334 protein-coding genes, 8 tRNA genes and 1 pseudogene are annotated in these 343372 nt (G+C 42.5%); 191 read left to right on the plus strand and 152 right to left on the minus strand.

Annotated features, from left to right (window positions below; translation table 11 throughout):
* From ACQP6D_RS00005 to ACQP6D_RS00020, 4 genes are all read left to right on the plus strand, one after another.
* Nucleotides 1-387 (plus strand): hypothetical protein (locus tag ACQP6D_RS00005; RefSeq protein WP_427857125.1); only part of this gene is annotated, 387 nt, incomplete at its 5' end.
* A 20-nt stretch (nucleotides 388-407) separates the two neighbouring features.
* The gene (locus ACQP6D_RS00010) at nucleotides 408-680 is read left to right on the plus strand and encodes a hypothetical protein (protein ID WP_427857126.1); all 273 of its coding nucleotides are present in this window, start codon (nucleotides 408-410) and stop codon (nucleotides 678-680) included.
* A 286-nt stretch (nucleotides 681-966) separates the two neighbouring features.
* A complete protein-coding gene (locus tag ACQP6D_RS00015) occupies nucleotides 967-1959 on the plus strand; it encodes a hemagglutinin repeat-containing protein (protein WP_427857455.1) in 993 nt (330 codons plus the stop codon).
* A 188-nt stretch (nucleotides 1960-2147) separates the two neighbouring features.
* Nucleotides 2148-2618: a hypothetical protein gene (locus ACQP6D_RS00020; protein WP_267403405.1), complete on the plus strand. Its 471-nt coding sequence runs from the start codon at nucleotides 2148-2150 to the stop codon at nucleotides 2616-2618.
* 400 nt (nucleotides 2619-3018) lie between these two features.
* On the opposite strand, the gene ACQP6D_RS00025 is transcribed toward ACQP6D_RS00020, so the two are convergent.
* From ACQP6D_RS00025 to yaaA, 3 genes are all read right to left on the minus strand, one after another.
* A complete protein-coding gene (locus ACQP6D_RS00025) occupies nucleotides 3019-3174 on the minus strand; it encodes a DUF2321 domain-containing protein (protein ID WP_427857127.1) in 156 nt (51 codons plus the stop codon).
* A 130-nt stretch (nucleotides 3175-3304) separates the two neighbouring features.
* Nucleotides 3305-3395, minus strand: a tRNA-Ser gene (locus ACQP6D_RS00030).
* 107 nt (nucleotides 3396-3502) lie between these two features.
* Nucleotides 3503-4285, minus strand: a complete 783-nt coding sequence (gene yaaA / locus ACQP6D_RS00035) for a peroxide stress protein YaaA (RefSeq protein ID WP_427857128.1) — start codon at nucleotides 4283-4285, stop codon at nucleotides 3503-3505.
* A 199-nt stretch (nucleotides 4286-4484) separates the two neighbouring features.
* On the opposite strand from yaaA, the gene ACQP6D_RS00040 reads away from it, so the two are divergent.
* The 3 genes from ACQP6D_RS00040 to ACQP6D_RS00050 all read left to right on the plus strand — a co-directional run bounded on the left by ACQP6D_RS00040 (nucleotide 4485) and on the right by ACQP6D_RS00050 (nucleotide 8078).
* The gene (locus ACQP6D_RS00040; protein WP_370387321.1) at nucleotides 4485-5669 is read left to right on the plus strand and encodes an O-succinylhomoserine sulfhydrylase; all 1185 of its coding nucleotides are present in this window, start codon (nucleotides 4485-4487) and stop codon (nucleotides 5667-5669) included.
* A 146-nt stretch (nucleotides 5670-5815) separates the two neighbouring features.
* A complete protein-coding gene (trxA, locus tag ACQP6D_RS00045) occupies nucleotides 5816-6145 on the plus strand; it encodes a thioredoxin TrxA (protein ID WP_100140927.1) in 330 nt (109 codons plus the stop codon).
* Between the two features lie 694 nt (nucleotides 6146-6839).
* The gene (locus tag ACQP6D_RS00050) at nucleotides 6840-8078 is read left to right on the plus strand and encodes an MFS transporter (protein WP_267390458.1); all 1239 of its coding nucleotides are present in this window, start codon (nucleotides 6840-6842) and stop codon (nucleotides 8076-8078) included.
* A 112-nt stretch (nucleotides 8079-8190) separates the two neighbouring features.
* Here the strand turns inward: ACQP6D_RS00050 and ACQP6D_RS00055 are convergent, their stop codons facing one another.
* From ACQP6D_RS00055 to aroA, 3 genes are all read right to left on the minus strand, one after another.
* Nucleotides 8191-9579, minus strand: coding sequence for a phosphomannomutase/phosphoglucomutase (locus tag ACQP6D_RS00055; protein ID WP_427857129.1), 1389 nt, complete (start codon nucleotides 9577-9579; stop codon nucleotides 8191-8193).
* Between the two features lie 85 nt (nucleotides 9580-9664).
* A complete protein-coding gene (gene ruvB / locus ACQP6D_RS00060) occupies nucleotides 9665-10705 on the minus strand; it encodes a Holliday junction branch migration DNA helicase RuvB (protein ID WP_427857130.1) in 1041 nt (346 codons plus the stop codon).
* 79 nt (nucleotides 10706-10784) lie between these two features.
* Nucleotides 10785-12098: a 3-phosphoshikimate 1-carboxyvinyltransferase gene (gene aroA / locus ACQP6D_RS00065; protein ID WP_427857131.1), complete on the minus strand. Its 1314-nt coding sequence runs from the start codon at nucleotides 12096-12098 to the stop codon at nucleotides 10785-10787.
* Between the two features lie 199 nt (nucleotides 12099-12297).
* Between aroA and ACQP6D_RS00070 the strand changes: the two genes are divergently transcribed.
* The 15 genes from ACQP6D_RS00070 (at nucleotide 12298) to hfq (ending at nucleotide 26719) form a co-directional block, all read left to right on the plus strand.
* Nucleotides 12298-12924 carry a hypothetical protein gene (locus ACQP6D_RS00070; protein ID WP_427857132.1) on the plus strand — a complete coding sequence of 209 codons (627 nt, stop codon included), beginning with the start codon at nucleotides 12298-12300 and terminating at the stop codon, nucleotides 12922-12924.
* A 203-nt stretch (nucleotides 12925-13127) separates the two neighbouring features.
* Nucleotides 13128-13802: a (d)CMP kinase gene (cmk, locus tag ACQP6D_RS00075; protein ID WP_267403417.1), complete on the plus strand. Its 675-nt coding sequence runs from the start codon at nucleotides 13128-13130 to the stop codon at nucleotides 13800-13802.
* A gap of 235 nt (nucleotides 13803-14037) precedes the next feature.
* Entirely contained in the window at nucleotides 14038-15720 is a 1683-nt protein-coding gene (gene rpsA / locus ACQP6D_RS00080; RefSeq protein ID WP_267390452.1) for a 30S ribosomal protein S1, read from the plus strand.
* A gap of 6 nt (nucleotides 15721-15726) precedes the next feature.
* Nucleotides 15727-16044, plus strand: a complete 318-nt coding sequence (locus ACQP6D_RS00085; protein WP_100140935.1) for an integration host factor subunit beta — start codon at nucleotides 15727-15729, stop codon at nucleotides 16042-16044.
* Nucleotides 16045-16190: 146 nt separating this feature from the next.
* Nucleotides 16191-17351, plus strand: a complete 1161-nt coding sequence (gene zapE, locus ACQP6D_RS00090; RefSeq protein WP_267390451.1) for a cell division protein ZapE — start codon at nucleotides 16191-16193, stop codon at nucleotides 17349-17351.
* 94 nt (nucleotides 17352-17445) lie between these two features.
* Nucleotides 17446-17871: a nucleoside-diphosphate kinase gene (gene ndk, locus ACQP6D_RS00095; protein ID WP_100152677.1), complete on the plus strand. Its 426-nt coding sequence runs from the start codon at nucleotides 17446-17448 to the stop codon at nucleotides 17869-17871.
* 81 nt (nucleotides 17872-17952) lie between these two features.
* Nucleotides 17953-18714 carry a hypothetical protein gene (locus tag ACQP6D_RS00100; RefSeq protein ID WP_100152676.1) on the plus strand — a complete coding sequence of 254 codons (762 nt, stop codon included), beginning with the start codon at nucleotides 17953-17955 and terminating at the stop codon, nucleotides 18712-18714.
* 100 nt (nucleotides 18715-18814) lie between these two features.
* Nucleotides 18815-19897, plus strand: coding sequence for a 23S rRNA (adenine(2503)-C(2))-methyltransferase RlmN (gene rlmN, locus ACQP6D_RS00105; protein WP_427857133.1), 1083 nt, complete (start codon nucleotides 18815-18817; stop codon nucleotides 19895-19897).
* Between the two features lie 4 nt (nucleotides 19898-19901).
* Nucleotides 19902-20669, plus strand: a complete 768-nt coding sequence (pilW, locus tag ACQP6D_RS00110; protein WP_267390447.1) for a type IV pilus biogenesis/stability protein PilW — start codon at nucleotides 19902-19904, stop codon at nucleotides 20667-20669.
* Complete coding sequence (locus ACQP6D_RS00115; protein WP_267390446.1) at nucleotides 20669-21553, plus strand: RodZ domain-containing protein; 885 nt, start codon at nucleotides 20669-20671, stop codon at nucleotides 21551-21553. The genes pilW and ACQP6D_RS00115 overlap by 1 nt, the downstream gene beginning before the upstream one ends.
* Before the next feature lies 1 nt (nucleotide 21554).
* The gene (gene ispG, locus ACQP6D_RS00120) at nucleotides 21555-22826 is read left to right on the plus strand and encodes a flavodoxin-dependent (E)-4-hydroxy-3-methylbut-2-enyl-diphosphate synthase (protein ID WP_427857134.1); all 1272 of its coding nucleotides are present in this window, start codon (nucleotides 21555-21557) and stop codon (nucleotides 22824-22826) included.
* Nucleotides 22827-22883: 57 nt separating this feature from the next.
* Nucleotides 22884-24176, plus strand: a complete 1293-nt coding sequence (gene hisS / locus ACQP6D_RS00125) for a histidine--tRNA ligase (protein ID WP_427857135.1) — start codon at nucleotides 22884-22886, stop codon at nucleotides 24174-24176.
* Nucleotides 24176-24802 (plus strand): YfgM family protein, encoded by a 627-nt coding sequence (locus ACQP6D_RS00130; protein ID WP_427857136.1) that lies wholly within the window; start codon nucleotides 24176-24178, stop codon nucleotides 24800-24802. The genes hisS and ACQP6D_RS00130 overlap by 1 nt, the downstream gene beginning before the upstream one ends.
* Before the next feature lie 132 nt (nucleotides 24803-24934).
* Complete coding sequence (gene der / locus ACQP6D_RS00135) at nucleotides 24935-26386, plus strand: ribosome biogenesis GTPase Der (RefSeq protein WP_100157098.1); 1452 nt, start codon at nucleotides 24935-24937, stop codon at nucleotides 26384-26386.
* A gap of 84 nt (nucleotides 26387-26470) precedes the next feature.
* Nucleotides 26471-26719 carry an RNA chaperone Hfq gene (gene hfq / locus ACQP6D_RS00140; RefSeq protein ID WP_100140945.1) on the plus strand — a complete coding sequence of 83 codons (249 nt, stop codon included), beginning with the start codon at nucleotides 26471-26473 and terminating at the stop codon, nucleotides 26717-26719.
* 48 nt (nucleotides 26720-26767) lie between these two features.
* Here hfq and ACQP6D_RS00145 read toward each other — a convergent pair whose 3' ends face one another.
* The 7 genes from ACQP6D_RS00145 to ACQP6D_RS00175 form a co-directional block, all read right to left on the minus strand.
* Nucleotides 26768-27100, minus strand: coding sequence for an SMR family transporter (locus tag ACQP6D_RS00145; RefSeq protein WP_267390441.1), 333 nt, complete (start codon nucleotides 27098-27100; stop codon nucleotides 26768-26770).
* A 301-nt stretch (nucleotides 27101-27401) separates the two neighbouring features.
* Nucleotides 27402-28079 carry an epoxyqueuosine reductase QueH gene (locus ACQP6D_RS00150; RefSeq protein ID WP_100140947.1) on the minus strand — a complete coding sequence of 226 codons (678 nt, stop codon included), beginning with the start codon at nucleotides 28077-28079 and terminating at the stop codon, nucleotides 27402-27404.
* Nucleotides 28080-28203: 124 nt separating this feature from the next.
* Nucleotides 28204-28701 (minus strand): thiol peroxidase, encoded by a 498-nt coding sequence (gene tpx / locus ACQP6D_RS00155; protein WP_427857137.1) that lies wholly within the window; start codon nucleotides 28699-28701, stop codon nucleotides 28204-28206.
* 335 nt (nucleotides 28702-29036) lie between these two features.
* Entirely contained in the window at nucleotides 29037-29546 is a 510-nt protein-coding gene (locus ACQP6D_RS00160) for a dihydrofolate reductase (RefSeq protein ID WP_427857138.1), read from the minus strand.
* The gene (locus tag ACQP6D_RS00165; RefSeq protein WP_267390437.1) at nucleotides 29543-30337 is read right to left on the minus strand and encodes a thymidylate synthase; all 795 of its coding nucleotides are present in this window, start codon (nucleotides 30335-30337) and stop codon (nucleotides 29543-29545) included. Before ACQP6D_RS00165 ends, ACQP6D_RS00160 begins: the two co-directional genes overlap by 4 nt.
* A 35-nt stretch (nucleotides 30338-30372) precedes the next feature.
* Complete coding sequence (gene dusA, locus ACQP6D_RS00170) at nucleotides 30373-31476, minus strand: tRNA dihydrouridine(20/20a) synthase DusA (RefSeq protein ID WP_267390436.1); 1104 nt, start codon at nucleotides 31474-31476, stop codon at nucleotides 30373-30375.
* Nucleotides 31477-31611: 135 nt separating this feature from the next.
* A complete protein-coding gene (locus ACQP6D_RS00175; RefSeq protein WP_267390435.1) occupies nucleotides 31612-33978 on the minus strand; it encodes an SEL1-like repeat protein in 2367 nt (788 codons plus the stop codon).
* 413 nt (nucleotides 33979-34391) lie between these two features.
* On the opposite strand from ACQP6D_RS00175, the gene ACQP6D_RS00180 reads away from it, so the two are divergent.
* Together ACQP6D_RS00180 and ACQP6D_RS00185 are read left to right on the plus strand one after the other, a co-directional pair.
* Complete coding sequence (locus ACQP6D_RS00180) at nucleotides 34392-34592, plus strand: CsbD family protein (protein ID WP_218965425.1); 201 nt, start codon at nucleotides 34392-34394, stop codon at nucleotides 34590-34592.
* Nucleotides 34593-34815: 223 nt separating this feature from the next.
* Nucleotides 34816-35697: a LysR family transcriptional regulator gene (locus ACQP6D_RS00185; RefSeq protein WP_267390491.1), complete on the plus strand. Its 882-nt coding sequence runs from the start codon at nucleotides 34816-34818 to the stop codon at nucleotides 35695-35697.
* A gap of 117 nt (nucleotides 35698-35814) precedes the next feature.
* On the opposite strand, the gene ACQP6D_RS00190 is transcribed toward ACQP6D_RS00185, so the two are convergent.
* The 10 genes from ACQP6D_RS00190 to ACQP6D_RS00235 all read right to left on the minus strand — a co-directional run bounded on the left by ACQP6D_RS00190 (nucleotide 35815) and on the right by ACQP6D_RS00235 (nucleotide 48108).
* Complete coding sequence (locus ACQP6D_RS00190) at nucleotides 35815-36783, minus strand: alpha/beta hydrolase (protein WP_267390434.1); 969 nt, start codon at nucleotides 36781-36783, stop codon at nucleotides 35815-35817.
* 124 nt (nucleotides 36784-36907) lie between these two features.
* Nucleotides 36908-38104 (minus strand): MFS transporter, encoded by a 1197-nt coding sequence (locus tag ACQP6D_RS00195; RefSeq protein WP_427857139.1) that lies wholly within the window; start codon nucleotides 38102-38104, stop codon nucleotides 36908-36910.
* Between the two features lie 444 nt (nucleotides 38105-38548).
* On the minus strand, nucleotides 38549-40114 hold the full coding sequence (gene guaA / locus ACQP6D_RS00200) for a glutamine-hydrolyzing GMP synthase (protein ID WP_267390432.1): 1566 nt from the start codon (nucleotides 40112-40114) through the stop codon (nucleotides 38549-38551).
* Between the two features lie 188 nt (nucleotides 40115-40302).
* Nucleotides 40303-40836 carry a hypothetical protein gene (locus ACQP6D_RS00205; RefSeq protein ID WP_427857140.1) on the minus strand — a complete coding sequence of 178 codons (534 nt, stop codon included), beginning with the start codon at nucleotides 40834-40836 and terminating at the stop codon, nucleotides 40303-40305.
* Between the two features lie 651 nt (nucleotides 40837-41487).
* Complete coding sequence (gene smpB, locus ACQP6D_RS00210; protein WP_037405662.1) at nucleotides 41488-41934, minus strand: SsrA-binding protein SmpB; 447 nt, start codon at nucleotides 41932-41934, stop codon at nucleotides 41488-41490.
* A 131-nt stretch (nucleotides 41935-42065) separates the two neighbouring features.
* Complete coding sequence (locus tag ACQP6D_RS00215) at nucleotides 42066-43406, minus strand: MFS transporter (RefSeq protein ID WP_427857141.1); 1341 nt, start codon at nucleotides 43404-43406, stop codon at nucleotides 42066-42068.
* A gap of 93 nt (nucleotides 43407-43499) precedes the next feature.
* On the minus strand, nucleotides 43500-44516 hold the full coding sequence (gene ilvC / locus ACQP6D_RS00220) for a ketol-acid reductoisomerase (protein WP_367488007.1): 1017 nt from the start codon (nucleotides 44514-44516) through the stop codon (nucleotides 43500-43502).
* An 82-nt stretch (nucleotides 44517-44598) separates the two neighbouring features.
* Entirely contained in the window at nucleotides 44599-45090 is a 492-nt protein-coding gene (gene ilvN, locus ACQP6D_RS00225) for an acetolactate synthase small subunit (RefSeq protein WP_100140561.1), read from the minus strand.
* A complete protein-coding gene (gene ilvB, locus ACQP6D_RS00230; RefSeq protein ID WP_267390426.1) occupies nucleotides 45087-46859 on the minus strand; it encodes a biosynthetic-type acetolactate synthase large subunit in 1773 nt (590 codons plus the stop codon). Before ilvB ends, ilvN begins: the two co-directional genes overlap by 4 nt.
* A 391-nt stretch (nucleotides 46860-47250) precedes the next feature.
* Nucleotides 47251-48108: a chorismate mutase gene (locus tag ACQP6D_RS00235; protein ID WP_100152659.1), complete on the minus strand. Its 858-nt coding sequence runs from the start codon at nucleotides 48106-48108 to the stop codon at nucleotides 47251-47253.
* 254 nt (nucleotides 48109-48362) lie between these two features.
* Here ACQP6D_RS00235 and ACQP6D_RS00240 point away from each other — a divergent pair, with 254 nt between their 5' ends.
* The 8 genes from ACQP6D_RS00240 (at nucleotide 48363) to ACQP6D_RS00275 (ending at nucleotide 61626) form a co-directional block, all read left to right on the plus strand.
* Nucleotides 48363-49361, plus strand: coding sequence for an HlyD family secretion protein (locus ACQP6D_RS00240; RefSeq protein WP_427857142.1), 999 nt, complete (start codon nucleotides 48363-48365; stop codon nucleotides 49359-49361).
* Nucleotide 49362: 1 nt separating this feature from the next.
* Complete coding sequence (gene rbbA / locus ACQP6D_RS00245; RefSeq protein WP_427857143.1) at nucleotides 49363-52158, plus strand: ribosome-associated ATPase/putative transporter RbbA; 2796 nt, start codon at nucleotides 49363-49365, stop codon at nucleotides 52156-52158.
* Nucleotides 52159-53286 (plus strand): ABC transporter permease, encoded by a 1128-nt coding sequence (locus ACQP6D_RS00250; protein ID WP_427857144.1) that lies wholly within the window; start codon nucleotides 52159-52161, stop codon nucleotides 53284-53286.
* A 31-nt stretch (nucleotides 53287-53317) separates the two neighbouring features.
* Complete coding sequence (locus ACQP6D_RS00255) at nucleotides 53318-54796, plus strand: TolC family protein (protein WP_427857145.1); 1479 nt, start codon at nucleotides 53318-53320, stop codon at nucleotides 54794-54796.
* A gap of 140 nt (nucleotides 54797-54936) precedes the next feature.
* Nucleotides 54937-56511 carry a patatin-like phospholipase family protein gene (locus tag ACQP6D_RS00260; protein WP_427857146.1) on the plus strand — a complete coding sequence of 525 codons (1575 nt, stop codon included), beginning with the start codon at nucleotides 54937-54939 and terminating at the stop codon, nucleotides 56509-56511.
* 915 nt (nucleotides 56512-57426) lie between these two features.
* Complete coding sequence (gene aspT, locus ACQP6D_RS00265) at nucleotides 57427-59127, plus strand: aspartate-alanine antiporter (RefSeq protein WP_267390417.1); 1701 nt, start codon at nucleotides 57427-57429, stop codon at nucleotides 59125-59127.
* A 31-nt stretch (nucleotides 59128-59158) separates the two neighbouring features.
* A complete protein-coding gene (locus ACQP6D_RS00270; RefSeq protein WP_100140570.1) occupies nucleotides 59159-60751 on the plus strand; it encodes a bifunctional aspartate transaminase/aspartate 4-decarboxylase in 1593 nt (530 codons plus the stop codon).
* 149 nt (nucleotides 60752-60900) lie between these two features.
* On the plus strand, nucleotides 60901-61626 hold the full coding sequence (locus ACQP6D_RS00275; protein WP_267403467.1) for a glutamine amidotransferase-related protein: 726 nt from the start codon (nucleotides 60901-60903) through the stop codon (nucleotides 61624-61626).
* A 26-nt stretch (nucleotides 61627-61652) separates the two neighbouring features.
* On the opposite strand, the gene ACQP6D_RS00280 is transcribed toward ACQP6D_RS00275, so the two are convergent.
* Nucleotides 61653-62015 (minus strand): YkvA family protein, encoded by a 363-nt coding sequence (locus ACQP6D_RS00280; RefSeq protein WP_267403469.1) that lies wholly within the window; start codon nucleotides 62013-62015, stop codon nucleotides 61653-61655.
* A 26-nt stretch (nucleotides 62016-62041) separates the two neighbouring features.
* Nucleotides 62042-62506 carry a SixA phosphatase family protein gene (locus tag ACQP6D_RS00285; protein ID WP_267403471.1) on the minus strand — a complete coding sequence of 155 codons (465 nt, stop codon included), beginning with the start codon at nucleotides 62504-62506 and terminating at the stop codon, nucleotides 62042-62044.
* Nucleotides 62507-62755: 249 nt separating this feature from the next.
* On the opposite strand from ACQP6D_RS00285, the gene ubiA reads away from it, so the two are divergent.
* The 12 genes from ubiA (at nucleotide 62756) to ACQP6D_RS00345 (ending at nucleotide 73815) form a co-directional block, all read left to right on the plus strand.
* On the plus strand, nucleotides 62756-63595 hold the full coding sequence (ubiA, locus tag ACQP6D_RS00290) for a 4-hydroxybenzoate octaprenyltransferase (RefSeq protein ID WP_267403783.1): 840 nt from the start codon (nucleotides 62756-62758) through the stop codon (nucleotides 63593-63595).
* A gap of 136 nt (nucleotides 63596-63731) precedes the next feature.
* Entirely contained in the window at nucleotides 63732-64187 is a 456-nt protein-coding gene (gene ptsN, locus ACQP6D_RS00295; RefSeq protein ID WP_267390489.1) for a PTS IIA-like nitrogen regulatory protein PtsN, read from the plus strand.
* Between the two features lie 12 nt (nucleotides 64188-64199).
* The gene (hprK, locus tag ACQP6D_RS00300; protein WP_267390412.1) at nucleotides 64200-65162 is read left to right on the plus strand and encodes an HPr(Ser) kinase/phosphatase; all 963 of its coding nucleotides are present in this window, start codon (nucleotides 64200-64202) and stop codon (nucleotides 65160-65162) included.
* Nucleotides 65143-66003, plus strand: coding sequence for an RNase adapter RapZ (rapZ, locus tag ACQP6D_RS00305; protein ID WP_267403473.1), 861 nt, complete (start codon nucleotides 65143-65145; stop codon nucleotides 66001-66003). The genes hprK and rapZ overlap by 20 nt, the downstream gene beginning before the upstream one ends.
* 85 nt (nucleotides 66004-66088) lie before the next feature.
* Nucleotides 66089-67012, plus strand: coding sequence for a ribosome biogenesis GTPase YlqF (ylqF, locus tag ACQP6D_RS00310; RefSeq protein ID WP_267407918.1), 924 nt, complete (start codon nucleotides 66089-66091; stop codon nucleotides 67010-67012).
* Between the two features lie 53 nt (nucleotides 67013-67065).
* The gene (gene scpB / locus ACQP6D_RS00315) at nucleotides 67066-67665 is read left to right on the plus strand and encodes an SMC-Scp complex subunit ScpB (protein WP_370388044.1); all 600 of its coding nucleotides are present in this window, start codon (nucleotides 67066-67068) and stop codon (nucleotides 67663-67665) included.
* Nucleotides 67666-67667: 2 nt separating this feature from the next.
* Nucleotides 67668-68708, plus strand: coding sequence for a pseudouridine synthase (locus ACQP6D_RS00320; RefSeq protein WP_427857147.1), 1041 nt, complete (start codon nucleotides 67668-67670; stop codon nucleotides 68706-68708).
* Between the two features lie 239 nt (nucleotides 68709-68947).
* On the plus strand, nucleotides 68948-69439 hold the full coding sequence (locus ACQP6D_RS00325; RefSeq protein ID WP_257378004.1) for a PAS domain-containing protein: 492 nt from the start codon (nucleotides 68948-68950) through the stop codon (nucleotides 69437-69439).
* Nucleotides 69436-70185 (plus strand): PhnD/SsuA/transferrin family substrate-binding protein, encoded by a 750-nt coding sequence (locus ACQP6D_RS00330; RefSeq protein ID WP_267407921.1) that lies wholly within the window; start codon nucleotides 69436-69438, stop codon nucleotides 70183-70185. The genes ACQP6D_RS00325 and ACQP6D_RS00330 overlap by 4 nt, the downstream gene beginning before the upstream one ends.
* Before the next feature lie 79 nt (nucleotides 70186-70264).
* Entirely contained in the window at nucleotides 70265-71287 is a 1023-nt protein-coding gene (locus ACQP6D_RS00335) for a tRNA dihydrouridine synthase (RefSeq protein ID WP_367440923.1), read from the plus strand.
* Nucleotides 71284-72087: a TrmH family RNA methyltransferase gene (locus tag ACQP6D_RS00340; protein ID WP_367422343.1), complete on the plus strand. Its 804-nt coding sequence runs from the start codon at nucleotides 71284-71286 to the stop codon at nucleotides 72085-72087. The genes ACQP6D_RS00335 and ACQP6D_RS00340 overlap by 4 nt, the downstream gene beginning before the upstream one ends.
* A gap of 144 nt (nucleotides 72088-72231) precedes the next feature.
* Nucleotides 72232-73815 (plus strand): YdgA family protein, encoded by a 1584-nt coding sequence (locus ACQP6D_RS00345; protein ID WP_427857148.1) that lies wholly within the window; start codon nucleotides 72232-72234, stop codon nucleotides 73813-73815.
* 117 nt (nucleotides 73816-73932) lie between these two features.
* Here the strand turns inward: ACQP6D_RS00345 and mutL are convergent, their stop codons facing one another.
* Nucleotides 73933-75864, minus strand: coding sequence for a DNA mismatch repair endonuclease MutL (gene mutL / locus ACQP6D_RS00350; protein WP_427857149.1), 1932 nt, complete (start codon nucleotides 75862-75864; stop codon nucleotides 73933-73935).
* 39 nt (nucleotides 75865-75903) lie between these two features.
* Nucleotides 75904-76548, minus strand: coding sequence for a DedA family protein (locus ACQP6D_RS00355; RefSeq protein ID WP_427857456.1), 645 nt, complete (start codon nucleotides 76546-76548; stop codon nucleotides 75904-75906).
* 148 nt (nucleotides 76549-76696) lie between these two features.
* On the opposite strand from ACQP6D_RS00355, the gene ettA reads away from it, so the two are divergent.
* The 6 genes from ettA to ACQP6D_RS00385 all read left to right on the plus strand — a co-directional run bounded on the left by ettA (nucleotide 76697) and on the right by ACQP6D_RS00385 (nucleotide 85494).
* Complete coding sequence (gene ettA, locus ACQP6D_RS00360) at nucleotides 76697-78364, plus strand: energy-dependent translational throttle protein EttA (protein WP_427857150.1); 1668 nt, start codon at nucleotides 76697-76699, stop codon at nucleotides 78362-78364.
* Nucleotides 78365-78562: 198 nt separating this feature from the next.
* Nucleotides 78563-81010: an endopeptidase La gene (gene lon / locus ACQP6D_RS00365; protein ID WP_370388040.1), complete on the plus strand. Its 2448-nt coding sequence runs from the start codon at nucleotides 78563-78565 to the stop codon at nucleotides 81008-81010.
* Between the two features lie 193 nt (nucleotides 81011-81203).
* On the plus strand, nucleotides 81204-81473 hold the full coding sequence (locus ACQP6D_RS00370; RefSeq protein WP_100140679.1) for an HU family DNA-binding protein: 270 nt from the start codon (nucleotides 81204-81206) through the stop codon (nucleotides 81471-81473).
* 153 nt (nucleotides 81474-81626) lie between these two features.
* Complete coding sequence (locus ACQP6D_RS00375; RefSeq protein ID WP_369608280.1) at nucleotides 81627-83162, plus strand: peptidylprolyl isomerase; 1536 nt, start codon at nucleotides 81627-81629, stop codon at nucleotides 83160-83162.
* 110 nt (nucleotides 83163-83272) lie between these two features.
* Complete coding sequence (locus tag ACQP6D_RS00380; RefSeq protein WP_427857457.1) at nucleotides 83273-84619, plus strand: aldehyde dehydrogenase family protein; 1347 nt, start codon at nucleotides 83273-83275, stop codon at nucleotides 84617-84619.
* A 110-nt stretch (nucleotides 84620-84729) separates the two neighbouring features.
* The gene (locus tag ACQP6D_RS00385; protein ID WP_427857151.1) at nucleotides 84730-85494 is read left to right on the plus strand and encodes a toxin-antitoxin system YwqK family antitoxin; all 765 of its coding nucleotides are present in this window, start codon (nucleotides 84730-84732) and stop codon (nucleotides 85492-85494) included.
* A 16-nt stretch (nucleotides 85495-85510) separates the two neighbouring features.
* Here ACQP6D_RS00385 and ACQP6D_RS00390 read toward each other — a convergent pair whose 3' ends face one another.
* From ACQP6D_RS00390 to ACQP6D_RS00410, 5 genes are all read right to left on the minus strand, one after another.
* Nucleotides 85511-85807, minus strand: a complete 297-nt coding sequence (locus ACQP6D_RS00390; RefSeq protein ID WP_367423161.1) for a CHY zinc finger protein — start codon at nucleotides 85805-85807, stop codon at nucleotides 85511-85513.
* Between the two features lie 180 nt (nucleotides 85808-85987).
* The gene (icd, locus tag ACQP6D_RS00395; RefSeq protein WP_100140587.1) at nucleotides 85988-87226 is read right to left on the minus strand and encodes an NADP-dependent isocitrate dehydrogenase; all 1239 of its coding nucleotides are present in this window, start codon (nucleotides 87224-87226) and stop codon (nucleotides 85988-85990) included.
* Between the two features lie 177 nt (nucleotides 87227-87403).
* Nucleotides 87404-88474 carry a DNA polymerase IV gene (dinB, locus tag ACQP6D_RS00400; RefSeq protein ID WP_427857152.1) on the minus strand — a complete coding sequence of 357 codons (1071 nt, stop codon included), beginning with the start codon at nucleotides 88472-88474 and terminating at the stop codon, nucleotides 87404-87406.
* 438 nt (nucleotides 88475-88912) lie between these two features.
* Complete coding sequence (locus tag ACQP6D_RS00405; protein WP_427857153.1) at nucleotides 88913-89980, minus strand: lysozyme inhibitor LprI family protein; 1068 nt, start codon at nucleotides 89978-89980, stop codon at nucleotides 88913-88915.
* Nucleotides 89981-90137: 157 nt separating this feature from the next.
* Nucleotides 90138-91268: a M14 family metallopeptidase gene (locus ACQP6D_RS00410; RefSeq protein WP_427857154.1), complete on the minus strand. Its 1131-nt coding sequence runs from the start codon at nucleotides 91266-91268 to the stop codon at nucleotides 90138-90140.
* Between the two features lie 398 nt (nucleotides 91269-91666).
* Here ACQP6D_RS00410 and lepA point away from each other — a divergent pair, with 398 nt between their 5' ends.
* The 6 genes from lepA (at nucleotide 91667) to ACQP6D_RS00440 (ending at nucleotide 98401) form a co-directional block, all read left to right on the plus strand.
* Nucleotides 91667-93457 carry a translation elongation factor 4 gene (gene lepA, locus ACQP6D_RS00415; RefSeq protein WP_427857155.1) on the plus strand — a complete coding sequence of 597 codons (1791 nt, stop codon included), beginning with the start codon at nucleotides 91667-91669 and terminating at the stop codon, nucleotides 93455-93457.
* Between the two features lie 3 nt (nucleotides 93458-93460).
* On the plus strand, nucleotides 93461-94447 hold the full coding sequence (gene lepB, locus ACQP6D_RS00420; RefSeq protein ID WP_427857156.1) for a signal peptidase I: 987 nt from the start codon (nucleotides 93461-93463) through the stop codon (nucleotides 94445-94447).
* Between the two features lie 124 nt (nucleotides 94448-94571).
* Nucleotides 94572-95297, plus strand: coding sequence for a ribonuclease III (rnc, locus tag ACQP6D_RS00425; protein WP_427857157.1), 726 nt, complete (start codon nucleotides 94572-94574; stop codon nucleotides 95295-95297).
* Nucleotides 95298-95865: 568 nt separating this feature from the next.
* Nucleotides 95866-96789 carry a GTPase Era gene (gene era / locus ACQP6D_RS00430; protein ID WP_427857158.1) on the plus strand — a complete coding sequence of 308 codons (924 nt, stop codon included), beginning with the start codon at nucleotides 95866-95868 and terminating at the stop codon, nucleotides 96787-96789.
* A 156-nt stretch (nucleotides 96790-96945) separates the two neighbouring features.
* A complete protein-coding gene (locus ACQP6D_RS00435) occupies nucleotides 96946-97506 on the plus strand; it encodes a class I SAM-dependent methyltransferase (protein WP_427857159.1) in 561 nt (186 codons plus the stop codon).
* Nucleotides 97507-97537: 31 nt separating this feature from the next.
* Nucleotides 97538-98401 carry an ATP-binding protein gene (locus ACQP6D_RS00440; RefSeq protein ID WP_427857160.1) on the plus strand — a complete coding sequence of 288 codons (864 nt, stop codon included), beginning with the start codon at nucleotides 97538-97540 and terminating at the stop codon, nucleotides 98399-98401.
* Nucleotides 98402-98637: 236 nt separating this feature from the next.
* Here the strand turns inward: ACQP6D_RS00440 and xseA are convergent, their stop codons facing one another.
* The gene (xseA, locus tag ACQP6D_RS00445) at nucleotides 98638-99990 is read right to left on the minus strand and encodes an exodeoxyribonuclease VII large subunit (RefSeq protein WP_427857161.1); all 1353 of its coding nucleotides are present in this window, start codon (nucleotides 99988-99990) and stop codon (nucleotides 98638-98640) included.
* 119 nt (nucleotides 99991-100109) lie between these two features.
* Here xseA and lpxK point away from each other — a divergent pair, with 119 nt between their 5' ends.
* The 6 genes from lpxK to ACQP6D_RS00475 all read left to right on the plus strand — a co-directional run bounded on the left by lpxK (nucleotide 100110) and on the right by ACQP6D_RS00475 (nucleotide 104535).
* A complete protein-coding gene (gene lpxK, locus ACQP6D_RS00450) occupies nucleotides 100110-101150 on the plus strand; it encodes a tetraacyldisaccharide 4'-kinase (protein WP_427857162.1) in 1041 nt (346 codons plus the stop codon).
* Between the two features lie 295 nt (nucleotides 101151-101445).
* The gene (locus tag ACQP6D_RS00455; RefSeq protein ID WP_267390383.1) at nucleotides 101446-101634 is read left to right on the plus strand and encodes a Trm112 family protein; all 189 of its coding nucleotides are present in this window, start codon (nucleotides 101446-101448) and stop codon (nucleotides 101632-101634) included.
* On the plus strand, nucleotides 101631-102389 hold the full coding sequence (gene kdsB, locus ACQP6D_RS00460; RefSeq protein ID WP_267390382.1) for a 3-deoxy-manno-octulosonate cytidylyltransferase: 759 nt from the start codon (nucleotides 101631-101633) through the stop codon (nucleotides 102387-102389). The genes ACQP6D_RS00455 and kdsB overlap by 4 nt, the downstream gene beginning before the upstream one ends.
* 59 nt (nucleotides 102390-102448) lie before the next feature.
* Entirely contained in the window at nucleotides 102449-103096 is a 648-nt protein-coding gene (gene adk / locus ACQP6D_RS00465; protein ID WP_100140600.1) for an adenylate kinase, read from the plus strand.
* Between the two features lie 122 nt (nucleotides 103097-103218).
* A complete protein-coding gene (locus ACQP6D_RS00470; RefSeq protein ID WP_367578130.1) occupies nucleotides 103219-103749 on the plus strand; it encodes a CNP1-like family protein in 531 nt (176 codons plus the stop codon).
* Between the two features lie 12 nt (nucleotides 103750-103761).
* Nucleotides 103762-104535: a sulfite exporter TauE/SafE family protein gene (locus tag ACQP6D_RS00475; protein WP_427857163.1), complete on the plus strand. Its 774-nt coding sequence runs from the start codon at nucleotides 103762-103764 to the stop codon at nucleotides 104533-104535.
* A gap of 68 nt (nucleotides 104536-104603) precedes the next feature.
* Here the strand turns inward: ACQP6D_RS00475 and tadA are convergent, their stop codons facing one another.
* Complete coding sequence (gene tadA / locus ACQP6D_RS00480) at nucleotides 104604-105359, minus strand: tRNA adenosine(34) deaminase TadA (RefSeq protein WP_427857164.1); 756 nt, start codon at nucleotides 105357-105359, stop codon at nucleotides 104604-104606.
* Nucleotides 105360-105567: 208 nt separating this feature from the next.
* Nucleotides 105568-106617 carry a biotin synthase BioB gene (gene bioB, locus ACQP6D_RS00485; protein ID WP_427857165.1) on the minus strand — a complete coding sequence of 350 codons (1050 nt, stop codon included), beginning with the start codon at nucleotides 106615-106617 and terminating at the stop codon, nucleotides 105568-105570.
* A 470-nt stretch (nucleotides 106618-107087) separates the two neighbouring features.
* On the opposite strand from bioB, the gene ACQP6D_RS00490 reads away from it, so the two are divergent.
* Nucleotides 107088-107804 (plus strand): SDR family NAD(P)-dependent oxidoreductase, encoded by a 717-nt coding sequence (locus tag ACQP6D_RS00490; protein ID WP_427857166.1) that lies wholly within the window; start codon nucleotides 107088-107090, stop codon nucleotides 107802-107804.
* 50 nt (nucleotides 107805-107854) lie between these two features.
* Complete coding sequence (gene trmA, locus ACQP6D_RS00495) at nucleotides 107855-108946, plus strand: tRNA (uridine(54)-C5)-methyltransferase TrmA (protein ID WP_427857167.1); 1092 nt, start codon at nucleotides 107855-107857, stop codon at nucleotides 108944-108946.
* A 93-nt stretch (nucleotides 108947-109039) separates the two neighbouring features.
* On the opposite strand, the gene aspS is transcribed toward trmA, so the two are convergent.
* Together aspS and ACQP6D_RS00505 are read right to left on the minus strand one after the other, a co-directional pair.
* On the minus strand, nucleotides 109040-110848 hold the full coding sequence (gene aspS, locus ACQP6D_RS00500) for an aspartate--tRNA ligase (protein WP_427857458.1): 1809 nt from the start codon (nucleotides 110846-110848) through the stop codon (nucleotides 109040-109042).
* A 70-nt stretch (nucleotides 110849-110918) separates the two neighbouring features.
* Nucleotides 110919-111635 carry a DUF502 domain-containing protein gene (locus tag ACQP6D_RS00505; RefSeq protein WP_267390374.1) on the minus strand — a complete coding sequence of 239 codons (717 nt, stop codon included), beginning with the start codon at nucleotides 111633-111635 and terminating at the stop codon, nucleotides 110919-110921.
* A 511-nt stretch (nucleotides 111636-112146) separates the two neighbouring features.
* Here ACQP6D_RS00505 and ACQP6D_RS00510 point away from each other — a divergent pair.
* The gene (locus tag ACQP6D_RS00510) at nucleotides 112147-114408 is read left to right on the plus strand and encodes a DNA internalization-related competence protein ComEC/Rec2 (protein ID WP_427857168.1); all 2262 of its coding nucleotides are present in this window, start codon (nucleotides 112147-112149) and stop codon (nucleotides 114406-114408) included.
* Between the two features lie 78 nt (nucleotides 114409-114486).
* Nucleotides 114487-114915, plus strand: coding sequence for a hypothetical protein (locus ACQP6D_RS00515; protein WP_267390372.1), 429 nt, complete (start codon nucleotides 114487-114489; stop codon nucleotides 114913-114915).
* Nucleotides 114916-114967: 52 nt separating this feature from the next.
* On the opposite strand, the gene lolA is transcribed toward ACQP6D_RS00515, so the two are convergent.
* Both lolA and ACQP6D_RS00525 read right to left on the minus strand, forming a co-directional pair.
* Entirely contained in the window at nucleotides 114968-115582 is a 615-nt protein-coding gene (gene lolA, locus ACQP6D_RS00520) for an outer membrane lipoprotein chaperone LolA (protein WP_427857169.1), read from the minus strand.
* A gap of 188 nt (nucleotides 115583-115770) precedes the next feature.
* On the minus strand, nucleotides 115771-116184 hold the full coding sequence (locus ACQP6D_RS00525) for a DUF1090 domain-containing protein (RefSeq protein WP_427857170.1): 414 nt from the start codon (nucleotides 116182-116184) through the stop codon (nucleotides 115771-115773).
* 124 nt (nucleotides 116185-116308) lie between these two features.
* On the opposite strand from ACQP6D_RS00525, the gene ACQP6D_RS00530 reads away from it, so the two are divergent.
* A complete protein-coding gene (locus tag ACQP6D_RS00530) occupies nucleotides 116309-117190 on the plus strand; it encodes a ferritin-like domain-containing protein (RefSeq protein ID WP_427857171.1) in 882 nt (293 codons plus the stop codon).
* 55 nt (nucleotides 117191-117245) lie between these two features.
* Here the strand turns inward: ACQP6D_RS00530 and ACQP6D_RS00535 are convergent, their stop codons facing one another.
* From ACQP6D_RS00535 to ACQP6D_RS00565, 7 genes are all read right to left on the minus strand, one after another.
* A complete protein-coding gene (locus tag ACQP6D_RS00535; RefSeq protein ID WP_427857172.1) occupies nucleotides 117246-118133 on the minus strand; it encodes a metal ABC transporter substrate-binding protein in 888 nt (295 codons plus the stop codon).
* A 42-nt stretch (nucleotides 118134-118175) separates the two neighbouring features.
* Nucleotides 118176-119051 (minus strand): metal ABC transporter permease, encoded by an 876-nt coding sequence (locus ACQP6D_RS00540; protein WP_370389081.1) that lies wholly within the window; start codon nucleotides 119049-119051, stop codon nucleotides 118176-118178.
* 4 nt (nucleotides 119052-119055) lie between these two features.
* Nucleotides 119056-119784 carry a metal ABC transporter ATP-binding protein gene (locus ACQP6D_RS00545; RefSeq protein WP_100140614.1) on the minus strand — a complete coding sequence of 243 codons (729 nt, stop codon included), beginning with the start codon at nucleotides 119782-119784 and terminating at the stop codon, nucleotides 119056-119058.
* Between the two features lie 202 nt (nucleotides 119785-119986).
* Nucleotides 119987-121552 (minus strand): FAD-dependent 5-carboxymethylaminomethyl-2-thiouridine(34) oxidoreductase MnmC, encoded by a 1566-nt coding sequence (gene mnmC / locus ACQP6D_RS00550; RefSeq protein WP_427857173.1) that lies wholly within the window; start codon nucleotides 121550-121552, stop codon nucleotides 119987-119989.
* Nucleotides 121549-123678: an AsmA family protein gene (locus ACQP6D_RS00555; RefSeq protein ID WP_427857174.1), complete on the minus strand. Its 2130-nt coding sequence runs from the start codon at nucleotides 123676-123678 to the stop codon at nucleotides 121549-121551. Before ACQP6D_RS00555 ends, mnmC begins: the two co-directional genes overlap by 4 nt.
* 254 nt (nucleotides 123679-123932) lie before the next feature.
* Nucleotides 123933-124406 (minus strand): copper chaperone PCu(A)C, encoded by a 474-nt coding sequence (locus tag ACQP6D_RS00560; protein ID WP_371688225.1) that lies wholly within the window; start codon nucleotides 124404-124406, stop codon nucleotides 123933-123935.
* 84 nt (nucleotides 124407-124490) lie between these two features.
* Nucleotides 124491-125282: an inositol monophosphatase family protein gene (locus tag ACQP6D_RS00565; RefSeq protein ID WP_267390364.1), complete on the minus strand. Its 792-nt coding sequence runs from the start codon at nucleotides 125280-125282 to the stop codon at nucleotides 124491-124493.
* 244 nt (nucleotides 125283-125526) lie between these two features.
* Here ACQP6D_RS00565 and ACQP6D_RS00570 point away from each other — a divergent pair, with 244 nt between their 5' ends.
* The 4 genes from ACQP6D_RS00570 (at nucleotide 125527) to clpP (ending at nucleotide 129432) form a co-directional block, all read left to right on the plus strand.
* The gene (locus tag ACQP6D_RS00570) at nucleotides 125527-126339 is read left to right on the plus strand and encodes an RNA methyltransferase (RefSeq protein ID WP_427857175.1); all 813 of its coding nucleotides are present in this window, start codon (nucleotides 125527-125529) and stop codon (nucleotides 126337-126339) included.
* Nucleotides 126340-126379: 40 nt separating this feature from the next.
* A complete protein-coding gene (locus tag ACQP6D_RS00575) occupies nucleotides 126380-127252 on the plus strand; it encodes a DUF1853 family protein (protein ID WP_427857176.1) in 873 nt (290 codons plus the stop codon).
* Nucleotides 127253-127414: 162 nt separating this feature from the next.
* Nucleotides 127415-128734, plus strand: a complete 1320-nt coding sequence (gene tig / locus ACQP6D_RS00580; protein ID WP_427857177.1) for a trigger factor — start codon at nucleotides 127415-127417, stop codon at nucleotides 128732-128734.
* A gap of 86 nt (nucleotides 128735-128820) precedes the next feature.
* Nucleotides 128821-129432 (plus strand): ATP-dependent Clp endopeptidase proteolytic subunit ClpP, encoded by a 612-nt coding sequence (clpP, locus tag ACQP6D_RS00585; RefSeq protein WP_427857178.1) that lies wholly within the window; start codon nucleotides 128821-128823, stop codon nucleotides 129430-129432.
* Nucleotides 129433-129552: 120 nt separating this feature from the next.
* On the opposite strand, the gene rodA is transcribed toward clpP, so the two are convergent.
* From rodA to ACQP6D_RS00610, 5 genes are read right to left on the minus strand one after another with little or no spacing between them, the layout of a single operon-like run.
* The gene (gene rodA / locus ACQP6D_RS00590) at nucleotides 129553-130659 is read right to left on the minus strand and encodes a rod shape-determining protein RodA (RefSeq protein WP_427857179.1); all 1107 of its coding nucleotides are present in this window, start codon (nucleotides 130657-130659) and stop codon (nucleotides 129553-129555) included.
* A gap of 11 nt (nucleotides 130660-130670) precedes the next feature.
* Complete coding sequence (mrdA, locus tag ACQP6D_RS00595) at nucleotides 130671-132710, minus strand: penicillin-binding protein 2 (RefSeq protein ID WP_427857180.1); 2040 nt, start codon at nucleotides 132708-132710, stop codon at nucleotides 130671-130673.
* Nucleotides 132707-133204: a rod shape-determining protein MreD gene (mreD, locus tag ACQP6D_RS00600; protein ID WP_427857181.1), complete on the minus strand. Its 498-nt coding sequence runs from the start codon at nucleotides 133202-133204 to the stop codon at nucleotides 132707-132709. The genes mrdA and mreD overlap by 4 nt, the downstream gene beginning before the upstream one ends.
* Entirely contained in the window at nucleotides 133197-134087 is an 891-nt protein-coding gene (gene mreC, locus ACQP6D_RS00605) for a rod shape-determining protein MreC (RefSeq protein WP_100152611.1), read from the minus strand. Before mreC ends, mreD begins: the two co-directional genes overlap by 8 nt.
* A 31-nt stretch (nucleotides 134088-134118) precedes the next feature.
* Nucleotides 134119-135156 carry a rod shape-determining protein gene (locus ACQP6D_RS00610; RefSeq protein ID WP_037405504.1) on the minus strand — a complete coding sequence of 346 codons (1038 nt, stop codon included), beginning with the start codon at nucleotides 135154-135156 and terminating at the stop codon, nucleotides 134119-134121.
* Between the two features lie 190 nt (nucleotides 135157-135346).
* On the opposite strand from ACQP6D_RS00610, the gene gatC reads away from it, so the two are divergent.
* The 14 genes from gatC to ACQP6D_RS00680 all read left to right on the plus strand — a co-directional run bounded on the left by gatC (nucleotide 135347) and on the right by ACQP6D_RS00680 (nucleotide 148008).
* Nucleotides 135347-135634: an Asp-tRNA(Asn)/Glu-tRNA(Gln) amidotransferase subunit GatC gene (gene gatC, locus ACQP6D_RS00615; protein ID WP_267390358.1), complete on the plus strand. Its 288-nt coding sequence runs from the start codon at nucleotides 135347-135349 to the stop codon at nucleotides 135632-135634.
* 90 nt (nucleotides 135635-135724) lie between these two features.
* Nucleotides 135725-137182 (plus strand): Asp-tRNA(Asn)/Glu-tRNA(Gln) amidotransferase subunit GatA, encoded by a 1458-nt coding sequence (gatA, locus tag ACQP6D_RS00620; protein WP_367440980.1) that lies wholly within the window; start codon nucleotides 135725-135727, stop codon nucleotides 137180-137182.
* A gap of 15 nt (nucleotides 137183-137197) precedes the next feature.
* Nucleotides 137198-138640: an Asp-tRNA(Asn)/Glu-tRNA(Gln) amidotransferase subunit GatB gene (gatB, locus tag ACQP6D_RS00625; protein ID WP_427857182.1), complete on the plus strand. Its 1443-nt coding sequence runs from the start codon at nucleotides 137198-137200 to the stop codon at nucleotides 138638-138640.
* Nucleotides 138641-138656: 16 nt separating this feature from the next.
* Nucleotides 138657-139142: an LPS assembly lipoprotein LptE gene (lptE, locus tag ACQP6D_RS00630; protein WP_100157000.1), complete on the plus strand. Its 486-nt coding sequence runs from the start codon at nucleotides 138657-138659 to the stop codon at nucleotides 139140-139142.
* Nucleotides 139139-140122: a DNA polymerase III subunit delta gene (gene holA, locus ACQP6D_RS00635; protein ID WP_427857183.1), complete on the plus strand. Its 984-nt coding sequence runs from the start codon at nucleotides 139139-139141 to the stop codon at nucleotides 140120-140122. Before lptE ends, holA begins: the two co-directional genes overlap by 4 nt.
* 49 nt (nucleotides 140123-140171) lie before the next feature.
* Nucleotides 140172-140606, plus strand: a complete 435-nt coding sequence (locus tag ACQP6D_RS00640; RefSeq protein ID WP_367413377.1) for a type II toxin-antitoxin system RatA family toxin — start codon at nucleotides 140172-140174, stop codon at nucleotides 140604-140606.
* On the plus strand, nucleotides 140596-140880 hold the full coding sequence (locus tag ACQP6D_RS00645) for an RnfH family protein (RefSeq protein WP_427857184.1): 285 nt from the start codon (nucleotides 140596-140598) through the stop codon (nucleotides 140878-140880). The genes ACQP6D_RS00640 and ACQP6D_RS00645 overlap by 11 nt, the downstream gene beginning before the upstream one ends.
* 55 nt (nucleotides 140881-140935) lie before the next feature.
* Entirely contained in the window at nucleotides 140936-141511 is a 576-nt protein-coding gene (gene pth / locus ACQP6D_RS00650) for an aminoacyl-tRNA hydrolase (protein WP_427857185.1), read from the plus strand.
* 18 nt (nucleotides 141512-141529) lie between these two features.
* The gene (gene ubiD, locus ACQP6D_RS00655) at nucleotides 141530-143008 is read left to right on the plus strand and encodes a 4-hydroxy-3-polyprenylbenzoate decarboxylase (protein WP_370388018.1); all 1479 of its coding nucleotides are present in this window, start codon (nucleotides 141530-141532) and stop codon (nucleotides 143006-143008) included.
* Between the two features lie 60 nt (nucleotides 143009-143068).
* Entirely contained in the window at nucleotides 143069-144712 is a 1644-nt protein-coding gene (locus ACQP6D_RS00660; RefSeq protein ID WP_427857186.1) for a phospholipase D family protein, read from the plus strand.
* Nucleotides 144713-144769: 57 nt separating this feature from the next.
* Entirely contained in the window at nucleotides 144770-145339 is a 570-nt protein-coding gene (locus ACQP6D_RS00665) for an aminodeoxychorismate/anthranilate synthase component II (protein WP_427857187.1), read from the plus strand.
* Nucleotides 145340-145385: 46 nt separating this feature from the next.
* Nucleotides 145386-146429 (plus strand): anthranilate phosphoribosyltransferase, encoded by a 1044-nt coding sequence (trpD, locus tag ACQP6D_RS00670; RefSeq protein WP_100152601.1) that lies wholly within the window; start codon nucleotides 145386-145388, stop codon nucleotides 146427-146429.
* A gap of 91 nt (nucleotides 146430-146520) precedes the next feature.
* The gene (serS, locus tag ACQP6D_RS00675) at nucleotides 146521-147828 is read left to right on the plus strand and encodes a serine--tRNA ligase (RefSeq protein ID WP_427857188.1); all 1308 of its coding nucleotides are present in this window, start codon (nucleotides 146521-146523) and stop codon (nucleotides 147826-147828) included.
* 104 nt (nucleotides 147829-147932) lie between these two features.
* A tRNA-Lys gene (locus tag ACQP6D_RS00680) sits at nucleotides 147933-148008 on the plus strand.
* 7 nt (nucleotides 148009-148015) lie between these two features.
* On the opposite strand, the gene ACQP6D_RS00685 is transcribed toward ACQP6D_RS00680, so the two are convergent.
* The 19 genes from ACQP6D_RS00685 to ACQP6D_RS00775 all read right to left on the minus strand — a co-directional run bounded on the left by ACQP6D_RS00685 (nucleotide 148016) and on the right by ACQP6D_RS00775 (nucleotide 161177).
* Complete coding sequence (locus tag ACQP6D_RS00685; RefSeq protein WP_427857459.1) at nucleotides 148016-149056, minus strand: tyrosine-type recombinase/integrase; 1041 nt, start codon at nucleotides 149054-149056, stop codon at nucleotides 148016-148018.
* Nucleotides 148966-149292, minus strand: coding sequence for a helix-turn-helix domain-containing protein (locus tag ACQP6D_RS00690; RefSeq protein ID WP_427857189.1), 327 nt, complete (start codon nucleotides 149290-149292; stop codon nucleotides 148966-148968). Before ACQP6D_RS00690 ends, ACQP6D_RS00685 begins: the two co-directional genes overlap by 91 nt.
* Before the next feature lie 51 nt (nucleotides 149293-149343).
* Nucleotides 149344-150099: a hypothetical protein gene (locus ACQP6D_RS00695; protein ID WP_267390343.1), complete on the minus strand. Its 756-nt coding sequence runs from the start codon at nucleotides 150097-150099 to the stop codon at nucleotides 149344-149346.
* 94 nt (nucleotides 150100-150193) lie between these two features.
* Nucleotides 150194-150565 (minus strand): hypothetical protein, encoded by a 372-nt coding sequence (locus ACQP6D_RS00700; protein WP_427857190.1) that lies wholly within the window; start codon nucleotides 150563-150565, stop codon nucleotides 150194-150196.
* A 34-nt stretch (nucleotides 150566-150599) separates the two neighbouring features.
* Nucleotides 150600-151415 carry a hypothetical protein gene (locus tag ACQP6D_RS00705; RefSeq protein ID WP_427857191.1) on the minus strand — a complete coding sequence of 272 codons (816 nt, stop codon included), beginning with the start codon at nucleotides 151413-151415 and terminating at the stop codon, nucleotides 150600-150602.
* A gap of 77 nt (nucleotides 151416-151492) precedes the next feature.
* On the minus strand, nucleotides 151493-151765 hold the full coding sequence (locus tag ACQP6D_RS00710; protein ID WP_427857192.1) for a hypothetical protein: 273 nt from the start codon (nucleotides 151763-151765) through the stop codon (nucleotides 151493-151495).
* 204 nt (nucleotides 151766-151969) lie between these two features.
* Nucleotides 151970-152323 (minus strand): hypothetical protein, encoded by a 354-nt coding sequence (locus ACQP6D_RS00715; RefSeq protein ID WP_427857193.1) that lies wholly within the window; start codon nucleotides 152321-152323, stop codon nucleotides 151970-151972.
* 78 nt (nucleotides 152324-152401) lie between these two features.
* Nucleotides 152402-152815 carry a hypothetical protein gene (locus ACQP6D_RS00720; RefSeq protein WP_427857194.1) on the minus strand — a complete coding sequence of 138 codons (414 nt, stop codon included), beginning with the start codon at nucleotides 152813-152815 and terminating at the stop codon, nucleotides 152402-152404.
* Between the two features lie 109 nt (nucleotides 152816-152924).
* Complete coding sequence (locus tag ACQP6D_RS00725) at nucleotides 152925-153125, minus strand: hypothetical protein (protein ID WP_427857195.1); 201 nt, start codon at nucleotides 153123-153125, stop codon at nucleotides 152925-152927.
* Between the two features lie 291 nt (nucleotides 153126-153416).
* Nucleotides 153417-154787: an SNF2-related protein gene (locus tag ACQP6D_RS00730; protein WP_427857196.1), complete on the minus strand. Its 1371-nt coding sequence runs from the start codon at nucleotides 154785-154787 to the stop codon at nucleotides 153417-153419.
* On the minus strand, nucleotides 154784-155047 hold the full coding sequence (locus tag ACQP6D_RS00735) for a VRR-NUC domain-containing protein (RefSeq protein ID WP_267390340.1): 264 nt from the start codon (nucleotides 155045-155047) through the stop codon (nucleotides 154784-154786). The genes ACQP6D_RS00730 and ACQP6D_RS00735 overlap by 4 nt, the downstream gene beginning before the upstream one ends.
* 6 nt (nucleotides 155048-155053) lie before the next feature.
* Nucleotides 155054-157099 carry a DNA polymerase gene (locus ACQP6D_RS00740; protein ID WP_427857197.1) on the minus strand — a complete coding sequence of 682 codons (2046 nt, stop codon included), beginning with the start codon at nucleotides 157097-157099 and terminating at the stop codon, nucleotides 155054-155056.
* Between the two features lie 445 nt (nucleotides 157100-157544).
* Nucleotides 157545-158105, minus strand: a complete 561-nt coding sequence (locus ACQP6D_RS00745; protein WP_100140650.1) for a DUF2815 family protein — start codon at nucleotides 158103-158105, stop codon at nucleotides 157545-157547.
* 21 nt (nucleotides 158106-158126) lie between these two features.
* Nucleotides 158127-159335 (minus strand): DUF2800 domain-containing protein, encoded by a 1209-nt coding sequence (locus ACQP6D_RS00750; protein WP_427857198.1) that lies wholly within the window; start codon nucleotides 159333-159335, stop codon nucleotides 158127-158129.
* Between the two features lie 5 nt (nucleotides 159336-159340).
* A complete protein-coding gene (locus tag ACQP6D_RS00755) occupies nucleotides 159341-159718 on the minus strand; it encodes a hypothetical protein (RefSeq protein WP_427857199.1) in 378 nt (125 codons plus the stop codon).
* Nucleotides 159719-159739: 21 nt separating this feature from the next.
* On the minus strand, nucleotides 159740-160090 hold the full coding sequence (locus ACQP6D_RS00760) for a hypothetical protein (RefSeq protein ID WP_427857200.1): 351 nt from the start codon (nucleotides 160088-160090) through the stop codon (nucleotides 159740-159742).
* A complete protein-coding gene (locus tag ACQP6D_RS00765; RefSeq protein ID WP_427857201.1) occupies nucleotides 160087-160302 on the minus strand; it encodes a hypothetical protein in 216 nt (71 codons plus the stop codon). The genes ACQP6D_RS00760 and ACQP6D_RS00765 overlap by 4 nt, the downstream gene beginning before the upstream one ends.
* A gap of 115 nt (nucleotides 160303-160417) precedes the next feature.
* Nucleotides 160418-160891, minus strand: a complete 474-nt coding sequence (locus tag ACQP6D_RS00770; RefSeq protein WP_427857202.1) for a single-stranded DNA-binding protein — start codon at nucleotides 160889-160891, stop codon at nucleotides 160418-160420.
* 133 nt (nucleotides 160892-161024) lie between these two features.
* Nucleotides 161025-161177 (minus strand): hypothetical protein, encoded by a 153-nt coding sequence (locus ACQP6D_RS00775; RefSeq protein WP_427857203.1) that lies wholly within the window; start codon nucleotides 161175-161177, stop codon nucleotides 161025-161027.
* A 170-nt stretch (nucleotides 161178-161347) separates the two neighbouring features.
* Between ACQP6D_RS00775 and ACQP6D_RS00780 the strand changes: the two genes are divergently transcribed.
* Complete coding sequence (locus ACQP6D_RS00780; RefSeq protein ID WP_367422512.1) at nucleotides 161348-161488, plus strand: hypothetical protein; 141 nt, start codon at nucleotides 161348-161350, stop codon at nucleotides 161486-161488.
* Nucleotides 161489-161498: 10 nt separating this feature from the next.
* The gene (locus tag ACQP6D_RS00785; protein WP_427857204.1) at nucleotides 161499-162011 is read left to right on the plus strand and encodes a hypothetical protein; all 513 of its coding nucleotides are present in this window, start codon (nucleotides 161499-161501) and stop codon (nucleotides 162009-162011) included.
* A 120-nt stretch (nucleotides 162012-162131) separates the two neighbouring features.
* Here ACQP6D_RS00785 and ACQP6D_RS00790 read toward each other — a convergent pair whose 3' ends face one another.
* Nucleotides 162132-162881, minus strand: a complete 750-nt coding sequence (locus ACQP6D_RS00790) for a S24 family peptidase (protein WP_427857205.1) — start codon at nucleotides 162879-162881, stop codon at nucleotides 162132-162134.
* Between the two features lie 851 nt (nucleotides 162882-163732).
* Nucleotides 163733-164452, minus strand: coding sequence for a S24 family peptidase (locus tag ACQP6D_RS00795; RefSeq protein ID WP_370470130.1), 720 nt, complete (start codon nucleotides 164450-164452; stop codon nucleotides 163733-163735).
* Between the two features lie 129 nt (nucleotides 164453-164581).
* Between ACQP6D_RS00795 and ACQP6D_RS00800 the strand changes: the two genes are divergently transcribed.
* Complete coding sequence (locus ACQP6D_RS00800; protein ID WP_427857206.1) at nucleotides 164582-164809, plus strand: transcriptional regulator; 228 nt, start codon at nucleotides 164582-164584, stop codon at nucleotides 164807-164809.
* Nucleotides 164810-165284: 475 nt separating this feature from the next.
* On the opposite strand, the gene ACQP6D_RS00805 is transcribed toward ACQP6D_RS00800, so the two are convergent.
* Nucleotides 165285-165458, minus strand: coding sequence for a hypothetical protein (locus ACQP6D_RS00805; RefSeq protein ID WP_427857476.1), 174 nt, complete (start codon nucleotides 165456-165458; stop codon nucleotides 165285-165287).
* 381 nt (nucleotides 165459-165839) lie between these two features.
* On the opposite strand from ACQP6D_RS00805, the gene ACQP6D_RS00810 reads away from it, so the two are divergent.
* Complete coding sequence (locus tag ACQP6D_RS00810) at nucleotides 165840-167210, plus strand: AAA family ATPase (protein WP_427857460.1); 1371 nt, start codon at nucleotides 165840-165842, stop codon at nucleotides 167208-167210.
* Between the two features lie 304 nt (nucleotides 167211-167514).
* On the opposite strand, the gene ACQP6D_RS00815 is transcribed toward ACQP6D_RS00810, so the two are convergent.
* Nucleotides 167515-167658 (minus strand): hypothetical protein, encoded by a 144-nt coding sequence (locus ACQP6D_RS00815; protein WP_427857207.1) that lies wholly within the window; start codon nucleotides 167656-167658, stop codon nucleotides 167515-167517.
* A gap of 184 nt (nucleotides 167659-167842) precedes the next feature.
* Between ACQP6D_RS00815 and ACQP6D_RS00820 the strand changes: the two genes are divergently transcribed.
* The 41 genes from ACQP6D_RS00820 (at nucleotide 167843) to polA (ending at nucleotide 199677) form a co-directional block, all read left to right on the plus strand.
* The gene (locus tag ACQP6D_RS00820; RefSeq protein WP_427857208.1) at nucleotides 167843-168199 is read left to right on the plus strand and encodes a hypothetical protein; all 357 of its coding nucleotides are present in this window, start codon (nucleotides 167843-167845) and stop codon (nucleotides 168197-168199) included.
* 327 nt (nucleotides 168200-168526) lie between these two features.
* Nucleotides 168527-169048, plus strand: a complete 522-nt coding sequence (locus ACQP6D_RS00825; protein ID WP_427857209.1) for a terminase small subunit — start codon at nucleotides 168527-168529, stop codon at nucleotides 169046-169048.
* The gene (locus ACQP6D_RS00830; RefSeq protein ID WP_100152581.1) at nucleotides 169041-170384 is read left to right on the plus strand and encodes a PBSX family phage terminase large subunit; all 1344 of its coding nucleotides are present in this window, start codon (nucleotides 169041-169043) and stop codon (nucleotides 170382-170384) included. Before ACQP6D_RS00825 ends, ACQP6D_RS00830 begins: the two co-directional genes overlap by 8 nt.
* Nucleotides 170381-171937: a DUF1073 domain-containing protein gene (locus ACQP6D_RS00835; RefSeq protein WP_427857210.1), complete on the plus strand. Its 1557-nt coding sequence runs from the start codon at nucleotides 170381-170383 to the stop codon at nucleotides 171935-171937. Before ACQP6D_RS00830 ends, ACQP6D_RS00835 begins: the two co-directional genes overlap by 4 nt.
* A complete protein-coding gene (locus tag ACQP6D_RS00840) occupies nucleotides 171888-172697 on the plus strand; it encodes a phage minor head protein (RefSeq protein WP_427857211.1) in 810 nt (269 codons plus the stop codon). The genes ACQP6D_RS00835 and ACQP6D_RS00840 overlap by 50 nt, the downstream gene beginning before the upstream one ends.
* Nucleotides 172687-173826: a DUF2213 domain-containing protein gene (locus ACQP6D_RS00845; protein ID WP_427857212.1), complete on the plus strand. Its 1140-nt coding sequence runs from the start codon at nucleotides 172687-172689 to the stop codon at nucleotides 173824-173826. The genes ACQP6D_RS00840 and ACQP6D_RS00845 overlap by 11 nt, the downstream gene beginning before the upstream one ends.
* Before the next feature lie 12 nt (nucleotides 173827-173838).
* The gene (locus ACQP6D_RS00850) at nucleotides 173839-174333 is read left to right on the plus strand and encodes a structural cement protein Gp24 (protein ID WP_427857213.1); all 495 of its coding nucleotides are present in this window, start codon (nucleotides 173839-173841) and stop codon (nucleotides 174331-174333) included.
* 10 nt (nucleotides 174334-174343) lie between these two features.
* Nucleotides 174344-175351 (plus strand): DUF2184 domain-containing protein, encoded by a 1008-nt coding sequence (locus ACQP6D_RS00855; RefSeq protein ID WP_427857214.1) that lies wholly within the window; start codon nucleotides 174344-174346, stop codon nucleotides 175349-175351.
* Between the two features lie 57 nt (nucleotides 175352-175408).
* Nucleotides 175409-175729, plus strand: coding sequence for a hypothetical protein (locus ACQP6D_RS00860; RefSeq protein WP_100140667.1), 321 nt, complete (start codon nucleotides 175409-175411; stop codon nucleotides 175727-175729).
* A gap of 12 nt (nucleotides 175730-175741) precedes the next feature.
* The gene (locus tag ACQP6D_RS00865) at nucleotides 175742-176149 is read left to right on the plus strand and encodes a DUF4054 domain-containing protein (RefSeq protein ID WP_100140668.1); all 408 of its coding nucleotides are present in this window, start codon (nucleotides 175742-175744) and stop codon (nucleotides 176147-176149) included.
* Between the two features lies 1 nt (nucleotide 176150).
* Nucleotides 176151-176729, plus strand: a complete 579-nt coding sequence (locus ACQP6D_RS00870; RefSeq protein WP_427857215.1) for a hypothetical protein — start codon at nucleotides 176151-176153, stop codon at nucleotides 176727-176729.
* Entirely contained in the window at nucleotides 176716-177096 is a 381-nt protein-coding gene (locus tag ACQP6D_RS00875; protein ID WP_427857216.1) for a hypothetical protein, read from the plus strand. Before ACQP6D_RS00870 ends, ACQP6D_RS00875 begins: the two co-directional genes overlap by 14 nt.
* Entirely contained in the window at nucleotides 177084-177578 is a 495-nt protein-coding gene (locus ACQP6D_RS00880) for a phage neck terminator protein (RefSeq protein WP_367422454.1), read from the plus strand. The genes ACQP6D_RS00875 and ACQP6D_RS00880 overlap by 13 nt, the downstream gene beginning before the upstream one ends.
* A 2-nt stretch (nucleotides 177579-177580) precedes the next feature.
* On the plus strand, nucleotides 177581-179047 hold the full coding sequence (locus tag ACQP6D_RS00885; RefSeq protein ID WP_427857217.1) for a DUF3383 domain-containing protein: 1467 nt from the start codon (nucleotides 177581-177583) through the stop codon (nucleotides 179045-179047).
* Between the two features lie 82 nt (nucleotides 179048-179129).
* Nucleotides 179130-179645 carry a phage antirepressor N-terminal domain-containing protein gene (locus tag ACQP6D_RS00890; protein WP_427857218.1) on the plus strand — a complete coding sequence of 172 codons (516 nt, stop codon included), beginning with the start codon at nucleotides 179130-179132 and terminating at the stop codon, nucleotides 179643-179645.
* Between the two features lie 17 nt (nucleotides 179646-179662).
* Nucleotides 179663-180112: a phage tail fiber protein gene (locus ACQP6D_RS00895; protein WP_100152574.1), complete on the plus strand. Its 450-nt coding sequence runs from the start codon at nucleotides 179663-179665 to the stop codon at nucleotides 180110-180112.
* Entirely contained in the window at nucleotides 180112-180519 is a 408-nt protein-coding gene (locus tag ACQP6D_RS00900) for a hypothetical protein (protein WP_427857219.1), read from the plus strand. Before ACQP6D_RS00895 ends, ACQP6D_RS00900 begins: the two co-directional genes overlap by 1 nt.
* Nucleotides 180519-180728, plus strand: a complete 210-nt coding sequence (locus tag ACQP6D_RS00905) for a hypothetical protein (RefSeq protein ID WP_267390308.1) — start codon at nucleotides 180519-180521, stop codon at nucleotides 180726-180728. Before ACQP6D_RS00900 ends, ACQP6D_RS00905 begins: the two co-directional genes overlap by 1 nt.
* Nucleotides 180709-182910 (plus strand): hypothetical protein, encoded by a 2202-nt coding sequence (locus tag ACQP6D_RS00910; protein ID WP_427857220.1) that lies wholly within the window; start codon nucleotides 180709-180711, stop codon nucleotides 182908-182910. Before ACQP6D_RS00905 ends, ACQP6D_RS00910 begins: the two co-directional genes overlap by 20 nt.
* On the plus strand, nucleotides 182907-183290 hold the full coding sequence (locus tag ACQP6D_RS00915) for a hypothetical protein (protein ID WP_100140970.1): 384 nt from the start codon (nucleotides 182907-182909) through the stop codon (nucleotides 183288-183290). The genes ACQP6D_RS00910 and ACQP6D_RS00915 overlap by 4 nt, the downstream gene beginning before the upstream one ends.
* 82 nt (nucleotides 183291-183372) lie before the next feature.
* Nucleotides 183373-183963, plus strand: a complete 591-nt coding sequence (locus ACQP6D_RS00920) for a DUF4236 domain-containing protein (RefSeq protein ID WP_370470117.1) — start codon at nucleotides 183373-183375, stop codon at nucleotides 183961-183963.
* 113 nt (nucleotides 183964-184076) lie between these two features.
* Nucleotides 184077-184358 carry a BrnT family toxin gene (locus tag ACQP6D_RS00925; RefSeq protein WP_427857221.1) on the plus strand — a complete coding sequence of 94 codons (282 nt, stop codon included), beginning with the start codon at nucleotides 184077-184079 and terminating at the stop codon, nucleotides 184356-184358.
* Nucleotides 184355-184567, plus strand: a complete 213-nt coding sequence (locus ACQP6D_RS00930) for a CopG family antitoxin (RefSeq protein ID WP_100137642.1) — start codon at nucleotides 184355-184357, stop codon at nucleotides 184565-184567. The genes ACQP6D_RS00925 and ACQP6D_RS00930 overlap by 4 nt, the downstream gene beginning before the upstream one ends.
* Nucleotides 184568-184620: 53 nt before the next feature.
* Complete coding sequence (locus ACQP6D_RS00935; RefSeq protein ID WP_427857222.1) at nucleotides 184621-185244, plus strand: phage baseplate protein; 624 nt, start codon at nucleotides 184621-184623, stop codon at nucleotides 185242-185244.
* Nucleotides 185244-185522, plus strand: coding sequence for a hypothetical protein (locus ACQP6D_RS00940; protein ID WP_370470114.1), 279 nt, complete (start codon nucleotides 185244-185246; stop codon nucleotides 185520-185522). The genes ACQP6D_RS00935 and ACQP6D_RS00940 overlap by 1 nt, the downstream gene beginning before the upstream one ends.
* Nucleotides 185512-186405: a baseplate hub protein gene (locus ACQP6D_RS00945; RefSeq protein ID WP_427857223.1), complete on the plus strand. Its 894-nt coding sequence runs from the start codon at nucleotides 185512-185514 to the stop codon at nucleotides 186403-186405. Before ACQP6D_RS00940 ends, ACQP6D_RS00945 begins: the two co-directional genes overlap by 11 nt.
* Nucleotides 186386-187099 (plus strand): phage baseplate protein, encoded by a 714-nt coding sequence (locus ACQP6D_RS00950; protein ID WP_427857224.1) that lies wholly within the window; start codon nucleotides 186386-186388, stop codon nucleotides 187097-187099. The genes ACQP6D_RS00945 and ACQP6D_RS00950 overlap by 20 nt, the downstream gene beginning before the upstream one ends.
* Nucleotides 187096-187449 (plus strand): hypothetical protein, encoded by a 354-nt coding sequence (locus ACQP6D_RS00955; protein ID WP_427857225.1) that lies wholly within the window; start codon nucleotides 187096-187098, stop codon nucleotides 187447-187449. The genes ACQP6D_RS00950 and ACQP6D_RS00955 overlap by 4 nt, the downstream gene beginning before the upstream one ends.
* The gene (locus ACQP6D_RS00960; RefSeq protein WP_427857226.1) at nucleotides 187446-188642 is read left to right on the plus strand and encodes a baseplate J/gp47 family protein; all 1197 of its coding nucleotides are present in this window, start codon (nucleotides 187446-187448) and stop codon (nucleotides 188640-188642) included. Before ACQP6D_RS00955 ends, ACQP6D_RS00960 begins: the two co-directional genes overlap by 4 nt.
* Nucleotides 188639-189274: a DUF2612 domain-containing protein gene (locus ACQP6D_RS00965; RefSeq protein WP_427857227.1), complete on the plus strand. Its 636-nt coding sequence runs from the start codon at nucleotides 188639-188641 to the stop codon at nucleotides 189272-189274. Before ACQP6D_RS00960 ends, ACQP6D_RS00965 begins: the two co-directional genes overlap by 4 nt.
* Nucleotides 189271-190548, plus strand: coding sequence for a phage tail protein (locus ACQP6D_RS00970; RefSeq protein WP_427857228.1), 1278 nt, complete (start codon nucleotides 189271-189273; stop codon nucleotides 190546-190548). Before ACQP6D_RS00965 ends, ACQP6D_RS00970 begins: the two co-directional genes overlap by 4 nt.
* Before the next feature lie 11 nt (nucleotides 190549-190559).
* Entirely contained in the window at nucleotides 190560-191201 is a 642-nt protein-coding gene (locus ACQP6D_RS00975; RefSeq protein ID WP_427857229.1) for a hypothetical protein, read from the plus strand.
* Between the two features lie 67 nt (nucleotides 191202-191268).
* Nucleotides 191269-191757 (plus strand): hypothetical protein, encoded by a 489-nt coding sequence (locus tag ACQP6D_RS00980; RefSeq protein WP_427857230.1) that lies wholly within the window; start codon nucleotides 191269-191271, stop codon nucleotides 191755-191757.
* Entirely contained in the window at nucleotides 191757-192083 is a 327-nt protein-coding gene (locus ACQP6D_RS00985; protein WP_367418616.1) for a hypothetical protein, read from the plus strand. The genes ACQP6D_RS00980 and ACQP6D_RS00985 overlap by 1 nt, the downstream gene beginning before the upstream one ends.
* A gap of 80 nt (nucleotides 192084-192163) precedes the next feature.
* Nucleotides 192164-192595 (plus strand): M15 family metallopeptidase, encoded by a 432-nt coding sequence (locus ACQP6D_RS00990; protein WP_427857231.1) that lies wholly within the window; start codon nucleotides 192164-192166, stop codon nucleotides 192593-192595.
* Between the two features lie 2 nt (nucleotides 192596-192597).
* Entirely contained in the window at nucleotides 192598-192933 is a 336-nt protein-coding gene (locus ACQP6D_RS00995; protein WP_427857232.1) for a hypothetical protein, read from the plus strand.
* Nucleotides 192934-193856: 923 nt separating this feature from the next.
* Complete coding sequence (locus ACQP6D_RS01000; protein WP_427857233.1) at nucleotides 193857-194843, plus strand: SHOCT domain-containing protein; 987 nt, start codon at nucleotides 193857-193859, stop codon at nucleotides 194841-194843.
* Nucleotides 194844-195008: 165 nt separating this feature from the next.
* Nucleotides 195009-195539, plus strand: a complete 531-nt coding sequence (locus ACQP6D_RS01005) for an inorganic diphosphatase (RefSeq protein ID WP_100156981.1) — start codon at nucleotides 195009-195011, stop codon at nucleotides 195537-195539.
* Between the two features lie 104 nt (nucleotides 195540-195643).
* A complete protein-coding gene (locus tag ACQP6D_RS01010) occupies nucleotides 195644-196162 on the plus strand; it encodes a type VI secretion system amidase effector protein Tae4 (RefSeq protein ID WP_427857234.1) in 519 nt (172 codons plus the stop codon).
* Nucleotides 196159-196578 carry a type VI secretion system amidase immunity protein Tai4 gene (locus ACQP6D_RS01015; RefSeq protein WP_267407976.1) on the plus strand — a complete coding sequence of 140 codons (420 nt, stop codon included), beginning with the start codon at nucleotides 196159-196161 and terminating at the stop codon, nucleotides 196576-196578. Before ACQP6D_RS01010 ends, ACQP6D_RS01015 begins: the two co-directional genes overlap by 4 nt.
* Before the next feature lie 297 nt (nucleotides 196579-196875).
* Nucleotides 196876-199677 carry a DNA polymerase I gene (gene polA, locus ACQP6D_RS01020; RefSeq protein ID WP_427857461.1) on the plus strand — a complete coding sequence of 934 codons (2802 nt, stop codon included), beginning with the start codon at nucleotides 196876-196878 and terminating at the stop codon, nucleotides 199675-199677.
* A gap of 175 nt (nucleotides 199678-199852) precedes the next feature.
* On the opposite strand, the gene rpe is transcribed toward polA, so the two are convergent.
* Nucleotides 199853-200554: a ribulose-phosphate 3-epimerase gene (gene rpe / locus ACQP6D_RS01025; RefSeq protein WP_427857236.1), complete on the minus strand. Its 702-nt coding sequence runs from the start codon at nucleotides 200552-200554 to the stop codon at nucleotides 199853-199855.
* 115 nt (nucleotides 200555-200669) lie between these two features.
* Between rpe and ACQP6D_RS01030 the strand changes: the two genes are divergently transcribed.
* Nucleotides 200670-201071, plus strand: coding sequence for a Spy/CpxP family protein refolding chaperone (locus tag ACQP6D_RS01030; protein ID WP_100140178.1), 402 nt, complete (start codon nucleotides 200670-200672; stop codon nucleotides 201069-201071).
* Between the two features lie 108 nt (nucleotides 201072-201179).
* Here ACQP6D_RS01030 and ACQP6D_RS01035 read toward each other — a convergent pair whose 3' ends face one another.
* The 6 genes from ACQP6D_RS01035 to dnaB form a co-directional block, all read right to left on the minus strand.
* A complete protein-coding gene (locus ACQP6D_RS01035; RefSeq protein ID WP_100156977.1) occupies nucleotides 201180-201635 on the minus strand; it encodes a type IV pilin protein in 456 nt (151 codons plus the stop codon).
* Between the two features lie 32 nt (nucleotides 201636-201667).
* The gene (locus ACQP6D_RS01040) at nucleotides 201668-202279 is read right to left on the minus strand and encodes a pilus assembly PilX family protein (RefSeq protein WP_427857237.1); all 612 of its coding nucleotides are present in this window, start codon (nucleotides 202277-202279) and stop codon (nucleotides 201668-201670) included.
* 36 nt (nucleotides 202280-202315) lie between these two features.
* Entirely contained in the window at nucleotides 202316-203248 is a 933-nt protein-coding gene (locus ACQP6D_RS01045) for a PilW family protein (RefSeq protein ID WP_427857238.1), read from the minus strand.
* Nucleotides 203248-203724: a type IV pilus modification PilV family protein gene (locus ACQP6D_RS01050; protein WP_267390285.1), complete on the minus strand. Its 477-nt coding sequence runs from the start codon at nucleotides 203722-203724 to the stop codon at nucleotides 203248-203250. The genes ACQP6D_RS01045 and ACQP6D_RS01050 overlap by 1 nt, the downstream gene beginning before the upstream one ends.
* A 32-nt stretch (nucleotides 203725-203756) precedes the next feature.
* Complete coding sequence (locus ACQP6D_RS01055) at nucleotides 203757-204467, minus strand: GspH/FimT family pseudopilin (RefSeq protein ID WP_267390284.1); 711 nt, start codon at nucleotides 204465-204467, stop codon at nucleotides 203757-203759.
* Between the two features lie 105 nt (nucleotides 204468-204572).
* Complete coding sequence (gene dnaB / locus ACQP6D_RS01060) at nucleotides 204573-205964, minus strand: replicative DNA helicase (protein ID WP_100140173.1); 1392 nt, start codon at nucleotides 205962-205964, stop codon at nucleotides 204573-204575.
* 213 nt (nucleotides 205965-206177) lie between these two features.
* Between dnaB and ACQP6D_RS01065 the strand changes: the two genes are divergently transcribed.
* The gene (locus ACQP6D_RS01065; RefSeq protein WP_100140172.1) at nucleotides 206178-206762 is read left to right on the plus strand and encodes a superoxide dismutase; all 585 of its coding nucleotides are present in this window, start codon (nucleotides 206178-206180) and stop codon (nucleotides 206760-206762) included.
* Nucleotides 206763-206816: 54 nt separating this feature from the next.
* Here the strand turns inward: ACQP6D_RS01065 and ACQP6D_RS01070 are convergent, their stop codons facing one another.
* The 10 genes from ACQP6D_RS01070 to radA form a co-directional block, all read right to left on the minus strand.
* Nucleotides 206817-207629, minus strand: coding sequence for a MetQ/NlpA family ABC transporter substrate-binding protein (locus tag ACQP6D_RS01070; protein ID WP_100156973.1), 813 nt, complete (start codon nucleotides 207627-207629; stop codon nucleotides 206817-206819).
* A 294-nt stretch (nucleotides 207630-207923) separates the two neighbouring features.
* A complete protein-coding gene (locus ACQP6D_RS01075; RefSeq protein WP_100152537.1) occupies nucleotides 207924-208592 on the minus strand; it encodes a methionine ABC transporter permease in 669 nt (222 codons plus the stop codon).
* Entirely contained in the window at nucleotides 208589-209602 is a 1014-nt protein-coding gene (locus tag ACQP6D_RS01080; protein ID WP_427857239.1) for a methionine ABC transporter ATP-binding protein, read from the minus strand. The genes ACQP6D_RS01075 and ACQP6D_RS01080 overlap by 4 nt, the downstream gene beginning before the upstream one ends.
* A gap of 179 nt (nucleotides 209603-209781) precedes the next feature.
* On the minus strand, nucleotides 209782-210564 hold the full coding sequence (locus ACQP6D_RS01085; RefSeq protein ID WP_427857240.1) for a ChbG/HpnK family deacetylase: 783 nt from the start codon (nucleotides 210562-210564) through the stop codon (nucleotides 209782-209784).
* Entirely contained in the window at nucleotides 210557-210970 is a 414-nt protein-coding gene (locus tag ACQP6D_RS01090; protein ID WP_100140167.1) for a GtrA family protein, read from the minus strand. Before ACQP6D_RS01090 ends, ACQP6D_RS01085 begins: the two co-directional genes overlap by 8 nt.
* Nucleotides 210967-211929, minus strand: coding sequence for a glycosyltransferase family 2 protein (locus ACQP6D_RS01095; protein ID WP_267390279.1), 963 nt, complete (start codon nucleotides 211927-211929; stop codon nucleotides 210967-210969). Before ACQP6D_RS01095 ends, ACQP6D_RS01090 begins: the two co-directional genes overlap by 4 nt.
* 92 nt (nucleotides 211930-212021) lie before the next feature.
* On the minus strand, nucleotides 212022-213497 hold the full coding sequence (locus tag ACQP6D_RS01100) for a glycosyltransferase family 39 protein (protein ID WP_427857241.1): 1476 nt from the start codon (nucleotides 213495-213497) through the stop codon (nucleotides 212022-212024).
* Between the two features lie 176 nt (nucleotides 213498-213673).
* A complete protein-coding gene (locus ACQP6D_RS01105) occupies nucleotides 213674-214324 on the minus strand; it encodes a fumarylacetoacetate hydrolase family protein (protein WP_370470075.1) in 651 nt (216 codons plus the stop codon).
* Between the two features lie 146 nt (nucleotides 214325-214470).
* The gene (locus tag ACQP6D_RS01110; protein WP_267390276.1) at nucleotides 214471-214788 is read right to left on the minus strand and encodes a putative quinol monooxygenase; all 318 of its coding nucleotides are present in this window, start codon (nucleotides 214786-214788) and stop codon (nucleotides 214471-214473) included.
* A gap of 82 nt (nucleotides 214789-214870) precedes the next feature.
* The gene (radA, locus tag ACQP6D_RS01115) at nucleotides 214871-216244 is read right to left on the minus strand and encodes a DNA repair protein RadA (protein WP_427857242.1); all 1374 of its coding nucleotides are present in this window, start codon (nucleotides 216242-216244) and stop codon (nucleotides 214871-214873) included.
* Between the two features lie 561 nt (nucleotides 216245-216805).
* On the opposite strand from radA, the gene putP reads away from it, so the two are divergent.
* From putP to secF, 5 genes are all read left to right on the plus strand, one after another.
* Complete coding sequence (gene putP / locus ACQP6D_RS01120) at nucleotides 216806-218293, plus strand: sodium/proline symporter PutP (protein WP_427857243.1); 1488 nt, start codon at nucleotides 216806-216808, stop codon at nucleotides 218291-218293.
* Nucleotides 218294-218413: 120 nt separating this feature from the next.
* The gene (gene radC, locus ACQP6D_RS01125) at nucleotides 218414-219088 is read left to right on the plus strand and encodes a RadC family protein (RefSeq protein ID WP_427857462.1); all 675 of its coding nucleotides are present in this window, start codon (nucleotides 218414-218416) and stop codon (nucleotides 219086-219088) included.
* A 125-nt stretch (nucleotides 219089-219213) separates the two neighbouring features.
* Nucleotides 219214-219513 (plus strand): preprotein translocase subunit YajC, encoded by a 300-nt coding sequence (gene yajC, locus ACQP6D_RS01130; RefSeq protein ID WP_100140160.1) that lies wholly within the window; start codon nucleotides 219214-219216, stop codon nucleotides 219511-219513.
* Between the two features lie 89 nt (nucleotides 219514-219602).
* A complete protein-coding gene (gene secD / locus ACQP6D_RS01135) occupies nucleotides 219603-221456 on the plus strand; it encodes a protein translocase subunit SecD (protein ID WP_100140159.1) in 1854 nt (617 codons plus the stop codon).
* 6 nt (nucleotides 221457-221462) lie between these two features.
* Entirely contained in the window at nucleotides 221463-222398 is a 936-nt protein-coding gene (secF, locus tag ACQP6D_RS01140; protein ID WP_100152528.1) for a protein translocase subunit SecF, read from the plus strand.
* Between the two features lie 190 nt (nucleotides 222399-222588).
* Here the strand turns inward: secF and ACQP6D_RS01145 are convergent, their stop codons facing one another.
* Entirely contained in the window at nucleotides 222589-223233 is a 645-nt protein-coding gene (locus ACQP6D_RS01145; RefSeq protein ID WP_427857244.1) for a hypothetical protein, read from the minus strand.
* Between the two features lie 181 nt (nucleotides 223234-223414).
* Here ACQP6D_RS01145 and ACQP6D_RS01150 point away from each other — a divergent pair, with 181 nt between their 5' ends.
* Together ACQP6D_RS01150 and ACQP6D_RS01155 are read left to right on the plus strand one after the other, a co-directional pair.
* Nucleotides 223415-223771 (plus strand): Spx/MgsR family RNA polymerase-binding regulatory protein, encoded by a 357-nt coding sequence (locus ACQP6D_RS01150; protein ID WP_267390271.1) that lies wholly within the window; start codon nucleotides 223415-223417, stop codon nucleotides 223769-223771.
* 20 nt (nucleotides 223772-223791) lie between these two features.
* Nucleotides 223792-224529: a UDP-2,3-diacylglucosamine diphosphatase gene (locus ACQP6D_RS01155; RefSeq protein ID WP_267390270.1), complete on the plus strand. Its 738-nt coding sequence runs from the start codon at nucleotides 223792-223794 to the stop codon at nucleotides 224527-224529.
* Between the two features lie 184 nt (nucleotides 224530-224713).
* Here ACQP6D_RS01155 and rho read toward each other — a convergent pair whose 3' ends face one another.
* Nucleotides 224714-225976, minus strand: a complete 1263-nt coding sequence (gene rho, locus ACQP6D_RS01160) for a transcription termination factor Rho (protein ID WP_100140154.1) — start codon at nucleotides 225974-225976, stop codon at nucleotides 224714-224716.
* Between the two features lie 869 nt (nucleotides 225977-226845).
* On the opposite strand from rho, the gene ACQP6D_RS01165 reads away from it, so the two are divergent.
* A complete protein-coding gene (locus ACQP6D_RS01165; protein WP_427857463.1) occupies nucleotides 226846-227349 on the plus strand; it encodes an FKBP-type peptidyl-prolyl cis-trans isomerase in 504 nt (167 codons plus the stop codon).
* Nucleotides 227350-227404: 55 nt separating this feature from the next.
* Here the strand turns inward: ACQP6D_RS01165 and ACQP6D_RS01170 are convergent.
* From ACQP6D_RS01170 to ACQP6D_RS01185, 4 genes are all read right to left on the minus strand, one after another.
* A tRNA-Asn gene (locus ACQP6D_RS01170) sits at nucleotides 227405-227480 on the minus strand.
* A 123-nt stretch (nucleotides 227481-227603) separates the two neighbouring features.
* Complete coding sequence (gene argB / locus ACQP6D_RS01175) at nucleotides 227604-228515, minus strand: acetylglutamate kinase (protein ID WP_100152523.1); 912 nt, start codon at nucleotides 228513-228515, stop codon at nucleotides 227604-227606.
* 248 nt (nucleotides 228516-228763) lie between these two features.
* Complete coding sequence (gene ruvX, locus ACQP6D_RS01180) at nucleotides 228764-229228, minus strand: Holliday junction resolvase RuvX (protein ID WP_267407993.1); 465 nt, start codon at nucleotides 229226-229228, stop codon at nucleotides 228764-228766.
* Nucleotides 229221-229799, minus strand: coding sequence for a YqgE/AlgH family protein (locus ACQP6D_RS01185; RefSeq protein ID WP_100140246.1), 579 nt, complete (start codon nucleotides 229797-229799; stop codon nucleotides 229221-229223). Before ACQP6D_RS01185 ends, ruvX begins: the two co-directional genes overlap by 8 nt.
* Nucleotides 229800-230013: 214 nt before the next feature.
* On the opposite strand from ACQP6D_RS01185, the gene gpmI reads away from it, so the two are divergent.
* From gpmI to ACQP6D_RS01200, 3 genes are all read left to right on the plus strand, one after another.
* Nucleotides 230014-231537, plus strand: a complete 1524-nt coding sequence (gene gpmI, locus ACQP6D_RS01190) for a 2,3-bisphosphoglycerate-independent phosphoglycerate mutase (protein ID WP_427857245.1) — start codon at nucleotides 230014-230016, stop codon at nucleotides 231535-231537.
* Between the two features lie 38 nt (nucleotides 231538-231575).
* A complete protein-coding gene (locus ACQP6D_RS01195; protein ID WP_267407995.1) occupies nucleotides 231576-232835 on the plus strand; it encodes a murein hydrolase activator EnvC family protein in 1260 nt (419 codons plus the stop codon).
* Between the two features lie 136 nt (nucleotides 232836-232971).
* A complete protein-coding gene (locus ACQP6D_RS01200; RefSeq protein ID WP_427857246.1) occupies nucleotides 232972-234555 on the plus strand; it encodes a S41 family peptidase in 1584 nt (527 codons plus the stop codon).
* Between the two features lie 843 nt (nucleotides 234556-235398).
* Here the strand turns inward: ACQP6D_RS01200 and ppsA are convergent.
* Nucleotides 235399-237786: a phosphoenolpyruvate synthase gene (ppsA, locus tag ACQP6D_RS01205; protein ID WP_100156956.1), complete on the minus strand. Its 2388-nt coding sequence runs from the start codon at nucleotides 237784-237786 to the stop codon at nucleotides 235399-235401.
* Between the two features lie 423 nt (nucleotides 237787-238209).
* Here ppsA and ppsR point away from each other — a divergent pair, with 423 nt between their 5' ends.
* The 4 genes from ppsR (at nucleotide 238210) to ACQP6D_RS01225 (ending at nucleotide 242884) form a co-directional block, all read left to right on the plus strand.
* On the plus strand, nucleotides 238210-239031 hold the full coding sequence (gene ppsR / locus ACQP6D_RS01210; RefSeq protein ID WP_100140146.1) for a posphoenolpyruvate synthetase regulatory kinase/phosphorylase PpsR: 822 nt from the start codon (nucleotides 238210-238212) through the stop codon (nucleotides 239029-239031).
* Nucleotides 239032-239295: 264 nt separating this feature from the next.
* Nucleotides 239296-240066, plus strand: a complete 771-nt coding sequence (locus ACQP6D_RS01215; RefSeq protein ID WP_370470069.1) for a gamma-glutamyl-gamma-aminobutyrate hydrolase family protein — start codon at nucleotides 239296-239298, stop codon at nucleotides 240064-240066.
* Nucleotides 240067-240074: 8 nt separating this feature from the next.
* Nucleotides 240075-241409: a glutamine synthetase family protein gene (locus ACQP6D_RS01220; protein WP_100140144.1), complete on the plus strand. Its 1335-nt coding sequence runs from the start codon at nucleotides 240075-240077 to the stop codon at nucleotides 241407-241409.
* Nucleotides 241410-241495: 86 nt separating this feature from the next.
* The gene (locus ACQP6D_RS01225; RefSeq protein ID WP_427857247.1) at nucleotides 241496-242884 is read left to right on the plus strand and encodes an aspartate aminotransferase family protein; all 1389 of its coding nucleotides are present in this window, start codon (nucleotides 241496-241498) and stop codon (nucleotides 242882-242884) included.
* A gap of 49 nt (nucleotides 242885-242933) precedes the next feature.
* Here the strand turns inward: ACQP6D_RS01225 and ACQP6D_RS01230 are convergent, their stop codons facing one another.
* The gene (locus ACQP6D_RS01230; RefSeq protein WP_267390257.1) at nucleotides 242934-243632 is read right to left on the minus strand and encodes a class I SAM-dependent methyltransferase; all 699 of its coding nucleotides are present in this window, start codon (nucleotides 243630-243632) and stop codon (nucleotides 242934-242936) included.
* Between the two features lie 159 nt (nucleotides 243633-243791).
* Between ACQP6D_RS01230 and ACQP6D_RS01235 the strand changes: the two genes are divergently transcribed.
* From ACQP6D_RS01235 to ACQP6D_RS01255, 5 genes are all read left to right on the plus strand, one after another.
* On the plus strand, nucleotides 243792-245732 hold the full coding sequence (locus ACQP6D_RS01235) for a LysM peptidoglycan-binding domain-containing protein (RefSeq protein WP_427857248.1): 1941 nt from the start codon (nucleotides 243792-243794) through the stop codon (nucleotides 245730-245732).
* Nucleotides 245733-246306: 574 nt separating this feature from the next.
* A complete protein-coding gene (locus ACQP6D_RS01240; RefSeq protein ID WP_267408000.1) occupies nucleotides 246307-246633 on the plus strand; it encodes an HLGFF motif protein in 327 nt (108 codons plus the stop codon).
* A 31-nt stretch (nucleotides 246634-246664) separates the two neighbouring features.
* Nucleotides 246665-247990, plus strand: a complete 1326-nt coding sequence (locus ACQP6D_RS01245) for an MFS transporter (protein WP_427857249.1) — start codon at nucleotides 246665-246667, stop codon at nucleotides 247988-247990.
* A gap of 118 nt (nucleotides 247991-248108) precedes the next feature.
* Complete coding sequence (uvrA, locus tag ACQP6D_RS01250; RefSeq protein ID WP_370389014.1) at nucleotides 248109-250937, plus strand: excinuclease ABC subunit UvrA; 2829 nt, start codon at nucleotides 248109-248111, stop codon at nucleotides 250935-250937.
* A 144-nt stretch (nucleotides 250938-251081) separates the two neighbouring features.
* On the plus strand, nucleotides 251082-251924 hold the full coding sequence (locus tag ACQP6D_RS01255; RefSeq protein ID WP_427857250.1) for a MetQ/NlpA family ABC transporter substrate-binding protein: 843 nt from the start codon (nucleotides 251082-251084) through the stop codon (nucleotides 251922-251924).
* Between the two features lie 80 nt (nucleotides 251925-252004).
* Here ACQP6D_RS01255 and ACQP6D_RS01260 read toward each other — a convergent pair whose 3' ends face one another.
* The 6 genes from ACQP6D_RS01260 to ACQP6D_RS01285 form a co-directional block, all read right to left on the minus strand.
* Complete coding sequence (locus ACQP6D_RS01260; protein ID WP_427857251.1) at nucleotides 252005-252574, minus strand: pseudouridine synthase; 570 nt, start codon at nucleotides 252572-252574, stop codon at nucleotides 252005-252007.
* A gap of 71 nt (nucleotides 252575-252645) precedes the next feature.
* Nucleotides 252646-253440 (minus strand): ABC transporter ATP-binding protein, encoded by a 795-nt coding sequence (locus tag ACQP6D_RS01265; protein WP_100140138.1) that lies wholly within the window; start codon nucleotides 253438-253440, stop codon nucleotides 252646-252648.
* Entirely contained in the window at nucleotides 253437-254339 is a 903-nt protein-coding gene (locus tag ACQP6D_RS01270) for an ABC transporter permease (RefSeq protein ID WP_427857252.1), read from the minus strand. The genes ACQP6D_RS01265 and ACQP6D_RS01270 overlap by 4 nt, the downstream gene beginning before the upstream one ends.
* A 99-nt stretch (nucleotides 254340-254438) precedes the next feature.
* Nucleotides 254439-255443 carry an ABC transporter substrate-binding protein gene (locus ACQP6D_RS01275; RefSeq protein ID WP_370389012.1) on the minus strand — a complete coding sequence of 335 codons (1005 nt, stop codon included), beginning with the start codon at nucleotides 255441-255443 and terminating at the stop codon, nucleotides 254439-254441.
* A 287-nt stretch (nucleotides 255444-255730) separates the two neighbouring features.
* Nucleotides 255731-256537, minus strand: coding sequence for a squalene/phytoene synthase family protein (locus ACQP6D_RS01280; RefSeq protein ID WP_427857253.1), 807 nt, complete (start codon nucleotides 256535-256537; stop codon nucleotides 255731-255733).
* Nucleotides 256538-256663: 126 nt separating this feature from the next.
* On the minus strand, nucleotides 256664-257329 hold the full coding sequence (locus ACQP6D_RS01285) for a DUF421 domain-containing protein (protein WP_267408005.1): 666 nt from the start codon (nucleotides 257327-257329) through the stop codon (nucleotides 256664-256666).
* Nucleotides 257330-257697: 368 nt separating this feature from the next.
* On the opposite strand from ACQP6D_RS01285, the gene rlmB reads away from it, so the two are divergent.
* Genes rlmB through ACQP6D_RS01300 form a run of 3 tightly spaced genes read left to right on the plus strand, consistent with a single transcriptional unit; the run spans nucleotide 257698 to nucleotide 259880 of the window.
* Nucleotides 257698-258447 (plus strand): 23S rRNA (guanosine(2251)-2'-O)-methyltransferase RlmB, encoded by a 750-nt coding sequence (rlmB, locus tag ACQP6D_RS01290; RefSeq protein ID WP_100152508.1) that lies wholly within the window; start codon nucleotides 257698-257700, stop codon nucleotides 258445-258447.
* Nucleotides 258448-258489: 42 nt separating this feature from the next.
* Nucleotides 258490-258924, plus strand: a complete 435-nt coding sequence (locus ACQP6D_RS01295) for an NfeD family protein (protein ID WP_427857254.1) — start codon at nucleotides 258490-258492, stop codon at nucleotides 258922-258924.
* Nucleotides 258925-258926: 2 nt separating this feature from the next.
* Complete coding sequence (locus ACQP6D_RS01300; protein ID WP_371688281.1) at nucleotides 258927-259880, plus strand: SPFH domain-containing protein; 954 nt, start codon at nucleotides 258927-258929, stop codon at nucleotides 259878-259880.
* A gap of 178 nt (nucleotides 259881-260058) precedes the next feature.
* On the opposite strand, the gene ACQP6D_RS01305 is transcribed toward ACQP6D_RS01300, so the two are convergent.
* A complete protein-coding gene (locus ACQP6D_RS01305; protein ID WP_427857255.1) occupies nucleotides 260059-260436 on the minus strand; it encodes an Mth938-like domain-containing protein in 378 nt (125 codons plus the stop codon).
* A gap of 152 nt (nucleotides 260437-260588) precedes the next feature.
* Between ACQP6D_RS01305 and ACQP6D_RS01310 the strand changes: the two genes are divergently transcribed.
* The 3 genes from ACQP6D_RS01310 (at nucleotide 260589) to ACQP6D_RS01320 (ending at nucleotide 264731) form a co-directional block, all read left to right on the plus strand.
* Nucleotides 260589-261902 (plus strand): homoserine dehydrogenase, encoded by a 1314-nt coding sequence (locus ACQP6D_RS01310; protein WP_267390248.1) that lies wholly within the window; start codon nucleotides 260589-260591, stop codon nucleotides 261900-261902.
* Nucleotides 261903-262297: 395 nt separating this feature from the next.
* Nucleotides 262298-262732, plus strand: a complete 435-nt coding sequence (locus ACQP6D_RS01315) for a type IV pilin protein (RefSeq protein ID WP_267390247.1) — start codon at nucleotides 262298-262300, stop codon at nucleotides 262730-262732.
* A 91-nt stretch (nucleotides 262733-262823) separates the two neighbouring features.
* Complete coding sequence (locus ACQP6D_RS01320) at nucleotides 262824-264731, plus strand: ATP-binding cassette domain-containing protein (protein ID WP_427857256.1); 1908 nt, start codon at nucleotides 262824-262826, stop codon at nucleotides 264729-264731.
* A gap of 55 nt (nucleotides 264732-264786) precedes the next feature.
* Here the strand turns inward: ACQP6D_RS01320 and ACQP6D_RS01325 are convergent, their stop codons facing one another.
* The 3 genes from ACQP6D_RS01325 to pmbA form a co-directional block, all read right to left on the minus strand.
* Complete coding sequence (locus ACQP6D_RS01325; RefSeq protein WP_427857257.1) at nucleotides 264787-266028, minus strand: DUF1615 domain-containing protein; 1242 nt, start codon at nucleotides 266026-266028, stop codon at nucleotides 264787-264789.
* 50 nt (nucleotides 266029-266078) lie between these two features.
* Nucleotides 266079-266576, minus strand: coding sequence for a disulfide bond formation protein B (locus ACQP6D_RS01330; protein WP_267408009.1), 498 nt, complete (start codon nucleotides 266574-266576; stop codon nucleotides 266079-266081).
* Nucleotides 266577-266638: 62 nt separating this feature from the next.
* Complete coding sequence (pmbA, locus tag ACQP6D_RS01335) at nucleotides 266639-267970, minus strand: metalloprotease PmbA (protein ID WP_267408362.1); 1332 nt, start codon at nucleotides 267968-267970, stop codon at nucleotides 266639-266641.
* Nucleotides 267971-268133: 163 nt separating this feature from the next.
* Between pmbA and yjgA the strand changes: the two genes are divergently transcribed.
* The 8 genes from yjgA (at nucleotide 268134) to ACQP6D_RS01375 (ending at nucleotide 275761) form a co-directional block, all read left to right on the plus strand.
* Nucleotides 268134-268637 carry a ribosome biogenesis factor YjgA gene (gene yjgA / locus ACQP6D_RS01340; RefSeq protein WP_100152732.1) on the plus strand — a complete coding sequence of 168 codons (504 nt, stop codon included), beginning with the start codon at nucleotides 268134-268136 and terminating at the stop codon, nucleotides 268635-268637.
* Between the two features lie 85 nt (nucleotides 268638-268722).
* Nucleotides 268723-269511 carry an indole-3-glycerol phosphate synthase TrpC gene (gene trpC, locus ACQP6D_RS01345; RefSeq protein ID WP_267408010.1) on the plus strand — a complete coding sequence of 263 codons (789 nt, stop codon included), beginning with the start codon at nucleotides 268723-268725 and terminating at the stop codon, nucleotides 269509-269511.
* Between the two features lie 45 nt (nucleotides 269512-269556).
* Nucleotides 269557-270336, plus strand: coding sequence for a type I methionyl aminopeptidase (gene map, locus ACQP6D_RS01350; protein ID WP_100140122.1), 780 nt, complete (start codon nucleotides 269557-269559; stop codon nucleotides 270334-270336).
* A 314-nt stretch (nucleotides 270337-270650) separates the two neighbouring features.
* On the plus strand, nucleotides 270651-270935 hold the full coding sequence (locus ACQP6D_RS01355) for a helix-turn-helix domain-containing protein (RefSeq protein WP_100140121.1): 285 nt from the start codon (nucleotides 270651-270653) through the stop codon (nucleotides 270933-270935).
* 117 nt (nucleotides 270936-271052) lie between these two features.
* A complete protein-coding gene (locus ACQP6D_RS01360; RefSeq protein WP_427857258.1) occupies nucleotides 271053-271925 on the plus strand; it encodes a YgfZ/GcvT domain-containing protein in 873 nt (290 codons plus the stop codon).
* 213 nt (nucleotides 271926-272138) lie between these two features.
* Complete coding sequence (locus ACQP6D_RS01365) at nucleotides 272139-273737, plus strand: peptide chain release factor 3 (protein WP_100140119.1); 1599 nt, start codon at nucleotides 272139-272141, stop codon at nucleotides 273735-273737.
* Nucleotides 273738-273943: 206 nt separating this feature from the next.
* The gene (locus tag ACQP6D_RS01370; RefSeq protein WP_267390238.1) at nucleotides 273944-274162 is read left to right on the plus strand and encodes a hypothetical protein; all 219 of its coding nucleotides are present in this window, start codon (nucleotides 273944-273946) and stop codon (nucleotides 274160-274162) included.
* A gap of 297 nt (nucleotides 274163-274459) precedes the next feature.
* Entirely contained in the window at nucleotides 274460-275761 is a 1302-nt protein-coding gene (locus tag ACQP6D_RS01375; RefSeq protein ID WP_267390237.1) for a threonine/serine ThrE exporter family protein, read from the plus strand.
* Nucleotides 275762-276033: 272 nt separating this feature from the next.
* Here the strand turns inward: ACQP6D_RS01375 and ACQP6D_RS01380 are convergent.
* Nucleotides 276034-276120: transfer RNA gene (locus ACQP6D_RS01380), tRNA-Leu, on the minus strand.
* A 608-nt stretch (nucleotides 276121-276728) separates the two neighbouring features.
* Nucleotides 276729-276815, minus strand: a tRNA-Leu gene (locus ACQP6D_RS01385).
* An 87-nt stretch (nucleotides 276816-276902) separates the two neighbouring features.
* On the opposite strand from ACQP6D_RS01385, the gene rnr reads away from it, so the two are divergent.
* Complete coding sequence (gene rnr, locus ACQP6D_RS01390) at nucleotides 276903-279242, plus strand: ribonuclease R (protein WP_427857259.1); 2340 nt, start codon at nucleotides 276903-276905, stop codon at nucleotides 279240-279242.
* A gap of 437 nt (nucleotides 279243-279679) precedes the next feature.
* Here rnr and ACQP6D_RS01395 read toward each other — a convergent pair whose 3' ends face one another.
* The 8 genes from ACQP6D_RS01395 to ACQP6D_RS01430 all read right to left on the minus strand — a co-directional run bounded on the left by ACQP6D_RS01395 (nucleotide 279680) and on the right by ACQP6D_RS01430 (nucleotide 286679).
* On the minus strand, nucleotides 279680-280252 hold the full coding sequence (locus ACQP6D_RS01395; RefSeq protein WP_100140116.1) for a 50S ribosomal protein L25/general stress protein Ctc: 573 nt from the start codon (nucleotides 280250-280252) through the stop codon (nucleotides 279680-279682).
* A gap of 63 nt (nucleotides 280253-280315) precedes the next feature.
* A complete protein-coding gene (locus ACQP6D_RS01400) occupies nucleotides 280316-281302 on the minus strand; it encodes a ribose-phosphate pyrophosphokinase (protein ID WP_100140241.1) in 987 nt (328 codons plus the stop codon).
* Nucleotides 281303-281864: 562 nt separating this feature from the next.
* A tRNA-Gln gene (locus tag ACQP6D_RS01405) sits at nucleotides 281865-281940 on the minus strand.
* Nucleotides 281941-281970: 30 nt separating this feature from the next.
* A tRNA-Gln gene (locus ACQP6D_RS01410) sits at nucleotides 281971-282046 on the minus strand.
* Between the two features lie 17 nt (nucleotides 282047-282063).
* Nucleotides 282064-282139 (minus strand) — tRNA-Gln (locus ACQP6D_RS01415).
* 10 nt (nucleotides 282140-282149) lie between these two features.
* A complete protein-coding gene (ispE, locus tag ACQP6D_RS01420) occupies nucleotides 282150-283001 on the minus strand; it encodes a 4-(cytidine 5'-diphospho)-2-C-methyl-D-erythritol kinase (protein ID WP_427857260.1) in 852 nt (283 codons plus the stop codon).
* Between the two features lie 19 nt (nucleotides 283002-283020).
* Nucleotides 283021-283647: a lipoprotein insertase outer membrane protein LolB gene (gene lolB, locus ACQP6D_RS01425; RefSeq protein WP_100152492.1), complete on the minus strand. Its 627-nt coding sequence runs from the start codon at nucleotides 283645-283647 to the stop codon at nucleotides 283021-283023.
* A gap of 185 nt (nucleotides 283648-283832) precedes the next feature.
* Entirely contained in the window at nucleotides 283833-286679 is a 2847-nt protein-coding gene (locus ACQP6D_RS01430; RefSeq protein ID WP_427857261.1) for a hypothetical protein, read from the minus strand.
* 328 nt (nucleotides 286680-287007) lie between these two features.
* Here ACQP6D_RS01430 and mutM point away from each other — a divergent pair, with 328 nt between their 5' ends.
* Nucleotides 287008-287829, plus strand: a complete 822-nt coding sequence (gene mutM, locus ACQP6D_RS01435) for a bifunctional DNA-formamidopyrimidine glycosylase/DNA-(apurinic or apyrimidinic site) lyase (protein ID WP_367418312.1) — start codon at nucleotides 287008-287010, stop codon at nucleotides 287827-287829.
* Nucleotides 287830-287841: 12 nt separating this feature from the next.
* Nucleotides 287842-288654, plus strand: a complete 813-nt coding sequence (locus ACQP6D_RS01440) for a lysophospholipid acyltransferase family protein (protein ID WP_370387270.1) — start codon at nucleotides 287842-287844, stop codon at nucleotides 288652-288654.
* A gap of 27 nt (nucleotides 288655-288681) precedes the next feature.
* Here ACQP6D_RS01440 and pdxH read toward each other — a convergent pair whose 3' ends face one another.
* Entirely contained in the window at nucleotides 288682-289314 is a 633-nt protein-coding gene (pdxH, locus tag ACQP6D_RS01445) for a pyridoxamine 5'-phosphate oxidase (RefSeq protein WP_267390478.1), read from the minus strand.
* A 187-nt stretch (nucleotides 289315-289501) separates the two neighbouring features.
* On the opposite strand from pdxH, the gene hemA reads away from it, so the two are divergent.
* Entirely contained in the window at nucleotides 289502-290764 is a 1263-nt protein-coding gene (gene hemA, locus ACQP6D_RS01450) for a glutamyl-tRNA reductase (protein WP_370387269.1), read from the plus strand.
* An 81-nt stretch (nucleotides 290765-290845) separates the two neighbouring features.
* Nucleotides 290846-291928, plus strand: coding sequence for a peptide chain release factor 1 (gene prfA / locus ACQP6D_RS01455; RefSeq protein WP_267390228.1), 1083 nt, complete (start codon nucleotides 290846-290848; stop codon nucleotides 291926-291928).
* A 42-nt stretch (nucleotides 291929-291970) separates the two neighbouring features.
* Here prfA and ACQP6D_RS01460 read toward each other — a convergent pair whose 3' ends face one another.
* Together ACQP6D_RS01460 and ACQP6D_RS01465 are read right to left on the minus strand one after the other, a co-directional pair.
* Nucleotides 291971-292855, minus strand: coding sequence for a DMT family transporter (locus ACQP6D_RS01460; RefSeq protein ID WP_367428618.1), 885 nt, complete (start codon nucleotides 292853-292855; stop codon nucleotides 291971-291973).
* 50 nt (nucleotides 292856-292905) lie between these two features.
* Nucleotides 292906-293175 carry a DUF1289 domain-containing protein gene (locus ACQP6D_RS01465; RefSeq protein ID WP_267408021.1) on the minus strand — a complete coding sequence of 90 codons (270 nt, stop codon included), beginning with the start codon at nucleotides 293173-293175 and terminating at the stop codon, nucleotides 292906-292908.
* Nucleotides 293176-293407: 232 nt separating this feature from the next.
* Here ACQP6D_RS01465 and typA point away from each other — a divergent pair, with 232 nt between their 5' ends.
* The 3 genes from typA to mfd all read left to right on the plus strand — a co-directional run bounded on the left by typA (nucleotide 293408) and on the right by mfd (nucleotide 299678).
* A complete protein-coding gene (gene typA, locus ACQP6D_RS01470) occupies nucleotides 293408-295222 on the plus strand; it encodes a translational GTPase TypA (RefSeq protein WP_100152485.1) in 1815 nt (604 codons plus the stop codon).
* 366 nt (nucleotides 295223-295588) lie between these two features.
* On the plus strand, nucleotides 295589-296077 hold the full coding sequence (locus ACQP6D_RS01475) for a DUF456 domain-containing protein (RefSeq protein WP_367488561.1): 489 nt from the start codon (nucleotides 295589-295591) through the stop codon (nucleotides 296075-296077).
* A gap of 190 nt (nucleotides 296078-296267) precedes the next feature.
* Nucleotides 296268-299678 (plus strand): transcription-repair coupling factor, encoded by a 3411-nt coding sequence (gene mfd / locus ACQP6D_RS01480; RefSeq protein WP_427857262.1) that lies wholly within the window; start codon nucleotides 296268-296270, stop codon nucleotides 299676-299678.
* 110 nt (nucleotides 299679-299788) lie between these two features.
* Here mfd and ACQP6D_RS01485 read toward each other — a convergent pair whose 3' ends face one another.
* The 6 genes from ACQP6D_RS01485 to glyQ form a co-directional block, all read right to left on the minus strand.
* Nucleotides 299789-300487, minus strand: coding sequence for a M48 family metallopeptidase (locus ACQP6D_RS01485; RefSeq protein ID WP_370386350.1), 699 nt, complete (start codon nucleotides 300485-300487; stop codon nucleotides 299789-299791).
* 249 nt (nucleotides 300488-300736) lie between these two features.
* A complete protein-coding gene (locus ACQP6D_RS01490; protein ID WP_267390222.1) occupies nucleotides 300737-301498 on the minus strand; it encodes a lysophospholipid acyltransferase family protein in 762 nt (253 codons plus the stop codon).
* A gap of 6 nt (nucleotides 301499-301504) precedes the next feature.
* Nucleotides 301505-302080: a D-glycero-beta-D-manno-heptose 1,7-bisphosphate 7-phosphatase gene (gene gmhB, locus ACQP6D_RS01495; RefSeq protein ID WP_100140101.1), complete on the minus strand. Its 576-nt coding sequence runs from the start codon at nucleotides 302078-302080 to the stop codon at nucleotides 301505-301507.
* A gap of 8 nt (nucleotides 302081-302088) precedes the next feature.
* Nucleotides 302089-302538 carry a cell surface protein gene (locus ACQP6D_RS01500; protein ID WP_257377999.1) on the minus strand — a complete coding sequence of 150 codons (450 nt, stop codon included), beginning with the start codon at nucleotides 302536-302538 and terminating at the stop codon, nucleotides 302089-302091.
* Between the two features lie 41 nt (nucleotides 302539-302579).
* Nucleotides 302580-304643, minus strand: coding sequence for a glycine--tRNA ligase subunit beta (gene glyS, locus ACQP6D_RS01505; RefSeq protein WP_427857263.1), 2064 nt, complete (start codon nucleotides 304641-304643; stop codon nucleotides 302580-302582).
* A 22-nt stretch (nucleotides 304644-304665) separates the two neighbouring features.
* Nucleotides 304666-305583, minus strand: a complete 918-nt coding sequence (glyQ, locus tag ACQP6D_RS01510; protein WP_427857264.1) for a glycine--tRNA ligase subunit alpha — start codon at nucleotides 305581-305583, stop codon at nucleotides 304666-304668.
* Between the two features lie 179 nt (nucleotides 305584-305762).
* Here glyQ and trhA point away from each other — a divergent pair, with 179 nt between their 5' ends.
* The 5 genes from trhA (at nucleotide 305763) to ACQP6D_RS01535 (ending at nucleotide 308722) form a co-directional block, all read left to right on the plus strand.
* Nucleotides 305763-306386, plus strand: a complete 624-nt coding sequence (gene trhA / locus ACQP6D_RS01515) for a PAQR family membrane homeostasis protein TrhA (protein WP_100140098.1) — start codon at nucleotides 305763-305765, stop codon at nucleotides 306384-306386.
* Nucleotides 306387-306463: 77 nt separating this feature from the next.
* On the plus strand, nucleotides 306464-307330 hold the full coding sequence (locus ACQP6D_RS01520) for a MetQ/NlpA family ABC transporter substrate-binding protein (protein WP_370387977.1): 867 nt from the start codon (nucleotides 306464-306466) through the stop codon (nucleotides 307328-307330).
* 78 nt (nucleotides 307331-307408) lie between these two features.
* On the plus strand, nucleotides 307409-307723 hold the full coding sequence (locus ACQP6D_RS01525) for a DUF2288 domain-containing protein (RefSeq protein WP_370387262.1): 315 nt from the start codon (nucleotides 307409-307411) through the stop codon (nucleotides 307721-307723).
* Between the two features lie 65 nt (nucleotides 307724-307788).
* Nucleotides 307789-308193: a type IV pilin protein gene (locus ACQP6D_RS01530; protein WP_100140096.1), complete on the plus strand. Its 405-nt coding sequence runs from the start codon at nucleotides 307789-307791 to the stop codon at nucleotides 308191-308193.
* A gap of 100 nt (nucleotides 308194-308293) precedes the next feature.
* Nucleotides 308294-308722 (plus strand): hypothetical protein, encoded by a 429-nt coding sequence (locus ACQP6D_RS01535; protein WP_367578061.1) that lies wholly within the window; start codon nucleotides 308294-308296, stop codon nucleotides 308720-308722.
* A gap of 91 nt (nucleotides 308723-308813) precedes the next feature.
* Here the strand turns inward: ACQP6D_RS01535 and ACQP6D_RS01540 are convergent, their stop codons facing one another.
* The gene (locus tag ACQP6D_RS01540) at nucleotides 308814-309629 is read right to left on the minus strand and encodes an META domain-containing protein (RefSeq protein ID WP_367488588.1); all 816 of its coding nucleotides are present in this window, start codon (nucleotides 309627-309629) and stop codon (nucleotides 308814-308816) included.
* A gap of 132 nt (nucleotides 309630-309761) precedes the next feature.
* Between ACQP6D_RS01540 and ACQP6D_RS01545 the strand changes: the two genes are divergently transcribed.
* Both ACQP6D_RS01545 and serC read left to right on the plus strand, forming a co-directional pair.
* A complete protein-coding gene (locus tag ACQP6D_RS01545) occupies nucleotides 309762-310577 on the plus strand; it encodes a competence/damage-inducible protein A (protein ID WP_370389000.1) in 816 nt (271 codons plus the stop codon).
* A 314-nt stretch (nucleotides 310578-310891) separates the two neighbouring features.
* Nucleotides 310892-311995 carry a 3-phosphoserine/phosphohydroxythreonine transaminase gene (gene serC / locus ACQP6D_RS01550; RefSeq protein WP_100140091.1) on the plus strand — a complete coding sequence of 368 codons (1104 nt, stop codon included), beginning with the start codon at nucleotides 310892-310894 and terminating at the stop codon, nucleotides 311993-311995.
* 456 nt (nucleotides 311996-312451) lie between these two features.
* On the opposite strand, the gene nadC is transcribed toward serC, so the two are convergent.
* Complete coding sequence (nadC, locus tag ACQP6D_RS01555) at nucleotides 312452-313300, minus strand: carboxylating nicotinate-nucleotide diphosphorylase (protein WP_370388999.1); 849 nt, start codon at nucleotides 313298-313300, stop codon at nucleotides 312452-312454.
* A gap of 280 nt (nucleotides 313301-313580) precedes the next feature.
* Complete coding sequence (locus tag ACQP6D_RS01560; RefSeq protein ID WP_427857265.1) at nucleotides 313581-314537, minus strand: NUDIX hydrolase; 957 nt, start codon at nucleotides 314535-314537, stop codon at nucleotides 313581-313583.
* 220 nt (nucleotides 314538-314757) lie between these two features.
* Between ACQP6D_RS01560 and nadA the strand changes: the two genes are divergently transcribed.
* Nucleotides 314758-315990, plus strand: a complete 1233-nt coding sequence (gene nadA / locus ACQP6D_RS01565) for a quinolinate synthase NadA (RefSeq protein ID WP_427857266.1) — start codon at nucleotides 314758-314760, stop codon at nucleotides 315988-315990.
* Nucleotides 315959-317482: an L-aspartate oxidase gene (gene nadB, locus ACQP6D_RS01570; RefSeq protein WP_427857267.1), complete on the plus strand. Its 1524-nt coding sequence runs from the start codon at nucleotides 315959-315961 to the stop codon at nucleotides 317480-317482. The genes nadA and nadB overlap by 32 nt, the downstream gene beginning before the upstream one ends.
* Nucleotides 317483-317485: 3 nt before the next feature.
* Here nadB and ACQP6D_RS01575 read toward each other — a convergent pair whose 3' ends face one another.
* Complete coding sequence (locus ACQP6D_RS01575) at nucleotides 317486-318004, minus strand: TlpA disulfide reductase family protein (protein WP_427857268.1); 519 nt, start codon at nucleotides 318002-318004, stop codon at nucleotides 317486-317488.
* A 270-nt stretch (nucleotides 318005-318274) separates the two neighbouring features.
* Between ACQP6D_RS01575 and arsC the strand changes: the two genes are divergently transcribed.
* The 6 genes from arsC to ACQP6D_RS01605 all read left to right on the plus strand — a co-directional run bounded on the left by arsC (nucleotide 318275) and on the right by ACQP6D_RS01605 (nucleotide 323925).
* On the plus strand, nucleotides 318275-318631 hold the full coding sequence (arsC, locus tag ACQP6D_RS01580; RefSeq protein ID WP_100140085.1) for an arsenate reductase (glutaredoxin): 357 nt from the start codon (nucleotides 318275-318277) through the stop codon (nucleotides 318629-318631).
* Complete coding sequence (locus ACQP6D_RS01585) at nucleotides 318632-319300, plus strand: YdcF family protein (protein ID WP_367422083.1); 669 nt, start codon at nucleotides 318632-318634, stop codon at nucleotides 319298-319300. It abuts the gene before it with no gap.
* 279 nt (nucleotides 319301-319579) lie between these two features.
* Nucleotides 319580-320869, plus strand: a complete 1290-nt coding sequence (gene hemL / locus ACQP6D_RS01590) for a glutamate-1-semialdehyde 2,1-aminomutase (protein ID WP_267390204.1) — start codon at nucleotides 319580-319582, stop codon at nucleotides 320867-320869.
* A gap of 618 nt (nucleotides 320870-321487) precedes the next feature.
* Nucleotides 321488-321754: a hypothetical protein gene (locus tag ACQP6D_RS01595; RefSeq protein ID WP_100140082.1), complete on the plus strand. Its 267-nt coding sequence runs from the start codon at nucleotides 321488-321490 to the stop codon at nucleotides 321752-321754.
* A 126-nt stretch (nucleotides 321755-321880) separates the two neighbouring features.
* Nucleotides 321881-322543 (plus strand): response regulator, encoded by a 663-nt coding sequence (locus ACQP6D_RS01600; RefSeq protein WP_100140081.1) that lies wholly within the window; start codon nucleotides 321881-321883, stop codon nucleotides 322541-322543.
* Nucleotides 322519-323925 (plus strand): ATP-binding protein, encoded by a 1407-nt coding sequence (locus ACQP6D_RS01605; RefSeq protein WP_370388996.1) that lies wholly within the window; start codon nucleotides 322519-322521, stop codon nucleotides 323923-323925. The genes ACQP6D_RS01600 and ACQP6D_RS01605 overlap by 25 nt, the downstream gene beginning before the upstream one ends.
* A 193-nt stretch (nucleotides 323926-324118) precedes the next feature.
* Here the strand turns inward: ACQP6D_RS01605 and upp are convergent, their stop codons facing one another.
* The 6 genes from upp to murI form a co-directional block, all read right to left on the minus strand.
* Nucleotides 324119-324751 (minus strand): uracil phosphoribosyltransferase, encoded by a 633-nt coding sequence (gene upp / locus ACQP6D_RS01610; RefSeq protein ID WP_100140079.1) that lies wholly within the window; start codon nucleotides 324749-324751, stop codon nucleotides 324119-324121.
* 74 nt (nucleotides 324752-324825) lie between these two features.
* Nucleotides 324826-325137, minus strand: coding sequence for a Grx4 family monothiol glutaredoxin (gene grxD / locus ACQP6D_RS01615; RefSeq protein WP_100140078.1), 312 nt, complete (start codon nucleotides 325135-325137; stop codon nucleotides 324826-324828).
* An 18-nt stretch (nucleotides 325138-325155) separates the two neighbouring features.
* Complete coding sequence (locus ACQP6D_RS01620; protein ID WP_427857464.1) at nucleotides 325156-326418, minus strand: RsmB/NOP family class I SAM-dependent RNA methyltransferase; 1263 nt, start codon at nucleotides 326416-326418, stop codon at nucleotides 325156-325158.
* A 9-nt stretch (nucleotides 326419-326427) separates the two neighbouring features.
* Nucleotides 326428-327102 (minus strand): DUF3108 domain-containing protein, encoded by a 675-nt coding sequence (locus ACQP6D_RS01625; RefSeq protein WP_367413290.1) that lies wholly within the window; start codon nucleotides 327100-327102, stop codon nucleotides 326428-326430.
* A 16-nt stretch (nucleotides 327103-327118) separates the two neighbouring features.
* Nucleotides 327119-327751: a phosphoribosylglycinamide formyltransferase gene (gene purN, locus ACQP6D_RS01630; protein ID WP_427857465.1), complete on the minus strand. Its 633-nt coding sequence runs from the start codon at nucleotides 327749-327751 to the stop codon at nucleotides 327119-327121.
* Nucleotides 327752-327780: 29 nt separating this feature from the next.
* Nucleotides 327781-328590 carry a glutamate racemase gene (murI, locus tag ACQP6D_RS01635; protein ID WP_100152467.1) on the minus strand — a complete coding sequence of 270 codons (810 nt, stop codon included), beginning with the start codon at nucleotides 328588-328590 and terminating at the stop codon, nucleotides 327781-327783.
* A gap of 235 nt (nucleotides 328591-328825) precedes the next feature.
* Between murI and tsaE the strand changes: the two genes are divergently transcribed.
* Entirely contained in the window at nucleotides 328826-329296 is a 471-nt protein-coding gene (tsaE, locus tag ACQP6D_RS01640) for a tRNA (adenosine(37)-N6)-threonylcarbamoyltransferase complex ATPase subunit type 1 TsaE (RefSeq protein WP_267390199.1), read from the plus strand.
* 2 nt (nucleotides 329297-329298) lie between these two features.
* Nucleotides 329299-330618 carry an N-acetylmuramoyl-L-alanine amidase gene (locus tag ACQP6D_RS01645; protein ID WP_267390198.1) on the plus strand — a complete coding sequence of 440 codons (1320 nt, stop codon included), beginning with the start codon at nucleotides 329299-329301 and terminating at the stop codon, nucleotides 330616-330618.
* Nucleotides 330619-330707: 89 nt separating this feature from the next.
* On the opposite strand, the gene ACQP6D_RS01650 is transcribed toward ACQP6D_RS01645, so the two are convergent.
* The 14 genes and pseudogenes from ACQP6D_RS01650 to ACQP6D_RS01715 all read right to left on the minus strand — a co-directional run.
* On the minus strand, nucleotides 330708-332096 hold the full coding sequence (locus ACQP6D_RS01650; protein ID WP_427857269.1) for an efflux transporter outer membrane subunit: 1389 nt from the start codon (nucleotides 332094-332096) through the stop codon (nucleotides 330708-330710).
* Nucleotides 332093-333187: an ABC transporter permease gene (locus tag ACQP6D_RS01655; RefSeq protein ID WP_370387253.1), complete on the minus strand. Its 1095-nt coding sequence runs from the start codon at nucleotides 333185-333187 to the stop codon at nucleotides 332093-332095. The genes ACQP6D_RS01650 and ACQP6D_RS01655 overlap by 4 nt, the downstream gene beginning before the upstream one ends.
* A 2-nt stretch (nucleotides 333188-333189) precedes the next feature.
* A complete protein-coding gene (locus ACQP6D_RS01660; protein WP_427857270.1) occupies nucleotides 333190-334317 on the minus strand; it encodes an ABC transporter permease in 1128 nt (375 codons plus the stop codon).
* Complete coding sequence (locus tag ACQP6D_RS01665) at nucleotides 334314-336068, minus strand: ATP-binding cassette domain-containing protein (RefSeq protein WP_427857271.1); 1755 nt, start codon at nucleotides 336066-336068, stop codon at nucleotides 334314-334316. Before ACQP6D_RS01665 ends, ACQP6D_RS01660 begins: the two co-directional genes overlap by 4 nt.
* 1 nt (nucleotide 336069) lies before the next feature.
* Nucleotides 336070-337059, minus strand: coding sequence for a secretion protein HlyD (gene hlyD / locus ACQP6D_RS01670; RefSeq protein WP_427857272.1), 990 nt, complete (start codon nucleotides 337057-337059; stop codon nucleotides 336070-336072).
* Between the two features lie 12 nt (nucleotides 337060-337071).
* Nucleotides 337072-337743: a CerR family C-terminal domain-containing protein gene (locus ACQP6D_RS01675; RefSeq protein WP_369608141.1), complete on the minus strand. Its 672-nt coding sequence runs from the start codon at nucleotides 337741-337743 to the stop codon at nucleotides 337072-337074.
* 204 nt (nucleotides 337744-337947) lie between these two features.
* Nucleotides 337948-338589 carry a hypothetical protein gene (locus tag ACQP6D_RS01680; protein ID WP_427857273.1) on the minus strand — a complete coding sequence of 214 codons (642 nt, stop codon included), beginning with the start codon at nucleotides 338587-338589 and terminating at the stop codon, nucleotides 337948-337950.
* 11 nt (nucleotides 338590-338600) lie between these two features.
* Nucleotides 338601-339512, minus strand: a complete 912-nt coding sequence (locus ACQP6D_RS01685; RefSeq protein ID WP_427857466.1) for a phage tail protein — start codon at nucleotides 339510-339512, stop codon at nucleotides 338601-338603.
* Nucleotides 339510-339695: pseudogene (locus ACQP6D_RS01690) on the minus strand (phage tail protein); the annotation flags it as partial. The gene ACQP6D_RS01685 and the pseudogene ACQP6D_RS01690, both read right to left, overlap by 3 nt.
* Before the next feature lie 2 nt (nucleotides 339696-339697).
* Nucleotides 339698-340264 carry a YmfQ family protein gene (locus ACQP6D_RS01695; protein WP_427857274.1) on the minus strand — a complete coding sequence of 189 codons (567 nt, stop codon included), beginning with the start codon at nucleotides 340262-340264 and terminating at the stop codon, nucleotides 339698-339700.
* Entirely contained in the window at nucleotides 340261-341313 is a 1053-nt protein-coding gene (locus ACQP6D_RS01700) for a baseplate J/gp47 family protein (RefSeq protein ID WP_427857275.1), read from the minus strand. Before ACQP6D_RS01700 ends, ACQP6D_RS01695 begins: the two co-directional genes overlap by 4 nt.
* Before the next feature lie 25 nt (nucleotides 341314-341338).
* On the minus strand, nucleotides 341339-341689 hold the full coding sequence (locus tag ACQP6D_RS01705) for a phage GP46 family protein (protein ID WP_427857276.1): 351 nt from the start codon (nucleotides 341687-341689) through the stop codon (nucleotides 341339-341341).
* Between the two features lie 77 nt (nucleotides 341690-341766).
* A complete protein-coding gene (locus ACQP6D_RS01710) occupies nucleotides 341767-342447 on the minus strand; it encodes a phage baseplate assembly protein V (protein ID WP_427857277.1) in 681 nt (226 codons plus the stop codon).
* A 42-nt stretch (nucleotides 342448-342489) separates the two neighbouring features.
* Nucleotides 342490-343372: phage baseplate assembly protein (locus ACQP6D_RS01715; protein WP_427857278.1), on the minus strand; the 883-nt coding region annotated here is incomplete at its 5' end.

Below are 343372 nucleotides of genomic sequence, written 5' to 3' on the forward strand. Positions count from 1 at the left end.
TTAAGTAAAACAAGGTTAGTGATTCTGACAGTCGTTAGTCTGTTATTAGAAGGGTGTAGTATATCGGACTGGTATAACGGTTATTATGCTGAAGGGGCTGCGATTATCAAAGGCCAAAAAGATAGGAATGCTTTTTATGATGCTGAGTCTCCGCAAATGAAAGAGCTGAGAAGAAAAAATCGAGATTATTGTCGAGAGCAAACATCGAAGCCGGAAAATCGGGTTGCAAGAACTGGATTTCCAAATGGAATTTTTAATTCAGGTATGTTCGAACTTTGTATGATAAATCGTGGAACTCCGACATATGAAGCTTATGGTTCAATGCTAGAAAAAAAACGTCGTGCTGAGCGCAGGGCGCGAGGTGAAATAGTTCCTGAACACCAATAAGAATGGAGGTAAAAAACGTCATGCAGTACCGCCTATGTAAAAAACGCTTATTAATTGTGACAGGAATCAGTCTGCTATTAGGTGGATGTAGTATATCGGATTGGTATAACGGTTATTATGCTGAAGGAGCTGCGATTATCAAAGGCCAAAAAGATAGGAATGCTTTTTATGATGCTGAGTCTCCGCAAATAAAAGATCTGAGAAAAAAAAATCAAGACTATTGCCTAGAGCTGGCAAATAAGCCGGAAAATCGGCTTCAAGAAAAAGGTTATCCAAATGGTGTATTTAATTAACCTTTGTTCCAAAGGTGTATGGAAAATCGCGGAACACCCACGTTTGAAACCTATCAATCGAATCGTGCGAAACAACGTGATGCTGAGCGTAGAGCACGAGGTGAAATAGTTCCATATTAAAACAATAGGAACTATACAGGGTACCGTTATCGACAAGTAAGGGCTAGATGGTAAAACGTCGCCAGATTAAACTGCCGATGAAAAGGAACATGGCCATTTATCCGCACCAACCCACCTTAATATAGGTGGGTTTTTTATGTGAAAAAGATATTATGGTTAATGCGAGATCACCGCAGGTGCCAACCGTGGCAAAGGACATGGCAACGGCGACGAAACCAGCTACCGCAACAGCCATATTGGAAGCAGCAGCGGCAACACCAGCCTCACCAGCGGCGGAGCCACCAACATCAAAGGCGCACAGGTAGCAGGTAAAGGCGTACAGATTGATGCAGCCGAACTAAATATCGAAAGCTTGCAGGACACCGCCAAATACAACAGCAAACAGCAGAATATCAGCGGGCAGGTCACCGTAGGCTATGGCGCCTCTGCCTCTGCCAGCTTCAGTAAAAGCAAAATCAAAGCCGATTATGCTGCTGTAACAGAACAAAGCGGCATCATTGCCGGTGACAATGGCTACCAGCTCAACATCAAAGGTAATACCGACCTCAAAGGTGCCATCATCACCTCTACCGCAGCAGCCGAAGCGGCAGGCAAAAACCAAGTAATTACCGGCAGCCTGACGAGCAGCGATATTCATAATCATAGTGATTACAGTGGTAGTAGTATTGGTATCGGTGCCAGTGGCAGCATTAGTGGATCAACACTGGGACAAAAACAGCCTACAGGTAACGACAAGATTAATCTGGCTAATCAAGGTGAAACGGGTGCCAGCAAGTCCCTTGGCTTCGGACACGATAGTGGCCATAGCAGCAGTACCACCCACAGCGGCATCAATACGAGCAATATCATCATCACGGATGCTGCTGCCCAGCAGCAGAAAACCGGCAAAAGCGTAGCCGAAACCATAGCTGGAATTCATACCGATACCAGCAGCGACAACTATGCGGATAAAGCCGGCTATCTAAGCAACAACTTTGACAAAGACAAAGTTCAGAAAGAGCTGGATACACAGCGTGAAGTAACACAGGAATTCCGCGCCAATATACAGGCTACCTCAGCAATGATAAACAGCAAAAAGGATAGCCTGAAAGAAAAACTGAAAGACGAAAACCTGACCTTATCAGAGCGGGAACAATACGAAAAAGAACTGTCGCAATGAAACACAGGCGGCTTACTGCTGAACGCCACCGGAGCAGGATTGGCCGCACCAACCAATAGCGTAGGGGGCATATTGGCAGCCACAGCCAGTTCTGTGGTTTTGTATCAAAGGGTCCAGGTAAAGGTATAAGTTATTAAATTTATATTAAAAACAGGAAAAATGTAATTTATAGTAAATTAGGAAATAAAATGAATTGGTTTTGGAAACATAAAATATTTAGCATATTTATGCTATTATTATTTTTAATAATTGGCTATATCATTTGGTTTGCATTTTTATTTACTGGAATAACTGATGATAAATATGGCAAATATATATTTAGGTACGATTATTATGGAGATTCTGTTTTCGAGTATGAACTTTTGGATGATAGTGATATCCATAATTATGTATATGTTCATGCACTTGTTCATGACTATGTAAAAGAAGGGGAAGATATATTCTTTACCTATGTAAATGGTACTTTTGATGATGGATTTTGTTATTACGATAAAAATTTATATTTGGGTAAAATAAATCTAAAAAAAAATAAATTAGAAAATAATATAAATATTCATCTGTATCCTAATACATATAAATTGTTATCTGATTTAAGTTCGACAGAGAAAAAATGGTTAAATACTTATTCTCATAAATGTCCAGAAAGAAAAAATAGGTAGCAAAGATAGAATGAAGGGCAAAGATGTCGGAATAGTAATTTGATGGGTCTGTAGGGTAATATAACAATTAAAGGCCATAAAACTATGACCCATAAAACTATATTCCCAAATAGTGTATGGAATCAAACCATGTACGAGCAATATATGGAAAAAAGAGGAACTCCAACGTATGGAGCTTACTTATCAGCAGAGCAAGTGAAGAAAAGAGATGCTGAGGGCAGGTGAGAGGTGAAATAGTCTTGTACAAGACTTGAAGAATAGTCCCATTAAACAAAGTTTACGAAGTAACAGCTTGATGTGCTGTGAATACCTAGCTAGAGCTGTTCAAACCCAAATCGTCTTCTTGGCAGATGCGCTCAAAACTATCAATAGCAACAATAACACTGGTGGCTTGTATTGGCTACCTAAGTAAGAATAATACGCCTTCAATTTGGTAGTCACACAGTATCGATGAACTGCAATTCGGGCATTGTGTAATGGTTGCATCGCCATATTGCGCACCGAATGCTTCTCTACATTCGGGATAAACGTCTGCTGCGGTTGTTGCAAATGTCAATTCGGGCAGGCCTGTATAAATCGAACTGTTGCCATAATTTCTTGTAACGACAACGCTCGTTTAGTTTTGGCTTTACAGTAGTTAAATAGGCTAAAAGATTCTTAGTAACGAGTTTATTATATTTATTATTTGGCGGAAGCGGTGAGATTCGAACTCACGGAGGGCTATCAACCCTCGACGGTTTTCAAGACCGTTGCATTAAACCGCTCTGCCACGCTTCCGTCTTTGAAGATGCGCATATTAGACGATAAATGCGCATTTGCCAAGTTTTTTATCTTAATAATTTACTGTTATCTGCTAAATCATTATTTTTATTTTTAATTAAATTTTATGAGTGATGTATTTCATCCCTTAAGAATACCCATTCTTTATCTGTAGATGATGCTTTGTCGAAATAGTAGCCTTCACAATCAAAATTTTTAAGTTGCTCTGGTTCACTTATCTTGTTTTGGGCAGCATAGCGCACAAATAAACCACGTGCACGCTTGGCATAAAAGCTGATTATTTTATAAGTACCGTTTTTCTGGTCTTTGAAAACGGGTGTAATTACTGGTGCAGATAATTCTGGTGGCTGAATGGCTTTGAAATACTCCTGTGACGCCAGATTAATTAATACTTTGTCGTGAGCAGCCTGCATATTTTTTTCTAATGTATAGGTAATAGTGTTTCCCCAGAATGCATATAAATCCTTACCGTGTTCATTTGCCAGTTTGGTGCCCATTTCCAGCCGATAAGGCTGAATTAGATCCAGAGGCTTTAATAAACCATACAGACCGGAAAGTATACCTAGATGCAGTTGTATATAATTTAAAGCCTCAGGGGATAATGTAGTGGCATCAAGGCCTTCATAAACATCACCATTAAACAAATAGACTGCTTGTTTTGCATTTTCTAGAGTAAAAGGAGGCTGCCAGTCATTAAAACGCCAGGCATTCTGCACTGCAAGTTTGTCCGAAATACCCATTAATTCGGCGATATCATGCGGAGCCAGCTGTTTTAATACTGGTATTAATTGTCTGGCCTGTGTCAGTAGCTCAGGTTGGGTATGTTTGCGGGTTAAATTTACTTTTTTTTCATTCAGTTTTTTTGCAGGTGAAATCACAAAGTACATATTTTTTCCTTTTGCCTAGATATAACTGTGAATATGAGAATTCTGTATTCCAAAGTTTAGAAATTTAGCTGTATATACTGGTGTGGGAAGTCTGGTACAAAGAATACTACATTCCTGAATCTGATTAGCTGGTTATTTGCATAATCCTAAAAAAAACGGCACAATTCTTTACTCATATTTATAGATTAACTTAATTATTATGTCTACATTGCATTTGCACCCAGAAACTATTGCGATCAGGGGTGCTAAGGAACAAACCACATATAATGAGCATAATTCTGCTTTGTTTTTAACCAGTAGTTTTATGTTTGATAGTGCTGAGGCCGGTGCGGCTCTATTTGCTGGTTCAGTACCGGGTTATACCTATACTCGTACCAATAACCCAAATGTTGCCGCTTTTCAGGCACGAGTAGCTCAGCTGGAGCAGGCTGAAGCGGGTTTGGCAGCTTCTACAGGAATGGCTGCTATTAACGCAGTTTTTTTGGCTTTGCTGAAAGCCGGTGATCATCTGGTTGCTAGTAAAAGTTTGTTTGGTACCACAATAGGTTTACTGAATAATATTCTGCCTCGTTTTGGCATTGAAGTAACATTGGTTAGCCAAACTGATACTGATGAATGGCAGGCAGCTATGCGTCCTAATACGCGTATGCTGTTTGTGGAAACACCATCTAATCCGCTAAATGAATTGGCTGATATTGGAAAACTAGCAGAAATTGCGCACACTAATCAGGCTTTGCTGGTGGTGGATAACAGTTTTCTTTCTCCCGCATTACAGCAACCTTTGGCTCTGGGCGCTGATATTTCCGTACAATCTGCTACTAAGGCAATTGATGGCCACGGGCGAGTGATGGGTGGCGTAATTTGTGGCAGTGAAGCCTTGATTAATGAAATTTTTCAGCACGTACGTACTACTGGGGAGGTGTTGTCACCTTTTAATGCGTGGGTGTTGCTAAGTGGATTGGAAACATTATATGTCCGCATGGAAAAACAATGTGCTAATGCATTAGAAGTGGCTCAGTTCCTGTCTACGCAACCACAAGTAGTGGCTGTTCATTACACTGGGCTGGCAAATCATCCTCAAAAAGCTTTGGTGCGCAAGCAGCAGCAGGGTGGCGGTATAGTGGTAGCTTTTGAAGTAAAAGGTGGAGAGCAGGCAGCATGGCAGGTGATTGATGCTTTAACGTTGTTTAGTAAAACGGGTAATCTCGGAGATGTAAAATCTACTGTGACGCATCCATGGACGACTACGCATGGTCGCATGACTCCTGAAGCTAAACTAGATGCAGCTATTCAGCCTGGATTGATTCGTTTATCGATTGGACTGGAACATGCGGTGGATTTAAAGGCTGATCTAGCCAATGCTCTGAAAATGATTACTATGTAATACAATAATAGTATAATTTTCAGAAGTATATTTGAGAACTAATGCGTGTGTAGAGTTGTATTCATCCTTGGGTATAATTCATCTATTGCAATGATAGACGATTGGCTATATGGTATATAGACAATGTGATAATAAAGGAAACCATAATGAGTAGTGATTTAATTGTTCATATAGGCGATGGAAATTTTGCAAATGAAGTTTTACAGTCAGATGTCCCAGTATTGTTGGATTTTTGGGCACCATGGTGCGGTCCATGTAAAATGATTGCCCCGATATTGGACGATTTGGCTGCCGAATATCAGGGGAAGTTGAAAATTGTAAAGCTAAATGTAGATGAAAATCAGGAAACGCCTGCAAAATTTGGAGTTCGTGGTATTCCTACCCTTATGATTTTTAAAAATGGTTCCAGTGTCGCAACTAAAGTTGGTGCCTTGAATAAAGGGCAATTAGAAGCTTTTATTAATGCTTCTCTGTAGTTGTTAATTTCTGCTGTTTATTTATGTCCTTGAATAATAATAATGGTTTAAGTTTGTTTATTTGACTTATAAGAACTGCATTATTCAAGGACATAAATTTCTTCGACTTTGATTAGCCGGTGATATTTATTGATATATCTCAAACTAAAAATTGATTAGCCTTAATAGAACCAAGAATAGATTGAAATCAATTTTTAAATTTTTGTCATTTATTTATACTGTAGATAATAAATAATTTGATATTCGCTTTAATCAAATAGTTTTTTTTGTATAATTTGACTTGATAGCAATTAAATTTAAGAAATTTATAAAACTTTAATTATTTATTTTTAATATCCTTAAAATAACGAAAATTATAATAAAAATTATACTATCTTAGTTGTCTATTAAGTGTAAAAACATTGTAAACATATTAATGCATTTTAGTTAAATATGATTATATATGTTAAATATATTCGAATATATTTTTGGAATATCATTTTATTGGCATTTTATTTTACTGATAATGTTTAATTTGAATTAATATTCAATTTTATTGTTTAAATAAATGTAATTTTAGCGTTTTATTTCTTTTTTGGCGCATGAGTTAACTTTATTGTTCAAGCATGCTGGCTTTTGTTAGAATGATTTTGTGATATTTCATTCGTAATTAAACGAAAGCGAGAGCGCTATGAATCAAGAATCAAGAGCCTCAGTGTCTCCTCCCAGTGGTAAAGAATCCAATCTATTAAATAAAACATTTGTGATAGCTTGGTTAATCTGTGCCATTTTCTATTTTGTCCAATATGCATTGCGTTCTGCACCCAGTATTATGCAGACAGAAATAATTGCCACTTTGGAAATAAGTAAAGTTGAAATGGCCGGTATTATTGGCCTGTATTTCTATTCTTATGCTTTTTTTGCGCTGGTATCCGGTGTATTGTTGGATCGAATTGGGCCACGTTTTACAGCTTCATTGGGTATTATTTTAGTTGCTATTGGATGTGTGCTGTTTTGCTCGGGTACAGTAATTACTGCTCAGAGTGGACGTTTCCTTCAAGGTGCGGGTTCTGGGCTAGCTTTTACCAGTGCAGTATTTTTAGCTACACGCGGTTTTCCCAAAAAATGGCTGGCTACTGCCGTTGGTATGACACAATGCTTTGGTATGCTGGGCGGTTTTATGGGGCAGGCTGTAGTCTCTCCAATTATAAAAAATCAGATTTTGACCTGGCAGATGTTCTGGATGGTGGCCGCTGGTGTGCTGGCAGTAATATTCTTTGCTTCAGTGTTCATTACTCCACGTACACGGGAAGGAAAAATTGACTGGACTGGGCTCAGCCATCCTTATTTGGTAGTGCTGAAAAATCCTCAATCGTATATCTGTGCCTTTATTGGGGCTATGATGTTCTTGCCTACTAATGTGGGAAATATTGCCTGGGGTAATCAGTTTTTACAAGAGGGTCTGAGCGCCAGTAGTGATGTGGCGTTGCGTTTGGCTATGGTACCTTTAGGCTGGGTGGTTGGTTGTCCAGTTCTGGGCTATTTATCAGATGTAATCGGACGCCGTAAACCTGTTGTAATGGGTAGTATAATTGCTATGGGCATTACCGGTGGTCTGATTGTGTATTTGCCTAATGCGATGCCCCCTTATATTATGGGTTTTCTATTTGGGGTTGCTTCAGGCGCTGCTATGATCCCTTATACTATGATTAAAGAAGTTAATCCAGATGAAGTGAAGGGTACGGCTACAGGCGTGATTAACTTTTTCGTGTTTGTTATTAGTGCGATTATGACGAATCTTTTCAGTATATTGATTGATCATTTGGCTGGGGCTGAAGGTCAGTTGAATCTGAAAGTTTTCCAGAATGCTGATATCGTGTTTGTAGTCGGATTAATTCTAGCTTTTATTATGACGATATTCGTTCGTGAAACCGGCAGTAAGGCAAAAGGTTAATTGATTCTGCTGTGTTGTAGATATTTTATCTATTCCCAAAACGGCTACCAAAATGGTAGCCGTCTGTATTTTTAAAATCGGGCAATCTATATATATAGGAATTTAAACTTGTTTATGCCCATTCTAAATCAGGATTTTGCGCTATTACAGCTTTGAATTGAGTAATAATGCTGTCCAGAGCTTGCTGATCATCAGCCTCAAAACGCAGGACTAAGACAGATGTGGTATTAGATGCGCGCATTAGTCCGAAGCCGTTTTCAAACTCTATTCTTAATCCATCAATGGTAATGCGTTTTACTTCTCCGCTGAACTCAGCTGTTTTAGCCAGATTGGATATGATTTCGTGTCCTGATTGACCGGCAGGTACGGCAATGTTAATTTCAGGCGTAGATATACCTTCAGGTAAGGCATTTAAAACCGCGGATGGATCTTCTGTAGCGGATAATATTTCCAGTAATCGTGCACCGGCGTATAAGCCATCATCAAATCCTAACCAGCGTTCTTTAAAAAATACATGGCCACTCATTTCACCAGCAAGCAATGCACCGTGTTCTTTGATAGCGGCTTTAATAAAGCTATGTCCGGTTTTACTCATGATGGCTTCACCACCATGTTGTTCAATCCACGGTTTTAATAATCGGGTTGATTTTACATCATAGATAATTTTCGCTTTAGGGTTTCGAGTTAGTACATCAGCAGCAAACAACATTAGCTGCCGGTCTGGATAGATGATTTGGCCATCTTTGGTGACTACACCTAAACGATCACCATCACCGTCAAAAGCCAGTCCTATTTCAGCGTCGCTGCTGTGTAATGCTTGAATTAAATCCTGCAGGTTAGCTGGCTTGGCAGGATCAGGATGATGATTAGGAAAATGGCCATCTACTTCGCAGAATAATTCTTTCACCTCACAACCAAGCGCACGATACAAGTCACCTGCAAAGGCTCCGGCTACGCCGTTTCCCGCATCAATTACGATTTTCATTGGGCGCTTAAGCTGTACCTGATTGCTTATGTAAGTAATGTATTCTCTTGCTATAGGCAAAGGAACCACATTGCCACTATGTTCTGCATTGGCAGCAAGTTGTTCGGACTCAATTATTGTGCGTAATGTTTGTATATCGTCGCCGGCAAGCGTGGTGCCACCTAGCATCATTTTAAAACCATTATAATCTGGTGGATTATGACTTCCGGTGATCATGATGCCGCTGCCCTGACAATGCTCTACTGCGGCAAAATACAGCATGGGTGTAGCTACCATTCCTACATCAATTACGTTGATACCACAGGCAGTGATGCCTTGAATTAAGCTAGCTGCCAGTATTGGACCTGAAAGCCGGCCGTCACGGCCAAGAGCAATCTGGCTGATGCCTTTGCTTAGTGCTACTGTGGCTATGGCGCGGCCAATCAGTTCAGCTGTATCTTTGTTTAAAGACACATCAACTACACCGCGGATATCATAGGCTTTGAATATGCTGGCATCTATCTGATTTGAAGTCATGTGTATTTTCCTGAATAATTGTGCTCAGTTAATCTGAGTTAGGTCTGATGCTGGTATGGCTGATTCGTGCAATGTATTTTGGGAATCAGGTTTTATTGGTTGGAGCTGGTAAGCCAAAATGGCTGTAGCTAAGTTCTGTTGCCATGCGTCCGCGAGGTGTACGTTGTAAAAAACCCTGCTGAATTAAATAGGGCTCTATTACATCTTCTATGGTATCGGTTGATTCACCGATTGCTGCTGCAATATTGTCAAGACCTACTGGTCCACCAGAAAATTTATAGAGAATCGCTTCAAGATATTTGCAATCCATTACATCAAGTCCAGATTGATCGATATCCAGCATTTTTAACGCGGCATCTGCAATTTCTGCATTGATTTTTCCTTCATGTTTCACTTCGGCATAATCGCGTACGCGGCGCAACAGGCGATTAGCAATGCGAGGTGTGCCACGGCTGCGTCTGGCAATTTCAGCTGCACCTGTATTGTCGATATGAAGTTGTAATAGCTGTGCAGAACGGGTCACAATTGTTGTTAAGTCATTATTATTATAAAACTCTAGACGAGAAACGATACCGAAACGATCGCGCAATGGATTTGTAAGCATCCCTGCGCGCGTGGTGGCACCTACCAGAGTGAAAGGAGGCAAGTCTATTTTCACCGAACGTGCTGCCGGCCCTTCACCAATCATGATGTCCAATTGGTAGTCTTCCAGTGCGGGATACAGTATTTCTTCTACTACAGGGTTTAAGCGATGGATTTCATCTATAAAAAGGACATCGTGTGGCTCGAGATTAGTCAGAATGGCAGCGAGATCGCCTGCGCGTTCCAGCACAGGGCCTGATGTCTGGCGCAAACTTACGCTAAGCTCATGGGCAATGATATGAGCAAGAGTAGTCTTGCCCAAACCGGGTGGGCCAAATAAAAGGGTGTGATCCAGTGCCTCTTTTCGTATTTTGGCCGCCTGTATAAAGATAGAAAGCTGTTCTTTAGCTTTGTGCTGGCCGATATAGTCTGTTAATGCGCGCGGCCGTAATGCACGCTCCAGCTGCTCTTCCTGAGCGGAGACATTTTGTGGGCTGATAACCCGCTGTGGTTTTGCACCGGAAAGTTGGTCTGTTTGTAGCATGGCTGAATAAAAAATTAAATTATAGCAATATTGGCTTAATGCCAAAGTTAATCGAAACAGACAAGATAAAATTTAGATTTTAAACAGGTGTGCACATGCTGGCAAAAATTTTGAAATAATTGGGAAAGGTTTTATTAACGCACTGAGGATCATCGATATAGACCGACGTTCCCAAAAGACTAACTAATGAAAAGCACATTGCCATGCGATGATCATCATAGGTACTGATATGTATATCGGATTGTAATGTAGTTGGTGGTGTAATGCTGATACTGTCTTCAGTTTCAATTATTTTAGCACCAAGTTTGCGCAATTCTGTTGCCATGGCTGAAATGCGATCAGTTTCTTTAACACGCCAACTGGCAATATTTCGAATGCGACAGGTATTTTTACAGGCCAGTGCAATGATGGCTAAAGTCATGGCTGCATCTGGAATATTGTTGGCATCAATGTCAAATGGTAAGATTTCTTGCTCAGGTGAACGGGATATTTCTATAAATTGGTTTCCCCGGCTAACACGTGCTCCGATTTTTTCAAGTTCATGTACAAAAGCTATATCTCCTTGAATACTATTGGCATCTATGCCATTTACGCGTATGGGTTGGCCAGATAAAAGTCCGGCTGCGAGGAAATAGGAAGCACTTGATGCATCACCTTCAACAAATAATTTTTCTTGAGCATGGTAATGTTGACCTGCCGGTAGCTGAAATATCTGAAAATTTTTATGGGTTATTTGTACTCCGAATTGTTGCAACAATTTAAGAGTGATAGCGATATAGGGTTTTGAAATTAATTCACCTACTACTTTGATGGTATAAGCTTGTCCGGTTAAGGGTAAAGCCATCAGTAATGCTGTCAAAAATTGACTGGAGACATTACCTTTAATACTGAGGAGATGATTGGTCGGAGTTTGGGCTGGATATATTTGTAACGGTGGATAACCTGTTTTTCCTTTATATTCAATAATTGAGCCGGCTGTTTTTAACGCATCGACCAAGTCACCGATCGGGCGTTCATGCATACGTGCTACACCGTGTAAATAGTACTCCCCACCCATAATTGCTAGTACAGCAGTTAAGGGTCTAAAAGCAGTGCCTGCATTCCCCAGAAATAATTCTGCTTGCTGTTGTGAAAACTTACCATTACATCCGTATATTCGCAGATTCAACCCTGATTCTTTTTCTGCAGTGGGTAGCTGCTCAATTTTAACACCCAATATTTTCAATGCATTCAGCATATGTAGAGTATCGTCAGAATCCAGCACATCGTATATTTCGCTTGTATTGTCCGCTAGAGCCGCCAGAAGCAAAGTTCGGTTGCTGATGCTTTTCGAACCGGGTAAGTTAATGGTAGAGGCATGACAAGTGCTGGATGTTAAATGCAGTGTATTCATTCAGGTATTAATAAATTTTCAGGATTAGCTTGCAAGTTTATCAGTTAATTGTGCGGGCGGATATGCTAAAAAAGAATGGATTTAGGCAAAGTTAAACATGAAAATGCATAATAAGTGGTTAAATATAAAACCAGTAAGTATTAGTTAGATTAGGTATAATATTAGACTTGTTAGTATCTTAAAATAAAAGTCAGTTAGTATGAAATTTAAATTTGATTGGCACTGGTCCAAACTCAGTACACTTTGGTTAATCATGATATTGAGTGTGCCTTTCGCGCAGCAATTGCACATTCCTCCTGATTTTGTTTCCAAAGTTGAAGAAGGGCAGACGCTGTTTCTGCTTTTTTGTTTCTTATTTACTTTTTTTTCAACTATTTGCAGTGGGTTGTCCGGTAAGAAAAAAGCGTTTTGGTTATGGGCATCATTATGGTGGCTTTTGTTGCTTGGACGTGACCAGAATTGGGGCAGGCAGACATTTCCCGGGTATGAACACGCGGTATATCACACAATAGCAGCAATATTGATTCTCGGGTTAATCTTGATGCTGGTTTGGCCTCGTTTACGTGAAGGAATTGTTTATTATTACCAGCAACCTTTTCCTGTTTGGAATTTTTTGCTGGCTGCGGCGGGTTTTCTACTTGCTGATGCCATTGAACGTGGTCGTTGGATTTCACAGTTTATTCTTTTCAATTCTGCTTATGATGACTTGTTGGAAGAATTGTATGAATGCCCTTTTATGCTTGCTTTATTCACTGTATCTGCTGTAATGCAGTGGCGTACCATTTTACAGATGAAGAAATCCTTAAAACAAGTTGAAGCACATTGATAAATCTAAAATTAGAATATATAGATGCCAATAACTGCTTTCAAACATTATGCTAAAGGTTTGAACCAGACTGGAAATCTTTAACAGCGGTTAAAGTACATTGGGTGTGATTGGGCATTTTTGATTATCAGTTATCTCGAAGATACTGGTCATTGAAAAAATTTTGTACAATATATAAAAGATGTACTTAATAAAGGAAGAATATGGTGGCGAAACAACTTGAGCCACGTTTGAAAGTAATTGCAATTGATGGTCCAAGTGCATCTGGAAAAGGGACTGTGGCAGCAAGAGTAGCAAATGTTCTCAATAGAGATTATTTGGATTCTGGAGCTTTGTACCGGTTGACTGCACTCTATGCTCGGCAACAGCATATTAATTGGCAGGATGAATCAGGTGTTGCAGTGTTGGCAAAGAATCTACCTGTAATTTTCCACAATAAATGTATTTTGCTTGATAGTAAGGATGTAACAGCAGAGATTCGTGCCGAGGATATTGGTATGGGAGCCTCCGCAGTTGCTGCTTTACCGGCAGTGCGAGACGCATTATTGCAACGTCAGCGCAGTTTTCTGACTTCCAAAGGATTGGTGGCAGATGGCAGAGATATGGCTACAGTCGTATTTCCTCAGGCTGAACTGAAAATATTTCTTACAGCCAGTGCTACGGTACGAGCACAACGGCGTGCCTTGCAGTTTGGAATTGCCAATAATGGTATCGAATATCAGCAGATACTGGCTGATATCGAAAAACGTGATCAGACAGACCGCACCCGATTAGTGGCTCCGCTTAAACCTGCTTGTGATGCCAAAATTCTTGATACATCTCTACTTACTATTGAAGAAAGTGTAGAAAAAGTACTTGATTGGTATCGAAAAATCTAAAAATAAGGTATAATTCTCGGATTTTGTACACAGTGCTAAGTGTGTTCGCCAATACAAGAGCATTTTAGTACTGTATCAAATAATTGTTTTACATATTTATATTTTGCACTGGTGTATGTATTTATTATATTGGTCGCAATTAAATTAATAGTATTGCTGGCACAGTCAGGGTGTGCCGGTTTTGATTAACTAACTTTCGTATCCCCTGGCGATACTTGTTTGAGAACATATATATATGACTATGGAAAATTTTGCCCAGTTGCTGGAAGAAAGTTTCACCTTGCAAGAGATGAATCCCGGCGAAGTCATCACCGCAGAAGTTGTTGCCATAGACAATAATTTCGTCACTGTGAATGCCGGTCTGAAATCAGAATCTCTGATTGATGTGAGCGAATTCAAGAATGCAGCGGGCGAGATTGAGGTTAAAGTTGGCGATTTTGTCACTGTAACCATTGAATCTGTGGAAAATGGTTTTGGTGAAACCAAACTTTCACGTGAAAAAGCTAAGCGTGCGGCAGACTGGATTAAGCTGGAAGAAGCCATGGAAAATGGTGAAATTCTGTCTGGCGTAATTAACGGTAAAGTCAAAGGCGGCCTGACTGTAATGATCAACAGCATCCGTGCTTTCCTGCCTGGTTCGCTGGTAGATGTTCGTCCGGTTAAAGATACTTCTCACTTTGAAGGTAAAGAAATTGAATTCAAAGTAATTAAGCTGGATAAACGTCGCAACAACGTTGTTGTTTCACGCCGTGCTGTATTGGAAGAAACACTTGGTGAAGAACGTAAAGCACTGCTGGAAAATCTGAAAGAAGGTTCTGTAGTAAAAGGTATTGTGAAAAATATCACTGACTACGGTGCATTCGTTGACTTGGGCGGTATTGATGGTCTGTTGCACATCACTGATTTGGCTTGGCGCCGAGTTAAGCACCCAAGTGAAGTGCTGGAAGTTGGTCAGGAAGTTGAAGCCAAAGTACTTAAATTCGATCAGGAACGCAGCCGTGTATCTCTGGGTCTGAAACAGCTGGGTGAAGATCCGTGGAATGGTCTGGCTCGTCGCTATCCGCAAGGTACTCGCCTATTTGGTAAGGTAACTAACCTTACTGACTACGGTGCATTTGTGGAAATCGAGCAGGGTATTGAAGGTCTGGTACACGTTTCTGAAATGGACTGGACGAATAAGAATGTTCATCCAAGTAAAGTCGTTCAGATGGGTGATGAAGTCGAAGTGATGATTCTTGAAATTGATGAAGATCGTCGTCGCATTTCCCTAGGTATGAAGCAGTGTCAGGCTAATCCATGGCAGGAATTCGAATCCAATCATGAAAAAGGCGATAAAATCAAAGGGGTAGTAAAATCTATTACTGACTTCGGTGTATTTGTCGGCTTGCCTGGTGGTATCGATGGTCTAGTGCACCTGTCTGATCTTTCATGGACTGATGGCGGTGAAGAAGCCGTACGCCAGTTCAAGAAAGGTGAAGAAGTTGAAGCCGTGGTTCTGGCTATCGATGTAGACAAAGAACGTATTTCTCTGGGTGTGAAACAACTGGCAGGTGATCCGTTCAGCAACTATGTTAGCGTAAATGACAAAGGCAGTATTGTAACCGGTAAAGTAAAATCACTGGATGCTAAAGGCGCTGTCATTGCATTGGCAGATGATGTTGAAGGCTATCTACGTGCATCAGAAGTTTCTAATGATCGCGTTGAAGACATTCGCAATGTTTTGAAAGAAGGCGATGATGTTGAAGCTGTGATTACTACAGTAGATCGTAAAAACCGCAACATCAATTTGTCTATCAAAGCGAAAGATGCACAGGAAAATACTGCTGCTCTGCGTTCATTATCAGCTAACAATGCCTCAGCTGGTACCACCAGTCTGGGTGATTTGTTAAAAGCTAAATTATCTGGTGAAAGCGAATAAGCGGTTATGACGAAGTCGGAGTTAATGATTCGCTTGGCGGAGTTATATACTGTTAATAATGATAGTACCATTTTAAATGCTAAGGATGTCGAACAAAGTATCAAGATTCTCGTTGATACAATGACTCGTGCTTTGGCAAAAGGCCAGCGAATCGAAATTCGCGGATTTGGTAGCTTTGATCTGAACCATCGTCCAGCTCGCATTGGTCGTAATCCTAAAACGGGTGAAAAAGTTTCGGTACCTGAAAAATATGTACCTCACTTCAAACCTGGCAAGGAATTACGTGAACGCGTAGACAAAGCGCTACTGTCTGCGGACAAGTAATACTTTTTTATTTGAGATAGACGTTAACGCCGCAGTTTCTGCGGCGTATTTTTATTTTTGGGTGGTCGAAGCTTTAATGAGTGTGCTATGGTTACGTCTTTTAACTTTTGCCTTATACGCTCTTACCTCAGAAGAAAACAAACAATATGACCACATCCGTCTTTGTTGCTCCCGAATTTAATAATCAAAGTCCTCTGTCTTGGTATCAGGCTGCAGAGCAGAAACCTGGATTTATACATGATGCCGCTCAGTTGCGGGCTATTAAACAACTTGACAGGCTCTGGACAGAGTTAATGATGTTTAAACGCAAGCGTAATCGATTTTTAGGACGCAGCTTACGTTCACCTCGGGCACCCAAAGGATTATATATGTATGGAGGTGTTGGACGTGGTAAAAGCTTTTTAATGGATGTGTTTTTTGGTTGCTTACCTTATCGGCGTAAACGCCGAGTCCATTTTCACGCGTTTATGGCAGAAGTGCAGCAACGTCTGAAAGAGCATCATAGTCAGGCCAATCCATTACATGCGGTGGCAGAGGATATTGCTCGTGAGGTTAGGGTATTATGCTTTGATGAATTTCATGTCAGTGATATCGCTGATGCAATGATTCTCGGACGCTTGCTGGAAGGCCTGTTTGAGCAAGGCGTGGTTATGGTGGCTACATCTAATTATGCTCCAGCAGATCTTTATTATCAGGGTCAAAACCGTTCCAGTTTTTTACCAACTATTGCATTGATTGAAAAAGAACTGACAATTCTAAATGTTGATGGTGGTGAAGATTATCGCATGCGATCGCTCAAGCCTGCTGATATATTTTACATACCGGCAGATACAGCTAGCGAGAAAAAACTAGGGGATATTTTTCATAAAATAAATGGTCAGCAGCCAATCACTGGCGGAGATATTGAAATATTGGGCCGGAAACTGTCCTATAAAGCAATATCTGATTCAACGATTTGGTTTGATTTTGAAACTTTATGCTGTGGACCGCGTTCACAGAATGATTATCTGGAGCTGGCGCAAAAATTTCGCGTACTGATTTTATCTGCTATACCGAAGATGGGTCCTGCTCAGATGGCAGAAGCCCGTCGTCTCACTTGGCTTATTGATGTATTGTATGATTATCGAATCAAACTCTGTGCCAGTTGTGATGTGCCAATAGATAATATATATACGGAAGGTGACTTTGCTAATGAATTTACCCGAACGGCCAGCCGTCTGACAGAAATGCAGTCTGAAGAATATTTAAACTTGCCTCATCTTACTTTAGATAAAGAAACTGTACATTTAGGAAAAGATATTAAATAAAGCGGAAATTTGTTAAAATGACAAAAACAGTCTTACGCATTATTTGCGCCTAAAAATATGTATTTTTATTAATTTGAATATAATGGAAACAAACATGGCTATCGAACGTACTTTATCTATTGTTAAACCTGATGCAGTTGCAAAAAACGTTATTGGACAGATTTACAGCCGATTCGAAAATAATGGTTTGAAAATTATCGCTGCAAAAATGAAACATTTGTCTAAAGCTGAGGCAGAAGGTTTTTATGCTGTACACAAAGAACGTCCTTTTTTTGGTGAACTGGTGAATTTTATGATTAGTGGTCCGGTGATGATCCAGGTACTGGAAGGAGAAGGTGCGGTCGCTAAAAATCGTGAGCTCATGGGTGCAACTAATCCGAAAGAAGCAGCAGCCGGAACTATTCGAGCTGATTTTGCTGATTCAATCGATGCTAATGCTGTGCATGGCTCTGATAGCCTTGAAAATGCAGCCACAGAAATTGCTTATTTTTTTGCTGCCGATGAATTGTGCACGCGCTAAAATAGTTTGTATATGAATTGAATTAGTCCACCTATAGAGGTGGACTAATTTGTAACTATATATGTTAACTGGAGAAATGAGATGTCTGATTTTTTTAATTTACCAGCTTTAAAATCACTTTCTGTACAAACATTTAACGAAACAAAACCATTTCCGAACCATCTATTTAAGGAAATTTTGTTACCAGAAGCATTTAATAATTTATATAATAATTTTCCAAGTCTTGAATTGTTTGAAAAACATGTTAATAGACCACGTGGAAAAAGTGGTCAGCGACCTCACAACCGTTATTATCTGGCTTTTGAGAAATCTATATATCATAAAAATGACCAGTCTGGACCAGGCGTTACCAAAATAGAACAATTACCTGAAGTTTGGCAAGAGTTTGTTCGGGAGGTACAAACTTTTGAGCCATATCAGGAGTTTTTAAGACGGTATTTAAATCTTGATGAATATGAGATTCGGTATGCATGGCATGTTGGTGAAACAGGTTCTGAAGTTTCACCACATTGTGATAGTTTTGACAAAATCGGAACACATATTTTTTATTTTAATACTTCAGCAGACTGGGAAATAGAATGGGGTGGTTCAATATTGGCTCTCAGTGGAAAAAAAACAGCCAAAACTAACCCAGATATTAGTGATTTTGAAAGTGTGGAAGGCTTTGATATACGTGATAACAGCAGTTTCCTTTTCAAAAATACTGCTGATGGTTGGCATGCTACTGAAGTCTTAACTTGTCCGCCTAATCATTATCGTCGTTTGTTTAATGTGATAGTTCAAAAGAAAAAAACTGAGAAAACACTAAAAAAAGTATGGCATTTTTTGTCTGGTAAAAATTAAAGAATTGTATAAATTGTTGAATAAATTTGTATTATCAGCATAATGTTTTAGATTAGTTTGTTTTGTAGCATTTGTTACGTAATTTATTTGTATTTTCCAGATGAAAACCAATTTGCTAAATTTTGACTTACCCGGCTTAACCGCCCACTTTGCTCAGATGGGGGAGAAGCCATTTCGTGCCAAGCAGGTTATGCGCTGGATGCACCCAGGGGGTGTGGCTGATTTTACAGATATGACTGATCTGGCCAAATCATTACGCCATAAATTATTGGATAAGGCAGAAATTAAAGTGCCTGATCTTTTGGTAGAGCAAAAATCTGCAGATGGTACCTGTAAATGGTTGTTAGACGTAGGTACAGGCAATGGTGTGGAAACAGTTTTTATTCCTGAAGATAGTAGGGGAACTTTATGTATTTCTTCACAGGTTGGTTGTGCTTTAGAATGCTTATTTTGCTCAACAGGCCGACAGGGTTTTAATCGTAACCTCACTACTGCAGAAATTATCGGTCAGCTTTGGTGGGCAAATAAAGCGCTTGGTGTGACACCTAAGGATGAAAGAGTGATTTCCAATGTGGTAATGATGGGGATGGGCGAACCTTTAGCAAACTTTGAAAATGTAGTTACAGCGTTGAGTATAATGCTTGATGACCATGGGTATGGCTTGTCCCGTCGCCGTGTGACAGTGTCTACTTCGGGCATGGTGCCACAAATGGATCGATTGAAGGATGTGATGCCTGTAGCTCTTGCTATTTCATTGCATGCTTCAAATGATGAGGTTCGAGATCATTTGATACCATTGAATAAAAAATATCCGCTTAGCCAATTAATGGCAGCATGTCAGCGGTATTTGGCTAAAGCTCCACGTGATTTTATTACTTTTGAATATATCATGTTAAAGGGTGTCAATGATGAACCTCAACACGCACGCGAATTGATTGAGCTGGTTAAAGATGTGCCTTGTAAATTCAATCTGATTCCGTTTAATCCATTCATTAATTCTGGTTTTGAACGATCGACTAACGAGCGCATCCGTGTTTTTAGAGAAATATTACTGGAAGCAGGTTTTGTTGTTACAGTCAGAAAAACTCGTGGTGATGATATTGATGCAGCATGTGGTCAGCTTGCTGGCAAAGTAAAAGATAAAACTCGGCGTCAACAAAAATGGCAGCTTGTACAGGGGTAATTTGATGAAAAAAAAACTTGGATCAATTTTACTGATGACTGTAATTTTATCAGCTTGTGCTACTCAAACTCTGGATAAAAAGCCAACTGCTGCTCAGCGAGCACGCGAGGTAGCTCAAATTAAAACCCAGCTGGCAGTAGAATATCTAAGAAATAAAAATTATAGACAGGCTGTAGAATCCATTGATGAAGCTATAAAAAATAATAGTAGCTCCCTTGATGCTTGGTTAATTCGTGCGCAAATCTGGCAGTATTTGAAAGAGCCGGCTAAGGCAGAAGAAAGTTTTCAGCGAGCGCTTTCTTTGGCTCCAGACAGTGCTGAAGTTAATAATAATTTCGGCTGGTTTGTTTGTGATGTTCTTAAGAAGCCAAATGCATCCATTTCATATTTTGATAAGGCTTTATCAGATCCGACTTATCCTACACCGGAAGTTGCTCAGTTTAATAAAGGAATCTGTAGTAGTCGGATGGGACAGTATCAGCTGGCAAACAGTTATTTTGAGCGAGCTTTGGCAGCTAATCCTAATTTTATTGCTGCTAAGAAAGAAATGGCTCGTAATGATTTGCAATCAGGTAGTGTTTCAGAAGCCAATTATCTGTTTAAACAATATCAAAGTCAGGTAAATAGTTTATCTGCTGATGATTTGTTACTTGGATGGAGAATTGAAAAATCTCTTGGTAATATGCAAGCGGCTTATGAATATGAAGCACAATTGCGTAATAATTTCCCTTATTCTGCTGAATTAGAGCAGGTTTCTACAGGAAAATTCTAATGAATGAGCAAACCAAAAATCTCGATTCCAGCCCGAATGCCGCTGTCACTTTGGGAGCATTATTATCTCAGGCAAGAAAGCAAAAAGGCTTATCTGTTGGTGAGGTTGCAGAGCGTTTAAAATTACCAGCCAGACAGATTGAGGCAATGGAAAGTGGCAGTTATAAAGGTTTGCCGGAAGCGGTATTCATTAAAGGTTTTTTGAGTTCCTATGCACGCTTGCTGGAGCTGGATGAGTCAGAATTTAAGCAATATCTGCAGCAGATTTTTCCATCCGGACAACGCTATTCCACATCAGACAGTAGCAAAGTGTTATCTTCAGAATTAGATTTTCAGGATAAACCACAACGTCGCCATTTTCCACGTTGGCTTATTGCATTGCTGGTGCTGATTATCATTGGTGCAGTGGTATATGCTTGGCAAAGTAAATCAACATCTGAAAATGCCAAACAGGCTGCTACAGCCAGTCAGGAAGTCTCTGCGCAAACTGCGTCCATTAGTGATATTGCAGCTAGTAATATTCGTGTGGTACCGATGCCTGCTAGTGAACAAGTCAGCAGTACTGCATCGACTACAGTGATCAGCGCCAGTCAGCCCCAGGAAGCTAATACCAATACTAATGCATCACAGCCTGTTGCTGCTGATTCAGAGGCGTTGCTTATCAAGCTTGAAAATAAATCTTGGTTACAAGTGAGTGACAAAAATGGCAAAGTATTAATCAGCCAGGTTGTCGATGCAGGAAGCACTCAACAATTTAGCGGCAGTGCTCCTTATAAAGTTATTATTGGTTATACACCCGGGGCCAGCATCAAGTTTGCTGGCAAAGATGTTATTATTCCTCAAAATAAAAAAAGAACTGCTGTAGTTATGGTAGGTGGTAATTGAAATGACGTTGTCCGGAGTACGCAGGAAAACTTATCAGGTAAAAATTGAACAAGTTGTAATTGGTTCTGACGCACCGGTGAGAGTGCAGTCTATGACCAATACTGATACGGCTGATGCTGAACTGACGGCTAATCAGGTGAAAGCGCTGGCTGATGCTGGTTCTGAGCTGGTTAGAATTACGGTAAATACCCCCCAAGCTGCTGCTAAAGTGGCTGAAATTCGTCAGCGACTGAATGATATGGGCTGTAATGTACCGTTAGTAGGGGATTTTCATTTTAATGGTGATCGCTTACTCAAAGATTATCCAGATTGTGCTCGGGCACTAGCAAAATACCGCATTAACCCGGGAAATGTAGGCAAAGGGGTTAAAGGCGATGAAAAATTTGCCTTTATGATTCACACTGCAGCTGAAAATGATAAGGCGGTTCGTATCGGAGTGAACTGGGGGTCGTTAGATCAGGCTTTGGCCAAACGAATGATGGATGCCAATTTGGCTTTACCTGCTCCTCAGCCTGCTGAAGCTGTAATGAAAGAAGCTTTAATTGTTTCAGCTCTTGATTCAGCACAAAAGGCTGAAAGTCTGGGATTGCCTTCAGACCGAATTATTTTATCTTGTAAAGTATCAAATGTGCAGGATTTGATTGAGGTTTATCATAATCTAGCTGCCCGCTGTCTATATCCATTACATTTGGGTCTTACTGAAGCGGGAATGGGCAGTAAAGGTATCGTTGCTTCCACTGCTGCATTATCCATTCTTTTGCAACAGGGCATTGGTGATACGATTCGAGTTTCATTAACGCCCGAACCTGGAAGTGCTAGGACGCAGGAAGTCGTTGTAGCTCAGGAAATTTTGCAGACTATGGGTATCCGTTCGTTTACACCATTGGTAACAGCTTGCCCAGGTTGTGGAAGAACCACTAGTACTGTTTTTCAGGAGCTGGCACGTGATATTCAGCAATATTTGCGTGAAAAAATGCCGGTGTGGCGTTTGCAATATCCTGGTGTAGAAAACTTAAATGTAGCAGTAATGGGATGTGTTGTGAATGGACCAGGTGAAAGTAAGCTGGCTGATATTGGTATTTCGTTACCCGGTACTGGTGAAACGCCTGTGGCTCCTGTATACATAGACGGTGAACGGAAAACCTCTCTAAAAGGTGAGCATATGGCTGAAGAGTTTCTGGCATTAGTTGAAGAATATATCCATACTAATTATGGCAGTCAGGGTAAAAAAAGGGAGCCAGCTAAAGTTATTCCGATTGCCGCTTTACAATGAACAGACCTTCAAGCTGTGACAGGCTGTATTGTTTCATAGGGATAAAAATAAAATATTATGGGTAAGAAAATCCAGGCCGTTAAAGGCATGAATGATTTGTTACCAGTGGTGCAGAAAGATTTCAAGCTAACAGCAGCACTCTGGCAGGCATTTGAAGATGTAGTGGCATTATGGACACGCAGTTTTGGCTATAGCCAGATTCGGACGCCGATGGTGGAACAAACCGGTTTATTTGTGCGTTCTATCGGTGAAGAGACTGATGTAGTTGGCAAGGAAATGTACACTTTTGCCGATTCAAACGATAAATTAAGTTTGAGCCTGAGGCCTGAAGGTACAGCCTCCTGTTTACGCGCCGTAGTAGAGCACAATTTACTTTATAATAACCCGCAAAAGTTATGGTATATGGGGCCGATGTTTAGACGTGAACGGCCGCAGAAAGGGCGTTATCGTCAGTTTCATCAGGTTGGAGTTGAGGCACTTGGATTTGACGGACCTGATGTGGATGCTGAGCTAATCGCTATGAGTGCCAATTTGTGGGAACGTCTGGGCATTCGAGAACATCTGACTTTAGAACTCAATACTTTGGGTAATCAGCAGGAGCGGGCGGCGCATCGCACTGCTTTAATTGCATATCTGCAACAGCATGAAGCTATTCTAGATGAAGATAGCCGGCGGCGAATGCATACTAATCCCCTACGGGTACTGGATACTAAAAATCCTGACTTACAGGCAATGGCCAATGCCGCCCCACGCTTGACTGATTACTTGGGCGATGAGTCATTGGCACATTATAATACTCTGAAAAGTATGTTAGATGGTCTGGGTATCCATTATGTTGAAAACCCACGTCTGGTGAGGGGGTTGGATTACTATAATCTGACAGTGTTTGAATGGACAACGGATAAGCTCGGATCACAGGCTACGGTGTGTGGTGGTGGCCGATATAATGGCCTTATTGAAGAGCTAGGAGGTAAACCGGCACCGGCAATTGGTTTTGCACTGGGAATTGAGCGTTTATTATTACTTGTGCAGGAATTCGGAAAATTGAAGGTTAATGCTGCTCCTGATATATATGTTATGCATCAGGGTGAAGGTAGTAGTTTGACAGCAATGCAGAAAGCAACAATATTACGCGCGGCTGGATTGAGTGTTTACCTGCATTGTGGTGATCAAAGTTTAAAAGCGCAGCTGAAAAAAGCCGATGCCAGTGGTGCAGCTTTTGCTGTAATTGTGGCGCAGGAAGAAATGTTAAACAATACGCTGACAGTTAAAAATCTGCGTACTCATGAACAACAGACTGTTGCTGCAAATGCAGTTTTACAGTTAATCCAACAATGGAAGAATGCATAATGGTTGTACATATTCAGGATGAACAGGAAGTTGCGAATTTTAAGTACTTTTGGCAGCGTTGGGGACGATGGATTTTTGCAGTTTTGCTTTTGCTTGCACTGGTCTATCTGGGGTATGTGCTTTATCAGGGGCATATTCGCAATAATAATGAAAAAGCAGCTGCTGTATTTGAAACTTTTGTGACTCAGGCCAATGCAAATAATATGGCTGAAAGTAAAAAAGCTCTGATGCAGCTACAGGAAAAATATCCAGATACCATGAATGCAACTCAGGCCACACTGATGATGGCCGGATCTGCTTTTGATGAACATAAATATGATGAAGCAATCCGTCATTTGCAATGGGTGAAGGACAGACAGAAAGATGACTTATTGCAGACAATCGTAGCTCAGAGGCTGGCTACCGTTTATTTGCAGCAGGGTAAATATAACGAAGCATTACAGGCTCTGGATGTAAAAGTAGTGGCTCAGTTTAAGCCTATTCTTTTGGAAACTAAGGGCGATGTGCTGCAGGCACAAAAGAAAAATACCGAAGCTATGGCAGCTTATCAGCAGGCATTGAATCTTCTGGACAAGGATTCAGTACAGCGTGACGTGCTTCAAATGAAAATCAGCAGTCTGAGCTAATTGATATATTTCAACCTGAGATTACGAGCAAGTAATCATGCCTTAATCTCAGGATTGTAGTTTTTTAAAAAGCTTGCCTATGGCAGGCTGTTGCTGTTTTACAGCGAAGTAAAATTATTAGAAAGAATTTATATGAAACCAACAATCGTTTTGGTTGGTCGACCGAATGTAGGCAAATCAACTCTGTTTAATCGCCTGACCCGAACCAAAGATGCGCTGGTTGCTGATTTACCGGGTCTGACTCGAGATCGTCACTATGGCCATGGACGGGTGGGGAGCAAACCTTATCTGGTGGTAGATACTGGCGGTTTTGAACCAGTTGTAGATAGTGGCATTCTCTATGAAATGGCACGGCATACTTTACAGGCTATTGATGAAGCAGATGCAGTTATTTTTTTGGTGGACGGGCGGACGGGTTTAACGCCGCAAGATCAAATTATCGCCAATCGCCTACGTCAAAGTACCCGTCCGGTGTATCTGGCAGTGAATAAAGGTGAGGGTGGTAATCGGCCGGTTTTAGCGGCTGAATTTTATGAGCTCAGTCTTGGTGAACCTGTAGTCATTTCTGGTGCACATGGTGATGGTGTTTATGAGTTGATTGAAACTGTGCTGGAATCGTTTCCTGAAGAGCAAGAAGAAACTGAAAGCAAGCATCCGGTTTTTGCAGTCATCGGTCGTCCTAATGTAGGCAAATCAACGCTAGTAAATGCCATTCTCGGCGAAGAACGAGTCATTGCTTTTGATATGGCCGGAACAACGCGTGATTCGATACATATTGATTTTGAACGGGGTGATAAGCCGTTTACGATTATTGATACAGCAGGGGTGCGCCGGCGTGGAAAAGTAGATGATGCAATTGAAAAATTTTCTGTAATCAAGGCGATGCAAGCTATTGATGAAGCAAATGTAGCTGTGTTGGTATTGGATGCACAGCAGGATATAGCTGATCAGGATGCTACTATTGCAGGTTTTGCTCTTGAAGCCGGACGCGCTCTGGTGGTGGCTGTCAATAAATGGGACGGACTGAGCGAAGAACGCAAACAGCAAGTAAAACGTGATATTGCCCGTAAACTATATTTTCTGGATTTTGCAAAATTTCATTTTATTTCTGCATTAAAAGAGAAGGGCATAGACGGGCTGTTTAGCTCAATTCAAGAAGCATATGATGCAGCAATGATTAAGTTGCCCACACCAAAAATTACTCGTGTATTACAAAGTGCGCTTGAGCGGCAGCAGCCACCACGTGCCGGACTAATTCGTCCTAAATTGCGCTATGCCCATCAGGGGGGCATGAATCCGCCAGTCATAGTGATTCATGGGAATGCTTTGCAACATATTAGTGATGCTTATACCAGATATCTGACACAAACGTTTCGCAAAGCCTTTCATTTACAGGGTACACCTTTACGTATTCAATATAATGTTAACCACAATCCATATGAAGAAAAAGACAGCAAGCCTGCACAGCCATTGCGTCGAGTTAAAATGAGTAACCGGATTGCCAAACGTGAGCAGATTAAACAATCGAAAAAGCAGGTAAAACGTAAAAATAAAGTCAGTACAAAGAAAACAAATGCCCATTAATGTGGTAGCATTGACTACGCTTTTCTAATCGCTGTACGCGGGTGCAGCTTAGCGACAACATAATCAAAAAAACGGAGTATCCAAATGAGCGCCAAAGGACAAATGTTACAAGATCCTTTCTTGAATGCACTGCGAAAAGAGTATGTACCGGTTTCCATTTATTTGGTCAACGGTATTAAACTGCAAGGTCAGGTAGAGTCATTTGACCAGTATGTTGTGTTATTGCGTAATACCTCTGTAACACAAATGGTATATAAGCATGCGATTTCTACCATTGTTCCTGCACGGGCTGTAAGCCTGCAGCATGAACCAAAATCATCATCTCCAGAATAATCATTTATTCTGTTTGATAAAAACCGTGGGTTAGCCACGGTTTTTTTGTTAGTGAGTCATTGACTTGGAAAAAAGATTAATGACTACAACTCCTACCAGTATCAGACCTATACCGATAATTGCCGGCATATCCAGCTTCTGACCAAATTTTATCCATGCAATTAGTGATACGCAAACAATGCCAACTCCAGACCACACAGCATAAGCGATACCTACCGGCATGGTTTTCAGTGTCTGCGCCAGACAATAAAAGGAAATGATATAGCCTATAATGGAGCAGAAACTTGGTATGAGTCTGGTAAATCCATTACTTACTTTGAGCATACTGGTTGCAAAAATTTCTGCTAGTATGGCGATGGATAGGAAAATCCATTGATTCATGTTTATCCTTTAATAAGCTTTGTTTCTGTTTGCAAGGATGGCAGAAAATGGCCAGAAAAGCTACATATGAGTCATTTGAAAGAAGTGTAAATTGCATCTTTTATCGTTATTTTTAGATGCCAGACATTTATAAATGGTATTTGAGATAAATAAAAAAGTAAGTCTACTAGCCTGCTGGTTCAAACCCTAGCGAAATATTAATGAAACAGCGGATTTACTTGATGAATCCGCTGTTTCATTACTTTAAGCTAATTTAGATTGGTTGCTATGATTGATTTCTTACCGCACTGAATCTTGTGATTTAAGCTTTTTCTTCAGTGCCATAGTATTTAGTGCCGATTTTAATGCTTTCTCGGCCATGTTCGCGACGCCATGCATTGCTGTCACGCAAAGAATAAGCGCAGCCGCAATATTCCTGCTGATAAAACTGCTCACGTTTGCTGATTTCTATCATACGCTGACTGCCACCGCCTTTGCGCCAGTTGTAATCCCAATATGTGAGACCAGGATATTTTTCTGCCGCACGTTTGCCGCAATCATTGATCTGCTGCATATTTTTCCAGCGAGAAATGCCTAGAGAGCTGGTGATGACCGGAAAACCGTTTTCATGAGCATATAAAGCTGTACGTTCGAAACGCATATCAAAACACATGGTACACCGAATACCACGCTCTGGTTCAAACTCCATACCTTTGGCGCGGGCAAACCAGTTGTCCATATCATAATCGGCGTCGATAAACGGAATATTGAATTTTTCTGCAAAGGCTTTGTTTTCATCTTTGCGAATTTCATATTCTTTTTTCGGATGAATATTCGGATTATAAAAATAGATGGTGTAATCAATGCCTGCGGCCAGCATGGCTTCCATTACTTCACCGGAGCAAGGTGCGCAGCATGAATGCAACAATACTTTGCTGGCACCCTTGGGCGGAATTAGTTTAGGGCGTTGTACATCTGTAACGATTACTTGTGGGTTCATTGATATGGTTTCCTGCTATTTTAATTTTCTTCTGATGAGATTTTAACAAAGCTGCCTTTGCAACGACATAGTGCAAAAGCAAAAAAGCGTTCAGATTTCTGAACGCTTATCTGGATATTATATTTTACAATACTGCTAATGCTTCTTCATAGTTTGGTTCGGTAGTGATTTCAGCTACCAGTTGGCTGTGTAAAACCTGATTGTTTTCATTTAAAACAATTACAGCACGGGCACACAGCCCAGCTAAAGGGCCTGTGCTCAGTTTTACACCATATTCTTCTCGAAACTCGGGATGGCGGAATGTAGATAAGGTAATTACCTGATCTAGTCCTTCAGCACCACAGAAGCGAGCTTGTGCAAAAGGTAAATCGGCTGAAATACATAAAACAACTGTATTGCTCAATTTAGCCGCATCAGCATTGAAATGGCGTACTGAAGCCGCACAAACGCCAGTATCTACACTTGGAAATATATTTAGTACTTTGCGTTTGCCGGCAAAGCTAGCCAATGAAACTTCATTTAAATTCGCATCGGTAAGGGTGAATTCAGGGGCTGGAGCGCCTTTTTGGGGGAAAAGGCCATTTACTTCAACAGGTGAACCTTTTAGGGTAACAGTACTCATAACTATATCCTTTGATGTTTAATCTCGTTAATGACGTGTAGGCTTATTGTGGGCGAAGGATGGATAACTGTCAAAGTATATCTATGCTGATTACACTAAAGTTAATTTTACGCATAAATAGAGAAAATTCATTTCTAAATGAATCTATTTTTATTAGGTCTGAAAATAGCAGAGGATAGAAGATTGGCTACGACATTAAATATCAGACATCATAGTTATCATACAGGCAAAGCAACAATTAAATTTAATATTTCAAAAAAGCCTGCTCGTTTAACCTTATCCTCTATTGCTAAATTCAGTTTGAATGCAAATTAACTACTTGATGATTATTGGAATTAATCGTCAGTGGGCAAGCGCACAAAATGCTGTAAGTCATAAACAATATTATCTTGTTTACTCGTATGATTACTGCTTTCTGCTAATTGCCATTCACGGGGGCTAATTTCTGGAAAAAATGTATCTCCGGCAACATCTAAATGAATTCTGGTGATGCGTAGATCAGTGGCTAAGGGCATCGCTTGAGCATAGATTTGTGCGCCGCCCATAATAATGACTTCATCAGTGTCTGCTAATTGGAAAAGAGCCTCTTCGATATTCCGGCAGGATGTAGCACCGCAAAATTCTTGCTCCGGATTTCGACTGATTACGTAATTTGGCCGTCCCGGTAAGGGTTTTTTGGGCAGCGAATCCCATGTTTTGCGCCCCATTATCACTGGTTTGCCCATGGTGTAATGTTTAAAAAATTGAAAATCTTCGGGTACATACCATGGAATCTGATTTTTTTTGCCAATACAATTATTATCAGAAAGCGCTGCAATTAAGGTGATTTTACGGAATTTGTTCATACGGCTACTGGGGCTTTGATATGAGCATCCGGATGATAATCCGTTAGAGTGAAATCTTCAAACTGAAATGCAAATAGGTCTTTTACATCTGGGTTTAAATGCATTTGGGGCAGCTTTTTCGGTGTACGGGATAATTGCAATTTTGCCTGCTCGAAGTGATTGCTGTATAAATGAGCATCACCTAAGGTATGAACAAATTCACCTAATTGTAAATCACACACTTGGGCAATCATCATGGTCAACAGGGCATAGCTTGCTATATTAAACGGTACACCAAGAAATATATCGGCACTGCGCTGATAAAGCTGGCAGGACAGTTTGCCGTTTGCCACATAAAACTGAAACAAAGCATGGCAAGGAGGTAAGGCCATTTCATCTACCAATGCCGGATTCCATGCAGAAACAATCAGGCGCCGACTGTCTGGATTGTTTTTAATCTGCTGCAGCAAATTGCTGATTTGGTCGATATGGCGGCCATCCGGTGCTGGCCAGCTGCGCCATTGGTAGCCGTAAACCGGTCCTAGATTGCCATCGGCATCCGCCCATTCATCCCAAATGGTAACATTGTGCTCATGCAGATAGTGGATATTGGTATCGCCGCGTAAAAACCACAGCAATTCATAAATAATGGAACGCAAATGCAGTTTTTTAGTGGTGAGCACAGGAAAGCCATCGGCGAGATTAAAGCGCATTTGATAACCGAAAACAGAACGAGTACCGGTACCGGTACGGTCTGATTTGTCCACGCCATGATCAAGTACGTGTTGCATTAAGTCTAGATACTGTTGCATACAGATTATCCAATACAAAATAGGGTAATTGTAGCTTAAATTGATGCAGGCTGGCTGACGCTGCTATTTTTCACTGCCTGCCATGCAGCAGCAATTAAACTGGCATTGTTATTTTTTAACAAAGAAGCATCGGATAGCATACGCCGCCACTGGCGTGCTCCTTGCAGACCATGCATCAGCCCTAGGTAGTGACGTGCCATATGGCGCAAAGAATTATCGGGTTTTGCCAACTGCTGCTGTGTATATTCAATCAATTGCTCGACTAAGGCTTCATATTCCACTGCAGGAAGTGTACTGCCATAAAATTCAGCATCCCAACTACGCATCAGCATCGGATTATGATAAGCCTCACGCCCGACCATCACGCCATCGACATATTGTAGATGCTGGCTAATTTGCTCATTGCTGGTCACGCCACCGTTGAGAATGATTTGTAAATCAGGGAATTCCTGTTTAAGGCGATAAACATAGTCATAGCGTAGTGGTGGAATATCACGGTTATCTTTTGGTGATAGACCCTCGAGCCATGCATTACGCGCATGTACAATAAAAATGCGGCAGGCGGTACGTTCACGCAATGTGCCAACAAAATCAGCTAATGGCTCATAAGCAGTTTCTTTGTCCAAACCGATGCGATGCTTAATGGTAACCGGAATATCTACGGCTTCCTGTATAGCATTCAGACAGTGGGCTACCAGCGCAACCTCACGCATTAAGCAAGCACCAAAAGCACCATGCTGTACGCGCGGGCTAGGACAACCACAGTTTAAGTTGATTTCGTTGTAACCATAGCTGGCAGCAATTTTTGCTGCCTGCGCCAATACATCGGGTTCGCTGCCCCCAAGCTGCAAAGCAACGGGCTGCTCTTGCGGATGATATGCCAGTAATTTATCTCGATTGCCATGAATAATGGCATTAGCGTTAATCATTTCCGTATACAGCCATGTATTTTGGCTAATTAGTCTGGCCATATAGCGGTAGTGCCGGTCTGTCCAGTCTAACATTGGCGCCACAGACAAGGTTCTTGGCGGCAGAGGTTGATTAACCTGCTGATTTGTATTGGCCGTTGCAGTACCATTGATAGCGCTTAAACGTTTGTATTCCTGCATTGTTTGCACTTCTAAAAACCGTTGATTCAAGGCCGTACCACTGTGTGAGTACAGTGAAGCACCTAGTTAAATTCTACATAAATGCAGATTATACATGGGTTAAATATATTGCATGGTAGGCTAAATGCAAAAATACACTTTTGCTATCATTATTCAGTATAAAAATTAACGCAAAGGCATTTCGGATTTAATCAATCTGATTTCTTTTCCATTGTGTTTTTTCTTGAAATGATTATCTAGCCATAATTTATGCTGCATTTTACATTGCGGACCCAGATAAATTTTGTCTATATAATCTTCAACTTCTTTATATTCAATGTACAAATTATTAGCGGCTTGATAATCTGTTGGTTCAACAATATTTTTATCTGCGATGTGAGTAATATAAATCATGCGGCATTCGTCCTCATCTTCGAAAGCAGCGTGTTTTATCAGGCAGGATATAGGTAAGACAGCTAAGCTAAGTAATTGTTGCAAATTGGGTATTTTTTGTAACTCACGGTTTTTTAAAAGTTTACTCATTAGAACATTTATTTTTTTTAAATGTATGCGAATATCTTGTATTTTTTTCTGTTCGTTTAATGTATCTATATAATTTTTCCACTCGCTTTCAATATTCTGAGTTTCTTTTTCGTTACTCATTTCCAGATAGAAAGATTGTTTGTTACGCTTAGCCAAAGAAACATATTCAGTTTTAGGGTCAAAGTACAGGCAACGATATATAGGTAAAGGATAAAGATTTGTATTTGGTTTATCTTCGGTTTTATTAAGACTTAAAATTTGGTTTTCATTTTCAGAAGTTGAAGTAGAAAATTGTTTTGTTATATTAAAATTTTCCATATTTATACTTCGTTCAGCATTCTGGCCGAAAAAATTGTGATTAAAAGCTATGCTAACACCTGAACCAAATATATTGTCCTCATTTCCATATAATCGAAATTGATTTAAAGAGTTATGATTAAAGGAAAAGCTAGCTAAGAATGTTTTAATTTCATTATCTGGATTAGTTGTAATATTCAGCCATTGTGTTAATACCTGATTCTCACTGGGATCATTCATGAAATCGACGATATTCAATCTGAATTTACTTGGATTTTTGCCTTTAAGTAAATTGAATAAAACACCCGGTCTAGTGTAATGCGCTACACGCCGTTCAGGATTTTTGGTTACTATTTCTTCGTTAGATGATAAATTTTTTTCGAATGAAACCATTAATAAATCTTTTATTTCTTTAACTAATTGACAAATTTTCTCAATACTATTAATTATTATTTTTTTCCATTTAATATTACCAATATTATTCGATTTTAAATCAATTAATCCTAATATTAATTGAGCAGATATAAAATTACACGCTGATAAATTGCGATATTTGATTTGCTTATAAAACTTAAGGGATTCTTCGGGTAGTTGTTTTTTAAACAAGTAAATATTACCTAACTCAAACTGTGCAAGATAATAATATTCTGAGTCATGCTCATGACTGATATTTGAAAAAAATTTTATAGCCTCATTGTCATCATTTTTTTTCTTTTTATAGATAAGAGCTAAATTATATTGAGCAACCGCATAAAATTTAGGGTCATCCTCTCTGGTTATATTAGAGTAAAAAAGTTCAACCTTATCATAATCCTGTTTTATCTTTTCATAGATAAGAGCTAATTTGTATTGAGCAACCGCATAAGTTTTAGGGTCATCCTCTCTGGTTATATTAGAGTAAAAGAGTTCAGCCTTATTATAATCCTGTTTTTTTTCTTGATAAATAATAGCTAAATTAAATTGAGCTTTAGCATAAATATAAGGGTCATCCTCTCTGGTTATACTAGAGAAAAAAAGTTCAGCCTTATCATAATCCTGTTTTTTCTTTTTATAGATAATAGCTAAATTAAATTGAGCTTTAGCATAAATATAAGGGTCATCCTCTCTGGTTATACTAGAGAAAAAGAGTTCAGCCTTATCATAATCCTGTTTTTTCTCTTGATAAATAATAGCTGAATTAAATTGAGCAATCGCATAAATTTTAGGTTCATCCTCTTTGGTTATATTAGAGAAAAAGAGTTCAGCCTTATCATAATCCTGTTTTTTCTCTTGATAAATAATAGCTAAATTAAATTGAGCAATCGCATAAATTTTAGGTTCATCCTCTTTGGTTATATTAGAGTAAAATCGAATGGCTTGTTCATAATCATGTTTTATCTCATCATAAATACAACCTAAATAAAATTGAGCAATAGCATAGACTTCAGGCGGATCTTCTTCGGCGACATTAGAGTAAAATCGAATAGATCTTTCATAATCCTGTTTTATTTCATAATAAATACAACCTAAATTCAATTGAGCTCTAGCATAAAATTTAGTTGCGTCTTCTCTGAAAATATTTAAGTAATGCTCTTCAGCCTTATCATAATCATGTTTTTTATCTTGATAAATAAGACCTAATTCAAACTGAGCTTTTGCATATTCTTCTTTTCCATCATCACGGCTTATTTTGCTTAATTCTTCAATTTGTTTGTTAACTTTGTCATCTGCCATTTTGATCTCTACTTTCTAAATTTTTTAAAACATTCAGAATAGCTTTTAGCTGACTTTGCTATGTAATTTGTATTGTTAGATAACCAATTTAAGTCATTGTGTTTATAATAATTTTAACAAAATACAATAAAAAAAAACAAAGTTAAAATTTGCATGGCAATTCTTGAATTGGATTAATTATTTTAATGAGTTTCTGAAACGGATTTTTAAATTCGGCTGTTACTGTATTTATTGTTTGTATTTAAGTTAACTATTTCTAGGTTTTACTAGTTTTTTTGTGATGTTTGTAATTAGCTGCAAATTCTGACTATAGCTATTGCGGGCTTTTGGTTGTCTCTCTAAGATAAATTACTGAAGGATAATTGTTTTATATAAAAAATTTTAAGCAATGATTAAACAGAACGGAGATGGTTATGAATATGAACGATAATGGATTTGTAGATAAAGCCAAAGGTGAAGTAAAAGAAAATGTGGGTAAGGTAGTTGGAGATACTAAGACTCAGTCTGAAGGTATTGTTGATAAAGCCGTTGGCAGTGTAAAAGATGCTGTGCATGATGCAGCTAATGCTATCGATAATGCTGTGGATTCTATTAAGAAAAAATTTCAGGATTAATTCTGAATCATGTTTTTCAGGCCGCTTTTTAGCGGCCTTTTGTTTTTCACTTAAATATATATTAATTTGATTTATATATTGAATAAGATTTAATTCAATGGCTATGATATTTAATTGTTTTCTTGTAAATAAAATAGTAATCTGGTTTTAGGATGATAATAAAATTTTTGCTTAGTTAGAAGATGCTAGTCTGTGCACTGGAAGGATAAAGGAGAGTTGCTTGGTGGATCTTAAAGTATTGCGTTATTTTCTGGCATTGACTAGAGAAGAAAGTATAACAGCCGCAGCTGATTACCTGCATCTTACTCAGCCTACGCTGTCGCGCCAGCTTATTGAGCTGGAAGAAGAATTAGGATGTACTTTGTTTATACGTGGCCGCCGACGAATTACGCTGACGGAAGAAGGCATACACTTGCGTCAACGTGCTGAGCAGATACTGGAGCTGGTACACAAAACGGAGTCTGAGTTTCATCATTTAGATAAAAGTCTGCACGGAGATATTTATATTGGCTGTGGTGAAACGGATGCGTTAAGACCGGTTGTAGGGGTAATCAAGATGATGCAGAAAGATTATCCTCGTATTCGCTTTCATATTTTCAGTGGTAATGCCAATGATGTAACTGAGCGGTTAGATAAAGGGTTACTTGATTTTGGTGTATTAATTGATCCAGCGCGTGTGGATAAATATGATTCGATCTGTTTGCCGCAGAAAGACAGATGGGGTGTGCTGATGCGTAAAAATAATGCATTAGCTGAACGCGATTTTATTCAACCGCAAGATTTATGGGGACTGCCTCTAATTATGTCGCGCCAAAAGTATATGAGTAACAGTATAGCTAGTTGGATAAAAAAAGATTATGACCAGCTTAATGTGGTTGCAACTTATAACTTGATTTTTAATGCGGCGCTGTTGGTTGAGCAGAATGTGGGCTATGCTTTGTGTTTGGATAAATTGATTAATACTAGTGGAGACAGTGTTTTCTGTTTTCGGCCGCTGCATCCGCTATTGGAAGTGGATGTCAACATAGTTTGGAAAAGATTTCAATTGTTTTCAAAAGTTTCTATGCTGTTTTTACAGCGTTTGAAGGAAGTTTTTTCTATTTAAGCTCTGTTATATGGCTTTTATTGTCAGTCTTTGCCTACATCTGTAGTTTAAATAAAAGATGCAGGCAAAATAAATATATTCAAACTATTTTGTATTAGCTGTTTTTACTTTGCCTGATTAAAGGTTGGTTTTGAAAAATGAGGTTAGTTTGGCGAAGGGGATAAGGTTAACACGGTCGTATAAATCTACATGGCCGGCATTTTTTACGTAATACAGCTCTTTGGGTTCGGCTGCGCGGCGGTATGCATCTTCGCTGAATTCTTTAGAATGGGCTTTATCTCCTGTAATGAACAATAATGGACGTGGTGAGATGGTTTCTATGTCATTAAAGGGGTAAAAATTCATGAATTTGGGGTTGCTGCTTAGGGTGGGGTGGGTAGTTAAATCTGGTTGTGAACCGGATGGTGTAAACTCACCACGAGCAGTACGGTAAAAATCATAAAATTCATGAGCTATTGGGCTGTCAGAAGCAGTGATTTTTCCTTTATTAATGGTGCCTCCGGTATACTCGATTTTTCCGCCAGTAAATTCAATGTAGCGTTGTTCTGCAGCTTGCTGGATGATTTGTTTTCGTTTTTGCAGGGTAAGTGTATGGTGCAAACCGTTGCGGGTTGCTGCACCCATGTCGTACATGCTGACAGTGGCAATGGCTTTGAGGCGAGGATCAATTTTAGCGGCGCTGATGGCAAAGCTACCGCTGCCACATATGCCGATGACGCCTATTTTATTGCGATCTACAAATGGCTGAGTGCCTAAGAAATCTACTGCGGCACTGAAATCTTCGCTGTACATATCAGGTAATACGGCATTGCGAGGATGTCCATCACTTTCACCCCAGAATGATAAATCGATAGAAAGCGTAATAAAGCCTTGTTCGGCCATTTTAGTGGCATATAAATTAGCACTTTGTTCTTTGACTGCACCCATTGGGTGACCGACAATTATTGCGGGGTATTTTTGATTGGTAATAATACTTTTGGGAATAAACAGATTTCCGGCAACTTTCATTTGGTACTGATTAAGAAAATTTACTGGTTGCCTTGTTACAAGATTACTTTGATAGAAATTATCTGTCTGATTGTACATATCAGCTCCATTAGATAGTGAAGATAATATTGAGAAAAATATTAGATTCAGTAAAGGTAGAAAATTTTTTCTAAAATATAAATAAACGTTTCTCATGAGTGTATATCTTTGCAGGTGAATAGAATTAGGGTAGTTGTTTTGTGGTGGTATGCGTTAATAATGTCAAACTGGTCTGAATAAGAAACAATGCCACGATGAATATCGATGCCGATATCAAAAATATGCCATTGATACCATGATGGTCATAAATACTTCCACCGATTGCGGCGGCTAAACCGATGGCAAACTGAATAGCTGCAACTGAGAGGCCGCCCATCATTTCGGATTTATTGGCCAGTGTGATGGCTATCCAGGTGGACCAGCCAACAGGTAGAAAACCAAACATAAATCCCCAAGCAACGACTAATGCTGAATCGGTTGCCGGATTATTGCTGCTGGTAAATAAACTGATGGCCAGGATAAAAAATATTATGTGGCTGATTATCATGGCCGATTTAAAATAGTTATGCATTATCCAGCCTGCAATCATTGTCCCAATAAAGTTTCCTATAGCAAATAGTAGTAATAACATTGATAAGGTATTGGCAGGCAGAGAAAGAGTATGCTGTAGAAAAGGTCTTAGATATGTAAAGAAAATGTGATATCCACCATAACTAAATATGGTGGCTAGCATGCCGGTGGTTACCCATGGCTGTTTCAGCAGCAATATCATATTTTTAAAGTTGCTATCAGTTTGGGGAGCTAACTGTGGCAATGAGAAGAACTGCCAAATAAATGCAATCGCAGCTAAAAGTGCTGAATACAGAAAAATACTTCTCCAACCGATTAGATTGCCCAGATAACTGGCCAATGGCAGGGAAATGATGGTTGCTACAGATACACCGGCATAAACGACGCTAAGAGCACGTGAAACATTCTGTTTAGGAACCAGCTGCATGGTTACAGCGGAAGATAGAGACCAGAAACTGCCAACACATAGTCCTAGTATGCTACGTCCAATTAATAATAGGATGTAGTTTGGTGCAAAGGCAATCAATATATTGGCTATGATTAGCATTAGAGAAAGCATTAGTAATACTTTGCGTCTATTTATATTTCCGGTAATGCTAGATAGAAACAAACTGGACAATACGGCAAAAATACCTGCTGCGGTGACGGTTTGTCCGGCCATGCCTTCAGTAATATGTAGGGATTTTGCTATAGGGGTGAGTAGGCTTATGGGAATGAATTCTGCACTTATAAGACTGGTGACGCCTAGAAATAGAGAAAATACGGCAGACCATTGGGCTTTTAATGGTGATAAATTGATTGGTGACTGCATTATTTTAATTCTCCTTTTCGTTGCTAATTGTTGTAGATAGGTATGTATTTCATTTGCATAATTAATATCTATAGCAGTTTTAAACTTATTGGTATAACTTTGTTTTAAAAATTTTTTTTATCAATCATTGGTTTTTTATGATTTGAGAAAGTATAGGTATCTTAAATTTATATGTAAAATACTTATACTTTATGGTGATTCATGCTTTTTAGGCATAGATAATGGTATTTTTGAATGGAGTGAGCTTAACTGTGTTTGGTAAGTGATTTATATAGAAAAGCTAGCTACAGTAGTGAAATCTATAAAATAATATTTTATTCTGTAGTTTGTGTATGTAGATTAGTTTTTTATTATAGGTTTTGTTTTATTCCAGTTTACTATTTTAATTAAAAATAAAAGCCTTGTAGAACAAGGCTTTTGAGTTAAATTAATTGTAATTTGTGATTATTCCCATTCGATAGTAGCAGGTGGTTTACCGCTCACATCATAAACTACGCGGTTGATGCCGCGCACTTCGTTGATGATGCGATTGGATACGCGACCCAGTAAATCGTAGGGCAAATGTGCCCAGTGGGCGGTCATAAAATCGCTGGTAATCACAGCTCGTAGTGCAACTACGTATTCATAGGTGCGGCCATCGCCCATGACGCCTACGGATTTTACTGGCAGGAATACGGCAAAGGCTTGGCTGGTTTTGTCGTACCATGATACGCCGTCTTCATCACAGGTGTTGCGTAATTCTTCGATGAAGATATGGTCGGCACGGCGCAGTAAATCGGCATATTCACGTTTTACTTCTCCCAATATTCGCACGCCTAAGCCAGGACCAGGGAAGGGATGACGGTATACCATGTCGCGTGGTAAACCTAAAGCTACGCCCAATTCACGTACTTCGTCTTTGAAAAGGTCTCGCAGTGGCTCGAGTAGTTGCAGGTTGAGGGTTTCAGGTAGTCCACCCACGTTGTGATGGCTTTTAATGGCATGTGCTTTTTTTGTTTTGGCTCCGGCACTTTCAATTACATCTGGATAAATCGTGCCTTGAGCCAGCCATTTGGCATTCTGACGTTTGCCGGCTTCGCGCTGGAAGACTTCGACAAATTCGGCACCGATGATTTTACGTTTGCGTTCTGGGTCGGTTTCACCTGATAATTTGGATAGAAAATCGGCAGAAGCGTCTACGTGAATAACGTTTACGCCAAGATTTTTTCCAAACATATCCATGACCATCTGAGCTTCTTTATAGCGCAGTAAGCCATGATCTACAAATACGCAGGTTAGCTGGTCTCCGATGGCGCGGTGAATCAGTGCTGCGGCTACAGATGAATCAACCCCACCAGAAAGCCCCAGAATGACTTCATCGGTACTTACTTGTTCACGAATCTTGCTGACTGCTTCTTCAATGTAGTTTGGCATTGTCCAGCTTGGTTTGGCCTGACAAATATCCAGTACAAAGCGATTGATTAATTCACGCCCTTGTTTGGTGTGGGTTACTTCTGGGTGAAACTGTACGCCGTAAAAGTGTTTTTGCGGGTTTTCAATAATGGCATAGGGGCAGCTCGGGGTGTGGCCAATGCTTTTAAAGCCTACCGGCAGTTTGCTGACTTTGTCACCATGGCTCATCCACACATCCAGTGTGTTGGGCTGGTTGTCAAAAATGCCATTGGTGAATTGGCTGTCTTCTGTGTGCACCTGAGCATAGCCGAATTCGCGCTGGTCGCCACCGCTCACTTCTCCGCCCATGGTATGCGCCAGCCATTGCATGCCGTAGCAAATGCCGAGAATGGGAATGCCGAGATTCAGAATTTCCGGATTGGCCTGATAGTCTGATTCGTAGACTGAATTGGGGCCACCGGACAGGATAATGCCTTTAGGGGCAAATGCCTTGATATCGGCAATGGGCATATCAAATGAATGTAATTCACAATAAACATGAGCTTCACGTACGCGCCGGGCGATGAGCTGGGTTACTTGTGAACCAAAATCGAGAATTAAGATTTTATCCTGATTCATGCTAGGCTCTTGACGGGTGTTTGGGTATAAAGCGCGTTATTTTAACACTTTTCGGTTTTTATTTCTGCTTCTGCCTGACATGGGGAGGAGGCATGTTTTGAAAATATGCAATATTTCCTGATAAGATTGATTAATATGTTTATTTTAATGCTGATGCGTTTCAGGTAAGGATGTTTTGCTGTTTGAATCTAATTTTGCTGTTTTTTCAATTGTTCTCGTCTGTCTTTTGCAAGTACCTTCAGTACATTGATGAATCGTCTCTGGTAGTCGTATTTCTCGCTGGTACCTAATAATATTTTTCCGAATTCCATATAAAAATGTACGTTATCTTTAACTAGCGTATTAGGAAAAAATGTCATGCAGAATTCGATAGAGATGATTGAGTTATCGCTGTTTTTAAGTGTTCTGATGTATTCAACTGATTTAAGGTAGCTGATATCTAATTTTAGTTTTTCTATGTAAACTGCCTTAGTGGTGAAGCGAACTTGTTTAATGTTGTGCCGTTTGTTTTTATATCGTCTGAAGAGAAAAAAGGTACATATGAGTGCTGATGTAAAAAACAATAAACTGCCCGTTTCATTGTGTCTGGTTAATACATCCAGCCCGCACACCAGTGATATAAATGCACATACGGAGCAGGCAAACAGATAAATTCTGGCATAAGCTTTGGAATTGCAGCGCCATTCCTTCATTACTTTTAAAATTGCTTGCTGATCATTCATGCTTGTACCTGAAGTTGTTTATGCGGTGAAAGGTATTGTTAATCGATAAAAAAAATCCAGAATTTTTTTCCAATGATGTTTATTATATCAGTGACACGTGCACGTTTTTTAGTTTTAAGCTGGTTATGAAAAGAGCGTTGCCAATATGTACTGCTGTTTCAAGAGAAGAGGTATGTGAAGCTTTCAACGTTATTTTAACTCGTGAGATTATTCAGAAGTGCTCAGCGTTGGTGGTTGCCTACGTTGTTTTATTTGATTTCCTGAGGACTGCTTTTTATTACCTGAAAAAAGCTGATAGATGGCCACAGTTGATATTCTGATAAAGGAAATTATTTATGTGTGGATTGATGTATTAGCTTTATTTTACCAATAACATTTTCATAATTTCTCGCTTCATCGCTTAAAATATATATTAAATAGATTGGATTGAGGTATTTTGATTTTCCAATATATTTTTTATTTTAACATGGGTTAACAGTATCTTATGAGAAAGATATTTTATAAATTAGGTTATGTTAGACCGCTGGGAATTATTACGAAATTCAAATCAATTAAAAGAAATTTATTTTGGCTTTTTTATGCGGAAATTTATGAAAAAGGGAAATTGTGTTGATTCAATTTCCCTTGTAAAGATTTTATTTTATACATAAATCAGCGAGCCTGTTTCATGAGCCGCTGTTTTTCGCGGTTCCAGTCTTTTTCTTTGCTACTCTGGCGTTTGTCGTGCTGTTTTTTACCTTTGGCTAAACCCATATCGATTTTGACATAGCCATGGCTGTAATGCATGTTTACGGGAACAAGGGTATAGCCGCTGCGTTCTACTTTACCAATCAATTTGTTGATTTCTGATTGTTTAAGCAGTAGTTTACGCTGCCGTACTGGATCAGGTTTAACGTGATTGGACGCTGTGGGTAATGCGGTGATGTGGCTGCCGACCAGATAGAATGCACCTTTTTTCCATTGAATATAGCTTTCTTTGATTTGCACGCGGCCGGCACGGATGGCTTTGACTTCCCAGCCTTCGAGGACGATACCGGCTTCAATTTGCTCTTCGATAAAGTAATCGTGAAAGGCTTTTTTGTTATTGATTATGCTCATGATGATTTCTGCTATGCTGTGTTTTCGTGGGTATTTTAGCAGAAAGTGATGCTTTTGAAGACTGACTGACGCTGGGGCAGTGTGAATGTGGCATTAAAAAACCGATTGAATCAATCGGTTTTTTATTTGTATCAGTTTTCTATTTCTTGCCTATGGGTTTCAGGCAGTAATAGTACGGCAATGATGCTGAGTAGGCAGGCGGCTATGAGAAACCAGCCAATGTAGACGCTACCTTGTAAACCGTATTCTTTGACAAGTGATGCGGCGAGAAAAGGAGTGAGTGACCCACCCAGTATGCCGCCGAAACTAAAGGAGATGGCCGCTCCGGTATAACGTACGTTGGTTGGAAAAATTTCTGGCAGAAACGCGGCCAGAGGTGTCCATAATATTCCCATGATAAAGAGGGAAAAAGACAAGAATACAGCTGCTACTATGGTGCTGTTGTTGTTGATTAAATCGCCATAGAAGAGGCCGATTATGATGGTGATGATGCCTCCTATCAAAAATACAGGACGACGGCCGATTCTGTCTGACAGCCATGCAGAGATGGGTGACCCTATGGCCATGAATACGATTGCTCCCATGAGGATGGATAGGTATTCGATTTTGTTAAATAAAGACGTACTTTGCCATGGGTGTGTGGTGGTGGCGTATTGTAGTGAAAATACGGTGGTCAGGAAGAATAGGGTGAAGCACGACATGGCAGCCAGAGAACCAAGAATGAGCTGTTTGTAATGTTTGCGAACGGTATCATTCAGCGGCACTTTGACGTGATTTTGTTTGGCAACCATGTTGCGGAATGCTTGGCTTTCAATAATAGACATGCGGACATACATGCCGAGACCAACCAATACGATGCTTAGTAGAAATGGAATGCGCCAGCCCCATGCCATCATTTGATCGTTGGTTAGATGCTTGGACAGTAGTATGAATATCAGGCTGGCTGTAATAAAGCCGATAGGAGGCCCTATTTGCGGGAACATGGCAAATAAGGCGCGTTTGCCTTTAGGTGCATTTTCTGTAGCCAATAAGGCGGCACCGCCCCATTCACCGCCAAGTCCGATGCCCTGACAGAAGCGCAGGACGCATAAGCATAATGGGGCGATAAAGCCAGCTTGCTGGTATGTGGGGAGAATACCAATTAGGGTGGTACTGATACCCATGATAAGTAGGGATGCGATAAGGGTGGTTTTACGTCCGACTTTGTCGCCAAAATGGCCAAATAATGCGGCACCAATCGGGCGGGCAATAAAGGCGATGCCGAAAGTCAGAAAGGACGCCATAGTTGTGAGGGCTTTGTCTTGAATTGGAAAAAACAGGTCACCCAGTACCAAGGCGGCGGCCAGACCGTAGATATAGAAGTCGTAAAACTCAACGGCGGTGCCTACAAGGCTGGCGATAGCGACTTTGGTAGGCGAGTTTTGTGTTTTTGCGGTTGCAGTAGCTGACTGCGATGCGGGGGTATTGGTCATATTTATTTTTGGTTGAAAGGGTTAAAAAAAGCTTGTATATGGAAAATGCATACACAAGCTTTTGCTTTAAATCAAGCAGACTGCTGCGGCTGATTAGTTTTTGTCCTGATCAACCAGTTTGTTTTTGGCAATCCATGGCATCATGCTGCGTAATTGGGTACCAATAATTTCAATCGGGTGCTCGGCATTTTGGCGGCGGCGGGCTGTCATGGAAGGATAGTTGGTAGCACCTTCGACGATGAATGATTTAGCATAGTCGCCATTCTGAATGCGTTTTAATGCTTCACGCATGGCTTGGCGGGAGTGCTGATTAACTACTTGTGGGCCGGTAAAGTATTCGCCGTATTCTGCGTTGTTGGAAATGGAATAATTCATATTGGCAATTCCGCCTTCGTAGATAAGGTCTACAATCAGTTTCATTTCATGCAGACATTCGAAGTAGGCCATTTCTGGAGCGTAGCCGGCTTCTACCAGCGTTTCAAAACCGGTTTTGATTAATTCAACCAAACCGCCGCACAATACGGCTTGTTCGCCAAAGAGGTCGGTTTCGGTTTCTTCTTTGAATGTGGTTTGAATTACGCCGCCTTTGGTGCCGCCGTTGGCAGCAGCATAAGACAATGCAATGTCACGGGCACGGCCAGTGGCATCCTGATGTACGGCAATCAAGCTAGGTACGCCGCCGCCTTTGAGGAATTCGCTGCGTACGGTATGGCCTGGGCCTTTAGGAGCAATCATCACCACATCCAAATTTTTAGCTGGAATGATTTGGTTGTAATGAATGTTGAAACCGTGGGCAAAGGCTACGGTAGCGTTGTCTTTGAGGTTGGGGGCAATTTCGTTGATGTATACGGCAGGCTGAAATTCATCAGGGGTAAGTATCATGACTACATCAGCGGCTTTAGTAGCTTCGGCTACTTCGCGTACATCATGGCCGGCATTAACTGCTTTGTGCCAAGAGTTGCCGTTTTTGCGTAAGCCGACGATTACATTAACGCCTGAATCTTTTAGGTTGGCTGCGTGTGCATGTCCTTGTGAGCCATAGCCGATAATGGCTACGCTTTTGCCTTTGATTAATGAAAGATCGGCGTCTTTATCGTAATAAACTTGCATTGTTATTCCTTTTGTTAAAACTTTGTGTCTTGGTTATGTTCATGTTTCGGCCTGATGCGGCCGAAGGTGTTTGGGTTTGTGCTTAAATGCGTAGCATGCGTTCACCGCGGCCAATGCCGGCAGCTCCGGTACGGACGGTTTCTAGAATCAGTGTTTTGCCTACAGTGTCTAGAAAGGCATCGAGCTTGTTGCTGGTACCGGTGATTTCTACAGTATAGGTTTTGTCGGTCACGTCGATGATGTGGCCGCGGAAAATATCAGCTAGGCGCAGGATTTCATCGCGGTCTTTGCCGGTGGCACGTAGTTTGACCAGCATGAGTTCACGTTCGACATACTGGCTGTCGTTTAAATCGATTACTTTGATAACCTCAATCAGTTTGTTGAGCTGTTTGGTTATTTGCTCCATGACATTGTCGCTGCCACTGGTAACGATGGTCATGCGTGATAAGGTTCTATCTTCTGTGGGGGAAACAGATAAGGAATCGATGTTGTAGGCACGGGCTGAAAATAGGCCGACTATACGGCTCATCGCACCAGATTGATTTTCCATCAGAATAGATAAGATGTGTCTCATGATGCGCTCCGGCTATTCTGCTCGCGCTCGTTGGCAGCTGTAGCTTTGATTTTATCCATATGTGGTGGCAGCACCATCTCATCCAGACCTTTGCCGTTACCCACCATTGGGTAGACATTTTGGGTGCGGTCGGTAATGAAGTCCATAAATACTAGACGGTCTTTCAGAGCAATAGCTTCTTTCAGTGCACCTTCTATATCCGCAGGTTTTTCAACCCGAATTCCGACGTGTCCGTACGCTTCCGCCAGTTTGACAAAATCTGGCAGTGAATCCATGTAGGTTTCGGAGTAACGGTTTTCGTAGTAGAGCTCCTGCCACTGGCGCACCATGCCGAGAAAGCCATTGTTGAGGTTGATGACCTTAATGGGCAGACGGTATTGGTAGCAGGTGGAAAGTTCTTGAATATTCATTTGTATGGAACCTTCACCAGTAATGCAGAATACATCTTCTTCCGGCCGCGCCAGTTTGGCACCCATGGCATAAGGCAGTCCTACACCCATGGTACCTAGTCCGCCTGAATTGAGCCATTGACGGGGACGTTGAAACGGATAGTACTGTGCAGTAAACATCTGATGCTGGCCAACGTCGGAGGTGATGAGGGCGTTGTTACCTGTGATTTTGGCTAGTGTCTGGATGACTTGTTGTGGTTTGATGTATTCATCTGCGTTTTCAAACCACAGGCTGTTGTGACTGCGCCAGTTTTCAATGGATTTCCACCATTTTTCCAGAGCGTTATTGCTGAATGCCAGATTTTGTTTTTGCCACAGGGCAAGCAAATCTGCTAATACGTTTTTAACATCGCCAACAATCGGTACATCTACTTTTACGCGTTTGGCGATACTGGAGGGGTCGATATCGATGTGGATAATTTTTTTGCCATCATCGGTGAATTTGTCCGGTACGGAGATAACGCGGTCGTCAAAGCGTGCCCCAACGGCTAGTACAACATCGGCGTTTTGTAATGCTAAATTGCCTTCATAGCTGCCATGCATACCTACCATACCGAGAAACTGGCGGTTGGTACTGGGAAATGCACCCAGCCCCATCAAGGTGGCAACACAGGGGGTACCGGTAGACTGAATGAAATCAGTGAGTACGTTGCTGGCATTGCCTAAAACCACGCCGCCGCCGAACAGTACTATTGGGCGTTTGGCTGCGGCCAGTACTTGTGCAGCTTTTTTAATCTGGCCGGTGTGCCCATGGGTTACAGGCTGATAGGAGCGGATGTTGATGTCTTCTTGTGGATAGCTGAATTTGGCCATTGCCTGTGTTACATCTTTGGGGACATCAATCACGACTACGCCTGGGCGGCCTGTGCGGGCAATCTGAAAGGCTTTTTTAATGGTTTCAGCTAATTCGCCAATATGGGTAACTAAAAAGTTATGTTTGACACAGGGGCGGGAGATGCCGATGGTGTCTACTTCCTGAAAAGCATCGGAACCAATGGCAGGTGTGCCTACCTGACCGGAAATGACCACGAGTGGAACAGAGTCGGAATTGGCGGTGGCGATACCGGTGATGGCATTGGTGGCTCCTGGGCCGGAAGTAACCAGTGCGACGCCTATTTTTTCACCGTTGCTGGCACGTGAGTAGGCATCAGCTGCATGTACGGCAGCCTGTTCGTGTCTGACAAGGATATGGCGAAATTTTTTTAATTGAAAGATGGCGTCGTATATTTCGAGAACTGCTCCGCCGGGATATCCGAAAACATATTCTACATTCTCGGCTTTGAGACTCTGCACGAGTATTTGTGCACCTGAAAGTTGCATATCAACCTCTTATGTTCTGGCTGTCCGACTGACACGTAACCAATGCATCTGCAATCCGGTAAGATTTAATAAATGCGAACAGCGATTTGGGGTACGCGAACGCACTTATTGTGATGAACTGTTGGTTCTGCGTCCGGTAGTCGGATGAGCAGGTTTGGGTTAGCTAAATGAGTGTTTACGATAAAGCAGGTGTTGATGTTAAGCAAGTGCTATTTTTGTGAAGTTTACTCCTATTTTTAGGTTAAAATTTTATTTTATGCTTCAATTTTTTAGTTTTGTGCATTTTTATGCTTTATTTGGACAAATTTTATGCATTTTATGAATTAATTTGTCCAAATTTAAATAAATTATTTGTTTTTGTAAAATTTTTAATTTTAGACTTATTGTCCAGTTAATAAATGATAATGTGGGCTCCTGCCGCCTGTGCTATCTGCATGAGTGTGGTGGAGTCCATGTAGGCATGGGCAAGATGTGAAATGTTGGCAACGATGGGTAGATGGGTAATTTTTCTGGCTTTAACAATGGCTTCTACGTCAAGGCGGTAAGGGGCATTGCGCTCAAGGCTGAGGGTGCCTGCTTCTCCAAGCATAAGGTGGTGGTTACCTTTTAAAGCGATGTGTTCAGCAGCTATAAGCCAGTCATCGACTTGATGATGTTTGTCTTTACACAATACGACAGGGATATTTAGGCAGCCTACTTCGTTGAGTAGGGTACGGTTAGACATAAGTTCGCCGCCAAGGTAAATGATGTCGGCCTCTGCTTGTAAGGCTGGTTCGAGCTGGCGCACGTCTCTGATGCGTAGCCATACTGATTTACCCGCTTGATGGGCACTGGCTATCTGTTGCTGCATATTGGTTCGCGGTTGCGATGGTGGGGTGTAGGGTGAGGCCGCTTGAAAAAAGGGATCGATGAATATGTTGATGTTTTCTGGCAATTGTGAGTTGGTTACGCTGGCTACCAATTGATGATGGTTGCCGCCAAGCTGCTGTCCGCGTACGGTAATGACGGTGTCTTCGGCTTTGGTCTCGCGGCTGATGATGCGCCAATCCTGAAGTACGCGCATGGCTTTTTCTACTCCGGCTAGTGCTTCCAGTTCGCGTGGTTCAAACACTCTTTCGTCGCCAACTGCGCCAATAATAGTGCGCTCTTCTCCGCGCGAAATATGCTCGTGCAATCCGCGCTCACGGATGTAGCTGATGACGCTGTTAATCTGTGTTTCGGTAGCCTGACGCTGCATTACTATAATCATGTTGGTTGTCCTTATGAAGGGTGCTTTGATTGTCAGTAAAAAAAAGCAGGCTGGCAAGTAGCTGGCTGGTGCGAACACTGTCTATGTGGACGATTCTGTGCCAGAAACATGTTATGGTAACACTACAACAGTGATAGTAAACTATTGTTATTAATGAAAAGTGTGTATATTTTATATGTTAACTTGCGTGATGAAATTCTGGTGGGTTTCATGATGTGAGGCCAATAAAAAACAGTTCATTCAGGGACAGATAAATGAAAACAAGAAGGCTGTTGTTTGTGTTGGTGGTATTGGTTCTGGTGGGTGTGGCGGTTTGGATAAATATACGCAGTCATGTGTCTTTACCGGATGGTTTTGCAGGCGGAAACGGACGCATGGAGCTAAAACGGCTGGATGTTGCGACACTTTATTCTGGAAGAGTAATTGAAATGAAGGTGGATGAGGGGGATGTGGTAGTCAAAAATCAGGTTTTGGCTGAACTGTCTTCTGATCAGACCAGTAGTAAGCTGGCGGCCGCGCGCGCAGATAAGCAACGTGCGCTGGAAAATGTATCTAAGGCTGATGCGGAAATTGCTGCCCAGCAACAAGCTCATAAAGTAGCGCAGATGGATCTGGACAATGCGCGCCAGCTTAAATCGGATGAATTGGTGTCTGCTCCTGAATTACGCCGACGTCTGGCGGAACGAGATGCGGCAATTGCCAAGGTAAAATCGGCGCAGGCAGCACGTGCTGAGGCGCTTGCGGCAGTGAATCAGGCACAGGCACAGATTGATGCGACATTTTCTGCTAATAACGATATGTTGATTCGGGCACCCAAAGCAGGACGAGTGGAGTACCGGATTGCTGAAGCGGGCAATGTGCTGGGTGAGGGGAATAAGGTTGTTTCTTTGCTTGACCCGACTGATGTAACTTTGTCGGTATATTTGCCTACGGATACGATTGGCAAGCTCAAGCTCGGTGATGAGGCAAGGATTGTGCTGGATGGAATGGATGCAGTATGGCCAGCTAAAGTGGATTTTATTGATTCTAATGCGCAGTTTACGCCGAAATTTGTGGAAACGCTGAATGAGCGGCAGAAGCTGATGTATAAGGTAAAACTGAAAATTCCGGCACAGGTGGCGTTGCGGTACCGCGGTTTGCTCAAGGGCGGATTAACGGGTAATGGCTATATCCGTTTTGATAACAATAAAGTTTGGCCGCAGCAGTGGCAGGTTAAATTACCTAATTTAAAACCAGCAGCCAAGGGTGCCTGAAATGGATAAAACTGCCAGAGAGCAGGCTGGTACAGAGGAAGATTGGGCAGTTGATTTACGCCATGTGTCACATCAGTATCGGCAGACGGTGGCATTGCGCGATGTATCTTTGCAAATCCGCCGCTGCGCAACGGTGGGACTGATTGGACCAGACGGGGTAGGTAAATCTACTTTGCTGTCTTTGATAGCTGGTGTAAAGATTATCCAGCAAGGTGATGTGCTGGTTTTTGGTGAAAGTATGGCGTTGAAACACAGCCGCCAATTGCTAAGTCACCGGATTGCCTTTATGCCACAGGGGCTGGGACAAAATCTGTATCCAACTTTATCAGTGAATGAAAATGTGGATTTTCATGCGCGGCTATTTGGTTTGCGTGGTGAGGAGCGTAAGCAGCGGATTGCTCGTTTGTTGCAGGCAACCAGATTGGCTCCGTTTGCCGAACGACCAGCTGGTAAGCTTTCCGGCGGGATGAAGCAAAAGCTGAGTCTGTGTTGTGCGTTGGTACATAATCCGGAACTGCTGATTCTGGATGAGCCGACTACTGGTGTGGACCCGTTGTCGCGGCGGCAGTTTTGGCAACTAATTGATGAATTACGGGTGGAAAACCCGGATATGACTGTAATTGTCGCTACCGCCTATTTTGACGAGGCCAAACGCTTTGAATATCTGCTGGCTATGGACGATGGTCGTCTGATTGTTAATGCTCCTACGCAGCAGGTGCTGGAGGATACGCATACGGATACGCTGGAACAGGCGTATGTGAAAATGTTGCCTGAGGCAAAGCAAAATAAAGGTGGCAGTTTAGAGCTGACGCCGTTTGTACCAGACAAAAATTCACCTCCGGCAATTGAGGCTAAGGAATTAACTAAGCGATTTGGCGATTTTGTAGCAGTTAATAATGTAAGTTTTACTATTGAACGGGGCGAAATTTTCGGTTTTTTGGGCTCTAATGGCTGCGGCAAATCAACTACGATGAAAATGCTTACCGGCTTGCTGGATGCCAGTTCTGGTAGTGCTAAGCTGCTGGGTAAAACTGTTGATGCTAATGATATGACGACGCGCATGAAGATTGGTTATATGTCGCAGTCGTTTTCTTTGTATGAAGAATTGACGGTGCGGCAAAATCTGGTGCTCTCTGCCAAGCTGTATGAAATGGATACAAATCAAATTGAATCGGCAATACAGGAATCGTTGCAGCAATTTGATTTACAGGAATTTGCTGATACGCAACCGAGTGAATTGCCTTTAGGCATTCGTCAACGTTTGCAACTGGCTGCTGCCTGTTTGCATCATCCACAAGTTCTGATACTGGATGAGCCTACCTCTGGTGTGGATCCTGTGGCCAGAGATATGTTCTGGCATCATCTGCTGGATTTATCACGCCAGAATCGTACCACAATTTTTGTATCTACCCACTTTATGAATGAAGCGCAACGCTGTGACCGCATATCGTTTATGCATCAGGGGCGGGTGCTGGCAATTGGTACACCACAGGAGTTGTGCGCCAATAAACAAACAGATGATCTGGAAACTGCTTTTATTGATTATTTACAGGAAGCGGTAGACAAAACAGACAATAGCGTGCCACAGGTAGATTCAGAACAGAAGAAACAGCAGCAAACTGCAATGGCGCCAGCTGTGGCAGGGAAGGCTATGAATGCGGACAGTGTTTCTTACTGGTTTCGGACGGTATGGACGTTTGCAGTACGTGAAGGCAAAGAGCTGATGCGAGACAAAATTCGTCTATTTTTTGCCTTGTTTGGACCGGTGGTGCTGATGATGATGGCGGCGTGGTCTGTATCCTTTGATGTGGAACATGTGAAATTTGCGGTAATGGACCGTGACCAGACGGTGGAAAGCCGTGCTTTAGTCGAATATTTCCGGGGTTCGCGTTATTTTACTTTTACCGGCACGCTGCACAGTGCAAATGAAATTGATGAAACGTTGAAGGTATCTAAGGCGCGTCTGGTTATTGATATACCGCCACATTTTGGCCGTGACTTACTGCGCGGAGATAAGCCGGAAGTTGGTTTTTATGTTGATGGCACGATGCCCTTTATGGCAGAAAACATTAAAAGCTTTATTCTCATGATCCTGGAACGCTATGCAGCGGCGGAATGGGCACAGACGGGATTACCTATTTCGCTTAAACCGGCAGCACAGATTGCGCCTCGTTATGTCTATAATCAGGATTTTAAAAGCATTTTTGCAATTACACCCGGTATGATTATGATGGCGATGATGCTAATACCAGTGATGATGACGGCGCTGGGTGTAGTGCGGGAGCGAGAAATTGGTTCGATTACCAATTTATACACTTCGCCGGCTTCGGTAAGGCAGTTTCTGATTGGCAAGCAGATTCCCTATGTTGTGGTTTCTTTTATTAGCTATTTGATTCTAGTGTGGCTGGCAGTAGTGGTGCTTAGTGTACCAGTACGTGGCAGTTTTCTAGCCATGAGTGTTGGAGCGCTGGCACTGATTTGTGCAGCCACAGCTTTTGGTTTGCTTATTTCTAGCTTTGTGAAGTCTCAGGTGGCGGCAATTTTTGGTTCGGCCATTCTGTCGCTGATTCCGGCGCTGAATTTCTCTGGCTTGCTCTATCCGTTGTCTACGCTCACCGGTATTAATTACTGGCTGGGCTGGAGTTTCCCCACGGCTTGGTATCAGCTAATTAGTCTTGGTGGTTTTACTAAAGGATTGGGTTTTCTGGATTTTATTAACTACTATCTTGTTTTGCTGGCATTTTGTCTGGCGTATGTGTTTTTAGCCGGCTGCTTGTTGAAAAAGCAGGAGGTGTAGATGCTGCAATGGTTTAAAAATGTCTGGGTACTGAGTGTTAAGGAGCTGAAAAGTCTGCTAAGCGATGTGGTGCTGATTGCGCTGATGGTGGTGGTGCTGTCCGTGGCTATTTATACAGTTGCTACCAGTATTTCTACTGAGGTGCGCCATGCTTCTGTAGCGGTGATGGATGTAGATCACAGTGTGTTATCGTACCGGATTAGGGATGCGCTGCTGGAACCTTATTTTAAGCCTCCGGTAGAAGTAAGACGCGAAGATATTGATGCGGCAATGGATAAAGGCGACTATGTTTTTGTTCTCGATATTCCGGCTAATTTTGAGCGTGATGTGGTGGCTGGCAGATCGCCTAGTATTCAGGTTCTGGCTGATGCAACGTCGGTAACTCAGGCTGGTATTGGCTTTAATTATTTGAGTCAGATTATTGATGCGCAAACGCGTTCTTTTTTACGGCAACAGTCGGCCGCTACTTTTTCACCGGTCACGCCAGTGATGAATGTCCAATTTAATCCCAATGGCGAATCGGCGTGGTTTATTGCAACAATGAATGTGGTATCGAACTTAACTTTGTTGGCAATTATTCTGGTAGGGGCAGCGGTTATTCGTGAGCGCGAACACGGCACGATTGAGCAGTTATTGGTGATGCCGGTACGTCCCAGTGAAATTGTGATGGCGAAGATTTTTGCTAATGGTGCTGTGATTTCGGTGGCTTCACTGTTGTCGCTGTGGCTGGTGATTGAGGGGTGGCTGCATATTCCGATTAACGGCTCGGTGTCGTTGTTTAGTCTGGGTATGTTTATTTATCTATTTTCGGTGGCTTCGCTGGGTATTTGGTTTGCCACGCTGGCGCCGACAATGCCGCAATTTGGCTTGCTGTGTTTACCGATATATGTGGTGATGCGGTTGCTTTCTGGTTCGGAATCGCCTTTGGAAAGTATGCCGGCTTTTTTTCAGTATATAACGTGGTTGTCGCCTGAAACACAATTTACCCAGTTTAGTCAGGATGTGTTGTTTCGCAATGCTGGGCTGATGACCGTATGGCCGAAAATTATGATGATGTCCATTATGGGCGTGCTGTTTCTGGCTTTGGCACTGTCACGTTTTCGCGGCATGCTGGCGCAGCATTCTTAATGCAGATGTCGTACATTCAGGACAAATGGAAATGAATAAAACGTGGTTTGCGGTAGTACTCGCTTTGGGTTTGCTGGCAGGCTGTAGCCGTACCGATATAAAGGTGAGGTCTACAGTGAGTATTCCTCAACAGTTTGAGCAGAATGCTGCAGCACGGGGAACAGCAGATATCAGCTGCTGGTGGCAGAGCTGGCCTGATCCGGTATTAAACGACCTGATTGAAATCGGTTGGAAAAACAATCGTAATCTGGCTAGCATGAAAGACAATATGCTTGCGGCGCGAGCCACTGCAGCCATGGCTGAAGCGAATTTGCGCCCACAAGCTGGAGTAGAAAGTAGTGGCGGCCTGCATCGATATAATGGTGACAATACTCTGAAAGATCTGAATTTGCCTTTGATTGGCAATACTCGTGATTATTTGCAGGCAGCAGGCTCTCCTCTGGGTGCCAATCGCACTCGTTTGCATGGCAATACTGTGCAGGCAGGTTTTACCGCCAGTTGGGAACCTGATGTGTTTGGACAGAAACGCAGTGACGCTGATGAAATGCGATATCTAAGCCTAAGTGCGACTGAGCGTTGGCATGGTGCGCAAATGATGCTTAGCAGTGAGATTGCAGAGAATTATCTGAAAATGCGAGCCATGCAGCAGCGGGCAAAAATAGGCGAACATAGTGTGGCGACGCTGAAACAGTTGCAGCGCTATACACAAGGTCGTTTCCGTGCTGGGCAGGCGACGGCTTATGATGTGAGAGAAGTGGCCGCCAAGCTGTCTTCGATGCAGGCGCAGATTGCTACTTATCAGGCTCAGGCTGAAGTGTATCAGCGCAATATAGCGGTTTTAACTGGTCAGGAACCGCAAGGTTTTGTCATTGCAGATGCACCAGTGGATATTTTGCAGCAACTTCCCGCTGCACCGGCCGGACAACTGCCTCTAGACGTGATTACGCGTCGACCAGATATTCGCACTCAGGAAAATATGGTGAAAGCAATGAGTGCTGGTCTAGCCAGTGCTAAAGCTGATAGGTTGCCACGCTTCAGCCTGAATTTTTTATGGCAGACAGGACAAATACATTTAAATAGTAATACTTCATATTTAAAGAATACAGGCGGGTTACTAGACGCCAGTATGACGATTCCGGTATTTACTGCCGGACGGATTAAACACAATATCGAAAGAGCAGACGCTCAGCTACAGGCTGCAATTGCTGAATATGATCATCTAATTCTTCAAGCTTTAGCTGAAGTGGATAATGCCTATCAGATGCAGTTTAGTCTGTATCAGCAGACGAAGCTGATACATCAGGCACAAACTCAGGCAACCAGTCAGGCTGATGCTGCTGAAAAGTTGTTTCGCTTTGGCGATATGACGCTTGATCGCAGTTTGCGTGCACGACTGAATGCCGAGGATATTGCTGACAAGCAAGTGCAGGTAAGGCTGGAAGAGGCACGTAATCTAGTGAATTTATATAAGGCACTGGGAGGAGGCTGGCAAAGCAGTGAGGAGGAATGAGCATTGTGCTGAAATGCAAATGCTGTATATTCAAAATTAAGTGTTGAAGATGTCGCACTATTAGTTTACTCGCTAATGCGACGTATGATTTCTGTAAGAATCTTGTTTAATATCTATATTTTCTGCTTCGGGAGCCATGCATGCAGCTATGTTTTAATCGATCACTGATGCGACAAGTGCTGATGTTGATGGCATTATTCGGGCTGGCAGCTTGTTCTACTCTGCGTTATCAGCCTGTAGCTGTAATAGATGATGTTAGTAAGAATCCAGACGGCTATCGTTTGCAACGCGCTCTACTTAATAATAAAGCGGATAAGAAAGATGATGTAATCGGAATTGTCATGCTGTCCGGTGGGGGGACTCGTGCGGCTGCTTTCGGCTATGGCGTGCTTGAATCTCTGAAAAAACAACAGGTCAAAATAGATGGCCGGCCTAAAAGCCTATTGGATACGGTAGATGTAGTATATGGGATTTCCGGTGGTTCTATCCTGGCCACTTATTTCGGGCTGCATGGATCGGAAACCATTCCAAAATTCGAGCAGAATTTTCTCAATTTGAATTTACAGAAAATGCTTATCGGGCAGTTATTCTCGATGGCAAACTGGTCAAGGCTGGGTTCACCAGAATTTGGCCGTGGAGATTTATTGCAGGAGCAGCTGGATTTGCACTTATATCACGGGGCAACTTATGCTGATTTAAATAATAAGCGTCAAGGGCCGTTTGTAGTGATTAGTGCTACTGATATGAGTCTGGGCAGCCGTCTAGATTTTACCCAAGAATATTTTGATTTACTTTGTTTGGATCTGACCGATTTGCCAATTGCGCGCGCGGTGGCTGCATCCAGTGCAGTACCGCTCGTCTTTGCTCCGGTAACTTTAAATAATAATGGAGGCAACTGCCACTATCATTTACCGGATAACTTAGTTGATAGTAATAATGTTGATGCTACTGGGACGACTTCATTCCGAGCGCAGACTAGAGCCGTATACCGTGCCAATTTGAAGCAGTACCAAGATAGCCAGAAGCGGCCATATATTCACTTGTTGGATGGTGGGCTGACCGATAATCTGGGTTTGCGCAGTCTGCTGGATGCCACGGAGCTCTATAGTAATAAAACTTTATATGACCGGCTAGAGTCAGCGAAGATTCATAAAATCATTATTATTAATGTCAATGCACAAACTCAGCGCAAAAATTCCATAGACAGTAGTGCCAGTGTTCCAGGTACAGCTGAAGTTGTGCGAGCACTAACCAGTATTCCGATTGAGAAATATTCGGAAGATACGCAGCATCAGTTTCAAAAATATGTGGATTGGTGGAACGAGAGCCGCAGTGAGGGTACACCACAGGTATATTATGTGAGTGTGAATCTGTTGGATATGCCGCCATCACCGCTGAGGGATAAAGTCATTCATATTCCGACAACGTTTTATCTAGCACATAGTGAAGTTAATAATCTGCGTAAGGCGGCCAAACTATTACTGGCTCAATCTTCAGAATATCAGCGTCTGATTAAGGATATTGGGGTAGAACCTGATACCTCGACACCTGAACCATTTACTTTATATGGAGATGATGTTGCTGCTACTCAGGCAGACACAGATGAAGAGTCTGCTACAGATGCAACCGGTACCGATGCAGTTGATAATGTGCAGAATCACGTAAGCGGTGTGGTCAATTTTATTAATACTGAAGCTGTACCTATATTGCGCTAACAAGGTATTTGCTTAGAAAGATAAGGTTCGGCAGATGTAATAAATGCTGGATTTGATTTTTATTGATTAAAGCCTGAGATTTTTCTCAGGCTTTTGTTTTATCTTGCCACCATACACCAAAAATAAATGCACTTGCTGATGTGCAATCACTGAAAAAGAAGAATGAATGATCTGGCTTTATAAAAATAATGTTATTTGTTAATTGTTTATTTGTATTTTATGCATTGATTAAAGCAGATTTTGATAAGAAAAATCGGCAAAACGAAGGTATGAAAAACGAATAAGGGGTTTTGGTTAAATTTATGAATATAATTGAAATGAATTTCTATTCATTAAGCCAAATTTTTTTAATATGCAATTTTTGTTAATTTTAATGGCATTTTTTTTAGTTTAAAATCTTTTTTTGTGGTGAATTGGCTACAGAATCAATCAAAAATAAAGGAGTTGTTAATTAAGATTCCTATTATCATTTCAATATGTTAGAGATTATCAATTGTATTTGAGATGACATTTATATATCTTAATAAATTATTATGCTTTTTAGCTAAATATATTTAGTAAGAAATGAAATATTTTAATGCGAGTAGTAATACATATTTATTGAATATTTCTAATTTAAAACTCAATAAGCATAATTAAAATATAATAATATTTATTTATGAATGAATTTATCTGAACAATCTCTTAACTTTTTGCTTATAAATCAGTGGTTGTGCACTTTTAATTTCGCTTTTTGGAAAGTGTGAAATTGCTATTACATAGTAGTTAAATGTGATTATTTGATTTAATTTTATGCAATAAAAATTAACAAAATACTAAAGTTATCAATTATTTTCATACCTATTGAAATTAAGACAAAAATTAAAAGCACACAAGCGCACACTAGCCTTCGTTCTTTCAGGAGAAGGTAGACATATGTTGAATTGGGTTTTGACTAATATTCAGGAATCGCCGGTTATTCTGCTGTTTCTGTCATTAAGTCTGGGCTACTTACTGGGCAGTATTCGTTTCGGTAAGTTCCAGCTTGGCGGAGTCGCTGGCTCTCTGTTGGTGGCAGTGCTTTTAAGCTTGCTCAATGTACACATTGATTCTGGTCTTAAGGCATTGCTGTTTACTTTATTTATTTATGCTGTGGGTTATGAAAGTGGTCCTCAGTTTTTCCGTTCACTAGGTGTAAAAACCCTGCGTGAAATCTTTTTGGCTTTGTTCATTGCCATTACTGGTTTTATCACGGTGATGATTATGGCACGCCTGTTCCACCTGGATAAAGGTCTGGCTGCTGGACTTGCTGCCGGTGGTTTAACCCAGTCAGCGATTTTGGGTACTGCTGCCGATGCCTTGACACATATGGGACTGCCTGCTGACCAGTTGCAGCAATTACAGGCTAATGTGGCCATTGGTTATGCGGTGACTTATATCTTTGGTTCATTAGGCGCGATCATTATCTGTATGAACTTGCTGCCGAAAATCATGGGTCGTGATATTCGCGATGATGCGGTAGCTGCTGAAGCTGAACAGCTGAAAGGTGCAATGGCACTGGAAGGTAATCAGGGTATGGCGATTACGCAGATGGTAGGTCGTATCTATGTAGTGGAAAATGACATTCAGAAATCCATTAAAGATATTGAGCTGGACAATCTGGGTATTACCATTGAGCGCATCAAACGTCACGGTAACTTAATTGATTGCACACCGTCTACAGTGCTGAAAAAAGACGACATTATTCTGATCGTAGGCCGCCGTGAAGCAGTGGCTGCTGTTAGCACGTTGTTTGGACGTGAGCTGGATTCTGAACAGGGTCTGGAAGTGATTGTGGATACCAAAGACGTGGTCTTCCGCAACCCTGATTATGCCAACAAAACCATGGCTGAAATCCGTTCCAAAGTGCATTCCAGTGACCACGATTTTGAAATTCAGCATGGTATATATCTGATTGCCCTACATCGCAACGGTGAAAAATTGGATGTAACACCGGATACCGAATTCAAACTCGGGGATGTGATGACCATCTATGGTTCTACCAGTGATATTAATCGTGTTGTTCATATTATTGGTGCGCCAATTACAGTGAACAGTAAAACCGACTGGGCTTATCACGGTCTGGGTGTGGTACTTGGCCTGATTATTGGTTGGGTAGTTGTCCGTGTAGGCAATATCCCGATTACGCTTGGTGCAGGTGGCGGTGCGCTGTTGTCTGGTCTGTTTTTCGGCTGGTTACGTGCTCGCAAGCAGACGTTTGGCAATATGCCGGTAGCTGCTTCCCAGTTCATGAAAGATTTCGGTCTGGCTGGATTTGTGTCTGTAGTAGGTTTGCAGTCTGGTTTACAGGCAATTACCACAATTAAAGAACATGGCCTGACCCTGTTTTTGATTGGTGTTGTGGTAACACTAGTTCCGATGATTCTTGCAATTTTCTTTGGTCGCTATGTGCTGCGTTATGACAACGCTGCAATCTTTGCCGGTGCGCTGGCTGGTTCACGTAGTGCCAATCCTGCATTTGGTGAAGTATTGGATAAAGCAGGTAATGCCATTCCGACTACTCCATTTGCCGTTACATATGCATTAGCCAATGTGTTCCTGACACTGTTAGGTCCATTGATTGTGGCTCTTGTTTGATATGTGCTTTTAACTTCTTGAGGAAAATGTTATGACTTCAAAACATGATTTTGAAAAATATGCTAATTTAAGCCCATTTGAATTGAAAAATCATTTGATTGATTTGGCACAGAGCCGCAACGACCGCATGATGCTGAATGCTGGCCGTGGTAACCCCAACTTTCTGGCTACTTTGCCTCGTAATGCATTTTTTGAATTAGGTCTGTTTGCTACTGAAGAGTCTGAAATCTCTTTCTCTTTCTTAGACCAGAATATCGGCGGAATGCCATTTAAAGATGATTTGATGGCTCGCTTCGACGATTTTATTCGTCGCAACCGCCACAAACCTGGTGTGGACTTCCTGAGTAAAGCCATGTCTTACGTGCGTGACCAGCTTGGCTACAATCAGCATCAGTTCTTGCTGGAAATGACTGAAGGCATTCTGGGCTGCAACTATCCCGTACCAGACCGCATGCTGCGTTTGTCTGAAGAAATCGTTAAAACCTACGTTCTTGAAGAAATGGGTGCCAAAACACTGGCTAACGATGATATCGACTTATTTGCCACTGAAGGTGGTACCGCCGCTATGGCCTATATTTTCAGCTCGCTGAAACAGAATGGTCTGATTCGTAAAGGTGACAAAATTGCTCTGGGTGCCCCAATTTTCACGCCTTATCTGGAAATTCCAGAACTGAATGATTACGAACTGGAAGAAGTATTAATCAATGCTGATCCGAAACTGGACTGGCAGTATCCTGAAAGCGAACTGCGTAAACTAGAAGATCCTTCCATCAAAGCATTCTATCTGGTTAATCCGTCCAACCCACCTTCAGTGAAAATGGACGACCGCAGTCTCCAGATTATCGCGGACATCGTGAAAAAACGTCCTGATTTGATTATCTTGACTGATGACGTTTACGGTACTTTTGCTGAGAACTTTGAGTCTCTGTTTACCATGTGTCCGTACAACACCATTCTGGTTTACTCTTTCTCCAAATACTTTGGTGCAACCGGTTGGCGTTTGGGCGTAATTGCCATGGCCAAAGAAAATGTACTAGATAAGAAAATTGCAGAACTGCCGGAAGAAGAACGCAAAATTCTGCATGAACGTTACTTGTCTATTACTCCGGAACCAGAAAAACTGAAACTGATTGACCGTATGGTAGCTGATAGCCGTGCTGTAGCGCTGAACCACACTGCTGGTCTGTCTACTCCGCAGCAGGTACAGATGGTACTGTTCTCTCTGGCCGAAATGATGGATACCAAGAAACAGTATAAAGACGCATTGATGGCTCTGATTCGCAATCGCAGCGCCGCTATGTACAAACAGCTGGGTATCAAACACGAGTTCAACGAAAACAGCGTAGATTACTATACTCTGGTGGATATGGAAGATACTGCCCGTCAGTTGTATGGTAACGAGTTTGCTGAATGGGTAGTTAAAACCAAAAACCCAAATGAACTGCTGTTCAGAATTGCAGATGAATCCGGCGTAGTATTGTTACCTGGTAAAGGCTTTGCGGTACGTCACCCATCTGGTCGTGTATCTCTGGCCAACCTGAACGAATACCAGTACAAAGCCATCGGTGCTTCACTGCATAAACTGGCTTGCGAGTATTACGAAGAATTTAAAGCCAGCAAATAATTAATTTTGTTTGAGCTTTAAATCAGCGCCGTACTTTAGAAAGTACGGCGCTATTATGTTCGCCTTTATCATGCACAGCTTTTGTTTTAGCTAGGATATTAGTATAGTTTAGTATAATTATTTAGCTGATTTATATGGAGGAGAACAGAATGCGAATACATTTTATTGTGCACGAAAATTTTGAGCAACCGGCAGTATGCCTTGAATGGGCGCAAAGTAGAGGGCATAGAATTTCGTTATCTGCTATTTATCAGGGAGATAAAGTGCCAACATCTGCCGATGATTTTGATATGCTCATTATCATGGGTGGCCCTCAGTCACCACTAACTACAATACAGGATTGTGCCTATTTTGACAGTGCCGCTGAGCAGCACCTTATCCGCCAAGCCATTGATAATGGTAAAGCAGTACTGGGAATTTGTTTGGGAGCACAATTAATCGGACAAGCGCTGGGCGGTATGGTAGAAAGCAGCCCTAATAAGGAAATCGGTAACTTTCCGATTCAGCTTACAGCGGCAGGTTTAGCCGATGAGATGATAGAACATTTTGGTCAGGAATTGACTGTGGGTCACTGGCATGGAGATATGCCTGGACTACCCCCACAGGCACAGATTTTAGCTTATAGTACTGGTTGTCCACGCCAGATTATCCGGTTTGCGCCAATAGCATACGGATTTCAGTGTCATCTTGAATTCAACCGCGCAGCAATTGAATCATTAATTCCCCATTCAAAGCTAGATTTACAGCATGCCGGTCAGTATCCGTATATACAACCTGCATCTGAAATTTTGGACTATGATTACGTTCCCATGAATCAGAAACTGTGTGTTTTTCTGGATAAATTATTGCATAGATATCAGACACAGAAGCATTAACACATAGCAAAATGCTTAAACCAGCTCTAAGCCTTGTTGGTAAAAAAACGGTTGATTGCGTTTTGAGCCTGTTCTTTCAAAGCTGGTGTGAGAGCAGTTTGTAGTTGTTTGCATACCATAGCAATAACGGCAATATCGTCGGTGAAACCAAGCGGCCCAAGAAAGTCTGGTATGAGATCTATTGGGCTAAGAAAGTAAAGCAAGGCACCTAGAATCAACATTTTACTGCGTAAAGGCGTATGCGGAGATTTAAGTAGCAGAAATAAAGAGTACAGCTGTATAACCACCGGTTTGCCCAAACGCAAAGCATTTCTGGATAGTTTGGCAAAAAAGCTTTGCTCATTAACCCATCCATGCAGATTGACCACACTTTTGGAAAAAAACTTCATGGCATTGTGTTTTCTTAATAATGGATTTATTTTAAATTTGACGGTGATAAAACCACTTTTACTCGTGCTTGATGGCGTTGCTGGTAAAAACGGACATCAAACCACCAAAAAGCCGATTTTTTTACTGACCAGAATTGTTGTGGCAGCCAGACACCATTAAGAAGATAAGCACAAAACTGGCCAATCCATGGCTGATGTCCTACCCATATCTGAGTGGATGCAGGGGGCTGCTGTTGCAGAAATGTGGCTAGATCAAGCGGGTGGCAGTCCGGATTGAATAATTTGTTTACAGTAAACGGCTGCTTCAGATAACGAGCAGTTTGCTGAGACCTGACAGCTTCTGAACAGTAAATTTGACAATTACCCGGCAAATGCTGACGCAGCCACTGCGCGCTCAGCTTTGCTTGCAGTTGGCCTTTAGTGGTGAGTTTGCGTGCCATATCCTCCCAGTTATCCTCGGCTTCGGCATGGCGCCATAAAATTAAGTCCATATCTTACTCCTTTGGATTATGGTGTCTGAGTGCAGTGTACTGTTATGCTTATGTTACAATTGTTTGGTTTCCATTCACAGTTTGATAGTAGAGCTAACCAGATGGTCTGGCAATGTCACTCGGGCTATCTTTGTATTTTTTAATCAAGCATTAACATTGGAAGACTAAACTGGCGTGAATCGATTTTCTGTAGAAGGTAAACTGGGGCAGAATCAAAGCTGGCGGCTGGCTGACCGTCTGCAAGTTTATATGCAGTTAATGCGTATAGACCGTCCTATCGGCACATTATTGCTGCTCTGGCCCACGTGGTGGGCACTGTGGATTGCAGGTGATGGCCATCCAGACTGGCTAACGGTATTGGTATTTACTATTGGTACTTTTTTAATGCGCAGTGCAGGCTGTGTGATCAACGATTATGCCGACCGCGACTTTGACGGTGCGGTAGACCGTACCAATCAACGCCCGTTTGCTTTGAAAAAAGTGAGCAAAAAAGAAGCGCTTTTGCTTACGCTGGTGCTGTGTATTTTGGCTGCACTGTGTCTGGAGCCACTTAATCGGCTTACTTGGTTGATGAGTGTACCGGCTTTGTTTTTGGCTATGACTTATCCCTTTACCAAGCGCTTTTTTCCGCTGCCGCAACTATATCTTGGCCTGGCATTTTCTTTCGGTATTCCGATGGCTTTTGCTGCAGTGAGCAAACAGGTACCCATGATTGCATGGGTTTTACTCGCAGCCAATACATTATGGACTCTGGCCTACGATACCATTTACGCGATGGCAGATAAAGAGGACGACCTGAAAATTGGTATCCGTACTTCTGCTATCACTTTCGGGCAGCATGATATTACTGCCGTGATGTTGTGCCATCTTGGTTTTGATATATTCATGATTATTGCTGGCGGGATGATTCAGGCCACTATATGGTACTGGCTTGCTTTGCCGCTGGTGCTGGTTTTACAGTATATACAGTGGCGGAATATTCGTACACGAGACCGCAAAATATGCTTTGCTATGTTTTTACGTAACAACCGTATCGGACTTATCTGGTTTGTAGGGCTATTGCTGCATTTTTGGCTAGGCCATCCTTAATACATAACCGTCTGTGCGATTAAAAGATAATATAATTGGGTAATTGATTAATAGTAATGGAAGAAATTGCACATCCTGTAGCTCAAGGGTTTAAGAACCGCTGCAATGAGCAATTTGATAGGAATAGAAAATGAGCATGAGTTTAATTGGGGATATATTACCGGTTTCACACGTGGTTCTCGATTTAAATGTTAGCAGCAAAAAAAGATTGTTTGAGGAAGCCGGAAAACTATTATCCGAGCAGGCCGGTCTGTCACAAGAAGATGTATTTAACTGCCTGTTTGCACGTGAAAAACTGGGTTCTACAGCTTTAGGCAAAGGCGTTGCTATTCCCCATGGTCGAACTGGTACCGTAAAAGATACTGTAGGCGCGTTTTTCCGGCTGCAAACCCCCATTGCCTTTGATGCACCGGATGAGCAACCTGTAAACATGGTGTTTGTGCTATTAGTGCCGGAAAATGCTTCCACTAAACATCTGAATGTATTATCAGAGCTGGCAGGAAAATTTTCCCAGAAATCAGTTCGCAATGCACTTTTGTCTGCTACCAGTGCTGAAAGTGTGCGCGATATACTTGTTGCCGAAGAGCTATAAGGACAGACTTTTATGCCCAGCATATCGGTACGGCGTCTGTATCATGATAACCAGACTAAGCTTAAATTGGCGTGGTCTGCCGGCACCGCTGGCGCTGATAACCGCATCAGTATCGATGCTGATAAACCGGTATTGGCTCTTGTCGGCCATTTGAACTTTATCCATCCCAATCAGATACAGGTAATCGGTATTGCCGAAGTTGAGTATTTGAATAAGATTGAGGCCGGAGAAATCAAAACTACCCTCAATGAATTATTCGACCTTACCATGTCTTTGATCATTGTGGCTAATGATTTACCCGTGCCTTATATGTTGCGTGATTATTGTCATACGCATAATGTGCCACTGTTAACATCAAAAACAGAAAGTCCCTTCCTGATGGATGTGCTGCGCATCTATCTGCAACGGGTACTGGCTGCCTCAACTGTTAAATACGGTGTTTTTTTAGATGTATTTGAAATCGGCGTACTTATTACCGGCCAGTCTGGACTAGGAAAAAGCGAGCTGGCACTGGAGTTGATATCCCGTGGCCATGGCTTGGTCGCAGATGATGCTGTAGAGCTGTACCGCATTGGGCCGGAAACGCTGGAAGGGCGCTGTCCTGCCATGCTGAAAGATTTTTTGGAAGTGCGTGGTCTAGGCGTGCTCAACATCCGTGCCATTTTCGGTGAAACTGCCGTGCGCCCGAAAAAACAGCTACAGCTCATCATCAATCTGGCACTTGCCGATGATAGCCACATGCAACGAATGGACCGTCTGAGTATCAAAAGTGAAACCGAAAGCATTCTGAATGTCTCTATACGTAGTGTGACCCTACCTGTGGCCGTAGGGCGCAATCTGGCCGTTTTGGTGGAAGCTGCAGTAAGTAATTTTATTTTACAAATGAGAGGTAAAGACAGTACCAAGGAATTTTTGGATCGTCATAATTCAATGCTGAAAGAGGATGCGGTGAATCATGAGGATAATATTGATTAGTGGATTATCCGGTTCTGGAAAATCTATTGCTTTGCGTTTGCTGGAAGATGTTGGATTTGTCTGTGTGGATAATCTACCAGTTAAGCTTTTACCCGGTCTGATTGAGCATTATGCCGCTAGCCAAACAGCTCAATTGGGTGTAAGCGTAGATATTCGCTCACGCTTTAATCCAGCAGAAGTGTTAGAGCTAGTAAAAAGATTGCGGCAGCTAGGGCATCAGGTAGATCTGCTGTTTTTAACTTCATCGGTACCTGTTTTGCTGCGTCGTTTTTCAGAAACGCGCCGCAGCCATCCTCTGGCGAAAGAGCACCAGACACTGAATGAAAGTGTCGCTGCCGAACAGGAATATATGTCTACATTACAAAGCTTTGCTTATGTAATCGATACTTCTTTGCTCAACGTACCTCAGTTGCGCCGTCAAATACAGCAATGGTTGAATCTGCCGGTAGCTCCCCTGCGTGTGGTACTAGAATCTTTTGGCTATAAATATGGAGTACCAGCAGGACTGGACTTTGTCTTTGATGTACGGTTTCTTCCCAATCCTTATTACGATTTTGATTTACGTCCTTTCACCGGACTGGATGAACCAGTAAAGGATTTTTTTGCTCGCCAGCCGGTCATGGCAGAAATGATTGCAGATTTATCTGGTTTTTTATGCCGCTGGTTGCCCGAAATGGAAAAGGAAAGCCGCAGCTATGTTAATATCGGCATTGGTTGTACCGGTGGGCAGCATCGCTCTGTATATATTGTTCAGGCACTCGCACAGCAGCTTAATGCATATTCGGTAATCGTTCGGCATCGGCAGCTGGAATTGAGAAAAAATTCTGAAAAAACGGTATAATAAGTACAGTGAATTATTCAGGCAGCCTGAAATCAGGCTGCCTGTGTGTTTTCTGTGTTGGATTTTTAGCAGACAAGGACAGTTTATGGCGATTCAATGGTATCCCGGGCACATGAATAAAGCCAAAAAAGCCATTGCCGAGCGTATTAAAAGTGTGGATATGGTCATTGAGGTACTGGATGCACGTTTACCGGCTTCAAGTGCCAATCCATTGCTGGCCAAGCTAGCTGCCGATAAACCCAAACTGAAAATACTTAATAAACAAGATTTAGCCGATCCAGAGCGTACGGAGCTATGGCTGACCGACTATCGCGCCCAGCCTCATACCAATGTACTGGCACTGGATGCATCAGAAAAACAGGCAGCAAGTAAAATCATTGCAGCGTGCCGATCGCTGGTACCCAATCGCCATGGGTTAGACCGTCCGTTAAGAGTGCTTATTTGTGGTATTCCTAACGTAGGTAAATCCACATTGATTAATGGTATGCTGGGTAAGCGCAGTGCCAAAACCGGCAATGAACCAGGTATCACCAAGGCAGAGCAGCGGCTAATATTGGCAGATGATTTCTGGTTGTATGATACCCCCGGTATGCTGTGGCCTAAAATCATTGTCGAAGAAGCCGGTTATAATTTGGCCGCTAGTGGAGCAGTGGGACGCAACGCACTAGATGAGGAAACAGTGGCACTTGAATTACTGGATTATCTGCGCCGCCATTACCTTTCTTTACTGCAACTGAGATATCAGGCAGATTTGAGTGAAAGCCCGCACTGGCGTGATGATAATTGGCTAGAATGGATTGGTAAAAAACGCGGTGCCTTATTAAGCGGTGGCCGCATTGATTACCAGAAAGCAGCTGAGCGTGTGCTCACCGATTTTCGCGATGGACTGATTGGCCGAATTACATTGGAAACCCCAAACCAATGGGCAGTGTGGCTGAAAAAAGGACAAATGCAGGAAGCTCAGCTAAAAGCCGAGCGCGCAGCCAAAAAAGCTGCACGGAAAAGTTGATTTCTTTTCTAGATCTTATCATGCCTGCACTGACAGCGTAGGAACTCATGGCTATGAATCATACAGTCTCTATCGAAGCTTTGATTGAAGCTGCATTACTCACCCAAAGTGAGGCACTGAGCGAGAAGCAATTGTGCTCACTCAGGGAGCCGCCATTATCTGCAGATGAACTGACTAGTGTATTGTCTCATTTGCAGGAGTATTGGCATGAACGCGCATTGAATTTGGTGCATTGTGCCGAAGGCTGGCGGTTTCAGGTCACACCGGTAGCTTATCCGTTGCTGGCCAGTCTGGATGTGCAACGCACACCGCGCTATTCACGTGCAGTATTGGAAACACTAGCAATAATTGCCTATCAGCAGCCGGTTACACGTGGTGATATAGAAGCAATACGTGGCGTGGCTGTTTCCAGTAATGTGTTACAAACATTGCAGGATCGTGGCTGGATAGAGATTATCGGACAACGCGACAGCGTAGGGCGACCCAACTTATGGGCCACTACCGCTACATTTTTAAGTGATTTACAGCTGGAAGATTTAAATCAGCTGCCACCTTTAACCGAATTGGGTGAACTGGTTTTACCTGAATTAAGTGAACCTGCGGAAGTTTCAACAACCGCAGAAGAACCGTCGGATGACGGATCGGGAGTTTAAACATGAGTCAAGCCAACAAAAAATTAACCAAGCGCCAGATACGCGATGGTGTGGCCTCAAAGAGTAATAAAGTCAGCAGTAAAGGCCGGCAAAATAATAAGATAAAAAAGGTTGCATCAGAACATAAAAATGCAACTACTGGAAAAAATACCGCTTTCGAACAGAAAGTGGAAAACAAAGCACGTATTCAGCGCGCCAGAAAGCTGGTGCAGCGCACACCCAATCAAGATATATTGCAACGTTCCCGTATACTGAAAGAACAGCGTGTAAACTTGGAAAAAATGGAACCAGTGCGCTTGCAAAAAGCCCTGGCTGCTTCTGGAGTCGGTTCACGGCGTGAAATGGAGCAGTGGATCAGTCAAGGACAGGTGCGAGTAAATGGCAAAGTAGCGCAGTTAGGTGACAGAATCACGCCAGAAGATGAAGTCAGCGTAAAAGGTTCTGCGATTAATATTAAATGGCCAGATCGCCTGCCGCGCATTATGGTGTATTACAAGCAGGAAGGCGAGATTGTCAGCCGTGATGACCCGCAGGGGCGAATTAGTATTTTTGATCGCCTGCCGCAAGCAGCCAGCAGCCGCTGGGTGGCAATTGGCCGTCTGGATATCAACACCTGCGGCTTACTGATACTGACAACTTCCGGTGAATTAGTGAACCGTTTTGCTCATCCGAGTTTTGAAGTTGAGCGTGAATATGCAGTACGCGTATTGGGTGAGCTCAGTGACGAGCAAAAACAAAACCTGCTAAATGGTGTAGAACTTGAAGATGGTATGGCAACGGCTCAACATCTGTGGGAACAGGGTGGCGAAGGAGCCAATCGATGGTATAACATCATCATCAAAGAAGGGCGTAACCGTGAAGTACGGCGCTTGTTTGAAAGTCAGGGTTTAACGGTAAGCCGATTAGTACGCGTACGCTTTGGTCCAATCTCCTTACCTAAACGTTTAAAACGCGGGCAGTATTATGAATTTAATGAATTTGAAGTTGCCGGCATCATGAAATGGGCAGGATTGTATCAATCTGATTATGCAAGAAAAAAATAGATTCTTGGCATAAATTCTGAGCTTATAAGCATCCTATTTTATGTTATATCTGATTTACCCATGCAGGAAATTATTTACATAATTTCCTGCATTGTTTGATTTTTATCAAGAAATTGTGTGATTTTTTATACAAATTAATCAAATGCTTTGTATTATTTTGCTAATCGGCGCAATATATATGGTATATAAGCTTTTGCATTATTCGTCTGGTTGTCCACATTCAAGAAAATGGAGTCAGAATGATTTCACCGATGCAGGTGCCTGAAATTGAGCACCGTACATTTGAATTGACACATTACGATGGGGTAACACGCACCGTATATTGTACTGATGTAGAAACAGAATTTCCTGATGGGTGTCTGATTACTTCTACTACAGATTTAAAGGGAATAATTACACATGCCAATGAAGTATTCGTGCATATGAGCGGCTGGTCGCGCGAAGAACTGATGGGCGCTGAACATTATATCCTTCGTCATCCCGATATGCCGAAAGTGGCTTATAAAGATTTATGGGATACCGTGCAAGAGGGTAAGAAATGGCACGGCTATGTTAAAAATCTGCGTAAAGATGGTGGATTTTACTGGGTATATGCAACTATTGTGCCTAATATAAGGGATGGTGTGATTCAAGGATATACCTCAGTGCGGCGAAAACCATCTCGCAGCAAGGTGCTGGAAATGCAAAGTCTGTATGAAGGACTAATGAAAGAAGAACGGGGTAATTCATGACCATTAATTTTCTGATTGCACCAGATTTTCCCCCTGAATTCTATGCTGGCTGGCATTTTCTTAATACCCGTCTGCAACGCCTAATTGATGCTCCAGTGCACCTGTTTATGGCCAGCAATGCTGAAGAAGAGCAGCAGGAAATTGACAAAGACAATGTTGATATTATCTATGCAAATCCATTTAATGCTTCTAAGCTGATTAGAGAGCTGGGTTATTTGCCGGTCGTTCGTCCTGTTAATCGTTTCGATGAAATGGTTATTGCCAGTGCGGCTGACAGTGAAATAAAATCACTTCAGGATGTCAAACCCGGTATGAAGATTTTATGTACCGAAAATTATGATGTCAAATTGATTGCTTTACGTCTACTAGAAGCAGTAGATATTGAAGAAAAAGACCTTACTTGGGTAAAAAGTGAATCGTTTTCAGCAGTGGCTCGCGGTTTGATTCAGCACGAAGGTGATATAGGCTTATTTATGTCTTCTGCCTATCACAAGCTGACTTCAATTACACTCAGCCGCCTAAATTTATTGATTGAAAGTAAAATCAATGATTTATATCATATGATTTTGCTACATCCGCGGCATGCAGAGATGCTGGATACTTTACAGAATGCATTTACATCCATGCATGAAACACCGGCAGGAGAAATGCTGCTGGAAGATCTGGGTCTGAATGATGGGTTTGCTGTTTTGAAGACAGAAGAAGTAGAATTATTGATCGACCTAATTGAAACATTACGCGATTAAACCTGCTACAACCATTTTTATTTTATAATTAAATACGCAACTTGTCAGACAACAGGTTGCGTTGTTTTTTGTAAGAGCAATGGTTATACGCGTGAGCAATCCTGATATACAGACGAAAATATCTTTTCCCAGAATATTACTTGCCCCTATGCAGGGACTCATAGATGCTCCTATGCGCGATTTATTAACTCGTATAGGTGGCTTTGATATTTGTGTCACTGAATTTGTACGGATTACCCATACCATACACGGTAAGTCTATGTGGCTGAAATACATGCCAGAGTTGGCACAGAATAATCAGACTCAAGCCGGCACAGCTGTGGCCGTTCAGTTACTGGGCAGCCATGCGGAAAATATGGCTTTAAATGCATTGAAGGTAGTTAAATTAGGTGCCAACCATATAGATTTGAATTTTGGTTGTCCGGCTCCTACCGTCAATCAACATCAGGGTGGAGCCGTACTTTTGCAGTATCCAGAAAAAATCGAACAAATTGTTGCTACCGTACGTCAAAGTTTACCAGCAGAAATCAAACTGAGTGCAAAAATGCGACTGGGCTATGAACATAAAAATCTGGCACTAGAATGCGCTTACGCAATCGAACAGGGTGGTGCTGGTGAAGTCACCGTGCATGCACGTACAAAAACAGAAGGTTATCGACCACCCGCACACTGGGAATGGATAGGACGCATTCGCGAAGCTTTAAGCATTCCAGTTATTGCCAATGGCGATGTGTTTACTTTAGCCGATTATCATCAGATTCGCGAAATCAGTGGTTGTACCGATGTCATGCTCGGACGCGGTGCTGTTCAATGTCCGGACTTAGCCAGACAGATTGCCGCCACCAATCGGGGGATCAATCTTCCTGCTTTAACATGGACCGAAATTTTGCCATGGATTGAGGATTTTTTTAATGGCTGTTGTCAGCTACGAAATAGCCATGCCAATTATCCGGTGGCGCGTTTAAAACAATGGCTTGGCATGCTCAGACTGCACTATGCAGAAGCCGGAGAGTTATTTATACAACTACGTAAAATAACGGCCATTGCCGACATTCAAAAAGAATTAAATCTACACACAGCAGAAAATGGAATTTCGGTATGAACTACAAAATTATCCAGTCAGCCAGTAATACCGAACTCAAGCATCTGTCGCGGTTAATTGCACAATCACATTATCGACGTCAGCACCGGCTTGCTGTGGTGGAGGGAATACACCTGATTCAGACATTTATGCAGGCAGGTCACCCCATCGACACAATGTTTGTACCGCAAGTTCGTGCAAATGATTTTGAAATAGTTGCCTTAATGAGAGAGCTTCCGGCACGGCAAATTGTACTAGTTGCCGACCATTTGTTAGAGAAAATCAGCGATTTAGCTCACTCAAAAGAACCAATTGCCATCTTATCCCTGCCTACGCAGATTAAAGCACCTATAGATAACGATGTAGTTGTGTTAGAACGGGTACAAGATCCAGGTAATGTTGGTACAATTTTACGCAGCGCTCTTGCGGCCGGTGTTAAGCATATTGTGCTTAGTAAAGACAGTACTGACGTTTGGTCTCCAAAAGTCTTACGGGCCGCCATGGGTGCACATGCTTATCTTTCTATACAGACGGTTGCTGATTTGGATATTTGGCGTGCAGAATACGCTCATCCCTTATACGCTACCGCATTAAGCACTGCAGCCAGAAACTTGTACACACTGAATCTGACTCATCCTGTTGGCTGGCTATTTGGTAATGAAGGCAGTGGCTTAAGTGCAAAAATGCTACACAGCGCTACCGAGCATGTAATAATACCAATGATCGGACAAACAGAATCACTTAATGTTGCCATGGCTGCAACTGTCTGTTTATTTGAACAACAGCGTCAGCGACTGACGGCTGGCGGTACACTAAATTAACCAAATTATGTGTCGGGTACATGCAAATCAAAATTGTTCACATTTGAATAAGTCTGTTTACACCGATAAACACCGCGGACAAACAGCCAGTTTGATGTTATCCTGCAACTCTTCCAGAACGTGGATATATAAGACATTTCGAGCATGAATAAACGGATTTTAACCATTATTGCCGCCATCGTGGCTGTCATATTGCTTGTCGTACTCGCTTTACCTTGCTATTTAGGGGTAAAAACGCAGCAAAGCATGGATGAACAACGTGATTTACTGGCTAAAAGCTCTTTTTTGATTATTGATAAACAAAGCTATCAGCGTGGATGGTTTACCTCTACTGAAACCATGCAGATTCGCTTTAAACCTAGTTTTTTTGCTGGTATTCAGCAACAGCTTCCTGATAATGTGCGTACCGTGTTACAACAGCCTATTACCGTGGTTAATCATGTACGGCATGGTTTATTTGCCGGCAGCATCCGGCCGGTACGAGCACATGTGGAAACAGAATTGCGCTTTACCCCGCAGGCACAGCAGATTCTGGCCCGTTTTTTCGGGCAGGAAGCTCCGGTCAAACTTGAAAACACTATCAATCTGAGCGGCAGCGGGCAGATGCATGTACTGATACCTAAATTTAATTATGAAGAATTGTCTGGTATTAAAATAAATTGGCAGGGCTTGGATTCTACTATTGATTACGCTGAAGATTTCAATAGTTATGACAGCCATACAGTCAGCCCTGGTCTGGACATGATTCTGTCGACCAAAGGCCGTGCTTCTTATCAGGATTTGCAGTTTACCAGTCATACTGAGCATGGAAAGACATCCTTGGCTCTTGGAAACAGTGACCTTAGCATAAAAGATATTACTTTTATTTGGAATGATACCGCTGACAACAACATCCGTCTGGATCAGCTGGTTAATCTGGTTACTAATCTGCAAATAGGTGCCTTTATCAGTCCGGCCGGCAATAATATGCCCACCAAAATCAATATTCAGAATTTGAAACTTTCTACATCCACCAAAGAGCAGGATCAATGGATTAATAGTCAGGGTAAATTCGGCTTTGAAAGAATGCAGTACGGCAATGATGTCTATGGCCCTCTGGATATTGATGCAGCCGCAGAACATTTGGATGCAGCCAGTCTGGTAGCCATCAATAACAAAATTACTCAGCTATCTACCCAAAACCTGAATAATGATCAGCTACGCGCAGCCATTGTTTCTGCCGTACGAAACGAAGGATTGGGTTTGTTTACGCATGATCCTTTAATCAAACTCAATACGTTTAAACTGCAAATGCCACAGGGATTGATTGATATTCATGGTAATCTTGGTTTTAAAAATCTGCTTGCCTCTGATATGCAGCAACTGAGCACCATGCTGAATAAAACTGAATCCGAAATGGATTTCGCCATACCGCAGGCAATAATGGAAAATTTTGCCATTAGTCAGGCTAGAGCTTTGTTTACTGTTGATGCCAGTGCTGGCGGTGCAGAAGCGCTAGAGGATATCGACCAGACCATACGTCTGATGATTGATAGTGCAATTAAATCCATGCAGGCAAAAGGCTACATTCAGGTGAGCAACGGTATTGTGAAAACCCATCTGAAATTAATCAATGGCAAAGTTTACCTAAACGGCAAAATGTGGAATATAGAGCCGGAGCCAGAAACCGAACCTGATTATGCTGAACTGCCAGCTGCATCTGCAGTAGCCGCTAGTACAAGCCATTAGACTTTTCTTTGGTCATAATCAACAAACCCTCTTTATCTTTTTAGATAAAGAGGGTTTTGAATTAAGATTATTTATAAAAATACTGATATTTGTAATGCTTCTGAGTATTGCACTGTTTTACTGTCCACGTAAAAATAAAGCATCTAAATCTTGCAAGCGCAATTTTACCCATGTCGGACGGCCATGATTGCACTGATTAGCACGTTCAGTCTTTTCCATATCCCGCAGTAATGCATTCATTTCTGGTAAAGTTAATCTACGTCCAGCACGAACTGAACCATGGCAAGCAAGAGTAGAAAGAATTCGATTTTCACGTTCTTTCACTACATCACTGCTGCCAATAGTTATCATATCAGCCAATACCTGCTGTACTAGTCGCTGAATATCACTTTTTATCAACATGGCCGGAACAGAATGCACCACCAGCTGCTGGTTATTCTCAATCTGAATGTCTAAACCATATTCCCGCAGCGTAAGAGAATAATCCTCTGCTGTAGCCACTTCTTCATTGCTCGCTTGAAAGCGTACTGGAATGAGTAGGGTCTGACTACTCACTTTACCTGTAGCATCGCGTTGTTGTTTCATCTTTTCATAATTCACCCGCTCAGCAGTAGCATGCATGTCTACCAAAATGAGAGCATCTTCTGCTTGAGCCAGAATATAAATATCCAGTAACTGAGCAATAGCATAGCCCAAAGGTGGAATATCCGTATCATTTATCACTGTCTGCTGCGTTGTTGAAGCTGTTGCTACACCTCGAGCCTGTTCCCACATTACAAGTTCATTATCTGCTTCCGACTCAAAATTGGCTGCTTTAGAATTGTCTGTCGTAGACGGTTCCTGTTTATATAGCTGCGCATAAGTGTTCAGAGCAGCTTGCGATTCTCTTAGACTCAAGTTACGCTGCAGTGGCGTATGGCTACGCTGATAAGGAGCCGGAGTCTTCTGTAAATTGCTTTTATTTTCAGAAGTAGCAAATAGCTGCTGTACATCAGCCGGTTGCTTTTGCATGATGTCAGCCAGTACGGTGGCTGGTTGCGAAACTGATTCGGTTTGAGCGGCATTTGTTGCTGCCAGACATTTATTCAGAGCATGGAAAATAAGCTGATGTACTGCCTGACTCTGCCGGAAGCGTACTTCCGATTTAGTAGGGTGCACATTGGCATCTACCTCTGTTGGTGGCAGAGTTAAAAAAAGCACGAATGCCGGTGTGAGCGCCTGATGTAAAACATCGTTATAAGCTTGTTTTACAGCATGTAAAATGATTTTGTCACGTACAAAGCGCTGATTAACAAATATATATTGCTGACTGGATTTTCCCTGCATAAAGGTCGGTTTGCCAATCAGCCCATACACACGCATGGTATTCATGCTTTCGTCCACATTTAGACTGGCAGCCGCAAAATCTGTACCCATAATAGCGGTACAGCGCTCAAACAGCGATTGAGCTGGCAGACTAATAACATCTTTGCCATTATGTTGCAAATCAAAAGCCACATCAGGATGTGCCATCGCCAGACGCTCAACCATAGTGCGGCAATGGGCAAATTCGGTACCTGCAGATTTGAGAAATTGTCGTCTGGCCGGAGTATTGAAAAAGAGTTCCACTGCTTCTACTGTAGTACCAGCCGCATGAGCAGCAGCTTTGATAGGGCTGAGCCGGCCATCTTCTGCGTATATCTGCGTGGCATGGTTGGCATCAGCAGTGCGACTGGTTAAGGTCAGACGGCTTACAGAAGCGATGCTGGCCAGACCTTCACCGCGAAAACCCATGCTCACAACTTTTTCCAAATCTTCCAAACTGCCGATTTTACTCGTGGCATGGCGATGCAGAGCAAGCGGTATATCGGATTCACTCATGCCTTGTCCATCATCTGTCACACACAAACGTTTGATACCACCAGCTTCCAGTTTTATATCAATATGGCTAGCACCAGCATCGAGACTGTTTTCAATAATCTCTTTTAGCGCATTGGCCGGACGTTCAATTACCTCACCGGCAGCTATCTGGTTGATTAAATGATCTGATAACAGATGTATCTGGCTCATATTTTTCCTGTAAATAGTTATTCAGCAGCAGATGAAGAATTATTTGTTTGTGCCTTTGCCCAGCTTATGGCGCATGATTTCAATAACTGCCGGTAGCAGTGAGATAGCAATAATGATTATCAGGGCCAAAGATAGATTCTCTTTGATGAACGGCAGATTGCCAAAAAAATAGCCTGCATATGAAAAGAGCACCACCCAGAGAATAGCACCAATACAGTTATAGCGAAAAAAATGACCGTAATGCATGTGCCCCATACCGGCCACAAAGGGGGCAAAAGTGCGCACAATTGGGACAAAACGAGCAATAATTATGGTCTTTCCACCATGTTTTGCATAAAACTCCTGAGTTTTGTGCAAATAAATCTGCTTAAATATCCGCGACTGTGGATTGGCAAACAGATGTGCACCGAATTTCTGACCCACATAAAAATTAACTGCGTCGCCAATAATAGCTGCCAGCAGTAATAACACTACCATACAATGAATATTCATTTCCCCGACGGCAGCAATACCACCAGCAGCAAACAACAATGAATCACCAGGTAGAAAAGGGGTAACCACCAACCCCGTCTCACAAAATATCAACGCAAACAGAATCACATAAATCCAGACACCATATTGAAAGACAATAAATTGCAGGTGCTGGTCAATATGTAAAATAAAATCAATCAGAGCAGAGATAATATGCATATGCTAAGGCGGCAAAATAAAAGGGAGTATTTTAACGCAAAGCTTTCCGCGAAAGCAGGAATATGCATGTTAAAATCAAAATCATGACAACCAGCCTCTAAATTGAGGCTGATACACATTAATTTAATCTACAGAATAAACTATGAGCCAATATGTGTACTCCATGCTGCGCGTAAGTAAAACCGTGCCGCCACAGAAACAAATTATCAAAGACATTTCCTTGTCGTTTTTTCCAGGCGCCAAAATTGGCCTGCTGGGTCTGAACGGAGCAGGTAAATCCACTGTACTGAAAATCATGGCCGGTGTAGACACCGAATTTGAAGGCGAAGCCATTCCAATGAGTGGCATTAAAATCGGCTATTTACCACAAGAACCCCAACTGGACGCTAATAAAACTGTTAGGGAAGAAGTTGAATCCGGATTGGGCGATGTGGCTACCGCACAAAAGAAACTGGAAGAAGTTTATGCTGCCTACGCCGAACCGGATGCAGATTTTGATGCGCTGGCTGAGGAACAGGCTCGTTTGGAGGCCATCATTTCAGCAGGAGCCGGTGACAATATAGAGCATCAGCTGGAAATTGCTGCAGACGCCTTACGGCTGCCGGAATGGAATGCCCTTATCGGCAATCTCTCTGGCGGTGAAAAACGCCGTGTGGCTTTGTGCAAACTGCTATTGAGTAAACCAGACATGCTTTTGCTTGACGAACCTACCAACCATCTGGACGCCGAATCGGTAGAATGGCTGGAACAATTTCTGGTTCGTTTTCCTGGTACTGTAGTAGCAGTAACGCACGACCGTTATTTTTTGGACAATGCTGCTGAATGGATTCTGGAATTAGACCGCGGTCACGGCATTCCATGGAAAGGTAACTACAGCTCATGGCTGGAACAAAAAGAAGCCAGACTGGAACACGAAGCCAAAGCCGAAGCAGCGCGAATAAAAGCTATGAAACATGAGCTTGAATGGGTGCGACAAAATGCCCGTGGGCGTCAGGCCAAGTCCAAAGCTCGATTGGCACGCTTCGAAGAAATGAGTAACTACGAATATCAAAAACGCAATGAAACGCAGGAAATCTTTATTCCTGTAGCAGAGCGTCTGGGAAATGAAGTTATCGAATTCGAACACGTCAGTAAAAGTTTTGGCGACAAATTACTAATTGATGATTTGAGTTTTAAAATCCCGCCGGGAGCCATTGTCGGCATCATTGGACCGAATGGAGCTGGTAAGTCCACATTATTCAAACTGATTACCGGACAGGAACAACCAGATCAGGGACAAGTGAAGATTGGTCAGACTGTTAAACTTTCTGTTGTAGATCAGAGCCGGCATGGCCTGCATGAAGATAAAACCGTTTTTGATGAAATTGCCGAAGGCAGGGATATTTTACAGGTAGGACAGTTTGAAATACCGGCACGAGCCTATCTAGGAAGGTTTAACTTTAAAGGGAGTGACCAGAGTAAAATCGTCGGCAAACTCTCCGGCGGTGAGCGCGGTCGGCTGCATTTGGCCAAAACTCTAATTTCTGGCGGCAACGTGCTTTTGCTGGATGAACCCTCCAATGACTTGGATGTAGAAACCCTGCGCGCACTCGAAGATGCTTTATTAGAATTTGCTGGCTGTGTACTAGTGGTATCCCACGATCGTTGGTTCCTCGACCGTATTGCCACCCATATATTAGCGGCAGAAGGCGATTCGAAATGGGTCTTCTTTGATGGCAATTATCAAGAATATGAAGCAGATAAAAAACGCCGTCTGGGTGAGGAGGGGGCCAAACCCAAACGTATCCGTTATAAACCGGTTACCCGCTAATTAGCTTTGGCCGGTTCAGCGATCACAATAAATCTATCCTGGCCGGCCTTTAGTTTATAGGCATATTAAATCCATTTATGCCTTTACCCAAAATCACATCAATGATTAATCAGCTCAAAAGCACTTGAAAAACGCTGGTTCAGCACCATTTTCTCATCCAATTTTATAGCATATTTACAGGAAAGATTGAGGCATTACATGGCTGAAGTTTATGATTCTTCTCCGGTGCAGCCAACAACTATGGCAATGTTGCCCCTACGCGACGTTGTTGTTTACCCGCACATGGTACTGCCCCTTTTTGTCGGGCGCGAAAAATCTATAGCAGCGTTGGATGCAGCTGTGGAGCATGACGAGCCCGTATTCTTACTGGCACAGAAAAATGCCGATACAGATGAACCACATGCAGAAGATATGTATGCAATGGGTACTGTAGCCAACATTCTGCAAGTACTCAAACTACCAGATGGCACAGTTAAAGTGCTGGTAGAAGGTCTGTATCGTGCACAAGTACAGTATATAGATGAGAGCGGACCTTACGCCGAAGCGCACATAGAAAAATGTGCCGACATCAATACCGATTCTAATGATGATGAAGCATTACGGCGTACATTGCTTTCCCAGTTTGACCAACTGGCAAAGTTAAACAAAAAAATTCCTGCTGAGGTAGTAACTACCATTCATGGGATTGAAGATTTAAGTAGACTTGCTGATACTATTGCCGCCCATTTGCAACTTAAACTAGATCAGCGTCAGCAAATATTGTCTATGATAAATGTTACAGCAAGACTGGAACATTTATTGCATTTGCTTGAATCAGAACTGGACATCCTTCAGGTAGAAAAACGTATTCGAGGCCGCGTCAAACGGCAGATGGAAAAATCTCAGCGGGAATACTATTTGAATGAACAGGTAAAAGCCATTCAGAAAGAGCTGGGTGAAGAAGATGATGATCTGGTTAATCTGGAAACTCAAATTCGTGACGCTGGCATGAGCAAAGAAGCTGAAGAAAAATGTCTTTCTGAATTCAAAAAATTACGCATGATGCCACCAATGTCAGCAGAGTCTACCGTAGTTCGCAACTACATTGACACTCTGCTAGAGCTTCCGTGGAAGAAAAAATCTAAAGTAAGCAAGGACATTGCCAAAGCAGACCTAATTCTGAATGCAGATCACTACGGATTAGAAAAGGTCAAAGAGCGTATTCTGGAATACCTTGCCGTACAGAAACGCATGAATCAGCTTAAAGGTCCTATTTTGTGTCTCGTAGGACCACCGGGGGTAGGTAAAACCTCACTGGGCGAATCCATAGCTAAGGCTACAGGACGAAAATATGTACGCATGGCATTAGGCGGTGTGCACGATGAAAGTGAAATCCGTGGCCACCGGCGCACTTATATTGGTTCCATGCCTGGTAAAATTCTGCAAAACATGGCCAAAGCCGGAGTGAAAAACCCACTGTTTTTGTTGGATGAAATTGATAAATTAGGTAATGATTTTCGTGGTGATCCAGCCAGTGCTTTACTGGAAGTGCTGGATCCTGAACAAAACCATTCATTTTCTGACCACTATGCAGAAGTAGAATTTGATTTGTCGGATGTAATGTTTATTGCCACATCCAACAGTCTTAACATCCCTTCTCCTTTGCTTGATCGCATGGAAATTATTCGTCTTTCTGGCTATACCGAAGACGAAAAAATCAATATTGCCATGAAATATTTAGTGGCTAAGCAAATCAAACAAAACGGTGTACGAGAAGGCGAAATCAGCATCGAAGAATCTGCAGTACGCGATATTATCCGCTATTACACTCGTGAAGCCGGTGTTCGCTCTTTAGATCGAGAAATAGCCAAAATTTGCCGTAAAGTAGTGATGAAACAGGCTGTTGCAGAAGAAAAACTTAGTGCCGGTAAAGCTAAAAAAACCAAAACCAAGCCTGAAGCAATCGTAATTAATGCTGATAATCTGCATGATTATCTGGGTGTTCGCCGCTTTGATTATGGCGTTGCAGAAAATGAAAACCGTGTTGGTCAGGTTACCGGGCTGGCTTGGACTGAAGTTGGTGGTGAGCTTTTAACCATTGAGGCAAGCAAATTTCGTGGTAAAGGCAATATTTTGCGCACCGGTAAGCTTGGTGATGTTATGCAAGAATCTGTTAGTGCTGCATGGAGCGTGGTACGTTCCCGGGCTGAAAGCTTAGGCATTGAACCTGATTTTTATGAGAAAAACGATATTCATGTTCATGTACCCGAAGGAGCGACACCTAAAGATGGACCCAGTGCTGGCAGCGCCATCACACTGGCTTTGGTTTCTGCGTTTACCGGCATTCCGGTACGTGCAGATGTGGCAATGACTGGTGAAATCACTTTGCGCGGCGAAATATTGCCTATTGGCGGTCTTAAAGAAAAGCTGTTGGCTGCATTACGAGGTGGTATCAAACATGTGTTGATTCCAAAAGACAATGTCAAAGATTTGGAAGAAATTCCTGCCAACATCTGCGAAAAACTCACTATTCACCCGGTACAGTGGATTGATGAAGTGCTCAATCTCGGTCTGGCTTATCCGCCTACTCCATGGACAAGCGTGCCTGAAGAGGGAGTAATAGCTAAATCTGCGGCCAAGTCAACTACTAAAACCGTAAAACATTGATATGCAGCCATTCACCAACACTAATTGGTGAATGGCTTTGTTTTTGGCATGATTTAACCTTATGCAGCGGTGACGATGCTTGACATAAAGAATTTGGGCTTGTTATAAAGTAATCGTAATGTATTGTTCAGGTTCCACTGCACATATGGTTCCTGAAAATCAAATGAACATAACAACAGAAAGGGACTTTATTGTGAATAAGTCTGAATTGATTGAAGCCATTGCCCAAGAGGCTGATTTATCTAAAGCTTCTGCCGCCAAGGCTCTGGACGGTATGATCAGTGCTGTTACCCGCACTTTGAAAAGTGGCGACACAGTTACGCTGGTAGGTTTCGGTACTTTTTATGTTGGTGAGCGTGCAGCCCGTGCTGGACGTAATCCTAAAACAGGTGAACCGTTAGAAATCAAAGCAGCTAAAACGCCTAAGTTCCGTGCCGGTAAAGCACTGAAAGATGCTCTGTAATACAGTTTTATGTTTTAAATCAAGGCGGGATATCCCGCCTTTTCTTTTGTCTGTCGTTTTTGTGCATTAGCTGTACAAACAGCATGGTTGAGCCTCACAAAAAACGATACAATAGGCTTCTTTTATCTGCTTTAGAAAAGTTAACTGAATCTCATGTTCCACATTGTAGAAAAATATAGAACACCGGCTCAGATTATTCTCGGTGTGATTTGCTTGAGTTTTGTATTTGCCGGTGGTTACACACTTGCTGTTCCCGGTACAGATTACATCAGCAAAGTTGGCGACATTAAAATCAAAGTAAATGATGTTAATGATTTTCAGCGACGAATACAAAATGCTTCCGGGAATCCGGTAAGCAAAAAGCTGGTATATGATTCACTGGTGGATCAGGCATATGTGCAGCAGGGTGCAAATGATATGAATATCACTGTACCTATAGATCAGATAAAGCAGGTTATTGCATCTGATCCCAGTTTTCAGGAAAACGGAAAATTTGTAGAAGCCAAATATCGCGCTTTCCTGCAACAAGCAGGTATGTCTGAAGATGCGCTTATTGACGGTATGCGTAAACAATATGCCATGCAATCTATGCTTAATTTGATGAAAGCGGGAAATGTGGTCAGCGATGCTCAGGCCAAACAAATGGTAAATCTGTTACAGGCTGCTCGTGAAGTACAGACATTGACATTTCCTGCCGCTGATTTCACTCATCAGGTAGTAGTAGACGACAGTAAACTGAAAGCTTATTACGAAGCGAATAAGAAAAAATATTATTTGCCGCAGGCTGTCAAATATGAATATGTCCAGTTGTCTGCCATGGAACTTGGTGCTAAAGAAAGCGTGAGTGAAGCAGAGATACAGGAAGCCTATAATCAGATTCCGACTACGGCCTCAGCACCCAAACCGGCACTAGAGAACGTCCGTACGCAGCTGACACAGGAAATTCAAGCCCGTAAGGGTGCGGCTGTGGTAGCTAAATTAAAAGAAAATGTTAGTGACTTGGCTTTTAATAATCCGAAAACCTTGCAACCGATAAAAGACAAGCTAGGCTTAACGATTCATAAAATAGATCAGGTGTGGCTCACTCGAGACATGGCTAATAATAGTGGCATGCCCAAGGCGTTACAGGATGCATTATTTGGCAACGATGTTCTGGTTAAACGCTACAACTCTGAACCAATTGATATAGGTAATGGCAACTACTGGGTAGTTCGTGCTATCGATGTGCGTAAAGAACACCAGGCATCCTTTACGGAAATTAAAGCACAAGTTCAACAAGATTATGTGGCCGCAGAAAGCAAAAAATTGGCTTTAGCAGCAGCAAAGCAAGCTTTAAACAACGTTAGTACAAACGTCAATGCCAGTTTGAGCTGGTCGCAAACGGCTGATTTAACGCCGCAGCAGGCTGTAGCCATGATGTCTAAAACTGATTTTCAGAGCTGGATTAAAGCCAAACCTGTTAGTGGCAAACCTGCATACATTCTTTTGAGTGATCAGCAAAATCCAGTACTGGTAAAAGTTAATGCCATAAAACAACCACAGGATATGGCGAATGTTCTGCCGCAGGCAAAACAGGTAATCAGTCAGAATTTGGCACAGAATCTAGCCACCAGTAATTTGGCCTGGTTAAAGAGTCGTTATAAACTAAAACAAGGGGCACAAAAGCTGGATACAGCTGAAGAGCAGTAATTTATACCATTGACCTTATAAATTTTATAAGGTCAATATTATTTGTGACACTGAATTTTTCTGTACTGCATGCAGTCTGAAACACTTCATGCAGATAAAGGATTGTTGTGTTGTATAACAGTTATCATGCTGTATCGGGTGAACTCCTATTTAGCCATACATGTCTGACAAAAACTGAATTTGATGTGCAAAGTCAGCAGCTCAGCCGGCGTCAATATGATTTTGCCAGTAAAAATGTTCAAACTCGTACACAGTATTTACTGAGCTTTGCATCCCGGCTTGAAGAGGCGCGAGACGAGCTGGCCTATCAAATTTGTATAGAGGTAGGGCGGTGTCTGCGTGAGTGTGAAGCTGAAATCACAAAATCGATAGCCCTTATCCGATACTACGCTCATCTGGCTCCAGAGCTGTTGGCGCATAAAACAATTGCTACACAGGCGAGTTTGAGTCAGGTACGCTTTGAACCGTTGGGTACGGTACTGGCAGTGATGCCCTGGAATTATCCAGTATGGCAAATTTTACGCTTTGCTATACCAGCCTTATGTGCTGGCAATGCCTGCATGGTTAAGCCCGCACCTTCTGTTGGCAAAATCAGCCAGATGCTGTTTGAATTGGTGGGTGAGGATTTACCTTTCCAACTAGTCTGGTTGGAGGAGGAAGATACTGAATATGCCATATCTCAAACACAGGCGCTGGCTTTCACAGGTTCTACCCATACTGGTCGGCATCTGGCGGCACTAGCAGGAAAACATCTGCGTAAATGTGTTATGGAGCTCGGTGGTAGCAATGCATTTATCGTGTTAAATGACGCAGATATTGAGCAGGCAGCTGCTGAAGCATGCTATTCACGCTTTCGGGACGCTGGCCAATCATGTAATGCAGCCAAACGCATTATTGTTCATGCTGATATAGCTGAAGAGTTTATCGCAGCTTTTAAACGCCATTGTCAGAAATTACAGATGGGGGCTCCATGGTTGTCTGCAACAACACTTGCTCCTTTACATCGACAGGATTTGCGCGACAGTGTACATGCACAAGTGATGGATGCACTGGCACATGGCGCAGAATGTTTGCTGGGAGGAGAAATACCAGATAATCTTCAGGGCTGGTTTTATCCCGCTACGATTTTAGATAAAGTTAATCGGCACTGCCGTGTATACAATGAGGAAGTATTTGGACCTGTAGCGCTCATCCTGAGAGCTGAAGACAGCGAACATGCCGTAATGCTGGCCAACGATAATCCTTTCGGGCTTGGAGCCAGCATTTACAGCAATGATACAAATCATGCATGGCAGTATGCTGAACGCCTCAACGCTGGCAGTGTCTTTATTAACCGTCATACCAGCAGCGATCTGCGTTTGCCTTTCGGTGGCGTTAAAGATTCTGGTTTCGGACGTGAGTTGTCGGAATTTGGTATATATGAATTTGTCAATGTTAAAAGCTATTGGCAAAAATAGGCCATTTATTCAAATAGTAATGAATCTGTTTGAAAAATAATGTAATAATGATAGTAATAATTTTTATTGCATAAAATAATGATTCTGCTTAGTGAAAAGGGATATAAGTCATGTATGTAGCCAGACGTATTTACTGGTACGTACTCGCCGTAATACTCATTCTGATTGTGTTAGTGTGGCTGATATTTTCTCACACTCACAAAACTGTGTATTTTGATGCAAATGGTCAGATTGTAAACAAACAGTCTGAAGCTCAATATGTACGTCAGTTTCATGATGATGGTAAAAAAATCGAAGTTCAGGATTTTTACTATCCAGACAAGAACAAATATAGTGACAGCTATGCTTTACCGATAGATAAGCTGCAACAATTTATACCGGCAATGAAAGAGGGTAAATTGCAACTCTGGTATCCGGACGGCCAAAAAAAAATTCAAGGTAATTACAAAAACGGTAAACCTATTGGACAATGGCATACCTGGTATCCAAACGGCCAGATGGCGATTGAAATGAGCTGGCAGAAAGGGCAGCCTAGTGGCCGTACTATGAGCTGGTATGAAAACGGACAAAAGCGTGGCGAGCTGAATTTTATTAATGGCAAAGCTGAAGGGCGCTGGCAGCGCTGGTATCCGAACGGTCAGTTGAAACAGGATATGTATGTGCATCATGGTATCGTACAAACCATGACAACATGGGATGATAAAGGCCATTTGCTAGCCGATGTTGCCATCCACGAAAATAAAGTCAGTGGTGTGGTTTTGAGCTGGTATGACTCAGGGGCTAAAAAAAGCGAATCGGTTTTTGAGAAAAACGAACTAATGCGTAAAACCGAGTGGGATGAGGATGGTTTGGTTGTTGACCTGAATGACAACTAATCTAAATTTATAAAATTTATTTAAAATAAATATCTTTATGAAGTCCACAACGCGGATTGAATGCTGACTGACAAAATGGGCAACGGTGTTGCTGATATTGCGCATAGGTCAGAAGATGTCTACATTTACCACACATCACGGGTTTGCTGTTTTGCACCGGCATGGCAACAAACTTATGATTGCATAACTGGTCGTGACATTTGAAGCAGGCATAATACAGTCTGCATTCTGCACATTGCAGCGCGGCAATGTCAAACTCTGTATGATAATGAGTGCAGCGACCACATGAATCGGTATCAATTCCAAGAATCATAGATATATTTATCAGCACACTAGCTCAGCAATTTAGATTAATTTTATTTTATCAGAATAGAGGCAACCTTTGGGCAGTAATTAAGACAGCATATAAGAAACTGATTTGGCAACGTGAAGTCTGAATATAAAAAACCGAATCTTAAGATTCGGTTTTTTTAGAACATTATCACATTACGCTTTACATGCGCTCAATCAAGGCTTTACCAAAAGCAGAGCAGGAAACTTCTTTAGCTCCTTCCATCATACGAGCAAAATCGTAGGTAACAATTTTATCAGCAATGGCTTTTTCAATTGAGGCATTAACCAATTCAGCAGCCTCTTTCCAGCCCAGATGACGCAACATCATTTCAGCAGAAAGAATAATGGATCCTGGGTTAACTTTATCCTGACCAGCATATTTAGGTGCAGTACCATGGGTAGCTTCGAATACGGCATATTCATCAGAAATATTGGCACCTGGGGCAATACCGATACCCCCTACCTGTGCAGCCAGCGCATCGGAAATGTAATCGCCATTGAGATTCAGTGTCGCGATGACATCATACTCTGCCGGACGTAGTAGAATCTGCTGGAGGAAAGCATCTGCAATGCAATCTTTAATTACAATATTTTTACCAGTTTTCGGATTTTTAAATTCGCACCAGGGTCCTTCACCAATCAATGTAGCGCCAAATTCATTTTTTGCTACTTCATAAGACCAGTCTCGGAAACCGCCTTCGGTAAATTTCATGATATTACCTTTATGAACAAAGGTAACGCTGTCGCGGTCGTTATCAATAGCATAGCGAATGGCGGCACGTGTTAAACGCTGAGAACCTTCTTTGGATACAGGTTTGATACCGATGCTGGAGGTTTGCGGGAAACGGATTTTGGTTACGCCCATTTCACCTTGCAGGAAATTGATAATTTTTTTGGCATCAGCTGTTTCAGCCATCCACTCAATCCCTGCGTAGATATCTTCAGTATTTTCGCGGAAAATAACCATGTTTACCTTGCTCGGGTCTTTCAAAGGTGAGGGGACACCGGTGAAATACTGCACTGGACGGACACATTGATATAAATCAAGCTGCTGACGGATGGCTACGTTCAGTGAGCGGATACCACCTCCTACGGGTGTAGTCATCGGCCCTTTTATGGCTACTTTATATTCTTTAATTGCTTCTAATGTTTCATCCGGCAGCCAAGTATTTTCACCATACACTTTCGTGGCTTTTTCACCGGCATAAACTTCCATCCACACAATTTTTCTTGAGCCGTTATAGGCTTTGGCTACTGCTGCATCAATCACGTCTTTCATTACCGGCGTAATGTCAACACCAATGCCATCCCCCTCAATAAACGGAATAATTGGATCATTCGGAATGGGTTGGCCGGAAACGATTTTGTGACCTTCAGTAGGCACTTTAATGTGACTCATGGTAACTCCTGTACTGTTGCTTTTTCTGATAGATGACTACATATTTCAGTTTGTAGTCTGTCACAATGATTATCCTTTATTTTGTTAACTTAAGCCAGCAAAATGTAGTGCAATGTAGTCAGAAATATGTCTAAAGCCATTCAGACATATGGCAGGTATAGATCTGTATGTGAAGTATTAGCAGCTGTGTTCTGGACTCCATAAATCAGCCTGATACTCATGCTGATAAAAATCGCTGATCCCAAGACCAATCAAACGAAACAATGCCTCATCATCAGGCATTCGCTGCATCAGATCCTTCCCAGCTGCTACCAAGGCAGCTGCATCCGGCAGTGGTGATGAATAGGTTTGAGAACGGGTATAAATCTGAAACTGAGTATTTTTTAATTTCAAAGTAATGCAATTACCCTGAAGACCCTTTCGCTGCATATTTTGTACTAAAACCTCAGCCAGATCGGGCAGATGGCGGGCAATTTCTTGCAGGCTTTCATTATTATCTAGCGTAATTTCAGTAGAAATCTGTTGTCGGTTGCGTTCTGGTGTAACTTCACGGTCGTCACGGCCTTGTGCCAAATCAAAGAGGCGATAACCCCAACGGCCGAAATGGTGTACCAGAACCGACATGCTTACTTTGCTTAAATCTCCAACAGTTTTCCAGCCTAAGGCATTCATTTTCTGCTCAGTTACTTTGCCGACACCGGGAATCTTGCCTAAAGGTAGATTGTGTAGAAAGTCTAATACTTGTACTGGCGCAATCACAAACTGGCCATTGGGTTTACGCCAGTCGGAAGCAATTTTGGCAAGAAATTTATTAGGGGCGATACCGGCAGAAGCTGTGAGACCCGTTTCTTTCAGTATAGACGCACGGATTTCCCGTGCAATATCGCGAGCATAGGGCAAACGACCTTTGTAATCGGTAACATCCAGATAGGCTTCGTCTAAAGATAAGGGTTCGATTTGGTCAGTATAGCGCCTAAATATATTGTGAATCTGACTGGATACAGCCCGATATTTATTAAAATCCGGTGGAATATAAATTGCCTGCGGGCACAATCTTTTGGCAGTTGTTACCGACATGGCTGAATGTAAACCGTATTGACGTGCCGGATAGGACGCAGCACAGATAACTGATCTGGGGCCATCCCAGGCCACCACAACAGGTTGGTCTTTTAGTTCAGGACGGTCGCGTAATTCAACTGAAGCATAGAAAGCATCCATATCTATATGGATTATTTTTCGTTCCGTCATATTAAGTCAATAAATACAAAAGGATGATTTACAATTTTTTCAGATTTGTTTAGGCTATTCCTCGTAGGCTTATCTTTTATCACCGCAAATAATTACCATCTTATTGTAAGCAGGAATCTAAACCCGTATTTGAGAATAGTCTACAATTTTTACCAAAAATCAGTTTATCAGAATAAAAGTGCTGATATATAACCATTCATTGCTGTAAGGATAATAGCCGCTAGTACCAATGCAAATGTGTACAAAGCAGAAAAGAGAGTATTTTTCTGTAAAAGATTGAGATTGTTTTACACAGATTATAAACTTTGGAAACCTGAATGAAATATAAAAGTATTCAGTTTAAGGTATTCTGGCCGATGTGATTTAAGATATTTTTCCACTCAAATTAAACAGACACCAATATTCAGCAGAATTATTGGTGCCTGTTTGGAAAATCAATTAGCGCAAAGTGTAGCCGTTGAGGTATTTGATGCGTTCATTAGTCAATTGAGTATCGCATTCCAGCCGCAGAAATTCTGCATAAGTTGCTGAGCTTGCTTTAGCTCCACGTGCCTGACACTGACTGGTTTTATTAGCTATCCATTTTTGTTCTTCGTGCTGTAAGGTTTTGCGCACGGTGTCGTCCAGATTACGCCATAATGTGTTGATTACATTGTTAGCGTTACGGTTGTTGTCACGTGCCAGCTGTAGCTGACTAGCATTTATCTCGCCCTGTCTGGTTGCATTTTCAGAATTCCGACTCATTGCATTATCATTAGCCTGATTGTCGTTAATTACAGCTGCTGCGTGGCCGTTCAGAATGGCACTGGCCATCTGTGCAGACTGGCTTTGTTGGTCAACCGGTGTAACTTTAGCATTAGGATTATTAATTAACTCAATGGCGTCAGCTCGTTTATAGGTATGGCCATTAATCACTACTATATCCTTGATACCGTAGGGCAATAACGTGTTGCCCAACACAGTACCTAAAGTCTGTATGCCAGCCAAATCAAAGTTAGTAGCCGCACTGGTCGCAGACGCTGCATTAGATGCAGCATTGCCATTAATGGTTACAGGTGAATATTGAATGGGTTTAGTAAACTCATTGTCATGCAAAACCACTTCATTGCCTTGCAATTGCTTATTCAGGCGAGCAATAAAATCTGTTTTACCAAAAAGCAGTGGAGCATTGGTTTTAATCTGCTGCCAGATATTGGTAGGGACAGTTACTTTAAGTTCACTGCTGCAAACCGGATTACCATTTCCGTCTTTATCTAATTTACCTTCAGACAAAGCAATATTTAATTCGCCGCCGGCACTGATTACTTTATCGGCATCAACATACTGACGCCTATCAGTCTGAGCAAATTGACGGGCATTGTTATCAATACCAGTGTGCAGAGTATCTTGGATCTGGTTGCGGATTTGTTCGGTGTTACAGCTCAGTTTTTCTGATGAATCATCGCGAGAACAGGCAGCCAGTGAAAGAATGCTGATAATGCTATATACGAGTACGCTTTTTTTCATGATTATTTCCTAAACAAACATGGATAAAATACAGACAACTCAATTACATATAACCCAAGTTCATTATGCTGCGTATGTAACCATTAATCATTTGATTTTACTAAAAAATACAAAAAAGCCTGAACATTGTTCAGGCTTTGGATAATCGAGGTGAAAATTAACGCAAACTATCAAGAATAGAATAAATTGGGCTTAGAATTGCTTCCCCAAGACGCAGAGAGCGCTGACCATTCCATCCGAAATCATCATCTGGCCACTGATTATTATCTTTAAATGGCATTTCCAAGGTGTATGCCAGACATTTAAATGTTTCACCGATATAGGAAGTAGCAATATTCAGATTGGCCTGACAAGCTGCATCTTTTTCATAGCCATATTTATCTTGAAAATCGGGACTGGCCACCAAAAAAGCCTGTTTGAACTGCTCCTGTAATTGATGCAAACGCTCATCAAAAGAAGGAATACCTTCATTACCAGAAAGGAATACGTAAGGAATAGATTCGTCACCGTGTATATCCAAAAACAAATCCACGCCGGTCTCATGCATTCTTTCGCGTACCAGATACACTTCGGGGCTGTTATGCATACTCGGATGCAGCCACTCACGATTCAAATTGGCTCCGGCGGCATTGGTGCGCAAGTTGCCCAGTACCGAACCATCAGGATTCATGTTAGGAACAATATAAAAAGTAGCTCGATCCAGCAAGGCTCTTGCTGTCGGGTCTTGATGGTCCAGTAAGCGTCCCAGCACGCCTTCAATAAACCATTCAGCCATGGTTTCACCCGGATGCTGGCGCGCAATAATCCAAATTTTTAAATCACTGGCAACTTGATTGCCGATAGTGAGTAAATTGATATCACGTCCTTGGATAGTGCTGCCTAAATCTTCTATCTGACACAATCCACTACTTTGACTGTCACCCAGTAAATTCAGATGCTGTTCATAGGTATATGGTTCGAAATAGGCGTAGTACACACTGTTGGACAATGGCGTATGGCAAATGGTTAAGATGCCATTTTCTAAAGTTGTAGGGACACGAAACCAGTTTATTCTGTCATAAGAGCACATGGCCTGATAATCTTCCCAGCCGGCTGGATAAGCTGATTCGGCTGTGTTGATAAAATTCAGACGAAGATTTTGGTAGGCTACGCCCTGCACGCGAAAATAAAACCACTGACGAAATTCGGCAGCATTGTCTTTGGGAAGTTTGAGCAGGATATTAGATGGATCATTGGCTTCAACAATTTCAACCTTACCACCATCAAACTGTGTGCTGATTTTAAGCATGCAACCACTTTCATTTAAACAACGGTCTTAATTATTATTGTAATCTTTCTGTATTCGACTTACCACGTCTGCCAGAAAAATTTATGGCAATTTGATAATCATTTTATATTGAGCGATAAATTGCGATTGATAAAGGATTTAACGATTCCGCCAATGGAATGCTTTTTTCTGGACGTTCAATGCAATCAGAATCACTGGCAGCAGAAGTGATACCAGTCTAGGTACGGTTATGAAACTTTTAGATTACTATTGTTTGAATTTTAAAATCTTTTTAGGATTATGATAAATTCTTCGGCGCACAGCAGCGCATTCCGCTAAAATAAGCAGTTATTTTCTGGTTTTTGGCTTTGCAATGGCCAGAATACTCCTATCAGAATTAATTTAAATTAATGGCTTACATGAACAATATACGCAATTTTTCTATCATCGCCCATATTGACCATGGGAAGTCGACCTTGGCGGATCGCTTTATTCAGTATTGTGGCGGTCTGGAAAACCGAGAAATGAGCGCTCAGGTGCTCGATTCGATGGACATTGAAAAAGAACGCGGCATCACTATCAAGGCGCAGACAGCAGCTTTGCAATACAAAGCGCAAGACGGGCAAGTGTATCAGCTGAATCTGATTGATACTCCAGGACATGTGGATTTTTCCTATGAAGTATCCCGCTCGCTGTCTGCCTGTGAGGGAGCTTTGCTGGTAGTAGACGCCTCGCAGGGTGTGGAAGCGCAGACAGTAGCCAATTGCTATACCGCAATTGATTTGGGCGTAGAAGTCCTGCCGGTGCTGAATAAAATTGATTTACCGGCGGCTGAGCCTGAGCGAGTGATTGAAGAAATAGAAGATATTATCGGTATCGAAGCCATGAATGCGGTGCGCTGTTCAGCTAAAAGTGGTGTCGGTATTGAGGATGTACTCGAAGAAATTGTCAAAAAGGTACCCGCACCCTCAGGTAAAGCAGATGCTCCATTGAAAGCCCTAATTATTGACTCATGGTTTGATAATTATGTAGGTGTAGTAATGCTGATTCGCATGGTGGACGGCTGTGTCAGTTTGAAAGATAAAGTGCGTTTCATGGCTACTGGTGCGGAAACACAGGTAGAACAACTTGGTATATTTACGCCCAAATCGGTGCAGAAACAACAGTTGAATGCTGGTGATGTGGGTTTTCTGATTACAGGAGTGAAAGAACTCGGCTCGGCCAAGGTAGGCGATACCATTACACTGGCTCGAGAACCCGCCAGTGAGCCTTTACCCGGATTTAAAGAAGTACAGCCACAGGTATTTGCTGGGCTATATCCGGTAGAAAGCCACGATTATGATGCTTTGCGTGAAGCGCTGGAAAAATTGCAACTGAATGATGCGGCGCTTAAATTTGAGCCAGAAGTTTCTCAAGCACTGGGCTTCGGATTCCGTTGTGGCTTTCTGGGTCTCCTGCATCTAGAAATTGTACAAGAGCGACTGGAACGCGAATTTGACATGGATTTGATTACCACTGCGCCAACAGTGGTTTATGAAGTGTTGCTAAAAAGTGGCGAGCGCATTGAAATTGAAAATCCATCTAAATTACCAGATATCGGCACACTCGAAGCCATTTATGAGCCAATCATTACCGCAACCATTTTATTGCCACAAGAATATGTTGGTGCTGTGATGACATTGTGCAACCAGAAACGCGGTGTACAGAAAAACATGCAGTACATGGGACGGCAGGTGATGCTGACTTATGAAATGCCAATGAATGAAGTGGTAATGGATTTCTTTGACAAACTCAAATCAACATCGCGTGGTTATGCTTCACTGGATTATGAATTTTTGGAATTCAGAGCAGCCGATTTGGTGAAATTGGATATTCTGGTCAACAGTGAAAAGGTCGATGCACTGAGCCTGATTGTACACCGTAGCAATTCAGTTCATCGTGGACGAGAGCTAGTTGCCAAGATGCGTGAACTGATTCCACGGCAGATGTTTGATATTGCGGTACAAGCTGCCATCGGCGGTAAGATTATCGCGCGTGAAAATGTTAAGGCATTGCGTAAAAATGTGCTGGCCAAATGCTATGGCGGTGATATTACGCGTAAGAAAAAACTACTGGAAAAACAGAAAGCCGGTAAAAAACGCATGAAGCAGGTAGGCAATGTAGAAATTCCGCAGACAGCCTTTCTGGCGATTTTACAGGTGGGAGATTAATACATGTCCAAGACAATGATTATCGGTGCTGCAGTATTGCTGGTACTGGGTATTTTGCTGTTTCTGAAAAGCACAAAAAAACGTGAAGAAAACGGTGAGTGGAGCGGTTCGCTGCAATGGGGCTACCTGCTGATGTTGGTAGGTGCGTTTGGTCTGTTATCAGTGCTGATGAGTTTTACTGCAGTACTACTGTTGTTTGTGCTGTTTACTGGCATAGCCTGGTTTATTCATCGCCAGAAAAGGAAAAATTCTGCTCAGCCCGATGATAATCACTTTACTGATTACATGAGCGGTTTTTTTCCCATCATTCTGGTGGTTTTTATTCTGCGTACTTTTGTCGCCGAACCTTTTCAGATTCCCTCCAGCTCAATGCGGCCGGGCCTGATTCCGGGTGATTTTATTTTAGTAAATAAATTCGCCTATGGTATTCGTTTGCCTATTCTAAACAATGTACTGATTCCGGTACACAAGGTAGAGCGGGGTGATGTAATGGTATTTAATTACCCTCGTGACACTCGAGTAAACTATATCAAACGTGTAATCGGCTTGCCGGGAGATGTGATTACTTATAAGGACAGAACACTGACCATCAATGGTAAGGTAGTTAATGATATTGATGAGCAGAAAATATATAGCTACCAAGAACAGGTACCTAATCTGGGCAAAATAATGATTCAGGCACAACAGCAAACTGAACAGCTAGGTAACAAGGCAATCGAAGTATTGAAAATGCCGCAGCAACCAGCAGTTATCTTAGAAGGTGTTCATTCTGACTTTCCTAATCGAGAAATGTGTTCATACTATCCTGACAGTAGTGGCTTTAGCTGTACCGTACCAACAGGCCAGTATTTTATGATGGGTGATAATCGTGACAACAGTGAAGACAGCCGTTACTGGGGTTTTGTGGATGATAAACTGGTAGTGGGTAAAGCGTTTTTGATATGGCTGAATTTGGGTGATATGAAACGAATCGGCACTAAAATTCAGTAATGTCTGATTTTAAGCGCAAGAATCTGTCTTGCGCTTTATCTTTTGTAGTGCACCTGCAGTTAGTATGCGAATGTAGGAAATGTTTGTCGCTAAAGAAATTAGATACAGGATTTATAAATAATAAATGAAAAAAAATGATGTACGCCATGAAAATGCTTTGATTAATGTACAGAAAATGCTTGGCTACCACTTCAAACGCACTGATTTTCTACAACAGGCATTGACGCATCGCAGTTACAGCGCGTTACACAATGAGCGGTTTGAGTTTATCGGCGACTCAATTTTAAATTATTCGGTAGCTAAAATGTTGTTTGAGGCCTTTCCACGCCTGACAGAAGGCGAGCTTTCCAGAATGCGTGCCAATCTGGTGAATCAGGATACTCTGGCTCAGATTGCGGCTGAATTAAGAATAGGCGATGCATTATTGCTGGGTAGCGGCGAACTGAAAAGCGGCGGATTTCGCCGGCCTTCAATATTGGCCGATGCCATGGAAGCCCTGTTTGCTGCGGTGAGTTTTGATGCCGATTTTAATACTGCTGAAGCCGTGGTAAGGCGTTTGTATGCGGAGCGTATCCGGCATATTAATCCTCAAGACAGCGGCAAAGATGCTAAAACCCGCTTGCAGGAAGGTTTGCAGGCACGGCACATGCCCTTGCCAAAATACCGAATTGTAGACCAGATTGGGGAAGGTCAGGATCAGCAATTTGTGGTGCAATGTGATCTGGGTGAAACCGGCTTTCAGACTGAGGCTGCAGGGCATAGCCGCCGCGAGGCAGAACAGCAAACCGCACAAACTGCTTTGGATTGGATGGAAAAGCATTTTCCACTGGCCAAAACCAGAAAAAAATAAGAATTCATGGCTAAACTATAAATGATATTTCTCGGTTAGCGGCTTGCTCTAAAAGCAAGTTTTTTCAGCAGATGAAAATATCGGCATGAAATGTGAGATTAGATTAGATTAGCTTTTCTCTTGCTATGCTAAAAGCCTATCAAGTTTGGACAAATATTTTACAAATAAGCAGATAAACACTGTCAATTCAAAGCCTTGCGTTAAGAAAAGCGACAGGTAATTTTGTATCCATTTCCGGACGGTTAATGCATTATTTGGTATTGTTAGATAGCAAAAAAGCTTGATTATCTGGACTACCGGTTCATCTTAAAAAAAGCTAAGTTATTTTTTATTGATGGATTATGATATCTTCGATTTATCCTCTTACTGAAAAGCACCTCTTCAGAACATTGATTGAATAAGAAAAAAAACTTTGAGTTTAGTTTTGGCGCAAATGATTTGTCTAAATGATAAGTAATCATTTATTCTGATGGCTAAGTAGGAATGAATAAATTTTATGCACTTGCTTTTGCACGTTTTGTATTAATTTTAGCCTCGGCAAGGCTGTCTGTATTTTTTGAAAGAATGTATGTCTGTAAAGCCCGATTACCAGCATCCCTCCTCATCCGATAATTTCCGTTGCGGCTTTGTGGCCATCGTAGGCCGCCCGAATGTGGGTAAATCCACATTGATGAATCATCTGATAGGCCAAAAAATCAGTATTACCAGTAAAAAAGCTCAAACTACACGCCATAAAGTGAATGGTATCTATACCGATAACGAAGCTCAGCTGGTATTTGTGGATACACCCGGTTTTCAAACATACCATCGCAATGCATTAAATGACCGTTTAAATCAGAATGTCACCGAAGCTGTTGCCGGTGTGGATGTGATTGTATTTGTTGTTGAAGCTTTGCGCTTTTCAGATGCGGATCGTGAAGTGTTGCAGCAATTACCTAAACGTATTCCAGTGGTATTAGTGATTAATAAAGTGGATAAAGCGAAAGCAAAAGACCAGAGCGTGATGCAAGCATTTATTGAGGAAGTGCAGCAAGAATTTACTTTTGCCAGCGTTACCTTGGTCAGTGCCAAGCATGGTCTGGGTGTTTCTCAGCTTGTACGCACGCTTAAGCCAATGCTACCACAAGGTATCCCGCTTTATCCGGAAGATATGGTTACCGATAAATCGGCACGTTTTCTGTCCATGGAAATTGTTCGCGAAAAACTGTTTCGTTATCTGGGCGAAGAACTGCCCTATGCGATGAATGTAGAAGTAGAGCAGTTTGCAGAAGAAGAAGGGCTGTATCGCATATATATTGCTGTACTGGTGGATAAAGACAGCCAGAAGGGCATTCTGATTGGTAAGGGTGGTGAAAAGCTAAAAAAAATATCTACTGAGGCTCGGCTAGATATGGAAAAATTGTTTGAAACCAAAGTATTTTTAAAAGTTTGGGTAAAAGTGAAATCGGGCTGGGCGGATGATATTCGTTTTCTGCGTGAACTGGGTATGTAAAAAGGGTTAGATTTTAGTGCTGTTTGGGGCTACCGATAGCAATCAATCAGTCATGGTAAATGATTTTGTTTACATCAAAATATTCTGATATCCTTAACATGTTGCAGAACAGATAACTGCAATGTTGCTGTGTTTGGAAAATCAGATGTCTACACAATGCTATTAAATATTCTAGATTTTGTTCACACTACAATCCGTCAGGTTGTACAGGCTGGAGATACTGTAATAGATGCTACGGCAGGTAATGGATACGATACGTTGTTTTTAGCATCCTGTGTAGGTCCTACTGGGAAAGTAGTGGCCTTTGATATTCAACCTGCAGCTATTGTATCTACACGTACCAAACTGGAAAGTGCTGGTATGAGTGATTGGGTAGATCTGATACAGACAGGCCATGAACATATGAATGAATATATCAAAAGCGAAGTTTGTGCCATTATGTTTAATTTGGGCTATTTACCAGGTGCGGACAAAAATTGTACCACTACAGCCATTACCACACTTAAAGCCATGCAGACTGGATTAGCACATCTAGCACCTGGTGGCATACTGGCAGTGGTAATTTATCCTGGTCACGAGCAGGGTAAAATTGAGGCAGAGGCCGTGCTAAGCTGGGCAGAAAAGTTGCCGCAACAGCAGATATCCGTGCTGCAATATGCTTTTATCAATCGTGTTCACAATGCACCCTTTGCTTTATTCTTACAAAAGCGCAATTAAAGAACTACGAAAATAATCATGAGGAAAACACATGAAACGCAAGGAACTCATACAGCTTGCTGCTACAGTATTGCAGCGGCTTGATGCCATACTACCGCCTTTGGCTAAGGAACCAGACTGGACAGCTATTGCCTACCGCTGGCATAGGCTGGGTAATAAAGGTGTTCTGGAAAGCCTGCCGCATCCGCATACATTTGATCTTAACTGTCTAGCCGCTGTTGATGAGCAACGCAAGCAACTAGTGCGTAATACTGAACAGTTTCTAGCTGGCCGTTCTGCAAATAATGTATTGATGACCGGTGCACGCGGTACAGGCAAATCCTCACTGGTAAAAGCGTTATTGCATCAATATGCCAGCAAGGGTCTGCGACTGGTGGAAGTTGACAAAAATGATTTACTTACTTTGCCTGCGTTGCTGAATATACTAAAACAAAGGCCGGAAAAATTTATTTTGTTTTGTGATGATTTGTCGTTTGAAGATGGCGACGAAGCTTATAAGGCTTTGAAAACCACACTGGACGGCGGTTTATCACAACGCTGTGATAATGTATTAGTCTATGCAACTTCTAATCGACGTCACTTAATGCCGGAATATATGGCAGACAATATGGCTCAGACAAGCCAAGGCGGGGAAGTCCATCCACAGGAAGCGGTTGAAGAAAAAGTGTCTTTGTCTGATCGTTTCGGATTGTGGCTAAGTTTTTACCCATTTGACCAGAATGCTTACTTGCAGGCCGTAGAAAACTGGCTGGCTGAGGCAGGTTTACAAATGGATGATACTGCCCGACGCGCAGCACTAAACTGGAGCCAGAGCCGCGGCAGCCGTTCGGGCAGGGTGGCATGGCAATTTGTGTGCGATTGGGCTGGACGAAAACCAGAAGAGCGCACTCTTTAAGTATTGACAGCTTTAATCGTTGATATATTGGTGTCTCTAAACAAACATAAGACTTTTGATAAGGTATATTTTTATCAAAAGTTTTTTCAATGAGTAGTGGCTTGAGATTCTGAAACTAAGAATTGCGAGGAATCGGTTTTAAACCTTGATCAGCTAACAGACAGCGATATGAATGGACGCTAATAAGCTTTTATTCTCATCCTTTTGCGTCAGAATTGCTATCTTAGAATTCCAATTCAGTTATCAAATAAATCCGATTGAACTTTGGGTGGAGCGACCTGTACACTGCGCTCGCCGCTGGCAAAACGAATATTAAGAAACTGACCGGTTTTCAGTTTGTTACCATCACTAACGATATGCCCACGCTGATTGGTTACCACACTATAACCTCTGGCCAAAATCTGCAAAGGTGATACAGCCTCAAGTAACGAATTCTGCTGTTGTAATCTTTGCTGTGCATTTAGCAGAATGTGTTGCCATAACTGCTGCAATTGCTGATGTTGAAAAATAAGCCTTTGGTGTGCATGGTCGGTTTGAGGCCGCAGATTGATTAAAAGGTGCTGTTGCTGTAAAAGATTTTGCTGGTGCTGCCTGAATTGCCGCTGCATGCTGAGCTGCAATACGCGCTGCATATCAGATAATTGCTGCTGTTGTTGCTGCCAATTTTGCTGTGGGTGTCTTAAATGACGTGCCAGCCAGTCAAGCCGTTGTGAAGCATCATAATAGCGTTGCTGCAGTATTTGATAGATACGGGTCTGCAATAAAGCGACATTGCGCCGCAATTGTGCCATATCTGGGCTAACCAATTCTGCGGCAGCAGTAGGCGTAGGCGCGCGCACATCAGCGGCGAAATCTGTCAGGGTGAAATCAGTTTCATGACCCACACCACTCACGGTCGGAATAATGCTATCGGCTACAGCACGAACAACCATTTCCTCATTGTAAGACCACAAATCCTCAATACTGCCACCACCACGGCAGACAATCAGTACATCCGCTTGAGCATGCTGATTGGCACTGGCAATAGCCGCTGCAATCTGCATTTCACTGCCGGCTCCCTGTACCGCTGTAGGGTAAACTATCACATGAATACCACTATGGCGCCGGCGTAAAGTTGTCACCACATCGCGTAAGGCTGCTGCCGCCAGACTGGTTACCACGCCGACTACCTTCGGATGAGCAGGTAAAGGGCGTTTACGTTCGGCTGCAAACAGGCCTTCTACTGTTAATTGTTGCTTGAGTCGTTCGTAAGCTTCGTATAACTGTCCCAAGCCTTTATGGCGTACGGCATTAACGGTAATCTGAAATTCTCCACGGGCTTCATAAATACTGATTTTGCCGGAAACTTCCAGATGATCACCCTCTTGCAATGGCTGGCTCATTTGCTGTGCTACACCTTTAAACAATACACAGCGAACCTGCGCGCGCGCATCTTTTAGTGAAAAATAATAATGTCCACTGGCTGCACGGGTAAGATTGGAAACTTCTCCGCCTACCCACAGACCAATCAGATTTTCTTCGAGCAACTGCCGCGCACATGCGTTCAGCTCAGAAACACTCAGCGCCGCAGGCGCAAAGAATTCAGACATAGAAAACACCATTATTTTTTGCAAATTTATTAGCTGAATATTATACGGACTTTTATGTTGAGTTTCAGTTCCGTCTGCGTGCCATGGTATAGTAGTATTTTATCGTTGAGAGCCACAACATGGACTGGTTAGCCGGTTTAATACAGCGTCACTGGCAGCATCCTCAAATGGCTTTGAGTATCGCATTGTGGCCGCTTGCCAGAATCTTTCAGACCATAACCTGGCTGCGTCGATTATTTTATCGGACAGGTATATTATCTAACACCAAATTGCCATGCCCTGTAGTGGTGATTGGCAATATCCATGTTGGTGGAGTAGGTAAGACACCGCTTGTAGCAACTTTGGTAAAGGCACTGCAGGCGCGACAAATAAAAGTAGGTATTATCAGCCGGGGATACGGGCGCAGCAGTAAGACGACTGTTATTGTTGAGAATGGCACTGTTGTCAGTGAGGCCGGAGATGAACCTCTAATGCTGTTTCAGCAAACACAGGCACCAATTGCAGTGGCCACCACACGTGAAGCTGCCGGCCGAGCACTGTTAGCTGCTTACCCAGACATACAGCTCCTGATTAGTGATGACGGCCTACAGCATTATGCTTTGAAACGAGATATGGAAATCGTGGTTTTTCCATCCGCTGATATCGGCAGAAAAATGGATGTACTGCCAAACGGTCCTTTACGTGAACCTTTACGCCGGCTGCAATACGTAAATGGTATTATTTTTAGTCAGGGTAACCAGCAATCTATACAACAGGCCAACCAGGCGGGGCTAATCATTAATAACCAATGGAAAGGTTATAGCTCAATCAATTATGGCGCTTTTTATTCTTTGAATCAGCCGCATCGTACGGCACAGGCTCAAGAATTTAGAGGCAAACATTGTGCTGCCATAGCAGCCATAGGGCGTCCGCAGCGTTTTTTTCTGGCATTGCAAAATTTAGGGATTGAGCTTGTACAAACCGTAGCATTAAATGATCATGCCAGCATTGAATCGGCAGACTGGCCAGAGGCAGACGTGGTATTTATCACCGAAAAGGATGCAGTTAAACTGACCACATCCATGCCTAACAACATCTGGGTTTTACCGCTTTCTGCACAGATATGTCCTGATTTAGCGCAGTTTATTCAGACTGAATTACAACTACAACAGCGCCCATAAATTCCAATAGTTATTTAATTAAACAGATGCCATCAGCACTGGCTGCTGGTAAAATTTGTTCTAGGAAAGTATCTTGGCTGATATCAATTGCCTCATTTACACGAGAGCATATTCAGAATAAAGCGGGATGAGTACGTAACGGATAGAGAAATGTTGTACTGTCTCACTATTCCGTTATATGGTAAAGTCATTGATGATTGCGATTGGAAATTAAATAAGCGGCTGTGCCTGATTCAAATACAATCCGAATCGATAAGGATATAGCTTGCCACTACAGTGGTATGAAGGACTAAAAATGGATCAAAAATATTTGGATATTCTGGTATGCCCCGAATGTAAGGGGAAACTACAATGGCATACACAGCAGCAGGAACTGTGGTGTCGGGCATCTCGTCTGGCTTTTCCGATTAAAGATGGTATTCCCTATATGCTGATTAATGAGGCACGTCAGCTATCAGATGAAGAATGTGCGGCTAGCGCATGAGTAATTTTATCGTATTAATTCCGGCTCGTTTGTCTTCCAGCCGTCTGCCTAATAAGGCTTTAGCAGATATCCATGGTAAACCAATGGTGGTACGCGTAGCCGAGCGTGCGCAACTAAGTAATGCAGACAGAATTGTTGTAGCTACAGACCACGCAGATATTCAGGCTGCCTGTCAGGAGCATGGAATTGAAGCAGTGCTAACAGCCACCGAGCATGAAAGTGGTACCACTCGGCTGGCTGAAGCTGCAAGGATTTTGAATTTGGCTGATCAGGATTGTGTTATCAATGTGCAAGGGGATGAGCCACTGATTGAACCAGAGCTAATAAATGCTGTGGCTATGCAGTTGGCGCAAAGCAAGGCTCCCATGGCTACCGCTGCACACAAATTAACTGATTACGCTGATTTTACCGATGCGAATTGCGTTAAGGTTGTGCTGAACAATCAAAATAATGCCCTCTATTTCAGCCGTGCCCCGATACCTTGGCCGCGGGAACTAATGCGTAGCGGCGCTGAAGTAATGCCTACGGATATCTCCGTGTACCGGCATATCGGTATATATGGCTATCGGGTACAGTTTCTGCACCAATATACTGAGCTAACTCCATCACCATTGGAACAAATTGAGTCACTGGAGCAGCTACGGGTGTTATGGCATGGTTTTAGTATCGCAGTACAAATTACCTCTCACGCACCGGCGGCTGGCGTGGATACAGCAGCTGATCTTGAACGCGTACGTGCCAGCTGGACAAACTGACAACATCAAATCTGAACAGTTTATCTTTTATTTAACTTAAGTGTTTTTCAGGAGTTGCAATGAAAATTCTATTGTTAGGCGCGCCAGGAGCCGGAAAAGGCACTCAGGCACAATACATTACTGCTGCTTTCAATATTCCGCAGATTTCTACCGGAGACATGCTTCGTGCGGCTGTTAAAGCCGGCACACCTCTGGGTGTTGAGGCCAAAAAAATTATGGATGCCGGCGGATTAGTACGGGACGATATTATTATTGGCTTGGTTAAAGAACGGATTGCACAGCCAGATTGTGCCAATGGTTTCTTATTTGATGGCTTCCCGCGCACGCTGGCTCAGGCTCAGGCAATGGAAAAAGCAGGTGTGCATTTAGATGCAGTGGTAGAAATCGCTGTACCAGATGAAGTTATTATCGAACGCCTATCCGGCCGCAGAGTTCATCAACCGTCAGGGCGTACCTATCATCTGATTTACAATCCACCCAGAGTCAACGGCGTAGACGATGAAACCGGCGAACCGCTGATTCAACGGGACGATGATCAGGAAGAAACCATCAAAAAGCGTTTGCAGGTTTACCATGAGCAGACAGAAGTGCTGATTGATTTTTATGGCAAACAGGATGGTGACAATGCGCCAGATTATATCCGTGTAGACGGTACGCAGCCAGTAGAGGCAGTGAAAACTCAAGTGTTGGCAGCATTAAAACTGTAATATCAGTAAACCATCAGGCTGTCTGTTCGAAAAGGTAGACAGCCTGAAAATTAGCTGTTATGTACCAAAACGATTTCATAATCAAGAATACTGAATAGAGATTCAGTTCCGGAGAATTTGGTATGAATATTGCCAAAACCGTGCTTGCAACCCTATTACTTGGTATATGTGCTCTAGCACTGGCACGAAAGGAAACCTTATATAACGAACACTATATAGGTCCAGATGAAAATCAGGCATGGGAAGAGCAGGCCGTACCATTACCCGCCTATCCTGCAGGTAACCAGCAGTGGGTAGATGTATATATCAACCAGACTTACAGTGGCCACCCCAAGCTTTTGCTCAACAGCATATCCATTAATCCCGATCGAACTGTGCACTATATTCTGAATCAGCAGTCGGCGCAGGGTATTAACAATCTTTCAGCAGAAGCGATTCATTGTCCTACACGACGCATGAAAGTATTCGGCTTTGGTGATGATGTTAACAAACGCTGGATTCAGCCACGCAATGGCCAGTGGAAAGTTATCGGCACTTCACTGAATGAACTGGATAGAGTGCGCTCTGTACTGTATCAGACCTTTTGTGAAGACGGTTTGCCGCGGAACCACGAAGAATTAATGCAGCGCATCACAACTCGCGCTATGCGCTAGACAGGAAGATATGTGGATTGGTTAAATGATGCTCATATTTGGTGGCTGTTAATTCTAGGATTTAGTGCTGGTCTGATGGATGCTGCAGTGGGTGGGGGTGGACTGTTACAGATACCAGGCCTCTTTGGTGCACTGCCAGTACAAACTCCCGCTCCAGTTGTTTTGGGTGTGAATAAATTCGCTTCAGCCAGTGGCACATTAGTGGCCGCTGCTCAATATACTCGCCGCATATCCGTACCTTGGGCTATGCTGATACCTGCAGCTGTACTTGCATTTGGTTTTTCGTATCTGGGCTCTCATATTGTTGTATACCTGCCAACGTCATGGATGAAGCCGTCTATTCTGATTATTTTAATCGTAATGGCGGCATATACATTTCTGAAAAAAGACCTTGGACAGGTTGAACGCCAAAGTGTACTTACTAAGCGCGAATACATACATGGTTTGATAATCGGCGCCCTTATCGGCCTGTACGATGGCGTTTTTGGTCCAGGCACTGGCAGTTTACTGGCTTTTGTGTTTGTGCGGTTTTTCGCCTTTGATTTTATTACTGCTACGGCTTCATCCAAAGTTATCAACCTGACCACAAATTTGGCGGCTTTGTGCTTTTTTATACCTCATCACTATGTAATATGGCATTGGGCAATTCCTCTGGCCATAGCTAATTTAACGGGCGGGCTAATTGGAGCCAGACTGGCCATGCGTGGCGGTACTAAATTACTACGCAAAGGATTTATTGTTCTACTATGTATTATGATTGGTAAATTTGGCTACGATTTGATGTGATAATAGAATAAATGATGCATATTTAAGATGCAAACGCGGCAGTAATTATTCAAATATCTATCTATAGTTCAGATTGAATTGTCTTCTGTGGAAAGAGAAGATGAACGCCTTTTACAGAAAAACTGTTGTAATATTTGTCGCGATTCTGATTCCATTATTCCGCCTAGAATGGCAGTGTGCTGATTAAGCCGGTGATCGGCAAATAAATCTACCACACTGCCGGCCGCACCAGTTTTGGGTTCTGCGGCGCCATAAATAACTCTATGTACTCGAGCCTGAATCAAAGCGCTTGCACACATGGCACAAGGCTCAAGAGTCACGTAAACATCACATTCCTGTAAACGATAGTTCTTTTGTTTTTGGCTTGCTTCTGTCAGTGCCTGAATTTCCGCGTGATGACTCACATTATGATCAGTGATACAACGATTGTAGCCTAGACCAATAATATTATTTTTATAAACAACTACCGCGCCAACAGGTACTTCATCCAATAACTGTGCCTGATGCGCTGCCATTAATGCATGACGCATCCAAAATTCCATGTTTTCTTTTGCTGGAAATATTGCTACTGGCGGATGTTGTTTGAGTTGTTGTCGCCAATATTCTTTCTCTTCTGTGCCTATGCTTTGAACATTACAGTTTTCAGCCAGTGCAATCAATTGCCATAATACTCTTTCAGTAGTACCTGTACTAATATTTCGCAGTTGTAAAAAAGTTGTAATCGGGCCACGGCGCCGCAAATCTTCCACATTATGTATATTAAGTTGTTTTAAGAAAGTAATCGTTTTATGTGGTAATGGGGGCGTGGTCATTAAGGTATTCATATGTCAAAACAAAATTAATGCACTTTATCTTACTATAATTCAATTTGATTCAAGTGAATAAATTATGTCTCATTATTTTAAATTAGTATTATTTTTAAATAAAAATCGAACGATATCACATTAAATATTCATCCTTATATTTAACGGCAGGATATTGAAAAAAGATGTTTTTAATTTCAGTTAAAAACTTTTAGGTTTTGATTTCTAGTTAGGAAACTGAAGTTTTGTTTGAGTTATTAATCTGTCTTTGTTCATTAACGGCCTGAGCGATGGCTGCTAGATGAATTTCATCGCTGTGATCCTCATGTTTTTCTGGAATAATCCCGAGCTTATGGAAAAGAGCCTGATCCTTTTCTACCTGAGGATTTGCAGTTGTTAATAATCTATCGCCATAAAATAATGAATTAGCGCCGGCTAAAAATGCAAGAGCTTGAGTTTGTTCATTCATCTTTTCCCGTCCAGCGGATAAGCGAACATGGGATTTTGGCATCATAATACGGGCTACAGCTAGGACTCTAATAAAATCGAAAGGATCAATATCTTTTTCATTTTCCAGAGGAGTACCTTTAACCTTAACTAAATTATTAATAGGTACACTTTCTGGATGTTCTGATAAATTGGCTAATTGAATCAACAGATTTGCTCGATCTTTAATTGACTCACCCATGCCAAGAATGCCGCCACAGCAAATTTTCACACCGGCTGCTCTGATATAAGCCAGTGTTTGTAATCTTTCGCTATAAGTACGAGTAGTAATTATATGACCATAAAATTCAGGTGAAGTATCAAGGTTATGGTTATAGTAGTCCAATCCCGCATCGGCAAGGGCGGTTGCCTGTTCTTGCGTCAAACTACCCAATGTCATACAGGTTTCCATTCCCAATGCTTTTACTCCTTTTACCATTTTCAAAACATAGTGCATATCTTTAATGGTAGGATGCTTCCATGCTGCACCCATGCAGAAACGAGTGGAGCCTGCTTCTTTAGCAGCTTTCGCTTTATCAATTACTTTCTGTACTTCAAGCAATTTTTCTTTATTCAGCCCGGTATTATAATGGCCTGATTGGGGACAATACTTGCAATCTTCTGGACAGGCACCTGTTTTGATGGATAAAAGTGTAGATATTTGTATTTGATTGGCAGGAAAATTCTGTCTGTGCACAGTTTGAGCCATAAAAATTAAATCATTAAACGGCAATTTTAATAATTCCATAACTTCCGGCAATGCCCAATTATGGCGAATAGCACCTAATGACATATAAATTTCCTTTTGGTGTCAATCTGATAAATACAGTGCATCTTAATATGTAAAAATTTGTTGTCAACCGTTTTGAATATATTATTATATTAAAAAAATAAATTTTGACTCACATCTCTTTGAATTAGATTATTTTTCATTTATAAATTAAATTTTTTTATCAGGTAAAAGCAATAATGTACTTACTGCTTTATATGAGAAAATTAATTAGAATCGAGCCAATCAAAGGGTTAGAAATTTTATTTATTTCAGCGATATTATGTGTAGATATTAATTCAAAATTTAATTAAATTGTTGAATCAACGATGTTTACAAATTAAATATCAGTAAGTGTTAAAAATTAGTTTATTTTTGCTATCTTTTAGCTGGAAAATTTATCTGGGGCTGTTTTAGAATAAATATAATTTGATTAGCTCAGTAGATATTCTTTTCTGCATGGAATGAGCAAAATACTGGAAAGGGAAATCAATATGCAAAATTGTGTCATAATCACTGGACATAGCCGAGGATTGGGGCGCGCACTGGCTGAATATTATCTGAATCAAGAGGTTAAGGTGATCGGATTATCGCGCCATGGCTGGGATAATCCGCCGGAAAGGCTATTACAATATGCTATTGATTTTGCCAATACTGAAGCTATATCCACACTGGTGCAATCGGCCAGTTGGCAAAACGGACTGGAAAATAAAAATGAGGTCACGCTGATAAATAATGCCGGAATGGTGGAGCCAAATGCTCTGGCGGGTCAGCAAGGCTGTGATGCCATTTCCAAAGCCATAGCTGTAAACATCACTGCGCCTATGCTGCTCACTAATGCAGTAATTGCAGCTGCCACCAAAGCTTCTATACGCATTGCCCATATCAGCAGCGGTGCCGGTCGCCATCCCATTGCCGGCTGGAGTGTATATGGTGCCACTAAGGCAGCTTTGGATCAGCATGCGGCTGTCATTGCTGCGGAGCAGCATCCACGCGTGCGTATTGCCAGTATTGCACCTGGTGTAGTGGATACCAATATGCAGCAATGCATCCGTGCAGCTGATGCCGCCAAATTTCCCATGGTAAACAATTTTATTAACATGAAAACAAATAGCCAGTTGCAGAGTGCAGCCGAAACCGCACAGAAGATTGCGGCCATGATTGCTGCCGACGATTATGGTCAGCAAACACTGCGGGATGTGCGGGAGTAGACAAGGGTTTGTTATAATGGCTCCCTTTTTGCTTTGCCTGACAAAACTTCATGACCTCTGCCGCCTACCAGCAACAGCTTACTGAAAAACAACTTTATCTGAATAAATTATTTGCCGACTGTGCATTTTCTGAGATGCAGGTTTTTACTTCACCTGCATCACATTATCGCATGCGTGCTGAATTCCGCATCTGGCATGATGGCGAAACATGCAGCTATGCCATGTTTACTCCAGGGGAAAAGGCTGGTAATGGTAGTGTGCAAAAATTGCGGCACTTTGCTGTCGCTCACAAAAATATCGATTCACTGATGCCAGTATTGCTTGATTGCATACAGACTAGTGAGTTACTTAAATCACGATTATTTCAGGTAGAATTTCTGACTACACTGGCTGGAGATACGCTAGTTAGCCTGATATATCACAAAAAACTGAATAACGACTGGATGCAGGCAGCTAAGGTCTTAGCCTCTAAGCTGGGTATTCAGATCATAGGACGCAGCCGTGGACAAAAAGTGGTACTTGAGCGCGATTACGTTATCGAACGATTAAGCGTAGATAATGAAGTGTTTCAGTACAAACAATTGGAAGGCGGTTTTACCCAGCCTAATGCAGTGGTGTGTGAGTCGATGCTTAGCTGGGCAACAAATGTTGCTAAAGCTATTCCAATGGGAGATTTACTGGAACTTTATTGCGGTAATGGAAATTTTACCTTGCCATTGGCACGTCATTTCCGCCGCGTACTGGCTACCGAAGTATCAAAAACCTCAGTACAGGCTGCCCGCTGGAATATAGATACTAACCAAATTCACAATATAGCTATTGTACGGCTTTCGGCTGAAGAATTTACTGAAGCCTATGCCGGTGTTAGAACTTTTAAGCGTCTTGTCAGCGAACAGATTAATTTGGGTGATTATGAATTCAGTACGGTATTTGTGGATCCACCACGAGCCGGTATTGATGCAGACACGCTGCAACTATTACAGAAATTCGACAATATAATTTATGTATCCTGTAACCCAGTTACCCTGCATGATAATCTACAAACTTTGTTAAGAACACATCAGGTAAGGCAGGCTGCGATGTTTGACCAGTTTCCGTTCACGCCGCATATTGAATCAGGTGTCTGGTTACAGAGATGTTAATATCTAATTCATAGCATGTTTTCTATTTGTTATATTTTATATCAATAAAAAACTGCCTGATATTTGCAGGCAGTTTTTTTGTAGAAAAACATTTTAATTCTGTTCTTCAGTTTGTACTTTCTGGCGCAGGCGCAAGCCTAGTTCGCGCAGTTGTTTTTCATCAACGTGGTTTGGTGCATCTACCAGCAAGTCTTGTGAACGTTGTGTTTTCGGGAAAGCAATCACGTCTCGAATGGAATCGGCACCCGCCATTAAGGTTACCAAACGATCTAAACCGAAAGCCAGACCACCATGGGGTGGAGCACCGAATTTCAGATTATTCAGTAAAAAGCCAAATTTATTCTGCTGCTCTTCAGGCGTGATTTTTAGCGCAGCAAATACTTTTTCCTGAATATCTGCGCGATGGATACGGATAGAACCACCGCCGATTTCCCAGCCGTTTAATACCATATCGTAAGCACGGGCAATACATTCTTCCGGAGCGCTTGCGAGCAGGTCTTCGTGGCCAGCCTTCGGAGCGGTGAACGGATGGTGCATAGCAGACCAGCGTTGTTCTTCCTCATCATATTCAAACATGGGAAAATCAACTACCCATAACGGGCGCCATTCATTAGTAAAGTAACCATTGGCAGCACCATGTTCGTGGCCAATTTTGATTCGCAAAGCACCAATAGCTTCGTTTACCACTTTGGCTTTATCGGCACCAAAGAAGATAATATCGCCATTTTGAGCACCGGTTTTGTTAATAATTGATTGCAACGCGGTGTCAGACAGGAATTTCACAATTGGTGACTGTAAACCACTGTCTTCGCTGTTATTTACTTTGCTAATATCATTAACTTTGATATAAGCCAGACCTTTGGCTCCATAAATACCCACAAATTCAGTATAGGTATCAATTTCCTTACGGCTCAAAGAGGCACCGTTCGGTACACGCAAAGCTACAACACGGCCATTTTTCATGTCGGCAGCCGCACGGAATACTTTGAATTCTTCCGTTTTCATTACGTCGGTGAGTTCGGTAAATTGCAGGCTAACACGTAAATCCGGTTTGTCTGAACCATAAAGGAACATAGCATCATGCCAGCTCATGCGAGGAAATGTAGGCAATTCAACGGACAAGGCTTTCTGAAATACCAGTTTTACCATGTTTTCAGTGATGTCCATGATTTCGTTTTCGTTCAGAAACGATGTTTCAAGGTCGATCTGGGTAAATTCCGGCTGACGGTCTGCACGTAAATCCTCATCACGGAAACATTTAACAATCTGATAATAGCGGTCAAAACCGGCCACCATCAGTAATTGTTTGAATAATTGCGGTGATTGCGGTAAAGCGAAGAATTCACCTGGGAATACACGGCTGGGCACCAGATAATCACGCGCACCTTCTGGAGTGGAGCGGGTAAGCATCGGTGTTTCAATATCGATAAAACCTTGGCTATCTAAATAGCTGCGCACGGCCATAGCAACACGATAGCGCAAACGCAAATTATTTTGCATTACTGGACGGCGTAAATCGATAACGCGGTTGGTCAGACGAACATTCTCGCTGATGCCCTCATCGTCAATCAGGAAGGGGGGCGTAGCTGCAGTATTGAGAATCTCAATTTCTTTGGCAAGCAATTCAATGCCACCAGAAATCATTTTGTCATTTTTAGTACCTTCCGGACGTGCGCGCACGCGGCCGGTAATGCTCAATACGTATTCATTACGTGCAGAATCAGCCAAGCTGAATGCTTCTGGTGTATCCGGATCAATTACAGCCTGTACAATGCCTTCTCGGTCACGCAGATCTATGAATATCACTCCGCCATGGTCTCGGCGGCGATGAACCCAACCCTTCACGGTGACGGTTTGGTCGAGGTATTGTTCGTTGATTAAGCCACAATAGTTGGTTCGCATTTTGATGCCTTTGTTACTGTGATTACGGTTAATTGTGTTATCAGGAATATCCATTCCGGCCAGTTGTATGCTAATTTGGTCTGGCAGGCTTATGTAAAGAAAATATTGCCTGTAAAGATTGGTTGTGCGGTGGTTCATCCGGCTGCACCATTCCCAATGAAATAACATATTTCAGTGCATCGTCCACACTCATATCAATTTCACGTACATCTTTACTGTTGACCATAATATAGTAGCCACCAGTGGGATTGGGAGTAGTGGGCACGTAAACCGAAATATATTCATTGGACTGGGTAGCATCAGACTGCTTTGGCAATGCCGACGCAATATTATCCGGTATATGTCCAGATACAAATCCGATTGTCCAGATATTGGGCTGCGGAAACGGAATGAGAACCGGTGTTTTAAATGACTGGCGCGAATCTGACAAAAGAGATTCAGAAACTTTTTTTACGCCAGAATAGATACTTTTCACTACCGGAATGCGTCCCCACAAGGCGTCCCATGCGGCAAATATTTTACGTCCGAGCATATTTGCAGCCAATAGGCCAGTGAAGAAAACCACGATTATAGCTGCTACAAGACCCAGACCATGAATTTTAAAACCGAAAAGTGCCTGTGGCTGCCAACGTGCCGGTAAAATATTCACCAGCTCATCAGCCATGCCGATGATATAGCTGATTACCCAAATGGTGACAATAATGGGCAGCCAGACCAGCACGCCGGTGAGCATGTACTTTTTCAGAGATTTTTTTAGTTTTCCGCCCTCGGCAGGCTGTGGTGCCATATTTTGAGAAAGTCCTTTTAATCTGTTCTGATTACAAATATCAAACTTTATATTATACCCATATTTGGTTGTTTTCACAGTGTCTATTACTGATGTTGATTAAATTTTATTTTAAGGGGCAAACAAAGATTCAGAATTGGTTTGATGATGTCTGAGATACATCTTTATTAACTGTTATATGTGTTTGATTTGTATCGTCAGCATCGGTATGCTGAATTGATCAAATGTATGTATTTATATTTTCGTATACAATTAATTTTTTTGATTTTAAATTTTTGATATTAAATAAAAATAATAGAGAACCTTTTATTTTAGATTCTGCAAGCATTGGTTTACCGAATTTTTGAAGATTCACTTTACCATATCAGCAAAATCGATTTAATTTCTTATTTGCAATTTATAACTAATGAATAATTAATAATTACAAATAAATTTTTATGTTAATCTATTTGGTATAATCTGTACCTTGATCAATATTCTTATAACGTTTTAGGAAGTTATAGCTTTCTGTATGGCCAGTTTCCGTTTTTTCTGTGCGTGGCTGCCATGGTGGGTAACAGGTGTTTGCGGTTCTTTTTTACTACCTCAGGCTTATATCTGGCCATGGATTGGTGTTTTTTTCGTATTGTTGATACTGTTTGTGTGTTCTGGTTGGCTGTGGTGTCGTTGTGTTGCAGCACTATGTGCAGGTGTAATTTTTGGGTTATGGCGCACCGATACAGTCTTACAACAGCAGTGGCCAATAACCGATAAGGCTGAACTACAGATTGTGACTATTCAGGTTAAAGATATACCGCAGCAGGATACACAACGCAGCCGCTTTGTTGCTCAAGTAAACCTACCCGACGGTCGGCAGCAACAATGGTTGATTACTGATTACAGCAGGCGAGAATGGCCAGTGGGGAGCCGATGGGAGATTAAGGCCAAAGTTCGCGCTGTTATCGGGGAAAACAATATGATTGGGTTCAATCGTGAAGCGTGGGCGCTCAGTAATAGTATCGGAGCTATGGCTAATGTCGTTAAGGGACAGCGTAAAGCTTTAACAGCTGCTTCAGATTGGAAAATAAAACTTGCTCAGTGGCGCATGTGGTGCAGCGCACGTTGGCATAATCAAGAGCAAAAATATCCGCAAGGTGTAGCTCTCCTGAAAGCGCTTGCTGTGGGGGAACAATCTGCATTACCAGCAAGCGCATGGCAGATATTCCGCCCGTTGGGACTAAATCATTTAGTCAGTATTTCCGGATTGCATGTGGGGATGTTGGCTATGCTGGCAGGATGGCTATGCAGCAAGTTCTTGCAGTATATGCCGGTACGAATCCATCAGCCGTGGATATATACGCGCTCTACAGCAGTTATAACTGCCATTGTTTACAGCGCTCTGGCCGGCTTTGCTGTACCTACACAGCGGAGTATGCTGATGATTATTATACTGGCACTTACGTGGCGTCGCGGTTATTTACGCGCTTTTCAAGTGTGGTGGCTGACCATAGCATTAGTGCTGCTGTTTGACCCGCTAGCGGCATTAAGCGTGGGTTTCTGGCTATCTTTTCTATTGGTAGCAGTGCTGATGTGGGCAGGTGACGGTAATAGTCAGCATGCTAAATGGCGGCAGATGGTACAGGGACAATGGGCTGCCGGTCTGGCTTCCGTGGTGCTGGTGGCTTATTGTTTCGGCTCGGTAGCCATTATCTCGCCACTGGTTAACGCTGTTGCCATTCCCTGGTTTACCTTGGTACTGGTACCACTGGCTTTGCTTTCGTTGATATTGCCATTAGATATCTTACGCACGATGGCGGCTTATCTGGCTGAGCGAACTATGCGTATGCTGCATTGGATTGCTGATTATGCTCCAGAATACTATCCGGCACAGGCACCGTTAGCCTTGTGGTTGATTGCTGCTGTTGCAGTTATGTTGTTACTTTTGCCTAAAGGCTGGTATTTGCGGCCTTTGTGTTTGCTTATTTTGCTTTTATTGCTGTGTTACCGGCCTCCTAAACCGGCTTTTGGCGAAACTAATATCAAAATATGGGATGTAGGGCAGGGACTAGCCATCAGCATTACTACCGCCAGACATGAATTGCTATTTGATACCGGTACAGCTTACGCGGCACAGTCTGTGCTTATGCCCAACCTGCGTGCGGCTGGTATCAATCGTTTGGATACGCTGATATTGTCACACCATGATAATGATCATGATGGTGGTGCTTCGTTAATTAGGCAACAGCTGCAACCACTGCAACCACTGAAAATTATTGCTGGACAGAGCAAAGCCTATAACTTTCCGGTGCAACCCTGCCTAGGTGGTGAAAACTGGAAATGGGATGGAGTATGGTTTGAGTTTTTGAATCTACCAGTAACACAGAATAATAAAAAAAATGATTACAGTTGTGTTTTGCGAGTGCTCAGCGCTGATAAGGCACTGCTAATAACTGGCGATCTGGGAAAACAAGGAGAACGAGCTTTAGTAGAGACTTATGGTGATGATTTATTTAGTCAGATTCTTGTATTAGGCCATCATGGTAGTAAACATTCCAGTGAAAAAAACTTTCTTCGTACTGTGGCTCCTATCTATGCAGTAGCCAGTGCCGGCTTTGCCAATTCTTATAGCCATCCTCACGCAGAGGTTCAACAGTTACTGAAACAAGAAGGTGTTACTCTATTACGCACCGACCGGCAGGGAGGATTACAGACAACTCTATCTTCACACCCACTACATTGGAAGTTATTACAAAACTACCGGCCTTATTGGCAGCGTAAACCAGCATTGCTTTAGTTTACCAGCAACTGAACGCCATAATATACTGGCGTATAATGGATAAAATAAATAAACGGCTGATTTGAAGGATTCAACATGCACTGGCGTAAACTATCTATATATATCCTGACAGCTTTCATACTGGCTGCATGTGCTACCCCAGAGCAAAAAGCAGCACGGGCTGCGGCAGAGAAAGCTGCACAGCAAAAATTACAACTTGATCTAGCTGCTCAGTGCGACCCTCGCACCGCTGAGCTGATGCAGGCTCAGATGCAGAATCCAGCTTTTTTTTCTGACCCTGCTAATGCCAAAATAGCTCAAGAGTACATGCAGAAAGTAAACTTGCCTATTTTTCAAAGCTGCTACAAGCTGGCATGGAATAATTATATCAATCAGGTGAAGCTAGAGCAGGCGCGTAGCTGGGCCATGCAACGTAGATGGGACAATGATATGGACTGGATGATGTTCCGGCCGCGTTGGTGTCGAAGTAGTCACAATGGACGGACATTTGTTCATCGCTGCTAATGCAAAAAAACAGACAGGTTTAACCTGTCTGTTTGCCTTGTTATAAGTTTACTTACTGAGTTAGAACGTCTACACCTTTGGGAGGTGTAAACTTGAACTGTGCCCGGTTTAATTGTGGATGCGTATTGATTTTACTGAATGTAATCGTAGTCAGATTACCAAAGCTATCCTTTAGCTGCATATTAGCCAGATTCTCACCTTTAAAACCGATACGAATATTCTGATAGCCTGTATTACTACGTTTAGGTAAGGCACGGACATAGTCAATACCGTTGCTGCTACCATCATCAGATAATGAATAGTTGGCATTTAAGGCTGTTTTATTAGATAGAATGGCTGCTGGAGAATCGCCAATTGTCTGATTTTGAGCACGTTTTGTGACTTGAGCCAGATCCTGATCATAAAGCCAGACAGTGTTTCCATCACCTACTATTATCTGTTTATAGGGCTGGGTGTATTCCCAGCGAAACAGCCCCGGCCGCTGAATAGCAAAAAAACCCGCAGTTGTCTGAGTTCGCTTTTTACTTTTCACTGACTGACTAAACTGTCCGGAAATACCATCTGTATCAGCATTGAATTTTTGCAAAGTTTCCAGTCCGCCTGCATTAACCCATGCAGTACTGAAAGCCAAAATGCCGCTGAGTACAGCCTGAGACAAAATCCGCATTAAATACTCCTTTGCTTAACAATTATTGAATATTTTAGCTGTTTACAGATAAAGTTGGAACAGAAAATCAATGTTTGATAGGTCATGCCATTCTGGACTAAGACCTAGACACGTCTGCACTTGGCATAAAAATACCAATAAAAAAGCGGATAAATCAGCTTTTTTATTGGTGTGGATATTAGCCTATTTTACTGTTTGGCAGCCTGCTCAAAACGGGCATAATTCTGTTTTGCCTGTTGAAGTTTGGCTGTATTTTCATTCATTTTGTTTTGCAGCTCTGCTACTTTATCGGTGTCGCCTTTTGCCTGAGCTTTTGTTAGCTTACGCTGTGTTTCATCAATTTTATTATTTAGCTTAGCGATTTTCTGCTGATATTTCTGACGCAAATCATTGTTGTTACAATTTTGCGCAATATCGGCCTTTTGTGCATTAAGACGGTTAATCTGTCTTTGATTATTATTGGCGCGGGCATATTGCATTTTATTATCAATCTGTTGCTGTTTTTCAGCACAGGTTTGCCATTGATGATCGGCCAAAGCTGGTAGGGCGGCAGACAATGACAGACAAAGCAGAGCCACTTTAAGTATACGTGTTGTTTTCATAAATTTAACCTCTAGAGAAAATTAATTCTGTGTATTGTAAAACTAAGCAGCGATAAACACTATCTAAAATGTAAATTCAGTTTAAATCAAAGTTTATTTTGTTACTGCAGCACATGTATACTGAATGCTCAGTTTTTTACCCCTTTCTGTGAAAATGTCCATTGCTGCCTTATTGGAATCAGCTTTGTTAAGTACTTTGCCTGATGAAAAATGTTCTTTGAGCCATACTGCTCATAAATTATGTATTCAAACACCAGCCAATGCTCTGAAGAGGGAGGTAACGGCTGTTATAAGTGATTTTCGTTTTGCCGGCCATCCCGCAAGACCTAAGCTGGTACCGCCTTCTAAAGTGAAAAGCCGTAAATTTTCAACCGAGGAAGGATATGCGGCTTTATTACATGCCGTTTGTCATATTGAATTTAATGCAATCAATCTGGCGCTAGACGCAGCCTACCGCTTTCGTCTCATGCCAGAAGAATTTACCCGCGACTGGGTACGTATTGCAGCTGAAGAAGCACATCATTTTCAGCTTATGCGGCAACGTCTGCAAGCTTTCGGCTATGATTATGGTGACTTTGCTGCGCACAATCATTTATGGGACATGGCCTATAAAACCGCATTCGACCCACTGCTGCGGATGGCTTTGGTACCACGCGTTTTGGAAGCACGTGGGCTGGATGTTACCCCAGGAATGCGCTCTAAAATTGCACAAAAAGGAGATGAGCATACCTGTGCAGTATTAGATATTATCTACCGCGAAGAAGTAGGCCATGTTCAAGTGGGAAATTATTGGTATCAGTATTTATGCGCACAACGAGGGCTAGAACCACAGGCTTTATTTCGGCGTTTACTCAGCCGTTATGATTTATTTATTTTCCGAGGTTATGTAAATATCGAAGCACGAGAACAAGCAGGTTTTTCCCGTTTTGAACTGGAAATGCTGGAAAATTTCGAACAAAGCCGCCAGTCTGATGTACACAACTGGCGGCTGGCATTGCAAAACTAAATATGTATTCTGTTAGGTAATAACGGCCAAAGAATTCTGAAACTGTATTCTCAATCTATTTCATAGCCGCAGCGAGTGCATTAACATTAAAACGGAACATATCAATATAGGTTGCTGCTGGCGTACCGTTGCTCAAGGCATCTGAGTACAAACGACCACTGATTTTTGTCTGAGTTTCGCTGGCAATTCGCTGCACCATTTTCGGATTTTTAATGTTTTCTATAAAAATGGCTTTGATATGCTCACGCCGTATCTGGCTAATAATTGCTGCCACCTGACGCGCTGATGGCTCGGCTTCAGTGCTTACACCTTGCGGAGCAATAAACTGAATACTGTAACGCTTGGCCATATAGGCAAAAGCATCATGACCAGTCAATACCTTACGTTTGTCTGCCGGTACAGCATTAAATATTTTAGTTGCCCAGTTATTGAGCTCTGCCAGCTGGCGCTGGTAAGCAGCCAGTCGCTGCTGGTAATAGGCTTTGCCTTGCGGATCAACTTTAATCAGTGCTTTGGCAACATTACGCGCATAGGTCTGCATCAGAACGGGGTCATTCCATATATGTGGGTCTGTGTGCTGATGATGGTCGTGACCGTCGTCTGTCATAATTAAAGGCTGAATGCCCTGAGTAACAGTAGCCAAAGGTACGCGGCTTTGTTGAGCAGCTCGTTGCAAAGACAATGGTTCTAGGCCTAAACCATTAAGTAGAATCAGTCTGGCTGAGCGCATGTCGCGTAAATCCTTACTGACCAGCTGATACATATGCGCATCCTGATCATAACCAATCAAGCTTCTGACCTGTACACGTTCACCGCCAATTTGTCGTGTAACATCGCCCAGAATACTGAAACTGGTGATAACCGGCAGCGGTGCCGCCTGAAGCAGGCTGGCTAAACTACACAGAAACATACTAAGCAGGCAAATAAAAAAGCCTCGTTTCATTTTTTATATATCCTTCAGTGGTTTATGATGCAAAAATTATCTCTAAGCAACATGGTGTCGCTGACGTTTATAGATTCGCCAAAGAATACCGCTTTCACTGCCAACAAATAATGACAGTATATAAACCATACCACAGCACAGAATAATAGCCGGCCCAGATGGTAAATCAATATAGAAAGACAATAGCAGACCTATATAGCCGCACAACACAGCAATAATAGCTGCTATCATCAGAATACCGCCCATAGATTTCTGCCACAAACGAGCACTGATAGCGGGCAACATCATTAAACCTACAGACATCAGTGTTCCTAAAGCCTGAAATCCAGCAACTAGATTCATCACAACCAGTATTAAAAAAATAATGTGCCAAAGCGTGCCTTTACCGTTCACAGCACGTAGAAAGAGTGGATCTATGCTTTCCAGCATTAGCGGGCGATATATCACAGCCAATACCAGCATTGAAATACTGCTCACTATAGCCACCAGCGTCAGCGCTGACTTATCGACTGATAAAATCGAACCAAAGAGTAAGTTCAATAAATCAACACTGTTTCCGCCACGGCTCACCAACACCACACCTAAGGCCAAACAGGTAAGAAAAAAAGCGGCAAAGCTGGCATCCTCGCGCACATTGGCAAATCGGCTGGCCAAACCGGCCAGCAATGCCATCAACAGGCCAGCAATAAACCCGCCTAAACTCATTGCTGGTAAACTTAAGCCAGCTAGCATATAGCCGGCTGCTGCACCCGGTAAAATAGCATGCCCAAGCGCATCCCCAACCAGACTCATACGCCGCATCATCAAAAAAACCCCAACCGGTGCAGTACCTAAAGCCAGAAATACAATTGAACATAATGCATAACGCATAAAATCGTAATCAGCAAAAGGCTGAAAGAGTAAATAGGCCATATTCATTAATTTACCTGTTACACCACTGATCCTGTTCGTATTGCTGCATTGCTGCGGCCGCCTGTTGCAGATATTGTTCAGTCAATACATGATCCGTTTTACCCGCTGCAATTTTTTCCCGAGCAATTAACAAAGTGTAGGGGAAATACGCCTGCACCTGCTCATAATCATGCAAAACCGTAATCACCGTACATTGCTTCTGCTGCTGGTATGCTTTCAAAATATCCAACAAAGCAAAAGTTGTAGCAGCATCAACTGCGTTAAATGGTTCATCGAGCAACAAAACACGAGCATTCTGAATCAGCATACGTGCCAGTAATACTCGTTGAAACTGGCCGTTAGACAACTGCGCGATACTGCGTGCCTGATATTGCAGCATACCAACTTGAGTTAATACTGCAATAATCCGCTGATGCATAGATTTACTGATACCCGCAAAGAAACCAGTTTCATACCATAACCCCATAGCAACTAGTTCAAACACACTCATAGGCTGGCTGCGGTCAATATCCGACTGCTGAGGCAGATAAGCTATATCAGAGCGCTGTAAATGCTGCCAGCAAATTTCACCACTATCGGGTCGTACTAGCCCCATAATAGCTTTGAGCAACGTGGATTTACCCGCTCCATTAGGGCCGAATATTGCCCACATTTCATTTGGTTTAAAATCAATGCTGAGATGATGGATAGCTGGTCGCTGGCGATAACTGACCGTGACATTGTCTACCTGAATACTCATGATGCACTCACTGCCCATGCATACATCAACCACATCAAAGCCAAAATAACGCCCACACCAATCAACCGTTTACCCACACCGCATAGCAAAAGTGAAAACATTGTGATGCCTCTACCGGATCAGCCTAATGACAATTTAATGTTATAGTATAACATTACATTCATCATACCTATACTATAAAGTTTTAGCAAAATGAGAAATTTTAAGCAGTCAAAGGAAATGATAAATGATGTGTTAGCGCTCTAATGGGCAAGCGGTTGGGATGCAAAGCTTGTTGCAGCCGCACAGATAAAGGAGAGGGCAAACCCAGTATGGCAGCAGCAATTGCTTCGGCACATAAAGGCGCTGTCAGCAAACCTCGGCTGCCATGAGCCGTATTAATAAACATACCTGGCTGCCATGGACAAGGTTGATTAAGCCGATAATTTTTGTCCAAACGCAAGCGGGCATACTGTTGCAGCATCGCCTCTGTATTGCCCACAGGCCCAGCCAAAGGCAAATGATCAAATGCATCACAGCGTATAGCCGCATGTCCCTGCGGTTTTGCATTCGGATACAGATTTGCGGCGAGATGTGGTAGCCAGCGGCGCAATTGCTGCCAGTTAACAATTTCATCCTCTTCATTTAGGCTATTATCGGTATTGTTCGGATGAAAAGTGGCACCAAAACAAAGTTTATCCTGCCATGCGGGGGTAATATAGCTATTTCCACTTAGCGCACAGCTTGGCTTTATAACATCAGCTCTGAAACAAGCTGTGGTAGTTTGTCCTCTGATTTTATGCAATGGCCAGCCAGCAACTGGAAAGAGCGTATCACTGTCTGCTCCGGCACAGATAACTACATGGGATGCTTCCAAAGTGAATGATCGATTCATATTCTGACAAACAATTTGCCAGCCATCATTCTGATACACAACACTTGTAACTTTAGTTGCAGTCAACACCTCAATTATAGGTTGTCTAAGCAAAGCATCAACCCAGCTATAAGGATTGATGGCTGCACCAAATGGCCACCATAATCCCCCTGAAGGTAATTCCATACCGGCAATATCACCAGCCTGAGTCTGCGTGACAGATCGAAACAAAGCATTATCAGGATTTTGCGAAGCTAATAATCCATTGCGATTCTTTTCGGCATCATTGTAATTCAAATGGAGTACACCACAGTCTAGCCAGCCTTGACCCACTGGCAAACTATTTTGAAGCAGGCTACGGCTAAATCCATAGCCTGCCAGCAACAGCTCTGTCTGCACAGTATAATTGGGAGAAATTTTGGCATACAACAGCCCGAGATGGTTGCCAGAGGCAGCACTGGCGATGGTATGTTGTTCAATTACTGTGACCGCAATCCCCCGTTTGGCAAGAGCAAAAGCAGTGGCAGCTCCAGAAATACCGGCACCGATTACCACTACAGATTTAACTGCTAGAGTGGGAGGCAATGTTAGCCAAGGTTTAAAACCACTAACACCAATGTCAGCCTTATCGTGTGAAAAACCCGAGTAAAACTGCACCCAGTACTTATATTCTTGAGGCCGAATCAGAAGAAATTTACCTGCCGCTCGAAATGGATAGCTGAATACCGGTTGCTGTTGCCAGAATAATCTTGCCTGAGTCCAAAACCTCACTATCGCTTGCCCAGCGGCTGAGGTAGCCAATAATGTCTTCGGCCAGCTTTCGGCTACAACCAAAACCTCAGCCTGCTCATCATTTCCCAACTGCTGAGCCAGCTCATCTGGCTGTGGCCAATTATGGAAGACATAAACACTCATGGCAGCCGTACAGTTTCATTATGCTCAGCTGATGCACCGCTACCCTGATTTAGCCAGAGCCATTGCTGTTGCAACGTCTGCCGCAGACTATTCTGCTTTTGCTGAGAAGTATGTAAACCAGCAGTAAGTTTTTGATAATCTATGGAGAATGAGGGTCTAGTAAACGTACCGTTAATCCGTAACGGCAGTAAAGTCTGTTGTTGTGCTCGTCGAGTGGCAATCAGAACATTATAATCCATCTGTTGTTGTAACCACTTCACATCACCAGTACCCTTGATATCAAAATTATCAGCATGTAGTTCCATACGGCTACTTCTGGTATTTCCATTACTCAATGGAATCTGCAAGCGAATATAGCGAAAAGGCGTTTGGCTAGTTTCGTTGTAAGCTACAGTTGTCTGACTGTCACTATTTTGCAGAATATTATTAATATCAATACCGTTCCACACACCTTGACGAATATGGATATCCGCCTGACCCGAAAGACTGGAAAGCCATTGCTGACGGTTGACACCTGTTCCATGGAAATCAAAGTCTGCATCGCCTTCACCATCAAGATTATGCAAACCAAATGTATCTTGTAAAAATGATTTCATTTGCACACCACGTGCATGTTGCCGTGCTTTCCAGCTTAAAGGATTAGAATTAGTCACCTGCAACAATCCATCAGTATTGCCACCATACATATTTAAACTGATAGGGTCCAAATTCAACGTACGTGCATTTAGAGACAACTGAGTTTTAAACTGATTCACAACTACCGTTGGTGTGAGCAGAGAATCAATGGATAGTTGTGCCGTAAGCGACCGTTTCCTAAACCAGCGATACCATAACTGTTGCCAGTCTGGCGGGAGCAAACTAGTACTGTTATCTGCATAAGGGCGTAAATTTAACTGTGCCAGATGAATGCTTCCGTTTATTTTTGCCTGCTGTTTATCATGTTGATAGTCAAGAGAAATGCTGACAGGCTGATTATCAAACTGGCCTTGCAGATTAAGCTGACCGTTGCCGGCATCGTCGCCCTGAACACTGCCAGATAAATCACTGATGAAACGGGAGTTGGGTAGGGCATTGACAGTATCCTGGTGGCTATTCACCGAAAAATTGTCAATTTTCCAGTGGCGCATATCCAACCATGATAGCTGACCGCTGACAGTAAGCGCGGTCTGAAACAAATGGCTTTGCCAACCGCTGTCAATCTGAAACTGAGGTAAAAACCAGTGATTCTGCAACCAGCTGGTATTGGTGGAAGACACCGTGGCATTAATCGCATTATCACCAATCTGAGCTGTAGCAACACCATTTAATTGTGGTAAAAACAGTTTGGCCCAGCCTACCTGCCAGTTTTGCCCATTGCCGGTCACATGCAACTGATTACGCTGACTATGCCACTGCCATTGCACAGCAGCTGTCTGCAGTAACTGCTGCTGTGGCAACCAGCGTGCATCAAAATGCCACTGGCCGTTACTCTCACCCAAAACAGAGACTTTCGTATCTATTTCCAGATTAACATCTTTCCACTGCATCACAGCATCAGGATGATAAACAGCATTGAGCTTGCAATGCAGAGTTTGCATATCTTGGCCTCCTAAAATTCCCTCCAGTTGCAGTGCACTGGAGCTGCCAAGATTACGCCATTGAAGATTCATCTGCTTAATATACTGTAAGTTCTGATCGTCTTGAATATTAAATTTAGCGTTTTCCAGTATCAGCCGGTTTATATGTAAACGTTTACCCGAATATGCTTTCTGCCATAAATCAGCCAGATTCCACTGGCCGTTACTACCGCGTACCAGATTGATACTTGCATCGTTAAGCTGCAACTTTTCAATTGTCATGCGGCCAAAGAAACTTTGCCAGCCCAAGCCGATTTTCATCTCGCCTACATTAATGTCATTTTTTTTAGAGGCAACATTTTTAACCTGCACCTGATGTAATGTCACAGTAGGGCGCGGAAACATAGAACGGCTGATATCTGCATCAAAAAAAACTTGTCTGCCACTATCGGCCACAAACTCATTAGCACGTTTATTAATTTCTTTAGCATTAAACAAATAATGCAACACAGCCATATCAATGGCCAATAGCAAAAATATGCTCAGGCAGCCAAAAACCAGCAATTTCAACCAAAATTTGCCTGAATGCAATAATGAAATCATAAAAAATTAATTTAAAATTGTTTCAGAATATGGATTTGTCGGCTTCAAAACAAATCCATTCTGAAATAACCGTTACAATAGAAAACAATCCAAGCCTTACAAAAGCGTGGATTAAGTCCATATAAAAATACTTATATCAGCCCGCATCTGTAAACAGAGTTAATAAATTAATTCTGTTTAAAATTTACTTTCACGTCATTTAATTTAAGACACAGATTATTTTAATGATGCATATGATGAGAATTTTCAGTTTGGCTTATATCAGCGTAAGCCGGTCCTATAGTAACAGGCACATTTAGAACAAGGGGTCGTGCATGACGGAAAGTCAATCGCACTGGAATAGTAGTATCTTTAGCCAATGGTTTTTTTAAACCCATCAGCATAATATGCATTTTTCCTGGCTGTAAATGTGTCACTTTGCCAGCAGGTAAAGGCAAACCTTTGGGCAAAGAACGCATTTTCATCACACCGTCAGTTTCTACCGTTTCATGCACTTCAGCAGACATCGCCACCGGTGTCGAAGCGCTAAGCAATATATCATCCCTGCCGGATTGATTATCCAGATCCATAAATACACCACTGGACGACATGCCGGGCACACTAAAACGAACCCAAGCATTATTTGCTTCAATGCCCTTAGCCAACAGCAGGCTAGCATAAGAAGCTAATAATGCAGTAAACAGTAGTTTTTTCATGTTATCGCCTTCAGCAAATTTCACAGTAATTTTGTTTGTGATGATTTAACCAGAATTAGCCTAAACCATCACAACTTACTTACATTATACCGCTAAATGAGGTGCAAAAATCTGCAATAATTGAGCCAGAATTTTCGGATTGGCAGCTACAATATCACCACTGTCCAGCCATGCCTGCTCACCTTGCATATCGGTAACAATCCCACCAGCTTCCTGAACAATCAGAGCACCGCCGGCAACATCCCAAGGTTTAAGATTAAATTCAAAAAAACCATCCACACGGCCACAGGCTACATTACATAAATCCAATGCGGCCGAACCTTCACGGCGTGCACCGGCTGTTTTAGCCAGCACATCTTTTAAAATGGCTAGGTAAGTATTCATCATACTCTGATCAACCACCGGAAATCCGGTAGCAATCAGACTGCGCAGCAAGTCAATACGACCACTTACTCTAATACGTTTGTCATTTAGTAGCGCACCTTGCCCACGGCTGGCAACATATAGATCATTGTGCTCTGGAGCATAAACCAGTGCTTCGGCCAATGTTCCCTTGTGCAATAGCGCCATGGAAATAGCATATTGCTTATGTCCATGCAAATAATTCGTAGTTCCATCCAGAGGATCAATAATCCACTGATACTCAGCATGAATATTTCCCAGCTGGCCGGCTTCTTCACTCAGAATAGCATGCTGGGGATATACTTCCTGAATAGTACTAACAATAATTCGTTCCGCCTCACGATCAACATCAGAAACAAAATCGTTAGCAGCTTTATTGTCAATTTTAATATTATTTAAATTGCTGCTGGCGCGATGCATCATCTGGCCGGCTTTACGCGCTGCTTTCCAGGCAGTAGTCAAAATAGGATTCATGCTCATTCTCGTGATATGGCTGATAAAAGCTTCAAACAGATAGAAAAGACGTGTTTTAAAGAACAAATGCCGCATTAAAACAACATAGCGGCAATGGAATAGAGAAATTAATTATACGGCAAAATTGCTTTTTCCAAAACCGGCTACTTTCATATACAGAATATATAAGCTCATTTTGCTATAATATGCTGAATATATCAGCATTCTGCTATTTCTGAGCTCTTCCCCAGATTTAATATTAAACATGAACAAACCCGTACTTCCCGAATTTTTAAGTAACATACTTGTAGTACTCACACGTACCAGCCATCCGGCAAATATTGGTTCCGCAGCACGTGCCATGAAAACCATGGGACTCACCAACCTGACACTGGTCGCACCAAATCTGATGCAAACCCCCATGACAACGCAGCCTCCAGTATTCGACAGTACTAATCCAGACACATTCGCTTTACCGGAAGAAAGCTTTATTCTTGCATCTGGAGCAAAAGATGTGCTGGAACGCGCACACGTAGTGGCCACACTTAATGAAGCTCTGGCTGATACCACATTATCTTGTGCCCTTACCAGCCGGCGGCGTGAGCTGACAGCTCCTTTGTACACACCACGCGAAATCATGCCATCATTACTGGATACAGCCAGAGCTGGGCAGAAAATTGCATTAGTATTCGGTAATGAAACTTATGGACTAAGTATTGAAGAAGTACAAAGCTGCAATCGCCTAATTACCATCAACGGTAATTCTGAATATTTTTCACTAAATCTAGCCCAAGCCGTACAGGTAATCTGTTATGAATTATTCAGCCATGTAAACAGCAGCATGGCCCATTTGATACAGCCAAAAAATCTGGCCACACATCAACAAACACATGATATGGTGGCACATCTACGTCAGGTAATGGATAAAGCCGGATTCTTTAACCGGCGTAATGAAACAAGGTTAATGCGCCGTATGGCTGCCATGTTTGACCGAGCGCAACTCAGTACCGAAGATATTGACATCTTACGTGGCTTTTATAACACCATTAACCAGCAAATTCAGAAAAAGCAAGATTAACTTTCAATAAATCATGTTTATAAAGGAGAAAGCACTACTCATGAATTATGCTTCTGATCCCATCTGGTGGCGGTTAAAAAAAACCATTGTACGCGATTTGGCTAGTTTACTAACCGCTCCCTCACCATGGATTTCTACCGTAGAATTGCCTATTTCCCAATTACTTGGGGATGATGGCTTTCGGTTTTTACTCGCTCTTGATAAACATCCTGAGGATTTATATTTATTCCTGAAAAGACACAGTGGTTACCAATCCCATCTGGGTATATACGCAGAAAAATTATTGCAATACTGGTTTTTAAATGCCCCTCATAGCCAGCTCATTGCCCATAATCTGACAGTGATGGATAAGCAGCGTACAGCGGGAGCCATGGATTTCATCGTACAGCTGAATAATCAGAAATATCATCTGGAATTGGCGTGTAAATATTATGGTAGTTATTCAAATGAACTGGAAAGCTTTAATGGCCTGAATCAGTCAGATCTGCTGAAAAACAAAAGGGATAAAATCATACAGCAGCTAGCATTGAGCACAAGTCTAGAAGCCAAAAAATCGCTGGCAAAGTTATCTGTGCAACCAGAAGAGCTCCGGCAAGCCAGTATAATCCGAGGCATGCTCTTTACCCCTACGGGCAACACACATTTTCACATACCAATAAATCCTTTATGCTGGCAGGGGCGATACATCGAAGAATGGTCTGTTTTGGAAGCTCCGGAAGACTCTCGCTTTTATCTTCTCGATCATTTATCTTTACTATCACCAGCACGCCTTAGCAGCAATGCAATCGTGAATTTTGATCAGATTAAACAAATAAAGCAGGGTATCATAGCAATAGTACAAAAGCATGAAGATGGTTACTGGCACGAAACAGAAAGAATCATGAAAAAAGACAAAAATCCTGTGCAACCATAAATTACTGCAAGTGTCTCGGACATTACATAGGCTTTTATAAAGGCTTATGGTAAACTTGCGATTTAATTTTGTCTGCATGAAAGAATGCCGGGTACTGACAGCCCAGGCAGTGCCTGAAGACAAATCAAACAAATCAGATTAACTGACATCTAAGGGTTAACGATGAGCGTAACAGTAGAAAAATTAGATAATTTAGAGCGTAAAATTATTTTGGCTCTGAACTGGGAAGACATCCGGGCAAAAGTCAATGCACGAATGAAAGTGGCACAGAAACGTGCTCGCGTTGATGGCTTTCGCCCTGGTAAAGCACCACTGCGAATCATTGATTCCATGTATGGCTATGGCATTCGCGATGAAGTGCTGAACGAAATGACCCATAAAGCTTTCGAAGACCTCATTGTAGCTGAAAAACTCAAAGTAGCAGGCCTGAAAAGCCTCACCGCTTTGGAAGATGAAGATCAGGACGATGAAAAATTCTACAAAATTGCTGTAGTGTATGAAGAATTTCCAGAAATCAAAATCGGCGATTTAACTTCTCAGGAAGTCACCAAATTCAGTACTGAAATCGGTGATACAGAAATCGATAAAACAATTGACATCTTGCGCCAGCAGCGTACCCGTTTTAATCACGTAGAACGGGAGGCACAAATTGGAGACCGGGTAATCATTGATTTTGCCGGCAAAATTGATGGAGAGGCTTTTACTGGAGGATCTGCTGAAAACTATCCGTTCTTACTAGGGAAAGGCCAGATGCTGCCTGACTTCGAAACAGGTATTGCCGGTATGAAAGAAGGTGATGTAAAAGAAGTATCAGTTACCTTTCCAGAAGATTACCAGAGCAAAGAGCTCGCTGGTAAAACAGCTATTTTTACCATTACTCTAAAAAATGTTTCTGAAGCTGTTCTGCCGGAAGTAAATGAAGAATTTGCCAAATCACTGGGCATTGAAGACGGCGACGTAGAAAAAATGCGTGCTGAAATCAAAAAAAATGTCAGCCGAGAAGTAAACCGTCGCGTTAGTGAAATGACAAAAGATAGCGCTATTAACGCTTTGCTGGCCTCTACACCTATTGAAGTACCTACTTCTATGATTACCGAAGAAGCTAAAAGCATGGCAGCACGCATGAAAGAAAATTTTGCCGCGCAGGGTATGGATCAAAAAGATTTGGACTTGCCGCTTGACATGTTTAATGAACAAGCTAGTCGCCGAGTAGCCATTAGCCTGATTATGGGCGAATTGATACGCGAAGAAAAACTGGAGCCAAGCGAAGAACAGGTACGTAAAGTTATCAATGAGTTCGCCGACAGCTATGAAGATCCACAGGAAGTTATTGATTGGTACTATAGCGACAAAAAAAATCTGCAAGTGCCTACTTCTCTGGCTATCGAACAAAATGTTGTAGACTATGTCCTCAGTAAAGCCAAAGTCAGCGATAAAGTGCTTACTTTTGATGAAGTAATGGGACAGCAGGCACAGGCCTAAACATAGCAAACATTGAATAAATGACCAAAAGCACCAAAGTAGTTGAGAAGCTGCTTGGGTGCTTTTATTTCTATTGAGGAAAAAACATGTCACATATACAGAATCTTGGTCTCGTACCCATGGTGGTCGAACAAAGCGGCCGTGGTGAACGCGCATACGATATCTATTCACGTTTACTTAAAGAGCGGATTGTATTCATGGTAGGGCCTGTTACAGACGAAACCGCTAATCTGATCGTAGCGCAGTTATTATTTTTGGAAAGCGAAAATCCCGATAAAGATATTTCTCTCTATATTAATTCACCGGGTGGGTCTGTCACTGCTGGTATGTCTATTTTTGATACCATGAATTTTATTAAACCAGATGTAGCTACTTTATGCCTGGGTCAGGCTGCAAGTATGGGAGCTTTCCTTTTATCTGCCGGAGCTAAAGGTAAACGCTTCGCATTGCCAAACAGCCGTGTAATGATTCACCAACCTCTCATCAGCGGCGGCTTAGGTGGACAAGCATCTGATATCGAAATTCATGCGCGTGAATTACTCAAACTGAAAAACCAGTTAAACGAACATTTGGCTCGTCATACTGGCCAAAAACTGGCACAAATTGAAAAAGATACAGACCGTGATAATTTTATGTCAGCAGAAGAAGCACAGAAATACGGATTAATTGACGAAGTACTGGTTCATCGCCCCAAATAAACTTTCCCTTATGCTTAATTAAGAGCAAGCTTTAAGTCAATATAAAATCGAAACCAAAAATTGGTTTCGATTTTATATTTTTTCACAATACCTATCAGTATAAAATTTTCGAGGCTGAAATTAACTTTTGCGTTGATTACTAATTCCCATTAACATCGCCAGTATCACCATTACTGATAAAGTAGCAGTACCACCATAGCTTACCAGAGGCAAAGGCACACCCACCACAGGCAGAATACCACTAACCATACCCATATTAACGAATGCATAGCAAAATAATGTCATAGTCAGTGCACCAGCTAAAGTACGGCAATACAAAGTAGGTGCTTTAAGCGTAATATATAAACCGCGCACCAAAATAAATGTATATACACTCACTAGCAGAATATTGCCAATCAGACCAAACTCCTCTCCAAAAACTGCAAAAATAAAGTCAGTAGTGGATTCAGGAATATAATCAAGATGTGTCTGAGTTCCTTCGAGCCAACCTTTTCCCCAAATTCCTCCTGATCCAATAGCCGTCATCGATTGCAGGATGTGATAACCAGCACCAAGACGATCTTTAGTAGGATCAAGCAAAGTCAGAACCCTCATTCGCTGATAATCATGCATCCCATAATTCCAAATTATAGGCAGCATAGCCACAAACCCGATAATCGCAGTAATAATAACTTTCCACGGTAAACCAGCAAAAAATATAACAAACAAGCCGGACGCCATAATCAAAGTGGCAGTACCTAAATCAGGCTGTTTCAAAATCAGTGCTACAGGGATAAATATCAGCACAAAGGCAATAATATAGTGATACCAGCGAATATTACTTTCATTTTTCTGGAAATACCATGCAATCAGCATTGGTACAGCAATTTTCATGATTTCTGAGGGCTGGATTCGTCCTATCCCAATATTTAGCCAGCGAGTAGAGCCATTTACAGTGATACCAGCAAAATGCACACCCACCAAAAGTAATATACCTAAACCATAAAGGGGTAACGCAAAATTACTTAATATCTGCGGTGGAGTCCGTGCAATCAGCCATAATAAAATAAAACTAAGAACAGTATGCAAGGTTTTATTTTCCAGCTGGCCAAAATCTTGTCCATCTGCCGAGTAAAGCAGAAATAAACTCATGACATATATTATCAACATGGCATAAAACAGCCACACATCCATCGGTGCCCAGAGCTTATACCAGATACGTTTCAACCATTGCTTCTCATTAATCATATTTATTTATCTCACAAGCCTGACTGTGGACGATAGGCACGCAGTAATGGTGGCAGAGCAGCCTGATTATGCTCATCATGCTGTTGCGCATCCATCATGGCATTATTGGATAAATCATTTACCGGCAAATCAGAAGCATTGCTGGCCACACCTGCGCTAGGAAGATTTTGGAGTTTCAACAGATAAAAATCGGCCAGCTGTCGAGCCAATGGTGCAGCCGTTGCTCCCCAGCCATTATTTTCAAGAATTACAGCTATAGCTATCTGAGGTTTGTCAGCCGGCGCAAAAGCAATAAACCAAGCATGGTCACGTAACTGCATTTTTAGTGCTGCAGCATTATAACGAGCACCTTGCTTAATCTGTACCACTTGTGCCGTCCCCGTTTTACCTCCCATGGTATAACCCAGACCAGAGCCGATTGCAGCAGCAGTCCCCCCCGGCCTCAATACTTTTTGCATTGCGTCCTTCACATATTCAAAATTGCTGCGTTTAAATGGCACAGTTCTGACAGGCTGAGGATCAATCAAGGTCATTTTTTGGGAATTATGATCGAGTAAAGCCTGTACCAGATGAGGACGATAAACAATGCCATCATTACTCAAAATAGCAGTAGCAAAAGCCATTTGTAATGGTGTATACGCATTGTAACCCTGTCCAATGGCCATACTAACACTATCGGCCGGCTGCCACACCCGTGCCTGTGGCTTATAACGAGCAAATCTTTTCTCTTTCCATGCACGAGTTGGCAACACACCTGCATATTCATGATTAATATCAATACCGGTCTGTTTACCAAGATTAAATTCGGCCAGATAGGGCGACATACGGTCAACACCCATTTCGTAGCCCAGCCGGTAAAAGAATGTATCCGATGATACCTGAATGGCCTTGCTCAGATTAGCAGAACCATGTCCACCTCGTGCCGCATCACGAAACTGATGCGTAGAACCCGGAATACTCCAGACACCAGGGGCAGGCAAGACGGTGTTCTGATTTAGTTTGCCACTTTCAAGTGCAGCCATAGCCAAAAAGGGTTTGAAAGTAGAACCGGGTGGGTACATCCCTTGTGTAGCTCGGTTCAATAATGGATGGCGCCAATCTTCATTCAAACTTTTCCAGGTTTCCGTGTCTATTCCATCAATAAACAAATTAGGGTTGTAGCTTGGTTTGGATACCATTGCTAGAATGGCTCCGGTCTGCGGATTTATCGCCACCAACGCACCTCGTTTATTGCTCATCAACCGGTCGGCTTCCTGCTGTACACGGATATCCAGTCCTAGCCTCAACGTTTGCCCTGGAATGGCTGGTACGGTTTTTATTGTCCGAACAATATGACCCTGAGCATCTTTTTCAACTTCACGATATCCAGGCACACCGTGCAGCTGGCGCTCATAATATTCTTCCAGCCCCATTTTGCCGATATGTGTGCTGCCACGGTAGAGGTTAGTAAGATTAGCCTTATCCAGCGCCGCCATATCACGGTCACTAATACGGCCGATATAACCAACAATATGTGCCAGTAACTCACCATACGGGTAATCCCGAAAAGTCCGGGCATTTATTTCCACACCCGGAAACCGATATAGTTCAGCTGCAAGGCGGCTGGCTTCTTCCATGGTGAGCTTCAGTTTTAAAGGGACTTTATCGTAAGACCGGTAATCAGCGCGAAATTTAGCAAAACGTTTCAAATCACTGGGTGTGATGTCTACATAAGCGCGTAAAGCATTAATAGTATCATCAATTTTTCCGGGCACCTGATTAGGGATAATCTCCAGCGAATATGCGGGATAATTATGGGCCAGCACTACACCATTAACATCTACAATTTCACCGCGTACCGGTGGCGTAGGAATCAGAGAAATACGATTATTGGTAGCCGCAATAACATAATCATCATATTTGATAACCTGTAAATAAACAAAGCGTGCTATTAACAGGCAAAAACAAACAATAATTAATATAAATGCTACTACAATCCGTAATCCCAGATCACCATACTGAGCCGGTTTGGACGGACGTTTTTTTTTGGTTCGAAATTGCAGTGCTTTCATAGACGTCTAGAGTAGGCGAGATAAAGCATGAACTTAGATAACAGAGGCCAGAGCAAAGCGCTGATAAAAGGTGAAACAAAAAGATTCCAGCCTGTAAACTGATGCGTAGAAAAAAAATGAACAATTACCAAAATTAGTGTCATCAGCATCAAACTACCAAAAATGGTTAGTGCTTGAAACCCATATGAGTAACCAAGCATCTGGTGCCGGTTTTGCTCAATTACATACACCGCAGCAATCAAAGCAAGTGCATGCTGACCAAATGGTGTACCTTGACCAACATCCACAATCAGACCAAGTATAAAAGCCATGCCAATGCCAACATTCTGCGGCCGGTGTAAGCTCCAGTACAAAGTCATTATTGCCGTACAGGCTGGCAGCCAACCGGCTAGTGGCTGGGGAATTGGAATTAAATCTAGGAATAATGCAGCCACAAGACTCAAAACAATAAGCCGTTTTCGGGTATGGCGGTGCAGGCTGTCAACTTCAGTCATGATTGGCGGATGTTGGGTTAGTCACTGCTACATCAGCAGAATAATGAGCTGTCTGCCCATGCTTTTGGGGAATAACCAGCACAAATGTGCTGCTACGCATTTGTGCCACCGGCTCAATCTGAGCACGATAATAGGGCGAACCATTACCACTTTGTGCTTTAGTGACGGTAGCAACTGGTATGCCAGCTGGATAAACACTATCCATTCCAGACGTTACCAGCAAATCATTAGGTAATAAACTGGCATTAGCCGGAAAATAACGCAAATCCAAACTGCCAGAGCGACCATAAACCAATGTACGAACTCCAGTGCGCATAACCATAGTCGGAATCACTGCATTAGTACTGGTTATCAGCATAACCTCCGAACTTAAAGGCTGAACTGCAGTAATCTGTCCGATTAGGCCATGCTCATCACTTACTGCATCTCCCATGCGAATCTGATGATGGCTACCTTTATTAATGATAAACCTATCAGCAAGCGGATTACTGTCATTTGATACAATCTGCGCTACCTGCGCCTGTGGCAAAGCTGCTTTTTGCACCTGATTCAGCTGATTCAGATTAAGCACAGACTTTAACTCTACTGCGTGCTGACTGAGCTGCAATTTTAATTGTGCATTCTGAGCCTTCAATAATCTGTTTTCATTGCTCAGATTTTGCTGCTTCTCAAGAAAAACCATACCATTGGAAACAGCGTTAACCGGCTGCATAGCCAGCCACTGAAACGGGTACAAAGCCGTAGCAATATAATTGCGGCTTATTTTAACCACATCATATCGGTTATCAAGCAAAAGCAACACTACCGAAACCAGTGACAAAACAACCAGTTTACTGGTACTGCGCAGACCATTGTGAACAAAATTTAGTGAAGGCTCTGCCATTATCAATTACATTGAACAAAAATTACGGCATTTAAGGATTAGATACAAATACAGAATTCATCTTACCAATCATATCTAGCGCATGGCCAGAACCACGGGCAACACAGGTAAGAGGATCCTCTGCAATCATAACTGGCAGACCGGTTTCTTCTGATAGCAATCGGTCAAGCCCTTTCAGCAAAGCACCGCCGCCAGTTAATACCAGACCACGATCGGCAATATCTGCACCTAATTCTGGAGGTGTCTGTTCCAGAGCATTTTTAACGGCCTGCACAATTTGATTTAATGGTTCTGTCAGCGCTTCTAGCACTTCATTAGAGCTGATTGTAAAGGCGCGCGGAATACCTTCAGCAAGATTGCGTCCTTTAACTTCAATTTCTTTAACTTCCATCCCGGGGAAAGCAGAACCGATATTTTTCTTAATTTCCTCAGCAGTTGATTCACCAATCAACATGCCATAATTGCGGCGCACATAATTGATAATGGCATCATCAAACGCATCACCACCCACACGGATAGAGTGGGAATACACCACGCCGGATAACGAAATTACCCCCACTTCAGTAGTACCACCGCCAATATCCACCACCATGGATCCTGTTGGTTCTTCAATCGGCAAACCGGCACCAATCGCTGCAGCCATCGGTTCCTCGATCAGGTTTACGATAGATGCACCCGCTGCCAGAGCAGAATCACGAATAGCCTTGCGCTCAACCTGAGTAGAACCGCAAGGTACACAGATTACAATACGCGGAGCAGTAAAGCGGCTATTGTTCACTTTTTTTATAAACTGCTTCAGCATCTTTTCTGTAACATTAAAGTCAGCTATCACACCATCTTTCATCGGTCTGATTGCTTGAATGCTACCCGGTGTGCGGCCCAGCATTTTTTTCGCCGCCGTTCCCACCGCCAGCATGCCGTTTTTGGCATTTATCGTATCGTTCTGTACAGCCACCACAGATGGCTCGTTCAATACTATGCCTTTATTTTTAATAAAAATCAAAGTGTTAGCTGTACCAAGATCAATAGCCAGATCATTGGATAAATATTTGGTAAAAAAGCGAAACATGGGGCTGTCCTAATGAACTTTAAAATTATCAGTATGGCAAAAGCAGTTGTTTGACACATTAACCAAAGCAAATCAATGCGCCATAGAATAGGGATTTCGGTTATAATTCCTGACTATGTAAAAACCGAATCAGAACGCGCAATGATACCGCAGTTTGCTCGTTTTGCTAAATCAAATTTAAGGATTTTTGATGGCTTTAACACTAAGTGATGTAGATAAGCTCGCACGCCTCTCTCGCTTGAGTCTTTCAGAAGCTGAGCGAAATAATATGCTGGCAGAACTTAATCATGTATTCGAACTGGTCGAAAAAATGCAGGAAGTCGATACAAACGAAGTTGAACCGATGGCACATCCTCATGAACTCGCATTACGTCTACGCAATGATATCGTGACTGAAACTGATCAGCATCAGGCTATACAATCTTGTGCACCTTTGGTCGGCAAAGATATGTACCTTGTACCTAAAGTAATCGAATAAGTTCAGATTTGCCAATTAAGCCATATCTTTAATTTTTGAAATTATCACAGACAGCTTCTTATCACACTGTTTGAACATTATCTGACCACCATGCCCAAAAACTACACATTGAAACAATGCAGTGATTTACTGCAAAGCAAACAGGCTTCAGCAAGCGAGTTGGCACAGGAATACCTAGCAGCCATTGCAGCGGATAATCCCAGCCTGAATGCCTATATTACGCTGGATAAAGAACGTACTCTTACAGAGGCCAAAGTTGCCGATGACCGTTTGGCACAAGGTTCAGCCAGTGTATTGACAGGTGTACCCATAGCCTACAAAGATATTTTTTGCCAGCAAGGCTGGCGCAGCGCGTGTGCCAGCAAAATGCTGGATAATTTTACTGCCCCCTATACCGCCACTGTAGTACAGAATTTGCTGGATGCAGGTATGGTCACACTGGGTCGAACCAATATGGATGAGTTTGCCATGGGTTCAACTACTGAGACCTCACATTATGGCATTACCAAAAACCCTTGGCAGCATGATCATGTTCCTGGTGGTTCCTCCGGTGGTTCTGCCGCTGCTGTTGCAGCGCGACTGGCACCAGCAGCATTAGGTTCAGATACTGGTGGTTCTATCCGTCAACCGGCAGCTCATTGCGGCATCACTGGTCTGAAACCTACTTATGGTGTCATCAGCCGCTTTGGCATGGTGGCTTATGCTTCCAGTTTTGATCAGGCCGGCCCAATGGCACAAACCGCTGAAGACTGCGCTTTGCTACTAAACAGCATGGCCGGTTTTGATGAACGGGATTCCACCAGTATAGAGCGTGATAAGGAAGACTACACTCGAGATTTAAACCGTCCGCTTCAGGGTTTAAAAATAGGGCTGCCACGAGAATTTTTTGGAGAAGGGCTTGATACTCAAGTACATTCATCCATTGAAGAAGTTTTAAATATACTGAAAAAACAAGGGGCAGAAATTATTGATGTCTCTTTGCCGCATACTGAATTATCCATTCCGGCTTATTACGTTTTAGCATCAGCAGAGGCCAGTACCAATTTATCTCGGTATGATGGTGTTCGTTACGGATACCGAGCAAAAGAATTCAGCAATTTAGATGAAATGTACAGTAAAAGCCGCGCTGAAGGCTTTGGTGAAGAGGTAAAACGGCGCATCATGATTGGTACCTATGTATTATCACATGGTTACTATGATGCCTATTATCTTAAAGCACAAAAACTACGTCGTATGGTTGCCAACGACTTTCAAGCTGTACTTAATCAATGCGATATTATCTTGGCTCCGGTAGCACCTACTGCTGCGCCGAAACTAAGCAGCCACAGTAACGATCCAGTGCAAATGTATCTTTCTGATATATACACTGTCTCACTTAACTTAGCAGGGTTGCCGGGCATCGCCTTACCCGCCGGTCAAACCACCAGTGGACTGCCTGTGGGCGTACAGCTCATCGGTAACTATTTCGCCGAAAGCCGCCTGCTTGGAATTGCACATCAAATACAGCAACATAGTGACTGGCATACCAGAACACCATTTGCACAATAACAGCCAGTATACGAATTGAAAGAAAACAGAATGAATTGGGAAACTGTAATCGGTCTGGAAATCCATGTTCAGCTAAATACACAATCCAAAATTTTTAGTGGTTCTTCTACTGCTTTTGGTGCAGCGCCGAATGTTCAGGCAAATGTAGTAGATTGCGCCTTGCCCGGCGCCTTACCAGTAATGAATCGCGAAGTGGTAAATAAAGCCATCAAGCTTGGTTTGGCATTGAATGCCACGATTAACAGGAAAAACGTATTTGACCGGAAAAACTATTTTTACCCTGATCTACCAAAAGGCTATCAGATCAGTCAGTTAGATTTACCGATAGTAGAGCATGGGCAGCTGGAAATCGTAGTAGGTGATGAAGTTAAAATCATCAACGTGACCAGAGCACATATGGAAGAAGATGCTGGCAAATCTGTACATGATGAATTTGAACACTATACCGGTATTGATTTAAATCGTGCCGGTACACCTTTGCTAGAGGTAGTTTCCGAACCTGAAATGCGTTCCGCTGCCGATGCCGTTGCCTATGCTAGAGCTATGCATAGCTTAGTTACATGGCTAGATATTTGTGATGGCAATATGGCAGAAGGTTCATTTCGTATTGATGCCAATGTATCAGTACGCCCTAAAGGACAGGCTGAATTCGGAACACGCTGTGAAATTAAAAATCTGAATTCTTTCCGCTTTCTGGAGCAGGCCATCAATTACGAAGTTGAACGGCAAATCGAGTTGATTGAAGACGGAGGCAAAGTTATACAGCAGACTCGCCTGTTTGACCCCAATAAGGGGGAAACACGTGCAATGCGCAGCAAAGAAGATGCTCATGACTACCGTTACTTTCCAGATCCAGACTTATTGCCGGTTGTAATTACAGATACAATGCTGGAAGCGGCCAAAGCCTCTATGCCTGAGCTACCAAAAGAAATGGCTGCACGCTTCATAGAGCAATATGGCATTTCTGACTATGATGCACGCTTATTAACCAGCAACCATATCCAGGCCAGCTGGTTTGAACAGGCTGCAAAAATAGGGGGGCATGGCAAACTTGTAGCCAACTGGATGCTTGGAGAACTTGCGGCTGCACTTAATAAAGCCGGAATTGACATTTCAGCCAGCCCGATCAGTGCCGAGCGTCTAGCTGGACTGACTAGCCGGATTGCAGATAATACCTTAAGTAACAAATTAGCTAAGCAGGTTTTTGAAACCATGTGGGACAGTAATCTGTCTGCTGATGCCATTATTGAGCGTGATGGCCTGAAACAAATGACAGATATCGGCGCTATAGAACAAATCATCGATGAAGTGCTTGCTAAGAATCAGAAATCTGTTGAAGAATTTAAATCAGGTAAAGAAAAAGCATTCAACGCTTTAGTAGGTCAAGTAATGAAAGCTTCACGCGGCAAAGCCAACCCGCAGCAGGTGCAAACTTTATTACGCAGCAAACTGGCTTAAGCGTAAAGGATTAGATATGAAAAAATGGCTGGTACTGACTATCTTATTTGCATTGTCCGGCTGTGGCTTTCATCTGAAAGGCACATCCGCATTTGATACACCTTTGCCCTATCACAGCTGGAAAATAGATGGTGGTAGTATGCAACGGGCATTAGAAGTAGTATTGCGGCGTCAGCCAGATGTTGTTGTTGATACCGAACAGCCAGATGTGGTCGTAAAAGTAATTGCTGCTACTCAGGATTCAACTACATCTTCTGTAGACTTGTCCGGTGGAGCCAGTGAATATTTGTTATCACTGAACGTTACGGTACAGGCTTATCGCCACGACCAGCCATTAGGAGATCCGATTCAAGTAACTGTAAATCGTTATATGGATTATTCTGATCATGAAGTGCTGGCAAAAGAAAACGAGCAAAACATGATTTGGCATGACATGCGTACCGATGCAGCAGAACAAATAGTGCGGCGTTTGGCCTTTCTTCCCGTCAATACCACAGAATGAGTGAAATATCTATCCATCCTCTGGCCGCAGCATATCTGATTCATGGTGAAGAAGATTTATTGCGGCTAGAGACTATAGACAAGATTAGAACCGGCGCACGTGAGCAGCATTATTCTGAGCGTGAAGTCGTCATAATTGAATCCGGCTTTGATTGGTCATCTCTATTGGCTTCAGTACAATCTGTAGGTTTATTTGCTGATAAAAAACTATTGGAAATACATTTGCCATCTGGCAAACCTGGCAAAGAAGGTGCGGCAATACTACAGCAACTTGCTGAGCATCTACCGGAAAGCACTTGTCTGATGCTGATATTGCCCAAACTGGAACGTACACAAATACAGAGTAAATGGTTTGCGAGCTGGGCTAAAGTCGCTCAAGTCTTTGAAGCCAAAGCAGTCAGCCAGACAGCTTTACCTCAATGGATAAAAAAACGCTTAGCTGAAGAAAAGCTTAGCATCGACAACGATGCTTTAGCACTATTTGCCGAAAAAGTGGAAGGTAATCTTCTAGCGGCAAAACAGGAAATTGACAAAATTGTACTCATTCATCCTACTGGTCATATTGTTACACTGGCTGAAGCACAAGCCGCAGTGGCAAACGTGGCGCGATTTGATGTATTTCAGCTATCAGCTGCATGGATGAGTGGCAATTCCGAAAGGATGGTACGACTGCTTGATGGACTGGCAGCAGAGAGCAATGAACCAGTATTACTTTTATGGGTAATCAGTGAAGACATCCGTACCTTATTACGCTTACTGGCAGCACAAAAACAAGGAAAACCTCTTAGCGAATTACGCCAAAGCCTGCGCTTATGGGGAGAAAAACAGACTCTGGCTCCGGTGGCAGCCAAACGCATTGGTGTAAAACGTTTACTAGGCGCTTTGCAGACATGTGCGCACATCGACAGACAAATCAAAGGTGTGGAAGAGGGTGATGCATGGTCTGAAGTTAAGCACCTGTTTCTAACTTTGACAGCTTGATTACCATGCAAACTAATTTTCTTCCATATCGCAATAAATGTGACAAAAAATGAAAACAGTTGAAAAAAGCGTTTTAGTACTTCATAGTGCTGAGCACATATTTGATCTAGTCAATAACGTTGAAGATTATCCTCAGTTTTTGCCATGGTGTAATCGAACAGAAATTTTAAAAAGAGATGAACATTCACTTGAAGCAGTGTTGTATATGGATTACATGAAAATACGCCAATCCTTTGCTACTCGGAATATCAATCACAGACCTCACAAAATACAAATGAGTTTGCTTAACGGCCCTTTTCGCCGACTAGAAGGGTTTTGGCAGTTTACCCCTATCGATAATTTAGGCTGTAAGATTGATTTTCGCTTGGAATATGAATTTTCTAGTGCCGTACTTTCAGCACTAATTGGACCTGTTTTCAACCATATAGCTACTACACTAGTAGATGCATTTATTCAGGAAGCCGACAGACGCTATGATGACTGATATTATGGTTGAAGCCGTGTACGCAACATCTGAATGTCAGCATCTATGGCAAGGTAAAATCGCAGCGGGAACCGTAGCACGTCAGGCATTATTGGAATCAGATCTGCCACAACAATTTCCACAAATTGATTTTCGTACAGCCCCTATAGGTGTATTTGGCAAAAAAATTAAAGATGATTACATCCTGTGCCACTGGGATCGCATAGAAGTTTACCAATCCTTACTTATCGACCCAAAAGAAAATAGACGTCGTAAAGCACAACAAAAAAAGTAATCCTTTTTTTCTTGTATTTAATTATCTTACTTGCAAAACATTCTAAGGAAAATCTATGTCCCAAATACGGCTCATAGTAGGTCTGGGCAATCCGGGCACAGAGTATGAACATACACGTCACAACATCGGTTTTGATTTTGTCGATGAACTGGCCAGATTATGGAAAACCAGTTTCAGAGAAGAAAAAAAATTTTTTGGACAGATCGCACGAGTTAATCAGGCTAATAGAGAAATCTGGCTATTAAAGCCATTTACATACATGAATAAATCAGGCACTTCTGTTCTGGCGCTGGCAAAATTTTATAAAATTACACCTGCAGAAATTTTAGTAGTTCATGATGAGCTTGACATACCTTGCGGACAGGTAAGATTCAAACAAGGTGGTAGCAATGGTGGTCACAACGGCTTAAAAGATATTCAGACGTGGCTGGGCAGCCCAGATTTTTATCGCTTACGCCTTGGCATCGGCCATCCCGGCGACCGTAACCTCGTTGTCAGCTATGTATTGCATAAACCACAAGCCCAGGAACAAAACTTAATCAATGAAGCAATTCAAAAGTCACTGACAGCTATGCCTTTACTACTTGAAGGCGAATACAGTAGCGTACAACAACGATTACACAGTAAATGAATTTTGAAAGTTAAAGTAATGAAATACCGTGATTTACGAGAATTCATTGCCATGCTCGAGCAGCAGCAGCTATTAAAACGGGTTCAGATCCCTGTATCACCATACCTGGAAATAACCGAAATAGCTGATCGGGTATTACACAAACAAGGTCCGGCTTTGCTGTTTGAAAAAACATTCAGTCAGTCAGGAAAACCATATAATTTTCCGGTTTTAGCCAATTTGTTTGGCACAGCAGAGCGAGTGGCCATGGGTATGGGCGCAGAAAGTACCGCTCAGTTAAGAGAGATAGGCAAAACTCTAGCTTATTTGAAAGAGCCTGAACCGCCCAAAGGTATTAAAGACGCTTTTTCCAAACTTCCTTTACTCAAAGATTTATGGAGTATGGCGCCACATATCACAAAAAAAGCACTTTGTCAGGAAATCATTCTTGAAGGAAATGCTGTCGATTTAACACAGCTTCCTATTCAGAAATGCTGGCCAGAAGATGCAGCGCCACTCATAACATGGGGATTAACCGTCACCCGCGGACCGGACAAGAAACGTCAGAATCTTGGTATTTACCGACAGCAATTACTGGGAAAAAACAAACTCATTATGCGCTGGCTAGCACACCGTGGTGGAGCACTTGATTTTCAGGCATTTAAACAAAAATATCCTCATAAGCCTTATCCTGTATCAGTTGTACTTGGCTGTGATCCGGCCACCATACTGGGAGCAGTTACTCCCGTACCAGACAGCTTGAGCGAATATCAGTTTGCCGGATTATTAAGAGGTTCACGTACCGAACTAGTAAAATGCATTGGTAACGATTTACATGTACCAGCCAGAGCAGAAATTGTGCTTGAAGGCGTGATACAGCCAGATGAAATAGCGCTGGAAGGCCCATATGGAGATCACACGGGTTATTACAATGAACAGGATTATTTTCCAGTTTTCACCGTAGAACGCATCACAATGCGTGAAAATGCAATCTACCACAGCACCTACACTGGCAAACCGCCAGATGAGCCTGCTGTTTTAGGCGTTGCCTTAAATGAAGTATTTATTCCTCTATTACAAAAGCAGTTTCCTGAAATAATTGATTTTTATCTTCCTCCCGAAGGATGTTCTTATCGTATGGCTATTGTCAGCATGAAAAAACAATATGCTGGACATGCCAAAAGGGTCATGATGGGATGTTGGAGCTATTTGCGGCAATTTATGTATACCAAATACATAATTGTTGTGGATGATGATATCAACATACGTGACTGGAAAGAAGTCATTTGGGCTATTACCACTCGCATGGATCCCGTACGGGACACAACACTAATCGATCATACACCAATTGATTATCTCGATTTTGCCAGCCCCATCAGTGGCCTAGGAGGTAAGATGGGATTGGATGCCACCAATAAATGGCAAGGAGAAACCAACCGTGAGTGGGGCAAAGTGATACGTAAAGATGCAACAACCATAGCCAAAATCGATTCCATATGGCAAGATTTAGGTTTATAAATTGCTATTGCTCCATGCAGTTTAAAAAATTTAGCAGCATAATCAACATATGGTATGCACATGAATAGTAAGATATTTAATCAAATCTGTACTATCTGTTTCAAACTGTGCACACTTTTTATATTAACTGCCTGTCAGACATTACCGTCACTTCAGGGAAGAACAACAGAAACCCATGTTGCAGCCGATATCCCATCTTCATTAGCTTATGCAAATGCTTCTCTTGTTAGCCAGCATCCGGGATTTTCGGGTATATACCCACTTGATGATGGCCATGAAGCCTTTGCAGCACGTGTTGCCTTGATACGTGCAGCTGAGAAAAGTTTGGATGTTCAGTATTACATATGGCGCAATGACACATCTGGGCAGCTATTATTCCACGAACTTGTCTTAGCTGCTCAGCGAGGCGTACATGTCCGACTACTATTGGACGACAATAACACAGTAGGATTGGATAAAGTTCTCACGGCTCTCAATCACGAGCCTAATATCGAAATCCGGTTATTTAACCCCTTTATCCATAGGCACTGGCGCGCGTTAAGTTACATTACCGACTTTGCGCGATTAAACCGTCGCATGCACAACAAATCCATCACTGCAGATAATCAGGCTACCATTCTTGGTGGGCGTAATATCGGTGATGAGTATTTCGATATGGGAAAAGGTACGTTGTTTGTTGACTTGGATATTCTCGCCATAGGTCCTATCGTCAATCAGGTATCTAATAATTTCGATCGCTATTGGAACAGTGCATCTGCATATGATTTTAGCAGCATAGTTCACAGACGCAACAAACTTCAACCTAGTATGACAGTATTTAAGCGGCGTAGTTTCAACCGTTTGCGTGCAGATAGCTACGACAATGCCTATAATCGTGACAATTTTGTCAATCGCTTACTAGATGGCTCGCTTGACTACCAGTGGGCACATTTAATTTTAGTAAGTGACAATCCAGAAAAAGCATTGCCTAAAAGTAAACAGGAAACAGCTAAGCAAAATATCGAGACAGGTATTGTAATTGCTCCAGATACAAAAGATACCAATTATCAACATATCATAAAATATGAAAAAGCCAGTTTAACTCTGAATGTACTTGCCGCATCAGTTGTTGAACCACAAAAAGATTTACTGGTTATAACTCCTTATTTTGTACCAACTCAAACGGGTCTAGAATATCTGCAAAAACTCAGAGAAGAAGGGGTAAAAATCAGAATTCTTACCAACTCACTGGCTGCAACAGATGTACCAGTAGTCCATTCGGGCTATTCCCGCTACCGTATTCCTTTATTAAAAGAGGGTGTTGAAATATACGAACTGAAAAATCAGGGTTTTATCAAAGGTCACCGTGACAGGGCATTTACAGGTAATTCTGAATCCAGTCTTCATGCCAAAACATTTACTATAGACGGACAACAGCTTTATATTGGTTCCCTGAACTTCGACCCACGTTCCGCCAGACTCAACACCGAAATGGGTGTTGTTATTCAATCACCCGAAATGGCACAATATATGAATCAGGCCATCAATGAGGCCTTACCTGACGTGACTTATCAAGTAAAACTCTCACCTGAGGGAAAACTAGAATGGTTGAAAAATAACGACAAAAATCAAATCAAGGTTTATCATCATGACCCAGATACCAGTGTGTGGAAACGAGCTTGGGTAAAAATACTATCATGGTTACCATTGGAAAGCTTGCTTTAAGACCTTAACTAAAATTATCTAATCTCAATTAACACCCAAAAATACAAGGTAAAGCTAATGCTGCTATTTATCGACAATTACGATAGTTTCACCTACAACATCGTGCAATACCTTGGTCAGCTAGGTGAAACAATAACCGTTAAAAACAATGATGAAATAACTCTGAAAGATATAGAATCCTTAGCTCCAAATAAAATTGTCATCGGCCCAGGTCCCTGTACACCGAAAGAGGCAGGAATATCAGTAGCCACTATCCAGCATTTCGGCGGCAAAATCCCTATTCTGGGTATTTGTCTTGGACATCAGGCCATTGGCTTTGCTTATGGAGGCAATATAGTCCGTGCAAAAAAAGTAATGCATGGTAAAATTTCGCCTGTTTATCATCACAACAATTCATTGTTCACTGGCCTGCCTAATCCAGTAAATTGCACCCGTTACCATAGTCTGGTTATTGAAAAAAAAACTTTACCAGACAGTCTTGAAATCACCGCATGGACAGATGATAACGAAATTATGGGTATCAGACACCGCTCCCTTAGAATAGAAGGGGTACAGTTTCATCCTGAAGGCTTACTCACAGAATATGGCCATCAGATGTTACAAAATTTTTTAGAGCAACACCCATAACCATAATCACATTTGCAAAACGAAATCTACTCTAGAAAGAATAAATATGATTACGCCGCAACAGGCTCTAAACCGTCTACTGGACAATAACGAATTATTTTACGATGAAATGACCGACTTAATGCGCCAGATTATGAATGGGGAAGTGGCGCCAGAAATCATAGCTGCCATACTAATTGGTTTACGTATCAAAGTAGAAAGCGTATCTGAAATTGCCGCCGCAGCAACAGTCATGCGTGAATTTTCCACTAAAGTACCCGTTCAACATCGGGATCATTTGGTAGATATTGTAGGTACCGGAGGCGACAATGCTCATACTTTCAATATTTCAACTACCAGTATGTTCGTCGTAGCCGCTGCAGGTGCCAAAGTTGCCAAGCATGGTGGGCGTTCAGTATCCTCTTCAAGTGGTTCTGCCGATATTATCGAAGCCATGGGCGCGGCTCTCGAACTAACGCCCGAACATGTAGGCGAATGTATTGATCAGCTAGGTGTCGGATTTATGTATGCTCCCAATCATCACAACAGCATGCGTTATGTTGCTCCGGTACGCCGAGCGCTTGGCGTACGTACCGTATTTAACATCTTAGGGCCATTAACCAATCCGGCAGAAGCATCAAATCAGGTTTTAGGTGTATTCCACATAGATTTAGTGGGTATATTATCACGTGTACTGAAACAGCTAGGCAGCAAACATGTGCTTGTTGTTCATGGCAGCGATGGCCTAGATGAAATTACGCTTACTGGAACAACCCGCGTAGCCGAATTGAAAAACGGTACTATCATGGAATATGATATTCATCCAGCACAATTCGACATGCCGGTTATCGAAGACCTGAAACCCCTTAAAGTAGCCAACAGCGAAGAATCACTGCACATCATGAACGCTGTATTAAACGGAGAAAAAGGACCATGTCGTGATATCGTCGTTTTGAATGCGGCTGCTGCCATTTATGCATCCGATATCACTACCTCATTGGAAGAAGCAGTGGATTTAGCAATTACTGCCATTGATTCTGGCAAAGCCAAAACCAAACAGACCGAATTTATTCAGAAAACACAACAATTAGCTGCCATACAGAAAACTTAACATGCAGCAAGCTTGCAGATGTTCAACCTGCGTCGCTGCAATTAATCGTTTACAATGAACGCTACAAACCGTCAACAAACACATTAATATTATGTTAGACATTCAAATACTCCGACAAGACATAGACACAGTTGCCCGAAAATTACAAACCCGTGGTTTCCAGCTGGATATTGCAGCATTCACCCAACTAGAACAGCAACGCAAACAATTGCAGATTCGTACTGAAGAACTGCAAGCTAAACGCAATAGCCTGTCCAAACAGATTGGCGCCTTGAAAAGCCAGGGTAAACATGATGAAGCCAACGAAGTGATGGCCGAAGTAGGCAAAATTAAAACAGAGCTCGAACAGACTGATCAGAATTATCAAAATATACAAAGCCAGATAGATAATTTAATCCTAACCATACCCAACCTTCCTCATGACAATGTACCAATAGGAAAAAACGAAACCGAAAACGTAGAAATCAGACGTGTTGGTACGCCACGGCAATTTGATTTTCAGATTAAAGACCATGTCGATCTCGGCGAACCACTAGGCTTAGACTTTAAAACAGCTTCAGAACTGTCTGGTGCCCGTTTTGCATTAATGCGTGGTCCGATAGCACGACTACACAGAGCATTAGCACAATTTATGCTTGATACTCATACACAGAAGCATGGATATGTTGAGCATTACACCCCTTATATAGTTAATCCCGAAATACTCGTAGGTACAGGACAGCTCCCTAAATTTGCTGAAGACATGTATAAAGTTACTTGCGGCGGAGAAGAAAACAATCAGGAACAATATCTGATTTCTACCGCAGAAATCACCCTTACCAATACCGTACGTGAACGCATTCTGAGTAAGGAAGAATTACCGAAGAAATTAACCGCACATTCACCGTGCTTCCGCTCCGAAGCCGGATCATACGGTAAAGACACACGTGGACTGATACGACAGCACCAGTTTGATAAAGTAGAAATGGTACAGATTCAGCATCCTGAAAATTCCTATGCCGCACTTGAAGAAATGGTTGGTCATGCAGAAAAAATACTTCAGCTTTTGGAATTACCCTATCGAGTAATCGTATTATGTACAGGAGACATGGGCTTCAGTGCAGCCAAAACATACGATCTAGAAGTGTGGGTACCTGCACAGAATACCTATCGCGAGATTTCCAGTTGTTCAAACTGTGAAGATTTTCAGGCACGACGTATGCAGGCGCGCTTTAAAGATAGCGAGGGTAAAAACCAGCTAGTGCATACATTAAACGGTTCCGGTTTAGCCGTCGGCCGCACATTAGTAGCTGTGCTAGAAAATCATCAGAATGAAGATGGTAGCATCAACATTCCTGTCGCTTTACAACCTTATCTAGGGGGACATAGTATATTAAAAGCACAAGCAGATACTCTATAAATCATTGAATTTGAATATTTCTATCAAAACTTAAAGGACAATATAACTGATCCACTGTATATATTGTCCTTTAATGTAAAGACGAGTATAATCACCTCCCTGTTGGGTCGTTAGCTCAGTTGGTAGAGCAGTGGACTCTTAATCCATTTGTCCAGGGTTCGATCCCCTGACGACCCACCAATGATTATTACATTATATTCAATACCTTATCTAGCCCTTTTGACGTTAATGAATAGTCCATTGGTTTGCCGGTTTTGACATTTTTTTGACATGTACCTGTCATGAGGTTGTCAATCTTTGCTGCTTGCGTGTGCAAATTTTCATTGTCCAGATGAGCGTACTTTTGCACCATTTCTAACGATTGCCAGCCTCCCATTTCTTTTAGTTCATATAGCGATACCCCGTTCTGTACCAACCAGCTAGCCCATGTATGGCGCAAATCATGCCAGCGAAAGTCACTAATCCGCGCTTTGTCTAAAGCTTTGTACCATAATTTGTAATTCAGCTTTAATACAGGATTGTGTTTGGTGTTTAAAAAAACATATTTCGGATGCTTGCCTACTTGATGTACTAATACTTCCATCGCAGTGTCGTTCAATGCTAGATCAAACGGCTCCCCCGACTTCATCTCGTCCGGATAGTACTGGCACGTACGTCTGAGAAAATCTATCTGATCCCATTTCAAACTAAATATATTGTGCTGCCTGAGACCCGTCGCTAAATTGAATCTTGCCATCAGTGCCATATAGGTCGGCAAGCAATTTAATAATCTCGCCGCTTCTTCCGGTTTTAGCCAGCGAACACGCTTCTTGGCTTCCTTGAATTGCTTAAAATAAACTTGTTCATCTAACATGTCCCATTCACGCACGCAGGCATTTAAAATCGCTCTGATCAACGACAAATACCTGTTTTTAGTGCTATTGGAACAATCTTTCTCTTTGACTATCGACATAATCATGTTTCTGTTTATTTCATGTAAATATACTCCGCGTAGTTGCTGTAAATTCCTCAGTCGACTTATATCAGCGTCAATACTCTTTTTTACTCCCTCCTTTTCTTCTAGCCATCTAAGTGCAGCATCGTCCCATAAATACTTAGGCTTATCGCCTAGCCGTTCTTGTCGCCATAATTCATGCTTTAATTTGTCGTGATATTCCTCCGCAAGTTTTTCATTTTTGGTTTTAGTCGAGCGTCTAATTCTTTTTCCACTTTCTGTTTGGATATCAATATACCAGAAGCCATTGGGGTGCTTAAACAACATGTTTGGTTCCTATTATTCCGAACCGCCTGCGCGGTCAATTCTTCTTTATTGCTAATGTATTCGTCAAGGCGCGTTCTTCTAATAACATAGCCTCTACCAATTTTGGCTGCACTTAATTCGCCGCTCTGTATAGCATCTCTAATCGTTTGCGCATTGCATTTGCAATACGCAGCGGCCGTTTCGCATGTAAAGGTTTCTTCCATTTTTAACCTACAAAAAAAAGCCAGCTAAGCTGGATATGTTTATATTGAAAATTATTGGTTAGAAGATGGTTTGATTAAATTAATATTGCTATGGACTCTGGTCTTGCTTTCATCCATAATTTTTTGGGTGTTTATTTCATATGCCATAATACTTGCGTGCTCCCTAACTGCAATATATACGGTGTCTATTGTTCTATCCACCCAAATATCCACGTAACCATTAGCTAATAAGTTTTTGGTTTTTATGTCTTTCGTCGACAACGTCACACAACCACAAAGCGCGATATTTGTAGCGTCTATAATATTCCGAGCTCTAATTCCCCCGTGACCTTTAGCCGCAATATTTATGGCCTTTATACTCTTTCCTGACCAAATATCTGTGGAATCATCAGTTTTAATATTTTTGATGTCTATTGCTCCACTCGCCCAAATTCTTGCGTGGCCACTTAAATTAGCCTTACCATCAATATCTAAGTCACCATTACTAATAATGATAGGGTCACCGTCAATACCGGACTTAATGTTTACAGCGCCGTTATGAATGATAACCTTTCTATTAAGTTCGCTTAGAACTAAGGGCTCCTGAATCGGAGGGAATGCCCCGAATAACCACTTGGCGTAGCCTGCGTATCTTATGTATTCTAAACCTTTAGTGCTTGTGCTAACTGATTCTTGAAGGTCGCTAATCACTCCAGAGAGGGTAGCAGAGTCGTTAGAATACCTTTCCTTAAAAAATTCAAGCAGTTCCTCGTATGCGCCCATTTGGGTAAGTATGCCAAGCGATAAGAAAATCTCTTTTTCCTGCATAATATCTGTCCTTGTAACTGGTAATAAAAAAAGCCAGCTAATTAGCTGGCTAAGTCTACTCATCCGTGAAAATGCGCTATTCTCATTAAATAAATTAAAAACCCTTAAGTTTTTCTTCTGGCATAGTAACTGCTTTGCCAACATAAACTCTATGATAATTATCAACATTATCACACTTATCATAAAGTTCAAACTTCTTTATATATTTATTCGGAATTCTAAGTGTTTGCGAATGTCCAGAATACATCTCCCACGGCGAGAACTCATACGCGGCAACTCCATTTTCTAGCAAGTTATCTTTAATACGCTTTAGCATTTCATCAACTATGTCAAATGTATTTTCATAATAATATGATATTGTGGAATAAGTCATATTTTTTGGTACATGATTCCACAATACATGATTGTCTCTCATATAGTTAAATATAAAAGATTTAGCCCTTGGGCTTATAATGTACATACTCATTTTAATTCCATTAAGCAAAATTAAAGCCAGCTATTTAGCTGGCTGTGTTTGTATTCTGCTGGTTAGAAGAGGGTTGGATTAAATTAATTTTGCCATGAATTCCCCACCTAGAATCATCCATAATATTTTGGACGTTTATTTTCTTCGCCCAAATTTCCGATTGGTCATAAGCCGCAATATTTATTGTATCTATTGTTTCCTCCACAAAAATTCCCGCGTAGTCATAAGCCGCAATATTTATTGTATCTATTGTTTCCTCCACAAAAATTCCCGCGTAGTCATAAGCCACAATATTTTGGGTGTCTATTGTTCCAGATGAAATTTTCGCGTCACCATAAGCCGCAATGTTTGTGGCAGCCATTGTTTTCACCCCAATTTCCGCGTCGTCATAAGCCGCAATATTTATTGTATCTATTGCTCCCGCCCAAATTGTCGCGCAATCATAAAGTGTAATATTTTGGCCTTTTACATTTTTCGCCTGAATTTCCACCCACCCAGTTAAATTGGCACCACCCTCAATATTTAAGTCGCCATTACCAATAATGATACGGTCGCCATCAATATCGCAATTAATGGTCACATCGCCGTTATGAATGATAACTTTTTCTGTAAGTTCATTTAGAACTAAGGTCTCCTGAGTCGGTGGAAAATTGTCGACTAACCACTTGGCGTATTCAACGTATTCAACGTAGTCAGCACTTGTGTTAGCTATTTCCTGAAGTTTTCTAAGCACTTCAGAGAGGGGAGCGGAGCCGTTAGGGTACCACCTTTTAAACTTCCTAATTCCTTGGTTGCATGCACCTTTTTCAGCAAGGAGGCCAAGTGTTAATACAATTTCCTTTTTCTGCATAATATCTGTCCTTGTAAACGGGAACATTAAAGTTGCTGATGTGGCAATATTTTTAATACTGGTAGGTATTTGTGACTTTAGGTTGTAGGATAGTCTTTATAGATTTTGAAATTTTTAGAATTTAGTGATTTGCCAGTTTGCCAATCTTCTACATCTTGATTGGTTAGTTTGATATACCCAACAAATTCACCCGCATAGAAACAGCCTGTTTTAACAAGCCCATCTAAACGTTTATTTATATCTTTTTGTAGCTTGCCAATTTCATCTTCAGGGATTGATTTAAACGGGTCATGATTGCAATGATACAAATCAGATATTAACTCGTCTGATTCTGCAAGGAGTGCGCCCACATCAAAAGCATTGCAATCGCTTGCGTTTACATCTACTTTTATGTGAACTGCTACAAGGATGGTGTTTATTTTTGTACTATCCTCATAATTAAGATAATCACTTACTAATTCATTTATGTTTGAATATGCTTATTTTAAATTATCAGCGCAGTAACATAACTTTTTATTGCTCATTTACTTTGCTCCATTAAAAAAGCCAGCTATTTAGCTGGCTGTGTTTGTATTCTGCTGGTTAGAAGAAGGTTGGATTAAATTAATTTTGCCCATTTCACCCAAATTTTTGCGTAACCATTGAAAATAATATTTTCGGCGTCTACTGTTCACCAACATTACTGCGCCGCCATTTTTAGCTTTGGGCATGGATATATCGTCTATCGGGATGTAATGAGTAATCTCTTCTAATGTGCATAGCGACCATTCTGGCGGGTCGGTAGAGTATAAATAATCTATACACAATCTATCCTCTAGTTCATTGGTACCACGCGCAATTAAGTAGATGCCTTTTTTAGTAGGCCACCCATCTTTTTCTACTGAATGCCAATTAATATGATTAATCATCCCTAAATCCTTAATGGTTAAAAACCCAAATGCTTAAGCCCACCAACAGGTGGGCTTGTATAAGTGGGATTGCATAGTTTATTTCGGTTTTTCGATGTATCCATCGAAAGGAATATAATGGGTTGGGTCTTCATCATCATCCCATGAATCCCAATGGATTCTACCTGGTTTATAACTATCAATAGATACCTCACCATTACAATACACAATATAATCATTTGATAATTCAGGGTTACCATTTTCTTCAATACTTATCCAGCCGGGCAAAATGGTGAGGCTATCAAGTTCTAGTAACTCGCCTATAATATTTGCTGCATGCTTAGCATCTCTGGCTTTAGTGTATAAAAAACCAATAGCTAGCGCTTTATTTAGCCGACTGTCTGAAGCCTTGAAAATGTGGCTGCAATACCCTTTAGAGTCTAGCGGGTTAGGTGTATACACTTTTGTACCATCTTTAGGAGGCGTTTGAAGGGGTGTTGAAATATCTGGCATTTTATTCTCCTTGAAGTAATTGGGTTGTTGTAAACCTGTAATACGCTGCGATTAAATCCAAAAATTAAAGCCAGCTACTTAGCTGGCAAAGTTTGAATATCAATATAAACTAAATGTTTTGATTAGCCTTTGCACATGTCAGCCATGCTTCCCATAGTCTCTGAGTTTCAGGATACTCATAACGCAGATTATCTTGATAATCTCGCATAGCTCTTGATCTGAGAGGCACGCTGTATTTAATTGATGCTAGGTGCTTTTCGAACATTAGTCTTTGTTGCGCAATTTCTTTCGGTTCTTCCTTGCTGTCCATACAACCTCCAACAAAAGGCCAGCTAAACCACTGGCTTTAATAACAGGATAGGCATATTTAAACTACTGCCTATTCGCTTGCTGTATTTCTTTCACAAAATCAATTACCCGTGAAGCATCACCAAAATACGACTTGTTCTTGTATACGTATTTATCTTGAGTAGGATAAAACATGACGTTACCCCTGTTCGTCCTGATGCATACACCGTGTTTACCTGCGCTTGAATAATTAAGTCCGCTTTCCTGTAAAATATGCATATTACTTATATAGTTATCACTGTTAACCATTTTTTTATCCTCGCTTCATTGCTTGAAGCAACATATCCTGCACACTGCGCTTACTATTTCGTCTCTCTACCACCAGCTCATCTACAGTATCCGCAGCAATAATGTGATAAATGAAAACAGGGCGGTCACGGCCTGCTTGTAGCTGTCGGGTTGGTCCTATACGTTCAACTATTTGTTGGTACTGTTCAAGATCCCACCAATGGCTAAAAAAAACTAATATGTTCCCTCCGTCCTGCAGATTGAGCCCGTGGCCGGCGCTGGCAGGATGCGCCAGCAGAATAGGGATCTTGCCTGCGTTCCAATCCCTGATCGTTTGGGGGTCTTGGTCCAATACTCGGCTTTGGGGAAACGCTTTTTGGATTCTGGCCAAATCACTTTTAAAGTGATAGGCCACTAAGACAGGCATTCCTGAAGCCTCATTAATAATAGATTCGAGCGCCTGCAATTTCAAATCGTGCACTTCTGCCCAGTCTTTACTATCATCCTTATAGATAGCCCCATTGGCCAACTGCAGACACTTAATTGTTTTTGCCGCGGCATTGTCCGCTTCAATAGTGCAGTTTTCTATTTGCAGAAACATTTCCCGCTCTAAATCACGATACATTTTGCGCGCATTGTGCGGTAAAGTGATGCAGACGTTCGTTACTATAGGATCCTTGATGTCAAAGTAGTCTTTCGCATCCAGTGTCAAACATATATCCCTCAAACGATCATGGATTTCTTCCTGCGCGCCAGGGAGCAACTCTTGCCTGACCGCAAAAGGGCTGTTTCCAACTCGCACTGGGCGAAACCATCGATTTACAAATGCAGTGTAGCTGCGCCCAAGACGCAACCCTTTATCCAGAAAATATAATTGCCCCCAAAGGTCAAGTATACCGTTGGGCGAAGGTGTGCCTGTAAGTTCAATGAAACGTTCGCTCAGGAATGCAACTTGTGCCAAGGAGCGAGCGCGCTTACCTCCTTGACGACTGCGATATGATTTGAGCTTGGTGGACTCGTCTGCCACCACCGTATCGAACGGCCAGCGGTTACCCAGCTCTTCAATCAACCATGGGATGTTTTCGTAATTGATAGTGTATATTTCTGCATCCTGTAACAAAGCTGCGCGCCGCTGTTTGGCGTCACCTACTATAGGTACCACTTCGGATGTTATGTGCCCCCATTTTCGTGCCTCATCTGGCCACGTACTGGCGGCAACGCGCAGAGGAGCCAACACCAATTTCGGATGGCTTGATAGAAGGCTTAAGCCATCTAGTGCAGTTAGTGTAGACACTGTTTTACCCATGCCCATGCCAGCCCAAATTGCAGTGCGGGGCTTTTCATAAATGCATTTGATAATAAGTTCCTGATACGCCCGCGGAGTGAAATCTCTCATCCGAATATCTCCTTAATCTTATTCAGGTCATCTATCACTAGTACCGTCTGACCTGCTTCTGATAAGCGCTGGTGCTCTCGCACCTGATGGGGTTTAGCGCGCTCTCCCGGGGCTTTAAGTTCGACCCATATCAATCTACCCGGCAACATAATCAAGCGGTCTGGCGCTCCCCGATGCCCGATAAACTGTACCTTCCGGCAGTAGCCTCCCGCCGCTTTTACCGCCTTAACAAGGGCTTTTTCGATTACGGATTCCCTCATACCTTGTTAATCCTTTCTATAGCGGTAGTCTTCAAATCCGGCGGCAGCAAGGGGTAATCCTTGTGCCCATGAAGGATTTGTAGCCATAAGCGAAGCGAGCGCTTCGTGTGAAAAAGCACCGTTATCCGGTGCTTCACTGATAATTTCATCATGCACGGTCAGCACTATCCTATATCCCGCTGCCTCAATTTTAGGCATGGAGTCCGCCAAGATATCGCGGGCAACGGCCTGCGTTACGTTCTCTACGAGCTTGCCGCCGTAAGTATTGATACGTGTCCATTTTTTCTTATACTGGTCTATACCCATATAAGACAATTTATCTTCATCATTTACACATGCGGCAGGGTAGCAAACAAACCGTCCTGAAGGCAGGCGAATGCGCAACCATGCGCCTTGTCTGTCCAGCGTTAGCCTTCTGCACTGCATTGTTCGCCCTGTGCTTATGACCTTGACAGCGGCACGCTCAAGGTCTTTCCAGAATGTAGACACCTTAATATGCGCCTGACGCCATGTACGCTTAAACGAATCACAAACGCACCATACGGTGTTAGACAGCCCGAAAGTAGGCCGCTTTTGCTCAACAAACCAATCCCAAGCGCGCTGTGCTTCCTGCCATATCTCGTCAGGAATTACGGCCTGTTCTGCCATGGCTTCCAGATCGATACCGTAATTGGCCGCGAACGTAAGGAACGCACCCACACCACCTTCATATCCGAGCCCCAGTTCCATAACTTTACCAATCTGACGTTGTGATTTATTAACGTCTTCCGGACGTATATTAAAAGCTTTGGCATAAGCTAGCTTATACAGGTCATGCCCTGTACCTCTGTCATAATCGCGAAACGCCTCCAGCTTCCATTCCTCCCCAGCCAGCCACGCCAGAACACGACCTTCAATATTAGAAAGGTCAGCAATCACCAGCTTGCTACCTGCAGGGGCCACGATACAACCTCTGATTGCTGATGACGTTAACTCCATAATATCGTCATAAACAAGCTCTGCGCCGCCAGCTTTAAGCGCTGTTATGCCTAAATTGATATCGTCCTGTTTTAAAGTAGGACGGGGTAAATTCTGCGGTTGAAACATTCGACCTGCCCAACGCCCTGTGCGTGTAGCGCCATCAAACTGCAGCGTGCCCCGCAGTCTTCCATCGGCACTGGTTGACCTGAACAGTGTTTTATATTTGGCAGTACTTGTCGTAGCTGTATTAAGGCGTAATAGCAATAACTCCTTAACAGCTTCAGGCAAATCAGGATCATTCAGCCGTCTTTCTAACGTAGATTTCTGCATATCCGGCAGTTCAATACCGTATGCTTCCAGTATGTACTTTAGTAAAGCATCACGCTTATTTGCCGATACTACATCGCCGTTAGTTGCCTTTGATGTTTTACTTGCCAGGACTTTTTGCGCGAGGTCAATAGCCTTAATCGCATTACAAACCAGCTCTGTATCGATACACACACCGCGATCATTAATACGCTGATCTAGGTGCCACAGCGCCAGTTCGCTACTTAAATAATTCCATTTTGGGGTTAGTTTATCTATCTCGCGCATGGCTTCAACGTCTAAGCGCGCATACTCAACAAAACGCTGCCACTCTTCAGGGTGGGTGTGTTGACTCGCGCGCCGTAATTTAGAGCTCTTCGGCCGAGGCTTGCAGAACAACAAAATCAACCTCCGCCCCTCCTTATCCTTGGCTTTATCCGAGGGTAACCTAAAAACCTCACTAAGTACCCCCAGCCGGCCGGGTAGTGAGTGTGCAAACGCTTTAACCATAGTGTCATACCATCGCTCAATCGGTAATGTATAACCGTGCGCAGCCAGTACGGTACGGTCAAAATGGCTGTTATGCGCAACCACGTAGTAATCTGGGTCGTTCCACACCTGCAGTAACTCTTCATTAAACTGCCCACCGATAATGACTTTAGCCGGAGCATCGCCTATGGCATACGCTATCAACAATATCTCCGAATTTGACGCATAAACATGCGTCCCGCAGGTAAGTAAATTAACCTCGCTGAAGGTTTCAAGGTCGATATATAATTTAGGCATTTCAAACCTCTATAAAAATGCCAGCATCTTGCTGGCGTCTATTTAGTAATTTGCAACTCAGGTTTGTTCATTCGTGCCCTTAATTTTTGAATTTTTCAGACACTTCGATTCACGCAGTTGTTCAAACATATGCCTACGTCACATCTGTTTAATCAAAACAAAGAAGAAAACTAAATACGTGCACATAAAAAAGACTGCGATAAGCGCAGTCATTTGTAGCTTAATCATATTATTCCCTTTTTCAATACAATCCATCTTGTGCTATTTACCCTTGTCCTTAAAGACAAATAGCAAAACATGCTGCAACACCACATAAACCGAATAGTAAAACCGCCCTTGAAAAAAGGGCGGCGAGTTCATTTATTAAATGCTTTTGCTAAACACTATTCATTAAAAAAAATCCAGCTAAAAGCTGGTTGTTTCAATAATTGATGCTCTGATAGGGTTAAATCAGATCACTGAAATCTTCATCAGCGTCGCTATCCGGTACTGCTAAATCGGCAAACTCATCTTCTGTGGCCGCTCCGCCACCGCTAAAGGCATCACCATCTTTGACAAACTGCACGCCACGCAGACTGGCATTGATCCTTTTACCAAAATTATTATCCTGCACCCAAATGTCTACAATGGCATTAACGTAGCAACCTGCATATGGTCGACCGTCTGAAGAGTCTAAATGCGTTTTCGCATCTTTATCCAACACCAACGGCTTAACTGAATTACTGGCACTTAGATACAAATTACCCTCGTAACCATCATAATCTTTTAAATTTCCATCGTGTAAACAGGTACGATCTGAGGCGCTTAGTTTTTTTAATTCCAGCTCCGCCTTAGCCCCCCATTTATCTTTAGCTGCTTGGGCTACGGCGGTGTTGACCGCCTTAGCATTTTCGCTGTCAGGCTCTATCAGAAAATTGGCGGCAAACCTTGGCTCGCTACCATTAACACTACTGGCTTGAAACAGATTGGGGAAAGATAATCGTACGCCTTTTAAAATACATTTCATAATAATGATTCCTTATATAAGTTAAACTAAAGCTTCAAAATCTGCAGCCACGTCCATAACGAGAGCAGGGCGTTTATCTGATTCTGGAGCGATAGCCGGAGATCCGGGCTTTTGTGTAATGAGTTCTGCCACTTTATTCCATTGACGCGGGCTAACCGTACCTGCCTTGCACAGCTTTTCAAGTGCCGATGGTGAGATGAGCTTCCAAACATACATCTCATCTTTTTTGAGGCGCATGGATTTAAGAACTGCTTCCGCTGTCTCCTCATTTCGCCAAGATTTAGCCCCGCGTCGTCCTTCAACCAGCTTAAAGCCCGGTATCCTTTCTCCAGCATTCATTTTAGCTGCAGCCGTTTTACGTATCGCAGTACACCACGATTCGATAAAATCCAGCGCAGCCAGTTTGCGGGCGAGTAGGGCGTTATCATCCTTGGGTATGGGCGCTTGCTCAATCTGAGGCAATACCGGCTGATCAAGGTCAACAGAACCCTCTGTCAGCATCTCCATAACCTTCTGAGCTGCTGCAGGGCAATCCGCCTTTGCTTTACAAAAATGGCATTGAGGCTCGCCCGGATTTAAATCATCAGAAGATGTACCTTTCTGCAAACAGGTAAGAGCTCTACCTCCTGCAACGCGTGCGCGATCAACGAAGTTTTCGATACTCTTTGGCCCTTTTGCATCACAATCGAATTCACTGATATTATTGAGTCGTGGTTGCACAATTACCAATCGCACTCGCTTAAACTCATTAATTAGCGCATATTCTTCTAACGCCGCAGCTGCGTACAGGCAAAGTTGTTCATTACGGTTGGCATCAACTTTTACTCCACGCCCGTACTTCAAATCTACAATTACCAATTCATCATCGAGCAATACAACTGCATCAGCGGTACCAAAGGCATTGTCTTCCCCCGTGATATCGGAGATTGGAAGTGTTTGTTCTACGAACAATTGACCTCCGAGAGTACGAACATAATCAATATATGTTTGTACGTGTCTGGCCATGTCGTCATCAACAATAAACTCCGTTCCGGCGATTTCCTTACGTTGCCCAATGCAAGTAGATGCATCAGTGCCAGTGTTCAAACAATATGCGGCTACTTCATGTGCAACAGTACCTTCAGCGGCATACTCTGAAGTAACATCAGGGTAACTAGATTCCATGACTACACTCCCCGGGCACCTGATCCATCTGTGTGAAGATGAAGGTGATAATCTTGCATGTTGCATGTTCCTTACTCCATTGCGATCCTACATAGCCGAACAAGTTCCCCATACTGAGAGGGGTTAAGATCAGGTAACTTGCTTACCCCTAGGGTTTGCAGAATCTCAACTCCTTCCTTTTTACCTTTGATTTTTAGCAGTTCAACAAATGCACTTTTAGCCTCTTCAATAGAGGCGATGTTTCCATCGGTTACATTAGCTGCAGGTTTAGCTGCTGGTGTCTTTTTAGGGGTTTCATCTTCATCTGACTTACCCTCCGCTACAGGAGTGGGTTCTTTAATATCTTCTTTAGAACTCCCTTTAGCGGGTGTAGCGTTATTTGAGATAAGAACATCCATGATTTTTGCTAATAAATCGTTAGTGCGGTCGATCTTTGCTTCAAGTGTCATTTTTCCTGCTCCTTGTTTTTCCTACTTACCATTAAAAAAATTGCGTGCCTGAACTATAAAATCCAGACACGCTTGTAATTCTTCGCTGTCTTCGTACCCGTACTTTTGCAGCGTTTCTAGTACAGATACAGCACCTTGCAGATCCCCCTTACAAGCTTCAACCAGTTCTGTAATTTCTTCTTCGGACACACCTAGATCGTCATAAAGCGTTTCTTTAAAGTCATCAGGATTAACATATCCCATCCTTTCTTCCAGCCTTTTACGCAACTCTACTTCCAGATACGACTCGGTAAGGTTGTTAGATACCTGGCTTGCATAACTTAGAAGTTCTTCGTCGGTCAGGTGGCTATACGGAGTTTTACTAGTATTCATTTCTCTGGCTCCAGTACTGCAGCATTCATAGGGTCATAATCCTTGCTGTCCATAATTTCCCTCATTCGTTTGACTTCTCTGCCTGCTGCATTCTCTTTGGCTTCCATTAAGCAAAGGTCCGTACACTCCGCTTTTTTGGGTGGGTACGGCTTTATAGAGAGAACAGCGGACATAAAAAATGCCACCAATATGGTGGTCATCAACTTACGCATCTTTAACTCCCTCATTCTTGATAAGGGCTCCCTGTACCCTAGCTATTCTTACAAGGCATAACTTTCTATCTGTACATTAAATATCTCGCGTCCATTTGCTGATAGAATTAGTATTTTAGAAAGGGATATCATCATCTATATCATCAACTACAGGTGGATTAGGTTGATGTTGCTGCTTAGCAGACTTTTTAGCGTTTTCTGAAGAGGTAACAAGTGTATTATCACTCTCTTTACCGCTTTTGCTATCTGACGTACCGGTATTGCGCCCGCCTAACATCCTCATTTCAGCAGCAATAATGTTATAGGCTGTTCGCTCAACCCCATCTTTAGTACTGTATTTAGAACTTCGTATCTGCCCTTCAATAAAAACCTGATCACCCTTACGCAGATACTGACTGGCAATCTCACCTAACTTACCAAACATCGTAATGTTGTGCCATTCGGTACGAGTCTGCTTTTGCCCGTTTTTATCTTTCCATTGTTCATCAGTAGCAAGAGAAAAATTAGTTACAGCATCTCCTGTACCCGTACGTCGTGTTTCAGGTACTTGGCCCAAACGGCCAATCAAAATGACCTTATTGACTGACATAAAATCTCCTTTCCGTTAATTTATCTTGGTGGGGCAGGTGGTTAGGCACTCACTGCCGTTGTGCAATTGCTAGAATGTAGTTCCCAAAAACAAGCTAGCAAATAAAGGTAAAAATAGATAAGGTCTACCTCTGTTAAGATTCAGGCTCTAAAACAACTTTAATTTTATATTTATCTAATTCAGTTAATTCATTATTGATCCAAGCTAATTGGCGTTGAATCTGCTCGACTTGCTCCTGTATCTCAGATAAGTTATCAACAGAAACTGAAAAAGCTATTTTTTCCATGATTTTTACTCCTTGTGAAAACCAAACAATAAAGCCAGCTAAATAGCTGGCTTTTTAAACTTAGACGTATCGCCCGTCTTTCCGAGCTGTCACTCTTTTAGCCACTCAGTATGTGGTTTCTGCTAGAATGTAGTTTCCTAAAAACAAGCTAGCAAATAGAGGTACTTATCATGAGTAATGATAAAAATAAAATGGCTTATGACCATGCCCTTAAATCTCCAGCTCCATCATCTGTTAAAGGACATGTGCCAAAATCTCCAGCTCCAGTGCCAACAAACACCTCCCAAAATGGAGGTACAAACAAAAAGTAAAGGAATATAAATGCTCAACCCAGAACAGAACCGACCAAACTTAGAACTTGAAGTAGCTTATTCTTTGTGCTTTGAAAAATTAATGTATAAATTTTTCGGTAGGATCGATAAGTTAATTTCATTTTTCCTGATACTATCAAGCATGACAGCAATTGGAAGTATAGGAGGTTTAGTTAACGGTACTTTTTCTGGCATATTTTTAGCAGTTATAACTGCAATCCAAATCATTTATACTCCTAGTGCAAAAACACAGGCTGCAAAAGATAACTACTGCCTATACTGTAAGTTGTATAAAAAGATGGGCAGCATGAGTGATGAAGAGATTGCAAATCATTTGGCGGATTCAACTAAATATGATACAGATGAAATTGGTTTACTTTCCCATCCGGCACGTTTGTCTGCCTTGGCAATGATGGGTATGACCCCAGACAGACATTATCCTGAAGAGCGAAAACTAACATTATCTGAATATCTTGCAGCCTTATTTGCTGGAGAATTACCTGAATATCATTTGAGCACGTAAAATCAGAGTCAAATAATAATATTAAAACTAAGCCAAATAATGCAGCCAGCTCTTTAGCTGGCTTTTTAAATTCAAAAATTGTATCAATCTAAAAAATCCGATTAAGGATCTATTAGACCTTTAAACACTTTTTAAAGACCATGTGGCAACAACTTTGCCACAAATACGTATTTTGTCCGTATACTCTTTTGCCACAATTTCGGGGGTGTAGCATGCGTGGTTGTCACTTATTACTCTGATGTCGCCGTTTATTAGGCGCTGTAGGCGCTTAACTTTCAAAGCGTTGTTGCGTCCAAAAAAGACGTAAACGCCTTCATTTTGGTAACTGTTTATTGATGTATCAATAAACAATACGTCACTATCTGAGAATGTCGGGGCCATCGCATCGCCCACGACCGTAATAAGCGCTATGTGTTCTATGTTATATCCCAAATGTTGGAATGCCCATTTTTTAGAGATGTCTACAAGACGCACGTCCGATCTATAAGCATCATTAAAATCCTTGCCTAAGATAGCTTTAATATCTAATAACTGAAACTGAATAAAATTTGATTTATCATCAGGCATTTCCTTATATCGTTGCTGAAGTTGATAACTCAAATCACTATTTAGGTGTTGTACTGCTGTTAACGGAATTAATTCTTCAGGCTTGACAGCCTGATCAAGCCATCCTCTTTCCAAATTTAACGCAGCCTCAATCCGTCGAGCATCCTGCGATGTCATACTTTTCACATCATCATATTCTGTAATACTAATCCAGTGCTCAATTGTGTTAACGTGTAAGCTTGCTAAATCAGCTAATTTTTCAATACCATATTTTGTGCATAAAATATGTAATCGTGCTGCACGCGTTTCTTCAATTGTCTTCATTAAATATAAATCCTAAAAATGTGTGAGTGCTGGGCAGTATAATTTTAATGAAATTCTAGTTGTTAATAATTTCCTAATTTTCCTGTTGCGAATATTAATAAAAAAAATTAACGTCTTTTAAATATTAAAAAACTGTAGCCCACTCTAAAAAATGGGCTGCGATTTTTGAACATATTTAATAATAAACTATATCTATATATAGATAGATATAGATACAAGCTATGTAAGTTGGTATTAGAAGTCGTTCTCCTTTCATATAAATTCTTTGGATTTTTAGACTTGTCTGTCTGTAAGCCTTACCGGCTTACCGGTTTTGTTCTGGCCGCCCGCTAAGGCTTAACGGCTTGCCAGCAAGCTCCTTAACTTGCCTCGGGCTTTTATATTCCGCTGCCCTGAGCCGGTGCGGTGAATTTTTTTTTTACTTCGATGGATGTATATTATCTAATAGATAATATAAAAGCAATAAAAAAGAATATAAAAGATAATAAAAAATATTATCTTACTGTATCTAAAAAATTTATTTTTAGCTTATTTAGGGATTTATGTTGTTTATGAAAAGAAAAATGTTGCGATAGATAGACAAAATAAAACCGCCTAAAGGCGGTTAGTAAGAAATACGCAATATTTAAGTCCGTTTTAGGACAGTTGTTGTTTATGTTTTTTAAATTTTAGTGGTACAACGTGAAGCAATATTGCTCTTACTCTAAAGTGAAAATATCATTTTGAATCAGCAATTTTTTCAAATCACAAAACAAATTAGTTTGGTATGCTTATTCATCAATTACATTTTTCAACTTTGCTACAGAATTCCACTTTATTTCACTACAGTAGGCTATAAAATCAATAGTTTTCTAATCTAGAACAGACCACCAAAAAACTCGTCCTATAACATTGATATTTTCAATATTTACCTCTTCTTCGCCATACTCCAATGAATTAAAGCTCTGAATTAATAACTTATTGCCTGGTCGTTTTTTCAAAATCTTCACACGAAGTAACCCATCATGATTTATTGCATAAATCTTGCCATCTTTTATGGATTTATCTCCTTTATTAATTCCAATAGTTGTGCCATCAGGCATCACTGGCTCCATGCTATCGCCATCCGCAGTGACACACACAACACATTCAGGGTTTATACCGTGCTTTTTTAATGTAGAACTGGCAAATCTTAGCCTATACCCATTGTAATCTTCAATATCCTCAGAAAACCCATTACCTGCTGATAGACATATTTCTTTGTAAAACGGAACTTCCACTTCATCTTCCCCCACAGGTGTCGAATTATTCCATGGTTCCATGGTTCCTAAATATACAGCATTAGGCATGTTTTTTTTCTGGTGTTCTTGGCTCATCCAACCCTTCGGTTTATTCATCGCTTCTTCAAGTTTGGATGCCATTATGGAACCTATATTTTTGGCTTTTCCATTTTGGACAGGTGTGCGGTTAATTATTTGATACAAATAACTCGGCTGTTTATATCCGGCTTTTTTTGCTAGTTCTGTTACGCCCCCAGCTTCTTTAATTAATAAATTCAAGTTTTCAAGTCTAATTTCGGATGTGAGTTTCATATTATTTAGTAAATTATCAATTAGATAATAATTTACTTAAAAGATTAAAAATGCACAATTGCGTTTAGATAATAAATTAGATAAAATAAAATTATCTAATAGGGAATATTTTTAAAAAAAGGTAACTAAATGGATTTAAAATCCTATCTGGAATCTGAGCCAAGGGGGGAAGCCAAGCGATTAGCAGATGCAATTAAAGACCACCCTTCTAATATCTCATTATGGAAATCAGGAAAAAAACCGGTTCCACCTTATAAATGTTCTCTGATTCAAATAGTGACTAATGGTGCGGTAACAAGGCAAGAACTAAGACCCTTAGATTATGAGAAACATTGGCCAGAATTAGGGAGTTACTAATGACTGATAAAGCAATTCAAAAATTTAGATTCTTGAATAGTGAGAACTGACAACCAGATGCTATATGAGGCTAGGCACACGGATTTATGACCCGAAGCAAGATGTTTAGGTCAATTGGCCAATACTCTGAACGATAAAGATAAAAATACAGATAAACACTATGTGCGTTACTACACGAAATAAAAGTTATTCAAGCGTTTTATTCCATTCAGTGACTACTGACTCTACCCTAGATGGATAGAGGTTAATCACATGGTGACAAAGAATACATTGCACTTAACTTTGCTATTGACCAATTCTTTTTACATTTAAGCGCAGTAACTAGATAAGTTTCCCTTATTTCACCGCCTGCCAAACGCGGTTACCTGTGCTCATAGAGCAGTGCACCAGCCCAGAACAGGTCTGGGGGTTTGGCGACTAATGGTGTACTGCTCTATGAGCTGAAAGAAACAGAATGCAACAGCTACCTAAATTATTAAGAGCCAAACGCCAATGGCTTATCTGGAAATATCACAAGGTTGATGGTAGTAAACCCCGCAAGATACCTTACTACGTTTCCGGACGTCGTCGTAGAGGGCGTCAAGGTTGTCAGGCCGATATCAATCAGCTGGCTAGCTTTGAGGAAGCTGTTGCTTCGTGCGAGCGGCATAAAGCTGCGGGTATCGGTTTTGCACTGACGCCTAACTGTGACATCGTTGCCTTAGATTTTGACAATTGTGTTGATGCCGATGGCGGTATTAACCCTAAAGTCGAAGAACTGGTCTCCGGAACATATGCGGAATTTTCTCCTAGTAAAAAGGGCGTACGTGCTTTTTTTCAAGGGAATATAGGCAACGCTAAAGATCTTACCGGCGATTTCGGTTTTGAAGTGTTTTCCACTTCAGGCTTTGTAACGGTGACGCAAGACGTGTTGCCCTTATGTGCCCTTATAGGCTCCGATGCACAAATAGCGCCGGTCAGCAAGGATGTTATTGAGTATTGCGATATTCGTTTTAAGCAACGTCGAACAGAGCAATCCGACGAACCTTTGATGGCGGTTGAACCTGTTGTTGGCTTAAGCGAGAACCAGCTTGAAGAGATTTTACAGGCGCTTGACCCTAGTATGCCGTATCCGGAATGGATCAATGTCGGTATGGCCCTGCATCATGAAACTGAGGCGGAAGGATTCCACCTGTGGGATGAGTGGTCAAGCCAAGCAGATAATTATCCGGGCAGTGAGGAATTGTTGCATCACTGGACAAGTTTCGGCAACAACAAAGGCGCCCCTGTAACGGCCAGATTGCTTTTAAAACTGGCTAAAGAATCAGGTGTACATGTTGACCCTGACATAGCGTCAGCCAGTGAATTTGAGTGTATCAAGGAAGAGGATGACAGCGCCGATGCTCGATTCGCTGTTGTTGACGCTGAAAACTTTGCAGACTGCAGCCCGACGCCATGGTTAATTAAAGGCGTTTTGCCTAAAGCGGATTTGGGGGTTGTATTTGGTGAATCTGGCTCCGGTAAATCCTTTTTTGTATCGGATATGGCCTTATCCCTCGCACGCGGCAAAAGCTGGCGGGGTCACAAAGTTAGGCCTAGCAGGGTTGTTTATTTAGCAGCCGAAGGCAGTAGCGGATTTCGTAAACGCCTGAAGGCTTACGAGCTGCATCATAAGATAAGTCTCGCTGGTGTCCCTTTTGGGGTAATCCCTGTTGCCCCTAACTTTCTCATGAAAGTGGATGCGCTGGATGTGGCAAAGGCCATTATAGCTTGGGGTGGTGCGGATTTAGTGGTTATCGATACGTTTGCGCAGGTAACGCCAGGCGCGAATGAAAACGCGGGCGAAGATGTAGGTAAAGCTTTAGCCCATTTTCGTGGGCTTAATCGTGCCTTAGGTGCGATGGTGCTGCTTGTTCACCATAGTGGCAAAGACACAAGTAAGGGTGCTCGCGGCTGGTCTGGGTTACGTGCCGCTGCAGATATGGAGCTTGAGGTAATTAGGACCGAGTCAGGACGGGTTACCCGCGTTACCAAACAGAAAGACGGTGACGATCATGGAGAGTTTGGTTTTGAGCTAGAGGTTGTACCTTTGGGGCTGGATGAGGATGCAGACATTATCACATCCTGTGTTGTTGTTGAGGCCGGCATTCCTGCCGATCTTAATGGCACTGCTAAAGCGAATAAGGGCGCCAGTACTGGGAAATGGACAAGCACCGTTATTTCCGTTGTTAACGAATTTGGTCTGGCTCAATCTGCGGGTATCGAAGTCGAAGCGGTGATCGCGGAGTGTTTGGCGCGCACAGAGGCGCCTGCGGGTAAGCGAGATACGCGCAAGCAACACATACGACGCGCTTTAAAAGCTTTATGTACGGGGGATGACGCCCCTTACTTTGAAGAGAATGGCTGTTTGGAAATTCTATAAAGCCTTGTTGATGCGAATGGCAGTGGGCATTCCCGGTTTGTAGCAATAAAGGTTATAGGGCTATGGCTTATTGTGTATGACGGTGGCAGAGCTACGGTATGCAGAAAGCTGAGTTGATTTGGTAGGACACAAATGACAGTGGGAATTCCCGATTTGTGGCGCTCACATGACAGCGCAGAGGCGAGGTGTGAGTAGGTTGCACCACTTAAAGGGGTGCGTGGTGCAGTAAGTGGTGCAGTAAGTTGTAAATCGTAAAACGTGCGGGGTGGTGGTGCACGAGTGGTGCAGATAAAAGGCCTATAAATCATTTATTTGATAGCGTTGCACCATTTGAAGTGGTGCATGGTGCATTAAGTGGTGCAGTTTTTCCGGCAAATCGTGATTTTGCACCAGCAACTGCACCACCTGCCCCCTCTCCCCCTATAGGGGGAGGGGTTGAGTGGTGCATGGTGCAAACGATGCCCTGCGGTTTGGAAATTCGATTTACCCCTGGTTGGTGATTCGCCAAGCAGCCGAATGAGCGAAAACACCCTAGTTGATGTGATTTTAACCGCGGGCAGGAGATACACTGGATGGTTAGTAAAAGCGAAATAGACACAGCGGAAAACGTCATAAAAACGTACGAACGCGCAATGCGAGATATCGTCAAACAAGGGCATTGCTTAAGCGTTGAATGGCGCTACAAAAACGATAGCGAGAATGCTAAAAAGCCAAAAGTTTATGCTATGCGTTTTCAGCCTGAGGTGTTTGACATGGTTAAAGACGTACTGCGTAGCATGTCTGAAAAAGAGCGCAAAGCGTTTGCTATCCTGCGTACACAATACGGGTACACAAGCCCGTATTTTAAGCGCCCGCCACGGTCAGCACTGCAGCGAAATCAGCGCATACGAAACAACAGCACGTCATGGTGCAGAGAGGTTGAAATGGCGTTGTGTGTGTTTTGGGAATATATGCAGAAACAGGACAAATTTAGGCATTTCTTTGGCTAAGGTCTTGCTCTTCAACACATAAACAGTTACTATGTAATTTACAGTATAGGTATGCTTCCCTTGTAAAAGCACCGGTCATTGCCTTTTCTTTAGTTGGCGGTTAAGTCGCGTCTAAAGAAAAGGCATTAATATTTTTGAAACAGGTTGGTTGTTGGGATGCCTAACCCCTTAAGGCAAAGTACGTTAGGGTGCTTAGCAACTTGACCTTACAATACACAAGACTTAATCAACTAAGTTGTGCAATACAGTATTAAATGAACGTTAGCCCATGCATGCGCATGGGCTTTTTTAATGGAGTTCGCTATGACGGATAGAGGCAACTCCGCCATGGGCGGATTGACTGAAAAGCAAAAGAGATTCGTACAGGAGTATCCGAAAGATTTAAACGCTACACAGGCCGCCATTAGGGCAGGGTATAGCGAGCGAACGGCTAGTGCGGTAGGTTACGAAAACCTCAGAAAACCTCAAATTGAAAAAGCGCTAGCCGAGGCGATGCAGCAACGATGCGAGCGTACAAAAATTGATGCTGATTATGTATTAAAGCGCCTAGTTGAAATTGACCAAATGGATATCGCAGATATTCTCGCAGCGGACGGATCTTTATTGCCTGTCACCTCATGGCCGAAGGTGTGGAGAACTACGCTAAGCGGTATGGATGTGCAGACTTTAGGCAGCAGGGCAGATCTGAACATTCTTAAAAAGGTCAAATGGCCTGATAAAGTTAAAAACCTTGAGCTGTTAGGTAAGCACGTAACGGTACAGGCATTTAACGAAAAATCGTCTGTCTCAGGAGAGATAACGATTGAGACACGACCGATTAGCGCTATTTTTGAGCAAGCTGATGATTAGCAAGCATTTTGCACCTTTTGCCAAGCCTGCGCGCTACAAGGTGGCTTACGGCGGCCGCGGCTCCAGTAAGTCGTGGACGTTTGCCGAAATGGCTATTGAAGTAGCAAGGCGGACTAAAACCACCATTCCTTGTGTTCGTGAGCTGCAGCTTTCTATTGCAGATTCAGTTCATAAACTGCTCTCTAACACCATATCCCGATTGGGTTATGATGATGAGTTTGACGTTCTGAAATCAACCATTATCCACCGCGGTACAGGTACGAATTTTATTTTCTTCGGGATTAAGAATGACCCCGGCAAGATTAAATCACTAGAAGGGGCTGGTGTCTGTTGGGTTGAGGAGGCTGAAAGCATCACTAAGGAGATGTGGGATACATTAATACCGACCATTAGGACGCCCGGAAGTGAAATATGGGTTTCCTATAACCCTAAAAATATGCTGGATGATACACATCAGCGCTTTGTTATTCATCCGCCATCAAATGCAATAGTTATTAAGGCCAACTATTACGACAACCCCTATTTCCCTGCAGTTCTTGAGGGTGAAATGCTGGCGTGTAAGGAGCGGGATTATGAACTGTATCGGCACATATGGTTAGGTGAGCCGGTAGCGGATAGCGAGATGGCGATTATCAAGCCTGCATGGATTGAGGCAGCCACTGACGCCCATACCCGTCTTGGCATCCCCGTTACTGGGCAACGCATATTAGGCTTTGATGTTGCTGACGAGGGGGAAGACGCTAACGCGACAATCGGACGTCACGGTTCCATTGTGTTTAGTATGGACGAATGGCGCGGGCAAGACGTTATCTATTCTGCGGATAAAGTCTATCAGGATGCGTTGGAAGCCAATATTGACAAGGTTGTATTTGACAGTATTGGGGTAGGTGCTGGCGTCAAAGCGCAATTCAGCCGTAAGAAAGGGCGTATTCAGACGGTAGGGTTTAATGCCGGTGGCAAGGTTTACAAGCCGGATACGCTTTATTTACCTGCAAAAAAGAACAAAGACATGTTTGCCAACATCAAGGCGCAAGCGTGGTGGGCTGTTAGAGATAGATTTTATAAAACATGGCGAGCAGTCGAAAAAGGCGATAAATACCCCGTTGACGAGCTTATTAGCCTAGATGGGGGGATTAAGGATATTGAATACCTCAAAGCCGAGCTAAGCCGCCCTCAGGTCGATTACGACGGCAACGGACGGGTAAAGGTGGAAAGCAAAAAGGATATGAAAAAACGTGGCATTCCCTCGCCTAACAGAGCAGACGCCCTGATTATGGCCTTTGCTCCGGTATCAAGCGGGTTGAATATCAATCCTAACATCTTGAATGGATTATGATGAAATTCTGGAAGCGTAACAAAATCAAAGCGCGCGAGCTGGAGGCTTTGGAAGAGGCAAACCGGCTCAAAAAGGCTGAAATTGATGCCGCATGCCGGCGCAATCAATTAAGTGACCGGATGATGACGCTGATCTATGAAATGCAGGCTAAAAGCGGCGTTCATCCTACCGGCTATCAGCTGGCAGATATCCCTGCAGGTGTTGTGCCGGCTGGAAGGCGGCCTGCTATAGCACAGGACAGCAACTTAATATCGAGTGTCTATGACCCGAACATGCCGCATTTCTATCCAAGCTTTATCGGCTACCCAGCTTTGGCCAATATGTCACAATCGACCGATTATCGCTGTGTTTATGAGGCTACGGCACAGGAGATGACCAGAACATGGGGTGAGGTTAAGGTGGCTAACGATGGCGATGATAAGACGTACGACGATAAGCTAAGGCGCATTGAGGCGCGCATGAAAGAGCTAAATATTAGAGACTTGATGCGCCGGCATATTGAGAACGAAATGATTTTCGGGCGTTCCCAGCTGTTTATCAAAATTAAGGGGCATGAAAGCAAGAAGGACATTCCCTTGCTAATGAACAGTGTAGCGCTTGGCAAAGGCTGCCTGAAAGAGCTGGTATTGGTTGAGCCTATATGGACAACACCGAGTTTCTATAACGCCAATGACGCTACTGCTCCGGATTTTTTCAAGCCGTCTAAATGGTTTGTTATGGGGGAAGAGGTGCACAATGACCGGCTATTAACTTTGGTTATGCGGCCTGTGCCGGATATGCTCAAGCCAGCGTATAACTTTGGCGGCATTTCCATGCTGCAGCTGATGCAGCCGTACGTAGAACGTTGGCAGCGAACCGTCGACAGCGTATCCGATTTGATTCACTCATTTTCGTTAACCGGCATTAAGACGGATATGAGTAATACGCTAGCGGGGGGTGAGGATGGCGTTACCCAACTTCTATTGCGGTCAAAGCTGTTTGCGCAATTGCGTGGTAACCAAAATCTAATGCTTTTGGACAAGGACGCAGAGGAGTTCTTTCAGTTCAACACTCCTTTATCTACTTTGGATAATTTGCTGCAAAAGGCACAAGAGCAGATGGCCGCACCGAGTCGCACACCGTTGGTTAAGTTACTGGGCATCACCCCAAGCGGCCTTAATGCCAGTAGTGATGGCGAGATTCAGGTATACCATGAATACATTTCAGGCATGCAGGAGTCCTATTTATTGCCACAGCTAACCGCTGTTTTAAAGCTGATACAACTTGATTTATTTGGCGAAATCGATCCGCAGATTGTATTCACGTTTAATCCGTTGGAACAGTTGAATGACGAGCAGATGGCCAATACCGATAAAGTTAAGGCCGAAAGAGACAGCGCCTTTATTAATGCTGGTGTGCTTTCACAGGAAGAGGTGCGCGCCCGCCTAGCAAAAGATGAGGACGGAGACTACTCGGGCATTGATGCGGAAGATGTGCCGGAGCCGCCAGAATGGGGTTTAAGTAATGGCGATAATCAGAAAGAAGCCGGATACGCTGCAAGCAATCTGGCCTAATACAGGCATCAGAAAAAGCTATAAAAAAGCCATTATTGGTTTGCTGAATGAAATGGAAAAAGACATTCGCGAAACACTGGTAACCGAGTTTCGCCGGCAGGCCGAGCACGAAAAAGCGGATATGGCTATGGATGGCGTAGCTGATTGGGTGGCACATGTTGCAGATTATCTTTCTACCACTTGGTCGAAAAGGTTAAACAATTTAGTGCCAGAAATCGTGGAAGCATTCGTTAGTAAAACCGTTACAAATTATGAAAGCCAATTAAAAGCACAAATGCGTAAAGCGGGCTTTACGGTACGCTTTCAGGTTACTCAGTTTCAGCGTGATGCGTTGCAGGCCGCCGTAGAAAACAATGTGGGGCTGATTAAGTCTATTGGGTCGCAATATCTGGAGAGCGTACAAAGTCAGGTTTGGCAATGTATTACTAATGGATATGACCTTTCCACATTATCAAAAGAGCTGAAAAAACACTATGAAATTTCTGTGCGCAGAGCAGATTTAATTGCCAGAGATCAGGGGGCGAAAGCCCATGCGGCTATTGAGAAAGCCAAACGGCAAGAATTGGGCATTACAAAAGCCATATGGCTGCATTCGCACGCGAGCGGAAAGCCTAGGCCATCTCATCTAAAGGCAAACGGCAAGGTGTTTGACGTGAATAAAGGCATGTATCTGGATGGGGAATGGGTGCAGCCCGGTGAGCTGATTAACTGCAGGTGTGTTAGCCGAAGCATAATCGATGGAGTAACAGATGGCGGATAAAGCAATAGCGATGGACAAGTCCATGCGCTCATTTGATGGGAACGGGCATTTAATCGTAGAGCGAACGATTATTACCAAAGCAGCGGTCAACCCATATTTAGGGCATGAAATTCCAAATTATGAACGTTTAGGGCTGGAACCGGAGCGGATATACCACCTTTTACGGGACAGGGAGGAGCTTAAAAAAGCCCTCCCTTCTTTTAATGGAGTTCAGTTACTGCTGAAGCACACTCCCGTAAGCGCGGAAGAACCGCATAACGAAATCACGGTTGGAACAGTTATCGCGCCTGAAATGGACGGTGACGTGGTGTATGCCAGCTTACGCATTTTTGACAAGGACGCGATTGCACTGATTGAAAGTGAAAAGCTTAACGAGTTGTCGTCCGGATACGCGTATACGGCCGACATGACGGCGGGCGAGTTTAAAGGACAAAAATACGATGGTGTTATGAGACAGATTCACGGCAATCATGTTGCAATGGTTGAGCACGGGCGGATAGGGAAAGACGCCATTATTGCAGACAGTTTACCAACACAAATGGAGTTTTTGATGAAGCTAAAGAACGGAGCACTAAGCCAAATCGCTGATGCGGTTAAAACCTCTCTTGGCATGGATAGTGATATTCCTGCTGAAGCACTGGGGAAAATCACAAAAGCAGTACTAGACAATGCTTTACCGGATGACCCAAAAGGCAAGGATGAGGAGCCGGAAAAAGACGGTAAGGCCGAAGATGAGGAAGAGGTACAAAATTCCACACAAAAAGCGCAGGACGAAGAGGAGGAATCGAAAGACCTGCCTAAAGCCAAAGACGAGGAGTCAGAATCTAAAGAAAAAGACAAGCCGGCTATGGATGCAGACACCATCCGTGCGGAAGTAGCAGCCCAGCTGAATGCGTTGTGGCAGGCACGTAAAGAAGTCGAACCGTTAGTCGGCATGGTTGCCATGGATAGCGCAGAGGCGGTTTATGCATACGCATTGCAGCAGAAAGGAGTCAGTACAAAAGGTGTACACCCGAGCGCTTATAAGTCAATGGTACAAATGCTGCTTGATAACAACGGCAAATCTGCTCTGGCAATGGATGGTTGTTCTTACAGCGAAAGCGACAGTTATACCGATCGTTTCAAATAAAAGGATAGAAAAATGGGTTTCCAAAAAAATTTAAATAATGACTTGCCGGTTGGTGTTGAAGGCGATTTCGCCTCAACCAATCCTTACCACACTTTGTTAGTGGGGGAAGGCGAGGCAAAGGCCGGGGAAAGTGGAGTCCTTATTGGGCGCTTTGCTTGGTTTGACCCCGATACAGGGACGGTCAGCAACGCTAAAACCAGTGCTAAAGCACTTATTGGCTTTGCGCGCCGTGACAACACCGCATTAATTGTTCAGTTTACTGAAGAATCATCTTTAAAGATTCCTAAAGGCTTTGCTGTAACACTCTACGACGGTGGTGATTTTTGGGCACGTTTTGCAGGCGGGGCTCAAATAGGGCAAAAAATTTACGCCAACACTATGGATGGCAGCGTTAATGCAGCAGATTCATTGCCGGCAGCTGTCGACGGGGCAAGCTTTGCAGATACCGGTTTCGTAGTGGCATCAAATGCCGATGCGGGTGCATTAGCTAAAATTACCAAATATTGAGGACGGATATATGGCACAAAGTAGTTCTTTGAATTTTTTCAAGCTTGAAAACAAGGCGGGGGTGGTTTTTGCAACTGGACAAAAACCGGTCGAACTGAATGCACAAGCACGTATGCGCATTGCGCAGGATTCAGCTTTACAGACCGCACCTAATGCCGGTATTCCAGCGTTATTTACAACCTATGTCGACCCGCGCGTGATTCAGGTATTGGTTACTCCCATGAACGCGGCTAAGGTGTTTGACGAGCACAAATTGGGCACATGGGCAGACGATACGGTATCTATTCCAATAGTGGAAAATATTGGGGTTACGTCAACATACGGAGATTTTAACGATAACGCCCTAAGTGATGCCAACGTTAACTATCCGTTTCGTCAAACATACCATTACCAAACCATTATTCGTATTGGTGAACGGGAATTGGCTAAAGCAGGTCAGGCGCGATTGGATTGGGCGACGCAGAAACAAACATCGGCAGCATTGGCATTGAATAAATTTCAAAACAAAAGCTATCTGTTTGGTATAAAAGGCCTACAAAATTATGGCATGCTGAACGACCCTAATTTACTGCCCTCTATGGCGGGCAAGGTGTGGGATAAGCTGGACGCACAAGGCATTTATGATTCTGTCCGAACACTATTCAGCCTCTTAGTTAAGCAAACAGGGGGTTTGATTGACACTGACGAAACCATGACATTAGCTTTGTCACCGAACATGAATGCCTCCCTTACCGCCACCAACATGTACGGTTTAAACGCAAGTGATTTGATTAAAAAGAACTTTCCAAATATGAAAATCGTCACTATCCCGGAATACCAGAGTAAAGCGGGTGAGGTTGTTCAGATGATTGTTAATGAGTACGAAGGCTTTCCTACCGCCGAACTGGGTTTTACAGAAAAGATGCGGGTGCATCCTTTGATTCAGCAACAATCCGGTTACGAGCAAAAACGCTCTCAGGGCACAGTCGGCGCCATCATTTACCGGCCTATATTTATCGCCTCTATGCTGGCATCTTGATTAACTGACATCTCAACAACCGCCCAATCGGGCGGCTTTTTTATTTCGGAGAGATTTATGGCTGATAAAGTAATAATTGGTTGCAAAATACCCAACGGTTTAATCCTGCAGGTAGGAGAACAATGCGTCAATATTAAGGGGGCAAACAGCTCCCGTTTGGTTTTTGGGTACGGCGTTACCTCTGATGTGTCTTTGGATTTCTGGGAGGCTTGGCTGGCAGAAAATAAGGATCGTGACTTGGTCAAGAACGGCCTGATTTTCGCAAATAAAGATGTGAAGTCAACCAAAGACAACTTAAAGGACGGGCAGAACAATCCGTCAGGCCTTGAGCCTTTAGACCCTGATCAATCGGGCGAAGTCACAAGGGCAGATAAATAGCATGGGGGGGATATGAGCGATGTAGTCAGATTTGATGTACAGAAATTCAGATTACTGTATCCCTCTATTACCGTGTCCGATGTGCAGCTGCACTCTTTTTTTACCGAGGCCTGCATTCTGTGCAATAACACCGAAAAAAGTGTGATTAAAAGTACAGAAGAGCGCGAGTTGCTTTTGTTTTTGCTGGTGGCGCATATCGCCACCTTGCAAATGCGGCTTGAAAGCGGGAACGAGGCAGTAGGACGTATAGCAGGTGCATCTGAAGGCAGCGTATCTGTGTCGCTCGATTATGGACAATCAGCGGCATCAGAAAAATGGTATCTGCAGACCCAGTATGGTGCGCGCTACTGGGCATTGACAAGGCAGTATCGCTCTTTCCTCTATATTGCAGGGCGGATGCCTATGCCAGTCAGGAGGTAGTGTGAAAAAAACAGGTAGCTTATCTAAAGCTTTAAAAACATACGCGGAAGACAGCCAAAAGCTGCGGGTAGGCATATTCGAAACAGCCACCTATGCCGGAGCAGAAGATGAACGACTACACGTTGCACAGGTCGCATTCTGGAACGAATACGGCGTAGAAATTGAGGTGCCAGAACGGCAGATTACCATCTATCGCCTGATTAACCAAAAGAGCGGCGAATTTAAGCGTAATGGCCGTTTTGTCAGAAAAGCAGTATCTAATTTTGCCACCACACACACTTCTCCCGCCCATAAGATCAACATCCCGCCGCGCCCTTTTTTTCGCAGTACAGTCAGCGAAAATAAAGACAAATGGGTTGCCAGTCTGCCTGAGCTTGTTGAAAAGCAGGGCATCAATAAAGGCCTTAGTTTACTGGGCGAGGTGGTTAAGGGTGATTTGGTGGAGTCAATTATGACATGGACGACCCCACCGAATGCGATATCTACTATTAAGCTTAAAGGTAGAGACGCCCCTTTACGGGATACTATGCAGATGTCGCGTTCAATCGGTGTAGAGGTAAGCAGATATGATGAATCTTAGGGCAATGGCTAACGGTGTCATCACCGGCGTTAATCCCGACCAAAAAGCGGTTTTGAGGGTCAATACAGGTAATGCAGTAGATGAGGCAGGGCGAATCATACCCGCTTTTACGGAGGAGCCTATTTCAATCCAACTGCAGAGCATTTCCACGGCAGACCTTGAACACCTCAACCTGATTAACCAGCAAGGGCAGTTTATATACGCTTATGCCTCCGGACAGCTGGCAGCCATCCGGCGCGCACAAGGTAAAGGGGCTGAACGCGTTATTTTTACCGCTTATGGAGAAGAAGAGGCATCGGAATGGATGGTTAAACAGGTTGTTGAATCATATTACACATGGTGCAAGGTACTGCTATGGCGACAGTAACGCATGCACAGATTTTCCGAGAAGTCCGGGCTTATCTGCTCGGGCTTTTTTCATGCCCGCCAGAATCAGTCGTTCAGGGCTATCAGAACGATGCTCCTTTGCCCAAACAGGCGGTCGTGATGTCTATTCTGTTCGAACATGCTTTTGACTTTCCTGCGAGCTATTACGAGCCGGAAAAAGACAAAGCAACCGTTCAACAGTCAGTAGAAGTAACGATGCAAATAGATTTTTACGGCAATCAGGCAGGAGACAGAGCCCGAAAGTTGAGCAACTTATGGAAAAACCAGTACACAACCGCTCGTCTTACGTCCTGCCAGCCGCTGTACTGTAAAGACCCCATGCAGATGACTTTTATTAATGAGCAGTCCCGTTATGAAGAGCGCTGGACAGTCGAGTTGGCACTTCAATACAACCCCGAATTCGAGCATGAATTAATTTATTTGGATATGCCGGTAATTACCTTATCCAAACCAAAGGAATGATTATGTTATCTTCTATCCCTGCAAGTAATATCGTAACCGTTAACCCTGCAGTAATCGGCAGTGGCGGCTCCGCGCTGAGTTTGAACACCGTAGTGCTAAGCGATATCAGCCTGTATCCCGTCAGCCAATATGCTAGCGCTGCTGACGTGGGTAACGCTTTCGGGTACAGCAGCAGTCTGTACAAGTTTGCGCAATGCTATTTTGATGGCTACATCGGCTCAACGATTAAGCCCGCAAGCCTGTTTATCGCACGGTATAACAGAACTGATATCAGAGCCCGCCTTATAGGCGCCAGTGTTAAATCCCTTCAGTTAGATGACCTGCGAGCCATTAACGGAAGCATCACCTTAACCGTTGACGGTGTGATCACTAACGCAAACATTGATTTATCCAACGCAAACAGCTTCAGCGATGCGGCCGTTAAAATTTCCGCATCGCTGAAGACGGAAGTTAATTTTGATACACAACTACAGGCTTTCGTCATCCAATCCTCCATTAGCGGTCGAGGCGCGTCTATTTCGTTTGCTGCCGGTACAGCGGCGGAGGCACTGAGACTAACGGAAAGTACAGGGGCTATTGCGGATAACGCCACTCTGGCCGACAGCCCTGATTCAGTTATGGAGCGCATTACCGGCTATACGTTAAATTTCGCTGTTATCACCACTGTAGGCGACGGGTTTGACATAGAAGCGCAAAAGGCTTTGGCCATGTGGAATAGCAAACAGAACAACCGTTACTGGTATGTCTATTACGCGCAAGAGCCCACCGCCCTCATTGCCAATAACACTAATTGCTTTGGCACTTGGTTGAAAGAAAATGCTATTTCCGGAACAACGGCAATCTACGGCACGCTGGAGCAAGCAGGGCTGGCCTGTGGTTATGCTGCCTCTATCAATTTCAGAGAGATGAATGGGCGCGCCACTATGGAATTCAAGCGGCAAAGCGGGATTGCTGCAACGGTTACATCATTGCAAGACGCAAATGCATTAGAAAGTAATGGCTATGCCTATTACGGGGCTTGGGCGACAGCAAATGAACGCTTTATCTTCTTCCGAAATACCATCGTTAGCGGTGATTTTGCATGGGTAGATAACTACCTGAATCAGGTGTACTTCAACTCCCAACTGCAACTGGCATTTATTAACATGCTTATCAGTTATAAGGCCGTACCTTATAACGACCACGGTAGAGCCATTCACCGCGCCGCAGCACAAGACCCTATTAACGAAATGCTGAATTTTGGCGGCATCCAATGTGGAGTCAATTTATCTGAAGCACAAAAATCACAAATTAACTATGAGGCAGGCTTTGATGCAGCACGCCAGATTGAAACCAGCGGATATTGTCTGCTGATTCAGCAGGCGACAGCGCAAGTTCGCGGCCAGCGCGGTTCCCTGCCTTTAAAACTCTGGTACACCGACGGTGGCAGCGTCCATACGGTGAATCTGGCATCGATCAACGTTCAATAATCAAATTAGGGAACTTCTCCAAAAACACCCCAAAACCCCGTGCAAACTGTACGGGTTTTTATTTATTGGATAGGAATTAAATATGGAATATTTAAACGTTAATTTTCTTGGTTCTGAAATTGTGGTTATTGATTGTGATGGAGAGCCTTATGTAGCGATGCGTACTGTGGTTGATGGTATGGGATTAGCGTGGCAACCACAGCACAGAAAGCTAACATCTGATCAAAGGTGGGGTGTCATCAAAATGATGATGCCCACTAATGGCGACGCCCAAGAAGTCTGCTGCATTCCTTTACGAAAATTGTTTGGCTGGCTGATGTCTATTAGCGCTAATAAAGTTGCGGCAGATAAAAAGCAAACCATCATCCGCTATCAACAGGAATGCGACGATGTATTGTGGCAGTACTGGACCACCGGCATTGTCAATCGTGAAAAAATTTTGCAGGAAATGGAGCTGTTAAAAAAGCAGCAGGCTGAATCTGAGGCGCGGGGCAGCGCAGCGGGGAAGGCGCTATACCAGCGCAAATTAGAAAAGCGCCAACTGGAAATGCAATTGGCCACAATCAATCAGCTCGACCTTTTTCAAAAAACAGCTTAACTGAAAGGGATTAAATTATGCCAATGGGACATAACCCACTAACCATCACCGCGGCCAACTCGGTGTTAATGCTGCGCTGTACCGGTGTATACGACAATTTTATAAATATTAAAGGCTTTCAGGCAGATAACGCCTGGGGGTTTGGGGAAGCCAATATTGCTGAGACTCGCATGGGTGTGGATGGCCAACAGTCACAGGGATATACGCCACATGAAGTGGAATGGACACTGCATCTGGAAGCAAACAGCCCCTCAATTGAGCACATGGAAAATATCCGCAAGGATTTCAATGCCAATATGGAAACTCGCCCAATTGATATAGTCGTTGAGATTCCATCTATCAAAATACGTTACAGCGCGACTGGAGCCATGACAAAACTCACTGGCGGCGCTGCAGGGCAAAAGCTTCTTGCTGGTAGTCAGTATACCTTCAGATTGGTGTTGAACGGCGCGGAGGAGATTAACTGATGGCACGTAAAACCAAAGACATAACCATTGAGTCAGGTCGTGACGCGGGTAAATCATTTCGAATAACAGAAATGCCTATTCTTCAAGCCGATAAATGGGCGCAGCGCGCCATATTTGCCATTGCCAGAGCAGGTGTAGATACCTGCTCAATTAATATGAATGGCGGCATGCTGGAAATGGCCAGACTGGCATTAGATGTTGTGGGTAAGATTGACCCTGAAGTAGGTGGGGATTTGCTCGACGAACTACTGAGTTGTGTACAGATTATTCCTACGGGTGGTGTCCCACGCAGCCTTGTCATGGATAGCGATATCGAAGATATCAAAACATTGTTTGTACTGCGCAAAGAGGTGCTGGCCCTACATATTGATTTTTTAAAGAACGGCAATTCCCCAGATATGAGCTAATGGCGGGGTTGCCCTTTCAGGATGGTGTGCTGGCTCAGACAGTCAACGTATCTTATTTGGCCAGTCAGGTAATGACTACTGGGCTGGCCTCTTACGTAGAACTGGACAGCGTACTAGGGCTTGAGGATGTACTGAATATCCTTGAGGTTTTTCAGGTTTCTGAACATAACAAAATGTTGGTAAATAAGTATGGCAACGAATATAGTTGAGCAGATGCTGATTGAGCTGGGTATAGACACTTCCAAATACCTAGCAGAAGCAGAAAAAACAACCAAAAAAAATCAGGAGCTTGAGAAATCCCTTGCTAACACTGAAAAGGCGTCGAAACAGGCCGGTAAATCTAACGAGGATCTGGCTAAAAAATACCATAACTCCATCACGCCAATTGCTAAAATGGGTCAGGAGATTGCCAAGGTAACAAAAGAACTTACCGGATTTTTTGCAATTATCATCGGCTCAACCGGCCTGTTCAAGCTGGCTAATGATGCAGCACGTGCCAATATGGAAGTATCTAAGCTCTCCGGACAATTGGGCATGAATACCCGTGGCATAACCGATTGGCAAAACGCTGCCGGTGCTTTCGGCGGCAGTGCCGAAGGTATGACAGCATCGCTCAGTAACATTAAACAGTCCATGAACGGGCTTGTTATGTTTGGTGACGCCAGCATGCTGCCTTACTTTAACGCACTGGGCGTTAATGTAGTAGATAATGCCGGTAAGATTCGTCAGTTAGATGATGTCATGCTGGACTTGGCCGACGCGTTCCAGAAAATGCCACGAGACCAAGCCTATACAATAGGCAAAAAAATGGGGTTTGATGATGGCACCATTAATGCTTTGGTTTCAGGCCGGAAAGAGCTACAGGAAATCTTAAACGTTCAGAAGCAGATGTATCATTCTGACCAAAAAGCCATCGCGCAAAGTAAGGAGCTTACCAAACAGCAAGCCATTTTAAGGGCCCACTGGCAAAGCATGAAGCAGCTTATTGGCGACGCGCTAACCCCAATTCTGATTGCACTAATTAGGGTCGTAAACGGCTTTTTTGAGCTTTTACAAAAGCATCAGAAAGTAATAAAAGGTGTCTTTCAAGTTGCCGCTATCATCATCGGCATGCTGCTGATTCCTACGCTATTAAGCGCTACACGCGTCCTGCTTGGATTTATAGCCCCGTTCACACCGCTATTAAGGGTTATCGGGGCTTTAGGTGCGGCTATTAGCCCTTTAATCGCACTGGTTACCGCCTTGGCTGCTGCCTTTGTTCTGTTGTACGACGATTACAAGACTTGGGCAAATGGAGGCAAATCCCTTTTTGACTGGACGTCTTTTGCAGCAGGCATCAAAGATAGCAAGATGTCTGTAGATACGTTACGCGAGGCCTTTGGCAATCTAGTCAGTGCTGTTAAAAACAATACTATACCGACCCTAAAAGGCTACGCTGAGATACTAGGCAAATTGGTTAGGGGGGATTTTAGCGGTGCAGCTAAGCAGGCTAAGCAGATGATTGACACCTACTCGGATATCGCTACGGGAATTGTGGCGGATGCTATGGGCGAGAAAAAACAGGACGTAGCAGGATTTATCGGGGAAAGTGTCTATAAGTTGACACATGGGGGTAAGGACTACCATGAGTATAACGGGACTGCTAAACCTGCAGAACAAAATACGGTAACAGCTAGTAATTCTAGGCAGGTATTTAAAAATAAGAACTTTACTAAAGAAAAAGCAGAATCAATCGCCCGTGTCGCCAAAAACATAGGCGTAGACCCTAACGACCTAGCTGCTGTTATTTCTTTTGAAACAGGCGGAACATTCAATCCCAATATTCGCAATCCAAAATCTTCAGCTACGGGCTTAATTCAATTTATGGCCGGCTCCGGAGGTAAAAAAGGACTTTACTATGGTATGACGCGAGACCAATTCGGAGGCCTATCTTTTGATGAGCAAATGAAGTACGTCGAACGATATTTCAGGGAGCGCGGCTTTGATAGAAAGAAGAAGCGTGATGTTGCTGATACGTATACTGCAGTTACAGGCTACGGCTACAGGAAAGGATCTAAGGCTTATGAATTAAATAGCAAGTGGGATTCGAACGGGGACGGTTATATTGATAAAGGTGAAGCTGTTTTAAATCCATATTTTCGAGCACATCAGCATCAATACTATGACAAGATCGCCCGTAGCGCCCAAAAAGCTCAGGATATGTCAAAAGCGGAGTTTCAATTTCGGAACGGAAGCGAGGGTATAAAAAACGATAACCGTAAGCATGTTAGTGTTAATATACAGAAAATAGAAGTTAAAACATCTTCCAGTAGTGTAAGTGGCAACACCGTTGCAGCTGTTAAAGAAGCAAACAACTATATGTTTAATCAACTCGGGACTTCAATGACATGAAAAAAATCTTATTAATTGCTCTGCTGCTACCTTCTCTGGCAATGGCGACAAATTTTAAACAGGTTGTATCAGGTAAGAAGCTTACTTATGTTGGTGCAACTTGTGCTGGTGTGTCTTTTTCGCAAGACGGCTTAATTGCTAATATGTACGATGAACAGGTATCTAATTGTGCGCTAAACATACCGTTCCTGTTGCGCGTTAAGTGGCTTAATGAAAATACAGCTATGCTGGTAGAGAAAGTTCAGCAAAATAAAAGCGCTCCTCCCCGTGTTTTTGTAATGCAGTTTCAATCACAGAACGGAAATAAAATCACGGTTAAAGATGTATGGGTAGGTTGGGGGAATCACCCAGACCAGATTCAAAAATATACGATAAAGTAACGCGTTAATTTGGGATATTAATAAAATCATGAAAAATTTATTGTAAAGAGTAGCTTTTATTTGGTGTAAAGGATGAAAGGGTATGGGGTGGAGATATCGCAAAACAATCAAGATTGCTCCATGGTTAAAAATTAACATAAGCAAAACAGGGATTACTAGCGCAACGATAGGTAAGCGTGGGTCCAGTATAAATATTGGTAGAAAAGGTGTTTATACAAATTTAGGCATTCCCGGAACAGGCTTATCCTATCGTAAAAAAATAAAGTTGAAAGAGACTGGGGATATGAGAGCTAGCAAGATAAACCAACTGGAAAAACTTGAAAAGCTGTACCTAAACGGAAACCTTTCTGTTTCTGAGTATCAGAGACTGCGAGCAGATATTTTAGGATATGAATATCCTAACAAAGAGATTCAGAAAAAAGGCTGTTTATCCTCTTTATGGACGCTAATAAAATGGATATTCTTTATTTGCTTTTTACTGATTGGTTACTCTATTTACCACGAAAGTAAATCCCCTAAGAAAGAGACAACAGATGCACCGATTAATCTACCTCCTCCTAATACCATTCAGGAAGAAGTAATTGAACGGCACCCTAGAAAAGATAGTGACTTGAAAGATTTAGATGAGCATAAAGGCAAAGGCGAAGTGAAATCTCTTGATAATTTGTTTTAGAATATGATTTTGTAACAGATTCAAGCCAGCTAACTAGCTGGCTTTTTATAACGGTATTGCTAGGTGCTGTTAAAGTAAATATAATATATTTACAAACAGTAGACGGAGTGAACGTGATCGATGGATTTGAATGGAATAATGACAAAGCCACGTTGAATCTAAAAAAGCACGGTGTTTCTTTTGAGGAAGCCCTTACCGTATTTTGGGATGAGCACGGTTTAATCATTTCCGACCCTGAGCACTCCGAGAATGAAGACCGCTTTGTACTATTAGGAATGAGCGAAAACCTACGCGTTCTTGTGGTAATACATTGTGAGCGCGGTGAAAGTATACGTCTGATTTCAGCGAGAGTTGCTACCAAACACGAGCGCAAACAGTATGAGGAATCCCTATGAAGAAAGAGTATGATTTTAGTAACGCCAAGCCTAATCCTTATGCTAGCCAATTAAAAAAGACAATTACTATTCGAATAGATGAAGAAAGTATCAGCTATTTTAAAGAGCTGGCTGAGGAAACAGGATTACCCTACCAATCGTTGATTAACTTATTTTTAAAGGATTGCGCTGCCAATAAGCGTAAGCCTGATATTAAGTGGAATAAATAGATATTACACTTTTACATAAGCTGCCCTTGGGCAGCTTTTTTATTGGAGGTTGTATGCTGCCGATTGAGGGTATGCCCAATGTACCAAATTTCAAGGGATTGAATACTGCTGGTTCTAATGCACTAATCAGCTTAGGGAGCGCAGCGTTAATTAATGCTGTATTCGGTAATTACTGGGGTATATTCAATGAATACGGTATTCCGATACTGCTGGCAGATAACGTCATTGCTCTTAAATATAATAATTCGTCTAGGATCGCGCAGGCGCCAATTGAAAAAGGTTCTTTTGCCAGCTACAACAAAATATCTAACCCCTATAAAGCTACTGTTCAGTTATCAAAAGGCACGGGCGGCACACTCATGCGGGGGGCTTTTCTTGGCCAGATTGAAACACTAGCCAACAGTACACTGTTATTCCATATCCTTACACCGGAATATGTTTATACCAACGCCTGTATTGTTGGCTACGACACTGCCCGAGAGGCGTCGGACGGTGCGCAACTGATTAAGGTTAACCTTCATCTAGAAGAGGTCAGAGAAGTAACGGTTAAATACGATACCGAAGAGGTAAAAAACCCTGACGATGCTAAAACACAGGATGGCGGTGAAAAGCAGCCAGAGAGCGCGAATGAATCAATTCTCTATAAGGCTAGTGAAGCATTTAAGGACCTATTCTAATGGCTACGGTAACTATTCCTTTAAACGCTGCGCCTAACCAAACCGTTTCCTTTGTGATGGATAACAAACGCTGGTTAGTTACCCTGAATTCACGCCTCGGTAATTTATATGCCAGCATAGAAAATGACAGAGACGGAGTCATAATTAACAATCGTATTTGCTTAAATAAAACACCCCTTAGCAAAAATCTTGTGTTTATAGATACTGACGGCAGTCAAGACCCCTTCTACACCGGCCTGAACAGCCGGTTTTTTTTGGTATATACAAATGAAACGTAAAGTAATTAAAGTCACCGTGACCCTGACAGGAAAGGATGACAAAGGCCAACAGATTGTATTTGCGGATGCATATAACCAGATAAGCGCAACAGGACTTCGGATAGCCTGCAATATCATGTTCGGGTATGGTGCAGTAATGCCAACAGCACAGATTCGCGTCTATGGGCTCGAGCTGGACAAAATGACCAAGCTTTTACGCGTTCGCTGGAACACACTGGGCGCCCTAATGAATCGCGTAAAAATAGAAGTTGGGAATGAGGGGGAGAAATTACTGCAAGAATTCGAGGGCAACATTACTTTCGCGTATCCGGATTTTTCTAATTCTCCGGATGTGTGCCTTGTAATTGAGTCTCAGGCCGCAGCTTTGGAAAATCAGAAGCCCGCCAACCCCTACGAACACAAAGGGGAAATAGATATAGCAGATATCTATCAGGCGATTTGCGAAGAAATGGGCTATCAGCTGGAAAACAACGGCGTATCAATAAAAACGAAAGACATCACCCTAAATGGCTCTAACCTGCACAAACTGCAAACACTTGAGCAAACCTTTCCAATTGATATGTACATAGAAAATAACCTGATAGCCATCACCCCTAAAGGCGGCAGTCGTAACATTAAAATCCCTGTCATCACACCGGCTACTGGGCTTATAGGCTACCCAACACCGGATATTCGCGGAGTGACCTTCAAATGCCTTTATGACCCATTACTGCGCTTTGGTGGTGTCTGCAAAATACAAGGTAGCGTCGTTGAAGTTTGTAACGGGGAGTGGCGGATTTATGGCATGTACAAATGCCTGGAAGCCAACCAGCCGGACGGCAACTGGTTCTGTGAGATAGCTGCAACATGGAGGGATAGCAAAGATGCCGCAATCGTTCGATAACAATAGCCCACTCAGTCATCTCAACATCAACCACTCTTTAGGCGGGGCGGATGAATTTAACGCCCTCATTACTAACCTAATGTCCAAGATGCAGACAATTACGTTAGTAAAAGTGGTTGCTGTATCAGGAGGCGGAATAGCCCCCGTGGGAACAGTTGATGTTATGCCAATGGTGCAGATGCTCGATGGTGCAGATAATGTTTATTCTGCAGGGCAGATTTTCAGTGTGCCTTATTTCCGCCTGCAGGGCGGAGCAAATGCAATTATTTGTGACCCTGTGGTTGGAGATATTGGCCTGTGTGCTTTTGCCTCAAGAGACATTTCCATAGTCAAGCGTAATAAAGCAGAGTCCGCCCCGGGGAGCCGCAGGCAGTACGACTGGAATGACGGTTTATATATTGGAGGGTTCCTGAATGGCGTGCCTCAGCAATATATAGGTTTTTCAAATGGCGGTATCGTCATCCATTCACCAACAAGTATCACTTTAGAGGCACCTGCCATTAATCTGCAGGCTTCATCCGTAACCACCAAAACCGGCAGTTTTGCAGTTAATGCTAGTAAAACTGCACAATTTACCGGCGGGGCAGGAATCAGCTCTGATGGTGATGTTCAGGCGGGATCAGTTAGCTTGAAAAACCACACTCACAACGGTGTAGTAACAGGTGGTGGTAACACAGGAAAACCCAATTCATGAAAACATTATTTTTAATGCCCGGTAGCTGGGATTTGGCTATAGACGCACGTGGCAACATCGCCATAGCAGAAAGCACCTACCAGCAGGCACAGGATATCGCCAGCGCTTGCCGCACCATACAAAAAGATTTGTATTTCAACCAGAGTGAAGGCATACCTTATTTAACTCAGATTTTGGGTAACGGGCGCTACCCGCTGGCGTTATATCGAAAGTATTTACAGGATGCTGCCCTGAGTGTGCCGGGAGTGGTGAGCGCGCTGCCAGAATTGCAGTTAGATAATGACCGCATCCTACGCGGGCAAATTAAATTTACCACTAGCGATAATCAAACAGGGGTAGTTGAGCTATGAACATTCCTCAACTGCAGATAACAGACAATGGCATTGTGGCACCCAGTACCGATGAAGTAATTAACGGTTTGTGGGAGCTATTTAAAGATGCTTTTGGCAAAGATTTAAATACCGCCATGAATACACCACAGGGGCAGCTTGTTACCTCACTGGCAGCTATTATCACGGATGAACGTAACCAAATGATCGCGCTGCTAAACCAGTTTGACCCGCGTTATGCTCAGGGTATCTGGCAAGATGGGATTGGTTATGTGTATTTCATGACTCGCAAAAAGGCCACCCATTCCAGTGTTGATTTGGAGCTGACGGGCTTAGCTGGAACAAGCATAGCCGCGGGAACAATATTCAATGATGACAACAATCAGGAATGGAGAATAACGCACGATGCCGTAATAGGTGGGGGGGGTACAGTAACCGCGCATGCTTTGTGTGTACTGTCCGGTAATGTTAGCGCCGCTCCAAACACCATAACTTCCGTACCTAAGGCTATTGCCGGTTTAGATCGCATCACCAATCCCTATGCTGCCGTTGCTGGTGTAGATGAAGAAGCACGGCGAGATTTTGAAACACGGCGACGGGCATCCGTAGCGATTAACAGTAAAAATACCAACGCTGCAACTTATGGCGCGGTGGCGAATTTAACGGACGTAAAGGATGTCTACGTTATAGACAATCCATCAGACGAAACCATAACTGTCGGTGCAACTAATTACCCAGTTATTCGTAACAGTATTCTTGTTTCCGTAGTTGGAGGAGATGATGAAGTGATAGCGCGCACCATACTGAATAAGGCCGGTACAGGTTGCTCTTTCAATGGTAATACCGAATGCACTATCAGTGACACGGAAAATTTTCCAACAAGGCCGCCATCCTACGTCATTAAGTTTCTCAGGCCGGATTTTGTGCCTGTGTTTTTCCAAGTAACCGTAGAGGATAAAGATGCTTTAACTTTTCAGGATAGCGAGGCGATAAAAACAGCCATTATCAAAGCTTTCTCCACTGGCGCAGCAAAGGCCACCATAGGGCAACCCGTTATTGCCTCCCGATTTATTTGCCCTGTTGCATCTGCTGTATCGAACGTGAGTATTGTTTCGTTACGCATAAGCTATGATGGCAAAAAATGGGTGGACAAACTCGATATAGGGGTTGATGAATTCCCGACAACAACCGTTTACCAGATAAAAATCCTATGAAAAATATTCAAGATACGTTGATGTCACAATACGCAAATAGCCCCATAATTTGCAACCTGATTGACAGCATGAATGAATGCATAGACCCTAATAAATCCATAAATGATTTTTACAAATTCGCTTTCAATATTAAAACGGCAAAAGGTTTTGGTTTAGACATATGGGGGCGTATTATCGGTGTTAACCGCAGTATCAATATTCCTCCGGGAGACATTGACGTTTTTGGCTTTAAAACTAAGCCTCAGTCATTCAAACCCTTTAACAGTCACCCGTTCAGTGCTGCCGGAGCCGGATTCAATGCATACAGGCTGTCTGATGAGCGGTTTAGGCTGTTGATTATGCTCAAAGCTGCATCAAACATACTGTCAGTAACGGCGCCGAATATAAACACATATCTGCGCATGGTATTCCCAAATAAAAGGGCGTATTTCCTGATCACCGGCCACATGAAAGGCCGGTATTTTTTTGAGTTTATTCCTAACAGCTTTGAGCGGCACATTATTTATAACCTTGGCTTATTACCACGCCCCAGTGGCGTATTGATTGATTACCGCGAATCCCCTCCAAAGGGGATTTTTGGTTTTTCCGGGACAGGTTTTCAGCCTTTTAATCAAGGATGTTTTGCATCATGAGTAAAAACCCAACGCTAATTCCCCAAGCATTTGCAAATAACGGTAGTAAAAACACCATACAGAACACTAGGCAGCCCGGACAGGATATGGAAGATGCCACGTGGAGTGATGGTTTCCCAAATGTCACCATGCAGCCCGTTGAGTCCGGCGGCCTGCCTCCTAAGGGTATGGACTTCAATGGCATATTTAATACCTTATCCGAATCGATTGTTTATTTGCAAAAAGGTGGGCTGTTTTATTTTGACAAGGCCTATGCCAATGCGTTTGGCGGTTATCAGACTGGCGCCATACTAATGGCCGATGACAATACACGGCTGTTTGTTTCAACCATGGATAAGAACAGCAACGACCCTAATCAGAAAATGACGGGATGGGAAATACTGGCCGGAGTAGGAATAAATGCCGCTACCGCATCAAAGTTACTGAACGGGCGCAAAATCGGCGGTGTATTTTTTGATGGCTCTCAAGATATCGACCTGCCCGGCGTGAATAAAGCAGGAACGCAGGATACATCGGGCAATGCGGCGACGGCCACTTGGGCGGCACAGATAGCAGCACACACCATCGGCGGAGTGATGTTTAACGGCAAAGGCGATATTGATTTGCCGGGCGTGAATAAAGCGGGCAATCAGGACACCTCCGGCAACGCGGCCACCGCAACAAAACTTAAAACAGCACGATTGATAGATGGTGTGCCTTTTGATGGTACCCAAGATATAAGCATTATTCCAGCAGGCGCTATTCAGTATTTTGCTCAAGCTTCAGCTCCCGCCGGATGGCTAAAAGCTAACGGCGCAGCAGTATCCCGCAAAGCTTATGCGAATTTGTTTGCTGCAATAGGTACGACATACGGTGCGGGCGATGGCAAAACAACATTCAATTTACCGGAGTTTAGAGGCGAATTTATACGCGGCTGGGATGATGGGCGCGGAGCGGATAAAGGTCGGCTACTTGGCACCTGGCAGGATAGTGAAAATAAATCACATCAACATAGCGGCAATACCTCTCCTAGTGGCAGTCACCAGCATACGGGTACTACGGATTGGAACGGGCAGCATACCCACCCTGTAGGCAAAACTGGTGGTGGCAATGGCTCGCAGGCGGCCAAATCTTTTGCCGATTCAGGCGGAGAAATCGCTGCCGCTGGTAACCACGCGCATACCTTTACCACGGGTTGGAGCGGAGAACACACCCATTCGTTTTGGACTGAGTGGGTTGGCGGTGCTGAATCAAGACCGCGTAACGTTGCATTATTGGTGTGTATTAAATATTAAAGGATTGAAGGATGGAAGATTACCCGTTAACTATTCCCGTATGTCAGCTTGATGAAAATAGCTACTTTGTAGGAATGACAACCGCCGATTTAGACCCCGTTGTAGGAAACGGACAATATTTAATCCCTCGTCTTTGTATTGAAGCCGACAAGCCTGAATATAAAAACGGCTTTATTCCACAATGGAATGATGGGCAATGGAAGTATATTGAAGACCATCGCGGAGAAGCTGTATACCTCAAGAAAACTGGCGAAAAGCAGACTATAACAGCCTTAGGCAAATTACCAAAAGATGTTACTATCCACGCTCCAAAACCCTTTACTGAGTGGTCAGAAGAGGCGGGCAGTTGGGTGGATGTAGCTAATTCTGATGAATTACGTCTTCAGGATAAAAAGGAAAAAGCAGGGGCAGTTACCCGTAGCCAGCTTTTAACGTCGACTGAACTGCGATTGGGTAAAAATAAAACGGAGCTACTTGAAATAGCCGAGCGGGAGTTAGCTGGATCTCATTTAATCAAGGTAAGAAATGCGATATCTGAAGCACAGAGCTTTACGTTGGTAAATGATGATATCTGGGATTTTTTCACGCAAACGTTAAATATCAGTGCGGACAAGCTTTTCGCTTTATGGGAGGAGGCTAAGCTTAACCCCTAACTATTGGCCAAAATTAAATTTGAAAAAACACCCGCGTAAAGCGGTATTTTTATGGAGTTTACATGATATGAAAAAAGCATTTAGATGGTTGCATAAGGCACTGGACTGGGTGGTTGAGTTTCGGTTCCTGCCGGCGTGGTTTCAAAATTTTATATTCGGTACCTGTACACGCGTAATTGAGATTACCAGCGGGTTAGTCATGTTGGGTTTTGCGGTGGTTTTTGCCTTGCACGGAAACGAAATGCTAAAGGAAGACCTTTACGAGAAATTTCAGCACCTGCACCCTGATGTTCTGGTTGCGGTCCTGTTCATCGTATCTGTTAGCCAGTTAAGCGCTGCTGTTTTCCAATCCAGCCGCAGCAATATTATTTCAGGCTGCTTGCTGATATGGGCATCCTTAATATGGTTCTTGATTGCAGGGGCATTTATTGCCGCCTATCCGCCTTTGTCTACGGGTATGACTACCTATACCGTACTGGCCGTAGTGTGTGCGCTGGCGGGTAGAAATCTCATTAAACACACTCAGCGAGTAGAAGACAAAAAAGGCGGTGAATAATGAATGAGGCATTCACCTTGGCCAACTGTTTCGCCCTTGGGGGCGGTTTTCTGGGTGCGCTGGTGGTATCGGATTACAAACGCTATGGGATAGTTTTAACCCTTACCTTTATTGTTATCGGCATGGTGTTTGCAGCTGCTGTTACCGAATATTACTTCACGCAGAATCATCCGTGGCTGTTTGCTGGCGTCGGCGTGTTTGCCGGCATGGCCTCCACTTCGCTATTAGATGCGTTCAAGGCCACCGCGCCAAGGATGGCACAAAAGTTAATTAATGCAGTTTGTAGTAAGGCAGAAAAAATAATAGGAGATAAGGACGACAAATAGACTGATAGTAAATTTGATTAAGTTACAAAATCAAAAGCCAGCTGAATAGCTGGCATTTTTTATAGGTGAAAGGGTTTGATATGTACAAATTAAGTAAGCGGTCTTTAACTAATCTTCAGGGGGTAAATACTAACCTTGTAAAAGTGGTTCAGCGAGCCATTGAAATAACCAAACAAGACTTTATGGTAACGGAGGGGTTGCGCTCCCGTGAGCAATGTTGCATTAACTATGGCAAGGGTAGAACTGCCCAGCAATGTACACAGAAAGGTGTGCCGGCGAAATACGCACAACCCAACATTAGTAAAGCTACGTGGCTAAATAATCCTTTTGCCAGCAAGCACTCCCAAGGGTGCGCCGTAGATTTGGTACCTTATCCGGTAGATTGGAACGATTTGGCCAAATTCCGTTTAATCGCCGAAGCCATGAAGCAGGCCGCCAAGGAACTAAATGTCTCCATCATTTGGGGCGGGGATTGGCAGAAGACCAAAGATTACCCACATTTTGAGGTGTAGCTATGAAGAACGTAAATTATTTGGCCGCTGGCGCGTGGTTGCTGGCGGCCTTAATGTTTCTATTCATCATGCTTAGCTATGGCCACAAGCAATATGAGAACGGCTACCGCAAAGGCAAAGAAGAAACGCAAAAGCAGTATCAAGAGTCTTTGGCCAAGCAGCAGCAAGTGGCCCAGCAGGCCAGCCAAAATTACGAGAAACAGAAAGCAGAAAACGAGGTAAAGCGAGATGAACGACAAGCGCAAATCACAAAAATTGTTAGGGTGCCTGTGTACACTAATGTCTGTCTGGATGCTTCAGGGGTGCGCCTCGTCAACGAAGCCATTAGCAGCCGTTAATGTTCCGGCCAACCTTACCGAGCCATGCCCTGCATTAAGCCCGTTAAAGGGCTCTACAGGCGCCGATATTCTCCCGTGGGCAGTTGGGGTGGTAGAGAAGTATAATGACTGCACAAGGCGGCATAGCGCACTGGTAAAAGCTATTCTGTAAAGATTGTAAGTAAAGAATCAACCGTGGTGATCTTCACAACGGTTGAAATGTTTTGAGCTTAAATTGTATGGGGTAGAAATTCAGTTGTTGGGGAGATCGCAACAACTGCGTTCAATCACGAATAAAATGATAAACGTATAAACGATAACTACAGCTTAACAATAGTCAATGCCGTTTTCTTGAAAAAAAAAACTACGGTTAAGTTGTAGAAATCAAAAAAATAATGCCAATAGATTTTGCCAAATTTAAGACAAAACCACATCAAAACAAGTCAAATGAACTAAGTTTGCAGGCGGTTCATTTGTTTAAAAACAATAACTTGTAATAATGCTCATCGGACTCTTAATCCATTTGTCCAGGGTTCGATCCCCTGACGACCCACCATCATTATAATAATTAATTTAATATTTTATCTTGCGCTACAATCGTCCATAATTCACCAATTAAATTTCGATTTTGACAATTTTTATGATATACCATCATCATAACATTGTCATTTCATCCATATTAGAATACAAATACTTTTTGATTATTTAATTTTAAGCAATTATTAATTTTAGAATAAATTATCCCTTAAAATACTTGTACAATTTATTAGCTAATATCATTAATTAACCAAAAATTACTAAAATGAAAATTGTATATTTTCATCCAATATAACAATAACCTGTAAACTAAATTTATTTGCTGAAAACGAGCATAAAAGCTTGCAACAAATATATCTTTACTTTATGTTATCAACAATCACATTAATATTTTACAGGGTTAGGGTATGGATAAATCTTCTCTTACAGAAGAACTAGAAGCATTATTTAAACTATTTGAAAAAGGCGCGATAACCAAAGAAGAGTATGAAGCTCAGAAAGCCATACTTTTATCATCTAAAACCGAAACTTCGCCTTCCGAAAAAGCACATGAGAATCAGGAATCTGTTCCGATATTTATAGAAGAACCATATCAAAAACAAAACGAACCAGCACACAGTAATAGCGTAAAAATAATTTTAATCATCATTATCGGACTTATTATTATAGTAGCCATGTATTTCATTTTTGCTGGTAACAAAAAAGATTTGCAACCCAACAATGGTTCCGGTACCTTATCTGCAAGCGCTGCAAGTGAAAGCATTACCGTCAATGCGCAGCAAACGAGTAATACTGCAGATAAAAATCTGGAAGACGACTCCGATAGTACAGGTCTAAATCTGAATACCAAGACGCCAGAAGAATTAAATCAGCTTTTAAATAAATTCCAGCAGGATCGTGCAAAAGCATTAGCTAATCTACGCAATATATGGTCGAATCTTGATCCAGATTTTAAAGCGACTATACAACAAGAACAAAAAGACTGGGATAACACAGCATTAACCACTTCCTGCTCCCTTACCGGCTATCAAACAATACTGGCTCAACAGGTTGCCAACCAATATTGTGAATCCGTCATGCTGAATAATCGTGCTAAAGAGTTACTGGATGAGCAGGCATCAAATCTGACAGATATAAAACAAGAAAAAGCAGCTCAAATGGATGCAAAAGCATCCGATGCACTTAAGAGAGTAAATATTACTTGGTCAACCATCCCTGACGATATTCAGCAGAACCTCAATCAGACATATGAACAGTGGTCAGATGAAATCAATAAATATTGCATTTCCAGACCGACAGCTAAAAACCTCATTGAAACTCAGATAAATTATAATAATTGCATTATCAACAAATCTGAAAATAAAATCAAAGAATTAAATGGTTACAAGATTTAGTAATGATACAGAAAGTCAGATTTGAGAAATACTGGCTTTCTTACTTTAATCTGAAATAAAACAAAATATCAATGAAAACTAACATTTTATCCAATAAAATATGGGCAAACAAAAATCCATTGTTTACAATACCGCCACTCAAAACTATTGCAGGACATTTATATCATGGCAGATTTCAATAAAATTCTCGATGCCGGTAATGTAGACGGCGGTATTATCAACGTAGTTGTAGAAATTCCAGCAGGTTCAAATCATAAAATAGAGTGGGATCGCAAACTTGGTGCTATGAAACTTGATCGGGTTGAACCCGTGATATTCGCCAAACCCACCAATTATGGCTTTATTCCGCAAACTCTCGATGAAGATGGTGATGAGTTGGATGCCTTAATTATCACTGATCAGCCTTTGAGTACGGGAATTTATCTGGAAGCAAGAATTATTGGTGTTATGAAATTCGTAGATGATGGAGAAGTTGATGACAAAATTGTCGTAGTTCCGGCTGATGACCGTAATAATGGCAACAATGTTCAAACATTAGCAGATTTGCCGGCACAATTAATCAAACAGATTGAATTTCATTTCAACCATTATAAAGATTTGAAAAAGGCAGGTACCACACAGGTAACACACTGGGGTGACATCGACGAAGCTAAATCAGTCATACGCGAATCGCAAGAGCGCTGGCAGAATCAATAATCAGAAAAATAAATCCTATCAAAAGATCTGCTGCAAAATTTTATACTTATAAAAATTTTGCAGCAACTATATTAAATAAGTTTAAATATATAAAAGGGTTTTATATGAGAGTTACACCTGGAATAAAACCGCTTTTTGCCAATGCATGGGCTGCGTCACAAAAAATTTTTAATAAAAATGATTCAGAAACCGAGCGTTTAAACAGAGTAGCTAATGTCATAGGCGGTCGTGTAGCAGATAATATTAATAATCCAGATTCATCCACTAAATGGGTGAATACTTGTGCAGTTCGGATGAGTTATATTTTGAATTATTCTGGATTAAAAATAAAACCTAACGGCAAGCTTACAGTTTCAGGAAGTGATAAAAACTGGTATTACTATCGAGTAACTAATTTAATTAGCTTTCTTATATCAGAATGGGGTAAACCCGAATCTATTAAATATCCAGCAGTAATAGGAAGAAAAGGCATTATATTATTTCAAGTTTCAGGATGGTCTAATGCAAATGGCCACGCCACACTATTTGATGGTAACTCATGTTATGATCACTGTTATTTTAGTGAAAATGAGCCTGAAAAGGGATATGTAACACTTCAAGCCAATTTTTGGGAACTGAAATGAAAAAATTTAAATTGCAAATAATATCCAGCTGCTCCATATTATTGCCATTGATTAGCCAAGCATCAACTCCCGAGGCAGTGAACCGTACCTTTATAGAGAATTATAAGGATATGGTTTTTGCATCTTGTATCACCAAAGCATACAAAGGAAACAAAGATGTAGAAAAAGATACAGGCAGCAGTGTAAGTGCACTAAAAGACTGGATTGATTACGACATTGATAAAAGTATAGATAAAGAAATTGTACTAATCAATTCTTATTTATCCCGTAATTATTTTAATCCACTGGCTGAGCAGGAAGTTAAAGGAATAAAATTTGATTTTCTAAAATGTTTGGATCTTTACCATAGCAAAGACCTAGAGACACTTGCCAGAAAAGTAATTTCAAATCCGAATGAAAAAGTGACTAAAGATTGAAAAGCAGAAGATAGACACAAACAGAATCAATACTAAAATTTAACATAATATATATTATGCGAAATATGCAAATTATAAATCAATATAAAATATTATTATTTATCGCATGTAGCACTTACATATCTGCGAATTCATAACTACGCAAACATACTTTACCCAGTAAGCCAATTGTTTAAATTACGAACCATATTTTTTATCGTAAAATACAGATATGCTCTGCAATATACTACTGACACAGACAGGCTATAAGAACTGAATGAGTTTGAAAGTTTCTGGGCTAAATTTGATAATTCTGGAATTACAATGCAAAAAAAATTATTACTGGTTGACGGTTCATCTTATTTATACCGCGCATTTCATGCTTTAGCACCTTTAACCAGTCCTACAGGAATGCCCACGGGGGCATTATACGGTGTACTGAATATGCTCAGACGTCTGCGCATGGATACAGCACATGATTATGCCTGTTGCGTATTTGATGCAAAGGGCAAAAATTTTCGCCATCAGATGTATCCAGAATACAAAGCCAACCGTCCCCCCATGCCTGAAGATTTAAGGCCACAGGCTGAGGCTTTACCAGAACTAGTCAAATTGATGGGATGGCCTGTATTATCTGTTAGCGGTGTAGAAGCAGATGATGTTATAGGTACATTATCCTGCATGGCACAACAGGCTGGATACGAAGTAATTATTTCCACAGGCGACAAAGACATGGCTCAGCTGGTAAATAATCAGGTGACTTTAGTCAATACCATGAGCAATGAAAAGCTTGATATCATAGGTGTAATAGAAAAATTTGGTGTTAAGCCTGAACAAATTATTGATTATCTAAGTTTAATTGGAGATAAGGTCGATAATGTGCCTGGTGTTGATAAATGCGGGCCAAAGACAGCTGTAAAATGGTTAAAGGAATATGAAACCTTGCAGAATATCATCCAGCACGCCAACGATATTAAAGGTAAAGTTGGAGAAAACTTACGCCATGCAATACCTAAACTTCCCCTTTCTTACCAGCTAATCACAATTAAAACAGATGTAAACCTGCAAGATGTATTACCACGCGGACTAGAAGATTTAAAACGTCAGAAGCCAAATTGGCATGAATTGATACCAAACTTTCAAGAACTTGGCTTCAAAAATTGGTTAAAAGAAGCGCAAACGCATCTGGATGAACATCACTTAAGTGATTCTAAAGAGCTAACAGGAGATATGTTTGCCGAATCAGAAATCATTAAAAACTCTGGTACAGACAATAATACAATTAGCACTGAAACGGATTATTTAAGGAACATTCCTAAACAATATTCAGCAATTACAACAAATGAACAATTAACAGAATTAAAAACACAGTTAGAAAACGCCCATACCATCGCTCTGGATACTGAGACCGATAATCTAGACGCCATGAAAGCTAATCTAGTAGGTATCAGCATCGCTTTAGAACCAGGTAAAGCCTTTTATATTCCTGTAGGTCACACCCCTACTGCTGTTAATGAACAGCTACCTTTAGAAACGGTATTAAACTGTTTGAAGCCTTATCTAGAATCAAATGAGCTTGGCAAAATCGGTCAAAATATTAAATATGACCAACACGTATTAGCCAATTATAACATCGGCCTAAATGGTATTATTGGTGACTCTATGCTTGCTTCTTATATTGTCGAAAGCCACCTTGGCCATAGTCTGGACGAGCTAGCACTCCGGCATCTAAACTGGCAGACTATTAAATATGAAGATTTATGTGGTAAAGGCGCCAATCAAATTTGTTTCTCCGATGTGCCTCTGGATGAAGCTGTGAATTATGCTGCAGAAGATGCAGATGTGTCATTGCGTTTAGAAATTTTACTCCGGCAGCAAATGAATTCAGCTCAGCTAGAGCTTTACCATCATCTAGAAATTCCAATTGAGCGCATATTATTTCTCATGGAACGTACTGGAGTATTAATTGATCGACAAGAATTAACACAACAGAGCCACGAGCTAGGCAATCAGCTAATCAAACTTGAAGAACAGGCATATCAGCTGGCAGGCCAACCATTTAATTTAAATTCCCCCAAACAACTGCAGGCCATTCTATTTGATAAAATGGGTATCCCAACTACGGGACTTAAAAAAACATCATCTGGTGCAATTTCAACCAATGAAGCTGTGCTTGAGAAACTGGCAACGGATTATCCCCTCCCCAAGCTCATTCTACAGACACGAACACTGGCAAAACTGAAATCCACATACACCGACAAACTCCCTCAGCTGATAAATTCAGACACTGGGCGTGTACATACTACCTACGCGCAAGCCGTAGCCATCACAGGTCGACTGTCTAGTAACAACCCAAATCTGCAAAATATACCTGTCCGCACAGAAGAAGGCCGCCGAATCCGCAAAAGTTTCATCGCCCCACCCGACCAGCTAATCGTTTCTGCCGACTACTCTCAGATAGAACTACGTATCATGGCACATCTTTCAAAAGATGCCACTCTGATTGATGCCTTCCAAAATAATGAAGATATCCATAAACGCACAGCAGCCGAAATTTTTTCTACTTCGCAAAATGAAATAACAGCTGAACAACGTCGGTATGCTAAAACGATTAATTTCGGACTGATTTATGGTATGAGCGAATATGGTTTGGCGAAATCATTAGGAATCGAATTGCAAGCAGCTCAACATTTCATATCACGCTACTTTAGTCGTTATCCAGGTGTGCATGAATATATGGAAAAAACTAAAGAACAGGCATTCAAACACGGTTTTGTAGAAACTTTATTTGGTCGGCGCCTCTACTTACCTGGTTTAAAAAGCAGCAATGGTACAGAACGTGCTGGAGCTTTGAGAGCAGCCATCAATGCGCCAATGCAAGGAACTGCTTCTGATTTAATCAAGCGAGCTATGATTACAGTGCAAGATTGGCTGGAACAACAAAATATGCAATCAAAACTCATTATGCAGGTACATGACGAATTGGTATTACAAGTAACAGAGTCAGAACTTTCCGATGTAATGCATCAATTACCAGAATTAATGTCAGCTGTTGCCAAATTAAGCGTTCCATTAATTGCTGATGTTGGCAGCGGACATAATTGGGAAGAAGCTCATTAAACAAGCATTTTGTAGAAATATTTCGATTGCAAATTGAGAGAAAAAGCAGTCTGCTATAAATGACTGCTTTTTCATAACCTACTGAATATATAAAATTAAATGTTAATATATAAAATTAACAATCATATGGCAATATAAACATAAATTATTAACATATTAATTTTATGCGATTTAATTAGATTTGTCCTTCTTTAGCTAATTGTTCACGCATTGCCGATATTTGTTTGCCATAATCCTCAAACCCAAATATAGCAGAACCAGCAACAAAAGTATCAGCCCCTGCTTTTGCTATTTCAGCAATATTATCTATCTTAACACCCCCATCCACTTCAAGACGTATATAGCGTCCATTATTATTGGCATATGTATCAATTATGGAGCGAACTTGTCGAATTTTTTCTAAAGTCGAAGGAATAAAACTCTGACCACCAAATCCCGGATTCACGGACATCAGTAATATTACATCCAATTTATCCATTACTTGCTCTAAAACATATACTGGAGTAGCAGGATTTAAAACCAACCCAGCCTTACATCCTGCTACTTTAATCAGAGATAAACTTCTGTCTACATGCTTACTAGCTTCAGGATGAAAAGTAATAATATCTGCCCCAGCGCTAGCAAATGCATTAATCATATCGTCTACTGGCTCTACCATCAAATGCACATCTATAGGAACAGAAGCATAGGGTTTGATAGCCTGACAAACCATGGGTCCAAATGTCAGATTCGGCACATAATGATTATCCATTACATCAAAATGTATCCAGTCTGCACCTGCGTCAATAACGGCTTTTATTTCATTTCCCAGAAAAGCGAAGTTTGCAGACAATATACTGGGTGCAATGAAAAAATCATGCTTTTTTAAGTTATTCATAAATAAAAGACTCCAAGTATATAATATTCTTTACGCAAGTTTACGGCCATTATATGTGCTTGACTGCTAATGAAGTATACTCATATTGTCCGATGGAAATTAAAGGGAGAACACAATGGTAGCACTTTGCTGGCAAAAAATAGTACGCTATTGTACCGGCATTGCACTATTCGCATTCACTTGCTCTACTTTTGCTTCTGGACAAGTTAATTGTGATGTCCGCAAGCTAGAACTAACACAAATGCAAAAAGCCAGACTCAGATTTATTAGAATGCAGTATAAACGAAATCAGGATACCAACCTACAACGTACTGCAAACAACAAACGTAAAAATGAACAATTAAATCAGATTCTGATGCAACCTAAATTTGATGAAGCTGACGCCAAACGGTATGTTTTAAACCATTATATGCCGCGGATGCAGCAAGACGTAGATGAATTAAAAGTTCAGCATGAATTTTTACAGGTTTTAAATCGGCAACAACGTCTTAACTGGATAAATAACTGTTTGCGCTGAAATTATAAATATAGATTTGTTTAAATATCAATAGTAAGAATATAACTAAGATATTTATTGTTATCCTTTAATATATTAGTATTAAAAAATTTTAGCGTTCGCTTTTAATTATTGTTTTTTACATTCAGGGCTTCCAGATGGATCACTTATATTACTGACGTCTTTATTATCACAAATATAAGTACTTGAATCACTGCTCATCCAAATGGATTTTTTTAAATTTATTCCCCCTTTTGGTTCAGCATATAGATGAAAATCACTGCAATTATCGGTACTATCACAAACTCCGGCTATTGTATATTTCCTATCCACGTTAGTATTTTTACCAACATGATTTTTAATTGCTTCGTCTATATTTGACTTTTGTATATTACTATTAAACAAACTCAGTTTTTGCTGGGCAACATCCTGATTGATCATAATCAATGTAGAAGTAGCATCTGCTAAATCTGCTTTTTCTATATAGTTATCATAGGCTGGTAAAGCAAGAGCTACCAGTATTCCCATAACAGCTACTGCGATAATAAGTTCTATTAAAGTAAAACCATTATTATATTTTCTCATGCATCTGCACCAAGTATAAAGTTTATATCTTATCAAAAATCATATAGAGATGCCTGAATGGTTTCCTCAACAATGCTAGTAGTACTATCATTTTTTCCCCAACCTTTGGCCGTAATTCTAAATAAATATATACCTTTACCTGCATTACTATCTGGACCCAAATATTCGATGACATATCTAGATTTGATTTCGTTATTTTGTGCTGAAGATGAAGTCGTATTGTCTGGTTGAACTTTGGTTGATGGATCTTTATTTTCTTTGCCATCTATATTTGAAAAAACATTTGTTCGTTTCCAAACAGCTGGTAATTCACCGCAATTCTCTTCAACAGCAGCTAAAACACTTTTTTTATCCGCATCTATTCCATTAGCTGCACATAATCCATCTTTACAATCGCATGAAAAAAATTGTTGTTTTTTCAAGCCTGGCCATTGACTGATTCTATTTTCTGCTACTTTCAAACCAATCTGAGCATTCTGAAGAGCAAGCTGATGATCACTATCATTAGCACTGGTTCGAGTATCCATTGATGTGCTTTGCATCGTAGCTACAACCAGAAATGCAATAACAATCATCATTATCAGAACTAGAAATAATGCAAATCCAGACTGTCTGGTTTGTAATGATCTATAATCGATTTTCATATCAGATGTCATATTCCAGAATAGTTTATCTGTAAATTATTTACCACTTGTACAAACTTCACCCTGTCTAACACTTGCATTGATTTCATAATCTATTTCAGTATTATCTGTACTTGTGCTTGTCAAATTTGGATTTACACTAAGTGTAGTTTTAATCATTACCGGAGGGTGCAAAAAATCCAAATCCAAATCTTGTTTATGGCTGATATTTGGTTCTAACGGCTTCATTTGTCCTGTATCAGATGCACTAGAAGCAGCTAAATTCCCGTGAATAAGTGGACATTCTGAATCTTTATGTGCATCATAATAAAAATCATATTTGGCTTTTACGACATTACTCACGATCAACTCTGGAGCACTCCACATTTGGTTACTGTAATTTATACGATAAAAACCGGGCTTAGAATCAAAAACCGTCGTCCCTACCAAATAAACAACCCCACTTACAGCTTCACCAAGTTTTTCATGCTCACCCAGTTTTTTAATGTCAATATTGCATTGGCTAGCAAGAATATTATTGGCTAATTTATCATTTATAAACGTAAGTACTAAAGGTTTGCTTCCTGCTACAGGTGTGACACCAATATCTTTAGTGAATGCAGTAGATAAATACTGTTTATTATTAGAGTTAGTGAATGCTCCAGTAAAAATGTCATTTAATTCATTAATATCAGGGGGATTCATACAGCTAAAATTAGCTAGCTGACGCATATCACTTCGTATAACATTCGAAGCATTACGAACATCTTGTTCATAATTTATTCGTGTCTTAACCTGTTCTTTTAATTTATAAGTTGCTAGAAAGGTTGAGCTTGCTGCTAGTAACACAATAATACTGATTGCCGTTGCCACCATGAGTTCAACCAAGCTGAACCCTTGCTGTCTGACTAGAAAATTCTTTGGTTGAGGCTCTATATGGATTTTTCTCATCAGTACAATCCTAATATTCTTATTTAATGTTTTTTTCATTATTGTCCTGCAGTCAGAGTATACGAAAAGCTATTATTATTAACATTATTATTCTTATCGTTTTTGTCCAGTGCCTGACCACTCCAAGAAACATCTATCTTACCATTTCGAATAGTACAGGAAGTTATTTGTGCATTAGTTAAATGAATATTTAAACGATTATTACAGTTGGCATCATCAAAATTTGAATAATCTTTAGCTATATATAATATTTTATTTTTATTTTCATCTAATTTTTCTTTAAGGGAAATTCTAGCTTCTGAATTCATTAGTTCGATATAATTTTGCACTGCTCTTGTTACTTCTCCTTGGTTTGCAGCATTAATTGAAGTATGCACCGCTGTAATCTGAGCCAGCATCAATGCCAATACACCAAATGACAATACAAACATAGCCACAATTGCTTCTACAATAGTAGAGCCATTTTGTTTCTTTAATTTATGCAATGAATATACAACTGAATGGCATTGATTCATAAACTTATCCAAATATTTTCATATTAATCATTTTAGTTAAATAATTGAGAAGTACAAATCTGAGTATTTGAAACCGAATCATTCCCAGATTTTCCATAACAGGCAATCGGCTTACCGCTTGGTGTTATTATGATTCGTCTTTTAATGTCTTCATATTTAGCATCAGTAACTTCTAACGCTACACTGGATTGCCCTATATCCCAATTAGATGAATTTTTGCCATTACCTAATCCAAACTGACCATTTGGCATGAAAGCTAGCATTTTGGATTCTGCAATTTCGTCTTTACAATCAGCCTTGCCATTTTTACACACACCCCAATGCATTTTAACTTTGATTTTATTTATATTATCATCATAATTCTGATTTAAAGCTACTGTGCGTACTGATGTATCTTTAGAGGCATTATACGCACCATCTAAATCATTATCACTGAACGCAATAAAACCTTGCCATTTTGTACCATTTTCATAATCGCCAAAATTTACACAAGTATTAGAAGTAGAAGTGTTTTTTCTAATTAATGTGGGGCAGATTAAAACTGGAGTATTAGTACGTATAGCCTCAGCTCTGGCAAACTGAAACATTGCAAGTAATTGATCAGCACGGTTATAAGCTCGATGGGAAGCAACCAAATGATTCATAGCTGGTAAGGCTACAGCCGCAAGTATGGCTGTAATTGCTATAACGATTAACAGTTCTATCAAGGTAAAACCAGCATTGCTTGGTTTGGATGAAACCATAATTCAACCCTAAAAGTGCCCAAATTAAGTTAATATGGAATTATTTTCGTATAATTTTACAACATTTCACTGGTTTATGACTATTTTTCTGGCTTGAAAACTGAATTATTCATCAAAATAACCTTCAGGCATGGCCGCATTGTCAAATTTAGTAAACTGACCTTGAAATGTCAGATGCACTTTCCCTGTTGGACCATTACGGTGTTTACCAATAATACATTCTGCCAATCCCTTAAATTGGCTGTCTGGATGGTAGTACTCGTCACGATACATAAACATAATCAAATCAGCATCCTGCTCAATTGCACCTGACTCCCTTAAATCTGACATCATGGGTCGTTTATCTGTTCTCTGCTCTACTGTACGAGATAATTGTGACAATGCGATGATGGGTACCTGCAACTCTTTAGCTAAAGACTTGAGAGAACGTGAAATTTCTCCTAATTCTGAAGCTCGGTTATCTGAGCGTCCAGAGCCGGACATTAATTGTAAGTAGTCAAGCACGATGAGACCCAATTTACCACCCTGCTGTCTGGCAAGCCGTCGCGCACGTGCACGTACTTCTAATGCAGTCAAACCGGGGGTTTCATCAATAAACATAGGAGCATCAGTAAGTTTAACTACTGCATCGTTAAGTTTACCCCAGTGTTCATCCTGTAACTGTCCGGTTTTGAGTACACTTTGGTCTACTCGCCCTACTGAACCAAGCATACGAAGTACCAGCTGTGCTCCACCCATTTCCATTGAGAAAACTGCAACCGGCAATTTTTCTGCTATAGCGACATGTTCTGCAATATTCAGTGAAAAGGCCGTTTTACCCATAGACGGGCGTCCGGCTACAATAATCAGATCCCCCGGCTGTAGACCAGAAGTCATTTTATCTAGATCAATAAATCCAGTTGACACCCCAGTAACATCGTTTTTATTGTCCCGTGAATATAAATAATCAATCCTTGTAACAACTTCTTTTAATAACACCGGCATGGTTAAAAAACCCTGCTTCGACCTTGCGGTAGATTCTGCTATCTGAAATACACTATTTTCGGCTTCATCGAGCATCTGTGCAGCATCTTTACCCTGCGGACTATAGGCTGAGCGTGCTATCTGTGTCCCTACCTGTGCCAGCTGACGCATAATAGAACGCTCTCGAACTATCTCGCCATATCGGCGAATATTAGCTGCAGAAGGTGTATTCTGAGCTAATGTAATTAGGTACTCAAGGCCGCCAGCTGCATCCAGCTCTTCTCTTCGTTGCAGCTCTTCCTGCACGGTAATGACATCTGCAGGACGGGAAAGCTCAACCAGTGTTTTTATACCCTTAAATATAAGCCGATGTTCATGACGATAAAAATCATTTTCATCTATTACATCCGCGATTCGGTCCCAGGCACTGTTTTCCAACATTAAACCACCCAGAACAGACTGTTCAGCCTCCATTGAATGTGGTGGAACGGCCAGCTGACTGATTTCTTCGTTGTTTATATTGTTTTCTTCCATATATTCTTACTTTAATAACTTCTTTTTCAATTTTACCATTAAGACCATGCTTATTTGCCGCAGGTGAGAGCAGTGTATTACAATATTAACGAACCATATAAAGGTTTAAGGTGAGTTAAACGTTCTATATATTTGCAAATAGATATCATTTGCCTGAACGATAGACGCACTGTACAACACAAACTAACCACTCTATCAGAAGGAATCGCAACCATGGAACATAAATTACCGGTTTTGCCTTATGCTTTAGATGCATTAGCACCTCATATTTCCAAAGAAACCATGGAATATCACTACGGTAAGCATCATCAGACTTATATCACTAATATGAATAATCAGATTAAGGGTACTGAGTTTGAAAATATGCCACTTGAAGAAATTGTTAAGAAATCTTCAGGCGGTTTATTCAATAATGCTGCACAATCATGGAATCACACATTTTACTGGTTTGGTTTTGCACCCAAAGGCGTGGCACTAACTGAAAATGGAGCCTTGGCACAGGCCATCAATGCTAAATGGGGCAGTTTTGATGCATTTAAAGAAGCGTTTGATAAAGTAGCTGCCGGAACATTCGGTTCTGGCTGGGCTTGGCTGGTAAAAACACCGGCAGGTGAACTGGATCTGGTATCAACCAGCAATGCGGCCACTCCATTGACTACTGATAATAAACCTTTGCTGACATGTGATGTATGGGAACATGCTTATTACATTGATTATCGTAACAGCCGTCCTAATTACTTAAGCAATTTTTGGGAAATTGTTAACTGGAGCGAAGTTGAAAAACGCTTTGCAGCCTGATACAAAAATAAAAAAACTGCCTTAATTTAAGGCAGTTTTTTATGGATTCCTGTTTCAGTTTTTTTCTTCAGGAATATACCAGTAGTGCTTGGTGTTATGAGTTTGCATATATTGCTTGAAATCATTTGAATTATATGCAGCCTTTACTGCTTGAGCCCATGGTTTTTGCACATTATCTGACCTTACAGCAACTACCAGTTCAAATGAAGGGACAATGTCTTCCTGAAGCAATGCCAGATCAGGATTAATTTTAGCTGCATAGGCTCTGCTTCCAGGAATAACTGAATAATCGAAATCAGACAAAGTGCGAGGAATATTTCCCGGATCCAGTTCAGTAATATTCAGCTTATAGGGATTTGATTTAATATCATTTTTGGAAATCATACCTGGATTAGATAAGGGGCTTAGAGTAATCCATCCTGCTTTGGCTAACAATCGGTATGCTCGTGCAGCATTTGCCGGATCATTAGGTACAGCAATTGCACTCCCATTTTTTATTGCTTGCAGATTGGTATGGCGTTTGGAATAGATTGCTGTAGGTACGGTGGGTATATGAGTTAATGCTACCAAATTAGCTTTTTTATTTTGGTTAAACGCATCCATATAAGCAGTATGTTGATCAACATTGATGTCGACACTACCTTGCTGCAAGGCAATGTCTGCCTGCATCAAATCTGAAAAATCAATTTGCTTAATTTGATAACCCTGTTTTTCCAGTATCGGCTTGATGGCATCAAGAAACAACTGGCTATAGGGTCCAGGCGAAGTGCCGATAACAATCTGTTTAGTACTGCTCTGTTCTTGCTGGCATGCAACGAGTGCCAGACATGTCACAATTAATATCAAAAAATACTTTATCAGTTTCATACCATTTGTTCCGATTGTGGGTAATTTAAAATTTCATTTTATAAAATAATATCTTTTTATTTTTGAATGGAAATTAATAACATTAATTGATTCCGTGAAATAAAAATTTGTTTTACTCTGCAATTCCTATTTGCTCGCTGATGAATATATCGAGCATAGGTTTTACTCAGAATAAAATTAGTCTGTATATTCTCTTGAATAGCAGCAATGATAATAGAATAGTTATCTACTAACCAAAGAACGTAATTTTATAAGGTTATAATTAAAAAAGACGGCTTTAAGCCGTCTATAAGGTTAATTTTTTTTGGCTCTAGCCGCCAGCCAGTTACCCAAAGTCTGAATGATTTGTACGATTAATACCAACACGATAACAGTAACGATCATAATCACATAATCAAAGCGCTGATAACCGTAATTTACTGCCAAATCACCAATCCCCCCTCCTCCTACTGTTCCGGACATTGCTGTGGCATCAATTAAACCAATCAATGCTGTGGTTAAGGCAAGAAGTATTGAGGGCATCGCCTCTGGTAGAATAAAGTAGCGAATAATCTGAAAATTTGTGGCACCCATTGATTGAGCTGCTTCGATAATTCCTGCTGGCACACTTAGTAATGAATTTTCTATTAGACGAGCAATGTATGGTGAAACAAATATTATCAGTGGAATAATCATTGCCTTAGTGCCAATAGATGTATGAATAAATATACTGGCAACCGGCAAGACACATATTAACAAGATGATAAAAGGTAATGAACGGACAATATTTATAATGATATTTAGCAGGTTATACAAAATAGGTTTAGGCCACACGCCACCCTGACGTGTCAGCAACAGTAAAACGCCTAAGGCAGTACCCAATATTGAACCGAGTACAAAAGAAATGCTGACCATATTAAAAGTCTGCAATAAAGCTGTACCAAACTGGTCAGCTGTTAGTGAGGTATCCATCCAATGATTCATACACCACCTCTTTCAACCTTAACGCCTCTTTCCTGCAAAAACGCCACTGCTTTGTCTACATCTGTTTCTGTGCCATTCATCTGAATAAACATGCTACCAAGCACAACGCCTCCTATTTCACGCATATTGGCAAAAAGAATATTGATTTCTACGAGCTGCTTCAAAATTAGCTCATTAACAACAGGTTCTCTGGCTGAATCACCTAAAAATTCTAATCTAAATATATTGCCTTGTTCTGTCAGACTCTCTAATACAGCTTCTGGTATTTCTGCATTGATAACGGTACTAACAAATTTTTTGGTTGTTTCTTGCTGAGGTGCTGAAAAAATATCCAGTACAGAACCTTGCTCGATAACTTGACCTTTCTCCATTACCGCTACTTTATTGCAGATAGAACTGATTACTTCCATTTCATGGGTTACCAGCAAAATTGTAATATTGCGCTCACTATTGATTTGTTTTAATAATTTTAAAATAGAAAGGGTTGTCTGCGGGTCTAGCGCTGAAGTAGCTTCATCGCATAAAAGTATAGAGGGTTCAGTAATTAAAGCTCGTGCAATGCCAACGCGCTGCTTTTGTCCACCGGACAATTGGCTGGGATAACTCGCTTTTTTGCCGGACAAATCAACATAAGAAAGCATGGCTTCTACTCGACGCTCAATTTCTTCCTTATTTATGCCCTGTAAAACTAATGGAATGGCAATATTCTGAGCAACAGTTTTGGATTCTAGCAAATTGAAATGCTGAAAAATCATGCCAATTTTTTTCTTGTGCGCACGTTGTGCCTTCACATCCAGCTTATTTAAATCAACACCATCTACTTTAACGATACCTGAAGTAGGTTTTTCCAGTTGATTAACCTGCCGGATTAAACTGCTTTTGCCTGCTCCACTCCAACCGATCAACCCGTAGATATCACCGGTATCTACAGTAAGATTGATATCATTTAAGGCATGTACTTGCTGTTTGTTTTTGATATAAGTTTTTTTTATATTTTCAAATATGATCATAACGACCCTTAATAACCCTGAGCGACTTCTTCCTGTTTATATATGTGTAATGCGATACAAATAGTGTACTTGATATATTATGAATGTGCAGAGGGATTCACCCAAGCCAAAGGCTAAAAAATGCAAGTATACTGTAAATAGTAGTGAAACTGGCTAGAATTGTGATATTAAAATAAAGTTTACTGAAGAGTTAGGCTTTGTAGCAATGTTTGCCAGTTTGCCTTTTGACATTGATGCTGCTGCCAGCACAAAGCAAATGCTTCGCTTTTCAGCCACAACCATTCAGTTTCACGCGCCGCTTTAATCTCGTCGGTCCAAAATTTGGATGGTACAGCCGGATGGCACATGATAAGCAAACCACTATCAGAAGCACTTGCCAACCATTCATTCCATTTAAACTCTAGTATCTGTCTGTCAGCTTTAAAACTGTAAATACCAGCAAAAGCATGATTGTGCGGTATATGTGCACTTTGTAAAGATTTATCCAATTGTGAGCCGCCGAGGGCATGAATTATCTTAGCTTTTATATCTCGTTGCGTGGTTTTTGTACTGCGAATAGCAATTGTATTGTCGTAACGTCGCAATAATGTATTAATTAATACGGAACGTATCTGCGGAAACTGATGGACATGTTGATGTCCGTCCACAAAAACTGGTTTCGCGCCGATTTTATCTTCAAATAAATCCAGCTGTTGATTAATTGCATCCTGTATTTTGTTTTGTTTCCATCCATGCAGATAGGATTTGAATAAAACTCGTTTTAGACCACCCGAAGCCGCGAAACCGGTTAAATCAAAGTGCAAGCCTATGTCGATGTGATGCCTTTTGAGCTCAGCCACCTCATCTGGTGCAATTGTCCCAAAACTCATAAAACTGCTAGCCTGTATACGTTGCATCTCCGCTAAGCGCAGAACGGCTTCATTAACAGCTGGAGACAGCCCCAAATCATCAACATTAATCATGACTGGTTTCATGGCTTACTTTCTCGTTAAAGGCCCAAAACTTACCCAGTAAAAAAGATAATACCATTACGATTGCGGTTACAATAAACCACAACCACCAGTAGGCCTGATTTCCAAACCAATTGATTCCGGCCATAAACAGAATCTGATTTAATGCAAATCCCGTCAAGGAACTGCAAAACCAGCGCCAGAGTGCCTGCAGCCAAGTATAGCCTGTTTGGCTGAATGTAAAATGATAGTGGCCGACAAAGCTAACCACGAATCCACATAAAAAGGCCATTGGATTAGCGATTACAGGCAACAGTTTTGCATACTGTACGAGCAGTACAAGACAGGAAAAGTGCGTTGCCGCAGCAGCTGAGCCTACAACAACAAACCACAAACCCTGTTTAGATAATGATTTCATTTTTGGTCGCGACTGTCCCACACTTTGTCCACCAGATAAAGCGGCCGTTGTTTCACTTCTTCATAAATACGGCCTATATACTCACCAATAACCCCCAGACAAACCAATTGAATGCCTGCGGAAAACATTATTCCCGCAGCCAGTGTAGGCCAGCCGGCAAGATCTTTTCCAAAAAACAGGGTATCACCAACGATGTATAGTCCGTATATGATGGCCAATAAAGAAAGAATCAGACCCATACGTGAAATCCAGCGCAAGGGTCGTTGTGAAAACGAAGTGATTCCAACAAGAGCCAGCTCAAACAGACTAAAATAATTAAATTTACTCTTTCCTGTCTTTCGCGGAGAAGCCTGAAATGGGATATACAGGGTGGAAAAACCTACCCATGCGTACAACCCTTTCATAAATCTCTGGCGCTCCGGGAGTTGCAATAAAGCTTGAACAACACGTTGCTTCATCAAACGAAAATCGCCCGCATTAGGGGTCAGCTCATAACGGTGCGTATCCTGCATGAAATGATAAAACCCATTTTTTAAAGTCCGGATTAACAGGCTTTCGTGTTCTCGCGAGGTTTGTACTGCTGCCACTACATCCACATCTCTGGTATGCATTAAGTCCAGCATTTCCTTCAGCACAACTATTGGATGCTGTCCATCTGCATCCATCATCGTCACTAGCTCCCCCTGAGCTTGTGCCAATCCAGCAGTAAGTGCTGCTTCCTTACCAAAATTGCGCGAAAATTGTATTAGTCGCAAAGCTGTATTTTGAGGAAGCTGTTCTTTGAACTGCTTATAAGCAGCACTTAAATGGTCTTTACTACCATCATCAACTAGTATCACTTCACAAGCTTGCTCCTGCTGTCCAGTAAAAGAAAATAACTCTGGCAAAAAACGTTTTACCGCTGCAGCATCATTGTATATTGGTAAAATAATACTCAAACCAATTCTATTTTTTTCCATTTAATTTACCTCGCAGGCTAATACCAAAGCAAATAGCTCAAATTCTGAGTAAATAATAGCCAATTTTCATGCTATAAAAAATATACCTGTTGTTATTTAAGACATTTTTTAGGTATATAAGCCTGCCAGATTACTTTCAGCGGTTCGCGCTCAGGTAATTTGGTCCATTTTATAAACCATTCTCCTTGCTTCATCACCATATCAGGCTGTTGATTTAGTGTTTTTAACCAGGGCAAGTTTGGCTGCTCATTAGCCGGCCATATTGCTAAAGTTCCATGCTGATGCAAGCGTTCAGCGTTCATCCATGGTGAATAGGCTGCTTCACCAGAAACCATCACCGAAGGTGAAAATTCAGAATAAGAAGCCACTAGTAAAACAATCCAGTCAGAACCCGTAACACTATCCAGTTTACATGAAGAAAACGTTTGCCACTGCATATCTGCTTGTGTAGCCAGAGCCTGCTGCGGCCAGTCCATGCGTGAAGGTTTATGACGTATGCGTGCACCAAATTCAACATAGATAGCCATCAATATAGTAACAAGCAATGCCCAGATAGCAATGCCTTTGAGCAAGGAGCATTTTTTAAGCGTAAACACCTGTTCAGGAATCAGCGCAACTATAATCAATCCGGAAAGTCCCCACATCGGCATGCCCCACATGTCGCGTAAACCTAATCCAAAAATCAAACCAGCACCAACAAGTAATAGCGTCGGCATCAATCCCATCCATAATAGGAAACGCCAGTCTGACTGATAAAGGATTTGTGCTGGTGTACGCAAGCTCAGGCGTGTCCGATTACAAAGCAATATCAGCAATAGTGGAAGATGATTGATTATCTGTGTCCCCAGATAGCCCAATGCAGCCAAATGGCCATTGCGACTGGCATCTTCAGCAGAACGGGCTGAAGCATAAGTTAACGGTAACCAATCATGCTGTGTCAGCCAATATACATTCGGAGCAAATACCATCAAAGCCAGAAGCATTGCCAGCCAAGGTTTCGGTGAACACCACAAGCGGCGGCAAGAAGTGCACAAGGAATACAGCAGCATGGTAAAAATCAATACTGCCACTGTGTACTTCACCAGCATACCGGCACCGGCTATAAATCCAAATATTAACCAATAGCGCCAGTGATTTTTTCGTGTCGCAAGATAAAATGTATAAACCAGCCCCAACCAGACTGGCATTTGTGCGATATTATGATTAAATTCTAATGATGGCCAAGTATAATAAAACACAGCCAATAAAAACAAACTGCCTAAAAAAGCTCTGGCCGGACTCATCAGCTCACGTCCAAACAAATAGGCCAACCAAAGGCTTAAAGCTATAGTGCACTGGCTCAGAATATAGGGACCAATGTGTCCAAAAAGATTATAAAAAGAATATAAAACCCAGCTTGAAAGAGGTGGATGCTTATAATATCCCCATTGCCATTCTCGACCCCAGTAAATACCTTCAGGTACGTCCAATGGATAGCTGGCGGAAAGTATAAATGGCAGTACTGCCCAAATAATAAAATAAAGTGCCAACCACCAAGGCAATCTGACTGAAAACGGTTTGCTTGACATGGAAAGTTTTAGTTTTTGGAAACCTACTATTATAAGGGTATTGAAAAAAATAGGGGTAATTGGAAAATATAAACCCTGCGCCGAGCAATGATCGGATGCTGATTGCTTAAAATTCGACAAAAAGCTTAAGCGCAACTGGATAACCAATTGCGCTTAAATATCTCCAGCTAGATCATCTACGCCACTTGAAATTCAACTGAAATTTTTTCCGGCCAGATTAATTCCAATTCATCTCCAGATTTAATGGCTGCAACACCTGACGGTGTACCTGTATAAATAATATCACCAGCCTGTAAGCCATATACACGTGATAAATAACTGATAATTTGGCAGCAAGTAAACATCATATCACCGCTGTTTCCACGCTGACGTATCTGCCCATTAACCTTTAAATAGAAATCCTGCTGCTGAATATCATTAATTTTATCGGCAGCAATGAAAGATGAAATACATGCAGCAGTGGGAAAACCTTTAGCTTTCTCCCAGGGCAAACCTTTCTCCTTTAACTTACTCTGCACGTCACGTGCTGTTAAATCCAAACCAATTGCATATCCGCCCACAAAATCTAAAGCGGTATCTTCCCCAACATCTTTAACGTCTTCTTTAATGTAAATTACTAGTTCACATTCGTGATGCACATCCTGACTATATGCAGGCAGTATGATATTTTCTCCAGCCTGTACCAGTGCAGAAGTGGGTTTCATAAATACCACGGGTTCTTCAGGTTTAGCATTATGCAATTCTTTTACATGTTCGGAATAATTGCGACCGATACAAAAAATATTACTTACAACAGCCTCTTGGCCCTCGATCTGAATGGTTTTCAATCTCGTGTCCCCATAAAATATCGTTCAGTCTGATAAAGCTATCGGTTGGATTCTTACAGCTTTACACATAAAAAAAACCAGAATATTGAAAACTGATTCTGGCTTTATTATGAGCGATTACATAGTTAATTACCGCCTAAACCGACTTAAAAACTGGTAATTTCACTCAATTTTAACAACTGCATAGGTTCTTTTAAATAAGGTTCTACAGTTTTAATCAAAGTTTGAAAATGAGCAGTTTGTCCATGCTCGTTAATGGCTGCTTCATCAGCCCAGCATTCCACAAATACAATGCGGTCTTTTTTATCAAGATCTTTATTAGCTGTATAAAATACATTGCCCCGTTCCTGACGTGACATTTTCACGCATTGCTCAACCGCTGCTGAAATGTTCGGCCATGCATCTGCTTTCAATTCCATTGTAGCTACAAGCTTGATAGGATTTGACATAATTTTTATCTCCATTTTTTAGAACCAATACCATTTAAAAATAGTATTTATCACTAACAAGACTATTCCTTTAATCGTATTCTGGCAAATATAATCATCAATTGCGCCGGCTGGCATCCACTCCCTCCTGTACCGAATTGACACCAATAATCGTTAACCCCGGAAAATCTGCTGCTCGTTTCGGACAATTGGCTACCGGCACAATGGCATGAGTAAACCCCAGTTTTTCTGCCTCTCGTAAACGCTCCTGGCCGCGAGGCACAGGGCGAATCTCTCCGGATAAGCCCACCTCGCCAAATACAATCAGCTTTTCCGGCAACGGACGGTTACGATGGCTTGATAACATAGCCAGTATTACAGCCAAATCGGCAGCCGGTTCGGTAATTTTTACACCACCAACCGCATTGAGAAACACATCCTGATCATAGCAAGCAATACCTGCATGACGATTAAGTACAGCCAGCAGCATTGCCAGCCGCTCCTGTGCTAGTCCCACCGTTAAACGTTTTGGCGCAAAACCATGCGCATCATCTACCAATGCCTGAATTTCCACCAGTAATGGGCGTGACCCTTCCTGAGTAACCAGTACACAGGAACCGGGCACATCATCACGGTAGCTGGATAGAAACAAAGCAGATGGATTAGATACCCCTTTAAGCCCTTTTTCAGTCATAGCAAATACGCCTAATTCATTGGCAGCACCAAAACGATTCTTAATCGCACGAATCATGCGATAATTAGAGTGAGTTTCACCCTCAAAATACAAAACCGTATCCACCATATGTTCTAAAACACGTGGACCGGCTATTGCACCATCCTTAGTAACATGTCCTACCAGCAGCATACTGATACCCTGTTGCTTAGCTAATCTGGTTAGCTGAGCAGCACATTCGCGTACCTGCGAAACCGATCCAGGTGCAGAAGTAATGCTGTCGGAATACATAGTTTGAATTGAATCAATTACCACTACTTTGGGATTCAGACGTGCTATAGCAGCGCTTATGGCCTCAACACGGATTTCTGCCAGTAAGTGCACCCTATCCGCTTGGATACCAAGTCGTTGAGCTCGTAAAGCCACCTGTTGCGCAGATTCTTCACCGGAAACATACAGTACTGACTCTTCTTCAGCCATTAAAGCAATTGTTTGCAACAGTAAAGTAGATTTACCTATGCCGGGATCTCCACCCAGCAAAATAACAGCACCATCCACCAGACCTCCGCCCAGTACCCTATCAAGCTCATTCATACCGGTAGGCGTACGCTGGACTTCCACTGCGCTTACCTCTGCCAGTAACTGTACTGCAGACTGACCAGAGACCCATGATTGAAAGCGGCTATTGCCACTAGCAGCAGGCAAAACCATCGTTTCTTCTAGCGTATTCCATTCACCACAGTGCGGACAACGACCTTGCCATTTTGGCGATTGACCACCGCAACTGCGACATTGAAACTGAGTTTTTTGTTTTGCCATTATTTCTTTCCGATAACCCGCTTAGAATAGAAAACCATTTTAAGAATTTAAATATTTCTGCTTTTGCCAATACCTAATGCGAAAAACTCAACCATTACAAGCCTTATTCATGCCTCATATAAATAGAATCTAATGATTTTTGATAAACAACAATATTTATATCTACATTGCCAGATTAAAAACTTTATCAGCGTATCTAAATAAATCGTCACTGCTGGCATAAAGTTGAAACTATCTAAAAATATCCGAATAGCTTTTCAATCTATATAATGAGAAATTGGGATGGCGGATATACAAAATAATTCTCAAGAATATATATGTGTAAAGTATTATATACTTCTGGTATCGAACCTATGCAGGATAAATTGAAACTATCCAGATGCACATAATCAGTGTCTAATAAAACAATGGTTATTACATTTCCCTGATTTTACTATCTGTATCTTTTGCAGACATATAAACAATTCTGTAAATTATTTCAAATAAACCTCCTGATTTTAGGCATATTACCTTTACCAAAACTGATATCATATTCCATATACATAAACAGGTTTTAAAAAAATGTCCTTACCAATGATAGTCACCTTTGCAGTGTACATAGTAGGAATGATAGCGATTGGATTTTTTGCATATCGTTCAACGCAAAATTTCGGCGATTATATCTTAGGGGGACGTCGAATTGGCAGTATTGTTACTGCACTCTCAGCCGGAGCTTCAGATATGAGCGGCTGGCTGCTAATGGGTCTGCCGGGAGCTGTATTTTTGTTTGGGATATCACAAAGCTGGATAGCCATTGGCTTGATTATCGGAGCGTATTTAAACTGGTTGCTGATTGCTGGTCGTCTCCGAGTATTTACTGAAATTAATCATAATTCTCTGACACTGCCAGATTATTTTGCACGCCGTTTTGATGACAATAGCTCTTTACTACGTATTATCTCAGCGCTAATTATTCTTATCTTCTTCACCATTTACTGTGCTTCAGGGGTAGTTGCCGGTGCCAAACTATTTGAAAGTACCTTTGGAATGAGTTACGGCTGGGCTATGCTGGCAGGAGCAGGTGCGACAATCATTTATACTTTTGTCGGTGGTTTTTTAGCTGTAAGTTGGACAGATACTATTCAAGCCAGTCTAATGATGTTCGCTTTGGTTTTAACACCTATTATGGTAATAATAAATGCCGGCGGTCTTTCAGATTCAATTGTCTATATTCACTCCTTAAACCACGACTACACTAATTTATTTGCCCATATGGATTTGGTTGCAATTGTTTCTTTGCTAGGCTGGGGTCTGGGCTACTTCGGGCAGCCGCATATTCTTGCCCGCTTCATGGCTGCTGACTCACATAAAGTGATGAAAAATGCTCGTCGCATCAGTATGACATGGATGGTTTTATGTCTGGCTGGGGCGGTTACCGTTGGCTATTTCGGCATAGCCTTTTTTGCCCGACATCCTGAACTGAATTATCTAGTAAGCCACGGTAAACATGAACGTATTTTCATCGAACTGTCAAAATTGCTTTTTAATCAATGGATAGCTGGCATCATCCTAGCCGCTATACTCGCTGCAGTAATGAGTACCCTGAGTTGCCAATTACTAGTTTGTTCCAGCGCCCTCACTGAGGATTTCTATCGCTCTTACTTTAGACCTAAAGCAAAGCAAAGAGAGCTAGTATGGGTAGGACGAAGCATGGTGTTATTGGTTTCAGTCATTGCTATCTTATTAGCAATTAATCCGGATAACAGCGTGCTGGATTTGGTCAGCCACGCATGGGCCGGCTTTGGAGCAGCTTTCGGACCAATCATAATTTTTTCAGTATTCTGGTCACGAATGACACGTAATGGCGCTTTGGCCGGTATGATTACAGGGGCGATAACCGTACTTTTGTGGATCAATTTCAAGTGGTTTAATATTTATTCGCTTATCCCGGGCTTTCTGCTTGCTTCAATAGCCATTGTGCTATTCAGCCTGTTTGATAAAAAACCAAATCAATTGATACAAAATCATTTTAAACAAGCACATGATCGTTATCATAACAATACGGATTAAATTACAATCTCGCATATAAATATTTCAACATCAGGTACCCTAACCAACACAACAGCAAACGAATTTATTTTATTACAAAGTTATATTATGATTACGTCTTTAAATGACATAATCGTAAAAATGAGTATCAAACACTGGCCTAAACACGATCGTCCAAGGGAAAAACTGCTCAAACAGGGTGCCAGTGCACTCAGCGATACAGAATTATTGGCCATATTATTGCGTACAGGAACGAGGGGGAAAAGTGCCGTTGATTTGGCACGAGAGCTAATTGCCAAAACAGGCAGCCTGCGTGCTTTACTTGAGGCAGACTGTCAGCAAATTTGTCAGTACCATGGCATGGGTGTAGCCAGTTATACCCAATTTGCTGTTATTCGTGAAATCAGCCGACGCATGCTGGCAGAAGAAATACATTGCCGTCCGGTTTTCACTCAGCCTGAAACAGTTGCAGATTTTCTACGTTTGCTTATAGGGCATGAAAAAGTAGAAGTTTGCGTGGCCTTACTACTAAACCAGCGCAATGAGCTAATGCATACCATTGAGCTTGCCCGAGGTACCATCAATGAAGCCAGAATATATACGCGCGAAGTAGCTGCTGCTGCCTTGAGCCACCATGCAGTATCGATTATTCTGGCACATAATCACCCTGGCCAATCAACTATGCCTTCTTCAGGAGATATCCAGCTTACTCGTCAGATTAAAGCAGCACTTAACCTTTTGGATATTCGCTTGCTCGACCATTTTATCGTCACTGCAGAAAAAACCACATCCATGGCAGTATTAGACCTGCTGTAACCAGCATAAGCATATGAATCTAAAGATTCAGACAATACATTGTACAAAACTGGATAAAATCATCATTGCAGATTACAATAACGGGTTTAATAGTGTTATTTACCTGAATCACACGGAGTAAGCCCATGATTGATTTTGCTTATGCTGCCAACACTGCCGGTACACAAAGTAGCCTGATGCAGTTTTTACCTCTCTTATTAATTCTAGTTGTATTTTATTTTCTGATTATTCGTCCGCAGCAAAGCAAACATAAAAAACATCAGCAGATGTTAACTGAGCTGAAAAAAGGCGATAAAGTAGTTACACTGGCTGGAATGGTCGGCAAAATTACTAAAGTAAACGATCAATACTTCACCATTGAAATCGCACCGAAAGTAGAAGTTGAATTTGAGCGCAATGCCATCAGTGGCAAGGCACCAGAATAAAGCCTGTTATCTGCCGCAACGTTTCAGTTGCGGCCTTTATTTTCTTTACTTATATTGAAAAACAACAGTCTGCAAGTAAGGCAGCAAATATGAATCGTTATCCTTTATGGAAATATCTGCTTATCATCGTCACCATAGTTTTGGGGCTGCTCTATACCATACCAAACTTCTTCGGCGAGATACCAGCAGTACAAATCTCTACCAACCGTCAAGCTATTACAATTAACGAGCAGACTGAAAACACGGTTAAACAAGCACTGGCAGCTGCACATATACAGCATCAGGGTATGTTTATTACCGATGGTAGTCTAAAAGTTCGTTTCAGCGATACAGAAACTCAGCTTAAAGCACGTGATGCCATTGCTTCTCAATTTGGAGATGGCTATATCGTGGCTTTAAATCTGCTGGCCAACACGCCGGAATGGATGGAAAAAATTCACGCCAAACCTATGTTTCTAGGGCTAGACTTGCGCGGTGGTGTGCACTTTACCATGCAGGTTGATATGGAATCAGCCGTAGACAAGACCTTAGACAGCTATGCCGGTGATATTCGTCGTCAACTGCGTAAACTACAAATTCGCAGCGGCAATATTGTTAAAAACGGACAAACACTGACCATCCCTTTTCAATCAACCAGTGACGCCAATAATGCAACATCTGGTCTGAAAAAATATCTCAACGATGCCACACTTACTCAAAACGGTGACCGTCTAATCGTCAGTCTGAGCAATACTGCGCTGGCTAGAATCCGCACTGATGCAGTGACCCAAAACATCAATACCCTTCACAACCGTGTTAACGAGCTAGGCGTGGCAGAACCTGTCATTCAGCAGGCAGGCCCTGACCGAATTGTCGTACAGTTACCAGGTGTACAAGATACAGCTAAAGCCAAAGATATCATTGGCCGTACCGCCACCCTGCAAGTGCGTATGGTTAGTGACGATCCAAATCTTTATCAGCAGGCACTTCAAGGACACAATCCGGATGGTTATGAACTATTACCTTCTGCTGGTAATGGTGCACCCACATTGGTGAGCAAGCAGGTTGAACTAACTGGCGATAACATTAATGATGCACAAGCTAGTTTCAATGACAGAGGGCAACCCGGAGTCAGTGTGAACTTTGACAGTACCGGTGCAAGCATTTTCGCAGACCTTACCCGAAATAATGTTGGTAAGCGCATGGCCATGGTACTTATTGATCAAGGTAAAGCCGAAGTTATTACTGCACCGGTAATCAATGAACCTATTCCGGGTGGCAAAACTATTATTTCAGGCAACATGAGCATAGCCGAAGCCAATGATACTGCCCTGCTGTTGCGTGCTGGTTCTCTGGCTGCGCCAATGAAAATTATCGAAGAACGTACCATTGGTCCGTCACTGGGTAAAGAAAACATCAGCAAGGGATTTCACTCTACATTATGGGGTTTTGTAGTAGTTGCTGTATTCATGATGCTCTACTATCGCATGTTTGGCCTGTTTTCAGTGATTGCCCTGTCTTGTAATCTGCTGTTTCTGATTGCTATTCTGTCTGCAATGCAAGCCACACTCACCCTGCCGGGCATCGCCGCTATCGCCCTGACACTTGGTATGGCAATTGACTCAAATGTATTAATTAATGAGCGCATTCGAGAAGAATTGCGCCATGGAAATACACCGCAGATATCAATCAATGCCGGTTATGATCATGCATGGCACACAATTGTAGACTCAAACATCACTTCACTGATTGCTGGTCTGGCTCTGTTGATTTTTGGTTCCGGCCCTATACGTGGGTTTGCTGTAGTGCACTGTCTGGGGATTCTGACTTCCATGTATTCCTCTGTGGTAGTTTCACGTGCCATTGTAAATCTATGGTACGGCCGCAAACGTAAATTAAAAACCCTATCCATCGGCCACATCTGGATTGCTGATAATGCTCCTACCAGTAAAAACAAGGCTTAAATAATTATGGAATTTTTCAAAATCAAACGTGACATTCCGTTTATGAGCTATGGCAAGCTAACTACGGCGATATCACTAATTACTTTTATTCTGGCTGTATTTTTTCTGGTGACACGCGGATTGAATTTTTCAGTTGAGTTCACTGGCGGTACCGTAATGGAAGTGGAGTTTCAGCAGAGTGCAGATTTAAACAAGATTCGCACTGAGCTGGATGGATTAAAACTGGGTGAAGTTCAGGTACAGGCGCTTGGTACTAATAAACAACTTATGATTCGCTTACCCAACAAAGCGAATATGTCCTCCGCTCAGTTATCTAATCAGGTAATGGATCTGCTTAAACAGCATCAGGATGGCGTAAGCTTACGACAAGTAGAATTTATCGGCCCACAGGTAGGTGAAGAGCTGGTAACACATGGGCTGCTTGCTCTGGGCATGGTTGTTCTAGGCATCATTATCTATTTATCCATGCGCTTTGAATGGCGTTTTGCCGTATCCGCCATCATTGCTAATATGCACGACGTGGTTATTATTCTGGGTTGTTTCGCTTTATTTCGCTGGGAATTTTCACTTACTGTACTAGCAGGTGTTCTGGCTGTGCTTGGTTATTCAGTGAACGAATCAGTAGTGGTATTCGACCGTATCCGCGAAAACTTTCGCAAACCCCATATGCGCGGCAAAAGTGTACCGGCAATCATTGATAATGCTATTACCGCCACCATGAGCCGGACAGTTATTACGCATGGTTCTACCGAAGCGATGGTTATTTCCATGCTCGTTTTTGGCGGAGCGGCACTGCATGGATTTGCCATGGCCTTAACTATTGGCATTGTATTTGGTATCTATTCTTCAGTACTGGTAGCCAGTCCGTTACTGCTGATGTTTGGTTTGAACCGACAAAATCTGGTCAAACCACCTAAACGTAAAGAAGAAGCCGTAGTATAAGTACTAAACAACTACCATTGTTATTATCGTGTAAAAGTCTCCAGATTAAATAAAAATCTGGAGATTTTTAATATCCGTAAGTGCCAAACCAAAATTTAATCTATATGCGTAATGCCAGATAACCAATTATCTAACTTTTCAAACAATTATTCAGTGAAAATCCATCTGCATTCTATTGATTTTATTACAATCAATGTAGTGCACGTTCATCCTTCCAACCTTTATCAGTCAAGACTAAAACCGCAGCACGCCGTTGTGGTTCCTGTAAAGATTTCCACCAGTTTTCATCAGTGGTTTTAATCAGATTTTCAGCCCATTTTTCCGGAACCAACTTGGCATCATAAATCACCTTGGAAATAGTCATACCATTGGCTGGTGTGGGTTCAGTAAAGAGCACAATTTTATCTACCTTTTGTGTACCAAGGCAAAGCAGACTACCCTGAGCACTGTTGAGCACATTAGCTTCACCCTTGCTGGTCCGGTAATACACTGCCTGTGGAATATCTGGTCCACCATTTACAGTTAATGTGACATCTTTTCCTTGTTCGTATAAATCTGCATCAGTCAGAATATCCATTTGTTTGAGAGCTGTTTTATTGACTTTCTCTCCATCACTGTTTTTTCTGGCAATCCGAATTTCCTTATTTCCCAGAGTAATCATATTATTAATTCCACCCTGAGCGTTGTCTAGTACCAAATTTACCGCCAGACATACCTTATCATTTTTGCCAAATTCATTAATTGCATCTGTAAAATTACTATTACTCGCCTCTTGTCTGCCACTACAGGCGGCCAGTAGCAGGCTGGCGGCAAATAATAAACTGATTTTTTTCATACCGTCTTTCCTCATAAAATAATATTTTTGCACTGATTCAAGCATACTGCCAATATGCCAGATTAGCAATGCAGACTCTATATCGTGAGTTTAAAAACAATCTGCATGCAACAAACCAACACTTAAGCTCGTCAGAGCAAACCGGTATAATATTCGTCTGTACATTTACATGGTCTTAATTATGAGTATTCGGATATATGGTATCAGCCAATGTAATACGGTAAAAAAAGCACGTCAGTGGCTACAAGAGCATGAAATTGATGCTGAATTTATCGATTTCAAAAAAACACCTCCCACAGCTTCAGATATCCAATTTTGGCTGACACAAATACCTAAAGAAACCCTTATTAATCGTAAAGGTACCACTTGGCGTAAATTAAGTGCCATCGATCAGCAGGATGCACTCTGCAGCAATGAAGCGGCCATACAGCTGATGATGAATCAACCTTCAGTAATCAAGCGTCCTGTATTAATAAATAATAAACAACGCGTACTTGTTGGCTTCGACGCAGCAAAGTACACTGAATTTTTAGCCTGATATTATTAAATCGACAAACCATGAACACCACTATTTTTATTTCAGACTTACATTTGTCAGAACAAACTCCGCCATTAAATAAACTTTTTCAGCGCTGTTTACAACAATGGCAGGGAAATATTGATGCCTTATATATTCTGGGAGATTTTTTCGATGTCTGGATTGGCGATGATGATGACAGTGATTTTATCCGCACCATCAAAAAAGAGCTGAAAGAATTTACTGCCAGCACGCCGATTTATTTTATTCATGGCAATCGTGATTTTCTGCTGGGAGAAAAATTTTCAGCTGAAAGCGGTATCCAGCTATTAAATGCACCACAACAGATTAATCTTTATGGTCATGATTATATTATCATGCATGGAGATGAGCTATGTACCGATGATGTAGCCTATCAGCAATTTCGTATGCAGTCACGTAATCCATTATGGCAGATGGCCGTATTAAGCAAACCCATAGCAGAACGGAGATTACTGGCCGGACAAATTCGTCAGATGAGTGAGACACGTAAAAATAATGAAGGTAAAAGTGAAATCTCTGATGTCACTGAAAGTGCCATCCAGCAACTCATGGAAAACCATGCTCAAGATTCCTTACCCACGCTGATTCATGGCCACACTCACCGCCCTGCCGTACATGAATCTAAACTGAATAATCAGTTATTCAAACGTTATGTTATACAAGACTGGGCTGAAAATTATGGAGGCTATCTCGCTGTCGATGCTAATGGTGTTCATGTGCATGAACTTAAACTTTAAGTTGTTCTAGCACGATTTTATGCATTTATAATTATCAGAATCATTTACTGTTTAAATATTGTTCAGTCTGATATTAAAAAGCCATACTGTATTTATCAGTATGGCTTTTTTATCAGTATTTAAATATCAAAAATTAAAAGCCGTGTTTACAGATTAAAACACGGCTTAATAAGGTATCATTTGACTATTTACTACCACGCATTAAATCAAAAAAGTCTGCATTATTTTTGGACTGTTTCAATTTATCAATGATGAATTCGGTAGCTTCAATATCATCCATTGGATGCAAAAACTTGCGCAGCAGCCACATTTTTTGCAGATGTTCATTTGATACCAGCAGTTCTTCACGACGCGTCCCAGAACGATTGATGTTGATGGCCGGGAATAGACGTTTTTCTGCCATACGCCTGTCCAGATGCAATTCCATATTACCCGTACCTTTGAATTCTTCGTAAATTACATCATCCATGCGACTACCGGTTTCAACCAAAGCAGTAGCAATAATCGTTAATGAACCGCCTTCTTCCACATTACGCGCGGCACCAAAAAATCGTTTAGGACGATGCAATGCATTGGCATCAATACCACCAGTCAAAATCTTGCCTGAAGCAGGTATGACAGTGTTATAAGCTCGTGCCAGACGAGTAATTGAATCCAGCAGAATAATTACATCTTTTTTGTGCTCTACCAAACGCTTAGCTTTTTCAATTACCATTTCCGCTACTTGTACATGGCGGGTAGCTGGCTCATCAAAGGTAGAAGAAACCACTTCCCCACGTACGGAGCGCGTCATTTCTGTTACTTCTTCCGGACGTTCATCAATCAGCAAAACAAGCAGCTCTGCATCTGGATAATTAGCTGTAATTGCATGGGCAATATTTTGCAACATTACGGTTTTACCAGATTTCGGCGGTGCTACTAGTAAAGCACGTTGGCCGAAACCAATGGGAGCAATCAGGTCTATAGCACGGCCGGTCAGATTTTCTCCTGAGCGGATATCACGTTCTAATACAAACTGACGATCCGGAAATAATGGCGTAAGATTTTCAAATAGGATTTTATGCTTGCATACCTCTGGGTCATCACCATTGATTTTATCCAGTCGCACCAAAGCAAAATAACGTTCGTTATCTTTAGGTACACGTACACTGCCTTCAATCGTATCACCGGTATGCAGATTGAAACGTCGAATCTGACTGGGGCTGACATAGATGTCATCCGGCCCAGCCAAATAAGATGTGTCCATACTGCGCAGAAAACCGAAGCCATCAGGAAGAATTTCCAGCGTACCAGAGCAGGTAAAAGCTTCTCCCTGCTTCATTTTGATGCGTACAATCGCAAAAACAAGATCTTGTTTACGCAAACGGTTGGCATTTTCAATGCCAAATTCATCAGCTATGCCCAGTAACTCAGACACATGTAAGTTTTGTAATTCAGAAACGTGCATAAAGATTTAAATGAACTTATTTATTAGAATTTAAGATAAGATGAGTCCGTAAACTCATAATAATTCCTGTTACCAAGCCTTAAATGCATGGGTGTATGCAAAAGAAAGGTAAGGGTATTTTTATTGAAAGTCGATTTGGTTTAACTTTGCCACAGCAAACATTAAACAAAGATTTAGAATTGACCTCTTCTTATAAGTTGCAATTCTATTCTGCATGCTCTCATGATGTCAAGCCATTATCAACATTCAATTAACACTACTGGTAAGAATACCTGCAAAATGCCGAACTGACATCAATCAGTCGCCAAGCAATCCCAAATCCATATTTTTCTCTTTCCATTTCGCATGCTTACACTTCAAAGCTGCTATAATTCTGGTTAATATAATTTTTTTCTTGTTATATTAACAATTTTGTTTTAACGATTTATAGATATTCGGAAGTTATATTTGCCCTAATATTAATTTAGGTACATAAGTGTAAATAAAAGCATTTGGTCTCGCAAAGACAACAGTTATCAATTTTCTGTACTTGAGAAGAGATAAACAAGTGTGAATTTAATAAAAAGAAGGTTGTAATGATCTATTAATATGTTATTAAGAAGAACAATATTTTCAGCTAAACAGTGTCTGCATTTCCACACAAATAATTCTATTTCGTAAGTTTTGAAGATAATAAAATACATTAGTTTTAAACTGATATTCATTCAAATAGGCAAATTCATCACAAAAAAATATTACCTACAACTTCTACTTTTGTATTGATAATTGCGAAGCTTGATCAGTAAATTTATTTTTTGTGAATGGCTGGCTATAATTGCTTTTCCTTCAACATTTAAAGAGAAATTATGAAAAGCTTGTCTTTAACTATTATGGGTATCTCAACTTTGCTGGCTGTATCGGCCTGCAACTTTGCGGACAACGGTTTTAAAAGTAATAGTAGTGAGCCGGTAGCTGCATCTTCAGCTACGTCAGCCACCCGTAACCCTCAATTAGCTGGAGATGAGTTTCTGGCCAAAAATAAAACTGCACCTGGGGTTACTACTACTGCTTCTGGCTTGCAATATAAAGTCAATCATGAAGGTAGTGGTAAAAAGCCGAAAGCAAGCGATATGGTAACTGTTCAGTATGAAGGGCGCTTGATCGATGGCACAGTATTTGATAGCACAGCACAGCGTAATAATCAGCCAGCCACTTTCCCACTTAACGGCGTCATACCTGGATGGACTGAAGGTCTGCAACTGATGTCAGAAGGCAGTGACTACACATTTTATATCCCGGCAAATCTTGCTTATGGAGAACAAAGTCCGACAAGCGCTATTCCACCTAACAGTGTTTTAATCTTCAATGTGAAACTGATTAAAGTTGGCGAATAACAGATAAACGTACACAATGAAAAAAGCACTCAAATAAATGAGTGCTTTTTTAAACTGGCTCCCCGACCAGGGCTCGAACCTGGGACCTGCGGATTAACAGTCCGTCGCTCTACCGACTGAGCTATCAGGGAATGAGGCGAAATTATAGCGTTTGTAATTTTAGTGTCAAGCTTTTTGAACAATTATACCAATAAAAAAAATTAAATATTTAATTACACAACAATTAAATATTGTCGGCACCTAAATTAGCACTATTAAGCCTGCTCATTCTGACCAAGAATCATAGTACCCACACCTTTGTCGGTGAATATCTCCAGCAGCAGTGCATGTGGCACACGTCCGTCGATAATGTGTGTGTTGTGCACGCCATGCATTGCAGCCTGCAAGGTCGCATTGATTTTGGGTAACATACCATTTTGTAAGGTACCATCCGCGATTAATGCATTAATATCTGCCGGTGTTAAACGGCTTAATAACTGTTGATTTTTATCCAGTACACCTATGGTATTAGTCAGCATAATCAGCTTTTCTGCTTGCAGGCTTTCTGCCAATTTGCCTGCCACCACATCTGCATTAATGTTAAAAGCTTCGCCCTGCTCACCTACCCCTACCGGTGCCACTACAGGTATATAGCCGTGTTCGACCATTTCCTCTATCAGCGCAGTATCAATAGACTCTACTTCTCCAACCTGCCCGATATCCTGTCGGGCGTTTTCAGGGGTAGAGACATATAGTTTTCTAGCTTTGATAAAATGGTTATCCCGTCCTGTAATACCTACTGCATGTCCGCCATGCTGGTTTAAAAGAGAAGTAATTTCCTTATTTACACAGCCACCAAGTACCATTTCAACAATATTCATGGTTTCGTTATCTGTCACCCGCATACCCTGAATGAACTGATTATCTTTGCCTATTTTTTGAAGTAGATCATTAATTTGTGGGCCACCCCCATGAACAATTACTGGATGAATTCCTACCAGTTTCAGTAAAACTACATCTTTGGCAAAACTTTCTTTCAGTTGTGGATCTGTCATGGCATTACCACCGTATTTGATTACCATGGTTACGCCGGAAAAGCGCCGGATATAAGGTAAAGCCTCGGCAAGAATATTGGCTTTAGTGCTGGCCTCCATTGTATCTAAGCTGATACTGCTATCTGTGCTCATTATGCGTCCTAGTCTGATTAAACTGTTTCTCTATTTACTGAGGTTAAGTTTATCCCCGGTTTCGCAAAAATAAAACCAAATAATGTGAACTGCTGTATATTCACGACAGAGAATATACCGGCATTTTTCGCCAGCTAAGTAGATGATTAACAAAAAAATGAAAGAAAAGAAAATTCAGAAGTGCAGTTTTCTGGAGAAACTCTAATATTGGAATCGATTTGTAATAAAAAAATGTATCAGAACCTCACCTATTCAACCAATTTGGCTTTACAAGCGCCGGAACTGAAAAACGTTGTCAAAATAGCCTGTGCAGCCACTTGATCTAAAACTTGCTTACGTTTTTTTCCAAAAATACCAGCTTCACTGAGCAAACTATCAGCCACGGCTGATGTCCAGCGCTCATCTACCCAATATACGGATAATTGAAAACGCCCATGCAAGCGATTACCAAAACGCCGGCATTGTGCCGTCGCCTCATCTGAAGCACCATCAGCATGAGTTGGCAATCCAACAACCAGAGCCTTTGGCTGCCACTCTTTGATAAGAGAAGCAATACGTATAAATCGTTCTTCATTGCTGATAAGCGTAATAGTTTCCAGCGGATGTACGGTCGACAATTCCGCCTCTCCTACTGCTACACCGATTCGTGCTAATCCATAGTCAAAACCAAGAACCGTCCCACTTCTTAACGGAGATAAAAGTGAATCAGGCATGTCCTGCCAGCCCGCTCAGATTGGTAATATCAATTTTCAGCAACTGCAAAGCGGCCTTATAACGCTGTTTATAGGGCATATCAAACAAAATTTGCATATCTGCAGGTGCAGTAATCCAGCTATTATCAGCCAGTTCCTGCTCCAACTGCCCTGCCGACCAGCTTGAATAACCGATAGTGGCCACAGCCTTATCTACCTCATTTTCCTGAGTGAGCCCCATAATAATATCGCGAGACGTTGTCATAGCAATATCATCAGTGACCATCAAACTGCTTTCCCATGAACCGGCAGGAGTGTGAACCAGAAAGCCTCTGTCTACCTGAACTGGGCCGCCCATCAGAACATTTTGGCCATGGAACCGTTCCGGCGTTGGGGTTTTAGCAGAGTCAAATAGCAAATCCATCATAATCGGTGAAGGCTTATTTACAATAATACCCATGGCACCATCGGCACTATGTTCACACAGATAAATCACGCTTTCTTTAAAAAAAGGATCCTCCATTGCTGGCATTGCAATCAAAAAATGATTGGCCAGAGAAAAACTGAAAGAAGTGCCACGTTGAGCAGCCATATTTTGCATATCCATAAAAAAATAAAATCAAACCAGATATAATTAATTTATCGTTAAATTGGGTCTGTCCAGCTGTTTCTCAAGCCAGTGCTTTTAGCTATAATTCTATCTTACTTTAAAGCTGGTTTAATACCATCCTTCTTAGCCAAACTCTATTGGATAATACTGGCACTTTTGTCAGAATACACAACCCACCATCACAGAAAGGCCAATTGTGTCATTAACCAAACCTGTCGTTCTCTTAATTCTGGATGGTTTCGGCCATCGTGCCGATGGTGATGACAATGCTATTTTACTGGCACATACACCACATATCGATAATTATCGTCAGCACTACGCTTATGGCACAATTGATGCATCTGAGCGCATGGTTGGTCTACCCATGGGGCAGTTTGGTAATTCAGAAGTAGGACACTTGAATATTGGTGCCGGCCGAGTTGTCCCTCAGGACATCACCCGTATTGATATGGCGATTGAAGATAACAGCCTGAAAAAAAACATTGTTTTGCAAGAAGCATGGCAGACTCCTAATCATACTGTGCATCTGCTTGGTCTGTTTTCAGATGGGGGCGTACATAGTCACATTGAGCATTTTTTTGCAGTAATAGACGCGGCTATTGAAGCTGGTATGCAAAAAATAGTAGTGCATCCGTTTCTGGATGGTCGTGATACTCCTCCCCAAAGTGCACATCCCTATTTATTGCGTTTGCAAGAATATATGCAGCTGCATCCGCAGGTAATATGCGGTGCCATAGTCGGGCGTTTTTATGCCATGGATCGTGACAATCGCTGGGACAGAGTCGAAGCAGCTTACAATGCTTTATTTGGTGATGCACCCTATCATGCTGTTTCACCGATTTCTGCACTTGAAGCAGCCTATGAACGTGGTGAACAGGATGAATTTGTCAAACCTACAATAGTGAGCCCTGATGCAGAACTGAAAAACGGCGATGCGATACTGTTTCTTAATTTCCGCGCCGACCGTGCGCGTGAATTAACTCAGGCGCTTACCTTTGAAAATTTTACCGGTTTCCAACGTCAGCACACAGTACAGCCTGGCTATTTTGCCAGCATCACAGCCTATGGTGCGCAGTTTCCTCATCCGGTAATGTTTGGCCGCCAATCTGTGCGTAATGGACTAGGTGAATTTCTGGCTGAACAAGGACTAAGCCAGCTGCGCATTGCCGAAACTGAAAAATATCCTCATGTGACCTATTTTTTCAGTGGCGGACGTGAAGAACCGTATATAGGAGAAGAACGCATTATGATTCCTTCTCCTAAAGTTACCACCTATGATTTGCAACCAGAAATGAGTGCTGTTGGGATCACTGAAGAAATCATAGACAGTCTGCAACATCATCGCCATGACGTCATTATCTGCAATTTTGCTAATGGTGACATGGTTGGACATACAGGTTCGCTGGATGCTGCCGTCAAAGCAGTGGAAACATTGGATAGCTGTGTTGCACGTGTGGTAGAAGCAACTCTGGCTGCTGGCGGTGAAGTAATAATCACTGCTGACCATGGCAACTGCGAGCACATGTTTGATAAAAAAAATCAACAGCCACATACCCAGCATACAGTAGAACCGGTGCCTTTTATATATATTGGCCGAAAAGCCACCATTCATACCGGCGGAGCATTAAAAGATGTGGCACCTTCCTTGTTAGCGGTACTCGGTCTAAACCCTCCATCAGAGATGACGGGGCACAATCTGATTGAATTTACACACATCTGATGAAAACTTTTCTCTGTCTTTCTCTAACCTGTTATTGTATGGCCACTTCTGTTGCCATAGCTGCCAGCAATCAAAAAATACAACCTGGTAGCGAATTGAAACAGGTACATCAGGCCATATCAGCTACTCAGAATCAGATTAGCAAAACGACTGTTGAGCAGAAAAAAATCGATGCCTCTATGGCAGCAACCAGCCAGCAGCTAAATCAAGCTAGGAATGAATTGGGGCGTCTCAGGCAACAGCAACAAACCAGTATGCGTCAATTAGAAACACTGCAAACCAGTCTGGATAAAACACGTACACAGATAGCCGAAACACAGACTCAAATTGCACGCTTACTGAATGCTCATTATCGTAATCGCCAACCAAACAGTGTATATCTGCTACTCAAACAGGATTCGACAGACAAAAAAGGCCGCTCACTACAATATATACGCTATCTGAATGAGGCCAACGAACGTGTGATTCAACGTTTACAGCAGCAACAGACGCGTATGAGTGAGCAGCAACAGGCAGTAGCAAAACAGCAAAATGAGCTATCAAAATTACGCCAGAAGCAGCAGCAAGTGATTAACAAACTGCAAATACGGCATCAAAGTCAGCAAAGTCAATCCACAGTATTAAGTCAGCAATTAACAGTACAAAATAAACAGCTGCAATCACTCAAGGCTGCTGAAAAGCGTCTAAATAATTTGCTGAGCCGATTATCAGCACAGGCAACCATGCGTCGTCTGGCACAAACAAGTAAACCTAGTAAACAAATTTCAGGCAAAATAGAAAAACCTCAGCCACCCAAAACATCTACCAACTCTGTTAAACGCACAGAGTCCGTTCACAACACATCATCTTCAACATTAACCGCTGAAGATATGGCATTACAGGCTACAGATAACATTAATTCACCATTAATCAAAGGCCTGGCTCAAAAACAAGGTCGTCTTCCACGACCGGTAAGCGGTACCATTGCTGGAAGATTTGGTGAAAGTAGACCTAATGGCGGTATCTGGAAAGGGTTGTTTTTTGCCTGTAATAACGCCGTTGTGCATAGTATAGCCAGTGGCACCGTAGCTTATGCAGCTTATTTACAGGGATATGGCAACACAATTATTATCGATCATGGTGAAGGCTATATCAGCATTTACACCGGTTTAGCATCAATAGGAGTCACGGCCAATCATACGATAGACGCTGGTCAAAACATTGGTATAAGTGGTAAATTACCAGATGGCCAGAATGGACTATACTTTGAAATCCGTTATCATAATCAGGCAATGAACCCATTATCATGGCTGCGCTGAAATAGAATATAGCGCACTATTACCTGTACTTACATTATGATGTAAACTTTGGCCTGAATAATATATATGAATCACCCTTACAAACAGGTTTTTTAGACCTGAATCATTGTCGCTATCAGAAAGAAAAACAGAAATAATGGCTAATTCCCGATTTAAAAAAGCTGCTTTATATACATTAGGCGCTTTCAGTGGCGTGATTCTAACCCTGAGCATACAGGGCTATGCCAATGAAAAATCCGAAGCATTACCCGTACAATCTTTGCATACAATGGCTGAAGTTTATGGACAAATAAAAGCCAATTATGTTGAGAATAAAACCGATGATACGATTCTAGAAGGTGCTATGAAAGGCATGGTTAATAACCTAGACCCGCACTCAGAATATTTAACGGTAAAAGATTATTCCGATCTACAGGAAAGCACTACTGGTGAATTTGGTGGTTTAGGTATGGAAATCAGTTCAGAAGACGGACTGATTAAAATTGTTGCGCCTATTGAAGATACACCGGCCGATCGTGCAGGTATTAAAAGCGGTGATTACATTGTTAAAATTGACAATGAATCTACACGCAACATGACAGCCACTGAAGCGGTTAAAAAAATGAGAGGTAAACCAGGCACCAGTATCACACTGACTCTGGCTCGTAAAGATGAAACTCAGCCCATTGTAGTACACCTCACCCGCGCTATTATTAAAGTAAAAAGTGTTCGCTTTAAATTACTGGAACCAAATTACGGCTATGTGCGCATTACCCAGTTTCAGGAACACACGGTCAGCTTGCTGGCTGATGCTCTTAAAGAACTGAACAAACAGAATAAGGCACCACTAAAAGGTTTGGTATTAGATTTACGTGACGATCCAGGCGGTTTATTGAACAGTGCAGTGGGTGTTTCCGCTGTATTTCTGAAACCCGGAGTAAAAGTAGTCAGCACTAAAAACCGCGACAAAAAAGAAGGAATGGTTTTACGAACGATTCCTAAAGATTATGTGGTTAAAGGTAACGATCCGCTCATTAATCTGACGGATGAGCTTAAAAGCATCCCTGTAACGGTTTTGGTTAATTCAGGAACTGCTTCTGCATCTGAAATCGTTTCTGGCGCTTTGCAGGATTACAAGCGTGCTGTAATTGTTGGTACGCAGAGTTTCGGCAAAGGTTCTGTTCAGACTGTTATTCCTTTGTCCAACGGCGGGGCTGTTAAACTGACTACAGCCTTGTACTACACCCCTAATGACCGCTCTATACAAGCACAAGGTATCGTACCCGATGTAGAGGTTAAAGATAAAAACCGCACATACGAAAGCCGCGAGGCTGATTTGGGTGGACATTTGAGCAATCCGCTGGGTGGTAAAGAAGTAAATGGTGATCTATTGGGCGGACAGAAAAAATCCACGTCTTCTGTTTCAGCTAGCGAAGCAGCCTTACATGAAAATGATACTAGTGCTGATAAAGACAGTACTAAAGATGTCAAAGCCAATACATCAATTACCAACAACTCCAAAAATAACGGCGCTAAAAATACTGACGCATCAAAAGACAGTAAAAAGAAAAAGGATGAAGAAGACTGGCTTGCTCGTCGAGACCCCAATCCAGCCAAGGATGCTCAATTAAAAGCAGCACTGGACTTAGTCAAAGATCCGGTCAAATGGAATCAGTCATTGGGATTAGCAGCCAAAAAACCTGCAAAAACAGCGGATAAAGACAAGAAGGACCAAAAATAATAGTTTCTTTCTAAACAGATAGCCAATAAGCTATCTGTTTTTTTTATGTAAAGGTAAAACCCAAAAGTAGATTACCTTCACTTAGATCTGTCTTTTATCATTCTGATTCATAATATAACTTTTAGAAATCAATAATAACTAATATATAGCCTAAGATAAAAGCTTATGGAAATTTAGACAATAATAAAAGCAATGGATTAAATTGCTTCAAGCACTATAAAATCACTAGGCTTTTAGCAAATTTAAATATTGTTACCCTTTCTACAACTTTTTTATATTCAGACTATGAACCTAAATGTATTCTAATCATATATTAATTATTCCTACCAATTTGATATTAAATACCCTGACAATGATCAAAAATAAAAATAAATAATATTTATCTTTAAATATATCTATAAAACAGATAGTTATTATCATAATTAACCGAATTTCTAAACCCGCTTAAATCTAAAATTGAGTTTTTATACTTTTATTGCAATTTCGAATCAATTTTCCGCTTTATTAATATTTTTAATTTAATATGCATTAAGCTAATACTTTTTATTTTAGAAATTAAAATGATAGTAATAAATAAATTTACCACTGAGTTCGAATAAAAATCTAATAGTTTTGTTTTTTACAGATACAATGTTTGCTTGATACGATTTAAATTACCAATTCCAGTTAAATAGTAAATCCCTAGTCCAAGGATATGTTGCCGGATTAATCATAATAAATATGTAATATTTAAATTATATGTACTTTGATGATAAATACCTAAAATACCCTATCGGCTTGAACTGATAAAGATAAAGAAAGGCCGCTGTTAATTAGCGGCCTTGCATTCAATCAATTGAAAACTTATTTTTTCAATTCTTTTGCTAAATACAACCAAGTTTCAATTACAGTATCAGGATTGAGAGAAATCGTTTCAATACCTTCTTCAATTAGCCACTTGGCGAAATCAGCATGGTCTGATGGACCCTGTCCACAAATACCAATGTATTTGTTTAACTTACGGCAAGCCTGAATAGCTAGACTAAACATCACTTTAACAGCAGGATCACGTTCGTCAAACGTACCTGCAATCGGGCCACCACTATCACGATCCACACCCAAAGTTAATTGGGTCATATCATTAGAGCCGATAGAGAATCCATCGAAGTATTTCAGGAATTGTTCAGCCAGTACAGCATTGGTAGGCAATTCACACATCATAATCAGACGCAGACCATTTTTACCGCGTTCCAAGCCATTGTCTTTCAATGCACGTACTACATTTTCCGCTTCTTTCAAAGTACGTACAAACGGAATCATGATTTCTACATTGGTCAGCCCCATTTCATCACGAACGTATTTGAGTGCCTTACATTCAAGCGCAAAACAATCTTTGAAATCTTCAGATACATAGCGAGCCGCACCACGGAAGCCCAGCATCGGATTTTCTTCGTGAGGTTCGTATTTGTTACCTCCCAGTAGATTGGCATATTCGTTTGACTTAAAGTCAGACATGCGCACAATTACTTTTTTCGGATAAACTGAAGCAGCCAATGTAGCTACACCTTCGGCAATTTTATCTACATAAAAATCTACCGGAGAGGTATATCCAGCTATGCGGTCTGTAATCTCAGCTTGCATCTGCTCATCCTGCTGGTCAAATTCCAGCAGAGCACGCGGGTGAATACCGATCTGACGGTTAATGATGAATTCCATACGGGCCAGCCCGATACCATAGCCCGGCAAGTTTGAAAAGCTAAACGCCAGCTCTGGATTACCCACGTTCATCATGATTTTAGCAGGTGATTCAGGCATATTATCTAAAGGTATTTCATTAATATCTACCTTCAGCAAACCTTTATAAACATAACCAGTATCACCTTCAGCACAGGATACGGTTACTTCCTGACCGTCCTGCAATGCAGAAGTCGCATTACCGCAACCGACTACGGCTGGGATACCTAGCTCCCTCGCAATAATGGCAGCATGGCAAGTACGTCCGCCACGATTGGTAATAATGGCTGAAGCACGCTTCATCACGGGCTCCCAATCGGGGTCGGTCATATCAGTAACCAGCACGTCCCCTGGTAAAACTTTATCCATTTCATCAACGGATTTAACCAATCGTACTTTACCCTGACCTACTTTCTGACCAATAGCGCGGCCTTCTACCAGAATGGTAGATTTGTCATTAATCTGATAACGACGCAAAACGCGGCTATTATTTTCCTGAGATTTTACGGTTTCAGGGCGAGCCTGAAGAATATACAGTTTTCCGTCAATACCATCACGTCCCCACTCAATATCCATTGGGCGACCATAATGTTCTTCAATAATCAGTGCATATTGTGCCAGCTCAGTAATTTCTTCGGCACTGATAGAGAATTTTTTCCGCTCAGCAGGTTCTACATCTACAGTCTGTACAGATTTGCCTGCCTGTGCATCTTCTGTGAAAACCATTTTAATCAGTTTAGAACCCATGGTTTTGCGCAAGATGGCAGGACGACCGGCTTTTAATGTTGGTTTGTGCACATAAAATTCATCAGGATTTACGGCACCCTGTACAACGGTTTCGCCCAGACCATATGATGATGTTACAAATACTACCTGATCAAATCCAGACTCAGTATCCATAGTAAACATCACGCCGGATGCGCCTTTATCAGAGCGCACCATACGTTGTACCCCTGCCGACAGAGCTACGATGTCGTGGGCAAAATTCTTATGAACACGATAAGAAATGGCACGATCATTATACAAAGAAGCAAATACGTGGTGCATAGCTTCTTTGACATTATCATAACCACTAATATTTAAGAATGTTTCCTGTTGTCCGGCAAAGGATGCATCAGGTAAATCTTCTGCAGTGGCGGATGAGCGTACAGCCACACAAATCTGATCTGTACCGGCATCAGCCACCATTTTTTCCCATGCCGCCTGTAAATCAGCTTCCAGCTCAGGCGGGAAAGGAGTATCCATAATCCATTGACGGATTTGTTTACCTACTCTTGCCAGCTCGGCAACATTATCGACATCAAGCGCCTTGAGTTCACTGCTAATGCGTTCACTCAAACCTTCGTAGGCTAAAAATTTGCGGTAGGCTTCTGCTGTGGTTGCAAAACCACCGGGAACACGCACACCTTTTTCGGTGAGCTGTGAAATCATCTCGCCAAGAGAAGCATTCTTGCCGCCGACGCTTTCAACGTCGGTCATGCGCAAATTTTCAAACCAGATTACGTTATTACCGGCCATGATGGTTATCCAATGTGGAGTGGGGAAAGTTGAAGACGGCCTATTCTAACTATTCAAGTATAAAATGTCATGTATTTTTGGCTATTTATCTACTTTATGTGAGCATTGTTTATCTTTGGTCAAATGTGTGTAAATCACAAGCTGTTGAATGAATAAATATTTTGATTCTATTATCAATTATTTGGACAAATATTGCATTTTAATTACCCTTTCAACAACATAAATCTAAAATTATGATATTTTTGATTTAAATCTGCATTTTATTGCTGATTTCTGGCAGGTTCGGTCTGATTTAACTTTATTTGGGCTGAATGTGGAAAAAAAGCTAATTCTAAAACAGCTGTCCTTAGCCAATTTCATTTACAATATCTGACCATCGGCTTTTATCTACCGACTTTTTAAATTAAATTTGTGTAAATAATTATGAAACCAGTTCGCCAAGTTTTTTTTGTATCTGACCGCACCGGAATCACAGCTGAAAGTATGGGGCTGGCCTTACTGAATCAGTTTGACAATATAGAATTTAAACGGGCTACTTATCCGTTTGTAGACACCGAAGCAAAAGCAAAGGAAATTGTTGCCCTGATTAATACCGCTGCCAGCAAATGTGAAGCACGACCGTTGGTATTTTCCAGTATTGTTGATGAAAATGTACGCAAACTGATTAAAACCAGTGCTGGCATGCACATGAGTTTTTATGATGCCTTTATTGGAGAGCTTGAAGATGAACTGGCTACAGAAGCTAATCACTCTATTGGGCGTACTCATGGCATGCATGATACAGAACGCTATGATAAGCGTATGGAGGCAATTAATTTTGCGCTTAATCATGATGACGGAATTACTGACCGCGAATTACAGAAAGCAGATGTCATTCTGATGGGTGTATCCCGTAGTGGCAAAACTCCTACATGTCTTTATTTGGCGCTGCAGTACGGTATCCGTGCCGCCAATTATCCTCTCATACCTGAAGATTTAGAAAGCAGCGAGTTGCCGAGAATGTTGCAGCCATTTCGGCAAAAACTATATGGTTTGACAATTGAAGCAGACCGTTTACACCATATCCGTTCGGAACGCCGTCCGGACTCCCGTTATGCCAGCCGTGATAACTGCCGCCGTGAAATCTCAACAGCTGAAGAAATGTTTCGCCGATTTAATATACCCTTTACCAATACCACACATAAATCGATAGAAGAACTGGCCGCCAGTATTATGCTGGCTGCAAAATTACAGCGCCGCTTCTAAAGCTATTTTAAAGATTTTGTTAGCCCTGAATTTATTCAGGGCTTTTTTAGATACATCGGACACTAAAATGTTTTTATGTGTACTGCCAAAAATAACGAAGCGCTAGTGAGAACAGCTCACTGGCAATATTTATTTAAAACTGGAATTAACAACTTATCACTTTAATACTTTAACTTAAGAAATCTTGCCATTTTTTGCGTGGCGTGGGATTATGCAATACAGAATCAGAAACTCTTTTATTTATTAAAATCTTGAGATTAACTTATGCAAGTGCGTCCGGTAATTGGTATTCCGTGTGATGTAAAGCAGATAGGTAAATGGGATTTTCACGCTGTAGGCGATAAATATATTCAGGCTGTACAGAATAGTGTCGGCGACGTGATTTTGCTGCCAGCTCTGGCTGATCAAGATGCATTACAACGCTTGCTGCCTTTAGTAGATGGCATTTTTCTCTCTGGATCCTATTCCAATATTGAACCATGCTGGTATGGCGGAGATAACGCCCGCGAAAACACATTGCACGATAAAGCACGTGATCATACAACTTTACCCTTTATCCGGAAACTGATTGATGAAGGCATTCCCCTTTTGGGTGTGTGCCGCGGTTTGCAGGAAATCAATGTGGCACTAGGTGGCACGCTGCATCAGTATGTACACGAAATCCCTGGTTTTTTAGACCATCGAGAACCTGATAATCAACCAATCGAGGTGCAGTACGGTGACGCACATCCAGTTCATCTGCAAGACGACAGCCTGTTAATGTTATGGATGGCAACAAATCAGCAGCAGTATCCAGTTAATTCATTACATCAGCAAGGAGTAAAAACGTTAGCACCCGGGCTTAGCATTGAAGCAACTGCCCCAGACGGCCTGATTGAAGCTTTCAGGATTGATGCAGCACCTCTATTCGGCTACGCAGTGCAATGGCATCCTGAATGGCTGTATGGGCAGAAACCGCTTTCTATTGCTATTTTTAAGGCTTTTCGTGAAGCATGTATGCAATACAGATTGCATAAGCAAAAGGAATCATTTTAAGGTGACTTATGTATGATGATATATTCAATTGGCTTAAAGAACATGGTATCACTGAAGTAGAATGCATTTTGCCGGACATCACAGGTGTGGCACGCGGTAAAATTATTCCCAAAGATAAATTCATATCTGAGCCTGATATGCGGCTGCCGGAAGCAGTGCTACTGCAAACAGTTACCGGTGAATATCCGCAATCTAGCCTGCTTGATGAAACCGATGCAGATATGGAATTAAAGCCAGACCCGTCTACCCTACGTTTTGTGCCTTGGGCACAAGATCCGACAGCATCGCTAATATTCGATTGTTTCTCCCCCGACGGTCTGCCGGTAGAAACCGCACCACGCAATGTGCTCAGACGCATTCTAAATCTGTATGAAAATATGGAGCTGAAGCCTATTGTGGCACCGGAGATGGAGTTTTATTTGATTTCACCCAATCCTGATCCGGATGTGCCGCTACAGCCACCAATTGGCCGTACCGGACGCAGTGAATTTGGCCGGCGCTCTTATGCCGTGGATGCAGTAAATGAATTTGATCCGCTTTTTGAAGAAATATACGACTATTGTCATGACCAGAATCTGGAAGTAGATACCCTGATTCATGAAATTGGTGCTGCCCAGATGGAAATCAATTTCCTACATGGTCACGCCATGGATTTGGCAGATCAGGTTTTTCTGTTTAAACGAACTGTTCGTGAGTCTGCTTTTCACCACAAAATGTATGCGACATTTATGGCTAAACCCATGGAAGGCGAACCAGGTAGCGCCATGCATATACACCAGAGTCTGGTCGAGGTAGAAACCGGCAATAACGCTTTCAGCAATAATGATGGTTCACCTTCAGAGCTTTTTTTCCATTTCATTGGTGGCTTACAGAAATACCTGCCACAAACGATGCCTTTCTTTGCGCCATATGTAAACTCATTTCGTCGCCTAACCCGTTTTACAGCTGCGCCTACCAATGTTGAATGGGGATATGATAATCGCACCGTCGGCCTGCGTGTACCACGTGCCAGTGCCAAAGGCAGACGCATTGAAAACCGGCTCGCTGGTGTGGATGTAAATCCTTATCTGGCCATAGCCTGCTCACTGGCCTGTGGTTATCTGGGTATTAAAGAAAAACTACAGCCGCGTGCACCTTTAAGCAGTAATGCTTATTCCCTGCCTTATCAGTTTCCAACCACTTTGGAAGAATCCATCGAACGCTTGCGTCAATGTGAACCCATTCACGATATCCTTGGACAGCGTTTTGTAGAAATGTATATAGCAGTAAAAGAACAGGAAGTATCAGAGTATTTCCGTGTGATCAGCCCATGGGAGCGCAAATATTTGTTATTACATGTGTGAACAACAATATTACCTTTTATGCCTGTTTGAATTTTACTGGCAGGATGACAAACAGGTTATACCTATTTTCTCAAAGGAGCATCGATATGACAAAAAAAACCGATAACAAACACGCTGTAAAACATCATCTGCACCCATTTTCAGATAATGCTCAGCTTAAAAAGCATGGTGTACGCATGATGGTAAAGGCAAAGGGAATTTATGTTTATGACAGCGAAGGCAATGAAATCATTGATGGCATGGCCGGTTTGTGGTGTGTGAACATTGGCTACGGCCAGAAAAAACTGGCCAAAATTGCTGAAAAACAAATGGAAGTGCTGCCGTTTTACAATACTTTTTTCAAAACCACCCATCCGGCCGTAATCAGATTATCCGAAAAACTGGTTGAAATCACTCCAAATAATTTTAATCATGTGTTCTATACCAATTCAGGTTCTGAATCTATTGATACCATGATCCGCATGGTGCGCCATTACTGGTCGTCAGTGGGCCAGCCAAATAAAAAAATCATCATCGGGCGCTGGAATGGCTACCATGGCTCCACACTTGGCGGAGCCAGCCTTGGCGGCATGAAAAGTATGCATGAGCAAGGTGATTTACCCATTGCCAACATCGTACATATTGATCAACCCTGGTATTACGGTCTGGCCGATGACAATGAAAGTGAAGAAGAATTTGGTATTCGTGCTGCCAACTGGCTGGAAGAAAAAATACTGGCTTTAGGAGCAGATAAAATCGCAGCTTTCGTCGGTGAGCCGATTCAAGGAGCTGGTGGAGTCATTATTCCGCCTACTACCTATTGGCCAAGAATAGAGGAGATTTGTAAGAAATATAACATTTTACTGGTAGCCGACGAGGTGATTTGTGGGTATGGTCGTACCGGTAATTGGTTTGGATTTGAAACATTAGGTTTTACACCGGATATCTTTACCACAGCCAAAGGTCTGTCATCAGGATACTTGCCGATTGGCGCAGTTTTGGTTAATGACAAAGTAACTGAAGGACTGCTGGCAGGCGGAGAATTCAACCATGGCTTTACCTACAGTGGACATCCCGTCGCAGCTGCAGTGGCGTACGAAAACCTCAATATACTGGATAAAAAAAACATAATTGAAAAGGTACGTACTAAAACCGGCCCTTATCTGCGCAAACGCTGGCAAGAGACTTTCAGCAAATTCAAATATGTAGCTGATATCCGCAGTGAAGGACTGATGTGTGGTTTTACGCTGGTAAAAAACCGTGAAACACGAGAACTTTTTGACGATTTTGGCAGCACAGGTTTGATATGTCGCGATATCTTTTTCAAAAACAATCTGATTTTCCGTGCCTGTGGTGATCATATGGTCGCTGCACCACCACTAATTATTTCCAAAAAGGAAATTGATAATATGCTCGATATTGCGTCTGCGTGCATGCGTGAATTTGAAGAAATGATGGATAAAAAGCTGAAAACAGATACAGACAAAGCTGCCTGAGATTTATCAGGATATACATAAGACCTGAATTTATTCAGGTCTTTTTATTTCAATCTAATTCTATACCTTTCATGGCCATATTGCTTACGGGATTTAGTATCAGATTCGTATTTTGCGGCGTCAAAGTTAAAGGTATTGTCCGCTTGACCAATACCAAACCATATATAGCAGCCAAATGCGGCCACCATCGATTACCCATATACTCTATTGTATGATGGTTTGTTCCATAGCATGCAGGAATACCATAGCCCATAAACTGACCTTCTTCCAAAAAAAGGCCGAAGCGCTGCATACGTTTTACAGCTGCACTGGCCGATAACAAATGTAACGATACGGAGATGCCACGTTGATAAAATAAACGCCAGTAACCCTTAACATTCAGACCGGTCAGAATGAGATGACCACCAGGTACCAGTATGCGCGCCATTTCAGCTATCGTCTCATCCGGAGCGGAAAGCGTATCCAGACCATGTGGCCATATAATAGTATCTACACTTTGTTCTGCCCATGGTAAAAAATTATTTTCAGCCACTACCGCAACATTGGCGTCTGCATGATTGTTCTGCACCAGATATTCGGATTCAGCTGCAAAAACCTCTTTGAATTGCCAGTGTGAAAAACCACATTGCATAATGGTACCAAAACGCAACACGGCCAATTTCTGCCGAATAAACTGTTGTTCAAGGCTACTCAGATAAGCACCGAAAGCATGCTGTGTAAGCCAGTCTGTCAATTGCGGATAACTCATTAACCACACCATCGTGTTTATGTTAAATCAATGCCATAGCCATTTAAAAACATCTAGCACATCTTCATGATTACTGTAAAAATAGGGATTTATCCTTGACCGTTAAGGACTTCCTATTTAATATTAATAGGATTTTGCATAAATTTTACGGTTATCCGAATGGCTCAATTGAAGCATATGGTACTAGCACTCACTAGCTTAGTACTCGCCCCTACTATCTCATTTGCCCAATCTTATACCAGTAATGGCATCGGACTATCAATCATGAACCTGAATGCAGCCACCCTAAAAGGGAAAGCGTATTCAACACGTGATATCTGGGGACGCATGCGTCAGGATTTTAGGATGACTGAAGTCAATCCTGAAATTATTCGCCGGCAGGAACAATATTATTCAAGCCATGGCGACTATTTCAACCGTACTATTCTGCGGAGTCAGCCCTATTTATATCACATTGTGAATGAAGCCGAAAAACGTCAGATGCCAGCAGAAGTAGCATTGCTGCCATTTATTGAAAGTGCTTTTGTCAGTAAGGCACAGTCTCGTGTAGGCGCATCAGGTTTGTGGCAATTTATGCCAAATAGTGGACGACAGTACGGTCTGGAACAAACTAATCTGTACGATGGTCGACATGATGTCTATGCTGCTACCGATGCCGCATTAAACTATCTGCAATATCTTTACAGCCTATTTGGTGACTGGTCACTGGCTCTGGCTGCCTATAACTGGGGTGAAGGCAATGTGGGCAAGGCCATCAAACGCGCCCAGCTAGCAGGGATAGACCCCACATATGAAAACCTGCGCATGCCTAATGAAACCCGTAATTACGTACCCAAACTACTGGCTGTGCGTAATATTATTGAAAACCCGCAGGCTTTCGGCATTAATTTGGTTTCCGTGCCTAACCGACCCTATTTCGAAGCCATCAGCATTGATCAGCCAATTGATATAGATGCTGCTGCGCGACTGGCCAATATTTCTACATCTGAGTTTTTAACACTTAATCCCAGCTTCAAAAGTCCAGTATTTATCCCAAAAGAAAACCGCAAAATGCTGCTGCCGATTACCGCTGTAAACACTTTCGAGCGTAATTATCGCAAAGCAGATAAAAGCAGCTTGCTGTCTTGGAATATTTACAAAGCATTTGCTCCCACCAGCGTAGCTGATTTAGCGGCACAGACCGGAATGAGCAGCGCCGAAATCAAACGTTTGAATAATCTGAGCGGCAATACTGTGCCTGCTGGGCGCAGCCTGCTAATCAGTAAAAACAGTTTCAGCAATCAGAACCTGGATTCTTTCAGCAATACAGATACAGACCCGTTGCTTAATATTGCAATGGCACAGCCTGTTTTGCCCCCAGGCACCTTTGTAACACATCCAGTGGTATCTGTTTCTCAGACTAGCGAGGTGGCGAATACAGACAATCAGCAGGCACCAGTATTAACCCGCACAACTACTGTTACCACTACGGCACTTAATACTGCACAACCTTTGCCAGACAATACGACAGTTCAAACCGTAGCTGTTGCCACTTCTCAGCCTGCCGCCAATTCAGTAGCGCCAGTTGTAGCAGAAAACAATGATGCATTGATGCAAATTGCTCAGAATGCCGAACTACAGGCAGCCGCAGCCGCTTCAGTACAGAAAACACTGGCACAGGCGGAACGTGAAGAAGCTCAGGCAGCACGGTCTGCAGAAATTCGTGCAGAACGCGCTACACGCAATACCATTAATGTGGTCGATAGCCGCAGCAGTATTGCTCACAAAGTGAACAAAGGTGATACTTTATTTTCCATAGCTCAACGCTATAATATTAATGTAGCCGATTTAGTCACCGCTAACAATTTGCGCGGACACAATCTTCAGATAGGACAAGTACTGAAAATTAGTCCTAATAGCGATAACAAACGTATGCTTGCAGCTGTAGGTAAAGGCAAAGAAACAAAAGGTAGTATTGTTCCGGTGTCCTATACTGTTAAAAAAGGCGATACACTCAGTAGTATTGCTCAACGGCTGAATATTCCAGTGAGCAAACTACAAAAAGTACATGGCAAGCAGGTATTGCGTCCGGGCCAGAAAATTAAATTGACCAATCTGTAATCTTTATTAATTATCATCTAAAAAAGGGTTTGTGCTTACTTGCATAAATCCTTTTTTATCTTTTATCAGCTTGATTAGATTTAGGAATAATGTACTGATTGTAGCACTATGCATGCCAAAACGATGCCCGCTTATGAACGCTGAGTACTAATTCTTTCATCAGTATCTCCTCCTCTATTGAGCAGATTACCGATTTCATTATTTATGCTTTTAACATTACCACAAACACATTTCAATACTTTATTTCCGTTCCAATCTACTTTTAGACTACATCTAACAATCATTCCAGTAATCGCAACTTTCTCTCAGCGCTGGAAAACCACAGGACATAAACCACTTGAACAATGTGTTTAGTATACCTGCACGACAGACTAAAAAATTTATAGGTACAGATATATAAAGCAAAAAATCAACCCTGAAAGCTTTATGATATTTTAATAATATAAATACATATTTTGTTTTCAAAAAGTATGCAGATTAGCATACAAAATTTTTTATAAGCTGCTAGAATTCTGCCAGAATCATGAAAAAAACAGAATAAGTCCTTTTCAAAGCTCAAAGAAAATTTTTTATTATGCTCTACTTCAGTATTAACAGTAACGACAATCATCATCTCGGGTTTCTGGTGCTGACTGATGAAGATGATTCTGCTTACACCGATGGTGCAACTGGTTATTATGCTGTCAAAGCTCAGGCAGATACAGCAGACCGTCAAGCCTGTGCGGCTCAATGGCAGCTGCTGGAGCAATTATCAGAGCAAGAAAGCCTGAAATGGTACCGGCAGTCGGATTACGTTCAATTGTGTGATGCACAAGACCACATTATTGGACGTTTAAAGCAACAATATCTGAATCTCTGTGGCCAGCAATTTTTGCTAAACGATCTAACTGGCACTCTGTAATTATTCAGACCACCCTTTTACAAGGTTATTTATGTCTACCCCTGATATGTTGCCTTCTGGCAGTCAGTTTGCTTTTGCCCGCACCCGCAGGTTTCTGCCACTCTTTGGTACCCAGTTTTTCGGTGCTTTTAACGATAATCTCTTTAAAACAGCATTATTTGTCTTAATAAGCTTTTATGGGCTGGGAACTCATTCTTGGCTGCCAGCCAGTCAAATGCTCAACGCCGGTGCGTTGTTGTATATCCTGCCCTATTTTCTGTTCTCAGCCTTATCGGGTGAATTATGTAATAAGCTGGATAAAGCAATATTGGCTCGCTGGATTAAAGCAGCTGAAATTGGCATTATGCTGGTAGCTGGAATTGGCTTCTGGTTAGAGTCGGTATCTCTATTAATGCTATGTCTGTTTCTAATGGGTACCCATTCTACCTTGTTTGGTCCGTTGAAATATGCCATCTTGCCGGAATATTTACCACGTTATGAATTACTTAATGGCAACAGCCTGATTGAAAGTGGTACATTTCTTTCCATATTGTTCGGACAAATATTCGGCACCATTCTGGCCGGCACCAATACCGCATGGCTGTTTGGTATTCTATTGTTGGTTGCCATACTTGGACAACTTTCAAGCATGTTCATGCCACGCGTACCGGCTCAGATTCCACAGCAATATATCAATGTAAATATCTGGCACAGCACCACACAGCTTCTCCAACAGACTTATCGGCAGAAAAATGTTTGGGTTGCCATTATCGGTATTTCTTGGTTTTGGCTGCTTGGCTCAGTGTATATTACCCAGCTTCCCACGTTTACCCGTCTGAATCTAGGCGGTAATGAGGCTGTGTTCAATCTGATGCTTACGCTATTTTCACTAGGCATAGGATCTGGTTCTATTTCCTGCGCTCGTCTGAGCCATCATCAACTGCACCTTGGTCTGGTCGTACTCGGCACACTGGGAATGACTATATTTGGTCTGCTGCTGGTGTGGTTTACACAAACACCTCACCAGTCAATAGGCGGTATTAATGAATTTTTGAGCCGCCCTCACAGCTTTTCTATCATGTTGTGCATTATTGGCATTGGATTTTGTGGTGGTTTCTTTTCACTGCCTTTGTATACATGGCTGCAAACGACCAGTACTGATGCATTCCGTGCTCATGCTATAGCAGCCAATAACATTATCAATGGTTTGTTTATGGTCTGCGCTGCCCTGTTGAGTGCTGTACTTATCTGGCTTTCTGACAGTATCAAAATACTATATCTGCTAGTGGCACTCGGCAATATACCGGTACTATTCTACTTATGGCGCTGCGAAGAATTACACCTTGATTTTAAGAGATTTATTTTACGCAAACATTAAAACGTTTACCGGATAGCGTTAAATTCAAGTTTTGAAATGGGTATAATACCGGATGGTTTTAATAAACAGCAAATTGATTAAAGCCAGCATCCCATTCCTTTTGCTCGGGAAAGGCATTATGTCAGATAACGATACCATTCATATTCGCGGCGCACGCACACACAATCTAAAAAATATTGACCTGGATATACCTCGCCATCAGTTGGTCGTGATTACCGGCCTTTCTGGTAGCGGCAAATCTTCACTGGCATTTGATACATTATATGCAGAAGGTCAACGCCGCTATGTAGAGAGTCTGTCGGCTTATGCACGCCAGTTTCTGCAAATGATGGAAAAACCAGATGTCGATTTGATAGAAGGTCTTTCTCCAGCCATTTCTATTGAGCAAAAAGCCACCAGCCACAATCCCCGCTCTACAGTAGGTACGGTCACCGAAATTCATGATTATCTGCGTTTACTGTACGCTCGCATCGGTACACCATATTGTCCAGAACATAACCTTCCGCTTTCAAGTCAGACAGTTTCGCAGATGGTAGACCATATTTTGGCACTTCCAGAAGAGAGTCGAGTAATGATTCTGGCACCTGCCGTGCGCGGACGCAAAGGTGAATTTGTCGATTATTTTGCTGACTTACAAGTTCAGGGCTTCGCACGAGTTCGGGTAGATGGCGAAGTCTACGCCATAGAAGAAGTACCCAGTCTACAAAAAAACATCAAGCATGATATAGATGTGGTTGTCGACCGTGTAAAAGTACGTTCAGATATCAAACAGCGGCTGGCTGAAAGTTTTGAAACCGCATTGAGACTGGGTAATGAACGTGCACTTGCTATTGAAATGGACTCCGGTCAAGAACATTGGTTTTCTGCCCGTTTTGCCTGTCCTGTATGTTCCTACAGCTTACAGGAACTTGAGCCACGTCTGTTTAGTTTCAATAATCCAGTAGGCGCCTGCCCGAGCTGTGACGGTCTGGGAAGTATGGATTATTTCGACCCTGAACGTGTAGTAATGCATCCAGATTTATCACTGGCTGCAGGCGCCATTAAAGGCTGGGACAAACGCAATACTTTCTATTTTCAGATGATTCAGTCTCTGGCTCATCACTATGATTTTGACATTGATAAACCATTTAGCCAGCTCACTGAAAAAATTCAGAATATTATTCTGTATGGTTCGGGTAAAGAACAGATTGAATTTACTTATCTATCTGAACGTGGCACCCACATTCGCAACCATTCATTTGAAGGGATTATACCTAATCTGGAACGACGCTACCGTGAAACTGACTCCACTACTGTACGCGAAGAATTAACCCAGTATCAAAGCCATCGTGCCTGTCCTGCTTGCGGTGGTGCACGTCTGCGTACCGAGGCACGCTACGTATATGTAGGTGGTAAACCATTGCAGGTAATTAATTCCTGGCCACTGACTACTACACTTGATTTTTTTCAAAACTTGAACTTAGAAGGCAATAAAAAACAAATTGCCGAAAAAATTCTTAAGGAAATTAATGAACGCCTTGGGTTCTTGATTAATGTTGGTCTGAATTACCTCAATCTTGCTCGTAGTGCCGAAACACTGTCTGGAGGCGAAGCACAACGTATTCGTTTGGCCAGCCAGATTGGTTCCGGCCTCACAGGTGTAATGTATGTGCTAGATGAACCCTCTATTGGTCTACATCAGCGCGACAACGACCGCTTACTGGATACTCTTAAGCACCTGCGTGATTTAGGCAACAGCGTTATCGTGGTTGAGCATGACGAAGATGCGATTCGTGCAGCTGATTTTGTTGTTGATATGGGGCCGGGTGCCGGTGAACACGGGGGTAATGTGATTATTGCTGCGCCACCCGCACAAGTTGCCGCCTGCAAGGAATCGGTAACAGGCCAGTATTTAAGCGGTAAAAAAGCTATCAGTATACCTAAGCAGCGTACTCCCATAGACAAAAAACGTTTGCTGGTATTAAGCGGTGCTAGCGGTAACAATTTGAAAAATGTGAATCTAACCTTGCCACTGGGCTTGATTACCTGCATCACCGGTGTATCTGGCAGTGGTAAATCCACTCTGATCAACGATACCTTGGCCAAAATCACCGCTCGGGAACTAAATCGGGCTAGAGAAGAACCGGCACCCTATGATGATATCAAAGGACTGGAACATCTAGATAAAGTAATCAACGTTGATCAATCCCCTATTGGCCGCACACCGCGTTCGAATCCCGCTACCTATACCGGCCTTTTTACCCCCATCCGTGAGCTGTTTGCCGGTGTACCCCTCTCTCGTGAGCGCGGTTATAACGTCGGCCGTTTTTCCTTTAATGTAAAAGGTGGACGCTGCGAAGCTTGTCAGGGTGATGGCGTCATCAAGGTAGAAATGCATTTTCTGCCCGATATCTATGTGCCATGTGAAGTCTGCCATGGCAAACGTTACAACCGTGAAACACTTGAAATACAGTATAAAGGCAAGAATATCAGTGAAATTTTAGAAATGACGGTAGAAGAAGCATGTACTTTTTTTGATGCTGTACCAACGGTCAAACGTAAATTACAAACGTTATTGGATGTGGGGTTAGGCTATGTACGCCTGGGGCAATCTGCTACCACGCTTTCCGGTGGCGAAGCACAACGCGTTAAACTGGCACTGGAGCTGTCTAAACGCGATACCGGCAGAACACTGTATATTCTAGATGAGCCAACCACAGGTTTGCACTTTGCCGATATTGCCTTGCTGCTGGATGTAATCCAGCGCTTAAAAGGCAAAGGCAATAGCATAGTAATTATTGAGCATAATCTAGATGTGATTAAAACTGCCGACTATATTGTTGATCTTGGCCCTGAGGGTGGTGATGGCGGCGGTACAATAATTGCAGAAGGCACACCAGAAGAAGTAGCGGCCAATAGCAAAAGCTATACCGGCAAATATCTTAAACCCATGCTGAAAAATAAATAAATACCCAAATTATCAGACCAATACATTCTGGAACAACCATAATAACTGCTTATGGCTTTACTATGTGTAAAAACCACCAGATATAAGCATTTTATGTTAAGGTAAAGCTCTGCATTTTATTGTGTATCTTCATTAAGGTTAAATATGAAAAAATTGTTATTTGCATTATTATCTGTAGCCGCTATCAGTACAGTTTTGACTGCATGCGGCCAGAAAAACGAAGCTGAACCAGCAGCCAGCACCAGTAGCGCTCCGGCTCCTGCTAAAGAAAAAGTTTTGAAAGTAGCCGCATCGCCCGTACCTCATGCAGAAATTCTAAAAGTGGCCAAACCGCTACTGCAAAAAGAAGGTATTGATTTACAGATAGTGCAAATGACGGATTACGTCCGCCCCAATATTGCTCTGGCAGAAAAAGATGTAGATGCCAACTTTACCCAGCACAAACCCTATTTGGATGATTTTGTTGAAAAACACAAAATGCAGTTAACCGCTATTGCCAATATTCATGTAGAACCCATGGGGATTTACTCGAAAAAAGTAAAATCTTTGAATGAAGTTCCGGATGGCGGTTTAGTAACCATTCCCAATGATGCCACCAATGGTGGCCGCGCCTTACTATTGCTTCAGAAAGCAGGTTTAATCAAACTGAAAGCTGATGCAGGTATCAGCGCCACCGTACGTGATATTGTCGACAATCCGAAACATCTGAAAATCACCCCCATGGATGCGCCACAATTGCCCCGTACTCTGAATGACGCCACCCTGTCTGTGATTAATACGAATTTTGCCATGGAAGCCAAACTGGTACCCACTAAGGATGCGCTGTTTATCGAAGAAAAAGATTCTCCCTATGCAAACATTCTGGTTGTACGCACAGGTGATGAAAATCGCGAAGAAATTCAGAAGCTAAAACAGGCCATGACTTCCCCTGAAGTGAAAAAATTTATTGAAGAAAAATATCAGGGCGCCATCATCCCTGCATTCTAAACTTTAAAATTTGCATATCAATAAAACAAACCCTCAGATATTTGTTCTGAGGGTTTATTATGTCAGTAATACATAAAATCTTATAAATCTTCAGGCCTTACCGCTTGCCATTGTCCTAAAGGCAAATCAAGTGAAAAAACATTCAGACGGCCGATACTAACCCGCACCAAACGCAAACAAGGCCAGCCCACTTTGGCACACATACGACGTACCTGACGGTTTTTGCCTTCGCTGATGCTAATCTGCAACCAAAAGTCAGTTACTGTTTTGCGCTCACGAATTGGTGGTACTCGTGGCCACAGATGTTTGATTTCTGCTGCATCTAGTACACGCACTTGAGCCGGAGCAGTCACAAAATCACCAAGATCTACTCCACGTGATAAGTGCTGCAAAGCCTGCTTATCTGGTTTACCTTCAACTTGTGCCCAATACGTTTTTATCAGCTTGTATTTCGGTTGTGCAATTTTGGCCTGCAAGCGCCCGTTTGCAGTGAGCAAAAGTAACCCTTCACTATCCGTGTCCAGCCTGCCGGCAGGATAAACATCCGGTACTGGCACATATTGCTTTAGAGTAGGATATTTTTCATGAGCACTGAATTGGCAAATCACTCCGTAGGGCTTATTCAGCACAATCAAATCCGGTACCGACATAATATTTTATCCAATCAAACAAAAAAGGCTGCCAAAACCCATCTTAGCAGCCTGTATTCTCAGCACAAAATTCAACTCAGCAATAACGCATCATCGGTGACTTTCTCACCTTGTGTATGCTCGAACATTTGTAATAAATCAGTCACACCCATGCCAGCGCGCTTTTCGCCGTCCACATCCAGCACTACCCGCCCCTGATGTAGCATAACAGTACGGGTACCATGATCCAAAGCCTGCTGCATAGAATGAGTTACCATCATTGCCGTTAATTTGTTTTCACGCACGATACGATCTGTCAGCTCAAGTACAAAGGCTGCAGTTTTTGGGTCTAGTGCAGCAGTATGCTCATCCAGCAACAAAATTTTTGAGCTCTGTAAAGAAGCCATCAGCAGACTGACTGCCTGACGCTGTCCGCCGGAAAGCAAACCGATGCGATCACTGAGCCGATTTTCCAACCCTAAATTAAGCATAGCCAATTTTTCGCGAAATAATTCGCGATATTGCCCCTTAATTGCTGAGCGCAAACCACGGCAGCTTCCCCGTTTCAGTGCCAGAGCCATATTTTCTTCTATCGTCAGCGCCTCACAGGTACCAGCCAACGGGTCTTGAAACACCCGTGCCACCAGCGGTGCACGTTTATAGGCAGGCTCATTGGTAACATTTTTATTATTAATAGTGATTGTGCCGGAATCTACCTGAATATCGCCACTGATAGCATTAAGAAAAGTAGATTTACCAGCACCGTTACTGCCGATTACAGTGACAAACTCACCTTCAGCAATATTCAGGCTCATGCCACGCAAGGCAGGATTTTCTATCGGAGTCCCCGCATTGAATGTCAGGCGTAAATCATCTGCGCGCATCATGATTTTAGTTTCCTTTTAAAATAACGTTTAATCACCGGTAGGCGCAGTGCCAGAACCACCAGAATAGCCGTTATCAGATTCAAATCCTGCGGACCGAAGCCAATGTGTTGCAGTGTATCACTACCCAATGCTAATGCAATAAAGGCTCGATAAAGCACAGCCCCCACAATCACCGCCAGCGTAATCACAATAAAACGTTTGGCGGGAATCAACGTTTCACCAATAATCACCGCAGCCAAACCAACCACAATGGTACCGATACCAATTGAAATATCAGCTCCGCCCTGTGTCTGCACAAACAGCGCGCCACCCAAAGCAATAAAAGCATTAGAAAGTGCCATGCCAAGCAATAAAATACGCGAAGTATTGACACCCTGCGCACGAGCCATACGTGCATTCACACCGGTCGCACGCATGGACAAACCGATTTCGGTGGCAAAAAACCAGTCCAGAAAAAACTTAGCAACCAATACAAAGCCAAAAATAACCAGCGGCTGCACCCAGTACTGATTACTGTCGTCAGCATTAAAAAACGGTGTAAACACGCTAGGCTGATCGAGCAATGGCAAATTCGGTGCACCCATAATACGCAGATTCACGGAATATAAGGCTACCATCACCAGAATACTGGCCAAAAGCTGCATGATTTTTAGTGATACATGCAGCCATGCTGTTATCAGGCCTGCACAGGCGCCAGCTGCCCCAGCAAGCGCGGTAGCCAGCCAAGGATTCATTCCATGAGTGACGCATACAGCAAACATAGCACCACCAAGCGGAAAGCTGCCATCTGCTGTCAAATCCGGAAAATCCAGAATACGAAATGATATCAGTACACCCAAAGCAACAAGGGCATAGATCAGCCCACTTTCTAAAGCACCAAATAAAGCTATAGAAGACATATAAACAAATGTTTCATTATAGTTGGAAATAAAAACAACATCGGCAAAGCTTATGGCAGCCTGCCGATGTCACGGTTTTCAGCCCTCAGACTGGTAATTCTAATCAATTATTTTAGCATCTTTAAGCAACTGCGGCGGTAAAGTAATTCCCTGTTCAACAGCATGGGATTTACTTACCATCAAATCCAGCTGTTCCGCCGACATACGCTGTGGAGCAATATTGCCCGCTTTTTCGCCTTTCAGAATTCGACCGACAATTTTACCTGTAGCCATACCCAGCTCATGGTAATTCACACCTAATGCTACTGCTGCACCTCGTTTAACCGAACCAGTATCCGAAGCCACCAGCGGCATTTTCATATCTTTTGCAACTTTATACATGGATTCATAAGCCGAAACCACATTATTGTCCAGCGAAGTGTAAATCAGATTGGCCTTGCCTTGCAGGCTTTTAGTCGCCATAGGTACATCAGTGGTGCGCTGTGCTGGTGCAGCAGCTACATTAATACCATCTTTAGCCAATAAAGATTGCAGCTGGCCCAGTACCACAGTGGAATTCACCTCTCCCGGACTGTATACATATCCTACCGTTTTCAGATTTGGCACAACCTGCTTCATTAAAGCAATCTGTGGCTGCAAAGGCAGCTCATCAGATACGCCGGTAACATTTGTCTTGCTTGGCTCCCAGCTAGGTACCAGCTTAGCAGCCACAGGGTCGGTTACGGCAGCAAATACCACCGGTATATTACGTGTTGCGGCCACCATGGACTGCGCACTAGGCGTTCCGATCGCCACTATCGCATCAGGATTACTGCCAGCAAATTTTTTCGCAATCTGGCCAGCAGTAGCTGTATTACCCTGCGCACTCTGGAAATCAAGCTTTAAATTCTTACCCTGCTCATAACCTTCAGCACGCAATTCATCTATTACCCCCTGACGCACCGCATCCAGCGCCGGATGTTCAACAATTGCCGTAATAGCTACCTTTTTCATACCATGATTATCGGTACCGGCTTTTTCACTCTGACCAGAAGGCGAACAGGCTGTTAGCAGACAGGCAGCAGTTAAGCCCAGAATCATTAAGGTTTGTTTTGCTCTGAGCATAGTAATTTCCTCAGCACAGGGTTATTCAAAAACTTTTCGCAAAAAAATTGCCATCACCCACTTAATGAAGCAGATGATGGCATAAATTATACAAAAATCCAGTCTGATTGCGTATCTAAATTACCAAAGCAAACTATTTTATACTGAAATAAAAAATCATAATTTAATTTATTTAAGCAATAAAATATCAACAATTAGATTAAATAAAATAAAATATGCTTAAAGATAGCAATTTATGCCATTTCTCACTTTTCTAATCCTGCAGCCATGATAACTATTCAGGCAACTTAGCCTACAGGATTGAAGCCAAACAACCACGTTTTCCATGCCAGCCGCTGCTGACGTGCACGCGGAACAATTAATTGATAATTCATTATATTTTCCACTCCATCCAGCCTAATCTCTTCCAGCAAAGCTGCTATCGTTGCCAGAACAGCCAGACTGGCGCGCTGACGGCGCCGATCTGCCGATGGCAGCATGGCTACAACCGATTTTATCTGCTGTTGCAGCTCAGCCATCGACATATTCAGTAAAGTTTTGAATTCTTCCCCACCTTGTCTGTTTATCACCAGATGAGCCGGAACATTAAAAGCCTGTAATGTTTCTACCGGAATATATAATTTTCCTTGTCGTGCATCCGCTCCAATTCTGGAAAATAACCTCACTAATATAACTGTTTCACCTACCTTGCCGGCAAAATCCAATGTTTGGGGAACAGAAAATCCTAATACCCTGCTACTTAAACGCCCTTGTACCATCCCAGCTGCCGCTGCATATCTGCGCAACTGAGCCATATCATGGAATCTCGCCTGAGTTAACTCAGTACGATAAGCATCTATCAGTGCCTGTAATTCCGACTGTGGCAGACAATATAATCCAACCAGAGGTAGCAGTGCCTGCATCAGTGGATGTTCGGGTTTATCTGTTGCTGCAAACAAACCGCTTATCTGATTCTCCCACCAGCTGAGTGTAGTCAGAGCCAGATCAGCTTGCGAACAATCCTGTACCACATCCTGCAATTCCTGCTGCAAAGCATAAAGTACGATCAGTGCCTGACGCTGGCTACGAGAAATAAAAGGAAAACGAAAAGCCATGACATTTCTGCCATGGCTTATCTTCTGATAACAATATTCTAATGGCTGCACAGCAATAAAAAACTTTAATCAAAATGCTATTGTAACCTCTTCTGTGCATTTCTCCAGCATTACCATGTAATTCAACTATCTCTCCTGTTTTTCCTTTTTCACTTCACCAGTCTTTAAAATATAATTCAACTGTCCATTCCAAAACTCAACCATAAAGATATCGTCTTCTGCCAGATGCTCCTGCTGAATTTTTTGTTTCAGCCATTCCTCTTCCTCATGAATTCTCTTTAGTTCGGATTTGCGAAACTCTCCGTCCTTAAATAAAATCAATGAAGGGTATTTTCCTTTATCGGTCAAAACAGTCAGATCACCTCTAGGTTCAATCTGGGCATAATTCACTTCCTGAAAAGAAGTCACACCCTGTGCATGCAATATAGAAGCAATATTCAGAATATCAACTTTATTTCTTTTATCTAAAATATTATCCATCAGAAAGCGTCCATCTTTCATAATCGGAATCGGCTCACCAATAGCAAACATTCTTAAAAATGAAATATGCTTACACGACCAATTTAAAATTGAAATCAGTACCACACCCATCAACAACACAATAATATATTGATAAAATGGAATATCCTGATTATAAATTACCCCGCCGATAATACCGCCGAGGACGAAGTTCCCAATAAAATCCACCGGAGTCATCTGATTTAATTGAGTTTTACCAGTAAAATTCAGATGAAGAATAACAATCAGAAAGCCAGAAACAAACTTTGCCAACACCCACAAATAGTATTCCATAGATACTCCTTACGGTGATTAAGGTTATTCATCAAACAAAAATTGGCTATGCCATTTTGTTTTGATTATCTAGATGCCACAACAGACAGTTTAATGCTTCATTATTGCAAACAGAACGACACACTTTAACGCCATTACAACCCATTGAATCACAATAATAATTTGTAATTACAATTTTTACAAAATCATATAATTTATTGCATCTTTTATACATACCAAAACTAGCACACTTTTATCAAAGCAAACCAAACATAGCCAGATAAAATCGAATTACATTAACATATTAAATATTATATTTATCAGGTACAATCAGATTGATACTACGTTTTCCGCTATAATTGTCCACTTTACATATTGAAGTAATATCTATGTCTAATCAGCGTCTCATCATCGGGTTTCACGCAGTTAATGCACGTCTATGGCAGAACCCTAGTAGCATTATCGAACTTTATGTACTCGAAGGAAAACATGATGCCCGTATGCGTGACGTCATAAATAAAGCTGAAGCAGAAAATGTACGCATTATCAGCGTTGATCAGGCTCGCCTTGATACCTTAAGCAAACACGCGCGCCATCAAGGTGTAGTTGGCTTTATCGATGCCTCCAAACAACATATAGACATAGAAGACGTACTAGATAATCTGAATGAACCACCTTTATTGCTGATTCTGGATGGCATTACCGATCCGCATAATCTAGGTGCCTGCTTGCGCGTAGCCGATGTAATGGGCGTGCACGCTGTCATCGCTCCCAAAGACAAAAGTGCCGGCCTCAATGCCACCGTTAGCAAAGTAGCTTGCGGAGCAGCAGAAACAGTACCTTACATTACCGTAACCAACTTAGCGCGTACCATCCGTGACTTGAAACAGCGCGGCATCTGGATTGTTGGAACAGCCATGGATGGCAGTGATGATTTATATCATTTTAATGCACCACAAGCAGTAGCCTGGGTAATGGGTGCAGAAGGCAGCGGCATGCGCCGCTTAACACGTGACTTGTGTGATACACTCGTTTCTATCCCCATGTTTGGTACGGTTGAAAGCCTCAATGTCTCTGTCAGTACCGGAATCGTTTTAAGTGAAACGCGCCGGCAACGGGTATATGCAGCTCATGAATAATTAATAATTCCCTAAAAAACCAATACAAAAAAGGAGATTTTAATGATATGGTGCATTCTTGCCCTCGTACTGTTTGTACTTGAAATGTTTAGCGGCACATTTTATTTACTTGTCATAAGCGCTTCATTCTTAAGCGCTGGTTTAGCTGAATGGCTGCTAAACACCAGCAACAATACCAACGCAATTTTAGCCACGTTTTTTTCACTTATCGGTATCATTATTGTACGTGTATGGCAAAAGAAGCATCCGCGTGAAAACAAAGCCAAAGCAAGTGACAGTCCTGACTATGGCCAGATTGTAATCCTGTCCAAACCACTTACCGATGGCTTGTGGCAAGTACAATACCGCGGCACCATTTGGCAGGCACGTTTTACTCAGCCTACCCATGCCAAAGCCGGTGACACTGCTCATATCATCAGTCATAACGGAAATATTTTAAATCTCACTCTATCTGCATCTATCAACCATCAGGAATAATCATGATTCTGACCTTCATCTTCCTTGCTGCCATAGTCTTTTTTATTTGCATGGCATTTAAAGTTGTGCCACAACAAGAGGTTTACATTGTCGAACGTCTGGGACGCTATCATGCCACGCTTGAAGCCGGTCTGAATTTTATTATTCCGATAATTGACCGAGTAGCTTATAAACATACACTGAAAGAAATCCCGCTGGACGTACCCAGCCAAGTATGTATCACTCGGGATAATACCCAGCTTACAGTAGACGGCATCATCTATTTTCAGGTAACAGACCCTAAACTTGCCTCCTATGGTTCCAGCAACTTTGTTGTAGCCATTACCCAGCTGGCACAAACCACATTGCGCTCAGTTATCGGCCGCATGGAGCTGGACAAAACATTTGAAGAACGTGACGACATCAATCGTACAGTGGTAGCCTCTCTGGATGAAGCAGCCGTATCATGGGGCGTAAAAGTATTACGATATGAAATCAAAGATTTAGTACCACCACAGGAAATTTTACGTTCAATGCAGGCACAAATTACCGCTGAACGAGAAAAGCGTGCCCGTATTGCCCAATCTGAAGGTATCAAGCAAGAGCAGATTAATCTGGCAGCCGGTCAGCGTGAAGCCGAAATTCAGAAATCTCAAGGTGAAGCACAAGCTTCAATCAATGAATCTCAGGGCGCCAAAGTCGCTCAAATCAATCGTGCAGAAGGTGAAGCTGAAGCCCTGCGTTTGGTGGCTCAGGCTACCGCTGAGGCCATTCGTCAGGTTGCTGCCGCAGTAAAAGAACCTGGCGGTACCGAAGCTGTCAATCTTAAAGTTGCGGAACAATATGTAGATGCCTTTGCCAAACTGGCGAAAACCAACAATACACTGATTATGCCGGCCAATGTAGCCGATATTGGCAGCCTCGTTAGTGCCGGTATGAGCATAATCAAAGGCCAGAATACAACAATCGTAAAATAAATAGCTGATATAAATAAGATACAGGCTGCCATTCATTTTTGCTGGCAGCCTGATTTTTATATTCAAAAGATAATGCCAAGCATTCAATTAAACAAACACTATCAAGCCAATATAATAAACGTATCTACACACTTGGCGACTAATCCATCCATACAAAACTCTGATTTCCAGAAAAACTCTAATTTTCCATTAACGGCCACAACCAAGCCCAAACACTACGGCCTTCACTGCGCAATACCATATATGTGCGACAGGCAGCCGCAGTAGTCATGCTTTCTACACCAATTCCTTTGGCTGCCAGCTGAGCGGTCAGCCGCGGATGGATAAATACATGCTGACTACCCGTACCAATCAGAATAACTTCTGGATGTTTCTGCAAGGCAAGAGCAAAATCTTCAATACTTAATTCTGCCGCATTATTTTTAGCTAATGGCAATACTTCAATATCTGTAATACAAACAGGCTTTGAATATTGCTTTCCATTAATAGTAATTAGTCCCGTATCAATTTCTTCAATCCACAAACCCTGTTTGTCACGGATTTCATCAATCTGCATTAAATATTCCTTACGCCTAAGACACATCTTCAGATAGTGCAGTACAGTAGTAGTCAAAAAAGCGGTTTTCCGCTAGCATAGTAGATTATTTACGTAAAATTGCAAGTATCAGTCAATCATACAATCATATTCGTCTAATTTAAGGAGTAAAAATGCAGCCACTTCGCATTGGTTTGCTGGGCGTAGGTACAGTTGGTGGTGGTACCGTCAAACTATTACAGAATAATGCACATGAAATCACCCGCAGACTGGGGCGGGAGCTGATTATTACACATGCAGCCAGCCGAAATCTTGAGCGAACGCGAACAATATGCGGCCCCGATACCAACATTACAGACAATGTATTTGATGTAGTTACAGCTCCTGATGTAGATGTGGTAGTAGAGCTGATTGGAGGTTCAACCATTGCCAAAGATGCAGTGATTCAGGCGATCAAAAATGGCAAACATATAGTTACAGCAAATAAAAAGCTTCTGGCTGAATACGGCAACGAAATTTTCCGGTTGGCTTCTGAGCACAACGTAATGGTGATGTATGAAGCAGCAGTGGCTGGTGGTATCCCGATTATCAAAGCATTGCGTGAAGGGCTAGCAGCCAACCATATCGAATCCATTGCCGGCATCATCAATGGCACCAGCAATTTTATTCTCAGCGAAATGCGTGCTAACGGGAGCACTTTCCCTGAAGCACTGACACAGGCTCAAGCTTTAGGCTATGCCGAGGCCGACCCGACTTTCGATATCGAAGGACACGATGCAGGCCATAAACTTAGCATCATCTCAGCATTGGCCTTTGGTACTCCGATTAATTTCAGTCAGTGTTATCTGGAGGGCATCAGCCAGCTGCAAAGTCTGGATATTTGCTATGCTGAAGAACTAGGCTATCGCATAAAACTCCTTGGTATTACACGCAAAACTCCAGAAGGTATTGAGCTTAGGGTACACCCTACTTTGATACCTGAAAGCCGCCTACTAGCAAAAGTGGAAGGCGTAATGAATGCCGTATCAGTTCAGGCTGATATGATCGGGCAGACATTGTATTATGGTGCCGGTGCCGGTGCCGGTCCTACAGCTAGCGCCGTCATGGCAGATATCATGGATGTCACCCGATTACAGAATGCTGAAGCCAGCTATCGTGTACCTTATCTGGCATTTCAGTCTAGTTCACTACAAAATATTTCCATTCTGCCCATGGATGAAATCACCAGTAGTTATTATTTACGCGTATCTGCCTGCGATGAACCAGGTGTTCTGGGTGAAATAGCCAATATTCTGGCAGCAGAAAATATATCTATCGAAGCACTCATTCAAAAAGGCATTATCAATAAAGAGACTGCGGAAATTGTGATCCTGACCCATTCAACTAAAGAACGCTTTATCAAACAAGCGATGTCACAGATTCAAGCCTTACCACGCGTATTGTCGCCTGTAACGATGATTCGCATGGAAAGTTTACATCCTCGCTGATAATGCGAAAAAGTATTTAACATATTACAAAACGGGCAATATAGCCCGTTTCATTTTTTTAGTACAAAACAAAAAAGCAACTAAAAATATTTAATTCTATTAATCCACTATTTAAGTAAGTAGATTCATTTCTGTGAAATCAGCCAAATATTAAACAAAAATTCAAACAAATAAAATAAAAATAACTTTTTGTTTATATTTTGATTATTATTTTATTAACCACATTCAATCCCAAAGCAGAATGATTTATTCGAATAAAATATATTCCGTATATATATGTTGTTATAATATAATGCCGATAGTATATAATTATTTATTAAATCATGGTACCTCGTCGATTCCCATTCAGACATCAACTATATTCAGCCACACGATACTCATCGGGATTTAGTTTATTGAATTTATTAATCACGCTTTCCATTATTATAATATTAGCCGCCATAGCCTATCCTTCCTACCGTAAACACATTCTACAAGCCCGACTTCATCAGGCTCAGGCAGATTTACTTATCAACGGACAGTATCTAGCTAAACACTATCTGCATCATATCAGCTACCGAAAAAATGGAAACAGCTGGCCAACCCTACCTATTACACAAAATCAATATTTTTGCTTCCGCTTTCAAGGCAATCCTCGCTTTACCCGAGAAGAGCACTTCACCCTTAAAGCCGTTGCTCTGGATACTAATGAAGAACCACGTATACTTAAACTTAATCAGGATGGCCGAATTATTATGTGTCAAACCAGCAGCAGCCGTTGCGATGAAGAAGAGGACTTTTTTCACGCTAGCCGCCAGCCCGACCAAAGTTGCCAGATTTTTAACCAGTAGCCATACAGGACAACAGCAACAATTCAATGATGAAACTGTTACAATACCCAGTCTTTCTATCACAAATATCCTAACGTAGTCTGGTTGAAATATGAGTATTTTGTCTCTGGATAATGCCTGCTTTGCAGTTGGCCATCACCCGTTATTAGATCATGCTTCTCTGCAAATGGATGCGGGAGAAAAAATCGGTTTCATCGGCCGCAATGGTGCCGGTAAATCAACATTATTAAAAATTCTCGCCGGCGTACAAAAACTGGATGATGGAATACTTACCATTCAAAACGACCAGAAAATCGTTTATGTACCGCAGGAATCGTTTTTCGATCCACAGGCGACTATTTTCGATACCATTGCTCAAGGATTAGGCGAATTACAAAACCTACTGCATGAATATCACGAACTTAGCCAGAATATTAGCGATGAAAAAAGCTTAAACCGTTTAACGGAATTACAAAACGAACTGGAAAACCGTAATGGCTGGCAATTTGATGCGTTGATTGCCCAAACTTTGAGCGAACTTAACCTACCTGAAAATGAAATTATCGCTAATCTCAGTGGCGGTCAGAAAAAAAGAGTCGCACTCGCACAAGCATGGGTGCAAAAACCGGATATTCTCTTACTAGATGAACCCACCAACCATCTAGACATTGAGGCAATTGAATGGATGGAAAATCTGCTGAGTAATTTTGCCGGCAGTCTGATTGTCGTCACTCACGACAGACGGTTTCTAGATAAAGTGGCTACTCGTATAGTAGAGCTTGACCGTGGACATCTGCGCAGCTATCCGGGCAGCTTCAGTGCTTACAATGAAAAAAAAGCACAAGAGCTGGCTGTTGAGGCCGAACACAATCGTCTATTCGATAAATTCCATGCACAGGAAGAAGCGTGGATACGAAAAGGGATAGAAGCTCGTCGCACTCGCAACCAAGGGCGGGTAAAACGACTGGAACAACTACGGCGAGAACGTGCCGCACGGCGCGAAGTTCAGGGGCAAGTCAGTTTCAACCTTAACCGAGGCGAAGCCAGCGGCAAAATCATCGCCGAACTTGAGCATGCAGGATTTTCTTATGGTAATCACATCATCATGCGCGACTTCTCCGCTGTTATTCAGCGTGGCGATAAAATTGGCCTTATCGGGCCAAATGGGGTGGGTAAAACCACTTTTCTGAAGCTGATTTTAGGAGAGCTACAACCCACATCCGGTAAAATCCGTTTGGGTTCACGTCAGGAAGTAGCCTATTTTGACCAATTCCGCAGCGCATTGAATGAAAACGATACCGTTTTCGACACCATCGGCCAAGGTAACGATTACGTAGAAATTGGTGGTCAGCGCAAACATGTTATCGGCTATCTGGAAGAATTTCTGTTCTCACCTGCGCGAGTGCGTAGCGAGGTAAAATCATTGTCTGGCGGAGAACGTAACCGCTTGCTACTGGCTAAGCTGTTTACCCGCGCTGCCAACATTCTAGTACTTGATGAACCTACTAACGATTTGGATATTGATACACAGGAATTGCTGGAAGAATTGTTACGTGATTATACAGGCACAGTGTTTTTGGTCAGTCACGATCGTACTTTTTTGGATAATGTAGTCACTCAATCCATTGTATTTAGCGGAAATGGCCAGCTAAAAGAGTATATTGGCGGCTATCAGGATTATATTAATGCCCAAAAACGTGAGCAAAGCCTGCAAGCACCTTTAAATATTACAAACAAGGCCAATAACAACACCGCTGATAAAACACGCCCTAAAAACCGGCGCAGTGAAAAACTTTCTTTCAATGAACAACGTGAACTGGACAGCTTACCCGATACAATAGCTGCTCTGGAAGAAGAACAAACAGAATTAAATAATAAACTTTCTGATCCTGAAATCTTTAAAAACGATTACAAACAGGCTGCACAATGGCAGGCACGTGTTGCAGAAATTGAAGAATTATTGCTAGAAAACCTTGAACGTTGGGAAACACTGGAAGCAAAACAGAAACCCCAAAATTAAAATATATAAAAAATGGCTAGTGCATAAACACACTAGCCATCAATTTAAGCCTGATTCATTTCTTTGGATGGCGTCCGCCACCGCGCCGCATACATGCCTCATAGCGTCGGTTAACATTATTCGCATACCAGTTAGTATTGTAATCCTTGCTTAATTTAGGCCCGCTAATCACAACTTGCGGCATAATTGCATACGGAGGATTTTTATTAAACTGACGTTTATAGATTGCTATCACATTCTGATACGTGGACGTATTTTCAAACTCAGCCTGTTTTTCATGCAACAAATCCGAACGAATATCTTCCGGTTTCATTGAAATACCATGGTCAGCAAATAACTGATTCAAAGCAGTTTCAGTCTGACTTGGCATAGATTGAGGGTTATCATCCTTATCATAAACCAATAAATCCCCATCCAAAGCCATATCAAGATTCAATAATTTATTAATATCCTGTTGAAAAGCAGCGTTACGGCTCGAATACATACCGGAATTATAATCAGCAAACCGATACTGTGCATTATCATAGGCAGCAGGATATTTCATCAGTCGATGAATACCATAATACAAGCCGCCCTCTCGGGTATACATATAATCCCTCAACTCATTAACAGAAGCATGGTCACGCTGATGTTCACGCGCATATTTTACAGATACCTGCATTGAGCCAATGGTCGTAATGGGATTATTTTCCTCCCCCAAATCCTTGCCCATGAATTTAGCTGCTGCATTAGCTATCGAATCAGCATAAAATTGTTTGGAAACATAAGCAAAAATCTGCCGGTATATCCAGTCTAGCTGCTGCTCGGTTTTTACCGAACGCATTTGTATTAGAAAACTGTTGTCTTTACTGGGTTCATTAATCAATACATATGTAAAGTAGCGCGAAACAGCCGGGCCAAGAGCCGGACCAAACTGTTTCACAAATTTCTGCGGTACTTCAGTCTGAAAAGCTTTAATCGCCTTATTTCCTAAGTCAGGTACAGTAGGATTAGCAACAAAATTCGACTCTTGGTCTACTACCGCTACCACACTACATACATTTTCCTTGGTTTTACTGATTTTCAGCTCATCCATAATCTGGCTGATATCAGCTGCCCATGCATCCCGCTCAGCAACACGTGCAGGTATCAGCCGACTTATTTGCGCAGGCTGAGTCAATATTCTACCGTTATCATCCGGAGAATCATCATCCGCTCCACTCCAGCTACCATGCTCCTTACACGCAGATAAACCACACAACAATAATCCAGTCAGTATCAACCTAGCTGCCGTTTTTAGTAAAAATCTAGCTTTCATACCATATACATTCATTCAGGCAAATCAATTACAGAATACACAGAGCATTATCATTTTCTGGAGCGAGTACGACACTGCCATAACCATCCCCATACCCACAGCAATACTGCAACAAAAAATAAAACACTCCATACTGGTAACGGTATCCACAATATATGCTGCACCTCACCACAATTACCGGTACCACGGATAATCGGTTCATACCAGTGAAATAGCGGCGCATCACGCAACCGAAATGTCCATGGAGCTCCGCAAGACGGCTGGTCAATTAAAGGTAAGTGCTGAATATAAATCTGGTAAATCGCCACACAGAGACCGCCAATCGGAGCCAAACTAACCACAATTGCATTAATCACTTTTTCAATACAGTTGCGATTAGGGCAACAAGCACATAACAGAGCCAGCAATGCAGTAAGGATCACCGCCACTCGTTGCACAATACACAATACACAAGGATTCATACCCAAAACATATTGGCCGACAAACGAAGCAGCAGCACACAGTACAGCCAGAAAAAACACACACCATAATGCTTTACGGAAGCTCATCTTAAGTCCTTTCAAACTGACCCAAATCCATCATTTCTATCATCTGATACATATATAGATACTTATGAACCAGCAACAGTCATATCCCCAATGAGAATAGAACCCACCTTGTGCGTACTGCGTTTCAATGCATCGTCAGCGGCACCTATCATCGCCATAAACATATCCTGTAAACGTGACGCAATCGTAATACCTTCTACGGGATATGTTATGACTCCATTTTCTACCCAGAAACCAGCCGCGCCACGAGAATAATCACCCGTAATACCATTTACACCCTGACCCATCAACTCAGTAACCAGCAAACCCGTACCCATAGTCTGCAACAGCTCTGCCTGAGACTTATGCGTATGATTTAAATATAAGTTATGTACACCACCGGCATTACCCGTCGTAGTCATGCCTAGCTTACGCGCACTGTAACTACTCAGAAAATAGCCCGACACATATCCATCTGCAATAATAGTGCGATCATGCGTAGCCACACCTTCGGCATCGAAATAAGTACTGGCTAGAGCTTTTTTTACATGCGGTCTTTCATGTAGACACACCCATGGTGCCAAAATCTGTTTACCCAGAGAATCAACCAGAAAACTAGTCTCTCGATATAAAGCGCCACCACTAAGCGCTCCCACTAGATGTCCAATCAGACTTCCTGCCACCGTCGTATCAAATACTACAGGATATTTGCCCGTCGCTACAGAGCGACCATCCAACCGACGCACAGTACGAGAAGCAGCAGTCTTACCGATATTCTCTGCTGTATCTAAATCCTTAGGGTCACGCGCCAAATCATACCAGTAGTCACGCTGCATACCAGACGCATCAGAGGCCACTACACTGCAGGATATGCTATGCCGGCTGCCACGCTGATAAGCACAGAAATCATTACTATTGGCATAGACATACTGATAATGGTCTGTCTGAACCTCAGCACCCTCAGAATTGCTGATGCGTGCATCTGTATCCAGTGCAGCCCGTTCTGTTCGTTTACCAATAGCGATAGCTTCATCAGCAGACAACGGCCATGGGAAATAACTATCCGTATCACCCACATCAGTAGCCAATAAGTCAGCATCAGCCAGTCCTGCACATTCGTCCTGTGCCGTATAGCGAGCTATATTCAATGCTGCTGTAACCACCTCATCAATGGCGCTATTATTAAAATCAGCACTACTAGCCCGGCCTTTGGCATGACCCAAATAAACCGTCACATCTAAAGATTTATCCTGTTGATATTCAATATGTTCAACATCCTGCTGGCGTACTTGCACATTCTGTCCAACTGATTCACTGATATCAATTTCAGCCGCGCTCGCACCTTGCACCCTAGCTTTATACAATGCCTGCCGGCACAACTCTTGTAACTGTTCAGCACCGTGATGAAACATAATTTACCTTCTTGCCAAGAAGCATGCATTCTAGCATGCTGAATTCAGCACTGGCAGCCGCAAAACAGCCATGCCAACTGAAATAATACGGATTTTTTGCTAAAATACACAAATAAAATTCAGATACACTAGTGATACGTAACATATGAACAGCCATACTGAAAACATACTTCAGACAGAAGAAGAATGGGTCAGCAAAACCCGTATGAAAAAGCAAATGAATGATTTGCAGCAACTGGGTATGCAACTAACCAAACTATCCGCAGATACTCTTAAAAAAATCAATCTGCCCGAAGACTTATTACAGGCTGTATTAAGCTATCAAAAAATCAGCTCTAACAGCGCCCTCAAACGTCAGGCACAATATATTGGCCGCCTGATGCGGGAAATTGATACCGCACCGATCAGCGATTTTCTATCACGCCTCAAAGGCGAAAACAGTGCGCATAATGCCTATTTACAGAGACTCGAATACCTGCGAGAGCGTCTGATTGCAGACGACAATAGTCTCACAGAAGTTATCAGCCAGTACCCACATATTGACATCAATAACCTGCGCACACTGATACGCAATGCGCGTAAAGAACAGGCCGCTGGTAAAGCGCCTAAGGCATTCAGATCTATTTTTCAGTTATTAAAAAACGAAATTACCGAAGACACACAATCCTAAAATTCATAAGTCAGACTTAAATTAGATTTATGAATATAGCGGTCATATCTTGTGAACAATCAGCATCCTAGTCCGGACCAAAACCATGAGCGATATCCTAAATAAAATCATTGCTACCAAAAAAACCGAAATGGTTGCAGCCAAGTCCGCTGAAACACTGGCTGAAGTACGTGCCAAAGCTTATGATCAGGCACCGGCAAGACCATTTTTGGAAGCCATACATCATAAACATCAGCAAGGCAAAGCAGCCATCATTGCCGAAGTAAAAAAAGCCAGCCCTTCCAAAGGACTGATTCGTCCTGATTTTTCACCCGCCGATATTGCTCATGCTTATCAGCAAGGTGGCGCCGCATGCATGTCCGTCCTGACCGACGTAAGCTACTTTAAAGGAAGTCTGGAATACCTGAATATTGCCCGTAATGCCTGCAGCCTGCCGGTATTACGAAAAGATTTCATCATCGACATCTATCAGGTGTATCAATCACGAGCACATAATGCCGATGCTATACTCCTGATAGCAGCAGCACTCAGCCGTACCCAGTTAAATGAATATGAAGCCATAGCCCACGAGCTAGGTATGACCGTATTGCTTGAAATCCATCATGAAGAAGAATTAGAGAAATGCATCTCTATGTCTACCCCACTCTGGGGCGTAAATAACCGTAACTTGCGCACTTTTGAAGTAGACCTACAGCAAACAATCAAACTTCTGCCTGCACTAAATGGCAAAACAGTCGTTACCGAAAGCGGCATTTTTACCACAGATGATATACACATGATGCAGCAGCATCAGGTAAATACATTTCTCATTGGAGAAAGCTTGATGCGCAAACAAAACATAGCAGAAGAACTAAGCCTTCTAGTAAATGCTTGAAGCATAACTATCATTTAAACAGTTTTAATTAGCCTAAAAGGAAAAATCATGGGCGTGATTATTAAAAATGCAGAAGAAATTGCCGCAATGCGCGTAGCCGGCCGGCTGGCAGCTGAAGCACTGGACTATATTGGCCAATTTATCAAACCAGGTGTCACCACCAACGAAATCGACAAACTGATACATGATTACCACATTAACGTACAGGGTGGTTATCCCGCTCCACTGGGATATGGCAATCCACCCTTTCCCAAATCTTGCTGCACATCCGTCAATCATGTTATCTGCCATGGTATCCCCGATGACAAACCTTTAAAAAACGGCGACATCATCAACATCGATGTCACCATCATTAAAGATGGTTTCCACGGAGATTCCAGTCGCATGTATGCTGTAGGCGAAATCAGTCCACAGGCACGCCGCCTAATTAATGTCACCCATGAAAGCATGATGGCCGGTATATCCGTTGTTAAACCAGGAGCAACACTGGGAGACATTGGCTATGCCTGTCAGCAGGTAGCAGAAAATGCCGGTTATTCCATGGTTCAAGAATTCTGCGGCCACGGAGTGGGAAAAGGTTTTCACGAAGAACCACAAGTGTTGCATTATGGTCGCCGCCATACCGGCTTAAAACTACAGCCGGGAATGATATTTACAGTAGAACCAATGGTTAACCAAGGAAAACGCCATTTGCGTATTCTCGGTGACGGCTGGACAGTAGTTACTAAGGACCACAAACTCTCCGCCCAGTGGGAACATGAAGTACTAGTAACAGATAATGGCTACGAGATACTCACAATCAGCCCATTGACAGGAAAACCTTAAAATACCAAAAAAAACGTAAAACTTTACATTAATACAACATCTATATCTGATTTAAGGCAATAAATTTTAAAATAGTTTAATTAAAATAAAAATACACCATTCAAAATCACCTTAAACAGGTAAACCATTAGCAATATTGTATTGAATGTAAAAAATATTGTGATAATATTGAAGTCCATAGATAATTATGCATATTGATAAGTATGGTTTATTACAATAAATGACCAAACTTACCAAAACAACTAATATTTATGAATGATCATATTAATTAATTTTACTTAAACATAGACAACTCGTTTTAAGGTATAAAAATTATGAAAGCTTTTAAACCTATCAACAATGTGCGCGAAATCCGTAAAAAACTCGGTTTGAACCAGATTGAATTTTGGAGTCAGGTAGGTGTTACACAATCCGGCGGTTCTCGGTATGAAGCAGGCCGCAACATTCCGAAACCAGTTCGCGAACTGGTACGGCTGGTACATGTTGAACAGCTGGAATTAAGCAAGCTCAATCGCATAAATATGGAAGTTGCCGAATTACTGAAAAACGAGCATCCAGATATGTATCAACAACTTAAAGCAAAAGTAGAAGGAAAATAAATCCTTCATTAAGCCCCTTAAACAAAGCTCCGCACCAGATATTGGGCGGAGCTTTTAGCTTGTTAGCTAAGCATTCAGTATTATAATAAAGGCCTGCAAAACAAACAGGATTTTTCCATGACACACACAGCATCTTCCCTGATGCCTTATTTCGGACTGATACGTGTAAGCGGCGAAGATCGAGCAACCTTTTTACACAACCAATTATCAAATGATATCAATCATTTGTCTGCCAACCATGCTTGTTTGGCTACCTACAATACAGCCAAGGGTCGCGTAATAGCCAATATGCTGGTACTTAATCGAGATAATGATATTATTATATTAACCTCAGCCAGCCTCATCGACACCTTACAAAAAAAACTGCAAATATACATCATGCGCAGTAAAGTAAAACTGGAAATCATGACAGACTGGGGTGCAGCAGTCAGCGTACCCGAAACAATATCCACAGCATTAGAACCTCAGTATGTATTGCCAACTAGCCAGACCGATCAGATCTGGTCCATCAACTTGCCAGATGGGTCAATAATCCAGATTGGAAAAACCAGCCAACTGCCCCCGTTTAATACAGAAGTTATAGAATCATGGAAATTACATGAAATCACCAGCGGTAATCCATGGATTAGCATAGAGACCACAGAAACCTGCGTTGCACAAATGCTTAATCAGCAACTAATAGGTGCTGTTCATTTCAAAAAAGGCTGCTACCCCGGTCAGGAAATCATCGCCCGCGCTCAATACCGTGGTCAGGTAAAAAGAGGGCTAGCACTTATGGAAATAAACGGTTCAGTTTCAGAAGGTAAACCAATTTTTGACAACCATAATGAAGAAGTCGGACTAATAATCAATCAAGTATCACAGCAAACTTCTACGCTGGCTTTGGCAGTAATCAAACACAGTGCAGACGAATCAGAACTAAAATGTGACAATAATATTATTGTTATAAAAAAATGTTTTTTTAATCCTGCTAATACAGAAAATTCTTAAGCATTAAATGATGCCCTGAACTTCTGATTATGTACTGACTTAAAATACAAGGCTACACATTTCAAAGCATCTTTTCATGCAAAAATATTAATTTGTTTTTTTTCGCTAAACCACACAATTAACAGTTCTAATATTAATCTGTGCTACAATATAAACATTCTCACAAGACGGCCGTAGCCGTCTTGTTTTATTGTTTGCAGAATATATAAAATCATGAGCCAGATTGCCCAAGAAGCGGCACGCCGCCGTACATTTGCGATAATATCCCACCCTGATGCCGGTAAAACCACCCTCACCGAAAAGCTATTACTGTTTTCTGGTGCCATTCTTTCCGCAGGTACAGTAAAAGGAAAGAAATCTGGCAAATTTGCCACTTCAGACTGGATGGAAATCGAAAAGCAACGCGGAATATCTGTAGCTTCTTCAGTAATGCAATTTGACTACCGCCAACATGTGGTCAACTTACTTGATACACCTGGACACGAAGATTTTTCTGAAGATACCTATCGTGTACTCACTGCAGTTGATAGCGCTCTGATGGTAATTGATGCTGCCAAAGGTGTTGAAGCACAAACCATCAAGCTTTTAAACGTCTGTCGTTTACGTGATACCCCTATCGTCACCTTCATGAATAAATACGATCGTGAAGTGCGGGACTCATTAGAATTGTTGGATGAAGTAGAGAATATTTTGCACATCCGCTGCGCTCCGATTACTTGGCCAATTGGAATGGGCAAAAACTTCAAAGGCGTATATCACATCCTTAACGACGAAATATATCTGTTTGAAGCTGGCGGTGAAAAACTTCCTCATGAATTTGACGTTATCAAAGGCATTGACAATCCGCGTTTAGATGAACTTTTTCCCATTGAAATTCAGCAATTACGTGAAGAAATCGAATTGGTACAAGCAGCATCCAACGAATTTGATTTAGATGCCTTTCTGCGCGGTGAACTGACACCAGTATTTTTTGGTTCTGCCATTAATAACTTTGGCATACAGGAAATTCTTAATGCTTTGATTGACTGGGCACCAGCGCCACAGCCACGGGAAACCTTAGAACGCGTTGTCGAACCAACTGAAGCCAAATTCACTGGTTTTGTCTTCAAAATTCAAGCTAATATGGATGCTAAGCACCGCGACCGTATTGCTTTTCTGCGCGTTTGTTCCGGAGAGTTTACTCGCGGTATGAAAATCAAACATCTGCGCCTGAACCGTGATATTGCTGCTTCCAGTGTGGTGACTTTTATGTCTCACACCCGCGAATTAGTTGAAGAAGCATTTGCTGGTGATATCATTGGAATTCCCAATCATGGCAATATCCAGATTGGTGATAGCTTCACTGAAGGTGAACGTCTTACCTTTACTGGTATCCCCTTTTTCGCCCCCGAGTTGTTTCGCGCAGTGCGGATTAAAAATCCATTGAAAATGAAACAGCTTCAAAAAGGATTACAACAGTTAGGCGAAGAAGGTGCCGTGCAGGTATTCCGCCCCCACAACGGTGGCGACCTTATACTTGGCGCCGTTGGCGTATTGCAATTTGAAGTAGTCACTGCCAGACTAGCAAATGAATATGGCGTTGATGCCGTATTTGAATCTGTTAGCATCTGGTCAGCACGCTGGGTATCCTGTGCAGATCGGAAAAAACTGGCCGAATTCGAAAAGGCCAACGTACTCAATCTTGCTACTGATGCCGGTGGCAACCTTACTTATCTCGCGCCCAACCGTGTTAATTTATCTTTAACTGAAGAACGCTGGCCAGATATCCGTTTCCATGAAACAAGAGAATTAACAGCGCAAATAAACGAATAACTCATTCATTTTTTAATTCAGAAAAAGCAGCTTGTCAGATACATTACAAGCTGCTTTTTTATCACTAAAACAAATCTGAAATATCCTATGTAACTAAAGCATAAATGTTTAATAAGTCCAATTAAAACCCAATAGTATATGACGTCTTATATAAAATTGAGTTAAACTACTTAATGCTTATAATAATATACTAATGGTATTCTAATATGATAAAAGATCCAGTAATTGCCGAAGAAATCAGAGATTTAATGTTTAAAATAACCAACGATTTAAACCAGACGCTTTTTAAAGTCCAGGATTGTTGTCCTGAAGAAGAATTCAGAGCTTACAGAAGAGTAGTCGGAAGAATTATGGGAGAAATGCTTGATTTCCTAGAGCCTGCATTCAGGGAGCATCCCGAACTCAAACCCAAGGAATGGGATTGAAACAAACTATAAACAATTACTTATAAATAAAATGGTTAATATTGTTTTCCCTACAGAACCATTACTTATATTTAACCGGTTTTAGCCGGTTTATTAAATTCATCTTCAATAAAAATAAATCATTTTTATAATCAAATTTTAAAATAAATACTAGCAATTCATATATATATTTTTGGAATGAATCAGCAGATTTTTTTCAGCCCTACAATCAATATTAACAAGAATAATTAACCCTAATACTTTCTATAATTACAAGCGTTATAATATCGACTTACATTCTTATCAAATAAAAACATTATGCCACTACCCCTATCTTCCGATGAACTTCAGCTAAACATAAAATCTGATCTGGTATTACGTGTAGGCAAAATATGTCTGGCAGCAGGTACCGGCAGCTACCGTATCAAACAATCTATGCGCCATGTAGCCAGTATGCTGGGAGTAGAAAATCAGGCGCATATTACACTAACCGAAATCAATTCCACCTGTCGTAGTGGCAAACAGTTTAAAACCGAGGTAACCAACATACAAAGTGTAGGCATTAATACCAATAATATTCAATTACTGGAAACACTATTAATTGACATACAAAACCGTTACCAACAAATGAGCGAAAGCGAATTGATTCGTTATCTCGACCAATCTCTGGCAAAAATCGAAAACCAACCGGCCTTATATAATCTTCCACAATCTGCATTATTTGCAGCTATTGCCTGCTCATCGTTTACTTTTTTAATTGGCGGAGGGCCGGTAGAAATGCTGGGCGTATTTATTGCATCTGGCTTCGGGCAGGCTCTACGGCGTACGCTGTTACATAAGCACCTGAATCAGTTTGTGGTTACCATGCTGGCAGCTGCTGTGGCTTCAAGTTTATATTTTATGATTATCGGCATCAGCTACATATCATTAAAAATTAATATTCAACATACTGCCGGTTATATAGCTTCAATGCTGTTTCTGATACCCGGTTTTCCACTAATTACCGGGGTACTCGATTTAGCCAAACAAGACTTTTCTTCTGGAATCCAGCGTGTGGGTTATGCGGTGACAGTGATTTTTTGTGCCACTTTTGCTGCCTGGATTGTAGCAGCCGGCATACACATGGCACCAGAACCCATGCTGACTCCTACTCTGTATCCCATATGGACAGCCTTTTTTCGTTTGCTTGCCAGCTTTTTTGGCGTGCTGGGCTTTTCATTATTGTTCAATAGTCCGATTAAAACAGCTTTGACAACTGCATTTATCGGCATGTATGCCAATACTTTACGCCTAGAATTAATTGACTTTACCAACATTCCTATACAGGGAGCTTCATTAATAGCTGCTTTCATTGTTGGTCTCAGTGCGTTTTATTTTAGCCATCACAGTAAATCCCCACGTATTGCTTTGTCTGTACCGGCAGTATGTATTATGGTACCAGGAATTTATATGTTCCGAGCTATGTATTTTCTCCAGCAAAACGATATCATTAACGCCATTAACTGGGGGGCACAAGCCATGCTTATTGTACTTTCTCTGCCCCTAGGTTTGGTATTGGCACGTGTTTGCACAGATAAAGAATGGGCATTTAATCAGTTACCAGTTAATGTAAGAAAGTAGTTCAAATCTTGGTATTGTTTTATTTTTATCAAACTTAATAAATATTATTTTGCAAGGAAAAAATTATTGGAATCGGCTACTGGGCATATCACATCAGAGACTATTTTAATTAATCATTGAATATTCGATTTATCACCCTATCCTACTTTAATCTGAATAAGCATATACTCATTGATTAATAGATAAGGCAATCAATATGCCCAAAATTTTATTTATTACTAAATAGTTAAAAAAAGATATCCAATCGCTTGGATATCTTTTTTTTGGAATTCTGGTGCCCAGGAGAAGACTCGAACTTCCACACCATTGCTGGCACATGGACCTGAACCATGCGCGTCTACCAATTCCGCCACCTGGGCTTCTTTCACAACACTAAGCGCTGTGAGTCACATCAGAGAAGTTGTGCATTATATATTCTCAAGAGCAATTGTCAAGAGTATTATCTTTATGGATTGGCTGAGATTGATTATCAAAGGGAAGTTTGTTCAGCTTGATAATACCTACAAAATTCCAAGACACTTAATTAATTATCTGTATCTAATGCTTAATTAAAATATAAATTGTAAAAATATAGTACTTCAAATCCGTATTGCATTCATCGTAGCCGGAAAATTTTTTATTTTTCCACATTAGCTGGTTATCATGAAGCCTATTATTTTTTATTTAATACGCTTTAAATAAAAATTAAGTATCTCTGTTGAAAGTTTTTATAATCTGAAATAATTGTTCCATAAACAATTTTATACTTTATTAGGATATGTGTTTCATGCTACTTCGTTTATTTATAACCAAATAAATTTACACAGTAATACTATTGTTTATTTTAAATCGCAATTAGAATATTTCAACGTAAATAATATCAGAATCAAACTACAACATCATTGGTTTACGTACCCAGCAAAATAATCGAATATCGAGACATAAAAAAAAGATATCCAATAATTTGGATATCTTTTTTTCAGAATTCTGGTGCCCAGGAGAAGACTCGAACTTCCACACCATTGCTGGCACATGGACCTGAACCATGCGCGTCTACCAATTCCGCCACCTGGGCTTTTGCATATATTGCAACTTTCAGTTAAAGTATGTCTTTAGCTGAGGAAATGCATTATATATTCTCTAAAGAGATTGTCAATACTATATGAAAAAAAAATCAGATTTACGCCATCAAGACCCTTATTTAGAACGAGAATTACAGAGATATCCTAATCCCTTACCCAGCCGTGAGTGGATTATTACCGTTTTGGAAAAAATCGGCATTCCTGTCAAAATTAATGAGCTGGCACAAAAACTCACCATTACTGAGGATGAAAAAGAATTTTTTGAGCGCCGCCTGACTGCTATGGCACGTGACGGACAAATTTTAATCAATCGTCGCGGTGCCGTCTGTGTCGCTAATAAGCTGGCTTTAGTAAAATGCCGAGTGGAAGTTCACAAGGATGATTTTGGTTTTGCAGTACCTTTAAATCCAGGTGATGGCGGTGACTTTGTACTCTATACCCGCCAGATGCGTGGGTTGATGAACGGTGACATTGTTACGGTACGACCAGCAGGCACAGATAGACGCGGTCGGCGTGAAGGTCAGGTATTGGATGTGATAGAGCGTGCCAATCAAGATGTAGTCGGCCGCCTGGCTATAGAGCATGGTGTCGCAATGCTGGTGCCAGAAGACAAGCGATTAGGAGCCAGTATTGTGCTCCAGCCTGATTCATTGGGTAAAGCGAGAACTGGACAAGTGTTGGTAGCCAGAATTGAATCTTATCCTAACGCAACACAGGCTGCAGTGGCGCGGGTAATAGAAATTTTGGGGGATTATGCAGACAGTGGAATGGAAATTGAAATTGCTGTTCGCAAACATCATTTACCTTATCAATTCAGCTCAGAATGTCTGACGCAGGCAGCTAAAATACCCGATCACGTAAAGCCTACTGAGCGAAAAAACCGAGTTGATTTGCGCGAGTTGCCTTTAATCACGATTGACGGTGAAACTGCCCGAGATTTTGATGATGCTGTATATGCTGAAAAAATTGGACGTAACTATAGACTTCTGGTTGCAATTGCTGATGTCAGCCATTATGTTCAGCCCGATGATGCAATTGACCGTGATGCTCAGGATCGCGCAACCAGTGTTTATTTCCCGCGCCGTGTCATTCCCATGTTACCTGAAAATCTTTCAAACGGAATATGTTCACTTAACCCTAATGTTGAGCGTTTGTGTCTAGTCTGCGATATGGTTATCACTTATGCCGGCAATATAAAAAGTTATGAGTTTTATCCAGCTGTTATGCGTTCTCATGCGCGCCTGACATATACACAGGCCTGGGACTGGATTAGTAATGATCAGTTTGACGATCCGCTTAAATTGCATGTAATGAATTTATATAGGCTGTATAAGATATTATTGAAAAAACGTCTGCAACGTGGTGCTGTAGAATTTGAAAGTATTGAAACGCAGATGGTTTTTAATCAGCAGGGTAAAATTGAACGAATTGTCCCAGTTGAGCGCAATGAGGCTCATCGGCTAATTGAGGAATGTATGCTGGCAGCAAATGTTTGCGCCGCAGAATTTCTTAAACAGCACAAGCACCCTACCCTGTATCGTAATCACGCTGGTCCAACCAGTGAGCGTTTAAATACATTGCGAGAACAACTTGCATTGCTTGGCTTGAGTCTGAATGGTGGCGATCATCCAACACCTAAGGATTATGCTGAGCTGAGCGAAAAAATTAAAGACAGAGCGGATCGCAATGTTATCGGTGTGATGCTATTACGCTCAATGCAGCAGGCAGTATATGAGCCTCAAAATATTGGCCATTTTGGTTTAGCATATCCTGCTTATACACATTTTACTTCTCCGATTCGGCGCTATCCCGATCTGACTGTACATCGTGCCATCAAGGCTGTTTTACAGCATAAGCAGTATCAGCCAAAATCATGGACTGAGCTTGGAGTACATTGTTCTTTGGCTGAACGTAAAGCTGATAATGCGAGCCGTGATGTTGAAAACTGGCTTAAAACTTACTATATGCGTGACAAAATTGGAGAGGTATTTTCCGGTACAATTTCCGGCATGGCCAATTTTGGATTGTTTGTAACGTTAGATAATATCTATATTGACGGTATGATCCATATCAGTGATTTGGGTGAGGATTATTTCAATTTTCATCCAGAATTAATGGCCATTATTGGAGAACGTAGCGGTATTCGATTCAAACTGGGCGATAAGGTTACCGTAAAAGTAGCACGAGCCGATCTCGATACCAGCCGAATTGATTTGGTATTAATCAGTGCCAATAGCGGTAAGCGACGCCAGAAAAATAGTGCCCAAAAAATTCAGAATAAACTGAATGTCTCTTCTTCTGGAAAGACACAAAAAGTAACTAATAAAAAGCAAAAGACAAACAAACTAAATTTAGGAAAAAGCCAGCATCCAAAGTCTGAAAAACGTACACGCAGGCAATCCGGCAGCAAAAAAACCTAATTCTAATTTTATCTTTTATCCATTCATTTTTTAAATAACTATTCTTAGCTGAAAAGCAGCTTAGTTGATATTGCATTTATGATAAAGCTTCTATTGTTGTATCTATGGAAGCTTTTATCTTATTCGTTCAAACTTACTATATTTAATGGCATCTAGGTTTTTATATTACCAATACTAGATAATAGAGAAGATGTATAATTTTAATGCTTTAGTTTATCAATTTATCACAGAAAATTTTTATCTAACTCTTAAAAGTAAATTTTTTAAGCCCAATGATATTGGTTGGAACTTTTGATAATACAAAATCATCGGGCATTTTTATTCTGTCAGGAATACATTGATTAGAATAAGAATAATAAAGAAAAAGCCTAAGTCTGTCTCAACAGATTTAGGCTTTTTATAGATATTAAGATTCAACAGATTGAATTCTTAACAACTTATTTGTTTTTACCAGTAGCTGAAGCAATGGCCAGATTTTCTTTACGACTCAGAGCAACGCAAGTTACGCCTTCCGGTAACACCAAATCAGACAAGTGGCGGATTTCACCAGCGCTAATAGTAGCAACATCCAGTTCCAGCACCGCAGGAATATTTTTCGGCAAAGCATTTACTTCTACACTGGTAGCCAGTAGAGATACACGGCCACTCTGCAATTTTTCTGCTGGAGAAATAGCAGCGTTCAGCAGATGCAGTGGTACGCGGATATTGATGGCTTTATTGGCATCAACAGCCTGAAAATCGATATGTTGTACCTGTTGTTTAAACGGATGCATTTGGAAATCACGTACGATAACGTCGTAGGCTTTACCATTTACGTCCAGCTTGATGATGGCAGTATGGAAAGCTTCTTTTTCCAGAGCATACCATAAGGTGCGGTGATCTACAGTAATGGCTACCGGCTCGGTGCCTTCACCGTACAATACAGCTGGTACTTTTCCTTCGCGACGCAGGCGGCGGCTCGCACCAGTGCCCTGAGCTTCACGGATTTCTGCTTTAATTTCGTAAGACATAACTACTCCAAGGTTAATCATACCGTCATCGGCCGCGACCAGCTTAAGACGGCATCTGGGGGATTAAGGGAGAAACATCGCTCCCGGTATGGCCACATCTTCGTTAAAGAGATATGACACGGATTCTTCGTTGCTAATACGACGTACTGTTTCAGCCAATAAGCCTGAAATGCTTACCTGACGAATTCGTTCACAATTCTGAGCAGCTACGGATAATGGAATGGTATCGGTTACCACCACCTGATCGATTTCTGATGATGCTATACGCTCAATGGCTTCACCAGAAAATACCGGATGTGTAGCATAGGCCAATACGCGTTCGGCACCACGTTCTTTTAGTGCAGAAGCTGCTTTACACAAGGTATTGGCCGTATCAATCATATCGTCAATAATCAGACAGGTACGATTCTGGATTTCACCAATCACATTCATGACTTCTGCTACATTAGCTTTGGGACGACGTTTATCAATAATAGCTAAGTCAGTACCCAAAGTTTTGGCCACAGCTCGCGCACGAACTACTCCGCCGATATCAGGGCTGACTACAGTGAGATTATCAATGCGCTGTTTTTCAATATCATGCACCAGAATCGGGGTAGCATAGATATTGTCAACTGGTATATCAAAAAAACCCTGAATCTGATCGGCATGCAAGTCCACGGTGAGCACGCGATCGATACCAGCAGAATACAGCATATTGGCTACCAATTTGGCTGAAATCGGTACCCGCACTGAACGTGGGCGACGATCCTGACGAGCATAGCCAAAATAAGGAATGGCAGCGGTAATCCGGCCAGCAGAGGCACGTTTGAGTGCATCAGCCATGGTAAGGATTTCCATCAGGTTGTCATTAGTTGGCGCACAGGTGGACTGTACGATAAATACATCGCGCCCACGTACATTTTCCAGTAATTCAACTGCGATTTCGCCATCTGAAAACTTTCCTACAGAGGCTCTTCCCAATGAAATGTCCAAATGTCTGGCTACGTTATTAGCCAGCTCTGGGTTCGCGTTGCCGGTAAACACCATCAAACTGTCGTATGCTGCCATTTCTGTTGTACCTGAATCCTGTTTTGGTTTGCTTTGGTTTGTGTGAGGTAGATTAAACATTAATCTATGGCTTTCTTCGCACCTAAAATACAGGTGCTTTGTCATCAAATAAGTAGGGCATAATTTTCAGATTAAGCAATTTTACTTACTCTATCAGCTATTATGCTTTCTCGTTACCTTTAATTTAAAAGTAATCACCACTTCTTTTGAAAATATTTGCCGGTATGTAAAGGTTTGCTGCAGTATCAGGTGTGAATCAGGTTTCATCAGCGAATATTAGTCATTGCAGATAGCAGCATGATAAACAACCATATTCCTATCACGGTAACTGAATCTGTACTGTGTTTTGCAATCCTTTAACCGGTTTGTCTACCACTAAATTATAAACGTTTATTCCTTGATGCAATTTTGTTGCGTCTAATCGATGCCTGTTTTGCATCAACCAGACTATGCAAGCAGCAGATTATACCACTTTTGGCGGTGTAATCATGCTTTTACTCAATGGTTTGTCATTTAAACATTAAATAAGCGTGTAAGTAGACCTTACACGCTTATCTGAATTTGGCTGGGGAGGTAGGATTCGAACCTACGCATACCGGAATCAGAATCCGGGGTCTTAACCACTTGACGACTCCCCAAAAGGGTTTACTACTATATTATTCCAAGTGTGGCTGGGGAGGTAGGATTCGAACCTACGCATACTGGGATCAAAACCCAGTGTCTTAACCACTTGACGACTCCCCAGTGTTTATATTAACAACTGGCTGGGGAGGTAGGATTCGAACCTACGCATACTGGGATCAAAACCCAGTGTCTTAACCACTTGACGACTCCCCAACAACACACATCATTGATAAAACGGATGCCTCGTCAGGGAAGCAACACAATACGCCTGATGCGCGTCAGAAACTTTATTGTAAACAGCTTGAGCGGCACTTTCAGAATCAAATGACAAAAATACACATGCTCCAGAACCACTCATCATGGGTGAACCATACTCAGCCAAAGCTTCAAATGCTTCCCTTACCGCTGGATACTCAGCTAAAACAACGCTCTGCATATCATTGCGCCAGTGCTGTCCTGCTTGGAAGTCTGGCATTATGCGTGGCTTGGAATTTCGTGTCAAGTCTTTATGTGCAAAAATTTTCGCTGTACTGATATGCACTGGTGGCTTGATAATCACATACCATTGTTTTGGCAAGCATATAGGTACCAAGTCTTCACCAATACCGCGTGCGAAAGCATTCTGTCCGAAAATAAAAAATGGCACATCAGCACCCAGTTGTACGCCCAAATGTAGTAACTGGTTTTTGGTTAGATTCAGTTGCCACAGGCGATTGAGTGCCATTAACACCACTGCCGCATCAGCGCTACCCCCTCCCAGTCCTCCACCTATGGGAATCTTTTTGTTTAGCCAAATGTCTGCTCCCTGCTCGATGCCGGTATGGCTGCGCAGCAATTGTGCAGCACGTACACATAAATCCTGCTGCGGTTCGACACCAGTTACGGGCGTATGCATGGTTATGCTGCCATTGGTGTTTTTTCTAAGCCAGATGTGGTCATACAGTGCTATTAAGGTGAAAATGGTTTCAAGCAAATGATAGCCGTCTGCACGGCGACCGATAATGCGTAAATCCAGATTCAGTTTGGCGGGTACCAAAAAATGGCTGGCATCAGCCGCTGGCTGAAAATTATCCATATTATGCTAATTCCTGCGTTCAGGATGGTTTATGCCGTAATTCACATTTGGCTGATGACTGGCTTGGAGTATCAGTATATTCATCAAAAACTAGCCTGATATCAAAACGTGCATTATTCAGCTCTACAATATGGGGACTACGGCTATTTATTTGCGGCTGACGCTGAATAATCCAGCCAGACTGTTTGAGTTTGCCGTCGGGTAGTAGCTGGTAGGGTTCATTCTCAATCCAGTATCCTTGTACCCATTGGTTGAGATGATCAAAGGGTAGTACAAATCCAAGCATACGTTGGCTTAATTCTTCAATGCTGCTGGCGGAAAAAACTTGACCTTTGCTGTCTTCAGCAATAACGCCGTCGCTGTCCTGACATAAAACCCCTACGCTATTGCCCAGAGGTGTTTTTACTTCGATGGTTTGTACTAAACCTAAATTCTGCCAACTGAAGTTGGCGTAGGTTCCTTTGCCCTGGTCTTTGATGGCAAGCCGGCCTGAACTATCAAATCCGGATAATGTCTGTTCGTGACCTGCCTGCCAGTCTGAGGTAGTGGTAATTTTCTCTGGTGCCATGCTGCTACAGGCGCTTAAAGCTAAGCTTATAACAGCTGCTGATAGCTGAAGACACGGTTTGCGCAGCAATGAATACATATTATTCCGTTCTGGTTCCTAGTATCGTTTATATATCAATATGGTTTGATTACTAAGTTGATATTCTGGATACAGTCTGCCTGTTCATCAAATGCTGCCGCATATATTGCCATTGCGGTAGCCTCTTAGGAAGTTCAATTAAAATCCGGCTTTCAGACTCATTTAATTAATAGTCTGATTAAGGTTTATTTACTTTGCTCTGTCTGCTCTGATGCTGCTTTGTCAGACAGGCTGGCCGGATTGACAGCAAATTTTTTTAAGGTCTGCTGTAAAACTTTTTGGTCAGAATCCTGATAAGTCAGGCCTTGTGCCCAAACCTGCTTTGCCTGCTGTTGTTCACCCATTTGCCAAAGGACTTCTCCCAAATGTGCAGCAATGGCACTTTCTTTTGTATTGCCATAGGCAGTACGCAGCAAAGGTAAAGCTTTTTTGGAATCACCATTAAGATAATACGCCCAGCCCAGACTATCTTGAATAGCGTAAGAATCTGGTTCAATCTGATAGGCATGTTGCAGAATGGTTAGTGCCTCAGCCCAATGCCGCTTTGACATACTCAGCATGGTATAGCCTAATGCGTTGTAGCCTTCTGCATCATCCGGTTTCAATTCGGTATAGGCACGGAAATCCTTAATTGCTTTTTTTGGCTGATCAAGTTTTTCTGCATAAGTTATTCCGCGGAAATAGAGTATAAGCACTACCGGCAGATTGTTTTTTGTAACGACGGCCTTTTTCTGTGCCTCTTCTAGTTGCTGAGTCAGTTTACGCACATATGCCTTGGGTTCAAGCGTTTTAGAATCAATGTATATGGATAAAGCCTGTGGTATGAATACGCCTTCAAAATACAGCGGTTGTTTACTCTGATTCATGCGCTGAAGCCACTGCTGAGCTGCAGCCAAATTATTTTGTTCCACTTCAAGCATACCCATCAGATATGCTTTATCAGTGGCAAATTTATTCTCGGTAACTTTACTTAGCCATTCACGTGTAGCAGGAAGATTTTTTTCAGAAAAATAGCGTGAGGCTGCCATATATGCTGCTTCACTGCGCTGAGTTGCATTTCCTGTCTGCATGACTTTGTTGATGTTTTCGATAAATGCGGCAGATGTACGTTCGTCATTAGAATATAAAGCACTGGCTTGTTGCAGATAAAAATCCACATTTGACTGTGATGCTTCTTTTTTTGCTGTATTTAGCGGCAGGCTGTCTGGCTTGATACCATGTTTATTTAGAATCTGACTCAGTATTTTACGGTCGCTTTTAGGCTTAAGCCAGCCTTGAGACCATATTCGACGTGCATCTGATTCTCTGCCCAGATGCCAGTATACTTCGCCCAAATGGGCAGCCACTTCACTTTCCGGCTGCTGCTGATAGGCATACTCAAGCAAAGGCAAAGCTTTCTGAGCATTACCATTTAAATAATACGCCCAGCCCAGACTGTCGTTGACAGCAGGAGACTGACTACTTAAGGCGTAAGCGTGCTCAAGCAGTACCTGAGCTTCGTGCCAGTTTTCTTTCGGCAAACTCAGTAAGGTATAGCCTAACGCATTCAGGCCATCTACTTGATCTGGCCGCATTTGTACAAAGCGGCGCATATCGGCAACGGCTTTGGCTGGCTCGTTAAGTTTATCTGCGTATAACAAGCCACGCAGAAGTAATAAAGGTGGCACATTTTCTGTGCGCTCTTTTGAATTCCCCTGCTCTGCTTTGGCCAACATTTTATTCAGATATTGTTCGTACTGTCGGCTGGTGAGTGAAGAGCTGTTAACGAATGTTTGTAGTCGTAATAAATCGGTCGCGCTGAAGAAAATCCCCGGATTTTTGCTTGCCTGAGCTTTGTTCAACCATTTCTGCGCAGCTGACCAGTGTTTTTCTTCCGCTTCGAGTGAACACATCATAAGGGCTTGATCAAAAGCAAATTGGGGATCATCAGCTTTTGCCACCCATGAACGTGATGCTGCTAGGTTGTGTTCATCATAATAGCGCATAGCGACCATGATTGCCGCTTTACTGCGCTGATTGCGGTTACCCAGTTGGGCTATTTTTTCAGCATAAGAAGCAATGGTAGCGGTGTCCGCTTTCTGACTAACGGCGAGGAATGCAGCCTGCAAATAAAGATCGGCACTTTTGCTTCTGGCCAGCAAAGGTTGCAGGGTCTGATAGGCTTGCTGCAATTTGTTATTTTTAATCAGTAACTCTATATATAAACTTTGCCATTTAGAAGGCATACTATCTACACCGGTTTGCTGATAGAAATCCAGCAGATATTGTGGCTGTTTAATATTTATTAAGTTTAGAGTGAGCTGGCTAGCCGGAAAAATATCGCTATCTAAACGCACCAGTGCCTGTAATGCTTTGATGGTCTGCTCTTCATGTGCACCGGTTACCCCATAGATGGCATCAGCAATCATAGCTTCGGCCATCTCAGGATGTAATACTGCGGTTTTGTGGATTGGCGTATTCAGTTCATCCGAGGCATTCAAGTGGTTCAAGCGAAATTGTGCCAGTTTTAAAAACAGGCGACGCAGCTGATAATCGTTGGCATGAGATAAAACGGCGTCTGTGTTTTTGACTACTTGCGGGAAATCGTTTTTGGCCAATGCCAGCTCCCACAACAGGCGCTGTCTAGCAGGAGTTTCATTTGGTTCGATTTGCTTCCAGCGCTCAGCAATAGCTTGCGCTTCGGCTATTTTATTGGCTCCAAGAGCCATTTCCATAGCACGTTCAGCAACTTCAGGCTCCTGTGTATGTTCGAGCATGCGCATGTCTGTTGCCAATGCGATATCGCTTTTTCCCTGCGAATAAATAAGCTCGCTAGCAAAGAGGGTGAAGATGTCATTAGCACGGCTAGCAATAGTAAGACGCCTTTGTAGTGATTCAGCATCATCGGGTGAAGTAATTTGGTTTACCCGCTCTATTCTGGTCTGAATCGAGGGTATTGATGTCGGCCGTTCTTGAGTATTGCCCGCATTAGCTGCACTGATGGCGATTAAGCTCATAACAATCGGGGTAAGGCGATGAATCCAACGAGGCATTAAACTTCTCCAAATATGCTGATCAGTTGTTGTAAAGACTGATTTTAAACTAATAACAATTCTATTACGGTATGGGCTGTTTCGATTTATTCAGCTAAATCAGATGTCTGTTCATTTATGTTATGCAGACAATCTTGAAAACCGGCCGTTGCCCGCTTAATAACTATTTTTCATTGCGGTAAAGTAATTTGCTACTTTACCACAGACAATTTTGGCTGCGCATACATCTAACAGTTTTATCTTACTGCCCATGGCAGAGGTATACACTTTCAAATTTATTTTCATAATGATATTGTGTCGATTTTATTCAGAATTTTATCATTAAATTATGCCCGAACTTCCTGAAGTTGAAACCACTCTGCGAGGAATTGCGCCTTATATTGTGAATCAGACTATTGACTGTATTGAAGTGCGACAGCCACGGTTGCGCTGGCCGGTGATGGAGAATCTGAGTGCGCAACTTGAGGGTGAAATAGTTGTTTCGGTGAAACGGCGGGCAAAATATCTGTTAATTGGATTAGTTTCAGGAACCTTGATTATTCATTTAGGTATGTCTGGAAGCCTGCGTATTTTTACTGACTCCAGCGCGCCAGCAGTGAAAAAACATGACCATCTGGATATTATGTTTACTAATGGCACTTTGCTGCGCTTTCATGATCCCAGACGCTTTGGGGCGGTCTTGTGGTTTGTTGGCGTAGTTGAACACCATCCTCTATTGGCTAATTTAGGACCAGAACCTCTAAGTGAAAAATTTAATGAGGAATATTTGCAGCAAAAACTGGCTAAACAAAAGCGAGCGATTAAACTGGCAATTATGGATAATCATACGGTGGTGGGTGTAGGCAATATTTACGCCAATGAGGCACTATTTCGCTCCGGCATTCATCCTGCAGCCGCCGCCATGAGCTTAAGCAAAATTCAGGTTAATGCACTGACTAGAGCTATCAAGCAAATATTGGAGGAAGCAATTAATGCTGGTGGGAGTACGCTGCGCGATTTTGTAAACAGTGCTGGTAATAGTGGCTATTTTCAGTTACAACATTATGTATACGGACGAGCTGGAGAACCGTGTTTAAAATGCGGCCATCCGATTGAGAAAATGGTATTGGGGCAACGTAGCAGTTTTTATTGCCCTCATTGCCAAAAATAACGACAAATAACAATGACATCATCAAAATCTACTTCTTTTTTTACCCGCTATAAACGTATTTTTAAATTGGCATTGTGGCTACGACAAACCATCAGACGGGTTAATCATTTTGAGCAACTCAGTGCAACCGAACGGAATGGAGAACTGGTTTCCATTGGAAGAAATTTGCTCAACATACTTCATATTAAGGTAGAACCGCAACAACCTCTACCAAATACAGCCAGTATGCCGTGGCTGACTGTGGCTAATCATGTGAGTTGGTTGGATATATTTGTGCTGATGGCCTATATACCAGGCGGGTATATTGCCAAACAAAGTATTCAGTCGTGGCCTATATTGGGCAAACTTGCTACTAATGGTGGTACCGTCTACATTAACAGGCTGTCACGGCAGGACATTAGCCCTGTGATTAAAGCTATCAAAGAAGCTTTGCTGCAAGGCAGAAATGTGCTCTTTTTTCCCGAAGCGTACACCTCTGAAGGTTTGACCACCTTACCCTTTAAAGCTGCTCTATTTCAAGCCGCCATTGAAGCAAATCGGCCGGTAATGTCTGTTGCCATACGTTATTACGATACACAGGCCAAACGCACACCTAAAGTAGCCTTTGCCGGTAAAACCAGTTTGCTGCGCAGTCTGTGGAACATCGTTTCGATACCTGAAATTACAGTAAAAGTGGATTTTGCTGAACCACTAATGATTACAGAAAATCAACATGCAGATCGTTTTCAACTTAAAACGATGGCAGAAGAATTTATTCAGCAGAAAGTTCTGAGCGACAGCCCGCTGGCTACAACTTTCGCAAACAAAATGTACCGTGAGCAATAGTATTAACTAGAAAAATGTCAGCAAATTCTATGGTGCTAATCGCTGCTTAATCCATAGGCCTTTTTCTCGCATATACTGAACACGGTCATGCAGACGGCTAGGTCTTCCCTGCCAAAACTCCACAAGATCAGGCTCGACCAGATACCCACCCCAATGCGGAGGACGTGGTACGTTCAGCAAGTATTTTGCTCCAAACGCAGCGGCACGAGTCATCAGCACGGCTTTGCTACTGATAACCGAACTTTGCTCACTTGCCCAGGCTCCGATACGGCTGCTGTAGGGACGGGAACGGAAATAAGCATCAGAATCTTCAGCAGCTAGCTGCAGTACTACGCCCTCCACCCGCACCTGACGTTCCAGCTCTGGCCAAAAAAAAGTCAGTGCAGCATAGGGATGCTGGCTTAAAGCACGACCCTTACGGCTATGATAATTGGTAAAGAACACAAATCCCTTTTCGGTCACTTCTTTTAATAATACGATGCGCGCATTGGGACGGCCATGTTGATCCACTGTAGCCACATTCATCGCAGTAGGTTCATTCACTTTGGCATGTATGGCTTCTGTTAGCCACTTTTGAAACTGTTCTAGTGGATGAGCACAACAATCGGCTTCACTAAGTGACTGTTGGCTGTAATCCTGACGTATGTCATGCAAATCCAGATTATTCATAGTATTAATTTATACACGCAAAAATGATGATAGCAGTGCAAGACCGTCTTGCTGATTTTTCGGTACTAATAGCGTATAATTGAGCACTTTAACAGCTTTATATTTAATCGTAATATAAAGTCTGCTTGGCATTTATCCTACCCGCGGCAGCGGGTAAACGCAAATAACTTCAGGCAACATGTCTTTAACCGTTATCGGACTTAATCACCAAACCGCTCCTGTTTCAGTGCGCGAACGTCTGGCCTTTCCGGCGGCTGTACTGTCAGAAGCTCTGTGTTCACTCGGCTGTCAGACAAATATTGCTGAAGCGATGATCTTGTCCACCTGTAATCGCACCGAAATCTATTGTATTGGAGATGCTGATGCTGCCATACAGTGGTTGGCCAGTTATCATCAGTTACCATTCACAGAATTCGCACCTTATCTGTACAGACTGCACGATGTGCAGGCCATACAGCATGCTTTTCGGGTAGCCTGCGGTCTGGATTCCATGGTACTGGGTGAACCACAGATTCTGGGACAGCTTAAAGAAGCAGTGCGCATAGCACGCAGTCAACATACTTTACACCAGCACCTGAATGCATTATTTGAAAAAACCTTTGCAGCAGCCAAAGAGATTCGCAATGAAAGTGCCGTTGGTGAAAATTCAGTATCCATGGCGGCGGCAGCGGTGAAAATGGCTGCACAGATATTTCCTGATATTGCCGCGTTGAATGTATTAATGGTGGGTGCCGGTGAAATGATTGAGCTAGTGGCTACCTATTTTGCTGCCGAGCATCCGCGACGCCTTACGGTACTTAATCGCACGCTAACCAGAGCCCAGGAGTTATGCAGCAAATTGAATAACGGTGCCAATGCCCGTATTCTGACGGACTTACCTGATATCCTGCCCGAATACGATGTGGTGGTGTCCTCCACTGCCAGCCCGTTTCCGGTCATTGGCAAAGGCTTGGTCGAACGGGCACTTAAACTACGGCGCGGTATGCCTGTATTTCTGCTTGATTTAGCTGTGCCGCGTGACATCGAGACTGAAGCCGGCGAGCTCAACGATGCTTATCTATATACTGTGGACGATATGGTCAGTATTGTGCAGCATGGGCAGGCTGCCCGACAGCAAGCTGCCGCAGCTGCAGAAAAAATGGTGGCTTCCAAAGTGGCTGAATTTATTGCCTGGCAGCAGACACGCAGCAGTGTACCCTTGATTTGCGCTTTGCGTAGCCAAGGCGAAGAACAGCGCTGCAAAGTGGTAGCTAAGGCTATGCGCCGCTTGCGTAATGGCACAGCAGTTGAAGAAGTATTGCAACGTCTGAGCCATGAACTTACCAATACTCTCCTGCATGCCCCTACTCGTGCGCTGAATAAAGACAGCCAGCAACATCCTGAGCTGGCAAAGGCCATTAGTTTGATTTATCACCTGAATGATTCACATTTACAGCAGTAAATGTAATTCAGCAATAGGTTTGCAGTAGTACTCACCAAAAGTTTCAATTGATTAAAAGTTTAAATAATTACAGGATTCCAGATGAAACCTTCATTGATAGAAAAGTTACAGCACCTGACGGAACGTCTGGAGGAAGTAACCGCATTGCTGGCTTCTCCTGATGTTACCAACGATATAGACGAATATCGTCGCCTCACTCGTGAACATGCAGAACTCACGCCGGTGGTGGATACATACCGCCAGTACACACAAGCGCAAACTGATCTGACAGCTGCTGAAGAAATGCTGACAGACCCAGAATTAAAAGAATTTGCAGCAGAAGAAATTACCCATGCGCGCAATCAGATTGCTCAGTTAGATGGTGAACTGCAAAAACTGCTCTTACCTAAAGATGAAGACGACGATAAAAATATATTTATCGAAATCCGTGCCGGTACCGGCGGTGATGAAGCAGCTTTGTTTGCAGGTGATTTGATGCGCATGTATACCCGTTTTGCCGAACGTATGGGCTGGCAGGTAGAAATTGTATCAGCCAGTGAAAGCGACTTGGGCGGATATAAGGAAGTGATTGCACGTATTGCCGGCATGAATGTATACAGCCAGCTCAAATTCGAATCAGGCGGACATCGAGTACAACGTGTACCGACTACTGAAAGTCAAGGCAGAATACATACTTCAGCCTGCACCGTAGCCATCATGCCCGAAGCTGATGAAGTTGCGGAAGTACAGTTGAATCCGAATGATTTGCGTATTGATACCTTCCGTGCATCCGGCGCCGGCGGACAGCATATCAATAAAACCGATTCGGCCGTACGTATCACCCATCTACCCACCGGTATGGTAGTAGAATGTCAGGATGGCCGTTCACAACATGCGAATAAAGCACAGGCAATGAAGGTACTTGCTTCACGCTTATACGAACAGCAGAAGCATGCAGCTCATGCCAAAGAAGCAGCCGAGCGCAAAAGTCTGATTGGCAGTGGTGACCGCAGTGAGCGCATACGCACGTACAATTACCCTCAAGGACGGGTCACAGACCATCGCATTAATCTTACTTTACATAAACTTGATTTTATTATGGACGGTGATTTAAGCGAATTGACACAGGCACTGATAGCCGAGCATCAGGCTCAGCAGCTGGCGCAGCTCAGCAATGCCAGCTAAAGCATAAAAAAGCTGTTCTGGTACACCAGAACAGCTTTTATTTTACATACCTGGCAAAATCGAATGAAGACTGCTGCCGTAAAACAGAAACCAGATAGCAGCTATGGCCAGCACAATACCCGCTAGATTCATGCCATTAATTTTTTCTTTAAATATCAAAGCACCAATTACCGTAGCTAGCGTAATCACACCTAGATTCATACCAGCAAATACCAGTGACGGGTTCTGCTGAAACTGCTGATGAGCACGAATATAAAACAAAATATTAGCAAAATTCAGACAGCCCAGTAGTAAACCGGCCAGAATACTGGCTGCATTCCAGACCGTTCGGCGTAAAAGCAAATAGCCTATAATCAGCACAGCAGCCAAAATAAATGCTATCAGCAAAGTCGGGGCAAAAGCTGTGCCGCTTTTAGCCATCTGCTTAAATAAAATATCCGTAGTGCCATAACACAGCCACACCCCAAAAAGACAGCCTGCGGTACTGAAAAACCCACCCTTTTGCTTACTTTTAGTCGATTTTTCGCGATAAAGTAACGCCAGCAAAGCCATCAGAGCTAGTGCAATCCCAATTATTTTATTATTACTCAGGCTTTCACCAAACCATATAAAAGCCGCCAGTATAGGTAAAAATAACGAAAGGCGCTGTGCAGCATCTGTTTTAACCATACCGGCCTGCTCAATGGCTTTGCCCAACACAATAAAGCCTAGTGGCAGCCCGATACCCAGTGCAAGAAAAATTATCCAGTGGTGAGCATAAACTTGCCAGTCTGATAACTGTGGATGCAGAAACAACCAACTGCATAGAGCGGCAACTGGATAACCCACCGCTACCGCCTGAGCAATAACCACTCCATTTCTACGTGCTACTTTCAGCAATACGGATACAGCCACACTACATAAGATACTGATAATCAGAAAATGCATTTTTTCCCCTAAAACAAAATTTAGCGCAGATTAACAGCTTATTCAGAAATTTAAAAATCAAAATCCGCCTGTATCCATAATTTTTCTATTAAACTGTCCTTGTCTTCACCAACTTGTTGTGACTGCTGCAACAGTTGTTCAAGCTTACGCCGGCGCAATTGACATAAACGCAGTACTTGCTGCTTCTGCCTATCAGAAAATTTTAACCAATACAGACGCTCATCCCTACTGCGCAGGCAACCTTTGCAATAGCCTTTTTGATTACTTTCACATACACCGCGACAGGGGCTCGGAATAACAAAAAATTCCAACTGTTCCATTACGCAGATTCCTATATATAAAACAATACAGCATTCGTAGATAACCTCTTTAGCCGACAAAGCACAATAGACGCTTCATGGCTATAACCTAACAGCAGTCGAAACAAATCCGCGCGATTAAGATTAGCAGACAGCCTGATTTTGCTAAAAATTCCACGAAAAGCAGAGTAAATGTTATAATTCAAGGTTAATTTACCTCTGAATAGCAAATACAACTAGGTTACACACCCCCATGAGTAAAAAAATTCGCAATATTGCCATTATCGCACACGTCGACCACGGCAAAACCACACTGGTAGACCAGCTACTACGCCAGTCTGGTACATTTCGTGCCAACCAGCAAGTAGACGAACGGGTAATGGACAGCAACGATCTAGAAAAAGAGCGTGGCATTACCATTCTGGCTAAAAATACTGCCATCGAATATGAAGGCTATCACATTAATATCGTCGATACCCCGGGACACGCTGATTTCGGCGGCGAAGTAGAACGCGTACTGGGCATGGTAGACTGCGTACTACTACTGGTCGATGCACAGGAAGGCCCGATGCCGCAAACCCGCTTTGTCACCAAAAAAGCACTGGCACTGGGATTAAAACCAATTGTGGTTATCAACAAAATTGATAAGCCTAGTGCACGTCCAAACTGGGTAATCGACCAGACATTCGAACTTTTTGACAAACTGGGTGCCACAGACGAACAGCTCGACTTTCCCATTGTTTATGCTTCCGGTTTGACCGGCTTTGCTAAACTGAATGAAGAGGACGAATCCAACGACATGCGTCCGCTGTTTGAGACCATTCTCAAATATACACCTGAACCGGCCGGCGATGCCGACCAACCTTTGCAATTGCAGATTTCCCAGCTGGATTATGACAATTACACCGGCCGTCTCGGTATTGGCCGTATTCTGAACGGACGCATAAAACCGGGCCAGGTAGTGGCTATTATGAATGAAGACCAGCAGATTGGTCAGGGAAGAATCAATCAGCTACTTGGCTTTAAAGGTCTAGAGCGCATTCCACTACAGGAAGCAGAAGCTGGTGATATCGTCACCATTTCCGGACTAGAAGATATTGGTATCGGCGTCACCATTGCAGATCGCGAACAACCACAAGGCTTACCAATGCTCAGCGTGGACGAACCTACTCTTACCATGGACTTTATGGTAAATACCAGCCCTCTGGCCGGTACAGAAGGCAAATTCGTTACCAGCCGTCAGATTCGCGAACGTTTGCAGAAAGAACTGCTGACTAACGTTGCTCTGCGGGTGGAAGACACCGCCGACGCCGATGTTTTCCGCGTTTCCGGCCGTGGCGAACTGCATCTAACCATTCTGATTGAAAACATGCGCCGCGAAGGTTATGAGCTAGCCGTGGGCAAACCACGCGTAGTATTCCGCGAAATCGACGGCGTAAAATGCGAACCCTACGAAAATCTGACTGTCGATGTAGAAGACAACACCCAGGGCGCTGTCATGGAAGAGTTGGGTCGCCGCCGTGGTGAACTTACCAATATGGAAAGTGATGGTAAAGGACGCACTCGCCTAGAATACCGTATTCCAGCCCGCGGCCTGATTGGTTTTCAGGGCGAATTCATGACCATGACTCGTGGTCAGGGACTGATGAGCCATGTATTTGATAACTACGCACCGGTGAAGGCAGAAATTCCCGGCCGTCGTAATGGCGTACTGGTTTCACAAGAACAAGGTGACGCTGTTGCCTATGCACTGTGGAATCTTGAAGACCGCGGCCGCATGTTTATCAATCCGGGCGAGAAAATTTACGAAGGTATGATTATTGGCATCCATAGCCGTGACAACGATCTAGTAGTCAACCCTCTGAAAGGCAAAAAACTGACCAATGTCCGTGCCTCCGGAACCGATGAAGCTGTGCGCCTTACTCCGCCCGTTTTAATGTCTTTGGAAGCAGCTGTAGAATTCATTGATGATGATGAACTTGTAGAAATCACTCCTCAGACCATTCGCCTGCGTAAACGTTATCTAAGCGAGCAGGAACGGCGCAAACACTTTAAAAAACTGGATTGATTCCGACCTTTACAGCACAACAGGCAGCCACCAACTGGCTGCCTGTTTCAGCATTTACATAATAAAAATACGTTCGCATACCATTATTTGGTATTCACCATCGTCTCTGATTGCTGATCACAGCCTCAACAGCAAAATAAGTTTAAGAAGAGAATCAAGCAGTTTTCAAATATGCATACTTTACCAACGGTCACAGTATCCGGAAAAGACACCAATATACAAATACCATTTCCAACTGCTACAATTATTGGTTAGTCCTAACCGATTACATAACTTTTACCTTCACAACATAATTTACTCTTGAGTGTGACAGCAGCATCCCCAATCTAAAATTATTATTCCTTTTTTCGCGAGGACTTATCTGCCATGACCTCAGTTTTGGTGATATTGGCTATTGTTTTATTATTTATCGGGCTGTTAGGTACATTTATGCCCGCCCTACCCGGATTGCCACTTATGTTTGGCGGCGCATGGCTATTGGCTCTAAGCAGCGATTATCAGATTATGGGTACAGGCACACTGATTACGTTGGCAATTCTCACCGCCTTAGGCTGTGGTATGGATTACATGGCTGGCGTACTTGGAGCCAAGCATAGTGGTGCAAGCAGAAAAGCCATCTGGGGGGCTTTTATCGGCGCCATTATCGGTATGTTCTTTGCCCTTCCAGGTATGATATTAGGCCCGTTAATCGGAGCAGCGACCGGTGAATTCATTGCCAGACGTAATTTAGTGGCCGCTGGAAAAGTAGGATTCGCTACCCTAATTGGCCTAGTTCTCGGCGTTGTTGCCAAAATCGGCTGCGCATTTGCCATTCTGATTACCATCGCCGTGATGTATCTGTATCATTTATATTAACTGAATATTTAACTAACCACCAAGAGCAAAGGCTACTGTATTTGTAATAGAATACATAGCCTTTACTTTTTAAAATTTTATCCATTCTCACGTATGCGGCAATGATTGCCGGTCGGCGCAGGCTTGTCTTATCATAGCTTGCCCATAACTAGTGAAAATCTAATTAATTATTTCCTATAAAACAGAAACTATGTCCGCTGTTGCCCCTTTTGTGTTACCCAAAAGCAGTCAGACCGTACACTGGCCAGTTTTAAATGCTGGTAGTCTGCCATTTCTTCTCAGCAAGCATTTGCCTGAAAAAAAACTAAAAATTGTTCTCACAGCGGATGCAGAGCAGGCTATCCGTATTCAGACGGCATGGCAGTTTTTTGACCCAGCTGCGCGTATTGTATTTTTTCCTGACTGGGAAACCTTACCATATGAACATTTTTCTCCCCATCAGGAGCTGGTATCCGAACGCCTTAGCACATTATGGCAATTAAAAAACGGACTGGTTGATGTTTTACTGTTGCCGCTAGCCACAGCAATGCAAAAAATCGCCCCGCCTTCATTTTTGCTTGGCCGTACATTCTGGCTCAAGACCGGCCAGCAATTGGACACTGATGCACTCAAACACAGCCTGATAGAAGCAGGCTACAACCATGTTACCCATGTAGTAGCCACCGGTGAATTTGCCACCCGTGGTGGGATACTGGATATATTCCCGATGGGTAGTGACACTCCATTCCGTCTCGATTTATTTGATAATGAAATCGACACCATTAAAACATTCGACGCCGATACTCAGCGCACCCTGAACAGTGTTGAAGAAATCCGCCTGCTGCCTGCACATGAATTCCCCACCGACAGCGATGCCCAAAAAATTTTTCGTAGCCGTTTTCGTGAAGAAATCAGCAATGATCCCCGTAAAGCAACAGTCTATGCAGCTGTATCCGAAGGCCACTTCGGTGCCGGAGTGGAATATTATCTGCCTCTGTTCTTTGAAGAAGAATGCGTCAGCATTTTTGACTACATCAATCAGGATGCTATTCTGGTCAGTCTAGGAGATATACACAACGAAGCGGCACGTATCTGGCAGGATGTTAAACAGCGCTATACCATGGCACAAGGCGACCCAGCCTATCCACCGCTGGCTCCGCATTATTTATATATGAGTGAAGATCAGATTGGGGCACGCATCAAAGCATATGCACGTGTGGTACCGGAGCTAAGCAACCATAATAGCTACACCTTGCCTGATGTTGCCGTCGATAGGCAGTCTGACGATCCTCTGCACTCTCTTAAAGCTTTTTTGCAGCAGTGGTCTGGTAAAGTATTAATCTGTGCTGAAAGCCTTGGCCGACGTGAAACCATGCTTAATTTCATGCGTGAGTATCAATTGCAGCCACATATCGTCAGTGGCTGGGCAGATTTTCTTCAAGCCAAGGCTGAGTTGTGTTTGACCATTGCACCATTAAGCTATGGCTGCCTGTTGGCCGAACAAAGGTTGGCCATCATCACCGAAGCCGACTTATATCAATACGTCGTACGTGGTCGCCGCACCCGCCGCAAACACAGTGCCGTTTCCGACGGTATGCTGCGTGATCTGGCAGAAATCAAAATTGGCGACCCTGTTGTACACGAACAGCATGGCATTGGTCGCTATCAAGGTCTGGTAACACTTGATCTGGGTGAAGGTGCCAGTGAAATGATGCTGCTGGAGTATGCCGAAGGTTCACAGCTATACGTACCAGTCAGCCAGCTGCAATTGATTTCCCGCTATGCCGGTAGCGCACATGAAAATGTTAGCCTGCACAAGCTCGGACATGGTGCATGGGATAAGGCACGGCATAAAGCTGCTGAGAAAGCCAGAGATACCGCTGCCGAACTCTTAAACCTCTATGCACGGCGTGAAGCACAGCAAGGGCATCGCTTCAACCTAAACGAAATAGATTATCAGGCCTTCGCCAATGGCTTCGGCTATGAAGAAACTGAAGATCAGGCGGCCGCTATTGCCGCCACTCTTAAGGATTTATGCGCAGAAAAACCAATGGATCGGCTTATTTGCGGCGATGTAGGATTTGGTAAAACGGAAGTTGCCTTACGGGCAGCTTTTGTAGCCGCTATGGCTGGCAAACAAGTCGTGGTACTGGCTCCAACTACTCTGCTGGTTGAGCAGCATGCCCAGAATTTTGCCGACCGCTTTGCAGATTTTCCCATTAAAGTTGCTCAACTTTCACGTTTTAATACCAGCAAACAGACACAAGCCACGCTTGCTGGACTAGCAGATGGCACTGTTGACATTGTTATCGGCACACATAAACTGGTTCAGCCGGATGTCCATTTTAAAAATCTTGGTCTGGTCATCATCGATGAAGAACATCGATTTGGCGTTCGTCAGAAAGAACAACTAAAAAGCCTTCGCGCCAATGTTGACGTACTGACTCTTACCGCCACACCGATTCCACGCACCTTGAGCATGGCTTTAGAGGGTCTACGTGATTTTTCCCTGATAACCACCGCACCCAGCCGCCGTTTAGCCGTTAAAACCTTTGTCCGTCCCCTCAGCGATGGACTGATACGTGAGGCAGTAATGCGCGAACTGAAACGTGGTGGCCAAGTTTTTTTTCTGCACAATGAAGTAGACACCATCGCTAATGCTTATGAAAAACTAAGTAGTTTATTGCCAGAAGCACGCATTGGCATTGCACACGGACAGCTACGAGAGCGCGAGCTGGAACAAGTAATGCGTGACTTTCTACAACAGCGCTATAACGTACTGCTATGTTCAACCATTATCGAAACTGGCATAGACATCCCTAATGCCAATACCATTATCATTGAGCGTGCAGATAAATTCGGTCTGGCACAACTACATCAGCTGCGCGGCCGTGTAGGTCGTTCCCACCATCAGGCCTATGCTTATCTACTTGTGCCCGATGCCATGACCAAAGATGCTCAGAAACGACTGGAAGCAATTGAAATGGCCGATGATTTAGGCGCCGGTTTCACTCTAGCGATGCAAGACCTGGAAATTCGCGGTGCTGGTGAAATTCTCGGAGAAGGTCAGTCTGGTGAAATGATTCAAGTAGGTTTCACCCTCTACACTGAAATGTTAAAACAAGCGGTACGCAATTTGAAAAAAGGCCGCGAACCGGATTTAGATGCGCCACTAGGCATTACCAGCGACATTAAACTACACAGTCCAGCTTTGTTGCCAGAAAGCTACTGTCCAGACATCCATGCACGCCTCGTTTTGTACAAACGGCTGGCCAGCAGTGAAACCGAAGCTGAAATAGACCAGATTCACGAAGAATTAATTGACCGTTTTGGCTTGCTTGAACCGGCAGTATCCACACTGATCGCCAGTCACCATCTGCGCCTCGAAGCAGCAAATCTAGGTATAGATACCATAGATGCTAGCAGCGAAAGCATAACGTTCACATTTGGCAAGCATCACTGTATTAATCCGGCAACCATAGTTGCCATGATGCAAAATGATAAAAATTACCGCCTTGTCGGTGCAGACAAACTCAGAGTGAATATCGGCATAGAAGACGTGCAACAACGAGTGCAAATAATCAAGAATATTATGAAACAACTCGCAGTAGATGCCAGCTGAAACCGAATGTATTTATATCTGACACCAGCTTTTTAACACACTCATTGAGATTTACTTGTATATCATTCAGCGCAATTACAGCTTACTACAATTGCGCTGTTTGCCGATTTTTAGCGCACATTATCCAGTGCAAACAACTCAGATCCATGCCGTTTCAACCATAAACGCGCATCATGCGTCTTTGATGTATATTTGGCCACCATTGCCCAAAAGTCCCTACCATGATTCGCATAGCGCAGATGACATAATTCATGAATACAAACATAATCAACCACAAACGCCGGAGCACCAATTAAACGCCAATTTAGACGGATACCGGTACGCCTGCGGCATACACCCCAAAAAGTACGTGCTTGAGTTAACGCCATGGAGGCGGGTTGTTGCTGCATCACGAGTGCCCAATACTGTAAACGCGATATTAGCTCAGTCTGAGCACACTGCCTTAGCCACGTTCGCAGTATATCAAGCGCGGATGCTTCAAATGTCTCTGGTAACAAAAAGCCCTGTTGCTGATACCATTGAACAGCCGAGAGCCCCTTAGCAAAGGTATAAGAGAAACGTTGCCCACGATACCAGATAGTGTTCGGTAACTCTGTTTTAATAGTTTTCGACTGCTGCCACAACCGCTTAAGCGCCGCTTCATTGGCACCAAACCATTGCTGCAATTGTTTCAGGGAGACAAAAGGCGGTATATTGACAGTTAATATAGAAGCCGAAGCGACGCGTACAATGATATTTTTCCGCGCCGTCCGCCGCAAGTGAAACTTGATAGCACAGCCATCTTGAGTAGTGTGAATAATCACCGACATATTTATGCTCTAGCAGAATTCTGATCGGCAAACGCGAATAAACGTAACAGATTTATCAATGTATGCACGACCTAGCCATCGCTTAATCAAAGCATTTATGAAAAATCAACTATCTCTTCTTTAAACAGCCATGTAGAAACTAGATTTTGATTACAGACAACTAAGCAACACTAAGTTAGCCAATTAAAAAACAATAAATCGTAATTAATGAATTGATTTTCAATCTATTATTTGGCCTCATTAAATTGATTAGTGAGGTAAGACGGGCGTGGGTACTTGAGGATTTTTCGGTGCAAAAGGTCCCACACCCTGAATTTCTATCTGTTTGTCTTCTATCCACTGCTCACAATGCTTAATTAGCTCTTCAGGATTATGTGCCTGTTCATAGTGTATTGGCGCACCAATCACTACGGTCACTTTACCTGGATACTTCAAAAAAGAGTCCTTAGGCCAGAATTCACCACTGTTTAAGGCTACTGGTATCAAATTAAGATGTAGTTCCTGAGCCATGCGCGCAGCGCCTTTTTTATAATGACCGCGATAGCCCGGTTTAATACGGGTACCCTCAGGAAAGATGCAAATCCACATGCCTTTCTGATGGCATATTTTGCCCTGACTGATTATCTGCGCATTTGCTGCTTTGGGATTATTACGGTCTATCCCGATAGTACCACGCCATTTCAACGCCCAGCCAAATACCGGAATCCGAAAAAGCTCACGTTTTGCCACAAAAGCCAGATCTGGGAAAAAATACAACATAGCCAGCGTTTCCCAGCCCGATTGATGTTTACAACATACAATACCCGGCTCCTGCGGAATATTTTCCCGGCCAATTACTTCATATTTAAGGCCAATAATATGTTCCAGCATCCAGAACAGGGTTTTACCCCATGCAGTTGTCGTCCATGTCACGCCTTTAGGGACAAGCATGGAAACAATCACCACCATCAGCCAAACTAGCGAGAATATACACAAACAAAACCAGTAAATTAAATTACGTAACAACAGCATGTTAAATTATTCCTCGGCTGATTTTTCAGCCTGTGTACGACAGAATTTAGCAAAATCAAGCAAATCGTCATACACCTGCGTATCTTCAGGCAAAGTTTCCATTTTTAGCGTTTCTTTGCCTTTCCCCGTTAATACCAGTATTGGATGGCCTCCGATGGCTGCTATTGCTTCCATATCACGAATACCATCACCGACCAGCCATGTATCCTCTGCTCTCATATGTAGCCGGTCGAGTATATCCAGCAATAAACCCGGCTGAGGTTTGCGGCAATGGCATTTTGCATTGCTGGTGTGCGGACAAAACCACACACCGCTCAGTCGACCACCAGCTTTCTGAATATAATTGTGCATTTTCCCATGCACTTCATTCAGTTGTTCCATCGTGACTTGATTGCGCCCGATACCCGACATATTTTCTGCTACCACTACCGTGTATCCGCTTTGAGTTAGAAAGGCCACCGCATCCATGCTGCCTGGCAGAGGATGCCATTGATCTGGATCACTAATAGGCTGCGGCTGCATTGCATTGAGCACCCCATCTCGATCAAGAATAATTAGTTTGCCTTTTCCACTCAATATCATAAATATCCTTACTGTGCAGGTTTCAGACTTTGCCTCCACTGCATCAGGGCACTATCAAATACCCCGTCCAGTAAAGCCTGATTTTCATCGGAAATTTCAACATGATAAAAGCTTTCCAGCGCCGGCGTATTTAGTGTTTGGACATAATCTTCCATAAAACGACCATACCCCTCCTCTTCATCATCGTAGTAATACAGAGAAAAGCGGCATCCTTCTTCGTTAAAATCACTGTCTTCCAGACAGCCAGCCATATTATTTAGTACAAATTCAGCACCACTTATCGCCTGTGCCTTTAAAGCGCCCATGTCTTCTTCTGCTGCTTCATCCCATTCTGGATTGTACAGACCACGCCGCACAATCCAAGACCAATAATATCCCATGTGTGTGGCCGCATTGGCCAGAGCCAATGCCGGCGGATAATCTTCTTCAGTATGAAACACCACATTATCTAATATCATAATTCAGCTTTCATCTATTAAGGGAACGGGTTAAGGCAGTACTACTCATTCAAAAGAGCAATATCAGCCACAGCATTCATCTGGTGAGACAAAAACAGTAATAAAGCCAGACGATTATTTCTGATGGCCTCATTTTCATCCATTACCATTACATTAGTAAAGAATACATCCACCTTTTTTTTAATTCCGGTGAGTTCGGACAATGCCTGAATAAAGTCTTGTTTTCTCATAGCTGCCTGAATGCGCACAGCGACTTCTTCAGTAGCATGGTATAGATTCAGTTCATCCTGTTCTTGCAATTTTGAAGAATCAACAGCTGGCAAAGCTGATACGTCCGTTTTTTTCAGCAGATTATGTACACGTTTATTCGCAGCGATCAGCGCTGTTGCTTCCTCAAGCTGCTTAAACTGGGTAACAGCGGCTAAACGCGCATCTAATTCACCCAAATCATCCACTTGCCCTGCAAGTACCGCGGCAACCACATCCTGCTCATAATTATTCTGCAACAGAATATCCAGTCGAGCCTGCATAAATCCGGCCACTTCAGCTACAGTATTTTCCGCTAGTTTACCGGCAGGGAAAGTAGCAAACGCGGCCTGTAGTAATGGCTGCAGCGCCAAATGATGCTGCATGAGCATGCGCAAAATACCCAGAGCACTACGACGCAAGGCATATGGGTCTTTATCACCAGTAGGAACAAGGCCGATACCCCAAATACCTATCAAGGTTTCAAGTTTGTCAGCCAGTGCCACTACCGTTCCCAACACATTATCCGGCAAGACATCATTAGCAAAGCGTGGCCAGTAATGTTGTTCTATCGCGACAGCAACATTTGGATTCTCACCATCATGCAGCGCATAATATTTGCCCATTGTGCCTTGTAATTCAGGGAACTCTCCTACCATATCAGTCAGTAGATCAGCTTTAGCCAGTTCTGCAGCACGTGCAGCCAGATTAACATCTGCATTTAACAACGGAGCAATTGTTTTAGCTAGACGGATAATTCGCTGAACTCTTTCAGCCTGACTACCCAGCTTATTGTGATAAACCACATTTTGTAAACGAGGTAGACGGCTGGCCAACGTAAATTTCTGATCCTGACGGTAAAAGAATTCTGCATCGGCTAGACGAGCACGCAATACCCGTTCATTACCATGAATAATGTGAACTGGATTTTCAGTCTGTAAATTAGACACTAGCAAGAAGCGGTTAATCAGCTTACCGTCACCGCTCAGTAGTGGAAAATATTTTTGATTCTGCTGCATGGTCAGAATCAGGCACTCTTGTGGTACCTGTAAAAAACGCTCATCGAAACTTGCCTGTAGTACCACCGGCCATTCTACCAGCGCGGTTACCTCATCCAACAGTCCATCTGCATAAGCCACATGCGCATGCAGCGATTCGGCCGCAGTGCTTAAATCTTGCTCAATACGAGCACGACGTTCAGCAAAACTAACTACTACTTTACCTTGTTCCAGCATTTGCTGTGCATAATCTTCAGCATGCTGAATAATAATTCTGCCTTCGCTCAGGAAGCGATGACCTAAAGTCCAATTTTGGCTACTCAGACCCAATACACTACCAGCAACGATTTCACTGCCATGCAACATAATCAGTCCGTGCACCGGCCGTACAAAAGTAAACGTACTACTGCCCCAGTGCATAACCTTGGGAATAGGCAATTTTTTAATAGCCTGATTAAGAATTTCGCTTAAGAGAGCACTCAATGGCTGGCCTGCCTGCGTATATTCATACGCATACACCATCTGTTTGCCATCATTTATCTGTGTAAGTTGACTAATTTCAATCTGATTGCTGCGTGCAAATCCCTGCAAGGCTTTAGTGGGTTCACCATCTTTCATACCGGCTGCCACACTAGGACCTTTTTTGATAATACGTTGGTCTGCCTGTACTGCTTTTACATTCTGAACCAGTACACCTAAACGTCTTGGCGCAGCAAAGACCTGATAATCAGCCACACCATCTATGAGCTGTGCTTTTTCCAGTCCATCCACAACACCGGCAGCAAGACTCTCGCCCAAATTATTCAGCGCCTTAGGTGGCAGTTCTTCAGTACGCAGTTCAATTAATAAAGGAGCATTCATGCAAATAATACTTTCATTCGAATCAGGCTGTGTGGCCGGTAGATTTTTTGTTCAGTAGAGGGAAACCAAGTTTTTCACGGCTTTCCACATATTTATGCGCCACCGCACGACTTAATGCACGCACACGGCCAATATAGGTGGCACGTTCGGTCACCGAAATTGCACCACGCGCATCAAGCAGATTAAATGTGTGTCCTGCTTTCAGCACCAGTTCATAAGCAGGTAGTGCTAGACTAATATCTTCAACAGCCAACAGACGTTTGGCTTCAGCTTCATAATCATTAAACTGTGTCAGAAGCCAATCAGCATTACTGTATTCAAAGTTGTAGGTAGACTGTTCAACCTCATTCTGATGGTAGACATCACCGTAGGTCACAATCTGTCCGTCTAGCGTTTTCGCCCAGACCAGATCGTAAACATTGTCTACACCCTGTAAATACATTGCCAGCCGTTCAACACCATAAGTAATTTCACCGAGCACTGGCGAGCAATCCATGCCTCCCACTTGCTGAAAATAAGTGAACTGAGTGACTTCCATGCCGTTAAGCCAAACTTCCCAGCCTAATCCCCAGGCACCAAGCGTTGGATTTTCCCAGTCATCTTCCACAAAACGGATATCATGCTGACGTGGGTCTATTCCCAGCTCCTGCAAAGAAGCCAAATACAATTCCTGAATATTATCTGGAGCCGGCTTTAACGCTACTTGAAACTGATAATAATGCTGCAGACGATTAGGATTTTCACCATAGCGTCCGTCTTTAGGCCGGCGGGAGGGCTGGACATAGGCAGCAAACCACGGCTCAGGCCCCAGCGCGCGCAGACAGGTGGCCGGATGGCTGGTACCCGCACCTACTTCCATATCCAGCGGCTGCAATACCACGCAGCCACGACGGGCCCAGTAATTCTGTAATGTAAAAATTATTTCTTGGAAAGTCAGCATGAAAGGAAATTTCTGATAGTCTGCAAAATTATCTATTTTACTGTGCTTACTAGCAGTTGAACAGCCATCATTCAGTACCTAAACACTACCTCATTGCAAATAATAAACGAAAAAACACTTGCACCCTGACGCAGGTAGTGAAACGATAGACTCTTAATTAATAGCCAAGTTATTTCGAAATGTATTATGGCGAACGTTTTAACGCTTACTCTCACCTGACCGGCTTTATACTATCTATCATTGGAACGGTCTTTCTGCTAATAAAATCTGCACTGTATGGCGATGCTTATCGAATAGTCAGCTCGGCCATATATGGTGGTAGTCTGATATTTCTGTATGGTATCTCCACTTTGTATCATTCCATCCGCTCACATCACGCTAAAGCCGTACTACAAAAATTTGACCACTGCGCCATATATTTGCTGATTGCCGGTAGTTATACTCCTTTTACACTCACCACACTCAACGGCGGCTGGGGCTGGTCCCTATTTGGTATCTCATGGGGACTGGCAATATTTGGTATCATTCAAGAAGTGACTATCGGGCGTAAAAGTGAAACTCGTATTCTATCCTTGATACTATATTTATTGATGGGCTGGCTAATTATTGTTGCCATCTATCCACTGATACACCACATGTCCGCTCCCGGCCTCTTCTGGCTTATTAGCGGTGGATTGGCATACAGTATTGGCATATACTGGTTTATTAATGATGAAAAAATCCGCCACGGACATGGCATCTGGCATATTTTTGTGATGCTGGGCAGTCTAGCGCAATTTATTTGTGTCTATGCCTACATATGAGAACAAGAGTCAGATGCGTCTGATAAAAGACACTAAACAATCATTCTGCATACTAACGATTAAAAGAAAGACATTGTGTGAAAATAATTCTGAACACCCTCTTTGTTTGCCTGAGCCTCCTGTTCCTTTCAGCCTGTGGTGGCGAAAAAACTCAGCACTCCGCTGCTTCATCAGTTCAAACAAAAAAAGAAATTATCATCGGCACCACTGTAGGCGATTTTGCTGACATGGTGCGCGATCAGGTCAAGCCTGAACTGGAAAAACAAGGCTACCACGTTCAGCTATTGGAGTTTACGGATTATGTCCGTCCCAATCTTGCTCTGGCAGATAAATCTATCGACATCAATGTATTTCAGCATAAACCTTATCTAGATGATTTTGCCCAGTCTCGTCATCTGGCCATCATGCCCGTGTTTCAAGTTCCAACTGGTCCGCTCGGTATCTACAGCGGCAAACTACATGAGCTGAGTGCAGTCAAAAGTGGTTCTAGTGTCTCTGTTCCTAACGATCCTTCTAATCTTGCCCGCGCATTGGTGATGCTGGATAAGCTCGGCTGGATAAGTCTAAAAAACAATATTAACCCGTTGAAGGCCTCACTATCAGATATAGCCAGTAACAATAAACACATCAAGCTGGTGGCGCTGGAAGCAGCCCAATTACCTCGTTCTCGTCACGATGTGGATTTTGCGGTCATCAATGGCAATTTTGCCACGAGCTCAGGACTAAAGTTCACATCAGCATTATTCCTTGAACCTGGCTACACCTATGTCAACTGGGCAGCAATTCGCACGGCTGATAAAGATACCCAATGGGTAAAAGACATTACTGCTGCGTACAATTCAGCAGCGTTTAAACAATATGCGTTTAAACGCTTTGCCGGATATAAATATCCAGAATCATGGGGCATACAAAGCACTCCTCCTGCATCTACTGCGTTACAATAATTTTTGAAGTAGTTTTAACAGGCATTTTGTTACCGGTATCTATAACAAAATGCCTTTTTTAGCAAACATAAGATAAACATGAAATCAGATGATTTAAGTATGAATACTGAAGTACCATTGGAACATAAAATTAATATGGAGACTGCCCGTATCAGCTGGCACGAACTCCAACCCTATTTTGCCCGCGGCAACTGTATTTATATTGCACCTGAGCTGGATTTAGTTACCATTGCACATAAGATAGCAACAGACGACAGTGCTGCCATTGCACTTTTGATTCAGGAAGGTAAAATTAGCAAAGTCAGCGACATAATGGCACAGCAATTTTTTGATAATAATCAGTCGATGTGGGCTGTTGTGGTAAAACCTTATGTGCTGGTGCAGCCAGATTAAGCCCGTATCGAGAGCAGATAAATCATAAGCAATTAATCAGCATTCATAATAAGGAAGAGAATACAATGCATCGTCACCATTACGGTTTCACCATGATTGATATGATGATAACCATCGTTATTATTGCCATTCTGACTGCCATCAGCTATCCCACTTATCATAATTTTGTTCTTAAAGCCAGAGCAGAAAATGCACGCGCTGATATCTTATCCAATATAAACATGCTGGAAAGGTATTATTCCCAAAACAAAACATTTGTCGGCTACAACAAACTTGAGCAGAATCGAAGTAAAACTTTTTTTACTTTAACAGGTATATACAATCCTAGCAGCTATACACTAATTGCTACCCCAAAGGCAGCTAATAGTGGGGAAACAAAAAGTGTAGTCTATAGTAGTTTAAAGGGCATGCTGCTTTGTACTAACCAAAAAGATGATAATGGAAATTATACAGATTGCGATATTTTCTAGTTTTCAATAGTTAAATATTGATCTGAACCACTACATTTTTTTCCAAATCACAGTATTCATAGAAACGTTGAATCACTCAACTAAGAAAAAGAGAAAACACATGCAAATACTGAAATCAGTCCTCTTGATCACCACAATATTTACACTGGCCAATACTGCTCTAGCTGCAAGCCATCAGACTACAGACGAGAGTTATATTAATGATGATGCTGAAAGAATTATGAGCCAAATGTTGCATCAGCAACAACAGATTGAAAAAGAAATTGAGAACCTATCTGCCTCCATCCAACAAGATGAAAATCAGGTTAAACTGTTTAAGAATTGCAAACAACCTGAATGTCATCAATACAGTGAAACCACTTCTTTCCGTCTAGAACCGAACCATCAATTTACTTATCAAAATCAAGTCAGCAAAGATGGCCGCAGCAAATCCATTAGCCGCAGTGGCAGACTGATTCAAAATAAAAATAATCAGACACTGATACTTGATAATGCGGCAGGTCAGCCAGAAATCTACTTAAAACAATAAATTCAGTTCAATATCTTACGCACTGAAATACCAGCATAATAAAAGGCAATGAAATTTCATTGCCTTTTTCTGCTTCAATAACCCGTACTGCTTATTTACGTTGATGTTTATGTTTAGGTGTATTCACCGCTGAGCGCTCAATAATCTGATCCAATTTATAAACATATTGGCTTTCTGCAGAGGCATCGGCTGGTTTAATTTCATATACGTTCAAACGTAAAACTTGATTTTCGGACGGATTAAACTGCCAACCATCAATCGTACCAGCGAAATTACGCCATACACCATTTTTAACTTTGATACCCTGCTCGTTATAGGTCACTTCACGTACTTTCAGGCATTGAGCAGCACCCTGCGCTGTCTGACAAGCCTGAGTTTCTGGGCTAATTTCCCAAAATACCACTGTTGGTTGTCCATACTGTGCTGTTGCAGTAGGCACACCCCGCCACAGCAAATGCTCACCTCGCCGATTTTCAATCCATAGCTTTGGTTCAGCATTCTGACTATCTTCAGTATTCAATAAACCAGCATGTAACTTCTGGCCGTTCATAAACGATACAACTGCTGCATCCTGCGCCATGACATCGGGAGCACACGCTTTCATCGTACTTACCGGCGCCTGAATGTGCATATCTTCTCCGTTCAGTTGGTAAACCGAACTGATATTATTACAGCCACCAGAAACATTTAGCCGCTGACCGTTAAAATTCAGTTTCAGATTGGTATTGCCTGCAAGGCTAGCCAAAGGTCGGCCGTGCCGGTCTGTAGCTTCTGTCAGCTGCCAATCGTAAGCACTAAGTAGCTGCGCATTCGCCGCACGCATATTCACCTTACGGTCAGATGTGTGGGCACAGGCAGCAAGACTACCTGCAACCAGGGCAGTGATGGCCAATTTTTTGATACTCATAATCACATCCTTGCTAAAATAACACGACACCTGCACATTAAAATAAATTTGAGCATAAAACAATAGCCACGTTTTATATCATTGAAATATATAGCCATACTGCAACAACAAACACAACTCAGGAGAACCAGCATGCAAATCGGCATCATTATTATCGGCGATGAAATTCTGAATGGATCAAGACAAGACGGTCATTTTATATTTTTTAAACATTTATTTAAGCAACACGGCCTTCAAATGGCATGGGCACAGTATCTGCCCGATGACTGCGATACCATTACTCGCCAGTTGAAACAGTCTTTTGAAGAAAAACTACCCGTATTTGTAACCGGCGGTATTGGCGCAACGCCAGATGATCACACCCGCCAAGCTTGTGCGCTTGCTTTAAATCTACCCTTGCAGGCTCATCCTCAAGCACTGAAAAATATTGAAGCAATTTCAATCAGACAAGGCGACACACTTAATAGTCCATCTCATTTACAGCGTGCCAAAATGGCTGAATTCCCAAAAGGGGCAGCGCTTATTCCCAATCCGTTTAATAATATTGCCGGCTTTTCTATTAAAGAGCATTATTTTTTCCCCGGCTTTCCCAAAATGGCACACCCAATGGCTGAATGGGTGCTGAATACCTATTACAGCAAGAATTTTTTTCAGCATCAGATCATGGCTAAAGCCGCGCTGGTTGACGGTGTACCTGAATCCAGAATCGCCCCCTTGATGGAGCAGATTGAGCAAAAATGGCCAGGTATCAAAACGTTTAGCCTGCCAACTATTCGGGAAGATTTACCTAACGATGAACAAATCCATCAATATCGTTTGGAATTTGGTTTAAAAGCATGGGATAAAGACTGCGAAAATCTACCTCAAGCATGGCATGAAGCTCTACACAGCCTAAAGCAGCTTGGAGCCACCAAAATTACCTTACTGGAAAACAGCAGTGAGGGCTGAAATCAGATTCTCTATGCGATTAAACGGGTCTGACAACCAGATAAATCCGGTAATTTATAGAAAATTTACCTGAGCAAAAGCAAAATAAAAGGGTTTCAAACTAAATCTTTCTCGCTCACAGGCAGAAAAAACCATACTTTCGCTCCTTTACATGCAAAACGGTTTTGTATTTGCCTTTCAATTGGCAAACAACTAGAATTCCAGCAACTCAAAACTTCACCTGGTTTTGCGTTAAACCTCAACGCGGTATGCAGCATTTCCACGGGACGCAAAACCTCTATACATACAGCTTAGCAACAGGTTTTAAATTATTCATGACAACACTGCACAAATACAATTTTTCTGCCGGTCCGGCCATTCTACCTGAGGCCGTATTACAGACAGCTCAGGCTGAAATGCTGGATTACAATGGTACCGGCACTTCAGTCATGACCATGAGCCATCGCTCCGATGCTTTTCTCAGTATCCTGCATCATGCAGAACTGGATTTGCGTCAGTTGCTGCATATTCCAGATAATTACAAGGTTTTGTTTATGCAGGGCGGCGCCAGTGCTCAGTTCAATATGGTTGTCATGAATCTAGCCAATGGTTTTAAACGGGTAGACTCTGTTGTGAGTGGCAATTGGAGCCGTATTGCCCACAGCCAGATGGGTAAACTATCAGATGCTGAGATTCATCTTGCTGCCCATGGTGGTGATCTGTATAACTATACTGACGTTCCGGCACCAGAAACTTGGGACGTTGATCCGGATTCAGCTTTCGTTCACTACTGCATTAATGAAACCGTGCATGGCCTGCAGTATCGCAATATCCCCAAACCCGATGGACTACCACCAATTGTCTGTGACATGTCGAGTGAGATACTGTCACGGCCAATTAATGTTGCGGATTTCGGCTTAATCTATGCCGGTGCACAAAAAAATATCGGCCCTTCTGGTGCCACCATTGTGATTATCCGTGAAGATTTGCTTGAACGCTGCTCCGATCGCATACCGGACGTATGGAATTACCATAGCCATATTATCCGTCAAGGCATGTATAACACACCAGCCACCTATCCGATTTATATTTCTGGTTTGGTATTCCGCTGGCTACAAGCCAATGGTGGTGTGGAACAGATGCAGGCTATCAATACCATGAAAGCAGAAACCCTGTACTCCGCCATAGATAACAGTAATGGTTTTTATATCAATAATGTAAAAGAACATGCGCGTTCGTACATGAATGTTATTTTCCACACACCTGAAAAAGAGCTGGATAAACTATTTGTGCAACAAGCTAATGCGCATGGATTATGTACGTTACAGGGCTACAAATCCATGGGAGGCATGCGTGCCAGTATTTATAATGCTATGCCATTACAGGGTGTAGAAGCCTTAGTGAGCTTTATGCAAGAATTTCAACGCCGATACGGTTAATAGATTCTGTTTTGTATCAGTACGGTGCAGCCTTATTAGGCTGCACCTTTTTATATGAATCATTCTGTTTTCTATGCATGTGTAAAAAATTAAAACACTAATTTTTTATTACAGCCATATTTACAATTCAAACTGACACGCAATAAAACGATAGTATTCAGGATGCAGAAATATTTCACAGCCGCTACTTGCCTCGCTTTACTGAGCGTTATCATCAATAAAGTTAAAAGTGTTTTCAAACTCAAGCACTTCGGCTATTTCCTAAATTGAAAACGTTTGAAACCCACCTACTATGTTTTCCGGTTTCGTAACCTAATCCATTATTGTATTTTTGATATTTTCTATAACAAGCAGGCTTAAAATCAGCAATATAATGTTTTATATAAGCTTAGCAAAGTGGAAAATAGTAAATACAACAAGAATTTCATCTTTCTGGTCCAGGAAAGTTAATCGGGTTTACTGATAATCCAGACCAATATCAAGATAACGCGCGCTGTGCGTCAGATAGCCCATTGCCAGAAAATCAACACCGGTTTGTGCTGCAGCCAAAAGTGTATCTGGACGTAGATTGCCAGATGCCTCTGTTTGACATTGCCCTTTGCACCAGCTTACTGCTGTTCGCAATTCTTCCACTGACATATTATCCAGCAATACTAAATCAACACCTACATCCAGTACCCGACGCAACTGCGCTAGGGTATCTACTTCCACCTCTATAGCGATAAGATGTCCTGCATAAGCCTTTGCTTGCCGTAGGGTAAGGGCAATATCACCTCCGGCCAGAGCAATATGATTATCTTTAATCAGAATAGCATCGTCCAGTCCCATTCGATGATTACGTCCACCCCCCATTCGTACTGCATATTTCTGAATAGCGCGCAGGCCAGGCAAAGTTTTCCTGGTACAGGTGAGCAAGGCACCCGTAGGCGCAATCAGTGTCTGAAGTTCGTGTGTGGCAGTGGCAATACCGCTTAAATGAGTCAGAAAATTTAGGGCTGTACGCTCAGCAGCCAGAATAGCCCGAGCATTACCTGTAACCTGCGCCAGCACAGTATTTGCGGGAATGATATCACCATCATTTTGATATATTTTAAATTTTAGATTAGAGTCGATTAATGCAAAGCTTTGCCGCGCCAGTTCTAGCCCGCATACTACTCCTTCTGCCCGAGCCACGATGCTGAATTGTGCAAGGCTCTCGGCCGGTACAACTGCTCGGGAGGTAATGTCTCCGCGGCGCCCCAAATCTTCCACTAGTGCTGCCTGTACTAATGGACGCGTAATAATTTCAGGTAAATCATTCATCATGATTTTCTCATTTGTATTTATACTCGTTTAGAGTATATATGAGATAAGACTTTTACGAAAAGGAAAATTTAGACAGGTCTTGATTTAATTTTTGCTATAAGGTTGATGCGCACCAGCAGTGGGTTCACTGTTCACATTGCCAAAAGCTGGATTAGATAAACTCTAATTCTGTATTTTAATAAAGTAAGCATCTTAGCTCTGCCGCAATATGTGCGGCATATGTATCCCTATGATATTAATGTATAAAATTTTGGTAAAACCTTGATGATACAGAAAGGTATTAGATGTGATTACCAATTAATGGGAGCCGATAACCGGAAAGCAAGCTTTCTTGCAATACATTTTCATTAAAACGGTATAGTTGTGCCGGACGTCCACGCTCTGCCACCATAGTTTCACCAGTAGCTACAACAAGCTGCTGATTGTTAACCAAACGACGAAAATTTTGTTTATGCAGCTCCACACCATTCAATACTTCAATACTGCGCTGCAACTGATACAGAGTGAATTGGGGCGGCATTAAATCAAAGATAACTGGCCGGTATTGTAATTTAGCGCGCAATCTCGACACAGCCGTAGCCAGAATTCGACGATGATTGAATTGCATGGGACGGCCGGTTAATTGTGGTGGTAGCTGATTATCATAATACGGTGACTCAGCAATAAGGCCTGTCTCATACATCAACTCATAGCGCAGCAGAGCATTTTCGGCAATCCAGTGCTGCCCGTTTATACCCCAGCATAAATTCAGGCGTTGCTGCCGCTGATTACGGATTTCCTGATTGGGTGCGGCATCCACCCAGTTCTGCATCGGCAGAATCAACTGGTTGAGAATATGCGCATGTTGCGGACGACGGCTGTCTTCCCATGGAAAGTATTCATACCAGTCTTGCCATTTTGCTTCCAGCGTCAGGCCACTTTCAGCCGTCTCTTTTACTAGACCTAGATAACTAATATTGATAACTGCCTGACCATTGTGATGGCTACGCTTCATGTCAACAAAAGTATACAGCTGTTCAATATAGCCAAGTGGCTGACCGGTCCGCTGATGTACCCATGTTCTTGCTCCAGCCTGCAAGGAGTGGTGCACTGGTTTTAACGGACCAAAAGGCAATAAGCTGCCATCGTGAATGGTAAGCACGCGGGCGCTAAAATCCGTTACTGCAAACAACACGGCCACCAGCTCAGCTGCACTATCGCTATAACTGGATGAGGGTAAATCAGCTGTTGTGTGCATGCAGGTAATACTCCTTAATCAACACTCATTAATTGTAAAGAAATTGTTGCAAAAAAACAAAACCTGCGCAGCCGGTTTTTATGAATCAGCCATTCATTCAGCTATTTAATGAAACAGCACCATAATCAAATCTATTTACTTTCTTCCTGTCACAATCTTTACATGTTGCTTTATATACTCATATTGAGCATAATGATTTAATCCTGATTAAGGAGTGTCTATGCAAACTGTACCCGACCATAAGCAATGGCGTGCTTTTGATTATGAAAAACCATCTGTACAGCTAAAAAAATATGCTACTGATGCAGCTACGCATGGTCAGCCTGCTACGTCCGTACTGGAATGTGCATGGGCGAAAATTCCATCGCAACCAACTAAAGAAGAGAAGCAGGCTTATTCTGAGCAAATTACTACATTATTGCAGCAGCATCAGGCGGTAATGCTCACACATTACTATGTTGAACCAGAATTACAGGATTTGGCACTTGCTAGCGGAGGTATGGTGGGCGATTCGCTTGAGATGGCGCGCTTCGGTGCCCGCCATCCGGCACAGACACTGCTGGTAGCCGGAGTGAAATTCATGGGCGAAACAGCGAGCATACTTAGTCCAGAAAAAACCATACTCATGCCGGATATGCAAGCAACTTGTTCTTTAGACCTCGGGTGTCCGGCAGATGAATTCACAGCTTTTTGTAATCAGTATCCGGAACGAACTGTCGTGGTTTATGCCAATACCAGCGCTGAGGTTAAAGCCCGTGCCGATTGGGTTGTTACCTCTTCGATTGCGATTGAAATCGTATCTTTTTTACATGCTCAGGGTAAAAAAATTATCTGGGGGCCGGATAGGCATTTAGGCGAATACATTCAGAATCTGACCGGTGCTGATATGGTGCTGTGGCAGGGCTCCTGTTTGGTACACAATGAATTTAAAGGGCAAGAACTGGCGTTGATGAAAGCCCGTTATCCGCACGCTAAAGTATTGGTACATCCTGAATCGCCGGCAGCGGTAGTGGCTCTGGCAGATGTGGTTGGTTCTACCAGCCAGTTGCTACAGGCAGCAATCAACGATACGGCCGATACTTTCATTGTAGCCACTGATCAAGGCATTCTGCATGAAATGACCAAACAGGCACCAGCAAAAACATTTCTGGCGGCGCCCACTGCCGGTAATGGTGCTACTTGTAAATCGTGTGCTTTCTGCCCATGGATGGCCATGAACGGTCTAGAGTCTTGTATCGATGCGCTAAACCACCAAGAGCAGCATCGCGTACAACTCCCAGCAGCATTAAGCCAACAGGCCAGCTTGTCGATCCGGCGCATGCTTGAGTTCTCATCAGCCTGGCGTGAATTTCAAGCTTTTAGCTCTACATCTAATACTTTAAATATTTTATCCGATCAGTTTATTCCTTGGATCAGACAACATGACCACTTTGCCTCCCTGCTCAACTGCTGAGACAGATGTGCTGATTGTTGGTGCCGGTCTGGCCGGACTGACAGTAGCCTTGTCTTTACCTGAACATTTTCATATTACGGTTGTAGTCAGGCAAGACTTGTCAATATGTGCCAGCACTCTGGCGCAAGGCGGTATAGCCGCTGTAATCGATGAAGCAGACAGTGTGGCTGAACATGTAGCCGACACCCTTATTGCCGGAGCTGGAAGCTGTGATGAAACTCAGACAGCCACCATTTTGAGTGAAGGTGCTAATGCAATTGAATGGTTATGTGCGCATGGGGTGGAATTCACGCGTGAAAATGGGCAATTACATCTAACACGCGAAGGTGGACATGGCAAGCGGCGAATTGTGCACGCAGCCGACCACACAGGACACAGCATCACCGAAACCCTTCAGCAACAGCTTCTGGCTCACCCCAATATACAAGTACTCACCCATACTTTCATAAATGAGGTGATACTGGAAAATACTGTTTGCACTGGCGCCAGTGTCACGATAGCAGACAGTGGTGAAACCATTCTCATTCGAGCTAAACATACGGTATTGGCAAGCGGTGGTCTGGGTCAGTTATTCTCGCTGACCACTAATCCACTTACCGCCACTGGGCATGGCGTCGCTGTAGCTGCGCTGGCGGGTTGCAGAACACGACAGCTTGCTTTTGTACAGTTTCACCCCACTGCGCTTGCACTACCAGCTAATCCGTGTTTTCTGATTTCAGAAGCAGTACGTGGAGAGGGCGGCATTTTGCGCAACAGCCAAGGACAGCGCTTCATGCCTCAATATGATGAGCGCGCCGAATTGGCACCCCGAGATATCGTCGCTCGTGCCATCGCTGCTGAAATAGCCAAATCTGGCCATCATTGTGTCTATTTGGACATTACGCATTTATCTGCTGACTTTATCCGCACACATTTCCCGCAGATTTATCGGCATTGCTTAAAGCAAGGGCTTGATATTACCTGCGAATTCATTCCAGTTGCCCCGGCAGCGCATTATGCCTGTGGCGGTATTATCACCGACACGGCTGGCCGTACCGATGTGCCACAGCTATATGTTATTGGCGAAACCGCCAGTACGGGCTTACACGGAGCCAATCGTCTGGCCAGTAATTCTTTGCTGGAATGTGTCGTTGTTGGGCGGGCGGCCGCCGCCAGTATGGCCGCTTCAGATTCTCATACCCTGACTTGGCCTCAACATCTAAAGAAAGAATCGACCGAGCTATTGTGGCAACAGCCCGTGCAGACATCTGTTTCAGTGCCAGATATGCATACATTTAGCCTACAAGCACTGCAAAAACTCATGAGCCGATATTTTGGTATATGCCGACGCACTGAAGACATGCACACATTACACATGCAGTTACAGCAATGGTACCTGCATGCTGTCAGCCAGACAGATAAACTGACTCTGGTTACAGCACTACTGATGGTACAAGACGGTTTAAATCAAACAGAAAATCGTGGTGCACACTTTAATGTTGATATTGCTTAAAATTTATATATGTATTTTACGTTGAGCACATTGTTTTTTGGCGGCTGCAAGCGCCTGATTAAGTATGTCTTCAGTTAACCTACCTATCAAAGACTGTTGAAAACCGCATTCTGGCGCCCGTACCTGCGTGTAAGGTATGCCGCCAATACTATTGCCGAACTGTCTCATCCAAGCTCTGCTGTCCGTGCCGGTGTAGCGATATAGCGGGTAGCTGACTTTTATCTGACGGGTAAAGCGTTGTAAATTAGCCTCAGTGTCTAGTGCCACCCCTGCTACGTTTACCCTGCCTTTACCTGATTTCTGTTGCTGAAGATACCAGCGCGAAAGCATAGGCATTTCACTACGGCAGGAAGCACACCATGACGCCCAGATATTAATCACTTGTACAGTACTATTTGCTGGCAATACTGCGGCCTTACCTTGAGGCCAGCTTTGCAGCTCTGCTGCCTGTACGTGCAATCCGCCAGAAATCAATAAACTTAATACCACTGTTTTTTTCAAAACACGGATGAATTGAAACATAGCCTTTCCTAAATATTACGTTTCACAGCAGTAATTATAAAATATTTTATTTACAATTTCGGCGCCAACGCGGCAAGCTGTTTATTCACCATACTACTTTTAGTTTTAATACCTAAGCCAAGCATGTATTTTTATTCAAATAATTTATTTACACTCACTACTGAAACTTAGTCTGATCTTTAAAATAATTAATAATACTTGTCAAAATTTGAAGTTTCGTCCACACTTCCTATTTAGATTTTCCATTTATTTTGAAGTTCAGGGATAATCATGACAAATACCGTCATACTGTATCATAACCCTAATTGTTCTAAATCCCGTGCCGCCTTGTCTTTACTACAGGTTCGCAATGTCAACACTAAAGTCATTCCCTACCTGACCGAACCATTATCCGAGGCACAGATTCGCGCGCTAAAGCAGAAGCTGGCCATCCATTCTGCAAGGGAGATGATGCGCAGCAAAGATGATTTATATGCACAGCTCAATCTGGTAGAGGCAGATGAAGATACCTTGATTGCTGCTATGGCTGCCCACCCTATTCTCATTGAGCGTCCTATTGCTGTCTTTGGCGATCATGCAGCCATCGGCCGGCCGTTAACCAATATTGAAGCCTTATTAGAGCAATAAATGTCCAATGGCACACGCTTCGGCTTCTGGTATTGTCTGCGTAGTGTGATTACTGCCGGTAGCTTGTTTGTTGCCGCCAATTACGCCATCAGTATGGCGACTGTCTATCAGTTTAGCCATCCGCAGCTGCTCAGTGAAGCCGATGCAGCCATTGTGCTCGGTGCTGCGGCATGGGATAAGCGCCCGTCACCGGTTTTTCGTGAGCGTATCAATCATGCCATCAATCTTTATCGCGCGGGAAAAGTAAAAAAAATACTATTCACCGGTGGTAGTCCGCGCAGCGGTTTTATGACTGAAGCAGCGGTAGGTCGTCGTTATGCTATTCGCAATGGTGTAGATGCCAGCGATATCATTTATGAAAATCATTCACGTGACACTTGGCAGAATCTGGTGAATGCTCAGGCACTTGCTGAAGATAATGATATAGACACTTTTATTATTGTTAGCGATCCCTATCACTTGGCGCGAGCCTGTATCATGGCCCGCGACTTAGGATTGGATGTACAGGTTTCTCCCACCCCTACTACCCGTTATACCGCTACCCAGTCCAAACTACGTTTTCTGGCTCAGGAAAGTTATACCCTCATGGTCTACCAGTGGGTCAAGCATCTCGCTCACTTTCCCCAGTTGATTCAGTCATTCCGCAGCAAATTTTCTTCTTTTTCCTAAGCCAACCGGCACTGGCAGAGCAATGAAATAGCTGCTGGCTACAGGATACCCTTACGCGTTTCGTTATTTGCCAATCAGGATATAGCATTATTTTCTGTTGTTTGAATCTTTATTGCTATGTGTAGCAATTGAAACTTTTTATGCCAGCCTGTTTGGACACACTATGAAGCATCTAAGCGGCTGAATGATTCAAGTCCCTTATCGAGTGTGCACAATCAATAGTATGATTATCCCTAAATGCCATTCATCCGGCATCATTTTATAACAGAGGTTAAAATCATGGATCGAAATCAGCAATTATTCGAACAGGCTAAAACCATTATTCCCGGCGGCGTGAATTCACCGGTAAGAGCCTTTGGCAGCGTTGGTGGTATTCCCCGCTTTATTAAAAAGGCGCAGGGTGCCTATGTGTGGGATGAAAATGAAAGCCGCTATATCGATTATGTCGGTTCGTGGGGTCCGGCTATTGTGGGGCATGCACATCCGGAAGTAGTAGAAGCCGTGTGTCACGCAGCAGAAAATGGCCTGTCTTTCGGTGCACCCACCGAAAATGAAATCCGTATTGCCGAAGCAATCCGCCATATTATGCCGAGTATGGAACAAATCCGGCTGGTTAGCTCCGGTACAGAAGCCACCATGAGTGCTATACGGCTGGCTAGAGGTTTTACTAAACGTGACAATATTATCAAGTTTGAAGGCTGCTACCACGGCCATTCTGACAGTTTACTGGTCAAAGCAGGTTCGGGTCTGCTGACTTTCGGCCATCCCAGTTCTGCCGGAGTACCTGAGGATTTTAGCCGCCATACGCTTGTGCTGCCCTACAACGATATTGAAGCATTAGAGCAAACTTTTGCCAGCAAGGGCGACAGCATTGCTTGTGTAATTGTGGAACCGATCGCCGGCAATATGAATATGATACCGGCTACATCAGAATTTGTGCAGGCCATGCGCAGACTCACTGACCAGTATGGCAGCGTATTGATTTACGATGAAGTTATGACCGGTTTTCGTGTCGCACTGGGCGGTGCACAGTCTATTCACGGTATCAAACCTGATTTAACCACCATCGGTAAAATCATCGGAGGCGGCATGCCGGTAGCGGCTTTCGGCGGGCGTGCAGATATTATGTCCTGCGTTTCCCCCTTGGGTCCTGTATATCAGGCTGGCACTTTATCTGGTAATCCAGTATGTGTAGCTGCAGGACTTAAAACGCTGGAAATTATCCAAAGACCAGATTTCTACAACACACTCAGCGCCCGTACTTTAGAACTGAGTAAAGGTTTGGCCGCCATAGCAGAAGAAGCAAATATTCCTTTTACTAGTCGCAGTATAGGTGGGATGTTTGGCTTTTATTTCACTGCCGAGCTTCCGACTTGTTTTAGCGATATGCAGCGGTGCAATCAGGTATTGTTTAAAGAATTTTTCCATGCCATGCTGGCTCGTGGCGTCGCTTTCGCTCCATCTGCTTATGAGTCCTGTTTTGTTTCTGCCGCTCATAACAGCGAAATCATTGCTGACACACTGGGACTGGCTGCTGAATCCATGACTGAAATTGCTCGTACTGTTTAACACAGTTATTTTTTATTTGTTACCGGCGTAACCTTTTTGGATACGCCTTTTTTATTCTGCTGAGAATGTTTGAAACACAACAAATATACGCTGCTTACACAAGTCTATGGTCTCAGTTTTAACCAGAAACTCATTAGCATAACTTTTGAAATTCAAATAATTAATCGTGCTTTTGATATCTCCAATTTTATCTCTGACTTCTCGGAAAAGGTTTTCGCTATTCCGATGTATGAATAGAGTTTAATAATGAGATTTTTGACATTTTATTGCGTAATATGGCAATCGCAGATGATGTTTAATCTGGCTTTTCTACCGTTTTTTTAAAATTTTCTCGGGCATTGACGCTAATTTGCGCTTACATTTGTCAGATAGCAGTTAATAAGCGTCATTTTATTTCACTAAAAACGGCTACTATGCCCGCAAAATACCTAAAAACTTGAAGATTAAAAAGAAAATTAATTTAAACCTGTAGTATATATAATTTATTAACTTATAATTACATTTATTTAACAATAAAATACATTTATCTAAGTCTTGCCTAAGTATTGGCGACCATACTGTTCAGCAACAAGAACCGAGATGGTTATTGTCCTAAACTACTTAAATTGGAGATTTGTCATGAAAAAAATCACTGCTGCTGTTGTAAGTGCTATTTTTGGTTTAACTGCTGCTGCTTCTTTTGCTGCTCCTGCTGCAGCCACCACTACTACTACCACTAACACCACTGCTGCTACAACTACTGTAAAACCAGCTGCTAAAACTGTTAAACCGGTTGCTAAAAAAGCTCAGGTAAAACGCACTCACGCTAAAAAAGCACACGCCAAAAAAGCTGCTGCTAGCACTACTACTACCAAACAAACCACTACTACTACTGAAGCAAACTAATCAGTCTGCGGTTAACGTTTGAACAAAACCGTTTCAGGTATCCTGAAGCGGTTTTTGTTATCATAGGCAGCCTGAAGCCTGAAACAATATCGGCTCAACACTGTCTACGTGGAAAATTGTTAACCCATGCGAATTTTACTTCTTGAAGACGACAAGATGATAGCAGAAGCACTTAGCGATATGCTTCATGTTGCCGGTTTTGCAGTTGATTGCGTGACTGACGGCTTAGCCGCAGAAAACGCCTTACAGCCTAACATCTATGATATCGCTTTACTAGATATCGGTGTACCCAAGCAGGATGGTCTTAGTGTATTGCGCCATCTACGTGCAAAAAACTTTGATTTGCCTGTAATTTTGATTACTGCCCGTGATACAGTGGAAGAACGAATCAACGGTCTTGATAGTGGTGCAGACGACTACGTAATCAAGCCTTTTGCCCCTACGGAGCTACTAGCGCGGATCCGTGCACTTCTGCGCCGACGTAGCGGGCATGCCAGTCCAGTGTTGAGCAATGGCATTATCACCCTGAATCCGGCAACACGGGAAGTAAGTGCCAATGGACAATCTACTCGTTTGTCAGCCAGAGAATATGCCTTACTGTACAGTCTGTTGTTGCAGCCGGGTACAATATTGTCGAGGCAGGAGCTGGAAGAAAAAATCTATGGCTGGAATGAAGAAGTGGAAAGCAACGCCGTAGAAGTAGTTATTCACGGTATTCGCAAAAAACTCGGCAGCAATGTCATTAAAAATGTGCGGGGTCTGGGATGGCTGGTGGATCAACGCGGATAGTTTCATCGCTTCAATGGCGCTTATTATTGGTAATTACTATTGTAGTTACCTTCATTGCCATCATCGGCGATATTCTCGCCTATCAGACTGCTTTTCGCGAAACACAAGACTTGCAGGATGCGCAGCTGGAACAGATTGCCCATTTACTCGACCCACGCAGCTCCATTTTGCGTCGGGACACACAAGAAGATCTTAACTTTCCTGAAAGTGCACGCACGTTGCCCAAACCACGTGTACTGGCACAAACGCTGGATTCGCCTTATCTTAATATACTGATGGGTGATGACAATGCAGTGCAGAACTTGCAACAGTTACAGGATGGCTTTCACAATTTCACTACTGTAGCACGGCACTGGCGTGTATACATCCTTACCCGTGAGCGCGAACGAATCGTTGTCGCTCAGCGCACAGCCTACCGCAATCACATTGCCAAAGACAGCGCCCTGAGCGTGGTATGGCCGTTCTTGATTCTCATGCCCCTACTGTGGCTGTTTACCGCTATCTGGATTAGACGTCTATTTCGTGCTACGCAGGAAATGAGCACCGAACTGACTGCCCGCAATGCCAATGATTTATCGCCTCTGGACACCAAGCATGTACCCACAGAAATCCGTCCGTTTATTATTGCTTTAAACCGACTGTTTAGCCAATTGCAGGCGGCAATAGAGCATGACAAAAAATTCATTAGCCATGCTGCACACGAATTACGCACGCCCATCACTGCACTAACCATTCAGATAGCGCGTTTTGATGATCCAGATTTAACAAAGGACATACAGAATAAGCTTATCGGGCAAATTAGAGCCGGTATTGCACGTACTGAGCAATTACTCACCCAGCTGCTATCCATGGCACGGGCACAGCATCAGCAACAGCAGCACATACAAGCAGCCCATGCCAGCACCGACTTACTCCCTTTATTGCGCGACCTGATTGCAGAAATATTGCCACTGGCAGAACAAAAACAGCAAAATTTAAGTGTAGATATCAATGAAGACATCAAACTACCAATCAGCACCAATGATTTACATACAATTTTAAAAAATATTCTGTGCAATGCCATTAAATACACACCGGCCGGTGGCCACATCAGCATTCATACCCAACAAAATGCAGAAAATGAATTATCTATGTGGATTGAAGACAATGGTCAGGGCATCGCTGAATCAGAAAGAAAACTTGTTTTCGAACCGTTTTACCGCATTCTTGGTAACAATGAAAACGGTAGTGGTCTCGGATTAGCCATCGTAAAAACGCTGTGTGAACAGTGGCATATAAGTATTAGTCTGGCTGATTCCAGCTTGCATAACCATGAAGATAAACCCGGGCTGGCTGTGATTCTACTTTTTAGCATTCCTGACATCCAAATCCAGCCACAATAACGGCCAAATAAAATAGAACTGTAGGAATGGCTGGTTATAATAATTTCCGCCGATTTAATTTACAGAATGTTCCCTGTTTACGGAAGTCTTTTTTCTTTTGGCATAAAAAAACAGAATACTTAGTCTAAGTATTCTGTTTTTAGTATATGCATGTCTGACCCATTGTCAGCAGGTGAAAGAATCCGACTTCAGATTACCAGTGTTTGGTACCGAAAATCTTATCGCCGGCATCACCTAGTCCAGGAATAATGTAGCCATTTTCATCCAGATGATCATCAAGAGCAGCCGCATAGATGGTGACATCGGGATGAGCCTCATTAACGGCTTTCACACCTTCTGGAGCAGCTACCAGCACCAGTGCCTTGATATCCTTACAGCCTTTTTTCTTCAGTAGCTCAATGGTGGCATTCATAGAACCACCAGTAGCCAGCATTGGGTCGATAATCAGAGCCGGACGTTTATCCATCTGGCTGACAAATTTTTCAAAATAAGGTACAGGTTCGAGGGTTTCTTCATCGCGCTGCAAGCCCACCACACTGATTTTAGCAGTTGGAATCAAATCCAATACGCCGTCGAGCATACCCAACCCAGCACGCAGAATTGGCACTACGGTTACCGTTTTACCTTTAATTTGGTAAGCATCTATCTCACCACACCAGCCCTGCATTTTGACAATTTCCACGTCAAAATCACGGCTGGCCTCATATGCCATTAAACGCGCCAGCTCTTTTGTCAGTGTGCGAAAACGATAGGTACTGCAATCCTCTTCACGCATCAGTGACAGTTTGTGCTTTACCAGCGGGTGGTCAATCACATTAATATTCATAGCCTGTTCCAAAAATAATTGCTATAACACCTGAATGAAATCAGCTAGTTGAAAATCCTCTGAACCAATTCTGGTCAGACAGAGGCCAACAAAGTCTGCAATTCTCCTGCTTCATACATTTCCAGCATAATGTCAGAGCCACCAACAAATTCGCCTTTCACATACAACTGCGGGATAGTCGGCCAGTCGGCATATTCTTTTATACCCTGACGGATTTCTTCATCTTCAAGTACATTCACAGTATAAAAGTCTTTTAAACCAGCTGCCTGCAGAATTTGTACTGCACGGGATGAAAAACCACACTGTGGGAATTGTTTTGTCCCTTTCATAAACAACACCACTGGATGTTCGGTAACAATGTTTTTAATTCTTTCCTGAGTACTCATTTACTTTCCTTGTTTCATTTACTTAATGCGTGTTAGCACAGCGGCAAAAAAGCCGTCTGTATGATGTTCACTGGTTGATAGTTGAAGATAATCACTGTGCATGGAAGACGGCTTATGGCTTTTAAGCAACGTATTCACCGGTTCGATGTGCCAGCCGTTATTGGCCGCCAGAAAATCATTTAACTGTTGCTGGTTTTCTGCCTCCAGAATACTGCATGTGGCATATACTAGCCGGCCGCCGGGACGTACCAACGCTGAAGCTGCTTGTAGTATAGATTGCTGCTGTTGCTGCAATGCAGCAACATTGTCACTGTTCTGGCGATATTTTAAATCAGGATTTCGGCGTAAAGTTCCCAGACCTGAGCAGGGTGCATCCACCAGCACACAATCTGCCTTCGCTTTGAGACGGGCAATGCGGGCATCGTGCTCATTATCGATACGCTGTGGATGAATGTTGGTTAATCCAGCGCGCACCATACGCGGCTTAAGATTAGCCAGCCGTTTTTCTGCCACATCTAAAGCATACAATCGTCCGCTACCGGCCATCATTGCGCCCATAGCCAGTGTTTTACCACCGGCGCCGGCACAAAAATCTACAGCAATCTGTCCGCGTTTTACACCCGTTAGTAATGCCAGCAACTGGCTGCCTTCATCCTGGACTTCCAGTACGCCATCCAGAAACAGTGGGTGACGGTTTAAAGCCGGCTTATCGGGAAAACGAATCCCCCAAGGTGAATAAGGGGTGGCTTCTGCACGCAGACCTTCAGCCTGTAGCGCAGCCAAAATTTTATCACGTTTACCTTTCAGGGTATTGACCCGTACATCCAGCGGTGCTGATTGCATGACACTGCGGCCATAAGCAACAATTTGCTCATCATCCCAATCCTGCTGCTGGAGGCATTCAATCATCCATTGCGGCAATTCTGCTGCTGTGGAAAGCGTACTAGCAAATTCAGACTTGTGGGCTTTTAGCTCTACCAGCCAATCTTTCTCATCGGTATCACACAAAGTCTCTACCGCATGAACACTGAGGCCTCGGCCTAAAACCAGCGCAGCGAGTGCCGCGCGCCGAGGCTTATTATGCGGTTTTGGCAACATCTGCTGGATTTTCTGTAAATGCCGGATGGTGGCGAATACCGTTTCAGCTATTTCTTGCCGGTCACGAACACCAAGTTTGCGCTCACGGCGGAAAAAAGAAGACAGCACGACATCTGCCGGCTGGCGGAATGTTAACACCTGCGCTAATGCGGAAGTGGTTAAATCAAGTTGTTGTGCATTGATCATAATTGTTTAAATAGCTTTCCCGTTTATCTGGCCAGCCTTCAGCTGCAATGTATATACTTTACCATTGTCCATATAACTGATGCGTACCGGAATATTGTTCAGCTGCGGTGCAAATGCATATTCCACCCGATCATCACCACGACTGATGCTGTACTGGCTAATTTCGATGTGCTGCCCATTAACCATTATTTGAGCGGAGCCCAGATTTTTAACCGCATCCAGCGGGTATACTTTCTTGCCATTGGTTAAATACGTATTTACCGGAAGTTTTCCCTGATTAAAGCCAAGCTGCCATGCCAATGCAAACATATCATACACTGGTCCATTTACTGCTAGATGTCTGCTGGTATCAGATACCCTGCCATAATCCACACTCTGCCCGTTAAACCGTGCCTGAGCGTAGAGTTTACCAAAACGACTGTCTGTGTAGGTAAGCGGATTGAGCATTGTCCCGCTTAACGTACCGCTAGAGACAAACTGCATTTGGTAAATCAGCAAGCTAAGATCAGTGCTAATCTGAAACTTCCCACCTTTTTGCTCAAAATCCATATTGACTGACAGACCATTATTGTCAACAAACTGTAATTGTGCCCGCTGCGGCAACTCTCCCGCATGAATTACAGAAGCCAGCATTAAACCAGCCCAAACCAACACTATTTTCGCCCACAATTTCAATTTCATACGCCACGTACACCAATCAATTTTTTAAGCAGACCAAACCATCAGTTATACCAGCTTCCAATTTGTTTACTCTGTTACCTTGTATTACCAGATTACCTGCAACAAAATCAGCCACTGCCTGCGGCAAGAGCTGATGTTCAATCCGTAGCACGCGCTGAGCCAAAATTTCAGCTGTATCGCCATCCAGAACAGGGACGACACCCTGTGCAATAATTGGCCCACAATCCAGTTCAGCTGTAACAAAATGAATGGTGCACCCAGCCACGCGGCAACCACTCTCCAATGCCCGCTGATGCGTATGCAGTCCGGGAAAAGCAGGCAGCAAAGAGGGATGGATGTTTATCAGCCGGCCCACATAATGCGTGCAAAATACCGGCGTTAATATCCTCATAAAGCCAGCTAAAACTACAAGGTCGGGCTGATACGTATCAATACGCTCCATCAGTGCCCTGTCAAATGCGTCTCGGCCTTCATAGTCTCGATGATTTAGGGCTTCAGTTGCCAAACCATGCTCAGCCGCCCATGCCAAACCTGCTGCATCACTCTGATTACTGATAACAGCCACAATTTCCGCCTGTGCAATATTAGATTTAACTAAGGCTTGCATATTGCTGCCACGTCCGGAAATCAGAATCACAATTCTTTTCATCATGTCAGTTTCTCCCTCTTGCTGAAGTTTTACCCCAAAGACACCATTTCCAGCTGCTCCAAACTGCGACCGAGAAACCGTTCTCCGATAGTCTGAAAGCGCAAAGGAATATCACTGACATAAAACCTGTATTGCGCGCCGGTATGATCTGGATTGGCCAGCTGATTTTCTTCCAGTGCTAACGCCGTGGCTTCTGCAGTAGTAATGGCTGAATCAACCAATTTTAGTCCCGGTGCTTCCTGTCGAATTAAGGGTTTGAGTAAAGGATAATGTGTACAGCCCAATACCAGTGTATCCACATCTTCAGCCAGTATCGGTTTTAGATATTCGCGTGCAGTCAAGCGAGTGACTTCATGATCTAGCCAGCCCTCTTCCACCAGTGGTACCAATAGGGGACAGGCCTGTGAGAAAACCCGTGTTTGCGGGTTCTGCTTGTGAATCGCCCGTGCATAGGCATTGCTGTTAACAGTGGTACTGGTAGCAATCACACCGATATGATTATTGCGTGTGCTATTCAGTGCTGCCTGCGCACCGGCAGCTATCACATCCAGTACCGGCATACTGCCGGCCAACTGCCGGATTCTCTCACGTGCTACTGCCGCTATGGTATTACAGGCCACCACTAGCGCCTTCACATCATGCTCTAGCAAAAACGAAACAATCTGTTCGGTATAGGCTTCGATGGTGTGTCTGGACTTCACCCCATACGGTACTCGTGCCGTATCCCCGAAATAAATAATATTTTCATTGGGCAGTCGTTCCATTAACGCCCGTACCACTGTCAGGCCGCCTACCCCGGAATCAAATACGCCTATCGGGCGCTGTTCAATTGCTGTCATGAGTCTCTTCATCTGTAGCCTAAACCATTCAGCACACCGTGCCCTGAACCGGTACAGACCCTTTAATTAAGGTAATTATAACATTGACCCGCGCTTATACTTACAGCAGAGCTATCATAGGCGTAGTAAAAATTCGGAATCAATTTGGCAAAATCACAAAACTGCTAAACTTTAATACTTTCACTCTTACAAACTTTATCGCATAATAAACCCGTTTTATTTATCTAAACTCATCATGTCTGCCTCTCACATCCAAGAAACTGTTCTGGCCGATGAAAACGATACCCTACACTTGGGCAGCCGTTTTGCTCAGCATATTAGCCCGCCATTAATCATCTGGCTGGAGGGAGATCTAGGTGCAGGCAAAACCACTTTTACCCGCGGTCTGCTCAGTGCACTGGGCCATCAGGGTGCAGTCAAAAGCCCTACATATAATATTGTCGAAACTTATTCCTTCAATCGATTTGATTTGCATCACTTTGACTTATACCGATTTCAAAGCCCTGAAGAATGGCTGGATGCAGGACTAGACGAACTAATCACTTCAGACAGCGTTGTTCTGATTGAATGGCCGCAGCTTGGCGGTGATCTGGCTCCGCCAGCAGACATTATTTTAAATATCAGAATAAAAGAAAATGGCCGTACCGTACGAATGAGCGCCCTCACGGCCACTGGAAAACACACTCTAAACAAGATCACAGAATAACCATGCCTATTCACATTAGCCGCCGGAAATTATTGATTGCTTCCACCGGTTCGCTTTTAATTAGCCTTACTCCATTTGCCCGTGCCGCTCAGGCCGGCGCCGACATCGTGGCTTCTCGTATCTGGCCGGCCACAGCCTATACCAGAATGACATTGGAATCTACCACACCTATCCAGTTCAAGTATTTTCAGTTGAAAAATCCGGACAGATTGGTCATTGATATTCAAGGTTCCGCCACCAATCAGGTATTGCGGGAGCTGAGCAGCAAAGTGATTCCGATGGATCCGTATATCGCAAGTGTCCGTATCGGCCAGTTTAATCCTGAAACCATCCGTATCGTGATGGATTTGAAAACCACCGTTAATCCGCAAGTGTTTTCGCTGGCGCCAGTGGCCAATTTCAAAAATCGTCTGGTCGTGGATTTATATCCTACCGCTACAGTGGCCATGGAGCAGGAAAAAAACGACCCATTAATGGCACTGTTACAAGACTACAGCCACGGCAAGGTCAATAGCGATGGCACAACCCGTCCTCAGGCCACTGCCTCCACACCGCCGGTACAAAAAACACCTGTAATCAAACCGCCGGTGACTAATCAGCCACCACAGCCCGGCAAACCAAACAAGCTTAACCGCCAGCCGGTTATCATGATTGACCCAGGACATGGTGGTGAAGATCCCGGAGCAACCGGCCCATCTGGGCTGCATGAAAAGGATGTAGTACTGGCTATCGGCAGAGAAATAAAAAAAATACTCGATTCATATGGTTATAAAACCTATATGACTCGCAACGAAGATATTTTTATTCCGTTGGGAGTACGCGTAGCCAAAGCACGTAAACTGCAAGCTGATGTGTTTGTCTCCGTTCATGCCGATGCCTTTACCAATCCATCTGCCAAAGGTACAGGGGTTTATGCCCTTAGCCCCAAAGGCGCCACTAGTGCAGCAGCCAAATATCTGGCGCAGACGCAGAATGCGGCCGACTCAATCGGCGGGGTAAATTATTCTACAGACAAAAATGTCAACAATACCTTGTTTGACCTTACCCAGACAGCCACTATTAACGACAGCCTAAAACTAGGCAAGGATGTTTTAAATCAATTAAGCCGAATCAATAATCTTCACAAAGGTAGTGTTGATCAGGCAAATTTTGCCGTCTTAAAAGCACCGGATATACCTTCAATACTGGTTGAAACTGCTTTTATTTCCAATCCAATTGAAGAACGTTTACTATCCAGCAGTGATTTCCGTCAGAAAGTGGCCAGCTCCATTGCCAGCGGCATAAAGGAATACTTATCTACCGCAATATTGGCTCGACGTTAACAAAATTTCTGTGTTGAACCTATACACGTATATTCCACTTGCCACTTAGATAACGCTATTTTTAGCGGGCAGTAATTAGATTTGCATGCTCAAATGCCTCCGCCAAGTGCCTTGACCACATCTACCATGGCACTGCTGGCTTTGCCTTGAGCCAGTGCAAGTGAGTACTGTGCCTCGGCATACTGCCGTTGCGCTTCAAGTACATCTGCCATAGATATATCGCCAGCACTGAAGCGCCGCTGCTGGCTGCGGAAAACTTGCTGCGCCTGCACCGCTGCTTCAGTCCACTTCGACACAGATTTTTGATAATATTGATAATTACTCATCGCAGTTTCAGATTCATTCAACGCTTTCAGCACTGTTTGCTCATAATCCACTGCCGCCATTTTCTGTCTTGCCTGCGCAGCGTGTATTTCCGCTCTGATTTTGCCCCCATCCATAATCCGCCATGAAATAAACGGAAATACCGACCAGCTCTGATTAGATGAGCGGACTAATTTACCGGATGATAAAGCATCGAAACCACCATTGGCATTAATAGTGAGTTGCGGAAACTGTGCGGCAACCGCCACCCCCACCTCAGCATTGCTGGCTGCTAATTGACGCTCAGCAGCACGGATATCCGGCCGCCTACGCAAAATATCTGCTGGACTACCAGCCGGAATAGCCGGCAAAGAGCGTACTGGAATAGCAGTGCTGACTAGGAATAACTCCTTATTTGGCTGACCACCCGTCAAAATACTCAGCGCTAATGCTTCGGCACGGATGCGGGCTTGTATTTCTGGAATAGCAGCCTGAGCAGACAATAAGCGTGTATCGATATTCTGAATTTCTATTTGAGCCAAATCTCCGGCCTGCACTCGGCGCAACACAATTTTACGTGTCCCACGAAGTGCCTCCAAAATACGCTCTTGGGCTTGTAATTGAGCCTGCGCACTTCTCATATCAAAATAACTGCGCACAATTTCTGAAGCCACGCTAAGTCTAATGGCATCAGCATCTTCCTGTAGCTGCTGATAGCGTGCCGCATCCGCGGCTACACTATTACGCACACGCCCAAACAAATCAATTTCCCATGTAATAGCGGTGCCAGCATAATTTCGCGTTTGATAGCGCTGATTGGGTAAGCTAACGTTGTCACTGTTGCGACTACGTGTACTACGTCCCTCTGCATCCGCTGTCGGCCAAAAACCACTGCGCGTACCAGCCAGTATTGCACGCGCTTCTTCGATTTTGAGTACGGCATGGCGGATATCATGATTATTGGCTAGTCCCTCATCTATAAGCCGGTCAAGTAGCGGATCATGAAAATTTTGCCACCATTTATCCAGAGCCTCTGCCGGTTCATTATCTTTTTCAGGCAACGTCCATTGTTTGGGCATCTGGACAGCGTGTGGTCCCTGATAATGCGGTGCACTGATACAGGCACAGAGCAATAAAGTACCAGAAAACAAAATGGATAAGCGCAATCTATTCATGTTAATTTTTTCCGTACTGAAATAATCGCAATGCTCAGTGTTACACAGCCAATCAAGAGCATCGGCCACGCATTATGGAAAATCTCCTTTGCTGGCATATTTTTAAGAAACACACCATGCAGTATGATGAGATAATGTTTAAACGGCATCAGCTCTGCCAGCCATTGCAGCACCTGCGGCATATTTTCCACCGGCGTGGCAAATCCAGACATCATCACCATCGGTATCATGACCCCAAACACCCCTAGAATTGCCTGCTGTTGAGTGGAACAAAAAGCTGATATGGCCAGTCCGATGCCGATAATGGAAACAATGAATACCATCATCGCCATCAGTAACAGCAGCAATGAACCGGTAAACGGAATGCCGAAAATCAACACTGCCGCTAGAATCATCATTAAAGACAACATAATACTGATGATGAAACCAGGGACACATTTAGCAATGATAATTTCAGCCGGTGTACAAGGCGAAACCAGCAGCTGATCAAAGGTACCCAGCTCCCGCTCACGCGCAATCGACAACGCAGCTGTCATCAGCGCAATCACAAATATCAGAATGCCTGATAATGCTGGTACAACAAACCATCGATAATTCAAATTCGGATTAAAGAAATTTCTAGCCGCAATCCGTTCTGTCTTCTGAGCTTGCATTCCCATATTCTGGACAATTCTCTCAATATAGGAATAGGCAATTTGGCCGGCATTGGCACGACGTCCATCTATAATCACCTGCAAACTGGCAGATTGACCGGCAGCGATATCTCGAGAAAAATCTTCTGGAATAGTAATCGCCAACAGCACCTGTTTTCGGTCTATATCGGCATGCAACGCAGACGGATTGTCTGTCACCAGCACCTTTTTTACAAAACCAGCATGTTCTATGGTTCGCACCAGCTCCTGCGACCAATAACCATTGTCACGGTTATAAACCGATACTGTAACATTGCGCACATCAAGTGTAATCGCAAAAGAAAAAATCATTAACTGCATAATCGGCGGCACAATCAGAATAAATCGCGCCCTTTTATCACGCAGCAAACACAGAATTTCCTTGATAATCTGCGCGCGCAGCTGAAGCGAAAACAGCATCCTTATCCCTCCAGACTTTTATGACATTTTGCTCGTGCCAGAACAAACAACAGTGCCCCGATTAATAGCATGGCTAGCATATCGGTCAATAAGAGCGACCAAACATTGCCTACCAGAAAAACCGTTTGCAGCGCCTCAACAAAATAACGCGTTGGAATAATATGAGTGATCAACCGGATCGGCCATGGCATACTGTCTATTTCAAATAGAAAACCGGACAACATAAACGCCGGCAAAAAACCCGTGAAAGCAGCCAACTGCGCGGCAATAAACTGATTTTTAGCTAATATCGATATCACCAGCCCCTGTCCCAGAGCCGGAATCAAAAATACTGCAGCCAGCATCATCAGCACCAGCCAACTACCCCTGAGCGGCACATCGAAAGCAAATACGGCCATTAGCGCCGAACCAAGCGTTGCCAGCATACCCAGTACAAAATAAGGCAACAATTTGCCCAGCAGTATTTCCGTAATCGTTGCGGGGGTAGATAGCAAGCCTTCCATCGTCCCACGCTCCCACTCTCTGGCCACCACCAGCGCCGTCAAAAGCGTACCAATCATCGTCATAATAATGGCTATAGAACCCGGTATCAGTGAACGCCGGCTTTCCAGTTCTGCGTTAAACCAGAAACGAGGCTGGACTGATACCGGTGAAACAGTACTCTGACCATGCTGAGCTAACCACAGCGAAGCAATCCCTTGCGCATAGGCTGTAACAAAATTTGCGGTATTAGGTTGTGACCCATCCGCAATCACCTGAATCAGCAGATCATTATTACGGCTATGTAAACGAGTTTCTACGTCAGCAGGAATCACAACATAACCTCGAATTTTACTGGCTATGATTGCTGCTTTTGCCTCCTGAGTATGACGCATAGGCAAAACAGTAAAGTAACGTGAACCAGAAAAAGCTGCTGCCAGCGATTGTGCCGTCGGCGTATCTGAGCTTAGTACCACACCTACCGGCACTTTACGCACATCCAGCGAAACAGCAAAAGCAAACAGCAGCAACAAAATAACCGGCAATACAAAAGCGACGAATATTGCCGAAGGGTCGCGTACAATTTGTAGGCTTTCTTTATAAATAAGTGCACCAAGACGGTTCTTAACAGCACTTTTCCCCTGCTTCATACGGCCTCCGTACAGCCATTACGTTCAGCAGAGTTTGCACAATCCGCCGCATCAATCAATCGGATAAATGCCTGCTCCATCGTTGGTTCATCTCCTGCACTTGTACGTACCTTTTCTTTCAACCGGTCGGGTGTATCCAAAGCAATCAACCGTCCTTGATACATCAGAGCCACACGGTCACAATATTCTGCCTCATCCATAAAATGCGTCGTTACCATCACCGTCATCCCTTTCTGCACCATTCCGTTAATATGAATCCAGAATTCCCGACGCGTAATTGGATCTACACCAGAAGTGGGCTCATCCAGAAATAAAACCGGCGGACGATGCATCAGCGCACAAGCCAATGCCAGCCGCTGTTTGAAACCTAAAGGCAACTCATCAGGTGAATGTCTGAGATAAGGTGTCAGCTGAAAAATCTGAATCATCTCCTCAATGCGCTGCTGCTTGGTGCCCCCACTTAAACCATACATACCAGCAAATAAATTCAGGTTTTGCTCCACATTCAGCAAGCCATAAAGTGAAAACTTCTGCGCCATATAGCCCAGTTTCAACTTGGCTTTTTTAGTAGCATGGCGCAAATCCAGTCCGGCCACATGCGCCTGTCCACTGCTCGGACGCAACAAACCACACAACATTTTAAATGTGGTGGATTTACCTGCTCCATTGGGACCAAGCAACCCGAAAATCTCACCTTGTTTTACCTGAAAGCTGGAATCATCTGTGGCTATAAAATCCCCAAATTTTTTTGTTAGATGAATACACTCCACAGCGGCCGTGGCTAAATTAGGAAAAGAAGACATCTTTGCCGCCAGTGCCGACGTCCCTTTCGGACCTCCACCTAGTAAATCAATAAACGCATCTTCAAATCGGGGCGCTAAAGGACGGATCGAGCCCCCTGTGTCCGCAGCCAGCGCCTCAATTTCTCTCGCATCATGACCGTGTCTGAGAACCAGTCGTAAAGAAGCCCCCTGAATTGTGCCATCACAGACACTATCCAAATTCAATGCCCTACTCAAAAGAGACCGCCGGTTTTCATTAAAACCATTTAATCCAAAACTTCTCCCCTGTAGTCTGGCCGTCAAGTCTGACGGTCTACCATCAAATACCAGTTTGCCTTCATTTAGCAGCAGCACCGAATCACACTTCTCTGCCTCATCCAAATAGGCTGTTGCCCATACCACAGCAACCCCGTCCCCAGTCAGCTTTGCCACCATCTGCCACAAATCCTGCCGGCTTAAGGGGTCTACACCAACACCAGGTTCGTCCAGCAATAAAACATTAGGGGCAGCCATCATCGCACAGGCCAATCCCAACTTCTGCTTCATCCCACCGGAAAGCTGACCAGCAAGGCGCTTGGAAAAAGGCTCCAGACGGGTAAATGCCAGCAGCTTACTGAACGATCTTTGGCTTTCCTGCGCATTTAGACCGCGCAATCTGGCATAAAGCTTCATGTTTTCAAGTACAGACAAATCCTCATACAGACCAAAACGCTGCGGCATATAACCCACATTTAGAGCTATACTGTCCGCTTCCTGTACCGTATCTAAGCCGGCAATATTAATGTGCCCACTATCAGGTGCCATCAAACCAGTCATCAGCCGCATTAGCGTGGTTTTTCCTGCACCATCAGGGCCGGCCAGTCCCGTTAGTCGGCCGGGATAAATAGCTGCACTAACATCATGCAGTGCCCTGATCTCACCAAAACAGCGCGAAACCTTATCCAACACCACCGCAGGCCTCTGCGCCATTTCAGACTCCCTTATCGCTCAGCCGAATCGTCACCGGCATACCCTGTTTCAACGCATCATCATCATTCAATACAGTAATTCTGAGCCGGTAAACCAAATCAGTACGCAAATCCGTGGTTTCAACAGATTTAGGCGTAAATTCTGCACGCGGAGAAATAAAACCTATCTGGCCGGAATAAACTTTAGCTGAAGAATCCGTGTAAATAAAAACACGCGTCCCTTGTGCAATTTTCCCCAAAGCCGGTTCATCAACATAAGCACGAACATATACTGGCTTGCGTAGCGACAGCGTATACACCGCATCCTGCGTACTTAGCATACTGCCCGGTTCCCGCACTCGACTCATCACCACAGCATTATCTGGTGCCCGTAGCACCGTATCATTTAAAGCAGTACGCGCCTGTGCCAAATCTGCTTGCGCGCCCCGCAACTGCGCCCTCGCTGCCGCAATTTCTTCAATTCTCGCACCTGATTTTTGCAGCGATAAAGTCTGCTGTGCCGAAGCCAGTGAAGCCACCGCTACATCTCGATCCCTACGTACTTGTTCGAGCGTTTTTTCACTTGCATCGCCTGCTTTGACTAATTGCTGCTGACGCTTTAAATCCGCTTCGCTCTGCTGCAACACCGCCTGTGCTTTTGTTACTGCAGCAGCTGCTACTTTTATATCCTGCTGCCTGTTTCCGGCTTCAAGTTTTTGCAGCTCTGCCTGTGCTTTTGCCACTTCAGCCTCAGCCTGTGCTAATGCATGACGATAAGGCACATCATCCAGCAATGCCAATATTTGCCCTTTTTTAACCTTATCACCCTCTTTCACTTTTACAGACAACAGTCGGCCTGACTGACGAAAACCCATATCAACTTCGCGGATATCAACATTCCCATAAAGCGTCAGCGGCTGTCTGGCTGCCTGATAAAAATGCCATCCTGAGTACAACGCAATTAAAGCAATAACGACAACCACACCAGTCAATATTCGTTTTCTGCTAATCATGCTCCCTCTCCCTCAGGCAAAGACCACCGCGATGATATTGCGATGCACAACTGGCAGTATTTTCTGCAATTCTTCTTCACCAATTGTTGTCCAGTTCATTCGTCTCAAAATACCAGTACGAACCACCCGCCAGACAGCTAGCAACCCAAAAACACTGAAAGTGATCATCGCAGCCTCTTCTTCATCAGTATTACGCAAAACTTTTATCAATCTAATAATTTGCGTCAGCATGGGCCTGATAAATGTTGAAAAAACATATTCAAAAGCAGCTGTAGGCTCCTGCTGTTCACGCATAATCAATTGCGCCCACTCTTTGGTTTTATCACTGGTCAGCAGTTTTAAAAATGTATTTGCCATCTCCAGCAACAAGGGCAAAAGAATTTCCTTTCTTCCATCCTTATCCAATGTCGACCAATCATATTTCTCGAGACAAAGGCGAATCTTGTCTTCTACTGGCGATATTTCACTCTTTAACTGGGTCGTAATTTCTTCAAAAGCCGCTAAATACAGCCCTTGTTTTCCTTTGAAGTAGTAGTTAATCAGTGCCAAATTCACATTGGCTGCATGAGCAAGCTCCCGTGTACTAGCCGCATGAAAGCCATCACGGGCAAATACTTTAATAGCAGCATCAATCAACGCTCGGCGTGTTAAATCACCTCGCTCCGCTTCTTTAAACTCATTCATAAAAATGTCCACAGAATTTATCAAAGTAATATTTTTAATTAAACGACTGATTAAGTCAATCGTTTAATTAAAATTTAGATAAAATTTTAAAATAAAATTAAAAAAAGAATCAGAATATAAAGCATAATAGCGCAAACTTTTAAGTTTTCAGGCATATCAATTTAAAATGCGCCGAGAGTTCCCAGCGCATTTTTCGAATCTTAATTAATAGTTTTTCTTCGCTTCATCCCAGAGCACAAAAATCTGCTCGTTGCTGATATTTAACGTTTGCGTAAGAAAATCCCACATATTGTCATCCATCAGCGTAAAACTTGGAGCTTCCGATATCACATTTCTTACCTTGATTAAATGGTCGCCGACTAGCTCACGCTTAGCAATATCCAGCAATTCCTTTTTATTTTTACTGAATTGCAATTCGATCGCAGTCAAAAACTGGCTGCGGGTGATTATTCCTGCTTTTTCCTTTTTATCTTGCAGACATAATTCATCTGCATTATCCACATCCACCCATGCACCGGCATCTTCTGACCATTCAGTAAAAGGCGCTGGAGCAAAAGTAGTTACATCATCAGGTAGTTTACCAACCGCGACAATAATTTGTTTTTCACCCGTATTCTTAGAATACACGGTTTCACCGCGATGGTCTTCTATATATTCCCACTGTCCATTATTCCATTGCGGAATAAAACCTTTTTTTTGTTCGGGCTCATCAGTCTGAATACACAAGCGTGGGATTAAATAATGGCCCCCTCCCTCAAGAGGGTCTAAATCAGCGCTGGTTATTCCCGTAAAAAAATTGTTTTCATCAAGCTGACAAACAGGAATTTCTAAAGGATAATTTTTCATAACATCGATCCTTAAATTTTGATACAAGCCAATAACGCAATGTTACGAGGTCGGGCCTCATTACCCCCGCTCACATCGGTGGCAAAATCATGGGTGTGATTGCCGTTGACATCAGTGACAAAATAATGGCTGTGAATACCGGAATTATTAGTAGATCCCCATCTTTCGATATTGCCGCCGTTTGATTCAAAATTAGACCCAGCACCATTAGTGCTAATTGGAACCCCATGATTGTGATCGCCATTGTTATGAGTCCAACCGGTATGGTTGTGGGCTCCAGATTCCCACGTTCTGCCATTGTGCATGTGGCTAAGATTTTGACTATCTTGCCATGAACCAAACTTCCGGCCCCCATCAACATTGCGTCCATCGTCCCATGAACGAATAAACTCAGCACGTAAATCTGGTAAATTAAATGTTGTATTTCCATCGCCAGATCCGTACATCGTACCTATTGCGGCAAAAAGATTTGAATATGTTGTCCGCGACAAGGCCGCCCCATTTGCTTTTAACCAGCCGATAGGAGCCATGCTCTGGGAAAAATACATGATTGCGCCAGAAGGTGTCGTGTTTATATCCTTTGAACCATCAAAAGGGACGCCATTAATCAATCGTGCAGTTTTTAGTCTAGTAGCTGAATCTGCATTCCCTGTAGTATCCTGATTACCTGCTATATTAACACCGGGTAAATCAATATCACTTTTGGCATTAAATGTCACACCACCGATTTTTCGTGCAGCAATCAGTTCTGCATAAAGTGCAGTTTTAGCTACCCCATCTTTATCCAGTTTGCAATCAAACAATGCTTTACCTTGCCGTGCTGATAAAGCCGCCAATGCATCATCTGAATCCAGACAATCAATAATCCTAGTTATGCCGGCAACTTTATCTGTGGCACTTGCAGGAACATTGGCGGCAATCAATTTCTTGATAGCAGCAATGACTTGACTCTGATTTGCCTTTTCTGGCTTGATGCCGGCTGCGGTCAGGATGGCGATTAGTTCAGCCTGTACCTGATTCAGCCAGCTGGCAGGTAGAACTGTACCTAGTTCGCTAATACCATCGCCATCGTGAAAAAAGCCGTCCTGTGTATCTATTGGATACATATTTATTTATCCTTATATGTAAAACGTATATCAGTAAATGCCGGTTTTAAATCTTTTAATACACTTTCAATTACGACATCGCCATATGCTGTTAATCTGTCACCGGCAGTAGACATACCTGCACGGAATCGAGTTGCACGGCTGTCTGCATTTTTGATATTTACCCACCATACCCAAATGATGTCTTCACGTGCCAGCCTGTACCCGGCTCGGCTGATACCGACGCGGAAAGGTTGCGGTTCTGTTATGGTGATGTCGTATCCAATGGATGCAGCCATCTGCATGAAATAGGGAATACTCAAGCCGCCTGTTTCGTTGATTTTCGTGATGACAGCCTGTATTCTCTGCTGACCATTCTTGCCGGTAGGATCCAGATTGAGCACTTCCTCCCAGCGTATGATGTAGTTGCCCGATGTACGCGGGTCAATAACCCCAAGCTTGCGGCGTGCAGCATTCTGGATTTCATCCAGACAGGCACCATCAACGGCGGCTGCATTTCTTATTGTGGTGGCGGTACGGTTGTAAGCGACTGGGGGTAGTAATCCTAATAGGGTATCTTTGTAGTTCATAGCAAGCCCACATCAACCTCACCAAGCATAAACCACTCTATTTTTTTGTTTGTTTCAGCCACCAGATTACCCTTAGGCAAAGTCATTTTTCGGTCTGTCACGCTTGCTACATCACTGATTACAGCTTCCAGCTGAGAGGCAATTACACTATCACCTGGTTTTAATGCGCTGAAATGTTCTTGTAGTGCTTGTTTAATATCGTTTGCAGCTTTGTCAAAAGCCCCTCCCGACAGGCTAACTTTCACTTCTATGTCTACCTTGGTTACATCAGGCTTGATTACCATACTGTTTTTAGCAGTAACAGGGCGCACAGAATCAATATAATTTTGTACTTTACTAACTATGTCGTCACTGGGCACATTATCACCACTGGTAATAACCACATCGACCGTACCTAATCCGCGGCGTAAGGGATAAACATAAGCACTGGTCACCCCATCCACACTCAAAGCCCAAGCTTTATAATCATATTGATTACCTCCGGCCGGTGGACGACGCAATAAATCAAGCAAACGATTTAATAAAGAATTGTCACTTTCAACATCAGTACCACCAGTCACATCAAGGTTTACCAGATCACTGGATACACCCACAGGAGCAGCCATAAACTGTGCTGTCTTATTATGTTGATTTGATATGGCACCAGGCTCAAGCGACCTTATGCTCAAAACAACAGTACCATCTTCTTTAATGTAAGCTTTTTCCAAAACCGTATATAAATGTTCTCCACATTTAATTTGCAAATCAGCATCAATTGATGATTGCGGAATACCATGTGCGATAACAGTACCACTGGCCGAAGTCGCATTTTTACGTCGTATGCCACGCAGATTACAATGTCTTTCCAGAAAATCCGTATCTGCCGTATCTGGAAAAAACTGTTTTAATATCCATGCCTGATGGGCATACTGACCAGTGGCACAACTGGCCAAACTACTAGCACGTATATAATTATCACTATCTGAAGAAACATCTGTTTCTGGATTTAATGAAACCATATCACGCAAAATAGCCTGACGGATCTCTTCAAAGGTAGGAATATTATGCATATTTAAAATCCATTTAATTATTCTTTCAGATTACTTTAACCGGACATTCAAATATAAATTTTTCTCCTGTTATCTCAGTTACCTGTATATTCAAATGAAGCTGGCCATTATGTGTCTGCAAAGTTGTCACAGAAATATCTGTTGCACGTCCATCATCAATAATGGGCTGTAATGCTTGCTGTGCATACTGTTGAGCAAGTAAGCTAACAGATTGCACATCTTTCTCACGCTCCAATGTATAAAGCAACGAACCCAATTTTTTATCTCCCCAATAGCTGCCCAGCGGCGTCATCAGACGCAGATAAACAGCGTTTTGCAGATTATTGATTGTATGTCCGCTGTAATCACCATTTCGGGTATTAATTTCTCTGTCCATAAATCATTCCATTTATATATTTTTATAATTTACTTGTGTTACAGCATTAAAATAAAGCTGAACAGCTTTAGTAGATTTCAGACAGGTTTGCCTACACTTACAGTATGATCATGTTCAGTCAGACTGATACCATCGGCTTTAACATCACCTACCGTAGTAAAGCTGCCTTCAGTTTGAACAACATTGCCAGAAAAGGTTGCACCCTGCCCCCCTTTAATTTCCAATCCGCCATTTCCATTAATCTGACCCGCAGCAGTAATTTCCTGAGAACAACTAACATTACAAGCAGTAATATCCACACCAGCCTGAGCATCAATACTAATCCCGGCAGCTGCTTCAATTTTCACACCAGCTGGAGCCTTAATATTCAAAGTCTCACAGTCAATTTCTATCAATCTGCCATTCTTTAATGTAATAGATGCGCCAGACTGGTTATAAACAGCCACCTCACCAGAAGCCAAAGCTTTTATACGATATGCCCCATGCTCAGTTCCAATAATAATGCCATGGGTGGTTTGTCCGCTTAGCGGTAAAATAATAGCTTCAGAACCAACCGGCGGATTACTGGTAAAACCGAATTGCTGTATATGCTCCACATCCTGTAACAACTCATCAGCTAGAGCAGAAATTTGTGCAGATTGAATCGGCTCAGTAGCATTGACACGTGTCAACCTGCCTCGAAAAGCCTGCCGCACAGAACTAGTTGTATTAGAAATGGTTGTCCGGGTTTTATTAACTAATTTTGCAACATAACTCATTTAATACACCCATTATTGTTATAAATTTGTTTCAACTCATTACTAACGTTTCAATTGATTAACTTGCCGGTTAGTCACTCCTTTACGTTTACCTTTGCGTGAACGCGCAGCAGCAGACTTTTTCACATAAGCATCTGGAGTCCAAATTCCATCTTCTTTTAAGCGAAGTTCTGTCATCGTTCCTCCGCTTCGGCTCAGAGAAAACCGACGTCCCATGATAAAAAAAATCGCATCTATCTGCTGATCTTCATCGATAACATGTACCCTTTGCCCGGGTTTCCATAAAACACCATTTTGGGTTTTATGATCGGCAACAGTAACTGTTAAAGTAAAACCTTCAAGGCGCCAGTCAGAAAGCATTTTCTTAGCCTGAACTTTGAGCTGTTCCAGATTTTCAGCATCACCAATGACAACCGTTTTAGGTTTATATAACGTCATGGTTTCATCTTTATAAACCCATTTCAGATCATGCTTAGATGAGTTGGCATAGCGTGTATGGCTTTGTCCAAGAAACGTTACTTCCGAATAGCGATTTTCCGTACTGTACTCAATTTCAATACTTTGAATATTACGCCGATTGTCATTTTTACTATGACACAATGAAGCTACAGGCTGGCTAGCATAATCGGCTCCTCCAACTACCAGCGTACCATCAGGTTCAAGCCAGACATGCAACCCAGCTTTATAGGCAATTTTGCTCAGTGCCTGCCAAGCCGTTTCCCCCGGCTCTATGTCAATCTTGTCCAATACCGGATTCTTTTCCGCCTTTAAAACCACATTTTTAATCTGCGGCCATGGTTTGACAATTTTTTGTGCAGCACTTAATACATTCATTCCTTTGACATTAATTTGTGCCACACTGCAATCAACCAGTAATCCGGCAAGGTCGCGTCCATTAAAAGAAATACTGTGATTATTTTTATCG

Origin of the sequence: Snodgrassella sp. CS2, from assembly GCF_050310315.1 — a bacterium.
Classification (GTDB): Bacteria; Pseudomonadota; Gammaproteobacteria; order Burkholderiales; family Neisseriaceae; genus Snodgrassella; species Snodgrassella alvi_E.

Coding starts and splice junctions, on each gene's coding strand:
- ACQP6D_RS00010 (WP_427857126.1), top strand. CDS start 408: ATGCAGTACCGCCTATGTAAAAAACGCTTATTAATTGTGACAGGAATC.
- ACQP6D_RS00020 (WP_267403405.1), top strand. CDS start 2,148: ATGAATTGGTTTTGGAAACATAAAATATTTAGCATATTTATGCTATTA.
- yaaA (WP_427857128.1), bottom strand. CDS start 4,285: ATGTACTTTGTGATTTCACCTGCAAAAAAACTGAATGAAAAAAAAGTA.
- ACQP6D_RS00040 (WP_370387321.1), top strand. CDS start 4,485: ATGTCTACATTGCATTTGCACCCAGAAACTATTGCGATCAGGGGTGCT.
- trxA (WP_100140927.1), top strand. CDS start 5,816: ATGAGTAGTGATTTAATTGTTCATATAGGCGATGGAAATTTTGCAAAT.
- ACQP6D_RS00055 (WP_427857129.1), bottom strand. CDS start 9,579: ATGACTTCAAATCAGATAGATGCCAGCATATTCAAAGCCTATGATATC.
- ruvB (WP_427857130.1), bottom strand. CDS start 10,705: ATGCTACAAACAGACCAACTTTCCGGTGCAAAACCACAGCGGGTTATC.
- aroA (WP_427857131.1), bottom strand. CDS start 12,098: ATGAATACACTGCATTTAACATCCAGCACTTGTCATGCCTCTACCATT.
- ACQP6D_RS00070 (WP_427857132.1), top strand. CDS start 12,298: ATGAAATTTAAATTTGATTGGCACTGGTCCAAACTCAGTACACTTTGG.
- cmk (WP_267403417.1), top strand. CDS start 13,128: ATGGTGGCGAAACAACTTGAGCCACGTTTGAAAGTAATTGCAATTGAT.
- rpsA (WP_267390452.1), top strand. CDS start 14,038: ATGACTATGGAAAATTTTGCCCAGTTGCTGGAAGAAAGTTTCACCTTG.
- ACQP6D_RS00085 (WP_100140935.1), top strand. CDS start 15,727: ATGACGAAGTCGGAGTTAATGATTCGCTTGGCGGAGTTATATACTGTT.
- zapE (WP_267390451.1), top strand. CDS start 16,191: ATGACCACATCCGTCTTTGTTGCTCCCGAATTTAATAATCAAAGTCCT.
- ndk (WP_100152677.1), top strand. CDS start 17,446: ATGGCTATCGAACGTACTTTATCTATTGTTAAACCTGATGCAGTTGCA.
- ACQP6D_RS00100 (WP_100152676.1), top strand. CDS start 17,953: ATGTCTGATTTTTTTAATTTACCAGCTTTAAAATCACTTTCTGTACAA.
- rlmN (WP_427857133.1), top strand. CDS start 18,815: ATGAAAACCAATTTGCTAAATTTTGACTTACCCGGCTTAACCGCCCAC.
- pilW (WP_267390447.1), top strand. CDS start 19,902: ATGAAAAAAAAACTTGGATCAATTTTACTGATGACTGTAATTTTATCA.
- ACQP6D_RS00115 (WP_267390446.1), top strand. CDS start 20,669: ATGAATGAGCAAACCAAAAATCTCGATTCCAGCCCGAATGCCGCTGTC.
- ispG (WP_427857134.1), top strand. CDS start 21,555: ATGACGTTGTCCGGAGTACGCAGGAAAACTTATCAGGTAAAAATTGAA.
- hisS (WP_427857135.1), top strand. CDS start 22,884: ATGGGTAAGAAAATCCAGGCCGTTAAAGGCATGAATGATTTGTTACCA.
- ACQP6D_RS00130 (WP_427857136.1), top strand. CDS start 24,176: ATGGTTGTACATATTCAGGATGAACAGGAAGTTGCGAATTTTAAGTAC.
- der (WP_100157098.1), top strand. CDS start 24,935: ATGAAACCAACAATCGTTTTGGTTGGTCGACCGAATGTAGGCAAATCA.
- hfq (WP_100140945.1), top strand. CDS start 26,471: ATGAGCGCCAAAGGACAAATGTTACAAGATCCTTTCTTGAATGCACTG.
- ACQP6D_RS00145 (WP_267390441.1), bottom strand. CDS start 27,100: ATGAATCAATGGATTTTCCTATCCATCGCCATACTAGCAGAAATTTTT.
- ACQP6D_RS00150 (WP_100140947.1), bottom strand. CDS start 28,079: ATGAACCCACAAGTAATCGTTACAGATGTACAACGCCCTAAACTAATT.
- tpx (WP_427857137.1), bottom strand. CDS start 28,701: ATGAGTACTGTTACCCTAAAAGGTTCACCTGTTGAAGTAAATGGCCTT.
- ACQP6D_RS00160 (WP_427857138.1), bottom strand. CDS start 29,546: ATGAACAAATTCCGTAAAATCACCTTAATTGCAGCGCTTTCTGATAAT.
- ACQP6D_RS00165 (WP_267390437.1), bottom strand. CDS start 30,337: ATGCAACAGTATCTAGACTTAATGCAACACGTACTTGATCATGGCGTG.
- ACQP6D_RS00175 (WP_267390435.1), bottom strand. CDS start 33,978: ATGGCAGATGACAAAGTTAACAAACAAATTGAAGAATTAAGCAAAATA.
- ACQP6D_RS00180 (WP_218965425.1), top strand. CDS start 34,392: ATGAATATGAACGATAATGGATTTGTAGATAAAGCCAAAGGTGAAGTA.
- ACQP6D_RS00190 (WP_267390434.1), bottom strand. CDS start 36,783: ATGTACAATCAGACAGATAATTTCTATCAAAGTAATCTTGTAACAAGG.
- ACQP6D_RS00195 (WP_427857139.1), bottom strand. CDS start 38,104: ATGCAGTCACCAATCAATTTATCACCATTAAAAGCCCAATGGTCTGCC.
- guaA (WP_267390432.1), bottom strand. CDS start 40,114: ATGAATCAGGATAAAATCTTAATTCTCGATTTTGGTTCACAAGTAACC.
- ACQP6D_RS00205 (WP_427857140.1), bottom strand. CDS start 40,836: ATGAATGATCAGCAAGCAATTTTAAAAGTAATGAAGGAATGGCGCTGC.
- smpB (WP_037405662.1), bottom strand. CDS start 41,934: ATGAGCATAATCAATAACAAAAAAGCCTTTCACGATTACTTTATCGAA.
- ACQP6D_RS00215 (WP_427857141.1), bottom strand. CDS start 43,406: ATGACCAATACCCCCGCATCGCAGTCAGCTACTGCAACCGCAAAAACA.
- ilvC (WP_367488007.1), bottom strand. CDS start 44,516: ATGCAAGTTTATTACGATAAAGACGCCGATCTTTCATTAATCAAAGGC.
- ilvN (WP_100140561.1), bottom strand. CDS start 45,090: ATGAGACACATCTTATCTATTCTGATGGAAAATCAATCTGGTGCGATG.
- ilvB (WP_267390426.1), bottom strand. CDS start 46,859: ATGCAACTTTCAGGTGCACAAATACTCGTGCAGAGTCTCAAAGCCGAG.
- ACQP6D_RS00235 (WP_100152659.1), bottom strand. CDS start 48,108: ATGATTATAGTAATGCAGCGTCAGGCTACCGAAACACAGATTAACAGC.
- ACQP6D_RS00240 (WP_427857142.1), top strand. CDS start 48,363: ATGAAAACAAGAAGGCTGTTGTTTGTGTTGGTGGTATTGGTTCTGGTG.
- rbbA (WP_427857143.1), top strand. CDS start 49,363: ATGGATAAAACTGCCAGAGAGCAGGCTGGTACAGAGGAAGATTGGGCA.
- ACQP6D_RS00250 (WP_427857144.1), top strand. CDS start 52,159: ATGCTGCAATGGTTTAAAAATGTCTGGGTACTGAGTGTTAAGGAGCTG.
- ACQP6D_RS00255 (WP_427857145.1), top strand. CDS start 53,318: ATGAATAAAACGTGGTTTGCGGTAGTACTCGCTTTGGGTTTGCTGGCA.
- ACQP6D_RS00260 (WP_427857146.1), top strand. CDS start 54,937: ATGCAGCTATGTTTTAATCGATCACTGATGCGACAAGTGCTGATGTTG.
- aspT (WP_267390417.1), top strand. CDS start 57,427: ATGTTGAATTGGGTTTTGACTAATATTCAGGAATCGCCGGTTATTCTG.
- ACQP6D_RS00270 (WP_100140570.1), top strand. CDS start 59,159: ATGACTTCAAAACATGATTTTGAAAAATATGCTAATTTAAGCCCATTT.
- ACQP6D_RS00275 (WP_267403467.1), top strand. CDS start 60,901: ATGCGAATACATTTTATTGTGCACGAAAATTTTGAGCAACCGGCAGTA.
- ACQP6D_RS00280 (WP_267403469.1), bottom strand. CDS start 62,015: ATGAAGTTTTTTTCCAAAAGTGTGGTCAATCTGCATGGATGGGTTAAT.
- ACQP6D_RS00285 (WP_267403471.1), bottom strand. CDS start 62,506: ATGGACTTAATTTTATGGCGCCATGCCGAAGCCGAGGATAACTGGGAG.
- ubiA (WP_267403783.1), top strand. CDS start 62,756: ATGCAGTTAATGCGTATAGACCGTCCTATCGGCACATTATTGCTGCTC.
- ptsN (WP_267390489.1), top strand. CDS start 63,732: ATGAGTTTAATTGGGGATATATTACCGGTTTCACACGTGGTTCTCGAT.
- hprK (WP_267390412.1), top strand. CDS start 64,200: ATGCCCAGCATATCGGTACGGCGTCTGTATCATGATAACCAGACTAAG.
- rapZ (WP_267403473.1), top strand. CDS start 65,143: ATGAGGATAATATTGATTAGTGGATTATCCGGTTCTGGAAAATCTATT.
- ylqF (WP_267407918.1), top strand. CDS start 66,089: ATGGCGATTCAATGGTATCCCGGGCACATGAATAAAGCCAAAAAAGCC.
- scpB (WP_370388044.1), top strand. CDS start 67,066: ATGAATCATACAGTCTCTATCGAAGCTTTGATTGAAGCTGCATTACTC.
- ACQP6D_RS00320 (WP_427857147.1), top strand. CDS start 67,668: ATGAGTCAAGCCAACAAAAAATTAACCAAGCGCCAGATACGCGATGGT.
- ACQP6D_RS00325 (WP_257378004.1), top strand. CDS start 68,948: ATGATTTCACCGATGCAGGTGCCTGAAATTGAGCACCGTACATTTGAA.
- ACQP6D_RS00330 (WP_267407921.1), top strand. CDS start 69,436: ATGACCATTAATTTTCTGATTGCACCAGATTTTCCCCCTGAATTCTAT.
- ACQP6D_RS00335 (WP_367440923.1), top strand. CDS start 70,265: ATGGTTATACGCGTGAGCAATCCTGATATACAGACGAAAATATCTTTT.
- ACQP6D_RS00340 (WP_367422343.1), top strand. CDS start 71,284: ATGAACTACAAAATTATCCAGTCAGCCAGTAATACCGAACTCAAGCAT.
- ACQP6D_RS00345 (WP_427857148.1), top strand. CDS start 72,232: ATGAATAAACGGATTTTAACCATTATTGCCGCCATCGTGGCTGTCATA.
- mutL (WP_427857149.1), bottom strand. CDS start 75,864: ATGAGCCAGATACATCTGTTATCAGATCATTTAATCAACCAGATAGCT.
- ettA (WP_427857150.1), top strand. CDS start 76,697: ATGAGCCAATATGTGTACTCCATGCTGCGCGTAAGTAAAACCGTGCCG.
- lon (WP_370388040.1), top strand. CDS start 78,563: ATGGCTGAAGTTTATGATTCTTCTCCGGTGCAGCCAACAACTATGGCA.
- ACQP6D_RS00375 (WP_369608280.1), top strand. CDS start 81,627: ATGTTCCACATTGTAGAAAAATATAGAACACCGGCTCAGATTATTCTC.
- ACQP6D_RS00385 (WP_427857151.1), top strand. CDS start 84,730: ATGTATGTAGCCAGACGTATTTACTGGTACGTACTCGCCGTAATACTC.
- ACQP6D_RS00390 (WP_367423161.1), bottom strand. CDS start 85,807: ATGATTCTTGGAATTGATACCGATTCATGTGGTCGCTGCACTCATTAT.
- icd (WP_100140587.1), bottom strand. CDS start 87,226: ATGAGTCACATTAAAGTGCCTACTGAAGGTCACAAAATCGTTTCCGGC.
- dinB (WP_427857152.1), bottom strand. CDS start 88,474: ATGACGGAACGAAAAATAATCCATATAGATATGGATGCTTTCTATGCT.
- ACQP6D_RS00405 (WP_427857153.1), bottom strand. CDS start 89,980: ATGAAAAAAAGCGTACTCGTATATAGCATTATCAGCATTCTTTCACTG.
- ACQP6D_RS00410 (WP_427857154.1), bottom strand. CDS start 91,268: ATGCTTAAAATCAGCACACAGTTTGATGGTGGTAAGGTTGAAATTGTT.
- lepA (WP_427857155.1), top strand. CDS start 91,667: ATGAACAATATACGCAATTTTTCTATCATCGCCCATATTGACCATGGG.
- lepB (WP_427857156.1), top strand. CDS start 93,461: ATGTCCAAGACAATGATTATCGGTGCTGCAGTATTGCTGGTACTGGGT.
- rnc (WP_427857157.1), top strand. CDS start 94,572: ATGAAAAAAAATGATGTACGCCATGAAAATGCTTTGATTAATGTACAG.
- era (WP_427857158.1), top strand. CDS start 95,866: ATGTCTGTAAAGCCCGATTACCAGCATCCCTCCTCATCCGATAATTTC.
- ACQP6D_RS00435 (WP_427857159.1), top strand. CDS start 96,946: ATGCTATTAAATATTCTAGATTTTGTTCACACTACAATCCGTCAGGTT.
- ACQP6D_RS00440 (WP_427857160.1), top strand. CDS start 97,538: ATGAAACGCAAGGAACTCATACAGCTTGCTGCTACAGTATTGCAGCGG.
- xseA (WP_427857161.1), bottom strand. CDS start 99,990: ATGTCTGAATTCTTTGCGCCTGCGGCGCTGAGTGTTTCTGAGCTGAAC.
- lpxK (WP_427857162.1), top strand. CDS start 100,110: ATGGACTGGTTAGCCGGTTTAATACAGCGTCACTGGCAGCATCCTCAA.
- ACQP6D_RS00455 (WP_267390383.1), top strand. CDS start 101,446: ATGGATCAAAAATATTTGGATATTCTGGTATGCCCCGAATGTAAGGGG.
- kdsB (WP_267390382.1), top strand. CDS start 101,631: ATGAGTAATTTTATCGTATTAATTCCGGCTCGTTTGTCTTCCAGCCGT.
- adk (WP_100140600.1), top strand. CDS start 102,449: ATGAAAATTCTATTGTTAGGCGCGCCAGGAGCCGGAAAAGGCACTCAG.
- ACQP6D_RS00470 (WP_367578130.1), top strand. CDS start 103,219: ATGAATATTGCCAAAACCGTGCTTGCAACCCTATTACTTGGTATATGT.
- tadA (WP_427857164.1), bottom strand. CDS start 105,359: ATGAATACCTTAATGACCACGCCCCCATTACCACATAAAACGATTACT.
- bioB (WP_427857165.1), bottom strand. CDS start 106,617: ATGTCATTAGGTGCTATTCGCCATAATTGGGCATTGCCGGAAGTTATG.
- ACQP6D_RS00490 (WP_427857166.1), top strand. CDS start 107,088: ATGCAAAATTGTGTCATAATCACTGGACATAGCCGAGGATTGGGGCGC.
- trmA (WP_427857167.1), top strand. CDS start 107,855: ATGACCTCTGCCGCCTACCAGCAACAGCTTACTGAAAAACAACTTTAT.
- aspS (WP_427857458.1), bottom strand. CDS start 110,848: ATGCGAACCAACTATTGTGGCTTAATCAACGAACAATACCTCGACCAA.
- ACQP6D_RS00505 (WP_267390374.1), bottom strand. CDS start 111,635: ATGGCACCACAGCCTGCCGAGGGCGGAAAACTAAAAAAATCTCTGAAA.
- ACQP6D_RS00510 (WP_427857168.1), top strand. CDS start 112,147: ATGGCCAGTTTCCGTTTTTTCTGTGCGTGGCTGCCATGGTGGGTAACA.
- ACQP6D_RS00515 (WP_267390372.1), top strand. CDS start 114,487: ATGCACTGGCGTAAACTATCTATATATATCCTGACAGCTTTCATACTG.
- lolA (WP_427857169.1), bottom strand. CDS start 115,582: ATGCGGATTTTGTCTCAGGCTGTACTCAGCGGCATTTTGGCTTTCAGT.
- ACQP6D_RS00525 (WP_427857170.1), bottom strand. CDS start 116,184: ATGAAAACAACACGTATACTTAAAGTGGCTCTGCTTTGTCTGTCATTG.
- ACQP6D_RS00530 (WP_427857171.1), top strand. CDS start 116,309: ATGCTCAGTTTTTTACCCCTTTCTGTGAAAATGTCCATTGCTGCCTTA.
- ACQP6D_RS00535 (WP_427857172.1), bottom strand. CDS start 118,133: ATGAAACGAGGCTTTTTTATTTGCCTGCTTAGTATGTTTCTGTGTAGT.
- ACQP6D_RS00540 (WP_370389081.1), bottom strand. CDS start 119,051: ATGAATATGGCCTATTTACTCTTTCAGCCTTTTGCTGATTACGATTTT.
- ACQP6D_RS00545 (WP_100140614.1), bottom strand. CDS start 119,784: ATGAGTATTCAGGTAGACAATGTCACGGTCAGTTATCGCCAGCGACCA.
- mnmC (WP_427857173.1), bottom strand. CDS start 121,552: ATGAGTGTTTATGTCTTCCATAATTGGCCACAGCCAGATGAGCTGGCT.
- ACQP6D_RS00560 (WP_371688225.1), bottom strand. CDS start 124,406: ATGAAAAAACTACTGTTTACTGCATTATTAGCTTCTTATGCTAGCCTG.
- ACQP6D_RS00565 (WP_267390364.1), bottom strand. CDS start 125,282: ATGAATCCTATTTTGACTACTGCCTGGAAAGCAGCGCGTAAAGCCGGC.
- ACQP6D_RS00570 (WP_427857175.1), top strand. CDS start 125,527: ATGAACAAACCCGTACTTCCCGAATTTTTAAGTAACATACTTGTAGTA.
- ACQP6D_RS00575 (WP_427857176.1), top strand. CDS start 126,380: ATGAATTATGCTTCTGATCCCATCTGGTGGCGGTTAAAAAAAACCATT.
- tig (WP_427857177.1), top strand. CDS start 127,415: ATGAGCGTAACAGTAGAAAAATTAGATAATTTAGAGCGTAAAATTATT.
- clpP (WP_427857178.1), top strand. CDS start 128,821: ATGTCACATATACAGAATCTTGGTCTCGTACCCATGGTGGTCGAACAA.
- rodA (WP_427857179.1), bottom strand. CDS start 130,659: ATGATTAATGAGAAGCAATGGTTGAAACGTATCTGGTATAAGCTCTGG.
- mrdA (WP_427857180.1), bottom strand. CDS start 132,710: ATGAAAGCACTGCAATTTCGAACCAAAAAAAAACGTCCGTCCAAACCG.
- mreD (WP_427857181.1), bottom strand. CDS start 133,204: ATGACTGAAGTTGACAGCCTGCACCGCCATACCCGAAAACGGCTTATT.
- mreC (WP_100152611.1), bottom strand. CDS start 134,087: ATGGCAGAGCCTTCACTAAATTTTGTTCACAATGGTCTGCGCAGTACC.
- ACQP6D_RS00610 (WP_037405504.1), bottom strand. CDS start 135,156: ATGTTTCGCTTTTTTACCAAATATTTATCCAATGATCTGGCTATTGAT.
- gatC (WP_267390358.1), top strand. CDS start 135,347: ATGGCTTTAACACTAAGTGATGTAGATAAGCTCGCACGCCTCTCTCGC.
- gatA (WP_367440980.1), top strand. CDS start 135,725: ATGCCCAAAAACTACACATTGAAACAATGCAGTGATTTACTGCAAAGC.
- lptE (WP_100157000.1), top strand. CDS start 138,657: ATGAAAAAATGGCTGGTACTGACTATCTTATTTGCATTGTCCGGCTGT.
- holA (WP_427857183.1), top strand. CDS start 139,139: ATGAGTGAAATATCTATCCATCCTCTGGCCGCAGCATATCTGATTCAT.
- ACQP6D_RS00640 (WP_367413377.1), top strand. CDS start 140,172: ATGAAAACAGTTGAAAAAAGCGTTTTAGTACTTCATAGTGCTGAGCAC.
- ACQP6D_RS00645 (WP_427857184.1), top strand. CDS start 140,596: ATGATGACTGATATTATGGTTGAAGCCGTGTACGCAACATCTGAATGT.
- pth (WP_427857185.1), top strand. CDS start 140,936: ATGTCCCAAATACGGCTCATAGTAGGTCTGGGCAATCCGGGCACAGAG.
- ubiD (WP_370388018.1), top strand. CDS start 141,530: ATGAAATACCGTGATTTACGAGAATTCATTGCCATGCTCGAGCAGCAG.
- ACQP6D_RS00660 (WP_427857186.1), top strand. CDS start 143,069: ATGAATAGTAAGATATTTAATCAAATCTGTACTATCTGTTTCAAACTG.
- ACQP6D_RS00665 (WP_427857187.1), top strand. CDS start 144,770: ATGCTGCTATTTATCGACAATTACGATAGTTTCACCTACAACATCGTG.
- trpD (WP_100152601.1), top strand. CDS start 145,386: ATGATTACGCCGCAACAGGCTCTAAACCGTCTACTGGACAATAACGAA.
- serS (WP_427857188.1), top strand. CDS start 146,521: ATGTTAGACATTCAAATACTCCGACAAGACATAGACACAGTTGCCCGA.
- ACQP6D_RS00690 (WP_427857189.1), bottom strand. CDS start 149,292: ATGGAAGAAACCTTTACATGCGAAACGGCCGCTGCGTATTGCAAATGC.
- ACQP6D_RS00695 (WP_267390343.1), bottom strand. CDS start 150,099: ATGCAGGAAAAAGAGATTTTCTTATCGCTTGGCATACTTACCCAAATG.
- ACQP6D_RS00700 (WP_427857190.1), bottom strand. CDS start 150,565: ATGAGTATGTACATTATAAGCCCAAGGGCTAAATCTTTTATATTTAAC.
- ACQP6D_RS00705 (WP_427857191.1), bottom strand. CDS start 151,415: ATGCAGAAAAAGGAAATTGTATTAACACTTGGCCTCCTTGCTGAAAAA.
- ACQP6D_RS00715 (WP_427857193.1), bottom strand. CDS start 152,323: ATGATTAATCATATTAATTGGCATTCAGTAGAAAAAGATGGGTGGCCT.
- ACQP6D_RS00720 (WP_427857194.1), bottom strand. CDS start 152,815: ATGCCAGATATTTCAACACCCCTTCAAACGCCTCCTAAAGATGGTACA.
- ACQP6D_RS00725 (WP_427857195.1), bottom strand. CDS start 153,125: ATGGACAGCAAGGAAGAACCGAAAGAAATTGCGCAACAAAGACTAATG.
- ACQP6D_RS00730 (WP_427857196.1), bottom strand. CDS start 154,787: ATGAGAGATTTCACTCCGCGGGCGTATCAGGAACTTATTATCAAATGC.
- ACQP6D_RS00735 (WP_267390340.1), bottom strand. CDS start 155,047: ATGAGGGAATCCGTAATCGAAAAAGCCCTTGTTAAGGCGGTAAAAGCG.
- ACQP6D_RS00740 (WP_427857197.1), bottom strand. CDS start 157,099: ATGCCTAAATTATATATCGACCTTGAAACCTTCAGCGAGGTTAATTTA.
- ACQP6D_RS00745 (WP_100140650.1), bottom strand. CDS start 158,105: ATGAAATGTATTTTAAAAGGCGTACGATTATCTTTCCCCAATCTGTTT.
- ACQP6D_RS00750 (WP_427857198.1), bottom strand. CDS start 159,335: ATGCAACATGCAAGATTATCACCTTCATCTTCACACAGATGGATCAGG.
- ACQP6D_RS00755 (WP_427857199.1), bottom strand. CDS start 159,718: ATGACACTTGAAGCAAAGATCGACCGCACTAACGATTTATTAGCAAAA.
- ACQP6D_RS00760 (WP_427857200.1), bottom strand. CDS start 160,090: ATGAATACTAGTAAAACTCCGTATAGCCACCTGACCGACGAAGAACTT.
- ACQP6D_RS00765 (WP_427857201.1), bottom strand. CDS start 160,302: ATGCGTAAGTTGATGACCACCATATTGGTGGCATTTTTTATGTCCGCT.
- ACQP6D_RS00770 (WP_427857202.1), bottom strand. CDS start 160,891: ATGTCAGTCAATAAGGTCATTTTGATTGGCCGTTTGGGCCAAGTACCT.
- ACQP6D_RS00775 (WP_427857203.1), bottom strand. CDS start 161,177: ATGGAAAAAATAGCTTTTTCAGTTTCTGTTGATAACTTATCTGAGATA.
- ACQP6D_RS00780 (WP_367422512.1), top strand. CDS start 161,348: ATGAGTAATGATAAAAATAAAATGGCTTATGACCATGCCCTTAAATCT.
- ACQP6D_RS00785 (WP_427857204.1), top strand. CDS start 161,499: ATGCTCAACCCAGAACAGAACCGACCAAACTTAGAACTTGAAGTAGCT.
- ACQP6D_RS00790 (WP_427857205.1), bottom strand. CDS start 162,881: ATGAAGACAATTGAAGAAACGCGTGCAGCACGATTACATATTTTATGC.
- ACQP6D_RS00795 (WP_370470130.1), bottom strand. CDS start 164,452: ATGAAACTCACATCCGAAATTAGACTTGAAAACTTGAATTTATTAATT.
- ACQP6D_RS00800 (WP_427857206.1), top strand. CDS start 164,582: ATGGATTTAAAATCCTATCTGGAATCTGAGCCAAGGGGGGAAGCCAAG.
- ACQP6D_RS00805 (WP_427857476.1), bottom strand. CDS start 165,458: ATGCCGCTCGCACGAAGCAACAGCTTCCTCAAAGCTAGCCAGCTGATT.
- ACQP6D_RS00810 (WP_427857460.1), top strand. CDS start 165,840: ATGGCGGTTGAACCTGTTGTTGGCTTAAGCGAGAACCAGCTTGAAGAG.
- ACQP6D_RS00815 (WP_427857207.1), bottom strand. CDS start 167,658: ATGCACCACTCAACCCCTCCCCCTATAGGGGGAGAGGGGGCAGGTGGT.
- ACQP6D_RS00820 (WP_427857208.1), top strand. CDS start 167,843: ATGCGAGATATCGTCAAACAAGGGCATTGCTTAAGCGTTGAATGGCGC.
- ACQP6D_RS00825 (WP_427857209.1), top strand. CDS start 168,527: ATGGGCGGATTGACTGAAAAGCAAAAGAGATTCGTACAGGAGTATCCG.
- ACQP6D_RS00830 (WP_100152581.1), top strand. CDS start 169,041: ATGATTAGCAAGCATTTTGCACCTTTTGCCAAGCCTGCGCGCTACAAG.
- ACQP6D_RS00835 (WP_427857210.1), top strand. CDS start 170,381: ATGATGAAATTCTGGAAGCGTAACAAAATCAAAGCGCGCGAGCTGGAG.
- ACQP6D_RS00840 (WP_427857211.1), top strand. CDS start 171,888: ATGGCGATAATCAGAAAGAAGCCGGATACGCTGCAAGCAATCTGGCCT.
- ACQP6D_RS00845 (WP_427857212.1), top strand. CDS start 172,687: ATGGCGGATAAAGCAATAGCGATGGACAAGTCCATGCGCTCATTTGAT.
- ACQP6D_RS00850 (WP_427857213.1), top strand. CDS start 173,839: ATGGGTTTCCAAAAAAATTTAAATAATGACTTGCCGGTTGGTGTTGAA.
- ACQP6D_RS00855 (WP_427857214.1), top strand. CDS start 174,344: ATGGCACAAAGTAGTTCTTTGAATTTTTTCAAGCTTGAAAACAAGGCG.
- ACQP6D_RS00860 (WP_100140667.1), top strand. CDS start 175,409: ATGGCTGATAAAGTAATAATTGGTTGCAAAATACCCAACGGTTTAATC.
- ACQP6D_RS00865 (WP_100140668.1), top strand. CDS start 175,742: ATGAGCGATGTAGTCAGATTTGATGTACAGAAATTCAGATTACTGTAT.
- ACQP6D_RS00875 (WP_427857216.1), top strand. CDS start 176,716: ATGATGAATCTTAGGGCAATGGCTAACGGTGTCATCACCGGCGTTAAT.
- ACQP6D_RS00880 (WP_367422454.1), top strand. CDS start 177,084: ATGGCGACAGTAACGCATGCACAGATTTTCCGAGAAGTCCGGGCTTAT.
- ACQP6D_RS00885 (WP_427857217.1), top strand. CDS start 177,581: ATGTTATCTTCTATCCCTGCAAGTAATATCGTAACCGTTAACCCTGCA.
- ACQP6D_RS00890 (WP_427857218.1), top strand. CDS start 179,130: ATGGAATATTTAAACGTTAATTTTCTTGGTTCTGAAATTGTGGTTATT.
- ACQP6D_RS00895 (WP_100152574.1), top strand. CDS start 179,663: ATGCCAATGGGACATAACCCACTAACCATCACCGCGGCCAACTCGGTG.
- ACQP6D_RS00900 (WP_427857219.1), top strand. CDS start 180,112: ATGGCACGTAAAACCAAAGACATAACCATTGAGTCAGGTCGTGACGCG.
- ACQP6D_RS00905 (WP_267390308.1), top strand. CDS start 180,519: ATGGCGGGGTTGCCCTTTCAGGATGGTGTGCTGGCTCAGACAGTCAAC.
- ACQP6D_RS00910 (WP_427857220.1), top strand. CDS start 180,709: ATGGCAACGAATATAGTTGAGCAGATGCTGATTGAGCTGGGTATAGAC.
- ACQP6D_RS00915 (WP_100140970.1), top strand. CDS start 182,907: ATGAAAAAAATCTTATTAATTGCTCTGCTGCTACCTTCTCTGGCAATG.
- ACQP6D_RS00920 (WP_370470117.1), top strand. CDS start 183,373: ATGGGGTGGAGATATCGCAAAACAATCAAGATTGCTCCATGGTTAAAA.
- ACQP6D_RS00930 (WP_100137642.1), top strand. CDS start 184,355: ATGAAGAAAGAGTATGATTTTAGTAACGCCAAGCCTAATCCTTATGCT.
- ACQP6D_RS00935 (WP_427857222.1), top strand. CDS start 184,621: ATGCTGCCGATTGAGGGTATGCCCAATGTACCAAATTTCAAGGGATTG.
- ACQP6D_RS00940 (WP_370470114.1), top strand. CDS start 185,244: ATGGCTACGGTAACTATTCCTTTAAACGCTGCGCCTAACCAAACCGTT.
- ACQP6D_RS00945 (WP_427857223.1), top strand. CDS start 185,512: ATGAAACGTAAAGTAATTAAAGTCACCGTGACCCTGACAGGAAAGGAT.
- ACQP6D_RS00950 (WP_427857224.1), top strand. CDS start 186,386: ATGCCGCAATCGTTCGATAACAATAGCCCACTCAGTCATCTCAACATC.
- ACQP6D_RS00955 (WP_427857225.1), top strand. CDS start 187,096: ATGAAAACATTATTTTTAATGCCCGGTAGCTGGGATTTGGCTATAGAC.
- ACQP6D_RS00960 (WP_427857226.1), top strand. CDS start 187,446: ATGAACATTCCTCAACTGCAGATAACAGACAATGGCATTGTGGCACCC.
- ACQP6D_RS00965 (WP_427857227.1), top strand. CDS start 188,639: ATGAAAAATATTCAAGATACGTTGATGTCACAATACGCAAATAGCCCC.
- ACQP6D_RS00970 (WP_427857228.1), top strand. CDS start 189,271: ATGAGTAAAAACCCAACGCTAATTCCCCAAGCATTTGCAAATAACGGT.
- ACQP6D_RS00975 (WP_427857229.1), top strand. CDS start 190,560: ATGGAAGATTACCCGTTAACTATTCCCGTATGTCAGCTTGATGAAAAT.
- ACQP6D_RS00980 (WP_427857230.1), top strand. CDS start 191,269: ATGAAAAAAGCATTTAGATGGTTGCATAAGGCACTGGACTGGGTGGTT.
- ACQP6D_RS00985 (WP_367418616.1), top strand. CDS start 191,757: ATGAATGAGGCATTCACCTTGGCCAACTGTTTCGCCCTTGGGGGCGGT.
- ACQP6D_RS00990 (WP_427857231.1), top strand. CDS start 192,164: ATGTACAAATTAAGTAAGCGGTCTTTAACTAATCTTCAGGGGGTAAAT.
- ACQP6D_RS00995 (WP_427857232.1), top strand. CDS start 192,598: ATGAAGAACGTAAATTATTTGGCCGCTGGCGCGTGGTTGCTGGCGGCC.
- ACQP6D_RS01000 (WP_427857233.1), top strand. CDS start 193,857: ATGGATAAATCTTCTCTTACAGAAGAACTAGAAGCATTATTTAAACTA.
- ACQP6D_RS01005 (WP_100156981.1), top strand. CDS start 195,009: ATGGCAGATTTCAATAAAATTCTCGATGCCGGTAATGTAGACGGCGGT.
- ACQP6D_RS01010 (WP_427857234.1), top strand. CDS start 195,644: ATGAGAGTTACACCTGGAATAAAACCGCTTTTTGCCAATGCATGGGCT.
- ACQP6D_RS01015 (WP_267407976.1), top strand. CDS start 196,159: ATGAAAAAATTTAAATTGCAAATAATATCCAGCTGCTCCATATTATTG.
- rpe (WP_427857236.1), bottom strand. CDS start 200,554: ATGAATAACTTAAAAAAGCATGATTTTTTCATTGCACCCAGTATATTG.
- ACQP6D_RS01030 (WP_100140178.1), top strand. CDS start 200,670: ATGGTAGCACTTTGCTGGCAAAAAATAGTACGCTATTGTACCGGCATT.
- ACQP6D_RS01035 (WP_100156977.1), bottom strand. CDS start 201,635: ATGAGAAAATATAATAATGGTTTTACTTTAATAGAACTTATTATCGCA.
- ACQP6D_RS01040 (WP_427857237.1), bottom strand. CDS start 202,279: ATGAAAATCGATTATAGATCATTACAAACCAGACAGTCTGGATTTGCA.
- ACQP6D_RS01045 (WP_427857238.1), bottom strand. CDS start 203,248: ATGAAAAAAACATTAAATAAGAATATTAGGATTGTACTGATGAGAAAA.
- ACQP6D_RS01050 (WP_267390285.1), bottom strand. CDS start 203,724: ATGAATCAATGCCATTCAGTTGTATATTCATTGCATAAATTAAAGAAA.
- ACQP6D_RS01055 (WP_267390284.1), bottom strand. CDS start 204,467: ATGGTTTCATCCAAACCAAGCAATGCTGGTTTTACCTTGATAGAACTG.
- dnaB (WP_100140173.1), bottom strand. CDS start 205,964: ATGGAAGAAAACAATATAAACAACGAAGAAATCAGTCAGCTGGCCGTT.
- ACQP6D_RS01065 (WP_100140172.1), top strand. CDS start 206,178: ATGGAACATAAATTACCGGTTTTGCCTTATGCTTTAGATGCATTAGCA.
- ACQP6D_RS01070 (WP_100156973.1), bottom strand. CDS start 207,629: ATGAAACTGATAAAGTATTTTTTGATATTAATTGTGACATGTCTGGCA.
- ACQP6D_RS01075 (WP_100152537.1), bottom strand. CDS start 208,592: ATGAATCATTGGATGGATACCTCACTAACAGCTGACCAGTTTGGTACA.
- ACQP6D_RS01080 (WP_427857239.1), bottom strand. CDS start 209,602: ATGATCATATTTGAAAATATAAAAAAAACTTATATCAAAAACAAACAG.
- ACQP6D_RS01085 (WP_427857240.1), bottom strand. CDS start 210,564: ATGATTAATGTTGATGATTTGGGGCTGTCTCCAGCTGTTAATGAAGCC.
- ACQP6D_RS01090 (WP_100140167.1), bottom strand. CDS start 210,970: ATGAAATCATTATCTAAACAGGGTTTGTGGTTTGTTGTTGTAGGCTCA.
- ACQP6D_RS01095 (WP_267390279.1), bottom strand. CDS start 211,929: ATGGAAAAAAATAGAATTGGTTTGAGTATTATTTTACCAATATACAAT.
- ACQP6D_RS01100 (WP_427857241.1), bottom strand. CDS start 213,497: ATGTCAAGCAAACCGTTTTCAGTCAGATTGCCTTGGTGGTTGGCACTT.
- ACQP6D_RS01110 (WP_267390276.1), bottom strand. CDS start 214,788: ATGGAGATAAAAATTATGTCAAATCCTATCAAGCTTGTAGCTACAATG.
- radA (WP_427857242.1), bottom strand. CDS start 216,244: ATGGCAAAACAAAAAACTCAGTTTCAATGTCGCAGTTGCGGTGGTCAA.
- putP (WP_427857243.1), top strand. CDS start 216,806: ATGTCCTTACCAATGATAGTCACCTTTGCAGTGTACATAGTAGGAATG.
- radC (WP_427857462.1), top strand. CDS start 218,414: ATGAGTATCAAACACTGGCCTAAACACGATCGTCCAAGGGAAAAACTG.
- yajC (WP_100140160.1), top strand. CDS start 219,214: ATGATTGATTTTGCTTATGCTGCCAACACTGCCGGTACACAAAGTAGC.
- secD (WP_100140159.1), top strand. CDS start 219,603: ATGAATCGTTATCCTTTATGGAAATATCTGCTTATCATCGTCACCATA.
- secF (WP_100152528.1), top strand. CDS start 221,463: ATGGAATTTTTCAAAATCAAACGTGACATTCCGTTTATGAGCTATGGC.
- ACQP6D_RS01145 (WP_427857244.1), bottom strand. CDS start 223,233: ATGAAAAAAATCAGTTTATTATTTGCCGCCAGCCTGCTACTGGCCGCC.
- ACQP6D_RS01150 (WP_267390271.1), top strand. CDS start 223,415: ATGAGTATTCGGATATATGGTATCAGCCAATGTAATACGGTAAAAAAA.
- ACQP6D_RS01155 (WP_267390270.1), top strand. CDS start 223,792: ATGAACACCACTATTTTTATTTCAGACTTACATTTGTCAGAACAAACT.
- rho (WP_100140154.1), bottom strand. CDS start 225,976: ATGCACGTTTCTGAATTACAAAACTTACATGTGTCTGAGTTACTGGGC.
- ACQP6D_RS01165 (WP_427857463.1), top strand. CDS start 226,846: ATGGGTATCTCAACTTTGCTGGCTGTATCGGCCTGCAACTTTGCGGAC.
- argB (WP_100152523.1), bottom strand. CDS start 228,515: ATGAGCACAGATAGCAGTATCAGCTTAGATACAATGGAGGCCAGCACT.
- ruvX (WP_267407993.1), bottom strand. CDS start 229,228: ATGCCTGATTCACTTTTATCTCCGTTAAGAAGTGGGACGGTTCTTGGT.
- ACQP6D_RS01185 (WP_100140246.1), bottom strand. CDS start 229,799: ATGGCTGCTCAACGTGGCACTTCTTTCAGTTTTTCTCTGGCCAATCAT.
- ACQP6D_RS01195 (WP_267407995.1), top strand. CDS start 231,576: ATGGCCACTTCTGTTGCCATAGCTGCCAGCAATCAAAAAATACAACCT.
- ACQP6D_RS01200 (WP_427857246.1), top strand. CDS start 232,972: ATGGCTAATTCCCGATTTAAAAAAGCTGCTTTATATACATTAGGCGCT.
- ppsA (WP_100156956.1), bottom strand. CDS start 237,786: ATGGCCGGTAATAACGTAATCTGGTTTGAAAATTTGCGCATGACCGAC.
- ppsR (WP_100140146.1), top strand. CDS start 238,210: ATGAAACCAGTTCGCCAAGTTTTTTTTGTATCTGACCGCACCGGAATC.
- ACQP6D_RS01215 (WP_370470069.1), top strand. CDS start 239,296: ATGCAAGTGCGTCCGGTAATTGGTATTCCGTGTGATGTAAAGCAGATA.
- ACQP6D_RS01220 (WP_100140144.1), top strand. CDS start 240,075: ATGTATGATGATATATTCAATTGGCTTAAAGAACATGGTATCACTGAA.
- ACQP6D_RS01225 (WP_427857247.1), top strand. CDS start 241,496: ATGACAAAAAAAACCGATAACAAACACGCTGTAAAACATCATCTGCAC.
- ACQP6D_RS01230 (WP_267390257.1), bottom strand. CDS start 243,632: ATGAGTTATCCGCAATTGACAGACTGGCTTACACAGCATGCTTTCGGT.
- ACQP6D_RS01235 (WP_427857248.1), top strand. CDS start 243,792: ATGGCTCAATTGAAGCATATGGTACTAGCACTCACTAGCTTAGTACTC.
- ACQP6D_RS01240 (WP_267408000.1), top strand. CDS start 246,307: ATGCTCTACTTCAGTATTAACAGTAACGACAATCATCATCTCGGGTTT.
- ACQP6D_RS01245 (WP_427857249.1), top strand. CDS start 246,665: ATGTCTACCCCTGATATGTTGCCTTCTGGCAGTCAGTTTGCTTTTGCC.
- uvrA (WP_370389014.1), top strand. CDS start 248,109: ATGTCAGATAACGATACCATTCATATTCGCGGCGCACGCACACACAAT.
- ACQP6D_RS01255 (WP_427857250.1), top strand. CDS start 251,082: ATGAAAAAATTGTTATTTGCATTATTATCTGTAGCCGCTATCAGTACA.
- ACQP6D_RS01260 (WP_427857251.1), bottom strand. CDS start 252,574: ATGTCGGTACCGGATTTGATTGTGCTGAATAAGCCCTACGGAGTGATT.
- ACQP6D_RS01265 (WP_100140138.1), bottom strand. CDS start 253,440: ATGATGCGCGCAGATGATTTACGCCTGACATTCAATGCGGGGACTCCG.
- ACQP6D_RS01270 (WP_427857252.1), bottom strand. CDS start 254,339: ATGTCTTCTATAGCTTTATTTGGTGCTTTAGAAAGTGGGCTGATCTAT.
- ACQP6D_RS01275 (WP_370389012.1), bottom strand. CDS start 255,443: ATGCTCAGAGCAAAACAAACCTTAATGATTCTGGGCTTAACTGCTGCC.
- ACQP6D_RS01280 (WP_427857253.1), bottom strand. CDS start 256,537: ATGGCTTTTCGTTTTCCTTTTATTTCTCGTAGCCAGCGTCAGGCACTG.
- ACQP6D_RS01285 (WP_267408005.1), bottom strand. CDS start 257,329: ATGGAATACTATTTGTGGGTGTTGGCAAAGTTTGTTTCTGGCTTTCTG.
- rlmB (WP_100152508.1), top strand. CDS start 257,698: ATGTCTAATCAGCGTCTCATCATCGGGTTTCACGCAGTTAATGCACGT.
- ACQP6D_RS01295 (WP_427857254.1), top strand. CDS start 258,490: ATGATATGGTGCATTCTTGCCCTCGTACTGTTTGTACTTGAAATGTTT.
- ACQP6D_RS01300 (WP_371688281.1), top strand. CDS start 258,927: ATGATTCTGACCTTCATCTTCCTTGCTGCCATAGTCTTTTTTATTTGC.
- ACQP6D_RS01305 (WP_427857255.1), bottom strand. CDS start 260,436: ATGCAGATTGATGAAATCCGTGACAAACAGGGTTTGTGGATTGAAGAA.
- ACQP6D_RS01310 (WP_267390248.1), top strand. CDS start 260,589: ATGCAGCCACTTCGCATTGGTTTGCTGGGCGTAGGTACAGTTGGTGGT.
- ACQP6D_RS01320 (WP_427857256.1), top strand. CDS start 262,824: ATGAGTATTTTGTCTCTGGATAATGCCTGCTTTGCAGTTGGCCATCAC.
- ACQP6D_RS01325 (WP_427857257.1), bottom strand. CDS start 266,028: ATGAAAGCTAGATTTTTACTAAAAACGGCAGCTAGGTTGATACTGACT.
- ACQP6D_RS01330 (WP_267408009.1), bottom strand. CDS start 266,576: ATGAGCTTCCGTAAAGCATTATGGTGTGTGTTTTTTCTGGCTGTACTG.
- trpC (WP_267408010.1), top strand. CDS start 268,723: ATGAGCGATATCCTAAATAAAATCATTGCTACCAAAAAAACCGAAATG.
- ACQP6D_RS01355 (WP_100140121.1), top strand. CDS start 270,651: ATGAAAGCTTTTAAACCTATCAACAATGTGCGCGAAATCCGTAAAAAA.
- ACQP6D_RS01360 (WP_427857258.1), top strand. CDS start 271,053: ATGACACACACAGCATCTTCCCTGATGCCTTATTTCGGACTGATACGT.
- ACQP6D_RS01365 (WP_100140119.1), top strand. CDS start 272,139: ATGAGCCAGATTGCCCAAGAAGCGGCACGCCGCCGTACATTTGCGATA.
- ACQP6D_RS01370 (WP_267390238.1), top strand. CDS start 273,944: ATGATAAAAGATCCAGTAATTGCCGAAGAAATCAGAGATTTAATGTTT.
- ACQP6D_RS01375 (WP_267390237.1), top strand. CDS start 274,460: ATGCCACTACCCCTATCTTCCGATGAACTTCAGCTAAACATAAAATCT.
- rnr (WP_427857259.1), top strand. CDS start 276,903: ATGAAAAAAAAATCAGATTTACGCCATCAAGACCCTTATTTAGAACGA.
- ACQP6D_RS01395 (WP_100140116.1), bottom strand. CDS start 280,252: ATGTCTTACGAAATTAAAGCAGAAATCCGTGAAGCTCAGGGCACTGGT.
- ACQP6D_RS01400 (WP_100140241.1), bottom strand. CDS start 281,302: ATGGCAGCATACGACAGTTTGATGGTGTTTACCGGCAACGCGAACCCA.
- ispE (WP_427857260.1), bottom strand. CDS start 283,001: ATGGATAATTTTCAGCCAGCGGCTGATGCCAGCCATTTTTTGGTACCC.
- lolB (WP_100152492.1), bottom strand. CDS start 283,647: ATGTATTCATTGCTGCGCAAACCGTGTCTTCAGCTATCAGCAGCTGTT.
- ACQP6D_RS01430 (WP_427857261.1), bottom strand. CDS start 286,679: ATGCCTCGTTGGATTCATCGCCTTACCCCGATTGTTATGAGCTTAATC.
- mutM (WP_367418312.1), top strand. CDS start 287,008: ATGCCCGAACTTCCTGAAGTTGAAACCACTCTGCGAGGAATTGCGCCT.
- ACQP6D_RS01440 (WP_370387270.1), top strand. CDS start 287,842: ATGACATCATCAAAATCTACTTCTTTTTTTACCCGCTATAAACGTATT.
- hemA (WP_370387269.1), top strand. CDS start 289,502: ATGTCTTTAACCGTTATCGGACTTAATCACCAAACCGCTCCTGTTTCA.
- prfA (WP_267390228.1), top strand. CDS start 290,846: ATGAAACCTTCATTGATAGAAAAGTTACAGCACCTGACGGAACGTCTG.
- ACQP6D_RS01460 (WP_367428618.1), bottom strand. CDS start 292,855: ATGCATTTTCTGATTATCAGTATCTTATGTAGTGTGGCTGTATCCGTA.
- ACQP6D_RS01465 (WP_267408021.1), bottom strand. CDS start 293,175: ATGGAACAGTTGGAATTTTTTGTTATTCCGAGCCCCTGTCGCGGTGTA.
- typA (WP_100152485.1), top strand. CDS start 293,408: ATGAGTAAAAAAATTCGCAATATTGCCATTATCGCACACGTCGACCAC.
- ACQP6D_RS01475 (WP_367488561.1), top strand. CDS start 295,589: ATGACCTCAGTTTTGGTGATATTGGCTATTGTTTTATTATTTATCGGG.
- mfd (WP_427857262.1), top strand. CDS start 296,268: ATGTCCGCTGTTGCCCCTTTTGTGTTACCCAAAAGCAGTCAGACCGTA.
- ACQP6D_RS01485 (WP_370386350.1), bottom strand. CDS start 300,487: ATGTCGGTGATTATTCACACTACTCAAGATGGCTGTGCTATCAAGTTT.
- ACQP6D_RS01490 (WP_267390222.1), bottom strand. CDS start 301,498: ATGCTGTTGTTACGTAATTTAATTTACTGGTTTTGTTTGTGTATATTC.
- gmhB (WP_100140101.1), bottom strand. CDS start 302,080: ATGATATTGAGTGGAAAAGGCAAACTAATTATTCTTGATCGAGATGGG.
- ACQP6D_RS01500 (WP_257377999.1), bottom strand. CDS start 302,538: ATGATATTAGATAATGTGGTGTTTCATACTGAAGAAGATTATCCGCCG.
- glyS (WP_427857263.1), bottom strand. CDS start 304,643: ATGAATGCTCCTTTATTAATTGAACTGCGTACTGAAGAACTGCCACCT.
- glyQ (WP_427857264.1), bottom strand. CDS start 305,583: ATGCTGACTTTCCAAGAAATAATTTTTACATTACAGAATTACTGGGCC.
- trhA (WP_100140098.1), top strand. CDS start 305,763: ATGTATTATGGCGAACGTTTTAACGCTTACTCTCACCTGACCGGCTTT.
- ACQP6D_RS01525 (WP_370387262.1), top strand. CDS start 307,409: ATGAAATCAGATGATTTAAGTATGAATACTGAAGTACCATTGGAACAT.
- ACQP6D_RS01530 (WP_100140096.1), top strand. CDS start 307,789: ATGCATCGTCACCATTACGGTTTCACCATGATTGATATGATGATAACC.
- ACQP6D_RS01535 (WP_367578061.1), top strand. CDS start 308,294: ATGCAAATACTGAAATCAGTCCTCTTGATCACCACAATATTTACACTG.
- ACQP6D_RS01540 (WP_367488588.1), bottom strand. CDS start 309,629: ATGAGTATCAAAAAATTGGCCATCACTGCCCTGGTTGCAGGTAGTCTT.
- ACQP6D_RS01545 (WP_370389000.1), top strand. CDS start 309,762: ATGCAAATCGGCATCATTATTATCGGCGATGAAATTCTGAATGGATCA.
- serC (WP_100140091.1), top strand. CDS start 310,892: ATGACAACACTGCACAAATACAATTTTTCTGCCGGTCCGGCCATTCTA.
- nadC (WP_370388999.1), bottom strand. CDS start 313,300: ATGATGAATGATTTACCTGAAATTATTACGCGTCCATTAGTACAGGCA.
- ACQP6D_RS01560 (WP_427857265.1), bottom strand. CDS start 314,537: ATGCACACAACAGCTGATTTACCCTCATCCAGTTATAGCGATAGTGCA.
- nadA (WP_427857266.1), top strand. CDS start 314,758: ATGCAAACTGTACCCGACCATAAGCAATGGCGTGCTTTTGATTATGAA.
- nadB (WP_427857267.1), top strand. CDS start 315,959: ATGACCACTTTGCCTCCCTGCTCAACTGCTGAGACAGATGTGCTGATT.
- ACQP6D_RS01575 (WP_427857268.1), bottom strand. CDS start 318,004: ATGTTTCAATTCATCCGTGTTTTGAAAAAAACAGTGGTATTAAGTTTA.
- arsC (WP_100140085.1), top strand. CDS start 318,275: ATGACAAATACCGTCATACTGTATCATAACCCTAATTGTTCTAAATCC.
- ACQP6D_RS01585 (WP_367422083.1), top strand. CDS start 318,632: ATGTCCAATGGCACACGCTTCGGCTTCTGGTATTGTCTGCGTAGTGTG.
- hemL (WP_267390204.1), top strand. CDS start 319,580: ATGGATCGAAATCAGCAATTATTCGAACAGGCTAAAACCATTATTCCC.
- ACQP6D_RS01595 (WP_100140082.1), top strand. CDS start 321,488: ATGAAAAAAATCACTGCTGCTGTTGTAAGTGCTATTTTTGGTTTAACT.
- ACQP6D_RS01600 (WP_100140081.1), top strand. CDS start 321,881: ATGCGAATTTTACTTCTTGAAGACGACAAGATGATAGCAGAAGCACTT.
- ACQP6D_RS01605 (WP_370388996.1), top strand. CDS start 322,519: ATGGCTGGTGGATCAACGCGGATAGTTTCATCGCTTCAATGGCGCTTA.
- upp (WP_100140079.1), bottom strand. CDS start 324,751: ATGAATATTAATGTGATTGACCACCCGCTGGTAAAGCACAAACTGTCA.
- grxD (WP_100140078.1), bottom strand. CDS start 325,137: ATGAGTACTCAGGAAAGAATTAAAAACATTGTTACCGAACATCCAGTG.
- ACQP6D_RS01625 (WP_367413290.1), bottom strand. CDS start 327,102: ATGAAATTGAAATTGTGGGCGAAAATAGTGTTGGTTTGGGCTGGTTTA.
- purN (WP_427857465.1), bottom strand. CDS start 327,751: ATGAAAAGAATTGTGATTCTGATTTCCGGACGTGGCAGCAATATGCAA.
- murI (WP_100152467.1), bottom strand. CDS start 328,590: ATGACAGCAATTGAACAGCGCCCGATAGGCGTATTTGATTCCGGGGTA.
- tsaE (WP_267390199.1), top strand. CDS start 328,826: ATGTCTGCCTCTCACATCCAAGAAACTGTTCTGGCCGATGAAAACGAT.
- ACQP6D_RS01645 (WP_267390198.1), top strand. CDS start 329,299: ATGCCTATTCACATTAGCCGCCGGAAATTATTGATTGCTTCCACCGGT.
- ACQP6D_RS01650 (WP_427857269.1), bottom strand. CDS start 332,096: ATGAATAGATTGCGCTTATCCATTTTGTTTTCTGGTACTTTATTGCTC.
- ACQP6D_RS01655 (WP_370387253.1), bottom strand. CDS start 333,187: ATGCTGTTTTCGCTTCAGCTGCGCGCGCAGATTATCAAGGAAATTCTG.
- ACQP6D_RS01660 (WP_427857270.1), bottom strand. CDS start 334,317: ATGAAGCAGGGGAAAAGTGCTGTTAAGAACCGTCTTGGTGCACTTATT.
- ACQP6D_RS01665 (WP_427857271.1), bottom strand. CDS start 336,068: ATGGCGCAGAGGCCTGCGGTGGTGTTGGATAAGGTTTCGCGCTGTTTT.
- hlyD (WP_427857272.1), bottom strand. CDS start 337,059: ATGATTAGCAGAAAACGAATATTGACTGGTGTGGTTGTCGTTATTGCT.
- ACQP6D_RS01675 (WP_369608141.1), bottom strand. CDS start 337,743: ATGAATGAGTTTAAAGAAGCGGAGCGAGGTGATTTAACACGCCGAGCG.
- ACQP6D_RS01680 (WP_427857273.1), bottom strand. CDS start 338,589: ATGAAAAATTATCCTTTAGAAATTCCTGTTTGTCAGCTTGATGAAAAC.
- ACQP6D_RS01695 (WP_427857274.1), bottom strand. CDS start 340,264: ATGAACTACAAAGATACCCTATTAGGATTACTACCCCCAGTCGCTTAC.
- ACQP6D_RS01700 (WP_427857275.1), bottom strand. CDS start 341,313: ATGCATAATATTCCTACCTTTGAAGAGATCCGTCAGGCTATTTTGCGT.
- ACQP6D_RS01705 (WP_427857276.1), bottom strand. CDS start 341,689: ATGGACAGAGAAATTAATACCCGAAATGGTGATTACAGCGGACATACA.
- ACQP6D_RS01710 (WP_427857277.1), bottom strand. CDS start 342,447: ATGAGTTATGTTGCAAAATTAGTTAATAAAACCCGGACAACCATTTCT.